The organism is Streptomyces sp. ATexAB-D23 (genome assembly GCF_000373645.1).
In the GTDB taxonomy this organism is placed as follows: domain Bacteria; phylum Actinomycetota; class Actinomycetes; order Streptomycetales; family Streptomycetaceae; genus Streptomyces; species Streptomyces castrisilvae.
Genome location: NZ_KB892035.1, coordinates 1 through 371149, shown reverse-complemented (window position 1 = coordinate 371149; position 371149 = coordinate 1). Strand labels below are relative to the sequence as shown.

Genomic DNA, 371149 nt, shown 5'->3' with positions numbered 1-371149 from the left:
GATGGTGTCCCGTGGAGTGGTGTAGCGGATCTTGGTGGGGGATGTGCGCCCGTTGTGAGCCGGCGGGTGCGTCGACTGCCTCTGTGTACTCCCTGAGAACGAGGTCGGCGACCGTGTAACTGTCCTTGGTGAACGGGCAGTTCGACCCAAGGGGGTACACGGTGGCCTTGTCACAGCATGACCTACTTCGCCTGCTGGAGTCACTACGTTCGGCGGACGGTCTTGAACTCGTGCGCGAAGTCGCCGAGCGGCTGTTGCAGGAGCTGATCGAGGCCGAGGCCACCGCGCAGATCGGGGCGGAGTGGAACGAGCATGCCTCCACCCGGACCGGCTACCGCAACGGGCACCGGGACAAGACGGTGACCACGCAGGCCGGGGATCTGGAGCTGGCGATCCCGAAACTGCGGGCCGGGAGCTTTTTCCCCAGCCTGCTCGAGCGCCGGCGTCGTATCGACCAGGCCCTCTACGCTGTGATCATGGAGGCTTACGTTCACGGTGTCTCCACCCGCAACGTCGATGACCTGGTCAAGGCGCTCGGCTCGGACACCGGCATATCCAAGAGCGAGGTCTCCCGGATCTGCGGCGATCTCGACGAACAGCTCGAAGTGTTCCGCACCCGGCCCCTGGACCACACCCGCTTCCCCTACGTCTACCTCGACGCGACCTGCGTCAAAGCCCGGGTGGACCACCGAATCGTCTCCCAGGCCGTGGTCATCGCCACCGGTGTCACCCAGGACGGCGGCCGCGAGGTCCTGGGCGTCATGGTCGGCGACAGCGAGACCGAAGCCTTCTGGGCCACGTTCCTGTGCTCGTTGCGCGACCGCGGTCTCAGTGGCGTCCGCCTGGTCATCTCCGACAGCCACAGCGGCCTGGTCAAGGCCATCCGCAAGGTCATGCTCGGCGCCGCCTGGCAACGCTGCCGGGTGCACTTCGTCCGCAACGTCTTCTCCGTGATCCCCAAAGGAGCCGCGGAGATGGTCGCCGCGACGATCCGCACGCTCTTCGCCCAGCCCACCGCCGAAACGGTCCGGACCCACCTCGACACCGTCGCAGACATGCTCGGCGCACAGTTCCCCAAGGTCAAAGAGATGCTGCTGTCCTCGAAGGAGGACCTGACCGCCTTCGCGGACTTTCCCCATCAACACTGGAAGAAGATCCAGTCGACCAACCCACTCGAACGGCTGAACCGGGAGATCAAACGACGCTCCGACGTCGTCCAGGTCTTCCCGAACACCGGCGCTGTCGCCCGGCTCGCCACCGCCGTCCTCGCCGAACTCCACGACGAGTGGATCGCGTTCCCCCGCCGCTACCTTTCCACCGAGAGCATGGACAGCCTCTATCCGGACAACACCCAGGCCCTCCCAGAAAGCACCAACTGATCAGCTACACCACGAGATGGGACATGACCGGTTGGGACTGCTGCACGGATAGGTGACACCTGACCTGGCTTGCTGAGAGGCGGCCTGGAAGGATGTCGCAGTGCCTAAGCCGTATCCGACGGAGTTCCGCGAGGACGTCGTGCGGGTCGCGCGCAATCGCGAGCCCGGCGTCACGCTGGAACAGATCGCCGCCGACTTCGGCGTCCACCCGATCACGTTGTCGAAGTGGTTGCGCCGCGACACCGACAAGGGCGGCGCCAAGCCCGCAACGGCGTCGGGCGAGTCGGCCGAACTGCGCGAGGCCCGCAAGCGCATCCGGCTCCTGGAGCAGGAGAACGAAGTGCTGCGGAGGGCTGCGGCGTATCTGTCGCAGGCGAACCTGCCGTCAAAATGATGTACCTGCTCGTCCGCGAGCTGGCCGCCGCCGCTGCCCCTGACCGGGTGGCGGTGACGTGGCGGGTGCTCAAACTGGCCCGCCAGCCCTACTACCGGTGGCTGGCCTCACCGGTCACCGACACCGAACTCGCCGAGGCATACCGGGCGCACGCCCTGTTCGCCGCTCACCGCGACGACCCGGATTTCGGCCACCGCTTCCCGGCCGATGAGGCCCGTGCGGCCGGCGAGGCGATGGCCGAGCGGACCGCTTGGAAGATCTGCCGCGACAACCGCTGGTGGAGCGCGTTCGGTAAGCGGCGGGGCCGGGGCAAGAACGTCAAGGTCGGCCCTCCGGTCCACGACGACAGGGTGAGGCGCGATTTCACCACATCCGGGCCGAACCGGTTGTGGCTGACGGACATCACCGAGCACGCCACCGCTTGGGTTCCAGCAGTCGTCGCAACACCGATCGGAAGTGGTGCTCGCGGTGGATGCGCAGGGAAAATCGGCGGAGTTGAAGGACAGGTTCTTCGAGGAGCTTGATCGTGGCGGCTCGGTGCCCGGCGACAACGCGGCCATGGAGAGCTTCTTCGCGCTGCTGCAGAAGAACGTCCTCGACCGCCGTGCCTGGGCCACCCGTCAGGAGCTGCGGATCGCGATCGTCACCTGGATCGAGCGCACCTACCACCGCCGCCGACGTCAGAGACGCCTGGCCCGATTGACCCCCGTCGAGTACGAGACCATCATGACTCCACCCGCAGCCCTGGCTGCATAAACCCCGCTGTCACCCGATCATGCAGCAGTCCCGTTGGCGTGATGCGACCGGGCATCGGACGTTACGAGGTCGCTTCGGCGACAACTCTGCGCCGACACTGACGGCCACTCATGTTTGCCTGACGCGTCGTCTTCCATTCGAGATCATCTTGCATGTGCGTTGACAAGGTGCTGAAAAGCAACAGTGATCAGTGAAGGGCCGTGAAGGCGAGTATTGCCAGGTCAGATGGCATGCTGGGGTGTTGTGCCCCTGGGCTCAAGGGGCACAACACCCCGCCCCTCAGATGTCCCGGAAGATCTCGATCTGCGCCCCCACCGAGTTCAGCCGCTCCGCCAGCTCCTCGTAGCCCCGGTTGATCACGTACACGTTGCGCAGGACCGACGTGCCCTCCGCCGCCATCATGGCGAGCAGGACCACCACCGCCGGGCGCAGGGCCGGGGGGCACATCATTTCGGCGGCGCGCCAGCGGGTCGGGCCCTCGACCAGGACGCGGTGGGGGTCCAGGAGCTGGAGGCGGCCGCCGAGGCGGTTGAGGTCGGTGAGGTAGATGGCGCGGTTGTCGTAGACCCAGTCGTGGATCAGGGTCTGGCCGTGCGCCGAGGCCGCGATGGCCGCGAAGAACGGGACGTTGTCGATGTTGAGGCCGGGGAACGGCATCGGGTGGATCTTGTCGATCGGCGCCTCCAGTTTGGAGGGGCGGACCGTCAGGTCGACCAGGCGGGTGCGGCCGTTGTCCGCCGCGTACTCCGGTGTGCGGTCGCAGTCGACGCCCATCTCCTCCAGGACCGCCAGTTCGATCTCCAGGAACTCGATCGGCACCCGGCGGATCGTCAGCTCCGACTCCGTGACGACGGCGGCGGCCAGCAGGCTCATCGCCTCGACCGGGTCCTCGGACGGGGAGTAGTCCACGTCCACGTCGATGGAGGGCAGGCCGTGGACGGTGAGCGTCGTCGTGCCGACGCCCTCCACCCGTACGCCCAGCGCCTCCAGGAAGAAGCACAGGTCCTGGACCATGTAGTTGGAGGAGGCGTTGCGGATGACCGTGGTGCCGTCGTGCCGGGCGGCGGCCAGCAGGGCGTTCTCGGTCACCGTGTCGCCGCGCTCGGTCAGCACGATGGGGCGGCCGGGCGTGACGGAGTGGTCGACCCGGGCGTGGTAGATGCCCTCGGTCGCGGCGATGTCCAGGCCGAAGCGGCGCAGCGCGATCATGTGCGGCTCGATCGTCCGCGTACCGAGGTCGCAGCCGCCCGCGTACGGCAGCTTGAACGCGTCCATGCGGTGCAGCAGCGGGCCGAGGAACATGATGATGGAGCGCGTGCGGCGGGCGGCGTCCGCGTCGATGGCGTCCATGTCGAGCCGGGCCGGCGGGACGATCTCCAGGTCGGTGCCGTCGTTGATCCAGCGGGCGCGCACGCCGATGGAGTTGAGCACTTCGAGGAGGCGGTAGACCTCCTCGATGCGGGCCACCCGGCGCAGCACCGTACGGCCCTTGTTGAGCAGTGAGGCGCAGAGCAGCGCCACGCAGGCGTTCTTGCTCGTCTTGACGTCGATGGACCCGGAGAGCCGGCGTCCTCCGACCACGCGCAGATGCATGGGGCCGGAGTAGCCGAGCGACACGATTTCGCTGTCGAGTGCTTCACCGATGCGGGCGATCATCTCAAGGCTGATGTTTTGATTGCCGCGCTCGATGCGGTTCACGGCGCTCTGGCTGGTTCCGAGCGCCTCGGCAAGCTGGCTCTGTGTCCAGCCCCGGTGCTGACGGGCGTCACGGATGAGCTTGCCGATACGTACGAGGTAGTCATCTGACATGTCGGCAGGCTATCTCAGATATGAGATGGCACTCGGGTGGGGGTGTGCCGTTCGGGTGAGAGGCGGGTGTGGCGGGGTGTCGGACGGGGGCGCGGCGGCGGGTGGGGAGGTGGGTGCGGAGGTGGGTGCGGAGGGGGGTACCGCGAGCCGGGCCAGGCGGAAATCCTGTCGACGCCGGCCGGTGCGGCTCATAGGGTCCCGCCCCATGAAGCCCCACGGCATGAAGGTGCTCTCCGTCAACATCGGCCGTCCCCGCCCCAATCCGTGGAAGGGGCTGAGCGCGACCGGCATCGACAAGCGGCCGGTCGACGGTCCGGTCGCGGTGACGGCTCCCGGGCCCAAGGGCACCGGAGCCGTCGGGCTGGCCGGTGACCGGGCCTACGACGTGAAGCATCACGGTGGCACCGACCAGGCCGTCTACGCGTACGCACGCGAGGATCTCGACGGCTGGGAGGGTGAATTCGGCCGGCCGCTCACGGGCGGGGTGTTCGGCGAGAACCTGACCACTCTCGGGGTGGAGGTGAACGCGGCGCTGATCGGTGAGCGGTGGCGGATCGGGCCGGACGTCGTCCTGGAGGTGTCGTGTCCGCGGATTCCGTGTGCGACGTTCCAGGGGTGGCTGGCGCGGGAGGGGTGGCTCAAGCGGTTCACGCGGGCCGCCCTGCCGGGTGCGTATCTGCGCGTGATCGAACCCGGCGAGATCCGCGGCGGCGACCCGCTGGAGATCGTGCACCGGCCCGACCATGAGGTGACCGTCGCGATGTCGTTCCGGGCGATGACCCTGGAGCCGGAACTGTTCCCGCTGCTCGCCGTCGCCGACGCGCTGCCCGAGGAGACGAAGGAGCGGCTTCGCCGACGCACCTCCCTGTAGGGCCATCCGAGTGTCCGTGCGGCGGGCAAAAGCGCAGGGGAGCGCTGGTGTCGTACCCGGATGCGCGGCGCACCAGGGCGCCCGGACATGACCCGTCAGCGGTCATGTACTAGAGTTATCTCGACATCGAGATATATGCCGAAGGCGCACAGCGGGCCGCACACGGTAAGGGTTACCTAACTAATCCTTACCTTAGCGGATGGCCCGGTGGTCCGAGGCGGCACCACGCGGCGCCCGCCCTGGTGAGGCGCGGCGCGGAGTTACGCGCACATTGATGAAGGAGACTGTCGTGTCGGCGAACAGCTTCGACGCCCGCAGCACGCTGCGCGTGGGCGACGAGTCGTACGAGATCTTCAAGCTGGACAAGGTCGAGGGCTCCGCCCGCCTCCCTTACAGCCTGAAGGTGCTGCTGGAGAACCTGCTCCGCACGGAGGACGGCGCGAACATCACCGCCGACCACATCCGGGCGATCGGCGGCTGGGACTCCCAGGCGCAGCCCAGCCAGGAGATCCAGTTCACGCCGGCTCGTGTGATCATGCAGGACTTCACCGGTGTGCCGTGCGTGGTGGACCTCGCCACCATGCGTGAGGCCGTCAAGGAGCTGGGCGGCGACCCGGCGAAGATCAACCCGCTGGCCCCGGCCGAGCTGGTCATCGACCACTCCGTCATCGCCGACAAGTTCGGCACCAACGAGGCGTTCGCGCAGAACGTCGAGCTGGAGTACGGCCGCAACAAGGAGCGCTACCAGTTCCTGCGCTGGGGCCAGACCGCCTTCGACGAGTTCAAGGTCGTCCCCCCGGGCACCGGCATCGTCCACCAGGTCAACATCGAGCACCTGGCCCGCACGGTCATGGTCCGCAACGGCCAGGCGTACCCCGACACCCTCGTCGGCACCGACTCGCACACCACCATGGTCAACGGCCTCGGCGTGCTGGGCTGGGGCGTCGGCGGCATCGAGGCCGAGGCCGCGATGCTCGGCCAGCCGGTCTCCATGCTCATCCCGCGCGTCGTCGGCTTCAAGCTGACCGGCGAGCTGCCGGCCGGCACCACCGCCACCGACCTCGTGCTGACCATCACCGAGATGCTCCGCCAGCACGGTGTCGTCGGCAAGTTCGTGGAGTTCTACGGCGAGGGCGTCGCCGCCACCTCGCTCGCCAACCGCGCCACCATCGGCAACATGTCGCCGGAGTTCGGCTCCACCGCCGCGATCTTCCCGATCGACGACGAGACGCTGAAGTACCTGCGCCTGACCGGCCGTGACGCGCAGCAGGTCGCGCTGGTCGAGGCGTACGCCAAGGAGCAGGGCCTCTGGCTGGACCCGGCCGCCGAGCCGGACTTCTCCGAGAAGCTGGAGCTGGACCTCTCCACGGTCGTCCCCTCCATCGCCGGCCCGAAGCGCCCGCAGGACCGCATCATCCTCGCCAACGCCAAGGCGCAGTTCGCCCAGGACGTCCGCAACTACGTGGACTGCGTGGACGAGGCGGGCAAGGAGTCCTTCCCGGCCTCCGACTCCCCGGCCATCGGCGCCGCGGGCCCGACGAACCCGGTCCCCGTCACCGCCCCCGACGGCACCACGTACGAGCTGGACCACGGCGCCGTCACCGTCGCCGCGATCACCTCCTGCACCAACACCTCGAACCCGTACGTCATGGTCGCCGCGGCGCTCGTGGCGAAGAAGGCGGTCGAGAAGGGCCTGACCCGCAAGCCGTGGGTCAAGACCACCCTCGCCCCGGGCTCGAAGGTCGTCACCGACTACTTCGACAAGGCGGGCCTGACCCCGTACCTCGACAAGGTCGGCTTCAACCTCGTCGGCTACGGCTGCACCACCTGCATCGGCAACTCGGGCCCGCTGCCGGATGAGGTCTCCAAGGCGGTCAACGAGCACGACCTGGCCGTGACCTCGGTGCTCTCCGGCAACCGCAACTTCGAGGGCCGGATCAACCCGGACGTCAAGATGAACTACCTGGCGTCCCCGCCGCTGGTCGTCGCGTACGCCCTCGCCGGTTCGATGAAGATCGACATCACCAAGGACGCCCTCGGTGTCGACCAGGACGGCAAGCCGGTCCACCTCTCCGACATCTGGCCGTCGGAGGCCGAGGTCAACGACGTCGTGGCGAACGCCATTGGCGAGGACATGTTCAACAAGTCCTACCAGGACGTCTTCGCGGGCGACGCCCAGTGGCAGGCGCTGTCGATCCCGACCGGCGACACCTTCGAGTGGGACTCCGAGTCCACCTACGTGCGCAAGCCCCCGTACTTCGAGGGCATGACCATGGAGACCTCGCCGGTCGAGGACATCACCGGCGCCCGGGTCCTGGCCAAGCTCGGCGACTCGGTCACCACCGACCACATCTCCCCGGCCGGTGCGATCAAGGCCGACACCCCGGCCGGCAAGTACCTCACGGAGCACGGCATCGAGCGCCGCGACTTCAACTCCTACGGCTCGCGCCGTGGTAACCACGAGGTCATGATCCGCGGCACGTTCGCCAACATCCGCCTGCGCAACCAGATCGCGCCGGGCACCGAGGGCGGCTACACCCGCGACTTCACCCAGGCCGACGGCCCCGTGTCGTTCATCTACGACGCCTCGCAGAGCTACCAGGCCGCCGGCACCCCGCTGGTCATCCTGGCGGGCAAGGAGTACGGCTCTGGCTCGTCCCGCGACTGGGCGGCCAAGGGCACCGCGCTCCTCGGCGTCAAGGCCGTCATCGCCGAGTCCTACGAGCGCATCCACCGCTCGAACCTCATCGGCATGGGCGTCCTGCCGCTCCAGTTCCCGGAGGGCCAGACCGCCGAGAGCCTCGGCCTCACCGGCGAGGAGACCTTCTCCTTCACCGGCGTGACCGAGCTGAACGACGGCACGACCCCCCGCACGGTCAAGGTCACCACCGACACCGGCGTGGAGTTCGACGGCGTCGTCCGCATCGACACCCCCGGCGAGGCGGACTACTACCGCAACGGTGGCATCCTGCAGTACGTGCTCCGCAGCCTGATCCGCAAGTAAGGGCTGAGGCAGTACGGCGAGAGGGCCGCATCCCCGGTGACGGGGGTGCGGCCCTCTCTCATGCTCCCGGAAGAGCTGCCGTGCGGATCAGAACAGGAACTTGTAGCTGTTCCAGCCGCTCGTGCCGATCTTCTTCTTGGCCTTGTACGGGGCCGCGGCGTTGCCCGTGCCGCTGTACAGGTACAGCTCGCCGCCCTTGCGGGCGATGAGGTCGGTGCGGCCGTCCAGGTCGACATCGCCCGTGGAGATCAGGCGGTCGTACTGGTTCCAGCCGCTGCCGATCTGGGTGCGCTTGGCGAACGGCGCGTTCTGGTTGCCGGTGCCCTTGTACAGCCACAGGACGCCGGACTTGTCGCGCGCGACGACGTCGTTCTTGCCGTCGCCGTTCAGGTCGCCGTTGCCGGCGATCTCGCTGTAGATGTCCCAGCCGTAGCCGGCCTTGATGCGCTTGGTGACCTTGCCGTCGCCGTAGCCGAGGTAGACGTAGAGGTCGCCCTTGGTGTCGACGGCGAGGATGTCGCCCGCGGCCGCTCCGCCGATCTGGCCGGGGGAGACGATCTTGTTGTAGATGTTCCAGCCGTAGCCGATCTTGACCGACGACGAGTCGAACTTCAGGTAGCCCATGTCGCCGTTGGTCTCACGGAACCAGAGACCATCGCTCTTGCCGTCGACCTGGTTGTCGACCTGCATCATGGCGCTGACGCCGAGCCAGCCCGAACCCGAGACCTCGCGGGCGGTCAGGCCGCCCTTGCCGTCCGGCGAGTACGAGTAGGCCGTGCCCGCGGAGTTCACGCCGTACAGCGCGAACGACGGGGTGGCGGCGGCGGCCGAGACGGCCGCCGCCGGCTGGTCCGCCGCCGCGCCGAGCGACGGCTGCGGGGCGTCCGCCGCCACCGCGGAGGTGCCGGTGGCGACGAGGGCGGCGGTGAGCGCCGCGGCTGCCGCGCGAGCGGCTGTGCGTGTGTAGTGCCGGCCAGTGGTTTTGGCCACAAGTACTCCATGGATCGTGAAGTGGGACGTGGCCCGCCGCACGGAGGCGGCGGGCCACCGATTCAGCCGAATCGTGTCACGATTTCGGGCGCCAAACCTTCACGTTTCGTCATGAGTCTGTAACCGCGTGGTTGTTGCCGCGATCAGAAGAAGAGGTTGTACGTGTTCCAGCCGGAAGTCCCGATGATGGCCTTGGGCTTGTACGGGGCCGCTGCCTTACCGGTGCCGGCGTACAGGTACAGCTCGCCCTTGGGGTTGCGGGCGACCAGGTCCGTGATGCCGTCCATGTTGAGGTCACCGGCGGCGAAGATGGTGTTGTACTGGTTCCAGCCGCTGCCGATCTTGGTGCGCTTGGCGTACGGGTCGTGCTGGTTGCCGGTGCCCTTGTACAGCCACAGGACGCCGGACTTGTCGCGGGCGACGAGGTCGTTCTTGCCGTCGCCGTCCAGGTCGCCGTTGCCGGCGATGTCGGCGTAGATGTCCCAGCCGTAGCCGACCTTCAGGCGCTTGGTGACCGTGCCGTCGCCGTAGCCCAGGTAGAGGTAGAGGTCGCCCTTGGTGTCGCGGGCGAGCAGGTCGCCGCCCTCGGCGCCGCCGAACTGACCGACCGAGACCAGGGTGTTGTAGATGTCCCAGCCGTAACCGATCTTCTTCGCGGGGGAGTTGCCCTCGTAGTAGTAGATGTTGCCCGAGGTGCCGAGCTGCCAGCGGCCGTCCGCGATGTTGTCCGCGTTGTTGTCCACCTGGCCGACGAACTTGAGGTTCGTCCAGCCGGTGTCGATCTTGACGCGCGACGAGAGGGTGCCGTCACCCTGCGGCGCGTACGTGTAGGCGGTGCCGGAGCTGTCGACGCCCGAGAGGGCGAACAGCGGCGCGTCGCCCGGCTCGGCGGCAACGGCGGCGGACGCGCCGGCGGCGACCAGGGCGGCGGTTATCGCGGCGGCGGTGAGACGGGTGGCGGCCCGCCCGGTCCGACGGCCAGAGATCTTGGCCACGTGTGTTCTCCATGGATGGTGGGACGAGGCGTGACGAGCCGCGGGATACGGGGACACGCCACGGAATTGAGGGTGATCCTTTCACGAGTCCCTCACGTGTCCAAGGGTTTGGCGAAATGACGCCAACGCTACATCTTCGCCCCGGTATGCGGACGTTGCCGCGGTCCCGGACCCCCGCGTTCGTACCCAGGTGCGTACCCGCGCGTTCGCGGGGCAGATGGTCGGTAGCTTCCGAAATCCCGTCGGACAGCGGAAGAAGAGGAGTTGTCGTGTCATTTCTGTGGGCCATCATCGCGGGACTCGTCATCGGCCTGTTGGCCAAGCTCGTCGTCCCCGGCCGCCAGCCCATCCCCCTCTGGCTGACGATCCTCCTCGGCGTCGTCGGTGCCCTCGTCGGCAACGCCCTCGCCAGTGCCTTCGGTGTACGTGACACCAGCGGCATCGACTGGATCAGGCACATCTTCCAGATCGGCGTCGCGGCCGTCCTCATCGCCCTCATCAGCCCCGTGTGGGCCCGGCGCACCTGAGCGACCGCACGACAACGCCCTGCCCGCCGCGGATCGCGGCCGGCAGGGCGTTGTCGCGCTCGCTTCCCTCCGGGGTCAGGACCGGTGGGAAGCGATCAGCCCCTGATACCAGCGGTAGCTGTCCTTCGGGGTGCGCTCCTGGGTGTCGTAGTCGACCCGGATGATCCCGAACCGCTTCGCGTACCCGAGCGCCCACTCGAAGTTGTCCAGCAGCGACCACACGTAGTAGCCCCGCACATCGACGCCCGCGTCCATCGCAGCCCGCAGCGCCGTCAGATGCGTACGCAGGTACTCGACGCGGTCCGCGTCGCGCACCGCCCCGTCCGGCTCCACGGTGTCGTACTCCGCCGAGCCGTTCTCCGTGATGTGCACCGGAGGCAGCGCGTCCCCGTAGGTCTCCTTCAGCGCCGTCAGCAGATCGGTGAAGGACTCCGGGACGACCGGCCAGCCCATCGCCGTCTTGCGCACGCCCCGGTACTCCGTCTCGCGGTACCGGTTGTCCGTCGCCACCCGCAGCGCCGGGTCGGGCTCGCGGTGCGGGGCGTCGGCGACCACGATCGGGCGGTAGTAGTTGATGCCGAGGAAGTCCAGCGGCTGGGATATCAGCTCCAGATCGCCCTCGCGCCGGAAGTCCTGCCCGGTGATCAGCTCGCCCCACGTCTCCTCGTCGCTCGCCGGGTAGCGGCCGGCCAGGATCGGCTCGGTCCACCCCAGGTTGTGCTGGGTGTCCGCGCGGACGACCGCGGCCAGGTCGGCGTCCGAGCCGGTGGCCGGGACGTTGCGGTCCAGGTTGAGGGTGATGCCCGCCTCCCGGACGCCCGCCGCCCGCAGCTCCTTCATCGCCAGGCCGTGGCCGACGAGCAGGTGGTGCGCGGCGGCCAGCGCGCCGCGCCCCTCCTTCGCGCCCGGTGCGTGCCGGCCCACCGAGTAGCCGAGGAACGCGCTGCACCACGGCTCGTTCAGCGTGATCCAGCGCGGCACCCGGTCGCCCAGGTGCTCCGCCATGATCGCCGTGTACTCGCCGAACCGCTCGGCCGTCTCCCGTACCCGCCAGCCGCCCCGGTCCTCCAGGGCCTGCGGCAGGTCCCAGTGGTAGAGGGTGGCGGCCGGCTCGATGCCCGCTTCGAGGAGTTCGTCGACGAGCCGGGAGTAGAAGTCGAGGCCCTTGGGGTTCACCGCGCCGGAGCCGTCCGGCTGGACGCGGGACCAGGCGATCGAGAAGCGGTACGAGCCGACGCCCAGCTCGCGCAGGAGTGCCACGTCCTCCCGGTAGCGGTGGTAGTGGTCGCAGGCGACGTCGCCCGTGTCACCGCCGTCCGTCTTCCCGGGGGTGTGGCTGTAGGTGTCCCAGATCGACGGGCCGCGGCCGTCCTCCTGCGCGGCACCCTCGATCTGGTAGGAGGCCGTGGCCGCGCCGAAGACGAAGCCGGGCGGAAACACGGGGAAGTCAGTCATGGAAACCCTTACTTGACCGAGCCGCCGGTGATTCCGGCGGCGATGTACTTCTGGGAGAGCACGAGCAGGACCGCGGCGGGGATCGCGGACAGCACGGACGCGGCCATCACCGAACCCCAGTCGCCGACATGGGCGCCGATGTACTGGTAGATGCCCAGTGTGATCGGCTTGACGTCGTCCGTGGTGTTCAGCGTCAGCGCGAACATGAAGTCGCTCCAGGCGTACAGGAACGAGAACAGCCCCGCCGTGATCAGCGAGTTGCGGCTCATCGGGAGCACGACCCGCACGAACGTACGCAAGCGCCCCGCGCCGTCGACCTCGGCGGCCTCGATGACCTCGCGCGGGATGGCGACCATGAACGACCGCATCAGCACGATCGCGAAGGGGATGCCGAGCGAGGCGTCCGCCAGCATCAGACCGGCGTACGAGTTGACCAGGCCGAGGTCCACGTACGCGCTGTACAGGGCGTTGGCGATGACGATGCCCGGCACCATCTGGGTGATCAGCGTGCCGAAGACGATGGTCCTGGTGCCGCGCAGCTTGAACTGGGCCAGCCCGTAGGCGGCGGGCGCCGAGATCGCCAGACAGATGGCCACCGCGCCGAGCGCGACGGCCAGCGAGGTCAGCAGGTTGCCGCCCTGGTCGCTGAGGGCCGAGCGGAAGCCGGACAGGTCCAGGCCGTGCGGGACGGGGCTGACCTCCAGCAGTCCGGACTCGGGCTGGAGTGCGGTGTTCACCATCCAGTACAGCGGGAACAGCATCACGCACAGCACCAGGATGCCGAAGACCATGGCGCCCCAGCGCCGCTTCGGCCGGCCAGTGGGACGGGTGGGGGCGGCGGGGGTACGCACAGTGCTCGCCATGCCGGTCACTTCCCCTCGTTGCGGTTGGCCCGCAGGTAGAACACCGCGAAGACGGCGGAGATCAGGATCAGGATGTTGCCGACCACGGCACCGGCCCCGAAGTCCAGCTGGACGAAGGAGTTCTGGTACGTGAGGGTGCCCAGGGTCTGCGTGGAGTCGGCGGGACCGCCGTCGGTGAGCGCGAGGATCAGGTCGAGGATCTTCACCGTCGACATGAAGCCGAGCACCAGCACCACGGTGATCACCGGCCGCAGCATCGGCAGCGTGATGGAGCGGAACGTCCGCCAGGCGGACGCGCCGTCCAGCGAGGCGGCTTCGTACAGCTCCTTGGGGACCTCCTGGAGGCCGCCGTAGAGGATCACCATGTTGAACGGGATGCCGATCCAGATGTTCACCAGGATCACCGAGATCAGCGCCATGCTCGTGCTGGTCAGCCACGGGGTGTCGCCGCCGGCGCCGATCGTGCCGAGGAACGAGTTGAGCACGCCGGTGTCCTGGTCGAGGATGCGCCGCCAGACGACACCCGAGACGACCATCGGCACCAGCCACGGCAGCAGGATCAGCGACCGGAGGATGCCGTTGAGGGGGAAGCGGCGGCTGAAGAAGACGGCGAGGCCGAGGCCGATGCAGAACTGCCCGATCAGGGAGCCGATCGTGAACAGGATGGTGTGCCACAGGGCCTTGCCGAAGAGCTCGTCGTTGAAGACGTTGCTCCAGTTGTCCGTCCCGTTGAACGGGGACTTGCCCGTGAAGAACGTGGACGGCGAGTAGTCCTGGAAGCTCATCACGATGTTGCGGACGAGCGGGTACCCGAAGAAGAGCGCCATGAACACGACGGCGGGGGCGATGAAGCCCCACTGGGCGAGCCGCCTGCGGCGCCGTATGCGGGCCGGGTTCGGCGGCTTGGCCGCCTTCTTCGCGACGGGCGCGGCGCCTGCGGCCGCGGAAGCGGTGGTGGTCGACATGGTTCGGATACCTCAGTTCCCGCTCGTCGCGCGCTTCTGGGCCCGCTTGAGGGCGGTCTCGCTCGGCTCACCCGTCAGGGCGGACTGGAACGCGCTCTGGAGCGCGAGGGAGACGGACGACCACCGCGCGCCGAGCTTGGCGGTGCGCGAGCGGGCCGTGGCGACCTGGTCGGCGAGGGCCGCCAGCTCCGGCGCCTTCGTGCGCCACACGGCGGCGGCCTTCTCGTTGGCCGGGACCATCCAGCTGTTGATCGCGTAGGTGATCTGCTCCTGCTCGCCGGCCATGCAGCCGATGATCTTCGCGGACATCTTCTCGCGCTCGCTGTCACCCGTGTTGGGCACGGTCAGCACGCCGCCGCCCAGCGGCCCCACCGAGTCGTCGCCCGCCTCCGGGACCGGGATCTGGGCGATGCCCCAGTTCAGGCCCTTCTTGGAGTTCAGGGTCTCGACCTGCCACGGGCCATTGATCATCATCGCCGCGTTGCCCGCCATGAACTGGTCGTTCACGTCGGCCTGGGTCCAGTTGACCGTCGACTTGGAGAGCGAGCCGTCCTTCAGCAGGCTCTTCCAGTAGTCCAGCGCCCCGGCCACCTCGGGGCTGTCGAGCTTCGTCTCGTCGCCGCCGTTGGACCACATGAACGGGGTGAACTGGAAGACCCCGTCCTCGGCGCCGCCGGCGCTGAGCGCCAGACCGTACCGCTTGCCGTGGGTCAGCTCCTTCGCTGTCTCCCGCATCTCGGCCCAGGTGGTGGGCACCTCCAGGCCGGCCTTGTCGAGCGTGTCCTTGTTGTAGAACAGCGCCAGCGTGTTCACGGTGCGCGCGGCCCCGTAGTACGTCCCCTCGTACGAGCCGAAGTTCACGATCCCCTCGGGGATGTCGCGCGTCGACAGGCCGAGGTCCTTCAGCGGGATCAGCCCGCCCGCCTCGGCGAACGTCGGCATCTCGGAGGCGTCCAGCTGGAGCACGTCGGGCAGTGACTTGGACGACGCCATCCGCAGGGCCTTGGTCATCACCTGCGAGGCCGGGACGCTCTGCTGCTCGATGGTCACCCCGAGCTGCTTGCCGCACCGGGCCAGGGTCTGGGCGTCCCAGCGGTGGTAGGACTCGTCGGTCGAGGAGTTCAGGACCGTGTACACGTCCGGGTCCCGCTGCTGGCCGCAGCCGGACAGGACCACGCCGCCTATCAGCGCGGAGACGACCGTGAGCGGGACGGCGACCCCTGGGGTGAAGCGGTTCGACATTCTGCTGCCTCTTGTCGGCAAGGGCCCGGACGGCTGCGCTGCCGTCCGACCGATTTGTTTGCTGCCAGTACTAATACGTCATGTCGGCGTTCGTTTCTAGACCATCCTGGTGACACACACGTCACATAGGGGCAACATGCCCGCTCGCAGGGGGGTCCGAGGCGTCGGCTCAGGCGGATTCATGGGCTCCGCAGGGTGAATCGAAGCGCTTCGAAAACTATTTGTTTTGTGTACGATCAAAATCAGGACCCCAAGGAACGGACCCCCCATGAAGTTCACCGACGGCTTCTGGCAGATGCGAGACGGTGTCCACGCCTCGTACGCCACCGAACTCCGCGACCTCCGCCTCGACGCCGGCCGGCTCACCGCCTACGCCGCGGTCAAGCGCGTGACCCGGCGCGGGGACACGCTGAACGCCCCCCTGATCACCGTGGAGGCGTACGCCCCCGCCGAAGGCGTCATCGGTGTCCGCGTCACCCACCTGGCGGGCAAACGTCACCCGGGCCCCGACTTCGCGCTGCCCGGCGCGACCGGCGACCCGTCGGCCGCCGTCCGGGAGCACGGCGGGGCCGCCGAGCTGACCAGCGGCCCGCTCACCCTCCGGCTGCCCGCGGCCGGCGGCTTCGGCCTGGAGTTCCTCGACGCGGACGGCCGGCTCCTGACCGCCGCCGGACGCAAGGGGACCGCCTTCGCCACGACCGGGGACGGCGGCCACCACATGCTCACCCAGCTCGCGCTGGGGGTCGGCGAGACGATCCACGGGCTCGGCGAACGGTTCACCCCGTACGTCAAGAACGGCCAGGTGGTCGACATGTGGCAGGCGGACGGCGGCACCAGCAGCGAGCAGGCGTACAAGAACGTCCCGTTCTACCTCTCCTCGCGCGGCTACGGCGTCTTCGTCAACCACCCCGGCAAGGTCTCCTTCGAGGTCGGCTCCGAAGCGGTGGGCCAGGTGCAGTTCAGCGTCGAGGACCAGACCCTGGAGTACTTCGTCGTCGCCGGACCCACCCCCAAGGAGGTGCTGGCCCGCTACACCGCGCTCACCGGCCGCCCGGCCCTGCCCCCGGCCTGGTCCTTCGGCCTGTGGCTGACGACCTCGTTCACCACCTCCTACGACGAGGAGACCGTCACCTCGTTCGTGGACGGCATGGCCGAGCGCGGCATCCCGCTCTCCGTCTTCCACTTCGACTGCTTCTGGATGCGCGAGTACCAGTGGTGCGACTTCGAGTGGGACCCGCGGACCTTCCCCGACCCGGCCGGCATGCTGGCCCGCCTCAAGGACAAGGGCCTCAGGATCTGCGTCTGGATCAACCCGTACATCGCGCAGAAGAGCCCCCTGTACGCCGAGGGCGCGGCGAACGGCTACTTCGTCCGCACCCCCGGCGGCGACGTCTGGCAGTGGGACATGTGGCAGGCCGGCATGGCGCTGGTGGACTTCAGCAACCCCGAGGCCACCGCCTGGTTCCAGGACAAGCTGAAGACGCTGCTGGACCAGGGCGTCGACGGCTTCAAGACCGACTTCGGCGAGCGCATCCCCACCGACGTCGTCTGGCACGACGGCTCCGACCCGGAGCGGATGCACAACTACTACACGCACCTCTACAACAAGGCCGTCTTCGAGGTGCTGGAGAAGGAGCGCGGCCAGGGCGAGGCCGTCCTCTTCGCCCGCTCCGCCACCGCGGGCGGCCAGCAGTTCCCCGTGCACTGGGGCGGCGACTGCTGGTCCTCCTTCGGCGCGATGGCCGAGTCCCTGCGCGGCGGCCTCTCCCTCTCGCTGTCCGGGTTCGGCTTCTGGAGCCACGACATCGGCGGCTTCGAGGGCACCCCCGACCCGGCGGTCTTCAAGCGCTGGCTCGCCTTCGGCCTGCTCTCCTCGCACAGCCGGCTGCACGGCTCCTCCTCCTACCGCGTGCCGTGGGAGTTCGGTGACGAGGCGGTCGCGGTCGCCCGGCAGTTCACGGAGCTCAAGCACCGCCTGATGCCCTACCTGTACGCGGCGGCCGTCGAGGCCCACCGCACCGGCGTCCCCACCATGCGCCCGATGCTGCTGGAGTTCCCCGACGACCCGGCCGCCCGCACGGTGGACCGCCAGTACCTGCTGGGCCCGGACGTCCTGGTCGCCCCGGTCTTCAGCGAGGACGGCCACACCGAGTACTACGTCCCCGAGGGCACCTGGACGCACCTCCTGACCGGCGAGACCGTCTCCGGTCCCGCCTGGCACCGCGGCACCTACGGCTTCGACAGCCTCCCGCTGCTGGTCCGCCCCGGCGCGGTGCTGCCGCTCGGCGCGGACACCTCCCGCCCCGACGGCGACTGGACGACCGGCCTGGAACTGCGCGTGTACGCCCCCGAGGGCCTCGGCGACTTCACCCGCACGGTGACCGTCCCCGACCTCACGGGCGCCCCCGCGGCCACGTACCAGGTGGTCCGCGAGGGCGGCACCCTCCGCGTCACCGCCGACACGGACCGGCCGTACGAGGTCGTGGTCGTCGGTGACCCGGCGGTGGACGTGGTCAAGGGCTGAACGCGGGCGCGACCACCCACCTGTACACCCCGTTCCCGGTCGCCATCGATCCGGCCGGACTCTCCCGCCAGCAGGTGCCGGCCGTATCCGGGCACTCCCGGGCGCGCCCGCCCGCCCGGTCCGGGCCGGAATGCGATCGTGGAGCGGCGGGTTCCCACCGTCGACAACACGTGAGCGGCAACGGCACCGAGAGCGGATGGCCTCATATGGGCGAGCTGATCCTGATCCGGCACGGCGAGACCGAGTGGTCCCGGGACGGACAGCACACGAGCCACACCGACCTGCCGCTGACCCCCCTCGGTGAGCGGCAGGCCCGCGCCCTGGCCCCGCTGCTCGCGGACCGCGCCATCGCGCTCACCCTGGTCAGCCCCTCGGTCCGGGCCCGGCGCACCGCCGAACTCGCCGGGCTCACCGAGCCCCGCGTCACCCCCGAGCTGCGCGAGTGGGACTACGGCGGCTACGAGGGCATCACCACCGACGAGATCCACCGCGCCCGCCCCGGCTGGAACCTCTGGACGGACGGCGTCGCCGCCGGCCCCGCGGCCCACCCGGGCGAAACCCCGGCGGAGGTCGGCGACCGGGCCGACCGGGTGCTGGCCCAGGTGGCGCAGGCCGCCCGGCGCGCCGGGGACGAGGACATCGTGCTCGTCGCCCATTCCCACTTCCTGCGCGTCCTGACGGCCCGCTACCTCGGCCTGACCCCGGCGGAGGGCACGCTCTTCCAGCTCGCGACGGGCGCCGTGTCCCGCCTCGGCCGGGAACACGGCCGGCCGGTCATCACCGCGTGGAACGTCACGCTGCCCGAGAGCCTCTTCCAGCCGGAGCAGCCGGAGCAGCCGGAGCAGCCGGAGACCCCGGAACGCGCCTGACCGCGCCTTCGGGCAGGTCCTGGAAGTCGTCCAGCCACACGACGATCCCGGTGCGCCCGGTCAGGGCCGCAGCGGCGCCCGCCCGGATCGCGGCCGCGCAGCGGGCCTCGGTGAACGAGGCGGGGTCGTACGTCGAGGACATGCCGAGCCCCTCCCCGCGGAACGAGGCCCCGGTCCAGTCGACCGCCGTCACGTTCTCGGTGGGTTCGGCGAGCTCCGCCCCCACGATCAGGAACCGCTGGGCGAGATGGCTCGGGGTCACCGTCGTCAGGGGGTCGATGAGGTCGTTGCCCGCGCTGACGACGAGGTCCGGGTGCAGGTCCAGCGCCCGGGTGACCGCGGGCAGCAGGTCGGTGTCGTCGGACGCGGTCACGGTGCGCAGGTCCACGTCCGTCTCCTTCGCCCACTCCCGCACCGCCTCGGCGAGGGTCTTCGCCGGGCGGTCGGTGCCCGCGGTGAGCAGGACGACCCGGGTGCCGGGCGCGGGCCGGACCCCGGACCACGAACCGGGGCTCGGTGTGACGGTCGACTCCGGCGCGGGCGGCCGGCCGGGATCGGTGAACCCCGCGCCGGGTGTGCCGAGGGCGGAGGGGACGGGGCGCCGCTGCGACCAGTCGTCACCCGGGGCGCATCCGGTGAGCAGGGCGGCGGCCACCACCAGAACGGCGGCGAGGGGCGGGCGGTGCAAGGCGGACGTCCTTCGGTGCGGAGCGGCTTTTCCCACATCCTGCTCGGCCGTTCCACACGATCTCCACCGGTCCGACCGATTTCGAACGCTTGTTTTCTCATGGTTCGCTGACCGGTCGTCGGCGGTTCATCCACGACCAGCACGGTGCACGGGCAACCCCAAGGAGACCCATGTCGCACCGTGCCCGCCGCCTGCTGCTCGCCTTCGCCGCGGCGGCCTTCCTCTTCCTCGGCCTCGTCAGGCCCGCAGCCGCCCACGGCTTCACCTCCGTCGTGTACGCGCACGTCACCGCCGAAGGTGACGGCCGGCTCCGTAGCGAACTGAAACTGGAGTACGACCTGCTCGTCGTCTCGGCCGCCGACGCCGGGTCCGACGACCCGCTCTTCCGGGCCGGGACCGACGCGTTCGAAGCCAAGGACGCCGACGCCCAGGCCAAGGCCCTCGACGCGCACCGCGCGACCGTCATCGATTACGTCACCCGGCGCTTCGCGGTCACCGCGGGCGGCGCCGACTGCGAACCCGCTCCCGCCGGAGGGTTCCGGATGGGCACCGAGGAGGGCGTGCCCTACGCGCTGCTCACGCTCGACTGGACCTGCGCCGGACACGGCACCGGTGACCACGAGATCCGCAGCGGCCTCTTCCCCGACGCGGAGGGGTACGTCAAGGGAACCAAGACCATCGTCACGTACGCGGTCGACGGTCACACCGGCAGCGCCGCCCTCGACAGCGCCCACCCGGACTTCTCGATCAGCCAGTCCTGGCCGCAGCGGTTCTGGGAGTTCTTCCGCCTGGGCGCCGAGCACCTGCTGACGGGCACCGACCACATCCTGTTCCTGCTCGCCCTCATCGCCGGATCGCGCAGGCCCCGCGAAGTCGTCCTGGCGGCCACCGCGTTCACCCTCGCCCACTCGGTGACGTTCCTGCTCGCCGCACTCGGCCTGGTCGACGTCCCCGCCGGCCTCGTGGAGCCCGTCATCGCCCTGTCCATCGCCGTGGTCGCGGGCTGGCACCTGTGGCGCCTGCGGGAGCGCGGCGAGCGGGCGGCGGCGCTCCCGGCGCCGGAGGCGAGCCGGCTCGGGCTCGACCGGGCCGGGTGGACCCGGCTCGGCGTGGTGTTCTGCTTCGGCCTCGTGCACGGCCTCGGCTTCGCGGGGGCCCTCGGTATCGAGGCGGCGTGGTCGTGGACGCTCCTGTGGTCCCTGCTGGTGTTCAACATCGGCATCGAGGCCGTCCAACTCGGCTTCATCGCCGTGCTGTTCCCGCTCCTGCTGCTGCTCGGCCGGCGCTCGCCGCGGGCCGGCCGGTGGGTGACCGGGGCGCTGTCCGCGGGGGTGGCCGTCATGGGCCTCGCCTGGTTCGTACAGCGCGTGACCGGATCGTAGGAACCACAGGCGGAAGGCGAAGTTCAGCCTCCGCCCGGATCGCCTTCGCGTGGTGTTCATCCAGGGCCTGGAACTTGGTGCCCGTCCTTCGTGTGTGCACATCCTGCCCACCGTTTGTACACAAAAGAATCGATACTTCATGAGAACGAACCCTTCCCAGCGGGCCGGCAGGCCCGTCGGGCACCGCGTGGCCACCGGCGCCACCGCCGCCTTCCTCGGCCTGGCCGTGGCCTTCGCGGGCGGGCAGGCATCGCCCGCCGCCGCGGCCGAATCCTCCACCCTCTCCGGCATCGTCCTGGGCGTCGGCGCCAACGAGACCCAGCGCACCGTCAGCTGGTACTCCTCCGCGGACACCGCCCAGAAGGTCCAGCTCGCCCCCACCGCTCAGCTCAAGGGCGGCGAATTCCCCGCGGACGCGGCCAACTTCGACGCCCTGGGCGCCAAGAACACCGCCGGCAGCGGCTACAACCGCAGCGCCACGCTCACCGGCCTCAAGGAGAACACCGCGTACTCCTACCGCGTCGGGACCGAGGGCAACTGGTCCCCGGCGTACTCCTTCACGACCCAGGACTTCGAGGGCGACTACGACTTCCTGTTCCTCGGCGACCCGCAGATAGGTTCCTCCGGCGACCTGGCGCAGGACCAGGCCGGCTGGCAGGACACCCTGGACGTGGCCACCAGGGCCAACCCGAAGGCGGAGATCCTGGTCTCCGGCGGCGACCAGGTCGAGAGCGCCAACAACGAGGCCCAGTGGACCTCCTTCCTCGCGCCCGACCAGCTGCGCCAGTACCCCTGGGCCGCCACCATCGGCAACCACGACGTCGGCGGCAAGGCGTACGAGCAGCACTTCTCGACGCCCAACACCGACAACTCCGGCTCGCTGTACGCCAACGGCAACCCGGCGTCCGACACGTCGGGCGGCAACTACTGGTACATCTACAAGGATGTGCTGTTCATCGACCTCAACAGCAACAGCTACGACACCGCCCAGGGCGGCGGGGGCGACGAGGCGCACACCAAGTACGTCACGGACGTCATCAACGAGCACGGCTCCGAGGCCAAGTGGAAGGTGCTCGTCTACCACCACTCGATCTACTCGCCGGCCTCGCACGCCAAGGACAAGGACAACAAGGTCCGCCGCGTCGACTTCCCGACGACCTTCTCCAAGCTCGGCGTGGACATGGTCCTCCAGGGCCACGACCACAGCTACTCCCGCAGCTACCTCATCAAGAACGGCCAGAAGGCCGACCCGGACGAGCAGCCCGGCGCGGCGGACGTCTACCCCGGCCCCGGCGGCGTCCTCTACGTCACGGCCAACTCGGCCTCGGGTTCGAAGTACTACGACATCACCGCGCCCGACTCCAGCGGCACCAGCGGCGCGGGCAACGGCGCCGACCCGCTGAACCCGGACAACTACTGGTACAACTCGGTCCAGAACCAGGAGCACGTCCGCAGCTACGTCAAGGTCCAGGTGCGGGACGACAAGCTCGTCGTCGAGAACATCCGCAGCGGCACCTGCGAGGCACCCAACTCCCAGGTGTCCAAGGGCGACTGGTGCAAGAACACCACCGCCGCCCAGCCGGTCGGCTCGGTCGTCGACAAGGTGAGCGTCCACCCCTACAACGGTGACGGCCAGTCCCTCCAGGTCAACGTGCCGAAGCCGGCCCCCGGCGAGTTCGGCTGGACCATCGACGGCTACAACGGCCTGGTGGACCTCGGCACCGCCAAGGAGGAGAACGGCGACCACTTCACCGCCTCCGGCAAGATCAACCCGATCCGGGTGACGGACACCCGCCGCTCGCTCTCCCCGTGGGCGGTCTCGGCCGGCGTGAGCACCTTCAAGGACGCCGAGAAGACGTTCGCGGGCTCCTACCTCGGCTGGTCCCCGTACATCCTCGACCAGGGCGCCGGCGCCAAGGCCGGTCCTTCGGTCCCGTCCGGCTACGACGGCAAGGGCGAGGGCCTGGCCCTCTCCCGCAACCTCGGCTCCGCGCCCCAGGGGCACGCCCGCGGTACGGCCCGGCTGGGCGCCGACCTCGACCTGAGGATCCCGGACTCCGTCCAGAAGGGCGGCTACCGCGCCACCCTCACCATCACCGCGCTGAGCAGCTGACCCTCCCCGCTCCACCGGCGTGGCAGGCTCCGGTACGCCGCAGCCTGCCACGCCGCCGTTCCGAGAGAGACCCCATGCACGCAGTGGCACCACCTCGCCGCACCGCCGCCGTCCGCACCGCCCTCCTCGTCCTGCTCGCGACCCTGGCGTTCGGCACGTCCACCGGCCCGGCACGGGCCGCCGGCGGCGACGTCACCTGGACGGTCCGGACGGCCGCGGGCGACTACGGGGAGGACCGGTCGAGCTTCGGCTACACCGTCAACCCCGGCGGTGAGGCCGAGGACGCCCTCGTCGTGGCCAACCACGGCACACAGCCGCTGAGCCTGGCCGTCTACGCGGCCGACGGCTTCACGACGGACAAGGGGCAGCTCGACCTCCTCACCGAGGGGAAGAAGTCCCGCGCCGTCGGAGCCTGGGTGCGGGCCGGCCGTGAAAGCGTACGGATAGCCCCGGGCAGGAGTGCCGAGATCCCCTTCACCGTGAAGGTCCCGCGCGACGCGTCCCCCGGCGACTACGTGGGCGGCATCCTGACCTCGCTCAAGCAGGCGGGCGACACCGAGGGCATCACCGTCGACCGGCGCCTCGGCATCCGGATCAAGCTGCGCGTCAGCGGCGCCCTGAAGCCCGCACTCGCCGTCGAGGACGTGCACATCGACTACCGGGGGACCGCCAACCCCTTCGGCCGGGGCGGTGCCACGGTCTCCTACAGCCTCCACAACACCGGCAACGCGCTGCTCTCCGGCACCCAGAAGGTCACCCTCACCGGCCCCTTCGGGACGCTGAGCACCGAGGCCGGCACGATCCCGGCACCGCCGGAGCTGCTGCCCGGCGAGCGCTGGAAGGTCACGGTCCCCGTCCACGACGTCACCCCCGCCCTCCGCCTCGCGGCCACCGTCGCCGTCACCCCGATCCTCACCGACGCCGCGGGTTCCACCAGGGCCCTCGACCCCGTCCGGACCACGGCCCACGGCTGGGCGGTCCCCTGGACGCTCCTGCTGCTCGTGGTCCTCGTCCTGGGCGCGGCCGTCGCGGCGTTCGTGCTCGTCCGCCGGGCGCGCGCCCGGCGGACGCGGCGCGAGGAGGAGCGGGTGCGCGAGGCGGTGGAGCAGGCGCTGCGCGACAAGGCGGAACAGCACTCCTGAGTGCGGCACGCACACGCGGACGGGCCGCCCGGCATCCGGGCGGCCCGTCCTCATGGGCGGAGCGGGTGGCTCAGGAGATCAGCTCCACCTCCGCGAGCGTCGCCTCCCCGTCGAGCACCAGCCGGTAGTGCGCGTACGAGCCGGGGGACTTCACCGAGAAGGCCCTCGTCTGCTTGTCCCAGGCGAAGGTCTCGCCGGACCGCTTGTCGAGGTCCTTCCAGCTCCTGCCGTCCGCCGAGCCCTGGAGGACCCAGCCGGCCGGGGCCTTCGCCGCCGTCGCCGAGGTCAGCGTGTACTGGGCGGCCTTCGTCGCCGACGGGACCGGGAGCTCGACGGTGGAGACCGTGGCGGTGGTCGCCGAGGTGTTGTCGAACAGCGCGCCCTCGCCCTTCAGCACGTCCTTCCTCGGGGACGGCACCTGGTCGTCCTGGGTGAGGGAGACCGGGGCGGCGTTCTTGCCGGTGCCCCACGCGGACGGCTTCGGGCCCATGTCGAAGGCCAGCGTCCCGCCCTTGGCCAGCAGGTCGTGCGGCAGCGAGGTGGAGGTCCACTTCTTGCCGTTGACCTTCAGGCCCTGGACGTAGATGTTCTTCGCGCTGTTCTTCGGCGCCTCGACGACCAGCTTGCGGCCGTTCTCCAGGTGCACGGTGGCCTTGGTGAACAGCGGCGAGCCGATCGCGTACTCGCCGCTGCCCATCACCAGCGGGTAGAAGCCGAGCGAGGAGAAGAGGAACCAGGCCGACTGCTCGCCGTTGTCCTCGTCGCCGTGGTAGCCCTGGCCGATGGCACTGCCCGTGTACAGCCGGCCGAGGACCTCGCGGACCTTCTCCTGCGTCTTGTAGGGCTGCGAGGCCGCGTCGTACATGTAGGTGACGTGGTGGGCGACCTGGTTGCTGTGCCCGTACTGGCCCATCCGCACGTCCCGGGCCTCCGTCATCTCGTGGATGACGCCGCCGTAGCTGCCGACGAACTCCGGGCCCGCCGTCTCCGGGGTGGCGAAGTACGTGTCCAGCTTCTTCGCGAGACCGTCCCGGCCGCCGTAGAGGTTGGCCAGGCCCCGGCTGTCCTGCGGGGCGGTGAAGGCGTAGCCCCAGCCGTTGGTCTCCGTGTAGTCGTACCCCCAGACGCGCGGGTCGTACTGGTCGGAGGGCAGACGCCAGTCGCCGGAGGCGTCCTTGCCCTGGAAGAAGCCGGCCTTGTCGTCGAACAGCTCCACGTAGTCGCGGGCCCGGTTCAGGAAGTACTCGGACTCGTCCTTGTAGCGCTGCTTGTGCGTCTTCTCGTAGAGCGCCCGGCCCATCTTCCCGATGCCGTAGTCGTTGAGGTAGCCCTCCAGCGACCAGGACAGGCCCTCATGGGTGGAGGTGTCGGCGTACCCGGCGAACGGGGACGTCTCCATGCCCTTGCGGCCGACGCCCGAGGAGGGCGGGACCACCGTGGCGTTCTTCAGGGCCGCGTCGTACGCCGCCTCGGCGTCGAACTCCACGCCCTTGACGTACGCGTCGGCGAACGCCACGTCCGAGGAGGTGCCGGTCATCAGGTCCGCGTACCCGGGGGAGGACCAGCGCGAGATCCAGCCGCCGTCCTTGTACTGCTGCACGAAGCCGTCGACCATCTCGCCGGCCTTCTTCGGGGTGAGCAGGGAGTAGGCGGGCCAGGTCGTCCGGTAGGTGTCCCAGAAGCCGTTGTTGACGTAGACCTTGCCGGGGACGATCTTCGCGCCGGTGTGCGTCGGGGTGTCCGAGCCGACCTGCGGGGAGAACGGGGAGGCGTAGGTGTCCTTGCCGTCGACCTGCTCGAAGCCCGAGTTCGGGTACAGGTAGAGCCGGTACAGGCTGGAGTACAGCGTGGTCAGCTGGTCGGGGGTCGCGCCCTCGACCTCCACCTTGCCCAGCAGACCGTCCCAGGCGTCCTGCGCCCGGTCCTCGACCCCGGCGAAGGAGCGCGAGGCGGGGATCTCGGCGGCCAGGTTCTGCTTCGCCTGGTCGACGCTGATCAGCGAGGTCGCCAGGCGCAGGCCGACCGTGCGGTCCTTGCCGGCGTCGAAGCGCAGATACCCGGTGACGTCGTCACCGCCGCCGCCGGAGAGCTTGCCGCTCGCGGTGACGGGCGCGTCGAAGACGCCGTACACGAACAGCCGGGTCGCCCCGGTCGAGAGGCCGCTCTTCACGTCGGAGAAGCCGGTGAACGAGCTGGTGGCCGGGTCCAGGGTCAGCCCGCCGTCGTTGGAGACGTTGTCGAAGACGATGCTCGCGTCCTTGCCCGGGTACGTGAACCGCATCCGCGCCGCGTGGTCGGTCGGCGTCATCTCGGCCTTGAGGCCGTTCTCGAACGTCACCCCGTAGTAGTGGGGCCTCGCCGTCTCGTTCTCGTGCCTGAACGGCAGCGCGCGTGCCTCACGGGAGGCGTCCGGGGTGCCGGAGGCCGCCGACGGCATCAGCTGGAACGTCTGCCGGTCACCCATCCAGGGGCTCGGCTCGTGGCTCGCGCTGAACGCCTGGAGCGTGGGCAGGTTGTCCTCGTTGTTGCCCCGCGCGTAGTCGTAGAGCCAGCTGGTCGAGCCGGCGTTGGTGACCGGTGTCCAGAAGTTGAAGCCGTTGGGGACGGCGGTCGCGGGGAAGTTGTTGCCGCGCGAGAAGGAGCCGCTGGAGTTGGTCCCGCGCACGGTCGAGGCGTAGTCCGAGAGATGCGCCTCGCGCTTCTCGGGCGCCCTGGGCGCGATCTTCAGGTCGTCGATCCAGCCCTGGAACTTCGCGGGGCCCTTCGGGGAGTCGTACGCGACCAGGATGCGGTCCACGGTCTTGCCCGCCGCGACGGTGCCGATCCCGGCCTCGACCTTGTTCCACTGGTTCACGTAGAGCCGCTTGGCGTCGGCCTGGCCCTGCGGGGTCAGCAGGCCGCCGTTGGAGTCGGTGGCGCGCAGATCACTCAGGTAGGTGCCGTCCGTGAACGCGAGGTCCACCGCGACGTGGGTGGCCGGGTAGGACAGGTCCGTCTCACCCATCTGGGGGTAGACCAGGTAGGAGAGCTCGGTGTCCCGGCTGACGCGCGTGTTGACGTCGAAGACCTTGTTGTACGAATATCCGCGGCCGTCCGCCTTGTGCGTGCCCGCGTACCTGAGCGCCTTCTTCCCGGTGAAGCCCGCGCCGGCCTTCGCGGTGGGGGAGCCGGACGGGCCCCGGTCGACCTGGCTGCGCATGTCGGCGGGGGCGGGGGCGGAGGTGTCGCCGTCGGAGAACTGGACGTCGGCGAGCTGGGTGGCGTCGGTGGCGCCGTTGTTCTTGGTGATGTCCAGCCGGAAGTGCTGGTAGGCCTGGTCCGCGGTGAAGTCGTACGACTTGGTCTGGAAGCGCTCGCTGAAGGTCTGGCCGGTCCGGGTGTCCAGGTCCGTCCAGCTCTCGCCGTCCTCGGAGCCCTGGAGGGTCCAGTCCCTGGGGTCGCGCTCGTCGTGGTCGTCGGCCGAGGTCAGCGCGTAGGTCACGACCTTCACCGGCTCCGTGAGGTCGAACTCGGCCCAGGCGGAGGGCTCGAAGGCCAGCCACTTCGTGCCGGACTCGCCGTCGACCAGGTTCTCCTTCACCTCGCCGCCGGCGGTGTTCTCGTCGCTGGCGCGGACATCGGTGACCTTGTCGGTCACATTGCCCGGTATTCCGGAGGAGAAGCCGCCATCGATACCCGATGCCCGCTTCTTTCCGTCAGGGCCCTGTTCAACGGTATTGCGCCAGTCCGGCTGCTTTTCGTCCTCCTCGAAGGACGTGCTGAATGTCCGGTCACCCGCGGGCCCATGACCTTTTCCGGTCGACCCGGCCGATTGAGCGGCGGCCGCCGTGGGGGCTGTCACGACCAGGACCAAAGAGGCCGCGATCAGCGCTGCCGTGCTGCTTTGTCTCGTGCGAGAACGGTTTCGGGGGTGCATGCCGAGCCATTCCTCCCGGGGAAGTGCGCTTGGACAACGTTGTCAGAAGATACGCAGGAACAAGTAGGGAGTGAAGTGGCGTGCGGTGTCAAGGGTGTTGGATCAGAGCCGGCTGTCGAATCGACCGGAATGCGGAAATCGTTACATCCGGCGGAGGGCGTACGGTGCCGAGGTATCCGCGAGGTCTCAACTCGGGAAAGACTCCCGTGCAAACTTGCTTTCGATCTTGCTCAGTTGGCGGCAAGTGGACTATACCTGTCGGCGTCTGCACAGCCGGGTCACTGGTTGCGCGGCTGGGGGACACGGGGGCAGGACGACACGACGCCGCAGGTTGCGTCGGCTGTCCGGTCCCCCGACGCCCCCCACGGCAATGGTTAGCCTGAAATCTGTACCACCCAAGCGCAACCGACCGCGGTGGCGGGGCCCTTCGCCTGAGGCGAATACGACGGGGCGACCGGTACACACCGCCTGAGTCCTGGAGAAGGCGAGGACTTGAGCATGGGATCCACCTCCGCCCACAAGAATGAGGGCCTTGGCCGTCGCGATGTGATCAAGCGTTCTGCCGCACTCGGTCTGATCACCGTCCCGACGATGAGCTTCCTGTCCGCCTGCGCGAGCGGCGACAGCGGCAGCGACGACACGGTCAAGAAGGGCAAGACCAGCGCGAAGAACCCGCTGGGCGTCAACGAGACGGCCGCCCTCGACGTGGTCATCTTCGACGGCGGCTTCGGTGAGCAGTACGCGATCGACGCCGAGAAGAAGTACACCGCGGCCTTCCCGAAGGCCAAGGTCAAGCACACCGCGACGCAGAAGATCCAGTCGCAGCTCCAGCCGCGCTTCAACGGCGGCACCCCGCCGGACCTGATCGACAACTCCGGTGCCGAGCAGATGGACATGGGTGTCCTCGTCGGCAAGAAGCAGCTGCTCGACCTCACCCCGCTGATGGACGCCCCGTCCATCGACGACCCGAGCAAGAAGGTCCGCGACACCCTGCGTCCGGGCGTCCTGGAGATGGGCCAGTTCGAGGGCGACCCGGTCTGGATCATGTACTACGCGTACACCGTGTACGGCGTGTGGTACTCGCAGACCGCGCTGGAGAAGCTCGACGCGCAGTACCCCGAGAACTGGGACGACATGCTCGCCCTCTGCGCCAAGGCGAAGAAGCAGGGCATCGCGGGCTGGACGTACGCCGGTAAGTACCCGTACTACCTGCCGTTCTCGCTCTACCCGTTCATCGCCAAGATCGGCGGCCGGGAGGTTCTCGACAAGATCGACAACCTGGAGCCGAACGCGTGGAAGGACCCCGCCGTCAAGGCGGCGTTCGAGGCGTACTACGAGCTGTACAAGAAGGGGTACATCCTCCAGGGCACCCCCGGTCTGACCCACATCCAGTCGCAGACCGAGTGGACGAAGGGCAAGGCGCTCTTCATCCCCAACGGTTCGTGGGTGGAGAACGAGGCGGCGCCGACCACGCCCAAGGACTTCAAGATGATGGTCGCGGCCCCCTCCGGCCTGGACTCGTCCGACAAGATGCCCTTCGGCACCATCTGGGCGTCCGGCGGCGAGCCCTTCGTCGTCCCGGCCAAGGCGAAGAACCCGCAGGGCGGCATGGAGCAGCTGCGCATCATGCTCTCCGAGGAGTCCTCGAAGAACTTCACCCAGCAGGTCAAGTCCCTGAGCGCCTTCAACGGCGGCACCGACGGGCTGACCCTCTCCACGGCCATGCAGGCCGGTGTCGACGCGCTGAAGAAGGCCGGCGACAACGTGGTGAACCCGCGCCTCCAGGACTGGTACGTCAAGCTCCAGAAGGAGCAGATCGGCACCGCCGGTCTCGGCGAGATGATGGCCGGGCGCCTGACGCCCACCGAGGCCATCAAGAAGATCCAGGGCTTCGCGGACGCGGCGGCCAAGGACCAGTCCATCAAGCACTACAAGCACCAGTGAGCAACCGTCACCAGCGGCGGCACCCGCGGAAAGATCGGGGTCGGTAAACGATGCAGCACGGCAGGTACCGGTTCATTGTGGGGTTCCTGGTAGCCCCCTTGGCCTTGTACGCGGTCTTCGTCATCTGGCCGTTCATCCAGGCCATCTACTATTCCTTCACGGACTGGACCGGTCTGAGCCCGGACTTCAAGATGGTCGGCTTCGGCAACTACACCAGGATGCTGAAGGACGACATTTTCTGGAAGTCCCTCCAGCACAGCGTGATCCTGGTGCTGGTGCTGCCGCTGGTGACGTTGGGCCTCGCGCTCTTCTTCGCCTTCATGCTGAACGTCGGGGGCCGTCGGCGCAAAAACGCCGCGGTCTCCGGCGTGCGGGGCTCGGGCTTCTACAAGATCGCCTATTTCTTCCCGCAGGTCCTCTCGATCGTCATCGTCGCCCTGCTGTTCCAGTTCGCTTACAACCCGCGTTCGGGAATGCTGAATTCGGCGCTCAAGGGCATCGGCCTCGGCTCCGTGCAGCCGGACTGGCTGGGCGACCCGAGCCTGGCCCTGATCTGCGTCATGGTGGTGCTGGTCTGGTCGACGGTCGGCTTCTTCGTCGTCCTCTTCTCGGCCGGAATGGCGTCCATTCCCAAGGACTTCTACGAGGCGGCGCTCCTGGACGGGGCCAGCCGGGTCACGACGTTCTTCAAGATCACCGTGCCGCTGCTCTGGGACACCATCCAGTCGGGCTGGGTCTACATGGGCATCCTGGCCCTCGGCGTCGAGGCGTTCACGGCCGTCCAGGTCATGACGGTCGGCCCCGGCGGCCCCGACTACGCGACCTCGATCCTGCCGTTGTACGTCTACCAGACCGCCTTCCGTGACGGTCAGGCCGGCTACGCGACGACCATCGGTGTCGGACTGCTCATCGTCACCATGGCGTTCGCCGCCGTCGTGATGCGGCTGGGCCGGCGCGAGCGGCTGGAGTTCTGATGCTGCGCTTCCCGGGCCACGCCGCCCGGACCCCCAGCAGGCAAGACAGCCCGGTCCCGGCGGCCGGCTCGACAGTAGTACGAGGTGAGCACACGTGAAGGCCACTGAAACCCCTCCCGTGGTCACGGTGAAGGAACCGGCCCCCGTGTCCAAGGCGCCTGCCCCGGGCGGCAAGGAGAAGGGCAGCGAGGGCAAGACCCTCAACGTCTTCTCCCACGGTGTGCTGATCATCTGGGCGATCCTGGTGGTCCTGCCGCTGCTCTGGGCGATCATGTCCTCGTTCAAGAGCGACGACTCGATCCTGTCGACCCCCTGGGCGCTGCCGGACAAGCTCCACTTCGACAACTGGTCGCGCGCCTGGAGCCAGGCGCACATGAGCGACTACTTCTTCAACACCATCGTCGTGGTGGGCGGTTCGCTCATCGGCACCCTGCTGCTCGGCTCGATGGCGGCCTACGTGCTGGCCCGGTTCGACTTCCCGGGCAACCGCTTCATCTACTACCTGTTCATCGGCGGGATGAGCTTCCCGATCATCCTGGCGCTGGTCCCGCTGTTCTTCGTGATGAACAACATGGGCCTGCTGAACACGCGCCACGGACTGATCATGGTCTACATCGCGTACTCACTGCCCTTCACCGTCTTCTTCCTCACCTCCTTCTTCCGGACGCTACCGGGATCGGTGGCGGAGGCGGCGATGATCGACGGGGCCTCGCACACCCGGACGTTCTTCCAGGTGATGCTGCCGATGGCCAAGCCCGGCCTGATCAGCGTCGGCATCTTCAACTTCCTCGGCCAGTGGAACCAGTACATGCTGCCGACGGTGCTGAACACCGACCCGAAGTACCGGGTGCTCTCGCAAGGTCTGGTCGAACTGGCCAACAGCCAGGGCTACAAGGGCGACTGGTCCGGACTCTTCGCCGGACTGGTGATGGCGATGCTGCCGGTCCTCGCGGCCTACATCATCTTCCAGCGCCAGGTCGTGGCCGGGCTGACCGCGGGCGCGGTGAAGTAGGCCCCGCGCCTCTTCCCGTACCGCCTGCCCGCACCTCCTGAACGCACTACCGAACGAACCGAACCGCCCGTCGGCGTCCTCGCCGGCGGGCGGTTCGTCTGTGTACGGGAGAGTTCGCCAGGTCGGAGGTACGGCGCAGCCGCGCTCATCCGTGGCTCGGACTGCTCAAGGTCTTGACGGGGAGGACCCCAAAACGGTCAGCTTAGAGTTCACATGTTGGAGAATATGGCAGGAGTGAGTGAGTCGATGGAGACTCCGGGGTCGCAGACGTCTCTGCATCGCGCCAACCTTGAGCGGGTCGTGCGCGCCGTACGTATGGCGGGTTCGCTCACCCAGGCGGAGATCGCCAGGAGTACGGGCCTGTCCGCGGCCACCGTCTCCAATATCGTTCGTGAACTGAAGGACGGCGGCACGGTCGAGGTGACCCCCACCTCGGCGGGCGGCCGCCGGGCCCGCAGCGTCTCGCTCAGCGGCGACGCCGGCATCGTGATCGGCGTCGACTTCGGCCACACCCACCTGCGCGTCGCCGTCGGCAACCTGGCCCACCAGGTGCTCGCCGAGGAGTCCGAGCCGCTGGACGTCGACGCCTCGTCGGCCGAGGGCTTCGGACGGGCGGAACAGCTGGTCAACCGCCTGATCGAGACCACCGGGATCAGTCCGGGCAAGGTCATCGGGGTGGGGCTCGGTGTTCCCGGCCCGATCGACGTCGAGTCCGGCACGCTGGGCTCCACGTCGATTCTGCCGGGCTGGACGGGCATCAACCCCAGCGACGAGCTCGCCGCCCGTCTCGGCGTGCCGGTCTACGTGGACAACGACGCCAACCTCGGGGCGCTCGGCGAGCTGGTGTGGGGGAGCGGCCGGGGGGTCAGGGACCTCGCGTACATCAAGGTCGCCAGCGGTGTCGGCGCCGGTCTGGTGATCGACTCGCACATCTACCGGGGCCCCGGAGGAACGGCCGGCGAGATCGGTCACATCACCCTCGACGAATCGGGCCCGGTCTGCCGCTGCGGCAACCGCGGCTGCCTGGAGACCTTCACGGCCGCGCGCTACGTGCTGCCCCTGCTCCGGCCCAGCCACGGCCCCGATCTCACCATGGAGCGGGTGGTCCAGCTGGCCCGTGAGGGCGATCCGGGCTGCCGGCGGGTGATCGGCGACGTCGGGCGGCACATCGGCAGCGGCGTCGCCAACCTGTGCAACCTGCTCAACCCGAGCCGCGTGGTGCTCGGCGGCTCGCTCGCGGAGGCCGGGGAGCTGGTCCTCGGGCCCATCCGCGACTCCGTGTCCCGCTACTCCATCCCCAGCGCCGCACGGCAGCTGTCGGTGCTCCCGGGGGCCCTGGGAGGCCGGGCGGAGGTGCTGGGGGCCCTGGCGCTCGTCCTGAGCGAGATGGGGGATTCAACACTTTTGGAGAGCACCCTGCCCGCGGCCACACCTGCCTTCACTTAGATAACGAATGGCACCGTTGTCATCTCGTTAAGGATTTACTCCTTGACGCCGCCCTCGCGGCCGAGTTGACTTCCAGCCACCTCGGCCGCGACGTTGCGGCCTCGTCAGGGAGGCAAACCCCCAATGAACGCAATGACGCGACGCATCGTCATCGGTACGGCCGCAGTTTCGATGGCCGTCTCCCTCGCCGCCTGCGGCAAGGCCGGCGACGACAAGAAGGACTCGGCGGACTCGGGCAGCAAGACCAAGATCGGTCTGCTCCTCCCGGAGAACAAGACCGCCCGCTACGAGACGCTGGACAAGCCGCTGTTCATCGAAGCGGTCGAGAAGAACTGCCCGGACTGCGAGGTCGTCTACAACAACGCGGCCAGCGACGTCGGCCAGCAGAAGCAGCAGTTCGAGCAGCAGATCGCCGACGGCATCAAGGTCATCGCGATCTCCTCGGTCGACGCCGAGAAGGCCGCCGCGTGGGTCGCCGACGCGCACAAGAAGGGTGTCAAGGTCGTCGCGTACGACCGCGCCATCGTCGGTGCCGACGCCTACGTCAGCCACGACAACGAGAAGATCGGCAAGCTCCAGGGCCAGGCCGTCATCGACGCCCTCGGCTCCAAGGCGTCCGGCGCCAACGTCGTCATGATCAACGGCGACGAGAAGGACCCGAACGCCGGCCTGTTCAAGAAGGGCGCCCACGCGTCCCTCGACGGCAAGGTCAAGATCGCCTACGAGGCGTCCGGCGAGTGGGACCCGAAGATCGCCGGCGAGAAGATGACCGCCGCCATCTCCTCGGTGGGCAAGGGCAAGATCGACGCGGTCTACTCCGCCAACGACGGCATGGCGGGCGGCATCATCACGTCCCTGGGCAACGCCGGCATCAAGGACATCCCGGTGGGTGGCCAGGACGCCGAGCTCCCCGGTATCCAGCGGATCATCGCCGGTACGCAGACCTTCACGATCTACAAGTCGCCGAAGCAGCTCGCCCCGGCGGCCGCCCAGTTCGCCGTCAACCTGCTCCAGGGCAAGGACATCGGCGCCGAGGGCGAGACGGACGGCGTCCCCTCCACGCTGCTTGAGCCGACCGTGGTGAACAAGGACAACATCGAGTCCACCGTGATCAAGGACGGCATCTACGAGGTCTCCAAGGTCTGCGTGAAGGACATCGCCGCCAAGTGCACCGCGCTGGGCATCAAGTAGTCCCTCCTCGCGCCGGGGCCGGCCGGCCCCGGCGCGTACGGGTGTGACCCGCACCGCACGGCGGAGTCCGCCCACCCCATGACTGTCCGGCCCCGGCCGGCCCACACCCCGCTGCCGGCCGGGTGCCGGACACTCTCCCCCCCCAGTACTTCCCGTACGTCGACGCGGCCCCTCGTGGCGCGGCGTCTCCGCCGGTCAGGCGGCACATCCCCGCCGGTCAGGCGGCGAAGGAGATGGTTCACGTGTCACAGACGCCCGTGCTGGCGTTGCGTGGGGTCTTCAAGCGATTCGGAGCGGTCCAGGTCCTCTCCGGTGTCGATCTCGAAGTCCACGCCGGAGAAGTGGTCGCCCTGGTCGGCGACAACGGTGCAGGAAAGTCCACGCTGGTCAAGACGATCGCCGGCGTGCACCCCATCGATGAGGGCGTCATCGAATGGGAGGGCGCGAAGGTGGACATCAGCCGTCCGCACGACGCCCAGAACCTCGGCGTCGCCACCGTCTACCAGGACCTCGCGCTCTGCGACAACCTGGACGTCGTCGCCAACCTCTTCCTCGGGCGCGAGATCAAGAAGGGCGGCGTACTCGACGAGGTCGCCATGGAGAAGCGGGCCCAGGACCTCCTGTCCACGCTCTCCATCCGCATCCCCAGCGTCCGCATCCCGGTCGCCGCGCTCTCCGGCGGCCAGCGCCAGGTCGTGGCCATCGCCCGCGCCCTGGTCGGCAACCCCAAGATCGTGATCCTGGACGAGCCCACCGCGGCCCTCGGCGTCGAGCAGACCGCACAGGTCCTCGACCTGGTGGAGCGGCTGCGCGAGCAGAACCTCGGCGTCATCCTCATCAGCCACAACATGGCCGATGTGAAGGCCGTCGCCGACAAGGTCGCCGTGCTGCGACTCGGCCACAACAACGGCATCTTCCCGGTGGCGACGACCAGCCACGAAGAAATCATCGCCGCGATCACGGGCGCCACCGACAACGCCGTGACCCGCCGCAAGTCCCGCAGCGCGGAGGCATCCAAGTGAGCAACGTCAACGAGACTCCGGCCAAGGTCCCGGCCCAGGCGGACGCCACCACCGAGGCTCCCGCGGCAGCGCCCGACGCGGTCAGGGTCGTCGACCCCCGCCTGCTTATCCGCGAGCAGGGCTTCAAGGGCTACTGGACCGAGTTCAAGCGCAAGGTGCGCTCGGGCGAGATCGGCTCGCTGCCCGTCGTGGTGGGCCTGATCATCATCGGGATCGTCTTCCAGCTGGAGACCGGCAACTTCCTCACCTCGTACAACCTCGACCAGATCACGCTGTACGCGGCGGGCCCCGGCATCATGGCCGTGGGCATCGTCTTCGTGCTGCTGCTCGGTGAGATCGACCTCGCGGTCGGTTCCGTCGCGGGTCTGGCGGGTGCGGTGTGGGCCGTGGTCGGCACGGACATACCCGACTCCCTCGCCATCGTGGTGGGCATCCTGTCCGGCACGGTCATCGGCGCCTTCCACGGCATCGTCTTCGCCAAGATCGGCGTGCCCGCGTTCGTCGTGACCCTGGCGGGCTTCCTGGGCTGGGCCGGCATGCAGACCTGGGTGATGGGCGACAAGTCCACCATCACCACCCCGCTCGGCAGCTTCGTCCGCGATCTGACCAGCTACTACTTCGAGGACATCGCCGCCGCCTACGGCCTCGCCGTGGTCGTCATCATCGCCTTCTACCTCGCACAGCTGCGCGACGCGAGGCGCCGCAAGACCGCGGAGCTGCCGCACCGCCCGCAGAGCGAGATCATCCTGCGCACCGCGCTGCTCGCCGTCATGTGCCTGCTCGCCGCGTACGCGTTCAACCAGGAGCAGGGCCTCCCGCTCTCCCTGGTGATCTTCCTCGGGATCCTGGTCGTCACCGACTTCATCCTGCGCCGCACCACCTACGGCCGTCAGGTCTTCGCGGTCGGCGGTGGCGTCGAGGCAGCGCGCCGCGCCGGCATCAACGTGTCCTGGATCCGCATCTCGGTGTTCATGATCTCCGGCACGCTCGGTGCGGTCGGCGGTCTCTTCCTGGCCTCCGCGACCGGCGGCGCCGACCGCTCGCTCGGTGGCGGCAACCAGCTCATGATGTGCATCGCCGCGGCCGTCATCGGCGGTACGTCCCTGTTCGGCGGACGCGGCAAGGTCTGGTCCGCGCTGCTGGGCATCCTGGTCATCCAGTCGATCGTCCAGGGCCTCAACCAGATGAACCTGTCGTCGAACGCGATCCAGTACATGATCACCGGCGGAGTGCTCCTCATCGCCGTGATCATCGACTCGGTCTCGCGCAAGACCCAGAAGACCGCGGGCCGCGCCTGACCGCGGACCCGCGCGCACCACTGCCGGAGCCCGGCGCCCCTTCGCGGGGGCGCCGGGCTCCGGCACGTACCGGCACGGGCAAGCAGCACTCCCCGCCCCCGGCCCGGGGGGAGGCCGTTAGACTCATCCGATCGGCATGCTCGACCAGCACAATCGCAAGGAGGCACGGTGACACAGCCGCGCGAAGCGCGTCACGCACGGGCGGTGGTGGGCGACGGATGGGATCTGCTGACCCGCATCGGCGGACCGCGTGACCTTGACCGGCTCACTTCCGAGCAGCTGGAGCAGCTCGCCGAAGAGATCCGGACCTTCCTCGTCGACGCCGTCTCCAAGACCGGCGGCCACCTCGGACCCAACCTCGGCGTGGTCGAGCTGACCATCGCCCTGCACCGGGTCTTCGACTCGCCGAAGGACAAGGTCCTCTTCGACACCGGCCACCAGAGCTATGTGCACAAGCTCCTCACCGGCCGCCAGGACTTCACCAGGCTCAAGAGCAAGGGCGGCCTCTCCGGCTACCCCTCGCGCGCCGAGTCCGAGCACGACGTCATCGAGAACTCGCACGCCTCCACCGTCCTCGGCTGGGCCGACGGCCTCGCCAAGGCCAACGAGGTACGCGGCAAGGACGACCACGTCGTCGCGGTCATCGGTGACGGAGCCCTCACCGGAGGCATGGCCTGGGAGGCGCTGAACAACATCGCCGCCGCCAAGGACCGCCCCCTCGTCATCGTCGTCAACGACAACGAACGCTCCTACGCGCCCACCATCGGCGGCCTCGCCAACCACCTGGCGACCCTGCGCACCACCGACGGCTACGAGCGCTTCCTCGCCCGCGGCAAGGACCTCCTGGAGCGCACCCCCGTCGTCGGCAAGCCGCTGTACGAGACGCTGCACGGAGCGAAGAAGGGCCTCAAGGACTTCATCGCCCCGCAGGGCATGTTCGAGGACCTCGGCCTGAAGTACGTCGGCCCGATCGACGGCCACGACATCGAGGCCCTGGAGTCCGCACTCCAGCGGGCCAAGCGCTTCGGCGGCCCCGTCATCGTGCACTGCCTCACCGAGAAGGGCCGCGGCTACACCCCCGCCCTGCTCGACGAGGCCGACCGCTTCCACGCTGTCGGCAAGATCCACCCCGACACCGGGCTGCCCGTCGCCACCTCCGGACTCGACTGGACCTCCGTGTTCGGCGAGGAGATGGTCAAGCTCGGCCACGAGCGCGAGGACATCGTCGCGATCACCGCGGCCATGCTCCAGCCGGTCGGCCTGACCAAGTTCGAGAAGGAGTTCCCGGACCGGATCTACGACGTCGGCATCGCCGAGCAGCACGGCGCGGTCTCCGCGGCGGGCCTGGCCACCGGCGGCCTGCACCCCGTCTTCGCGGTGTACGCCACCTTCCTCAACCGGGCCTTCGACCAGGTCCTGATGGACGTCGCCCTGCACAAGTGCGGGGTCACCTTCGTCCTGGACCGGGCCGGGATCACCGGCACCGACGGCGCCTCGCACAACGGCATGTGGGACATGTCGATCCTCCAGTGCGTGCCCTCGCTCCGGATCGCCGCCCCGCGCGACGCCGACCAGGTCCGCGCCCAGCTGCGCGAGGCCGTCGAGGTGGACGACGCCCCGACCGTCGTCCGCTTCTCCAAGGGCGCGGTCGGCCCCTCGGTCAAGGCCGTCGGCACGGCGGGCGGCATGGACGTGCTCCGCGAGTCCGGCGCGGCCCGCCCGGACGTCCTGCTCGTCTCCATCGGCGCGCTCGCCCCGATGTGCCTGGAGATCGCCGGCCTGCTCGACGCCCAGGGCATCTCCACGACCGTCGTGGACCCGCGCTGGGTCAAGCCGGTGGACGAGGCCATGGCCCCGCTCGCCGCGCAGCACCGCGTCGTCGTCACCGTCGAGGACAACAGCAGGGCCGGCGGCGTCGGCTCCGCCGTCGCCCAGGCGCTGCGCGACGCGGACGTCGACGTGCCGCTGCGCGACTTCGGCATCCCGCCGGTCTTCCTCGACCACGCCTCCCGCAAGGAGGTCATGGCCGAGATCGGGCTGACCGCACCGGACATCGCCCGCCAGGTCACCGGTCTGGTCGCCAAGCTCGACGGCCGCTACGAGACGGGCCCCGAGAGCCGCACGGTGGCGGAGCCCGTCCGGGACTGACCCGTACCCGAAGCTCGGCCGAATGGGCCGGTCGCACCGCCCCGCGAGGGTGGTCCGACCGGCCCGTTCGCATGAAATACCGCCGGAACAGGCGTGCCGGGGGCAGGTGGGCCCTCCGGGTCCGAATCATGGCGTGCACGACGAGTGCGTGGAGGTACGCCGGTGAGCACGCAGCAGGACCTGCCCCCCAGCGGAAACGGGCTGTTCCGGACCAAGACGGTCGAACAGTCCATCCGCGACACCGAGGAGCCGGAGCACGCCCTCAAGAAGTCGCTCTCCGCGCTCGACCTCACGGTCTTCGGGGTCGGCGTCATCATCGGCACCGGCATCTTCGTCCTCACCGGGAAGGTCGCCAAGGAGACGGCGGGCCCGGCCACCGCCATCGCCTTCGTCGTCGCCGGCGTCGTCTGCGCCCTGGCCGCCCTCTGCTACGCGGAGTTCGCCTCCACGGTGCCGGTGGCCGGTTCGGCGTACACCTTCTCCTACGCCTCGCTCGGCGAACTGGTCGCCTGGATCATCGGCTGGGACCTGGTGCTGGAATTCGCGCTGGGCACGGCGGTGGTCGCGGTCGGCTGGTCCGGGTACGTCCGCTCGCTGCTGGACAACGCCGGCTGGCACCTGCCCGACGCGCTGTCCGGACCGGACGTGGCGGAAGGATTCGGCTTCGACATCCTCGCGTTCGTCCTGATCCTGATCCTGACCGTCATCCTGGTGCTGGGCATGAAGCTGTCCGCCCGGGTCACCACGGTGGTGGTCGCCGTGAAGATCGCCGTGGTCCTGATCGTCATCATCGCGGGCCTGTTCTTCATCGACACCGCGAACTACTCGCCGTTCATCCCCGAGGCCCAGCCGCAGCCCTCCGGGTCGGGGTTCGACGCCCCGCTGGTCCAGCTGATCTTCGGCTACGCCCCGACGAACTTCGGCGTCATGGGCATCTTCACCGCCGCCTCCATCGTCTTCTTCGCCTTCATCGGCTTCGACGTCGTGGCCACGGCGGCGGAGGAGACGAAGCTCCCGCAGCGCGACATGCCGCGCGGCATCATGGCCTCGCTGTTCATCTGCACCGCGCTCTACGTCGCCGTGTCGATCGTCGTCACCGGCATGCAGCACTACACCGAGCTGTCCGTCAGCGCCCCGCTGGCCGACGCCTTCAAGGCCGTCGGGCACCCCTTCTACGCGGGCGTCATCAGCTTCGGCGCGGCGGTCGGCCTCACCACGGTCTGCATGATCCTGCTGCTCGGCCAGACCCGGGTGTTCTTCGCGATGAGCCGCGACGGTCTGCTCCCGAGGTTCTTCTCCAAGACGCACCCGCGCTTTCGCACCCCGTACCGCCCGACCATCCTGCTCGGCGTGCTCATCGCCGTCGTCGCCGGTCTGACCAGCATCAACGAGCTGGCGACGCTGGTGAACATCGGCACCCTCTTCGCCTTCGTGGTCGTCGCGCTCGGCGTGATCGTGCTGCGCCGCACCCGCCCGGACCTGCACCGGGCCTTCCGTACCCCGTGGGTGCCGCTGATTCCCATCCTGTCGGTGGCCGCCTCGGTCTGGCTGATGCTCAACCTGCCGGCCGAGACCTGGCTGCGGTTCGCGGTCTGGATGGTGATCGGCGTGATCATCTACTTCACGTACGGCCGCAAGCACAGCCGGGTGAGCCGCACCCGCGCGTGACCCTCCTCCGTCACCGCGCGGGCCGTACCGTGCGCGGGCCCGCGCACCGCGCCCCGTACGCCTCGACCCGGCGCCGCAGCTCGCGGTCGGCGGTGACGACGACGCAGGGCCGCGGCGGCGACTGTGCCGCGGCCTCGGCCGCCAGTTCCGTGATCCGGTCGTCACCGCTGCCCGGCGCCGCCTCCACCCGCACCTCCGGCACCGGAGCGACGTCCCGGGCACGCCCCTCGACCACCAGGACCAGGTCGACGGGGCCGGGCAGACCGGGCAGGCCGTCGGTGGCGTAGCGGACCAGCGCGTCGCGCAGCCGCTCGGCCGCGGCCCGCCGGTCCCGCCACCAGCCGTCCGGGACGGAGCCGACCACGTTGGCGGCGTCGATGATCACCAGGGCGTGTGGGGCGGACATGCCGCAAGGGTGTCATGGGAGGCCGCCCCGGCGTACGGTGCTGAGTCCCGTGACGCGGGCCGGTAGCGACGATTCCGCGGGTTCGAACGGTGATTCTATGATGGGTGCTCCCCGTCTTCCGGGTGCCGGTCGTGACACAAAGCCGCAGATCGGGAGCGGACCATCACGGAAGGATGACCTCACGACATGCGAGCCAGGTCGAGACGTTCCCAGGGGAGCACCTCGGGAAGGGGCGAGGGCGCCCTGCGCGACGTCGAAAGCGCCGAGGGGCCTGCCGGGACCCCGGTCGGCGGACGCTGGCTCGTGCGTGGCAAGGACGGCAGGCTCACCGCCTACGCCCGCAACGAGGACGGGGTCCTGCGCTGGACCGAGGAGCGCCCGGGAGGCCCCCGCTGGCAGGGCCCCGAGTTCTTCCCGGTCGCGGACCTGAACCATCTCTCCGTCGCCCAGGGCGCGGACGGCTACGTGCACTTCGTCGGGCGGCGTTCGGTGTCCGGCGAGGAGGGCCCGCAGGTCGACCTCGTGTACGCCGTCCAGTACCAGACGGGCCGCCCGGTCACGGCGTGGCGCTCGCTGGGCAACCCGTACAAGGACGCCGAGCGGGCCGCCCGCGTCGGCCCTCCGGCGGCCGGCGTCGCCTCCTCCGGCGCGGTCCACGTCTTCGTCCGCAACGCCAACGGCGGGATGATGCTGCGCCGCGAGGGCAAGAACGGCAAATGGGAGGGGTGGAAGGACCTGCGGGGCACCCTGGGCAAGGAGACGATGGCTGTCGCGGTCGCCGGGTCCGGACGCTTCGAGCTTCTCGTCCCCGGCGCCAACAAGGCCATGAGGTGGGCACAGAGCGAACCGGGCGGCGCCTTCGAGAAGCTTCCCAACCTGAACGTCAAGATCGCCGGCGGGGCGGTGAGCGTCCTGGAGACCGCTCCCGACCGCAACACCTACTACTGGACCGACGCCGCCACCGGCACTCTCACCGCCAACCGCCTGGACACCCCGGCCGTCGCGATCGGCGACACCCCGGCCGAGGGCCCGGTCGCCGCGCTCCGCGCCGAGCTGGACGGCTACGACTGCACGGTGCTCGCCCACCGCGACCGCGACGGCCGGGTGATGCTCGCGGCCTGCGGAACGGAGAACGAGAGCGGTGGGCTCTGGTGGGCGGCGACGGGCGAACGGACCGCCACGGACCCGGCGCTGGCGCTCGACGCGAACGGCCGTGTGGTGCTCGCGGTGATCGGGGTGCGCGGTGGTCTCTACGTGGCCCGGCAGAACGGCGAACCCGGCCTGGCGCTGGGGCCGGCCCAGCGGGTGTGAAGATCCCGGCGCGTCCCTGAGGGGCGCGGGTGGGACCGGAGGCGGCTGCGGGGCGGGAAGCGGCTGTGGAACGGGAAGCGGCAGGGGAACGGGAAGCGGCAGGGGAACCGGGAGGGTTCCACGGCCGCTTCCCGTGTGATGTCCGGTCAGCCACCCGTGGCGGGCGACTTCTTGGCCGACTCGGGGATGGCGGCGTCCTCGCGGATCGACTTCCACAGCGTCTTGGCCTGCGGCTCGGCGGCCACGACCCGGTTGGGGTCGACCTTGTCGTAGGCCACGGGGAGCATGATCGTCTCCATCGTGTCCGGGTCGACCCCGTTCATCGAACGGGCGAACTGCGTGAGGGACTTGAGGGAGGCCAGGCCCTCGTCGGTGGTCAGCGACTTGGTGGCCGAGTTGGCGACCTTGTACGCGCTCGTCGGACTGCCCAGCAGGTCCTGCTTCTTGACCTCGCTGAGGAGGGCCATGAGGAACTGCTGCTGGAGCCCGATGCGGCCGAGGTCGCTGCCGTCGCCGACGCTGTAACGGGTGCGGACGAAGGCCAGGGACTCGGTGCCGTTGAGCCGCTGCGGTCCGGCGGCCAGGTCGAGTCCGGACTTCTTGTCGTGGATGTCCTCCTTGACGTCGACGGTCACACCGCCGATGGCGTCCACGAGGTCCTTGAACCCGGCGAAGTTGATCTCCAGGTAGTGGTCGATGCGCACGCCGGACATCTTCTCGACCGTCTTGACCACGCAGGCCGGACCGACCTGTGAGTAGACGGAGTTGAACATCACACGGTCCTTGCCGTCGACCGTCGAGCCGTCGGCCTTGGTGCAGTCGGGCCGGGTCACCAGGGTGTCGCGCGGGATGGACACGGCGACGGCCTTGCTGCGGCCCTCCGGGATGTGCACGACCAGCGCGGTGTCCGAGCGGGCCCCGCTGACCCCGACGCCGCCGCCCAGCTCCTTGTTCTCCGCGCCGGCCCGCGAGTCCGAGCCGAGGACCAGGAGGTTCTGCCCGCTGGTGGGGAGCTTCTCGGGGCGGTCCTCGCCCAGGGCCTTGTCGATGTCGACGCCCTTGATGTTCCCGTCGAGGCTGCTGTAGAGCCAGTAGGCCGTTCCGCCGGCGGCGACGACGAGCACCAGGACCGACAGCAGGACGGCCCGGCGTATGCGCTGGCCTCGTGTCCGAACGCGCTTGCGCCCGCGGCGGGGTTTCTCCGGGGAGCTCCCCGGGCCGGGGGTGGTGGCGTCTTGGGTCATCCTGAGTGAGTCCTCACAACTTGTGGCCTGGTCAGGGCGCAGGTGATGGGGGTGGGACTCGGGTGGGGGGTGGAGCCGGTCCGCGTTTTCCCGGGATGAGCACTATAAGCAGTCGATCAGGTGTACGTACGAAGGCTGTGGCGCAACTGTGACAGAACGGAATTGATCATGTCTGTCCGGGTCCGGTAGATACCTGAGCGCAATGGGCTGATTTCCTGACCGGAAGCGACAGTGCATATCTTCTTGGAAGCCGGGACGTCCATCGCGCCCGGTTCCACACACGAGGGGGGTCGGGGCGCATGGCACGCAGAGGGGAGCGCCGGCCGGAGCGCGGCAGGCAGGTGCCGGGCCGGTCCGGTGCGTCGGCGCGTGGGGCTGGGGGTGTGGCGATCGTGGTCGCGACACCGGGGGACGCCCCGGCCCTGCTGGCACTTCAGGAGAGCGGCCCGCAGGTCGACATCGTCTGCGCCCAGCCGGGCACGCCCGACGAACGGGCGGCGTTCGACCGGGCCGTCGCCGACTGCGCGGCCCGCGGTGTCCGGGTGGCGGGGGAGCCCTGGGTCATCGACGCCGAGCCGGGGAAGATCACCGCGCTGGTGCTCGACGCCCTGCGTGAGCTGCGTCCGCTGCGGGTCGGCACCCTGGACCCGGACCCGGAGCACACCTCGATCGACCGGGAGGCCAAGCGGCCGGTCGTCACCGAGCCGCCGCTGCGCGGCAGCGTGGCGCGCGCCACGGTCGCCGCCGCCCGCACGTACCAGCGGGAGTGCGGCTCACCGGTGTTCGTGCGGTGCCACCGCGCGGGTGCCGACCCGCGGCTGGGCGCACGGGGCGCCGCGCGTCATCCGCTGCCGCTGCGCTGGCTCGTCAGGGGCGTGGACGGCCGGCTCTCCGCCTACCTCCCGTCGGCGGCCGGGGTGCTGCGCTGGACCGAGCGGCGGGCGGGCGGGGACGAGTGGAGCGGGCCCGAGCTGCTCGAAGGGCCCGACCTGCTGCCGGGTCTCGAAGTGGTCCAGGACGCCCAGGGCTATGTGCACCTCTTCGGCCTGCGCCGCAGGAAGCGCGCGGACGGCAAGGACTACGTCGACGTGGTCCACGCGACCCAGTACCAGAGCGGGCGCCCCATCGGGCCCTGGCACCCGGTGGGCAACCCGCACGGCAACGACCGGGCCAAGGGCCGTGAGGCCGGCTTCCCCGCCGCGGCCTTCGACGCCAAGGGGAACCTGCACGTCTTCGTACGGAACATCGGCCACAGCATCAGCACGCGGCGGCAGGCACCGGACGGCCGGTGGAGCGGCTGGCAGCATCTGCGCGGCGCCACCGTGGCCGACGAGCTGGTCGCGCTGACCGGCGCCTCGGGGACGCCCGAGGTGTGGGCCAGGACCAGGGACGCGGCGGCCGCGATCCGCTGGCACCGCGAGACGCCCTCCGGCGACTGGGCGCTGGACACCACGGCTGCCGTCAGCCCCGCCCCCGGCACCCTGTCGGCGGCCCCCGAGGCGGGGACGGTGCGCTACCGCTACGCCGGGAGCAACGAGGTCTGCGTGCGGGTCCCGGGCGCCGGTGCGGTGAGCCTGGGCGGTCCGGAGGGCACCGGGGCGGTGGCCGCGGCCGCCGGGGTCGGCATCCAGGGCTGGGGCTGCACGGTGCTGGTGCGTTCCGGGGAGTCGGGGGCGTGCTGTGTGGGGGCGCACGCGGACGGGCGGCCGGAGAGCGGTGTGTGGTGGTTCGACGCCGGGGAGACCTCGGTGGTGCCGCCGGCCGTGGCGGTGGACGGCCTGGGCCGGGCGGTCCTCGCGCTGCTGGGCGACGACGGTGTGCTGCGGCTCGCACGTCAGGAGCAGGGGGCGAGCGGTCTCGCCTTCACCCCCTGGGTCAGGGTGGGGTCCGAAACCTGACCTCTGCCCGGAAGGTGGCCGCGTGCACGTACGTGACCGCTTTTGACAGTTTCTAGTTTGACCTTGATCTTGATAGGGTCTCGTCCTGTCTTTATGTGGATCACAGGTGAAGCTCCTGTGTCCATTATGTGAACGCCCCTTGATTGCGACTTCTTGCAGGCCGATGGGGCCGCGTTGCCCACGTGAGTCGTGTTGTCTGAGGGGTTATGGGGAAGCTGTCGCTGCGTGCCGTTCAGAAGCTGACATGCAAGAAGCGCGATGCCTGGTGGACCGTTCTACTGGTCGATCCGGTCGCCACGCGCATGCTGATCGGGATGGCCAAGTTCAAGTTCATCACCCCGAACCGGGTCACCTGGTCGGCGCTCTTCGTCGGCCTCGGCTCCGCGTACTTCTTCCTGAAGGGTGATACCGGCTCCCTCGTCATCGGCGCGGCCCTCTACCACCTGAGCTTCATCCTCGACTGCATCGACGGCAAACTCGCCCGCCTCAAGGGCAACGGCACCGTTTTCGGGGGCTGGCTCGACTACGTCTTCGACCGCATCCGGGTCCTCTTCTGCGCGCTCGCCCTGATGGGCGGCCAGTACCTGAGCACGCACAACGAGCTCTACCTCCTCGCGGCCCTGGCCGTCGTCTTCCTCGACATGCTCCGCTACGTCGACGCCCTCCAGATCTACAAGATGCGCATGTCCATGCGCATGAAGATCGAGAAGGTCACCATGGAGCGCAAGGCGCTGGAGGAGGAGCAGGCCCAGCGGGACGCGACAGCCGCCGCCGCGGCCGGCGCGCCCGAGCAGCCCAAGGTGGTCTTCATCGAGGACCTGCTCAGGGAGAACCCCGGCGTCGAGGCCGAGGTGCTCAAGCAGCAGAGCGGCGACGTGGTCGACCTGCACGCGCAGTTCCGCAACCGCTTCCCCTGGTACACCCGGTTCCGCCAGGCCCTGCTGCGCAGCCGCATCAGGCCGCACCTGATCAGCGGCATCGAGTTCCAGATGTTCATCTTCATCGTGGCGCCGCTCATCGGCCAGATCCTGTGGACGACCGCGATATCGGCCGCGGCCCTCGGCCTCTTCGAACTCGTGATCATGTACAAGTTCTGGCTCTCCACCCGTGACTTCACCCGGCTCATGGAGAAGCTCGCCACCGAGCCGTCCAATGCCGGAGTGATCGCCGAGCACCTGCACCGGGGGCGCCACCGCAGAGGCGGGGACGCCGGCGACGACGACCAGCGGGACGCCCTCGCCCAGCAGTTCCCGCTCCCCGAGCGGGACGACGACCTCGGCTTTCAGCCGTACCCCGAGCCCTACACCCCGCACGCCTCGGACATCGAGACCCAGCAGCTGCGGGCCCTGCCCTACTGGGCGGAGAGCGAAGGGTCCGTACGATGACTCCGCCCGCCGACCCCTCGCTGTACACCGTGACGGTGGTGGTCCCCGCCTACAACGCGAGTGCCACGCTCGGCCGGGCCCTCCAGTCCGCACTGGCCCAGACCCACCGCGCCGTCGAGGTCGTCGTCGTGGACGACGCCTCCGTCGACGGAACGCTCCAGGTGGCCCGGGAGTTCGCGGCCGGTGACGCCCGCGTCCGGATCGTCGAACGCCCGCAGAACAGCGGCGGCGTCGGCGCGCCCCGCAACAACGGCATCATGGCCGCCACCGGCCAGTACGTGATGTTCCTCGACGCCGACGACGAACTCCCCCTCAAGGCCTGCGAGACCCTGCTGGAGTCCGCGGTCGCCACCGGCGCCGACATCACCGCCGGCCGCGCGCTGCGCGTGAACCTCGCCAAGGACGAGATCACCGTCTGGCAGCCGCAGCTCTACGGCACCGAGCGCACCGTCGACGGCGGGCTGCGGACGATGCCGGAACTCTTCGAGGACCCGATCGCCGCGGCCAAGCTCTACCGGCTGGACTTCCTGCTCGACCACGGCATCCGCTTCCCCGAAGAGCTCTTCTTCGAGGACACCTACTTCTCCACCGTCGCCTGGTACTCGGCGCGCTCCATCACCCTGCTCCCGGCCCCCGTCTACCGGTGGATCTGGGAGCGCGAGACCGACACCCCCTCCATCACCAACCGGCGCGGCGAACTGCGCAGCATCCGGGACCGGGTCCTCGTGCACCAGTACGCGGACGCCTTCCTCCTCCGCCAGGGGGAGCGCGAACTGCTCGCCCACAAAGCCGCCAAGTTCCTCTCGCACGACCTGCGCCTCTACACCCCGGAGCTGCGCGCGGGCGACGAGCAGTACCGGGCGGGCTTCGCCGGCTTCGTCGCGCCGTACCTCAGAGGGCTGCCGCCCGACGTCTACGACCTGTGCGGGCCCCTGGAACGCGTACGCGCCTTCAGCCTGATGCACAGCCGCGTCGACCTCGCGCTCACCGTCTCCGACTACACCCAGCGACGCAGCGTGCTCAGCTCCGACCTGGTACGGCGCGACGACAAGGTCTACTGGTCCGCCTCCCTGCTCGGCCGGCCGCAGGCCGAACGGTTCCTGGACGTCACCGACCTCGACCTCACCGGCAACAGCCTCTCCGACTCCCGGCTGTTCAACCAGGCCACCCTGGTCGAGATCCGGGACAGCACCCTCCACGTCACCGGCTACATCCGCAACCAGTTCGCCAGGGTCGGGCCGAAGGACAAGCTGGAGCTGACCGCGGTGCTCCGCCGCCGCAGCACCAAGGCCGACCACACCTTCGAGGTGACCGGCGTCGACGTCGACGACGAGTTCATCCGCTACCACACCATGGTGGACCTGGCCGCCACCCTCGGAGCGGCGGGCCGGGCCGGCAACTGGAACCTGTTCGTGCAGCTGCGGCACGGCAAGGAGCGGGCCACCACCACCGTAGCGATCAGCGGCCTCGACGTCCGGCGCGAGCGCTACCGCGGCCCGGACGACACGTACGAGATCTACGAGACCGTCAGCGGGAACCTCGCCCTGCGCCCGGAGACCACCGAGCAGCAGACCGCCGACCACCCGCGTGGCACCCCGTGGCTGTGGTGGCAGGACGGCCCGCCCGCCGAGCCCGCGGCACCCCACCGCGAGACGTACGACGCCGCGATCGTGGCGCACTGCCACAACGACGAGTACAACCTGTACGAGTTCCTCAGCTCCCTGCTCGCGCAGCGCGAGTTCGCCGCGACCCAGGTGGTCCTCGTCGACGACGGCTCCACCGACGCCACCTCCGCGCAGCTCGCCCAGTTCGCCGCGTACCACGCCAACGTCGAGGTGATCCCGCAGATCAGGCTCGGCGCGCGCTCCAGCTTCGACAACGGCCTGCGTTACGTGCGCGCGCCCTACGTGATGTTCGCCCGCGCCCAGGACATCCTCGGCGAGAACTGCGTGGGCCGGCTCGTGGCCGCCGCCCAGCGGTGCAAGGCCGACGTCGTGGTCGGCGACCAGGACAACTTCCCCGGCCCGCGCAGCTCCACCGACGCCCCCTGGCGGCGCTACTTCGGCGCGGACGCCCCCCGCATCGACCGCCTGGACGACGCCCCCTATCTGATCTTCTCCGCGGAACTGGGCGCCAAGCTGTTCCGCACCTCGCTGCTGCGCCGGCACGCCCTGCGCACCGGGCACGGCCCCGGCTTCGAGGACGCCTGGCTCGCCGTTCCGGCCCTGCTGCACGCCCGTACGGTGACGACCGCGCCCACCGCCACCTCGTTCGCCCGCGACCCGGAGCGGCGGGACTCGCTGTTCGACCTGACCTGGAACGACCCGGTCAAGACCCAGGAACTCATCCGCCTCTGCCGCCACATCATCCGGATGACGGAACGGCTGAGCGCCCGCGGCGCCCGGCTCGCCATGCGCTTCGTGGTCCGCTCCATGCAACCGCACCTGCGCAACATCCACCGGATCATGAGCCGGACCGAGATCGCCGGGATCTTCCCCGCCCTGGTCGACATCTACCGGCCGATACCCGACGAGCTGATCCTCCAGTACGCGGGCGTGCCGATGTCACGACTCCAGCACCACGCCGTACGGACCGGCAACTACGAGCTGTTCTGCGACCCGTACACCAAGCCCGCCTACCGGCCGCAGCTCCTCATCGACGACGCGGGCATGCACCGCGGCCTCGAAGCCGACCGCACCGAGACCACCACCCTGCTGCGGGTCGACCGGCAGAAGGCCGTCCTGGAGACCGTCGTCCCCGACGGCGACCACCTCCACTTCGAAGGACTCCTGGTCCTCACCGGCGTCGACATCGACCGGCTCTTCAGCAACCGCCTCGAACTGGTCCTCGGCGACGGCCGCCGGGAGACCGCCCTCCCGATCGAACAGGTCTACCGCCGCGACCGCTGGCGCGCCCGCAAGGAACAGGACTGGTACGCGGGCTGGCGCGCCACCGCCCGCCCCGGCGACCTCGCCGCGCTCTCCAACCGCGACCTGAAGCCCCGGGTCCGCGTCCACGACGGCGACCGCAGCCACGACATCGCCGTCGAGGCCCGCCAGATGCTGCACCGTTTCAAGGGCGTGCACCGCCTCGGCCGGGCCCGTATCCGCCTGACCATCGCCGGCAACGAGTCCGTCACCTTGCGCCGGATCAGCGGCCCCCTCCGCAAGGCCGGCCACGCGCTGCGCCGCCTGCGCCAGGAGGTACGCGCCTCGCTGCCCGGCCGCACCGGCTGGCGCACCCGGCTGCTGTACTGGCTGATGTATCCGAAGCTGCACGGCCGCGACATCTGGATCATCGGCGAGCGCGAGGACACCGCGCAGGACAACTCGTACCACCTGTTCAAGTGGATCAGGGAGAACGAGCCCAAGCGCAAGGTCTTCTACGCGATCAACGGCGACTCCCCGGACCGCGAGAAGATCGACCACCTGGGCCAGGTCATCGACCGGCTCTCCTGGAAGTACCGCGCCTACCTGCTGCACGCGACCCGGCTCATCAACGCCTACGACCTGGAGGCCTACCTCGGCTTCCCCGGCCTGTCGAAGCGGGCCTTCCTGCGCGGCTACGGCGACCTGCTGCGCTACCAGCGGGTCTTCCTCCAGCACGGCGTCGTCTACAACGACGTCGTCGGGTCCATCCACGCCCAGGTCACCAACGTCGACATGGTCCTCACCACGGGCCGCAGCGAGCGCGCCTACTACGCGGAGCACTGCGGCTACGGCTACGACCGGGTCGCCGCCACCGGACTGCCGCGCTACGACGCGCTCAAGCCGCTCGACGGCCCCCGCAAGGTCCTGGTCATGCCCACCTGGCGACGCGACATCGTGGCCCCCTCGTACAACAAGGCCGCCAAGCCCGAGATCCCGTTCGCCGCCTCCGAGTACTACCGGTTCTTCTCGGCGCTGCTGCGCGACGAGCGGCTGCTCGAAGCGCTCCAGTACTACCGCGTGGAACTGGAGTTCATGCCGCACTACGAGATCCGCCCGTACCTGAAGCACTTCCGCATCGACCACCCGTCCATCACGGTCTCCTCCACCGGCCGGGACGTGCAGCTCGCGATGCGCGAGTGCTCCATGCTCGTCACCGACTACTCCTCGGTGTTCTTCGACGTCGCGTACATGGGCAAGCCCATCGTCTACACGAACTTCGACGACGAGGCGTTCTACAGCAAGCACTACAAGCGGGGCTACTTCGACCTGGCCCGCGACGGCTTCGGCCCCGCCTGCGGCACCGTCGACCGCGCGGTGGACGAGATCATCGCCTCCATCGCCCGCGGCTTCGAGGTCGAGCCCGAATACCGGCGCCGCGCCGAGGAGTTCTTCGTCCTGCGCGACACCAACAACTGCCGGCGCGCCTTCGACGTCATCGACACGATGGACGCCACGGCGGGCGGCGACCCGGGCCGCATGTCCACCCCGCTCGTCATGGGGCGGCCACAGGAGCAGGAGCGTGAGAGGGCGTAAGGATGTGAGCGGGGCGGGCTCCCTTTACGGCTGAACGGCGGCACGCGGTAATTCTCCGTCGGTCTCCGGTGTGTACCGACGGAGAATTCTCGCATGCTGTTTCTCAGTCCAGCGTGACGCTTCCGGCAGCCGCCGAGAAAAGCGACCCGCCGGTGCTCAGCGAGATGTAGACCTCGTACACGCCCGGAGCCGCCTTCTGTAGATCCACACCGTTGTAACCGGGGGTCGCGAAGTAGGCGAAGTCGTAGTTCCCGAAATCGCCCCGCCTGACGTGCTTGCGGATCGCCGCCGTCTTGCGTGACATTCCGAGCCGGTAGGAATGCGTGGAATCCTGCCCCTGAAGCACCAGGTAGTACTGTCCGTGTCCGCGGTCGTCCGCTTCGACGCCGTGGACGAAGAGTACGCCCTCTACGTGAAGCATTCGATCCTTCAGCCATGTCGATTCCAGCGAGAAAACAGTTTCCGCCGAGAACTGGCCGACGATGGGCCTGCGTATCAGTCGTACCCGCTTTTTGTCCCCGATGAGAACGGCCTCGTTGCCGCCGACGGGCCGCCTGATGTCGAAGGGGCGGCGGGCCACCAGAGCGGTGCGCCTGTCTATTCCCTCGGCCGGGCTCGTCACCCGGACGGAAAGGTTGTACGTGCCGACGGGGATGCCCTTCATCGAAATACCCGACGGTGACTCCGGCTCGAACCCTCCGTACGGATAGTCGCAGGAGAAACGGTCGAAGTACTGGCTGTAGAGGTACTTGGCCTCCGTGGTCGCCAATGGGAATTCGAAGTGGCGGCTGCCGCTCTCCATGATGAGGCTCTTCGTCGTCATGGAATGCGAGTAAGCGGATTCGCCGGGGATGAACGCATCGCCCGACAGTACGATGTTCGCCCCGCGGATGTCCTGCTTCTTCACCACGGCTGTCAGCGTGTCCGAGACCCGCAGCTCGTACAAGTAGGACTGCCGATCAAACTCATTGACCTGCTGTTTCCCGTTCTCCACGAACCCCAGGCGGGGGTCCGCCCCCTCCGTGAGGGCCGACAGCAGACCGGCGATGAGGGGCATGTTGTACCCGGACACCTCGCCGTGCTGACGCACCATCGGTGAATCGGTACGGATGAAGTTGAAGTTCTCGCAGGCCCAGAAGAGCTGAAGATGCGGGTTGATCTCCGTCTCGTACTGCTCGTCGGCCTCGGAGGTGAACAGGTAGATGTTGTGTCCCTGGCCGCCGCGCGCCCTGAGCATTTCGGGAATGGCGCCGTCGAGTACGTCGACATTCTGCTGCGGCATCGATTCGCCCAGCATGTACTGACCCGTCACCGGCCTGTCGCGCACATAGCTGCCGATCAGGAATTGCGGCACCACCGTGACAATATTCCGGTATCCGTACCGCAGGCCGTAGTAGAGGGCCGCACTTCCGCCCTTCGAGACACCGAGGAGACTGACCCGGTCCCGGCCGAGACCGAGACGAGCGAGCGTGCGCTCGATCAGACCGGCGACCGATGCCTCGATGGAGAAATCCATGTTCCGGCACATGTAGTAGCTGTAATGGCCGTCGAAATCATCCCGGATCCACAGGATATTGGCGCGCAATTCCATCAGGGACTTACCGGCGAAGTGGTATCCATTGGGCGCCGCGAGCCCGGAGAAGACCACGATCAGATGCTGTGAGTCGCCCTCGGCGGGCCGGAATCGGTACTCGACGGGGAAAGGGCCCGTGGTGTCCGTCTCGGTGACCACTCGGCGTCGGTCGACGGCCGCGCGATTCGGCACGAGAGGAGGAAGTGCTGTGGTCATGAGATACGCTGCCTGCTCTTGTGTGATTCCGGACACGCCCCCCGGCGGAAGCCGTCCGAGTCTATCCGGCCACCACTCGGCCAGTCGAGCCCGAATTCATCACGAATGATTCGGGACACCCGTGCGCTCTTGATAGCATCCGGAACGTCATAAGGCTGGTATCCACGGCGATTCCCCGCGCGGTACCCGGACAGAGCCTGTTCGTTGTCCGGGGGCGAGGGAGCGGAGCATGAACGGACGACGGGCCGTGCGGATACCGGTGTTGTGCCTCGCCCTCCTGACTGCCGCGTGCACCACGCAGACCAGCGCGGACCCCGACGGCCGGGACGCCCGCCCGCAGTCCGCCGGAGCCTCGCCGACGGCGGAGGACCTGCCCCGCGGCCTCGCGTTCCGGCAGTCGGTACGCAAGCTGGCGGACGGCAGCCCGGTCCGCGTCAGCGTGCTGGCCGTGGCGCCGGACGCCCCCGTCGACGTCCGGACCGACCACGGCGGAGCGGTGGCGAAGACCGACACCGTCCGCGACCTGGCCCGCCGGACCCAGGCGGTCGCGGCGGTCAACGGCACCTACTTCGACACCGACTCCGCGCGCTACAAGGGCGACCCCCTCGGCCTCTACGTCTCCGGCGGCGCCCTCCTCAGCGAGGCAACGAACGGGCGTACCGCGCTGGTCCTGCCGGGGCGGGGGGAGCGGGCCCGGATCACCGAGCTGCGGTCCGCCACCTATGTCACCTCGTCGGACGGGGCGCGCGCGGTCGTGGACGGTACCGGGCGGGTGCCGGGGCGGATCGTCGGCTGCGGGGGCGTGGGAGGCGACCGGCGCACCGACACCGGGGCGCTGACCGGGGAGCCGCTGCCGGGGCGGGTCTGCTACGACCCCGACGAACTCGTCGACTTCCCCGCGCAGTGGGGCGCGTCGACGCCTGGCGCGGACCGGGACAGCGTCGAGGCGGTGGTCGACGCGCACGGCACGGTGACCGCGGTGCGCAGCCCCTCGGGCGGAACGGTCCCGGCGGGCGGCCGTACGCTCGTGGGCATCGGTTCCGCGGCCGGCTGGCTCCGCGAGCACGCGACGCCGGGCCGCGGCCTCACCGTGGAGTCCCGGGTGACCGACCCCGACGGCCGGCAGGTCGAGCTGTCCGGCGCCTCCGTCGTCGGAGCGGGCCCCGCACTGGTGCGCTCCGGCCGGGTCTGGATCAACGCCGCTGCCAACGGGGTCTCCCAGGGGGCCGTCGACAGCCGTTCGCCGCGCACCGTCGTCGGCATCCGCCCGGACGGCGCCCTCCTGCTCGTCGTGTTCGACGGACGCCGGCCGGGCGTCAGCGAGGGCGTCAGCCTCACCGAGGCGGCCGGCATCCTGGTGTCGCTCGGCGCCGAGGACGCGATCAACCTCGACGGCGGCGGGTCGAGCACGATGGTGGTCGGGGACAAGGTCCGCAACAGCCCGTCGGACGCGGGGGACACCGACGAGGAACGCCAGCGCAAGGTCTCCAACGCCCTCGTCGTCGTCCCGCGCCGCATCACGTCCTGACCACCCGGACACGGGAACGGGCCGTACGGGGAATCCCGTACGGCCCGTTCGCCGCTCGTGAAGCCGAACGCGTTACGCGGGAACGCTCGCCACGCCCCGCGCCAGGAACTTCTTCCCGTTCACCCGCTCGGAGACGCCCTCGCGGTCCAGGTACGGCGTGATGCCGCCCAGGTGGAAGGGCCACCCCGCACCGGTGATCAGGCAGAGGTCGATGTCCTGGGCCTCGGCGACGACGCCCTCGTCCAGCATCAGGCCGATCTCCTGCGCCACCGCGTCCAGGACGCGGTCGCGGACCTGCTCCTCGGTCAGGACCGAGTCGCCCTGCTTGAGGAGGGCGGCGACCTCCGGGTCCAGCTCCGGCTTGGCGGGATTCTCGGCGGAGTAGACGTAGAAGCCGCGCTTGCCGGCCTTGACGACCGCCGCGAGGTTCTCGGAGACGGTGAAGCGCTCCGGGAAGGCGCGGTTCAGGGTCTCCGAGACGTGCAGGCCGATCGCCGGGCCGACCAGCTCCAGGAGCACCAGCGGGGACATCGGCAGGCCGAGCGGGTCGATGGCCTTCTCCGCGACCTCGACCGGGGTGCCCTCGTCGATGACGTTCTGGATCTCGCCCATGAAGCGGGTGAGGATGCGGTTGACGACGAACGCCGGGGCGTCCTTCACCAGCACCGCGGTCTTCTTCAGCTTGCGGGCGACACCGAAGGCCGTGGCCAGCGAGGCGTCGTCGGTCTGCTCGCCGCGCACGATCTCCAGGAGCGGGAGGATCGCGACCGGGTTGAAGAAGTGGAAGCCGACGACCCGCTCCGGGTTCTTCAGCTTCGACGCCATCTCGGTGACCGAGAGGGACGAGGTGTTGGTGGCGAGGATCGCGTGCGCCGGGGCGACCGCCTCGACCTCGGCGAACACCTGCTGCTTGACGCCGATCTCCTCGAAGACCGCCTCGATGATGAAGTCGGCGTCGGAGAAGCCCTCGGCCTTGTCCAGCACACCGGAGACCAGGGCCTTGAGGCGGTTGGCCTTGTCCTGGTTGATGCGGCCCTTGCCGAGCAGCTTCTCGATCTCGGCGTGGACGTAGCCGACACCCTTGTCGACGCGCTCCTGGTCGATGTCGGTCAGCACGACCGGCACCTCCAGGCGGCGCAGGAACAGCAGGGCGAGCTGGCTGGCCATCAGGCCCGCGCCCACCACGCCGACCTTGGTGACCGGGCGGGCCAGGTTCTTGTCCGGGGCACCGGCCGGGCGCTTGGCGCGCTTCTGGACGAGGTTGAAGGAGTAGATCCCGGCGCGCAGTTCGCCGCCCATGATCAGGTCCGCGAGCGCCTGGTCCTCGGCGTCGAATCCGGCGGACAGGTCGCCGTCCTTGGCCGCGGCGATGATCTCCAGCGCGCGGTACGCGGCCGGGGCGGCGCCGTGCACCTTGGAGTCGGCGATGGCCTTGCCGCGGGCGACGGCCTGGTCCCAGGCGTCACCGCGGTCGACCTCGGGGCGCTCCACCGTGACGGTGCCGTTCAGCACGTTCGCGGTCCAGAGCAGCGACTGCTCAAGGAAGTCGGCGCCCTCGAAGAGCGCGTCGGCGATGCCGAGCTCGAAGACCTGCTTGCCCTTGAGCTGACGGTTCTGGTTGAGCGAGTTCTCGATGATCACCGAGACCGCGCGGTCCGCGCCGATCAGGTTGGGGAGCAGCGCGCAGCCGCCCCAGCCGGGGACCAGACCGAGGAAGACCTCGGGCAGCGAGAACGCGGGCAGCGCCTTGGAGACGGTGCGGTACGAGCAGTGCAGACCGACCTCGACACCGCCGCCCATGGCCGCGCCGTTGTAGTACGCGAACGTCGGGACCGCGAGGCCGGAGAGGCGGCGGAAGACGTCGTGGCCGCCCTTGCCGATGGCCAGCGCGTCCTTGTGCTCCTTGAGGAGCTCGACGCCCTTGAGGTCGGCGCCGACCGCGAAGATGAACGGCTTGCCGGTGATGCCGATGCCGGTGATCGCACCCTCGGCGGCCTCCTTCTCGACCTGGTCGACGGCGGCGTTCAGGTTCGCCAGCGACTGCGGTCCGAAGGTGGTCGGCTTGGTGTGGTCCAGGCCGTTGTCCAGCGTGATGAGGGCGAAGCGCCCGGCGCCGGCCGGCAGGTCCAGGTGGCGTACGTGCGCCTGGGTGACGACCTCGCCAGGGAACAGCTCGGCCGCACCCTTCAGAAGCTCGGTGGTGGTGCTCACTTGTCGCCTCCGGCGTTCTCGAAGTGCGGGTTCTCCCAGACGACCGTCGCGCCCATGCCGAAGCCGACGCACATCGTCGTCAGGCCGTAGCGGACCTCGGGCTGCTCCTCGAACTGGCGGGCCAGCTGCGTCATCAGCCGGACGCCGGAGGAGGCGAGCGGGTGACCGTAGGCGATCGCGCCGCCGTACTGGTTGACCCGGGCGTCGTCGTCGGCGATGCCGTAGTGCTCCAGGAAGGCCAGCACCTGTACGGCGAACGCCTCGTTGATCTCGAAGAGGCCGATGTCCGAGATGGACAGGCCCGCCTTGGCGAGGGCCTTCTCCGTCGCCGGGATCGGGCCGTAGCCCATGACCTCGGGCTCGACGCCCGCGAAGGCGTAGGAGACCAGACGCATCTTGACCGGGAGGCCCAGCTCGCGGGCGACGTCCTCGGCGGCGAGCAGCGAGGCGGTGGCGCCGTCGTTGAGACCCGCGGCGTTACCGGCCGTCACGCGGCCGTGGGCGCGGAACGGGGTCTTCAGGTTGGCCAGGGACTCCATCGTGGTGCCCGGACGCATCGGCTCGTCGGCGGTGACCAGGCCCCAGCCCGTCTCACCGGCCTCCGCGTTCGTGCGGCGCACCGAGACCGGCACCAGGTCCTGCTGGATCTTGCCGTCGGCGTACGCCTTGGCGGCCTTCTCCTGCGAACGCACCGCGTACTCGTCGGCGCGCTGCTTGGTGATCGTGGGGTACCGGTCGTGCAGGTTCTCCGCGGTCATGCCCATGAACAGGGCGGACTCGTCGACCAGCTTCTCCGACACGAAGCGCGGGTTCGGGTCGACGCCCTCGCCCATCGGGTGGCGGCCCATGTGCTCCACACCACCGGCGACCACGACGTCGTACGCGCCGAAGGCGATGGAGCCGGCCGTCGAGGTGACGGCGGTCAGCGCGCCCGCGCACATGCGGTCGATCGAGTATCCGGGGACGGACTGCGGCAGCCCGGCGAGGATCCCGGCGGTACGGCCGAGCGTGAGGCCCTGGTCGCCGATCTGCGTGGTCGCGGCGATGGCGACCTCGTCGATCTTCTTGGGGTCCAGGTCCGGGTTGCGGCGCAGCAGCTCCCGGATGGCCTTCACGACGAGATCGTCGGCGCGGGTCTCGTGGTAGATGCCCTTCGGGCCCGCCTTGCCGAACGGGGTGCGGACGCCGTCGACGAAGACGACGTCCCGGATGGTACGAGGCACGATGGCTCTCCTCCAGGGTGCGGGATGGCACTGCTGCGAGGCGCGCCCTGAGGCACGCCGCTCCGCTCATGCTACTTGCGGGTAACCAGACTGCCCACCCCCTGCGGCGGGAGCGGCGAAGGTCACACGGGGAAAGTGTCCGCCGTGGGCCCCGCCGTACACGGGAAATGGCCCGGACGGACTCGTATTCGAGTCCGTCCGGGCCATCGGGAGTGTGCGCGGAACCTGGCGTGAATACGCCCCTGTCCCATGCGCTTCCAGGGCCTGTGCGCGATCAGCCCGGCTGCGTGAGCGCGCGGACCAGCAGCGGGGCCACCTGCTCGATCTGCCAGTGCCGCGCGCCATACCCGGCCAGCGCCGATTCCACCGTCTCCGGCGTCGGATTCTTCGGCGGCTCCCAGCACACCCGGCGCACGGTGTCCGGCGTGATCAGGTTCTCCTGCGGCAGGTGCAGGCGCTCCGCGAGCGCGGAGACCGCGGCGCGGGCGGCCGAGAGCCGGGCGGCGGCCGCCGGGTCCTTGTCGGCCCAGGCGCGCGGCGGCGGCGGACCGGCGAGCGCCTGGCCGGGCTGCGGCAGCTCCGTGTCCGGCAGCGCCTTGGCCCGGTCGACGGCGGCCTGCCACTGCTCCAGCTGGCGCCGCCCCATGCGCGGGCCGAAGCCGGGCAGGGCCGTCAGCGCCTGCGTGTTCGGCGGCAGCGCGAGGGCGGCCTCGATGATCGCGGCGTCCCCGAGGACCTTGCCGGGCGAGACGTCCCGGCGCCGGGCGACCTGGTCGCGGGCGGTCCACAGCTCCCGCACCACCGCCATCTGCCGGCGCCGGCGGACCTTGTGCATCCCGGAGGTGCGGCGCCAGGGGTCCTGGCGCGGGGGAGCCGGCGGCGCCGACGCGATGGCGGCGAACTCCTCCCGCGCCCACTCCAGCTTGCCCTGCCGGTCGAGCTCGTCCTCCAGGGCGTCGCGCAGGTCGATGAGCAGTTCGACGTCGAGCGCGGCGTACCTCAGCCAGGGCTCGGGCAGCGGGCGGGTGGACCAGTCGACCGCGGAGTGGCCCTTCTCCAGGGAGTAGCCGAGGACGTTCTCGACCATCGCGCCGAGGCCGACCCGCGGGAACCCGGCCAGCCGTCCGGCCAGCTCGGTGTCGAAGAGCCCGGTCGGCGTCATCCCTATCTCGCGCAGGCACGGCAGGTCCTGCGTCGCCGCGTGCAGAATCCACTCGGTGCCGTGCAGCACCTCGCCGAGCCCGGACAGGTCGGGGCAGCCGACGGGGTCGACCAGCGCGCTGCCCGCGCCGTCACGGCGCAGCTGTACGAGATAGGCGCGCTGCCCGTAGCGGTAGCCGGACGCCCGCTCGGCGTCCACGGCCACCGGCCCGGAGCCCGCGGCGAAGGCGGCGATCACCCCGGCCAGGGCGTCGTCGGAGGCCACCACCGGTGGAATGCCCTCGCGCGGTTCGAGCAAGGGGATCGGCGCCGGGGCGACGTCGTCCGGGGGAGCGCCCCCGGTGGTTCGCAGTGAACTGTCTGCTGCGGTCTCTTGGGCGTCGGTCACGTGTCAAGGGTATCTGTGTGTGCGCGGCGCCCGTCGACGGAACGTTCCGTCGACGGGCGCCGATGCGTGTAATCCAGCCGGTTCCGCGTTTCTGCACACCGGCGGGGGTGCGGAATCAGTGGATGATGCCCGTCCGCAGGGCCACGGCGACCATTCCTGCGCGGTCTCCGGTGCCGAGCTTGCGGGCGATGCGGGCGAGGTGGCTCTTGACGGTCAGGGCGGACAGCCCCATGGAGACACCGATGGCCTTGTTGGACTGGCCCTCGGCGACGAGCCGCAGAACCTCCACCTCGCGGCCGGAGAGTTCGCGGTAGCCGCCCGGGTGGCTCGGGGTGCCGGGGGGCCGGCGGTGCATACGGGCGGCGGTGGCGCCGATGGGGGCGACGCCGGGACGGGCCGGGTGGCCGATATTGGTACGGGTGCCGGTGACGACGTAGCCCTTGACGCCGCCCGCGAGGGCGTTGCGCACGGCGCCGATGTCATCGGCGGCGGACAGGGCGAGACCGTTGGGCCAGCCGGCGGCTCGGGTTTCGGACAGCAGGGTCAGCCCGGAACCGTCGGGCAGGTGGACGTCGGCAACGCAGATGTCGCGCGGGTTGCCGACGCGGGGGCGGGCCTCCGCGATGGACGACGCCTCGATGACGTCACGTACTCCGAGTGCCCACAGATGGCGGGTGACGGTGGAACGGACGCGCGGGTCGGCCACGACGACCATGGCCGTCGGCTTGTTCGGGCGGTAGGCGACCAGGCTTGCGGGCTGCTCAAGGAGAACGGACACCAGGCCTCCTGGGGAGTGGCGGGACGGGCCGGCTCGGGGATGAAGCCGGGGCGAACCGTGCTTGAAGGGTCATTGACTCCTTCGGCAGCAGACCCCTGCTCCTTTAGGGGAAGATCACGATTGCTGAGTAACAATTCGGGCAAATAGGACGCGCGATCGATTGCACGAAGACCGCGGCGATGGCCGAAAGTGATCGTATGACGCAGCGTCACAGGAAACGGGAACGGCCGCGACATCCCCGGGGACATCGCGGCACGGGCCGTCGAGACTTTCTGACGGCACCTGCGGCACGGCCGGCGAGACCCTCTTACGGCACCTGCGGTCCGCGCCGCTGGGGCAGCGTCACCACCGCCGCGTCCTGCGGGCCCGACGGCGGCAGCCCCGCGATCTGGCACAGCAGATCACCCCACGCCACCAGATGCGCCGCCGTGTCCGGCACCCCGCCGCGCCCCTCACGCGGCGTCCAGGAGGCCCGGATCTCGATCTGGGTCGCGGGACGCCGCGTCTCCAGCGCACCGAAGTAGTGCGAGCCCGCCATGGTGACCGTGCCGCCGGCCTCCCCGTAGAACAGTCCACGCGCCTCCAGCGCGCCGGTCAGCCAGGACCAGCACACCTCCGGCAGCAGCGGGTCGGCGGCCATCTCCGGCTCCAGCTCGGCCCGGACCAGCGTCACCAGCCGGAAGGTGCCCTGCCAGGCCTCGTGCCCGGCCGGATCGTGGAGCAGGACCAGCCGCCCGTCGGCGAGATCCTCCTCGCCGTCCACGACCGCGGCCTCCAGCGCGTACGCGTGCGGAGCCAGCCTCTTGGGCGGCCGCGTCGGATCCACCTCCAGCTCGGGGCGCAGCCGCGCCGCGCGCAGCGCGTCCACCGCCGAACGGAACGCGGGCGGGACGGCACCGCCCTCCGCGCCGTCCGCGCCGTCAGCGCCATCGGATTGACCGGAGATGTGTCCCTGAGCCGCAGCCATGCGGGGAAGAGTAGGCGGAACCGGAGCTTCGCGTGCGGAAGGACACCCGTGCGGGGCCGGGCTCGTTGCGCTTACGTGCGAAGATTCGTTCTGTGAGTGCCAACGATCGCCCCTCCGGGCAGCAGACGAAGACCTCCGCCACCCACGACTCGGCGTTCCTGAAGGCGTGCCGGCGTGAGCCCGTGCCGCACACGCCGGTCTGGTTCATGCGCCAGGCGGGACGCTCGCTGCCCGAGTACCTGAAGGTGCGCGAAGGCATCCCGATGCTCGAGTCCTGCACGATGCCGGAGCTGGTCGCCGAGATCACGATGCAGCCCGTCCGCCGCCACAAGGTCGACGCGGCGGTCTACTACAGCGACATCGTCGTCCCGCTCAAGGCCATCGGCATCGATCTCGACATCAAGCCCGGCATCGGCCCGGTCGTCGCCGAGCCCTTCCGCACCCGCGCCGACCTGGCCCGGCTGCGCGACCTCACCCCCGAGGACGTCCCGTACGTCACCGAGGCCATCGGCCTGCTCACCGCGGAGCTGGGCGCGACCCCGCTGATCGGCTTCGCGGGTGCGCCCTTCACCCTCGCGAGCTACCTCGTGGAGGGCGGCCCGTCCCGCAACCACGAGCACACCAAGGCCATGATGTACGGCGCCCCGGAGCTCTGGGCCGACCTGCTCGACCGCCTCGCCGAGATCACCGGCGCCTTCCTGGAGGTCCAGATCGAGGCCGGCGCCTCGGCGGTGCAGCTCTTCGACTCCTGGGTGGGCGCCCTGGCCCCCGCCGACTACCGGCGCTCGGTGCTGCCCGCCTCCGCGAAGGTCTTCGACGCCGTCGCCCGCTACGAGGTCCCGCGCATCCACTTCGGTGTCGGCACCGGTGAACTGCTCGGCCTGATGGGCGAGGCCGGGGCGGACGTCGTCGGCGTCGACTGGCGGGTCCCGATGGACGAGGCCGCGCGCCGCGTCGGCCCCGGCAAGGCGCTCCAGGGCAACCTCGACCCGGCCGTGCTGTTCGCCCCGACCGCTGCGGTGGAGGCCAAGACCCAGGAGGTCCTGGACGCGGCCGCGGGCCTGGAGGGCCACATCTTCAACCTGGGCCACGGCGTGATGCCGAACATGGACCCGGACGCGCTCAGCCGCCTCGTCGAATACGTCCACACCAGCACCGCCCGCTGACCGGCCGGGGGCGGGCGCCGCTCAGGCGGTGCCCGCCTTCCGCAGCACCGACACCGTCTTGCGGGCCGCCACCAGGACCGGGTCCCAGACCGGCGAGAACGGCGGGGCGTACCCCAGGTCCAGGGCCGTCATCTGCTCCACCGTCATCCCCGCGGTGAGCGCCACCGCCGCCACGTCCACCCGCTTGCCCGCGCCGTCGCGGCCCACGATCTGCACGCCCAGCAGCCGCCCCGTGCGGTACTCCGCGAGCATCTTCACCGTCATCGGCCGCGCCCCCGGGTAGTAACCGGCCCGGCCCGTCGACTCGATCGTCGCCGTCACGAACCGCAGGCCCACCGCACGGGCGTCCCTCTCACGCAGCCCGGTGCGGGCGATCTCCAGGTCGCAGACCTTGCTCACCGCCGTACCCACCACACCGGGGAACGTGCCGTAGCCACCGCCCACGTTGGAGCCGATGACCTGGCCGTGCTTGTTGGCGTGCGTGCCCAGCGCGATGTGCCGGGTGCGGCCCGCCACCAGGTCCAGGACCTCCACACAGTCGCCGCCCGCCCAGATGTTCTCGTGGCCCACGACCCGCATCGACAGATCGGTGAGCAGCCCGCCGTGCGGCCCCAGCGGCAGCCCCACCGCACGGGCCAGCGTCGTCTCGGGCTCGACGCCGATGCCGAGCACCACCACGTCCGCCGGATAGGAGGCGCCGTCCGTGGTGACCTCGGTGACCCGGCCGTCCGGGCCGGTCGTGATCCCGGTGACCTCCGCCCCGTTCACCGTATGGATGCCGAGCCCGTCCATGGCGTCGTGGACCAGGCGCCCCATGTCCGGGTCGAGCGTCGCCATCGGCTGCTCGGCGCGGTTGAGCACGGTCACCTCGTAGCCGCGCTTCAGCATCGCCTCCGCCATCTCGACCCCGATGTATCCGGCCCCGACGACGACCGCGCGCCGGCCCGTCGTCCGCTCCAGGGTCTCCAGCAGCGCCTGCCCGTCGTCCAGGGTCTGCACCCCGTGCACCCCGGCCGCGTCCATGCCGGGCAGCTCCGGGCGCACCGGGCGGGCCCCGGTGGCGATGACCAGCTTGTCGAACCCCGTCCAGTACGTCTCGCCGGACTCCCGGTCCAGGGCGCGCACCCGCCGCCCGGCCACGTCGATCTCCGTCACCTCGGTACGGGTGCGCAGATCGATGTCGCGGGCCCGGTGCTCCTCGGGCGTACGGGCGATCAGCCGGTCCCGCCCGGTCACGTCGCCGCTCACCCAGTACGGGATGCCGCACGCGGAGTACGAGGTGAAGTGGCCCCGTTCGAAGGCGGTGATGCTCAGCTCGTCCGGGCCCTTCAGCCGCCGGGCCTGGGACGCCGCGGACATCCCCGCCGCGTCCCCGCCGATGATCACCAGTCGTTCCGCCGCCATGCCGGTCCCTTCGACGCCCCGTCCGAAAGAACCCACGCTACGGCGCCGCGCGCCCCGGTGACGGGCTCACTCGCCCTCGGCAGCGGCCCTGTCACGGCCTGACGTCCGCTCAGTCCGCCTTCCGGCGCGATGACATCGGCCGGTTCGAAGTGGCCGCGTCGGGGGCGAGGAAGAGATTTGAGAGAGTGGAGGCATGCAGCGTTCACCACACCGCGCGGACAGGGCCCCCGGCCACGTCGTCGTCATCGGCGGCGGCATCGCCGGACTCGCGGCCGCCCACCGGCTCGTCGGGGCCGGGCTGGGAGTCACCCTCCTGGAGGCGACCGACCGGCTCGGCGGCAAGCTCATGACCGGCGAGGTCGCGGGCGTCCGGGTCGACCTCGGCGCCGAGTCCATGCTCGCCCGCCGCCCGGAGGCGGTCGGCCTGGCACGCTCCGTGGGGCTCGGCGACCGCCTCCAGCCGCCCGCCACGGCCACCGCCGCCCTGTGGACGCGCGACGCGCTGCGCCCCATGCCCAAGGGTCATGTGATGGGCGTCCCGGGAGACCCGTCCGTCCTCGGCGACGTCCTCTCGCCGGAGGGGCTCGCCCGTATCGCGCAGGAACGCGACCTCACCCCGACGGCCGTCGGTGACGACGTCGCCGTCGGCGCGTACGTGGCCGACCGGCTGGGCCGTGAGGTCGTCGACCGGCTCGTGGAGCCGCTGCTCGGCGGGGTCTACGCGGGCGACGCCTACCGGATCTCGATGCGCGCCGCAGTCCCGCAGCTCTTCGACGTCGCCCGGCGGTCGGGCTCGCTGCTCGACGGGGTCACCCGCATCCAGGAGCAGGCCGCCGCCCGGCAGCAGACCGGGCCGGTCTTCCAGGGCATCGAAGGCGGCATCGGCAGCCTGCCGGGCGCCGTCGCGGACGCCGTACGCGCCGGGGGCGGCGACATCCTCACCGAGACCCCGGTGCTGGGCCTGACCCGTACCGCCGAGGGCTGGGACGTGCGCACCGACACCCGGGTCGTCGCGGCCGACGGCATCGTCCTCGCCACCCCCGCCTGGTCCGCCTCCACCCTGCTCGCCGCCGAGTCCCCGGCCGCCTCGGCCGAGCTGGCGGGCGTCGAGTACGCGTCGATGGCCCTGGTCACCATGGCGTTCCGGCGCTCCGACACGGCGGGCACGGCCGCGCTCGACGGGCGTTCCGGCTTCCTCGTGCCGCCGGTCGACGGGCGCACCATCAAGGCCGCCACCTTCTCCACCCGCAAGTGGCAGTGGGTCGCCGACGCCGCGCCCGACCTGTTCTTCCTGCGGACCTCGGTCGGCCGCTACGGCGAGGAGGACCACCTGCACCGCGAGGACGACGAACTCGTCGGTGTGTCCCTGCGCGACCTCGCCTCCGCGACGGGGCTGACCGCGAAGCCCGTGGCCACCGAGGTCACCCGGTGGATCGGCGGGCTGCCCCAGTACCCGGTGGGCCACCTCTCCCGGGTCGCCCGCATCCGGGATGAGGTCGCCAAGCTGCCCGCGCTGCGGGTGTGCGGCGCGGTCTACGAGGGGGTCGGCATCCCGGCCTGCGTCGCGAGCGCCCGGCGCGCCGCCGACGAGATCGCCGGCGCTCTCGCGGGGGAGACCGCCGCCACGCCGACCCTGGTTCAGGGCACACGGAGCGAGGCGGGACAATAGCCGTATGAGTGCTTCCGAGACTGAGACATCAAGCAAGGCTCCGAACGCCGGCAAGAAGGCCAAGGACCTCAACGAGGTCATCCGTTACACGTTGTGGTCCGTCTTCAAGCTGCGCGACGTCCTGCCCGCCGACACCGACCGCGCGGCCGTCGCCGGCGAGGTCCAGGAGCTGTTCGACAAGCTCGCGGCGCGGGACGTCACCATTCGCGGCACCTACGACGTCTCCGGCCTGCGCGCCGACGCCGACCTCATGATCTGGTGGCACGCGGAGACGGCGGACGAGCTCCAGGAGGCGTACAACCTCTTCCGGCGCACGCGGCTCGGCAAGCACCTGGAGCCGGTCTGGTCGAACATGGCGCTGCACCGCCCCGCCGAGTTCAACAAGTCGCACGTCCCGGCGTTCCTCGCCGACGAGACGCCGCGCAACTACATCAGCGTGTACCCCTTCGTGCGCTCGTACGACTGGTACCTGCTGCCCGACGAGGACCGCCGCCGCATGCTCGCCGACCACGGCAAGATGGCCCGCGGCTACCCCGACGTGCGCGCCAACACGGTCGCCTCGTTCTCCCTCGGCGACTACGAGTGGGTGCTGGCCTTCGAGGCCGACGAGCTGTACCGCATCGTCGACCTGATGCGTCACCTCAGGGCCTCCGAGGCGCGGATGCACGTCCGCGAGGAGGTCCCCTTCTTCACCGGCCGGCGCAAGTCGGTCGCGGACCTGGTGGCAGGGCTCGCGTAGCGAACGGGCTCCCAACCACCCCAACCCGGAAGATCAGACGGCGGGCATCGGGCACCTCGTGCCGTCCGCCGGTCCAGCGACACCGGGTTCGGCCCGACGGTGCGGCGCGCTCGGCGCGCCGCACCGTTCGTCATTCCCGGGCCGTGCGTCCTCGTACGCCCTCCCGGCCCGTCAGCGCCGCCCGTAGCGCGGGGTCATCCACCGCGCCCACCCCGCGTACGGCGACCGCCACCAGCGTGTCGCCCGTGGCGCCGTCGCCCGGCGGCGCGCACGCCTCCAGCATCCGCTGCCCGGCCGGTGAGGCCCACGTGCCGTAGGGGTGCGCTTCGAGCCGGGCGATGGCCAGGCACCCCAGGGTCAGGGCGAGAGGCAGCCCGAACCACACGAGCAGCCGCGTCTCGGGGCCGCCGGGGGCGAGCAGGGCGGCGGCGCCCAGCGCGGCCACCAGCCCAGCCGTCCCGCGCACCGCCCGCACCGCCGACGCCATGTCCGCCCCGCGAGGCACCGCGAGGCCCGCGGCGACCAGCCGGTCGGCCACGGCGCGTACGGCGTCCGCGGCGGCCGCCGCCGCGCGTACCGGCGGTATCGGCGACTGTCCCTCGGGGCCGATGGCCCGGATCACCGTGCGCTCCACCTCGTCGCGGCCCTCCGGGTCGACCACCGTCGCCCAGCCGGTGGGGGCGAGCAGCAGCCGGCGCCGCAGATGCATGGAGACGAGCGCCAGATCGGCCACCCGGCGCGGCCCGCCGGCCAGGAACGCCGCCTCGTACAGCGTGAGTTCCCGCCGGTACGCGGAGAACCGCGCCCCCTGGGCCGCCGCCCCGGCCGGCTGCCGGGCCAGGCGGGCTCCGGCGAGGCAGAGCCGGACGCAGGACAGCCCCGCCGCGCCCCACGCGACCAGCACCAACAGAAAGGGGACCATGCGGGATTTCTATGCGAGGGCGGTCCGCCGCGCCATAGCTCGTCCAGCAGGTGGACCAGCCGTCTCAGGAACTGCTGCCGCAACTGGAGCCGGAGGAACCGCAGCTGGAACCACCGCCGCAGCTGGAGCCGGAGGAACCGCAGCTGGAACCGCCCCCGCAACTGGAACCGGAGGAACCGCAGCTCGAACCCGATCCGCATCCGTTGGCCCCGCCGCAGCTGCTCCCGGGCGAGCTGCCGCAGCCGCCTCCGGGGCTCGACCCCGCGCACCACACCGACGGCGCGAGCAGCATGCCCGAGGAGTCCGTGGAGGTGTACGAGGTGTACCGGGTGTGCGAGGGGCGCACGGGCCGGGTGCGGGCCGCCGCGATCAGGTGCGTCCGCAGCGCGGGATCGGGAACGGCGCGCAGGCCGTGGACCGCCGCCAGGAAAGCCGGTTCGGCGCGGTGGGCGTGTGCGGCCCGGAACTCCGCCGCCGCCCCGCGCCCCGCCCGGGTGACCCGGGACCGGGCCACCGCCGTGCAGACCAGCCCGGTCACGAAGCCGCCGGCCACGGCCGGCACCACCACGGCGAAGAGCGGGACGCGCCAACCGGAGCCCCCGCCGTCCGACATGAACCCGCTGACGGCGAGGCCGAAGGCGACCGGGAAGGCCAGAAAGCACAGCAGCGTCTGTACGAGGCCCCACACCCGCCACTTCGCGCTCGCACCGGGCGCGGCCAGCAGCCCCCGCGCGGCCAGCCCGTGACCGGTCTCCTGCACCGCCGGATGCCGCATCACCGCGACCCGCAGGGTATGCAGGGCCCCGCTCGGGGCTGCGGCGTGCTCCTGGAGCACGGCCCGCTCCACCGGGTCCTGGGCGACCGGGCGCAGGACGGCGACGATGCCCGGCCCGCCGACGTTCAGCCGGCCGTCCGCCTGCATGGCGGTGAGTGCCGTGTCGACGACCCGGCCGGGCCCGCCGTTCAGGAAGGCGGCCTCGTACAGATCGTGCAGCGGACCGCCCTGCCCCCGGCGGGTGCGCGCGAGGCCGGTGATGAGCAGGACGGAGGAGAGGACCACCGCGAGCGTCAGGACGAAACACGCCGCGGCCATCCCCGTCACCTCCCCACCAGCACGGAGCGGGCGGCCCGCGCCAGCCGGGTGGCGCGTCCGGGCGGTCGCGGGGCGGCCCGGTCCTGCCACCAGTACGTCAGCCGGCGGCGCGCCGCGTCGTCCTCGGGGCGGCCCGCGATGAGCAGCTGCTCGGCGAAGTCCAGGGCGTCGCGCCGGTAGCCCGCCGTCATGGGCCGCGCTCCGGCGTACGCGAGGAACGCCTCCCGGTAGCCGCGCCGGCCCAGGATCTCGGGCAGCTCGGGCGCCACCTCGGCGACGACATCGGCGCGCTTCGCGGCCAGGGCCCGGCTCTGCACGCCGAGCCTGCGCCGGTCGAAGCCCTCGGGGGCGGGGGCGCCGGCGACCAGGGCGGAGAGCAGGGCGGCCTGGGCGACCGCGACCCCGTCCCGCACGGCCTCCGGGACGGGCGGCGCGGCTGTGACCCATGATGTGGCTCTGGCGCCCGATACGCCTGTGGTGCCCGATACCGCTGTGGCCCCAGATATGCCCGTGACCCCCGTTACTGCTGTGGCGCCCGGGACAGCGGGAGCCCCCGCGCCCCGGCCCGCACCCCCCGCACCCCGGCCCGTGCCCCGGCCCGCACCCTCCGCGACCCCGCCCGCGTCCAGCGTGGCCCGGATCGCGTCCAGTTCGCCCGCCAGCTCGGCGGCCGGCGGGAAGGCGCCGTCGCGCTCCAGCAGCACCCCGGGCGGCGCGACCCGGGAGCGCAGCTCGGCCAGGACGTCGAGCACCGGGGCGGTGACCGGGTGGGCGTGCGTGTCGTGCCAGACGCCGTCCTTCTCTACGCCGCCGGCCACATGCACATACGCGATGGCCTCCACCGGCAGCTCGTCCAGGGCGGTCGCCGGGTCCTGGCCCAGGTTCACGTGATTGGTGTGCAGATTGGCCACGTCGATCAGCAGCCGCACTCCCGTACGCTCCACCAGCTCCGCCAGGAACTGCCCCTCGGTCAGCTCCTCGCCGGGCCAGGAGATCAGCGCCGCGATGTTCTCCAGGGCCAGCGGCACCGGCAGCGCGTCCTGCGCGATCCGCACGTTCTCGCACAGCACGTCCAGCGCCGCCCGGGTGCGCTCCACGGGCAGCAGGTGCCCCGCCTCCAGCCCCGGCGACCCGGTGCGCGCCCCGCCCGCCCGTACGAACGCGATGTGCTCGGTCACCAGCGGGGCGTCCAGCAGCGACACCCGGGCGGCGAGGGCGGCGAGGCGGCCGGGATCGGGGCGTTCGGCCCCGCCGAGGCCCAGCGAGACCCCGTGCGGCACGACGGTGACCCCGCGCTCCCTCAGCCGTACCAGGGACGCGGGCAGATGGCCGGCGCAGAGGTTCTCCGCGACCGCCTCCACCCAGTCGATCCCCGGCATCGCCTCCACCTCGTCGGCGATCTCCGGCCGCCAGCCGATCCCGATACCCAGCTCCATGCCGTCCCCCTCTGTTCCGTGCAGGGGTGATGACCCCGCGGCACGGCGGTGAATCCGGGAGGGAGGACGTTCAGAGCTTCATTTGAGGTTCCGGGGCGCCCGGATCCCAGCAGGTGCGGTCTTCTGGGCGCCCGGGTCTCAGCGGCGGCGCAGGGCCGGATGGTCGGCGACCACGGTGCACGAGCCCGGGGCGATCTCGGTGAACCCGGCGTCCCGCACAACCGGCAGCCCGCTCACCGTCAGCTCCTGCCAGCGCGCCGCCTCCGGGGTGGCGACCGAGAGGGGGAAGCCCGCCTCGCGCCACGCCTTGCGCTCGGTCTCCGACAGCTCCCACCAGGCGAGCTGCGCCCCGTGCCCGACCTGCGCCATCTCCTTGCCGGCCGACATGCCCAGCTCCGGGTTGAGCCAGAGCACCGGATGCGCGAGGTCGGGCGCGGCCGGCGGCTCCGGGTCGTCCAGGTCCGTCCCCGAGACCTGGAGCTTGGCCAGCTCCTTCGGCCAGCCGTCCAGGGGGACCGGCGGGAAGACCCGCACCTCGGCCTCGTCGCCCGTGACCGTGATCCCGGGCAGCGCGGCCGCCTTGCGCCACTCGGCGCCACGGGCCCGCCGCACCACCTTGCGGATACGGGCGTCCTGCCAGTCGCGCATCACCTCCGCCCAGGCGCCCTCGCCCACCGACCGCTCGTCACAGAGCATCACGAGCACCGCGCGGGCGGCCGTGCGCAGGGCGTCGGTGCGGGCCGGAGGCGCCGTCTTCTCGATGTGCACCACCAACGGCAGTACGTACTGCGGTGCTTCGTCCCGGTCCGTCCGCCCGGACCGGAACGGGCTGTCCACAGGCGGGGCGACCGGTTCGGGGGACGGGGGCGCGGGGGTGTCGTTGCTGCTCACCCGACCAGTCTGCCAGCCGCCTCCGGTGGCGTTTCTTGGCGGAATGGAACAGTCCGGGCGAGGATGCTCCGCATGAAGAGCGACCTCTTTTCCAGCGAGCACATGGCGGAGCAGGCAACGGCCCCCGGAATGACGTTGCAGAACGCCAAATCCATCAAGTACGCGGTCAACGGGGAGATGCACGCCCGCCAGGGATCGATGGTCGCCTTCCGCGGTGATCTGCAGTTCGAGCGCAAGGGGCAGGGCATAGGCGGTCTGCTCAAGCGGGCGGTCACGGGCGAGGGGCTGCCGCTGATGGCGGTGCGAGGCCAGGGCGAGGCGTGGTTCGCGCACGAGGCGGCCAACTGCTTCATCGTGGAGATGGAGCAGGGCGACGTCCTCACCATCAACGGACGCAACGTCCTGTGCTTCGACGCCACGATCTCCTACGAGATCAAGACGGTGAAGGGCGCCGGGATGACCGGCGGCGGCCTCTTCAACAGCGTCTTCACCGGCTACGGCAAGCTCGGCCTGATGTGTGAGGGCCACCCCATCGTCATCCCCGTCACGCCCCAGCAGCCGGTGTGCGTCGACACCGACGCGGTCGTCGGCTGGAGCGCCCAGCTGAACACCTCGCTGCACCGTTCGCAGAGCGTCGGCTCGATGATCCGGGGCGGCTCCGGCGAGGCCGTCCAACTGCGGCTGGAGGGACAGGGGTTCGTGATCGTACGGCCGAGCGAGCTGAAGCCCGAGAAGGCGTCGGCCCACTGAGACCGGGCACGGAGCTACTGCGGCTGCGGGGCGTGGGGCGGCGCTACGGCCTCGCCGGGCCCTGGGTGCTGCGCGGGGTCGACCTCGACCTGCCCGCACGCGCCCTGGTCCGCGTCGAAGGGGCCAACGGCACCGGGAAGTCGACCCTGCTGCGGCTGCTGGCCGGGATCGACGCCCCGTCCGAGGGCCGGATCACCGGCCGCGGGCCGCGCACGGCGTACGTCCCCGAGCGGTTCTCCGCAGCCCTGCCCTTCACGGCCGCCGGCTACCTCGCCCACCTGGGCCGGATCCACGGGCTGCGGCCGGCGGACGCGGCGGCGAGGGCGAGCCACCGGCTGACCCGGTTCGGCGCCGCCGCGCACGCCGGGACCCCGCTCGCCGAACTCTCCAAGGGCACCAGCCAGAAGGTCGCCGTCGCCCAGGCGCTGCTCGCCGAGCCGGAGCTGCTGGTGCTGGACGAGGCGTGGACCGGCCTGGACACCGAGGCGCGCGGCGAACTGGACCTGGCCGTCGCCGAACGCGTCGCCGCCGGGGCCACCGTCGTGTACGTCGACCACGACCCGCACCGCCTGGCGGGCGCGGTCGACGCCGCGTACCGCGTCGAGGGGCAGGCCCTGGTCCCCGCGCCGCTCGACGCCCCCGACGCGGCCCCCCGGCCCCCGGGTCCTGATCGAGGCGACGTGCGCGCCGGGCACCCCGCTCCCGGCCCGGCTGCCCGGCGCTCCGGAGGGCACGGCCGCTCCGGACGGCACGGCGCGGCTCACGGTCCCGGCCGCGCACTCCGACGCCCTGCTGTGCGCGCTGCTCACGGCCCGCCCGCCGTGGCACATCAGCCAGGTGACGGCGGCCGGTGCTCGGGCCGGCCGCCCGGCCTCCCGGGACGGGGCGCCATGACCGCGCTCATCCGCTACCAGGCCGACCTGCTCGTACGGTCGCAGCGCTGGACGGCCCCGGTGCTGCTGTACGCGGCCTTCCTCGCCGTCGGTGTGCGCGCGGGGCAGCCCGTGCTGGACTCGCTCGGCTACACCGCCGCCGGGCTGCTGCCGGTCACCGCGTGGCTCGTGCGGGTGTGCGCCGGCCAGGAGCCGCCCGCCGCCCGCACGGTCGTCGCGGCCGCGGCCGGCGGGCAGCCACGGGCGCATCTGGCCGCCCTGCTCACCGCGCTGGGGTGCGCCGGGCTGCTGGGCACGGCCGCCACGGCGGTCGTGCTGGTGATCAGTGACCCGGCAGGTACCGACCACACGGTCCGGGTACCGCTGCCGGCGGCCGGCCTCGCCGGACTGCTCGCCACCGCCTGCTGTGTGCTGCTGGGCGCGGGGGTCGGCGCCCTGTGCACCCGGCCGCTGCTGCACGGCCGGGGCTGGTCGATGGCGGCGACCGTGCTCGCCTCGCTGCTGGCGCTGGTGACCACCGGATCGCCCGCGAAGTACGCGGTGACGGGCCTGGTCACCGGTTCGCTCACGGGCACGGTCCATGTGCCGGTGCTCCCGCTGCTCGGAGCCGCGGCCGTCGCGGCCGCCGCGCTCGCGCTCGCCTGCCGGCTCACTGCGGTGCGCGGCTGAGTAGGCTCGTGGGTATGAGTGAGGACAGGGACGAGCGCGTGGACGAGCGGCCGGACCCGGAGTCCGGGTCCTCCTGCGGGACGGCCCCGGACAGGGCCCCGGAGCGGGCCGAGGGGCCGCCTTACGCCGAGTGCGTGCTGTGCCGGAAACCGACCGAGTACGCCGAGTCGGTCAGGGGGATCACGCTGTGCCCGGTGTGCGAGTGGCAGGAGGCCCAGCGCACGGCCTGCTCGGGCTGAGGCGGTTCAGCCGGCCATCAGCTCGGACACCTTGACGAAGCGGTAGCCCCGCTTCCGCAGCTCCGGCACGACCTGGCGGACCGCCTCGGCGGTGACCGGCGCCGCGCTGCGGGTGCAGTGCATGACGACGAGCGAACCGGACCGCACCCCGTCCAGCACCTGTTCGGCCACGGCGTCCGCGTCCGTCGCGAAGGCGTCGCCGCTGACGACGTCCCACTGGACGGCGGTCACCTTCTCCGGCCCGAGTGCCCGCAGCGTGTCGTCGTCGTAGCAGCCGCCGGGGAAGCGGAAGTACGGCACCACATTGTGGGCGCCGGCCTCGCGGATCGCCCCGAAGGCCCGCCGCACCTCGTCGCGCACGGCGTCCTTCTCCACGGTCGGCAGCCCGTAGCAGGGCGTCGTGAACGCGTAGTGGCTGTAGGAGTGGTTGCCGATCTCGAAGAGGGGGTCGGTGCCGATGGAGCGGGCCTGGTCCGGGTACTCCTCGGCCCACCGCCCGGTCATGAAGACCGTCGCCGGCACCTTCAGCCGGCGCAGCAGAGCGATCAGTTCCGGATTGTCGAAGTGCTCACCGGCCGCCGCGCGCGGACCCTCGTCGGCTGTCATGTCGGCGTCGAAGCTGAGCGCGACGACCTTCGCCGCGCGCTGCGGCCCGCGCTCGAAGACGGGGGTCCGCCCGCCGGGCCCGGGTGCCAGGACGGCGGGCTTCTCCGGGGCGGCCGGGGGAGCGGGGGAGTCGGCGGAGCGGTCCGGGGCGTGGGCGGCGGTACCGGAGGCCGAGGGCGGGCCGGAGGCGGGGGCCGGGCCGGGCACGGGGTGGCCGCAGCCGACGAGCCCCCCGCCGAGCACCGCTCCCAGCACACCCAAAGTTGTCACTCTGCGTGCGAAAGGTGTCATTTCCGGAAAATAACCGATCAACCTACTCGTTGACCGACGCCGGGCGGCACCCGGGCCGGGCCGCCGTCCCAGTGGGCCAAGGGGACGGCGCCCGGCTTGTCAGCGCCAGGGGCCCGTCACAGCGAACGTGGTGCCCGGGGTGTAGACGTTCACGTACATCGTCCCGTAGTCCGGCGCGAACGTGACACCCGCGAACTCGCCCCACTCCGGGGCCTCGGCCGTGCCGATGTTCTGCCGGCCGCGCGCCATCGCGTACACCTCGCCGCGCCGGGTCAGGCCGAACACGTGCTGGGCCCCGCCGCCGTCCTCGCACACCATCAGGCCGCCGTCGGGGGCCAGGGTGATGTTGTCGGGGGACTCGCCGGGCAACTGGAGGTCGGTGTCCGGGCCGAAGACGACGACCAGGGTCAGCCGGCGCCCGGCGGGGTCGTAGCGCCAGACCTGTCCGTAGTGGTCCGCCGCCGAACCCTCCTCGCGGTACGCGAAGCTGGAGACGAAGTAGACGCAGGAGCCGCCCCAGTAGCAGCCCTCCAGCTTCTGGCCGTGGGTGATGCCCTTCGGGCCGAAGTCCTGGAAGCGGATGGGGGTTTCGGCGGCCTGCGGGTCCGGTACGGGAACCCACTCGATGCCCTCGAACACCGTCCCGGTCTCCTGGACCGCCGAGAGGTCCGGGACCCCCGGCACCCGCATGGCCTCCAGCCGGCCGCCCGCCCGCAGCGAACCCGTGCCGCCCAGCGGCTTCTTCGGCAGGAAGCGGTAGAAGAGCCCGAACGGCTTCTCGAACGCGTCCTCCGTCTCGTAGACCGTCCCGTCGCGCGGATCGACCGCGATGGCCTCGTGCTGGAAGCGGCCCATCGCGGTCAGCGGCACGGCGCCGGTGCGGTGCGGGTCGGCGCCGTCCACCTCGAAGATGTAGCCGTGGTCCTTCGTATAGCCGTTGGTGCCGGCCCTGTCCTCGGTCTCCTCGCAGGTCAGCCAGGTGTTCCAGGGGGTCCGGCCGCCCGCGCAGTTCACCGCCGTACCGGCGATGGCGACCCGCTCGGACAGCACCCGGTTGTGGCCGTCGAGCTCCAGGGCCGTACAGCCGCCCTTGCCCATCGGGTCGTAGGTGAGCCCCTCGACCGTCGGTACGGGAATCTCGGCGTCCACCCGGTTCTCGTGGTTGCGCACCAGCCGGACGTGCCCGCCCCGGGCGGCGAACGCGGCCATGCCGTCGCAGTGGCTGGGGACCCGGCCCTCACCGGAGCGGAGCGGGTCGCCCTCCCGGGACAGCACCCGGTAGCGGAATCCCTTCGGCAGGTCGAGCAGGCCGTCCGGGTCCGGGACGAGCGGGCCGTAACCGCTGTGCCCGCGCGCGGCGGAACTTCCGGCGAAGAGTTCGGTGAACGCCCCGGTGAAGGCGACCGACACGGCGGCGGCTCCGCTCGCGGCCAGGACGGTGCGCCGGGTCGTGAGGGGGCGGGGTGAGACTGACATGGGCAACTCCCTGCTGGGGGACAGGACAGATGACATGGCGACGTCAGGTGAGGGTCTGCCCGTTCGAGCGCTCCGGTGAACGTCGGCCCTCCCGGCAGACGTTGTCACGGCAGGTCTCCGGGACCGGCGCCGACGCTCCGGGGCAGCAGCAGACGGAACGTGGAGCCGTAGCCCGGCCGGGTGTCGACTTCGAGCCGCCCGTCGTGCGCCTCGGCGATGGTGGAGGCGATCGACAGACCGAGACCCGACCCCGGCTCCGCGCCGTCCGGGCCGGCCGCGGGCCCCCGGTAGAACCGTTCGAACACCTGCTGCGCCGCGTCCGCCGCGAGCCCCGGCCCGTCGTCGGCGACCTCCACCACGCACGCCGGCACCCCGGCCGGCAGCGCGGCCGTCGCGCCGGCGCGGCCCGGCCTGTCGGTGCCCCCGGTGTCCGGGCCGGTGCGTACGGTGCCGACCCGGACCTCGACGCGGGTACCGGGCGGGGTGTGCCGGCAGGCGTTGGCCAGCAGGTTGCCGATCACCTGGGACAGCTGGTGCGCGTCCCCCAGCGCCTCCACCACATCGAGCGCGGGCTCCGCACCGCCCCCGCCTCCGCCGCCCAGCGGGGCGAGGCGCACCTCTCGCCCCGGATGCGCGACGACCGCCGCGCCGACCCCGTCGGCCGCCAGCGACAGCAGGTCCACGGTCTCGCGGTGCGCGACGGGCGCGTACCCCAGCTTGGCCAGCAGGAAGAGATCGTCGACGAGACGGCTCATCCGCTCCGCGTTCCGGGCGATCAGCTCGTGGGCCTCGCGCCGGCGCGCCGCGGGCAGGCGCGGCTGCTCCACGAGGAGTTCGGCGAAACCCTGGATCGAGGTGAGCGGGGTGCGCAGTTCGTGGCCCGCGTCCGCCATGAAGCGCCGCAGCCGCTGCTCGGACGCGTCCTTGCGGTGCAGGGCCGCCCGGACCTGGCCGAGCATCGTGTTGAAGGCGATGCCGAGCCGCCCGGTCTCGGTACGCGGATCGGTGTCGGCGACGGTCAGGGCCGACTCCCCGCCGGTGATGCGCAGGGCCGTGCGTTCCATCCGGGCCAGCGGGCGCAGCCCCAGCCGTACGGCGGCGCTGCCCAGCAGCCCGACACCCGCGGCCACGACCGCGCCGATCGCGAGGCTGAACCACAGCAGCTTGGACGTGGCCCCCTCGACGGTGTCGAGGGGGAGCGCGACGACGACCCGCCGCCCGTCCGGGCCGGTGTCCGCGATCACCCGCCAGCGCGAGCCCCCGTCGGCTGCGGGCACGGTCGTGGGACGCCCGCTCTCCAGCGTGAGGGCGGAGACGGTGGAGGGCAGCCGGGGCCGGCCGCTGCCGCTGCCCAGCGAGTCGGGACGGAGCCGGCCGTCCGAGGCGTAGAAGAAGACCCGGTAGTCGGACGGCAGGGCGTCCTCGCGGGGCTCGGGAGCGTCCGGCCGCCTGCCGTGCGCCGGGGCGTACGCGGCCGGGGGAGGCGGCCGGAAGCCGGTCAGGCGGTGGTCGATCTGGCCGGTCAGCCAGGACCGCATGACCGCGAGACCGGCGGCCTGCGAGACCAGCACGGCCACCGTGGCCAGCACGGTGGAGATCAGCACGAGCCGGGTCCGCACCGAGCGGGGCCGCAGCCGGCGCGCCCGCTGCCTCACGGCGCGTCCTCGCGCGGCAGCCGCAGGCAGTAGCCGACGCCGCGCACGGTGTGGATCAGCGGCCGCCCGGCGCGGTCGATCTTGCGGCGCAGGTTCTTGATGTACGTGTCGACGATCCGGGTGTCCCCGGCGAAGCCGTACTGCCACACGGCCAGCAGGATGTCCTGCTTCTCCAGCACCTTCTCCGGCTGGGACGCCAGGCACACCAGGAGCCGGAACTCGGTCGGCGACAGCTGTACGGGCGCGCCGGCCCGGTGCACGGTGTGCCGCTCGCGGTCGACGCTCAGGTCCGCGTACCGCAGCGGGGGCTGTTCGGCCGGCGGCCGGGGCGCGCCCCCGGTGCGGCGCAGGATGGCCCGGATGCGCAGCAGGATCTCCTGGATGTGGAACGGCTTGGTGACGTAGTCGTCGCCGCCCGAGCTGAGCCCGATGATGCGGTCCTCGATGTCCGTGCGGGCGGTCAGGAACAGCACCGGGGTGTAGTCGCCGCGGGACCGCAGCTCGCGCGTCACGGCGAACCCGTCCGTGTCCGGAAGCATCACGTCCAGCACGATCAGGTCCGGCCGGCCCCGCTCCACCTCGCCCGCCGCGTCGCCCCCGTTGGCCGCCGAGACGACGCTGTACCCGGCCGCGTTCAGGGCCGAGGTGAGCAGGGTACGGATGCCCGGGTCGTCCTCGACGACGAGAACGGTGTGCCGGGCCGGCCGGTCGCCCATCGGAAGGATCACCTCGCGGCGTTGCGGGAAGACGCACGCCGGGCTAGGGCCTGTCCGGCGGATCTTCGCGGGCCCGCGACGCCTGGCACGCACTCTCGCCGCACGCCCGAATCACCCGAGTACGTCCAGTACGAGGGCGATCCGGGCGCACGGCGAGGAGTGGGGTCTCCCCTGTTCGAGCGGAGCCGAGAACTCGGGGATGCACCAGACGCCGCGGGCTGATCCACGAAGATCCGCCGGACAGGCCCTTGGCGGCGCTGTGCGGTCGGAACGCACGCGATGCTAACGGCCGAACATGTGCGGGTTCACAGGAACGCCCCGGCCGGCCCGGGGCGTACGACGGCGCGCCCCGGGACAGGAGGGCACGCGAGGCCTCCTGCCGGGGCGCGACGCCGGTCAGCCGGTCACCTCCTTGTTCTTCGCCAGCGCCGCCGTCCGCTCGGTGACCGTGGTGCGCAGAGTGGAGACCATGCTCGCGGCCTCCTTCTCGGAGATACCGGCCCGGGTCGCCTGCTCCGCGAGGTCCTTGAGCGTCTTCGTGGCCTTGCCGGAGGCGTAGAACTTCTCGTACAGGTCCTTGTACGCCGCCTTGTAGACCGAGTCGAAGGCGTCGAGCTCCAGGAAGCGGGTCTTGAGCGCGTGGCCGGACATCATGCCGCCGCCGCGCCGGCCGCCGGCCGCGTCGTCGCCGTCACCGCCGGGTGCTCCCGGACCGCCCGCCATATCGGGCATGCCCTCGGGCGCCTCCCCGGCCTGACCGCCCTGGCCGGCCTGACCGCCCTGGCCGGCCTGACCGCCCTGGCCGGCCTGGCCGCCGCCCGGTCCTCCGGCACCGCCGCCGCCCATGCTCATCCGGTCGTCGGGCCCGGCGGTGGCGTCCCCGCTGAACGTGAGGTTGTAGTCCCAGCCCAGCACCGAGAACTTCTTGGCGTTCAGGTCGTACCCGAGCAGGTAGTTCTTCCCCGGGCCCGCCATGTCGTCGAAGTTCATCAGCAGGTTCTGCGCCGCGACGTAGTGGGCGAACGAGTCGACGTCCACGTACTTGTCCAGGTCGGCGGCGAACTCCTCGTCGGAGGCATTCTCCACCCACTTCGTCAGCTTCATCACGGGTTCGAGGTCCTGGCTGCCGACCTTGTTCAGCTGCCGGAAGGACGTCTCGTACTTCGAGGGGTCGTCCCCCTGGTAGTCGAACGTCCCGCCCGCCCTGGCCTTGTAGACCACGGACTCGCCCTCGACGGCCTCGGCGTACTCCGTGTCCGGGTTCTCGACCATCAGCCGCACGGCCGTCGGCCGGTTGTTGACCTTCAGGGTCGAGAGGCTGTACCGCTCGGCCGGCTCCCCGGTCCCGTCGATCAGCGAGAGCGCCAGCGCCTCGTTGAGCGGGACCTGGGAGTTGCTGCCCGGACGCAGCGAGATCTCCCGCTCGCCCTGGTAGGCGCGGCCCTCCACGTACTCGTCGATCTTGATGAGCCAGGGCAGCTCCTCGGGCTTGTCGGCGGACAGGTTGTACTGCGTCATCCCGCCACCCCCGCCCCGCCCACCGGCCGCGCCGCCACCGGCCGCGCCGCCACCGGCGGCGGCCCCGCCTCCGCCGGCCGTTTGACCACCGGCCGTTTGACCACCGGCCGTCGGGCCACCGGAAGGCTGACCACCAGCAGGCTGACCGCCACCGGCGGCGGCCCCGTCTCCGCCGGCCGCTTGACCGCCGGCCGTCGGGCCGCCGTCCGCCGGGGCGCCCGGCGGCTGTGCGCCGCCCGAGGCATCCCCGCCGGGCATCCGGCCGTCTCCCTGCCCGCCTCGCTGCCCAGCGCCGCCGCCCGGCATACCGCCCGCGCCGCCGGCCGGCATACCGCCGCCGCCCCGGTTGCTGCCCCGCAGGGACATCAGGGTCGAGTTGCCCTTGAGGCGGATGCCGACGTCCGTCAGGTAGACCCCGTCGATGGTGAGGTCCGCCGGGATCGAGTCCTTGGTCCCGTCCTTCTTGAACTCCTTCATCATCTTGTCGAAGTCGGTCTGCTTGTACTCCAGTTGCACGGAGTGCCGCACGGAGGTGTCGTACAGCCCGACCGGGCCGCCGACGTTCTCCGTGATCGTGTCGGCCTCCACCCGCGAGGAGGAGGTGACGTACGGGGAGATGCGGGCGTCGCCGAAGGCGTACAGCATCACCGCGAGCCCCGCGCACAGGGCGCCGGCGGGCTTCCAGTGGTGCCGCAGCCGTACGGGCACGCGGTCCCGCAGCCGTCGCCTCCGGGGCGTGCCGTCGACGGGGCTCACAGGTCGGTGGTGTCGTAACCGGTCAGGACCGTCACCCGCTGGCCGGAGGTGCGCTCCTGCAACGCCGTGACCAGGTCGCCGGGCTCCGTGCCCTTCTTCATGCGGACCGTGTAGAACACCTCGTTCAGCGCCCCGCCGCGGATCGTCTCCGTGCTCACCAGCTCGAACTCGGTCGTGTACTTGATCAGGACGTCACGGATGCCCGGGGTGTAGTCCTCGCCCGCCGGGACCTGGACCTTGACGACCTGGCGCTGGACGTTCAGGGCGAACCAGTCGAACTTGTGCATGATGACGACGACCACGCAGATCACGACCGCGCCGACCGCGGCCAGCGTGTAGAAGCGCGCACCGCAGGCCATGCCGATCGCCATGGCCAGGAAGATGAACCCGACGTCCCGGGTCTCCTTGACCGCGTTACGGAACCGGACCACGGACAACGCGCCGACCAGGGAGAACGCCCGTGCCAGGTTGGAGCCGACGACCAGCATGATCAGTGCGACGATCATGCCGACGATGACGAGGGTCTGCACGTAGGACTGGCTGTAGGACACGTTCCGGTGGGTGTACCGGTAGACGTAACCGATGATCGTGCTCAGGACGAAGGACAGCACCATCGCCGCGACGACGTCGGTGACGCTGAACGTCCCGCTGAGTTCCTGCAGATCGAAATTCACTGTGCTCCTGCTTTCACCGGCGACACCTGTGCCGGCAGCCGCGTGTCGAGAGGGGTGGCGGGCGGCGGGCAGGCCGCCTCGTCGAGATGGAAGACGGAGCGGGGTGCCAGCCCGAACGCCTCGATGGACTGGACGTACTTGGAGACCCGGATGAGGCTGAGGTTGCGGCGGGCCGCCAGGTCGGTGATCCAGTGCGGGGTGCGCTCGTTGACCTTGATCTCCATCACCGACATGTGCGGCGGGACGGTGAACCGGTTCTCCGGATTCGCCTGCCCGAAGTGGAAGTCGCGGTCGCGGCCCCGGATACGCCGGTCGAAGGTGACCCGCAGCCCGGTGTCCGACGCGCGCCCGACCAGCGCCTCGCGCTGGTACCCGGTCATCGCGGTGGGCCGGAGGTTGAACCGTACGACCAGGTCGAGCACCTCATGGATGAACGCGCGCTCGTTCGGCGCGTGCTCCACCGTCCGCCGCTCGTCGCAGAGCTGACGGGCCGTGCCGTAGGGCAGGGTGATGCGGCGCTTCTGGGTGACCCGGTTGACGCGCTGTTTGACCTCGACGCAGACCGGGGAGTCGTCCGTGACCCCGACCGGATCGCCGTAGTGCCTGATGCGCAGCTTGCGGCGGAACTTCAGGCCCTCGATCTTCTCCCAGTAGAACCGCAGTTCGGGGGAGTCGTAGTACAGGCTCCACACGCCGTAACCGCCGACCGGACTGTTCAGGTCGCGGTCCATCCGCTCCGCGAGTTCGTCGCGGAGGTCCGCGGCCAGGTCCACGGGGACCAGGTATTTGAGCTCGTATCTGTTGAAGGCGTGCAGCCTGCTCGCCACATGCAGCGGTGGGGGGTCCTCCGTGCCCGTGGGGCGCCCCTGGGCGGGCCCTCCGGGCGGAGCCGTGTCGGGTTGCGACACCGTGCGCCTCCTTCGTCGTCCGTGCCGGACCGGCCGGCCCGCGATACGCAACCAACGACGGATGAGGAAGCGATGAGAAACCCGGGTGTATTGCAGGAGGATTCAAGATGGCCGGAAGGTGAACACGGCCGGCCCGGGAACAGCCGTGTCCCCGGGCCGGCGCGCGGGGCGCCCGCCCGGGGACACGGGGGAGAGGATCAGGCGAGCGAGGCGCTCAGCGTGATCGTGGTGCCCGACAGGGCCTGGCTGACCGGGCAGTTCGCCTTCGCTTCCTCGGCCGCCTTGGCGAAGCCGGCCTCGTCGAGACCCGGCACCTTGCCCTCCACGGTGAGGTGGATGCCCGTGATGCCGGTGCCCGGCTGGAACGTGACCTCGGCCTTGGTGTCCAGCCGGGTCGGCGGGGTGCCGGCCGAGGCGAGACCGTTGGAGAGGGCCATCGAGAAGCAGCTGGAGTGGGCCGCGGCGATCAGCTCCTCCGGGCTGGTCTTCCCGTTCGCCTGCTCGGCGCGGGACGGCCAGGAGACCGGGTAGTCACCGATCCCGGAGGAGTCGAACGTGACGACGCCCTTGCCCTCAAGGAGGTTGCCTTCCCAGACCGTGTGCGCCTGACGCGTGGTAGCCATGCTGGTTCCCTTCAAACGGAATGCGCGGTGGTACGAAGAACGGCGGGGCACACCGTCGTGCCCGGCCGGTGGTACGTCCTACGCCCCCGAACCTACTGCTCCACCAGCCCCTTCGCGTCCCGCGCCAGCGCGGTCAGCCTGGAGATCGCCCGGAAGTACTTCTTCCGGTACCCGCCGTTCAGCATCTCCTCACTGAACAGCCGGTCGAACGGCAGCCCGGACGCGAGCACCGGCACCTCCCGGTCGTACAGCCGGTCGGCGAGCACCACCAGCCGCAGCGCGGTCGACTGGTCGGGCACCGGCCGCACCTCGGTCAGGCACACCGCCCGCAGCCCGTCCGTCAGCGCGCCGTACCGGCTCGGGTGGACCCGGGCCAGATGGTCGAGCAGCGCGGGGAAGTCGTCCAGGCTGGCGCCGTCGGTGGCGTACGCCGCCTTGGTGACCTGCTCGTCCGAGTAGGGCGGCGGGGCGTCGGGCAGACCGCGGTGGCGGTAGTCCTCGCCGTCGATGCGCAGGGGGCGGAAGTGCGCGGAGAGCCCCTGGATCTCCCGCAGGAAGTCGGCCGCCGCGAACCGGCCCTCGCCGAGCTTGCCGGGCAGCGTGTTGGAGGTCGCGGCGAGCGCCACCCCCGCCTCGACCAGTCGGCTCAGCAGCGAGGACACCAGCACGGTGTCGCCCGGGTCGTCCAGCTCGAACTCGTCGATGCACAGCAGCCGGTGCTCGCTCAGCGTCCGCACGGTCTGCTGGAAGCCGAGCGCGCCCACCAGGTTCGTCAGCTCCACGAACGTCCCGAACGCCTTCAGCGAGGGCGCGGCCGGCGTGGCGTGCCAGAGCGAGGCGAGCAGATGGGTCTTGCCGACGCCGTAACCGCCGTCGAGATACACCCCGCGCGGACCGGAGGCCCGGACCGCCGTCCTGCGCCCGAACAGCCCGCCCGCCGCCCGCCACCGCCCCTCACGGGACGCGTTTCGCGCTCTTGCGGATTTGCCGGACCCGGAGGCGTGCGCCCCGCCGAGCCCGGCGGCGAAGTCGCTCAGGACCCGGACCGCCTCGGTCTGGCTCGGCTGGTTCGGGTCGGGTACGTACGTATCGAAACGTACCGAGTCGAAGCGCGGCGGTGGCACCATCTCCGCGACCAGACGGTCGGCGGGGACGTGCGGCTCGCGGGCGCACAGGGACAGCGGGGCCGTTTCGGCTATGGGGCTTGACCCCGGCACGGCGTGGGAGGACGACACAACCGTCAAGCTTACGGCCGTGTCAGACTGCCGCACATGCGACGCCTGTTCCCTGTGACCGACCTGACAGCGGCCGACGCCCCGCGCGCGTGGAGCCTGGACGACCTCGCCGACGCCTACGCCTATCCCGGCACGGAGGGCCCCTGGCTGCGCGCCAACATGGTGTCGACCCTCGACGGGGCCGCCCAGCACGACGGCCGCTCCCAGCCGATCTCCTGCGAGAGCGACATGCGGATCTTCGGCACCCTGCGCGGTCTGGCCGACGTGGTGATCGCGGGCGCGGAGACCGTACGCCTGGAGGGGTACCGGCCGGCCCGCGCCCGGGAGGCCTTCGCGGCGCGGCGGGCGGCGGCCGGCCAGGGCCCCGCCCCGGCCGTCGCCGTGGTGAGCGGCAGCCTGGACCTGGACTTCTCGCTCCCGCTGTTCGTCTCCCCGCTCGTCCCGACGCTCGTGCTGACCGGTGCGGGCGCCCCGCCCGACCGGATCACGGCGGCCCGGAAGGCCGGCGCCGACGTGGTGATCGCGGGGGAGGGCTCGCGCGTCGACCCCGCCAGGACCGTGCGGGAGCTGGCCGACCGGGGGCTGCGCAGGCTGCTGACGGAGGGCGGGCCCCGGCTGCTCGGGCAGTTCGTGGCGGCGGGGGTGCTGGACGAGCTGTGCCTGACCGTCGCGCCCCTGCTCACGGCCGGTGACGCCCAGCGGATCGCGGGCGGGCCCGCCGTCACCGTGCCGAAACGATTCGCCTTGGCTTCCCTGCTGGAGGAGGACGGTTTCCTCTTCTCCCGGTACCGCCGGAGCTGACGCACGGCCGCCGCCCGAATGGCCGCCAGGGGCGGCGCGCGGCTCTCCCGTACTGCCCCGGCGGGCGTCAATCAGCGGAATATCCCGTTCCGGTTAGCGATCCGTGGGCAGAATGGATCTCGCAGACCCCGTGCGAGCACGGGGAAGGATGGTTTCAGCAGCGACCGGCGACGGTTGCTGAAGAGAAGGGCTCCTGTGGTGTTCACCAGCGTTTTGATGATCGAGAAGGCCCTCACGTCCGGGGACGTCGAATTCGTCACCACCCTGCACGGCGACGATTCGACGTCCTTCGTCGTCCTCATGCAGCCGCGCGGCGACCAGGCGGATGTGCTCCTGCGGGCCATTGACGACCTCGCGATGGGCGAACTGAAGGAAGCGGCCCGCGAGAGCGAGGAGCCCGAGGGCAAGAACGCCAGGGAATCCGCCGAGCTCGCCCTCCAGGTGTCCCTGGAGGCCCTGCGCCAGGCGGGCTCCGAGGCCGTCGGACAGGTGATCGAGAACCACCCCCTGGACAAGCTCACCACCGTGGTCGAGGAGTCCGAGGCCGACGAGGTCATCGTGCTGACCGCACCCCACTACGTCGAGGAGTTCTTCCACCGCGACTGGGCCTCCCGCGCCCGGCACAAGGTCGGCGTCCCGGTGCTCAAGCTCTTCGCGCACAGCGAATAGGCTGGGGCGGCGGCCCCGGAGTGGCACCGGCCCGCAGACCCAAGGACCCTGAGGAGCACAGATGGCACCCGGCATTCCCGCCGCCATGGAACGACCGCACTTCATCGGCATCGGCGGCGCCGGAATGTCGGGCATCGCGAAGATCCTCGCCCAGCGCGGCGCGAAGGTCGCGGGCAGCGACGCCAAGGAGTCCCCGACCGCCGAGGCGCTGCGCGCGCTGGGGGCGACCGTCCACATCGGGCACGCCGCCGGACACCTGGCCGACGACGCCACCTGCGTGGTCGTCTCCAGCGCCATCCGCGCCGACAACCCGGAGCTGGTGCGCGCCGGGGAGCTGTCGGTCCCCGTCGTGCACCGCTCCGACGCGCTGGCCTCCCTCATGCACGGAGTGCGCTCCATCGCCGTCGCGGGCACCCACGGCAAGACGACGACCACGTCGATGCTGGCCGTCGCCCTGAGCGAGCTGGGCCTCGACCCCTCGTACGCGATCGGCGGCGACCTGGCGGGCCCCGGCACCAACGCCACGCACGGCGAGGGCGACATCTTCGTCGCCGAGGCCGACGAGAGCGACCGCAGCTTCCACAAGTACGACCCCGACGTCGCGATCGTCCTCAACGCCGAGCTGGACCACCACGCGAACTACGCCTCGATGGACGAGATCCACGAGTCCTTCGAGACCTTCGCCGGCAAGATCGTCCCCGGCGGCACCCTGGTCGTCTCCGCAGACCAGTCCGGCGCCGTCGAACTGACCCGCCGGGTGCGCGCCGCCCTGCCCGCGCTCACGGTCGTCACCTACGGCGAGTCCGAGGCCGCCGACGTACGCGTCCACAAGATCACCCCGCGCGGCCTGACCAGCGAGGTCACGGTGGTCCTGGGCGGCAAGTTCCTCACCTTCGCGGTCTCGGTCCCCGGCCGCCACTACGCCCTCAACGCCGTCGCCGCCCTCGCGTCGGGCATCGCCCTCGGCATCCCCGCCCACAACCTCGCCTCGGCCCTCGGCAAGTACACCGGGGTCAAGCGCCGCCTCCAGCTCAAGGGCGAGGCGGCCGGCGTCCAGGTCATCGACAGCTACGCCCACCACCCCACCGAGATGACCGCCGACCTGGAGGCCATGCGCGGCGCCGCCTCCGACGCCCGGCTCCTCGTCGTCTTCCAGCCCCACCTGTTCTCCCGCACCCAGGAGCTGGGCACCGAGATGGGCCAGGCCCTCGCCCTCGCCGACGCCTCCGTGGTCCTGGACATCTACCCGGCCCGCGAGGACCCGGTCCCCGGCGTCACCAGCGCCCTGATCATCGACGCCGCGCGGGCCGCCGGCGCCGACGTCACCGCCGTCCACGACAAGGCGGAGGTCCCCGAGGCCGTCGCGGGAATGGCGAAGCCCGGCGACCTCGTTCTCACCATGGGAGCGGGCGACGTCACCGACCTCGGCCCGCAGATCCTGGACCACCTGTCGAGCTGAAGGAGCCACCCGTGGCGTACGACGTCGAGAAGCCGGACGAGCAGTGGCGCAAGGAGCTCACCGCCGCCGAGTACGCGGTGCTGCGCAAGGCGGGCACCGAGCCCGCCTTCGTCGGTGAGTACACCGACACCAAAACCGCCGGTGTCTACTCCTGCCGTGCCTGCGGCGCGGAGCTGTTCCGCTCCGACACGAAATTCGAGTCGCACTGCGGCTGGCCGTCCTTCTACGACCCCAAGGACACCGACGCGGTCGAACTGATCCAGGACCGCAGCCACGGCATGGTCCGCACCGAGGTCCGCTGCGCCCGCTGCGGCTCGCACCTGGGCCATGTCTTCGAGGGCGAGGGCTACCCCACCCCGACCGACCAGCGGTACTGCATCAACTCGATCTCCCTGCGGCTGACGCCGCGGGACTGATCCGGCCCGTACGGGGACCGGTGCGCCGCGTCAGTCCTCGTGCGGCTCCTCCTGCCGCAGCAGCGGGTGCGCGACGCCGGGAAAGACCCGCGCCCGCACCACCGGCTCCGCCGCGCCGCCCTGGACCACGGTCTCCGCGACACCCCACGGGCGGCCGGGCAGGACGACGGTCAGGGTGTACGAGGCCGGGCAGCCCAGGCACTCGTACCGGTCCACCCAGGTCTCCACCTCGGTCGTGCTGCCCGGGTAGCGCGCCACGTGCCGGTGCGGCGCGTGACAGCGCGCGCACCGCTCGCCCGGCTCGCAGGTGCCGCCGCAGGGGCAGGGCACGTCCAGGGAGTCGGCCGGCCGCCAGCGCTGGGTGAGGACGGCCTCCCGCGTGGCGCCCATGTCCTTCATCGCCTTGAGATTGCGGGCGGCCACGTTGTACGACTCACCGGTCCCCGCCATCCGGTCCCGGATGACGTCCTTGCGGCCGCGGTTCGTCGTCATGTGCTGCTCCTCCTGGGGTTCACGCAGCCCGCCAGGAGGGCGCACGAGATCGGTGACCACCACGGTACCGCGACGCGCGGGCGCCCCCGCGCCACGCTCAGGACCGCCGCACCCGGCCCGCGATGCGCCGGCCCAGCCGGCTCAGGCCGCGGCGCTCCCGGCGGTTCCAGTCCCGGAAGGCCTCCGCCCGGACGCTGCTGCCCGAGCTGCCGACGGCCTCCTCGACCGCCGCGACCCGGTCGGCGGGCAGCCCCCGCACCACCGGGCGCAGCACCTCCTCCAGCAGCGCCCCGGCGACCCCGCTCCAGGCGGGGCCGGCGTGCGGATGGGCCGTCCAGACGGTGAAGCAGTCGGCGGCGTACGCGGAGTCGGCCGCCAGCCGGGCCCGGACGCTGTCACCGCGCGCGGCCCGGTCGTAGGCGGCGATCAGGTCCGCGTCGCCGCTGTGCACCAGGGCGTACAGCTCCGCCTCGGGCCGCTCCGGCGCCAGCAGCCGCCCGGCCACCGCGTCGCACGCCTGCCCGAGCACCCCGGGCTCCACCGGCTCGGCCTCCGCCCGCAGCGCCCGCACCCGCTCGGCCCACTCCGGCTCGGCGGCCCCCGAGCCCACCTCGCGGGCGAAATCGAGCAGCAGCAGCGCCGCCCGCACCCGGCCCCCGGTCTCCTGCGGGAAGCCGCGCAGCAGGTCATGGGCCAGCTCGGGAGCCTCGCCGTCCCCGGGACCGGACGCGAGCGCGGCGGCCACCAGATGCGACCAGGTGCCGGCCGCCCGGTGCGCGTCCGAGGTCGCGGCCTCCAGCAGCAGCCGCGCCTCGGCCGCCGTCGGGGCGGCCGCCTCCCACACCAGGCCCACGGCCGTCCGCAGCACCAGCGGCTCCGCGAACGGCGACATCCCGCCGGCCCGCAGAACCCTTTGCAGCGCCGCCACCCGGTCGGCGCCGCAGCCGGCCTTGGCCTCCGGCGCCCCGGCGCACATCCGCAGATGCGGCAGCGACTGCGTGCCGGTGAACGGCAGCGGCACCCGCAGCAGCAGTCGCTCCACCCCGGCCGGGCTGTCCGGCGCGATCCGGTCGAGCGCGCCCAGCAGGGCTGTACGCACGTCGAACTGCTCGTCCATCAGCTCCAGCAGCGCGGGCGCCCAGTCCGGGGCGCTCCCGTCCTCGCCGCCCGCCAGCAGGGNGGGNGCGAGCCGGTCCAGGACGGAGGGCAGCAGCTCGGCGCAGTCCACCTCCAGCAGCCGTGCCACCCGCAGGAGTTGCACCGTGCGGGCCACGTCGAGGCCGACGCCCGCGCTGCCCAGCTCGGTCAGGATCTCCGGCCCGAGCACCCCGGCGACGGCCGCGCCCTCGGGCCCGCTGAAGGCGGTGCGGCCCGGCAGTTCGAGGGAGCCGTTGCCGCCGCGTACCGCCTCCGTCACCAGCATCGCGGCCAGTGGGGCCGTGGTGGTCGTGGGGGAGCGGCCGTCCAGCGCGGCGAACAGCCGTCCCGCGGCGTCGAATTCGGGGCCCGAGCGCTCGTCCACGCCAGGGGCGGTCAGCGCGTCGACCAGCTGCCGGGTCCGCTTCGCGTCCAGCGCGTACGGGCGTTCGGCGGCCCACTCCGCGGCGGCGGCGCGCCCGCCCGTCCCCAGCGCGATGCCCGCGCACAGCGCGGTCACCGCGACCGGCCCGGGGGCGAACGGCTCCCCCGGCAGTTCGGCGGCCTCCCGGAACAGTTCGGGTGCGCGGTTGCGCCAGATCCGCGCGGCCGTCTCCGCCCAGGCGTCGTCCACGGCCCCTTCCGGGCGGGCCCCCGCGCAGCGGTGCACGCGCACGTCCGGGCCCGTCAACTCCTCGGCGTCCTCGGGCAGCACGCCGACGATCCGCTGCGGGGCCCGCAGCGGACGGCGGGTGTAGGTCGTGAACGTCAGCCGCTCGGCGAGCTCGTCGGGCAGGGCGACGCAGGCGAGCGCGATCCACCGGGCCACGTCCGCGCTCTGTGCCTCGACGAGCACGACGCGGCCGGCCGCGTCCGGCTCGCACAGCCCGCGCAGATCGGCCAGCACCCCCGCGAGCCAGGGGCCGCGCGAGACGGCGAAGTCGTTCAGCCCCTCGCGCTCCCGGGCGTGGTGGCCGGTGGCACCGGGCAGCGTGGCGAGCGGGTCGGGCAGAGGGCGCCCGGGGGTCGCCGCGGCCCAACGGGCGGCCCGGCAGGCGGTGATCGGGAGCACGCCGCCCGGGAGCCGGCCGCCGGGCGGGAGGTGGACCGCGTGCGCGTGGAAGCCCACCCGGGAGGTCCGCCCGGAGCGGGACGCGACCGTCCGGGCCAGCAGATGGCCGCCGTCGGAGAGCACGCTGTAGCTGAGGGAATCGGGCAGCGCGCGCAACGCGGCGTCGGGGAGCCCGGGTCCGGTGCCGGCCGGCGGCTCGTAGGCCAGCAGCGGTCCTGCCTCGGTGAGCACGGACGCGGGTATCGCGGCGTCGACCGCGGTGAAACGCGCCGGTATCGGTTCTGCCCCGCCGGATGCGGGCTCGTCCCCGTCCGTCGCGGAGGTGTAGTGCAACTGCGCGAGGGTCTTCAACTGTTGCGGCTTTCGCTTGAGCGGGCTGAGTGATGCTGCTTATCAGATGTGGGGGCCGGTCTGCGGGGTTTCGGGTTCGGCTGCCACGGATCAAAACCGTTCCCCGCTGATTCTGGCGGGCCCGCGGCGCGATGTCCGCAGCAGGCCGACACTTTCGAGGGGCGCGATCCGGCCAGGTCTTGACGTGCACCTGACATAACGTCAGTTTGTGTGGGACCGTCCATGACACGCCCGGAAGCGCGGACCATCCCCACGGGGCGCGGCCGGGCCGTACCCCCACACGTGCGTGACAAGAAGGAGTGACATGAGGCTCACACCGAAACTCTTGTGCGTCACCGCCCTGGCCGCCCTGGCCACCGCGGGTGCGTCCACCGCGGCGAGCGCGGGCCCCGCGGCCTCGCAGCTCGTCGACGGCGTCATCACGGCCGCCGGTTCCACCTGCACCTGGACCGACGCCGCCGCCAGCGCGGACCCGCCCGCCGCCCTGACCATCGACGGCGGGACCGTCAACAGCAGCCTGAGCTGTACCGGCGGCGCGAGCGCGACCCTCAACAACAGCCCGACGCTCACCTTCGACGACGCGGCGGGCACCGCGGCGTCCGACCTCATCGACATCACGGTGAAGCAGTCGATCGTCACGTGCAGCTATCAGGCGACCGGTGTCGGCTGGACCCGCGACGGTTCCACCCGTACCTACCTCAACGAGGCGTTCACCGCGTCGAAGAGCTCGGGCAGCTTCCTCTGCCCCGGCTCGATCACCGCCGAACCGGGTTCGGCCTCCCTGACCTTCCGCTGACCCGTACGCACAGCGCGGGCCACGCGCCGCCGCCGGTGGAACCTCGCCGGCGGCGGCGCTCGCGGTTCATCCGCCCGCGCGCCGGCTCACTCGAAGCGGGAGGGGTCGCCCGCTCCGCGTCGTACGATCTCCGGCTCGCCGCTGGAGTAGTCGATGACGGTGGTGAGTTCCGTACCGGCGTCGCCGGAGTCGAGGACGATGTCCACCTCGTGGTCCAGGCGCTCCTTGATCTCCCAGCCCTGGGTCATCGGCTCCGCCTCGTCGGGCAGGAGCAGGGTGCTGGAGAGCAGCGGCTCGCCGAGTTCCTCCAGCAGGGCCTGGACGACGGTGTGCTGGGGGATGCGTACGCCCACGGTCTTCTTCTTCGGGTGCAGCAGCTGGCGCGGTACCTCCTTCGTCGCCGGAAGGATGAAGGTGTACTGGCCGGGCGTCGCCGCCTTGACCGCGCGGAACACATCGTTGTCGATCTGCGCGAACTGCCCGAGCTGGGCGAAGTTCTGGCACATGAGCGTGAAGTGGTGCCGGTCGTCGAGATTGCGGATCGCGCGGATGCGGGAGATGCCGTCGCGGCTGCCGAGCTGACACCCGAGCGCGTAGCAGGAGTCCGTCGGATACGCGACGAGTGCCCCGGAATGGATGCTCTCGGCCACGTTGGTGATGGTGCGCCGCTGGGGGTTTTCGGGATGTACGTCGAAATACTTCGCCATCCGGCGAGTCTACGGTCGGGACGGTGGCCGGTTCGGGGCGATGGCGCGTAGTTCCACCCCTCGGGGGACAGCGGGCCCGCTCGTGAGGCGCTCGTCGGCCACTTTTGATATGTATCATGCACGAGATATGCACTATGCATGAATCGTGCATAGTGCATATCTATGGTATATATGTACAAAAGAGGTCGCCCGCCCCGCCAGGAGGCGAGCCCGGCAACTGAAGGAAGCCTCGCGTGGACATGCCCGTGGACCGGATCGAGTTCGAGACGATGCTGCTTGGCCGGCACATGAGTCTGCTGACCTCGCGGGGCGACGGGCGACTCGACCGCAGCGCCTACATCCTGCTCAGCCGTATCCGCGTCCAGGGGCCGATGTCCATCGGCCAGCTGCGCGACGCCTTCGGCCTGGACACCTCCACGCTCAACCGGCAGACCGCGGCCATGCTCCGTGCCGGTGTGGTCGAGCGTATCGCCGACCCGGACGGCGGGATCGCCCGGAAGTTCGTCATCACGGACGAGGGTGAACGCCGGCTGGACAAGGACCGGGCCGAGAACCGGGAGGGCCTTCAGCGCGTCCTGGCCGACTGGTCGCCGCAGGAGGCCGCCCGCTTCGCGGACGACCTCGCCCGGCTCAACCGGGACATCGAGCGCCTCGACGGGCGGCCCTGGCCGCGCGACTGAGCCGGGAGGGCGCCGGTACGTCGATGGCCTGCGTGCCGGCGGAGATCCGGTTGACCCCGGCCGACGGGCCGGCCGGACGTAGCCCGTGGACAACTGGTGGGCGCCGCGGTCGGGTACGCGGCCGGCCGCGCAGTGCGCGGGCTCGCGCTCGCGGGAGCCGTCGACCTTGTCGTACTCGATCAGCGCGCCCTCGGTGTGATGCGGCACGATCGCGTCGCCGCCGATGTCCGAGACCGTGTTGCCCCGGATCACGGCCCGGGGCCGGGCGCGTTCCACGGTGAGCCCGCGCTGCCGTCCCCCGCGGCGGTGGCGCCGCAGTCGACGCGGAAGGCCCGCGAGGCCGGTGCGGCGGCCCGGCGGCGGCAGCCCCAACGTCTTGATGGCGCAACAGTTTTGGCGTCCCCCGCCCCCGAAGGGTCCGCGCTCATAGGATCGGGGCGGTCTTCGGGGAGACGGGGTGGCCGATCGTGGCGTGCGCAAGGGCGATACGCGGATTGCGGGGATACGGGGCGCTGCTGCTGGCGCCACTGGTGCTGGTGGCCTGTGTCAGCGGTGGTGGCCCCGGCGCGGGGCCCTCCGCGAGCGCCTCCGCGACCGGCGCCGCCGGAGCCGACCCCGGTTCCGGGCCCTCGGACACCGGCGTCATCGACGCGGACCCGGCAAGGCTCCCGGCGACCCGCAAGGAAGCGCTCGGCCTCATCCGCCGGATCATCGCGAAGCCCGCCGCCTTCGGCCCCGGAGTGGTCGAACGCCGCCCGTACGAGAGCGATCCGGCGACCTGGCCCGTCCTGGGCACCGACTGCGTCTGGCAGCAGAAGAAGCCACAGGCCCACGTCCTCGCCACCCTGAGCCGCTATTTCGAGGTGCCGGCGGCGGGCGGCAGGGGACCGCTGCGGCTCTCCGCCGTCGTGACCGTGCACCGCACCCGGGAAGACGCCCGGTGGGAGATGGCCGAGTCCGTGGAGGAGACGATGCGCTGCCCCACGCAGCAACTGAGCCAGGGCGAGTTCATCGGGTCGATGATCGCGTCCTCACTGGCCCGGGGAGAGTCCCAGGAGAGCGCCGAGGACGCGCTGTTCGAGGCCGGGCAGTACCAGAACGAGGAACTCGGCGGCGGCCCGTACCCGTACTCCTGGTACCTGTCGCAGACCCTCCAGTTCACCGTGGCCGTGACCGGCAAGGGGGCCGAGGGCTGGAGCGACGCCGAGATCGACGCGCTGACGAACCAGGCCCACTCCGCCATGTTGCAGGACCTTGGGACCGCAGTCGAGAAGCAGAGCTGAGAGAGGGAGAGCGTGATGGAGAAACTGCGCCCCTCCGACCCCGCACGGATCGGCGGGCACCGGCTGCTCGGACGGCTCGGCGCCGGCGGCATGGGGGTCGTCTACCTCGGCCGTACGGACGCCGGCGCCCTGGCCGCGATCAAGGTGATCCTGCCCGAATACGCCACCGACGACGACTTCCGGACCCGCTTCCGGCGCGAGGTCGAGGCCGCCCGCCGGGTGGAGAGCCCCTGGGCCGTCCCGGTCACCGGCGCGGACACGGAGGGCGAACGGCCCTGGCTGGCCACCGCGTTCGTGCCGGGCCCCGCGCTGTCGGAGGCCGTCGCCCGGTGCGGGCCGCTGCCCGCACGCGGCGTCCGGGTGCTCGGCCGGCTGCTCGCCCGCGCCCTGGCCGCCGTACACGCTGCGGGACTTGTCCACCGCGACGTCAAACCGGGCAACGTCCTGCTCACGGTCGACGGACCGCGCCTGATCGACTTCGGCATCGCGCGGTCCGCCGACGCCACCGCGCTCACCGCCACCGGCCTGGTGGTCGGGACCCCGGGCTTCCTCTCCCCGGAACAGGCCACCGGAGGCGGCACCGAAGCGGGCTCCGCGAGCGACCTCTTCTCCCTCGGCTGCCTCCTGGCGTACGCGGCGACCGGGCGTCCGCCGTTCGGCAGCGGGGCCGCCGACGCGCTGCTCTACCGGACCGTCCACGACGAGCCCGACCTCGCGGGGATCGACGACCCCGAACTCCGCGCCCTGCTCGCCGCCCTGCTGGCCAAGGAGCCCGGGGCGCGCCCCACCGCCGCCGGACTCGACACCCTGATCGCCGAGGACGCGCCCGACGGCTCCACCGACTGGCTGCCCCCGGACATGGCGGCACTTGTGGCCGACCGCTCCGCCGCCATGCTCGACCTGCCCGGCATCGACCCGACGGTCACCGATGACACCGCGCCGCCCGCACCGGGCCGGCGCAAGGTCCTGCTGTTCGCCGGCGCCGGCCTCGTGGTCGCGGCCGGGGGCGGGTTCGCCGTACGGGAGTGGCTGCGCGACGACAGCGGCTCCGATGCGGCCGCCCCCGGCGAACGGGCCTGGATCATCGGGGTGCAGGCCGATCTGTCCGGCCCCCGGAGCGCCGCCGGGCGGGCCCAGGAGCGCGGGGTCAGGCTCGCCGTCCAGCAGTTCAACGCCCGCGCGGACAAGCCCTTCACGCTCACCGTCCAGGTCCGCGACGACGGGGGAGACACCGCCCGAGCGGTGCAGGCAGCCGACCGGTTCGCCCGCGACCGTGATGTGCTCGCCGTCGTCGGCCCGACCGGCGACGCCGCGACGGAGGCCGTGCTCGGCGCCTACGACGAGGCGATGCTGCCCGTCCTCACCGTGTCCTCGCTCCAGCTCACCTACGCCGCCCGCGCCAGGAAGTCCTTCTTCCAGGCCGCCCCCTCCGACGGCGTACTGGCCCAGCCGATCATCCGGCGCCTGGTGCTGCGGCCCGATGTCGAGCGGCTCGGGGTCCTGCTCGACCGGGTCGGCGGGCAGTCCGCCTACCAGGCCGGCTACCTGACCAACATGCTGACCGGCCAGATCACCACCGGCACCACCTACCCGCGCGTCGTCCCGGCCGGCACACAGGACCTGGCCCCCGTGGTCGAGGACATGCTCGCGCACGCCAGCGACGCCCTCTTCTACGCCGGAGACGCGGCCGGGGCCGCACGCACCGCACGCGCCCTCGCCGCCGCCTCCTTCAAGGGGCCCCGGATGGCCATGCACACCGCCATGGACGCGCGCTTCCTCAAGGACGCCGGACAGGCCGCCGAGAACTGGGAGTTCACCGCACCCTTCACCGACCCGGCGGCGCCCGCGGCCAAGAAGTTCGCCGCGGCCCACCGCGCCGCCTTCGACGCCGCCCCCGCGCACTGGGCCGCCGAGGCGTACGACGCGGCCGGGATCGCGATAGCCGCCGTCACCGCCCTCGCCGGGACGAAGGCCGGCCGCCCGAAGCGCCCGTCGCGCAGCGCGCTCGTCGCGAAGATCGCCGCATCCACGTACGAGGGCGTCTCCCGTACGTACGTCTTCGACGACGACCACCGGATCAAGGGCGACGCCGCCTACCTCTACGGGGTGCGGGACGGACGCTACGTCTACCTCGGTGCCGCGCCGAAGGCCACGGCCTGATCCCGCATGCGACCGCTCACCTCGGACGACCCGCGCACCATCGGCGCGTACCGCACCCTCGTCCGCCTCGGTGCGGGCGGCATGGGCGTCGTCTACCTGGCACGCACGTCCGGCGGCTCGCTCGCCGCCGTGAAGGTGATCCACGCCGAGCACGCCGCGGACCCCGGATTCCGGGCCCGGTTCCGGCGCGAGGCCGAGGCCGCTGCCCGGATCACCGGCCCCTGGGTCGTCCCGGTGACCGGGGCCGACACCGAGGCCCCGGAGCCCTGGCTGGCCACCGCGTTCGTGCCGGGACCCTCCCTCGCGGAAGTCGTCGGGACCCGGGGACCGCTGCCCGCCGACACGGTCCGGGCACTCGGCTCGCGGCTGGCCGAAGCGCTCCTCGCGGTGCACGGAGCGGGCCTCCTGCACCGCGACGTCAAGCCCGGCAACGTCCTCCTCGCGCTCGACGGGCCCCGCCTCATCGACTTCGGCATCGCCCGCCACGAGGGCGCCACCGCGCTCACCGCCACCGACGCGGTGATCGGCACCCCCGGCTACCTGGCCCCCGAACAGGCCGTGGCGGGGCCGCTCGGACCGGGCTGCGACGTGTTCTCCCTGGGCTGCGTCCTCGTGTACGCGGCGACCGGACGGCGCCCGTTCGGGACGGGAACACCGGCCGGGGTCCTCTTCCGCACGGTGCACGAGGAGCCGGACCTGCACGGGGTGCCGGCCGCGCTGCTGCCCCTGGTCACGGCCTGCCTGGCCAAGGACCCGGCCGACCGGCCGGGCACCGGGGAGGTCGCCCGGACCCTCGCGGGAAGCCCCGCCGACTGGGAGGTGCCCGGCCTGGCCGCCACGGTCGCCGCCCGCTCGGCCGCCGCTCTCGCCCTCCCCGACCCCGAACCGCCCGCCGCCACCGGGGACCCGGAACCGCCGCGCCCGACCCGGCGACGCGTCCTGGCCGCAGGAGCGGCCGGCGCCGTCGCCCTCGCGGGCGGAGGGACCGCCGCCTGGGTGGCCGCCACCCGGCGCGGCGGCACGGGAAAGGCACCCGGCCCCCTTCCCGCGTACCGCGTCGCCCTGCACGCGGACCTGACCGGAGCGGGCAGAGCCGTCGGCCTCGCCCACCAGCGCGGAGCCCTCCTCGCGATCGACGACCACAACTCCCGTACGGACAAGACCTTCACGCTCACGCTGCGCACCGAGGACGACGCGGGGGACACCGCCCGCGCCCTCCAGGTCGCCGACCGGATCACCGCCGACCCCCGGGTGCTCGCCGTCATCGGCCCCACCTCGGAGGTCGCGGACGCCGAGATCGTCGGCCGCTACCAGAAGGCGCGCCTCGCCCAGGTCCTCGTCGCGGCCCGCTCCACCACCGCCAAGTGGACGGACACCGAATCCCTGTGCGTACTGCGGCCGTTCGATCCGGCGCTGGCCATCGGGCTGATCTCCTACCTGGCCCGTGTCCGGCCGACCGACCACGTCGTCATCATCGAGGACCGCGCGGACGCGCAGGGCAGCTGGGCGATCAGGGACCACCTGCCGAAAGCCCCGGTCGACGGGGTCAGGTACACCACGGAGTCCGTCGCGGCCACCGCCCGCACCTTCGCCCCCGCCGCCCGCGCCGCGGTCGCCGCCGGGGCGGGCGCGGTCGTCTACGCCGGATCGTCCGCTGCCCGGGGCGCCCGCTGCGCCAAGGACCTGGCCGCCGCCGGCTTCACCGGCACCGGGATGTCGCTCGGCCCCGTCCTCGCCCCGGCCTTCCTCCGGGACGCGGGCAAGGCCGCCGAGGGCTGGGTCTTCGGCGAGGCGTACACCGACCCGACGGCCCTGCCCGCGGCCAGGGCGTTCACCGCCGCGCACCGCGAACGGTTCGGCTCGGCGCCCGGCACCTGGGCCGCCGAGGCGTACGACGCGGTGGGCCTGATCGCGCGGGCCGGCCGCACCACGAGCGCCGTCGACGCGCCGCGCGACGGGGTGGCCGGGAGAATCCTGAGCACCGAATACCGGGGCATCACCCGGCGGCTGTCCTTCTACAGCACGCACCAGGTGCGGCCCCAGACGGGCATCTTCCTCCACCGGGTCGACGGGGGACGGGCCCGCTTCCTCGGGCTCCACACCTCGGTGTGAGCCCGCCCGTCCGCCGGACGGAGCAAGAACCGCACCCGTACGGCACGGCGTGAAGCGGAGCTGCGGGCCCGTTTAAGAAAACCTCGATGGACCTGGGGCGCGGGGTACGGCAGATTTCTCCGTGACGGCGGAGGATGGTGCGCGGCAGCCGGTGCGAGCGCGCTGCCATGCCGTCCCTCTCATCCTTCCCCGGGCCGCAGGCTTCCGCAGGCATGCCCCCGGCCCGGGGAGATCAACGCCGCACCAGGTACAGGGAGCCGCAGCCGTGAAGGCACTCGTGAAGCAGAAGGCCGAGCCCGGACTCTGGCTGATGGACGTACCCGAGCCCGAGACCGGTCCCTCGGACGTCCTGATCAAGGTCCTGCGCACCGGCATCTGCGGGACCGACCTGCACATCCGCAACTACGACGGCTGGGCGCAGCAGGCCATCAGCACGCCGCTCGTCCTCGGGCACGAGTTCGTCGGCGAGGTCGCCGCGACCGGCTCCGACGTCGTCGACATCGCCGTGGGCGACCTGGTCAGCGGCGAGGGCCACCTCGTCTGCGGCAAGTGCCGCAACTGCCTGGCCGGACGCCGCCACCTCTGCCGCTCCACGCTCGGCCTCGGCGTCGGCCGCGACGGCGCCTTCGCCGAGTACGTCGCCCTGCCCGCGTCCAACGTGTGGGTGCACCGGGTCCCCGTCGACCTCGACGTCGCCGCCATCTTCGACCCGTTCGGCAACGCCGTGCACACCGCGCTGTCCTTCCCGCTGGTCGGCGAGGACGTCCTGATCACCGGCGCCGGTCCCATCGGCATCATGGCCGCCGCCGTCGCCCGGCACGCCGGCGCCCGCAACATCATGATCACCGACGTCAGCGAGGCCCGTCTCGACCTGGCCCGCGAGGTCGGCGTCAGCCTCGCGCTCAACGTCGGCGAGCACACCATCGCCGACGGCCAGCAGAAGCTGGGACTGCGCGAGGGCTTCGACATCGGCCTGGAGATGTCCGGCCGCCCCGAGGCGATGCGCGACATGATCGCGAACATGACGCACGGCGGCCGGATCGCCATGCTCGGACTGCCCTCCGAGGAGTTCGCCGTCGACTGGGCCCGGATCGTCACCTCCATGATCACGGTCAAGGGCATCTACGGCCGCGAGATGTACGAGACCTGGTACGCCATGTCCGTCCTGCTGGAGGGCGGCCTCGACCTCGCCCCCGTGATCACCGGCCGGTACGGCTACCGCGACTTCGAGGCCGCCTTCGACGACGCGGCGAGCGGACGCGGCGGCAAGGTCATCCTCGACTGGACCGTCTGACCTCTTCACCTCTAAGGAAACGGCATGTTCGACTCCGTACGCGACGACCTGCGCACCACCCTCGAAGAGATCGAGGCGGCCGGTCTGCACAAGCCCGAGCGCGTCATCGGCACCCCGCAGTCCGCGACCGTCGCCGTCACCGCGGGGGGCCGCCCCGGCGAGGTGCTGAACTTCTGCGCCAACAACTACCTGGGCCTCGCCGACCACCCCGACGTGATCGCCGCCGCGCACGAGGCGCTGGACCGCTGGGGCTACGGCATGGCGTCCGTCCGCTTCATCTGCGGCACCCAGGAGGTCCACAAGGAGCTGGAGCAGCGGCTCTCCGCCTTCCTGGGCCAGGAGGACACGATCCTCTACTCCTCCTGCTTCGACGCCAACGGCGGCGTGTTCGAGACGATCCTCGGCCCGGAGGACGCGGTCATCTCCGACGCCCTCAACCACGCCTCGATCATCGACGGCATCCGCCTGTCCAAGGCCAAGCGCTTCCGCTACGCCAACCGCGACATGGCCGACCTGGAGCAGCAGCTCAAGGAGGCGTCCGGCGCCCGGCGCCGCCTCGTCGTCACCGACGGTGTCTTCTCCATGGACGGGTACGTCGCGCCGCTGCGCGAGATCTGCGACCTCGCCGAGCGCTACGACGCCATGGTCATGGTCGACGACTCGCACGCCGTCGGCTTCGTCGGCGCGGGCGGACGCGGTACGCCGGAGCTGCACGACGTGATGGACCGCGTCGACATCATCACCGGCACCCTCGGCAAGGCGCTCGGCGGGGCCTCCGGCGGTTACGTCGCGGCCCGCGCCGAGATCGTCGCCCTGCTGCGCCAGCGCTCGCGCCCGTACCTCTTCTCCAACTCGCTCGCCCCGGTCATCGCCGCCGCTTCCCTCAAGGTCATCGACCTGCTGGAGTCCGCGGGCGACCTGCGCGAGCGGCTCAACGCCAACACCGTGCTCTTCCGTACCCGGATGACCGAGGAGGGCTTCGACATCCTGCCCGGAGACCACGCCATCGCCCCCGTGATGATCGGGGACGCGGCGAAGGCAGGCCGGATGGCGGAGCTGCTCCTGGAGCGCGGTGTGTACGTGATCGGGTTCTCGTACCCGGTCGTCCCGCAGGGCGCGGCCCGTATCCGCGTCCAGCTCTCCGCGGCGCACTCCACGGCCGACGTGAACCGCGCCGTGGACGCGTTCGTCGCCGCCCGCGCCGTGCTGGAGGGCTGACCCCGGGCGGTCGCGGGGGCGGTCAGGGCGCCCCCGCGACCTGGGACAATGGGGCACATGATCGATGCACGGCGGCTACGCGTCCTGCGAGCCGTGGCGGACCACCGCACGGTGACCGCCGCGGCCGCCGCGCTGTACCTGACCCCCTCCGCCGTCTCCCAGCAGCTCGCCGCCCTCGAACAGGAGACCGGCCACCGGCTGGTCGAGCGCGGCTCGCGCGGCGCCCGCCTCACGCCCGCCGGCGAGATCCTGCTCACCCACACCAACGTGGTGCTGGCCCAGCTGGAGCGCGCCGAGGCCGAGCTCGCCGCCTACGGCTCGGGCGACGCCGGTACGGTCACGGTCGCCGCGTTCGCCACCGGCATCGGCCTGGTCCTGGCCCCCGCCATCGCCGCGCTCGGCCGCGTCGCACCCGGCATCAGGGTCCGCGTCCAGGACGCGGAGGGCGACGCGAGCGTCCCGATGGTCCTGGACCGGCAGGTCGATGTCGCCGTCGCCGTCGAATACCGGGGCGCCCCCGGCGAGGACGACCGCCGCCTGACCCGCGTCCCCCTGTACTCGGAGCCGTTCGACGCGGTGCTCCCGGTGGGCCACCGCCTGGCGGGCCAGGAGCAGGTGGCCGTCGCCGACCTCGCCAAGGACGCCTGGATCGGCCCGTACCCGGGCAACCCGTGCCACGACGTGGTGGTCCTGGCCTGCGAGTACGCCGGCTTCGCCCCGAACCTCGAACACTCCTCCGACGACTTCCACGCCGTGGTCGCACTCGCCGGCGCGAACGCAGGAGTGGCCCTCGTCCCGCGCTCCGCGCTGCGGGGCATGGCCCTGACCGGCGTGGTGGTCCGCCCGGTCCGGGGCACCGCCCCCACCCGCCGGGTCTTCGCGGCGGTACGCCGGGGCGCCGAGACCCACCCGCTGATCGCGCCGGTGCTGGAGGCGCTGGCGGGGGCGGCGGGCCATGACGCCCCCGGGACGGGCTGAGAGGCCCCGGCGTTTCACCGGAGGGGCGGGCCCGGCCGGCCACCCCGCACCCCCGGGAACAGCGTGCCCACAGCAGCCGCCGCCGTCACGGCCGCCGCCAGCACCCCGTACCGCACCGGAGGCAGGTACGGCAGGCCGCCCGTCGCCGGGAGCGCGAACGCCAGCAGGGGGATCGCCGCGACCACCGTTCCGATGGCCAGACCGGCCACCGTCACCAGGCCCGTCTCCAGCACCCGCATCCCAAGCAGCTGACCGCGCCCCGTGCCGACCAGCCGCAGCAGGCGGAACTCCGGGCGGCGGCCGGCCGAGATCAGGGCGAGGGTGCTGACCACGGCGAGCAGCGCGAAGCCGCCGATCACGCCGACGCCGATGACGATCAGGGCGTCGTCCTGGTCCGAGGACGACGGGCTGATCCGCACGTCGTCCGCCGTCGCAGGCCGGACATCGAGTCCCTTGTACGGGGCCAGCGCACGCCGTACGGCGGACGTGGCGTCCCGGTCATCCGCCGAGCGCACCAGGATCTGCTGGTCGCGGGCAGCCGAGACGTGGCCGGCAAGTGCCTCGCGGGGCAGCATGAACTCACCGAGCCCCAGGGACCGTTCATAGAGCGCCACCACCTTGGGCCGCACCCGCGTACCGTCACCGAGACGCAGCTCCACCGTGTCCCCGACACCGACGCCCAGGTCGTCGGCCCGGTCCTCGCCGACGGCGACCGTGTCCGGGCCGGTGAGCGCGGCCGGATCGCCCGCGGTGATCCGGGCGTCGAGCGTGCCGGACAGCTGGTGCGCCGTGACGCCCAGCACCGGGAAGCGGTCCAGCGCCGGATCGCCGGCCTCGCGGTGGGCGAGGACGACGGCCGACCGCAGCAGGCCCGTCGCGGCCGCCACCCCGGGCGCCCGGCGCACGGCCTCGGCCGCGCCCCCCGGGATGCCCGACGCGGGGCCCGTCACCACCAGGTCCGCCCGCACCGCGTCGGTCGCCTGCCGGCCGGCGGCCCGCTCCAGCGTCGTCCCGGCCGCCAGCTGGACGCACACGAACGCGACGACCAGCACGATCGGGGTGAGCGCCGCACCCAGCCGGCGGTTGTGCGCGGCGGCGGACCGGGCGGCCAGGAATCCGGAGACCCCGCCCGCCCGCCGGACCGGTGCGCCGAGGACCCGCATCGACACCCGCGCGATCCACGGACCGAGCAGCGCCACCGCGATGATCAGCGATGTCGCCGCCCCCGACGCCGCGAGCGCCGCCGCCTGACCGCTCTGCGTGGCCGCCGTCCCGGCCGAACCCAGCCCCGCGACCGCCAGCAGCACACCCGCGCCCGTGCGCAGCCGCCCCGGCTCGCCCGGCTCCGGCGCCCGCGCCGCGCTCATGGCGACCGCGGGCCGCGTCCGGGTCACCGTCCGCGCCGCGAGCAGCGCCACCGGCCGGGCGGCCAGTGCCACGACCAGCGCACCCGCGACGCCCGCCGCGACCGGGAGCCACACCGGGACGGGCAGCGGCAGCGGGCCGGTGGTCAGCAGCGACCGCATCAGCAGCCCCAGAGGCACCGACCCGACCGCGCCCAGCACCGCGGCGACGTCCGCTACCCGGCCCGCCTCCTGGCCGACCGCCGACCTGAGCTGCCGGGGCGTCGCCCCGACCGCCCGCAGCAGAGCCAGTTCGCCGGAACGCTGGTGGACGGCCTGGGAGACCGTGGTGGCGATCACCAGCAGGGCCACCATGACCACCGTCCCGGCGATCGAAGCCAGCATCGCCAGCAGATCACCGCGTCCGCCGAGCGCGTCGACGTGCTCCGCCTCGCCGCGCTCGGCACCCGTCAGCACGCGCGGACCACGCTCACCTCCGGCCTGCCCCGCCACGGCCTCGCCCACCGACGCCCGCAGCGCGTCGGCGGAAACGCCCGGTTCGGCCATGACACCGATGGCGTCCACCGTGCCGGGGTGGCCGGCCAGCGCGGTGAGCCGTGCCTCGGTGAAGAACACGGCGGGCGCGCCGCCCCGGTGGCCGGTGGCCGCCACCCCGCTGACGGTGTACTGCTGAGCGGCGCCGCCCACTTGCAGCGTGATGTGCCCGCCCGCCTCCGCCAGCGCCGCGTCCACGACCACCTCGGACGCGGACCTCGGCGCGCGCCCCTCGGACAGTTCGTACGCGGTGAGCACCGCGGACGGCCACGAGCGGCCCACCGCCGGCGCCCCCTCGCCCACGGTCACCGGGACGGAGTCGTCCGCGACGGCCAGCGCCACGCCGTCCGCCGCTGCCGCCCGCGCGACCACGGAGCGGTCCAGCCTGACCCGTTCCGGCAGATGGGCGGTGGCCGTCTGCGGCTCACTGCCCCAGGGCTTCGCCGTGTACGTGACCCGCTGATCGGCCACCACGACCGCGTCGGCCCCGGTATAGCGCTCCACCGGGGGCTTCGCCAGCAGCAGCGAGCCGAGCACCAGGGCGAAGGCGCCGAGCAGCGCCGCCGCGGCCGCCGCCGCCGCGAACACCGCGGTCCAGGCGCGGCGGTGGGCCGTGAGCGAGCGGCGGGCCAGGAACGCCGAGGCGCGCCGGCTCCCGGCCCGCAGGACCGTCCCGCTTGTGGTGGAAGTCATCGCAGCCGGCCCCCGTCCATGGTCAGCACGGTGTCCGCCCAGCTCGCCGCCACCGGGTCATGGGTGACCATCACGACCGTACGGCCGTCCAGCCGTACCGCGTCCCGCAGCAGGCCGAGCACCAGCGCCGCCGACTCCGGGTCGAGGGAGGCCGTCGGCTCGTCCGCGAAGAGCACATCGGGGTGGTTGACCAGCGCCCGTGCGACCGCGACCCGTTGCTGCTGGCCGCCGGACAGGGTGCCGGGCCGGCCGTCGCCCCGGCCGGCCAGACCCACCCGGTCCAGCAGCCGCCGCCCCCGGTCCAGCACGCCCGCGCCCTGCGGGTCGGCGCCGGCCAGGACGAGCGGCAGTACGACGTTCTCCACGATGCTCAGCGAGGGCACCAGGTTCAGCGCGTGGGACTGGAAGACGAACCCGATCCGGTCCCGCCGCAGGCGGGTCAGCGCCGCCTCGGAGAGCCGGCCGAGGTCGGTCCCGGCGATCCGTACCGTCCCCGACGTCGGCCGGTCCAGGCCCGCCGCGCACTGGAGGAAGGTGCTCTTGCCCGATCCGGAGGGCCCGACGACCGCGGTGAAGCTCCCCTCCGGCACCGCACAGCTCACCGCGTCCAGGGCGACGGTCTCCCGGCCGCTGCCGCGCCGCCCGTGGTGCCGGCTCACCGCCTCCAGCTCCAGCGCCGCCGCGCGCACCGTCGTGGTTGTCTCCACCGTGAACCCCTCGCTCGTTTTCCCGTACCGCCTGACCTGCATAAACGGTAGGAGCGGCGAGGCGGCCGGGGGAGGGTGCGCGCTCCCGGGCGGGGGTACAGCCTGCTCCACCACGGCCCGGGGTGCCGGCCGCACTCCGGGGACGGGCCCGCCCCCGTAACGTGGTGCGGCATGAGCACCGCCGCACCCGCCCCGCTGACGACCGCGATCCGCCGCTCCTGGCACGCCTCGCAGTACCTCCTCATCGGTATCCCGGTCGCGCTGCTGGCCTATGTGGCCGCCTTCCTGGTGGTGGCGGCGCTGCTGTTCGCCGTCGTGGTCATCGGGCTGCCGGCGCTGCCCGAGGCGGCGAAGGCGCTGCACCGGTTCGCCGAGTTCGAGCGGCGCAGGGCGGCGGCCCTCCTCGGCGTCCCGTTCCGGCCGATGCCGCAACTGCCGTACGACAGGGGGGAGCTCGGGCAGCGGGTCCGGCTGGTGCTCTTTGATCCCGTCGCCCGCCGCGAGGCCCTGTGGCTGCCGGTGCAGGCGGTCGCGGGCAACGCCGTCGGCTACGTCACGATGGTGCTGTGGCCGGTCGGGCTGCTGGTGGACGGGATCGTGCTGCCGGTGACGCAGCTGCTGGACCGGCGGGCCGCCGACGAGTACGGCACGCCGCTGCCCGAGCGGCACGGCCTGGTCCTGCGCTGGCATCCGGTGCTCGCCCGGCTCTCGGCGGAGTGGACGAGCTCCCTGCTCAAGGCACCGCCCGCCGCCGAACTCGCCGAACGGGTGGCCCAGCTGACCGAGAGCCGGGCCGGCGCCGTCGAGGCGCACGGCGCCGAGCTGCGCCGGATCGAACGCGACCTGCACGACGGCGCGCAGGCCCGCATCGTCGCCCTGTCGATGCGCATCGGCCTGGCCAAGCGGCTGCTGGACCAGGACCCGGCCGCCGCCCGGCAGCGCCTGGACGAGGCCCAGGACGGCGTCGACGCCGCGCTCGCCGAGCTGCGGCACGTGGTGCGGGGCATCCACCCGCCGGTCCTCACCGACCGCGGACTGGCCGGCGCGGTGCGGGCGCTGGCCGCGGACTGCGCCGTCCCCGTCACCGCGGAACTCGACGCGGTCGACGACGGGCGCCGGCTGCCGGCCGCCGTCGAGGCGGCCGCCTACTTCGTGGTCGCCGAGGCGCTCACCAACATCGGCAAGCACAGCGGCGCGACGGCCGCGAGCGTCCGCATCGACCGGGCCCCCGGCACCCTGCTCGTGGCCATCGGCGACGATGGGCACGGCGGCGCGGACGAACGCGGCGGCAGCGGGCTGGTCGGGATCAGGCGGCGTATCGCCGCCCTGGACGGCACCACCCGCATCAGCAGCCCCCTCGGGGGGCCGACGGACATCGAGGTGGAGCTGCCGTGCGGATCGTGATCGCCGAGGACAACGCCCTGTTGCGGGAGGGCCTGATCCTGCTGCTCACCAGCTCGGGCCACGAGGTGGTGGCCGACGCGGCGGCCGGCCCCGAGGTGCTGCCCGCCCTGCTGGAGCACCGCCCGGACGCCGCCGTCCTGGACGTACGGCTGCCGCCGACCTTCCGCGACGAGGGGCTGCGCGCCGCGATCGCCGCCCGCGAGGAGATGCCGGAGCTGCCGATCCTCGTCCTGTCCCAGTACGTCGAGGAGACGTACGCCGCCGAGCTGCTGGCCCGGGGCGCGCAGGGCATCGGCTACCTGCTCAAGGACCGGGTGGGCCGGGTCGACCAGTTCCTCCAGGCGCTGGACCGGGTGGCGGGCGGCGGCACCGCGCTCGACCCCGAGGTGGTCAGCCAGCTCCTCACCCGCAAGGCGTCCGCGAAGCCCCTGCTGAGCCTCACTCCGCGCGAGCGGGAGGTGCTGGAACTGATGGCCCAGGGCAAGGCCAACGGCACGATCGCCGCCGAACTCGTCGTCACCGAACGGGCGGTGAGCAAGCACATCGGCTCCATCTTCGCCAAGCTCGGCCTCGAAGCGGACGACGGCTCGGTCCACCGCAGGGTCCTCGCGGTCCTGGCCTATCTGGAGGGCAACGGCCCGCGCTGACCGGGCGGACCGGGCAGGGGACGGCCAGTCGTCCTCACGCGGGCTGGAGCAGGTCCCAGCGATTGCCGTAGAGGTCCTCGAAGACCGCGACCGAGCCGTAGACCTCGTGCCGGGGCTCCTCCAGGAAGCGGACCCCGGCCGCCGGCATGCGCGCGTGGTCGCCGGCGAAGTCCCCGGTGTGCAGGAAGAAACCGACCCGCCCGCCGGTCTGTGCCCCGACACTGGCCGTCTGCCGCTCGTCCTTGGCCCTGGCCAGCAGCAGCCCCGTGCCCTCGGTGCCACGGGGCCGCACCACGACCCAGCGGGAGCCGTCGCCCCGGTCGGTGTCCTCCACCAGCTCGAAGCCGAGGGCGCCGGTGTAGAAGGCGAGCGCCTCGTCGTAGTCGCGGACGACCAGGGTGACCAGGGCGATATGGGACATGGGATTCCTCACGGAGGGAGAGGGGGAGGGGTAGCGGGAGCGGGGAGAGCGCGGGGTCACCGGGCCCGTGACGGGACACTATCCGGCATGGACCTCACCGGCCTCACCGCCCGCGCCCGCCGCCTCGCCCTCGCCGGGGACCGCCGCCTCCTCGGCATCGCCGGCCCGCCGGGCGCCGGCAAGTCCACCCTGGCGAAGCGGCTCGTCGACGCGCTCGGGCCGCTCGCCGTCCTCGTCCCCATGGACGGCTTCCACCTCGCCCAGTCCGAACTGGAACGCCTCGGCCGGGCCGGCCGCAAGGGCGCGCCCGACACCTTCGACGCCGCCGGATACGTGGCCCTGCTGCGGCGGCTGCGGGCCCCCGAGCCCGGGACCGTCGTCTACGCCCCCGCCTTCGACCGGTCCCTGGAGGAGCCGGTCGCGGGCGCGGTCCCCGTACCGCCGGACGTCCCGCTCGTCGTCACCGAGGGCAACTACCTGCTGCACGGGGAAGGGGCCTGGGCCCCGGTGCGCGGGCTGCTGGACGAGGCGTGGTTCCTCGCACCGGACGACGGGGTGCGCGTGCGCAGGCTGGTCGACCGGCATGTGTGCTACGGGAAGCCGCGGGCCGAGGCCGAGCGCTGGGTGGCCCGGTCCGACGAGGCCAACGCACGCCTCGTCGCCCCCGGCCGCGACCGCGCCGACCTCGTCGTGCGGGACGCGGGCGGCCCGCGCCCCTGACCCCTCGCCCGCCCGGCGCCGGGCGGGCAGGATGGGAGGGCCGTTCCGCACCGTCAGGAGGCCCCGGATGCCCAGCCCGAACCAGCCCGTGCCGTTCACCGCCGACGACTACCGGTCCCGGATGGCACGGGCCGCCGAGAGCGCCGCGGCGGCCGGGCTCGCGGGCGTGCTGGTCGCGCCGGGGCCCGACATGGTGTACCTGACGGGCTATGCGCCGCCCGCGGACACCGAACGCCTCACCCTCCTCGTCCTCGCGGCCGGCCAGGACCCCGTCCTCGTCGTGCCGACGCTGGAGGCCCCGGACGCGGCGAAGGCCGTCGGCGCCCCCGCCATGACCCTGCGGGACTGGACGGACGGCAAGGACCCGTACGCCGTCACCGCCTCGCTGCTCGACGCCCGGGGCCGGTTCGGGATCAGCGACAACGCCTGGGCGATGCATCTGCTCGGCCTCCAGCAGCTCCTGCCCGACACCTCCTACGCCTCCCTCACCCAGGCGCTGCCGATGCTGCGCGCCGTGAAGGACGCCCACGAACTGGCGCGGATCGCCGCCGCCGGGGCCGCGGCCGACGCCGCGTACGAGGAGATCCTGAAGGTCCGCTTCTCCGGCCGCAGGGAGACCGAGGTCGCCGCCGACCTGGCCCGGCTGCTCACCGAGCACGGGCACTCCCAGGTCGACTTCACCGTGGTCGGCTCCGGCCCCAACGGCGCCAACCCGCACCACGAGGCCGGCGAGCGCACCATCGAACGCGGCGACATGGTCGTCCTGGACTTCGGCGGACTCAAACACGGCTACGGCTCCGACACCTCCCGTACCGTCCACGTCGGCGAGCCCACCGCCGAGGAGCAGCGGGTCCACGACATCGTGCGCGAGGCGCAGCAGGCGGGCTGCGCGGCGGTGCGCCCCGGCGTCGCCTGCCAGGAGATCGACCGGGCCGCCCGCGCCGTCATCACCGAATTCGGCTACGGCGAACGCTTCATCCACCGCACCGGCCACGGCATCGGTGTCACCACGCACGAACCGCCGTACATGATCGAGGGCGAGGAGCAGCCGCTGGTGCCCGGCATGTGCTTCTCGGTGGAGCCCGGCGTCTATCTGCCGGGCCGGTTCGGCGTCCGCATCGAGGACATCGTGACCGTCACCGAGCACGGCGGGCGCCGCCTGAACGCCACCGCCCGCGAACTCGCCATCGTGGAATAGCCCCGGTCAGCCGTCGGCCAGCACCACACAGGACTCCGCCGGCAGGTGCAGCATCCCGTCCGGACCCGGCGGGTCCACGGGCAGCCACGCCGCCAGCACCCGGCCGGGCCCGGCCCGGTGGCGTCCGTTGCCCAGCGGGATCGCGGCCGGCTTCGCGTCGAGGTTGACCGCGATCCGCAGATCGCCCCGGCGCACCGCCAGCCGGCGCGCCCCGTCGTCGTACGCCGTCCTCACCGACGCCAGATCCGGGTCGCCGAGGTCGGGCAGGGCGCGCCGCAGCGCGATCAGCTCGCGGTACCAGGCGAGCAGCCTGGCGTGCGGCTCGCGGCGGGGCTCGTCCCAGTCCAGGCAGGAGCGGGCCCGGGTGGCAGGGTCCTGCGGGTCCGGGATGTCCTCCTGCGCCCAGCCGTGCGCCCCGAACTCCCGCCGCCTGCCGGTGCGTACCGCCTCGGCCAGCTCCGGGTCCGTGTGGTCGGTGAAGAACTGCCACGGCGTACGGGCGCCCCACTCCTCGCCCATGAACAGCATCGGGGTGAAGGGTCCCGTCAGCACGAGGGCCGCCGCGCAGGCCAGCAGCCCGGGGGAGAGGGACGCGGAGAGCCGGTCGCCGAGGGCCCGGTTGCCGATCTGGTCGTGGGTCTGGGCGTACCCGACGAAGCGGTGCGCGGCGGTGCGGCCGGGGTCGACGGGGCGTCCGTGCGTACGGCCGCGGAAGCTGGAGTACGTGCCGTTGTGGAAGAAGGCGCTCGTCATCGTCTTGGCGAGACCGGCCAGCGGGGCCTCCGCGAAGTCCGCGTAGTAGCCCTGCGCCTCACCGGTCAGCGCGGTGTGCAGACAGTGGTGGAAGTCGTCGTTCCACTGGGCGTGCAGCCCGAGTCCGCCCTCCTCGCGCGGCGTCGTGGTGCGCGGGTCGCACAGGTCGGACTCGGCGATCAGCGGGAGCGGGCGGCCCAGCTCCGCCGAGAGCGCGTCGGCGGCGGCGGACAGCTCCTCCAGGAACGTCAGCGCCCGGGTGTCGGCCAGCGCGTGCACCGCGTCGAGCCGCAGCCCGTCCAGCCGGTAGTCCCGCAGCCAGGCCAGCGCGCTGCCCAGCAGGAACGCACGCACCTCGTCGGAGCCCGGCGCGTCCAGGTTGACGGCGGCGCCCCACGGCGTGTGGTGCGTCTCGGTGAAGTACGGGCCGAAGAGCGGGAGGTAGTTGCCGGACGGGCCCAGGTGGTTGTGGACCACGTCCAGGACGACGGCGAGCCCGAGACCGTGCGCCGTGTCGACAAAGCGCTTCAGCCCCTCGGGGCCGCCGTACGGTTCGTGGACGGCCCACAGCGACACCCCCTCGTACCCCCAGCCGTGGACCCCGGGGAAGGGGCAGACCGGCATCAGCGAGATATGCGTGATGCCCAGCTCCGCGAGGTGCCCGAGCCGGGCCGCCGCCGCGTCGAAGGTGCCCTCGTCGGTGTACGTGCCGATGTGCAGCTCGTACAGGACAGCGCCCGGCAGCCCGCGCCCCGCCCAGTCGGACCGCCAGGTGTACGCGTCGTGGTCGACCACCGCGGACTCGCCGTCAGGGCCGTCCGGCTGGCGGCGCGAGCGGGGATCGGGGCGTACCGGTCCGCCGTCCAGCACGAAGCCGTACCGGTCGCCGTCCGAGGCCTCGGCCTCTGCGGTCCACCAGCCGGGCCGGTCCGGATCGGGCTCCATCGGCAGCGGCTCGCCCGCCAGCCGCAGGCCGGCCGATCCCGCGTCCGGTGCCCATACCTCGAACAACATGCGGCGCTCCCTCGCTTCCGGGGCCCGTTCGCCCCGGCCCATGGTCGGCAGCGGGCGCGATCTTCGGCGCCCCGACACTGGATCGAGTTCGATACTGGCGATTAAGGTCTGAATCTGATCACTGCCCTGCCAGGTTCTGCCCTACGCACTCCCTCTTACGGCTGTGGAGGCCGAGATGACCGTGCCGTCTTTCCCGCCCGGATTCCTGTGGGGAGCCTCCGCGTCCGCCTTCCAGACCGAAGGCGCCGCCGACGCCGACGGCAAGGGCCCCTCCGGCTGGGACGCCTTCGCCGCGCAGCCCGGACGCATCAAGGACGGCACCGACACGAGCCGGGGCACCGGCTTCCACCGGCACTACCGCGAGGACGTCGCGCTGCTGGCCGGACTCGGCGCCGACGCCTTCCGGTTCTCGGTGAGCTGGCCGCGCGTCGTCCCCGGCGGCAGCGGCCCCGTCAACCCGCGGGGCCTCGACTTCTACGACCGCCTCGTGGACGAGCTCTGCGCCCATGGCATCACCCCGGCCCCCACCCTCTACCACTGGGACACCCCGCTCCCGCTGGACGAGGCGGGCGGCTGGCTCGACCGGGACACCGCCTACCGGTTCGCCGAGTACGCCGGGATCGTCGCCGAACGCCTCGCCGACCGCGTCCCCATGTGGATCACGGTCAACGAACCCGCCGAAGTCACCCTGCTGGGTTACGCACTCGGTGAGCACGCCCCCGGCCGCACCCTCCTCTTCGACGCGCTGCCCGCCGCCCACCACCAGCTCCTCGCCCACGGCCTGGCCGTACGCGCGCTGCGCGCGGCGGGCGCCGAGAACATCGGCATCGCCGTATCGCACTCGCCGGTCTGGACGGCCGGAGATTCGGACGAGGACCGCTTCGCCGCCGAGCTGTACGACACCCTCACCAACCGGCTCTTCTCCGACCCGCTCCTCACCGGCCGCTACCCCGACGAGAACTTCGCGGCCCTGATGCCCGGCCCCGTCGAGGACGACCTGCGCACGATCTCCACCCGGCTGGACTGGTACGGCGTCAACTACTACAACCCCACCCTCGTCGGCGCCCCCACGCCCGACGCGCTCGACAGCTTCGCCGGCTTCGGCATGCCCGAGGGCCTGCCCTTCGGCATCCGCGAGATCGAGGGCTACGAGAAGACCGACTTCGGCTGGCCCGTCGTCCCCGAGGGCCTGCGCGAGACCCTCGTACAGCTGCGGGAGCGCTACGGCGACCGGCTCCCGCCGCTCTACATCACGGAGAACGGCTGCGCCGTGGACGAACCGGCCGAGGACACCCGCAGGATCGCCTTCCTCGACGGTCACCTCAGGGCCCTGCACGAGGCGATCGACGCGGGCGTCGACGTACGCGGCTACTTCACCTGGTCCCTCACCGACAACATCGAGTGGACCGAGGGGGCCAGCAAGCGCTTCGGTCTCGTCCACATCGACTACGAGACGCTGCGCCGCACCCCGAAGGACTCCTACGCCTGGTACCGCGACCTCATCAAGGCCCAGCGCGCCGACGGGCGATGACGGGTGATCAGCCGTCCCACACCATGTCGAAGGCGCGCTCGAAGTTGACGTATCCCAGACGCTCGAACGCCTTCGCCATCGGCAGGTTGCCGAGGTCCGTCGCCGCCCGGACGCGCTCCACGTCCCGCTGCGCGGCGAGCACCCGGGTCCCCTCGGCCAGGATGTCGTCGATGTGGCCGCGCCCGCGATGGGCGGGCAGCACCCCGATGTACGCGATGACCGGGTTGTAGTTGTTGCGGGCCGGGATCACGAAACCGACCGGCTCACCGTCCGGCAGCTCGGCCACCCGCCACCACTCCCGGGGCGTCGCGTAGCCGGCCAGCTCCTCGTCGTAATGCTTCTCCGCGGCCTGCCGCGGAGAGAGTCCGGACGCCAGGTCCGCCCGGCCGTGGGCGTCGAGCGTGCCCTCCATGACCGGCGTCATCAGGGCGAGCAGGTCCTCGCGCCCGTCGACCGGGCGGAACCGCAGCCTGCCGCTGCCGGCCGGGACGGGCGTACCCCGCCGCCACTCCAGGCGCAGCCGCTCCACGAGCATCCGGGCCCCGGTGCGCTCCATGACCCGGATACGGGACTCGACGGCTTCGCGGACCGCCGGGTCCTCGCGCCAGTCGGCCGGCACGTAGCGCCCGTACTCGGGGCGGGGCGTCCCGGCCGGTACGACGGCGGCCGTCGCCTCCTCGACCAGCCGCAGCCCGGCCTCCTCGCGCTCGGGGACCGGCAGGGTGTCGTCCAGGTCGAAGAAGTCGAGCAGCAGCGGCGTACCGCCGTCCCTGCTCCACCACGCGATCCGCGCCACGACCCGCTCACCGCGCACCGCCACCCACATCCACTCCGGGCGGCGGCGGCCCGTGGCGAGGTCGTCCGCCAGCTCGTGGTCCAGGACGTAGGGCAGTTGACGGAAGAGGTCCAGCTCCTCCGGTCCGCTGAGTGGTCGGACGGTCAGGCCGAGTGGTGCGTCGGGCACAAATCCCCCATGGGCGAGCGGGTGCGTCACGGCGGTCGCCGGAGGCAAGGCCGCCGACCCTAGCAACGCTCCCGGCCGGCCGCCTCCGGATATCCCGGGTGCGGCCCGCGCAGGTCAGGAGGGCGGAAAGCGGGGTTGTTCTGGACACCCCGGGGCCGTCGGACCGACAATTGGAGACGTGACGTCCTCCTTCGAGTCCCACACGTATCCCGCGCGGCTGTCGGACGCCCAGCGCGACCGTGTTCTGGGTGTGCTCAGAGAGGGCGCGGCCCAGGGCAGGCTTTCCCAGGACACCTTCATGCGGCGCATGGAGGTGGCCCTGACGACGAGCCGCCCCGAGGAGTTGGAAGCCCTCACCAGGGACCTGGAGCACGAGGGCCGTTGGTCGCGCGGACTGCTGCGGGTCGTGGGCGGGGTCTCCGGCTTCCCGGAGCGCATCCGCCGGGCGTGGCGGGCGGAGCGGCTGCCGAAGCTGCTGCTGCCGGCCCCCAGCCCGCACCCCCTGCGCATCGGCCGCGACCCGGGCAACGGACTGCGCCTCAGCCACGAGACGGTCTCCCGGACGCACGCCGAACTGACCGCCCAGGGCGACCGCTGGCTGCTGCGCGACCTCGGCTCGACCAACGGCACCTGCGTCAACGGGCAGCGCGTCACCGGTACGGTCCCGGTGCGCGAAGGGGACCAGGTCAGCTTCGGCCGGATGATGTTCCGGCTCTCCGCCCCCGCGCTCCGGCCGCCCGCCTGACGCCACCGCCTCACGCCTGCTGGTGAAGCCCCCGTCCTGCCAGGGTGAGGAAGGACTCGCCGACGGCCTCCGAGAGCGTCGGATGCGGGTGGATGTGCTGGGCCACGTCGAAGGGTTCCGCGTCCCAGCCGACGATCAGCTGGCTCTCGGCGACCATCTCCGAGACGTGCGGCCCGACCAGGTGCACCCCGAGGACCCGGCCCCCGCGCTCCGCGACCACCTTCACCATGCCGCCCTGCCCGTGCACCATGCCCTTGGCGACGGCGGTCAGCGGCATCGTGTTGACCACGACGTCGTGCCCCGCGTCGCGCGCACCCGCCTCGGTCAGGCCCACCGCCGCGGTCTGGGGCGCCGAGTAGGTGACCCGGGGCACCGCGTCGTAGTCCACCGGGGACGGCCGCAGCCCCGCCAGGGTCTCCGCCACCAGCAGCCCCTCGGCGAACGAGGCGTGGGCCAGGCCCGGGGACGGCGGCGGCAGCAGATCGCCCACCACATGGATGCCGGGCACCGCGGTCTCCAGCCGTGACCAGTCCGCCGGAGCCACATACCCCCGGTCATCGGCGGCCAGGCCCGCCGCCGCGAGCCCCAGGCCGTCCGTCACAGGGACCCGGCCCACCGCGATCAGCAGCCGTCGCGCCCGCACCGTCCGGGTCTCGCCGCGCGGGGTGCGCAGCGTGGCCCGGACGCCGTCATCGAGGACGGCCGCTTCCAGCAGTCGTGTGCCCGTCAACACGTCGATGCCACGCTTCTTCAGACCCCGCGTCAGGTGACGCGACACCTCGGCGTCCTCCAGCGGCACCAGCCGGTCGGCGGCCTCCACCAGCGTCACCCGCGCCCCCATCGACCGGTGCAGCGAGGCGTACTCCACCCCGATCGCCCCACCGCCCAGCACCAGCACCGAATCCGGCAGACCGGGCGCGAACAGCGCGTCGTCGCTGGTCACCACCCGCCGCCCGTCCACCACCGGACCCGGCAGCGTCCGGGGCCGCGACCCCGTCGCCAGCACGATGCCGCGCCGGGCGACGACCTCCCCGTACCCCGCGATCCGGACACCGCGCGGGCCCGTCAACTCCGCGCTCCCTGACACCACTTCGACGCCTGCGTGGGCCAGATGGGCCTGGACGCCCCGGTGGTTGCGGGTCACGATGTCGTCGCGGGTGGCGACCAGGGCCGGCCAGTCGACCGACTCCAGCACCGCCTTCACCCCCCAGCGTTCACGGGCCTCCGCGATGCCGTCGACGAGTTCGGCCGCGTGCAGCATCGCCTTGCTCGGGATACAGCCGCGGTGCAGGCAGGTGCCACCCACCTTGTCGCGTTCGGCGAGGACCACCCGCAACCCGAGCGCCGCCGCCCGCAGCGCGGTCGAGTAGCCGCCGGTACCGCCGCCGACGACCACGACATCGGCCTCGTTCACATCCTGCGTCTGTGTCATGTCCCCACCCTCCGCCGGGCCCTTGCCATGAGTCCAAGGCAATGTTTGTGTGGATCCGATGCACAGCGTTTATGTCTCACGCCGGCCGGGACCGGGCGATGGGGGAGGGGCGGCGCGATGAGCCTTCGGCAGATGGAGTACTTCCTCACGGTGGTCGAGGAGTCCTCCTTCACCCGGGCCGCCGAACTCCTCCACGTCACCCAGCCGGCGCTGTCCCACCAGATCAAGGCCCTGGAGCGGACCGTCGGCGGCCCGCTGCTCGAACGGCTGCCGCGCGGTGTGCGGCTGACCCCGATGGGCCGCGCCTTCCTGCCGCACGCCGAACGGTCCGTGCGCAGCGCCGCCCAGGCGCGGCGCGCCGCGCGGGCGGCGGCGGGCGCCGAGGGCGGCGAACTGCACATCGCCACCGTGCACGCCGTCGCCGTCGGCATCCTCCCCGAGGTCTTCGCCCGCTGGCGCTCCGCACACCCCGGGGTGGGCCTCGTGCTCCACGAGTACGCCACCACGCAGGCCCTTGAGGAGCAGATCGAACGGGGCACCGCGGACCTCGCCGTCGGCCCGCCGCCCCCCGACTGGCCGGGCCCGGTCGTCCCGATCGGCGAGGAGGAGATCGTCCTGGTCGTCCCCTTCGACGACCGGCTCGCCGGACGCGCCTCCGTCCGCCTCCACGAACTCGCCGACCGCCCCTGGGTGCGGTGCGCGATGGAGGCCGTCGTGCACGGCCGGCCGTTCCTGGACTGGGCCTGCGCCGAGGCCGGCTTCGTCCCCCGTACGGCGGTCCGCACGGAGCACACGTCGACCGCGGTACGGATGGCGGCGGCCGGGGTCGGGATCGCGACCGCGCCCGCGCACGTCGTGCGGGGAGCCGTCGGCGAGGACTGCGCGGTGCTCACCGTCGAGCCGCCGTGGACCCGCGGGCTCGCGGTCTTCTCCCGGGTGGAACTGACCGGCGCGGCCGCCGCGTTCACCGAACTGCTGGACGCCTCCTGGCCGCCCGGACCGCGGCCCGGACCGCCGCCCGGACACTGACCGGGACCGGCCGGGGGCGGTGGCGGGGCGGTTGTCTATGCTGCCCCGATGACTGCCGTGGACACGAAGAAGGCGCCGCGTCCGACCGTGGACCGGGGACGGTACTTCCTGATCACCCTCGCCGTGGTGGTGCTCGGCTGGGTCATCGCCGCGGTCAACACGGGCGTCTCCTACCTCGCCCTGGGCATGGACGCCATCCCCATCGTCACCGGTCTCATCGGCTGCCTCGCCCTCGTGATCGTCTTGCGATTCCTCCACCACGCCTGGTGGCTCGCCGCTCTCTCCGTGCTGCCCGCGCTGCTGGTGCTCGTCGGCTCGGTCCAGTACGCGCCGGAGGCCGCGCTCGACAGCCGGGGCGTGCGGGAGACCGTCCGCGTCACGGCCGACAGCGCCGCCGGGACCGGCCGGTCCAACCACCGCTTCACCCTGGAGGGTCCGAGGGGTGAACTCGACGAGACCCTGAACTACGACGGGGACGACCCGGACTGGAGGGTGGGCGACCGGATCGAGGTCATCAGCGACCCGAAGGGCGTCGTCCCGCTGGAGGCCGCCTCCGACGTCGACTCGGGCGACCGCCTCGGCATGCTGGTGATGGGCGCCGCCGGCTGGACGTGCATCACCCTCCTGGCGGGCCTGCGCGGATTTGTACGCCGCCGCGCGGGCCGGCGGCCGGTGTTCGACGACATGGGCTGAGCGGCCGCCCTGGGGCCGGCGTGTGACATGTCACCGCCCGGCGCCCAGCGGTGACATGTCACCGCGCAGCCCCCCTGCGGTGACATGTCACGACACAGCCCCTTGCGGTGACATGTCACCGTGCAGTGCTGAACGATGACATGTCACACACCGGCCTTGTCGCCGCGGACGCGCGCAGCCGGTGGATGTGACATGTCACCGTGCGCGCCGCGCGATGACATGTCACATCGGCCCCGGCCCGTGGCCCCCGCCCCGTGGCCCGCCCGCACCCGTCGACACCAGCACCCCCGGCGACCTGCTCCATCCGGCCGACACCGGGCACATCACCCCACCGGCCGCGTCACCCCACCCGCCACATCACCCGAACGGCCGCGCGCCGACTGCGACGGGCCCGTTCAGGTGATGCCCTGAGAGGACCCGCGCCGCGCACCGGCGCACCGACTCGCCCCGGGGGAACGCCATGCAGGCCGACGCGCCCCGAGACATACCGGCCCCGACCACCTCGCCCGAACCCCGCACCCCCGCCGGCCGCTCCGGGCGGACCCGCACCGGCCCCAGCCTCCTGGCGCGCGGCGCGGCCCACGACCCGTACCGCTTCTACCGGATGCTGCGCGAGCAGTACCCGCTCAGCTACGACGCCCCGCTCGGCGCCTGGCTGATCAGCCGGTACGACGACGTGACCGCCGCCCTCACCGACCCCCGGTTCACCGGCTTCCCGCACGACGGGGCGCCCCGGGGCGGCCCCGCGCCCCTCGGCCTGTGCCACGGCAGCGCGCGCTGCCTGCCCACCGACCGCTACACCGTGGTGACCGGCACCGTCCCCGCCGGCCACGCCGAACGCGTGGAGCGCACCGCCTACGTGCTGGCCCGGCGCATCGCCCGCCGCCCCCGCGCCGATCTCGTCGAGGAGTTCTGCCGCTGGCTGCCCGCCGGGCTGGGCCGTGACAGGAACGGGGCCCCGCAGGAGAAGGCCGCCGCGCCCACAGGCGACGCGCTCTGCGTCCGGCACACCGCCCTGCGCGAGACCGCGCTCGCCTCCTTCCTCGCCAACCTGCTGGACGACCCCGACCTGCTGGCCGCCCTGCGCATCGAACCCGCGCTCGCCGGCCGGGCCTGGACCGAGACCCTGCGCCGCGACCCGCCCGTCCAGGTCGTGCTGCGCCGCACCGTCGCCGAGGTCACCCTCAGCGGCGGCACCCTCCCCGCGCGGGCGCCCGTCGCCTGCCTCATCGGCGCTGCTGCCCGCGATCCGCAACGGTTCGCCGCCCCGGACGTGTTCGACCCCTTCCGCCCCGACCAGGACCGTGCGCTGACCGGGCCCCCGGGCTGCCCCGCCGTGGCGCTCGGCCGGCTGGAGGCCGAGCAGGGGGTGCGCGCCCTGCTCGACGCGATGCCCCGGCTCCGCTGGGCGGAGGGCTTCCGGCCCGCCGCCACCGGACTCCTCACCCGGGGGCCCCGCTCGCTGCTCGTCAGGCCCGGCTGAGCGGCGCGGCAGGACGGTTCGCGGACCGGGCCCGTCAGGCGCGGACGAGCAGCGCCACCGGACGCTCCGCGAACAGCTCGGCCACCGCGACCGTGCCGCCCGAGAACTCCCGCCCCGGGGCCAGCAGGTCACGCCACACCCCGTCGTCCGGCAGCGCCAGCCGCGTCCCGCGCCAGCCGCCCGACTCCGCGAGCCGCAGCGACAGCCGGGTCACCGCCGTCACGGCCTGGCCCGAACGACAGAACGCCAGACAGTGCGCCGCCGCCGGACCCGACGCGCCCAGCGGGGCGTACGTACCCGATTCGCCGAACACCCCCGGCTGCTCGCGCCGGAGCCGCAGCGCCGCAGCCGTCAGCTCCGCCTTCTCGTCGGCGGGCGCGTCCGGCGGCGGCTGCCGGAACGGCCGCCGGTTGTCCGGGTCGACCAGCGCCGGATACACGCGCTCGGTGCCCTGGTAGAGGTCCGGCACCCCCGGCATCGTCAGGTGCACCAGCGCGGCCCCCAGCACCTGGGCCCGCACATGCGGGGCGAGCGGGGCGGCGAACTCCTCCACGAGAGCAAGGCCGGGGCCGGTGTCCGAGGCCGGCCCGGCGGCGACGTAGTCCGAGGCCAGCCGCTCGTACACCGGATCGGGCTCCGTCCAGCTGGTGAACAGGCCCGACTCGCGCACCGCCTTCAGGAGGGCGGGCTCCAGCCGTGCCGCGCGCTCGCCGGCCGGAATCCCGGCGCAGCCGATCGCGGTCTGCCAGGCCTGCCAGGCCAGCTGCGGATCGGGCGCGGCCGGAGCCGAGCGCGCCGCCCCGGCCACCAGCCCCGCGAACCGGCCCGGACACTGCGACAGCACCGCGATGCCCGCCCGTACGTCGGCGCTGCGCTTGGTGTCGTGCGTGGTCAGCGCCGTCCCGGTGGCGGGCCAGTCGCGGGCGAGCCGGGTGCAGAAGGCGTGGAAGTCCGCCGGCTCCACCGCCGGGTGCCCCGGATCGCCGCCCACCTCGTTCGCCGAGATCAGTGGCGTGTACCGGTAGTACGCCGTGTCCTCGACCGCCTTGGCGCGCAGCGCGGACGACGTCTGGGCGAACCGCGCGCAGAACGCCGCCCGGTCCCCGCCCCCGCCGAGCCGCCCGAGCGCCAGGTCCCGCACCACGTCGACGGCCGACGCCTCCTCACGTACCGCGAACACCGCCTTCGCGTCGCTCACCGCCGTCGCGTCGAACGTCGCTCCTGCCGTCTCGGAGCACGGGCCGCCCGCCGTCACGTACGGGCGGTAGACCGGGACGCGGACCAGCAGCTCGCGCACCGCGGTGTGCAGTGCCCAGGGGGCGTGGTCGCGCAGCGCGGGGTCCTCGGCGCAGACGCGGGACGCCAGCCGGGTCAGCGCCTCGGTCTCGGCCGCCAGTTCATGGGTGACCACGCGGTACGCGGCCCGGCGCACGGTCGCCGTCCAGTAGCCGCCCCGGTCGCCCTCCGGCGAGGCGGACTCGCGGTAGTGGCCCAGCAGCTCCGCCGCGCCCTCCGGGTCGGTGAAGAGGCCGTCGATCCGGTACAGCGCGTCGTACCCCGTGGTCCCGGCCACGGCCCAGCCGGCCGGCAGCGGCTCGGACCCGGTGAGGATCTTCTCCACCACCGTCCACACCCCGCCGCTCGCCCCGGAGAGCCGCTCCAGATAGCCGGCCGGGTCGGCGAGGCCGTCCGGGTGGTCGATCCGCAGACCGTCCACGACCCCTTCCCGCACCAGTTCGAGGATCTTGGCGTGGGTGGCGTCGAAGACCTCCGGGTCCTCCACCCGCACCCCGATCAGGTCCGAGATGGTGAAGAACCGCCGGTAGTTCAGCTCGGTGCGGGCCAGCCGCCACCAGCCGAGCCGGTAGTGCTGGGCGTCCAGCAGCTCGGGCAGATCGAGGTGGGCGGTCCCGGCCCGGAGCGGGAACTCCTGTTCGCCGTAGCGCAGCACCTCCCCCTCGACCCGCATCCGCGCCATCTCGTCACCGGTCCGCCCGGCCAGCACCGGCAGCAGCACCCGGCCCCCGCCCGCCGCCCAGTCGATGTCGAACCAGCGGGCGTACCGGGACTCCGGGCCCTCGCGCAGCACCTCACGCAGGGCGTGGTTGTGCCGGGCGTCGGCCGCCATGTGGTTCGGCACGATGTCCAGGACCAGGCCGAGCCCGTGCTCCCGCGCGGTGCGCGCCAGCCGCCGCAGCCCCTCCTCGCCGCCCAGCTCGGCGCGGACCCGGCCGTGGTCGGTGACGTCGTAGCCGTGCCGGGAGCCGGGCACGGCTTCGAGGACCGGTGACAGGTGCAGATGGGAGACGCCGAGCGAGGCGAGATACGGCACGGCGTCCTCGGCGGCCGAGAACGGGAACTCCGGCTGGAGCTGGAGCCGGTAGGTGGCGGTAGGCGTCATGGGAACCTTCGTACCCACATCCGGGCCGCCTGTGTCACCCCGTCGGGCACAAGGGCACGACGGGGTGACACCGGAGGTCCCGGCGGCCGCTCACGCGGGCCGTTGCAGCACCACCATGCTCCGCCCCACCAGCGTCACCCGATCGCCCGCCGCCACCTTCGGACCCGCCCCGGTCAGCACACCGGCCGGGCGCGCGGTGTCCACGACGGCATGCCACTGCCGCCCGTGGTTGACCGGCACGGCGAATTCCAGGGTCTCGGCGCTCGCGTTGAACATCAGCAGGAAGGAGTCGTCGGAGATCCGCTCCCCGCGCGGGCCCGGCTCCGAGATGGCGTGCCCGTTCAGGAAGACCGTCAGTGCCTTGGCGTGCGCCGCCTGCCAGTCCCGCTGCGTCATCTCCTGGCCCTCGGGGGTGAACCAGGCGATGTCGGACAGTTCGTCGTGGGTGCCCTCCACCGGGCGGCCGTGGAAGAACCTGCGGCGCCGGAAGACCGGGTGGTCGCGGCGCAGCCACACCATGGCCCGGGTGAACTCCAGCAGACTGCTGCCCGGCGTGTCGCCGTCCTGTTCCCCGTCCGCTTCCTCGTCGCCGTCCCGGGCCCCGGCCGGCACCGGCCAGTGCACCCACGACAGCTCGTTGTCCTGGCAGTAGGCGTTGTTGTTGCCGCGCTGGGTACGGCCGAACTCGTCGCCGTGGCTGAGCATGGGCACGCCCTGCGACAGCATCAGCGTGGCGATGAAGTTGCGCATCTGGCGCTCGCGCAGCTCCAGCACCTCGGCCCGGTCCGTCTCGCCCTCGGCGCCGCAGTTCCAGGACCGGTTGTGGCTCTCGCCGTCCCGGTTGCCCTCGCCGTTGGCCTCGTTGTGCTTGTCGTTGTACGAGACCAGGTCGTGGAGGGTGAAGCCGTCGTGGCAGGTGGTGAAGTTGATCGAGGCCAGCGGGCGCCGCCCGTCGTCCTGGTACAGGTCGGAGGACCCGGTCAGCCGCCCGGCGAACTCCGCCAGGGTCCTGGGCTCACCGCGCCACAGGTCGCGGACCGTGTCCCGGTACTTGCCGTTCCACTCGGTCCACAGCGGCGGGAAGTTCCCCACCTGGTAGCCGCCCTCGCCCACGTCCCACGGCTCGGCGATCAGCTTCACCTGGCTGACCACCGGGTCCTGCTGCACCAGGTCGAAGAACGACGACAGCCGGTCCACCTCGTGGAACTGACGGGCCAGCGTGGCCGCCAGGTCGAAGCGGAAGCCGTCCACATGCATCTCGGTCACCCAGTACCGCAACGAGTCCATGATCATCTGAAGTACGTGCGGCGAGCGCATGAGCAGGGAGTTCCCGGTCCCCGTGGTGTCCATGTAGTAGCGCTGGTCGTCGGTCAGCCGGTAGTACGAGGCGTTGTCCAGGCCCCGGAAGGAGAGCGTGGGGCCCAGGTGGTTGCCCTCGGCCGTGTGGTTGTAGACCACGTCGAGGATGACCTCGATGCCCGCCTGGTGCAGGGCGCGAACGGCCTGCTTGAACTCCAGCACCTGTTCGCCCCGGTCGCCCCAGGAGGCGTAGGCGTTGTGCGGGGCGAAGAAGCCGATCGTGTTGTAGCCCCAGTAGTTGGCGAGCCCCGCGTCGGCCAGCCGGTGGTCCTGGACGAACTGGTGCACCGGCATCAGTTCGATGGCGGTGACGCCCAGCTCCGTCAGATGGGCGATGATCTCCGGATGCGCCAGCCCCGCGTACGTGCCGCGCAGCTCCTTCGGCAGCCCCGGATGGAGCATCGTCAGACCCTTCACATGGGCCTCGTAGATCACCGTGCGGTGGTAGTCCGTACGGGGCCGCCGGTCGTCGCCCCAGTCGAAGTACGGGTTGACCACGACCGAACTCATGGTGTGCGGCGCCGAGTCCAGGTCGTTGCGCGCGTCGGGCCTGCCGAAGGGGTAGCCGTACACCGCCTCGCCCCATTTGATCTGCCCGGACACCGCCCGCGCGTAGGGGTCCAGGAGCAGCTTGGCGGAGTTGCACCGGGTGCCCCGCTGCGGCTCGTACGGGCCGTGCACCCTGAATCCGTAGCGCTGACCGGGCATCACCCCGGGCAGGTACGCGTGACGGACGAAGGCATCGGTCTCTCTCAGTTCCACCGCCGTCTCGGAACCGTCGTCGTGCAGCAGGCACAACTCGATTCGGTGGGCGGCCTCCGAGAAGACCGCGAAGTTGGTCCCGGCGCCGTCGTACGTGGCACCGAGGGGGTACGCCTGTCCCGGCCAGACCTGCATGGATTCGACTCTTCCAGTTCTGCTGCGGTCGCCTGGGGAATGCGGGCCACCTGGGCCAGATCTTCCCCGAAAGTCCGGCTTGTACCTAGGACCCGGCCGCCAAGCGGGGACGGAGTCGCCGCGGGAAGGCCCGGTCCGGTCAACCTCGTGCCTCTTCGTGTCGCCCGGGAACGGCCTTCGGTCCTCCCTTGGTCGCCTCTGTCCGGTTTGGGCCCCCTGCTGGGGTGTTTAATCACTATGAATCCGCTCACTCCAGCCGAAGCCGACAGCGGGAACAGGTTTGATTCCATGGGGAGTTGGTAAAGGAGCCTGCGCATCCGGCTGCACCGGCTCCCGCTCCCGGAGTACCCTTCCTTGATCGTTGGTGGGGGAGTGGAAGGCGGTGCGTGGGTGAGCTCGGGAGGGTTCGAGCTGCCCCCGGGTGACGCGGGTCACGAGGGGGATGTGGCCGATGTCCCGCCCGGGGCGGTCTCGCTGGCGCAGCCGCTGGAGATCGGCGCGGAACTGGACTGGGGCGCCGACGCCTGGAGCGAGGTGCGTACGCGCGCCCAGCGCGCCGGGCGGGCCTACATCTGGCTGAATCTGGTCGAACAGCGGCTGCGCGCCGTGGTCGCGGCGGTGCTCCGGCCGATCTACGAGCCCGTCCACGGCGAGGACTGGGTGGTGGCCGCGGCGGGCCCCGCCGGGCAGGAGTGGGTGCAGCGCGCCGTCGCCGTGCGCGAGGTCTCCCGCCGCAAGGGCTATCTGCTCGACCCGGCCGACGACAACGTCCTCAGCTTCCTCACGCTGCCGCAGCTGCGCGAGCTGATGGTCCAGCACTGGCCGTGCTTCGAGCCCTACTTCGACGACCGCCGCGATGTCGAACTGGCGCTCGACGAGCTGGAGGTCGCGCGCAATGTGGTCTCCCGCAACCGCGCGCTCAACGAAGCGGTGCTCGCCCAGGCCGAGCGGGCCTCCGCCCGGCTCCTGGAGATGCTGGGCAGCGGCGCGGCCGTGCCCTCGTCCGACCGGCTCCCGGTCGACGCCGTCGAGGACCTGGTCGGCGACCGGTACGCGGACGTGGTCTCCGTCCACTCCGACCGGGTGCGCCTCCAGCGCCAGCTGCCCGCCGAGGACCTTTTCGGCGACGCCCGCCGGCTCGACGCGATCGGCATCGGACTCAACCTGCTGGTACAGAACTTCTCCGGCCGCCGGCTGATCCGGCTCGCCGAGTCGGGCTGCCGGATACGGCTGCTGTTCATCAACCCCGCCAGCAGCGCCGTCAAGCGCCGCGAGCGGGAGCTGGGCCTCAAGAAGGGCGAGCTCAGCCGGTCGGTGGAGATGAACATCCTGCACATGCGGCGGGTGCGCTCCAAGCTCCGCGACCCGGGTGCCTTCGAGATCCACGTCTTCGACGAGACCCCGCGCTTCACCGCCTACCTGGTGGACGGCGACGGTGCCGACGCCGTGGGCGTCGTGCAGACCTATCTGCGCCGGGCGCGCGGTATGGAGGCGCCGGTGCTGGTGCTGCGCGGCGGCGGGCGTGCGGTGGTCCGGGCGGGGCAGGGGTACGAGCACGGGCTGTTCGAGACCTACCGCGAGGAGTTCGAGTCCGTGTGGACGGACTCCCGGCCGGTCTCCTGAACGAGCGTTGTCAGTGGCCCGTGCGAGGGTGGTCGTCATCCGGGGGAGCACCACGAAGGAGGTACGGGATGAGCTGGCACCGGCATGCGCTGGTCGGCTTCGATCTGGAGACGACGGGGACGGACCCGCTGGAGGCCCGCATCGTGACGGCCGCGGTGATCGCCGTGGACGGGCGGGGCGGAGAACCGGCCGACCGGCACAGCTGGCTGGCCGACCCGGGTATCCGCATCCCCGTCCAGGCGTCCGCGATCCACGGCATCAGCAGCGAGCGGGCCGCGGCGGAGGGCCGGCCGGCCCGTGAGGTCGCCGACGAGATCGCCGACACCCTGGCCGGCTACTGGCGCCGGGGCGTCCCGGTCGTCGCGTACAACGCGGCCTTCGATCTGACCCTGCTCACCGCCGAGTTGCGCCGCCACCGGCTGCCCTCGCTCAGCGACCGGCTCGACGGCGCCCCCATCGGCCCCGTCATCGACCCGTACACCATCGACCGGGCCGTCGACCGCTACCGCAAGGGCAAACGGAACCTGGAGGCCGTCTGCGTCGAGTACGGCGTGGTCCACGGCGGGGCGCACGACGCGACGGCGGACGCGCTGGCCGCGGTGCGGGTGGCGTACGCGATAGCCGGCCGGCACCCCTCGGTGGCCGAGCTGGACGCCGGCCGGCTCCACGAGCGCCAGATCGCCTGGTACGCGGAGTGGGCCGCCGACTTCCAGCGGTTCCTGCGCCGCAAGGGCACCGCCGACGCGGTGATCGACGGCCGCTGGCCGGTCCGCGAGCCGGTGCCGGCCGCGGAGACGATGCCGTCCGTCGGCTGAGGCGAAGCCGAGCCCGGCCGCGTCCGGCCCGTCCGGCGTTCGAGGACACCCGCCCGGCCGGTGCGCGGGCCCGCCCGGCCGCCTGACCGAGCCCGCCCGGCGATGGCCGAAACGCTCAGAAGGGATACCACCGCACCGCCGTGTCCCCGTCCCGCAGGGACGCCACACGCCGGCGGAATTCGGTGAGAGCCGCCGGGTTGGCAGGGGCGTGCTGCGCGACCCACGCACAGCTCGCCGTCTCCCGCGCCCCGCGCAGCACCCCGCAGCCGTCCCACTCGCGCACGTCCCAGCCGTACGCCCGGGTGAACGCGTCATAGGCGTCGGCCGCCAGGCCGTACCGGTCGCGGGACAGGGCGAGGACCACCAGGTCGTGCTCGCGCAGATCCGAGGCGAAGGTCTCCAGGTCCACCAGGACCGGGCCCTCCGGACCGACATGGACGTTGCGCGCCAGCGCGTCGCCGTGGATCGGGCCCGGGGGCAGATGCGGGACGAGCCGCGCCGCCGCCGCGGCGAAGCCGTCGCGCCGCTCACGCAGATAGTCGGCGTCGGCCGGATCGATCGCGTCGCCCGCCAGGGTCAGCCAGCGCTCGACGCCCCCCAGCAGCTCCCGGCGGGGCAGGGCGAAGTCCGCCGGGGCGGGCAGCGCGTGCACGGCGGTGAGCAGCGGGGCCAGATCGCGCGGCTCGGAGGGGCGCACCGCCTCGGGCAGCCGGTGCCACAGGGTCACCGGGTGGCCCCCGACCAGCCGCGCCCCGGGTTCGGCGGCCCGCACGGCGGGGACGCCGCAGTCGGCGAGCCACCGGGCGACGGCCACCTCGCGCTCGGCCCGCTCCCGCAGCTCGGGGCTGCGCTCCGCGTCCCGGCCGACCTTGACGACGAGGTCGCCGGTCCCGAACACGGCGTTCTCGCCGAGCGCGAGCAGTCCGGCGTCACCGGAGAACCCGGCGGCGGTGAGCACCTCGCGCGCTTCCATCTCGTTCATGGATCCGATTTTCGCATCCGTGCAGGTTGTCTTGACGAACCGGCGGCCCGTCAGCACGATGACGGAGGCCACCTGAGCGGCCAGAACGGTGTGAAGCCGGTCGAATGACGCAAAGGGGGCGCATTCATGGCATGGGCGAGTGCAACCGTGCGGTCCGGACGGGACGGTCCGCCGCGCGGGCGGGGCGCCGGGCGGTCCGCGCGCCCCGGGCGGGGCTCCGGCACCTGGTTCCTGGTGCTGCCCGCCCTCATCCCCATCCTGGTCCTGAGCGTCGGCCCGCTGCTCTACGGCATCGCGCTGGCCTTCACCGACTCCCAGTCGGGCCGCACCCGGTCCACCCAGTGGGTCGGCGCGCTGAACTTCCAGGACCTGCTGCACGACGGGCTGTTCTGGGAGTCGTTCCGGATCGGCCTGGTGTGGGCGGTCGGGGTGAGCGTCCCGCAGTTCGTACTCGCGCTCGGCCTCGCCCTGCTGCTCAACGAGAACCTGCGGATGCGCTGGCTGGCCCGCGCCCTGGCGATCATCCCGTGGGCGATGCCCGAGGTCGTCGTCGGCATCATGTGGCGGCTCGTCTACAACCCGGACGCCGGAATCCTCAACGAGACCGTCCGCGACCTGGGCCTCGGTGACGGCCGGGACTGGCTGACCGGGCTCGCCACCGCCCTGCCCGCGGTGATCCTCGTCGGCGTCTGGGCAGGCATGCCGCAGACCACGGTCGCCCTGCTGGCGGGCCTCCAGAACACCCCGCAGGAACTCCACGAGGCCGCGGCCCTGGACGGGGCGGGAGCCTGGCGCCGGTTCAGGACCGTCACCTGGCCCGCCCTCAGACCGGTCGCGCTCTCCATCACCGCGCTCAACTTCATCTGGAACTTCAACTCCTTCGCCCTGGTCTACGTCCTGACCAACGGCGGTCCCGGCGGCCGCACCCGGCTGCCCATGCTCTTCGCGTACGAGGAGGCGTTCCGCTACGGGCAGTTCGGCTACGCCGCCGCGATGGGCTGTGTGATGGTCGCGGTGATCTCCGTGATCCTCGCCGTGTACCTCGCGGGCCGGCTCAGGGGAGGGGAGGACCGATGAGCATGCGCGCCAAGCGGTCCGTGCGTGCCGGGCAGTACCTGGCGCTGCTGTGCTACCTGGTCTTCCTGGCGTTCCCGTTCCTGTGGCTGATCTCCACCGCCTTCAAACCCGCGCCGGAGCTGGGGTCGCTGCACCCGACGTGGATTCCCCAGCACCCGACGCTGGACAACTTCCGACAGGCCTTCGACGAGCAGCCGCTGCTGCGGGCCGCCGCCAACTCGCTGATCGCCGCGCTCTCGGCCGGGGCCATCGCCGTCGTCATCGCCACCCCGATGGCCTATGTGATGGCCCGCCACCGTACCCGGCTCGCCACGGCGGCCACCGGCTGGGTCGTGGTCAGCCAGGCGTTCCCCTTCGTCCTGCTGATCATTCCGCTCTTCCTGGTCCTCAAGCATCTGCACCTGATCAACACGCTGTGGGGGCTGATCATGGTGTACGTGGTGTGGGCCCTGCCCTTCGCGCTGTGGATGCTCGTCGGCTACGTACGGGCCGTGCCGCCCGAACTGGAGGAGGCGGCGGCGGTCGACGGGGCGGGCCGGCTGCGCACGCTGGTCTCGGTCACCGCCCCGCTGCTGGCCCCCGGCATCGTCGCCACGGCCCTCTTCGCGTTCATCACCGCGTGGAACGAGTTCTTCTTCGCCCTGGTCCTCCTCAAGACACCGGAGAAGCAGACCTTGCCGGTCGTACTGACGCACTTCCTCGGCGCGGAGGGTGCCAGTGACCTCGGGCCGCTCGCCGCCGCCGCGTTCCTCGCCACCCTCCCCTCGCTCGTCCTGTTCGCGGTCATCCAGCGCAGGATCACCGGAGGCATGCTGGCCGGGGCGGTGAAGAGCTGATGCGCGCGCTGGTACGCACGGCAGCGGCGGCGGCCACCGCGCTGGCCCTGCTGCTCACCGGCTGCGGCACGGGCGGGGACGGCGGCACGGACGGGAAGATCCGGCTCCGCTTCCAGTCGCTGGCCTGGCAGAAGGAGTCCGTCGACATCAACAAGCGGCTGGTCGGGGAGTGGAACGCGGCCCACCCCGACATCCAGGTGCAGTACGTCCAGGGCAGCTGGGACAGCGTCCACGACCAGCTCCTGACCTCCTTCGAGGGCGGCGAGGCGCCCGACGTCATCCACGACGCGTCCGACGACCTCGCCGACTTCGCGTACGGGGGCTACCTCGCCGACCTGCGCGCGCTCCTGCCGGACCGGCTGACCCGGGACATCCCCCGGCAGAGCTGGCGGACCGCCACCTTCGACGGAGGGGTCTACGGGGTGCCCTTCCTCCAGGAGCCCCGGGTCCTGATCGCCAACACCAGGATCCTCAAGGAGTCGGGGGTCCGTATCCCGACCCCCGAGAAGCCCTGGAGCTGGCCGGAGTTCCGGGAGGTGACCGAGGAGCTGACCGGTGAGGGCCGCTACGGGGTCGCCTGGCCGCTCAAGGAGCCGGTCTCCGTCACCCTCAACCTGGGCCTCTCGGCGGGCGGCGAACTCTTCCACCGGGGCGCCGACGGAAAGGTGACGATCGCGATGGGGGAGGGCGACCAGGTGGTTCCCGGCACCATCCACGACCAGGTCAACAACGACCGCAGCGCGGCCCGCACCGCGCTCGGCATGGGCGGCGGCGACACCCTGCCCGGCTTCTTCGGCGGCAAGTACGCGATGGTGCCGCTCGGCTTCTCCTACCGCCAGCAGGTCGTCGAGCAGGCCCCGAAGGGCTTCGAGTGGACGGTGCTGCCCGCCCCCGCCGGCCGGGACGGCCTCGCCCAGGGGGTGAGCCCGCAGACCCTGTCCGTCGCTGAGGACAGCCCGCACAAGAAGGAGGCCGTCCGGTTCATCGACTTCCTGCTGCGGCCCGCCAACATGGTGCGCCTGGCCAAGGGGGACTGGATGCTGCCGACCGGCACGGAGGCGCTGGCCGACCCCGCGCTGCACACCGCGGACCGTGGCTGGGCGACCGGAGCCGCCCTCGCCGGAGCGCTGCGCTCCGCACCGGCCCAGTCCGTGCGCGGCTACCCCGAGTGGAAGGACAAGGTCGCCACCCCCGCGCTCCAGGAGTACTACAGCGGGGCGATCGACGCCGCCGAGCTGAAGAAGCGTCTGGTGACCGACGGCAACCGGGTCCTGGCCCGCTACCAGCGCTGAAGGCGCCTGCCCTCCGCCCGGAGCCGGGAGGAGGGCAGGCGCGTGCGCGCGGCCGGGGTCAGACGCCGACCCGCTCCGGCTCCCCGCCCCCGCGGACCGGCTCGGAGGCCTTCGGCACCTCGTCGTACGACTCGTCGTGGGTCATGTCCGGCAGCCACCGCAGCCACTTCGGGAAGTACCAGTTGCGCTCGCCCAGCAGGGCCATCGCGGCCGGCAGCAGGACCCCGCGGATGATCGTCGCGTCGATCAGCACGGCCGCGGCCAGGCCCACGCCCATCTGCTTCATGGACTGCATCGACAGCGTGCCGAAGATCGCGAACACGGCGACCATGATGACGGCCGCGCTGGTCACCACACCGGCCGTGGTGACCACGCCGTGAGCGATGGCGTCCCGGGTGGTACGGCCCTGGAGGCGCGCCTCACGGATCCGGGAGACCACGAACACGTGGTAGTCCATCGAGAGCCCGAAGAGGATCACGAAGAGGAACAGCGGCAGCCAGGAGATGATCGCGCCGACCCCCTCCGCGCCCACCAGCGAGGCGCCCCAGCCGTGCTGGAAGATCGCGGTGAGGATGCCGTAGGCGGCGCCCACCGAGAGCAGGTTGAGGACGATCGAGGTGATCGCGACCGTCAGGGAGCGGAAGCAGAGCAGCATCAGGAGGAAGGCGAAGACGACCACGAAGGCGAAGACCGGAACGACCGAGCCGACGATCTGGTCGTTGAAGTCCTTCGAACCGGCCACCTGACCGGTGATCGGCGCCTCGACCCCCGCCACCTTGCCGAGTGTCGCCGGCCGCACGGTGTCGCGCAGCAGGTCCAGGCTCCTGACGGCCCGGTCCTGGTCCGAGCCGCCGACCAGCGGTACGTCGATGACCGCGATGTTCTCCGCGTCGTGCGTCACGATGTCGACCGGGCCCTTCGACGCGCCCGAGGCGACGGCCTGCCGGCGGAACTCCGCGAGCGCCTGGCGCACCGGAGCCGCGCCGATGTCGTCGGCCCTGACCACGACCCGCGCCGGGTCGGCGCCGCCGGGGAACGCCTCGTTCAGCCGGTCGTAGGTCCGCACGATCGGCAGCGAGTCGCCGAACTCCTGGTCCAGCGTGAGGTTCTGGGTGTGCATGCCGAGCGCGGGCAGCGAGATCGCGGCGAGCGCGCCGGCGGCGACCACGAGAGCGGTCCAGGGCCGGCGGAGCACCACGGCGAGCACCGCGCGCCAGACCCGGCTCTCGTTGTCGGTGCCGCCCCGCTGGGAGCGCTTGAGGCGGGCCAGGAAGGGAACCCGGCCCTTCTCGACGCGCTCACCGAGCAGCGAGAGCAGTGCGGGCAGCACGGTGACGGAGCCGACCATGGCGACCGCGACGACCATGAGCGAGGCCAGCCCCATCGCCTCGAACTCGGCGATGCCGGTGAAGAGCATGCCCGCCATCGCGACACAGACCGTCACACCGGAGACGACGATGGCGCGGCCGCTGGTCGCGGCGGCGATCATCAGCGCGGTCCTGGCGTCCCGCCCCTTGGCCCGCTCCTCGCGCTCCCGGCGCAGATAGAACAGGCAGTAGTCGACGCCGACGGCCAGACCGACCAGCAGCATCACGGAGTTGGCGGTGTCGCTCATCGGCTGGAAGTGGCTCACCACGCCCATCAGCCCCATGGTCGCCATGATCGCGGTGAGGGCCAGGGCGACCGGGAGCAGGGCGGCGACCAGCGCGCCGAAGGCGATGAGCAGGATGCCGAGCGCGACGGGCACGGCGGAGAACTCGGCCCGCTGGAAGTCGCTGCCGAAGGCGTCGTCGAACGTCTTGCCCATGCTGGCGCCGCCGATCTCCTCGATCCGCAGCCCCTCGTGCGCACCGTCCACCTTCGCGACGGCCTTCAGCACCGGCTCGACGCGCTCGCTCGCCGTCTCCGGGTCGCCGCGCATCTCGAACTGCACCAGCGCGCTGTGCTTGTCCGCCGAGACGGTCCCGGTGGTGTACGGCGAGGTGACGGCGGTGACCTCACCGGTGGACTGCACGGCCTCGATCACGTCGTCCACGGCCGACCGGAACTTCCGCGAGTCGGCGTCGACCGCGCCCCTGCCGTCGGACTGGACGAGCACGGTCTCACCGGCCGGGTCCTTGAGCCCCGCGTCCTCGATGATCTGCACGGCCCGGCCCACCTCGCCGGACATCTGGTCGCTCTCCTTCACATCGACCCGGCCCGCCGCGGAGCCGAGGCCCATGGCCAGGACGACGAACAGCACCCAGACGGTCACCGCCGCCCAGCGGTGCCGTGCGCTCCAGCCGCCCGCGCGGGCCGCGATGCCCCGCACCCGTGGCGCCCCTGTCCGCGCCGAATCCACTGTCCCCATGACGGGCTTTCCCCCTCGTGACCGGCACCGGCCCACCGCCGTCGCCTCCCGATTTCGAAGGTAGGCGCGGAATAAAGGCTTCTCGTCATGCTCTCTGCGGAGCCGGGTACGGCCCTTCTCCATCTTGCGGACCGGTTGTGCCCCCGAGAGGGAGGATCGAAGCCCCTTACACGTAAAGGTGGTTGGCGTATCGGCACGCAGGTGAGGGCTTCTTGTGACGAAAGCTTGACGACTGCGTCAGAGCCGTATGAAGGTCTTGATCTGCGCGCGTCAATCGGTAAAGGTTTCGAACCAACCCCCGGAGAATTTCCGGCCGAGGGTCAATCCCCCCACAAAAGAATGACGAGGAGATCCCTCTTCATGGCAATTCACAAGCGCGCACGCCGGTTCAAGCTGACCGCCGCCATCACCGCTGTCGCGGCCGCGGCCGGCGTCACCCTGCTGGGCAGCCCCATCGCCGGAGCGGCACCCGCTCCCGCCATGGGCAAGATCTACGGCGCCGACGCGGCGACCGCGGTCTCCGGCAGCTACATCGTGATGCTGGACCACAAGGCGGACAAGGCGGAGCTGGCCAAGGAGTACGGCGGCAAGCTGAACCGCAACTACAGCTCCGCCATCAACGGCTTCTCCGCCAGCGGCCTCACCGAGACCGAGGCCAAGCGGCTCGCCGCCGACCCGGCCGTCTCCAAGGTCGTCCAGAACAAGAAGTTCCACGTCGACGCCACGCAGTCCAACCCGCCGTCCTGGGGCCTGGACCGCATCGACCAGACCGAGACCGCCGGCGACAACGCCTACACCTACCCGGACAGCGCCGGCGAGGGTGTCACCGCGTACGTCATCGACACCGGGGTCCGCATCACGCACGAGGAGTTCGAGGGCCGCGCCAGCTACGGCTACGACGCCGTGGACGACGACGACGTCGCCGACGACGGTTACGGCCACGGCACCCACGTCGCCGGCACCATAGCCGGTGCGACCTACGGCGTCGCCAAGAACGCCAAGATCGTGGCCGTCCGGGTCCTGGACGACTCGGGCTCGGGCACCACCGAGCAGGTCATCGCCGGCATCGACTGGGTCACCGCGAACCACGAGGGCCCGTCCGTCGCCAACATGAGCCTCGGCGGCGGCGCGGACGAGGCGCTCGACGCGGCGGTCCAGGAATCCATCGCCTCCGGCGTCACCTACGGGGTCGCCGCCGGCAACGAGTCGGCCGACGCGAGCACGAGTTCCCCGGCGCGCGTCCCGGAGGCCATCACGGTCGCCTCGTCCACCGTGGACGACGAGCAGTCGTACTTCTCCAACTACGGCTCGCTCGTGGACCTCTACGCCCCGGGCTCGGACATCACCTCGGCGTGGAACGACAGCGACACCGGCACGGACACCATCTCCGGTACGTCCATGGCGACCCCGCACGTCGTCGGTGCCGCCGCCGTCTACCTGTCCGAGCACCCGGACGCCACCCCGGACGAGGTCGCCACGGCCCTGACCGACGGCGCCACCCCGGACGCCATCAGCGACGCCACATCGGGCACCGCGAACAAGCTCCTGAAGATCGTCGAGTAACACGGCCCCACCGGCCGGCGGCCACCGCGCCCTCCCCCACGGGGCGCGGCGGCCGCATGCCCGGACCGGGCCCGCCTACGCTGGGCCGCATGACGACGAAACCGGGCGGGGGCGGGGCATGACCGAGCCGGCGGTGGGCGTGGCCGCGGCCATCGAGGGCGAGCTGCGGCTCCTGGACCCCGCGGTCCGGGCCTCCGCCGACCTCCTCGACCAGGTGCTGCACCCCGACTACCACGAGGTCGACACCACCGGCCGCCTCTGGGACCGGGCCACGGTCATCAACACGCTCACCTCGGGCCGGGCCCCGCGGCCGGGCCAGCTCACCGCCTCACGGATGCACGGCGTCCACCTCGCCGACGAGCTGGTCCACCTCACCTTCGACACCGAGGCCAGGGGCAGGCGCGCCCACCGCAGTTCGCTGTGGCGGCTCACCGAAGCGGGCTGGTTGCTCTTCTACCACCAGGCCACCCCCTTCGACGCCGCCCCCGACGTCAGCGACGGGGCGAGCGCCGGGCACGGGCCGTCCAGCGGCCGTCCGTCCGGGTGATGTGCACCGGGTGCCCGAAGCACTCGCTGACCCGGTCCGTGGTCAGCACCTCGTCCGCCTCCCCCGAGGCCAGGCACCGCCCGCCGCGCAGCAGCATCGCATGGGTGGTCGACGCGGGCAGCTCCTCCAGATGATGGGTGACCAGCACCGTCGCCAGCTCCGGATGCTCCTCGCGCAACGCGTCCAGACTGTCCAGCAGTTGCTCCCTGGCGGCCAGGTCGAGCCCGGTCGCCGGCTCGTCGAGCAGCAGCAGCCGAGGCTGCGGCATCAGCGCACGCGCGATCAGCGTCCGGCCCCGCTCGCCCTGCGAGAGCGCCGGCCAGCGCGACCCTGTCTTTCCACCCATGCCCAGCATCGTCAGCAGCCGCTCCGCCCGCTCCCGCTGCCCCGGGCCGGGCGACCAGCGCGGCACCGGCTCGACCGAGTTCGTCAGGCCCGTCAGCACCACCTCGGCCACCGTCAGCGGCGACCGCAGCGGATGACGCGGATTGACATGGCCCAGCAGCGTCCGCAGCTCCCGCAGATCGACCCGCCCCAGCGTCCGGCCCAGCACCTCGACCGAACCCCGGGTCGGATGCGTGACCGCGCCGAGCAGCCCGAGCAGCGTGCTCTTGCCGGCCCCGTTGGCCCCGAGCAGCGCCCAGTGCTCCCCGCCGCGCACCGTGAGCGAGACCGAGTCGAGCAGGACGTTCCCGTCGCGTACGAGCGAGACCCCGTCGGCCCGGATGACCGGCACCGGGGCCGTGGCGACGGAGGGGGACAGAGGTGCGGTGGTGGTCACGTGCGGCTGCTCCTTCGTACGGGCGCGAGCGCCTTCCTGCGCACGGAAAGCCTATCCGTGCCCCGTACACCCTCCTCGCCCGCCTCCTGTCGCCTTTCTTCAATACCGCCCATGCCCTGCCTGCCTACGTTGGTGTGCATGAAGAACGAGCACACCCACATGACCGAATGCGCCGCCGAGGCCGCCCGTGTGGCCCGGGGCGTCAGCGCCCGACAGCTGGAGGCGACCGCCACCCCCTGCGCGGACTGGGATCTCCGCACGCTCATCAACCACTGGGTCCTCTACACCTCGCACGGCATGGAGCACCGCGCCCGGCGCACGGAGCTTCCCGAGGAGCTCGTGGCCCGCGACTTCACCGCCGACGCCGACTGGGCCGAGCGGTACGCCGACCGGCTGGAGCGGGCTGTCGCCGCCTGGTCCGACCCCGCCGTCTGGGAGGGCACCATCGGCACCGGTGAGTCCGCGTCCCCGGCCGCCGACACCGCGGCCATGCTCATCGAGGAGACCGCCCTGCACGGCTGGGACGTGGCCCGCGCCACCGGCCAGGAGTTCCGGCTCTCCGACGAGGCCGCCGCCCACGTGCTGGGGACCGTCGAGAAGACCGCCGCGCTCTACCGCCGCTACGAGGGTTTCACCGACGAGGTGGCAGTCCCGGGAGCCACCGGGTTCACCCGCGCCCTGGCCCTGAGCGGACGCGACCCGCAGTGGACCGCGGAGTGAAAGTGGCCCAGGCCGCAGGGCGCCGAATGGCCCGGGGGAGTGCGCCACCGGCTGGCTAGGCTCACCTCCATGAGCACACACCGCACCCCGGAACAGGGCAGGCCCGTCGTCGACTTCTACTTCGACCCGGCCTGCCCGTTCGCCTGGATCACCTCCCGCTGGATGCTGGAGGTCGAGCAGCTCCGCGACATCGAGCTCCGCTTCCACGTCATGAGCCTCTACCTGCACAACACCGGCAACGAACTCCCCGACTGGTACCGCGACCTGGTCGACCGGTCGACCGGCCCCGTACGGGTCGCCGCCGCCGCGGCAGAGGAACACGGCGAGGAGGTCCTGCGCGACCTGTACACGGCCCTCGGCAGCCGTATCCACCAGCAGAAGAACGAGGACTTCGACGAGGTCGTCGCCCAGTCCCTGGCCGAACTGGGCCTGCCCGCGCGGCTCGCGGAGGCCGCGCACAGCGAGGCGTACGACGAGGCCGTGCGGCGCAGCCACGAGGCGGGCCAGGACCCGGAGGCGGGCGGATACGTCGGCACGCCCACCATCCACGTGGACGGGACGGTCTGGTTCGGCCCGGTGCTGCGGGCGATCCCGCGCGGCGAGGAGGCGGCCCGGCTGTTCGACAGCTTCCGGGTGCTCGCCGGACACGGGGACTTCTTCGAGCTCAAGCGCACCCGCACGGGCGGCATCGACGTGGGCTGAGCCCGCCCCGGCAGCTCAGGCGCTGAGCGGGACCGGGCGCGCGGACCGCGCACGGGCCGCGTCGTACCGGTTCAGCAGCAGCCGGGCCAGTTCGGGCGCCGGCCCCAGCACCCCGGCCAGCACATCGGCGCCGGCCTCGGCCGCCCCCGCCGCGATGCGGTCCGGGAGACGGCCGGGCGCGATCACGTACGGGGCGACCGCCACCCGGCGCACGCCGTCGGCCCGCAGGGCCCGTACCGCGTCCTCGGTACGGGGCTGTGATGCGGAGGCGAACGCAGGCCGCACGGAACACCAACCGGTGTGCCGCAGCTCCCGCGCGATTTCAGCGATCACTGCGATCGCCTCCGGGTCGGATGAGCCCGCCGAGGCCAGGACGAGCCCGGTCGAGCCACGGTCGCCGGGGCGGACCCCGGACTCGTACAGCCGCCGTTCCAGAGCGGCGTTCAGCAGCGGCGACGGGCCGAGCACCTCGGCCTGCCGCACCCGCAGCCGGGGCAGCGCCGCGCGGGCCTCCCGCAGCACCGCCGGGATGTCCGACTTGGCGTGGAAGGCCCGGGTGAGCAGCAGCGGCAGCGCGACCACCTCGTCCGCCCCCCCGGCGGCCAGCCGCTCCAGGACCCGCGGCACCGAGGGCGCGTTGAAGTCCAGGAACCCGGTCTCCACGCGCAGCCCCGGCCGCAGCGCCCGTACCCGCGAGGTCAGCGCGTGCACGGTCGCGGCGTGCCGCGGGTCACGGCTGCCGTGGGCGATGACGAGGAGGACAGGAGAGGACATGAGCGCTCAGTTCTTGACGAGGAGACCGCGGCTGCGCAGCACCCACCGCTCCAGCGGACTGAAGATCAGCAGGTCGATGGCGATGCCGACGAACAGGATCAGGATGATGGCGAGGAAGATCCCCGGCATGTCCGCGTTGTTGCGGCCGTTCTCCAGCAACTGGCCGAGCCCGAGGCCGAGGTCGGGCGAGGAGGCGATGATCTCGGCGGCCATCAGCGAACGCCAGGAGAACGCCCAGCCCTGCTTGAGACCGGCCAGGTAGCCCGGCAGGGCGGCCGGCATGACGATCAGCCAGGTGCCGCGCAGCCCGGTCGCACCCAGGGTCCGGCCCGCCCGCAGGAAGAGCGGCGGCACCTGGTCGACGCCGGAGACCAGGCCGTTGGCGATCGAGGGCACCGCGCCCAGCAGGATGACCGCGAACATCATCGAGTCGTTCAGGCCGAGCCAGATCACGGCAGGCGCCACCCACGCCACGGAGGGCAGGGACTGGAGCCCGGACAGGATCGGGCCGATCGCGGCCCGGACGAACTTCACCCGGGCCACCAGCAGGCCGAGCGGGGTGCCGATGGCGACGGAGAGCAGGAAGCCCAGCAGACCGCGCGAGACGCTGGTCCACACCACCTCCAGCAGGGTCCCCTGCCGCCACATGTCGCCCACGCTGTCCCAGACCGCCGGCGGCGAGGGCAGCTTGTAGTCCTCGGTCACCTCGGCCCAGACCAGCACCTGCCACACGAGCAGGACCAGGACCACCGCCAGCAGCGGCGGCAGGACCTTGCGCAGCAGGACCTCGCGCACCGGGGTGCGCTGCACCTGCACCGCGTCCAGTGCGTCGAGACCGGCCTCAAGGCCGGCCAGGTCGTCCGGCTTTCCCGTACCGGGCCCGCTCCCGCCGGACCCCGCCTTGTCCGACTCGATGTCAGTGCTGGCCATGACGGCGGATCTCCCCACGCAGTTGTTCGGTGATCTCGACGGACAGTTCCGCCACTGAGGTGTCCTCGATGCGGCGGGGCTGCTCGATGTCGACCGTCCACTCACGGGCGATCCGGCCGGGGCGGGACGAGAGCAGCACCACGCGCTCGGCGAGCCGGACGGCCTCGCGCACGTTGTGCGTGACGAAGAGGACCGACACATTGGTCTCGCGCCAGATCCGGGTCAGCTCGTCGTGCAGCACATCGCGGGTGATGGCGTCGAGCGCGGCGAACGGCTCGTCCATCAGCAGCAGTTGGCTGTCCTGGGCGAGCGCGCGGGCCATCGCCACGCGCTGCCGCATACCGCCGGAGAGCTCGTGCACCCGCTTGCCGTACGCCCCGCCCAGGCGCACCAGCTCCAGCAGCCGTTCCGCCTCCGGGCGGCGCTGCGACTTCGGCACGCCGCGCAGGCGCAGCGCGAGTTCGATGTTCTTGCCCGCGGTCAGCCACGGGAAGAGGGCGTGCTCCTGGAACATCAGGGCCGGCCGGCCGCCGGGGGTCTCGATGGTCCCCCCGGTCGGCCGGTCGAGTCCGGCCACCAGGTTGAGCAGCGTCGACTTGCCGCATCCGGAGGCCCCCAGAAGGGTGACGAACTCGCCCGGGGCGACATCGAGAGTGATGTCGTCCAGGACCAGCTGCGCTCCCGCGGGCCCGGTGAAGGACTTCGATACATGTGCGAGACGAGCGGCGTGCCCGACCGCGACACGGTCCTCGGCCTTGGTGAGGGTGTTCGCCATGGTCGTCACCTCCTGGGAGTCTTCGGGCGGCTGGTTACTTGACGCCGAGACCGGCGTCGTCGGCCTCGGGCTCGCCCGCGGCCTTGAGGATCTTGTTCAGGGGCTTCAGGTCGTAGATGCCCTTGAGGTCGGGCTCCTCCAGCAGACCGGCCTTCACCGCGTGCTGGGCCTGCGCGTCGAGCGTGGCGGCCAGCGGGTCGTCGGTGATCAGGATCGACTTCCACGCCGGGTCGATCACCTCGGCCGGAAGCTCCTTGCCGGTGAGCTTCTTCAGCGCGGCGTTGGCGGACTCCTTCGCCTTGTCCGGGTTGGCGTTGATCCACGCGTTGGTGGCGACGGACCCGCGCAGCACGGCCTCGACGACGTCCGGGTGCTCCTTGAGGAACTTCTGCGACACGATGATGTTGGTGATCACGAACTTGTCGTCCGGCCACAGCGTCGACTCGTCGAGCAGTTCCTTCGCACCGTCGGCGACCAGCTTGGACGCGGTCGGCTCGGGGACCCAGGCGCCGTCGATGGAACCGGACTTGTAGGCGTCCGGGGTCACCTTGTTGTCCGTACGGACGACGGAGACGTCGCCCTTGCCGCTCTGGGCGTCGACCTTCCAGCCCTTCTCGGAGATCCAGTTGAGGAAGGCCACGTCCTGGGTGTTGCCGAGCTGGGGGGTGGCGATCTTCTTGCCCTTGAGGTCGTCCAGGGTCTTGATCTTCTTGGGGTTCACGACGAGCTTGACGCCGCCGGAGGCCGAACCGCCGATGATCCGCAGGTTCTTGCCCTTGGACTTCGTGTAGCCGTTGATGGACGGCGAGGGGCCGATGAAGCCGATGTCGATCGAGTTGGCGTTCAGCGCCTCGATCTCGGACGGGCCGGCGTTGAAGGTGGCGGTCTTGAGCTGGGTGCCGCCCAGTTCCTTCTGGAACAGACCCTCCTGGTCGCCCACGAGCGCGGTGGCGTGCGTGAGGTTCGGGAAGTACCCGATGCGCACGGTGTCGACGGAGAGCTTCTTCCCGTCGGTGGCGGTGTTCGCCTTCTTGGCGTCGTCGTCCGTGGACTCGGAGCCGTAGCCGCAGGCCGTCAGGGCCACGGCCAGCAGGGGCAGGGCGGCGACGGCGGCGATGCTGCGGCGCAGGGTGGTACGGGTGGCAGGCACGGGAGGCTTTCCCCTCGTTGGCCCGGCGCTCACGTCCCCCGGAACGGGGGCGCGGCCGGGCAGTCGGCAGGTCTTCGTCTGAACGGGCGGTGCTGGTGGTGCTGCCGGGCGCGCAGGCAGTGCGCGTACGTCATCGCGCACATCGCGCCACCCCGCCCTGCCCGCTGCCGAGGGCGCCGCTGCCGACGCGGCCGCCCTCCTTCGCGAAGGTCGAGAAGATGTCGATACCCATCAGAAGTCCCATTCGGCGTCGTCGTCCGCCGCGGGGGGTTCCTCGGCCGCGGCGAACGAGGCGCCCGCCATGCCCGCCGACAGCGTGGTGCCGTCCGCCGGGTCGATCAGGAGGAACGAGCCGGTGCGGCGCGAGTCGGCGTAGGCGTCGAGCGCGAGCGGCTCGGCGGTACGGACCACGACCCGGCCGATGTCGTTGGCGACGAGCTGTCCCGGGGCCGGGTGCTGCGAGAGGTCGTCGAGGGTCAGCCGCGAGGGGATGTCCTTGACGATCGCCTTGACCGTGCGGGTGGTGTGCTTGAGCAGCACCCGCCGGCCCACGGTGAGCGGCTGGTCCGCGACGTGGCAGACGGTCGCCTCGACGTCCTGCGTGACGGCCGGGGCGTCGCCCACCGGGGCGATGAGGTCGCCGCGCGAGACGTCGATGTCGTCGGCCAGCCGCAGGGTCACCGACTGGGGCGCCCAGGCGATGTCCACGCTGTCCCCGAGCAGGTCGATGCCCGCGATCGTGGAGGTGCGGCCCGAGGGCAGTACGGTGACGGGCTCGCCGACCCGGAAGACGCCGGCGGCGATCTGGCCCGCGTAGCCCCGGTAGTCCGGGTGCTCGGCGGTCTGCGGCCGGATCACGTACTGGACGGGGAAGCGCGCGTGGCAGCCGGTGAGGTCGTGGCTGACCGGGACCGTCTCCAGGTGTTCGAGGACGGTCGGACCGCCGTACCAGTCCATGTGCGCGGAGGGTTCCACGACGTTGTCGCCGGCCAGCGCGGAGATCGGGATCGTGGTGATCTCGGGGACGCCGAGGGAGGCGGCGTACGCGGTGAACTCCTCGGCTATCGCCGCGAACACCGGCTCCGCGTAGTCCACCAGGTCCATCTTGTTGACCGCCAGCACCACGTGCGGGACGCGCAGCAGGGCGGCGACCGCGGCGTGCCGGCGGGTCTGCTCGACCACCCCGTTGCGGGCGTCGACCAGGACGACGGCCAGCTCGGCGGTGGAGGCGCCGGTGACCATGTTGCGGGTGTACTGCACATGGCCGGGGGTGTCGGCGAGGATGAACCGGCGCCGGGGCGTCGCGAAGTAGCGGTAGGCGACATCGATGGTGATGCCCTGCTCGCGCTCGGCGCGCAGCCCGTCGGTCAGCAGCGCCAGGTCCGGCGCCTCCTGGCCGCGGTTGCGCGAGGCGTGCTCGACGGCCTCCAGCTGGTCGGTGAGGACCGACTTGGAGTCGTGCAGCAGCCGTCCCACGAGGGTGGACTTGCCGTCGTCGACCGACCCCGCGGTGGCGAACCGCAGCAGGGTGGTGGCCGCGAGCAGCTCGGCCGACTGGGTGGACGTGGTCATCTTAGAAGTACCCCTCGCGCTTGCGGTCTTCCATCGCGGCCTCGGACATCTTGTCGTCGGCGCGGGTGGCACCCCGTTCGGTGAGCCGGGAAGCGGCGATCTCGGTGATCACGGCGTCCAGCGTGGTGGCGTCGGAGTCGACGGCGCCCGTGCAGGACATGTCGCCGACCGTGCGGTAGCGCACCTGCCGGGTCTCGGTCCTCTCGTGCTCCTTGGGGCCGCCCCAGTCGCCGGCGGTCAGCCACATGCCGGAACGGTTGAAGACCTCGCGCTCGTGGGCGAAGTAGATCGCCGGGAGCTCGATCCGCTCGCGCTGGATGTACTGCCAGACGTCCAGCTCGGTCCAGTTGGAGATCGGGAAGACCCGGACGTGCTCACCGGGGGCGTGCCGGCCGTTGTACAGCTGCCACAGCTCGGGGCGCTGGCGGCGCGGGTCCCACTGGGAGAACTCGTCGCGCAGCGAGAAGACCCGCTCCTTGGCGCGCGCCTTCTCCTCGTCGCGCCGCCCGCCGCCGAACACCGCGTCGAAGCGGTGCTGCTGGATCGCCTCGGTCAGCGGAACCGTCTGCAACGGGTTGCGGGTGCCGTCGGGGCGCTCGCGGAGCTTCCCGGCGTCGATGTACTCCTGGACGGAGGCGACGTGCAGCCGCAGCCCGTGCTCGGCGACCGTGCGGTCGCGGTACTCCAGCACCTCGGGGAAGTTGTGCCCGGTGTCCACGTGCAGCAGGGCGAACGGCACCGGCGCGGGCGCGAACGCCTTGAGCGCCAGGTGCAGCATCAGGATCGAGTCCTTGCCGCCGGAGAAGAGGATCACCGGCCGCTCGAACTCGCCCGCCACCTCGCGGAAGATGTGCACCGCCTCGGACTCCAGCGAGTCCAGGTGGCTGAGTGCGTACGGATAGCCGGTGTCTTCCGACACAGTCGCGACGGTCGTCACGCTGCACCCCTCTCGCTCAGCAGCGCGTACAGCTCCGCTGCGGACTCCTGCACGGTCTGCCGGTGCGACTCGATCCGCAGATCGGGCGACTCGGGCGCCTCGTAGGGGTCGTCCACCCCGGTGAGCCCGCTGATCTCGCCCGCCGCCTGCTTGGCGTACAGCCCCTTCACATCGCGCTCCGAGCACACCTCGACCGGAGTGGCGACGTGCACCTCCAGATACGCGGTGCCCTCGGCCCGGTGGCGTCCCCGGACCGCGTCGCGGCTGTCCGCGTACGGGGCGATGACCGGGACCAGCACCTTCACGCCGTTGGCCGCCAGCAGTTCGGCGACGAAGCCGATCCGCTGGACGTTGGTGTGCCGGTCCTCGCGCGAGAAGCCGAGGCCCGCCGAGAGGAACTCGCGGATCTCGTCGCCGTCGAGCACCTCCACCCGGTGGCCCTCGCCGCGCAGCCGCCCGGCGAGTTCGTAGGCGATGGTGGTCTTGCCGGCGCTCGGCAGACCGGTCAGCCAGACGGTGGCTCCCGTCTCCGTCACGCTCATCGAAGTCTCCTGATCAGTCGTCATCAGCCGTGCAACCCGCACTCGGTCTTGCCGCGTCCGGCCCAGCGTCCGGCCCGCGCGTCCTCGCCCTCCAGCACCCGGCGGGTGCAGGGCGCGCAGCCCACGGAGGCGTAACCGTCCATCAGCAGCGGGTTGGTGAGCACACCGTGCTCGGCGACGTACGCGTCGACGTCGTCCTGGGTCCAGCGGGCGATCGGTGAGACCTTCACCTTGCGCCGCTTCTCGTCCCAGCCGACGACGGGGGTGTTCGCCCGGGTGGGGGACTCGTCGCGGCGCAGCCCGGTCGCCCAGGCCGTGTACGAGGTCAGGCCCTCCTCCAGCGGCTGGACCTTGCGCAGCTTGCAGCAGAGGTCGGGGTCGCGGTCGTGCAGCTTCGGCCCGTACTCGGCGTCCTGCTCGGCCACGGTCCGGCGCGGGGTCAGCGTGATGACGTTGACGTCCATCACGGCGTCCACCGCGTCCCGGGTCCCGATGGTCTCCTCGAAGTGGTAGCCGGTGTCGAGGAACACCACATCGACCCCGGGCCGCACCCGGGAGGCGAGGTGGGCGACGACCGCGTCCTCCATGGAGGAGGTGACGCAGAACCGGGTCCCGAACGTCTCGGTCGCCCACCGGAGGATGTCGGACGCGGAGGCGTCCTCCAGCTCGCGTCCGGCCCGCTCGGCGAGTTCCCTCAGGGTCTCGTCGGTGAGCGTGCCGATTTCCTGATCGACCGTCATATTCCGTCCCCTCCCGCGTCGTTGGACTTCAGTCCCCGGCTCAGCAGCCCCAGGAACTTCAGCTGGAACGCGCGGTTGCAGGAGGCGCATTCCCATGCCCCGTGCCCCGCCTCGTGCGGGCGCAGGTCCTCGTCGCCGCAGTAGGGGCAGTGGAAGGGCGCGGCGCGCTCGCTCATGACAGGGACTCCGCACTGGCGCGGGCCGCCCAGGTGGCGAAGCGCTCGTTCTCCTCGCGCTCCTCCAGGTAGCGGCCGATGACCCGCTCGACGTAGTCGGGCAGCTCCTCGGACGTGACCTTCAGTCCGCGCACCTTGCGGCCGAATCCGGCGTCCAGCCCGAGCGCCCCGCCGAGGTGCACCTGGAAGCCCTCGACCGAGTTCCCGTCGGCGTCGAGCATGAGCTGGCCCTTGAGGCCGATGTCCGCCGTCTGGATGCGGGCGCATGCGTTGGGGCAGCCGTTGATGTTGATGGTGAGCGGCTCGTCGAAGTCCGGGAGCCTGCGCTCCAGTTCCTCGATGAGGGAGGCGCCGCGGCCCTTGGTGTCGACGATCGCCAGCTTGCAGAACTCGATGCCGGTGCAGGCCATCGTGCCCCGCCGGAACGTCGAGGGCTTGACCTGGAGACCCAGCGCCTCCAGGCCGGCGGAGAGCGAGTCGACGCGGTCCTGCTCCACGTCGAGGATGATCATCTTCTGCTCCACCGTGGTCCGCACCCGGTGGGAGCCGTGCTCCTCGGCCAGCTCGGCGATCTTGGTGAGGGTGGCGCCGTCCAGCCGCCCGACACGCGGGGCGAAGCCCACGTAGAACCGGCCGTCGCGCTGCGGGTGCACCCCGACGTGGTCGCGCCAGCGCGAGACCGGCTCTTCGGGGGCGGGGCCGTCGAGCAGCGGGCGCCGCAGGAACTCGTCCTCCAGCACCTGGCGGAACTTGGCGACACCCCAGTCGGCGACCAGGAACTTCAGCCGGGCGCGGTTGCGCAGCCGCCGGTAGCCGTAGTCGCGGAAGAGGCTGGTGACCGCCGCCCAGACGTCGGGGACCTCGTCCAACGGCACCCAGGCACCGAGCCGTTCGGCCAGCCGGGGGTTGGTGGAGAGCCCGCCGCCGACCCAGAGGTCGAAGCCGGGGCCGTGCTCGGGGTGCACGACGCCGACGAACGAGATGTCGTTGATCTCGTGGACGACGTCCTGCACGGGGGAGCCGGAGATGGCGGTCTTGAACTTGCGGGGCAGGTTGGAGAATTCCTTGCTGCCGATGTGGCGGGCGTGGATCTCCTCCAGGGCCGGGGTGCCGTCGATGATCTCGTCGGCGGCGATCCCCGCCACCGGCGAACCGATCATCGTGCGCGGGCAGTCGCCGCACGCCTCGGTGGTGGAGAGCCCGACGGCCTCCAGTTTCTCCCAGATCGCGGGCACGTCCTCGATCCGCACCCAGTGCATCTGCACGTTCTGCCGGTCGGTGATGTCGGCGGAACCGCGGGCGTACTGCTGTGACACCTCACCGATGGCGCGCAGTTGAGCGGTCGTCAGACGGCCGCCGTCGATGCGGGTGCGCATCATGAAGAACTTGTCCTCAAGCTCCTCCGGCTCCAGGGCCCCGGTCTTGCCGCCGTCGATCCCGGGCTTGCGCTGGGTGTACAGCCCCCACCAGCGCATGCGTCCGCGCAGGTCGTTGGGGTCGATCGAGTCGAATCCGCGCTTGGAGTAGATCGTCTCAATGCGTGTCCGCACATTGAGACTGTCGTCGTCCTTCTTGAGCTGCTCGTTCCCGTTGAGGGGCGTGTGGTGTCCCATGGCCCACTGGCCCTCACCACGATGGCGCCCGACCTTGCGGCGGGGCGTCGCGGTAGCGGTCTTCTCCGGGCTGGAGGCCATGGCAAATACGTCCTTCGGGACTGCAGGAGGGCGGCTCTGAACTGCACACTCGCGTCTGGCGCGGCGGTGCGCAGGGCTGAACTGAAGCAAAGGGGGATCTCGGCGGTGCTGGGACTCTCAGCTCACCGGACAGATGGCGCTGGACATGCGGCCGAGGTCGACGTGGCGTCGACTCACCAAGGCAATTCCAGTTCCGGACATGACGGAAGCGTGTCATGGGGATCTCCGAGCAGTCCACCACTATCCATGATGTGGACGAGACTGTCCCGGTGCGTGAGACGATGTGGCGCCCGTCACGCGAGTGACGGGCGCCGGGGTGGAGCGTAAAACCGGACAAGCATGGGGAATTGCTACGGAAGCAGCTCGCGGCCCGAGCCGGGCCAGGGACCGGGCGTCGTCACCGGTTCCTCCAGTTCCGTGCGGGTGTCGAAGAGCCGGAAGCCGCGCCGCAGATAGTTGTCCATCGCGTGTGGACCGTCCTTCGAGCAGGTGTGCAGCCACACCCGCTTCGTCGCGGGCCGCCCCGGCCACCGCTCGGCCAGGTCCCAGGCGCGGGCCGTGCCGTACGACAGCAGATGACCACCGATCCGCCGGCCCCGGAAGGCCGGGATCAGCCCGAAGTACATGATCTCGACCACGCCGTCGTCCTGCGGGTCCAGTTCGATGTAGCCGGCCGGGGTCCCGTTCGCGTACGCCACCCAGGTCTCCGCACCCGGCCGGTCCAGGACCTCCTGCCACTGCGCGTACGACATCGACAGCCGGTCCGTCCACCGGACGTCACCGCCGACCGCCGTGTACAGGAAACGGCTGAACTCGGGCAGCGGCACCCCGGACCGTACGATCCGGACGTCCGCGTCCGGCACGGCTGACGGCCGCAGATCCCCGGGCGAGGTCTGCTCCAGCGACCAGATGGTCACCTCGTCGACGGCGGGGCCTGCGGGGCGTACGGGATTGCTCATGGCTGCCAGACAACCATGCCCCGCCGCCCGCGCCCAAGCCGGGTCCCGCACCGCCGCCGGCACCCGGGACCTGCGCGGACACCACCCCCGCTCAGGGGGTGCCGCGCCCCGCCACGACCACCGGGGCCTTCGAACGCGGCAGCAGATCCGCCGGGTCCTCCGGATGGATCACCTCCACCTCGACGCCCTCGCCGAACCGGTACGGGCGGTGCGCCAGCACCTCGGCGAGATGGCGCCGCAGCCGCGAGATCTCCGCCCGCACCGTCACCGTCCTGGTCGCGTCACCGAAGAGGTCCTGCGCCAGCTCCGACGCCGTACGGCCCTCGCGCCGCACCGCCAGCGCGTACAGCAGCTCGGCGTGGCGCGGGGAGAGCCGCTGCGTCCACGTCCCCACCGGGCTCACCACATTCACCGCCAGCGTGCGCGGCCGGCTCAGATCGAGCACCACCCGGCGCGGCGGGCTGTCCATCGCCCCGTCCGCCACCTGCACCAGCCAGCCGCCCGCCAGCGGCTCCACCCGGCACATGCCGAGCGACGGCAGCCACACCCGCCCCGGCTCCAGCGACTTCGGCAACGGCAGCCGGTCCACCGGAGGCATCCCCGTCACCGCCGCCGTCCAGCCGTGGGCGTCCACCGCCAGCGCCCGCCCGCCCAGCCGGCACAGGACCGGCGCGGCCACCGAACGCAGCCGGTCGATCGCCTCCAGATGCCGCACCCGGATCTCGCTCTCGGCCAGCCGGGCCACCGAACCCACCAGGGCCAGCGTCGCCGGGTGGAACGTGGAGGCGGGGCCGCTGATGTCGACGATCCCCATCAGCCGGCCGTCCCGCGGATCACGGACCGGTGCGGCGGCGCACGTCCAGCCGTGCAGACTGCGCACGAAGTGCTCCGCCGAGTGCACCCGCACCGGGGCGCGCGAGGCCAGCGCCGTACCGATCGCGTTGGTCCCGGTGCTCTCCTCCGACCACGCGGCGCCCTCCGCGAGACAGATGCCGTCGGCCCGGCGCAGCACCCCCGTGTTGCCCTGGCGCCACAGCACCCGGCCCTCCACATCGGTGACCACCATGATCTGCTGCGAGGCGTCCGCGATGCTCGCCAGCCCGTCGCTGAGCAGCGGCATCACCTCGCCCAGCGCCGAACTACGGCGCCGGTGCTCGATCTCGTCCGCCTCCAGCAGCCGGCTCTGCGTCGTCTGCTCGGGATCGATGCCGCTGCGCAGCACCCGGTCCCAGGACGCCCCGATCTCGGCCCGGGGCGTCGCGGGCATCCGGTCGCCCGCCATCCGCGCCTCCCGGGCCCGGTGCACCAGGCGCCTGGTCTGCGCGGTCTCCTGGGCCGTCAGCCGCACCACATCGACCGGAGTCGTCTCCACGCCGGTTCCCCCTCACACCCGTGGCCGGCCCATTCGCGGGGCCGCGCCCTCATCCTGCCGTCACAGGACCCCCGATACCGCAACTCCACACAATGGTTGCAACCCTCTGCAACTCTGGCGAGGGCCCCGGGCCCGTACAAGAGTGGCGGTACACCGCACGGCGGGGCTCCGGCCCCCAAGTCCGGTGTGTACAGCATGGGGGGTGGTGCCGTGTCGGCGCAGCATCACCCCCCGTCGCTGCCCCCGGTCAGTGCTCCACCGGCCGGGCCCGCTCCACCACCGACGCCAGATCCAGGGTGTGCGGCAGCGTCCCGAACGCGGCGCCCCCGTCCCCGCCCAGGCGCGAAGCGCAGAACGCGTCCGCCACCTCCGGCGGCGCCCAGCGCACCAGCAGCGAGCCCTGGAGCACCAGCGCGACGCGCTCCACCACCCGGCGGGCCCGCGCCTCGATCCCCGCCAGATCGGCCAGCTCCGTCAGCAGGTCCCTGATCGCCGCGTCGAGCCGGTGATCGGCGCCCCGGGCCCGCCCCACCTCCCGGAGGAACGCGTTCAGCGCGAGCGGTTCGCGCCGCAACGCCCGCAGCACGTCCAGCGCCTGGACGTTCCCCGAACCCTCCCAGATCGAGTTGAGCGGCGCCTCGCGCAGCAGCCGGGGCATGCCCGACTCCTCCACGTAGCCGTTGCCGCCCAGGCACTCCAGCGCCTCGCCCACCACGGACGCGCACCGCTTGGTCACCCAGTACTTCGCCGCCGGCACCGCGATCCGCAGGAACGCCGACTCGCTCTCGCCCCCTTCGTCGTACGCCGCCGCGAGCCGCATCGCCAGCACGGTCGCCGCCTCCGACTCCAGCGCCAGATCGGCCAGCACATTGCGCATCAGCGGCTTCTCCACGAGCGGCCCGCCGAACGCGGAGCGGTACGTCGTGTGGTGCACCGCCTGCGCCACCGCCTGCCGCATCAGCGCCGCCGAACCCGTCACACAGTCCAGCCGGGTCGCCGCCACCATGCCGATGACCGTGCGCACCCCGCGCCCCTCCTCACCGATCCGGCGCGCCCACGTCCCGTCGAACTCGACCTCGGCCGAGGCGTTCGACCGGTTGCCCAGCTTGTCCTTGAGCCGCTGGATCGCGAACGGATTGCGCGTGCCGTCCGGCAGCACCCGGGGCAGCAGGAAGCAGGTCGGCCCGTCCGGGGCCTGCGCCAGCACCAGGAAACCGTCGGACATCGGGGCCGAGCAGAACCACTTGTGCCCGGTCAGCAGATACTCGCCCTCGCCGGCCAGCGGCTCGGCGCGCGTCGTACCCGCCCGTACGTCGGAGCCGCCCTGCTTCTCCGTCATCGCCATGCCCAGCAGCGCCCCTGCCTTCCGCCCGGCCGGCCGCAGCCCCCGCTCGTAGACCCGCGAGGTCAGCAGCGGCTCCCACTCGGCGGCCACCTCGGGCTCGGCGCGCAGGGCCGGCACCGCGGCGTGCGTCATCGACAGCGGGCAGCCGTGCCCCGCCTCGGCCTGCGTCCACACGAGGAAGCCCGCCGCCCGGCGCACATGCCCGCCCGGCCGGTCCCAGGCAGCGGTCAGACCCGCGCCGACGCCATGGCCGAGCAGCCGGTGCCAGGCCGGGTGGAACTCCACCTCGTCGACGCGGTGTCCGTACCGGTCGTGCGTGCGCAGGACCGGCGGGTTCTCGTTGGCCTGCGCCCCCCAGGACGCCGCCTGGGCCGAGCCCGCGGACTGCCCGAGCCGCGCCAGCCCCTCCCTGGCCTCGTCCAGCACCCCGGCCGGAAGATGGCGTTCCACGGCCTCGCCGAGCACCCGGTCCGCGCCGAAGACGTCGTAGCCGAGAAGGGGAGGGGGCTGGTTGGACACGGTGTGGGTGGTGGCTGCCATGCCGATACGGTAAGGACGTGCAGGCAGCAAACGAAACACCCGAGCGGCCACCGGGCCGGCTCCACCGGGCCCGAGTGCTCTACCGCAACGTATCCAAGCGGCAGCTCGCCTGGCAGTTGCTCAAGGACACGGTCAACTCGTGCATGGAGTACCGCATCCTGGGACTCGCCGCCGAGGCGGCGTTCTTCACCCTGCTGTCCCTGCCCCCGCTGCTCCTCGGCCTGATCGGCCTGCTGGGCTACGTCGACGAGTGGACCAGCACCACCACGGTCGCCTCCATCGAGCGCAACATCCTCAGCGCCGCGCACACCATGCTCTCCGAGCGCGGCGTCAACGACTTCGCCAAACCGCTCCTGTCGGACGTCACCACCGGCGCCCGGCCGGACGTCATCTCCATCGGCTTCGCCATCGCCCTGTGGTCCGGCTCCCGCGCGGTCAACGTCTTCATCGACACGATCACCGTGATGTACGGGCTCGACGGCCAGCGCGGCATCGTCAAGACCCGGATGCTCGCCTTCCTGCTGTACGTGGTGGCGCTGCTGCTCGGCGCGGTGGTCCTGCCGCTGCTCGTGGTCGGTCCCGACCGGGTCGTCGAGCTCATACCGTGGGGCACCGAGGTCATCGCCGTCCTGTACTGGCCCCTGGTGATACTGCTGTCGGTCGCCTTCCTCACCACCCTCTACCACGTGTCCGTGCCGGTGCGTTCGCCGTGGATCGAGGACATGCCGGGCGCCCTGGTGGCGCTCGCGATGTGGGTGGTCGGCAGCTTCCTGCTGCGGATCTACCTCACCAGTACGGTCGAGGGCCCCACGATCTACGGATCGCTCGCCGCCCCCATCGCCGTGCTGCTGTGGATCGGCGTCTCCGCGTTCGCGGTGCTGGTGGGCGCCGCGGTGAACGCGGCCATCGACCGGGTCTGGCCCTCGGTCGCGACGGCCGCCGCCCGCGCCGCGAACGACCGGGTGCGCGCCGCCCAGGCCGCCGAGTTCGTGGCCCGCACCCAGGCGGAGAGCTGGCACGGCGGACCGCAGGACTACGACGAGGACGACGACGAGGACGACGAGGAGGGCGATGTGGGCGACAGCCCGTACATGCCGTCCGAGTTCCCCGAGCGCTGGTCGCGGTTCCTGCCGCCGGACGACGTGAAGTCCCGGCTCCAGCCCGGCCGCGACAAGGACGCGGACAAGCCGCACCCCCACGACGAGTGAGGCTCGGCCGGCGGCGGGCCCCGGCGGCTAGGGCCTGTCCCGCGCCCCCGGCGACCAGGACAGCTTCACCGTCAGATGTCCCTCCAGGGCGCTCTTCGCGATCACCGCTCCGGCCTCCGAGGTGATCTTCACGCCGAACTCCAGCTCCACCCCGTCCGGCTTCAGCGCCCCGTCCCGGAACACGTTGAGCGCCGACTCGGCGGCCGACCTGATGCCCTCAAGCGCGCTGTCGAAGGTGCGCCCGGCCCGCGCCAGGGCGTGATGCCCGTCGCGCGCCACCAACTGCGCACCGGGCGCGTGACGGTCGACCTCCACCGTCACCGTCGCCCCGCTGTCCGTGGTGAACTCCATCAGTGACGCCATGACCGCCCCCGGGTAGCCGATTACGCACGTGGTCGTGTCCGTGCACGAGACTAGTGCCATGGGCGTCAGCTACGAAGAGCGCGCGTCGCGACTGGACGGCGCGAAGGTGTGGACCGTGACCGTGCCGCCCGGCACGGCCCATCCGGTGCTGCCCGACGGCTGCATGGACCTGCTCTGGAGCGGCGACCGGCTGCTCGTCGCGGGACCGGACACCCACGCCGAGCCGCCCGCGGAGACCGGGGGCGCCTGGGCGGGCGTCCGCTTCGCCCCCGGCACCGCGCCCGCCCTGCTGGGCGTGCCCGCCCACGAACTGCGCGACCGCCGGGTCCCGCTGGCCGCCCTGTGGCCCGGCGCCCCGGTCCGCGAACTCACCGAGCGGGTCGCCGAGGCGGACGACCCGGCCACGGCCCTGGAGGACATCGCCCTGGACCGGGCGGCCGGTACCGCGCCGCCCGACCCGGTGATGCGCTCCGTCGCCGCACGGCTGGAGGCCGGAGCCACCGTCGCCGATGCGGCCAGGACCGCCGGACTCGGCGCCCGCCAGCTGCACCGCCGCTCCCTGGCCGCCTTCGGCTACGGGCCCAAGACGCTGGCCCGGGTGCTGCGGCTCCAGCGGGCGCTGGCCCTCGTGCGCTCCGGGCTGCCGTACGCGGACGCGGCGCTCGCGGCGGGCTGTGCCGACCAGGCGCACCTCGCCCGGGACATGCGCGACCTGGCCGGCACCACCCTGACCGCCTACTTCGGCCGCGCCTGAGGAGCCGGGGGTTCAGCTGGCGGCGGCGAACAGCGAGACCGCGCAGCCGTCCGGGTCGAGGACGACGGCGTACCGCTGCCCCCACACGGCGTCCCACGGCTTCAGGTGCCCCCGGTATCCGGCGCCGGTCAGGTCCGCGTAGACCGCGTCCACCTCCGCCGGGCTGTCGCACAGGAAGGCGAGCCCGATCCGGTCCCCGCCGGACGGCGGGGACCAGTCGGGGTCGAACGAGCGGACGGTGTCCTCGGTGTCCCACAGCAGGCGCCCGCCGCCCGGCAGGGTCACCTCGACATGGGGCGCGGATTCCGCGCCGGCCGGGACGCCGAGGCCGAGACGGCGGTAGAAGGCGAGCGATGCGGGCAGATCGGCGGTGGTGATGCCGATCGCGTCGAGTCGTGGAGTCATGCCCCGACCGTAGGCCGGGCCCCGGCCCACGGTCTTGAACGAATCGGTCATGCCCCGTCGCGGGGAACGCGGTCCACGTCCGCGGGCGAGGTGCCCGGGTCCGTCAGCGCCAGGCCCAGCGCGGCGCGTTCGGTGACCCAGCGGGTGGGGCGGTGGCGCGGGTCGCCGGTCGTGGCGTGCAGCGCCCGGTGCAGCCGGAGCACGCGGGCCGCCCCGACCCGCTCGCCCCAGGCCAGCGGGCCCACCGGATAGCCGAGCCCGGTCGTCACCGCCACGTCGATGTCGGCCGGGGCGGCGAGGGCGCGCTCCGCGATGGACGCCGCGACCGACACGATCGAGGCGAGCAGCCGCTGCGCGACCGACCCCGCCGTGTCCCGGACCACCGACACCGCGAACGGCTCGCCGCCGTCCGCCGGCCGGGCCAGCACCGCGCGGGCGTCCCCGGCCGCCGCCGGGTCAGCCGCCGGGGTCACCGCGAGCACCCGGCGCCGTCCGGCCGCCGGCAGCGGGTCCACGCCGAAGGTGCGGGCGGCGGGCAGCCCGTGCGCGGCCACCGCCGAAGCGACCGTGGTGCCCCAGACCGGGACCAGGACCAGCGCGTCGCCGGCGGGCCGCGCCCCGCTCCCGACCGTCGCGCCCGCCGCGGCCAGCGCCTCGCGGAGCGCGGCGGCGTCGGCCTCCTGCGCGGGGTCCGGGGCGAACACGTGCACCGGGCGGTCCGCGTCCCCGGTGACCGGCGGCTCGGGCGCGGGGCCGGTGGCCTCGGGGCCGTACGCGTACCAGCCGCGCCCGGTCTTGCGGCCGTGCAGGCCGGCCACCACCCGGTTCGGGGTCAGGAAGGAGGGCCGCAACCGGTCCTCGTGGCGGAAGCCCGTCCAGATCGAGTCGATGACGGCGGCGGTCACATCGAGCCCGGTGAGGTCCATCAGCTCGAACGGGCCCATCCGCAGCCCCAGCACGTCCCGGGCGATCCGGTCGATGTCCGCCGGCTCGCCGACGGTCTCCTCCAGCAGGGCCAGCGCCTCCGTCACCAGCCCGCGCCCGGCGTGGTTGACGAGGAAGCCGGGGGTGTCGGCGACGGTCACCGCGCGGTGGCCGCAGCTCTTCACGAGCGAGGTCAGCAGCGGCGGGATGTCCGGCCGGGTGGCGGCGCCGGGCACCACCTCCACGATCCGCATCAGCGGCACCGGGTTGAAGAAGTGCAGCCCGGCCAGGCGTGCCGGGTCCTTCAGCGTGGCGGCGATCCGGGTCACGGACAGCGAGGAGGTGTTGGTCGCGAAGACGGCGGAGGCGGGCAGCGCCCGCTCCAGGCGGCCGAAGACCTCGGCCTTGGTGTCCAGGTCCTCGCGCACGGCCTCGATCACCAGACCGACGTCCGGGCCCGCCGCCCACGGGTCGTCCAGCGGGACCAGCCGCTCCAGCGCGGCCGCCGCGTCCCCGGCGGCCATCCGGCCCTTGGCGACGGCCCGCTCCAGCATGGACCCCACGAAGGCGACCGCGTCCGTCACCGCCTCGGTGCGTACGTCGCACAGCTCCACGGTGTGTCCGGCCGAGGCCGCCCACTGGGCGATGCCGCGGCCCATGGCTCCGGCGCCGACGATCCTGATACGCATGCGGGTCATGGTCCTCTCGATAGGGGCGGTGGCGGCTCAGCGCAGGTACACGCGGCCCGGGTCGACATCCTCGCGCAGCAGCCGCAGCTCCTCGCGGGTCGGGGGCGCGACCTCCTCCACCGTGCCGGCGACCCGCAGGTCCCAGCCGGTCGCGGCCCTGACCTGCTCGACGGTGACGCCGGGCTGGACGGCGACCAGCTGCAGCTCGTCGCCGGCACCCTCGCGGGCCAGGATGCCCAGCTCCGTGATGACCCGGGTGACACCCGAGCCCAGCGGGCGGATTCCGTCGGCCAGGGCGCGGTCCGGGCCCGGCGTGGTGCAGAAGTCGAGCTCCGCGGTGAAGGAGCGGGGGTGGTGGCGGCGCATCACCACGAAGACCTCGCGGGAGTTGGCCATCACCTCGACCCCGCCGCCCGAACCGGGCAGCCGGACGTCCGGGCGCTCCCAGTCCCCGATCACCGAGGTGTTGAGATCGCCGTGACGGTCGATCTGCGCGGCCCCCAGGAAACCGACGTCGATATGGCCGCCCTGGAGCACCGAACCGAAGAGCATCGGCATCGGGATCACCGCCTCGGCGCCCGTGATCAGGACCGCGTCCGCGATGGTCTCCGGCAGATGCGAGGGGTGCGCGCCGCACACCCCGGACTCGTACACCACCTCCAGCTCCGGGGCGACCGTCAGCCGGGCCAGTTCGGTGGCGAGCGTCGGCAGCCCGATCCCGGCGAACACGGTGCTGCGCGCGGCCAGTTCCCGGGAGGCGACGACGGAGAGCAGTTCGGAGGAGGTGACGGTCATGACAGCCGCCGCCCGTAGTTCACGGGCGCGCTCAGCGCCTCACCGACGGCGAGCCCCGCCCAGTGCTCGGCGCCGAGCTTCGCGACGTACTCGGCGTGGTCGGCGGTGCCGCGCACCCACTCGTCCAGCCAGTCCTGGAGCCGGCCGGGGTCCTTGCTGATGTGCGACCAGGCCCGGTAGAAGGCATTGTCCCGGTCGTAGTAGCCCTGCGCGAACGACGGGTGGGCGCCGCGCGGGCAGTGGACGACGGCGTCGACCGCGTGGGCGGGGACGAGGGTGCGGTTGGGGTCCGAGCGGATCACCTCGTCGTCCACGATCTCCTCCACGACGACGACCGCCCGGTCCGCCGCGTACACCGCCTCGGCCTGCACTCCGGTCAGCCCCCACATCTGGGTGTTGCCGCGCCGGTCGGCGCGCTGGGCGTGGATGAACGTCACATCCGGGTTGACGGGCGGTACGACGTAGATCTGCTCGGGCTCGCCGTCCGGGCCGGGGTACGGCGATGTCACCTTGCGCAGGGCGCTGTTGACGGACGGCAGGTCGCTGCCGCCGTAACTGCGCAGCGGGTGGAACGGCAGCCGCTGCGCCCCGGCGAGATAGCGGCAGACCATCCCGTAGTGGCTGTACTCCTCGAAGGCCAGCGGTTCCGGGTCCGCGCGCTCCACCCGGCGGCGCAGCTCACCGAGCGAGCCGGCCGAGGAGTTGCCCACGAACGAGGAGACCAGCCGGGTCACACAGCCCGCCGCGATCATCTGGTCCACCACGATGTCCGCGGTCATCCGGACGACCGTGAGGTCCCGGCGGCCCTGGCGGATGATCTCGTGCCCGGCGGCGACCGGGATGAGATGGGTGAAGCCTTCGAGGCAGACGGTGGCGCCGTCCTGGACGTACGCCGCCACCGCCGCGCTCATCGCCATCGTCTTGTCCTTGCGGGCCACGGTGCTCCTTTGTCCGGGCGGGCTCCGCCCCACCGTGCCAGCGGTCATTGAGGGCTGTCCAATACCGAATTAAGGTGGGATCAGGACGCCGGACGAATCAATGGCGTCGTCGGACCGACCGGAAGGACCGGCGTGGAGCTGCGTCATCTCTCCGCGTTCCTCGCCGTGGCGGAGGAGCTGCACTTCGGCAGGGCCGCGAAGCGGCTCCAGATGGCACAGCCGCCGCTGAGCCAGCAGATCCGCCGGCTGGAGAAGGAACTCGGCGTCCAGCTGTTCGAACGCAACACCCGCTCGGTGCGCCTCACCAGCGCGGGGGAGTCGTTCCTCCAGCCGGTGCGGACCGTGCTGGACGACCTGGACACAGCGGTACGGGCGGCGCGGGCCGCCGGGCGGGGCGAGTACGGGCGGGTCGGCATCGGCTTCGCGGGTGCCTCCAGCCACGAGACCCTGCCGCTGCTGACCCGCGCGGTGCGGGCCGCCCACCCCGCGATCGAGCTGGTCATGACCGGTCAGACCTATGCCAACGTGGCGCTCGCCCGGGTCGCGGACGGCTCCCTGGACCTGGGCTTCGTACGGCTTCCGGTCACCCAGCCCGGCGTGGTCTGCCGGGTGATCGACGAGGAGGTCCTGGTGTGTGCGCTGCCCTTCGACCATCCGCTCGCCGCCAGCGCCGAGATCCCTCTCGACGCGCTGGCCGGGGAGCCGTTCGTCTCGTTCCCCGCGAACAGCGGCTCCACCGTGCGCGACGCGATGGTGGAGGCCTGTGAGGCCGCCGGGTTCCACCCGAGGGTGGTGCAGGAGGCGCCCGACTCGTACACCATCCTGGCGCTGGTCGCGGCGGGCGTCGGGGTGACGCTGACCGTCACCTCCGTCCAGCACATCCAGCAGAACGGCCTCGTCTACCGGCCGCTGGCCGGGCCACCCATCAGAAGGCAGGCGGCGCTGGCCTGGCGGGCGGACAACCCCTCGGCCGCCCTGCGCGCCGTGCTCGCCGTCGCGGAGAGCGCCCTGCCGACCCCATTGAGACCCGACGCGTCTTGAATCAGGGGGAACTGGATATTGGACCGACTCAGTCACCGGGTGCGAGGGTCGGATCACACCCTTGTCCCCTGCCCCACACCCCGGAAGGCCCCGCCGTGCCCGACCCCCTCGATGTCGTGATCTGCGAACCCCTGCGCACCCCCATCGGCCGTTTCGGCGGGGTGTTCGCCGGGGAGAAGCCGGCCGCCCTCGCCGCCCGTGTCATCGCCGAGGTCGTCGCCCGCACCGGCATCGACCCCGACCGGGTGGACGAGGTGATCCTCGGCCACTCCTACCCCTCGGCCGAAGCCCCCGCCATCGGCCGGGTCGCCGCCCTGGACGCCGGGCTCCCGCAGACGGTCACCGGCATCCAGACCGACCGCCGCTGCGGCTCCGGGCTCCAGGCGGTCCTGGACGCGGCCATGCAGATCCGCGCCGGATTCAGCGAGGTCGTCATCGCGGGCGGCGTCGACGTGATGAGCGCGGCCCCCTACTACACGCACGACGGGCGCTGGGGCATCAAGGGCCCCGGCCTCCAGCTCCACGACGCGCTCGCCCGGGGCCGGGTCACCGCGGGCGGCATCCACCATCCCGTACCCGGCGGCATGATCGAGACCGCCGAGAACCTGCGCCGGGCGTACGGCATCAGCCGCGCCGACCAGGACGCGCTGGCCCTGCGCTCGCAGCGGCGGGCCGGCCGGGCGGCCGCCGAGGGCCGGTACGAGGCCGAGATCGTCCCGGTCACGGTGAAGACCAGGAAGGCCGAGACGGTGGTCACCGCGGACGAGCACCCCCGCCCCGACACCACCGCCGAACAGCTCGCCGCGCTCCGCCCGGTCATGCTGAAGTCCGACCCGGAGGCCACCGTCACCGCGGGCAACGCCAGCGGCCAGAACGACGCGGCGGCCGCCTGCCTGGTGACGAGCGCCGCCACCGCCGAACGGCTCGGCCTCGTCCCGCTGGTGCGGCTGGTCTCCTTCGCCAGGGCCGGGGTGCCCGCCGCCACCATGGGCCTCGGCCCGGTCCCCGCCACCCACGCCGCGCTCGGCCGGGCCGGCCTCACGCCGGCCGACCTCGACCTGATCGAGCTGAACGAGGCGTTCGCCGCCCAGGTGCTGGCCTGCACCCGGGAGCTGGGCCTCGGGGAGAAGGACCACGAGGAGCGGATCAACGTGAACGGCTCCGGTGTCTCGCTCGGCCACCCCGTCGGCGCCACCGGAGCCCGCATCCTCGCCACCCTCACCCGGGAACTGCACCGCCGCGAGGCGCGCTACGGCCTGGAGACCATGTGCATCGGCGGCGGCCAGGGCCTCGCCGCGGTCTTCGAGCGCGTCGCGGCCTGAGACCCGCGGACGCCGCCGGGGCGCACGGCCCCGGCGGCGCACGCACCGGCCGGCCCTACCGCTCCACGGCGGCGACCGGCCCGTCCGGCGCCGGACCCGCCGCCAGGTGATCGTCCCGGGCGTCCGGGTCGGCCAGCCGGTTCAGCCGGGCCGGTACGTCGAAGCCGACCAGCAGGACCACGATCACCGTGCCGGCGAACGTCAGCACCGCCAGGGCCCGGCCCAGGTCCATGCCGGAGGCCAGATGCGCCCCGAGGACCGGGGCGACGGCCCCGCCGAGAGCACCCACGTTGTACGTGAAGCCGAGCGCGGCGCCCCGGCTGCGGGTCGGGAAGTGGCCGCCGATGTAGCGGGGGAGCAGGCCGGAGATGCCGAAACTCGTCGCCTGGAGCAGGAAGAGCAGGACGCCGAGCAGCAGCAGGTTGTTCTCCACCGCGAAGACCGGGTAGACGAAGGCGAGCGAGGCCAGCAGTGTCAGCGCGTACGCCTTCTTCGTACCGATCCGGTCGCCGAGGAAGCCCGCCGTCCAGCACCCGGCCATGGTGCCGAAGCCCGCGAAGTACAGGACGTCGGTGACCTGCCCCGTCGTGTAGCCCAGCTCCGTCTTCAGGTATGTCGGCAGCAGGGCCTGGATCGGCCAGGAGTACAGGAACGCGAAGAACAGCGTCACGATCATCGACAGGTACAGCACCCAGCCGCGCCTGCCGCCCAGCTGCACGGCCAGTGCGGCGAGCGAGAGCGCGGCGACCACCGAGAGCATCGGGACCATGCCGGAGCCGCCCGGGGTGAAGACGAGGAACAGCGAGAGCGTGGCGACGGCCACCAGGACCGTGTTGGCGGTGGCCCGGCGCGGGGTCAGGAACAGCGGGCGGAACGGGTTGGGCTTCGCGCCCTCGTCCGCGACGGACTCCGTCCACTCCTCCGCCTCCGGCAGCGCCCGCCGCATCCACAGCGCGACCGCTATCGGGATCAGGCCGAGGTAGAACATCCAGCGCCAGCCGAGCGAGGGCACCACCCAGTCGTAGACCTGGGCCGCGAGCACCGAACCCACCGAGAAGCCGGAGATCAGAAAGCCGCTGGCCCGGTTGCGCAGCGCGGGCGGCCAGCTCTCCATGACGTACGTGGAGCTGGCGCTGTACTCACCGGCCATGCCCATGCCGATGGCCAGCCGGGCGGCGAACAGGCTGTGGTAGTTCCACGCGAACCCGCAGGCGAAGGTGCCCAGCGAGTACAGCAGGATGCTCACCACCATCGACAGCTTGCGGCCGTAGCGGTCGCCGAGGGCACCGAGCACGGCACCGCCGAGCCAGCGGGTGATGAACGCGCCGGAGACCAGACTGGCGGCCTGCACCGTGCTCAGCCCGAAGTCGTCACTGATCTCGGTCAGGACGAGGGTGATCAGCACGAAGTCGAAGCCGTCCAGGACGTAGCCGATCCAGGCGGCGAAGAACGACTTCCACTGGGTGCGGCTCACCTGGCGGTACCAGGGGAGCGTGGGGGGTGTGGTGTGCACGGTGACTCCAGGATGCGGGACGGCGTTCGTCGTTGAACAGCCGCCCCGCTGGGTGGGGGCAGATCAGGGCCGGGCGATACCCGCGACGAAGCGGCTGGTCAGGGCCGTGGGGGCGGTGATGGCCGTGCCGACGACGACGCTGTGCGCTCCGCGCGCCAGAGCCTCGGCCGCGTCCTCGGGGGTGTTGAGGCGGCCCTCGGCGACGACGGGTACGTCGATGGCGGCGGCGAGCCGGGCGACCAGGTCGAGGTCGGGGCCGGTCTGCTTCGGCTGCCCCGGGACGTAGCCGGACAGGGTCGTGGAGACGAAGTCCGCGCCCAGCCCGGCGGCGGTGACGCCTTCGGCGAGGGTGGAGACGTCGGCCATGACGAGGGCGCCGGCCGCGTGGACCGCCTCGACCAGCTCGGCGAAGGTCGAACCGTCGGGGCGCGGCCGGTCGGTGGCGTCGGCGGCGACCACCGCAGCACCGGCCTCGGCGACCGCCAGGGCGTGCCGGACGGTCGGGGTGATGTAGACCCCGACGTCGCCGTCCTTCCACAGGCCGATGACCGGCAGGTCGACGGCGGCGACGATCGCGGCGACGACCTCCGGCTCGTTGGCGCGGATCGCCGCGCCGCCGCCGGCGACGGCCGACCGCGCGAGCCGCACCAGCGTGGAGGTCTCCCGCATCGGGTCGCCGGGGGGCGCCTGGCAGGACACGATCAGCTTGCCCTGGAGAGTGGTGGCCAGTTCCTGTGCGCTCATCGGAGAGCTCCCGGGTGGTGGAGGGGAAGGGTGGTGGTGAGGGCGGCGGCGCCGAGCACGGCCGCGTCGTGGCCGAACAGCGGGGCGCGCGGTACGAGCCCGCGCAGCGGCCCCATCAGCTCGGCGGCGAAGGCGGCGCGCAGGGCGTCCTCGTACAGCGCGCCGATGCGCGGGACGCCGCCGCCGACGACGACCCGGTCGGGGCCGAGCGCGTTGGCGAGCCCGCCGAGGACGTGGCCCGCGGCCGCCGCGCCCGTGGTGATGGCGGTGACGGCGTCGGCGTCGCCTTCGGCGGCGCGGGCGGCGACGGTCTCCAGCCGGTCCACGGGGGCACCGGCCAGCCGGGCGTAGTGGGCGGCGATGCCCGGCCCGGACGCGATGACCTCCAGATGGCCGGTGGCCCCGCAGGTGCAGGGCAGCTGGGCCGCCTCCGGGCTCGGCAGGTGGCCGAGGTGCCCGGCGATGCCGGAGGCGCCGTGCAGCATCCGTCCGTCGGACGCGAGGGCGCCGCCGACGCCGGTGCCGATGGCCGCGAACAGCAGGGAGGCGTGCTCGTTGCCCTCGGCGCGCAGCGCGTCGAGCTCGGGGCCCGCGGTGGCGCGTACGTCGTTGTCGCAGGCCACCGCGTAGCCCGTGCGGTCGGCCAGGCCGGCGCCCAGCGCGGTGCCGGCCCAGCCGCGGAGCGAGTCCGTGGCGCTGGTGACCATGCCGCTGCGGGGGTCGATCACCCCGGCCGCCGCGATGCCGAGCACGGCGGCGCGGCGGCCCGGGTCGACCTCGGCGGCGGCCGCCGCCAGCGCGTCGAGCACCGCGTCGGCGCCCTCCTGGGCCGGGGTGGGCCTGCTGTGCCGGGCCAGGACCGCGCCGTCCGCGCCGAACAGCGCGGCGGCGATCTTCGTACCGCCCAGGTCGAGGCCGACGACGGGGCCCGGTGCCGGACGCGTCATCGGACCGGCGGCAGACCGGCGTCGCGCAGCCGTCGGGCGACGAGCGCGACGGACTGGGCGGACAGCTGGATCTGCGGGAAGGCGGTGTCGCCGCACGCGATGACGCCGAGCAGCTGGAGCGCCGCCTTGAACGAGCCGAGCGCCGACGAGCTGCGGCCCATGTCCGCCTCGGGGCCGGCGTCGACCATCGCGAACAGCTCGATCAGCCGCTCCTGCTCCTTGGCGGCCGGCGTCCAGTCCCCGGCGCGCGCGGCGTCGTAGAGCCGTACGTAACCGGCCGGGTCCACGTTGCCGAGACCGGGGACGACCCCGTCGGCGCCGGCCAGCAGGGCCGCGTCCACGGTCAGTTCGGAACCGGTGAGGATGCTGAACTCCGGGACCGGTCCGTGCGCGCGCCCCTCGCGGCCGCCGAGCTCCACCACGAGCCTGCGCAGCCCGCCCTCGTCGCCGCTGCTGTCCTTGAGCCCGGCCAGCGTGCCGTCCTCGGCCAGCTCACGGACCAGGGCCGCCGAGAGCTTGCTCTGCACGGAGACCGGGAGGTCGTACGCGAACAGCGGCAGGTCCACATCGGCGCGCAGCCGGCGGAAGTGGGCGGCGATCTCCTTGGGGTGGGTGCGGGTGTAGAACGGCGCGGTCGCGACCAGGGCGTCGGCGCCGAGCGCGGCGGCGGCCCTGGCGTGCTCGGCGACCCGGGCGGTGGTGGTGTCGATGACCCCGGCCAGGACCGGGACGCGGCCGTCGGTGGCGTTGACGACGGTCTCCAGGACCGTGGCACGCTGCTCGTCGGTGAGGTAGGCGACCTCGCTGGTGGAGCCGAGCGCGAACAGCCCGTGCACGCCGCCGCCGATGAGGTGCTCGACGAGCCGGACGAGGGACGCGGTGTCGACCTCCCCCCGGGGGTCGAGCGGGGTGCAGACCGGTGGGACGACGCCGCGCAGCGGTGCGGTCAGAGACATGGTGGAAGGCTCCAGCTGATCGGGATGCCGGTCCGGGACCGAACGGCTACCCGGATCGAGACGTGAGACGTAAGATGTCCTATGTCTGCTTCACCTTAATCAGATGCTCCTGCGACCGGTCAAGGGGCAAAGGCACCTCGGGAGGACGTTGTGGCGCGGCCCACCATGGCTCAGGACATCGAGCGAAGGATCAAGGAACTCATCCTGGAGCGCCGCCTCGCACCGGGCGACGCCCTGCCCACCGAGGCCGAGCTGATGGACCTCTTCGAGGCCGGCCGGGTCTCCGTGCGGGAGGCCCTGAAGTCGCTCCAGGCGGTCAATGTCGTGGAGATCCGCCGGGGTTACGGGACCTTCGTCGGCTCGCTCTCCCTGTCGCCGTTCGCCGAGGGGCTGGCCTTCCGCGCGGCCGTCCGCCACCGCCAGGGCGAGCCGGGCCTCGCCGAGCTGATGAGGGTGCGCGAGGCGCTGGAGGCCGGGCTCGTCGGGACCGTCGCGGCCGGCGTCCCGGGCGAGGACATCGACGTGCTGCGCGGGCTCGTCGAGAAGATGGAGGCGGAAGCGGGCGGCGGACGGGTGGCACGCGCCACGGACCGGGCCTTCCACCTCGCCCTTTACGCCTCGCTCGACAACCACCTGCTCAGCGAGGTGCTCGACGCGTTCTGGGCGGCGATGGACCGGGTGCGCGAGGACTTCGACGACGGCCACCAGGACCCCTGGGTCACCTGCTCCCAGCACCGGGAGATCGTGGAGGCGGTCGCGTCGGCCGACGGTGAACGCGCGGTACGGGCGATGCGCACCCACTTCGACGGCATCCGGGACCGGCTGAACGCCGGCTGAGAGCGGGCGGCGTCAGGCGGGGGCGCCCGTGACCGCCGTGACCGCCATCCGGACCGCGCGCCCGGACACCGCCGCGTAGTCGTCGCCCGCCTCGATCGCCGTCGTGGCGGCGTTCACGATGCCCTGGAGCAGGACCGCCGTGCGGCGCGGATCGTCCTCGCCCAGCTCGGTGAGCGCGCCGATCAGCGGGGTCAGCAGCTCCGCGTGGGCCCGGCCGGCGCTCTCCCGGACCAGGTTCGCGTCGCGCACCCCGGCCAGCGCCTGCGCGATCCGGTGCTCACCGGTCCGCACCAGCTCCAGCTGCGCGGACACATGGGCGGCGATCCGCTCCCGGGGCGTGTGCGCCGCCGCCATGCCCGCCCGGATCGCGTCGGTCCAGCGGGGCATCGCGTCCTCGACGACGGCCGCGAGGAGCTCGGGCCGGCCGGGGAAGTACTTGTAGACGCTGTTGCGCGCCAGGCCGGTGGACCGGGCCACCGCCGCGAACGTCACCGCGTCGGCGTCGCCGCCCTCCAGCAGCTCGCGCGCCGCCCGCACCAGAGCCAGCCGTTGCTGGGCGTGGTGCTCGGCGACCGTGGCGGCGCTGATCCGGGGCATCCGCCCAGTCTAGAAGCCCCTTCGTCCCCCAGGGCCCCCCACTTGGGGACGCGGCGTCCCCATCGTCTAAGTTAGCGACGCACCGTCCCTAAAACCTTCCACGAAGGGAACCGCCGTGTTCCTCGCTCTGCTGGAGCTGCGTGCCGCCCGAGGGCGCTTCGCGCTCATGGGATCCGTCGTGGTGCTCGTCGCCGCACTCGTCGGCATCGTCTCCGGTTTCACCACCGGCCTCGGCGACGACACCGTCTCCGCCCTGCGCGGCCTGCCCGCCTCGCACCTCGTCTTCTCGTCCGACGCCCGGTCCGACCAGTTCGCCCGCAGCCTCCTCGACACGAAGACGGCCGACGCCTGGCGCGAGGACGCGGGCACCGAAGCCACGCCCCTGGGCGTCTCGATCACCCGCGGCACGACCGACCGGGGCACCGAGGTCGACCTCGCCGCCTTCGGCGTGCAGCCCGCCGGCTTCCTCAGCCCCGACGTCACCAGCGGCAGCCGCCTCACCGCGGCCGACGCCGGCACAGTCGTGATCTCCGCCGCCCTCGCCGACGACGGAGTGGCCGTGGGCGACACCCTCGTCATCGACCGGCTCGGCATCGAACTGCGCGTCGTCGGGGCCACCGGACGCCTCAGCTACGGCCATGTGCCCGCCGCCTACGTCCCGCTGAAGACCTGGCAGCGCATCCGGTTCAGCACCCCCGGCGCACCCGCCGCCACCGCCGTCCCCGACCAGTTCAGCGCCCTCGCCCTGCGCTCACCGGCCCACACACCGGCGGCGGACCTGGACGAGCGCCACTCCACCACCACGCTCACCAAGGAGGAGGCGTACGAGGCGGCCCCCGGCTATACCGGCGAACGCGTCACCATGAGTTCGATCCAGGTCTTCCTCTACCTGATCGCCCCGCTCGTCGTCGGCGCCTTCTTCGCCGTGTGGACCGTGCAGCGCGGCCCCGAACTCGCCCTGCTCCGCGCCCTCGGGGCCTCCCGCAGGCGGCTGCTCGCCCACACCGTCGTCCAGGCGGCCCTGGTCGTGGTGGCCGGCACCGCCGGGGGCGCCGTCCTCGCCGCGGCGGTCGGGCTCCTCGTGGGGGAGCAGGTGCCGTTCAGCCTTCCCGCCGCCACCCTCGTCACCACCATGTGCACCGTCGCGGCCGTGGGGCTCGCCGGCACCGCACTGACCCTGCGGCGGGTCACCTCCGCCGACCCGCTGACCATGCTGGGAGCCAACCGATGAACGAGCCGACGCGACCCGGGCCCCTCGAACTGGACGGCGTCACCGTCGCCTTCGGGCGGGGCGACACCCGTACCACCGTCTTCGACGGCCTCGGCCTCACCTTCGAACCGGGCGTGATGACGGCCCTCGTGGGCCCGTCCGGCTCCGGCAAGTCCTCGCTCCTGGCCGTGGCGGGCGCCCTGCTGCGGCCCGGGGCCGGCCGGGTCCTGCTGGGGGGCGAGGACCTCGCGGCCCTCACGGACGCCGGGCGCGCCCGGGTGCGCCGCGAGAGCATCGGCTACATGTTCCAGAGCGGCAACCTGCTCTCCGGGCTTCCCGCGGTCGAACAGCTCCTGGCCGCCGCGTACATCAGCGGCCGGCGCCCCCGCGGATACCGGTCGCGGGCCGAGGAGGCGCTGGACGCGGTCGGTCTCGGGCACCGGCTGCGCCACCGCCCCGAGCAGCTGTCGGGCGGCGAACGCCAGCGCGTCGCCCTGGCCCGCGCGCTCTTCCTGTCGCCCCGGCTGCTGCTCGTGGACGAGCCGACCGCGGCCGTCGACCGGTCCCAGGCCGGCGAGCTGGCCGAGCTGCTGGCCGCGCGCACCCGCGAGGACCGCTGCGTCGCCGTCGTCGCCACCCACGACCCGGTGGTGGCCGAGGCGGCCGACCGGGTCGTGGACATGGCCACGCTGACGGGCGCGCTGCCCGCCTGAGCACCCGGCCGGCCGGCGGAGGCGGACGGCGTCGCGGCGCGCACCGCCCCCGCGGTTACGGCGTGAGGGTCACCGTCCTGCTGCCCGACGCCGCCTTGCCGTCCGACCGGAAGGTCGCGGTCAGCGTCGCGTCACCGGAGGCGCCGGCCGGGATCGTGACCGGCACCTTGATGTTGGCGCCCTCGCCGGGACGCGTCGCCGGGAACGCCACCTGCCGGGTCGTCCAGCCGCTCGGCACGGTCAGGTCGAGGGTGCCCGCGCCGCGGGTGACGTCCATCCGGTTCACGACCCGGACGGTGACCTCCGTGGTGGTGCCGGCCTTCAGGGTGGCCGGCGGGGTGATCGTGATGTCGGCGCAGGTCCCGCCGAGCCACTTCAGGTCGAAGGAGTCGTACGTGATGTGCTCGGCGTTGCCCCGCTCGTACAGCAGGCCGAGTCGGCCGTCCGGGAGCCGGGTCAGCGTCGAGTAGGCCGCCGCGCCGGAGTCGACCACCTTCTTGATCGGCCAGGTCTTCCCGTTGTCGCAGGACATCTTGACCGTGAGGTTCTTCCGCGACGTGGCCTCGGTGTTGCTGAACAGCAGCCAGGAGGACTGCGGGTCGGAGGACGCCGCGTCGGGGGCGTAACGGATGACCGAGGCGTTGTTCGCCGGGTCGGGGAGCTGGGTGTCCTGGACGAACGGGGTGTAGGTGACCCCGCCGTCCGAGGAGTACGCGATCGTCCGGTAGGGCGCCGAGCGGTTGTTGAGCATGATCCTGCCGTCGTTCAGCTCGACGGTCTTGTTCTCGTCGCCGCCCGGACCGACCGGGGTGCCCGTCTTCCAGGTCTCGCCGTGGTCGTCGCTGTACGCGCTGACCGCGTAGTTGGCCCCGTTGTCGCGGATGGCGTACTGCTGGATCAGCCGGCCCTTGTACGGCCCGTTGCGCAGCTGGATGCCCTCGCCCGACGCGGCGAACATGCCGCCCCAGGCCGGGTTCTTGATCTGCTTGGTGATGCGGCGGTGGGTCCAGGTGACCCCGTCGTCGTCGGAGTAGCTGTAGTCGGCCTGGAGGACGTCCGGGTCGCTCTCGTCGTTGCCGGTGGCCGAGCCGAAGAAGCCCTGGTTCTCGCCGGCCGCGTAGAACAGGAAGATGCGGCCGGTGGTGCGGTCGACCAGCAGACTCGGGTCGCCGAAGCCCTTGGGTGCGGCGTCCGAGCGGACGACCTTCTGCTCCTGCCAGGTGGTGCCGCCGTCGGTGCTGCGCCGCAGCACGACACTGATGTGGGACGGCAGGTCGCCCAGGGTGGGGCGGGCGTCGTACGCGGCGAGCAGGGTGCCCTTGTTCGACGTGGTCAGGGCGGGGATGCGGTAGTGGGGGGAGCCGACTCCGTCGACGGTCAGGTCCTGGGACGTGAGCGTGCCGGGGGCGGGCGTGGCGGCCTGCGCGGTACCGGTCGCGGCGACCACCATCAGGGTGGCGCCGATCAGTGCGACTGGGACGGTTCGCTGCATGGACGATCTCTCTTCTCGGAAGGTTGCTGCTTCTCGAAGGGTGGGAGATTGCTGGGGGGACTCGCGGCTGCCGGGCTAGGGGATGTCCAGGGAGCAGACCCGGCTGTCCGCCTCGAAGATCCGCAGCGCCCTGATCATCTTCAGGACGATGCGGTGGTGGCCCCGCTCGTTGGGGTGGAGCCCGTCGCTGAGCAGGGACAGGGGGACCTGGCCGCCGTTGCCGGTCAGCCAGTCGTTGTAGTGGTCGACGAAGACCGTGTTCTCCTGGGCCGCGACCTCGCCCATCACCCGTGCGTACCCCGAGAGTTCCACCCGCCCCGGCCACTTCGCCGGGTCGACGGGGTTGGGGGCCTGGAGCACCGGCACGGGTGAGCCGGGCAGGGCGCGCACCGAGCGCACCAGCGAGACGAGGTTGGACCGGTAGGTGTCCGGGCCGAGGCCCGGGGTGGCGATGTCGTTGGTGCCGATCATGATCGAGACCACGTGCGGCGAGAACGCGGTGACCCGCTGGGCGAACTGCGCGACGAGTTCGGCGCTGGTCGCGCCGCTCACCCCGGAGTCGATCACGAAGTCCCGGTTCTTCGGCTTGCCCAGCTCCCAGCGGACCCGCTCGGTCCAGTGCTCGGGGTAGCTTCGCCGGCCGTTGGTGTGCAGCGCGCCGTGCGTGATGCTGTCGCCGGTGATGACCCAGGTGGCCGGGGTGTTGCTGTTGAGGACGACGGAGAGCCGGCCCAGGTCGGCGAGGTCGGGGCGCGGGCACTGCGCGACGAGTTCGCTCTCGCTCAGCACCCGGTCCCAGACCGCGGCCCGCTCGATCGTGGCGGTGCAGAACCACTCGCCGCCGGGGTGGTCGCTGTCGGTGTTGCGGCCCAGTGACAGGGCGGTGAGCTTCGAGACGCTGCCGAAGAAGGGGTGCGCGGCCGTCTCGAAGACCGTACGGCCACCGGCGTGCAGGCGGGTGCCCGAGGGGTCGACGGTGACGGCGACGGTGTGGAGTTCCCCGTCGTCATACCGTGTCCGGGTCATGACATTCACGAGGACGGCGCCGTTCTCGCGTACGGAGAACTGAAGGGCGCCCCCGTTCAGGTTGAGCGTGATGTTGGACGAAGGGGCGGTCGGGTCCGACGCGCTGATGAGCGTCATCGCCTGGTTGTGGCTGGTGGTGCGGAAGGTGACGACGATGGTCCCCGCGGTGAGCGGGGCGAGTACGGCGGCCCGGTTCGACAGGTCGACGTACTCGCTGCCGTCCAGGTCCACCGGGGTGGTGTGGTCCAGGATCGGACCGCTGCCCGTGGCAGCGGCGAAGGCGCGGCCGCCGAGCTGGGTGCTCAGCGCTGCCGCGCCCGCGGCGAAAAGCATGGATCGTCTGCGCACGGATGGTGCCTCCGGTCGGGAGTGGCCGGTCTGCCCGGGTGGCAGGCGGTCGCGGGGGTCGGCGAGCGAGAGGTCCGGCAACGGCATGGAGGTGCTCCGCCGGCCCGCTGGAGCGAGCGGAACAGCCAAGTGATCTGACGGATGACGTCAGATGTCCTACCGGCAAACGGACCCTAGGCAGCGCCCGGGGTGGCCGTCAAGAGGTGCGCGCGCACACGGCCGGCGGCACGGCGTATCCGTCAGGCCGTGGCCGTGCCCGCGAACAGCGAGGCCACCCAGACCAGTTGTTCCCGCTGCTGGTGTTCGGCGCCGCCCTCGTGCCCGTTGAACTCGTAGACCCGTACGTCCTTGGGGCCGGCGTAGCCGTTGTAGGCGGTGAAGCACGTGGAGGGCGGGCAGATGTCGTCCATCATCGCGATGGAGAACAGGGCGGGGGCCGTCGCCCGGGTGGCGAGCAGCGCGGCGTCGAAGTACGAGAGGGTGGCGAAGACCGAATCGGTGCGGTCCCGGTGCAGCTTGAGGTATTCGGCGATCTCGGTGTACGGCGGGCGGCCCGTGATCCGGGCGCCCCGGGGGATGTTGCACAGGAACGGCACGTCCGGCATCACCCCGGCGAGCCCCGGCACGAGTCCGGCGACGGCCAGAGTGATGCCGCCGCCCTGGCTGACCCCGGTCACCACGATGCGGTCCGGGTCGATCTCCGGGTGCTCGCGCGCCGCGTCCACGCAGCGCACCGCGTCGGCGAACAGCCGCCGGTAGTAGTACGTTTCGGGGCTCTCGATGCCCCGGGTCAGGAAGCCGGGCACCACTCCCGAGGCGCCGCCGTCCGGGTCGGGGGTGGCCCCGCCGGCCGCCGACCAGCCCTGGCCGCGGGTGTCCATCAGCAGGTGCGCGTAGCCGGCCGAGGCCCACAGCAGGTTCTCGTGCGCCAGGCCCCGGCCGCGGCCGTACCCCAGGAACTCCACCACGCAGCCGAGCGGTTCGGTGGCTCCGGCCGGCATCCGCAGCCAGCCGCGCACCGGCTGCCCGGCGAAGCCGGGGACGGTCACGTCGTAGGTGCGGACCTGGGTGAGCCCGGTCTCCACCTCGGTGAACACCGGCTTCTCCGTCGCGCGGGAGCGGGCCTCCGCCAGCGTCCGGAGCCAGAAGGCGTCGAAGTCCGCCGGAACGGGCAGCGGCGGCAGGTAGTCGCGGCAGTCGGCGAGCGAGAGGTCCGTCAACGGCATGGGGGTGCCCTCCTGGGGGCGCGGTGGGAAGTGCCACGTGCGAGTCGCGCACCGGACATCAGACAGCTGACGTCAGATGTCCTCTCGGCACACGGACCCTAGGCACCGCCTGCGGCGGCCGTCAAGGGTCGTTCCAGGGTCCGTCCGTGGGCGCGCCGGCCGTGAGAGGAGCCGGCCGGCGGCTCAGCGGCGGGCGCGGGCCTCGGAGATCCGGCGGCGCACGGGCGCGTAGTGCTCGCCGAGCGCCTTGAGGAACCCGGCGATGTCACCGGCCCGTGCGGCGTCCACGATGTTCTGGTGGGCGGTGATCGTCTCGGTCTCGTCGGCCTGCGTGAAACCGTCCAGGTGCGGTGCGACGATCGAGTACACGTCCCAGAAGGCCATCGAGAGCTGACCGATCAGCTCATTGCCCAGCGGGGCGACGAGCAGGGCGTGGAAGGCGCGGTCGGCGTCGACGAAGCCGTGGCCCTCCTGGGCGCCCGTCTCGCGCATCGTGGCCACCAGGGCGTCCAGCGCGTCCAGCTGCTCGGCGCTGAGCCGCGAGACGATCCGGTCGGCCATTCCGCGCTCGAAGAGTTCGCGTACGTCGACCAGGTCGGCCATCACCTGGAAGTCGTCGTCGGGGGAGAGCAGGCCCCGGAAGGTCAGGCTCTCCACCAGCGCGGACAGGCTCAGCCGGCCGACGTAGGTGCCGTGGCCGTGGCGGACCTCCACGATGTCCAGCGCGTTGAGGATCTTGACCGCCTCGCGGACGCTGGAACGGCTGGCTCCGAGCGCCTCGCACAGGGCGGGCTCGGTGGGCAGCGGGTCCCCGGGACGGAGCCTTTCCTCAAGGATGTACCGCTTGATGCCGTCGACGACTTCCTGCCGGAGCAGCTGCCGGCCGGGCCTCGTTCCGGACATATGTGAACTCCCCACCTCTTGACCCCTCTCGATTGTCAAGCTACGTTCCCACGCTATCAAGGCATCAGACATCTGACGTCTGACGCTTCAGGTTCCGCGGCCCCCGTGAACCTGCGCCAGCCCCCTGTTCCCGTCCGCAACGCCCCACCTCAAGTCCCTGGAGGACCCGTGCCCGAGCTGAGATCAGCCGGTGTCGAGCGCCGCACCTTCCTGCGTTACACCAGTGCCGTCGGCGCCGCGGCCGCCATCACGGCAGGCCTGTCCGCGTGCGGCGGACCGTCCTCGACCGCCAATGGCTCGACGGACAAGGGCAGCGGCAGCGACCTCATCGAGGCCGGTCTGTCCTACCCCCTGTCGACCGGCTTCGACCCGATGATCACCTCGGGCGCGACCCCGTACGCCGCCAATATGCACATCTTCGAGGGCCTGGTGGATCTCGATCCGGCAACGCTCGTGGCACGGCCCGCTCTCGCCACCGAGATGCCGAAGAAGATCAACGCCACCACCTACCGCGCCACGCTGCGCAAGGGCGCGACCTTCCACGACGGATCGGCCGTCACCGCCGACGACGTCGTGTTCAGCTTCGAACGCATCCTGGACGAGAAGAACGCCTCGCTCATGGCGCAGTTCGTGCCCTTCATCGACACCGTCAAGGCCGTCGACGCGGGCACGGTCGAGTTCAAGCTCAAGTACCCCTTCGCGCTCTTCCCGTCCCGTATCGCGGTGGCCCGGATCGTGCCGAAGAAGATCGTCGAGGCGGACGTCAAGGGCTTCGACGCCAAGCCCGTCGGCTCGGGCCCGTACAAGTTCGTCTCGGCGACCCGCGAGGACAAGATCGTCTTCGAGAAGTACGACAAGTACAACGGCTCGCACCCCGCCAAGGCCAAGCAGATGATCTGGCGCCTGATATCGGACCAGTCGGCCCGGGTCAGTGCCATGCAGTCGGGCCGCGTCCAGGCCATCGAGGACGTCCCGTACATCGACGTGAAGGGACTCTCGGGCTCCGCGAAGACCGAGTCCGTGCAGTCCTTCGGCCTGCTCTTCCTGATGTTCAACACCGCCGACAAGCGGTTCGCCGACAAGCGGGTCCGCCAGGCCCTGCACTACGCGCTGGACACCGAGAAGATCATCAAGACCGCCATGGTCGGCAACGCGACGGCCGCCACGGGCTACGTCCCCGCGACGCACCCCGATTACCAGAAGGCCGCCACCGTCTACACGCACGACGTGGCCAAGGCGAAGCAGCTGCTCGCCGAAGCGGGGATCAAGAACCTCAAGTTCACCGTCCTGACCGTGGACACCGGCTGGGTCAAGGACATCGCCCCGCTGATCAAGGAGAGCTGGGCCGCCGCCGGCGTCGAGGCCACCCTCGGCATCGCCCAGTCCGCCGCCCAGTACGCCAAGGTCGACAAGGGCGACTTCGAGGTCCTCGTCGCCCCCGGCGACCCCTCGGTCTTCGGCAACGACGTCGACCTGCTGCTGCGCTGGTTCTACTACGGCTTCTGGCCGGAGAACCGCTACGGCTGGTCCAGGACGGCCGAGTACAAGAAGGTCAAGCAGCTCCTCGACAAGGCCGCCCAGGCCGCCGACGAGGCGGACCGCAAGCAGCTGTGGGGCCAGATCACCGACCTCCTCTCCGACGAGGTGCCGCTCTACCCGATCCTCCACCGCAAGCTGCCCACGGCCTGGAACGAGAAGGCGCTCCCCGGCTTCGAGCCGCTGCCCACCACCGGCCTGTCCTTCCTGGACGTCGGCCGCGCCTGACCGGCGCCCGGCCGGCGGCCGCCGCGCCCCGGCCACCCGAACGGCGCGGCCCGCCCGCGCCCCACACCCCGGTCCGGGACACCGGCCACCCCGGTGTCCCGGACCGGACGACCGCCCAACCGCAAGGAACCCGACGATGGTTGCTTTTCTCCGGCTCGCGCTGCGCCGCGTCGCGATGATGCCGGTGATGATCCTCGGTATCGCGTTGCTCGTTTTCGTGGTGCTGCAGTTCTCGCCGGTCGACCCGGCCTACAACGCGCTCGGGGAGAGCGCCAGTCCGGCGGCCCGGGAGGCCTTCGCCGAGGCCAACGGGCTCAACGATCCGCTGCCCATCCGCTACTTCCACTTCCTCGGCCGGCTGATCCACCTGGATCTCGGCTCGACCGTCCCGCCGAGCCAGCCCGTGGCCGACCGGATCACCGCGGCCTTCCCGCTCACCCTCCAGCTCACCGTTCTCGGGCTCGTCATCGCCATCGTCCTCGCCGTCGCCGGCGGCGTCCTGGGCGCGATGTACCGCGACCGCTGGCCCGACCAGCTCTTCCGGGTGCTGTCCATGGCCGGCGTCGCCGTCCCGTCCTTCTGGCTCGGCGTCCTGCTCATCCAGCAGTTCGCCCTGAACAGCCAGATCTTCCCGACGGGCGGATACACCAACATCGCCGACTCCTTCGGCGGGTGGCTCCGGACGATGTTCCTGCCCGCCGTCTCGCTCGCCGTCCCCGTCGCCGCGTCCCTCGCCCGCCTCATCCGCACCGCGATGGTCACCGAACTCGACCGGGACTACGTGCGCACCGCCCAGGGCAACGGCCTGCCGGTCCTCCTCGTCATCCGCTCGGTGCTGCGCAACGCCCTCGTCACCCCGCTCACCGTGCTCGGGGTCAAGGTCGGCTACCTGCTCAGCGGCGCCGTCGTCATCGAAGCGATCTTCGACCTGCCCGGCATGGGCAAGCTCATCCTCGAAGGTGTCACCGGAGGCGACATCGCCCTGGTCCAGGGCACCGTACTGACCATCGCCATCGCGTTCCTGGTGGTCAACGTCATCGTCGACCTGCTCTACCTGCTGGTCAACCCGCGCATCAGGACGGTGTGACATGTTCGCCACGGGCCGTCTGGCCAAGAAGCTCTCCCGACCGGGCGTCGCCTTCCGCGCCCTCCCGGCAACCTCCCGCGTCGCCCTCGGCGTCCTGATCCTCGTCCTGCTCGGCGCCGTACTGGCCCCCCTGCTCACCCAGGACCCACTGGCCACGGGCAACCCCGTCCAGGCCCCGAGCGGCGAGCACTGGTTCGGCACCGACCGGGCCGGCCGCGACGTGTTCGCCCGCGTCGTGCACGGCTCGCGCTACTCGCTGATCATCGGCCTCGGCTCGACCGCCTGCGCCCTGGTCGCCGGAGCCGTCCTCGGCTCGCTCGCCGCCACCTCGCGCAAGCTCGGCGACGAGTCCGTCATGCGCACCCTCGACGTCATCATGTCGTTCCCGCCGATCGCGCTCGCGGCCGTCCTCGTCGCCGTGTTCGGCACCAGCATCCCGGTGATCATCTTCACGATCGCCTTCGTCTACACGCCCTCGCTGGCCCGCGTGGTCCGCGCCAACGTCCTCTCCCAGTACGGCGAGGACTACGTCGCCGCGGAGAAGGTCATCGGCGCCCGGCGCGGCTACATCGTCCTGCGCCACGTCGCCGTCAACTGCATGGCCCCGGTCATGGTGTTCGCCACCGTCATGGTCGCCGAGGCGATCATCTTCGAGGCGAGCCTCTCCTTCATCGGCGCCGGTGTGCAGGACCCCGACCCCAGCTGGGGCAGCGTGCTCGCCTACGGCCGGCAGATCCTCCTGGCGGGCGGCTGGTGGGCCACCTTCTTCCCCGGCCTCGCCCTGCTGATCACGGTCCTCGCCCTCAACATCCTCTCCGAGGGCCTCACCGACGCCTCCGCCGCGCCCAAGAGCGCCCGCGCCGCCGTCGACCCCGCGGCCGCCACCGCACCGGACCCGGTCGAGGCCGCCGCCACCGTCGACATCGACGCCGCACTCGCCAAGCTCGCCCGGCACATCAACGCCACCGAGCCCACCATCACCCCGGTGCGCGAGGACGCCGCCGAACTCCTCGTCGTCCGCGACCTCGCGATCCGCTTCCCGGACCGCTACGGCGAGACCCCGGTCGTCGACCGGCTGAACTTCACCGTCCACGAGGGCGAGACCCTCGGCCTGGTCGGCGAGTCCGGCTGCGGCAAGTCCATCACCAGCCTCGCCGTCATGGGCCTCCTCGCCCGCAACGCCGAGGTCAGCGGCGAGATCCTCTACCGCGGCCGGGACCTGCTGAAGCTCCCGCCCAAGGAACGCCGCGCCCTGATGGGCCCGGAGATCGCGATGGTCTACCAGGACGCGCTCTCCTCCCTCAACCCCTCCGTGCTCGTCGGCACCCAGCTGAAGCAGCTGACCTCGCGCGGCGGTACGAAAACCCCCGCCGAACTCCTGGAACTCGTCGGCCTCTCGCCCGAGCGCACCCTGCGCAGCTACCCGCACGAGCTCTCCGGCGGCCAGCGCCAGCGCGTGCTCATCGCCATGGCCCTGTCCCGCAGCCCCCGTCTCCTGATCGCGGACGAGCCGACCACCGCCCTCGACGTCACCGTCCAGGCCCAGGTCGTCGAACTCCTCATCCGGCTCCGCGACGAGCTGGGCTTCGCCATGGTGCTGGTCTCGCACGACCTCGCCCTCGTCGGCGACCTCTCGCACCGCGTCGCCGTCATGTACGCGGGACGGCTCGCCGAGGTCGGCGACACCCGGGCGGTCCTCACCGACCCCGCCCACCACTACAGCCGCGGCCTCCTCGGCTCCGTCGTCTCCCTGGAGGCCGGTGCCGAGCGGCTCCACCAGATCCGCGGCGTCGTCCCCGCCCCCCAGGGCTTCGGCGCCGGCTGCCGCTTCGCCGGACGCTGCGGCGCGGCGACCGAACTCTGTCGCACCACCACCCCCGTCATCACGGGACGCGGCACCGCGAAGGACCACGGCTTCGCCTGCCACCACCCGGCCGGGACCGCCGCGAAGAAGCTCGAAGGGAGCGCCCTGTGATCAGGCTCAACGGCGTTCACGTACGCCACAAGGCACGCAGCGGAGGCATCTTCAGCCGCGACGCCGTCCACGCGCTGACCGACGCCACGCTGGAGGTCAAGCGCGGCGAGATCGTCGGCCTGGTCGGCGAGTCGGGCTGCGGCAAGTCCACGATGGCCCGGGTGCTGACCGGCCTTCAGAAGCCCACCGAGGGCGACGTCACCTTCCACGGCAAGGACCTGTGGGAGATGCCCGTGGCCCAGCGGCGCGACGAATTCGGCTCCGCCGTCGGCGTCGTCTTCCAGGACCCGTCCACCGCGCTCAACCCGAGGCTCACGGTCCGCCAGATCCTGCGCGACCCGCTCGACGTGCACCGCCGCGGCACCCGCGAGGAGCGCGAGGCCCGCGTCGAGGAACTCCTCGACCTCGTCGGCCTCCCCGGCCACACCCTGGCCGCACTGCCCGGACAGCTCTCCGGCGGCCAGCGCCAGCGCGTCGCCATCGCCCGCGCCCTGGCCCTGGAACCCGAGCTGATCGTCGCCGACGAGCCCACCTCGGCGCTCGACGTCTCGGTCCGCGCCCAAGTCCTCAACCTCCTGGTGGACCTGCGTGAGCGCCTCGGCCTCGGCATGGTGTTCATCTCGCACGACATCCAGACCGTGCGCTACCTCGCCGACCGCATCGCCGTCCTCTACCTCGGCCGCATCGTGGAGGAGGGCCGCGCGGCCGACGTCGCGGGCGCCCCCTCGCACCCGTACACCGAGGCACTGCTCTCCGCCACGCCCAGTCTGATGGAGGCGACGGAACGCATCGTGCTCACCGGCCCGGTGCCCTCCGCCACCAACCCGCCGCCCGGCTGCCCGTTCACCACCCGCTGCTGGAAGGCCGACGACGCGTGCGCCACCGCCTTCCCGGCGGAGACCTTCGGGCCCCGCGAACACCGCTGGCACTGCGTCCACCCCCAGACCCCCGCGTCCCCCTCCGGGGACCCGTCCCCCGTACCGTCCGCAAGGAGCACCGCATGACCGCCCGAACCCCCCGCTACACGGGAGTGATCCCGCCCGTCGTCACCCCGCTCACCGCGGACGGCGAGCTCGACGTCCCCTCCCTGGAGCGGGTCGTGGGACACCTCATCGACGGCGGAGTCACGGGTCTCTTCGCCCTCGGCAGCTCCGGCGAGACCGCCTACCTCACGCCCGGACAGCAGGACCGTGTCATCGAGACCATCACCTCGGCCGCCGGCGGTCAGGTGCCCGTCCTGGTCGGCGCGATAGAGACCACCACCAACCGGGCGATCGAGCGCGCCCGCCGCGCCGCGGAGCTGGGCGCCGACGCCGTCGTCGTCACCGCGCCCTTCTACACCCGCACCCACGACACCGAGATCGACCGGCACTTCAGGGACATCGCCGCCGCCCTCGACCTGCCGGTCCTGGCGTACGACGTACCGGTCTGCGTCCACAGCAAGCTCGACCCGGAACTGCTGCTCCCGCTCGCCGCCGACGGTGTGCTGGCCGGTGTGAAGGACTCCAGCGGCGACGACGGCTCGTTCCGGCGGCTGGCCATCGGTGCCCGTGAGCTGCCGGACTTCTCGGTGCTCACCGGTCACGAGCTGGTCGTCGACGCGATGATGCTCGGCGGCGCCGACGGCTCCGTGCCGGGGCTCGGCAACGTCGACCCGCGCGGGTACGTACGCCTGCACGAGGCCGCGGTGCGCGGTGACTGGGCCACCGCCCGTGCCGAGCAGGACCGGCTGGTGGCGCTGTTCGACATCATCCGCGCCGCCCGCCCCGGCACGGCCTCCGCCACGGCGGCCGGTCTCGGCGCGTTCAAGACGGCGCTGATGCTGCGCGGCGTCATCGCCACCAACGTGATGAGCCCGCCGATGCGCCGGCTCGACGCGGAGGAGACGGCCGCGGTCGCCGCCTGCCTGGAGCGCGCCGGGATCGCCACGGTCTGACGGGGCGACGGCACCCGACACACAGAGGTCCGGCCGGACAGCGAACGCCGTCCGGCCGGACCTCTGTGTGCGTGGGGGAGCGTCAGGTCACTTCTGCGCGGCGCGGGCGCGGCGCATCAGCAGGCCGCCACCGAGCACCATCGCGGCGCTGGCGCCACCGGCGATGCCCAGGTTGCTGTTGGCACCGGTGTGCGCCATCTGCGGCGGCTTGTGGTGCTTGGGGGTGTGGTGCCAGGTGTGGGTCGGCGGCTTGTGCGGGTGCGACACGTGGGTCGGCGGGTTGTGCGTGGGCGGGTTGTGCGTCGGGGGCTTGTGGTGCGTCGGCGGCTTGTGGTGCACAGGCGGCGTCGGCGGCTTGTGGTGGTGGCCGGGCGGGCAGTCCTCGTCGTGGCCCTTCGGCGGCTTGTGGTGGTGCGTCGGGGGCTTGTGCGTCGGCGGCTTGTGGTGGCCGTTGTGGTGCGGGGGCTTGTGCGTCGGCGGGGTCGGCGGAGTCGGCGGGGTCTCGGCCTCGCTCTCGTTCTCGCACTTGTTGCCGGCGGCCGGGTTCAGCAGGCCGACCACGTTGACCGTGTTGCCGCAGACGTTCACCGGGATGTCGACCGGGGCCTGGACCACGTTGCCCGAGAGCACGCCGGGCGAGCCGACGGCCACCCCTTCGGCGCTCGCGCCCTGTGCGTTGCCGGAGGCCGCGCCGTCGCTCTCGTTCTCGCACTCGTTGCCGAAGGCGGGGTTCAGGGCGCCGATCACGTTGACCGTGTTGCCGCAGATGTTGACGGGGACGTGCACGGGAACCTGCACGACGTTGCCCGACCCGACACCGGGCGAACCGATCGCGGCGCCGTCGGCCGAGGCATCGGCGAAGGCGTAGCCGCCGGAGGCGGTCAGGATGCCTGACGCCGCCGCCATGACGAGCATGCTTTTACTCAAGGCTTTTCGCATTGGAGCCCTTCCTCGGGACATTTCTCGCGGACACGCGGCCCGCAGTTCATACATCAGGCGGTGCAGCAGCCGTCGGGTCCGACCGTGGTGCTGGGTGAGACTTCCGGCGGGCGAGCTTGACAACACCCATAACGACGCCTGGGTGCGTGAGAAACGTGAAACCAGTGAATTTCCTGTGACCACCCGTGCGAGGGACCCGCAGGGGTTGTGTTGTCGATTTCCGTCAGTATGTCTCGATCGCCTTCGCACGGGCGTCCGCCACTTCCCGGCATTCGGGTGAATGGCGATAACCAAACGTCCGGGAGCGAGTTGGGCAGGGCGCTCCGGTACGGGGCTTCCAGTACGAGAAGGGTTCATCGTGATCAAGAAGGTCCTGGCTACGGGCGCCGTCGCCGCCTCCATCCTCGGTCTCGGCGCCGCGCAGGCGATGGCCATCGGCAACGACGGCGGCACGACCTCCGTGAACGGCAACGGCGCCTCGCAGTCGTTCGGCAACGCCGAGACGCACGGTGACGGCAGCCCGCAGTTCGACCTGGTCCAGGGCTCGCTGAACAAGCCCTGCGTCGGCCTGCCGCTCAAGGCCAACGTCGGTTCGCTCATCGGTCTCATCCCGATCGCGGTCCAGGACGTCAACGTCCTGTCCAGCCCGCAGAACCAGCAGTGCACCGAGAACTCCACCCAGGCCAAGGGCGACGAGCCGCTGTCGCACATCCTGTCGGGGATCCCGGTCCTGTCGGGCAACGGCGCCGGCAACAGCTGATCCGGCCGTCACCAGGCCCGGCCCGTCGGCGTTCCTCCTCCGAGCGGGCCGGGCCTGTTGCTGCCCTCCGCACGCGACCGGCGGAATCGGCTGATTCCGCCGGTCGCACCGTGTGCTGAACGAAGCTGCACCATTCGGGCGGTCTTGGCGGAATCTTCGCGTCGAAGAGTTTCGCATACCGTCCGAAATCGTTACGAATGACAAGGTGGGGTTACGAGCGATCAGATCCGCGCTCGTGCGGCACGAAAGCCGTGGCCGCTCCGGACCCCGCCGAAGAAAGGGTCTCAAGTGAAGTACACCAAGATCGCCGCCGTCGCCGCCGGTACGCTCATGGCCATGGGTGCCGCCGCCCCGGCCTTCGCCGACTCCGGTGCCGAAGGTGCCGCCGTCAACTCCCCGGGCGTCCTCTCCGGCAACGTCGTCCAGGCTCCGATTCACATCCCGGTCAACGTCTGTGGCAACACCATCAGCGTCATCGGCCTGCTGAACCCGGCCTTCGGCAACGGCTGCGCCAACCTCTGATTCATCCCGCCGAACTCCTTTCGGCGCAGAAAGCCCCGGATCGCACTCCCCGCGCTCCGGGGCTTTCCCGTGCGGTCGGGATTCCGAGAAAGACCGGCCCGCCCAGTTGCCCGGCCGCGATCGCGTCGTTAGTCAGTGGGAAAGCGGCAGAAGTCACGGCTAAAGAAGGCTCGTGCGGCGCGGGGACGCGACCGAAACAGACGCCGCTGCAAGAAGGGAACCCGAAAGTGAAGTACGCGAAGTCCGCCGCGCTCGTCGCCGGTTCCGTGGTCGCGCTCGGTACGGCTGCCCCCGCCTTCGCCGTCACCACGCCCACGGCCCCCAGCTTCAGCCTCGACTCAGGCGTCAACCAGGTGGTGGAGGCCGCCCCGCAGGCGGTCGACCCGGTCCTCGACACCGTCAGCGGCGCCGCCGACAGCCTGCACCGGAACGGGACCGTCACCAAGGTCGCCGACCAGGCCACCGGAGCGGCGAAGGACGCGGCGCCCCTGCTGGGCGGCCTCCCGCTCGCCCGCTGACCCCGCCACCACGGCGCCGTGGCACCCGCGCCGTTCGAGTGCGTACGCACCTTTCGACTGTGCGCGCACCTTTCGAGTGACGTGCCACAACCATTCCCGCCGCACCGAGTTGATCAGTGCGCTCGGCACCGGCGGGCAACACAGAGAAAACCAGAAGGGCAGTTTCATGATCAAGAAGATGATGGCCTCGGCAGCCGTTGCCGCATCGATCGTCGGCGTTTCCGCCGCCGTCGCCCCGGGGGCCATGGCCATCGGCAACGACCAGGGCACCACGACGGTCAACGGCAACGGCGCCATGCAGTCGTACGGCAACTCCGCCACCCACGGCGACTGGAGCCCGCAGTTCGCGCTCATCCAGGGCTCGCTCAACAAGCCCTGCATCGCCCTGCCGGCCAAGGCCAACGTCGGTTCGGTCCTCGGTCTCATCCCGGTCGCGGTCCAGGACATCAACGTCCTGTCCTCGCCGCAGAACCAGCAGTGCACCGAGAACTCCACCCAGGCCAAGGGCGACGAGGCCCTCTCGCACATCCTGGACGACATCCCGATCCTCTCGGGCAACGGTGCAGGCAACAACTGAACGGGTCCTGACACACGGGTAGTTCCCCGAGTGCCACGCCCTTCCTGACGCACCTGTGGGGCCGGTGGGCCCGAGCAGCCGCATCGCCGGCCGCCCCGACCCGCCGGCCCCACGCGCGCGCCCGGACGCGGTGGCCCTCCGGCCGCCCGTACGGGACAGCCCTTAGGCCGGTTGCCGCAGCCGGGGAGGCCGGTCTCCGCCGTAACGGGTAGGGCCTCCTCATGGACCAGCACGACAGCCGGCACCCCGAAGGCTCCACCCCGATCTACGACCGGCTCCTCGCCGACTGGCGGGCCGCACGGGCCGGTCCGGTCGTGGAGGAGCGCGAGGCGCCCGGCCTCTCCCGTGCGGGCGGGTTCGTGCCCGCGGCGCGAAGCTCCGGCGAGGCGGGCCGAAGGTAACGGAAGCCCGTCGAACTCATGCGGGATCGAACCCATTTGAGTGGATCAGCGGAACCGAAACGTCCGCACGGTGTTGATCAGTACGTTCCAGAACGGAACGCTCCGAAAGGTGAAGCGTGATGAAGAAGATGATGGCCGGCGCGGCTGTGGCCGTGTCCCTGGTCGGTCTGTCCGCCGCCGCGGCCCCCGCGGCCATGGCGATCGGTAACGACGGGGGCACGACGTCGGTCAACGGCAACGGCGCCGCCAGCTCGTTCGGCAACAGCGTGACCCGGGGCGACGGCAGCCCGCAGGCGCAGCTCATCCAGGGCTCGCTGAACAAGCTGTGCGTGGGTGCCCCGGTCAAGGCCAACGTGGGTTCCCTCGTGGGCCTGCTCGTTCCCGTCGCGGTCCAGGACGTCAATGTCCTGTCCAGCCCGCAGAACCAGCAGTGCGCCGACAACTCCACCCAGGCCAAGGGCGACGAGCCTCTGTCCCACCTGGTGGACGACATCCCGGTCCTCTCCGGGAACGGCATCGGCAACAACTGATTCCGTACACCTGCGGCGGGCGGTCCGGCCTCCGGGCCGCCCGCCGCGCGTCGTCCGTCCTGTGCGACGTGTGTGTACACCCGGCATGACCGAGGCCCACCACCCTTCGCGGGTGGTGGGCCTCTTCGACGGGGCCGGAGTTCAGCCGAGGCTGCGGACCGGGAGGACGCAGTGGGCCGAGGTCGCGATGACCTCCGGGTCGCCGGCGTAGGCCCGCAGCTCAGCCTCGCCGATCGGGAGGCCGGGGGCGCCCTGCGGCCACGGGCGGGTGGCGAACATCGCGTGCACCTCGCCCTGTTCGCGCGCCGCCGCCAGCCACTCGGGCGGCACCGGGTACTGCGCGGTGAAGTGGGGCAGCGTCAGGACCGCCTGGCCGGCCTGGACGAGGAGCTTCACGGGCAGACCGGGCGTCTCGTCGGCGCGCACCGGGGCGCCGCCGACGGTGAGCCCGCTGCGCCGCAGCGCCAGGTGCATGGCGTGCTCGCCGGCCGCCGGGCCGTCCGATCCGTCGCCCAGCGAGTAGGCGAGCAGGAAGGCGGCGTCACGGCCGCTCTGCTGGTATTCGCCGCTCCAGCCGATCAGGGTGAGGGTGCCCAACTGGGCCTGGGTGAACGTGCCGGTGGCTGTCTGGGGGGAGGTCATGTCCGGCACCCTAACCGCCCGTGACCGGTCGAACTCCATGCGTATCACCCGATCGAGGGATGACCGGTGGCAACTCGGACCGGGCCGAATAATGCGTTGAGCCGCCGGAGGACCGGGGATATCGTGTGCGGCGAGACGGACGGCGGGCAGGCTGCCGGTGCCGGACACGCAAGAGTGCGGAGGTGAGGACATTGGCGACGGTCGTTGTGGTGGGCGCTGCCCACGAGCCGAAGTTCCCTGTTCCCACCCCCGTGGCCACCGGCTGACCTCCTCCTTCGGGACCTCTTCGCGCCGACGTGCGCACCGCCGGGCCACCCTGTGAAGGGTTTCCCTTGTCTTTCCCGTCCTCCTCCCTTTCTTCCTTCTCCTCTTCCTCCACCTCCTCTTCCTCCGCCTCGCATCCGCTGGCCGCGTACGGCTGGGACGACGACTGGGCGGCCGAGTTCGCCCCGTACGCCGCCCAGGGGCTGGTGCCCGGCCGTGTGGTGCGGGTGGACCGGGGCCGGTGCGACATCGTCACCCCGCAGGGCACGGTCTGGGCGGACACCGCGTTCGTCGTGCCCCGTGACCCGATGCGGATCATCTGCACCGGTGACTGGGCCGCCGTGGACGCCGCCGGCGACCCGCGGTTCGTCCGTACGCTGCTGCCGCGGCGCACCGCCTTCGTCCGCTCCACCTCGTCCAAGCGTTCCGAGGGCCAGGTGCTGGCCACCAACATCGATCACATCGCGATCTGCGTCTCGCTGGCCGTGGAGCTGGACCTGGGCCGGGTCGAGCGCTTCCTCGCCCTGGCCATGTCTAGCGCCGGCGGCGACGCGCTGCTCGGCGACGCCACCGGGGCCGGGGAACGGTACGCCGAACCGCTCGTCGTCCTGACCAAGGCCGACCTGGTCCCGGACGCGGTCACCCTCTCCCACCTCGTCCAGGACATCGAGCACATCGCTCCCGGGGTGCAGGTGCTGCCGGTCAGCTCCGCCACCGGGGAGGGCGTCGACGTGTTCTCGGCGATCGTCTCCGGCGGTACGAGCGTGCTCCTGGGAGCCTCCGGCGCGGGCAAGTCCACCCTCGCCAACACGCTGCTCGGCAGGGACGTGATGGAGGTGCGGGCCGCCCGGGACGTCGACGGCAAGGGCCGGCACACCACCACGACCCGCAACCTGCTCGTCCTGCCGTCGGGCGGGGTCCTGATCGACACCCCCGGCCTGCGCGGGGTCGGCCTGTGGGACGCGGGCGTCGGGGTCGGGCAGGTCTTCTCCGAGATTGAGGAGCTGGCCGAGGACTGCCGGTTCCACGACTGCGCCCACGAGGCGGAGCCCGGATGCGCGGTACTGGCCGCGATCGAGGACGGCACACTGCCCGAGCGTCGCTTCGACAGCTACCGCAAGCTGCTGCGCGAGAACCAGCGCATCGTCGCCAAGACCGATGCCCGCGTCCGGGCCGAGATGCGGCGGGACTGGAAGCGCAAGGGGGCCGAGGGCCGGGCCGCGATGGAGGCCAAGCGCGGCCGGATCCGGTAGCCGGGCCGTGTCCGCGGCGACCTGGTCGACGTCCGAAAACCGCGAGTGAGCACGTCCCGGCGGGCGCACACTGGACGGTGTGATGGACGAAGAGACCAGGTACGAGGCGGTGAGCAGCCGCGACGCGCGTTTCGACGGCGAGTTCTTCTTCGCCGTCGAGACGACCGGCATCTACTGCCGGCCGAGCTGCCCCGCCGTCACGCCCAAGCGGAAGAACATCCGCTTCTACCCGACAGCGGCGGCCGCCCAGGGCAACGGCTTCCGGGCGTGCCGCCGCTGCCGCCCGGACGCCGTCCCCGGCTCCGCCGAGTGGAACGTACGGGCCGATGTGGTCGGGCGCGCCATGCGCATGATCGGTGACGGTGTGGTGGACCGGGAAGGCGTCCCCGGCCTCGCCCACCGGCTCGGCTACAGCTCCCGCCAGGTGCAGCGCCAGCTCAACGCCGAACTCGGCGCGGGGCCCGTGGCCCTGGCCCGCGCGCAGCGCGCGCACACCGCCCGGGTCCTGCTCCAGACCACCGCGCTGCCCGTCACCGAGATCGCCTTCGCGGCCGGTTTCGGAAGCCTCAGGCAGTTCAACGACACCGTCCGGCAGATCTACGCCCGTACCCCGAGCGCCCTGCGCACCGAGGCCGGGACCGGGCTCGGCGCGGCCGCCCGGGAGGCCCGCACGGCCGGCATCCCGCTCCGCCTCGCCCACCGCGGCCCGTACGCGGCCGGCGACGTCTTCGACCTGCTCGCCGCCGGTACCGTCGCCCGCGTCGAGGAGGTCTGCGGAGAGCCCGGGGCCCGCACCTACCGGCGCACGCTGCGCCTCCCGTACGGCAGCGCCGTCGCCTCCGTGGACGAGCGGTCCGCCGGGAACTGGCTGGACGCCCGCATCCACCTCACCGACCTGCGCGACCTGACCACGGCGGTGCAGCGGCTGCGCCGCCTCTTCGACCTGGACGCCGACCCGTACGCCGTGGACGAGCTGCTGGCCACAGATGCGCGGCTCGCACCGGACGTCGCGGCCCGGCCCGGAGTGCGCTCGCCGGGGGCCGCGGACGCGGAGGAGTTCGCCGTACGGGTCCTGGTGGGCGAGGCGGCAGCCGGGGAGCTGGCCGCCGCGTACGGCAAGGCCCTGGACGTGCCGTGCGGCGGGCTGACCCATGTCTTCCCCGAGCCCGGCGCGCTCGCCGGCGCGGACGTCGGCCGGGAGCTGCGCGCGCTCGCGGCGGCGCTCGCCGACGGCGGCGTACGTCTCGACGCGGGCGCCGACCGGGACGAGGCCGAACAGGCACTCCTGCGGCTGCCCGGCATCGGCCCGGCCGAGGCCGCGCTGATCCGGATGCGTGGCCTCGGCGACCCCGACGTCGACCCGTACGCCACACCCGGCGCGCACCGCTGGCGGCCGTGGCGTTCGTACGGCGTACGCAGGGCGCGGCGGGGGAGGGGTCAGCCCCAGACCACAGCGCCCAGCCACGCGCCCGTCACCAGCAGGCACGCGAAGAGCTCGACCAGCACCGAGTAGCCGGTCGCCCGCATCACCGAGCGGACCGACGCCCACCCCGCTCCCCGGCTGCCGAGGCGCAGCCGCTCCGCCCCGTAGATCACGCCGACGTAGCCGATGACCGCGCCGACGACCGGGACGAGGAAGAAGCCGGTGATCGCGCCGAGGCCGCCCAGCAGCAGCGTCCGGCGCGGTGCCCCCGACTCGCCGGGCCTGCGCGGCGGCAGGAGGGCCTTGAGCGCCTGGTTGAGCAGGAGGAGCGCCGTCGCCCCGATCAGGACGCCCCAGGCGAGCGGCGTCATGTCGGTGAGCGCCCACCACAGGACGGCGGCCCAGACGATGGCCTGTCCGGGCACGCCCGGCACCAGCACACCGATCAGGCCGAGCAGCATGACCAGTGCGACGACGACGAGCTGCCACACACCCATTTGACCAGCCTGCCGGAGACCGGCCGGTCCCGCCCGTCCGCGCAGCCGCCCTCGCGGCCGTCGGCGCAGCTCAGAGGCTGTTACGTCAGTGGGCGCCGGCGGGGTTCGCGGGCGACCCAGCCCCGCTCGTAGGCATGCCAGCCGAGCTGGAGGCGGGTCGAGACGCCGGTGAGCTCCATCAGGCCCTTGACCCGGCGCTGCACGGTCCGCAGACCGAGGTCCAGCTGTTTGGCGACGCTCGCGTCGGTCAGGCCGGCCAGCAGCAGGGACAGGATCTCCAGGTCCGTCGGGTCCGGGCCGCCCGGCTGCGCCAGCACCGCGCCGCTCTCCCCGAGCCGCAACGGCATCGCCTCGCGCCACACCGCTTCGAACAGCGCCGCCAGCGACTCCAGCAGTCCCGAGCCGTGCACGACCAGCGCCGCGGGCTCCGCGCCCCGGCCGGTCAGCGGCACCATGGCCAGTGCCCCGTCGGCGATCACCAGCTTGGTCGGGACCCGGTCGACGACCCGGCACTGCTCGTCGCGGCTGAGCGCCGCCGACAGTTCCAGGATTCCGGACTCCAGGCCCAGCACCTCGCGCTCGACCACCACCCGGAACGTCACCCCGCGCGTGGCCGCCTGTTCCTCCGACTCGTTGTCGAGACCGCTGACCGCGATCGGCTTGCCGGTGACCAGGGCGCGCACCTCGCTCGTCGCCCCCAGCTGGAGCTGGTGGAACCGGTGGGCCACCGCGCTCGCCCCGGTGACCACCTCGACCAGGTCGTGGACGGCCGGTTCGGCGGCGTCCGCCCGGTACTCCTCGGCCAGCAGCACCGCCGCCAGCTCGGCCTGCTCCAGCTGGTGGCGCTGCTGGGTGAGCAGCGCGCCCAGGGCGACCCCCGGGGGCGCCGCGACCCACCGGCCCGTGCGGGCGGACGACTGGGCGGCCAGGCCGTGCTGCTCCAGCCGGCGCAGCGCCCGTTCCGTCTCCCGTTCGGGCAGCGCCAGCCGGTGCGAGAGATCGGAGACCTCGGCCGCCCCCAGCGCCACGAGCGCGCGGTAGGCCGACTCCTGCCTCTCGTCGAGACCTATGGCTCCCAGCATCCCCGACCCCTCCCGGACGCAGTGATTCCCCGGCGTGCACGGTTGTGCGACCGACCGGCCGTGGCGGAAAACGGCCACGGCGCAATCCCGCCGCGAAACATCATCCCTGTACTGCCCGGCACTCTGCCAATGTGGCGCCACCGCAGCACCAACAAGCTACGGAACAGCGGCTTTTGCTCCGGTCTGTTCCGGTTCCACTTGGGGAGAGCGATGCGTCCGATATCGCGTACGGCACTGGGAGCGGCCACCGCCGCGACCCTCGCCGTCACGGTGATCGCACCGTCCGTAGCGGCGCCACAGGGCGACACGGCCGAGAAGAGACCACTGGTCGGCAGCGTGGCCGCCGGGGCCCGGGACAGTGCGCCGGTCACGGTCACCCTGGTCACCGGCGACAAGATCCTGGTGAGCACCGACCGTTCGGGGAACGCCTCGGCCACCGCCCAGCCCCGCGAGGACGGCACCGTCCCCCTCGTGCAGACCCGCCGCTCCGGCGGGGACCTCTACGTCTACCCGGACGGCGCGGCGAAGGCCCTCGCCGAGGGCACTGTCGACGAGGAACTGTTCAACGTCACCGGGCTGATCCGGCAGGGCTACGACGACGCCCGCACGGACTCCGTGCCCGTGATCGCCACGTACGCCGGGGACACCACCCGCGGCGTGCCCGCCACCCCGCGCGGCGCCGTGCGCGGACTGGCTCTTCCCTCCATCGACGGCGTCGCGCTCAAGGCGGACAAGGGGCAGGCCGCCGGATTCTGGGCGGACGTCACCCGTCCCGGCAGGTCCCGGTCCGGGGCCGGGCTCAAGAAGCTATGGCTCGACCGCAAGGTCGAGGCCAGTCTCGACCGTTCCACCAAGCAGATCGGCGCCGACCTCGCCTGGGCCGCGGGCTACGACGGCAAGGGCACCAAGGTCGCCGTCCTGGACACCGGAGCCGACGCCGCCCACCCCGACCTCGAAGGCCGGATCACCGAGTCGGAGAACTTCACCGACTCCGACACCACCGACGACCGCCAGGGCCACGGCACCCACACCCTCTCCACCGTCGGCGGCTCCGGCGCGGCGAGCGGCGGGAAGAACAAGGGCGTCGCCCCCGGCGCCGACCTCCTCGTCGGCAAGGTCCTCAACGACAGCGGATCCGGCGACTCCTCCTGGATCATCGCGGGCATGCAGTGGGCCGTCGACCAGAAGGCCGACGTCGTCTCCATGAGCCTGGGCAGCCAGACCCCCACCGACTGCACCGACCCGATGAGCCTGGCCGCCGAGGAACTCGGCAAGAACAAGGACACCCTGTTCGTCGTCGCGGCCGGCAACCTCGGCCCGGCGCTCAACACGGTCTCCTCGCCCGGCTGCGCGCCCGGCGTGCTCACCGTCGGCGCCGTCGACCGCGACGACTCCACCGCGAGCTTCTCCAGCCGGGGCCCCGCGATCGGCGCCCACACCCTCAAGCCCGAGATCGCCGCCCCGGGCGTCGCGATCTCCGCCGCCGCGGCCGGCGGCCGGGGCGTCTACGCCTACCGTTCGCTGTCCGGTACGTCGATGGCCACCCCGCACGTCGCGGGCGCCGCCGCCATCGTCAAGCAACGTCACCCCGACTGGACCGCCCAGCAGGTGAAGGCGGCCCTCGTCTCCTCCGCGAAGAGCGACGTCCCCGGTGACGTACGCGAGACCGGCGGCGGCCGGCTCGATGTGAAGGCCGCGATCGACACCGGGGTGACGGGCGCCCCCGCCGTCCAGGGCGGCACCTTCAACTGGCCGCAGGACAAGTCGGACCGGACCACGGTCCGGCTGCCGTACACCAACACCGGCGACAAGCCCGTGAAGCTGTCGCTCAAGGTTCGGGACGTCACCGGCAACAACGGCTCGTCCGTCGGCTCCTCCGTCGCCGCCCTCGGTACGAAGAAGGTCTCCGTGCCCGCCGGCGGAACGGTCCACGTCCCGCTGAAGATCGACCCGACCGCGCGCCTCAAGGCCGCGCAGTACGGCGACGTCACCGGCCGGGTCCTGGCGACCGCACCCGGCGGAGTGAAGGTCTCCACCCCGTTCTCGCTGTACGTCCAGCCGGAGACCGTCACCCTGCGCGTCAAGCTGGTCGACGCCAACGGCGAGCCCGCCACGGCCTCCTCCTCGCTCGACGTCATCGGCACCGACACCTCCACCGGCACCCGCCGCTTCAACAACGGCTCCACCGACCAGGTCTACGAGCTGCGCCCCGGCGCCTACTTCGTCTCCGGCTTCGTCGTGAGCGCGGACCCCGAGGACGCGACCGGCACCCTCGCCAAGTCGGTCGGCTACCTCGCCCGGCCGCAGCTGAACCTCACCAAGGACACCACCCTGGTGCTGGACGCCCGCAAGGCGCACAGCATCAAGCCGAAGACCCAGGACCGGGCCACCGAATCGCGCGGCACCACGCTCGCCTTCGGCCGCGGCTGGGGCGGCAGCCGGCTGCACTCCGGCTCCATCTCCGGCGGCCGGACCATCCAGGACTACCTGGTCGACATCCAGGGCCGGGTCACCGACGGCACCTTCGCGTTCGACAGCATGTGGCGGGCGTACGCCCCCCAGATCGAGAAGCTCGCGGTGGACGGCGGCGCCACGCTCCACCCGGTCACCGCTTCCACCGGTTCGGACAACCTCGACGGAACGGGCCGGGCGCAGATCGTCGACGCCGGCACCGGGGCGCCCGCCGAACTCGCGGCCGCCGGGGTGACCGGCAAGATCGCCCTGGTCCGCGTCCCCGACGGCACGGCCACCGTCCTCACCCAGGCACGCGACGCGAAGGCGGCCGGCGCCACGGCCCTCGTGGTCCACCGGCCCGCCGCCGGCGCCTGGCTGCCGACCGTCGGTTACGGAGCCTCGCCGCTGCCCACCCTCGGCCTGCGCGCCGACGAGGCGGCCGGCCTGATCACCCGGCTGGCATCCGGACCGGTGACCCTGGCCTGGAAGGCCACCGCCGTGAGTCCGTTCGTCTACAACCTCGCCTTCCCGGAGACCGGAACGGTCACCTCCGACCGCACCTACAAGGTCGAGGACTCCGAGCTCGGCAAGGTGAACGCCACCTACGAGTCGATGGGCGTCCCGTCCGACTACACCGACACCCTGCTGTTCAGCAAGGCGTACGGCGGCACGTACACGCTGGGCGGGGTCGACACGGTCCGTACGCCGGGCACCCGCACCGAGTACTACTCGACGGGTGACGCCTGGCAGCACTCCATCTCCTCCAGCTTCCCCTGGGGCGAGGCGATGATGGACAAGTACCGCACGTACAAGGCGGGTTCGCAGCGCTCCGAGAGCTGGTACCGGGGAATCGTGGCCCCCTCCGCGCCCCGCGACAACAGTGGTGCCGCGGAATTGGCCGCCGAGCGTCAGGACAACCTGATCGGCGTCGCCCCGGACTTCTGGGGCGACAGCGAGCACAACGGTCTCCAGGGATCGTTCGGGGACCTGGGCGACATGAGCCTCAGCAGCGGCGGCAAGGTGATCGGCACCTCCCCCTACGCGTCCGGGGTGTTCACCGTCCCGGCCGGGGACGCCGCCTACGAGCTCACCCTGGGGACCCTCAAGTCGGGCCGGCCCGCGGCCGTGTGGAAGCGCTCGACGCGGACCGGGACCGTCTGGAAGTTCCGCTCGCACCGCGACGAGAACGTCTACTCGCAGGGCATCCCGCTGCTCTTCCCCGGCTACGACCTCCCCTCGGACGGCCTGAAGACGCTGCCCGCGAAGGACGGCCAGAAGATCGGACTGAGCGTCACCGGGCACGCCGGCTACACCCCCGGCGCGGTGACGTCCGCGAAGGTCGCCTACTCCTACGACGGCGGTACGACCTGGACCGACGCCACCACCGCGCGGCGCGACGGCAACTGGACCGCGACCGTGAACCACGCGGGCGCGGCCGGTAAGCCGGTCACACTGCGCACCGAACTGACGGACGCCCACGGCAACTCCGTCGTGCAGACCGTGACCGACGCCTACGCCGTGCGCTGACGCCGGATCACCGACCGGTTCGCCGGGCGTCCTTCCCGTGGGGGGTGGGGACGTCCGGCGGACCATTTTCCCGATGCCCGTTTTCGCGCGGCCCGCGCGGTGGACAATAAAGGCATGAGCCAGCAGGGGGAGAGGCCAGCAGCCCACGAGGACGACTGGTGGCGCAGGCTGTACGACGAATCCACGCCGGACACCGGGGCGAGCCGGACGGCCGACAGCCTCGACGACCGCTTCGACTCGGCATTCGACACGGTGGCGCCCGGTGGGGGCCCGGCCTACGAGACGGCTCCGGAGGTGCCGGAGCCGAGGGAGGCGCAGGACCCGGAGCCGGCAGGGACGCCTGAGCCGAGGACGGGACCGGAGGCCGGGGCGGCGCCCGAGCCGGGGCCGGCGACCGGGCCGTGGACGGTGCCCGAGCCGTGGAGGGGACCCGGGCCCGGGGCGACGTCCCCGCCCGGGACGGCGCCCGCGTCCGCGCGGGGAGCCGCCGCACCCGAGCCCGAGCCGTGGACGGCGTCCGAGTCCGCGGCGGTACCTGCTCCGGAGACGGGACCCGGGCCCGGGACGGCGCCGCCCGCGCCCGAGCCGAGGGCCGTCGCGCCCGCGTCCGTGCCGCCGCCGCTCGTCACCCGGACGGCGGACGGCTCCCCGCCGGAGTCCGTGCGCGCCCCGTGGGAGCCGCAGGCCGGCCCGGTGAAGCCGCGTACGTTCCCGGGCCCGCCACCCCCCGAACCCGAACCCGAACCCGAACCGGAGCCCGAGCCGCCCGCCGACCCGCGCGTCGCCGGGGCCGCGCGGCTGCCCGGACGTCCCCTCGCCGGCCGGCCGGCGGAGTCCGGGGCGCGGGCTGGTGACGGGCCGGCCGCCGACGAGGCCCACGCGCTCCGGCCCCCGGTCGCCCACGTGGGCCCCCGGCCGCCCACCTACGACGCCGAGCCCACCGCGCTGCCGGCCACCGACCCGTACGAGCTGGACAGCCTCGTCCCCGACACCGTGCTGGACGGCGCCCGGTACGGCACGTACACCCTGCGGGCCGCGTCCGTGCGCGGCGACTCCGCACGGTTCCGGGGCGAGCCGCGCCGCGACGCGCTGCTGACGGTGCGCTTCGGGACCGGGGACAACGCCCTGGTCCTCGTCGCCGTCGCCGGAGCCGCCCGGGGCGCGGAGGGGGCGCACACGGCGGCGGCCGACGCCTGCCGCTGGATCGGCGAAGCCGTCGGGCGCAGCCACGGCCGGCTCTCCGACGACATAAGGGCGGGCCGCCGCGCCGACCTCAAGTCCGGGCTGCACCGGCTCACCGACCGGGGCTACGGCAAGCTGCGCGCCCGCGCCGCCGAACTCGGCCTGGGACCCGACGTGTACACCGCGAGCCTGCGCTGCCTGCTGCTGTCCGCCGATCCCGAGTGCCGCACCCGGGTCTTCTTCGGCGTCGGCGACGGCGGGCTCTTCCGGCTGCGGGACGGCAACTGGCAGGACCTCGAACCGGCCGTGCCGGCGCCGGAGCGGCTCGCCGGGGACCCCGTGGTCGGCTTCGGCTCGCCCGTGCCCGAGAGCGGGCCCGACGGCGACCGGCTGACCATGGATCTGGGGATTCCGACCGGCCCGGCCCCGTACGTCGAGGACCCGCTGCCCCCGCCCGCCGAACCGTTCCGCTTCCGGGCCTCGGTCGCCCGGCCGGGCGACACCCTGCTGCTGTGCGGCACGGGCCTCGCCGAGCCCCTGCGGGGCGAACCGGCCCTCGCCGGCGAGCTCGCCGCGCGCTGGTCGCCGGTGGAGGCGCCGGGTCTCGGAGCGTTCCTCGCGGACACCCAGGTCCGGGTGACGGGGTACGCCGACGACCGTACGGCGGTCGGCGTCTGGGAGGCGTAACCGCGCACCTCATGGGTTGATGGACTCCGAAGAGCCGTCCGTCCGGGGTTTCGCGCCCCGGGTTCCGGACAGCCGGACGAGCACGGAGCCCAGGCAGAGGGAGTGCGACACCCATGGCCAAGCAGAACGTGTCGGAGCAGTTCGTCGACATCCTCGCCAGGGCAGGCGTCAAACGCCTGTACGGGGTCGTCGGCGACAGCCTCAACCCGGTCGTCGACGCCATCCGGCGCCACTCGGGCGTGGAGTGGATCCAGGTCAGGCACGAGGAGACCGCCGCGTTCGCGGCCGGTGCGGAGGCGCAGATCACCGGAACCCTGGCGGCCTGCGCCGGGTCCTGCGGCCCCGGCAACCTGCACCTCATCAACGGCCTCTACGACGCCCACCGCTCCATGGCCCCCGTGCTCGCGCTCGCCTCGCACATCCCGTCGAGCGAGATCGGCCTCAACTACTTCCAGGCGACCCACCCCGAGCTGCTCTTCCAGGAGTGCAGCCACTACAACGAGATGATCTCCAACCCGCAGCAGATGCCCCGGCTGCTTCAGACGGCCATCCAGCACGCGGTCGGCCAGGGCGGCGTCAGCGTCGTCACCATGCCGGGCGACATCGCCGGGCAGCCCGCTCCGGAGAAGGCCGTCGAACACGCCCTGGTCACCTCGCGGCCCACCGTACGGCCGGGCGACGACGAGATCGACAAGCTCTGCCGGATGGTGGACCAGGCCAAACGGGTGACGCTGTTCTGCGGGAGCGGCACGGCCGGTGCGCACGCCGAGGTCATGGAGTTCGCCGAGCGGGTCAAGGCCCCGGTCGGGCACGCCCTGCGCGGCAAGGAGTGGATCCAGTACGACAACCCGTTCGACGTCGGCATGAGCGGGCTGCTCGGCTACGGCGCCGCCTACGAGGCCACCCACGAGTGCGATCTGCTGATCCTGCTCGGCACGGACTTCCCGTACAACGCCTTCCTGCCCGACGACGTGCAGATCGTGCAGGTCGATGTGCGGCCCGAACACCTCGGCCGGCGCACCAAGCTCGATCTGGCTGTCTGGGGCGACGTCCGCGAGACGCTGCGCTGTCTGACGCCCCGGGTCAAGGTCAAGAGCGACCGCAAGTTCCTCGACCGGATGCTCAAGAAGCACGCCGACGCCCTGGAGGGCGTGGTCAAGGCGTACACCCGCAAGGTCGAGAAGCACGTGCCGATCCACCCCGAGTACGTGGCCTCGGTGCTGGACGAGATCGCCGACGACGACGCGGTGTTCACCGTCGACACCGGCATGTGCAACGTATGGGCGGCCCGCTATCTGACGCCCAACGGCAAGCGGCGGGTGATCGGTTCGTTCAGCCACGGCTCGATGGCCAACGCGCTGCCGCAGGCGATCGGCGCGCAGTTCACCGACCGCAACCGGCAGGTCGTCTCGATGTCGGGCGACGGCGGATTCACCATGCTGATGGGCGACTTCCTGACCCTGGTCCAGTACAACCTGCCGGTCAAGGTCGTCCTGTTCAACAACTCCTCGCTGGGCATGGTCGAACTGGAGATGCTGGTCGGCGGCCTGCCGTCCTTCGGCACGACCAACAAGAACCCGGACTTCGCCGCCGTCGCCCGCGCGGCCGGCGCGTACGGCGTGCGCGTCGAGAAGCCCAAGGAGCTCCAGAGCGCCCTGAAGGACGCGTTCAAGCACAAGGGGCCGGCGCTCGTCGACGTCGTCACCGACCCAAACGCCCTGTCCATCCCGCCGAAGATCAGCGCGGACATGGTGACCGGATTCGCCCTGTCCGCCAGCAAGATCGTGCTGGACGGCGGGGTGGGCCGGATGGTCCAGATGGCCCGCTCCAACCTCCGCAACGTGCCCCGGCCTTGATCCGGGCACCGCTAACGCGGCCGGGGTTGGCGGTGCGTTATGGAGAGGGCAGCACGACACGCGAGGCTCACTGGTTGTGGACCCCCGAAACGGGGCGGTCCGCGCGTTCATCAACACCGGCGGCGACGGCCGCGGCGGCTGGCAGGACAACGGCGCCATCGCCACCGGTTCCAGCGGTTGGCTCGCCGGGCAGATCCGCTTCGCCGACATCAACGGGGACGGCCGCGCCGACTACCTCGTCCTCGACGACAACGGCGCCGTCCACGCCTACCTCCACACGGCCGGCACGGCCGGGACCGTCAAGTGGGCCGACCAAGGGGTGATCGCCACAGGTACCGGGGCACCCGGCTTCCGCGTCCACATCTGAATCCGGCCCCGCTCCGGTCCCGCTCCGTTTCCGACCGGAGACATCGCCCACATACGCACGTGCCCCACCGGGACTCCGGTGGGGCACGTGCGTGCGATTCGGGAGTGAGGGGGCGTCATCTGTGCGTAGTGGTCGGCCTCTTGGCACCTCCTGCGCCATGTGACATATTACTGGCGTGTTCACGAGACAGCCCTTGGATGTCGTCGTTGTCGGAGCCGGAGTGGTCGGCGCCGCCTGCGCTTACCACGCCACCCGGTCCGGACTCTCGGTCGCTGTGGTGGACGGCGGGCCGGTCGCAGGCGGCACCACGGGGGCGGGCGAGGGTAACCTCCTGGTCTCCGACAAGCCACCGGGTCCGGAACTCTCCCTCGCGCTGCTCTCCTCCTCGCTCTGGCGCGAGTGGTCCGAAGAACTGCCCAGGGATGTCGAGTTCGAGCAGAAGGGCGGACTGGTCGTCGCGGCGGACGAGGCGTCCCTGGCCACCCTGACCGCGACCGCCGCCGGTCAGAGCCGGGCAGGGGTACGTGTCACGGCCGTCGCCCCGCACGAACTGCCCGATGTCGAACCGCACCTGGCGTCCGGGCTGGCGGGCGGCGTCCTCTACCCCCAGGATGCCCAGGTCCAGCCCGCCCTGGCGGCTGCCCACCTGATCCGCGCGGCCCGTGACGCCGGGGCGATCGTGCGCCTGGGCACGCCGGTCACCGCTGTACTCACCGGCCCGGCGGGCGAGGTGCGCGGCGTGCGCACCGGGGCCGGGGACCTGCTCGCCCCCGCCGTGGTCAACGCGACCGGGGTCAGGGGCGGGGAGTTCGCCGCACTGGCCGGGGTGGAACTCCCGGTCCTGCCCCGGCGCGGCTTCGTCCTCGTGACCGAGCCCCTGCCGCCCCTGATCCGGCACAAGGTCTACGCCGCGGAGTACGTGGCCGATGTGTCCAGCGCCTCGGCCGCCCTCCAGACGTCACCGGTCGTGGAGGGCACCCCGTCCGGGCCCGTGCTGATCGGCGCCAGCCGGGAACGGGTGGGCTTCGACCGCACCCTGTCCGTGCCGGCGATCAGCCGGCTGGCGGCTGCGGCGGCCGCGCTCTTCCCGGTCCTCGGTGACACCCGGGTACTGCGCGCCTACCACGGCTTCCGCCCCTACCTGCCCGACCACCTCCCCGCGATCGGACCCGACCGCCGCGTCCCCGGCCTCTTCCACGCCTGCGGTCACGAGGGCGCGGGCATCGGCCTCGCCCCCGCGACGGCGGTCCTGGTCACGGCGGCGATCCGGGGCGAGGAACCACCCCTCGACCCGGTGCCCTTCAACCCCGGGCGGTTCGGCGAGGCGCGGCCGGGCGGGGCGCGACCGCCGGGTAGGGCGGGGTCGCCGCCGCCGGGTGGGTCGCCGCCGTCGGGGAGCGGGGCGGGGTCGCCGGTCGGGGCGGATCCGGCTGAACCTCTCCCGGGGTGAACCGGTCCCTGGCCGCCGCCTCCACGGCATGTGACATGGCACAGCCCCGCCCTCTCTGGGCCTTCCGCCTCCCCGCCTTCCGCACCTCCCGCCTTCCCGCACCCACCAGCCCCGCATCCCTCGCCCCGCACGCGCACCCGCACCCGTATCCCTCGCCCCGCACGCGCACGCGCACCCCTCGCCCCGCCCGACCGACGAGACAGGAGCCCCGGTGAGACGAGCACGCCGACGCGGTCCCGCACGAACCCCGGCAGGCCTGGCCGGCGCCGAGCCGGGGCCCGGGTTCGAGATCACCTTCGACGGCCGGCCGGTCCGCGCGCTGCCCGGCCAGAGCATCGCGGCCGCGCTGTGGGCCGCGTCCGTCCTCAGCTGGCGGACCACCCGGGTCAACGGCCGCCCCCGGGGCGCCTTCTGCGGCATCGGCTCCTGCTTCGACTGTCTGGCAACCGTCAACGGGGAACCCGGCCTGCGCGCCTGCCTGCTGCCCGCCCGCCCCGGCGACGCCGTCACCACCCAGGAAGGGACCGGACATGCCGCCCCACGCCCCTGAACGCGCCGGACTCGCGGTGATCGGCGCCGGACCCGCCGGGCTCGCGGCGGCTGTGACCGCCGCCGAAGGAGGGCTCGACGTGGTCCTGATCGACGCGGCCGACGCCCCCGGCGGCCAGTTCTACCGCGCGCCCGCCCCCGGCCTCGGCGCCACCCGGCCGGAGGCCCTGCACCACGGCTGGGCCGCCTTCACCGCGCTCACCGCGCGCCTCGCCCGGCAGCGTGAGGCCGGGCGCCTGTGCCATGTCACAGGTCACCAGGTATGGGCGGTGCGGCGGACCGGCGAGGACTGGACCCTGCATCTGGTCACCGGACCCGACGGCCGCGGCGGTGCCGCCGTGCGCGCCCGCCGCCTGGTCGTCGCGACCGGTGCCCACGAACGCCAACTGCCCTTCCCCGGATGGACCCTGCCGGGAGTGGTGGGCGCCGCCGGGGCGCAGGCCATGCTCAAGTCCGGCCTGGTGCTGCCGGGCCGGCGCGTCGTCGTGGCCGGAAGCGGGCCGCTGCTCCAGGCCGTCGCCCTCTCCCTGGCCAGGGCCGGAGCCGAGGTGCCCGCGCTGGTGGAGGCCGCCGGGTACGGGGCGTACGCCCGCGCGCCCCTGGTCCTGGCCGCGAACCCGGACCGGCTCGGGGAAGGGGTACGCCACCGCGCCGGCCTCGCCCGGCACGGGGTGCGGATGCTCACGCACCGGGCCGTCACCGCCGTGCACGGCACCGAGCGCGTGGAAGGTGTCACGGTCAGCCGGCTGGACCGCGCGTGGCGCCCCGTGCCGGGGACCGGGCGGCGCGTCGACTGCGACGCCCTGGCCGTCGGTCACGGCCTCGTCCCGCAACTGGACCTCGCCCTCGGGCTCGGCTGCTCCACCCGGCCCGGTACCGACGGCTCGGCCGCGCTGCTCCTGGACGAGGAACTGCGCACCACCGTGCCCGGAGTCTGGGCAGCCGGCGAGACCGGCGGCATCGGCGGCGTGCGGCTGGCCCTGGCCGAAGGCGAGCTGGCGGCCCTCTCGGTGATCGCGGACGCCCGGGACGGCCGCCCCGGCCGGGCCAGAGCCCGGGTGGCCCGGCTGCGCCGCGCACGGCGCCGGATGCGCCGGTTCGCCGGGCTGATGGGCGCGGTGCACAGGCCGGGCCCCGGGTGGAGCGCGTGGCTCGCGCCGGACACCGAGGTCTGCCGGTGCGAGGAGGTCACCGCCGGCGCCGTCCGTACCGCCGTGGACGAGCTGGGCGCCGGCGACAGCCGTACGGCCAAGCTCCTCACCCGTGCCGGCATGGGCTGGTGCCAGGGCCGGACCTGCGGCTTCGCCGTCCGGGAACTCGCCGGCGGGGCCACGGACGGCGCCGCCCCCGACCGGCGCCCGCTCGCCTGCCCCGTAACCCTCTCCACGCTCGCGCGGGCCGCCGGGCCCGAGGACGCGTGAGCACGTACACCGCACGCACCCCCACCCCATCTCTCAAGGAGCTCTCATGACGACCACCTCCACCGGCAGCACGGCCCCCTGGCGGGGCGTCATGGTCGCCACCCCGCTCACCCTGCGCGAGGACCGGTCCATCGACTTCGACGCGTACGCCACGCATGTCCAGGACCTGCTCGCCGCCGGCTGCGACGGCGTGGTGCCCAACGGTTCGCTGGGTGAGTACCAGACCCTCAGTGACCGGGAACGCCGGGACGTGGTGCGCGTCGCCGTCGAGGCGGCGGGGGACGGGACCCGGGTGATGCCCGGGGTCTCCTCGTACGACAGCGCGCAGTCGTGGCGCAGGGCCGAGGAGGCCGCCGAGGCAGGGGCCGGTTCCGTCCTGCTGCTGCCGCCCAACGGCTACCCCTGCCGGGACGCGGCCGTCCGGGCCCACTACGCCGAGGTCGCCGGGGCCGGCCTGCCCGTCGTCGCGTACAACAACCCGTACGACACCAAGGTGGACCTGACGCCCCGGCTGCTCGCCCAACTCCACGCGGACGGTTCGATCGTGGCCGTCAAGGAGTTCAGCGGCGACGTGCGCAGGGCGTACGAGATCGCCGAGGAGGCGCCCGGCCTCGATCTGCTCGCCGGCGCGGACGACGTCCTGCTGGAACTCGCGCTGGCCGGGGCCGTGGGCTGGATCGCAGGCTGCCCCAACGTGCTTCCGGCCGGCTGCGTCACCCTGTACCGGGCGGCGGTCTCCGGGGACCTGGACACGGCGCTGCCCCTGTACCGGCGGCTGCACCCGCTGCTGCGCTGGGACTCCAAACCGGAGTTCGTCCAGGCCATCAAGGCGGCCATGGACATCGCCGGCAGACACGGCGGCCCCACCCGGCCGCCGCGCCTGCCGCTCGGCGGGGACGCCCTGGCCGCCGTGCGCGCCGCCACCGAGAAGGCGCTCGCCGAGGGCCTGGACTGAATCCCGCAGGCCAGCCCGCACCGAAGCCGTAGGAGGCCCACCTTGCGCAGCCGCCACATCTTCCACGCCGTCGACTCGCACACCGAAGGCATGCCCACCCGCGTCATCACGGGCGGAATCGGTACGCTCCCCGGCGCCACCATGGCCGAGCGCCGCACCCACTTCATGGCGCACCGGGACGCGGTGCGCACCCTGCTGATGTACGAGCCGCGCGGCCACGCCGCGATGAGCGGTGCCGTGCTCCAGCCGCCGACCCGCCCCGACGCCGACTTCGGGGTCCTGTTCATGGAGGTCTCCGGCTGCCTGCCGATGTGCGGGCACGGCACCATCGGGGTGGCCACCGTGCTGGTGGAGACCGGCATGGTCACGGTCACCGAACCGGTCACCACCGTACGGCTGGACACCCCCGCCGGACTGGTCACGGTCGACGTCCGCGTCGAGGCGGGCGCCGCCACCTCCGTCACCCTCACCAACGTCCCGGCGTTCAGCGCCGGACTCGGGCTCACCGCGAAGGTCCCCGGACACGGCACCGTGCCCTACGACCTCGCCTACGGCGGCAACTTCTACGCGATGGTGCGCCTGGCAGACCTGGGGCTGCCGTTCGACCGCTCACGGAAGGACGAACTGCTCGCGGCGGGGATGGCGTTGATGGAGGAGGTCAACGCGTCCGGCGACCGGCCCGTCCACCCGCTGGACCCGGCCATCCACGGGCTCAAGCACGTCCAGCTGATCGCGCCCGGATCCGACGCCGTCCACTCGCGGCACGCCATGGCCATCCACCCCGGCTGGTTCGACCGCTCGCCGTGCGGCACCGGCACCTCCGCGCGCATGGCCCAGCTGCACGCCCGGGGAGAACTTCCCCTGGACCAGGACTTCGTCAACGAGTCGTTCATCGGGACCAGGTTCACCGGCCGGCTGGTCGGTGAAACGACGGTCGGCACGCTGCCGGCGGTCGTACCGACGGTCACGGGGCGCGCCTGGATCACCGGGACCGCGCAGTACTTCCTCGATCCCGCCGACCCGTTCCCGGAGGGCTTCCTGCTGTGAGCCCGTACGCCCGTCGTGGGCAACGTGACATTGTAGTCTGGGGCTCCGCACGGTGCTGGAGGAACAGACATGGCCCGCCTGACGTCGCTCAACGTGATCTCGGCGCAGGAGCACCTGCGCGACCAGGTGGCGCACGCGCTGCGGGCGGCACTCGTCTCGGGCGAGCTGGAACCCGGCACGGTCTACTCGGCGCCCGCGCTCGCCGCCGAGTTCGGTGTGTCCGCGACACCCGTCCGTGAGGCGATGCTCGACCTGGCCCGCGAGGGCCTGGTCGAGGCCGTACGCAACAAGGGCTTCCGCATCACCGAGCTGACCGAGCAGGATCTGGACGACTTCACCGAGCTGCGCGCGATGATCGAGGTCCCCACCGTGGGCCGGATCGCGCGGATGGGCCGGACGCGCGAGCTGGAGGCGCTGCGGCCCGTCGCGCTGGAGATCGTCGAGGCCGCGGGACGCCACGACATCCTCGGCTACCTGGAGGCCGACCGGCGCTTCCACCTCGCCCTGCTGGGTCTGGCCGGCAACCGCCGACTGGTCGAGCAGGTCGGTGAACTGCGCAAGCGCTCCCGCCTCTTCGGGCTGAACCGCCTCGCCGAGTCCGGCCAGTTGACCGCTTCGGCCGAGGAGCACGTACAGCTGCTCGACCTGGTGGTCGCGGGTGATGCCGAGGGTGCCGAGGCGTGCATGCTCGCCCATATGTCACATGTCCGTTCCCTGTGGGCGGGCGACAACCGGAGCGGCGACGTACCCGCCCAGCTCACGATCGAACGGGCCACGCACGGGGGCGTCCAGGGCTAGCGCCCGCCGGCCCGAAGGCCCCCCCGCCCGAAGGCCCCCCACCCGAAGCCCCCCCACCCGAAGGCTTCCGCCTCGACGGCCCCCCGGCCTGGAAGGCGCCTGCTCACAACCCCGCTCACCACCCGGCATACCGCTGAGGGCCCGCGTCCACCACGCGGGCCCTCAGCCGTATATGCCGCCACGTCACGTCCGCCCGGCTCACGCGGAGTTGACGGGCAAATGAATGTGGGCACTGCGCCTTCCTAAGGACATGTGACATGTGCCATTGTACAGGCGGTCGCGGATGAGGTCGTGTTCATGCCAGGCCACTCCGGCCGGCCAGCCGGTCGTTCACCCATCCCCACCGGCCCCACCCGGCCCCACCGCGCACCATCCCCCACGGCCGCGCAGCGTCGCGCGGCCACCACACCGCTGGGAGGCGGCACGTGAAGAACCGTACGGTCCGACAGAGAATCACCGGACTATCCACCGCGGCCCTGGCGGCCTGCCTGGGCGTCGGCATGCTCGCCGCCCCGGGCCGGGCCGCCGAACCCCGGCCCTCCGCCCCGGCCGCCGCGAGCGCGACCGCGTTCGAGCACCGGGCGGCCGGCGCCGGATCCCCCGAGCCCGGCGGCCCCACCGCGCAGGCCCTCACCGCGCCCGTCCAGGACGCCGCCCACCTGGGCGACACGGCACTGAGCCCCGCCGACCGGGCCCCGCTCAGCGCCTCCAAGGACGCGCTGAAACGCGACTACGACGACCCGAGCGCCGCGGCGTCGAGCCACCCCGCCCCCTCGATGAAGGCGAAGGCCCGCGCCAGCTCCGAGGCCCGCGCCAGCTCCGAGGCCCGCGCCACGGAGCAGGTGGCAGGGACCGCCGCCGCCTGCTCCGTGGCCGACTTCACCAGCCGCACCGGCAGCGCCCTCGTGCAGCAGATCAAGGCCTCCACCAGCGACTGCGTCAACACCCTGTTCGCCGTGAAGGGCAACGACGGCTACCTCGCCTTCCGCGAGGCCCAGATGGTCAGCGTCGCCAACGCCCTGCGTGACGGATCGGCCGCCTACCCCGGCGACAGCAGCACCGGCATGCCGCAACTGGTGCTCTTCCTGCGGGCCGGTTACTACGTGCAGTACTACGACCCCGGCACCGTCGGCAGCTACGGCGCGCCGTTGCGCACCGCCATCCAGGGTGGCCTGGACGCCTTCTTCGCCTCGGCGCACTCCCGTGACGTCACCGACGCCAACGGCGAGACCCTGGCCGAGGCCGTCATCCTCATCGACAGCGCGGAGCAGAACGCCCGCTACCTCGACGTCGTGAAGCGGCTGCTGGCCGACTACAACTCCTCGTACAACAGCTCCTGGTACATGCTCAACGCGGTCAACAACGTCTACACCGTGACCTTCCGGGGCCACCAGCTGCCCGAGTTCGTCAGCGCCGTCGAGGCCGACCCGAGCCTGCTCGACGCGCTCGCCGGCTTCGCCCGCGACCACCTCGACCTGCTGGGCACCGACCAGTCGTACCTGACCTCGAACGCGGGCCGCGAACTCGCGCGCTTCCTCCAGGAGGACGCGCTGCGCTCCCAGGTCCGGCCGCTGGTCACCGACCTCCTCGGCCGCAGCTCCCTCACCGGGCGCACCGCGCCGCTGTGGGTCGGCCTCGCGGAGATGGCCGACTACTACGACAGCGCCAACTGCTCCGCGTACGGCACCTGCGACCTGGCCGCACGCCTCAAGAGCGCCGTCCTGCCGGTCTCGTACACATGCAGTGACAGCATCCGCATCCTCGCCCAGCAGATGACGTCGGCCGACCTGACGAAGGCCTGCACCAGCCTGCGCGGCCAGGACGCCTACTTCCACCAGGTCGCCAAGGACGACGGGCCCGTGGCCAACGACCACAACACCACCATCGAGGTGGTCGTCTTCGACTCCAGCACCGACTACCAGACCTACGCCGGAGCCATCTACGGCATCGACACCAACAACGGCGGCATGTACCTGGAGGGCGACCCGGCGGCGGCCGGCAACCAGCCGCGCTTCATCGCGTACGAGGCCGAGTGGGTCCGGCCAGACTTCCAGATCTGGAACCTCAACCACGAGTACACGCACTACCTCGACGGCCGCTTCGACATGGCGGGCGACTTCGAGGCGGGTGTCACCACCCCGACCATCTGGTGGATCGAGGGCTTCGCGGAGTACGTCTCCTACTCCTACCGGGACGTCACCTACGACGACGCCGTCACCCAGGCCGCCGCGCACACCTACACCCTGCGCACGCTGTTCGACACCACCTACGAGAACGCCGACCAGACCCGTATCTACAACTGGGGCTATCTGGCCGTGCGTTACATGCTCCAGTCGCACCGCGCCGACGTGGACAAGCTCCTCGGCCTCTACCGCGCGGGTGACTGGAACGGCGCCCGCACCCTGCTCACCTCCACCATCGGCAGCCGCTACGACGCCGACTGGAACACCTGGCTGACGGCGTGCGCGGCCGGCAGCTGCGGCACCACGACCGACCCCACCGACCCCACCGATCCGACCGATCCCACCACCCAGTGCACCGGTACCGACGTCCGGGAGCTGGGCCAGGACTGTGTCCGCGACGGCCAGCGGGCCACCCGGGGCAACTACGCCTACCTCTACGTCTACATACCGGCCGGCACCGACCGGCTGACCGTCACCACCAGCGGCGGCACGGGCGACGCCGATCTCTACTACAGCGCCGACGGCTGGGCGACCACCGGTTCGTACACCTCCCGGGCCACCGGCAGCGGCAACGCGCACACGCTCACGGTCGAGCACCCCGCCGAAGGCGCCCACTACATCAGCCTGTACGCCGTGCAGGACTTCGATCAGGTGAGCGTCTCCACGCGGTACTGATACGTCCGGGCGCGGCTCACAGCAGACGCAGTGTGTTCGGCCCCGTCCGCTCGCGGATGATCTCCACGAGCCGGTCGAAGAGGGTCGGGCCCAGCCCCAGAGCCGCCTGCGCGGATTCCTCGCGCAGGCGGCCGCGGTTGCTCTCATGGGCGCGACCGGCCAGCCGGTCCAGATAGCGGGCGGTCTCCTCGTGCCCCAGCGCGCGGGCCGACAGGGCGTGGTCGCGCCACTCGATGACGTAGTCGCCGTCGTCCGGTGTGCCCATGCCGCCGCTCAGGCAGTCCGCGAAGGCGTCGAGATTCCGGCCGAAGTAGCCGCCGGGCCCGTTCACCGCCTCGCCGATCACGGTCCAGAAGCTCTCCGGGCCGGTGACGCGGGAGCCCTCGATCACATAGGTCACGGTCATGGGGCGAGCGTACAAGCCGGCCGGTCCGGTGATCCGCGCCGCAGGTGGGGGACTGCGGCGCGAACCGGACCGGGGGAGCGGGTCAGCAGTCGTGGTCGACCAGGTCGAACGTCTCGTAGTGGTCGGCCGTGTAGTAGTCCTCCCGGCTCTCCTCACCCGTGACGATGCGGCGCGCGCCGCGCGTCGACGAGCCGGGGGTGATCACGGTGTACTCGTGGTAGTAGCCGGTGCTCTGCGAGGGCAGCACGCCCTCGCGGTTCTGGAAGACGGTGCCGTCCTGGTCGTACGGGAACGGCCCGCCGGCGTCGATGAGGTCGAGGGTGTCGTGGGCCTGGGAGGGCAGGTCCGAGTAACAGATGCTGCCGACCGAGGTGGCCGAGGCGGTGGCGGTCGCCGTGAGGGGGCCGCCGACGACGAGAGCGGACAGGAGGGCGGCCGTACCGCCCAGCGTGGTGATCCGTGGGGGGATTCGCATACCCATCATGATGACGCGCGTAGACACCGCCGCGTCAACGCCAACTCGGGTGAATTTTTCGAGAGTTAACCGGGGAGAGGGAACACATCCCCCTTCCGGGGCCGTTACGGTCCCACGGGAGTGAGGCGCTCGAATGCCAGTCCGGCGCGGATTCAGGGGCTGACGGAACGCCAGATATGGTACGGCACCGTGCGGGCGGCCTCCTCGATGTCGATGTCCCCGACGGAGAGCCAGCGGCGCGCGATGCCGGTCACCGGGCCCAGGATCAGGGACTCCAGCACGGGCAGCGGGAGCGCGACCAGCTCCCCCGACTGCTGGTGGGCGTGGAGCCAGGCCGCGAGCGGGGCGAGCCGGGCCTCCTGGGCGCCGCGGATCTGCCGGGCGTGCTCGGTGATCTCGCGGTCGGCGGTGACCGAGTGCATGAGCCGGGCCGCGTCGGGGTGCTCCTGCACGAAGCGGAGGTAGGCCCGGGTGACCGCGTGGACCCCGTCGCGCGCGCCCTCCACCTGCTCCAGGGCGCCGGCCAGCTCTTCGAGGAGGCGGCCCAGCCAGGACTGGGCGAGGGCGAGTACGACGCCCTGGAGGCTGCCGAAGTGGTGGTAGATGCTTCCCGCGCTCACCCCGCTCGCCGAGGTGATCGCGCCCAGCGTGAGGCCGGCCTCGCCGCGGGACGCGTACAACTCCAGGGCGTGGTCGAGTACCTGGGCGGCCGTGGCCTCACCGCGTTGTTGCTTCGGACTCATCGACGCCGCCCCAGCTTCCGGAAGTGGTGGCTCCTCATGGTGCCGCCGGGACCAGGGTAGAAGAAACTTCCGGAATTTTTTCCGGAAGTTGTTCCAATTAGTGCCCGGTCTGCCTCACACTGAACGTTCGCCGCGCCAAGTCGCGGGGCGGTATGGGGATTTCAGGTGACGGAGGCGGTCCGGGGGACCGCTGTTCGGGACATACGGGGAGCGCTCGAACATGACCGGCGTGAACAACGACGACCACGCGGACCACGAGGACTACCTCGACGGAGGCATCAAACCGCTCACACCGGCCGACCCGGCGCGCATCGGGCCCCATCTGCTGCTCGGCAGGCTCGGCGCGGGCGGCATGGGCCGGGTCTATCTGGCCCGCTCCGACGGCGGCCGCACGGTCGCGGTCAAGGTCGTGCACGAGGAGCACGTCGCGGACCCGCACTTCAGGGCCCGCTTCCGCCGCGAGGTCGAAGCGGCCAGGCGCGTCGGCGAGGAGTTCACCGCGCCCGTCCTGGACGCGGCACCCGACGCCGAATTCCCCTGGGTGGCCACGGGCTACGTCCCCGGTCTCTCCCTGGAACAGGTGGTCCGGGGCCACGGCGCACTGCCCGCGGACTCCGTGCGGGCCCTGGCCACCGGGCTGCTGCACGCGCTCAAGGACATCCACGAGGCCGGCATCGTCCATCGCGACCTCAAGCCCTCCAACGTGATGCTGACGATCCAGGGCCCCAAGGTCATCGACTTCGGCATCGCCCGCGCCGTCGGGACCACCATCGAGTCCCTGCTCACCAGCGCCAGCATGATCGTCGGGTCACCCGGCTTCATGGCTCCGGAGCAGGTGCGCGGGGAAAGCGCGGTGCCGAAGAGCGACGTGTTCGCCCTCGGCTGTGTGCTGACGTACGCGGCGACCGGCACGCTTCCGTTCGGTCAGGGGGCGAGCAACCAGCACGCGATCATGTACAAGATCGTGGAGGCCGAGCCCAACCTCTCGCGGGTCCGGGACGAGGGCCTGAAGACCCTGATCACGCGGCTTCTGGCCAAGCGGATCGAGGACCGGCCGTCCGTGGACGAGCTGCTCGCCGAGCCGGGGTACGAGGCCGGGCCCGCGGCCTCCGCATGGCTGCCCGCCGCCGTCGTGAGCCATCTGGCACGCCAGTCCGCGCAGTTGCTCGACGCGGAGGCGAGGCCGCTGCGTCAGGAGGGCGACCGTGCGACGCTCGGTCTCCGGGGGGAGCCGGAGGCCGCCGTGGCGGTGGTCGCGGGCGAGGGGACGGCTGCGAATCCGAAACGGGAGTGGCGCCGCCGCCCGTGGGCGGTCGCCGTCCCGCTGGTGCTGGTCATAGGCGGGGGAGGCGGCACGCTGGCTGTGCTCCAGCCGTTCGGCCATGACGGCGGCGGAGCGCACGCGGCGCCGCCGGCCGCGACGGCGACGAGCCCGACGGCCGCCGCCCCGGAGCCGTCGGCGGCCGGCAGCGCGTCCCCCACCGGCAACGAGAGCCCGGAGGCGTCCCCGAGCAAGAAGAAGAAGGACGGCGCCGGCAAGGACGGAAAGGACGGCAGGGACGGGGAGCCGGGCAAGGACGGCCGGGACTCCGGAGACGCGGGGGGCGGCTCCGGAGGCTCGTCCACGGGCGGCAGCGGCACCAGCGGTTCCGGCGGCGGGAGTTCGAGCAGCGGAGGGGGCAGCTCGACCACCAGCGGCGGCAGTTCGGGCGGCAGCGGCTCGGGAGGGTCCACGAGCACGTCAGGAGGCGGGGGATCGACCACCACGTCCGGTGGCTCCACCGGTGGCTCCACCGGAGGCTCCGGCGGCGGAAGCAAGGTTCCGGCGTCGTTCACGGGCACCTGGAAGTACGGCGATGCGTACAACGTGGGGCAGCCCGGCACCATCACCATCTCCAAGTCGGGTGCGGTGAGCCTCTCCGCCTTCCCGATCGCCACTTGCACATATCAGGCGAAGGTGACCTCCAAAGCGAACGGTGACAGCCGTATCAACGTCAGCGCGGCCACGCAGGTCGGTGCCGCCAACCCCATGTGCAGCCCCCTGGAGGCGTCCTACTTCACCCTCAACGGCAGCGGCATCCAGCACAACGTGGGGCCCGCCGCAGGCAACGGCTATTACTACAAGCGGGCCTGAGCCGTCCTGGATTCACCCCTGTCCGGGGGGTTCCGCAAGCGTGACAGCCCGTAGGCGGGGCATGCATTGCGTGAGCACCTTCGAGACAGGGGGCGAATGGCCGTGTGGGCGGGGGAAACGATGGAGCGTCACGAAGTGGCCCGGATGCACCGCAGGGTGGGCCGGTCCGATCTGGCAGCCGTGGGCGAAGTGCGCGGGGCGGTCCGGGAGTTACTGCGCTACCGGTGGCGGGACGAGCCGGCTCAGGTGGCCGAACTGCTGCTCAGCGAGCTGGTGACCAACGCGCTGGTGCACACGGGCGACGGAGCGGTCGTGGCCGTGAGCGTGGCCCCGCGGCGCCTGCGCGTCGAAGTGCGGGACTTCGTCACCGGAATGCCGCCCGAGTCGCACGTACCGCCCGCCGACGACGGTACGCACGGCCGGGGGCTGATCCTGGTGGAGAGCCTCGCCGACTCCTGGGGGGTCAGACCGCACGCCCTGGGCAAGGTGGTCTGGTTCGAGCTGGACGGCGGACGGCCCTGACAGCCCTCGCGGACCGTCAGGGCCGTTTCCCGCGACACCGCGTCGCGCCTGTCAGCCGAACTGCTGCTCCAGGTCCTTCAGCTTCTGCTCCAGCGAATCGAGCCGGGGCAGGGCCTGGGTGTCGTCCTCGGCGGTGAGATCCACCGCTTGCGGCTCACCCGCGCCCAGTTCAGGGACGCTCGCCGAGTTCGAGTGGCTGGCGGCTCGCAGGGATGGCCGGGGTCGCAGGGGCAGCTGACCCGGCTCGGATATGGCGGGCTCCGCGACGGACTGCGATGAGGCCGTCGCGGGCGCGAGCGCCTGTACGTCCACCGGGGCGCCGCCCCGGCCCACCCTGCTCCAGGCCCGGTTCTGCCGGTTCAGGGCCTTGATGTGCGCCCGGTCCAGCTTCTCCTGGTCCCTTCTGCGGAGACGGTTCTGCTCTTTCTCCCTGCGGTCCTCACGTACTTCGTCGACCGCCTCGTCGAGCGTGCGTACGCCTTCGAGGAGCATCAGCGACCAGGCGCCGAAGGTCTCCCGGGGCGCGCGCAGCCAGCGCACGATCCGGATCTGCGGCAGCGGCCGGGGCACCAGGCCCTGTTCGCGCAGCGCGGCCCGCCGGGTCTGCTTCAGGGCACGGTCGAAGAGCACGGCGGCCGAGAGGGACATCCCCGCGAAGAAGTGCGGGGCGCCCGCGTGGTTCACCCCGCGTGGCGCGTGCACCCAGTTGAACCAGGCGGCGGCACCGGCGAAGGTCCACACCAGCAGCCGCGAGCCGAGCGCCGCGTCCCCGTGGCTGGCCTCCCGTACGGCGAGGACCGAGCAGAACATCGCCGCCCCGTCCAGGCCGAACGGCACCAGGTACTCCCAGCCGTCCGAGAGCCCGAGGTTCTGCTCGCCGAAGCCGACGAGCCCGTGGAAGGAGAGCGCGGCGGCGACCGCGGCGCAGCAGAACAGCAGCACGTACGACGCGGTGGCGTAAAGGGTCTCCTTGCGCCGGCGCCGCTCCTCGCTGCGTTCCCAGGAGTCGTCCGCCGCGGATGCGTCAGAGGCGCGCTTGCCGCGCGCGACAACCGCAACCGCCGCCATGACCCCCACGAGCAATACGGCGCCCGGAAGCAGCCAGTCAAGCGATATGTCGGTCATTCTCATGCGCGGTCCCTTGCGTTGCGTAGGGCGATTTCCGCGCCATCGTGGCGGAGAACTCCTCGCGTTCAGAGGGTTTCGGGGCAAGTGAACGCCAATGGGGTGGCGGAGCCCGCCGAGATCCGCGATCTGGTCGAACACCCGTCGCTGATATGCGCATCGCGTTCGAATCGAATCACCCGTCCCGTAGGGTCCGGTCATGACCGAGGAGTACTCCGACCCGTGGGCCGCCGAGGCGATCCGGCGGGTGCGCGCGGACGGCACGCACCACACCCCCACGCCCCTGCGGCGGCTTTCGCTGCCCGCGGTCCGCGGCATCGACATCTACCTCAAGGACGAGTCCGCGCACCCCACGGGCAGCATGAAGTACCGCCTGGTGCGGGCCATGTTCACCGAGGCGCTCGCGAGCGGCGCCCTCACGGAAGGCACGCCGGTGGTCGCGGCGACGAGCGGGGCGGTCGCCGTCGCGGGGGCCCGCTTCGCCCGCCTGCTGGGCCTGGCCTTCACCGCCGTCGTACCGGCGGGAACCCCTGTCCGGGCCCTGGCCGGGATCGAGGAGGAGGGCGGGCGGTGGCAGCGGGGTGAGCTGCCGCCCGCCGCGGTGCAGGACGAGGCGAGGGCGGTGGCCGGGCGGCTCGGCGCCCACTTCCTGGACCACTTCACCGACGCGGGTCGGGCGGTCGCCGCGTGTGGGGAGCCGACGATCGCCGACGAGGTCTTCGAGCAGCTGAGCCGGGAGCCGCACCCGGTCCCGGAGTGGATCGTCACCGGGGCCGGGACCGGGGCGACCTCCGCGGCGGTCGGACGCCACCTGCGCGCGCACGGCCACCCGACCCGGCTGGCCGTGGTGGATCCGGAGAACTCCGCCTACTTCCCCGCGTGGGCGAGCGGGTGCGACGACTACACCACGGGAATGCCGTCCCGGATCCCCGGCATCGGCCGGCCCCGGACCGAACCCGGCTTCCGCCCCTCACTGATCGACCTGGTCATTCCGGTGCCGGACGCGGCGTCCGTCGCGGCGATGCGGTGGCTCCGTACCGCCGGGACCGAAGCCGGCCCGGCGACCGGCACCAACCTCTGGGGCACGTGCCACCTGGCGGCCCGGATGCACGAGGCGGGGGTGCGGGGGAGCATCGTGACGCTCATCGGCGACAGCGCGGACCCGTACCTGGAGACCCACCTCGACCCGTCATGGGTGCGGGCCCGGGGACTCGATCCCGCGCCCCACGAGGCCGTCGTCGAGCGCTTCGTCCGCACCGGGCACTGGCCGGCCCGGCCACGGTCCGGGTGACACCGGGACGCGCCGGCTCACCTACTGGCCGGCGGGAACGGCCGCCAGCCTGCGAATCCGCTCCGCGTCACAGGTGCGCGGGCAGGTGACGCAGGTGTCCTCGGGGCGCAGCGTGTAGAACAGGCAGCAGCTCGCCCGGTCGCGGGTGGGCAGCGACTCCCCGTTCTGACCGGTCAGTTCGCGGAAGCCCGCCGTGCCGACATACGGCTTCGTCGTGCCCGGCAGCAGCGCCTCCAGCTCCGTCATGGCGCGCTGCTCCTCGCCCAGCAGATGGGCGATGTACCAGAGGCCCTCGACGATCTCGTCGGTCGCCATGCCCCACAGGGCCCGCTTGCCGCGCCGCATGCGCGGCCGGAAGCCGTCGAGCACCGGACCGAGGTGTCCGGCCACCGCGTCGAGCACCTCGGCGCGCAGCGCGGCCTCGTCGGCCACCACCCGCGCCCCCGGCAGCGAGGCCGCCGGGTCACCGGGCAGGCACGCGAACTCCCGCACGCGCAGCGTCAGATGCCCCAGCGCCCGCTGGAACGAGACGTCCTCGACCGGGATGCGGGGCACCCGCCGGTGCAGGAACCACGGCACCGTCACCAGCAGGCAGGCCGGCCACGCGTAGCGGTGCAGGCCGAAACTGGCGATCACGTCCGGGCGGGCCTGCTGCCCGTAGTCCCGCTGGACCTGGGCGTCGTCGAAGGCGAGGAAGGTGTCCAGCGCGTCCCCGCCCGCCGCGAGCTCGTGCGCGCCCACCCAGCCGGGGCCCCCGGGGGCGCTTTCGCCCTCGGCGAGGATGTCGGCGCGCATACCGGGGAAGACTTCGGTCAGGCGCGCGTACGCGTCGGCCAGGGCCGAGGCCGTCGCTGCGGGGAGCAGGGCGGGCAGGGTCATGCGGGGACCACCGAATCACGATCGTCAGCAGGTAAGCCTTACCTTACCCGACCGGATCGATGTTTGAACTGCGGCCTCCTGCGCCTATCGTGCACACAGGGTGCGGGAAGCGCGAGCCGTGCCCCCGACCGGCCGAGGAGGTGCCCGTGGAGCAGGGCAGAGCGCGTGAGGAGGTGCGGCCGCCGTACGGGGCCGCCGCAGCCGTGCCCGCCGCCCCGCCCGTCCGGGTGCCCGAGCAGGCCCGCGGCGAGCACACCCACTGCGAGGAACCGCCCCCCGCCCCCCGGGTCCAGGTGCGCCGCCACTCGGTGCGCGGCCAGATCCTGGACGCCCTGCGCGCCGCCCTCGTCGACGGCGAGCTGGCCCCCGGACAGGTCTACTCCGCCCCCGCGCTCGGCGCCCGCTTCGGGGTCTCCGCGACGCCCGTGCGCGAGGCGATGCAGCAGCTGGCCGGCGAAGGGGCCGTGGAGGTCGTGCCGAACCGGGGCTTCCGGGTCGCCGAACGCGGACCGCGCGAGCTGGCCGAGCTGGCCGAGGTGCGGGCCCTGATCGAGGTCCCCGTCATGCTGCGGCTCGCCCGCACCGTCCCGCCCGCCCACTGGTGCGCGCTGCGCCCGCTGGCCGACGCCACCGTGGCCGCCGCGGCGGTCGGCGACCGGGCGAGCTACGCGGAGGCGGACCGGGCGTTCCACGGCGCGGTCCTCGCGCTCGCCGGGAACAGCCGGCTCGTCATGGTCGCCGACGACCTGCACCGCCGTTCCCAGTGGCCCCTGGTGGACAACCGGGTCACCCGCCGCGCCGACCTGCTGGCCGACGCCTCCGAGCACACCGCGCTGCTCGACGCCCTGATCGCCCAGGACGTGACCGTCGTGCAGTCGCTCGTACGGGAGCACTTCGCGGGCGCCGACGGCTGACCCGGCCGGGCCGGGCCGGCCGGCGCCCGGTCTCAGTTCGCCTCGGCGGTCTGCGGCGGGGGCGGGTCCAGATGCGGGCCCAGCCAGGTCGGGACGCCGCCCAGCAGCCGGAAGAGACGGCCCGCCTCGGCCCGCAGCCGGGTCGCCGCCTCGGGCTCCGGCTCGGCGTCGGCCAGCGCGATGAGCGCCGGGGCCGTACCGACCAGATAGCCCAGCTCCTCCCTTATCCGCAGGGACTCCGCGAAGCCGTGCCTGGCCTCCGCCAGCTCGCCCTCGCGCAGGGCGATCAGCGCGAGATGGCGCCAGGTGGAGGAGAGCAGCAGCGCGTCGCCCTGCGCGGTGGCGCCGGCATGGGCCCTGCGGTAGGCGGCGCGGGCGGCCTGCGGGGAGTCGGCGATGTTCTGCGCGATCAGGCCCCGCCGGAAGTCCAGCAGGGGCCGGCCCGGGGCGGCGGGGGAGAGCAGGGCGGCGGCCCGGCTCAGCGCCACCCGCGCCTCGTCGGCCCGGTCCCGCACTCCGAGCAGGGTCGAGGCGTACGCGAGATGGCCGCGTTCGCAGGCGGCCGCGCCGCGCTCGGCGTCGTCGTGGGCCATCGCCTCCGCGGTGCGCAGGGCGTCCTCGGCCTCGGTCCAGCCCTGCCCGGTGTACAGGCACCGCTCGGTCAGCAGGGCCGTCCGCTGGAGGGCCGCCGCCGGGTCGGTGGCGGCGTCGTGTTCGAGCAGGGCCGCTGCGTCCGTCCAGCAGCCGCGTGAGCGCAGCCGCCATACCGCGGTCTGGAGCGGCGGATCGTCATCGGCTGTCGTTCCGGAACCAGACATGGCGGTCTGCGCCACATTGCCCTCCCCGAGCGCGCCATTGAGCTGTGGAGAGCGTCCGGTCATGAGGACCGGATGCTCTTGGGTATGACCCGCATCACAGCATGGATTGGCACGCCGGGCCAAGAGGGCGAGGCAATGTCAGGTGAAACTTTTCACAATCGACGGGAGGGCGCGAGGGCCCCGCCGGCCCGGAGATCAGCTCATACGCAGGGCGAGGAAGAAATCGAGCTTGTCCTCCAGCCGCGCGAGATCACGCCCCGTCAACTGCTCGATTCGCCCGACCCGGTAGCGCAGCGTGTTGACGTGGAGGTGCAGCCGGGCCGCGCAGCGCGTCCACGAACCGTCGCAGTCCAGGAACGCTTCCAGGGTCGGGATCAGCTCCGCGCGGTGGCGCCGGTCGTACTCGCGCAGCGGGTCGAGCAGACGTGCGGTGAACGCCCGGCGCACGTCGTCCGGGACGAACGGCAGCAGCAGCACGTGCGAGGCCAGCTCGTGGTGCCCGGCGGCGCAGACCCGGCCGGGGCGGGCCGCCGCGACCCGGCGGGCGTGCCGGGCCTCCTCCAGGGCGCCGCGCAGCCCCTCGGCCGAGTGCACCGAGGCGCTGACACCCAGTGTCAGCCGGCCGTCGTCGCCGAGCCCGGCGGAGAGCGGGGCGCGGACGGCGGCGAGCAGGGCGTCGGCGTGCAGGGCCGGTCCCTCCTGCGGGGCGGCCGCCTCCGGCCCGCCCTCCGCTTCCCCCGCGTCGGCCGGCCGTTCCGGGGCGGCGGGCAGCGGCACCAACGCGATGGCCTCGTCACCCGTGTGGGCGACGGCGATCCGGTCCGCCGAGTCGGGACCCGTCACCGCCGGGTCGACCAGGATCTCCTCCAGCAGCGCCTGAGCGACCGGGCCGCCCTCGATCCGGGAGCCGGCGCCGCCGGGCGCGCCGCCCTCCTCCCACTCGACCCGGGCCACCACCACCTGCCAGTGCGGTGCCGTACCGAGCCCGGGGAGCAGGACCGGGGTGGCGACGCGCAGCCGGGCGGCGATCTCGGCGGGCGCGGCGCCCGCCTGGACCAGCTCCAGGACCTCCTGGGCGAGCCGGCGGCGCACCGTGCGGGCCGCGTCGCGCCGGTCGCGTTCGACGGCGATCAGCTGGGTGACGCCCTGGAGCAGGTCGAGCCGCGCGGCCGGCCAGTCGCCCGCGTCCGCTTCCACGGCCAGCAGCCAGTCGGAGAGCACCGACTCCCGCACATCGCGGGGGGCCGGTGCGGTGGCCCGGCCGTTGTTCCGGATCGGGAAGAGCGAATACGTGGTCCCGGCGAGCGCTGCCCGGTGCGGGGCGCGGCGGCCGGAGCGGACCGCGGCCAGGTGCAGCCCGGCCAGTTCCGCGCCGAGTGAAGCGGGCAGCGGGGCGCCCGCGCCCGCGATCTGCCGGCCGGTGGGGGAGAGCACCCAGGCATGCAGGTCCAGGTCGGAGCCGAGCAGGTCGAGGACCACCTCCGGGCCGCCGCCCGCCGGGCCCGAGGTCATCAGCCTGCGGTGCCGGTCCACCACCGCCGCCAGATCGCCGGCCCGCTCGCCGGACACCTGGCGGACCACGTACTCCGTGATCATTGCGAAAGCGACGGTCTCATGGACGGCGAACAGCGGCAGCCGGTGCCGGCGGCACGCCTCGACGAGATCGTCCGGGATGGCGCCCAGCTCCGCCTCGCCGACCGCGAGCCCCGCCACCCCGGCGCCCGCCAGGATGCGGACGAACGGCTCCGAGTCCTGGGCGTCCCGGCGCCAGACCAGACCGGTCAGGACCAGCTCGCCGCCCGTGAGGTAGCGGCTGGGGTCGCGCAGGTCGGTGGTCATCACGCCACGGACCGACCGGTCCAGCTCCTCGTCGCCGCCGAGCAGCCGCAGGCCCAGCGCGTCGTTCTCCAGCAGTGCGCGCAGCCGCATCTCGTCGCCGCCGATCTCTTTCGTTGGTACGGGGGGAATCTGGTTGTTGTGGTGAGGCTGTTGATCCCCGCCATTCGTTCGAATCTACAAGACATGAGCGGAGAGCAGCCAACTCCTTCATGGGTTCGGTGACTGCACCAGGTGGAGCAGGGCTTGTGTACTGGGCCGCACACCGCGTGAACACATCATGAACAAGTTCGAGGGCCGGCCGTCACCCAGCCCCGGCGCACAACCCGATGAGAAGAAGAGAGCCAGCATGGACTTCCTTCGCCCCGCAAGCTGGGAGGAGGCGCTCGCCGCCAAGGCCGAGCACCCGACGGCTGTTCCCATCGCCGGGGGCACCGATGTGATGGTCGAGATCAACTTCGACCACCGGCGGCCCGAGTACCTCCTGGACCTGAACCGCATCGGTGAGCTCACCGAGTGGGAGGTCGGCCAGGAGAACGTACGGCTCGGCGCCTCGGTCCCGTACAGCCGGATCATGGACCACCTGCGCGCGGAGCTGCCGGGGCTCGCGCTCGCCTCGCACACCGTCGCCTCGCCGCAGATCCGCAACCGCGGCGGCGTCGGCGGCAACCTGGGCACCGCCTCCCCGGCCGGTGACGCCCACCCCGCCCTGCTCGCCGCCGGCGCCGAGGTGGAGGCCGAGTCCGTGCGCGGCAGCCGGCTGATCCCCATCGACGCCTTCTACACCGGCGTCAAGCGCAACGCCCTCGAACCGGACGAGCTGATCCGGGCCGTGCACATCAAGAAGGCCGACGGGCCCCAGCAGTACTCCAAGGTCGGCACCCGCAACGCGATGGTCATCGCCGTCTGCGCCTTCGGCCTCGCCCTGCACCCCGAGACCCGCACCGTGCGCACCGGAATCGGATCGGCCGCCCCGACACCCGTACGGGCGAAGGAGGCCGAGGAATTCCTGAACGCGGCCCTGGAGGAGGGCGGCTTCTGGGACAGCCGCACCATCATCACTCCGTCCCTCGCCCAGCAGTTCGCCACGCTCGCCGCCGGCGCCTGCAACCCGATCGACGACGTCCGCGGCACCGCGAGCTACCGCAGGCACGCCGTGGGGATCATGGCCCGCCGGACCCTCGGCTGGGCCTGGGAGTCGTACCGCGGCAACGGCCGCAGCACCGAAGGAGCCGCCTGATCATGCGCGTCAATTTCACGGTCAACGGCCGCCGCCACGAGGCCGACGACGTCTGGGAGGGCGAGTCCCTCCTCTACGTCCTGCGCGAGCGGATGGGGCTGCCCGGCTCCAAGAACGCCTGCGAGCAGGGCGAGTGCGGCTCCTGCACGGTCCGCCTCGACGGCGTGCCCGTCTGCTCCTGCCTGGTCGCGGCGGGACAGGTCGAGGGACGCGACGTCGTCACCGTCGAAGGGCTCGCCGACTTCGCCGCCCACCGCGCCGACGCCCACCCCGGCACCGGCTGCGCCTCCGGCGCCTGCGGCACCGCGCTCGACAGCGCCCGGCGGTGGAAGGCCGCACCGGCCGGCGACGAGACCCGCGACACCGGGGAACTCTCCCCGATCCAGCAGGCGTTCATCGACGCCGGAGCCGTCCAGTGCGGCTTCTGCACCCCCGGCCTCCTGGTCGCGGCCGACGAACTCCTGGAGCGCACCCCGCAGCCGTCCGACGCGGACATCCGCGAGGCGCTCTCCGGCAACCTCTGCCGCTGCACCGGCTACGAGAAGATCCTCGACGCGGTCCGCCTCGCGGCCGCCCGCGCGGAAGAAACGGTCTAGACGATGGGCGTTACCGGTTCCCCCACCAACATCAACCAGGGCACCCGCACCAAGGGCGGCATCGGCGAGTCCACGCTGCGCCCCGACGGAATCCTGAAGGTCACCGGCGAGTTCGCCTACTCCTCGGACATGTGGCACGAGGACATGCTCTGGGGCCACACCCTGCGCTCCACCGTCGCGCACGCCGAGATCGCCTCGATCGACATCTCCGAGGCCCTCGCCACCTCCGGCGTCTACGCGGTGCTCACCTACGACGACCTGCCGGCCGCGATGAAGAACTACGGCCTGGAGATCCAGGACACCCCCGTCCTCGCCCACGGCCGGGTCCGCCACCACGGCGAGCCCGTCGCGCTCGTCGCCGCCGACCACCCGGAGACGGCCCGCCGCGCCGCCGCGAAGATCAGGATCGACTACCGCGAACTGCCCGTCGTCACCGACGAGGCCTCCGCGACCGCCCCCGGCGCGCCCCTCATCCACGAGGGCCGCGACGACCACCACATCGGTCACGTGCCGCACCCCAACATCGTCCACCGCCAGCCGATCGTGCGCGGCGACGCGGAGGCGGCGAAGGCCCGCGCCGACGTGGTCGTCACCGGGGACTACTACTTCGGGATGCAGGACCAGGCCTTCCTCGGGCCCGAGTCCGGCCTGGCCGTACCCGCCGAGGACGGCGGGGTCGACCTCTACGTGGCGACCCAGTGGCTGCACTCGGACCTCCGCCAGATCGCCCCCGTCCTCGGCCTGCCCGAGGACAAGGTCCGCATGACGCTCTCCGGTGTCGGCGGCGCCTTCGGCGGCCGCGAGGACCTGTCGATGCAGATCCACGCCTGCCTGCTGGCCCTGCGCACCGGCAAGCCCGTGAAGATCGTCTACAACCGCTTCGAGTCCTTCTTCGGCCACGTCCACCGCCACCCCGCCAGGCTCCACTACGAGCACGGGGCCACCCGCGACGGCAAGCTCACGCACATGAAGTGCCGCATCGTGCTGGACGGCGGCGCCTACGCCTCCGCGTCCCCGGCCGTCGTCGGCAACGCCTCCTCCCTGGCCGTCGGCCCGTACGTCATCGAGGACGTCGACATCGAGGCGCTCGCCCTCTACACCAACAACCCCCCGTGCGGCGCGATGCGCGGCTTCGGCGCGGTCCAGGCCTGCTTCGCCTACGAGGCGCAGATGGACAAGCTCGCCGCCGAACTGGGCATGGACCCGGTCAGGTTCCGGCAGCTCAACGCCATGGAGCAGGGCACCCTGCTGCCCACGGGCCAGCAGGTCGACTCGCCCGCCCCGGTCGCCGAACTGCTGCGCCGGGTGAAGGCCATGCCGATGCCGCCCGAACGCCAGTGGGAGAGCGCCGGCGAGCACGCCGACGTACGGGCGCTGCCCGGCGGCCTGTCCAACACCACCCACGGCGAAGGCGTCGTACGCGGTGTGGGCTACGCGGTCGGCCTGAAGAACGTCGGCTTCTCCGAGGGCTTCGACGACTACTCCACCGCCCGGGTGCGCATGGAGGTCATCGGCGGCGAACCCGTCGCGACCGTGCACACCGCCATGGCCGAGGTCGGGCAGGGCGGCGTCACCGTGCACGCCCAGATCGCCCGTACCGAACTCGGCGTCGCCCAGGTCACCATCCACCCGGCCGACACCAAGGTCGGCTCCGCCGGATCGACCTCCGCCTCCCGCCAGACGTACGTCACCGGCGGCGCGGTCAAGAACTCCTGCGAGGCCGTCCGGGAACAGGTCCTGGAGATGGGCCGCCGCAAGTTCGGCACGTACCACCCCGCCTGGGCCACCGCCGAACTCCTCCTGGAGGGCGGCAAGGTCGTCACCGACGGCGGCGAGGTGCTGGCCGACGTGGCGGACGTGCTGGAGGACGAGGCGGTCGACATCGAGCTGGAGTGGCGCCACCGCCCCACCGAGGCCTTCGACCTGCGCACCGGACAGGGCAACGGCCACGTCCAGTACTCCTTCGCCGCGCACCGCGCGGTGGTCGAGGTCGACACCGAACTCGGGCTCGTCAAGGTCATCGAACTGGCCTGCGCCCAGGACGTCGGCAAGGCGCTCAACCCGCTGTCGGTCGTCGGCCAGATCCAGGGCGGCACCATCCAGGGGATGGGCATCGCCGTCATGGAGGAGATCATGGTCGACCCCGTGACCGCGAAGGTGCGCAACCCCTCCTTCACGGACTACCTGCTCCCCACCATCCTCGACACGCCGACCATCCCGGTCGATGTGCTCGAACTCGCCGACGACCACGCCCCGTACGGGCTGCGCGGCATCGGTGAGGCCCCCACCCTGTCGTCCACCCCGGCCGTCCTCGCGGCCATCCGGAACGCGACGGGCCTGGAGCTCAACCGCACGCCGGTGCGGCCCGAACACCTCACCGGCCTCTGACCGCGGCTCCACCACAGCTCTCCGGGCGGTGCACGCCTCCGGTGAACGTCACACTTCCCGGCCCGCACCGCCCGGAGTCCAGGGTTCCGCTCCGCTCGCGGCCCCCGCCCCCCCCGCACCGGAACGGCGGCATCCGTTCCGCTCAATTCCTGCATGAACAGTTCGTCTCGGGCCGTCCCCCGGGTCGTGCCGCCAGCGCAGTCATCCCAAATCCCGCATATCGATTCTCCATCGCGGGTGCCCCTGTGAACCTTGGGAGTCAGGCATCATGACCCAGCAGTCAGTGCAGCCCAGAACCGGTGCGGAGGACGCGGGCCCCGGCTCGCGCGTCCCCGCCGGCAGATCGTGGCTCGACCGGTACTTCCACATATCCGAGCGCGGCTCGACCGTCGCCCGTGAAGTGCGCGGCGGCGTCACGACCTTCATGGCCATGGCGTACATCCTCCTGCTCAACCCGCTGATCCTCGGCGGCAAGGACGTCGACGACAACCTGCTCAGCCAGCCGGGCCTGATCACCGCCACCGCGCTCGCGGCGGCGGCGACCACCCTGCTGATGGGCTTCGTCGGCAAGGTCCCGCTCGCCCTCGCCGCGGGCCTCAGCGTCTCGGGCGTCCTGTCCTCGCAGGTCGCCCCCGAAATGACCTGGCCGCAGGCCATGGGCATGTGCGTGATGTACGGGCTGGTGATCTGCCTGCTGGTGGTCACCGGCCTGCGCGAGCTGATCATGAACGCGATCCCGCTCCCGCTGAAGCACGGCATCACGATGGGCATCGGCCTGTTCATCGCCCTGATCGGGCTCTACAAGGCCGGCTTCGTCGGCAAGGGCACGGCGACCCCGGTGACCCTCGGCCCGGCCGGTGAACTCGCCGGCTGGCCCGTCCTCGTCTTCGCGGTGACCCTGCTGCTGATCTTCATGCTCCAGGCCCGCAACATCCCCGGCGCGATCCTGATCGGCATCGTCGTCGGCACCGTCGTCGCCGTCGTGATCAACAAGGCCGCCGGCGTCGACCCGAAGATCTGGAGCAGTGGCCCGCCCGAGCTCAAGGGCTCCGCGGTCTCCTCGCCGGACTTCTCGCTCTTCGGCGACATCGAGTTCGGCGGCTGGGGCGACGTCGGCGCGATGACGGTCGGCTTCATCGTCTTCACCCTGGTGCTCGCCGGATTCTTCGACGCGATGGCCACCATCATCGGTGTCGGTACGGAGGCCGGGCTCGCCGACGACAAGGGCCGGATGCCGGGCCTGTCCAAGGCGCTGTTCATCGACGGCGCGGGCGGCGCGATCGGAGGCGTGGCCGGAGGTTCGGGCCAGACCGTCTTCGTGGAGTCGGCGACCGGCGTCGGCGAGGGGGCCAGGACCGGTCTCGCCTCCGTCGTCACCGGCCTGTTCTTCGCCGCCTGCCTCTTCTTCACGCCGCTCACCGCGATCGTGCCCGCCGAGGTGGCTTCCGCCGCCCTCGTCGTCATCGGCGCCATGATGATGCAGAACGCCCGGCACGTGGACTGGGGCGACCGCTCCGTGGCCATCCCGGTGTTCCTGACGGTGGTCCTGATGCCGTTCACGTACACCATCACCACCGGTGTGGCGGCGGGCGTCATCTCCTACGTCGCCATCAAGGCCGCCCAGGGCCGCGCCCGCGAGATCGGCGCCTTCATGTGGGGCCTGACGGTGATCTTCATCATCTACTTCGCCCTGCACCCGATCGAGAGCTGGCTCGGAGTCAGCTGACCCGCCGCTCCCACACCCGCCAAGGAGACCGAGATGCTGGACATCGCCGAAGAGCTCGCCCGCTGGGCCGGGCAGGGACGCGATTTCGCCGTGGCCACCGTCGTCGCCGTCGGCGGAAGCGCGCCCCGGCAGCCGGGGGCCGCGCTGGCCGTCGACCGTGACGGCACGGTGATCGGATCGGTCTCCGGCGGGTGTGTGGAGGGCGCGGTGTACGAGCTGTGCCAACAGGCCCTGGACGACGGCCGCACCGTCGTCGAGCGCTTCGGCTACAGCGACGAGGACGCCTTCGCGGTCGGCCTGACCTGCGGCGGCGTCATCGACATCCTGGTGACCCCGGTCCGGGCGGACGACCCCGCCCGGCCGGTGTTCGCCGCCGCGCTCGCGGCCGCCTCACGGGGGGAGGCGGCGGCGGTCGCCCGGATCACCGAAGGGCCCGCCGAACTCCTCGGCCGGCCCCTGCTCGTCCACCCCGACGGCGCGTACGAGGGCGGGCTCGGCGGCCACCTTGAGCTGGACCGCACCGCCGTGGCGGAGACCAGAGCCATGCTCGACGCCGGCCGCACCGGCACCCTCACCATCGGGGCCGACGGCTCGCGGTGCGGGCAGCCGCTCACCCTGCTCGTGGAATCCAGCGTCCCGCCGCCCCGGATGATCGTCTTCGGGGCCATCGACTTCGCCTCGGCCCTGGTGCGGGCGGGGAAGTTCCTCGGGTACCACGTCACATTGTGCGACGCCCGCCCCGTCTTCGCCACGAAGGCCCGCTTCCCGGAGGCCGACGAACTGGTCGTCGACTGGCCGCACCGCTACCTGGCCGCGACCGGCGTCGACGCCCGCACCGTCCTGTGCGTCCTCACCCACGACGCCAAGTTCGACGTCCCGCTGCTGGAGGCGGCGCTGAAACTGCCCGTCGCCTACGTCGGCGCGATGGGCTCGCGCCGCACCCACCTCCAGCGCAACGAGCGGCTGCGCGAGGCCGGCGTCACCGAACTGGAGCTGGCCCGCCTGCACTCGCCGATCGGCCTCGACCTCGGAGCCCGTACGCCGGAGGAGACCGCCCTGTCGATCGCCGCCGAGATCGTCGCCGTCCGGCGCGGCGGCAGCGGTACGCCGCTGACCGGCGCCCACACCCCGATCCACCACCCCGGAGGGCTGCCGCCGGCCGGGCGCATCGGCTCGGTGGCCTGACCAGGGGCCCATCTGCGCCCCCGCCCTGACCGGCGGGTTGCCGCCACGGCATATTCACGCCAGGCCTGAACCGCACCGTGACCACCGGTTTACCGGTAGATCAGCTGCATGACATTCACCGCCTCCACCGCCTCCGGGCGGGCGAGACCCGCCCGCCCCGGACGCAGAGCACTTCTCATAGCGACCTCGGCCGCCCTGGTGAGCGGCGCCCTGCTCCCCGTCACGGGCACCGCCGCCGCGGCCCCCGCCCCGGCCGGATCGGCCCCCGCCGCGACGCCCGCCCACCGCTACGACATCACCCTCGTCACCGGTGACGTCGTCCACTACTCCGACGGCGCGGGCAACCAGGACACGGTCACCGTGGACCGCCCCGAGGGCGCGACCGGCGGCGTTCACGTCCAGCAGGCCGGGGACGACATCTACGTGCTGCCCGACGAGGCGCAGAGCCTCCTCGCGGCCGGCCGGCTCGACCGCCGCCTCTTCAACGTCTCGGCGCTCGTGAAGATGGGCTACGACGACGAGCGGACCGGCGGCATCCCGCTGATCGCCACCTACCCGGCGAGCAAGGCGCGTTCGCTGCCCGCCGCACCGCGCGGCAGCAAGGCGGTCCGGCAACTGGAGTCCATCCACGGCGCCGCCCTCCAGGCAGGCAAGGACACCGCGCGGGCCTTCTGGGACGACATCGCGCGCACCACCACGGCCCGTTCGCTGGACAACGGCATCGCCAAGCTGTGGCTCGACGGCCGCGCCGAGGCCGCGCTCAAGGATTCCGTGCCGCAGATCAACGCCCCGCAGGCCTGGGCCGACGGCTACGACGGCAAGGGAACCAAGGTCGCCGTCCTGGACACCGGCATCGACGTCGACCACCCGGACGTCAAGGACCGCATCCTGGAGACGAAGAGCTTCGTGCCGGGCCAGGAGGTCGACGACAAGAACGGCCACGGCACGCACGTCGCCTCCACCATCGCCGGCTCGGGCGCCGCGTCCGACGGTGTCAACAAGGGCGTCGCCCCGGCGGCCGGCCTGATCGTCGGCAAGGTGCTCAGCGACGAGGGCGAGGGCGCCGACTCCGGCATCATCGAGGCCATGGAGTGGGCGAAGGCCGAGGGCGCCGACGTTGTCTCCATGAGCCTCGGCTCCAGCATCCCGGACGACGGCACCGACCCGATGTCCCAGGCCGTCAACGCCCTCTCGCAGGACGGCGGCCCGCTCTTCGTGATCGCCGCGGGCAACGCGTACGGCGCCGGCACCATCGGCTCGCCGGGTGCAGCCGAGAAGGCGCTCACGATCGCCGCCGTCGACAAGCAGGACAACCGCGCGGACTTCTCGTCCATGGGCCCGCTGACCCGCTCCTACGGGCTCAAGCCGGACCTCTCGGCGCCGGGTGTCGGTATCAACGCGGCCGCCTCGCAGTCCGTCCCCGGCATCGAGGGCATGTACCAGGCGATGGACGGTACGTCTATGGCGACCCCGCACGTCGCCGGCGCGGCCGCCATCCTGAAGCAGCGCCACCCCGACTGGTCCGGCCAGCGCGTCAAGGACGCGCTGATGTCCTCGTCCAAGGTGCTGCCCGCCTACACCCCGTACGAGCAGGGCACCGGCCGGGTCGACGTGAAGGCTGCCATCGACACGCGGATCGAGGCCACGGGCTCCGTCGAGGTCGCCTCGTACGACTGGCCGCACAGCGCGTCGGACCCGGTCGCCGAGCGGACGATCACGTACCGCAACGGCGGCACGGAGGACGTCACCCTCGACCTGGCCACGGACAGCGACTCCGACGCGTACACGCTGTCGGCGAAGCGGCTGACCGTCCCGGCCGGTTCGACCGCCGAGGCGGTGCTTTCGCTCGACCCGTCGAAGGTCGCGAGCAACACCACGTTCTCCGGCCAGGTCATCGCGAAGGACGCCTCGGGCGCCGTCGTCGCGCACACCGGCTTCGCGCTGAACAAGGAGCAGGAGCTCTACGACCTGACCCTCAAGCTCCGCGACCGCTCCGGCAAGCCCATGGACGGCGAGGTCATCATCGCCGCCCTCGGCGACCCGAACCTGAGCGTCGTCCCCGTCTCCGGCGACACCACGCTGCGGCTGCCCCCGGGCAACTACACCTCCTGGGCCGCCGTCGACGTCAAGGGTGACACCGCCGACTCGCAGGCGCTGGCCTTCCTGGCGGCTCCCGAGATCATCCTCGACAAGCCCACCACCGTCTCGCTCGACGCCTCCAAGGCCCACAAGGTCAGCGTGAAGACGCCCAAGGAGTCCGAGACCCGCCAGCTGCGTTTCGACATGGCGCGGACCGCGCCCGACGGCACCGTCCAGCGTGACGCGTACCAGATCCCGATCACCTACGACCAGCTGTGGGCGAGTCCCACCAAGAAGGTCAAGCAGGGCAGCTTCTCCTTCCTGACCAGGTGGCGGCAGGGTGAGCGGCAGTTCGACCTCACCGCCGACGGCCGGGACGTCCCGGTCACCGGCCAGATCGGTTCGCCCGTCGACGAGAAAAGCCGCGAGAAGTTCGCCACCGTCTTCGCGGGCAACGGTGCCACCGCGGACTACCGCGGCCTCAAGGCCAAGGGCAAGGCCGTCGTGGTGCGCCGCAGCGATGCGGTGAGCCCCGCCGACCGGCTGGCCAACGCGGTCGCCGCGGGCGCCAAGGCGCTCTTCGTCGTCAACGACGGCGACGGCGTGCTGATGGAGACCTACACCGAGGACGGCACCCCGGTGGCCATCCCGGTCGTCTCCGTTCAGCGCCTGGCCGGCGACACGCTGGTCAAGACCGCCCAGCGCGGCAAGAAGGTGACCGTCGAGCAGCGGAAGTTCGCGGGTTACGTGTACGACCTGGTGGACCGCCACGACGGCACGATCCCGAACCGCTCGCTCGCCTTCGCCCCCTCCACCCGTCAGCTCGCGAAGGTGCAGAACACCTTCTACGGCGACCGCGACGTGGTCGGTGCCGGCTTCCGCTACGACATTCCGGACTACGGGCCGGGCGTCGGATTCGCGGAGTACGAGAAGTACCCCGCCACCCGCACCGAATGGGTCACCCCGCTTCCGGGCGCCTCCTTCTGGTACGAGGACCACGCCCACCGCAACGCGACCAACTCGGACACCGCGCTGGAGGTGCGCAGTGCCCAGCTGGACTACTCGGCGGGCCGCACCTACCCCGCCTCCTGGTTCGCGCCGATCACCCGGCCGCGACTGGGCACCGGCTACTGGGGTCCGTTCCGCTCCTCGTACAACGACATCCAGTACAACATCACGCCGTGGACGGACGGCGGCGCCGGTCACTCCGGTGCCATGCCCGACATGGAGTACGACAACAGCAGCATCGCCTTCTACCAGGGCGACACGCTGATCAAGGACGAGGCCGGCCGCGCGGGCTACGCCTGGGACCTCTCGGCCGAGAAGCTTCCGTACCGGCTGGTGCTCGACGCCGAGCGTGACGCGCGGACGTGGAAGTCCTCGATCCGGACGCACACCGAGTGGCGCTTCGTCTCGGGCGCCATCGACCCGGCGGGACCGTCCGAGGTCGACATCCCGCTGCTTCAGCTGGACTACCAGGTCGACACCGACCTGGCCGGTGACGTGAAGGCCGGGAAGCAGACCGAGGTCGGTCTCTCGTCCACCACGCAGGAGTGGCTGGAAGGCGCCGTGAAGGCGAAGAAGGCCTCGCTGTCGGTCAGCTACGACGACGGGAAGAGCTGGAGCGCGGTACAGCTGAAGAAGGGCAAGTCCGGTTCCTGGACCGCCCGGTTCAAGACCCCGAAGAAGGGCGCCAAGGCGGTCTCGCTCAAGGCGCACGCGGAGGCCGGCAACGGTCTCGCGGTGGACCAGGAGATCATCCGGGCCTTCGGCCTGAAGTGACCTGCTGAGCGTCGCCATCGAGGCGGCCGCGCATCCCGGGAACGGGATGCGCGGCCGCCTTTCGCTTCTCTCCGCCCCTCCTCCTTCATCAAAATTTGTCTGCTTTGCCCGTATATGGCGGGTGATAACGACAGAAAGGGACTTTTTGCGGTGCGACGGAAGTTGCCACGGCGCCATCCGGAGGCTTATAAGAGGAACGTGGCCAAGGCGATTCCGGGAATTCCGGGGACTGCCGCCATGGAGGTTTTCCATGTTTCTGACTCCGTCCGACACGGAGAAATTGCTGCTGAGTGTTGCTGGAATGGTCGCCCGTGACCGGCAGGCGCGGGGCGTCCGCCTCAACTACCCGGAGGCCGTCGCGCTGCTCGCCTGCTGGGCGATGGAACGAGCCCGCGAAGGCGCCCGCGTCGCCGATCTCATGACTGCGGGCCGATCTGTCCTCACCCGTGCTGACGTGCTGGAAGGCGTACCGGAGATGCTGAGCGACGTCCAGGTCGAGGCCACCTTCCCCGACGGGCGCAAGCTCGTCACGATCACCTCCCCGATCCCGTGATCCCCGGCGAGGTCCGGACCGGATCCGGTGTCGTGCACATTAATTCCGGCCGTCCGAAGATTCAGCTCACGGTGGTGAACGAAGGGGACCGGCCCATTCAGATCGGATCCCATTTCCATTTCCCCGACGTGAATCCCTCGCTTTCCTTCGACCGCCCGTCGGCGAAGGGATTCCGGCTCGATATTCCCTCCGGTACGTCGCTGCGCTTCGAGCCCGGCGTCGGCGCGGAGATCACCCTGGTCGCACTCGGCGGCCGCCGGACGGTGCCCGGCATCGTGCTCCCCGCCGCGCAGGGAGCCGGCACGGGCGCAGAGGAGGCCGTCTGACATGGCACAGCTGACCCGCGCCGCCTACGCGGCGCTCTACGGACCCACCACCGGCGACCGCATCCGGCTCGCCGACACCGACCTCTGGATCGAGGTCGAGGAGGACCGCTGCTTCGGCGGAGAAGAGGCCGTGTTCGGCGGCGGCAAATCGATCCGCGAATCGATGGGCCAGGCCACCGCCTCACGCGCCGAAGGCGCCCTCGACCTGGTCATCACCAACGTCGTGGTCCTCGACCACTGGGGCGTCGTCAAGACCGACATCGGCATCCGGGCCGGCCGGATCGTCGCCCTCGGCCGCTCCGGCAACCCCGACATCGCCGACGGCGTCCACCCGGACCTCGTCATCGGACCCGGCACCGACGTCGTCTCCGGCGAGGGACGCGTCCTCACCGCCGGAGCCGTCGACACCCACGTGCACTTCCTGATGCCGGAGACCCTCCACGAGGCGCTGGCCACCGGCACCACGACCGTCATCGGCGGCGGCACCGGAGCCACCGAGGGCTCCAAGGCCACCACGGTCACCCCCGGCGCCTGGAACCTCGCGATGATGCACCGGTCCCTGGACCACGTCCCCGTCAACGTCATGCTGTTCGGCAAGGGCTCCACCGTCGGCGCGGAGGGGCTGCGCGAGGCCGCGCTCGGCGGCGCCGGCGGCTACAAGGTCCACGAGGACTGGGGCGCCACCCCCGCCGCCATCGACGCCGCCCTCAAGGCCGCCGACGCCTACGGACTCCAGGTCGCGCTGCACGGCGACAGCCTCAACGAGGCCGGCTACGTCGAGGAGACCCTCGATGCCATCGCCGGACGCGGCATCCACGTCTTCCACGCCGAAGGCGCCGGCGGCGGCCACGCACCCGACATCATCACCGTCGCCTCCCACCCCCACATCCTTCCGGCGTCCACCAACCCGACGCTCCCGCACACCGTCAACACCGTCGACGAACACCTCGACATGCTGATGGTCTGCCACCACCTCAACCCGCGCGTCCCCGAGGACCTCGCCTTCGCCGAGTCCCGCATCCGCGCCACCACCATCGCGGCCGAGGACATCCTCCACGACATCGGAGCCCTCTCCATCACCTCGTCCGACGCCCAGGCGATGGGCCGGATCGGCGAGGTCGTCTGCCGCACCTGGCAGGTCGCCCACGTGATGAAGCAGCGCTTCGGGGACCGCGGCAGTGCCCTGCCCGCCGACAACGAACGGGCCCGCCGCTACGTCGCCAAGTACACGATCTGCCCCGCCGTCGCCCACGGCATCGACCACGTCGTCGGCTCCGTCGAACCGGGCAAGCTCGCCGACCTGGTGCTCTGGGACCCGGCGTTCTTCGGTATCCGCCCCGCGGCCGTCATCAAGGGCGGCATGGTCGTGTACGCGCCTCTCGGCGACGCCAACGCGGCGATCCCCACCACCCAGCCCGTGCTGCTGCGCCCCACGGCCGCCGCCGGAGCCGCCCCGCACCTCTCCGTCAGCTTCGTCGCCCCGGCCGCGCTGGCCGACGGTCTCGCCGAACGCCTCGGACTCGTACGCGAACTGGTCGCCGTGCGCCCCACCCGCCACCTCACCAAGGCCGATCTGCCCAACAACACCGCGCTGCCCGCCATCGACGTCGACCCGGAGACCTTCGCCATCCGCATCGACGGGGAACCCGTCGAGCCGTCGCCCGCCACCGAACTGCCGCTGACCCAGCGGTACTCCATGTTCTGATGGCGTCCCTGGCCGCACTGCTGCTCGGTGACGGACGGCTCCCGGTCGGCGCGTACACCTACAGCGCGGGCCTCGAACCGGCGGTCGCCGCCGGCCTCACCCGAGACCTGATTCCCGCTCTCCTCCGGGCCCGGCTGCACACCACGGCCGTCACCGAGGCGGCCGCCGCCGTCCTCGCCCTGCGGGCCGCCGGGCGGGACCCGGCCGACTACGGGCCCGTGCAGGAGGCGCTGACCGCCCGGACGCCCGCCGCCCCGCAGCGGGAGGCGTCGGCGACGCTCGGCCGGGGCGTGCACAGGCTGGCCCGTCGGCTCGCCCCGGACCACCCGGCGGTCACCGCACTCGCGGCCCTGCCCGCCCGGCCCCTGCGGCCGGTCACGCTCGGCGCCCTCGGAGCCGTACTGAAGGTCACCGAGGAGGAACTGGCGCACGCCGTCGTCCACGACGAGCTCCAGACCATCGCGTCGGCCGCACTGAAACTCCTGCCCGGCGACCCGCTCGACTCGGTCGCCTGGATCCTGGCCGCCGAACCCGAAGCGGTCCGGGCGGTGACCACCGCCCTCGCCGTACGGAGCCCGGACCGGCTGCCCGCCCGTACGGCCCCGCTCACCGAACAGTGGGCGCTCGAACACGCACGACGCGAACGGAGACTCTTCCTTGCCTGACAACTCCCTGCCCGAAAGCGCCACCACCCCCGCACCGCACAACCCGCACTTCCACGAGCCGCTCAACCAGCCGCGGGCCCTGCGCCTCGGCGTCGCGGGACCGGTCGGCACCGGCAAGAGCTCCATCCTGGCCACCCTGTGCCGCGCTCTCGCCGGCGAACTGTCCATGGCCGTCGTCACCAACGACATCTACACCGACGAGGACGCCCGCTTCCTGCGCTCGGCCGGCGTCCTGCCCACCGAACGCATCCGCGCGGTCGAGACCGGCGCCTGCCCGCACACCGCGATCCGCGACGACGTCAGCGCCAACCTGGACGCCGTCGAGGACCTGGAGGAGGCGTACGGACCGCTGGACCTGGTCCTCATCGAGAGCGGCGGCGACAACCTCACCGCCACCTTCAGCCCGGCCCTCGCCGACGCGCAGCTGTTCTGCATCGACGTCGCGGGCGGCGGCGACGTCGCCCGCAAGGGCGGCCCCGGTATCACCGGCGCCGACCTCCTGATCATCAACAAGACGGACCTCGCACCCCATGTGGAGGTGGACGTGGCCGCCATGGTCGCCGACGCCGAGGCGGCCCGCGGCGGGCTCCCCGTCCTCGCCCTGTCCAGGAAGGACCCGGCCTCCACGGCCGAACTCGCCGACTGGGTACGCTCCCTGCTCGCCCGGCACCGCTCCGGCAGCCACGTCCCCACCGACCCCGGCCCGATGGCGCCCCACAGCCACAGCCACTCGTGAACGAACCGGTGGTCATCGGCGTCGAGCGCGACGCCACGGGCCGTCATCTCGCGCGCGAACTGCGGCCCGGCGCGTTCCTCGCCCCGCGCCCGCTGCTGCCGGCGGCCGACCGTATCCGCGTCGCCCTCGTCGGCACCCGGGCCGGACTGCTCGCGGGCGACGCACTCGGGCTGCGGATCTCGGTCGGCCCCGGAGCCCGCCTGGAACTGGTCGAACCGGCCGGGCTCGTCGCCTACGACCACCGGGGCGGCAGCTCCCGCTGGCAGGCCCGGGTGGACGTCGCCGAGGGCGGCGAACTCCTGTGGTCCGGGTTGCCGTTCGTGGTGTCCGACGGGGCGGACGTCGAGCGGGACATGGACGTCCGGCTCGCCGCCGGGGCCCGGATGCTGTGGCGCGACACCCTGGTCCTCGGCCGCTCGGGCGAACGCGGCGGAAGCGTGCGGGCGACGACCCGGGTGACGTACGACGGGCGTGAACTCCTCGTCGAGGACCTCGACCTGACCGACCCCGGACCACGCGAACTGCCCGGCATCCTGGGCCCCCACCGCGTCATCGGCGCCGTCACCGCACTCGGCAGGACCCCGCCGGGCCCGCCGCACCCCTACCGCACCGACCTGGCGGGCCCCGGCGCGCAGGTCCGGCTGCTGGACACGGTCGCCCCGGCCCTGGACGCGGAACTCACCGCGGTCTGGGAGTCCTGGAGCGGCGGCTGACACGCGCCCGGCCGGCCCGGCGCGTGTCAGCCGCCGCGCGCCTCGTCCGTGGCCGCCACCCCCGGGTGCTTCGCGATCCGGCGGCGGGCGGCGCCCCGTGCCCCCGACACCGACGCGGCGCACAGCAGCGCCGGAGCCGCCGCCAGCGCGAAGCACAGGGCGAGCGGCAGCCGGTCGACCAGCAGACCGACCGCTGCGGTGCCGCCCGCCGACCCGGCGTTGAACGCGGTGTTCACCCAGGCGCCCGCCTGGGTGCGCCGGGCGGCGTCCACCGACTCGTCGGCGATCAGATACGCGGTCGTGAGCGCGGGCGCGACGAAGAGCCCGGCGACCGCCACCAGCGCGACCAGCACGTACAGACGCGGTGACATCCCCGCCGCCAGCAGCGCGGCGCCCAGCGCGGCGGCCACCACCGGCAGCCGCACCCGGCTCGCCGACCTCCACCGGACCGCCCCGTAGGCCAGCCCGCCGACCGCGCTTCCGGCCGAGAGGGCGGCCAGCACCCAGGACACGGCCGCCGCCCGGTGGAGCCGCTCGGTGAACGCCACCACCAGCAGATCGAGCGCCCCGAGACCGAGCCCCACGGCCGCCGTCACCAGCACCGCGTGCCGCAGGTCGACGATGCCGCGCAGGCGCAGCCGGGGCGCGCCCGGTCCGCCGGCCGCGGGCTGCTTCGGGCGCGCCGCGCGGGACACCGCCGGGGACGTCACCAGCGCCACCGCTCCCACGAACACGAGCACCGCACCGGCCAGCACACCGGCCGCCGGCACAGTGACCGTCACCACGATCCCGACCAGCAACGGGGCCGTGACATACATCAGTTCCTCGGCCACTGAGTCCAGGCTGTACGCGCGCTGCAACAGCTCCCGGTCGGGGACGAGGCCGCTCCACAGCGCCCGCATGACCGGACCGAGCGGCGGAGTGCAGGCGCCCGCCGCCGTGGTGAGCCCGCTCAGGAGGAGTGCCGGGGCACCGGGACTCCAGGTGGCCAGGGCGATCACGGTGAGCAGCGCCGCGTACAGCCCCGCCATGGGCGGCACGGCCCGGCGCGGTCCGTACCGGTCGATCAGCGCGGCGCGGGCGGGGGAGAGGGTGACGCTCGCGACCCCGAACAGGGCCATGGCGGCCCCGGCCACGGAGTACGCGTGCGTGGCGTCCTTGAGCGCGAGCAGGAGGGAGAGGGGGGCGACGCCGTACGACAGACGTCCCAGCAGCGCGGCGGCGAAGGGGCGCGCGGCATGGGGTGTTCGGAGCACGGCGGCGTACGAGGGCGTGGGAGAAGACGTGTGCACGATGACATTCCTCGTGAGGCAGCGCGGAGACCCGGCGCTGCGGGCATGCGGGGACACCGGAGTGCCGCACCCGTGACGACGGGTGCGGGCGGCTCGGGGTCCTACGCACGAGGAAGAGGCATGCGGGCAAGCTAGCAGAGCCGCGCCTACGGGCCAATGTCCGGGTTGGCCGCCAGGATCGCTTCGGTGACCGTCCACAGCCGGGGCACGAAGCGCAGGACCTCCTCGCGTCGGGCGAGCAGGTCCGGGGTGCCGGTGATGCCGGTGAGTTCCACGACGGCGTCCAGGAACGCCGGCAGCCGTTCGGCGTGCAGCGCCGGGTCGTCCACGGCCAGCACGGTGTGGCAACGGGCGAAGGTCGCGACGATCCAGAAGACCGCCTCGCGGTGCTCGCCCCGGTCGATCAGCTCCCGGCTGCCGTCGACCGCGATGGGGCGGGCCCGTTCGGTGAGGTCGCTGCTGAAGAAGAAGGGCGTGCGTGCCACCGGGACCGTGGCGTCGAACGTCCGCGTCAGCTCGGCCAGATGGCGGCCCGTCTGTCGCGCCCGGACCCCCTCGCAGCCCAGGAGCGCCAGCAGTTCCGGATACAGCTCCTGGTGCCCGTAGGCCGTGAGGACCTCGCGCGCGGCGGGGTAGCGCAGCCGGACGGTCGGATTGCGCAGGGCGGCGACCAGCGGTACGTGTGTGGTGACCCCGGTCGGGAACAGCCAGGCCATCACCTGGGTGTGGAAGGGCTGCGAGGTGTCCAGCGCGGCGAGCCGGTTCTCGACGCGGTGCCGGGCGTCCAGGCACCGCAGCCGCACCCGGTTCCGCTCGGCGAAGCGCGGCGCGACGTAGGCGTACAGCGCGCGCAGCCGTCCCGTGGGATCGTCGATGACCGTGTCACGGCGGAAGCTGCCCGCCAGATGGTATGAGCCCAGGACGGTGTCCGGATCGCTCAGTTCGGCCCACGGCGCGTAGGTGATCTCCAGCAGGACGCCCTCGTGGCGGAGCTTGCCCGGTTTGGCCGGAGCCTCGTCCCCCTCCGTCACCACGACCACGTCCACGTCCGACGAGGCCGGCAGCACCGCGTCGTTGGGCCGCCCGACCGTCGATCCGCTGAAGTAGGCGCCCCGGTAGTCCGGCCGGGTACGGGCATGCGCCGCCACCCAGCGCGCGGCGGCGGCCCGCGCCTCCCCGACCCGCACGTTCACCGGCGCCCCGGTTCCACGGCCCGCGTCCGGACCGGCCCTCCTCAGGACCGCTCCAGCTTGCGCAGCGCGGCGGCGTCCTCGGCGTACTTGACGAGCAGCCGGGCGAACTGGAGGCGTTCGTCCACGGGCCAGTCGCGGGTGATGTGCTCGAACGACCGGCGCTGCTCCGCCGCGAAGCGGTCCCGCAGCGCGTCGCCCTCCGGGGTCAGTTTCAGCACGCTGCGCCGGCCGTCCTGCTGGGACGCCTCCCGCCGGAGGTGTCCCTGCTGGATGCAGTCGGACACCATGCGGCTGGCCACGGACTGGTCCGTCCCCAGTTCCTCGGCGATGGCGCCCACGGTCGTCTCGCCCGTGCGCTCGGCGACGACGTTGAGCACCAGGTTGCGGGAGAGGTCCTTGCCGGAGGACGGGGTACGCCGCCTGAGCCGGGAGAAGGCCGGTCCGATGCTGTCGAGGACCGCGTCGTCGTTGCCGCGCTCGTTGCTGTTTGCCATGACGCAACTGTAACGCGACAAGTAAATGCATCGCATCCAGCAAATGTATGTTCTACTGCATATAAAGCGGTGGACGGCACCACCCCGTACGGAAACGAGATGCAGCGATGACCACGACCGCCATCACCCATGCGCGCGTCTTCGACGGCGAGCGGGTCCGCGAAGAGGACACCGTCGTGCTCGACGGCCCGGTCATCACCGCGGTCGGGGGAGCGGTGCCTGAAGGGGCGGTCGTGGTCGACGCCCGGGGCGGCACCCTCCTGCCGGGCCTGTTCGACGCCCACACGCACACGTCCGAGGAGGCGCTGGCCTTCGCCCTGCGGTTCGGAGTGACCACCGAGCTGGAGATGCAGGGCGCTCTGACCCGGGCGCGCCGGGCGCACATCGAGCGGAACGACGCGGTCGCCGACGTCCGCTCCGCGGGCTTCGGCATCACACCTCCCGGCGGGCACCCCAGCGAGCTCTTCCCCGAGGGCAAGCGTCCGGGTGGCGACGGCGAGCCCGCGCCCGAGCACTCCGGCGGACTGGTCATGCCGTTCGCCACGACGCCCGAGCAGGCCGCCGGGTTCATTCCGCGGCTGGTGGAGTCGGGCTCGGACTACATCAAGTTCATGGTCGACGACGGCACCGTCGAAGGGCACCCCGGCCTGCCGTGTCTGGATCAGGCCACGCTGAACGCGGGCGTCGCCGAGGCGCGCCGGCACGGGATGCTCACCGTCGCCCACGCCCTCACTCTCGATGCCGCCCGGATGGCGGTCGAGGCCGGGATCGACGGGCTCGTCCACGTCTTCATGGACCGGCCCCACACCGACGAGATCATCCGGCTCATCGCGGAGTCCGGCGCGTTCGTGGTCCCGTGTGTCGTCCTGAACGCCTCCATGATGGGCATCACCGGCGCCGCCCTCGCCGACGACGAGCGGGTCGCCGCCCGCCTCGACGACGCCTGGCTGACCACGCTGCGCGGCAGCTTCGACCGCTACCCCCAGGGGCGGCTGGAGGACGTGCTCGCCACCGTCGCCGCGCTGCACGAGGCCGGAGTCGATCTCCTGGCCGGTAGCGACGCCTCCGTTCCCGTGCCCTTCCTCGGCGGCGTCGCCCACGGCGCCAGCGTCCACCACGAGATGCGGTACCTGGTCCGGGCGGGCCTGACGCCGAGCGACGCGCTGCGCGCGGCGACCGCGACCCCCGCGCGCCGCTTCTCCCTGGAGGACCGCGGACGCATCGCCGCCGGACTGCGGGCCGACCTGCTGTTGGTGGACGGCGACCCCACCACGGACATCCACCGCACCCTCGACATCCGCGCCATCTGGCGCCGGGGTTCTCATTTCGGGGCAAAATGACCCATGCGGGGTCAATGCTCCCCCCCGGCGTCGTAAGCGCCGCGCCGGTCCGCTCCGGCCGGCGCCCGCCACCCACACCGAAAGGCAGCACGCACCATGGCATTCATCACCGTCGGCCAGGAGAACAGCACCGCGACCGAGCTCTACTACGAGGACCATGGCACCGGGCAGCCCGTCGTGCTCATCCACGGCTACCCGCTCGACGGAAACTCCTGGGAGAAGCAGTCCGCCGCCCTGCTCGCGGCCGGCTACCGCGTCATCACCTACGACAGGCGCGGCTTCGGACGCTCCGGCCGGCCCACCACCGGCTACGACTACGACACCTTCGCCGCCGACCTCGACACCCTCCTGACCACCCTCGACCTGACCGACGCCGTGCTGGTCGGCTTCTCGATGGGGACCGGCGAGGTCGGCCGCTACCTGGGCACCTACGGCTCCGGCCGGATTGCCAAGGCAGCCTTCCTCGCCTCGCTCGAACCCTTCCTGCTCAAGACCGACGACAACCCCGGGGGCGTCGACGGCGCCGTCTTCGAGGACATCACCAAGGCCGTCACCGCCGACCGCTACGCCTACTTCACCTCGTTCTACGAGAACTTCTACAACCTCGACGAGAACCTCGGCTCCCGGATCAGCGAGGAGGCGGTCCGCAGCAGCTGGAACGTCGCGGCCGGCGCCTCCTGGCACGCGTCCGTCGCCTGCGTGGCGACCTGGTCCACCGACTTCCGCGCCGACCTGCCCGCGATCGACGTCCCGGCGCTGATCCTGCACGGCACGGCCGACCGCATCCTGCCCATCGAATCCACCGGGGAGCCCTTCCACCGGGCGGTCCCGCAGGCCGAGTACGTCGTCATCGACGGCGCCCCGCACGGACTGCTGTGGACCCACGCCGAGGAGGTCACCGACGCCCTCCTCGCCTTCCTGGCCGAGTAAGGGGTCACGCGCGCGACCGGTGGCTCCCGGGGCAGCGGCCCCCGGGAGCCACCGAGCGCGTCAGCGCCCCGCCCGGAGCGCCGCCCAGGTGGCGGGTCCCACGGTCCCGTCGGCCGTCAGCTCCCGGCTCGTCTGGTACGAGCGGACCGCGGTCGCCGTCGCCGGGCCGAAGCTTCCGTCGGCCGCGACCGTCGAGCCGAGCGCGGCCGTCAGCGCGCGCTGGAGCCGCTTCACGTCCTCGCCCGTCGCGCCCTCGGTGAGGACCGGCGAGGAGCCCGCCGACAGCAGCGCGGTCCAGGTCCTGGCCCCGACGACCCCGTCGGCCTCCAGACCGCGCGCCGCCTGGAACGACGTCACCGCGCCCGCGGTGGCGGGACCGAAGCTGCCGTCCGCGTCACCCGCCGGGTAGCCCTGCTCGTTCAGCAGCAGCTGGAGGGCCTTGACCTGCGGGCCCGCCGAACCGGTCCGCTGGGTGGTGTACGTGTCGAAGCTCAGCCCGTCACGGCTCCCGCCGCCCGTGTCGGTGCCGCCCACCAGCTCCATGTAGCGGTTCCAGTCCCAGTAGGGACCCGGGTCGGTGTGGTCGTTGCCCGGGGCCTCGCTGTGCCCGATGATGTGCGCCCGGTCCTTCGGGATGCCGTACCTGTCGCACAGGTGGGCGGTCAGCGCGGCCGACGACCGGTACATCGAGTCCGTGAACCAGGACGGGTCGTCGATGAAGCCCTCGTGCTCGATGCCGAGCGCCGAGGCGTTGGCGCTGCGCGCGTGGTAGGCGGTGTCGGCGTCACGCACCATCTGGGTGATCTGGCCGTCCGACGAACGCACCACGTAGTGCGCGCTCACCTCGGACACCGGGTCCTGGAACCAGCTGATCGAGCCCGCGTACGAGCCCTGGGTGACATGGACGACCACCTTGTCGATCGCCGCCGTGCGGCCGGTGGCGTAGTTGTTGGGGTCGGCCGGGACCCAGAGCGCCGCCGGGTAGTCGGCGCTGCGGGCACCGGTGTCCGCGGCGGCGATGCCGTCCTTGTGCGGCGAGACCGGGCGGCCGGTCACCGTGATCCGCTCGCCGTCCGGGGTGAGGGTGTCCAGGCTGTCCGCGAGGAAGGTGTAGACCGTGTCGGCGTAGAGGGCCGCGGCCGGCCCGTCCGTACCGCTGTAGCGGGCGACGGCCGGGTACCAGGCGTCGAGGTCGTCGCGGTCCCGGGCGTCGAGGCCGAGCGTGTCCGCGTAACCGCGCAGTACGGCGGCGCCGCCGAGGATGTTGGCCCCGGTCTCGGAGCGCAGGGTGGCGAGCGGCTCGCCGGTGAGGGCGGCGGCCCGTTCGAGGGTGTGGTGCGCGGGGTTGCTGACCAGGTGCATCACGCCGAAGCCGTTCGCCTGGCTGGGGCGTCCGGCGTGGCCGTCGAGGCGGGTCTCGCCGTACCCGACGGCGGCGAGCAGATCACGCGGTACGTCGAACTCCTCGGCGGCCCGTGCGAACGCCCGGTCCATGGGGTGTCCGGGGTCCGTCGCGGCGAGGGCCGGGGTGCCGGTCGCTGCCAGGACGGTGGCGGTGAGGGCCGCCAGGAGGGATGCGCGGGCCTTGGGGTGGGCGGCGCGTGTGGGCATACCTGCTCCAGCTGTGTGGGGGGAAGGAGAACGGCGCCGGGCTTGGTGGGGAGCGGCCCGGCGGCCGCGAAGCTGCTCACGATAGAGAGCCGTCGAACGTATGACAATCATGCCTGCGTGTGTCGAACGTCCTTTCACTCCAACGGAGTTGGCGCAGCGGCGGCGCGGAGTGCGCTCTCCGGGATTCGTACACCTGGACAGCCCCCCACCGCACGGGGGAACGCGGACCGGTGCCGTCGTCGCCAGGGCGTATAACAGAGAACTCCGGACCAGCCGGCGTCCCCGATGGCACTCACATCTCACGCGGCAAGGCGTCACCGCGTACGACAGCGGAGAAGTGCCCGATGAGCATGAGCACGGCAGACGAGATCAGCACCTTGCTGACGGCGAACTTCGGAACCGACCCCGTGGCGATCCGCCCCGAGGTGCCGCTCCGTCAGCTCTGCCTGGACTCGCTCGCCCTGGAGGAACTGCGGCTCCTCATCGAGGACCGGCTCGGCATCGACCTCGACGACGTCCACCTCACCTCGCGCGACACGGTCGGCCATCTGATCGACGCCGTGCACCGCAAGGCCGCCGCGTGACGGCCCCGTACCGCCTCCCGCCCTTCGCCGCCGCCGTCACCGGCATCGGGCTCGTCACGTCGGCGGGCGTCGGCGCCGAGGCCACCTGGCGCGCGGTGACCGACCCCGCGGCCGCCCCCTGCGTGCCGCACCGGTCCGAACTGCACGGCCTGCCATGCGACTTCATGTACAGCGTCACCGGCCTCGACACCCGGGCGGTGCTCGGCGTGGCCGCGCACCGCCTCATGGACCGCTTCTCGCACCTCGCCGTCATCGCGGCCCGCGAAGCCGTCGCGGACGCGGGCCTGGACCCGGCCGTCTGGGACAGCGGCCGGGTCGCCGTCGTCATCGGCTCCGCCCACGGCGGCCTGCCCTTCTACGACGAACAGCACACCGCCCTCACCGAACGCGGCGCCCGCCGTGTCTCGCCCAAGCTCGCACCGCTCTGCGTCGTCAACGGCGCCGCCAGCAGCGTCGCCACCGACCTCGGCGCACACGGCCCCAGCCAGGCCGTCTCCACTGCCTGCTCCTCCGGCACCGTCGCCATCGGCACCGCCCACCAGATGCTGCGCACCGGAGCCTGCGACATCGTCGTCGCGGGCGGCGCCGAATCGGTCTGCTCCCGGCTCCTGATCGCGAGCGCCTGCCGGCTGAAGGCCGTCTCCACCCGCCGCGACGATCCCCGGGCCGCCTGCCGCCCCTTCGACACCCACCGCGACGGCTTCGTCGTCGGCGAGGGCGCCGGGCTCCTCGTCATGGAACGCCCCGAGCACGCCCGCGCCCGGGGCGCCGCCGTCCGCGCCCACGTCGCCGGATACGGCGCCTCCAGCGACGCGTACTCCGCCGTCGCCCCCGACCCCGGCGGACTCGGCATCGAACGGGCCCTGCGCACCGCCCTCGCGGACGCCGGGACCTGCGCCGCCGACATCGGCCACGTCAACGCCCACGGCACCTCCACCGTCTCCAACGACCTGATCGAGGCGACCATGCTGCGCCGGGTCCTGGGCGAACACCCCCTCATCACCTCCACCAAGGCGATGACCGGCCACACCCTGGGCGCGGCGGGCGGCATCGAGACCGCGCTGACCGTGCTCGCCCTCCAGCACGGACTCGTCCCGCCCACCGTCAACCTCGATGCCCCCGACCCGGACATCCCGGTCGACGTGGTGCGGAAGGAGGCCAGGCCCGCGGCGTTCGACGCCGCGGTCAAGACCTCTCTCGGCTTCGGGGGCCACAACGCCGCCCTCGTCCTCACCAGGGCCTGACCACCGCGAAGGACCGATGACCATGCCCGACGAGATCATCCGGACCCTCTCGGTGGACGGACTGCGCTACCACTACCGCGCCCTGCCGCAGCCCGCGCCCGGCACCGAACCGGTCATCGTCCTCGGCGGCGCGCTCCAGGGGATGTACGGCTGGCCGCAGATGGACGAACACCTCGGCCCGCACGCCACCGTCGTCACCGCCGACCTGCCCGGCATGGGCGGCGCCGACCCGCTGCCGCCCGGGACCCGCGACGACCTCCTGTACTCCGCCGTCACCGGGATCATCGACGACCTCGGCGCCGAACGGGTCAACCTCTTCGCCTTCTCCTACGGCACGTCCATCGCGTTCGGCTGCGCCAAGCGCCACCCCGGCCGGATCGCCCGTCTGGCCCTCGGCGGCGTACCGGCGCACATCAGCCAGGCACAGCGCGACCAGTGGAGCCGGGCCGTCGACCGGCTGGAGAACGGGGACGTGCAGGGGCTCGCCCGGCTGACGGCCGAGGCGCTGATGTGCCTGGACCCGCAGCGCCCCGTCCACCGCAGGGAACTCGCCCTGCGCTATGTGCGCCGGTCCTTCGTGCACGCGCTCACGCACTCCCCGCACGCGGAGCGGTCGCTGCGCCGGGCGCTGGAGCACCGGCCCGACTTCTCCGGCGGGCTGAGCGGGGTCCCCGCGCTCGTCTTCGCCGGCGAGCACGACACCGTGACCTCGCCGCCGCGCCAGGCCGACTTCGCGGCCACCATCGAGGGCAGCCGCTTCCTGACCATCGGCGAGTCCGACCACTGGGTCGTCCTGGAGCGCGCCGACGACGTGGCGGACCTGGTGGCCCGCTTCCTCACCGACCGGCCGCTGGAGGCCGCCCCCGCGCTCCGGCCGCTCGCCTCCCTGCCGCGTCCGCGCACGGGCGCGGCAGGTCCGGCGCTGCCACGGGCGGGCGGCTGAGCCGCCCGCCCGCCCGGATCAGCGGTGGCCGTGGTGGCCGTGGTCCGGGGCGTTCACGTCCAGCCGCACGATCTGCGGGTCGTGGTCGCTCGCCTGGTCGGCGAACTCCGCGTTGATGTGCACCACGTCGTAGTCGAAGCGGCGCACCCCGGGGCTGGTCAGGATGTGGTCGAGGGTCTGCGAGTTGCCCTCGTACACATAGCTGTACTGCTCGTTCTTCGGCAGCGTGGTGATCAGCGGCTTGAGGACCTTGCCGGCGGTCAGCGCGCCGACGGTGGGCGAGAAGGCGAAGTCGTTGAGGTCGCCGAGGACGACGACGCGGGCCGACTTGTCCGCCGCGAGCAGCGACTTGACGAAGGTGTTGACCTCCTTCGCCTGCTGCACGCGCTTGGTCTCCGAGCCGCGCACCGGCTCCTGGTAGCGGCCGTGCAGCGGCTGGTCGCCGCCCTTGGACGCGAAGTGGTTGCCGACGACGAAGACCGGCTTCCCATGGAAGCGGAACTCGCCGACCAGCGGCTTGCGGCTGTCGTCCCAGGCGGCACTGGCCGGGGCGATCCGGCCGGGCGACACCGAGAGGGTGACCCCCTTCCTCGTCCTCACCGCAGCGACCGGGGTCGTCGCGTCGCCACCCGGGCGGTCCACGAAGTCGACCCGCCGGGGGTCGAAGAGGAAGACGTTACGGATGTTGCCGCCGGGCTCGCCGCCGTCCTTGCCGTCCTGCGGGGCGACATAGCGCCAGGAGTAGCGCGGGCCGCCCGCCGCCACGATCGCGTCCGTGAACCGCTTCAACGTCGCCTCTGAGCCGACCGTGCCGTCGTTGACCGCGCCGTTGTCGTCCTGGATCTCCTCCAGGGACACGATGTCGGGGGAGGAGAGGTTGACCGCGACGCCCTCGGCCAGGGTGTCGAACTTCGCCTGCTCGTCGAGCGCGTCGAGGTTCTCCACGTTGTACGTGGCGACCGCGAGCTCCTTGCCCTTCTGCTTCCGGGTCACCTCGCGGCGCAGATGGTGGTCGGTGACGCTGCCGAGCTGGGTGGCCTGGAGGTTGTAGCCGCCGTAGGAGTCGTAGTCCAGGACGCCGGAGGTGGTGCCGGACAGCACGTCACCCACGTTCGCGGTGGGCACGGGCTTGTCCGCGTCCAGCGACATGACCTTGATCCGGCCGGTGTTCTGGTCGGTGTACGAGCTGTACAGCGTGCCGCCGCGCCGGGTCGGGTTCTGCTTCGGTTCGACCGTCACCCACACCTCGCCGTACGCGGTCGTCGCACCCGTCACCCGGGTGTCGGCGATCCGGACCCGGGTGCCCTCCAGGGACTCGTACAGGTCCAGCGCGTACTTCGACGGCTCCAGCGGCAGCGCGTCGATCGAGCCGCCGCCGGCCGACGGCACGTACCGGGCGGGCACCGCCTCGGCGTTCAGCACCACCGGCGCGGGCAGCGCGTTGCCGGAGGACAGGACAGTGACCCGGGGCGAGGTGATCTCGGTGACCGACTGGGTGGTGGTGGACGGGTAGTACTCGTCCACCGTGCCGCTGACCAGCACCGAGTCGCCCACCGAGACGCCCGGGGCGGCGGAGCCGGTGTAGACGAAGACGGCCTCCGAGGTGCGCGGGTCGGCGTCCGGGGCGGTGTCCTGGATCCAGAACCCGCGCGAACCCGAGGCACGCACCGCCGTGACGACCCCGGGCACGCCCGTGACGGCCCGGCCGTCAAGCGGGGAGACCCGGGTGGTGCCCTGGATGTCGTGCACGCGCACGGTGCCGGGCTCGGTCGGGTTGTCCGGGTCGCCGGGGTCCTCGCCGCCGCCGGAGGTCTCGCCGGCCGCGTTGACCGGGGTGGGGGCCGCGGCGGTCAGGTCGGCGGCGTTGTCGTCGGTGTCCGCGAGCGAGGCGGCGCGCGCCACGGAGGCCGAGGCGGAGGCGCCGGTGGCCGGTCCGCTGCCCTCCCGGACGACCGCGGTGCCGTAGCCGACCAGGTCGACGACGCGGGTGTCGGCGGCGCAGTCGGCGGCCGTCTTGCAGGTCAGCGGGGAGGTCCCGGAGACCAGGGCGACGGTGCCGCTCGCGGCGGCCATTGCGATGGTGCCGGTGGCGTCCGGGCTGGGCAGGGCGACCGTGCCTCCGGTGCCCGCCGACTCGGCGACGAGATAGCGGCCGCCCGGCGCGAGCGAACCGGTCAGCGCCGAGACCTGCCACGTCGAACCGGCCGACGGGGCGCCGGGCAGGTACTGGACGCTGAAGCCGGACAGGTCGTACGCGGCGGAGCCCGCGTTCGCCAGTTCGATGAAGTCCCGGGTGAGCGTCGCACCCGAGTTCCCGCCACCTCCGTACACCTCGGAGATCACGGCGGACGCGGACGGGGCCGCGAAGGCGGCGGGCAGCGCGGTCGCCGAGAGCGTCACGGCTACCGCGCCGGCCAGCAGGACGGAACGGGGTGTGGATATGCGCACGGAAGCTGCCCCTCAGAGTGTGGTGAAGGAGCACAAGCTATGCGCGTAGAACAGGCGATGACAAGGCATCAGAGGTGAATTCCGGAAAACGTTCGGTCACGAGCGAGGTTGTCCATGATGCGGCGATGGTTTGACCGGGTTGCGCCGGTCCGGCTACGTTGCGCGGCATGCAGCGATCCGCACACCTGACGACGCGGGGTCATATCGACCTCAAGCGTGTGTGCTCCGCCGTGTGTCACCGCGCCTGAGGCACCACGCCCGCGCCGGCCCGGACCACCGCCCTCCCGGTTCCCGAGCCCCGTGCCGAGCAGACACCGCGCCCATCGCCGCCCCCGAGGACCTGGAAGACACTGTGAAGAGTCTGTCCGCCCCCGCCCGCCGCCCCCGTGAACCCCGCACCGGCCCGCTGCGCCGCGCCGACATACCCGCCCCGGCGCCCGTCCGCCGCCCCACCGGCACCGGCTCCGTCTTCGGTGCGATCCTCGACCACGGCCCGGTCGCCCGGTCCACCGTCGCCCGCCTCACCGGCCTCTCGCCCGCCTCCGTCAGCGGGCACGTCGGCCGGCTGCTCGCCCGGGGCCTGGTCCGGCAGAGCGCCGAGACCTCCGGGCCCAAAGGGTTCGGCCGTCCGCACATCCCCGTCGAGATCGACACCGGGACCTATCTGGTGGCAGGGGCCCACATCGCCGTCGCCCACTCCACCCTCTCGCTGATGGACCTGCGCGGCCGGATCGTCGCCGAGGACCGGCAGCCGCACCGCACCACCGACCCGCACCGGCTGCTCGCCGGACTCGCGGCCCGGCTGCCCCGGCTGGTGGCCGAGCACGCCGGCGGCCGTACCGTCCTCGCCCTCGGCCTGGCCACCGGCCACCGCGTCGACCCGGCGAGCGGCGTGATCGTGGCGCATCCGCAGCTCGGCTGGCACGACGTCCCGGCCCGCGACCTGCTCGCCGCCGCGACCGGGCTGCCGGTCCACGTGGACAGCCACTCCCGCGCCCTGGCCCGCGCCGAGCAGTTGTTCGGCCAGGAGTCGACCCGGACCAGCACCGTCCTGCTCTTCGTGGGCGCGGTCGTGGACGCCGCCTTCGCGACCGAGGGCGCCATGCACCGCGGCCCGCGCTCGGGGGCGGGCAGCGTCGCCCATCTGCCGCTGGGCGCCGGGGGGTCGGGCGGCGCGGAGCCGTGCTCGTGCGGGCGGACCGGATGCCTCCAGTCGGAGGTCTCCGAGCGGGCCATGGTGCGGCGCGCCGCCGACCAGGGGCTGGTCACCGGGTCCTTCCCTCAGCTGCTGGCACGGGCGCTGGCCGGGGACGCGCGGGCGGTGGCGCTGTTCCGCCGGCGGGCCCGGCTGGTGGGGCGGGCCGCGGCCCTGCTGCTGGACATGTTCGACCCGGAGGTGCTCGTCGTGGTCGAGCCGGGGGCCGGCCGGATGCCGGAGTGCCTGGCCGATCTGCGCGCGGAGGTGGCGGAGCGCTCCTGGGTGTGCGACGACCCCGAGCGGGCCGTGGTGCCGAGCAGCTTCACCGGGTCGGTGCTGGCCACGGCGGGCGGCGCGGTGGCGCTCGGCTCGCTGTACACGGACCCGCTCGGGCCCTGGCCCGCGCTGCCCGCGGTTTCCTGAACCCGCCCTCGTATCGCGCCCGTTCTCGTAGACGGACTTAATTCAAACAGTTGCATTGTTGACCGGGTGCGAACCCCGACGGGATGATGGATTCATGACCAGCCGACAGCGGAATTCAGGGAAAGCGTCCTCGGTGACGCACTCCTTCCGCTCGTCCGCGCCGGCGTCCACGGACGCCCGGCCGCTGTGTTGCGGCCGCTGTCCGGGCCCCAGGTAATCACCCGCTGAAATTCGGCGAACGTTCCGCGCCGCCGCGCGCCTCGCCCTGCGCATTTCCGCGCGCCCAGGCAATTTCTGTGCTGCCGCCCCCTTTTCGACTTTCCATCCAGGGAGAGACGTTGACCGTCACCGTGCCCTCGTACGCGGCTCAGGCCGCCGCCCCCGCCCCGGCGGGGATCGCCCCCGACCGCTTCAGGAAGGCGTTCCGCCAGTACCCCGCGGGCGTCGTCGTCATCACCACGGACGCGGGCCGCGGCCCCGTCGGCTTCACCGCCACCTCGCTCACCTCGCTCTCGCTCGACCCGCCGCTGATCTCGTTCGGCATCGGGACCACCACCTCCTCGTGGCCGCACTTCGAGCAGGCCCGTACGGCCGTCGTGCACTTCCTCGGCGCCGAACAGCAGCCCCTGGCCACCACGTTCGCCACCAGCGGCATCGACCGCTTCGCCGAACCCACCCGCTGGCACCGCCTGCCCGGCGGCGAACCAGCGCTCGACGGGGTGGCCGGCCGGCTGCGCGTGGAGACCGAGCAGATCGTCCCGGCCGGCGACCACCGCATCGTCATCGCCCGGGTGGTGGACGCCTGGCTCGACGAGGGCCGCAGCCCGCTGCTCTTCCACGACGGCGGCTACCACTCCCTCTGACCGCCCCCGGCGCCCACAGATCAGGACTCACCCATGCCACGCCACCACACCCACCGGCCGGTCGGCCGCAGATCGTTCCTCGCGCTCACCGGCACCGCCCTCATCGGCACACTCGCCGCCTGCTCACCGCAGGTGAAATCGGCGGCGAGCGCCGAACCGGCCGGAAAGCTGCCGTCCGGAGCACCACCGCCGGGCACGAAACTGTCCATAGCCGTCCGCTCGACGCATCTCCAACTCGGCCCCGCAGGACTGGAGAAGGACCTTTCCTTCACCGTTTCGCAATGGCCCAATCTGAGCGCGGGCCCCGATATCATCCAGGGATTCAGGGCGCATTCCATCGACCTGGCCGTCAACGCCGGAATTCCGCCGATCCAGGCCCGCGCCATCGATGTCGGCGCGAAGATCGTCGCGGTGCAGGTGCGGAACCACCCCTCGTACGTCTTCGCCACCGCACCCGGCTCGGACATCCGGTCCGTCGCCGGTTTCCGGGGCAAGAAGATCGGCTTCTCCCAGGGGCAGGCGCAGGGCGTCGTCGTCCTGCGGGCGCTGAAGCAGGCGGGCATCTCCCACAAGGACGTCGAACTGGTCGCTCTGCCCAGCACCCAGTTCCTCACCGCCCTCCAGTCCAAGCAGGTCGACGTGGCACCGCTGGGCGAACCGACCCTGACCAAATACCTCGACCAGTACGAGAAGGACGGGGCGCGCGGGGTGAGGACCGATGTCGTGGACCTGCTCTCGGTGCTCTGGGCGCCCAACGAGGTGCTCAACGACCGGGCCAAGGCGGCGGCCGTCCGCAGCTTCGTCCCGCTCTGGGCCCGGGGCCAGGTCTGGGCCTGGGAGAACACCGACGAGTGGATCGACACGTACTACGTCAAGGACCAGGGCGTCTCCCACGAGGACGGCAGGCGCATCGTCGAGTCGCTCCACAAGCCGCAGTTCCCGGTCAGCTGGGACAAGGCCATCGCCTGGGAGCAGGAGACCGCCGACCTGATGGCCGCCGGCGGATTCGTACCGGAGCAGGACGCCACCGAACTGTTCGACCGCCGCTTCGAGGGGCTGGCCGCCGAGGCCGTACCCGCCCAGTACCGGGAGACGTCATGACCGAGCTGCTGACGAACACCCGCACCGCCGCACCCGTCGGCAAGACCGCCGCACCCGCGCGGACAGAGGCGCCCGCACCCGCCCCCAGGGCGGCCCGCAGACGGCTCGGTCCCGGCCGCGCCGTCCCCTTCGGGCGGCTGATCGGCCCGGTGCTGGTCATCGCCCTGTGGTGGTTCGCCTCCGCCATCGGCTACCTCGACCCCCGGATCCTGTCCGGGCCCGGGACCGTCCTGTCCACCGCGTCGGACCTCGTATCCAGCGGCCGGCTCCAGGACAACGTCCTCATCTCGCTGCAACGCGCCGGGCTCGGGCTGTTCTTCGGCGTGACGGCGGGCGTCGTCCTCGCCGTCGCCGCCGGACTGAGCCGCACCGGTGAATACCTCCTGGACGGCCCGCTCCAGATCAAGCGTGCCATCCCGTCCCTGGCCATGCTCCCGCTGCTGATCCTCTGGCTCGGCATCGGCGAACAGATGAAAGTCACCGTGATCGCCCTCGGCGTCGCGGTGAACATGTACATCAACACGTACGCCTCGCTCACCGGCATCGACAGCCGGTACGTCGAACTCGCCGAAGGACTCGACCTGAGCCGCGCGCAGTTCATCCGCAAGGTCGTCGTGCCCGGCTCGCTGCCCGGCTTCTTCGTCGGACTGCGCCTCGGCGTCACCGCCTCCTGGCTCGGGCTGATCGTGGTCGAGCAGATCAACGCCACCAGCGGCATCGGCTACATGATGTTCCAGGCCCAGCAGTACGCCCAGTCCGACGTGATCATCGTGGGCCTGGTGGCCTACGGGATCTTCGGCTTCGCATCGGACGCGGCGGTACGCGCCGTCGAGAGGAAGGTCCTGTCATGGCGACGCACCCTGGCGGGCTGACCGGCCCCGGCACGGCCGCCGTCGCCCCGCGCCCCGCCATCCGCACCTGCCAACTGGTCCGCCGCTTCGGCGACCGCGACATCCTCAAGGGACTCGATCTCACCGTCGCACCAGGCGAGTTCACCGCGCTGCTCGGCCGCAGCGGCTCGGGCAAGTCCACCCTGCTGCGGGCCGTCGCCCGCCTCGACCACACCGTCGAGGGCTCCGGCGAACTCACCGTCCCCGACCGGGTGTCCCTCTCCTTCCAGGACTCCCGGCTGCTGCCCTGGCTCCGGCTGATCGACAACGTCACCCTCGGCCTCCGCGGACCCGCCACCCGCGAACGCGGCCTCACCGCCCTCGCCGAGGTCGGCCTGGGGGGCCGCGACCGCTCCTGGCCGCACGAACTGTCCGGCGGCGAACAGCAGCGCGCCGCCCTCGCCCGCGCCCTGGTCCGCGAACCCGAACTCCTCCTGGCCGACGAACCGTTCGGCGCCCTGGACGCGCTGACCCGGATCAAGATGCACGACCTGCTGCGCGAACTCTACGAACGCCACCGCCCCGCGGTGCTCCTGGTCACCCACGACGTCGACGAGGCCGTCGAACTCGCGGACCGGGTCCTGGTCCTGGAGGACGGCCGGATCTCCGTCGACCTCACCATCGACCTGCCGACCCCGCGCTCCCGCCGCGAACCCCGGTTCCAGGAGTACCGCGACACCCTGCTCACCGCGCTCGGGGTCGCCCAGCCCCCGGCCCGTACCGAAGCGAAGGACTCCCATGCCCCGCACGCCTGACCGCAAGCAGCTCCACCTCAACGCCTTCCTCATGTCCACCGGCCACCACGAGGCGTCCTGGCGGCTGCCCGAGAGCCCGGCCGGGGCCAACTCCGACATCGAGCACTACAAGAACCTCGCCAGGATCGCCGAACGCGGCAGGCTGGACTCCCTGTTCCTCGCCGACAGCCCCGTCCTGATGGGCGACCCCGGACGCCGGCCCGCCGCCAAACTGGAACCCACCGTCCTGCTCACCGCGCTGGCCGGCGCCACCCGCCACATCGGCCTCATCGCCACCGCCTCGACCAGCTACAACGAGCCCTACAACCTGGCCCGCAGGTTCGCCTCGCTGGACCACGTCTCGGGCGGCCGGGCCGGCTGGAACATCGTCACCACCGCCGGCGCCGACGCGGCCCGCAACTTCGGCCTGGACGACACCCCGCTGCACCGCGACCGCTACCGGCGCGCCGGCGAGTTCGTGGAGGTGTCCACCAAACTCTGGGACAGCTGGGCCGACGACGCGGTGATCGCCGACAAGGACCGCGGCGTGCACGCCCTGGCCGAGCGGGTGCGGCAGATCGGGCACCGCGGCGAGTTCTTCCGGGTCGACGGCCCGCTGAACGTCCAACGCCCCCCGCAGGGCTACCCGTTGCTCGTGCAGGCCGGGTCCAGCGAGGACGGCAAGGACTTCGCCGCCCGGTACGCGGAGGCCGTGTTCACCGCCCAGCAGACGCTGGAGGAGGGCACCGCGTTCTACAAGGACGTCAAGGAGCGCGCCAGGGCCATCGGCCGCGACCCGGACGGCATCAAGATCCTGCCCGGCATCGTGCCCGTCATCGGTGAAACCGAGGCCGAGGCGCTGGCGCTCGACGCCGAACTGGAGAACCTCATCGTCCCCGAGTACGCCAAGCGGCAGCTCGCCAAGCGGCTGAAGATCGCCCCCGAGGACCTCGACCTGGACGCGGAACTCCCCGAGGACATCCCCACCGAGGACGAGATCGAGGGAGCCAAGAGCCGCTACACGCTCATCGTGGAGCTGGCCAGGCGCGAGAAGCTGACCGTACGGCAGCTCATCGGCCGGCTCGGCGGCGGACGCGGCCACCGCACCTTCGCCGGAACCGCCGAGCAGGTCGCCGACACGATCGAGCACTGGTACGACAGCGGGGCCGCCGACGGCTTCAACATCATGCCCGCCGTCCTCCCCTCCGGCCTGGAGGTCTTCGTGGACCGGGTGGTGCCGATCCTCCAGGAGCGCGGCCTGTTCCGCACCGAGTACACCGCGAGCACCCTGCGCGGGCACTACGGGCTGCCCCGCCCGGCCAACCGGCTCTTCGACGAGGTCGACCTCGGCGCGGGCCACTTCGGCATCGGTCTGGCGGAGGCCCGGTGACGGACTGTCCGCATCCGGGGACCGGTACGAGTACGGTCCGGCAGCCGCCGCCCGGCTGGGCGCGGCGGCTGCTGGGCTACTGCCTGCGGCACCGCACCGATCTCCTCATGGCCTTCGGCGCCGCGGTGGCCGCCGCCGTCGCCACCGCCACCCTGCCCCTCGTGCTGCGGCACGTGGTGGACGGGGTGGCGGCCGGCACCACCGCCTCGCTCGCCCCCTGGACCGGGCTGCTCGCCGCACTCGGCGCGCTCCGCTTCGGAGCGAGCTTCACCCGCCGCTACCGCTCGGGCCGGCTCTCCCTGGGAGTCCAGTACGACCTGCGCAACGACGCGTTCGCCGCGCTGCTCAGGCTCGGCGGCGCCCAGCAGGACGATCTGCGCACCGGGCAGGTGGTGAGCCGGTCCATCTCCGACATCACCCTCATCCAGACCCTGCTGCAATTCCTGCCCAACCTCACCGGCAACGCGCTGATGTTCCTGTTCTCGCTGGTCTTCATGGCGGTCCTCTCCCCGCTGCTGACCGTCGTGGCGCTGGTCGTCGGCCCGCTGCTCTGGCTGATCGCCCTGCGCAGCCGCCGCGACCTGTTCCCCGCCAACTGGCACGCCCAGCAGGAGGCCGCCGAGGTCGCGTCCACCGTCGAGGCGACCGTCACCGGCGTCCGCGTGGTGAAGGGCTTCGGCCAGGAACAGCGCGAACTCACCGGCCTCGAAGCACGCGCCCGCCACCTGTTCGCCTCCCGGCTGCGCGTCGTCCGCTTCACCAGCCGCTACAACCCCGCGCTCCAGGCCGTCCCCGCGCTCGGCCAGGTCGCCGTCCTCGCGCTCGGCGGCTGGATGGCCCTGCACGGCCGGATCTCGCTAGGCACCTTCCTCGCCTTCACCACCTACCTGGGCTCCTTCGTCACCCCGGTACGCCAGGTCGCCACCCTGCTCACCGTCTGGCAGCAGGCACGGGCGGGCGCCGAACGCGTCCTGGAGGTCGTGGACGAGGCCCCCGTGATCACGGACGCGCCCGGCGCCCGCGAACTCCCCGACGAGCCCCCGGCCGTCTCTTGGGACGACGTCACCTTCGGGTACGGCGACGGCACCCCGCTCCTGGACGGCTTCACCCTGGACATCCGTCCCGGCGAGACCGTCGCCCTGATCGGCCCGGCCGGCTCCGGCAAGTCCACCGCCGCCGCCCTGCTGCCCCGCTTCTACGACGTACCCTCCGGCGTCGTACGGGTCGGCGGCAGCGACGTCCGCGACCTCACCCTCGACTCGCTGCGCTCCCGGATCGGCTACGTCTTCGAGGAGAGCCTGCTGCTCTCCGACACCGTGCGCGCCAACATCGCGTACGGAATGCCGGACGCCACCGACGCACAGGTGCGCGCGGCGGCCCGGATCGCCCGCGCCGACGAATTCATCGAACGGCTGCCCGAGGGCTACGACACCGTCGTCGGCGAACAGGGCCTCACCCTCTCCGGCGGCCAGCGCCAGCGCATGGCACTCGCCCGCGCCCTGATCGGCGACCCGGCCGTGCTCGTCCTGGACGACGCCACCTCGGCCATCGACGCCCGGGTCGAGGCCGAGATCCACCACCGGCTCCGCGAGGACGACCGCCGCCGCACCACGCTGATCGTGGCGCACCGCCGCTCCACACTGGAGCTCGCCGACCGCGTCGCGATCCTCGACGGCGGACGCGTCACGGACACCGGTACGCCGGACGAACTACGCGGCAGATCCGCCCTGTTCCGGGCGCTCCTCGCCACCGAGGACACCCCGGGAGACACTCCCGCGCCCGCCCCCGGCACGGCCCCGGGCTGCCCCACCCCGCACCTGTGGCTGCGCCCCGACGGCGACGACGACGAACAGCTGGAGGGCACCGCGGTCCGCGCCGCCCAGGCACTCGCCGAGGCCGCGGCCACCTCCGGGCCCGGACGCGCGGGACCCGGCGGCGGGGTGCTCGGCTCGGCCCCGCCCAGCCCCGAACTCCTCGAAGGACTCGCCCGGCTCCCGCTGCCCGCCGCCGACCCGAAGGTGCCCACCGAACAGGCCGTCGCCGCCGACACGCACTTCGGGCTCGGCGCCCTGCTGCGGCCCTTCCGGCTGCCGCTCCTGCTCGGCCTGCTGCTCGTCGCGCTCGACGCCGGGGCCCAGATCGCGGTGCCGGTGCTCGTGCGGCACGGCGTGGACCGGGGCGTCGCCCACCACGCCGGGCACGTCCTGTTCGCCGCGGCGGCGGTCGCCGGTCTGGTGGTGGCCGCGAACTGGCTGATCGGCGTCGCCCAGGTGCGGACCACCGGGCGCACCGGCGAGCGCCTCCTCTACACCTTGCGCGTGAAAACGTTCGCCCAGCTCCAGCGCCTCGGCCTCGACTACTACGAGCGCGAACTCGGCGGCCGGATCATGACCCGGATGACCACCGATGTCGACGCCCTGTCGAACTTCCTCCAGACCGGTCTGATCACCGCCGTGGTCAGCCTGCTCACGGTCCTCGGCGTCCTGGTCACCCTGCTGGTCATCGACGCGGAACTCGCCCTGGTGCTGCTCGCCGCGCTCCCGCTGCTGATCGCCGCCACCGCGGTCTTCCGCCACTACTCGGTCCCCGCCTACCGCGAGGCCCGGGAGCGGATCAGCGCCGTCAACGCCTGCCTCCAGGAGAACGTCACCGCGATCCGCGTCACCCAGGCCTTCCGCCGCGAACAGCGCAACGCCGCCGACTTCGCCGTACTCGCCCGGTCCTTCCGGGGCTCCCGGCTGCGCGCCCAGCGGTACATGGGCACGTTCTTCCCGTTCGTCGAATTCCTCGGCACGCTCTGCTCGGCGGCGGTGCTCACCGCGGGCGCGGCCCAGGTGCGCGCGGGGGAGCTGAGCGCGGGCACGCTCATCGCGTTCCTGCTGTACGTGGAGCTGTTCTTCTCGCCGATCCAGCAGCTCTCGCAGGTCTTCGACGGCTACCAGCAGGCGGTCGTCGGCCTCGGCCGGCTCCGCACCCTGATGAACACCCCGGCCGGTACCCCGCCCGCGGAGGATCCCCGGCCGGTGCCCGCCCTGCGCGGCGAGGTCGAGTTCGACGGGGTCTCCTTCGGGTACGCGGGCGGCGGCGGCCACCGGGTCCTGCACGGGGTGAACCTGCGCATCGCGCCGGGCGAGACGGTCGCGCTCGTCGGCGCCACGGGCGCGGGCAAGTCGACGGTGGTCAAGCTCCTCGCCCGGTTCTACGACCCCTCGGCCGGTACGGTCCGGGTGGACGGGCACGACCTGCGCGACCTGGACCTGACCGCCTTCCGCCGCCGGCTCGGCGTGGTCCCGCAGGAGGCGCACCTGTTCAGCGGCACCGTCCGCGACGCCATCGCCTACGGGCGCCCGGACGCCACCGACGCCGAGGTGGAGCGGGCCGCCCGAGCGGTAGGGGCGCACGAGATGGTCGCCGGGCTGCGGCTCGGCTACCTCCAGCCGGTGGGGGAGCGGGGCCGCAGCCTCTCCGCCGGGCAGCGCCAGCTCCTCGCCCTGGCACGGGCCGAACTCGTCGACCCGGACGTGCTCCTGCTGGACGAGGCGACCGCCTCGCTTGACCTGGCCACCGAGCGCCGGGTCGCCGCGGCCACCGAGGCCCTGGCCCGTCGCCGCACCACCGTCGTCGTCGCCCACCGGCTGACCACGGCGGCGCGCGCGGACCGGGTGGTGGTGCTCGACGCGGGAACCGTCGTCGAGACCGGCACCCACACCGACCTGCTCGCCGCCCGCGGCCCCTACCGGCGGCTGTGGGACGCCTTCCGGGAGACCGGCCCCGGCGCGGCCGTCGACCACCTGAATGTCAGTGAACTCGTCAAGGAGAACGCACGATGACGCAGTACCGCGATTTCGGCCGTACCGGAGTGAAGGTCAGCCCGCTGTGCCTGGGCACGATGATGTTCGGGGCGCGCGGCAACACCGACCACGACGACAGCGTCCGGATCATCCACCACGCACTGGACTCCGGCATCAACTTCGTGGACACCGCCGACGTCTACTCGGCCGGTGAGTCCGAGACCATCGTCGGCAAGGCACTGGCCGGCGGGCGCCGCGACAACGTCGTCCTCGCCACCAAGTTCCACGGCAGCCTCGGAACCGACCCCAACGAGCAGGGGAACTCCCGCCGTTGGATCATCCGCGAGGTGGAGAACAGCCTGCGCCGGCTCGGCACGGACTGGATCGACCTCTACCAGGTGCACCGCCCCGAGCCCGGCACCGACTTCGACGAGACCCTCGGCGCCCTCTCCGACCTGGTCCACCAGGGCAAGATCCGCTACATCGGCACCTCCACGTTCGAACCGTCAGCGATCGTGGAGGGCCAGTGGACCGCCGAGCGGCGCGGCCGTGAGCGCGTCGTCGCCGAGCAGCCCCCGTACTCGATCCTGGCCCGGGGCATCGAGCGCGAGGTGCTGCCCACCGCCCGGCGGTACGGCCTCGCCGTGCTGTCCTGGAGCCCGCTGGCCGGCGGCTGGCTCTCCGGCCGCTACCGCAAGGGGGTCGCCCAGCCGGACTCCAGCCGGGCCGCCCGGCAGGCCGAGCGGTTCGACATCGCGTCCCCGGAGAACGCCGCCAAGCTCGACGCCGCCGAGGCGCTCGCCCAGCTGGCCGACGAGGCCGGGCTCACCCTCGTCCAGCTCGCCCTGGCCTTCGTGCTGGAGCACCCCGCTGTCACCTCCGCGATCATCGGCCCGCGCACCCTGGACCAGCTGACCGGCCAGCTCGGCGCGGACCGGGTGCGGCTGAGCCAGGACGTGCTGGACCGGATCGACAAGATCGTCCCGCCGGGCACCAACCTCTCGTCCCGGGACGCCGGTTACCACCCGGCCGACCTCACCGACCCGGCCCTGCGCCGCCGTTCGCACCCCGGCGCGTGATCAGGCGGCCGGCACCCGGTCCAGGAATCCGCTGACCGAGCTGATCCGCCCGTCGTCGGTGAGGGCCGCCACGTCCGAACCGGCGACGGGCGCCGAACCGTCCGGGGCGACCAGCTCCCAGCCGAAGCGGACCAGGGCGTGGTGGCCGTCCACCGGCCCGGCCGGCCGGAAGACGAACCCGGGGAACTGCTGCCGGGCACCGGAGATGGCCGCCGCCAGCTGTTCGTGGCCCCGGACGTCGGCGAGCGGGTCGGTGTACGTGGCGTCGTCGCTGAACGCCGCGGCGACGGCCTTGTCCAGCTCCTCGGGAGCGGCGTTCCAGGCGGCGAAGTAGCGCTGCACGGCGTCGTCGTACGCGGTCATCGTGGAGTCCTCTCATCGGGCTCCCGGCCGGTGGGCCGGGGAGCGCTGCGCTCGTGAGGAACACGATGTCCGACGGTGTGGGGACCGTCGATTACCTCCGGGGTAAGCGGGTGCTCGGACGCTACGTCCCGTCGGGGCCGTCCGCGATGACGTGCATGGCCGCCTCCTCGGCGGAGGCCGCCGCGCCGTCGATCCCGACGTCCTCGCCGGCCATGCTGTCCGGCTCGTTCACATCGAGGTCACGGGTGAGCCGTCCGGCGCGCGCGGTGCCGACCTCACCGTCCCAGGGCTCACCGTCCCCGTCCACGACATCGCCCACACCGTCCCCGTCCGGGGCGCTCCCCTCGGGCAGCTCGCGCGACAGCCGCTCCTCCAGCGGTTCGCCCCGCCGCTGCTCGGCCGGGGTCGTCAGCAGATCCTGCGCCGCCCACGGCCGCTCGGGCGGCGAATAGCCCCGGTCGAGCACGTCGTCCAGATCCGGGTCGGCGAGGGTGTCCTCCGTGTCCAGCTGTTCGACGGGGTCACCGGCCTGCGGTTGGGGCTGGGGCTGATAGACGTCGTCGCCCCGGTCGGCATCATCCATGGCGCTTCCCTTCCCGTGGCGGGGCTCCCCTTCAGCATAGGCAGCAGGCGCCCGGCCCCGCAGGGCGCGGCGGTGCGCCTGCAATCGGGTGAAGTGTGCGCAACCATGGACAGTGCAGGCCGAGCCGGGGGTACCCGTCGGGCGCCCGCAGGAAGGGCCGGCCACGAGAGGCCAGGAGAGGTCGTCTGGAGAGCGCGTCATGGATTATCCCGAGAGCTACCAGCTCGTGTTCCAGTCGTCGGCCGTCGAGGACGACACGGTGACCGTCCGGCGCACGGCACAGAGCGGAGCGGGCGGGCACCCCGTCTACGAGGACGAGACAGGCATCGTCCGCGCCGAGATCAGCGACCACGGGGAGGTGCGCATGCTCGCCAGCGGAGGCCATCAGCGCCTCGGAACACCCCTGGTGGTACGCGAACAGGCCGCCTGGAACGGCTGAGAACTCCATCACCGCCCCGGGGCGCGGCAGCTCGGCACCGAGCGGCCGCGCCCCGGCGCGTCCACGCGCGGACCGCGTCCTACCACGAGGACACGTGTACGTACATCGTGCCGACGCAGGACAATCCGGCCCCGCACGTCCAACACTTGGTCGAAATTTTGCCCCTGGTGGGCGGCTCCGGGAGGACACCAGGCAGACTCACCCTGTAGGAATCTCGCCACGAAGAGGATCACCAATGATCACGTTGAACAAGGAAGACGGCCCGGCGGACCTGGACGGAGTCACCCACCTGTCCATCGGCGTCTCCTGGGACCCCACCGTCGGCAGCAGTGGCGGGCTGATGGGGAAGCTGCGGCAGAAGAAGGGCACGGACCTCGACCTCATCGCCATCGCGATGCAGGGCGCGGACCCGGTCCGGCTGGCCGGCCTGGACTCCCTGGACCCGCTGGGCAACGGCTCGCTGATCCACAGCGGTGACAACCAGACCGGGAAGGGCGACGGCGACGACGAGACGGTCACCGTCGACTTCGCCAAGGTGCCGCCGAACGTCACCGCGATCGTCTTCATCGCCGCCGCGTACAAGAAGGGCAGCTCCTTCCAGAACGCGCGCAACGTCAGCATCAAGGTGTACGACGCCACGGGCGGCAGCAGCCAGCAGGTCGCCGACATCTGGCCGAGCCTGCTCACCACCGACAACGGCTGCGCGGTGGCGAAGGCCATGCGCGTCGGGGCCGGCTGGAAGCTCCAGGTGATCAACGAGACGGGCAAGATCAAGCAGGGCGACGAGCACGCCCTGATGCGTTTCGCGATCAGCAAGTAACGCGTGGCGGGGGCCACGCGCACCGCAGCCCCGGCCCGCGGGCGCCCGGTCAGTCGACCCGGCGCGCGCGGGCCGGGGCCGTCGCGTTTCCCGAGGCGAGCGGGGAACGCGCCAGCTCCACGCACCCCGCAGCGATCAGCCCGAGAGCCAGCAGCTCAGGGAGCACCCACCAGCCGGTGCGCAGGTCCTCGCCGAACAGGGTCACCCCGTACAGGACACTGATCAGCGCGTCGCCCAGGGTCAGACACGGCTGCACGGCGACGAGCGTGCCCGCCTGGAGCGCGTTCTGCAGGAGGAAGAGGGCCCCGACGCCCGCCGCCGCGGTGGCGTAAAGCTGCCAGGAGGTGAACAGCGCCCCGGCACCGCCCCCGCCGTCGAGCCGGGCCATGGCGTCCTTCATCAGCGCGGCGGTGAGCGCGTAGGCGCAGGCGGCGGCCGTGGCCAGCAGGGCCGCCCGGACATTGCCCCGGGTGGCCAGCCCGCCCGCGATCAGCAGCGTCTCGACCAGGCCCGTCAGGATCAGCGCCGGCACCCACGCGGCCCCGTGCACCGCGCTGCTGCCGCCGCCCGGCGCGGCCGAAGCCATGCCGAGGGCCAGCCCCAGCGTCACGGCCGCCACCCCGAGCCAGACCGGCCGGGGCAGCGGCGCCCGCATCATGAAGCCGGCCAGGAGGAGCGTCGCCGGAAGCTCGATCACGAAGATCGGCTGGACCACCGAGATCGGGCCCGTGGCCAGCGCCACGGCCTGGCAGACGGCGGCGACGATGACCAGGCCGATCCCCGCGAGCCACACCTTCTGGCGCAGCAGGTGGCCGATCAGCGACACCCCCACGGCGTCGGTGTGCGGGACTTCGAGGGCGGCGCGGCGCTGGAGGACGGAGGCGGAACCGTTGCTGAAGGCGGTCAGAATGGCGAACAGGACGGCGATCACCGGACCATCATGCGGGTCGCCCCGGCCCGATCCCGGCTTCCTCCGGACCACGGCATGGCGGCCTCCGCCGGGCGGGCCCCATTAGGAACGAACCGGACCTGATGGCCGCGTAGCGTGCCGTCCATGGCCGCGCACACGAAGACCTCCGCAGGCACCGCACCCGTCCTCACGCCCAGGGCGCTCGGCCGGGCGACCCTGGAACGCCAGCTGCTGCTGCGCCGGACCGCGATGAGCGCGAAGGACGCCGTCGGCCACCTCGTCGGCCTCCAGGCCCAGAACACCAGGCCGCCGTACTACCAGCTCCTGGCGCGGCTGAAGGGGTTCAGGCCGGCCGAGCTGGCCGCGCTGATGGAGTCGCGCGAGGTCGTCCGCATCGTCACCCTGCGCTCCACCATCCACACCCACACCGCGGAGGACGCGCTGACCCTGCGCCCCCTGGTGCAGCCGGCCCGAGACCGGGAGCTCGGGGTCTTCCGGAAGGGCCTCACGGGCGTGGACCTGGACCGCCTCGCCGAGCTGAGCCGGGCGTACGTGGAGGAACAGCCCCGCACCCCGAAGCAGATCAGGGAAAGGCTGCTCACCGAGTGGCCCGAAGCGGATCCGCGTGCGCTGAGCACCGCCGCCCGCTGTCTGCTGCCCCTGGTCCAGGTCACCCCGCGCGGTGTCTGGGGCCACAGCGGCGGCGTCGCGCTGACCACCGCCGAGCACTGGCTCGGCCGGACGACCCTGCCGGCACCCGCCCCCGACACCGCCGTGCTGCGCTACCTCGGCGCCTTCGGCCCGGCGTCGGTGAAGGACATGCAGTCCTGGGCGGGGCTGACCCGGCTGGGCGAGGTCTTCGAACGGCTGCGGCCCCGGCTGGTCACCTTCCGCGACGAGAACGGTGTCGAACTCTTCGACCTGCCCGACGCCCCGCGCCCCGCCGAGGACACCCCCGCCCCGCCCCGCTTCCTCCCCGAGTTCGACAACGTCCTGCTCGGCCACGCCGACCGCACCCGGATCATCCCGCTCCACCTCAGGGGGCTCAACGGGGTGGGCAACCAGACCTACGGAAGCGTGCTGGTGGACGGCTTCTTCGCCGCGCTCTGGCGGCTGGAGAAGACCCCGCGCGACGCACCCGCCGTGCTCACCGTGCAGGAACTGCGCCCGCTCAGCGCCGCCGAACGCGACGCCCTGACGGACGAGGCGGCCGCCCTGCTCTCCGTGATGGTCCCGGCCACCGCCGACGGCACCGGCCACGACATCCGGTTCGCCCGGTTCGTGGACCTCGGCCGCTGACCGGGGCGAGGCGCCGGCCGCCCACGGGTCTTCGCCCCTCGCCACCGAACCGGGCCCGGCACCGCCCGTCCGCCGGACCGGCGACAGCGCCGTCCAGGCGTCGTGGGCCCGGGTGGGACTCCGCGGACACGGCCTACGGGACAGCCCTCAAGGCAGCAGCCCCGCGCGCCGGGCCGCGACGACCGCCTCAAGGCGGGTGTGCGCCCCGAGCCGGCGCATCGCGGAACGCAGATAGCCCTTCACCGTCTCCGGGCGCAGCCCCAGCCGCTCCGCCGCCGCCGCGTTGGTGGCGCCCGCCGCGACACATGCCAGCACATCGATCTCGCGGGGGGCGAGCTGCACCTCCCGAGCCCCCGGTGCCGGGGTGCCGGTCGCCGCCGCGAGCCGCCCGCACACCGCGAGCAGCTCGTCGCGCAGCGCCGGGTCGGTGACCTTCGGCATCAGGGCGCGCAGCTCGCGGTGCGCCTCCCGGACGTCCTCCCAGGCCGCAGGCGCCGCGCCGGGTTCGGTGACCGGGTCCGGCCGGGTCGCGGCCAGCAGCTGCCGCGCCTCGTCCCGGACCGCGAGCGCCTGCTCCACGTCACGGGCCGCCGCCACCGCCGCGTCGAACGTGCGGTCCCCGAGCACCAGCGGCTCACGCAGCGCCCCGTACAGCACACCGCGCACCTCGCGCCGCACGACGACCGGGACGGCGACCACCGAGCGCAGGCCCTCCGCCGCGACCGCCGTGTCGTACTCGTGGCTGATGTGGCGCGACGAGCGGTAGTCGGTCACCGCGCACGGCCGGGACAGCGCCATCGACTTGCCGCCGAGACCACTGCCCGAGGAGATCACGAGCCCGCGCAGCGCCGTCGTCTGCGCCCCGTTCACCTCGGCGATCCTGGTGTGCCGGGTGTCGGAGAGCAGCCCGCCGAATGCCACCGGCAGCCCGCTCGTCCGGCGCAGCCGCAGCAGCGCCGCTTGCATCTCGAACGCATACACGGATTCCGGCACGCTGACGCCTCTCTGTTCGGCCCCCGGTGTACGGCGGCCCCGCGACACCCCCGTTCGGGGGTGGTGAGACCTGGGTCACTGTTTACATCATGTGAGGACCGAAGGGACCGGTCGGGTCGGCAACGAGGAGGGCACATGCCGGAAACGAGTGCGACGGAGACGTTTCGGGCCGCCCGGGACTTCCTGCTCCGGCACCGCGAGGACTACACCGCGGCCTACCAGGGCTTCAGCTGGCCCCGCGACGACCACTTCAACTGGGCGCTCGACTGGTTCGACGTGGTCGCCCGGGACAACGACCGCACCGCCCTGCACATCGTGGAGGAGGACGGCCGGCGCACCGAGGTGTCGTTCGCCGAGATGTCCGCCCGCTCCAACCAGGCCGCGAACTGGCTGCGCGCCCAGGGGGTGCGCGAGGGCGACCGCATCCTCGTCATGCTCGGCAACCAGACGGAGCTGTGGGAGACCGCGCTCGCCGCGATGAAGATCCGGGCCGTCGTCATCCCGGCGACCCCGCTCCTCGGCCCCGTGGACCTGCGCGACCGGGTGGAGCGCGGCCGGGTCCGGCACGTGCTGGTCCGGGACGCCGACACCGCCAAGTTCGACGAGGTGCCCGGCGGCTACACCCGTATCTGCGTCGGCGAGGAGACCGAGGGCTGGCTCTCCTACACGGGCGCCGACGAGGCGCCGCGTACGTTCGCGCCGGACCGCGAGACCGACGCCGACGAACCGCTGATGCTGTACTTCACGTCCGGGACGACCGCCAGCCCCAAGCTCGTCGAGCACACCCACGTGTCCTACCCGGTGGGCCACCTGGCGACGATGTACTGGATCGGGCTCAAGCCCGGCGACGTCCACCTCAACATCTCATCGCCGGGCTGGGCCAAGCACGCCTGGTCCAACCTCTTCGCCCCCTGGAGCGCCGAGGCGACCGTCTTCATCTTCAACTACACCCGCTTCGACGCGGGCCGGCTGATGGCCGAGATGGACCGCTCCGGCATCACCAGCTTCTGCGCCCCGCCGACCGTCTGGCGCATGCTCATCCAGGCCGACCTGTCCCAGCTGAAGACCCCGCCGCGCGAGGTCGTCGCGGCGGGGGAACCGCTGAACCCCGAGGTCATCGAGGCGGTCCGGCGCGCCTGGGGCGTCACCATCCGCGACGGCTTCGGCCAGACGGAGACCGCCGTGCAGGTCGCCAACAGCCCGGGGCAGGTCCTCAAGGCGGGCTCGATGGGGCGGCCGAGCCCGGGGTTCAAGGTGGTCCTGCTCGACCCGGTGAGCGGCGAGCCCGGCGCGGTCGAGGGCGAGATCTCCCTCGACCTGTCGGCCCACCCGGTGGGCCTGATGACCGGCTACCACGGCGACCCCGAGCGCACGGCAGAGGCGATGGCCGGCGGGTACTACCGCACCGGCGACATCGGTTCCCGCGACGAGGACGGCTACATCACCTACGTGGGCCGCGCCGACGACGTCTTCAAGGCCTCCGACTACAAGATCTCCCCGTTCGAGCTGGAGAGCGCCCTGCTGGAGCACGAGGCGGTCGCCGAGGCCGCGGTCGTCCCGGCCCCCGACGAGGTGCGCCTCTCCGTCCCGAAGGCGTACGTGGTGCTCGCCGCCGGCTGGGAACCCGGGCCCGAGACCGCCAAGGTGCTGTTCGCCCACTCCCGGTCGGTCCTCGCCCCGTACAAACGCGTCCGGCGGCTGGAGTTCGCCGATCTGCCCAAGACCGTGTCCGGCAAGATCCGCCGCATCGAGCTGCGCGAGCGCACCGCCCAGGGCACCGGAACCGAGTACGCCGAGGGGGACCTGACATGACGGAGCTTTCGTACGCGCACGGCACGGGCACCACCGCCCTGCTCGGCGACACCATCGGCCGCAACCTGGACCGGGCGGTCGCGGCCTTCCCGGAGCGCGAGGCACTGGTCGACGTACCGTCCGGGCGGCGCTGGACGTACGCCGGGTTCGGGGCGGCCGTGGACGAGCTGGCACGGGCGCTGATGGCGTCGGGCGTGGCCAAGGGGGACCGGGTCGGCATCTGGGCGGTCAACTGCCCCGAGTGGGTGCTCGTCCAGTACGCCACGGCCCGTATCGGCGCGGTCATGGTCAACATCAACCCCGCGTACCGGGCGCACGAACTGGAGTTCGTGCTGAAGCAGGCCGGGATCTCGCTCCTGGTCGCTTCCCTCGCCCACCGCACCAGCGACTACCGGGCCCTGGTGGACGAGGTCCGCGCGCAGTGCCCCGGCCTGCGGGCCGTGCACTACATCGGAGACACCTCCTGGGACGAACTCGTCGCCACCGCTGATGAGGTGACGCCCGGTCAGCTGGCCGCCCGCGAGGCGGAGCTGTCCTGCGACGACCCGATCAACATCCAGTACACCTCCGGCACCACCGGCTTCCCCAAGGGCGCGACCCTCTCCCACCACAACATCCTCAACAACGGCTACTTCGTGGGCGAGCTGGTCGCCTACACCGAGCAGGACCGGGTCTGTCTGCCGGTGCCCTTCTACCACTGCTTCGGCATGGTGATGGGCAACCTCGGCATCACCTCGCACGGCGCCTGCATCGTGATCCCCGGCCCCGCGTTCGAACCCGCAGCCGTGCTCCGCGCCGTCCAGCAGGAGCGCTGCACCTCGCTGTACGGGGTGCCCACGATGTTCATCGCGGAGCTGAACCTGCCGGACTTCGCCTCGTACGACCTGTCCTCGCTGCGCACCGGGATCATGGCCGGGTCGCCGTGCCCGGTCGAGGTGATGAAGCGGGTCGTGGCCGAGATGCACATGGACGAGGTGTCCATCTGCTACGGCATGACGGAGACCTCGCCGGTCTCCACCCAGACGCGCCGCGACGACGACCTGGAGCGCCGCACCGGCACGGTCGGCCGCGTGATGCCGCACATCGAGGTGAAGGTGGTCGACCCGGCGACCGGGGTGACCCTGGAGCGCGGGATGTCGGGCGAGCTGTGCACCCGGGGCTACAGCGTGATGCTCGGCTACTGGGACCAGCCCGACCGGACCGCGGAGGCGATCGACGCGGGACGCTGGATGCACACCGGGGACCTCGCGGTGATGCGCGAGGACGGCTACGTACAGATCGTCGGCCGCATCAAGGACGTGATCATCCGGGGCGGCGAGAACGTCTATCCGCGCGAGATCGAGGAATTCCTCTACCGCCACCCCAAGATCGCCGATGTGCAGGTGGTGGGCGTGCCGGACGAGCACTACGGCGAGGAGATCCTGGCCTGCGTCATCCCCGCCGACCCGGCGGATCCTCCGGCGCTGGGCGAGGTGCGGGCGTTCTGCGACGGGCAGCTGGCGCACTACAAGGTGCCGCGCCTGCTCCAGATCCTGGACGCCTTCCCGATGACGGTCAGCGGCAAGGTCCGCAAGATCGAACTGCGGGAGAACTACCGGAGGTAGCGCGCCGGGCGGGGCGTGTCAGGCGGCTTCGATGACGTCGCCTGCGGCGCCCCGCGTCGCGGCGGCCCACTCGATGAGCAGAACCTCGTACGCGGCGGACTCCACGGGGGACCAGTCCTGGCCCGCGCGGGCGTCCACGAGCGCCCGTATCGCCTCGTTGGCCTCCAGGGCGGCGAGCTGCGCCGAACGGGTCGAAGGCGCGGGGGCGTACGCGGGCGCGGTCGAGGAAGTCCGTGGAGTTAAGACCATGCGCCCCACTTTAGGGCCCGCCACTGACAACGAACCGCGGTTCGGCCGCCGTTGGCCAGAACGTGACGGATCACACGCACGGTGGCCGGGCGGTTTCTGTGAGGTACGGCACGTGGTGGCCGCCGCGCGTCCGAAAACGTACGGGTGTGCGATCAGGCGCCGGTGCTGACGAGTTCGTCCGCCGCGCCGTTCACCGGCTGTGGGGTCCCCGTGAGATCCAGGACGAACAGCGGGATGCGGAGCCCGTCCGCGCGCTCCCGGGCGTCCGGCGCGTATCCGGCGAGCGAGAAGAGGACCCCGGAGACCGAGCTGTTGAGCGCGTTGAGCCATAAGCACTCGACGTCGCGCAAGGAGGTCGGCCGGGTGGTGGAGTCGACCTGGGCGATCAGCCCCTGCGCCCGCAGGTCGATCCGGGACGCGGGGCGCGTCACCGGCTGCGTCACCTCACGAAAGCCCAGCCAGGTCAGATAGAGCGCCGCCGCGCCGACCGCGTCGCGCGCGGTACGGATCGTCAGCGGCCGGAACGCCGGCCGGGGAGCCGCCGCCGTGCGCGGCAGCGGTATGTGCGCGGGCCGCACCGGCCGGCCCGGGGTCCCTGCCTCGTGTCCGGCGGACGCCACGGGCCGCACCGGCACCCGCAGCACCGCCCCGCATGGGCAGCACAGCTCCGGCTGCGGCCACTGGTCGTGCCGCCCGCAGCTCCGGCAGCGCACGGTGACCCAGTCGTCGTTCCAGGTGCGGTGGGTGATCGGGGTGGCGGGGGCGCCGCGCAGCAGCGGAGGGGCCGTCGGCGCCCCGCACGGGCACGGGTAGACGGGCGTCACGTACGCGTGTTCGCGGCGGCAGGCCGGGCACCGTACCGGCGCTGACTCCACCCTGGGCTCCTTCCGGACCGCGCGGATGCGGCCGGGCCCGTGTTCCGGGCCGGCTCCGCTCCGTACCCCCATGCTCCCTCACGGGTGACCTCCGGGGGAGCCACTTGCGGCACTTCCGGCCACGGTCGGCGCTGCCGTCCGCCCCCGGCCCGCCTCTCTTGACGGCAGTCCGGACGCGGCTTAAATTGACTTCCACATAACAGAATCAACTTTCCGTAATACGGAATTGGTGCTCTCAGGTGGCGCGACAGAGCCCGACTCCACCCAGGGACGAGCAGGAGCACTCAATGCCTCGTATGACCGCTGCCCGCGCGGCAGTCGAGATCCTCAAGCGCGAAGGCGTCAGCAACGCGTTCGGTGTGCCGGGCGCCGCGATCAACCCCTTCTACGCGGCCCTCAAGGCGGCCGGCGGGGTCCACCACACGCTCGCCCGCCACGTCGAGGGCGCCTCCCACATGGCGGAGGGCTACACCCGGGCCCGTCCGGGCAACATCGGCGTCTGCATCGGTACGTCGGGACCGGCCGGAACCGACATGATCACCGGCCTGTACTCCGCCATCGCGGACTCGATCCCGATCCTGTGCATCACCGGCCAGGCCCCGACCGCCGTCCTCCACAAGGAGGACTTCCAGGCCGTCGACATCGCCTCGATCGCCGCCCCGGTCACCAAGGCCGCCACCACCGTCCTGGAGGCCGCGCAGGTCCCCGGCGTCTTCCAGCAGGCGTTCCACCTGATGCGCACGGGCCGCCCCGGCCCGGTCCTCATCGACCTGCCGATCGACGTGCAGCTCACCGAGATCGAGTTCGACCCCGACCTGTACGAGCCGCTGCCGGTGCACAAGCCCGCCGCGAGCCGCCGTCAGATCGAACGCGCTCTGGAGATGCTCAACGCCTCGGAGCGCCCGCTGCTCGTCGCCGGCGGCGGCATCATCAACGCCGACGCCTCCGAACTCCTCGTCGAGTTCGCCGAACTGACCGGCGTCCCCGTCGTCCCCACCCTCATGGGCTGGGGCATCATCCCCGACGACCACGAGCTGAACGCCGGCATGGTCGGCCTCCAGACCTCGCACCGCTACGGCAACGCGAACTTCCTGGAGTCCGACTTCGTCCTCGGCATCGGCAACCGCTGGGCCAACCGCCACACCGGCAAGCTCGACGTCTACACCGCCGGCCGCACCTTCGTCCACGTCGACATCGAGCCCACCCAGATCGGCAAGATCTTCGCCCCGGACCTCGGCATCGCCTCCGACGCGAAGGCGGCCCTGGAACTGTTCGTCGAGGTCGCCCGCGACCTGAAGGCGGCGGGGCGTTTGAAGGGCCGCTCGGCGTGGGCGGCGTCCACGCAGGAGCGCCGCGCGACCCTGCAACGCCGCACGCACTTCGACAACGTCCCCCTGAAGCCCCAGCGCGTCTACGAGGAGATGAACCGCGCCTTCGGCCCCGAGACCCGGTACGTCACGACGATCGGCCTCTCCCAGATCGCGGGCGCGCAGATGCTCCACGTCTACCGCCCGCGCCACTGGATCAACTGCGGCCAGGCCGGCCCCCTCGGCTGGACCATCCCGGCCGCGCTCGGCGTCGCGACCGCCGACCCCGAGGGCTCGGTCGTCGCACTCTCGGGCGACTACGACTTCCAGTTCATGCTGGAGGAGCTGGCGGTGGGCGCCCAGCACCGCATCCCGTACGTCCACGTCCTGGTCAACAACTCCTACCTGGGCCTGATCCGCCAGGCCCAGCGCAACTTCGACATCGACTTCCAGGTCAACCTGGAGTTCGAGAACCTCAACTCCCCGGAACTGGGCGCCTACGGCGTGGACCACGTCAAGGTGGTCGAGGGCCTGGGCTGCAAGGCGATCCGCGTCACGGACCCGGACGCCCTCCTCCCGGCCTTCGAGGAGGCCAAGAAGCTGGCGGCGGAGTTCCGCGTCCCGGTGGTGGTCGAAGCGATCCTGGAACGCGTCACGAACATCGCGATGAGCGGCTCGGACATCGCGTCGGTCAACGAGTTCGAGGACGTGGCGACGGAGGCGGGCCACGCACCTACGGCGATCAGGCCGTTCGTGGGGGCGTGACTCCGGGGGCCCCTCGGCCCCCCGCCGAAGGAGCACCCATGGAGCTCCATAGGTGCTCCTTCGGCTTTGGCTCGGCAGCATTCGAATCTGCGACACCCGCTTTAGGAGAGCGGTTGTCGTGGCATCCGTCCAACTCGGCCTGGATGTAGGCGTAGGTGAGTCGGGGTCTGCTGCTCGCCGGACAAGTCGCGCGGACGTGATTCATGTTCACTCCCTCAGCTCCGTCGACAGACCGGCGGCTGCGGGGCAACTGCTTCCGATCACCTGCACTGCGGCAGTTGACAGCAGGGTCCATGAGAAACGCTGCGCAGAGTAGGGGCGCTGTCGTGGCTGATCGTCATAGCAGATGCTGATTGGGGGACTGTGCAGCTGCCGCGTACCCGGGCATCGTCACGACTACGACGCCGGCGGCTTCGAGCCTCTTCGTTCCGTTTGAGCCGGGGACGAAGGTGTCCGGCTCGGTCCATGCCGTGACTACGCGTCGCAAGCCGGACTCCGTGATGAGTTGTGCACACGGGTGGGGGCGGGAGGCACGTTTTGCGCAGGGTTCGAGGGAGCTGTAGATCGTGGCGGTTGTGAGACGGGGGGCCTGGGGCGGCAGTTCGGCCAGTGCCGCTTCTTCGGCGTGGTCGTGTGGGGCGGACTGCCGGGAATAGCCGTGGGCAGGTGAGCAAGCGGGATGTGAACCTCGGCGTACACGCCTTGGAGGTCGTCGCCCACGGTGCCCATAGTGGTGGGCCGGCGCGGCTGGCAGCAGGCCGCACGCTCATGCGGTCATTCTCCAGGAGGCGGTGTGCTCATTCCAGGCACCCACGGCAGAACTGCCCGGTACGGAGGTACGTAACGCGGTCCCGAACTCCCGAAGCATGCCTGCGACCCGGGCGTGCTGGGTAGCTGCGTCCGCGGGCACCCTCATTGCGGTGGCTGGAGCGGCGTCAGGCGCGCCCTGGCCAAGTTGGGCCTGTGCGAGCCGGGCGGTGTTGATGGCGCGGTCACGCCGAATTTGAGGGGGAAGCAGGGCCAGGCTTCGGTGGGCGTGTGACTCGGCCTGCTCGTAGATTCCGAGGCGGAGGTACGCCGACAGCGCAAGGGTCTCGAGTTCTGCGCCGTTGCGGACGCCGGCCATCCAGGCCGGGCGAGCGAGATCCGGATCAGCGCGTTCGAACGCTTCTTGGGCGCAGCCGAGGGCGTGCTTTACGGCTGTTGCGTCACCAGTGATGCCGAGGGTGGCGGCGTGGCGGGCATGCCCCAGGCAAGCGAAGAGCGGGTCACGGCGGGTCAGGTGCAGGTTCCGTGCGACATCGTTGGCAGCGATTGCGTCGGCGGGGCGGCCCATGTGGCGGTACATGGTGCCCGCGTGACTCCAGATGCGGAACTTGATCGCCTGGTCACCCGACATCTCCGCGAGGGCCTGCGCCTCGCGCATGTGCGCCTTCGCGGCCTCGTAGCGCCGGCCGTCGATGGCCGCCCACATCGCGGACGAACGGAATGCGGCTCCGGAGGCGTAAAGACTGTTGCGTACTCGCTGCGTGGCACTGCCCGCGTTCTGGAGGTTGAGTGCCTCGTCGGCGAGCGCGGTGGCCTGTTCCTCGATGCGGGGTTGCCCGCCGTGGCGGTGGTCGTTGGCGATGATCTCGGCGAAGCGCTTGTTCAGCCGGTTGACGTCGCTCATGCCGATTCGGCGCGGTGACGCGGCCCCTGGGGCTGAAGTCGCAGTGATCGCCGCTGCGATGCCGCCGACGAGGGTGCGGCGCTTCATGTCGGGCTCCTCCAGCTGCGATGACGCCGGGATGGGCGAAGGCCGGGTCCGTGGCACGAACCCCAGGGCGACAGCGGGTAATCCGGTCACCGTCTCAAGCGCGGTACGGGTTGCTGACTTCGGCCAAGCAACTCGGCCTGCCTTCCACCCCCTGACCGATGACCCGTCGAGCCCGCCCGGGCGTCCCGTCAGCTCTTCGACAGCGCTGTTCACGGCATCAGCAAGGCTGTTGGAGCTGTATCCATGCTCGGTCATCCACGTCTCAAGGACGGTGTTGCGGATCGCGTCCATGCGGGCACGGTAGTCGCCGGGCTCTAGGCCCACCAGGTAAAGGCCAGGTCAAAACGCCCTAGGTGAGCCTGCTGGGTGAGCACGTGAACGCCCTAACCAGCCCTTGGCGGAAAGGAGTTAACTGGATGTCGGTCACTCATTGCGAGCGACTGGTAACGGCTCGTTCCGCCCTGAAGGGCTGCTGGGAGTGGAGCGGGTCCTGAGACCACACGCAGTTGTTCCACGAGTTCATCGCTCGACTCAGGAGGCTTGCCATGCCCCACGAACCGCCCCGGAAAAGCCGGCTCGCGTTGGCGGATACGCCCAACGCCGTGGCTCTGGCGCGGCTGCACACTGCCGATGTTCTTTCGGGCTGGGGAGTGTCTGCCGACGCCGTCGAGACGGCGCAGCTCCTGGTGTCGGAACTGGCGACCAATGCCGTGCGGCACTCGGAGGACGGCGAGGAGCCGCCGCCGTTCTTGTCGCAGAGCAGCGTGCAGACCTTCGAGCTGTTGCTGGAAGTCGTGTCCGGCGCCGTCAGGTTGTCGGTGTGGGACCGCGATGCGAGGCCGCCCGTTCTGAAGGAGGTCGGTGTCGATGCGACGGGCGGGCGAGGAGTCTTCATCGTGGCGGCGATGAGCAGAGCCTGGGGGTACTACCCGGCTCGTGACGCGCCGGGCAAAGTGGTGTGGGCCGAGGTCGCGCTCGCTGCCACGGGGCCGAATGAGGGCCGCGACGCTTCGGCGACGTCCCCGGGTCGGCCCGCATCGAATGGCCTCCGGGCGCCCAAGGACGCACGGGCCGACGCGAATTTGATCGGTCGCGTCCTCGTCGGCATCAAGGATCTCTGAGTGTGTCGACCCACTGGCTGGGCGACTGTGCCAACGAGCTGCGGACACCGTCTTCCGCCCGCGCGGTACGCCATCGAGCGGCTTGCCACCGCACACGCAAGCAGGTGTTCGACCTACCTCACGAGGACTACCCGATGACACAATCGCTGACGACTGCGGTGGCCCCGGCCAGCGCGCTGAAGCCCGTACTGGAGTACGCCGGTCTCGACTTCGAGCTGGAGGAAGGCCTCGCGCCGGGTGGCTGGCGCCTGAGGTTGGTTTCCTCGGCCGCCCACCCGTGGACGCACGGAGACGTGCGGGCCCACTTGCTCGCCGAAGGCATTACCGCCGACGTGGCACGCCTCGAACAGCCCCTGCCGTGCCCCGGCCACGAGCTGCTTCTCACCCTGCCCTCGGAGAGGGAAGTCCGGGCCCTCGGGAGGCTGATCGAAGCGCGTCTGACCGAGGTGCAGAACGCGGCATTGCAGCTGCACCGCGCGCTGGCGCACATCGGCGTCGAGCGGCGTCCCGACATTCAGACCATGGGGATCCGGTCCCTCATCGACATCGGCATGTTCGATATGGACGCGGGCGCGCTGCTCTATCGCAGTCTTGGCGGTGACGAGTCGGTCCTGCGCGACCTCGACCTCGGGGACTGGCACGACCACGAGCGGTTCGCCCGGGAACTGGAGCGGGTGATTTCCGCGACCGGCCAGGTGCTGCTTGTCGAGTCGGTGCCCACCTGCGGACATTGCCGAGGCCGGCACGGCGGCAACCGAGTCCGCTTCGACTACCTGGACGCCGACGACGCGCTGCTCCTCGCGGACACGTTGCACCGGACCGCCGCATCGGCGGGCTCCGCTCGGCCCGGCAACTGATGTGCACATCGTCGGTGCACCTGTGGCCGCGTGCCCTCTGCCGGCGGTGCTGTTGTCAGTCGAACTGCTCAACCGTGCTTTGCAGCGGCTTCGCCTCCACGCCGCCACATTTCATAGTTCCCGCATTCTGCGGTGACTTCGGCCGCCGCCTGAGCCGCGGTGAAGAAGTCGTCGACCACCGGCGAGATGCGGGATGTCGGCACCGCGAGGCACACCTGGTCGGGCGCCAGATCCGGGACGGGCACATAGATGACGTCCGGATGCGAGTAGAACACGGTCGCCGAACGGGCCAGGAACGAGATGCCCCGGCCGGCCGCGACATGCTCGAGAGTTTCGTCCACCCCGCGCGCCAGGTAGCCGGCGTTGGGGTGCGGGTGCCTGGTGGGCTGCGTGCTCGTGTCGGCATGCCAGACCAGCGGCTCACCAGCCAGATCGGCCTCGGTGACCTCGTCCTTGCCGGCCAACCGGTGGCCGACGGGCAGCACCGCCACCCGTGGCTCGGTGTAGAGCGGGGCGACGCGCAGACCGGCCTCGTCGATGGGCAGCCGCACATAGCCAAGGTCGATGCGACCGTCGAGCAGCATCGGGGCCTGGTCGTCCCAGTCGATCCGTTGCACGTCCACCAGAACGTCCGGGTGCTGGGTGGCGAACACTTGTACCGCCGGGGCGACCGCAATGCCTGCCCGGAAGCCGACCGTTATCCGCCGGCTGCCCCGCGCGGCCACGGTCACCCGGCGGCGGGCCGCGTGCGCGGAGGCCAGCAGCGGGCCGGCGTCGGTCAACAGCTGCCTGCCGGCGTCGGTCAGCGACACGCCGTGGCTGTCCCTTGTCAGCAGCAGGGTGCCGAGATCCTTCTCCAGCGCGCGGATCTGCCGGCTGAGTACTGGCTGTGCGATGTGCAGCTCATCGGCGGCGCGGCCGAAGTGGAGCTTGTCGGCGACGGCGACGAAGTAGCGCAACTTGCGCAGGTCCAGATCCATGGTGCCTCCCGATCCGGCGATGCCTTCAGGGTATCGCAGCCGCTGAAACAGGTCTTGGACAGCCGTTCGGGCCGGTGACAGTCTCGGGAATCGAGCGCTGCCCCAGGTTCGTCATCCGACGGCCTCGACCACACAACCGTTGATGACAACGGGTCGGCGCGGCGCCCTGTCCAACTCTTCGGAAGGCAGCACACCATGAGCAGCATCAGCATCATCGGCCTGGGGGGCGTGGCCCGCGCCATAGGTGCCCGCGCGATCGAGGGCGGCAACATCGTCGAGGTCATCGGCCGCGACGCGGTCAAGGCCAAGGACCTGGCCGCCGCGCTCGGTGGCGGTGCCACGGCCGGGACATTCGGCACCACTCCGGCCGGCGACCTCGTCGTCCTCGCGGTGCCGTATGCCGGCGCCGTGCCGGTCGTCGCCCAGTACGGGGACGCGCTGGCCGGCAAGGTCGTCATCGACGTCTCCAACACCTCCAACGCCGACGCCACCGGGCTGGCCGTCCCTGACGGCACTTCCGGCGCGCAGGAGATCGCCAAGGCCGTCCCGGCGAGCGCGCACGTCGTGAAGGCGTTCAATACCGTCTTCGGCCACGTCCTGGCCCAGGGCGGCCCGCTGGACGTGCTCTTCGCCGGCGATGACGCGCGGGCCAAGGCGAGCGTGTCGGCCTTCATCGAGAGCCTCGGGCTGCGCCCGTTGGATACCGGCGGCCTGGAGGTGGCGCGCTGGCTGGAAGGAACGGGCCTGCTGATGATCAGCCTGGCCCGCCATGGCGTGGGGAATTTCGACTTCTCCCTCGGCATCGGCCTTCCCGACTGAGCACGGCCGCACCACCACGTCTCGCGTCACACACGTCGGTCGGCCTGGAGCACGCGACAAACAGCCCCCCACCTACCCTCACATGGAGCAGCAGTGCGTGTTTTCGTCACTGGCGGGACCGGCCATTCCGGTTCGTACATCATCCCCGAGCTCGTCGCCGCCGGGCACGAGGTCACCGGCCTGGCCCGGTCGGACACGGCCGCAGCGGCGCTGTCCGCGCTCGGCGCCAAGGTGCGCCGCGGCGGTCTTGAGGATCTCGACAGGCTCAAGGAGGCGGCCGCGGATTCCGACGGCGTCATCCACGTCGCGCACCGGCAGGACCTGCTTGCGTCCGGCGGGATGGACGCCGTGGCCGCCGCGGAGCTCCCGATCATGCTCGCGTACGGCGAGGCACTCGCGGAAACCGGAAAGCCGCTCGTCGCGGCGGGGAGCATAGGGTCGCCCGGGAAGCTGGACCGGCCCGCCACCGAGGAGGACCCGGCCCTTTCCGTCGGTGATGAGCACAAGGGCATCCTCCGGGTTCGCAATGTCGTGGAGGCCGCCGTGATCGGCCTCGCCGAACAGGGAGTGCGCTCGTCGGTCGTGCGGATTGCCAACATCATGCACAGCACGACCGATGCCGGCTTCCTCCCCATGCTGATCGCGCTCGCCAAGGAGAAGGGCTTCGCCGGCTACCCTGGAGACGGCGCGAACCTGTGGAACGCCGTGCACGTCCGCGATGTCGCCTCGTTGTTCCGCTTGGCGCTGGAGAAGGGGCCGGCCGGCACGTATTGGCACGCGGTTGAGGATGGGGGCATCCCGTTCCGCGAGCTCGCCGAGGCCATCGGCAGCCGCCTGGGCCTGCCCGCGGTGAGCATTCCCTCGGACGAACTGATGGTGCCGGGATACTTCGGGTTCCTCGCGAACATCGTCACGCGGGACTACCCGGTGTCCAACCTCATCACCCGCCGGACCCTCGGCTGGGAACCCGCTCAACCCGGCCTGCTCGCGGATCTGGACAACGGCCACTACTTCCCCGCCGGCACCTCAGCCGGCACCAACGATGTGGCGACGCTGGAGAAGTTCGTGACCCGCTTGCAAGCCGGTGACCTGAGTGGGGCTCTGGAGATGGTCGACGAGGAGGCGGTCTGGCAGGAGGCCGAGACCCTGCCCTGGTCAGGGCAGTGGCGAGGACCCGACGGGTTCGCACGACTGGAAGCCACGATCAACACTTCGGCAGAAATGATCGTGCGGGACTACGCCGTCGTCGAAGCCGGCGAGGTGGTGGAGCTGCGGCTCAACCTCGTATTCGTCTCCCGGAAGAGCGGGCGTCGGCTGCCGATGGAGGTTGTGGAGCACTACACGGTGCGTGAGGGCAGGATCCACGGCGCGAACGCCTTCTACAAAGACACCCAGGCCGTCAACGACCTGGTCAAACACGGCTGACCTGGTTGTGCGGGGAGTACTCGGGGGCGACGCGGTGCGCGCCCAGAGCTCGTGGTGGTACCGGAAGCGGACGCGGACAAGGCGGACCACTTGCAAGGGACCCACACCGCAGCGAGTCCTGCGGATGACAGGGATACGGCTATTCGGGAGGGGCGGAACATGACAACTGTGGGATTCATCGGAAGCGGCAACATCGGCAATACCGTCGCGCGGCTCGCCATAGGGGTCGGGCACCGGGTCGTTCTCAGCAACTCGCGCGGACCCGAAACGCTCGCGGACACGGTCGCGGAACTGGGGCCGCGGGCGTCCGCGGCGACGAGCGGGGAGGCCGCGGCGGCCGGTGACATCGTCGTGGTCACGGTGCCGGTCAAGGCGTTCCCCGACTTGCCCGCCGCGGAACTGGCCGGGAAGACGGTCATCGACACATGCAACTACGGTCCCGAGCGTGACGGGCACATCCCCGAGCTCGACAGCACGTTGCTCACCTCGAGCGAGCTGCTGCTGCGCCACACCCCGGACGCCATGCTTGTGAAAGCGTTCAACAACATCTTCTTCAAGCACCTGCTGTCACTCGCCCGCCCGGCGGGGGCGGCCGACCGTTCCTACCTGCCGATCGCCGGGGACTCCGCGTCGGCGAAGGCCGCGGTGACCGAGTTCATCGAATCCATCGGGTACAGCGTGGTGGACGCCGGACCGCTGTCCGATAGCTGGCGGCAGGCGACGGATACGCCGGTGTGGGGGACCCCGTACGGGCCGACCTCGAACGAGAAGGGACGGCCGGTCGGCGAGGACGCCATCCGCGCGGCACTGGCCACCGCAATGCGGTAGCCGTGCATGGGCGCGGGCCCCGGTCAAGTCCGGCCGTATTCTCCTCGCCCCGTCCTCCAAGCGTCGGGCGGGGCGAGGAGAATACGGATATCGCGAGGGCTGCGGATGAGCCTGCGTTCGGTCGAAGGCGTCGCCCGCACCCCGGGCCGACACGGCTACGGCAGGCCGGTCGGCCTTCTGGGCGGCCCGGCCGGCCTCGGTCACATCAGCGGTGCCCGAGGCAGGTACCGCGGGCATCCCCGCCTCATCGACAGCACGGTGAGTGCCGTATGGAGTATCGCGAGGTGTGTGCCGAGCTTGAACGTCCGCGTCGACGACAGGTTGGTTCCGCGAATGCGCTCCCCGGCCGCCACGTTGGCATAGGTCACCCGGGCGACGATCCGGGAGTTGGCCGTACAGACGCACAAAGAAGAAGGGCGCGGAGTACGGGACCGTATCCGTACTCCGCGCCCTGGCTCAGGGAAAAGAACAGGGACCGCGGCGGAGGCGCGAAGGGGGGCTGCACGGGCCTTCAGGTCTGGTGACCGGGCCGCCCTCCCGCGTACCACCGCACTGGCATCGCGCCACCGCCGCGGCCTCGTCCTGCCCGCGTCGCGCACAACCCCTCATCCGGGTGGACGCGTCGGCGCGGGCAGGGCTTGGGGGAGGGTCAGTCCTCGCGCAGGGCGCGGACCGCCTCCTCCACGCGCTTGCCGTATTCGGCGTCGGCCGCGTGGAAGTGTGCGAGGTTCTTCTCGATGACGTCGTCCCGGGTCACCTGGGACAGGCCGCCCGCGATGTTGGCGATCAGCCGGGCCTTCTCGTCGTCCGACATCAGCCGGTACAGCTCGCCCGCCTGGAAGAAGTCGTCGTCCTTGGTGTGGGCGGGCGCCTCGTGGGTGCCGGTCCAGCCCTGGACGGGGAGCGGGGCGGAGAGCGCGGTGTCCGTCTGGGCTGGGCCCGCGTACGAGTTGGGCTCGTAGTTCTTGTCGTGGCGCGAGCCGTAGCGGGTGGCGTGGAGCCCGTCGCGGCCGTAGTTGTCCGCGGTCGTCGCGCGCGGCGCGTTCACCGGGAGCTGGGTGTGGTTGATGCCCAGGCGGTAGCGCTGCGCGTCCGCGTAGGCGAACAGGCGTCCCTGGAGCATCTTGTCCGGGGACGGGCCGATGCCGGGCACGAAGTTGTTCGGGGAGAACGCGGCCTGCTCGACCTCGGCGAAGACGTTGTCCGGGTTGCGGTCCAGCACCAGCCGGCCCACCCGCTGGAGCGGGTAGTCCGTGTGCGGCCACACCTTCGTCACGTCGAACGGGTTGAAGCGGTAGTCCGCCGCCTCGGCGGCCGGCATGAGCTGCACGTACAGCGTCCAGGACGGGTTCATGCCGCGCTCGATGGCCTGGAGCAGGTCCGTCTGGTGCGAGCTGCCGTCCTTGCCGACGAGCTCGGCGGCCTGGTCGGCGGAGAGGGAGCGCACGCCCTGGTTCGTCTTGAAGTGGTACTTCACGAAGTACGCGTCGCCCTCGGCGTTCGTCCACTGGTAGGTGTGCGAGCCGTAGCCGTTCATGTGGCGGTACGAGGCGGGGATGCCCCGGTCACCCATCAGCCAGGTCACCTGGTGCGTGGCCTCGGGGGAGTTGGCCCAGAAGTCCCAGACGTTGTCCGGCTCCTGACGGCCCGTGAACGGGTCGCGCTTCTGCGAGTGGATGAAGTCGGGGAACTTGATCGGGTCCTTGATGAAGAAGACCGGGGTGTTGTTGCCGACGAGGTCGTAATTGCCGTCGTTCGTATAGAACTTGAGCGCGAAGCCGCGCGGGTCGCGCACCGCGTCCGCACCGCCGAGCGAGTCGGCGACCGTGGAGAAGCGCAGGAACGTCTCGGTGCGGCGGCCCAGCTCGGAGAGGAAGTCGGCGCGGGTGTACGCGGTGACGTCGTCGGTCACCTCGAAGTAGCCGTACGCGCCGGAGCCCCGGGCGTGCACCACGCGCTCCGGGATGCGCTCCCGGTTGAAGCGGGCCAGCTTCTCCAGGAGGTGGCCGTCCTGGAGGAGGATCGGTCCTCCGGCACCCGCGGTGGCGGAGTTCTGGTTGTCGGCGACCGGGGCGCCGGACTCGGTCGTAAGCACACGCTGCGTCATGGTGTCGGGGCGACCTTCCGTACGGGAGCTGCTGAACTGCGACGGCTCGGGGCTCCAGGAGCGTAGGTACGCTCCGAACCTGACGTCAACAGTTTGTTGAAATTCGTGGTGGGAGGGTGTTCCGGACGGTGCCGGCGCCTGGGCGCGACAGGACAGGTGTCAGCGACGGCACCGTCCGGAAGTCTGGGGGTGGAGAGGGGAGGGGGGAAGGGTGAGTGAGGGAGGGGCGGCCGGGGTCAGGCCTGGACGGGCTGACCCGACAGGCGCTCGACCGAGCGCAGCAGCGCCGAGTGGTCCAGGCCGCCGTCACCCTGCGCGCGCAGCGAGGCGACGAGCTGGGCGACCACACCGCCGACCGGCAGCGCGGCGCCGACGTTGCGGGCGGCGTCCGTCACGATGCCCATGTCCTTGTGGTGCAGGTCGATCCGGAAGCCCGGGGCGAAATCGCGGTTGAGGAAGTTGTCCTTCTTGCGGGTCAGGACCGTCGATCCGGCCAGGCCGCCGTTCAGGACGTCCAGCGCGGCGGTCAGGTCGACGCCGGACTTCTCCAGGAAGACCACGGCCTCGGCGCACGCCTGGATGTTCACCGCGACGATCAGCTGGTTGGCGGCCTTCACCGTCTGGCCGGAGCCGTGCGGGCCGCAGAGGACGATGGTCCTGCCGAGCGCTTCGAGCAGCGGCTTCGCCGCGTCGAAGTCGGCCCGCTCGCCGCCCACCATGATGGACAGCACGGCCTCGATCGCGCCGGCCTCGCCGCCGGAGACGGGGGCGTCCAGGACCCGGATGCCCTTCTCGGCGGCGTTCTTCGCGAGATCCACGGAGGTCTGCGGGGTGATCGAGGACATGTCGATCAGCAGCGCGCCGCGCCGCGCGTTCTCCAGGATGCCGGCGGGGCCGTACGCGATGGCCTCGACCTGCGGGGACGCGGGCACCATCGTGATGACCACGTCCGCGTCCCCGACCGCCTCGGCTATCGAGCCGGCGCCGGTGCCGCCGGCCGCGGCGAGCCGGTCGACCTTGTCCCGCTCCAGGGTGTAACCGGTGACGTCGTATCCGGCCTTGATCAGGTTCTCGGACATGGGCGAGCCCATGATGCCGAGACCGATCCACGCAACCTTGGGGAGGTTGTTGCTCATGAGGGTGCCTTCCGATCAGCGTGTACAGGGGCTCCTGGCGCCCTCAGTGGGCGGGCCGCGCGGCGGCCGGGAGCCAGTCGAAGGAGTCGGCGCTCGGGCGGTCGCCGGGCTTGTACTCCAGCCCGACCCAGCCCGCGTAGCCGGCCTTCGTCAGCTCGTCCAGGAGCTGCTCCAGGGGGAGTGAGCCGGTGCCGGGCGCGCCGCGGCCCGGGTTGTCGGCGATCTGGACGTGACCGGTCCTGTCGGCGTACGCGGCGATGACCCGGCTGAGGTCCTCGCCGTTCATCGACAGGTGGTACAGGTCCAGCAGGAACTTCGCGTTGCCCAGGCCCGTGGCGGCGTTGACCTGGTCCACGACCTCGATCCCGGCCGGTGCGCTCACCAGCGGGTAGCGCGGCGACTCCGGCGCGTTCAGGGTCTCGATCAGCAGTACCGCGCCGATCCGGTCGGCGGCGCGGGCGGCCAGGACCAGGTTCTCCAGGGCCAGTTCGTCCTGGGCGGCGGGGTCGACGCCGTCGATCCGGTTGCCGTAGAGCGCGTTGAGCGCCTTGCAGCCGACCGAGGCGGCGAAGCCGGCCGCCACCTCGATGTTGGCCCGGAAACGGTCCGACTCCGCGCCGGGCACGGAGAGCGCGCCGCGGTCGGGGCCGGGGAGCTGTCCGGCGTAGAAGTTCAGCCCCACCAGCTGGGTGCCGGCCTCGTCGAGCGCCTTCTTGAGGGCGTCGAGCTCGGCCTGCTGGGGGGTGGGGGTCTCGATCCAGGGCCACCACAGCTCGACCGCCGTGAAGCCGGCCGCGGCGGCTGCCGCGGGCCGCTCCAGGAGCGGGAGTTCCGTGAAGAGGATCGAGAGGTTCACATCGAAGCGCTGGTCCGGGTAGCCCATGAGGGTTTCGGCGCTCCTTCCGTATTGCGGAAGTTTGTTTCTGCTTAACGGAAGATTGCCTGGAGGGTGGCGGGGCTGTCAAGGGGGTGCCCGGAATTCGGCCCGGTCAGGAGGGCCCGCACGGGGGCTCCTGACCGGGCATGCGAAAGGCGGGGCGGAGGGCCCGTCGGCCGTCCGCCCCGCCTGTTCGCCCTGCCGCTACCGGGTCATCCGGCCGGAACCGTGTCCTGGAACGTCGTTCCCGCCGCGCGGTACGCGGCCACCTTCGCGTTCACCTGCGCCGGGGTGAGGACCTGGTCCTTCACGTGCAGGACGTAGTCCACCTGCTGGTCGTACGCGCGGGGCGTCGTGCTCGTCTGCCCGGCCAGGTCGATCAGCCACTGGTTGAAGTTGATCGACATGCCCCGCTCCGGCAGGTAGGCCTCCCCGTGCGTGCCGAACAGCCGGCCGTCGATGTAGTACGTGATGCTGCTGTTGTCGATGGTCACGACCAGGTCGTGCCAGCCGGCGTAGCTCTGCCGGGACTCGGTGTGCTCGTTGACGGCCTCCCAGGGGTCGGGCCGGTAGGTCTCCCACGAGGTCGTGTAGAGGATGTTGCCGCTCTCGCCCCAGCCGCCGTTGGGCAGGTACTCGAAGTCGTACTCGGCGTAGTCGTCCGCCATCGGCGCCTTGAGGTCGTTGATGGTGAAGAAGGTCTGGACGAGGTGGTCGCCGTCCGGGCCCGACTTCGGCGCGTCCTCGAACTTCACCCGCGCCGCGTAGGTGCCGTTGCGGAACTTCATGGACTGGGTCAGGATCTCGGTCTGCCTGGTCGACTCACCGCTGCCCGCCGTCGACGTCTCCAGGTTCATGATGGAGTTGCCGCCCTCCGTGGCGAACGTGACGTTCTCCGGCGCCCAGGTGGCACCCGGCACCCCCGGGCCACCGGAGTTGGAACGGACGCTCCAGCCGTGCGCGGCGATCTGCGGATCGGTGTGGCCGCTGTAGTTGAAGTCGTCGAAGAGCGTCGGCCCGTCCTCCGAAGGGTCGGTCGGATCGGTCGGGTCCGTGGGGTCGGTCGGATCGGTCGGGGTGTTGCCCTCGGGGGCCTCGCCCCAGACCGTGGCGCCGCCGAGCCGCGCGGTCACCTTCGACCAGTCGGCGTACGCGGTCGCGTCGGCGCCGAAGGAGTAGTCGTCGCTCTGCACCAGCGGCTGCCAGCTCGACCGGTGGAACCGCAGCTGCATGTCCCCGGTGTCGGCACCCGGTGCCAGCGAACCCGCGCCGGAGGTGAAGCCGATCTCCAGGTAGCGGTCGGCGGTGGCGGTCGGGGACGCGAGCGTGCCGAAGGTGCCGGTGATGTTGCCGCAGCCCTTCACCGCCCAGGAGCAGGCGAACCGGTAGGCGTCGCCCGCCGCCTCGCCCTTGAAGTAGTAGCGGACCTTGACGTCGCTGAGCTGGACGGACCCGGTGCCGGTGTTGCGCACCTTCAGCCAGGGTTCGCTCTGGTCGGCCGTGGCCCCGGACGCGCCGGTGCGGTACTGCACGGCCAGCGATCCGTCGGCGGCGCTCGCCGTCGTGGGGACGGCGGCCAAGGCCGTACAGCCGAGCGCCACGGTGACGGCAGCCGCGGCGGCGGCGCGTATCCGGCTCTTCGCGAGTGACTTCATCAGCCTGTTCCTTTCCGGAACGGTCGTGGGGGAGTGCCTCTTCACTGGGTTGGCGCTGTTCCTGGGGAAGCCGCGGTGAGCGGCCGGGGGTTCAGGGGCCGGTAGCGGACGCCGAGCGCGTCCAGCCGTGCCAGGTGGGGGCCGAGACGCGTGAGGAACCCGGGCCAGTCGGCGCGCGTGCCCGACCAGGCGCGGTCCGCGAGTGCGCACAGCCGGGGATACGTCCGGTACTCGATCCGGTCCGGAGTGCTCGCGTACTCGGTCCACAGCTGGGCCTGCGTGCCGAGGAGCCGGCCCGCGACGGCCCGGTCCCAGCCCTCGGCGAGCGACCGGTCGCCGTGGACCGCGCGCAGTCCGACCGGCGGGCCCGGCTGCGCGGGCGGCTCGCCGGGGTCGGCGGACTCGGCGTAGTCGAGGTAGGTGGCCCGGTAGTGCGCGGCGACCACCTGGTGGCCGCGCACAGCTGCGGTACGGGCGTGGGACGGGTCGCGCCAGGTCATCACGGTGAAGTCGAGGGGGAGTTCGGTGCCGGTCTCGGCCCAGCCGACCGGGGTGCGGCCCCGCTCGGTCACGAACGCCCCGATGCGGCCCATGAACCAGCCGTGCAGCGCCCGCGCGCCCGCCAGCCCCTCGGCGGCGGCCCGCCGCCGGGCTGCCGGGCTGTTCTCCCACTCGCTCGTCGGGCACTCGTCGCCCCCGACGTGGATGTACGGCGAGGGGAAGACGTCCATGACCTCTCCCAGCACCGTCCGGCAGAAGTCGAAGACCTCCTCGTGGACGCCGAGGACCGTGTCGCAGATGCCCCAGCGGGTCCACACGCCCAGCCGCCGCGACGGATCGTTGCCCAGCTCGGGATGGGCGGCGAGGGCCGCGCGAACATGGCCCGGCATCTCGATCTCCGGCACCACCCGCACCCCGCGCGCGCCCGCGTACCGGACGAGGTCCCGCAGTTCCTGCCGGGTGTACGCCCCCGAGTGCGGAACCCCGTCGAAGGTCTCGGGGACGCCGCCCGGGGGGCCCGCCATCGACTGGCTGCGGTGGCCGCCGATCCCGGTGAGCTTCGGGTAGGCGGCGACGGGCATCCGCCAGCCCTGGTCGTCGGTGAGGTGGAGGTGCAGTGTGTTGAGCTTGTGCAGCGCCATCAGGTCCACGTACCGGCGCAGGTAGGAGACCGGCTGGAAGTGCCGGGCGACGTCCAGCATGGTGCCCCGCCACGCGTGCGCCGGCACATCGCTGATCTCCACACAGGGCAGCGTCCACGGTCCGTTCCGCCGGCCCGCCCCGGACAGGGTTTCGGCGGGCAGGAGCTGGCGCAGCGTCTGGACCCCGCACAGCAGGCCGGCCGGGCGGGCGGCCCGCAGCAGCACCGTGTCCGGGCCGATGGTGAGCCCGTACCCCTCCTCGCCGAGGCCGCTCAGCTCCGGGTCCAGGGCCAGCACGATCCGGCCGGTGGCGGAGGGCGCCAGCGGCAGCCCGGTGGTGGGGGCGAGCAGGGTGCGCAGCAGGCCGGCCGCGCTCTCCGCGCCGGGGGAGGCGCGGATCGCGGTGTCCGGGGCGAAGGTGAAGCGGCCGGGGCGGGAGGAGACCTTGAGCGGCCGGGGGACGAGGGAGTGTTCGGGGCGGGGTTCGGGCATGCGGGGCCTCCGGGAGGGGAGCGGGGTCGTCGGTCAGGGCGTGTCCGGCGGATCGGGGTCGGGCAGGGCGCGGCGTCTGGTGCCTTGCATCGCACGGCGCCGGAGCGTCCTCATGGCGGAGCCATTCGGGCGTTTCGGTGACGCGGCGAGGCGCCGTGCCAGACGTCGCGGCCCCGGCTCCGATCCGCCGGACACGGCCTAACCCTTGACGGCGCCGGCCGCGAAGCCGGAGGTGACATGGCGCTGGAGCAGCAGGAAGACCACCAGCGCGGGCAGGGCGAACAGGGTGGAGGCGGCCATCGTGGCGCCCCAGTCGGTGCCGAAGGTGTTCTGGAAGGAGGACAGCCAGACCGGCAGGGTGCGGCTGTCCTGGTGCTTGATGATCAGGAAGTTGGCGTACGCGAACTCGTTCCAGGCGGTGATGAAGCCGAACAGCGAGGTGGCCATGAGCCCCGGCGCGAGCAGCGGCAGGGCCACCTTCCGGAAGGCGCCGGTCCTGGTGCACCCGTCGACCTGGGCCGCCTCCTCCAGCTCCGGCGGGATCGTCCCGATGAAGCCCCGCAGCACGATCACCGAGAACGGCAGGGTGACCATGAAGTAGACGAGGGTGAGCGTGGGCAGCCGGTCCAGCATGTCCGTGTCGCGGGAGATGATGTAGATCGGGATGATCAGCGACTCCCACGGCGCCATCTGCGCGATGAAGACCATCAGCATGAACTGCCGCCGGCCCTTCCAGCGGAGCCTGGCCACCGCGTACGCCGACGCCAGCGCGACGATCAGGGCGAGCAGGATCGAACTCACCGTCACCAGGATGCTGTTGCGCCAGAACAACCCGAACCCGTCGGCCTGCACGGCGGTACGGAAGTGGTCGAGTGTCCAGGTGCGCGGGAAGAGCCGCGGGTGCGTCGACTGGATGTCCCGGGACGGCTTGAACGCGGTGGAGATCATCCAGTAGACGGGGAACAGACAGACCAGGATGGTCAGTACGGCGGCGGCGTTCAGCGGAATCCGCCGCCTGCGCGCGGTACGGGCACGGCTCATCGGATCTCGTCCTCCTGGCGGAGCATCTGGCGGAAGTAGAGGACGAGCACCCCGGACATCAGGACCACGGTGACCATCGAGGCGGCCGATCCCAGGTCGTAGCGCTGGCCGGCGAGCGCGGTCTGCACCGCGTACACGGGCAGGATCGTGGTCGCGTCACCCGGGCCGCCGCGGGTCATCACCCAGATCTGGACGAACGCCTTGAACGTCCAGATCACCTCCAGTGAGAACACCAGCAGGAAGATCGGCCGGAGCACCGGGAGGGTCACCGAGCGGAAGATCCGGGCGGCGCTCGCCCCGTCCAGCCGCGCCGACTCGTACAACTCGGCCGGGACGGTGGTCAGCGCGGAGTAGACCGTGACCGCCGCGAACGGCACCGACTGCCAGACGACCAGCAGCACCAGGATGGCGAAGGCCGCGGTGCCGTGCGCGAACCAGGGGTAGCGGTCGAAGGAGGAGAAGCCGGCCCCGGTCAGCAGATGGTTGACGATGCCGAATTCGGAGTGGAACAGCCACTGGAAGACCGTGGTGGCCGCGATCACCGGCATGGCCCAGGCCAGCACCAGCGAACTGAGCACCATCGTGCGGCCGAACCGGCCCAGACGCTCGGTCATCAGGGCGACCAGCGTCGCGATCACCATGATCAGGACGACATTGACCGCCATGAACAGGAAGGTGCGCCGGACCACCTCCCAGAACCGCGGATCGGACAGCAACGTGCGGTAGTTGCGCAGTCCGACGAACTCGGCGTCGCCCGTGATCAGCTGGCGCAGCCGGAAGTCCTGGAGCGAGATCAGCACCGCCCGCAGCAGCGGATACAGCAGCAGGTAGAGCATCCCGCCCACCGCCGGGGCGATCAGGGCGTACGGCCACACGCCGCGCGGTTCCCCGGACCGCCGCCGGCGGGGCGGCGGCCCGGATGTGCCGGGTGCGGCCCGGCGCAGGGGACTGGGGGGTGCGGTCCGTTCCCGGATGACCGACACGGCACGCCTCCTCTCGATGGTTCGGACGGTCGGGCGGGGCTGGGGCCCGCGGGTCAGGAGCCGGTCTTCATGGCCCGGGTGATGTCGGCGGACGCCTTGGCGGCCTCCTTCGCCGGGTCGCCGCCGGTCAGGACCGCGGTCATGTAGTCCTTCATCGGGTTCTCCGCCTCGACCGCGGCCCAGCTCGGTGTGTTGGGCGTGGCGTGGCCGTTCGCGGCGCCCACCGCCATCGCGGCGGCGCCCGGGTCACCGGCCACGGCGGAGGCGAGCGAGGTCCGGTTCGGCACGTAGCTCATGGCGACGGCGAGCTTCTTCTGCCAGGCGTCACCGGTGAGTTCCTTGATGAAGGTGAGCGCGGCCTCCTGCTTGCCGGACGCGGTGGGGATCACCAGGTCGGAACCTCCGGTGAAGACGGCACCCGGGGTGTCCGCGGTCTTGCCGGGGATCGGGAAGAAGCCGAGTTTCCCCTTCAGCTCCGGGTTCTTCTCGATGACGACGTTGGCGCCGCCCGGGGTGGAGATGACCTGGGCGACCTTGCCCTGGGCCATCACGTCGGCCTGCGGCGGGTCGGCCTCGTCGGCGTCCTTGGGGCCCTTGCCGAGCGCCTGGAGCTTTTCGTAGAACTCCATTCCGCGCAGCGCCTCGGGGGTGTCCAGGGCGCCCTTCCAGACGCCGCCGGACTCGGTGGCGAGGTCGCCGCCCTCGTCCCAGACGAACCCGGCCAGGGCGTACCACGTCTGGCCGGGCAGGTAGATGCCCTGGGTGCCGCCCTTGTCGAGCTTCTCGGTCGCGGCGATCCACTGGTCGCGGGTTCTGAGCGCCTTCGCGTCGATGCCGGCCTTCTCGAACAGGTCGGTGCGGTAGATGACCACCCGGTTGGCCGCGTAGTACGGGATGCCGTACTGCCTGCCCTCGTACGCCCCCGGCTCGGCGAGCCCCGGCAGCCAGTCCTTGCCGTTCAGCTCCTCGACCTTGTCGCTGAGGTCGACGAGCCCGCCGCTCTGCGCGAACTGGGCGACCTGGGTGTTGCCGCTCTCGATGACGTCCGGCGCGTCGTTGCTGGCGAGCGCGGCGGTGATCTTCTCACCGATGCCGTCCCACTCCTGGATCTGGACCCGGACCCGGATGCCGGGGTGCGCCTTCTCGAAGCCCTTCACGAACTCCTTCTGGAACTGCGCCGAAACGCTGTCGCGCATCAGCCAGACATCGATGTTCGTCCGGCCGTCGGCGGATTTCCCGGCCGAGTCGTCAAAGGAGCCACAGGCACTGAGCAGGGTGGCCATCACGAGCGCGGACCCACCGGCAAGCAAGCGGTACTTCACGGTTCACCTCTGGGGAACAGGACCTGACCACCTGACCAGTGAAGGCCGCTGGACAGCTCACCTCTTGTTGGTGGATGAAGGTGGCATAGACCAATGGGACCGTCAACCCCCTTGGTTACGAGGGTTTTTGGCGATCTTCGCGAAAATCGACCCAGGGGGTTTGGCTCAGCACGAGCTACAATCCACTTGACCAGTGGTCCGGTCGGGCGGGCTGGTCCAGCAAGTGGTAAAGGAAGTACGCCGTCAGGAGGGGGCAGCACATGGACGCCGACGCATCGGGGACGGTGCTCAAACGGGAGCGGGCCCGGGACGCCGTTCTGGAGCTGATCGAGTCGCGGCGGCCGGGCGACGCCATCCCGTCGGAGCGGTCCCTGTGCGCCACCCTCGGCGTGTCCCGCCCCACCCTGCGCGCCGCGGTGGACGAGCTGGTCGCCGCCGGGCTCCTGGTGCGCGAACACGGCCGGGGCATGTTCGTCGCACCCGAGAAGATCACCCAGGAGCTGATCTCGGCCGACCTCGCCCTGTCCGTGCCGCAGGCGGCCGGGGCCTGGTCGAGCCGGCTGCTGGAGTTCACCACCCTCCAGGCCGGCGCCCGCGTCGGCCGCAAGCTGCGCATGTCACCGGCGGCCGACATCGTGTACGTGGCCCGGCTGCGGCTGGTTGACGGCGCCCCGATGGCCATCGAGCACCTGCACATCCGGGCCGAACTCGTACCCGGCCTGTCCGCCGGCGAGCTGGAGAACGGCGACCTGTACGAGCACCTGCGCGAGCGCCACGACGTGCACGTCCACGAAGCGGTCCAGGCGATCGAGCCGACCGTGGTGACCCGCGCCGAGGCCGGGCTGCTGGACGTGCCGGAGCTGTCCCCGGCCCTGCTCTTCGAACGGCTGACCTCGGACACCACCGGCCGACCCGTCGAGTACGTGCACTCGCTCTACCGGGGCGACCGCTACCGGATCGTCTCCCGGCTGGCACTCGGCCCGGCCGCCGCCGTGCGGCCCGTCGAGGGCGGCCACCACCCGGGCATCCCGCCGGGGGACTTCGCCCGGGGCGAGCCGATCACCTCCTCCACACGCGGCGACATCCAGTCCGGTGACTGAGGCCCGGCCGCCGGCACCCGAGGCGCCCGGCGTTGCGCCCTGCGCAATGACCGGTGCGCCTCTTGCGGTGGCCCCGGCGTAGCGCCACTGTGGCTGACACATCCGAAGCGACCGACCCCACGAGGTGCCTCGCATGACATCCCCCACCAGCCGCCGCACCCTGCTCGGAGCACTCCTGGCGGGCGGTGCCCTGGCCGCCGCCCCCACGCTCCCGCGCACCGCCCGCCACCGCCCCGGCCGCCCGCCGCACCCCGCACACCCCGCCGCCCGCGGCACCGGCACCCTGTTCCTCGGCACCTACACCTCCACCAGCCCCGGCGGCACCGGCATCGGCGTTGCCGTGTACGACCGGAGCGCCGGGAGCATCACCGCCCGCACCGTCGTCACCGGCGTCGAGAACCCCTCCTACCTGGCGCTCCACCCCACGGGCGGCACGCTCTACGCCGTGGACGAGCAGCAGAACGGCGGCGTCACCGCGGTCGCCCTCGCCGACGACGGCACCTTCGAGGTCCTCGGCACCCGGGACACCGGCGGCGCCGGACCCTGCCACCTCTCGGTCCACCCGGGCGGCCGCTGGCTCTTCAGCGCCAACTACACCTCCGGCAGCGTCGCCGTGCACCCCCTGGCCGCCGACGGATCGGTGGCGGAGCGCACGGACCTGGTCGCCCACGGCTCACCCGCGCCCGGACCCGGCCAGGACGGGCCGCACGCCCACCAGATCATCACCGCCCCCGACGGCGGCCACGTCCTGGCCGTCGACCTCGGCACCGACACGGTCTACACCTACCGGCTGGACGAGACGGACGGCACCCTGGAACAGCTCTCGTACGCGGCGCTGCGCCGCGGAGCCGGCCCCCGCCACCTGACCTTCCACCCGGACGGCCGCCACGCGTACCTGGCCTGCGAGCTCGACAACACCGCCGTCGTCTGCGGCTACGACCCCGCCACCGGCACCCTCACCCCGGGCGACCCGCAGTCCACCGGAACGGGCGGGGGCACCAGCTACCCCGCCCAGTTCCTCGTCACCGCCGACGGCCGCTTCGCCTACCTCGCCAACCGGGGACACAACAGCATCACCCGGTACGCGACCGAGGACGGCGGGGCCGCGCTGCGTCTGATCGACACCGTCCCCGTGGGCGGCGACTTCCCCCGGCACACCGCGTTCTCCCCGGACGGGAGCCTGCTCTTCGCGGCCAACCAGAAGTCCGGCACGGTCACCGCCTTCCGCGTCGACGCGGCCACCGGGGCCCTGGAGCCGGTCGGCACCGCGTACGACGCCCCGGCCGCGGTCTGCGTGCTGCCCCTGTAGGGCGCCGCCGCCGGGGCGTTAGGGTCGTGGCCGAGCCGCGGGTCGTCCCGGCGGTGGAACGCATCAGGGAGGCACAGTGCGCTTGAGGGTGGAGTTCACCACGGAGCCCTTCGATCTCGACGAGGCGCCCGCGCACGCGGTCGTCGCGCGCGAGGTCATCCAGGCGGCCGAGCTGGACGCCGTGGACGTCGGCCCGTTCGGCAACACGGCGGAGGGTGGCGCCGACGAGGTGCTCACCGCGGTGGACAGTCTGCTGCGCCAGGCGCTGGCATCGGGTGCCACCCGGGTCTCGCTCCAGGTCAACGTCATCGGAGAGGACCCGAGGTGACCGGGCCGGTGGACCACCCCCTCGTCGCGGCGGTGAAGCCGCTCGCGGACGCCATGGGCGCCGAACTGCTGGGCCCGGGGGACGCGCGCGCCGACGACGTCGTGCTGGCCTGGGAGGGCGAGGACGTCGTGGCGGTCCGGCTGCCCCAGCTCTCGGAGTCGCTGGACCACATCCTGGCCGCGATGGAGCGCCGGCACGGGATGCCGCTCGCCGAGCTGGACCGCAAGACCAAACAGGAGGCGGTCCGGCTCCTGGAGGCACGCGGTGCCTTCTCCGTACGGCACGGCGTCGAGACGGTGGCGGGGGCCCTGGGGGTCTCCCGGTTCACCGTCTACAACTACCTGAACAGGGAAAACGGCACCAAGGGGGCGTAGTTGGGTGCCCACACGCGGGCGGGCCGCGCATGACCGATCGGGCCGCCGTCCGGATCACCGGACGGCGGCCCTCTGCGTGAACGGAATTTCAACAAACTGTTGACGCCGTGTGGCGGAGGGCGTTAGCTATCCGCAGCCCGACCAACGCACAGCGAGGAACAGCCACGGAGGCTCCCGTGACTTCGAGCTCCACGCCGGGCCTCGCCCGGTTCAACACCCTGGCGGACGACGCGGCTGCCGCCGCACTGCACGAGGTCTGTGCCAGTGCGGCATGGGGACGAGCGATCCTCTCCCACCGCCCGTACGCCACCACCGAAGCCCTGCTCTCCGCGAGCGACACCGCCACGGCGGCCCTCGGCACGGAGGACCTGGCCGAGGCCATGGCCGGTCACCCGCCGATCGGCCGCCCGAAGCCCGGGGACCCGACCTCCTCCCGCGAACAGCGGGGGATGGCCGGCGCCACCGAGGAGCTCAAGGCCGAGATGCTCGAACTCAACCTGGCCTACCAGGAGCGGTTCGGACATGTCTTCCTGATCTGCGCCACCGGCGCCACCGCTGAACAGATGCGCGACGCGGTGAAGTCCCGGATCGGGAACTCGCCCGAGCGGGAGCGCGGACACGTGCGCACCGAACTGGGCAGGATCAACCGCATCCGCCTCACCCGCCTCGTCACGGAAGACGCCTGGGCCGTGTCCGGCGGATCATGACCGGGGTCCCGGCTCTGTTCCGCCGGACACGACCTGACAGAAGGAGAGGGAAGGCCTTGAGCACCTTCGCCACCGCATCGGTGTCCACCCACATCCTGGACACCAGCATCGGCCGCCCCGCCGCGGACGTCGCCGTCTCGCTCGCCGCCCGCTCGGGCGGCGAAGCGGACTGGGTGACGCTCGGTGGCTCCGCGACCGATGCGGACGGGCGCTGCAAGGACCTGCCGGCCCTGCCGGAAGGCACCACCCACGTACGGCTCGACTTCGAGACCGAGCCGTACTTCACCGCCAAGAAGCAAGCCGAGGCGCAGCAGGACGCCCCCCGCGTAAGGGACAGCGGCGCGTTCTTCCCGGAGGTGGCGATCACATTCGCCGTCACCCCGGGCGAGCACTACCACGTACCGCTGCTGCTCAACCCGTTCGGCTACTCCGTATACCGAGGGAGCTAGCAGACACATGCCCACGATTCTCGGCCAGAACCAGTACGGCAAAGCGGAGAACCGCGTCGTCAGGGTGACGCGGGACGGCGACACCCACCACATCAAGGACCTGAACGTCTCGGTCGCCCTGTCCGGCGAGATGGAAGACGTCCACTACTCCGGTTCCAACGCGCACGTGCTGCCCACGGACACCACCAAGAACACGGTGTTCGCCTTCGCCAAGGAGCACGGCATCGAATCCGCCGAGCAGTTCGGCATCCACCTCGCCCGTCACTTCGTGACCTCGCAGGAGCCGATCAAGCGGGCGCGCATCCGGATCGAGGAGTACGCCTGGGACCGCATCGCCACCTCCGACGCGAACTCCCGGTTCATCGGGTCCGACGAGGTCAACCACTCCTTCGTGCGCAGGAACCAGGAGATCCGCACCGCCCAGATCACCTTCGACGGTGAGAAGTGGCAGGTCGTCTCCGGCCTCAAGGACCTCACCGTGCTGAACTCGACCAACTCCGAGTTCTGGGGCTACGTCAAGGACAAGTACACGACGCTCAAGGAGGCGTACGACCGCATCCTGGCCACCGACGTCTCCGCCCGCTGGCGCTACAACTGGACCAGCGACGAGCAGCGGATGCCGAACTGGGAGAAGTCCTACGAGCAGGCGCGCAAGCACATGCTCCACGCCTTCGCCGAGACCTACTCCCTCTCGCTCCAGCAGACGCTGTACCAGATGGGTTCGCGCATCATCAACAGCCGCAGTGAGATCGACGAGATCCGCTTCTCGCTCCCGAACAACCACCACTTCCTCGTCGACCTGGAGCCGTTCGGCCTCAAGAACGACAATGAGGTCTACTTCGCGGCCGACCGTCCGTACGGGCTCATCGAGGGCACCGTGCTCCGGGACGGCGTCGAGCCGCAGATCCCGGTCGACATGACCAACCTCTGACGCGACGCCGGGCCGGTGCCCGCCCGCTCACAGCGGCAGGGCACCGGCCGGGCCGGAGGGACCCCTCATGGCACAGCCGGCATCCCGCCCCGCGGAAGCAGAAGGCCCCCCTGTCCCACCCCGACGGAGCGTGCCGTCGCCCCGGCGGGCGCGGCCCCGCTGGTCCTCCGCCGCTTCCCGGCGCTCGGCGCGGTCGTCCCGCTCATTCCCCGGACGTACCCGGCCGCCGGCACCGTCCCGCTCGCCGCGCCCGGCGTCCACGCGGACTTTCCGTCCTGGGCCCGGACGGTCCTGGGCTCCGGCATCAGTGCGGGAGCGCTCGTCGCCGTCCTGCTCAACCTGTTCTTCCACCATCTCGGCACCCACGGCCGCACCGCCGTGGCACTCAAATCCTCCTAGGGTCCTGCCGTGCCCACACCGCAGATGAGAGAAGGAAGCACCATGGCAGCACCGGCAGCCCCCGACCGGGTGGAACGCATCGTCATCGAGAACTGTTCGATCGCGACCGTGGACGCCGCCGACACCGAGTACGCCTCGGGACACGTCGTCGTCGCGGGCAACCGCATCGAGTCCGTCGGGGCCGGCCGGGCACCCGAGGGCCTGGAGAACGTCGTACGCCGGATCGACGGCACCGGCCACCTCGCCACGCCCGGCCTGATCAACACCCACCACCACTTCTACCAGTGGATCACCCGGGGTCTGGCGACCGACCACAACCTCTTCGACTGGCTGGTCGCGCTGTACCCGACGTGGGCGCGCATCGACGAGCCGATGGCCCGCGCCGCCGCGCAGGGCTCGCTCGCCATGATGGCCCTCGGCGGGGTCACCACCGCGATGGACCACCACTACGTCTACCCGCGGGGCTCCGGCGACCTGTCGGGCGCCATCATCGGCGCCGCCCGCGACCTGGGCGTACGGTTCACCCTCGCGCGCGGCTCCATGGACCGCAGCGAGAAGGACGGCGGGCTGCCGCCGGACTTCGCGGTGGAGACCCTGGAAGGCGCGCTCGCCGCCACCGAGGCGACCGTCGACACGTACCACGACGCCTCCTTCGACGCGATGACCCAGATCGCCGTCGCGCCCTGCTCGCCGTTCTCCGTATCGACCGAACTCATGCGCCAGGGCGCCGAACTGGCCCGCCGCAAGGGGGTGCGGCTGCACACGCACGGCTCGGAGACCGTGGAGGAGGAGAAGTTCTGCCACGAACTGTTCGGGATGGGCCCCACCGACTACTTCGAGTCGACCGGCTGGCTCGGTGACGACGTGTGGATGGCGCACTGCGTCCACATGAACGACTCCGACATCGCCGCCTTCGCCCGCACCGGCACCGGCGTCGCCCACTGCCCCTCGTCCAACGCCCGCCTCGCCGCCGGGACCGCCCGCGTCCCGGACATGCTCGCCGCCGGCGTCCCGGTCGGCCTCGGCGTCGACGGCACCGCGTCCAACGAGTCCGGCGAACTCCACACCGAACTGCGCAACGCCCTCCTCATCAACCGCCTCGGCCCGCACCGCGAACGCGCCCTGAACGCCCGTCAGGCCCTGCGCCTGGGCACCTACGGCGGCGCCCAGGTACTCGGCCGGGCCGCGCAGACCGGCTCCCTGGAGCCCGGCAAGCTCGCCGACCTGGTGCTCTGGAAGCTGGACACCCTCGCCCACGCCTCCATCGCCGACCCGGTCATCGCGCTCGTCTTCGGCGCCGCCGCCCCGGTCACCCTCTCGCTGGCCGACGGCAAGCCGGTGGTCGAGTCCGGCCGCCTGGTCAACGGGGACGAGGACGCCATCGCCCGCGCCACCCGCGACGAGGCCCGCCGCCTCGCCCGGATCGCCGCCGGGGCCTGACGCCCGGCGGCCCCCCGATACCGGCCGGACGAGGGGGACGGCCCTCAGCCGGCCGCCGCGGACCCGAGCGGGGTCCGCGGCAACCGGTACGGGAGGCGCTGCCCAGACGCACGCGCCTCCCGTACCGGCGAACAAAGCTGCCGCACCAGCTGCACGACCTGCCCCATCCGCATCACCGCATCACCCGCGGCCCGGTCCGGCGGACCGGCCCCGGTACCACCTCCCTGACACCCACGTCACCGCAGACGTGTACCCGACCGGAGGAACCGCTGTGGCAGCCACGCCCAGGTTTCGCAACGACGCATGTGCGACCGCCAACCCCGACGGCGAGCCGGTGACGGCCCCGTCCGACCGGAAGCATCCGGTCGACGAAACGCTTCCCCCACTGAGGATGTTCACCAGCGGCCTCCAGCACGTGGCCGCGATGTACGCGGGCGTGGTGGCCCCGCCCATGATCGTGGGGCCCGCCGTGGGCCTCACCCCGAAGGAGACCGCCTTCCTGATGGGGGCGAGCCTGTTCACCGCGGGCATAGCCACCCTGCTCCAGACGATCGGCTTCTGGCGCATAGGCGCCCGGCTGCCGTTCGTCAACGGCGTCTCGTTCGCCGGGGTGACCCCGATGGTGGCGATAGGCAAGGACCGGGGGCACGACGGCATCGCCGTCATCTTCGGCGCGATCATCGTCGCGAGCCTGCTCGGCTTCGTCCTCGCCCCCTACTTCTGCAAGCTGGTCCGGTTCTTCCCGCCCGTCGTCACCGGCACCGTCATCACCCTGATCGGTGTCTCGCTGCTACCGGTCGCCTTCAACTGGTCCCAGGGCGGCAACTCCGCCGCCCACGACTACGGCTCCACCACCAACATCACGATGGCGGCGGTCACCCTGGTCATCGTGCTGGCCCTGCGCAAGCTCCTGCGCGGCTTCCTCCAGCAGATCGCGATCCTGCTCGGACTCGTCGCCGGCACCCTCATCGCCATCCCCACCGGCATCACGGACTTCGGTGCCATCGGGGATGCCGACGTGGTCGGCTTCCCCACCCCGTTCCACTTCGGAGCGCCGCAGTTCGAGATCGCCGCGATCGTCTCGATGTCCATCGTGATGCTGGTCTGCATGACCGAGTCCACGGCGGACATGCTGGCCCTCGGTAAGATCGTCGACCGCCCGGCCGACGAGCGGACCATCGAGGGCGGCCTGCGCGCCGACACCCTCGGCAGCGCCGTCAGCCCCCTGTTCAACGGCTTCATGTGCAGCGCCTTCGCCCAGAACATCGGGCTGGTCGCCATGACCAAGGTCCGCAGCCGCTTCGTCGTCGCCGCGGGCGGCGGCATCCTCGTCCTGCTCGGCCTGGTCCCGGTGGCCGCGTCCGTCATCGCGCTGGTCCCGCTGCCCGTGCTCGGCGGTGCGGGCATCGTGCTGTTCGGCTCGGTCGCCGCCAGCGGTATCCAGACCCTGGCCGGCGCCGCCCTGGAGAAGGGCGAGAACGCGCTGATCGTCGCCGCGGCCGTCGGCGTCGGACTGATACCGATCGCGGCGCCGGACTTCTACCACGCCTTCCCGAAGGACCTCCTGGTCGTCCTGGACTCGGGGATCTCGACCGGCTGCGTGGTGGCGATCGTCCTGAACCTCGCCTTCAACCACCTGGGCCGCGGGCCGGAGGCAGGGACCGCGCCCGGCGGCCACGACCCGGCCGGGGCGGTGGAGGCGGCCGCCCACTGACGGACCGCCCACTGACGGACCGGCCGCTGACGGCCGTCCGGCGATGGACCGCCGGCGACCGGTGGCGCGTACGGCCGTGACCGTACGCGCCACCGCGCGGCTCAGCCGATGTGGAAGCTGTCGCCGTAGACCTGCCAGTCGAGCGGCGGGTCCAGGTTCAGGTTGCCGTTCCTGAGGAAGACCCGCTGCGCGGTGTCGACCCGGCTGGTGTCCGAGTGGGCCTCCTCCTGCTCCATGGCCCAGACCCGCGCGTCCAGGAAGGCGTCGAGGTAGGCCACCTCGTCGCCGCCCTGCGCCGGGGTCGCCGCCCGCGCCAGGGCCCGCTGCCGGATGGAGCCGAAGCTCGTGCTGTCGCCGCCGTCGCCGTGCATCACGATGGCGTCGTAGTAGATGAACTGGCCGAGTGTGCCGAGCCCGTCGCTCTTGGCCCGGCCCACGGCCGGATCGAAGTACACCCGGTCGCGCTCGTCGTTCTGGGCCTGCTGGAAGGCCGGGTCCTGGGCGGCCGTCTCCCAGGCGCCGGGGAAGCCCGGGTCCAGGCCGTCGTGCGAGTCGCTGCCGTCCACGTCCCGCAGGGCGGGGAGGTACCCGGCCAGTACGTTGCCCGGCTCGCGCTGTGTGTACAGCTCCACCAGGTCGAGCATGTCCCCGGTGCCGGAGCAGAAGCCGATGATGCCCGCGGTGTAGCCGCGGCCGTCGCCGATGTCCTCGATGTAGCCGTACTGCGCCTTCCAGTCCAGCGTCGAGTTCTCCGCGCTGGACACCAGTTGCATGGCGATGTCCTTCTTCGCGGGATCGTCGAGCCCGGTCACGGCCGCCTCCTGGCGGTGGGCCGCCACGGAGGCGGGAGCGGTGCCTGCGAAGGCGGTGGCGGGCACCGCTGTGAGGGTGAGTCCGAGCGCGAGGAGCCCGACGCACAGGGACCGAGTGGTGCGACGTGCGGTGCGCTTGTGGGGAGCGTACACCTGTCCTCCAGGGAGTTCGTCGTTCCGGTTGTTCTGTTAGGAAGCTTTCCTATCAGGGGCGGGCCGGCTCGTACACCCCTGCGGCAGAGCGGAGTTGAGAGGCTGCGGGGCTTACGGAAACCCCGCGCCGGACGAGGAGGGCGTCCGGCGCGGGGCAGTGCGGGACGGTTCAGCAGTTCAGGTAGGCCACGTGGATCCAGACGCCGGTCGGGCCGCCCCACAGGTCGCCCATCACCCAGTTGCCCTGCCGGCCCCGGTAGTCGAGGTTCTGGCCCCGGTTGACCTGACCGAGCACCGGGTAGTCCGTTCCCGGACCGCCACGGAAGTTGACCCCGTTGTCGTTGACCGTGCAGACGAGGGTGGGCGCCGCCGCCACGTGATGCCGGGCCGGGGCCTGAGGGGTGGCCTGGGCGGCGGGGGAGAGGGCCAGCCCGAGACCGGCGGCCAGCGCCGTCGCGGCCAGCAGGATCTTCTTCATCATGCGCATGCTCCTCGGTCATCCGGCCCACGGCGCGTGGGCCGTCCGCCCGCCTCAACGGACCGGGCGGGGCCCGGGTCACGGGCCGCCTCCCGCTGTCACACGGGCGGGAAAGCGCAGGTCGTACGAGGTGCGCACCGGCGCACACAGGTCGCGCGGCCAACGCCTCGCGCGCCGGTCGGGCATGGGTTTACGAAGCCGGAGTCCCGGGTCGGCCGGGCCCCTCGATGACGTAGCTGTCGCCGTACACCTTCCAGCGCAGCGGGGTCTCCAGGCCGAACCTGCCCTCGCGCAGGAAGACCCGCTGGGCCGTCTCGACCCGGCTGGTGTCGCTGTGCGCGGGCTCCTCGCGGAGCGCGGTGACGCGGGCGTCGAGGAACGCGTCGAGATAGGACAGTTCGTCGCCGCCCTCCGCCGGGGAGTCGGCTTCGGCGAGCGCCCGGCGGCGGATCGTGCGGAAGCCGGTGGTGCCCTCCGCGTCCCCGCCCCCGTGCATCACATAGGCGTCGTAGTAGATGAACTGCCCCAGTGCGCCCAGACCGTCCGCCCTGCCCTGTTCCACCGCCGGGTCGAAGTAGGACCGGTCCCGCTCGGCGTCCTGCGCGGCCCGGAATTCCGCGTCACCGGCCGCTTCGGCCCACGCCCGGGTGAACGCCCGGCCGAGCCCCGTGTGCGCGTCGCTCCCCTTCACCTTCCGCAGCGCCGGAAGGAACCGCTCCAGCGCGTTGCCCGGCCGGGAGTCCGCGTACCGCTCCACCACGCCGAGCATGTCCCCGGTGCCCGAGCAGAAGCCGATGATGCCCGCGGTGTAGCCGCGGCCGTCGCCGATGTCCTCGATGTAGCCGTACTGCGCCTTCCAGTCCAGCGTCGAGTTCTCCGCGCTGGACACCAGCCGCATGGCGATGTCCTTCTTCACCGGATCGGCCAGGCCCGGCCCCTCCGGGCCCTTGGCCGACGAGCCGCCGGGGCCGCCCCCGGTGCAGCCGGACAGCGCGGTGACGGTCAGGAGGAGGGCGGCGAGGGAGGCGGCCAGGGAGCGAGGGGTGAGCTTCACCGCACCAGACTGCCAGGCCGGTGGGCGGGGCCCGGCGCATTCGGCGGTAGCGTCGGGGGCATGGAAGATCAGTCTGTGGTGGATGTCGGCGATGTGCGGCTGGCGTACCGGACCTGGGGCGACCCGTTCGGCTCGCCCGTCGTACTGCTGCACGGTCTCGGCGCGAGCGCCGCGAGCTGGGAGGCGGCCGGGAGTCTGCTGGGCCGGGAATGGCGGGTGTACGCGATCGACCTGCGCGGCCACGGGGAGAGCGACTGGCCCGACACCTACGACTTCGAGGAGATGTGCGAGGACGTCCTCGGCTTCCTCGACGCGTGCGAGCTGGACCGGGCCGGGGTCGTCGGCCACGGGATGGGCGGGGTCGTCGCCCACCTCCTCGCCCAGGAGCACCCCGCCCGGGTGGAGCGGCTGGTGCTGGTGGAGACCCCGGCGCCGTTCCCCGGCGCGGCGGGCCCCGCCGTCCCGCCGGACGGGCCGGTCGATTACGACGAGGCCGCGCTCGCGGCGGTCGACGCCCAGCTGGCCGACCCCGACCCCGCCTGGGCGGAGGGGCTCGGCGAGATCGTCGCCCCCACGCTCCTGCTCGCCGGCGGGCCGGGCAGCACCATGCCGCAGGCCCGGCTCCAGGACATGGCGTCGATGATCCCGGACTGCCACCTCGTCACCCTCGGCGGCGGCCACCGTCCGCACGAGGCCGACCCCGAGCAGGTCGCCCAGCGCATCACGGAGTTCTTCACCAGCTGACGCCCTCGTCGGCGCCCGGCTCGGCCGCCCGGCCACCAGCCGGTGTGCACCCGCCCCCGGACCGGCCCGCCCGGTCCACCCGGACGGGCCGGTGCGGGGGCGGGTGCACACCGGCACATTGCGGAAGGTTCCGCTCCGTGCTCTTGTCGGCGGGCCCCACCCCGTGCGATACAGGTCTGGACCATTGCTGCCGGATGGAAGGCAAGACCGTGCGATCCCCCCACACGCCTGCCGCGTTGGCCTGTTCCGCCGCCCTGCTCCTCGCCGCCCTGACCGCCTGTGGCTCCGAAGACCCGGCGGACACGGAGAAGCCCACCGCGCCGCACGGGGTGACCGCGCAGGCGAGCAGCGCCACCTCCGCGCACGTCATGTGGGAGGCGGCCACGGATGACACGGGTGTCACCGGCTACGAGGTCTACCGCAAGGGCGAGAAGGTCAAGTCGGTACCGGCGAGCCGGGTGATGATCGACATCGACGGGCTCACCGCCTCGACCGCCTACACGTTCACCGTCCGGGCCCGCGACGCGGCCGGCAACCTCTCCGCGCCGAGCTCCGCGGCCTCCGTCACCACTCCCGCCCCGACCCCCGCCGACCGCGAGGCCCCGACCCGGCCGGTGAAACTGCGCGGCAAGGCCGACGGCAGCCGCGCCGCGACCCTGTCCTGGGGCGGCTCGACGGACGACGTCGGGGTCACCGCGTACGACATCTACCAGGAGGACTCGCGCATCCACAGCGTGCCCGGTACGCAGACCACCGCGCGGCTGACCGGGCTGCGCCCCGGCACGGTCTACACGTTCACCGTCCGGGCCCGTGACGCGGCCGACACCTCGTCACCCGACAGCGACGCCATCGACATCACCACCGCCTCCGCCCCCGGCGCCCCCGCCTCGACCGCCCCCACGGACCTGCGGGTCACGGCGAAGGCGGAGGGCAAGGCGTACGCCGTCGACCTGGACTGGGAGCAGCCCGAAACGGGCGGCGCGATCCCGGCGTACCAGCTCTACCTGAACGGCCGGCTGACCACCACGATCGTCTGGGGAGGCGAGCCGCCCGCCGGCCGCGCGAACTACCGGCTCACCGTCACCGACCCGCGCGGGACCCGCTACGCGATGAAGCTCCGTGCCAAGCTGCCGGACGGCAAGTGGGGCGACTTCTCGGCGGTGCGCACGGTCGTCCTCGGCGACTGAGGGTGCGAGTGCCGGACGCGTGGGTGCCGGACGCGTGGGTGCCGGACGCGTGAGGGCCGGGGCGCGTGAGGGGTAGGCGCGCGAGTGCCGGGCGCGTGAGAGTCGGACGGCATGAGTATCGGGCGCGTGAGGGCCGGGCGCGTGGGGCCCGTCCGTCCGGCCGACCGTAATTGGTCTGTACCTATTGACGACTTGGTCCAGACCAATTACTTTCCCCTGTGCTCCATGGAAACGCCATCCGCACCTCCCCGAGGACCGCCTCACCGGTCCCTGCCTCAAGGGAGAACCATGTCCGAGCACATGCCACTCAGACGGAGATCGGCGATCGCACTGCTCGCCGTTCTCGGACTGCTCCTCACGTTCCTGTCCCTGCAGGCCGTCCCCGCGCACGCCGCGGGCAAGCTCACGGCGACCTTCACCTCGGCCGACAACGGCCCCTGGTGGAAGGGGACCTACGTCCTGCACAACGACACCGACACCGCCGTCACCGGCTGGAGCCTGGAGTTCGACCTGCCCGCCGGGGTCGCCATCGACTCCTCGTACAACGGCACCGTCACCGCCCAGGGCAGTCACATCACCGCGGTCAACGCCCACTACAACGGCACGGTCGCCGCGCACAGCTCCACCGAGCCGTACAGCTTCTGGTTCGTCGCGACCGGGCCGATGGCCGCGCCGGCCGGCTGCCGGGTCAACGGTGACAAGTGCGACGGGTCCGCCGACGCGCCGCCGGGGGCGCCCAGTGGTCTGGCGCAGACCGATGTCACCGCCCGCACCGCGTCGCTCTCCTGGACGGCCGCCGCCGCGGGCGACTTCCCCGTGGCCTCGTACGACATCCTGGCGGGCGGCGAGGTCGTGGGCTCCGCCACCGCGACGACCAGCGCCACGGTCACCGGCCTGACCCCGGCCACCGCCTACGCCTTCACCGTCCGGGCCAAGGACACCCGGGGCAACGTCTCCGCCGAGAGCGCCCCGCTGACCGTGACGACCGTCGACCCGGCCACCGACACCTCCGCCCCGACGGCCCCCGGCGCCCTGCACTCCACCGCCACCGACTCCTCGTCCGTGACGCTCGCCTGGACCGCCGCGACGGACAACCAGCGGATCGCCGCCTACGACATCTACCGGGGCTCCGAGCAGGCCACCACCGTCTCCGGCACCACGACCACCGCGACCATCGGCGGCCTGTCGCCCTCCACCTCGTACACCTTCACCGTGAAGGCCAGGGACCCCGCCGACAACGTCTCACCCGCCAGCAACGCCCTCACCGTCAAGACCGACGACATCGTCGGCGCGGGCAACTACGCCAAGGTCGGCTACTTCGTCCAGTGGGGCATCTACGGCCGCCAGTACTTCGTCAAGAACCTGGAGGACTCCGGCGCCGCCGACAAGCTCGACATCATCAACTACGCCTTCGCCAACATCGATCCCAACAACCTCACCTGCCTCAACGGCGTCACCAAAGGCACCACCGCCGACCCCCAGGACCCGGAGCAGGGGACCGGAGCCGGTGACGCCGACGCCGACTACGCCCGCCCCTTCAGCGCCGCCCAGTCCGTGGACGGGGTCGCCGACGACGGCTGGGGCAAGCTGCGCGGCAACTTCAACCAGCTGAAGAAGCTGAAGCAGCTCCACCCCGACCTCAAGATCGTGGTCTCGCTCGGCGGCTGGACCTACTCCAAGTACTTCTCGGACGTCGCCGCCACCGACGCCGCCCGCAAGAAGTTCGTCTCCTCCTGCATCGACATGTACATCAAGGGCAACCTGCCCGAGTACGGCGGCGCGGGCGGCCCCGGCACCGCCGCCGGCATCTTCGACGGCTTCGACATCGACTGGGAGTGGCCGGGCACCGGCACCGGGCACCCCGGCAACCACTACTCGCCCGACGACAAGGACAACCTGACCCTGCTGCTCGCCGAGTTCCGCAAGCAGCTCGACGCCCTCGGCGGCGGCCACCGCCTCCTCACCGCCTTCACCCCCGCCGACCCGCAGAAGATCGACGAGGGCTGGGACCTGTCCGAGGTCTTCGACTCGCTCGACGTCGCCAACGTCCAGGGCTACGACTTCCACGGTTCGGGCAGCGACAACTCCTGGGAGCCGGACCGCACGGGACACCAGGCCAACCTCTACAACGACGACCAGGACCCGTACGACTTCCACTTCAGCGCGGACACGGCCATCAAGGCGTACACGGACGCGGGCGTCGAGCCCCGCAAGCTGACCCTCGGCATCCCGTTCTACGGCCGGGGCTGGCAGAACGTCACCGACGGCGGCGCGGCGGGCGAGTGGCAGCCGGCCGGTGGCGCGGCCCCCGGCCAGTTCGCGGAGGAGGCCGGCACCCGGGGCTACTCGAACCTCATCGGCGCCTACCCGACGATGACGGTCCATCACGACGAGCAGTCCGTATCGACGTACGGATACACCGGCAACCAGTGGTGGTCCTTCGACGACACCTGGTCCATCGGCAAGAAGACCGACTACGTGAAGGACAAGGGCCTGCTCGGCGTCATGGTCTGGGAGATGTCCGGCGACACCCCCCAGGGAACGCTGATGGGCGCCCTGGACAACGGGCTGAAATAGCCCGTACCAGGTAATTTCCCTCAAATCGAGACTTACCGCCCATAGCGGTAGGCTGGTCACGGCGGTGCCCCGGTGGCACCGCCGTGCGTCAGAACCGGGCCCGGTATGCGGCCCGGCCCCAGCCGTTCGATGCGCGGGAGGAAATATGACCAGCCCCGAGCAGGACCCGAACCAGCAGGAAGGCCCCGCGGACGGCGGTGCGGCGGGCACCCCCGGCGTCCACGACGGAGGAGCCGACGGCGGCGCGGACGGAGGCGCCGACAGCGGTGCGGAGGGCCCGGCGGACGGGGGCGCGGCCGGTACGCCGGGCGTCCACGACGGAGGCGCCGACGGCGGCGCGGACGGAGGCGCCGACAGCGGTGCGGAGGGCCCGGCCGACGGCGGTGCGGCGGGTACGCCGGGTGTCCATGACGGTGGTGCGGACGGTGCGGCCGAGGGTCCCGCGGATGGTGGTGCGGCGGGTACGCCGGGTGTCCATGACGGTGGTGCGGACGGTGCGGCCGAGGGTCCCGCGGATGGTGGTGCTGCCGGTACGCCGGGTGTCCACGACGGTGGGGCCGACGGCGGCGCCGATGGCGGCGCGGGCTCGTCCGGCACCGGTTCTTGAGCCCCTCCCCGGCCGGCCCCCAGGACCCCGGCACCGCGACGGCGCGCCCCGGGGTCCTGGAAACGCGCCTGACCACCGGCCTGAGCCGGGAGGAATTCGCCCGCGACATCTGGTCGCGCACGGCGCTTCTCACCCGCCGCGCCAGCGACTTCTCCGACCTCTTCTCCGCCGGAGCCGTGGACGAACTCGTCTCGCGGCGCGGCCTGCGCACACCCTTCCTCCGCGTCGCCAGGAACGGCGCGACGCTTCCCGACGCGTCGTTCACCTCACCGGCCGGCGTGGGTGCCACCATCGCCGACCAGGTGGACGACACCGCCCTGTGGCGGGAGTTCGCCGACGGCGCCACCCTCGTCCTGCAAGCGCTCCAGCGCACCTGGGCGCCCGTCGGTGACCTCACCGCCCGGCTGGCCGCCGAACTGGGACACCCGGTGCAGGCCAACGCCTACGTCACCCCGCCGCAGAACCGCGGGTTCGACGCCCACTACGACGTCCACGACGTCTTCGTCCTCCAGATCGAGGGCGCCAAGCGCTGGATCGTCCACCGGCCCGTGCACCCCGACCCGTTGCGCGACCAGCCCTGGACCGATCACCGGGAGGCCGTCGCCGAGGCCGCGCAGGGCGAGCCGTATCTCGACACCGTGCTCGAACCGGGCGACGTCCTCTACCTGCCGCGCGGCTGGCTGCACGCCGCCGAGGCACAGGGCGCCGTCTCCATCCACCTGACGCTCGGCGTCCACGCCTGGACGCGCTACGCCCTGGCCGAACAGCTCATGCGCGCCGCGCTCTCGGAGCTGCGCGACGACCCGTGGGCGCGCGGCTCCCTGCCGCTGGGCGCTGCGGGACCGGACGACGCGACCGCCCCGGTCCGCGCACGCCTCCTCGCGGCCGTCGACGGGGCCGACCCCGTCCCCGGGTTCCACCGCGCACGCCGGGGCGGGGCCCGCCCCGGACCGCTGGGTCCGCTGGCCCAGCTCACCGCCGTCGACCACCTGGGGCCCGCCACACCGGTCCGGCTTCGGGACGCGCTGGAAGCCCGGCTGCACGACCGGCGGCTGATGACCCGCGTGGGGTGGCTCGACTTCCCGGAGGCCGACCTGCCGGCCCTGGCCCGCCTCCTCGCCGGCGACGTGCGCACCGCCGGCGACCTCGGCCTCGCCTGCGCGCGGAGGCTGCTGCGCGCGGGCGTCCTCGTGCCGGCCGCTCAGTGAGAGCGCAACGCTTCCTCTGCGCCGACGCCGCCCGCGCCCGCGGCGACGCGCTCACCGGCACGGCCCCGTACGGCCTGGTCTGGGTCCTCGTCGAGTACGGAGGCGCCTGGCCGGCCAACGGCTTCGACGGCCTCGCCCTGGATCCCGGCGTCAGGAACATCCTGTTCGAAGCGGCGCGGGCGGTGCGGGCCCGGGTGCTCCTGATCAGGCGCCACGGCCGCCGGGACAAGGAAGCGGGCCCCCGGCGCTGGGCCGTACTGCGGTACGACGGCACCGGCGGCCACCGTCAGCAGTGGGGCACCTGGGAACGCGACGAGGACCTGGCGCGGGCGGCCGCCGCGCTGGGCGCCCCCGGGGAGCCCGGCCACCCGCCCGCCGTCCTCGTCTGCACCCACGGCCGCCACGACACCTGCTGTGCCGTGCGCGGCCGGCCGGTGGCCCGCGCCCTGAGCGAGCGGTGGCCCGACCTGGTGTGGGAGTGCACCCACGTGGGCGGTGACCGGTTCGCCGCCAACGTCCTCGTCGCACCCGACGGCGTCTACTACGGCGGCCTCGACGCCCCCTCCTCCGTCGCCGTGGTCGAACAGCACCTCGCCGGCCGCGTCCACCCCGGCCACCTGCGCGGCTACACCGACCTCCTCCCGCCCCAGCAGGCCGCCGTCGCCGCCGTCCTCGCCCGGTTCGGCCCGGCCGGCCGGCACGACTACACGGTCACCGGTACCTCCCGGGCCGGCCCCCACTGGCTGATCCGCGTCACCGGCCCCCCGCCCCACGCGACCCCCTACGACGTCGAGGTCACCGCGCACCGTGCCCCGCCGAACCAGCTGACCTGCAACGGACCGGCGACGAGCGCGGCCGTGGTCCACGAGGTCACGTCGATCCGTACCGGGTGAGGTGTCCGTCGTCCCGTGGGACACCGCCCGAGGTCGCATATGCGCCAATGCTCCCTCCACACCGCGCGCGGAGCTGGCTAGGGTGATCGCTGCTGGGGCACGGAACGAGGGGGATGGGCCGTATGGCGGCGAGGGGCGAGCGGCGACGCAGGGCGGACATCGTGCGCTACTGGCGCGCGGTGGAGATGTTCAGCCCGCAGAAGGTGGAGAAGGCCTCGCCGCCGAAGGGCGTCCACGCCGTGGAAGCCGGCCGCCCGCTGCCGTGGGAGGAGGGGCACCCCGTACGGCGGCGGAGCCCTGGCCGGAACATGGTCAGGCAGCACACCGTCTACTGCGGCGTGTACCCGGTCGCGTCCGTCCGCGATGTCCTGCTCGACGTCTTCGGCGGCAGTGAGGAGGACCATGACGGCCGGGTGGACGGTGACAGTGCCCTGCTGGCCTTCGAGGTCACGGACGAGGGGCTGCTGGTCCAGGACTCCATCACCTTCTCCGCGTGCGCCTGGGCGACGGGGCGCAGCCGTAAGCCCGGCCCGGGTGCGCAGGGGTGGCTCGACGGCTTCGACGCGGAGGCCGAGCTGTGCGAGGGCGTCGTGCTGGGCGTCGGCGACGGCAGGGTGACGATCGCGGACGCGGCGCCGGGGCGGCGGCCCTTCGCCGGGTTGCTGTGCGAGATCACGGTCGGTGCGGTCGGCGGTGCGTTGAGTGCCGCGCTCGGACCGGTGCTCGGCGATCTGGCGGCCGGTGCCCTCTCCGGCGCCGTCGATGCCGTGACCGAGGGCGGTGCCGGGCGCGCGGACGATGTGGCGCCGGACGAGGACCCGCAGGACGGGGACGACGCGGGCGAGGGGGATGACGGCGAGATTCCGCCACGGCTCGGCGAGAAGCCGCTGACCGTGCGTGACCTGTCGGCCGTCACCCGCTGGGTCGCTGAACGGTTCGGTGTCGCCGACGACCTGCGGCCGGAGACGATCCGGGTCCAGTGCAGGTCGGTGTCCCGTCGGAAGGCCGGACGATCGGGCGGGTCGGACTTCCTGAACAGCTTCATCGCGACGGACCTCGACCTGGTCGCGGGCAGTCTCGGCAAGGACGAGCCGGGGCCCGCGCTGCGGGACTACCTGACCGCTTCGACCGCGCTGCGCGGCCGTACGCGCGTCGACCTCAAGCACGAACCCGGAGCGGTGCTCGCCGGTGTGCAGCCGGCCGGCTTCCCGCTCGGGCGCTGGCCCGCGAGGACGGAACACCCGCTGGTACTGAGCCAGCAGTTCGCAGTGAACCGGATCGTGGAGCAACTCGCCGACACCGACGGCCTGTACGCGGTGAACGGCCCGCCCGGTACGGGCAAGACCACGCAGCTGCGGGACCTCATCGCCGCCGTCCTGGTCATGAGGGCGGAGCGGCTGTCCGAGCTGCGGCGGCCCGAGGACGCGTTCACCGGACAGGCGCACCGCTGGAGCACCGGCACCTACCAGAGGTCGGTCGCGTCCCTCAAGCCGGAGCTGACGGGATACGAGATGGTGGTCGCGTCGGCCAACAACGGCGCCGTCGAGAACGTCTCCAGCGAGATCCCCGCACGTGACTCCGTCGCCGCGGAGTGGCGGGAGGCGGCGTCCTTCTTCCCGGAACAGGGACGCCTTCTTCTCGACGGCGCACCGTCGTGGGGAACCCTCGCCGCGAAGCTCGGCAACAAGGGGAACCGTTCGGACTTCCGCAACAAGTACTGGTTCGGCCCGCCGGGAGAGGAACGGGCCGAGCGCGGCGAAGGCATGCGGGACCGGCTGAGGGCGGCTGCTTCGCGGGGCGGCGACCCGACGGCGTGGCGGGAGGCCGTCACGCGTTTCCGGGACGCACGGCAGACGGTGCGGGCCCTGCGGGACGAGCGGCAGCGGGCGCACGAGGCGATGGCGCAGTACGACGGGGCGCGGGCGGCCGTCACCACCGCCCGGGAGGCGGTCGCCGCAGCCGGACGGGACCTGGACGCACTCCGTCAGCCGGCCGCCGGGACCCGTGCGGCTCGCGGCAGGGCACAGAGGGACCTCGCCGACGCCGCGGGCCGCAGGGCGGAGCACCGACGGCACCGTCCCGGGCTGGCCGCCGGCATCTTCACCCTCGGCGCGGCGCAACGCGACTGGCACGCGGAGGACCAACTGCTGGCGGTGGCGGAGCAGACCGCTCGGGCCGCGTACGAGGAACTCACCCAGGCCGCCGATGCCTACGACCGGGCCCAAGCCGCCCACAGGGAGGTCCTGGACGAAGCCGGGCGGGTGCTCCGAGCGGCGGAGGGACGGCACGCGCGGCTCCGGGCCACGGTGGAGGCGGCCGTCGAGCGCTGGGGCGCGTGTGTCCCGGGCCGGGAAGAGCGCGGCGAGCGAACGGCGGAGGACGCCAGGGAGCTGTCCTCTCCCTGGTCCGACCCGGAGTTCACCCGGGCCCGCACCCGGCTCTTCCTCGCCGCGATGGATCTGCACGGCGCGTTCATCAAGGGCGCTGCCGACCGGATGCGCAAGAACCTCGACGCCGCGATGGATGTGCTGTGCGGCGACGCTCCCAGAACCCTGAAGCCGGAGGTGGTGCTGGCTGCCTGGCAGAACCTCTTCCTCGCACTTCCGGTCGTCTCCACCACGTTCGCCTCACTGGACCGGATGTTCGCGGGGCTGGGGCCCCGGTCGCTGGGCTGGATGCTGATCGACGAGGCCGGCCAGGCGACCGCCCAGATGCCGGTGGGCGCACTGTGGCGGGCGCGCAGAGGCGTCATCGTGGGCGACCCGCTCCAGCTGGAGCCGGTGGTCACGCTGCCGCACACGGGGCAGCAGGCGCTGCGCCGGACCTTCGGGGTGGCTCAGGAGTGGGAACCCTCCCGTACCTCGGCGCAGCGGGTCGCCGACCGGTTGAACGGCTACGGCACCTGGCTGCCCGCGCCCGAGGGGTCGGACGAGGACCAGGTGTGGGTGGGGTCGCCCCTGCGGGTGCACCGGCGCTGCGACGACCCGATGTTCACGATCAGCAACGAGATCGCCTACGACGGCCTGATGGTGCACGGGGTGCACCGGGACGGCGACTACGCGGTGGCCCGGCGCGGTGTGTGGTGGCCGGTGAGCGGCGGGCGGTCGGCACAGGGCAAGTGGTCGCCGGACGAGGGGGAGTGCGCGAACGTCATCGTGCACCGGCTCGTCGACCAGGGCCTGGACCCCGAGCGCGAGCTGTTCGTCATCAGCCCCTTCCGTGATGTCGTGGCCGGGCTGCGCCGGAGCCTGTGCCGGGTCGTCCCGCGCGAAAGAGTGGGAACCGTGCACACGACCCAGGGGAAGGAGGCCGACGTGGTGCTGCTGGTCCTGGGCGCGGGCGGGGACGGAGCAGGCCCACGTGTCTGGGCGGCGTCTGCTCCGAACCTGCTGAATGTCGCGGTGAGCCGTGCCCGGCGGCGGCTGTTCGTCGTGGGCGACCACGACGCCTGGCGCGGGCACCAGCACTTCGACGTACTCGCACGTCGGCTGCCGTGCATCTCGGAGGCCGAGCAGGAAGCCATGCGGACAATCGCCCCGGCGGTGCTCGCCGGGGAGTGCCGCTGCCGATAGGCGCGACGACGGAGCCCCGGCGGTGTCCGCGGCCGTCCTCGGCCCGAAGCCCGGAGAAAGCGCTGTTCCCGGCGCCGTCGTCGGCACCGGGAACAGCCGTCGTACGCGGGACGCGTCAGCGCAGCCGCTCGTACGCCGGGAGCGTCAGGAAGTCCGCGTAGTCCTGGTCCAGCGAGACCTGGAGGAGGAGGTCGTGGGCCTCCTGCCACTGGCCGGCGGCGAAGGCCTCGTCGCCGGTCTCGGCGCGGATCGCGGCGAGTTCCTCGGCGGCGACCTCGCGGGCCAGCTCCGCGGTGGCGTGCTCGCCGTTCTCGAAGACCACGTCCGCGTTGATCCACTGCCAGATCTGGGAACGCGAGATCTCGGCGGTGGCCGCGTCCTCCATCAGGTTGAAGATGGCGACCGCGCCCATGCCGCGCAGCCAGGCCTCGATGTAGCGGATGCCGACCGCGACGGCGTTGCGCAGGCCCTCGTAGGTGGGCTTGGCGTGCAGGGTGTCGATGGCGATCAGGTCGCCGGCCGCGACCGAGACGTCCTCGCGCAGGCGCTCCTTCTGGTTCGGCTTCTCGCCGAGGACCGCGTCGAAGGAGGCCATGGCGATCGGGACGAGGTCGGGGTGGGCGACCCAGGAGCCGTCGAAGCCGTCGTTCGCCTCGCGGTCCTTGTCGGCCTTGACCTTCTCGAACGCCACCTTGTTGACCTCGGCGTCGCGGCGGGACGGGATGAAGGCCGCCATGCCGCCGATCGCGTGGGCGCCGCGCTTGTGGCAGGTGCGGACGAGGAGTTCGGTGTACGCCCGCATGAACGGGGCGGTCATCGTCACCGCGTTGCGGTCCGGCAGGACGAACTTGGGGCCGCCGTCACGGAAGTTCTTGACGATGGAGAAGAGGTAGTCCCAGCGGCCGGCGTTCAGCCCGGAGGCGTGGTCGCGCAGCTCGTAGAGGATCTCCTCCATCTCGTACGCGGCGGTGATCGTCTCGATCAGGACCGTGGCGCGGACGGTGCCCTGCGGGATGCCGGCGTAGTCCTGGGCGAAGACGAAGATGTCGTTCCAGAGGCGGGCCTCCAGGTGCGACTCCGTCTTCGGCAGGTAGAAGTACGGGCCCTTGCCGAGGTCGATCAGGCGCTGGGCGTTGTGGAAGAAGTAGAGCCCGAAGTCGACCAGTGCGCCGGGCACCGGGGTGCCGTCGAGCTGGAGGTGGCGCTCGTCCAGGTGCCAGCCGCGGGGGCGGGTGACGACGGTGGCGAGCTCGCCGGCCGGCTTCAGCGCGTACGACTTGCCGGTCCTCGGGTCGGTGAAGTCGATGGACCGGTTGTAGGCGTCCATCAGGTTGAGCTGGCCGAGGACGACGTTCTCCCAGGTGGGGGCGGAGGCGTCCTCGAAGTCGGCGAGCCAGACCTTCGCGCCCGAGTTCAGGGCGTTGATGGTCATCTTGCGGTCGGTCGGACCGGTGATCTCCACCCGGCGGTCGTTCAGCGCGGCCGGGGCCGGGGCGACCTTCCAGGAGTCGTCCGCACGGATCGCCGCGGTTCCGGGCAGGAAGTCCAGCGTGGAGGTGCGGGCGATCTCGGCACGGCGCTCGCCTCGGCGGGCGAGCAGCTCGTCGCGCCGGGGCGTGAACCGGCGGTGCAGCTCGGCCACGAACGCGAGGGCCGCGGGGGTGAGGACCTCGTCCTGCCGGGGCAGGGGCTCGGCATCGACGATGGCCAGCGAGGACGGCGCTGGTGCGGACATGAGCTGTCACTCCTTCAGCGGGCGGTGCGGACGGCGTCCCACGGCCGCCGGGCCGCCCCTAACGGCACGGCGTGCCAGGGCTCCGGGATACGGCTGTGGCCGCCGTCTGAGGTGCAGAGGGCTTCTGACCAGTGGATAGTAGTTTCCTCATGGTGGAAGTTCAATGGTTTGTTGATATCGAGATTCTCCGGCTCGACAGAAGTGGAGCGGTGCTGGCGCAGCGTGCCAGTGCGTTCACTCCAGGTGTGTCAGGTCCTCCGGGGTGTCGATGTCGTACGCCTGTGCCACATCGGCGCACTCGACGAGCGTGATCGCGTCGCGGTGCGCCCGCAGATAGGTCCGAGCCCCCTGATCGCCCACCGCGCCCGCCGCGATGTCCGCCCACAGATCCGCCCCGAACAGCACGGGATGGCCGCGTTCCCCGGCGTACGAGGCGGCCACCAGGCTCGTCCGGTCCCGGCACGCGGCCCGCACCCGGGCCACCGCCCGCGCGTCGATGCCGGGCTGGTCGACCAGCAGGACGAGCGCCGCGTCCGCGCCCGTGTCCGCGAGGGCGCCGAGCCCCGCCCGCAGCGAGGAGCCCATGCCCTCGGTCCACTCCTCGTTGACGGTCACCGCGCAGCCGTCCAGAGCGGCCCTGGCCCGCACCTCGCCCGCCGCCGCGCCGAGCACCACATGAAGGGGCCCGCAGCCGCCCTCGCGCAAGGAGCGCACCGCGTGGTCGGCGAGCAGGCCGCCGCGGTGTTCCAGCAGGGCCTTCGGGCGTCCGCCGAGCCGGCGTCCGCCGCCCGCGGCGAGCAGCAGTCCGGCGACGACGGGGGCGTGCGGTGTGCTTGTCATGCCGCCTGGATACCCCATGGCGGACGCTCCCGCCCAGGCTCGCCACCCGTACGGCGTGTGTTACGTCCCCGGAGTGGCGCCCGACACCTTTCATGGCGTTAACTTGCCCGCACCCCCGGACACTTGACCACGGTACGGGGCCCGGTCGAAACACTGGCACAAGGATGTGCGAGGGGGAGCTTTGTTGAAGAGCGTGGGGCAGGAGCGGGTGACCGGCAGCGGTGAGGACCCCAGAGTGGCGGAGCTGCGTACCGCGGTCTCCCGGCTCCGGCGGGCCCTGGCCGGACACCCCGCGCAGTTTCCCGACCGGGCCATCGCCGAGGACGAACTCGCGGCGCTGGACGCGATGGCGCTCAGCGGGGTGCCCGAGATCCCCCGGCTCCGCCGCTCGCTGCTGCTGATCGCGGGGGCGATCGGCTCGGTCAGCGCCCTGGCGTCGGCCCTCCGGGACGTGCGCGTCGCCGTCGACCTCTTCGGCGAGCCGCCGCGCCGCTGACGGGGAACGGACGCGCGGTCAGCGGCGGATGAGCCTGCGGGCCGTCGCCGCGGCGACGGCGGACGTGCGCGAATCGACGCCGAGCTTGGCGTAGATGTGCACCAGATGAGACTTCACCGTCGCCTGGCTGAGGAAGAGCCGCTTGCTGATCTCCGCGTTCGACAGGCCCTCACCGACCAGTTGCAGGACCTCCAGCTCGCGCTTGGTGAGCGCCTGGGCCGGGGTCCGCATGCGGTCCATCAGCCGGTGCGCGACGGCGGGCGCCAGGGCGGAGCGGCCGGCGGCCGCCGTACGCACCGCCGCGGCCAGCTCCTCGGGCGGCGCGTCCTTCAGCAGATAGCCCGCCGCACCCGCCTCGACCGCCGCCAGGATGTCCGCGTCGCTGTCGTACGTCGTCAGGATCAGCACCCGGGGCGCGTCCGGCGCCGCCGTGATCTCAGCCGTCGCCTGCGAGCCGTGCATGCCGGAGCCGAACTGGAGGTCCATCAGGACCACGTCCAGCCCGCCCGCCGCGGCACGCGCCACCGCCTCCTCGGCGGTGGCGGCCTCGGCGACGACCCGGAAGTCCGGCTCGGTGTCCAGCACGGCCCGCAGCCCCGCGCGCACCACCGGGTGGTCGTCGGCGAGCAGCAGCCTGATCGGGGCGCTCATGCCGCGTCCTGCCCGGTCCGGCCGACGGGGAGCGGCAGCGTCAGCGCGACGGCGGTGCCCTGGCCGGGCGCCGACTCCACGCTCAGGGTGCCGCCGAGCGAACGGGCCCGGGAGCGCATGGCGGGCAGGCCGAAGCCCCCGGACTCCGTGTCACCGCCCGCCGGGTCCTCCTGCCCGAAGCCCCGGCCGTCGTCCACCACGTCCAGCGACACCGAGGTGTCCATGAAGCTCAGCGTGATCTCCGCCCGCCGGGCCCCGGCGTGCCGCACGGTGTTGGCCAGCGCCGACTGGGCGGTCCGCAGCAGCGCCACCTCGTACGGCGTGGGCAGCTCGACCGGTGTCCCGCTCACGGCGAACTGCACGGTGAACGCCGGAGTGGTGGTACGGGCCGAGAGCCGTTCCAGGGCGGCGGCCAGGGAACCGTTCTCCAGATCGGGCGGGGTCAGCGCGCGGACGAAGCGCCGGGCCTCGGCGAGGTTGTCCTGCGCCGCCTCGCGTGCCCGGCGCACATGGGCGGCGGCGGGCGCGTCGTCGGGCAGGGTCCGCTCGGCGGCGCGCAGCAGCAGCTGGATGCTGGACAGGCCCTGGGCGAGGGTGTCGTGGATCTCCCGGGCCAGCCGCTCGCGCTCGGCGAGGGTCCCCGCGGCGCGCTCCGCCTCGGCCAGCTCCGCGCGGGTGGCCACCAGCTCCTCGATGAGCTCGCGGCGCCGCTCGCTCTCCCGGAACAGCGCCTCGTACCCGAGGACCGTGGCGACGGCGACCGCCGCGCCGAGCAGCGGGCCGATGAACGTGCCGGGCGTCACCGCCTGCCCGTGCAGCAGGAAGCTCGCGATGGCGGCGGTCGCCGTGACCGCCACGGCCGGCAGGCTCCACCGGATCGGCAGCAGGTGCAGCTGGAGGAAGTAGAGCGGGAAGGCCACCCACAGCGCGTCCGGCGACAGCACCAGCAGCGCCGCCCACAGCACGCCGAGCACTGCGAGCCACGCCGCGCCCGCCCGGGTCCCCGGCTGCACGAACGGCGCCGCGGCCCCCGCCACGTACACCGCCGCCAGCACGCAGGCGGCCACGATCACCGCGCCGGGGTGCGCCTGCCCGTCACTGACGGCCTTGGCGGCGGCGAGCGCCAGCAGGCCCAGCATCAGGCCGTGCAGACACAGCCGCAGCGCGGCGGCGACCGGGGGATGAGCGCGCGTTTCCATGATGAGTCCAGCGTAGGCGCGGGCCGCCCGGGGCCGGTCAATCGAAAGGTTGATGTCGTCACCAGCCCGCGGGCGATGTTTCCGGGGCCGGGGAAAAGGACGCTGGAGTCATGTTCGTCGCATGGAGAGATCTTCGGTTCGCCAAGGGCCGGTTCGCCCTCATGGGCACGGTCGTGGTCCTGATCACGCTGCTCGTGGGCCTGCTGTCCGGTCTGACGGCCGGACTGGCCCGGGAGAACACCTCGGCCGTCACCGGGCTGAACGCCGACCACCTGGCGTTCGCCGCCCCGCCCGACGGCCGGTCGGTGTCCTTCACCGATTCGGCCGTCGAGGAGTCCGCCTGGCGCGACTGGGCCGGCCGGCCCGGCGTCGAGTCCGCGCAGCCCCTCGGCATCAGCACCCTGAACGCCGCCGCGGACGGGGGGAAGCGTACGGCGGCCGTCTCCGCGTTCGGGGTCGAGCCCGGCAGCGGTCTGACGCCCCCCGGCACCCGGGTCGCGCCGGGCGAGGTCGTCCTCTCGGAGGGCGGCGCCGACGAGCTGGCCGCACACGCCGGAGACCGGCTGCGGATCGGCGGCCAGGAGGTCACCGTCGCCGCCGTCGCCGGCGACGCCTCCTACAGCCACACACCGGTCGTGTGGACCGCGCTCGCCGACTGGCAGCAGACCGGCGGCGGCGCGGGGGGCGACGCCACCGTCATCGCCCTGACCACCACCTCGGGCGCCGACCTGGCCGCGGGCGACAAGGCGGCGGGCACCCGCACGCTCACGCTCGACGACTCACTGACCGCCATCGGCTCCTACCAGGCCGAGAACGGCTCCCTGCAACTGATGCGCGGTTTCCTCTTCGCCATCTCCGCCCTGGTCATCGGAGCGTTCTTCACCGTCTGGACCATCCAGCGCAGCGGTGACGTCGCCGTCCTCAAGGCGCTGGGCGCCTCCACCCCGTATCTGCTCAGGGACGCGCTCGGGCAGGCCGTCGTGATGCTCGCGGCCGGCACCGGGCTCGGCACCGCGCTCGCCTCCGGCATCGGCGCCCTGGTCTCCGGCGGGGCCGTGCCCTTCGTCCTGGACACGACGACCGTCCTCGTCCCGGCCGCCGTACTCATCGTCCTCGGCGCCGCCGGGGCCGCCCTGTCCATCCGGCGGATCACCTCCGTCGACCCGCTCACCGCGCTCGGGAGTGCCCGATGACCCTCACGCTCACCGATGTCACCCTCACCTACCCGGACGGCGACGGGCGCCTCACCGCCCTGGACCGCGTCGCGCTCGACGTCCCCGCCGGCACCCTCACCGCCGTCGTCGGCCCGTCCGGCTCCGGCAAGTCGAGCCTCCTCGCGGTCGCCGCGACACTGGTCGCGCCCGACGAGGGCGCGGTCGTCGTCGCGGGTACGGACACCACGGGGCTGGGGCGCGCGGACAAGGCGGCGCTGCGCCGGGAGCGGATCGGCATCGTCTTCCAGCAGCCCAACCTGCTGCCCTCGCTGACCGCCGCCGAACAGCTCCAGGTCATGACGCACCTGTCGGGCCGCCCGGCCAAGGCCGCCCGCTCCCGGGCGCTCGAACTGCTCGACGCGGTCGGTCTCGCCGGCCAGGCCGGCCGCAGGCCCCATCAGCTGTCCGGCGGGCAGCGCCAGCGGATCAACATCGCGCGGGCCCTGATGAACGACCCGGCGCTCCTGCTCGTCGACGAGCCGACCAGCGCCCTCGACCACGAACGCGGCGCGGCCGTCCTCGACCTCCTCGTGACGCTGACCCGGCAGCGGTCCACGGCGACGGTCCTGGTCACCCACGACCGCACCCACCTGGACCGCATGGACCACACGGTCACCATGTTCGACGGCCGGCTGACGGCGGAGGTCCCGGCCTGACGCCGGGTACGAGAAGGGGCCCGGAGCGAGCGCGCTCCGGGCCCCTTCTCGTACGCCGTGGCTCAGCCGGCCAGTGCGTCGGACAGTTCCCTGGCGGCCTGCTGGAGGATCGGCACGATCCGCTCGGTGGCCGCCTCGGTGACCCGGCCCGCCGGGCCGGAGATCGAGATCGCCGCCGAGGTGGGGGAGTTGGGCACCGGGACCGCCAGGCAGCGGACCCCTATCTCCTGCTCGTTGTCGTCCACCGCGTACCCCAGCCGGCGGACCTGGTCGAGCGCCTCCAGGAAGCCGTCCGGGGTGGTGATCGTCTTCTCGGTGGCGGCGGGCATCCCCGTCCGGGCGAGCAGCGCGCGCACCTCCTCCGGCGGGGTGTGCGCCAGCAGCGCCTTGCCGACGCCCGTGGAGTGCGGCAGCACCCGGCGGCCGACCTCGGTGAACATGCGCATCGAGTGCTTGGACGGCACCTGCGCCACGTACACGATCTCGTCGCCGTCGAGCAGCGCCATGTTGGCCGTCTCGCCGGTCTCCTCGACCAGCCGGGCCAGATACGGGCGGGCCCAGGTGCCGAGCAGCCGGGAGGCGGACTCGCCGAGCCGGATCAGGCGGGGGCCGAGCGCGTAACGCCGGTTGGGCTGCTGGCGTACGTAACCGCAGACGACCAGCGTGCGCATCAGCCGGTGGATCGTGGGCAGCGGGAGCCCGCTGCTCGCGGAGAGCTCGCTCAGGCCGACCTCGCCCCCCGCGTCGGCCATCCGCTCCAGCAGATCGAAGGCGCGCTCAAGGGACTGCACACCGCCGCTGGAACCGGCGGGCTTGGAGTCGGAAGTGCTGGCGTGGGACGGCGGCACGTCAACGGTCCTTTCGAAGCGGAGGAGCAAGGCAGCAGCCTATCGGGCCCTTCCCGATCGGCCCACTGCCGACGGGGGCCGTCATGGCCGGTCAGCGCCCGTTTGTCCGGGTGTCCGCAGGCCGTGCGGCGGTCCGGCGATGCCGCCTCTGGCCCATTCTACGTTCCGTACTCCGAAATGAGCCTTCTACTTTGTGGAAACCTCCAGAAGCGGGTGGCGCGGCGCCAGGGGTGCGGCGGCGGGTCTTGACGGGTCGCGTTCCCGAGTGAAGACTCCTTCAACAGTTCGTTGAATTCGCGAAGTGAGGAGCACGGGTGCCGGACGTGAAGCTGCTACTGCGCTCGACGCGCGTCGTCACCCCCGGCGGGACCCGGCCCGCGGCCGTCGCCGTCACCGGCGGGACCATCGACGCCGTCCTGCCGTACGACGCCGAGCCGCCCTCGGGCGCCCGCGTCGAGGACTTCGGCGACGACGTCCTGCTGCCCGGCCTCGTCGACACCCACGTCCATGTGAACGACCCCGGCCGCACCGAGTGGGAGGGCTTCCACACCGCCACCCGCGCCGCCGCGGCCGGCGGCATCACCACCCTGCTCGACATGCCGCTGAACTCGCTGCCGCCCACCACCACCGTCGAGCACCTGCGCGTCAAGCAGCGGGTCGCCGAGCCCAAGGTGCACGTCGACACCGGCTTCTGGGGCGGCGCGGTCCCCACGAATGTCAAGGACCTGCGCCCCCTGTACGAGGCCGGCGTCTTCGGCTTCAAGTGCTTCCTCTCGCCCTCCGGCGTCGAGGAGTTCCCCGAGCTGGACCAGGAGCAGCTGGCCCGGTCGATGGCCGAGATCGCGGGCTTCGGCGGACTGCTGATCGTGCATGCCGAGGACCCTCGTCACCTGGCGTCCGCGCCGCAGCGGAGCGGCCCCGCCTACGCCGACTTCCTCGCGTCCCGGCCGCGCGACGCCGAGAACACCGCCATCGAGGGGCTCATCGCCCACGCCGAGAGGCTGAACGCCCGCGTCCACGTCCTGCACCTGTCCTCCAGCGACGCCCTGCCGCTGATCGCCGCCGCCCGGCGCCGGGGTGTCCGGCTCACCGTCGAGACCTGCCCGCACTTCCTCACCCTCACGGCCGAGGAGGTCCCCGACGGGGCGACCGAGTTCAAGTGCTGCCCGCCCATCCGGGAGGCCGCCAACCAGGACGCGCTGTGGCAGGGGCTGGCCGACGGCACCATCGACTGCGTCGTCTCCGACCACTCGCCCTGCACCACCGACCTCAAGACGCCGGACTTCGCCTCCGCCTGGGGCGGCATCTCCTCCCTCCAGCTCGGCCTGCCCGCGATCTGGACCGAGGCACGCAGGCGCGGCCACAGCCTGGACGACGTGGCCCGCTGGATGTCGGCCGCCCCCGCCGCCCTGGCCGGACTGCGCCACAAGGGCGCCATCGAGGCCGGCCGCGACGCCGACTTCGCCGTCCTGGCCCCCGACGCCACCTTCACCGTCGACCCGGCCGAGCTGTTCCACCGCAACCAGGTCACCGCCTACGCCGGCCGCACCCTGCACGGCGTGGTGCGCTCCACCTGGCTGCGCGGCGTGCGCATCGCCGCCGACGGCGTCCTCGCCGAACCCACCGGCCGCCTCCAGACAAGGGACAACCGCGCATGACGGCGACAGCACACTTCACCGGCGACGCGAACCCGTACGGCGGCGGCGACCCGTACGCCGACTACCGCACCGCCGACCACCCCTTCACCCACCTCGTGGACCTCGCCGACCGGCGGCTCGGCGCGGGCGTGATCGCCGCCAACGACGAGTTCTTCGCGGAGCGCGAGAACCTGCTGAAGCCGGAGCCCGCGCACTTCGACCCGGAGCGCTTCGGGCACAAGGGCAAGATCATGGACGGCTGGGAGACCCGCCGCCGGCGCGGCGCGAGCGCGGACCGGCCGCACCCGGCGGACGAGGACCACGACTGGGCGCTGATCCGCCTCGGCGCCCCCGGCATCGTGCGCGGTCTGATCGTGGACACCGCCCACTTCCGCGGCAACTACCCGCGGGCCGTCTCCGTCGAGGCCGTCTCGCTGCCCGGCTCGCCCTCCCCGGAGGAACTGCTCGCCCCCGACGTGACGTGGACGACGCTCGTCCCCCGTACGGCCGTCGGCGGCCACGCGGCCAACGGCTTCGCCGTCGACGTGGAGCGGCGCTTCACCCACCTGCGGCTGTGCCAGCACCCGGACGGCGGCGTGGCCCGGCTCCGGGTGTACGGCGAGGTGGCCCCCGACCCCGTCTGGCTGTCCGCGCTCGCCACCTTCGACGTCGTCGCCCTGGAGAACGGCGGCCGGGTCGAGGACGCCTCCGACCGCTTCTACTCCCCGGCGACCAACACCATCCAGCCCGGCAGGTCCCGCAAGATGGACGACGGCTGGGAGACCCGCCGCAGGCGCGACCGGGGCAACGACTGGATCCACTACCACTTGGCCGAAGAGGCGCAGATCCGGGCCGTCGAGATCGACACCGCCTACCTGTTGGGCAACGCGGCGGGCTGGGCGGCGCTCACGGCCCGCGACGCGCGGAGCGGTACGTGGACCGAGCTGCTGCCCCGCACCCGGCTCCAGCCCGACACCAACCACCGCTTCGTGCTGCCCGAGCCGGTCCGGGCCGACCAGGTCAGGGCCGACATCTTCCCGGACGGCGGCATCTCGCGGCTGCGCCTCTTCGGCTCGCTGACCGAAAGCGGCGCCGCCCGGCTGGCCGCCCGCCACGCCGAACTCGGCGGCTGACCCGACGGGCCCGGGGGCGGTTCAGAACTCCTCGTGGACCTCGGGGTCCCCGCCGAACCGCTGCCGCCGCCCGCCGCCGATCCGGGCCAGCTCCTCGGGCGTCAGCTCGAACCCGAACAGGTCCAGGTTCTGGCGCTGACGCCCCGGATCGGCCGACTTCGGGATCGGTACGGCCCCGAGCTGGGTGTGCCAGCGCAGCACCGCCTGCCCCGGGGTGACCCCGTGCGCCTCGGCGACGGCCACCACGTCCGGGTCGGTCAGCAGGTCACGGCCGCGCCCCAGCGGGCTCCAGCTCTCGGTGACGATGCCCTTGGCCGCGTGGAAGGCCCGCAGCTCCTCCTGGGGCAGCCGGGGGTGCAGCTCGATCTGGTTCACGGCGGGCAGCACGCCCGTCTCGCCCTCCAGCCGCTCCAGGTGCTCGGCGGTGAAGTTGGAGACCCCGACCGACCGTACGAGACCGTCCTCGCGCAGCTTGAGCAGCGCCCGCCAGGTGTCCACGTACAGGCCGACCCGGGGCAGCGGCCAGTGGATGAGATAGAGGTCCACGTAGTCCAGGCCGAGATTGCGGCGGGACTCCTCGAACGAGGCCAGCGTCTTCTCGTAGCCGTGGTGCCGGCCCGGCACCTTGGTCGTGACGAAGACGTCCTCGCGCGGCACCCCGCCGCGGGCGATGCCGCGTCCCGTGCCCGTCTCGTTGCCGTAGTTCAGCGCCGTGTCCACGAGCCGGTAGCCGAGGTCCAGGGCGCCGGCCACGGCCTTCTCCGCCGCCGCGTCGTCCAGCGGATAGGTGCCGAGCCCGACCGCCGGGATCGTACGGCCGTCGTTCAGGGTGTGCTCCGGGATACCGGACATGATCTTCCCTTCTCGCCTGTTCACCGTCGCGCGGGATGCCCCCCCCCGCCCAGCGTAGGCGGGGCGGGGGGACGCGGCAGAACGGGCGGGCGGCGGCCCGTTACCGCCCCTGCCCCGCCTCGCGGTGCAGCCGGGCGATGACCTCGTCGACCTGGCCCCGGTCGTAGCCGCGGCGCACCAGCTCGAAGGCCGGGGCCGCGGTCGGCGGGGTGCCGGAGAGGAGCAGCTCCACATGGGAGTGGACCTGGTCGCGGTCGTATCCGCGCCGCACGATGCGGAAGGCGAACTCCTCGTGCGGCGGGCGGTCGTCCTGTTCGTGCGGCGCGGGCATGGTGCCTCCTCGGGGCGTCGTCGATGCGCCCACCCTGCCACGGTCAGGCCGAGTGGCCGCCGTCCACGGTCAGTTCGGCACCGGTGACGAAGGCGGCATCCGCACCGGCCAGGTACGCGATCAGCGCGGCCACCTCGGCGGTGGTGCCGAACCGGTCCAGCGCGTTCGCCGCGCGCTGCCCCTGCGCGAACGGGCCGTCGGCCGGGTTGAGGTCGGTGTCCACCGCGCCGGGCTGGACCAGGTTGACGGTGATGCCGCGCGGGCCGAGCTCACGGGCCAGCGGCTTGGTCAGCCCGCAGAGCGCGGACTTGCTCATCGCGTAGAGCGTGCCGCCGGGCCCGCCCGCGTGCCGGCTCAGGGCCGTACCGAGGGAGATGATGCGGCCGCCGCGCTCCATCACCTCGGCCGCCGCCCGGCAGGCGAGGAAGACCGCCCGCACGTTGACGGCGAGGACCCGGTCGACATCGGCGGGTGTGAGGGTGCCGATGGGGCCGAGGACCCCGATCCCCGCGTTGTTCACCAGGATGTCGAGCCGGCCGAAGGCCTCGGCCGCCCGGTGCACCACCGAGGCGGCGGCCTCCGGGTCGGCCGCGTCGGCGCGCAGGGCGACGGCGCGCCGGCCGGTCGCCTCGATCGTGCGGACGACCTCCCGGGCGCCCTGTTCGTCCTGGACGTAGGTCAGCGCCACGTCGGCGCCGTCCCGGGCGAGCCGCAGAGCGGTCGCGGCGCCGATACCCCGGCTGCCGCCGGTGACGAGCGCGGTGCGGCCGGTGCTGACGGTGCTGTTCATCAGGGTTCCTGTTCGTTGCCGGTCGTGCTGACGGGAACCAGGAAAGCCGCTGGGCGGGCCGGATACCGGCGGGAAACGGACGCTGACTCCGGTACGGCGGTTACCGGTACCTCATTCCTTGATCGAGTCCGAGGCGATCATGACGGCCGCCCCCGCCACCAGCAGCACGATGCTCACGAACAGCGCGTAGTCGGCGACGAACGGCAGCCGCTGCACCAGGTTGAAGAAGCGGAACCAGCCGAGCCATTCGTGGAGCAGCCCGGTGACCCCCTGGACGAAGACCAGGAAGCCGACCGTCTCGCAGATTTTCTTCATGACGGCGAGCCTGGCGGCCCCGGCCCCGCCGCCGCGTCGGCCGGTGGGCTGCGTCCGGGGTCCGAAAGTCTCCCCTTCCGCGACTTTGGTCTCCCCGGCGCCCCGAACACCCGGAAGCCCCCTCCCACGTGCGTAGCTTTGTCGACATGACGCGTACGGAGTACCCCTGGCTGCTGCCCTCGGCGATGGCCGACCCCGAGCTGCCCGGCGACCGCGGGCGCTCCCGCCGCACCGTGCGGGACTGGGCCGTCGACCTCGCGGCCTTCCTCTGCGCGGCGGGCATCGGAATGGCCACCCTCGCCACCATCGACGCCGACCCCACCACCGCCGACGTCTTCGTGCTGATCGACTCGCTCGTCGGTGCGGCGGCCTGCTGCGCCCTGTGGTTCCGGCGGCGCTGGCCGGTCGGGCTCGCCGCCGCCCTGGTCCTGCTGTCCACCGTGGAACCGGTCGCGGCCGGCGCCCTGCTGGTGGCGCTGTTCAGCGTGGCCGTGCACCGGCCGTTCCGCCCGGTCGCCCTCGTCGGCGCCGGGGCCCTGGCCGTCACCCCCCTCCAGCCCTACCTGCGCCCCGACCCGAACTCGTCGTTCGTCGAGTCCACCGTCATCGGGGTGCTGCTGATCCTGCTCGTCCTCAGCTGGGGCATGGTCGTCCGCTCCCGGCGCCAGCTCGTCGTCTCCCTGCGCGAGCGCGCCCGGCGGGCCGAGAGCGAGGCAGCGCTGAGGGCCGAGCAGGCGCAGCGGCTCGCCCGCGAGGACATCGCCCGCGAGATGCACGATGTGCTCGCCCACCGGCTGACCCTGCTCAGCGTCCACGCCGGCGCCCTCGAATTCCGCCCCGACGCCCCGCCGCCCGAGGTCGCGCGGGCCGCCGGAGTCATCCGCGACAGCGCGCACGAGGCACTCCAGGACCTGCGCGAGATCATCGGGGTCCTGCGCAGTCCCCGCGACGGGGAGAGCGACGGCAACCGGCCGCAGCCCACCCTCGCCACCCTGGACGCGCTGATCGCCGAATCCCGGCTCGCCGGCATGGCGGTCACCCTCGACAACCGCATCGCCGACCCGGCCGCGGTCCCCGCCGCCACCGGCCGCACGGTCTACCGCATCGCCCAGGAGGCGCTGACCAACGCCCGCAAACACGCACCCGGCGCCGAGGTCACCGTCGGCGTCACGGGCGGACCCGGACAGGGCGTCACCGTCGAGGTGCGCAACCCCGCCCCGGCCGAACCCTTCACCCGGGTGCCGGGCTCCGGCCAGGGGCTCATCGGGCTGACCGAGCGGGCCACCCTCGCCGGCGGCCGCCTCGACCACGGGCCCGGACCCGACGGCGGGTTCGGGGTGCGGGCCTGGCTACCGTGGGCGTCATGACCACACCGGCCCCCGCCCCGGCCCCGCCCGTGCGGCTGCTCATCATCGACGACGACCCGCTCGTACGGGCCGGGCTGACCCTGATGCTGGGCGGCGCCGCCGGCATCGACATCGTGGGCGAGGGGGCCGACGGCAGCCAGGCCGCCGCACTGGCCGACCGGCTGCGGCCCGACGTGGTCCTGATGGACATCCGGATGCCGGTCATGGACGGGCTGACCGCCACCGAGGTGCTGCGTGGCCGCCCGGACGCCCCCGAGATCATCGTCCTGACGACCTTCCACGCGGACGAACAGGTCCTCCGCGCCATCCGGGCCGGCGCCGCCGGGTTCGTCCTCAAGGACACCCCGCCCGCGCAGATCGTCGAATCGGTGCGCCGGGTGGCCGCCGGTGACCCGGTCCTGTCGCCCGCGGTCACCCGGCAGCTGATGGCGCGCGCGGCGGGCCCCGGCCGGGACGAGCGGGCCGGCCGCGGCCTACGGGCGCGCGAGCGGATCGCGTCGCTCGCGGACCGGGAGCGCGAGGTCGCCGTCGCCGTAGGCCAGGGCCGCTCGAACGCGGAGATCGCCGCCACGCTCTACCTCAGCGTCGCCACCGTGAAGACCCAGGTCTCCCGCATCCTCGCCAAGTTCGGCTTCAACAACCGCGTCCAGATCGCCCTGCTCGTCCACGACGCCGGGCTCCTCGACGACGAGGGCTGATCGAGACCCGGCTGAGCCATTCGTCCGCGCCGGGCCCTGAGCCCTACGCTGAGCGAGCCCGGTCCCGGTGACCGGTGCGAACCGACCGGGAGGGTGGGCCCATGTCCGAAGTCGATGTAGATCTACGCGGGTTGGGCGATTTCACCGCGAATCCGTATCCCTATTACGAGCGGATGCGCGCGGCAGGTCCCGTGCACACCATCCGCACCGACGAGTTCGACCGGGCCTGGCTCGTCGTCGGCTACGAGGAGGGTCGCGCGGTCCTGGCCGACGCGCGCTTCGGCAAGGACTGGAGGTCGCTGCCCGGCGAGGCGGGCGGCGACCCGATCAACGCCAACATGCTGGGAATGGACCCGCCCGACCACACCCGGCTGCGCAAGCTGGTGGCCCGCGAGTTCACCTCGCGCCGCGTCGAGGCGCTGCGCCCCCGCGTGGAGGAGATCACCAGCGGACTGCTCGATGCGATGCTGCCCTCGGGGCGGGCGGATCTCGTGGACGCGTTCGCCTTCCCGCTGCCGATGACCGTCATATGCGAGCTGATCGGCGTGCCCGACCTGGACCGGTCCGCCTTCCGCAAGATGTCCAACGGCGTGCTGGCGCCCGGCAGCACGCAGGAGGAGGGCGACGCGTTCCGGGCCATGGGCGCCTACCTCGTCGAGCTGATCGAGGGCAAGCGCCGCTCACCGGGCGACGACCTGCTGAGCGCGCTGATAGCCGCCGGCCAGGACGGCGACGACACGCTCTCGCCCGACGAACTGGTGGGCATGGCCTTCCTGTTGCTCGTCGCCGGGCACGAGACGACGGTCAACCTGATCTCCAACGGTGTCCGCGCCCTGCTCGCCCACCCTGACCAACTGGCCGCTCTGCGCGCCGACTCCGGGCTGCTCGACGGGGCGATCGAGGAGATGCTGCGCTACGACGGACCGGTGGAGACGGCCACGTTCCGCTTCGCCCTGGAACGGGCCGAGATAGCCGGCCGGGTCATCGAGCCCGGTGACCCGGTCCTCGTCTCGCTCGCCGGTTCCGACCGCGACCCTGCCCGCTACCCCGAGCCCGACCGCTTCGACATCCGCCGCGACACCCAGGGCCACCTGGCCTTCGGACACGGCATCCACTTCTGCATGGGCGCGCCGCTGGCCCGGATGGAAGGCCGCATCGCCATCCGCATGCTGCTGGAGCGCTGCCCCGGCCTCGAAGCCGACCCGGACGGGGCCGCCCCCGACTGGATGCCCGGGACCCTGATCCGGGGAGTGCGCCGGCTCCCCGTCCGCTGGTAGGCGGGAGGGCGCCCGCCACGTGGCCGCGCCGGGGGCGGTGACATCCGCACCCGGCTCTCGTACGGTGACAGGGGCTCGGCGTACGGTGACGGCGGTCCGCGGCCCCGGCACCGTACGCGCCCCGCTCCGACACCCGCTCCCCGCCCCTGAGGGCGGCGGCGGCGCGGACTCGGGGATACTTGCCCAGCCGGGCCGGGACCACAGGGCCCCCGGCTCCACCAGCAGCACAGCGAGCAGCACAAGAAGGGCACGGCGTCGTGGCAAGGGTTCGGACAGGGGTACGTGCGATGGGCGCCGTGCTTGCGGCGGTGCTGGGGGCCTCCCTCATGGGATGCAGCAGCACCGGCGGCAAGCGGGCGGAGGAGCGTGCGGCCAAGGCCGCGGCCGAGGGCCGGTCCGCGGTGAACACACCCCGCTGGACCTTCGCCATGGTCACCCACTCGGGCGACGGCGACACCTTCTGGGACATCGTCCAGAAGGGCGCCAAGATGGCGGCCGACAAGGACAACATCAACTTCCTGTACTCGCACGACGACGAGGGCCAGCAGCAGGCCCAGCTCGTGCAGGCCGCCATCGACAAGAAGGTCGACGGGCTGATCGTCACGCTCGCCAAGCCCGACGCCATGAAGGACGTCGTGGCCAAGGCCACCCGGGCCGGCATCCCCGTGATCACCGTGAACTCCGGCTCCGCCGAGTCCGAGAAGTACGGCGCGCTCACCCACATCGGCCAGGACGAGTCGATCGCCGGCGAGGCCGTCGGCGAGGAGCTGAACAAGCGCGGCCGCAAAAAGGCCCTGTGCATCCTGCACGAGCAGGGCAACGTCGGCCACGAGCAGCGCTGCGCCGGGGCGAAGAAGACCTTCGACGGTCAGCTGCAGAACCTGTACGTCGAGGGCACCAACATGCCCGACGTCCAGGCGTCCATCGAGGCGAAGCTCCAGTCCGACAAGAACATCGACGCGGTCGTCACCCTCGGCGCGCCCTTCGCGGACGCCGCCGTCAAGGCCAAGAAGACCGCGGGCAGCAAGGCCGAGATCGACACCTTCGACCTGAACCCCAAGGTCGCGGCCTCGCTCCAGTCCAGGACCCTCGGCTTCGCCGTCGACCAGCAGCCCTACCTCCAGGGGTACGAGGCCGTCGACCTGCTCTGGCTCTACCGCTTCAACCGCAACGTCCTCGGCGGCGGCCGCCCGGTCCTGACCGGCCCGCAGATCGTCACGTCCGAGGACGCCGCCCAGCTGGCCGAGTACGCCGACCGGGGAACGCGATGACCGCCGCTTCCGGCTCGTCGTCCCCCGCCGGGACCGACGAGAGGCTGCTGCGCACCTCACCGCTGCGCAAACTGCTCGGCCGCCCGGAGCTGGGCTCGGTCGTCGGCGCGCTCGCCGTCTTCCTCTTCTTCGCGGTCGTCGCCGACAGCTTCCTGCGCGCCACCAGCTTCGGCACGGTGATGTACGCGGCCTCCACCATCGGGATCATGGCGGCGCCGGTCGCGCTGCTGATGATCGGCGGCGAGTTCGACCTCTCCGCCGGGGTGATGGTCACCAGCTCCGCGCTGGTCTCCTCGATGTTCAGCTACCAGATGACGGCGAACGTCTGGGTCGGCGTCTTCGTGTCCCTGCTGGTCACGCTCGCCATCGGCGCGTTCAACGGCTTCATGCTGACCCGCACCAAACTGCCGAGCTTCATCATCACGCTCGGCACGTTCCTGATGCTGACCGGGCTCAATCTCGGCTTCACCAAGCTGATCAGTGGAAGCGTCTCGACCAAGACCATCGGCAACATGGAGGGCTTCCCCTCCGCCCGCAAGCTCTTCGCCTCGTACTGGACGGTCGGCGGCGTCGAACTCAAGGTGACCCTCCTGTGGTGGGCCGGCCTCGTCGCCGTCGCCACCTGGATCCTGCTCCGCACCCGCTTCGGCAACTGGATCTTCGCGGTCGGAGGCGGGGCCGACGCGGCCCGCGCGGTCGGCGTCCCGGTCATCCGCACCAAGATCGGCCTCTACCTCGGCGTCGCCTTCGCCGCCTGGGTCTCCGGCCAGCACCTGCTGTTCAGCTACGACGTCGTCCAGTCCGGCGAGGGCGTCGGCAACGAGCTGATCTACATCATCGCGGCCGTCATCGGCGGCTGCCTGATCACCGGCGGATACGGCTCCGCGATCGGCTCGGCGGTCGGTGCCTTCATCTTCGGCATGACCAGCAAGGGCATCGTGTACGCGGAGTGGAACCCCGACTGGTTCAAGTTCTTCCTCGGAGCGATGCTGCTCCTGGCCACCCTGCTCAACGCATGGGTACGCAAGCGCGCGGAGGCGACGAAATGACGGCCCCCAAGGCAACCGACGGGCCGCGGGACACCGGCCGGCGGGCACTGGTCGAGCTCGACCACGTGGCCAAGTACTACGGCAACATCAAGGCACTCGAAGGGGTGTCGCTCGAAGTGCGCGCGGGCGAGATCTCCTGCGCGCTCGGCGACAACGGCGCCGGCAAGTCCACCCTCATCAAGATCATCGCCGGGCTGCACCGGCACGACGCCGGGACCTTCCTGGTGGACGGCGAGGAGACCACCCTCGCCAACCCGCGCGACGCCCTGGACCGGGGCATCGCCACGGTCTACCAGGACCTCGCCGTCGTCCCCCTGATGCCGGTCTGGCGGAACTTCTTCCTGGGCTCGGAGCCGACGACCGGCGCCGGCCCCTTCAAACGCCTCGACGTCCGGCTGATGCGGGAGACGACGCACTCGGCGCTGCTGCGCATGGGCATCGACCTGCGCGACGTGGACCAGCCCATCGGCACCCTGTCCGGCGGCGAGCGCCAGTGCGTCGCCATCGCGCGGGCCGTCCACTTCGGCGCCAAGGTCCTGGTCCTGGACGAGCCGACCGCCGCGCTGGGCGTCAAGCAGTCCGGGGTCGTCCTGAAATACATCGCGGCCGCCCGGGACGCCGGCCTCGGCGTGGTCCTCATCACGCACAACCCCCACCACGCCTACCTCGTCGGCGACCGGTTCGTCCTGCTTAAGCGGGGCGCCATGGCCGGCAGCCACACCAAGGACAGCATCACGCTGGACGAACTGACCCGCCAGATGGCGGGCGGCAGCGAGCTGGAGGAGCTGAGCCACGAGCTGGAGCGCGCCTCCGGTCCGGGCCCCGACGACACCGTGTAGCGAAGGCGCCCGGCAACCCGGCCGCTCCGGGGGTGGCAGAATCGGTGGCAGACGGGCGCCGTCCGCCACCGGGATCACTCCTGACCCGGTTACCCCAGACCCCCCAGGGACGATGAGCACGTACCGCGACTTCACACACCGCGGCTCCGCCCGCGCGACCGTCCTGCGGACCGTGGGCACCCGGGAAAGGCGCTCCCACCTCACGGCGCCCCGGGTCCCCACCGTCGGCATCGACATCGGGGGGACCAAGGTGATGGCCGGCGTCGTGGACGCCGACGGCACGATCCTGGAGACCGTCCGCACCGAGACCCCGGACAAGTCCAAGAGCCCCAGGGTCGTCGAGGACACCATCGTCGAGCTGGTCCTGGACCTCTCCGACCGGCACGATGTGCACGCCGTCGGCATCGGCGCGGCCGGCTGGGTCGACGCGGACCGCTCCAAGGTGCTGTTCGCCCCGCACCTGGCCTGGCGCGACGAGCCCCTGCGCGACGCCCTGGCCTCCAGGCTTGTCGTCCCGGTCATGGTGGACAACGACGCCAACACCGCCGCCTGGGCCGAGTGGCGCTTCGGGGCCGGCCGCGGCGAGGACCACCTCGTCATGATCACGCTCGGTACGGGCATCGGCGGCGCGATCCTGGAGGACGGCCAGGTCAAGCGCGGCAAGTACGGCGTCGCCGGTGAGTTCGGCCACATGCAGGTCGTGCCCGGCGGCCACCGCTGCCCCTGCGGCAACCGCGGCTGCTGGGAGCAGTACAGCTCCGGCAACGCCCTCGTCCGCGAGGCCCGCGAGCTGGCCGCCGCCGACTCCCCGGTGGCCCACGGCATCATCGAGCGCGTCAAGGGCAACATCCCCGACATCACCGGCCCGCTCATCACCGAACTGGCCCGCGAGGGCGACGCGATGTGCGTCGAACTCCTCCAGGACATCGGACAGTGGCTCGGCGTAGGCATCGCCAATCTGGCCGCCGCGCTCGACCCCTCCTGCTTCGTCATCGGCGGCGGTGTCAGCGCCGCCGACGACCTGCTCATCGGCCCGGCCAGGGACGCCTTCAAACGCCACCTGACCGGCCGCGGCTACCGCCCCGAGGCCCGCATCGCCAAGGCGCAGCTCGGCCCGGAGGCGGGTATGGTCGGCGCGGCCGACCTCGCCCGGCTGGTGGCCCGCCGCTTCCGCCGCACCAACCGCCGCCGCGTCGAACGGTACGAGCGCTACGCCCAGATCTACGACCAGGCCGCGAGCACCATCCGCAACACCCGCAACACCCGCACTTCGTAGGGACCTCCAGACCCATGACCGCAGCCGAGCACCCCGTCGTGCCGCGCCAGTCCCCGCCGCAGGCCGACGGTGAGGGCCGGCCGCCCGAGACCCGCCGCCATCTGATCCGGCGGCGCCTGATCACGGCGACCATCATCGTGCTGCTCATCGGCGTCCCCGCCGGGTACCTGCTGATCTCGGCGGGCCAGAGCCGACGCTCCGGCCAGGACAAGGCCGCCGAGGCCGCCGCACAGGGGCTGCGGGCGGGCTGGCCGTCCCGGATGCTGCGCCGGATCTTCGAGGTGCCGATCCCCGGCTACGCCACGGAGGTCCAGTACTACGAGACCAACAACTGGAAGGCCAGCCGGATGTACGCGCAGTTCCGCACGACATCGGCCGGCCTGGACCGGTTCCTGACCGACGTGGGCACCGGCCGCGCCGCCCTGGAGGCCGGGAAGGTCAGCATCGGTGCCCGCGACACGAAGATCGCCGGCTGGTACTTCGGCGACGGCGTCTCCTGGGCGGGCACCACCCACCGCAACGAGGACCCGCGGCCCACCCAGGACATCACCGTCGACATGACCGACCCGATGTCACCCGTCGTCTACGTCGTCTCCGCCGCGACCCCCTGACGCCAGCGCCTGCACCTCGGCGTAGGCCGGCGCCCCGCCCGCCACCGGCCGCCCGTCGCGGATCGCCGCGGCGCTCGCCACGGCCCCGGCCAGCGCGCCCCGGTAGAGCAGCGAGCCGAGGCTGACCCGGCGCACGCCCAGGTCGGAGAGCTCGGCGAGCGCGGGTCCGGCCGGGGAGAACAGCACGTTCAGCGGGGTGGTGAGGACGGCGGTCAGGGCGGCGATCTCCGCCCGGTCCGAGAGCCCCGGCACGAACACCCCGTCCGCCCCCGCCCGCTCGTAGACCGCGAGCCGGTCCGCGGTGCGCTCCCGCTCGCTCCCGAGCCAGTACGTGTCCGTGCGGGCGTTGACGAAGAGTGCGGGCGCGGCCTCCTTGACGGCGGCGATTTTCGCGGCGTGCGCTGCGGCGGGGACCAGGGTGCCGTCCGGGCGCCCGTCCTCCAGATTGATGCCCGCGGCCCCCGCCCCGTACAGCCGCCGGGCCAGCACGGCGACCTCGGCGGGGTCGTCACTGAAGCCCCCCTCGGCGTCCACGCTGAACAGGAACGAACTCCGTCCGAGCCGGCGGGCCAGGTCCACGGTCGCCTCCTTGGTGGCCGCCGCACCGTCCGGCAGCCCGAGGCCCGCGGCCACCCCGAGACTCGTGGTGCCCACCGCCTCGAAGCCCTCCGCGACCAGGGCCGCGGCGCAGGCGTGGTCCCAGGCGTTGGGCAGCAGCAGCGCGCGGCCCCGGTGGTGGAGCCGGGCGAAGGGGGTGGGTGCGGGATCTCGTACCGTCGAGTGGCTCATGGCTCCGACGTTAGGGCCGGAACACTTCGGCGCCCGCCGAACCGTCCCTGCGGCACCATGAAGGCATGTCCCCTCTCGCCGATACGGCGGCTCTCTTCGCCGACCGCACCCGGGCCGCGTTCTGCCAGGCACTGCTGGACGGCCGGGCCTGGACGGCCGGTGAGCTGGCCCGGCACGCGGGCGTCAGCGCGTCCACGGCCAGCGAGCAGCTCTCCCGCCTGGTCGCCGGCGGGCTGCTGGCCGAGGAGCGCCAGGGCCGGCACCGCTACGTCCGGCTGGCCGGCCCGGAGGCCGCCGCGCTGACCGAGGCCCTGGCCGCGTACGACCCCGGTCTGCCCCGGCCGGGCGGTCTGCGCGCGTCGGTGCGCCAGGACGCCGAGGCACGGGCACGGACCTGTTACGACCATCTCGCGGGCCGGCTGGGCGTGGCCCTGGCGGACGCGATGACCGCGCGCGGGCTGGTGGACACCGGCTCCGGGGTCGCCGTCACCCCGGCTGGCCGGAGCTGGCTGGCCGATGCCCTGGACTACCGGCAGCCGGAGGGCGCCCGGCGCCCCCTCGTACGGACCTGCCTGGACTGGACCGAGCGCCGCCCCCACCTGGCCGGGGCGCTCGGCGCGGCGCTGTGCGGGACGGCGCTGGAGCGGGGGTGGGTGCGGCGGGTCGGCTCGGGGCGGGCGGTGAGGGTGACGGCGCGGGGGAGCGAGGCGTTCGGGGAGCTGCTGGGGGTGGAGGTGTGAGCCCCGCTCAGCGCCAGGGCACCTCCGTGGAGGCGAAGTAGGGCAGGTCCCGGTCCGTCCAGAGCCGTCCGTGGCGGGCCAGGCGCTCGCGGTACTCCGCCCACCGCGGTGCCCGCCCGCACCACGCGGCCTCCGCCACCGAGGCCAGCCGGGGCAGCAGGAGTACGGAGACGTCGTCGAAGCCCGCGAACCGTTCGGCGAAGACCGTCGCCTCCACGCCCGCGACGCAGGCGTCCGGGATCGCGTACGCCCCCGGGTCCCACCGCGCCGTGTGCCGGACGCCCAGCGGGCGGTATCCGTCGAATCCGAGGCGGGCGGCCTCGTCGGCCTGCTCGGGCGGTGCGAACTGAGCCGCGTACGGCCGGTCCAGATACAGGTGGGACTGGGGTGACAGCAGGACGCGCCCGCCGCCCTCGACGGTCCGGCGCAGGTCCTCGTCGGTGGGGGCGAAGAACGTCTTGAGCGCCCCGATGATCTCCAGGGTCCGCCCGGCGGCCACGAGTTCGGGGCGGGCCGCCAGTTCGTCGGCGGTGTCGGGAAGGTCCATCATCGCCACGTCCACCCAGTACTGGGTGATGTCCCCCGGCTCGACGCCGGCGCGTGCGGACTCCTGCCAGGCGACCGGGTGCTTGCCCAGGGAGCGGACGATCGCGCGCAGTTCGCGTACGGAGTCCTCGAAGCTCTCCGGGGTCGCGCCGAACGCCTCGTCGGCGCCGATGTGGACGTAGGGGCCGTCCGTCAGCGCGCAGACGTCGGCGAGTATCCGGGTGACGGCGGCCCGGGTCGCCCCGTCGGTCAGGTCCAGCGGGGGCACGAACGGGAAGCGGCCGGCGAGTCCGGCCGGTGCGGGGGCCGGGGGCAGTCCGGGTACGGCGTCCCGGAGCGTCGCGCAGTGGCCCGGCAGGTCGATCTCGGGGACGACCGTGACGAACCGCCGGGCCGCGTACTCCTGGAGCGCGCGGTAGTCGGCCGCGGTGTAGAACTCCGCCCCCGGTGCCGTCAGCCCCGGGGTGCCGGGCAGTTGGATGCGCCAGCCCTCGTTGTCGGTGAGGTGCAGGTGCAGCACGTTCAGCTTGTAGAGCGCGGCGAGGTCGATGATCCGGCGCAGCTCGTCCGGGGTGAGGAAGGTGCGGGCCGGGTCGACCATGAGGCCGCGCCAGGCGTAGCGCGGGGCGTCCGTCAGCTCCTGGAAGGGGAGTTCGCCGGACGCGCGGCTGGTGGCGATGAGCTGTACGGCTGTGGTGGCGCCCCGGAACGCGCCTTCCGGGGTGCGGGCGAGGCAGGTGATGCCGTCGGTGTCCACGCGCAGCCGGTAGCCCTCGTCCACGGGCCGCTCACCGCCGGCCGGGGCGATACCGAGGGGCGGCGTGGAGGCTTCGTCGTCCAGGCCGATGACGAGTTCGCGCGGCGCTCCGTCCGGGCCGCCGGGCAGGTGCGGGGCGAGCAGTTCCCGTACGGCGCCGGCGGTCCGCTCCAGCGCCGGGCCGGCCGCCCGCACCCGCCAGGGGCCGGTTGTGCGCAGGGTGCCGGCGGGGGAGGCCGGTCGGGTTTCGGCGTGCGGAATGACGGCGTTCACGAGGCTTTCTCCCTGTGCGCGATGGGGGCCGGGGCGCCAGGGAGCCGGAGCGGCGATGTCAGGTTCGGGCGGTCCGGCTCCCTGCGTGTGCGGCGCGGGCTCCGGGGCGAGTTCGGACCGGCCGCCTCTTCTCCCGTACCGCTGCCACCTGTACGCTAACACGAAAACCGATCAATGAACGCTTTTTGCGGAGTGGGCACGGCCCGCCTCCGGGCGAAAGGAGAACTCGATGGTGCACGAGGCCGGACCCGGTTTCGCCCTGCCGGAAGGCTTCCTCATGGGAGCGTCGACTTCGGCCCACCAGATCGAGGGCAACAACGTCTCCAGCGACTGGTGGACCCTGGAGAACCACCCCCGCAGCTTCATCGAGGAGCCCAGCGGGGACGCGGCCGACAGCTTCCACCGATGGCCCGAGGACATGGACCTGCTGCGCGAACTCGGCTTCGACTCCTACCGGTTCAGCGTCGAGTGGGCCCGGATCGAACCGCAGCGCGGCCGGATCTCACGGGCGGCGGTCGCGCACTACCGGGCCATGGTGCGCGGGGCGGTGGAGCGCGGACTGACCCCGGTGGTGACCCTCCACCACTTCACCTCGCCGCAGTGGTTCAGCGACCTCGGCGGCTGGACGGCGCCCGAGGCGGCCGGGCTGTTCGCGGCCTACGCGCGCACCTGCGGCGAGATCCTGCGCGAGGGTGTCCGCTATGCCGCCACCATCAACGAGCCCAACATCATGGCCCTGATGTACGCCCTGCGGGCCCATGCGGCCGAGCACGGCTGGGAGAGCGTCGCGCAGGGCGCGCGCGCCGCCCGGGAGGCGGGGGCCGCCGCCGTCGACCCGGCCTCCTTCGAGCCGGACCCCGAGGTGGTCCGGGCCCTGATCCGCGCCCACCGCGCCGCGTCCGCCGCGCTGAGGGAGACCGTCCCCGGCCTCCGGGTCGGCTGGACCGTCGCCAACCAGGTCTACCAGCCCGAACCGGGCGCCGAGGCCGTCGCGACCGCCTACGCGTGGCAGCGCGAGGACGTCTTCCTGGAGGCCGCCCGCGAGGACGACTGGGTCGGCGTACAGGCCTACACCCGCCACCGCGTCGGCGCCGACGGCACCCTGCCCCCGCCCCAGGGTGCCGAACTGACCCTGACCGGCTGGGAGTTCTACCCCGAGGCGCTCGGAGAAGCGGTGCGGCACACGGCGGAGGTGGTCGGCCCCGGCGTGCCCGTCCTGGTCACAGAGAACGGCATCGCCACCGACGACGACAGCCGCCGCATCGCCTACACCGCCCGCGCCCTCGCGAGCCTCGCCGAGGCGATGGACGCCGGCATCGACGTACGCGGCTACCTGCACTGGAGCGCCCTGGACAACTACGAGTGGGGCAGCTACCGGCCGACGTTCGGGCTCATCGCGGTCGACCGGCACACCTTCACCCGTACCCCCAAGGAGTCCGCGCGCTGGCTGGGCGGCCTCTCCCGGGAGCGCCGGCTGCCGGCCGCCGCGCCGCTCGGCTCGGTGCCCGCCCCGACCTCGCGTTAGGGTGACCGGCATGGCGAAACGGGGCCCGTACGAGAAGGGCGAGGCCAAGCGCAGCGAAATCCTGCACGCGGCACTGGAGATCTTTGCCGCCGAGGGGTACCGGGGTACCTCGCTGCGGAAGGTGGCGGCCAAGTGCAGTCTGAGCCTGCCCGGTCTGATGCACTACTTCGACTCCAAGGAGGACCTGCTCACCCAGGTCCTGCGCATGCGTGACGAGACCGCGCGGGTCCGGCAGGCGGAGCGCGCCGACCCGCACGGCTACCGCGAGATCATCCGGGAGGGCGCCAAGACGCCGGGCCTGGTCGAGCTGTTCGTCTCCATGGCCGCCGCCGCGAGCGACCCGGCCCACCCCGCCCACGCCCACTTCGCCGAGCGCTACCCGGTGCTCCGCGAACGCGTGGCGGACTTCGTGCGCGACGGGGTGGCGGAAGGGCGGATCAGCTCCGCCGTCCCGCCGGAGCGGCTGGCCGTGCTGCTCATCGCCGTGGCCGACGGCATCCAGCTGCAATGGCTGATCGACCGGTCGACGGACATGGAACAGCCCATCGAGGACCTGCTCTCCGTCCTCGATCCGCGTACGGCGCCCGACGGGGCCTGAACGACCGGCGGGAGGGGCGGCGCGGGTGCGCCGCCCCTCCCCTTGTCCTCGTCGCGGTCATTCCCGGCCGAGTGCCGCCGCCGTCCCGGTCACGGCCTTCGTCCAGTCCGTCCAGCGCGGATCGCCCCCGGCCGCCGGTTCCCAGGCCATCGCCGTACACACGTACCCCACGGCGAGGCCGCTGCCGGGATCGGCCATGCCGAGACGGCCGCCCGCCCCCGCATGGCCGAAGGAGCCCTCGCCCAGCAGGGGCAGGCCCCGGCGGGGCAGCTCGAAGCCGAGCCCGAAGCGGGAGCGGCCCGAGGCGTCGCCGCCGTCCAGCGGGGGCGGGGGCGGCACGGCGTCGTTGCGCGGGGCGCGGGCCCGCCCGACGGTGGCCCCGGACAGCAGCCGCACCCCGTCCACCGGGCCGATGAGCGCCGCGTAGAGCCGGGACAGCGACCGGGCGTTGCCTATGCCGCCGGCCCCCGGCAGTTCGGCGGCGCGCCCCTCACGGGTCGCCAGCCCCCGGGTCGCGGCAGCCAGCTCCGCCGCCGAGGCCCGCAGTGCCCGGGACAACGGGCCCTGCGGATCGAGCCCGAGCCCGGCGAGGAAACCGGCGACCTGCTCGGGCGACGGGTCCGGGCGTACGGAGAACTGCGGGACGAACCGGTGCTCCTGCTCGGGCGGCAGCCCGATCCACAGATCGAGGCCGAGCGGGGCCGCCACCTCGGCGGCGAAGAACGCCCCGACGCTCCGCCCGCAGACCCGGCGGACGACCTCGCCGACCAGGTGCCCGTACGTCAGCGCGTGGTAGAGGGAGGCGGTGCCCGGTTCCCACAGCGGGCGCATCGCCGCCAGGTCCGCCACCCGGCCGTCCCAGTCGTACAGGCCGGGCAGCCCAACGCCCGCCGCGTCGGCCGTGAACGCGGGCAGCCCCGCCCGGTGCGTGAGGAGATCCGCCACCGTCGTCCCCGCCTTGCCCTCGGTGGCGAACTCCGGCCAGTAGCGGGCCACGGGCGCCTCCGGGTCCAGCGCGCCGCGCTCGCCCAGCAGATGCGCGCAGACCGCGACCAGCCCCTTCGTGACCGACATCAGCACACTCACCGAGTCCGTCCCGAAGGGCGGTGGTCCTGCCGCCAGGTCCACCACCAGCCGGCCCCGGTGGTGGACGGCCAGCTGCGCCGCGCCGGGGTCGTCGGCGCAGCCCCGGGCGAAGGCGTCGCGCACCTCTTCCCAGCCGGGCGCCACCCGTCCGCTCACCGCCACTTCGTCACCCGCGTCAGTCACGGTGCCGGTCCGCCGTGCGGGCCTCGGCCTCGTCGGCCAGGGCGGGCAGGCTCTCGGGCGGCAGGGGGCTCTGCGGGAACTCGGCGATGACGTCGAGGGGCACCCCCGCGAGGAACCGCCGCATCACCGGATCGGCCAGGGCGCCCGCCCCCTCCTGGGCGGAGTCCGCGCGGGCACGGGCGAACGCCTCCATCAGCAGCGGGCCGCCGACCGGGTGTCCGAACCATTCGGCGAGCGTGTTGCGGCCGGTCAGCCGCAGGTTCGAGGGGTCGCCCTCGACGTCGAGGGCGACGGACGCACGGATGTCACGCGAGGAGGCGCCCGCCTCGATGCGGTAGCGACCGCCCTCGGTCTTCCAGCCGCCCTCACGCTCGCTGTAGTACGCCAGGTCGTGCCGGGTCAGGCGCACGGTCACCTCGCGGCTCTCGCCGGGCTCCAGGAACACCGAGGCGAATCCCCGCAGTTCGCGCACGGGGCGCAGGACGCGCGAACCGTCCGGCCCGCCGCCGTAGACCTGGACGATCTCACGCCCGGCCCTGGAACCGGTGTTGGTGACGGTCAGCGCGACACGGAAACCGTCCCCGTCCTCCCGCACGCTCATGCCGTCGTAGCCGAACGTCGTGTACGACAGGCCGTGGCCGAAGGGGAAGGCGACCTCGCGGCGCTGGGCGTCGTAGCCCCGGTACCCGACGAAGACGCCCTCGCCGTACCGGGCCCTGCCCTCCTCGCCGGGGAACGAGAGGTGGCTCGGGGAGTCCTCCAGCCGCAGCGGAACGGTCTCGGCGAGCTTCCCGGACGGGTTGACCGCCCCGAACAGCACACGGGCGAGCGCGCCGCCGCCCGCCTGGCCGAGCAGCCACCCCTCCACGAGGGCCGGCACCCGCTCCTGCCAGGGCGCGGTGCGTACGACCCCGCCGTTGGAGAGGACGACCACCACACGGGAGTTGGCCTCCAGGACCTGCCGCAGGAGACCCGTCTGTGCGGCGGGCAGGTCGAGGTGGTCGCGGTCGAAGCCCTCGGACTCGTCCTGCGGCGGCAGGCCGAGGAACAGCACCACGGTGTCGCTCCGTCCGGCCAGCTCCACGGCCTCCTCGGCGAGCCGGGCATCCGGCTGCCCGTCATCGGCGCCGGGCAGTGCGTAGCCCGCCGCGAACCGCACGTCCGCGCCGGTGGCCAGGGCGCGCAGGCTGTCCAGCGGCACGTCGAGCCGGGTGGGCGTCACCTGCGAGCTGCCGGCCCCCTGGAACCTCGGCGTGCGGGCGAACTCGCCGATGACGGCCACGCTGCCCGCCGCCGGGTCCAGCGGCAGCAGCGCGTCGTCGTTCTTCAGGAGCACCACGCACTGGTCGGCGGCCCGGCCGGCGACGCGGTGCGCGGCGTCCACGTCGAGGGCGGCGGGGGAGCCGGCCGGGGCGGTCGTACGGTGGGCGAAGAGGGCGAGGCGGTCGACGGTGCGGTCGAGCCGCGCCTCGTCCAGCGCGCCCGACTCCACGGCGGCGGCCACCTCGCGGTCCGTGCGTCCGCCGGGGCCGGGCATCTGGAGGTCGAGGCCGGCGCGCAGGGCGGCCACCCGGTCGCGTACCGCACCCCAGTCGGACACCACGATCCCGTCGAACTCCCACTCCTCGCGGAGGATTTCGGTCAGCAGGCGGGTGTTCTGCGACACCGGCACGCCGTTGACGCCGTTGTAGGAGGCCATGACGGACCAGGGGCGGTCGCGGCGGACGACGCGCTCGAAGGCGCGCAGATAGATCTCCCGCAGCGGGCGCTCGTCGATGTCGGCGCTGACCCGCATCCGGTCGGTCTCCTGGTTGTTGGCCGCGTAGTGCTTGAGGGACGCCCCCACGCCGGCGTTCTGGAGCCCGCGCACCATGGCGCCGCCCAGCTCGGACGAGACCAGCGGGTCCTCGGAGAAGTACTCGAAGTTGCGGCCGCACAGCGGTGACCGCTTGATGTTGATGCCGGGCCCGAGCACGACGTGGACGCCGTGCGCCACGGCCTCGGCGGCGATGGCGCCGGCCACCTCCTCGGCCAGTTCCGGGTTCCAGCTGCTGCCGAGGGCGACGGCGGGCGGGAAGCAGGTCGCGGGGGCGGCGCTGTGCAGGTCGAGCTGGCCGCCGTCACCGCTCTCCCGGGGCAGCCGCAGCCCGTGCGGGCCGTCGGACATCCGGACGGCGGGGATGGCCGCCGCCTCGGACCCCTGGCTGACGAAGTCCCCGGACCCGCTGGTCAGGGACGCCTTCTCGGCGAGAGGGAGACCGGCGGCGAGGGAGCGGCGGGGCGTGGGGCGCTGGGTCATACGGGCACCTGTCGGGCTTTCGTGGAGGCGGCGGCGGGGTGCCGCGGCGGGGCGGGCGGGCCGTGCGGCGGTGGCCGCCCGGTGGAGCGAATCGGGGCAAGACGGCATGCGACCCAAAAACGTATGGTGATCGGTTTTCGGTGTCAAGGGCCTGCGCGCGCGGCGCCGGCGGGCCCCTCGAACGCCCGGATTTCTTTTGGGTGCGGCCCTTGACGGCCAGAAACCGATCACCGTACGGTTTTCGTGCTCGGGCGGTCCGCTCCGATGAGCTCTCTGCTGCCGTCCGCCCCGTCGGCTCCGCTCTCCCATGAATCGAGGAACGGTCATGTCGGTATCCGGTCGGTCGACCACCCCCGCCCGCCGAGAGGCGGACCACCCGGCTCCGGCCCGGCGGCGCGCGTACGCCCCGCGGCTTGCCCTCGTCGCCGCCGCCTCGGCCGCGCTGCTGACGGGTGCCGCCTCACCCGGCCTCGCGGCCCCGGCGGCCCCGGCGTCCGGCGACCCGGTGCGCTATGTCGCGCTCGGCGACTCCTACAGCTCCGGGCTCGGCATCCCGCAGCAGACCGACCCGGCCTGCGGCCGCTCGGACCGCAACTACGCCTCGCTCGTCGCGCAGGAGGTCGGGGCGGCGTCGTTCACCGACGTCACCTGCGCCGGGGCCGACACCACGCACATGGCGGGCCCTCAGGACTCCGCCGCGCCCCAGCTCGACGCCCTGCGCCCGGACACGACGCTGGTCACCCTGGGTGTCGGCGGCAACGACCTGGACCTGGCCGGCGTCATCACCCGCTGCGTACTGGTGGGCTACCTCGCGCCGCACGGCTCGCCGTGCAAGACCAGCTTCACGCTGTTCGGCACGGACGAGATCGGCTCCCGGATCAACGCGACCGCGCCGAAGATCGACGCGGTGCTCGACGCCATCCACGCCCGCTCGCCCCTGGCCCGGGTGCTGCTCGTCGGCTACCCCTCGCTGCTGCCCGACGACGGTGGCTCCTGCCGTGCCACGATCCCGCTGGCCGACGGCGACTTCCGCTGGGTGCGCGACGAGGAGAAGCGCCTCGACGCCATGCTGGCGCAGCGGGCCGGCGCGTACGGCGCGGAGTACGTCGACACCTACGGCCCGTCCGTCGGGCACGACGCCTGCACGGCCGAGGGCGTGCGCTGGATCGAACCGGCGGACTCGGACGAGGGTGCGGGCTTCCACCCCAACGCGACCGGACACAGGAGCATGGCCGATGCCGTCCTCGCCGCCCTCGGCCGCTGACACCTCACTCCCGCCCGGCGTCCAGCCCGTACCGGCGGAGGAAGGCGCGGACCTGCTCCGCCATGTCGACCGCGCCCGGCTCCAGCAGCCACTGCGTCTGGAGCCCGTCCATCAGTGCGAGCAGCTGCTGGGCCACGGCCGCCGCGTCGCCCCGCGCGTCCGGCCCCGCCGCCGCGAACAGCTCCGCCAGGAGGCCGGTGGTCTCCCGGCGCAGGAGCTGGTAGCGGCGTACGAAGTAGTGGTGGGCGGGGTGCTCCGGATCGGAGGCCTCCGCCGACAGCTTCGCGTACAGCGCGACCAGGCCCGGCGTCCCGGCGTTGCGGGCGACCACGTCGACCAGCCGGCGCAGCCGCTCGGCCGGGTCCGGCTCCGGGGCGCCGGGGCCGAGGGTGCCGGGGAAGAGCCGGCGCCCGTCGGTCTCGTCCCGGAGGCTCAGCACGTCCAGCAGCAGGGCCTCCTTGCCGGGGAAGTGGTGCAGCAGTCCGGCATGGGTGAGCCCGGCGTGGGCGGCGATGTCGCGCAGCGAGACCGCGTGGAAGCCGGAGCGTGCGAACAGTTCGGTCGCCGAATCGAGGATCCGGGCGCGGGTGCGCTCGCCCTTCGTGACGCGCCGGGGTGCGTCGGGCGCGGGGTCGTTCACTTCGGTGCTCTCCTGCCGCAGGTGATCGTCGTCCGGCAGAACTTACCGGCTGGTCAATTCCCCGGAGCAAAAACCTACCAAGTGGTTAATTCCGTGTGTAGGCTCACCGGCAATCTTCGCCGGGGCGGTGCCCCCGGCTCTCCAGACGGAGCGAAAGACATGAGCAGAACCTCCCGAACCGCGACGGTGGCCGCCTGCGTCGCGGCCTCGCTCGCCCTCGCGGGATGCGCCGGCGACGGCGGCGGCGCCGAGGGCGCCGGATCGTCCACGCTGAACATCGCGACGATGACGCTCCCCCAGAGCCTGGACCCCGCGGTCGCCACCGGCAGCGCCCTGCCGTACTTCCAGGCCGTGTACGACACCCTCATCAAGCGCGACCCCGACGGCACCTTCAGCCCGATGCTCGCCACGAAGTGGACGTACGACACGGACCGCACCAGGCTCGCGCTCACCCTGCGCGAGGGCGTCGAGTTCGCCGACGGCAGCGCCTTCGACGGCGCGGCGGTCAAGGCCAACATGGAGCGCTTCCAGAAGGGCGGCGGGGCCTCCGCGAAGTGGCTGAACGACCTGGAGGCCGTCGACGTCATCGACGCCACCCACGTCACCCTCAAGCTCAAGCAGCCCAACCCGGCGATGGAGTTCTACCTGAGCGACGCGCCCGGTCTGATGGCCAACCCCAAGCGGTTCGCGCAGGGCGACAGCCTCAAGACGACCCCGGACGGCACCGGCCCCTACCGCCTGGACGCGTCCCGCACCACCGTCGGCACCAAGTGGGCCTACCGGCGCAACGCGGACTACTGGGGCGGGGAACTCCCCTACAAGAACATCAACATCAGCTTCTTCGACAACGAGACCGCGATCACCAACGGCCTCAGGACCGGGCAGGTGAACGCCGCCCTCCTCCAGACCGCCGACCAGCAGATCGCCATCGAGTCCGACCCCGAGGTCACCACGCAGAAGCAGGAGATCGACTTCCAGGGCCTGCTGCTCTTCGACCGCGACGGCAAGCTGACGCCGGCACTGCGCGAGGCGAAGGTGCGCCAGGCGCTCAACTACGCCGTCGACCGCGACACGATGCTCGACAGCATCCGCCAGAGCCGCGGCCGGACGACCTCGCAGGTGTTCGGCCCCGAGACCCTGGGCTACGACAAGAAGCTCGACACCTACTACTCCCACGACCCCGCCAAGGCCAAGGCCCTGCTCAAGGAGGCCGGTTACGCCGACGGCTTCACCCTGAAGCTGCCGCGGATCACGGCGATCGTCAACGACGCGCTCGCCGCCTCCCTCCAGGCCGACTTCAAGGCCATCGGTGTGAAGCTCGTCTGGGACACCCTCGACGGCGCCTCGGCGGTCCAGAAGGTCTTCACGGACCGGGGCTACTCCGGAATGGTCATGAACATGGGCCAGCCCACCTCCGACTGGGCGGCGGCCAACGACCTGGTCACCCCGGGCGCCTTCAACATGTTCGGCACCACCGACAAGGTGACGCGGACGCTGCTGCCCCGCATCCAGACGGGCGCCGGGGCCGAGGCGAAGACAGCCGCGCGCGAGCTGAACGAACACCTCGTGAAGGAGGGCTGGTTCGTCCCCTTCTACCGGATGAGCTACCTGCACGTCTCGGACGGGACCGTGAAGATCTCCCCGCAGTCGGGCATGGCCGTCCCCTCGATCTACAACTACGCGCCGGCCAAGTAGCGCCCGAGCCGACGGATACCGAGTGTCATGCTGAACTTCATCGCCCGCAGGATCGCCTCGGGAGCCGTGCTCCTGGTCGTGATCTCCTTCCTCACCTATCTGCTGCTGTCGGTCCCGCACATCGACGTGGGCCGCCAGCTGCTCGGGGAGAGCGCCACCCAGAGCGCCGTCGACGCCAAGAACGCCTCGCTCGGCCTCGACCAGCCGGTGCTCCAGCAGTACGGCACCTGGCTGTCCCACGCGGTCCGGGGCGACCTCGGCAGCTCCTGGTTCACGAGTGAGGACGTGGGCCGGGCCGTGGGCAACCGCCTCCCGGTCACGGCGAGCCTGATGATCGGTGTCACCGCCGTCACCACGGTCCTCGCCTTCCTGCTCGGGGTGTGGGCCGGGGTGCGGCGCGGCGCGGCCGACCGCTTCGTCCAGGTCCTCGGCGTGGTCGGATACGCCCTGCCGGGGTTCCTGCTGACCCTGGTGCTGGTCCTGGTCTTCGCGGTACGGCTGCGCTGGTTCCCGGCCATCGGCTACACCGGCTTCACCGACTCGCCCAGCGGCTGGCTCTCCACCATCACCCTGCCGGTCGTCTCCCTGTCGGTGGTGTCCGTCGCGGGCGTCTCCCAGCAGGTGCGGGGAGCCGTCATCGACGCCCTGCGGCAGGACTACGTACGCACGTTGCGCGCCCGCGGACTGCCCGCGTCCCGGATCGTGTTCAAGCACGTCCTGCGCAACGCCTCGGCGCCCGCGCTCTCCGTGCTCGGCATGCAGTTCGTCGGCCTGCTCGGCGGGGCCGTACTCGTGGAGCAGATCTTCGGCCTCCCCGGCATCGGCTCCATGACCGTCACCTACACCACCCGCGGCGACATCCCCGTGATCATGGCGCTCGTCATGCTCACCGTGGTCGGTGTCGTCCTGATCAACCTCCTGGTCGACGTCCTGATCGGCTGGCTCAACCCCAAGGCGAGGGCCGCATGAGCGACAACAACCGGGCCGCGACCCTGCGCCGGGTCCTGCGCAACCCCCTTGGCGGACTGTCCGCCGCCCTGCTCCTCGTCCTCGTCCTGGCCGTCCTCCTGGCACCCCTGATCGCCCCGCAGGACCCGGACGCCTCGTCGCTCGGCGAGGCGTTCGCGGGGACGAGCGGGGCACACCCCCTCGGCATGGACTCGGCGGGCCGCGACATCCTCTCCCGGGTGCTGTACGGCGGGCGCAACACCCTCGGCGGCGCCCTGCTCGCCCTCGCCGTCGCCCTGGTGCTCGGCGTCCCTTCGGGACTCTTCGCCGGCTACCGCGGCGGCCGGTTCGACGCCGTCGCCAACTGGACCGTCAACCTCGTCATGGCGCTGCCCGCCATGGTCGTCCTGCTCGCGTCCCGGGCCATCCTCGGCCCCGACGTCCGGGTCCTGATGATCGTGCTCGGCGTCCTGGTGGCCCCCAGCTTCTTCCGCCTGGTGCGCGGCATCGTCGCCAACGTCCGGGGCGAGCTGTACGTGGACGCCGCGAAGGTCTCCGGCCTCTCCGACACCCGCATCGTCGCCCGGCACGTCCTGACCGTGGTGCGCGGGCCCATCATCATCCAGGTCGCGCTCGTCGCGGGCGTCGCCATCGCCCTCCAGGCCGGCCTCGAATTCCTCGGCGTCGGCAGCGGATCGACGGCCACCTGGGGCGCCATGCTCAACGAGGCGTTCCAGAACATCCAGCGCGCGCCCATGCTCATCCTCTGGCCCGGCCTCGCCCTCGGCCTCACCAACTGCGCGCTCGTCCTGCTGGCCGGAGCCGTACGGGACGCCCTGGAGGAACAGGCGCCCCGGCCCGCCCGCCGCAGGCGCACCGAGCCCGCCGCGGCCACGACACCCGTCTCCGATCCGGCGGAACCGGCCGCCGAGCCCGCCGCGCCGCGCGCCGCGCTGCTGTCCGTGCGCGGCCTCACCGTCGCCTACGCCCGGCCCGACGGCACCGACAAGGAGGTCGTGCACGGCGTCGACCTGGACGTACGGCCCGGCGAAATCGTGGGCCTCGTCGGCGAGTCCGGGTCCGGCAAGACACAGACCGCGTTCTCGGTCCTCGGCCTGCTGCCCGAGGGGGGCAGGGTCACGCACGGCAGCATCACGGTCGACGGCCGGGAGACCGTGGGCATGCGGGAACGCGACCACCGCGCGCTGCGCGGCCGCACCCTCGCGTACGTACCGCAGGAACCCATGAGCAATCTCGACCCCGCCTTCACCATCGGCAGCCAGCTCATGGAGCCCATCCGCCACCACCTCGGACTCAGCCGCAAGGAGGCCGCCGAGCGGGCCGGCGAACTCCTGCGCCAGGTCGAGATCCCCGAACCGGAACGCACCCTGCGCCTCTACCCGCACGAGATCTCCGGCGGCATGGCCCAGCGCGTCCTGATCGCCGGCGCGATGTCCTGCGACCCCGCCCTCCTCATCGCGGACGAGCCGACCACCGCACTCGACGTACGGGTCCAGGCCGAGGTGCTCGACCTGCTGCGCAGGCTCCGCGACGAACGCGGCCTCGGCGTCCTCCTGGTCACGCACAACCTCGGGGTCGTCGCCGACGTCTGCGACCGGGTGGCCGTGATGAACGCCGGCCGCATCGTGGAGAGCGGCACCACCGAGCAGATCCTCGGCACACCGCGGGAGCCCTACACCCGCGCGCTGCTCGCCGCCGTACTCGACGACGCCCCGGCCCGCGCCCCCTGGCAGCCACGAGAAGCAAGGACCGTCACCGCATGAACACCCCCGACGGCGCGCCCGCGCCGGACGCCCCGGCTCCCGACGCCCTGCTCACCGTGCGCGACCTGCGGGTCTCCTTCCCCGGCAAGGGGTGGCGCGCCCCGGAGACCGAGGTACTCAAGGGCGTCGGCCTCCACGTCGGGGCCGGCGAGACCCTCGGCCTGGTCGGCGAGTCCGGCTCGGGCAAGTCCACCATCGGCCGGGCCGTCCTCGGGCTCGTACCGGTGCGTTCGGGCTCGGTCACCTTCGACGGCGAACGCATCGAGCACGCCGACGCCCGGCGCCGCCGTGCGCTCAGCCGCGACCTCCAGGTCATCTTCCAGGACCCCTACACCTCCCTGAACCCCGCCCGCACCATCGGCGACACGCTCGCCGAGCCGCTCATCGGCCAGGGCACCGCGGCCCGGGAGGCCCGGGGGAGGGTCGCCGGGCTGCTGGAGCGGGTCCACCTGCCGGCCGACGCGGCGGGGCGCCTGCCCCGGGAGTTCTCCGGCGGCCAGCGCCAGCGCGTCGCCATCGCCCGCGCGCTGGCCCTGCGCCCCCGCCTCGTCATCTGCGACGAGCCGGTGTCCGCGCTCGACCTGACCACCCAGCGCACCGTGCTGGACCTCCTCCTGGAGATCCAGGAGGAGACGGGCGTCTCGTATCTCTTCGTCTCGCACGACCTGGCCGTCGTCCGCTTCATGAGCCACCGCGTGTCGGTGATCCACCGGGGCGAGATCGTCGAGACGGGCGACGCCGCGACCGTCACCTCGCAGCCCCGTCACGACTACACCCGCAGCCTGCTGCTCGCGTCCCCGGTGGCGGACGTGGCCGAGCAGCGCAGGCGGCGCGAGGCGTCGGCGGCGGGCGGGGTGCCCCGGGACTGACGGGACGCGTACGCGGGAAGGAACGGGGTGCCCCACGGGCGCCCCGTTTCCCGTGTGAGGTCCTTCGGGCGGGTCCGCTATCGGCTACTCAGGGTACTTATCAGATTTTTCAGAGTGTTACGCGGCCTTTATCCCGTGCCTCATGGCATCTCTTAGGCGATCGGTTGATCAGGTACGACAATCATCCCGGCTCGAAGGAGTTCAGCATGCGTATTTCCGCTACCGTCCGTTCCCGCAGCGTCCGCGCGGGTGCCGTCACGGCGGCCGCGGTCGCCGCCGCCGCGGCCACCCTGGCCGGAGCGTCCGCCGCCTACGCCGCGCCCGGTGACAGCGGGGACATCGACATCCGCTCGGTCGGCTGGGCGGCGCGCGGCGGCAACGGCGCCGAGGTCTGCAAGTTCGTCCTCTCGGCGAGCAACTTCGGTGACATGCCGGCCGTTCCGTGGACCATCACGGCTCAGCCCCCGACCGTGCCCCCGGGGGACACCCTGGCGAGCACGCTGCCCCTCGTGAACGGCTCGGCGCGCAGCCAGGAGTACCTGCTCCCCGAGGGCACGTACCAGCTGGTGTGGGTCGTCCCGGCGGGCCCGAAGAACAAGGCCTTCCAGGTGGACTGCTCCAAGCCGGCCGGCAACAACGACCGTGCCGACAACGGCGGCCGGGGCTCGGCGGGTGCCGAGACGAGCTACGAGCGGCCGTCCGGCGGCGTGCCGGCCGGTGGCGGCGGCGTCCCGGACATGGAGAGCCTGAGCTCCGAGAGCGACTCGAACGTCGGCACCACCGCCGCGCTGGCGGCCGGCGCGGTCGGAGCCGCCGGGCTGGTCATGGTCCGCCGAGCCGCACGCCGCCGTGCCCGCAACGAGGCATAACCCGCGCCGAAGACGCCGACGGGGCCCGAGCCGGGCGTGTCGTCTGACGATGACGTTGTGCGTGACCTCCTCGCTGGTGACCGGCATCGTCTGGGCGAGTTCCGACTCGTCCGACGATCCGGCCGCCGCCCACGGCAATGACGCCGCGGGCGGCGGGGGCCGGCCGGCCGAGGAGGCGCACGCACCGCTGTCCCCGTCGCGGCCGGTGAAGGTCGCGGTGCCCGCCATCTTCATCGAGGCACCGGTCACCGGTCTCGGGCTCGACAAGAAGGGGCACCTCGGCGCCCCGCCGATGAGCAGGCCGAGGGAAGTGGGCTGGTACCGCGACGGGCCGTCGCCGGGTGAGGCGGGGACCTCCCTGATCGTCGGTCACCGCGACACGGAGACCGGACCGGCCATCTTCCTCAACCTGAACGCGCTGCACCGCGGCGACACGGTGACGGTCACCCGGGCCGACCGGCGGACCGCCGTCTTCACGGTCGACGCGGTGGAGACGTACACGAAGGACAAGTTCCCCGACGACAAGGTGTACGGGAGCACCGGCCGTCCGGAACTGCGGCTGATGACCTGCGGCGGGCGCTTCAACAAGAAGGACGGCTACTCGGCCAACGTCGTCGTCTTCGCCCACCTGACGTCACTGAAGAAGCAGAAGGTCTGACGGCGACCGTCCCGGTGGCCCGAAGCGGTAGGGAACGGCCGGTGCCTCGGGGGCGAGGCGCCGGCCTTCCGCTGTGCCGGGGCACGGTGCCTCAGTGCCCGGGTCCGTCCGGCCCGCCGGAGCCGTGCTCCTCGGCGGACAGCAGGTCCTCGGCACGGCCGTCGAGCATCCGGGCCGTCTCCGCCGAGCGGGGCAGCATGGTCTTCTCGTACGCGCGCACCGCGTCGTCGACGCGGGCGGCGTTCGCGAGGGACAGGGCGAGGTCGCAGGCGTCGAGCATGGCCAGGTTGACCCCGACGCCGAGCGGCGGCATGAGGTGGGCGGCGTCCCCGAGCAGGGTCACCGTCGGGTTGTGCGCCCAGGTGTGCGGGACGGGCAGGGCGAGGATCGGGCGGTGTACGTAGGGTCCGTCGTTGTCCGTGATCATCCGGCGCAGGCCGGGCGCCCAGTGGGCGTAGCGCTCCAGGAGGAGGGCGCGGAGGGAGCCGGTGTCGGCGGCGTCGAGGCCGTGGGCGGTGATCCAGTCCGCGGGGACGCGCTGGATGAGATACGTGCGGATGTGGTCGCCGCCGTTGCGCTGGGCGAACACGGCTCGTTCGCCGTCGGCGGCGTGGGCGCTGCCCCGGCCGACCAGTTCGGCGAGTTCGCGGTGGCGGTCGTCGACACCGGAGAACCACGCTTCCAGGAAGCTCACCCCGGTGTACGCGGGAACGGCGGGCGACACGGCGGGCCGCACCCGGGAGTACGCGCCGTCGGCACCGATGACCAGGTCCGTTTCGACGGTGGTCCCGTCCGTGAAGTGCAGCTGTCGAGGGCCGTCGTCCGGTCCGCCGACGCGTTCGAGGGCGTGGCCCCAGCGGACGGTGCCCGGCTCCAGGGAGTCGAGCAGCAGGTCGCGCAGGACGCCCCGGTCGATCTCGGGCTTGAACAGCTCGTCGGCTTCCGGCACGTGATGGCTGGTGAGCGTGGCGTCCGCGGTGTACTGGCGCATCTCCTGGCCCTCCGGGCGGGCCAGCCGGAAGAAGGCGTCGAGCAGGCCTGCCTCGCGCAGGGCGATCTGGCCGTTGTCCGCGTGCAGGTCCAGGGTGCCGCCCTGGTCGCGGGCGCGCGGGCCGTCGTCGCGGTCGTGGACGGTCACGGCGATGCCGTGCCGCTGGAGGATGCGCGCGCAGGTCAGCCCGCCGGGGCCGGCCCCGATGACGCTGATCCGGGCGCGGGAGGGGGTGGGGGAGGACATGGGTGTTCCCTTCGTGGCAGGTGGGTGTGCGAAGAGCGGGGTGGACCCCGCCTGCCTAAAAAGTAGAACACGAACAAAAGTAGAATCCAACAACTTAGATGCGGATTCCACTATCGGGTAGACTCGTGGACATGACCGAGACCCCCGTCGGACGCCGCGAGCGCAAGAAGGCGCAGACCCGGCAGTCGATCGCCGATGCCGCCCTGGAACTCTTCCTGGAGCGCGGCTACGACCACGTGAGCATGCGCGACATCGCCGACGCGGCCGACGTCTCGACCGCCACGATCTTCAAGCACTTCCCCGGCAAGGAGGCGCTCGTCTTCGACCAGGAGGAGGGCGTGGACGCGCGGCTGATCGCCGCCGTCCGGGACCGGGCCGCCGGCCTGGGCATCCTCGACGCCCTGCACCAGCACCTGATCGACAGCTGGCTGCCCCTCGCGGCCCACCCGCAGCGGCAGGAGTTCGACCGGCTGGTCCACTCCACACCCGCGCTGCGCGCCTACGCCGAACGCATGTGGGCCCGCCACACCGACACGCTGAGCACGGCCATCGCCGACGACCTCGGCGTGCCGCACGACGACCTGGCCTGCGTCACGCTCGCCCGCTTCGTCCTGGAGATCCCCGTCCTCGCCCAGGGACAGAAGGACCGCCGGGCCGCCGTCGACGGGGTCTTCGACATCCTCGCCCACGGCTGGCGACCGCCCAGCCGGGCGTAACGGCCTCACCCGCGACAGCGAGCGGGCTCCCGACGCCCTGCGACTCCGCCTCCGGCGTTGTCGTCGGTCGACGACGCTCCGCGTCGCCTCCCTCCTCCGCCTTGGATGCGAAGCCGCATGACGCCGCTCGCTGATCCACTCGCTGTCGCGGGTGAGGCCGTAACCCCTCTCCGGCCCCGGACCTGCCTGGTGCCCCGGCGGCGACACCGCCGGGGCACCAGGCGCTCGGCCTCCTCGGCCGGTCAGTCGGGGCCCGCGCCGATGGACCGGTGGCGGACCGCCACCGCGGCCCGGTGGCCGTGCGGGACGGCGACATCGGTCACCAGCCACCCGGACAGCGCGGCCGGTGTCCCGCCGGCGCCGACGTACTCCGTCGACGGATCCGCCCCCAGGCCGATCCCGAGCCCCTTCAGATACGCCTCCTTCCTGGTCCACACCCGGGCGAACGCCGCCGGGCGCAGAGCGGGGGCGAGGGCGGTGAGCTCCGCCGCCTCCGCCGGGTGGAGGACATCGGCCGCCTCGACAAGGGTCTCCGGGCCCGGCACCGGTTCGACGTCCACCCCGACCGGGGCGGCGGCGACGGCGATCAGGCTCAGGCCCTCGCAGTGCGAGAGCGAGAAGTGCAGGCGCCCCTCGGGCAGTACGGGCCGGCCGTGCGGCTCCCCGCAGCACGGGCACGGCGCTCGGGCCACCGATACGGTCCGGGGCGCGATGCCCAGATGGCTGCCGAGCACCCGGCGCAGCCCGACATGGGCGCACAGATAGGTGGCGCGGTCCGTGGGGCGGCGGAATTCCTCCGCCCGGGCCAGCTCGGACGGGCCGAGGACGAGCGGGGCGTAGCGCGCGGCGCTCTCCTCGTGCGCGGCGGTGGCGACCAGCCAGAGCTGCGCACCGCCCGGTCCGGGGCCGGCCGGCGGGGGCAGCGCCGCGGGGAGCGGGGGCAGCGCGGCCGGGCGGACGAGGCGGTCGACGACGGGTGGTGGACTGGGTTCCAGCAGGGACATGTCTGCCTCACACGGCTGTGGCGGTGGGCTCGGGGACGGCGGAGACCTTCGCTGTGCCGGGGGTCTCCCGCGTGACGGGGGAGCGCAGGGCGAGGGTGGCGGCCACGGGCGAGAACAGGGCGATCGCCGCGCACAGCAGCCAGGTGCCGGTCACACCCAGCGCGGCTGAGACCGAACTGAAGACGGCGAGCGACAGGGGCGCGGCTCCGATGCTGGACAGGGAGAAGGTCGACATCGCGGCGCCCAGCCGGCCCTCGGGGACGGCCTGTTGGTAGGCGGTGACCAGGGCGGGGCCGTTCAGTCCCGAGAAGAGGCCGACGACGCACGCCGTGACGGCCAGGGTGCCCGGGGACGGGACCAGTGCCATGGAGCCCATGCCGACGGCGAGTCCGGTGCCGGTGACCAGGAGCTTGACCGAGACCGGGATGCGGTGGGCGAGGGCCGCGCCCAGCGCCGCCGACGCGAGGGCACCGGCGCTGAACGCGGTGAGGGCCGCGGCGACCGAACCGATGCCCCAGCCCTCGCCGGAGGCGCGCAGCGGCAGGGCGACCTCGGCCGGCCACAGGAAGGCGAAGTCCATGCAGAAGCAGGCGATGAACATCCACCGGAGCTTGGGGTGGGCGCCCAGCAGCAGCAGACCGTCACCGGAGCGGCGGAACAGCGAGGTACTCGCCCCGGAGCGGCGTTCGGGGCGGCCCATGCCGTGGGTGACGTGGAAGGCGCAGACCAGCCAGACGGCGCAGCCCGCGGCGGAGACGATCATGACGTCGGACAGGCCGCCCGCCACCACCAGCCACGCCCCGAGCGGCGATCCGGCGATCGGGGCCAGCCGCATCACCATGGAGAACAGGGAGTTGGCGCGGCCCAGGTGTTCCTCGGGGGCCAGCCGCGTCAGCAGGATGCCGGAGGCCGGACCCGTGAGGCCGAGCAGCGAGCCCTCCACCACGGCGACGGCGACCAGGGGCCAGAGGCTGTCGGCGCTCGCGGTGACCAGGACGCCGACGGCGAGGACGACGAGCCGGGTGGCGGTGGCCCGCAGCAGCACGGCGCGCGGGCCGAGGCTGTCGGCGAGAGCGCCGCCGAACAGCAGCATGAGGGCGCGCGGCAGCGTGGAGGCGAGGATGACGAGGGTCACGGCGCCCCGGCCGCCGAGCTGGACCGCGGTCCAGTTCATGGCGATGAGCAGGGCGAAGCTTCCGCACTGGACGGCGGCCTGGCCGGTCACGAAGCTGCCGATGCGCCGCCAGTCCGGGGCGGTCGCCGCCTCGGACGACGGGGCGGAGGGGTTGGTTGTCATGGGTTCGGCTTCCTGGGAAGGGGGCTCGACGAGGTGGGCGGTTCAGCGGAAGTGGCGGGTGGCGCGGACGCTGACCTGGGTGTCGTCGCCGCGCAGCGTCGCGGTGACGGCCAGGGCGGCGGCGCGGCCGGCGGCACGGTGCAGGGCGCCCCGGCCGCGGACCCCGCCCCCGTGGGCGCGCAGTTCCAGACGGCCGCCGAGGTAGCCCCGGCCCGCCTCGGCCAGGGCGCGTTCGGCGGCGCGGCGGGCCGCGTCGGCCAGGGAGCCCCGGCCCTCCGCGTCCCGCACGCCGTCCTCGGCCGCGGTCACGGTGATGCCGGGCAACTCCCGTACCAGGAACCGGGCCTGGACGCCCCGGCCACGCCGGCGGTACGGCCGCCCGGTCACGGCGCGGCTCCGACGGCGGGCTGGGCGGAGCCGAGCGGGGAGCGCCCGGCGTCGGGGCTGTCGGGCCACCAGAGGTCCTCGGGGCCCAGCGCGGTGACGGTGTACTTGCCCAGTGCGCCAATCAGCAGGCGCAGTTCGAGGGCGACGCTCTCGACGAGGCGCTCCAGGCCGTGTTCCGGGTCCTCGTCCACGGCGACCAGAGCGGCACGCCCCAGGCCGACGGCGCGGGCGCCGAGGGCGAGTGCGCGCACGGCACGGCCGCCCTCCCACATGCCCCCGCTCGCGAGCAGGCAGCCATCGGGGCGGCCGATCCGGCGCAGGCACTCGGCGAGCGGCAGGCCGACCTGGTCGAGGAAGACGCGGGGCGCCCAGCCGGTGCCGCCCTCCGCACCGTCCACGGTGACGGCGTCGGCTCCGGCGGCCCAGGCGGTGCGGGCGGCGTCCCCGATGTCACGCCCCGGATGGAACTTCACCCAGGTCCGGGCCTTGGGGAAGTTGTTCCGCATGAAGCGCAGCTGCTGGCGCAGGATCTCGTCGGTGAAGGTGCCGGGCGTGGCGCAGCGCAGCCGGCGGTCGTCGTCCGGACCGAACACCTCGGTGACCGTGTACCGGCCGGCCAGCTGCTCCGCCTCCGCGCCCGCGACGACGGTCATGCCGCCGAGACCCGGTTTGGCGCCCTGGCCGGTCTTCAACTCGAAGGCCAGGCGCCCGGATTCGAGCAGCGGGCGGGTGGCCGGGTCGCTGTAGAGGAGGTTCCAGACCTCGGAGTCGGCGTCCTCGGTCGACTGCTGGACGACGATCCCGCCGACACCCTCGGGCGCGGCTTCGAGGTAGGCGTCGATACGGTCGAGCAGGGCGGAGCGGGTGGCGTCCCCGCCGCGCCGGTAGCCGTGCACGGGCACCATGTTCTCCCCGATGACCATGGGGATGCCGAGCCGGCCGGCCTGCCGGGACGCGTGGACGGCGAGGTCGCCGCTGCCGGCCCGGGTGGACCCGAACGCCGACAGGTACAGCGGCAGCGAGGCGCCGAAGCCGCCGGTCCGGGTGGTCAGGTCGACATCGCCGAACTCGGGCTCGCGGGCCAGGTCGATGAGCTTTTCGAGCCGCTCGGGCATGAAGACGGGCGGGGCGATACGGGCCCGGTCCAGGGCGTCGGCGGCACCGGCGCCGGCACCGGCGCCGGGCCCGAAGAGTTCGGCGCCGTACGAGCCGGCGGCGGGGAAGACCTCGGCGGTGCCGCGCCGGGCGCGGGCGCGGATCTGCCGTTCCGGGAAGCCGGGTGCGCTGAGGGCGCTCACGGGGCCACCACCCCGGGGAGCTTCGGGTAGGCGCTGACCTGCCACAGGGAGTCGAGCCCGGTCAGGAAGCGGACCAGGCGCTGAAGCCCCATGCCGAATCCCGCGCTGGCCGGGATGCCCTCGCGCGCCTCCTTCAGATACCAGGCGTACTTGGCGGGGTTCTCGCCGCTCTCCCGCATCCGGGTGACGATCGTCGCGTAGTCCGACTCGCGCTCGCTGCCGGAGACCAGCTCGCCGTAGCCGTGCGGGGCGATGAGGTCGAAGTTGCGCAGCACACCGGGGCGGTCGGGGTCCTCGCGGTCGTAGAAGCCGCGCGAGCCCTTGGGGTAGTCGTTGACGAAGAACGGGCGGTCGCTCTCCAGGGAGAGCAGCCGTTCACCGGTCCAGTCGATCTCGCTGTCCGGGCTCTGCGGATGACCGGCGGCGAGCAGGCGGGAGACGGCCTCCTGGTGGGTGCACACGTCGTACTTGCCGCTGCGGATGTCCGCGAAGTCGGTCTCCAGGCGCCCGAGTCCGGTGAGGATGTCCGGGACGGTGCTCCACACGTGCTCGGCGACGTGGGTGAGCAGCCCGGCGGCGATCTCCTGCACCTCCTCGCGGCCGGCGCCGGCCATCTCGACGTCGATCTGGTGGAACTCGACCAGGTGGCGCCCGGTGGTGGCGGTCTCCTCCGGCTCCACCCGCACGTTGGGCGCGATGTAGAACAGCTTCGGGAAGCCGCGCAGGGACGCCTGCTTGTAGAGGATGGCGCTGGTCATCAGCTTGTACGGGCGGCCGTAGTAGTCGACGTCCAGGGCCTTGGCACCCCGGCCGCCCGGGTCGGTGACGGGTCCGACGAGCGGCGGCAGCAGTTCGGTGAAGCCCTCCTGACGCAGGTGGTCGCGGGCCGCCTGGAGGGCCTCCTGCTGGACGAGCATGGCGGCGCGCAGCTGCGGGGAGCGCAGGTGTTCGCCGAGCGGGGGCGGCAGGGCGGGGCCGGGCTGCGGGGTGTGGTCCATGACGGGCTCCTGTTCGTGACGGTGGCCGGGGGTGGGGAGGGGCCGGGGAGGTGGTCAGGCGGTCGGGCGGGTCGTCAGGCGGTCAGGCGGTCGGGCGGCCGGGCGGCCACGGGGCCGGACGGCTCGCGGTCGTAGCGGACGGCCATGTGGTGGAGGGCGGTGAGCAGGCCGTCCGCAGTGAGCCGCGCGGAGTCGGCCGGGGCGTCGGGGCGGATCGGCATCGCCCCGGTGTCCGACCAGCGCAGCCGCCCGTCCGCGCCGATGACGCTGCGGGAACGGCCGGCGTTGTCGGGGTGCAGGCAGAACGGCACGTCGAGCAGCCCGCGGGCGAAGGCGGCCGGCAGCGCGCGGGCCAGGTCGGAGTGCAGACCGAGGACGGCCTCCACCAGGGCGCGGGCCTGCGCGTATACCTCGCCCCCGGACGCGCGGACCGCCGGGGCGGACGGCGGTCCGGCGAGCGCGGCGGCCGCCGCGGCGGTCTCCAGCGCGCGGACGTTCTCGTCGACGGTGGGGATACGGCGGGACTCGGCGGTCGTCTTGACGAGGAGCCGCTGCGCCCCGGACCGCACGGCGAGCCGGGCGGACGCTTCGAGCAGGCGGGTCGCGCCGTGCTCGGTACGCGGGTAGACGCCCATGTACGTGTAGAGGACGACGTGGTGGTCCACGCCCGCCGGCAGCAGCTCACCGGCCAGCCGGCGCAGCGCCCCTACGGCCTCCTCGTCCTGGCCCGGATCGGTCTGCTGCGCGTAGCTCAACGAGACGCTGCGCAGGCCGTGCTGGGCGAAGAACAGGCACTCCAGCACGCTCATCGCGACGAGCAGGGCGGGCGGGCAGAGCTGGCCGAGCAGGCAGCCGCCGAAGCTCTCCAGGTGCGGGACGGAGCCGGGGCGCGCGCTCGCGGCGAGCAGCTCGCAGCCCTCGGCCCAGGCCGCGACGGACTCCCGCAGCGGGGTGCGGCCGTAGGGCAGGCAGTAGGAGACGGGCCCGCCCTCGGTCGCGTCGAGACCGGCCGCGACCAGGGCCCGGACGATGGGTTGCGGACGGGCGGAGCCGTGGCGGACCTGGACGGGGAAGCGGGCGTCGTGCAGACCGTCGAGCAGGGCGCGGGTGACGGCGAGGGGGTGGGTGGCGATGGGGTAGCCGTTGAGCCGGGTGCCCTCGTCGAGCGCGCCGCGCGCCGCGGCGAGATCGCCGACGCGGGTGTAGCTGTCGATGGTGAGCGTGCCGACAGTCGTGGCGGTGGCGGCCCTGGTCCGCTCCAGGCCGGTGCGCATGGCGCGCGGGTCGCCGAAGCCCATGCGGGGCTGGACGACCAGCCGGCCGGCGGCGGCCGAGTCCGCGACGAACGCGCCGAACGGGCGCGGGGCGCCGCTCATGCCATCACCCGGGCGCGGGCCGACAGGAAGGCGCACAGGGTCTCCAGATCTCCGGCGCCGTCACCGAGCACCGCGTCGCAGCCCGCCTCGCGCAGCCGGTCCGCGCCGGCCTCCCCGGAGCGGCCCGCGACGCCGAGCTTGCCGCCGACGGCCACCGGCAGGGCGGCCAGATCCGGCTCGGCGCGCAGCCGGCGCACCGCGGCGAGCGCGTCCCGGTAACCGTGGCCGTTGACGCTGCTGAGCACGACCACGTCGGGGGCATGCCGGCGACAGGCGGCCGTGAGCAGACCGGGACTCACACAGGGGCCCAGCGCGACGACGTCGTGTCCCCGCTGCTCAAGGAACAGCCCGAGATACACGAGGTTCCAGGTGTGGGAGTCCGAAGCAGTTCCGCTCAGGAGTATCTTCATGCCTTCGATCATATTTTTCCGGACGGTTTCCGGGCGGAAGTCGAGCGGCAGTAACGGGCGGCAGTTTCCGGTCGGTAATTCACCCGGGACCGGGGTCCGGAAATCTTTGCCGGCCTTGTTCGTCCGGCCTTTTCGGATTCCGCTCCGAGGCATACGGAAAGGCCGCGCCCCGCAGGAGCTGCGGGGCGCGGCACAGGGTGGGGGAGGGCGTCAGGCGTACTGGGCGACCAGGCTCCGGGGGCGGATGTCGGTCCAGTTGGCGGTGATGTACTCCAGCGCTGCGGAGCGGTCACCCGCGCCCCACACGCTGGTCCAGCCGGCCGGGATGTCGGCGAAGTCCGGCCACAGGGCGTGCTGGCCCTCGTCGTTCACCACGACGTGGAAGGAGCCCTCGGAATTGTCGAAGGGGTTCACGGTGTCGCTCATGAATAACTCCTCGTTTCGTTTTCCCGCAGGCTCTTGTCCTGCAGTGCGGAGAGTTTCTCCGCGATGATTCTTCCGATGTGTGCGAGAGGTTCTTCCTCGGCCATCCGCAGATGGCTCGATTCCACGATGTGGTTCTCGACCATTCCGTCCAGGAACGGATTCCAGGTGGCGGCAAGCGCGCCTTCCGGTTCGCCGGGCCTGCGGGCCGTGAAGAAGACCGCGTCCGTCTCGGCGACGCCGGGGGTGTGCCGGGCCATGAGGGCCGCGTGGGTCTCGGAGGCGCGCAGCACGGCCCGGATCTCCTCGGTGCTGAAGCCGCCGAGCACGGGGTCCTCCCGGCGTACGCGCTCCACCGCGGCCGGCAGGTCCTCCTCGGGGAGCGTCCCGGAGACCGGCCGCTCCTCGGGCGGCAGGACCGACACGCTGCCCGGTCCGGTCTGGTGCACGTCCATCAGCGCCAGCAGCTCGACCCGCTGACCGGCCGCGCGCAGCCGTACGGCCATGGTGTGGGCGACGATCCCGCCGAAGGACCAGCCGAGCAGCCGGTAGGGGCCCCAGGGCTGGACCTGCCGGATGTGCTCCAGGTAGTCGTCGGCCATCTCCTCGACGGTGCGCGGACGGTGGCCGGGCTCACTGAGCGCGCGCGCCTGGAGGGCGTACAGCGGCTGGTCGTCGCCGAGGTGGCGGGCGAGACCGGCGTAGGACCAGCCGACCCCGGTGCCGGGGTGCACGCAGAACAGCGGGCGCCGCGCACCACGGGCGCTCAGCGGGAGCAGGACGCCCATGGCACCGGCCGTGCCGTCGTGGTCGTGCGAGCCGAGCAGCCCGGCCGGGGTGGGCGAGCGGAACAGGTCGCGGACGGACCGGTCCACGCCCAGCACCGACCGCACCCGGCTGACCAGGCGCACACCGAGCAGCGAGTGACCGCCCAGCGCGAAGAAGTTGTCGTCGAGACCGACCGCCGGCACGCCCAGGATCTCCGCGAACAGCCCGCACAGCACCTCCTCCCGGGCATTGCGCGGCGCCCGGTGGGACACGGCAGGCCGGTCCGGCGCGGGCAGCGCCCGGCGGTCCGGCTTGCCGTTGACGGTCAGCGGCAGGGCGTCCAGGACGACGACCGCCGACGGCACCAGATGCCCGGGAAGCGCCGCACGGGCCAGGGTGAGTAGTTCCGCCTCGGTGACCGCGCTCCCGGCGCGCGGCACCACGTAACCGACGAGGCTCCGCTCGCCCGGCCGGTCCTCCCGGACCACCGCGAGGGCCTGGCCGACGGCGGGGTGGGCGGCGAGCGCGTGCTCCACCTCACCGGGCTCGATCCGCACACCGCGCAGCTTGATCTGCCCGTCCGCCCGTCCCAGGAACCGCAGTTGGCCCCCGGGCGTCCACACCACACGGTCGCCCGTGCGGTACATGCGGCTGCCGTCCGCCTCGAACGGGTCGGGCACGAACCGTTCGGCGGTCAGGTCCGGGCGCCCGATGTAGCCGCGCGCCACGTGCGCCCCGGCGATGTACAGCTCGCCGGGCACCCCCGGGGCGACGGGCCGCAACGCCTCGTCCAGGACGTGGCTGCGGGTGTTGTCCATCGGCCGGCCCAGATGCAGCCCCGCTCCGTCCAGGGCGCTCCGGCCGCCGGTGAGCCACTGGTTGTGCGAGGCGAACGTCGTCTCGGTGGGGCCGTAGGAGTGGACCAGGACGGTGTCCGGGCAGTGCGTCAGGACCCGCTGGACGGCGGCGGGTGAGGCGACGTCGCCGCCCGTCCACACCTCGCGCAGCAGCCGGAGCGTGTCCAGCGCCTCGTCGGCCATCACATGGAACAGGCCCACGGTGAAGTAGGCGGCGGTGACGCCGTGCTCCCGGACCGTACGGCCGGTCTCGGCGAGGTCGGTGCCGTCGCCCGGCATGATCACCAGGCTCCCGCCGTTCAGGAGCGGTACCCACATCTCGAAGACGGACGCGTCGAACCCGGTCGCGGAGTGGACCAGCATCCGCCGGGGACCGCCCGCCGCCGTGTCGCGGTCGGCGGCGAGTTCCGTCACGTTGCGATGGGTGACGCCGACACCCTTGGGGCGCCCGGTCGACCCGGACGTGAACATCACGTACATCAGGTCGTCCCCGCCGGCCGCCACGTCCGAGTCCCCCGCCGTCGCACCCCGCGGGCCGGGCGCGTCGACCAGGAGGACCGGCGGGCCCCCGGGACGTGCCGCCGCCTGAGCGTGCCCGGTGACCGTGGCGACGAGCCGTGCCCCCGCGTCCTCGGTCATCAGCCGGACGCGGGCCGCGGGCAGCGCCGGGTCCAGCGGAAGGTAGGCGGCGCCGCACTTGAGGACGGCGAGCGCCGTCACCACCAGCCCCGCCCCGCGCTCCAGCAGCACCCCCACGGTGTCGCCCCGGCGCACCCCCGCCGCGCGCAGCCGGGCGGCCAGCGCGCCGGCACGGGCGTCGAGTTCGCCGTAGCCGACGGTCTCCCCGTCGGTGATCAGGGCGGCCAGCTCCGGGGTGAGGGCGGCCCGGCGGGCGATGGCCTCGTGGACGGTGGCCCGGTCGCGCGTCACGGTCGCCGTGTCGTTGTACTCCGCGACCAGCCGGAACCGTTCACCGTCGGTGAGCAGGTCCACCGCACCGATCCGTACCCCCGGGTCGGCCGCGGCGGCGCGCAGCAACCGTTCGATGTGCGCGGCGAGCAGGGCGGCCGTCCCGGTGTCGAACAGGTCGGTGGCGTATTCGAGTCCGCCCGCCAGACCGGCCGGCCGCCCCGCCTCGTCCAGCCGCTCCGTCAGGGCGAGCGTGAGGTCGAACTTGGTGGACAGGGACTCCAGGGGGGCCGCCTCGGCGCGCAGCACCGGCCCTTCGGCGGCGGGCGCGGTGTAGTCGTGGTGGAGCTGTACGACGAACTGGGCCAGCGGGTGGTGGGCGGTGGAGCGGACCGGATTGAGGTGTTCGACGATCCGGTCGAAGGGCAGGCCCTGGTGGGCGTAGGCGGCGAGGTCGGTGTCGCGTACCCGCTCCAGCAGCTCGGTGAACGCCGGGTCGCCGGAGGTGTCGGTGCGCAGGACCAGGGTGTTGACGAAGAAGCCGACCAGATCGCTCAGGGCCTCGTCGTCGCGGCCCGCCGTCATGGTCGCCAGCGGCAGATCGGTGCCGGCGCCGTGCCGGGTGAGGACGGCGGCCAGGGCTGCCTGCACCACCATGAGCAGCGTGGCACCGCTGCGCCGCGCCAGTTCCTCAAGCGCCCGGTGGGTGGCGGCGTCGACGGTGAGCGGCGCGTGGCCGCCGCGGTGGGTGGCCTCGGCGGGGCGCGGCCGGGCGGCGGGCAGTTCGAGGACGGGCGGGGCGCCGGCGAGAGCCCGCTCCCAGAAGGCCAGGTGGTCCCGCGCCGCCGGTCCGTCCAGCAGCTCCCGCTGCCACAGCGTGTAGTCGGCGTACTGGACGGGAAGAGGCCGCCACCCCGGTGCGCGGCCCTCGGCGCGGGCGGCGTAGGCGGTGGTGAGGTCGGCCAGGAGCGGACCGGTGGACCAGCCGTCGGCGGCGATGTGGTGGACGAGCAGGACGAGCATCTGGCCGCCGCCGTCGTCCGGGGTGAGCAGGGCCGCCCGCAGCGGGATCTCCTCGGCCAGGTCGAAGACATGACCGGCGGCCGACGCCACGGCGGCCCGGAACCCCTCGGCCGGCACGGTCCGGACATCGAGCACGGGCCGCGCGGCGGCCAGGACCTCCTGGTGCGGCTCCCCGTCGACCGACCGGTAGCGGGTACGCAGCACCTCGTGGCGCGACGCCAGGTCGGCGAGCGCGCGGGCGAGGACATCGGCGTCCAGGGGCGCGGCCGGGCGCAGCACCAGAGGGATGTTGTAGGAGGCGCTGGGCCCTTCGAGCGCGTCGATGAACCAGAGCCGGCGCTGCGCGAAGGAGAGCGGAAGCCGGTCGGGCCGGTCGGCGCGGGCGGTGAGCGCGGGCGGCGCACCGGGGTCCGCGCCCTCGGCGGCCCGTGCGTCCGCGATGCGGCGGGCCAGGGCGGCCGGGGTCGGGGCCAGCAGCAGATCGCGCACATGGACGTCGGCGCCCAGACGGGCCCGGATGCGGTTGGCGAGGCGCACCCCGCTCATGGAGTGCCCGCCGATCGTGAAGAACCCCTCGTGCGGGCCGACCCGGTCGATGCCCAGGATCTCCGCGAACATCTCCCGCAGGGTGTCGACGTGCTCCGAGTCCGCCCCGCCCCCGGCGGGCGCGGCCGCCCCGGCGTCGGCGGCCTGCCGGGCGGCGAGAGCCGCGGTGCGCGTACGCCGCTCGTCCAGGGACCCGCGCTCGTCGGCCCCGAGCAGCGCCGTGTCGGTGACGGGCGCGGCGGGCCGGTCGGCGGCCGTCAGCAGGGCCCGTTCCAGGGCGCCCAGGAGAAGGCGGGCGGTCTCCTCGTCGAGGACGTCGCGCGCGTACTCCAGGCCGAGTTCCAGACCGGCGGGGGTTCCGTCGGCCTCCCGGTGCTCCACGCACGCGGCCGTGAGGTCGAACTTGGTCGTCGCGGGGGCGTCCGCCGTGAACCGGCCGGTCAGGCCGCCGAAGGCGAAGGGGGCGTCGGCGGGGGCGGCGGTGCGCAGCGTGAGCATCGTCTGGAAGAGCGGGTGCACCCCGGGCGTGCGCGGCGGGTTCAGGTGCTCCACCAAGAGATCGAAGGGGAGGCCCTGGTGGGTGTAGGCGGCGAGGTCGGTGTCGCGTACCCGCTCCAGCAGCTCGGTGAACGCCGGGTCGCCGGAGGTGTCGGTCGGCAGGACCAGGGTGTTGACGAAGAACCCGACCAGGGCGCCGAGCGCTTCGTCGTCCCGGCCCGCCACCGGGGTGCCGAGGGCCACCCGGTCCCCGCAGCCGGCCGCGCGCAGAGCCAGCGCGAGGGCCGCCTGAAGGACCATCAGCATGCTCGCGCCGCGGGCGTCGGCGAGCCGGACCAGCCGGGTGTGCGCCGCCGGTTCGAGGCGCGTGGTGACCAGGCCGCCGCGATGGTCCGGCACGGCGGGACGGGGGCGGTCCAGCGGCAGGTCGGTGACCGGGGGCAGACCGGCGAGCGCGTCGCGCCAGTGGGCGAGGCCGCGCGAGACCGCCGCTTCCGGGTCGTCGGCGGTGCCGAGGACCTCGTTCTGCCAGAGGGTGTAGTCGGCGTACTGGACGGGAAGCGGCTCCCGCTGGGGCGTACGGCCGTCGGCGCGGTCGGCGTAGGCGGCGGCCAGGTCGTTCATGAGCGGGGCCAGGGACCAGCCGTCGCCCGCCACATGGTGGAGCAGCACCGCCAGCACGGCCGCCGGACCGTCACCCGCCTCGCCCTCGGGCACGAACAGCGCGACCCGCAACGGCAGTTCCCGCGACAGGTCGAAGGTCTCGGCCGTGAACTCCGCCACCCGGTCCCGCAGTTCGGCGGCCGGGCACGCGACGGTCCGGGCGCGCACCACGGTCGGGGCCAGGACGTGCTGGTAGGGCTCCTCCTCCGGGGCGAGGAAGACCGTACGCAACACCTCGTGGCGCTCCACGAGGTCGGTGACGGCGGCGGCCAGCGCCGCCCGGTCCGGCACACCGTCCAGCTCCAGCACGATCGGCATGTTGTACGCGCAGGACGGGCCGTCGAGCTGGTCGAGCAGCCACAGCCTTCGCTGCGCGTGGGAGAGCGGCACCCGGTCATCGGCGGGCAGCGGCTCCTCGTGGACGACCGGCAGGCGCGGGTCGGTGGTCCGCAGCGCCTTGCGGTTGATCTTCCCGGAGCTGGTACGGGGCAGCGCGGCGACGATGCCGACGGCGGCCGGCACGGCGGCGGCCGGCATGCGCTCGCGAACCAGGGCGCGCAGCTCCTCGGCGCCGACACCGCCCTCGGTGACGACGAAAGCGACGAGCCGTTTGACGCCGTCGGGGTCCGGCTGGGCGACGACGGCGGCCTCACGGACCTTGGGGTGACCCGACAGGACGGAGTCGACGGCGGCCGGGTCGATGCGCTGCCCGCCGATCTTCACCTCGTCGTCGAGCCGGCCGTGGTAGAGGATCTGCCGGTCCCCGCCGATCTCCACCAGGTCCCCGGTGCGGTAGGCGCGCTCGCCGTCCAGCTCCGTGAAGCGGCGGGCGTTCAGCTCCGGGTTGTTCAGGTAGCCCCGGGACAGGCCGCCGCCGAGCAGCCACAGCTCACCGGAGACCACGGCGGCGCGGACACCGGGCAGCGGCCGGCCGATGGGGACGGGGCCCCCGGCGTGGCGGGTGAGGTCGGCGACCGTGGCGACCACCGTGGTCTCGGTCGGCCCGTACGCGTTGAGCAGCCGCACCCGCTCCCCGGTCAGCTCCCGCCACTGGGCGACCCGCTCGGGCAGCGCCGCCTCCCCGTAGATGATCACCGTGTCCAGGCAGCCGGGCAGCCGGACCGAGCCGGTGGTCAGGACGTGCACCAGCTCGTGCCAGTAGGCGGCCGGCAGGTCGAGCAGGGTGATCCCGTGGCGCGCGCAGCCGGCCAGCAGATCGCGTACGTCCAGCATGTCGTCCGTACGCAGGACCAGGGTGCCGCCGGCGCCGAGGGTGGCGAACACCTCCTGCACGCTGGCGTCGAAGTGCAGCGGCGAGAACTGCAGGACACGGGAGTCGGGGCCGATGCCGTACGCGGGGGTGGCGCCCGCGATGAAGTGCGCGAGCGAGTCGTGGGCGACGACCACGCCGTTGGGGGTGCCGGTCGACCCGGACGTGTAGATGACGTAGGCGGCGCCGGCCGGTGCGCCGGGGCCGGGCAGGACGAGTTCGCCGCTGCGGGCCACCTCGGCGGGCGTGGGCGCCAGGTCGCCGCAGCCCGCCTTGAGGATGGCCTCGTTCCGGGCGTCGGGGGCCTGGATGTCGAGAGGAAGGTAGGCGGCACCCGTGGCGAGGACGGCGAGGAGACCGACGACCGCGTCGATCCCGCGCGGCCGGTGCAGGGCCACCAGGCGCCCCGGAGCGGCCCCTTCGGCGGCCAGCGCGCGGGCCCGCTCCCGTACGGCGCCGGCGAGCCCGCCGTACGTCAGGCGGGTGCCGTCGTGGACCAGGGCAACCGCGTCGGGCCGGGTACGCGCCTGGTGGGCGATGAGATCGAGCACCGGAGGGGCGGGCGAGGGAGAGGGACCGCCGTCCAGCAGGTCTTCCGTTCCGATGGGGGGCATCCTGGGCTTTCCTTCTGTCGAGGCGAGAGACCGGGGCGAACGGTTCCTCTCGCCTCCGTGTCTTCACGCTAGGGGCCCAGGGCCTCGCCCCACGGCAGTCGGCCCGGCAGCTCCGGGCGGCAGAAAGCGGGGGCGCGGAGCTGCCGCTCCGTGCCCCCGCCCCCCGTCAGCCCCCCGTCAGCCCCGGCGGGCGCCCGCCCGGGTGCGGCGGCGCAGCTTCGGGGCGGGACCGGCGCTCTCCGGCTCGATCCCGTCGGCGACGGCCCCGGCCAGACGCTGCGAGAGGGTGGCCGCCGTCGGGTTGCGGAACACGTCGCGCAGGGTGAGGTCCTGCCCGAACTCGCTGCGGATGCGGTTCAGCAGCCGCACCGCCAGCAGTGAATGGCCCCCGGACTTGAAGAAGTTGTCGTCCGCCCCGATGTCCCGGCCGCCCAGCACATCGCGGAAGAGACCCAGCAGCCGGCCGTCGGTACCTGGCCCCGGCGCGGGCGCGTCCTCCTCCGGAAGGACGGCCGGGTCCTCGCCGGGCCCCGGCAGCCAGGCCGTCCGCACCACCCGGGCCGGCGCCAGGTACTCGGGGAGCCGCTCGGCCGCCCAGGCGCGCAGCGCGCTCTCGGCGGGCGGCGTGCCCGGGGCGCAGGTGACGAGGGCGAGCAGCCGTCCTTCACGGACGAGGGCGCGCGCGCCGGTCACCGCCGGGTGCCGGGTGAGGACGCCCTCGACATGGCCGGGCTCGACCGGGTAGCCGTTGACGGTCTGCGTGGCGACGGGCCGCAGAACGCCGTCCGCGTCCCGGTAGGCGCGCCGCCCCGTGGCCCGCAGCCCGCCGCCGGCGGCCGGCTCGTGCACCTCGCCCGGCACGCGGACGGGGGTGCGGCGCCCCTGCGCGTCGAGGACGACCTCCCGGCCGCCGTCGCCGGACGCGGCCGGACCCAACCGCAGCGCGGAGAGCGGTGCTTCGGGGTCGGCGGCGAACGCGTCGAGGGTCTCGGCGAGGCGCCGCGCCAGCAGGCGGGCCGTGTCCGCGTCGTACAGCGCGGTGGCGTACTCCAGGACGCCCCGCAGCCCGGTCCGCGACCCGTCGGGGCCGACGGTCTCGGTGAGCGCGAAGGTGAGGTCCGACTTGGCGCCGGCGCCCCGGAAGGCCAGCGGCTCGCCGTCCAGCGCCGACGGGGCGGCCGACGCCCCGCCGGCCTCCGCCGCGTGCACCTGGAGCATCACCTGCACGAGCGGGGCGTGCGCGGTCGACCGGTGCGGGCTCAGGTGCTCGACCAGCCGGTCGAACGGCAGGTCCTGGTGGCTGTACGCGGCCAGGCCCGCGTCGCGGACCCGGCGCACCAGCTCCGTGAAGGCGGGGTCGCCCGAGGTGTCGGTGCGCAGCACCAGCGTGTTGACGAAGAACCCGACGAGAGGATGCAGCGCCTCGTCGGCCCGGCCGGCGACCGTGGTCCCGATCGCCAGGTCGTCGCCCGCGCCGTGCCGGCTGAGCAGGGCGGCGAGCGCGGCCTGTACCACCATGAACAGGGTGACCCCGCCGCGCCGCGCGCACGCCAGCAGCGCCCGGTGGGTCTCGGCGCTCACCTCGAACGGGGCGAGCGCGCCCCGGCCGTCCGGCTCGGGCCCGCGCGGCCGGTCGGTGGGCAGCGCGAGCAGCGGCGGCATCCCGTCGAGCGCGGTGCGCCAGTACGCGAGCTGCTCGGCGGCGACGCCCTGCCCACCGTCGAGCAGCTCGTGCTGCCAGAGGGTGTAGTCGGCGTACTGGACGGGAAGCGGCTGCCACCCGGGGGCCCGGCCCTCGGCGCGGGCCGCGTAGGCGGCGGCGAGATCGGCGAGGAGGCAGCCGGTGGACCAGCCGTCCCCGGCGATGTGGTGCACCAGCAGGACCATCACCTGGTCACCGCCGCTGTCCTCCAGGAGCCAGGCCCGGAAGGGGATCTCGGCGGCGAGGTCGAAGACATGACCGGCCGCCGCGTCCACGGCGGCACGCAACTCCTCCGGCCCGTCCGTCCGCACCACCTCCAGCACCGGCTCGGCGTGACCGAGTACCTCCTGGTACGGCTCGCCGTCAGCCGACCTGTGCACCGTGCGCAGCACCTCGTGCCGGCGTACGACATCGCCGAGGGCGGCGGCGAAGGCGGCCCGGCCGACCGGGCGGCGCAGCCGGGTCACCACCGGGATGTTGTAGGTGGCGCTCGGCCCTTCCAACTGGTCGACGAACCAGAGCCGTTGCTGCGCCGCGGAGAGCGGGAGCCGGGCCGGCCGCAGGGCGGCGGGCACCGGACGCAGCGGCGGCCGCACGGCCGCTTCGCCCTGCTCGTCCAGCCGGCGCAGCAGCCGGGCCGGGGTGGGGGCCAGGAAGACATCGCGGATGGCGGCCTGGACGCCCAGCGCCTTGCGGATGCGGTTGGTGAGCTTCCCCGCGAGCAGGGAGTGCCCGCCCAGCTTGAAGAAGCTGTCGTCGGGCCCCGCCTCGTCGCGCCCCAGGACCTCGGCGAACAGGCCGCGAAGGATCTCCTCGCGGGGGTCGGCCGCCGAGCGGGTGCGCGCGTCCTTGCCGTCCCGCGGGTCGCCGGGGGTGGCGGCGCTCCGCTGTTCGGCCCGGGTCAGGGCCTCGTGGCGGCGGTCGAGGGCCTCGCGTTCCGAGGCGGAGAGCAGACCGGTCCGGCTCAGCGGTGTGCCGGCCGGCTGCTCGGCGTAGGCGGTCAACGCCCGTTGGAACAGGGCGAGGAGCAGGTGCGCGGTCTCCTCGTCGTACAGGTCGGTCGCGTACTGGAGGCCGAGCAGTACCCCGTCGGGTTCGCCGTCGGGGCGGTACGTCTCGGCACAGTTGAAGCTGAGGTCGAACTTGGCGGTGGCCAGGTCCGCGGCGTCCAGGGTGCCGGATACGGCACCGAGCCGGCAGGCGGTGTCCTGTGCGGTCTGCGTGGTCAGCATCACCTGGAAGAAGGGGTGCAGTCCGAGCGACCGTTCCGGGTCGAGATCCTCGACCAGCAGGTCGAACGGCAGGTCCTCGTGGGCCATGGCGGCCAGGTCCCGTTCCCGGACCTGGTCCAGGAGCGTGCCGAGGTCCGGGTCGGCGGACAGATCGGCGCGCAGCGCGAGGGAGTTGACGAAGAATCCGACGAGGTCGTGCAGATCCTCCTCAGGCCGGCCCGCGACCGGCGTCCCCACCACCACGTCCGCCTGTGCCCCGGCCGCCCGCAGGGCGACACAGAGGGCGGCCCGCGCGGTCATGAAGAACGTGGCGCGGTGGGCGCGGGCGGTGCCGGCGAGCGCCTTGTGGGCGTCGGCACCGAGGCGGGTGGTGACCAGGGCTCCCCGGTGGCTGGGCTCGACGGGGCGCGGGCGGTCGGCGGGCAGCCGGGTCGCGGCCGGTACGCCGTCCAGCGCCGCCCGCCAGTGGGAGAGCTGTTCATGGGCCGTGCTGTCGGGATCGCCGGGGTCTCCGAGCATGTCCCGCTGCCACAACGCGTAGTCCGCGTACTGGACGGGCAGTGGTTCCCATCCGGGGGCGCGGCCCTCGGTCCGGGCCCGGTAGGCCCGGTCGAGGTCGTTGAGCAGGCAGCCGACGGACCAGCCGTCGGTGGCGATGTGGTGCACCAGCAGGGCCAGCACGGCGGTCCCGTCGCCCACGGTGAACAACCGGGCCCGCAGCGGCAGGTCACGGGTGACGTCGAAGGGGAGGCGCACGAAGGCGGTGACCCGCGCGTCCACCTCGTCTCCGGGGGCGCACTCCTCGGTCTCCAGCCGCACGCCGGGATCGCCGACGATGTGCTGGTACGGCTCCCCGTCCACGGACCGGTAGACCGTACGGAGGACCTCGTGGCGCTCCACCACGTCACGCACCGCCGCCTCCAGGGCCGGCCGGTCGGGCATCGCGTCGAGCCGCAGCACGACGGGCGCGTTGTAGGCGGCCGACGCGCCTTCGAGGCGGTTCAGGAACCACAGCCGGTGCTGCGCGTACGAGAGGGGGATCACGGTTGCTGCTCCTCGGGGATGACGGGGGCGGGCGGGTCAACGGGCCGGTGACGGGGGCCGGGCGCGGCTCAGCCATCCTTGGCGGCCAGCAACTCCTCGATGTGGGCGGCGAGGTCGCGGAGCCTGGGGTTGGCGTAGACCGCCTTCACGGGCAGGGCCAGGGAGAGTTCCGCCCGTACGCGGGAGACCAGCTTGATGGCGAGCAGCGAGTGGCCGCCGAGCTTGAAGAAGTTGTCGTCGGGGCCGATCGACGCCGCGCCCAGGACCTGCGCCCACACCCGGGCGATCAGTTCCTCGGCCCGCCCCTCGACGCCGTCGCCCTCGGGCGGCGCCCCGGCGGGTCCGGCCGCCTCGATCCTGGCCGGCAGCGCGGAGCGGTCGAGCTTGCCGCTGGGGGTGGTCGCGAACCGGTCGACGGCGACGAACGCGGACGGCGTCATGTACGCCGGCAGTGCGGCCGCCACGGCGGTACGCAGCGCTTCGGCGTCCCCGCCCCGGTGATAGGCGATCAGGCAGGGGCTGCCCCCGGCGTCCTCGCCCAGGACCACGGCGGCCTCGGCGGCGCCGCCGGCCCGGGTGAGAGCGGCCTCGATCTCCTGCACCTCGATACGGTGACCGCGCAGCTTCACCTGCCCGTCGAGCCGGCCCAGGTGGACGAGCCGGCCGTCCGCCAGCAGCCGGCAGCGGTCCCCGGTGCGGTACATCCGCTCGCCGGGCGCGCCGAACGGGTCCGCGACGAACCGCTGGGCCGTCAGGGACGGGCTGCGACGGTAGCCGCGGGCGACCCGGGGCCCCGCCAGATACAGTTCGCCCGCCTCACCGGGGGAGACCGGCGACAGCCGCTCGTCCAGCAGCCGCATCCGCAGCCCCGGGAGCACGGCACCGATGTGCGGCTCGCCCGGCTCCTCGATCCAGCCGGCGGTGGCGTCGACGGTGCACTCGGTGGGCCCGTACACGTTCACCGCGCGCAGCAGACCGGAGCGGTGGGCGGCGGCCAGCCGGTCCCACAGCGCCGGGCCGATCGCCTCGCCGCCGACCAGCAGGGTCAGCGGGCGGGGGCCGCCGTCCGGGGTGAGCAGGTCGAGCAGCGGCTCGGCGTGCGACGGGGTGATGTCGAGGTCGGTGAGGCCCCGCTCGTCGATGAAGGCGGCCAGCAGGGCCGGGTCGCGGCGGGTCTCCTCGTCGATCATCACCAGCGTGTCGCCGCGCGACAGCCGCACCCACTGCTGGACCGACGCGTCGAACGAGGGCGAGGCGTTCCAGCCGACCCGCCGGCCCTCGCCGCGCGCCGCGCCCGCGTCCTCCAGTTCGCGCAGCAGCAGCGAGGCCGCGCCGCGCCCGATCTCCACGCCCTTGGGCCGGCCGGTGGAGCCGGAGGTGTAGATGACGTAGGCGAGCGTGTCGGGGTCGACCGGCACCGGCGCGTAGGCGGTGGCCGCCCCGCCCCGGGAGGCCGTCAGTTCGCCGACGGTGACCGCGCGGGGGCCGGGGAGGGCCGGGCCGGTGCCGTTGGTGACCACGAGGTCGGCGCCCGAGTCCTCGATGAGCAGGCGGCGCCGCTCCTCGGGCAGCGCCGGGTCGACCGGCAGGTAGGCGGCGCCCGCCGTGAGGGTGCCGATGATCGCGGTGACCAGGCCGGCGCCGCGCGGCAGGCACAGCGCGACGACGCTCTCCGGCCCGGCGCCGAGCCCGGCCAGCCCGGCGGCGAACGCCGAGGCCCGCTCGCGGAGCCGGCCGAAGCTCAGCTCCTGGCCGTCGGCGACGACGGCGGTGCGGTCACCCGGTACGGCGGCGAGCCGGGCCATCAGGTCGGCCGCGCCGGTCCCGGCCTGGGCGCACGCGGCGCAGGGGCAGCCGGCCGGGTGGGCGGTCGCGGCCTTCGGGGCCGGGGCGGCGGCGACGCGCTCGGGGAGTACGGCGGTCATGGCGGGGCTCACTTTCCGTACAGGGTGGTGGAGGGGGCGGAGGCCGGGGAGCAGTCGGACAGCGGCACCGGCTCACCCATGGCGACGAGGATCTTCCGGTCACCCGTGAACGCCTCGCGGCCGTGCGCGCAGAGGATGTTGTCGACCAGCATCAGATCGCCGGCCTGCCAGCTCTCCCGCACGGTCACCGCCTGGTACACCTCGTTGACTGCGTCCACCTCGGCGTCGGTGAGGGCGGTGCCGTCACCGAGGTAGGTGTTGAACGGCAGCCCGTCCGCACCGAAGGTGTCGACCAGCACCTCGCGGACGTCCTCGTCGAGGGTGCGGGCGTTCCAGAACGCGAAGTGGTTGAACCAGGACCGCTCACCGGTCACCGGGTGCGTGATGATCGCCGACCGGCGCTGACGGGTACGCAGCGTGTCCTCGTCCAGCCACTCGTAGCCGATGGCGTGCGCGTCGCAGTACTCCTCGGCACCCGCCGGCTCGTCCGAGGAGAACGCCTTGCGCCACGGCATGCCCGCCAGGTCGGAGTAGTTGCGCACCAGCAGCCAGCCCGCCTCCGCGAACCGCGCGGTCAGCTCCGGCGGCAGCATGGCCAGGGCGGCGCGCATGTCACCCACGGTGGTGGCGCCGCCCGTCTCGGGGGCGGTGACGCAGCCGAAGAGCAGCACGCCGGGGAAGTCGAGGGTGTAGCTGTTCTCGTTGTGCAGCCGGATCGGCTGGACGGCCGGCAGGTCCGTGGAGGAGAAGACACCCTCCCCGAAGTCGGTGCGCGGGGTCGCCTTCTCCTTGTAGCCGGCCCGCTCCGCGACGAGCGCGTCACGAGCCGAGGCGAACGTCGCCGCGTCGGTCACCGGCAGGCCGCGCAGCATGACCGCCCCGGACCGGTGCAACTCCGCCTGGATCGCGGGCCGCTGAGCGGTCAGCCAGGCGGTGGCCTGCGCCATGGTGGCGAACTCCGGCGTGTGGACGATCGCCGGCTTGCCGGGCTCCCGGACGGGGGCGATACCGGTGGTGGCGGGCGGCTGGGCGAGAGCGGTCACGATGGGTTCCTCTTCCTTGAGTGGAGTTCGGCGGGGTGGGGTTACGCGGACGCGGCGGCGGACGCGGACTCGCGCAGGGCGTCGAGGACCGGGTTCAGGCGGGCGAAGAAGCCTGGCAGGTCCTGCTGGAAGTAGAAGTGGTCGCCGGGCAGTACCTGCGGCACGACCTCGTCGCCGGTCACCTGCGACCAGCCGCCGAGCATCTCCGCCGGGACGATCGGGTCGGCGTCCCCGCCGAACACGGCGACCGGGCAGTCCAGCCGGGCGTCCGGGGCGGTGCACCGGTAGGCGTCGTCGATCGCGAAGTCCGCCCGGATGGACGGCAGCACGATCTCGCGCAGCTCCGGGTCGTCCAGGATGCCGTCGTCCGTGCCGCCGCGCTCCTTGATGGCCGCGACCAATTGGTCGTCGTCCAGTCGCTCCGGGTGCACCGGGCACTGGTTGGGCAGCACCGGCGCCCGGCACGCGGAGGCGATCAGCCCGCGCGGGGTGCGGCCGGCGGCGCGCAGCGCACGGGTCACCTCGAAGGCGACCAGGGACCCCATGCTGTGCCCGAACACCACCAGCTCCCCGGTGTCGGCCGGCAGCGAGTCCACCACCGGCTGCGCCAGGTCGTCCACGGACAGGGGCAGCTCCTCGCAGTAGCGGGCGCCACGCCCCGGGTACTGGCCGATGAGCAGCCGCACATCGGCCGGCAGGTGCTCGCGCCAGCCGCCGTAGGCGTGGGCGTTGCCTCCGGCGTGCGGAAGCACCAGCAGCGACAGGCGGTGCGGGGTGTCACCGGGGAGGTCCCAGACGACGTCTTCGGGTGCGGGGGCCGGGGAGGTGGTCATGAGCTGATCCGTTCTGTCTCGGTGCGACGGCGGAGGGTGGGCCGGGCCTTCTTGGGGGCGGCCGGCGCGGTCTTCAGCGCGGTGATGTGCTCGGCGAGCCGGGCGGGCGTCGGGTGCTCGAAGACGTCGCGGACGGTGAGCCGGACGTCGAGGGCCACGGCGATGTGGTTGGTGAGGCGGGCACCCAGGAGGGAATGGCCGCCGTGGTGGAAGAAGTCGTCATCGATACTCAGCGCCTCACCCGCACCCAGCGTGCGGGTGAAGAGGCCGACCAGCGTCTCTTCGAGCGGCGTGCGCGGCGCCCGGCCCCCGGCGGAGACGACCGCCGCCGGCTCGGGAAGGGCACGTTTGTCGATCTTCCCGTTCGGCGTGAGCGGGAGCCGGTCGAGCGGGGTGAGGTACGTGGGAACGAGGTGCTCGGGCAGCCGGTCGGTGAGGTGACGGCGGACGTCCTCCATGGCCGCGGAACCGCTGACCACATAGGCGGAGAGCTGGTCGCGGTGGGTGGTGACGGCGGCCTGGGTGATCTGCGGGTGGGCGAGGAGCGCGGCCTCGACCTCACTGGGCTCGACGCGGAAGCCGCGGATCTTCACCTGGTTGTCGGCGCGGCCGTCGTAGTGGAGGTGGCCGTGGTGGTCGTGGTGGGCGAGGTCGCCGGTGTGGTAGAGGCGGGTGCCGGGGGGTCCGTAGGGGTTGGGGGTGAAGGTGGTGGCGGTGAGGTCGGGTCGGTTGAGGTAGCCGTGGGCGAGTCCGTGGCCGGTGAGGTAGAGGTGGCCGGTGGTGCCGGGTGGGCAGAGGCGGAGAGTGTTGTCGAGGATGTAGGTGTTTTTGTTGGTGAGGGGGGTGCCGATGGGGATGGTGGTGTGGGGTTGGGTGGTGGGGGTGATGGTGTGGGTGGTGGTGAAGCCCATGGATTCGGCGGGGCCGTAGCCGTTGATGACGGTGGTGTGGGGTGAGGTTTGGTGGAGTTGGTGGATGTGGGTGGGGGAGGCGGCTTCGCCTCCGGTGTAGGTGGTGGTGACGGTGGTGAAGGCGTTGGGGTGTTCGTCGGTGAGGTAGTTGAAGAGGCTGGCGGAGAGTTGGAGCATGGTGACGCCGTGCTGTTGGGAGAGTTCGGCGATGAGTGCGGGTTCGGG

Annotated in this window: 309 protein-coding genes and 5 pseudogenes; 175 read left to right on the top strand and 139 right to left on the bottom strand. The window is 72.3% G+C overall.

The annotated features are described in order from the left end of the window. Nucleotides 1-161: 161 nt before the first annotated feature. The 4 genes and pseudogenes from B082_RS0126750 to B082_RS38285 form a co-directional block, all read left to right on the top strand. Complete coding sequence (locus B082_RS0126750) at nt 162-1379, top strand: IS256 family transposase (protein ID WP_026249656.1); 1218 nt, start codon at nt 162-164, stop codon at nt 1377-1379. Nucleotides 1380-1479: 100 nt separating this feature from the next. After that, entirely contained in the window at nt 1480-1773 is a 294-nt protein-coding gene (locus tag B082_RS0126745; RefSeq protein ID WP_018554873.1) for a transposase, read from the top strand. Continuing rightward, complete coding sequence (locus B082_RS39575; protein WP_199783854.1) at nt 1773-2297, top strand: hypothetical protein; 525 nt, start codon at nt 1773-1775, stop codon at nt 2295-2297. The genes B082_RS0126745 and B082_RS39575 overlap by 1 nt, the downstream gene beginning before the upstream one ends. A 16-nt stretch (nt 2298-2313) precedes the next feature. Beyond that, nucleotides 2314-2529, top strand: a pseudogene (locus B082_RS38285) (IS3 family transposase); the annotation flags it as partial. A 279-nt stretch (nt 2530-2808) separates the two neighbouring features. Here B082_RS38285 and B082_RS0126735 read toward each other — a convergent pair. Further along, complete coding sequence (locus tag B082_RS0126735) at nt 2809-4338, bottom strand: helix-turn-helix domain-containing protein (RefSeq protein WP_018554870.1); 1530 nt, start codon at nt 4336-4338, stop codon at nt 2809-2811. Between the two features lie 220 nt (nt 4339-4558). Here B082_RS0126735 and B082_RS0126730 point away from each other — a divergent pair, with 220 nt between their 5' ends. Together B082_RS0126730 and acnA are read left to right on the top strand one after the other, a co-directional pair. Beyond that, a complete protein-coding gene (locus tag B082_RS0126730) occupies nt 4559-5209 on the top strand; it encodes an MOSC domain-containing protein (RefSeq protein ID WP_018554869.1) in 651 nt (216 codons plus the stop codon). 289 nt (nt 5210-5498) lie between these two features. After that, complete coding sequence (acnA, locus tag B082_RS0126725) at nt 5499-8213, top strand: aconitate hydratase AcnA (RefSeq protein WP_018554868.1); 2715 nt, start codon at nt 5499-5501, stop codon at nt 8211-8213. An 87-nt stretch (nt 8214-8300) separates the two neighbouring features. Here acnA and B082_RS0126720 read toward each other — a convergent pair whose 3' ends face one another. Together B082_RS0126720 and B082_RS0126715 are read right to left on the bottom strand one after the other, a co-directional pair. Then, nucleotides 8301-9203: an FG-GAP repeat domain-containing protein gene (locus B082_RS0126720; RefSeq protein WP_018554867.1), complete on the bottom strand. Its 903-nt coding sequence runs from the start codon at nt 9201-9203 to the stop codon at nt 8301-8303. A gap of 143 nt (nt 9204-9346) precedes the next feature. Then, complete coding sequence (locus B082_RS0126715) at nt 9347-10198, bottom strand: FG-GAP-like repeat-containing protein (protein ID WP_018554866.1); 852 nt, start codon at nt 10196-10198, stop codon at nt 9347-9349. 269 nt (nt 10199-10467) lie between these two features. On the opposite strand from B082_RS0126715, the gene B082_RS0126710 reads away from it, so the two are divergent. Beyond that, the gene (locus B082_RS0126710) at nt 10468-10725 is read left to right on the top strand and encodes a GlsB/YeaQ/YmgE family stress response membrane protein (protein WP_018554865.1); all 258 of its coding nucleotides are present in this window, start codon (nt 10468-10470) and stop codon (nt 10723-10725) included. A 75-nt stretch (nt 10726-10800) separates the two neighbouring features. Here the strand turns inward: B082_RS0126710 and B082_RS0126705 are convergent, their stop codons facing one another. The 4 genes from B082_RS0126705 to B082_RS0126690 are packed head-to-tail and all read right to left on the bottom strand — an operon-like array spanning nt 10801 to nt 15250. After that, complete coding sequence (locus B082_RS0126705; protein ID WP_018554864.1) at nt 10801-12180, bottom strand: GH1 family beta-glucosidase; 1380 nt, start codon at nt 12178-12180, stop codon at nt 10801-10803. Nucleotides 12181-12188: 8 nt separating this feature from the next. Then, the gene (locus tag B082_RS0126700) at nt 12189-13043 is read right to left on the bottom strand and encodes a carbohydrate ABC transporter permease (protein ID WP_051094695.1); all 855 of its coding nucleotides are present in this window, start codon (nt 13041-13043) and stop codon (nt 12189-12191) included. 5 nt (nt 13044-13048) lie between these two features. After that, nucleotides 13049-14008: a carbohydrate ABC transporter permease gene (locus B082_RS0126695; protein ID WP_018554862.1), complete on the bottom strand. Its 960-nt coding sequence runs from the start codon at nt 14006-14008 to the stop codon at nt 13049-13051. Nucleotides 14009-14020: 12 nt separating this feature from the next. After that, a complete protein-coding gene (locus B082_RS0126690; RefSeq protein WP_018554861.1) occupies nt 14021-15250 on the bottom strand; it encodes an ABC transporter substrate-binding protein in 1230 nt (409 codons plus the stop codon). A gap of 268 nt (nt 15251-15518) precedes the next feature. Here B082_RS0126690 and yicI point away from each other — a divergent pair, with 268 nt between their 5' ends. Next, the gene (yicI, locus tag B082_RS0126685) at nt 15519-17774 is read left to right on the top strand and encodes an alpha-xylosidase (RefSeq protein ID WP_018554860.1); all 2256 of its coding nucleotides are present in this window, start codon (nt 15519-15521) and stop codon (nt 17772-17774) included. A gap of 206 nt (nt 17775-17980) precedes the next feature. After that, on the top strand, nt 17981-18643 hold the full coding sequence (locus tag B082_RS0126680; RefSeq protein WP_018554859.1) for a histidine phosphatase family protein: 663 nt from the start codon (nt 17981-17983) through the stop codon (nt 18641-18643). Here B082_RS0126680 and B082_RS36735 read toward each other — a convergent pair. Continuing rightward, on the bottom strand, nt 18567-19331 hold the full coding sequence (locus tag B082_RS36735) for a hypothetical protein (protein WP_018554858.1): 765 nt from the start codon (nt 19329-19331) through the stop codon (nt 18567-18569). The genes B082_RS0126680 and B082_RS36735 overlap by 77 nt on opposite strands. Before the next feature lie 170 nt (nt 19332-19501). Between B082_RS36735 and B082_RS0126670 the strand changes: the two genes are divergently transcribed. The 3 genes from B082_RS0126670 to B082_RS0126660 all read left to right on the top strand — a co-directional run bounded on the left by B082_RS0126670 (nt 19502) and on the right by B082_RS0126660 (nt 23968). Next, nucleotides 19502-20713, top strand: coding sequence for a HupE/UreJ family protein (locus tag B082_RS0126670; RefSeq protein WP_018554857.1), 1212 nt, complete (start codon nt 19502-19504; stop codon nt 20711-20713). A 139-nt stretch (nt 20714-20852) separates the two neighbouring features. Next, nucleotides 20853-22826 (top strand): purple acid phosphatase family protein, encoded by a 1974-nt coding sequence (locus tag B082_RS0126665; protein ID WP_018554856.1) that lies wholly within the window; start codon nt 20853-20855, stop codon nt 22824-22826. 74 nt (nt 22827-22900) lie between these two features. Continuing rightward, nucleotides 22901-23968, top strand: coding sequence for a WxL protein peptidoglycan domain-containing protein (locus B082_RS0126660; protein ID WP_018554855.1), 1068 nt, complete (start codon nt 22901-22903; stop codon nt 23966-23968). 70 nt (nt 23969-24038) lie between these two features. On the opposite strand, the gene B082_RS0126655 is transcribed toward B082_RS0126660, so the two are convergent. Continuing rightward, nucleotides 24039-27884 carry a GH92 family glycosyl hydrolase gene (locus B082_RS0126655; RefSeq protein ID WP_078622659.1) on the bottom strand — a complete coding sequence of 1282 codons (3846 nt, stop codon included), beginning with the start codon at nt 27882-27884 and terminating at the stop codon, nt 24039-24041. Between the two features lie 498 nt (nt 27885-28382). On the opposite strand from B082_RS0126655, the gene ngcE reads away from it, so the two are divergent. The 9 genes from ngcE (at nt 28383) to B082_RS0126610 (ending at nt 40587) form a co-directional block, all read left to right on the top strand. Beyond that, complete coding sequence (ngcE, locus tag B082_RS0126650; protein ID WP_026250240.1) at nt 28383-29828, top strand: N-acetylglucosamine/diacetylchitobiose ABC transporter substrate-binding protein; 1446 nt, start codon at nt 28383-28385, stop codon at nt 29826-29828. A gap of 50 nt (nt 29829-29878) precedes the next feature. Further along, nucleotides 29879-30802, top strand: coding sequence for a carbohydrate ABC transporter permease (locus B082_RS0126645; protein WP_018554852.1), 924 nt, complete (start codon nt 29879-29881; stop codon nt 30800-30802). 94 nt (nt 30803-30896) lie between these two features. Continuing rightward, nucleotides 30897-31814, top strand: coding sequence for a carbohydrate ABC transporter permease (locus B082_RS0126640; RefSeq protein WP_026250239.1), 918 nt, complete (start codon nt 30897-30899; stop codon nt 31812-31814). Between the two features lie 246 nt (nt 31815-32060). After that, complete coding sequence (locus B082_RS0126635; RefSeq protein WP_026250238.1) at nt 32061-33260, top strand: ROK family transcriptional regulator; 1200 nt, start codon at nt 32061-32063, stop codon at nt 33258-33260. 123 nt (nt 33261-33383) lie between these two features. Beyond that, entirely contained in the window at nt 33384-34451 is a 1068-nt protein-coding gene (locus B082_RS0126630) for a sugar ABC transporter substrate-binding protein (protein ID WP_026250237.1), read from the top strand. Nucleotides 34452-34684: 233 nt separating this feature from the next. Next, a complete protein-coding gene (locus B082_RS0126625; protein ID WP_078622658.1) occupies nt 34685-35473 on the top strand; it encodes an ATP-binding cassette domain-containing protein in 789 nt (262 codons plus the stop codon). Next, nucleotides 35470-36771: a sugar ABC transporter permease gene (locus tag B082_RS0126620; RefSeq protein ID WP_018554847.1), complete on the top strand. Its 1302-nt coding sequence runs from the start codon at nt 35470-35472 to the stop codon at nt 36769-36771. The genes B082_RS0126625 and B082_RS0126620 overlap by 4 nt, the downstream gene beginning before the upstream one ends. A 207-nt stretch (nt 36772-36978) precedes the next feature. Next, complete coding sequence (gene dxs / locus B082_RS0126615) at nt 36979-38919, top strand: 1-deoxy-D-xylulose-5-phosphate synthase (RefSeq protein WP_026250236.1); 1941 nt, start codon at nt 36979-36981, stop codon at nt 38917-38919. A 162-nt stretch (nt 38920-39081) separates the two neighbouring features. Continuing rightward, nucleotides 39082-40587: an amino acid permease gene (locus B082_RS0126610; RefSeq protein ID WP_018554845.1), complete on the top strand. Its 1506-nt coding sequence runs from the start codon at nt 39082-39084 to the stop codon at nt 40585-40587. A gap of 10 nt (nt 40588-40597) precedes the next feature. Here B082_RS0126610 and B082_RS0126605 read toward each other — a convergent pair whose 3' ends face one another. Continuing rightward, complete coding sequence (locus B082_RS0126605; RefSeq protein ID WP_018554844.1) at nt 40598-40993, bottom strand: hypothetical protein; 396 nt, start codon at nt 40991-40993, stop codon at nt 40598-40600. A gap of 186 nt (nt 40994-41179) precedes the next feature. Between B082_RS0126605 and B082_RS0126600 the strand changes: the two genes are divergently transcribed. Further along, complete coding sequence (locus B082_RS0126600; protein WP_026250235.1) at nt 41180-42304, top strand: hypothetical protein; 1125 nt, start codon at nt 41180-41182, stop codon at nt 42302-42304. Nucleotides 42305-42450: 146 nt separating this feature from the next. Here B082_RS0126600 and B082_RS0126595 read toward each other — a convergent pair whose 3' ends face one another. Next, a complete protein-coding gene (locus tag B082_RS0126595; protein ID WP_018554842.1) occupies nt 42451-43548 on the bottom strand; it encodes an LCP family protein in 1098 nt (365 codons plus the stop codon). Nucleotides 43549-43931: 383 nt separating this feature from the next. Between B082_RS0126595 and B082_RS0126590 the strand changes: the two genes are divergently transcribed. From B082_RS0126590 to B082_RS37515, 3 genes are all read left to right on the top strand, one after another. Continuing rightward, nucleotides 43932-45446, top strand: coding sequence for a hypothetical protein (locus tag B082_RS0126590; RefSeq protein ID WP_018554841.1), 1515 nt, complete (start codon nt 43932-43934; stop codon nt 45444-45446). A 206-nt stretch (nt 45447-45652) separates the two neighbouring features. Continuing rightward, the gene (locus tag B082_RS36730; protein WP_018554840.1) at nt 45653-46831 is read left to right on the top strand and encodes a CDP-alcohol phosphatidyltransferase family protein; all 1179 of its coding nucleotides are present in this window, start codon (nt 45653-45655) and stop codon (nt 46829-46831) included. Then, complete coding sequence (locus B082_RS37515) at nt 46828-51294, top strand: bifunctional glycosyltransferase/CDP-glycerol:glycerophosphate glycerophosphotransferase (RefSeq protein ID WP_026250233.1); 4467 nt, start codon at nt 46828-46830, stop codon at nt 51292-51294. Before B082_RS36730 ends, B082_RS37515 begins: the two co-directional genes overlap by 4 nt. Before the next feature lie 103 nt (nt 51295-51397). Here B082_RS37515 and B082_RS0126575 read toward each other — a convergent pair whose 3' ends face one another. Then, nucleotides 51398-53083: a hypothetical protein gene (locus tag B082_RS0126575; protein ID WP_063831073.1), complete on the bottom strand. Its 1686-nt coding sequence runs from the start codon at nt 53081-53083 to the stop codon at nt 51398-51400. A gap of 229 nt (nt 53084-53312) precedes the next feature. Between B082_RS0126575 and B082_RS0126570 the strand changes: the two genes are divergently transcribed. Continuing rightward, nucleotides 53313-54611: a phosphodiester glycosidase family protein gene (locus B082_RS0126570; RefSeq protein WP_018554838.1), complete on the top strand. Its 1299-nt coding sequence runs from the start codon at nt 53313-53315 to the stop codon at nt 54609-54611. Between the two features lie 72 nt (nt 54612-54683). On the opposite strand, the gene B082_RS0126565 is transcribed toward B082_RS0126570, so the two are convergent. From B082_RS0126565 to B082_RS0126545, 5 genes are all read right to left on the bottom strand, one after another. After that, nucleotides 54684-56822, bottom strand: a complete 2139-nt coding sequence (locus B082_RS0126565) for a 3-hydroxyacyl-CoA dehydrogenase NAD-binding domain-containing protein (protein WP_018554837.1) — start codon at nt 56820-56822, stop codon at nt 54684-54686. Continuing rightward, nucleotides 56819-58045: a thiolase family protein gene (locus B082_RS0126560; RefSeq protein ID WP_018554836.1), complete on the bottom strand. Its 1227-nt coding sequence runs from the start codon at nt 58043-58045 to the stop codon at nt 56819-56821. Before B082_RS0126560 ends, B082_RS0126565 begins: the two co-directional genes overlap by 4 nt. A 274-nt stretch (nt 58046-58319) precedes the next feature. After that, nucleotides 58320-59594: a ribonuclease D gene (locus B082_RS0126555; protein ID WP_026250231.1), complete on the bottom strand. Its 1275-nt coding sequence runs from the start codon at nt 59592-59594 to the stop codon at nt 58320-58322. A 115-nt stretch (nt 59595-59709) separates the two neighbouring features. Beyond that, on the bottom strand, nt 59710-60372 hold the full coding sequence (locus B082_RS0126550) for a helix-turn-helix transcriptional regulator (protein WP_018100712.1): 663 nt from the start codon (nt 60370-60372) through the stop codon (nt 59710-59712). A gap of 307 nt (nt 60373-60679) precedes the next feature. Next, complete coding sequence (locus B082_RS0126545) at nt 60680-61339, bottom strand: DUF3000 domain-containing protein (protein ID WP_026250230.1); 660 nt, start codon at nt 61337-61339, stop codon at nt 60680-60682. A gap of 92 nt (nt 61340-61431) precedes the next feature. On the opposite strand from B082_RS0126545, the gene hemE reads away from it, so the two are divergent. Next, nucleotides 61432-62505, top strand: a complete 1074-nt coding sequence (gene hemE, locus B082_RS0126540) for a uroporphyrinogen decarboxylase (protein WP_018554833.1) — start codon at nt 61432-61434, stop codon at nt 62503-62505. A gap of 21 nt (nt 62506-62526) precedes the next feature. Here hemE and B082_RS0126535 read toward each other — a convergent pair whose 3' ends face one another. After that, entirely contained in the window at nt 62527-63909 is a 1383-nt protein-coding gene (locus B082_RS0126535; protein ID WP_018554832.1) for an FAD-dependent oxidoreductase, read from the bottom strand. Nucleotides 63910-64102: 193 nt separating this feature from the next. Here B082_RS0126535 and hemG point away from each other — a divergent pair, with 193 nt between their 5' ends. Both hemG and hemQ read left to right on the top strand, forming a co-directional pair. Next, nucleotides 64103-65578: a protoporphyrinogen oxidase gene (hemG, locus tag B082_RS0126530; RefSeq protein ID WP_018554831.1), complete on the top strand. Its 1476-nt coding sequence runs from the start codon at nt 64103-64105 to the stop codon at nt 65576-65578. A 4-nt stretch (nt 65579-65582) separates the two neighbouring features. Continuing rightward, nucleotides 65583-66317 (top strand): hydrogen peroxide-dependent heme synthase, encoded by a 735-nt coding sequence (hemQ, locus tag B082_RS0126525; RefSeq protein WP_020573038.1) that lies wholly within the window; start codon nt 65583-65585, stop codon nt 66315-66317. A 130-nt stretch (nt 66318-66447) separates the two neighbouring features. Here the strand turns inward: hemQ and B082_RS0126520 are convergent, their stop codons facing one another. From B082_RS0126520 to B082_RS0126505, 4 genes are all read right to left on the bottom strand, one after another. Continuing rightward, nucleotides 66448-67239 (bottom strand): TIGR04222 domain-containing membrane protein, encoded by a 792-nt coding sequence (locus B082_RS0126520; RefSeq protein WP_018554828.1) that lies wholly within the window; start codon nt 67237-67239, stop codon nt 66448-66450. A gap of 64 nt (nt 67240-67303) precedes the next feature. Further along, entirely contained in the window at nt 67304-68332 is a 1029-nt protein-coding gene (locus B082_RS0126515; RefSeq protein ID WP_018554827.1) for a TIGR04222 domain-containing membrane protein, read from the bottom strand. 5 nt (nt 68333-68337) lie between these two features. Next, complete coding sequence (locus tag B082_RS0126510) at nt 68338-69768, bottom strand: DUF692 domain-containing protein (RefSeq protein ID WP_018554826.1); 1431 nt, start codon at nt 69766-69768, stop codon at nt 68338-68340. Between the two features lie 138 nt (nt 69769-69906). Further along, a complete protein-coding gene (locus B082_RS0126505; protein ID WP_018554825.1) occupies nt 69907-70659 on the bottom strand; it encodes a peptidyl-tRNA hydrolase in 753 nt (250 codons plus the stop codon). A 72-nt stretch (nt 70660-70731) separates the two neighbouring features. Between B082_RS0126505 and B082_RS0126500 the strand changes: the two genes are divergently transcribed. From B082_RS0126500 to B082_RS0126485, 4 genes and pseudogenes are all read left to right on the top strand, one after another. Beyond that, the gene (locus tag B082_RS0126500) at nt 70732-71409 is read left to right on the top strand and encodes an AIM24 family protein (RefSeq protein ID WP_026250228.1); all 678 of its coding nucleotides are present in this window, start codon (nt 70732-70734) and stop codon (nt 71407-71409) included. Nucleotides 71410-71474: 65 nt separating this feature from the next. Then, a pseudogene (locus B082_RS40430) lies at nt 71475-72303 on the top strand (ATP-binding cassette domain-containing protein). Continuing rightward, a complete protein-coding gene (locus B082_RS40060; protein WP_026250227.1) occupies nt 72300-72971 on the top strand; it encodes a hypothetical protein in 672 nt (223 codons plus the stop codon). Before B082_RS40430 ends, B082_RS40060 begins: the two are co-directional and overlap by 4 nt. Nucleotides 72972-72985: 14 nt before the next feature. Further along, nucleotides 72986-73210, top strand: a complete 225-nt coding sequence (locus B082_RS0126485; RefSeq protein ID WP_018554823.1) for a hypothetical protein — start codon at nt 72986-72988, stop codon at nt 73208-73210. A 6-nt stretch (nt 73211-73216) separates the two neighbouring features. Here B082_RS0126485 and B082_RS36715 read toward each other — a convergent pair whose 3' ends face one another. The 9 genes from B082_RS36715 to zapE form a co-directional block, all read right to left on the bottom strand. Then, a complete protein-coding gene (locus B082_RS36715; protein WP_237526210.1) occupies nt 73217-74107 on the bottom strand; it encodes a polysaccharide deacetylase family protein in 891 nt (296 codons plus the stop codon). A gap of 99 nt (nt 74108-74206) precedes the next feature. Further along, nucleotides 74207-75583, bottom strand: coding sequence for an alkaline phosphatase PhoX (locus B082_RS0126475; RefSeq protein ID WP_018554821.1), 1377 nt, complete (start codon nt 75581-75583; stop codon nt 74207-74209). 104 nt (nt 75584-75687) lie between these two features. Then, on the bottom strand, nt 75688-77238 hold the full coding sequence (locus B082_RS0126470; RefSeq protein ID WP_018554820.1) for a sensor histidine kinase: 1551 nt from the start codon (nt 77236-77238) through the stop codon (nt 75688-75690). Further along, nucleotides 77235-77954 (bottom strand): response regulator transcription factor, encoded by a 720-nt coding sequence (locus tag B082_RS0126465; RefSeq protein ID WP_018554819.1) that lies wholly within the window; start codon nt 77952-77954, stop codon nt 77235-77237. The genes B082_RS0126470 and B082_RS0126465 overlap by 4 nt, the downstream gene beginning before the upstream one ends. Nucleotides 77955-78350: 396 nt before the next feature. Next, nucleotides 78351-80228 (bottom strand): CotH kinase family protein, encoded by a 1878-nt coding sequence (locus tag B082_RS0126460; protein ID WP_026250225.1) that lies wholly within the window; start codon nt 80226-80228, stop codon nt 78351-78353. Then, nucleotides 80225-80902 carry a DUF4956 domain-containing protein gene (locus B082_RS0126455; protein ID WP_018554817.1) on the bottom strand — a complete coding sequence of 226 codons (678 nt, stop codon included), beginning with the start codon at nt 80900-80902 and terminating at the stop codon, nt 80225-80227. Before B082_RS0126455 ends, B082_RS0126460 begins: the two co-directional genes overlap by 4 nt. After that, nucleotides 80899-81810 carry a VTC domain-containing protein gene (locus B082_RS0126450; RefSeq protein ID WP_078622657.1) on the bottom strand — a complete coding sequence of 304 codons (912 nt, stop codon included), beginning with the start codon at nt 81808-81810 and terminating at the stop codon, nt 80899-80901. Before B082_RS0126450 ends, B082_RS0126455 begins: the two co-directional genes overlap by 4 nt. Before the next feature lie 197 nt (nt 81811-82007). Then, on the bottom strand, nt 82008-82433 hold the full coding sequence (locus B082_RS0126445) for an OsmC family protein (protein WP_018554815.1): 426 nt from the start codon (nt 82431-82433) through the stop codon (nt 82008-82010). 92 nt (nt 82434-82525) lie between these two features. Beyond that, a complete protein-coding gene (gene zapE / locus B082_RS0126440; protein WP_037710909.1) occupies nt 82526-83668 on the bottom strand; it encodes a cell division protein ZapE in 1143 nt (380 codons plus the stop codon). Between the two features lie 36 nt (nt 83669-83704). Between zapE and B082_RS0126435 the strand changes: the two genes are divergently transcribed. The 4 genes from B082_RS0126435 (at nt 83705) to msrB (ending at nt 87013) form a co-directional block, all read left to right on the top strand. Beyond that, nucleotides 83705-84469: a pyrimidine reductase family protein gene (locus B082_RS0126435; RefSeq protein WP_026250223.1), complete on the top strand. Its 765-nt coding sequence runs from the start codon at nt 83705-83707 to the stop codon at nt 84467-84469. Nucleotides 84470-84685: 216 nt separating this feature from the next. Further along, the gene (locus B082_RS0126430) at nt 84686-85138 is read left to right on the top strand and encodes a hypothetical protein (RefSeq protein ID WP_018554812.1); all 453 of its coding nucleotides are present in this window, start codon (nt 84686-84688) and stop codon (nt 85136-85138) included. A 61-nt stretch (nt 85139-85199) separates the two neighbouring features. Further along, nucleotides 85200-86597, top strand: a complete 1398-nt coding sequence (murC, locus tag B082_RS0126425) for a UDP-N-acetylmuramate--L-alanine ligase (RefSeq protein WP_018554811.1) — start codon at nt 85200-85202, stop codon at nt 86595-86597. An 11-nt stretch (nt 86598-86608) separates the two neighbouring features. Further along, the gene (gene msrB / locus B082_RS0126420) at nt 86609-87013 is read left to right on the top strand and encodes a peptide-methionine (R)-S-oxide reductase MsrB (RefSeq protein WP_018554810.1); all 405 of its coding nucleotides are present in this window, start codon (nt 86609-86611) and stop codon (nt 87011-87013) included. A gap of 30 nt (nt 87014-87043) precedes the next feature. Here the strand turns inward: msrB and B082_RS0126415 are convergent, their stop codons facing one another. Then, complete coding sequence (locus B082_RS0126415; protein WP_018554809.1) at nt 87044-87505, bottom strand: hypothetical protein; 462 nt, start codon at nt 87503-87505, stop codon at nt 87044-87046. Nucleotides 87506-87602: 97 nt separating this feature from the next. After that, nucleotides 87603-90065 carry a GTPase-associated protein 1-related protein gene (locus B082_RS0126410; RefSeq protein ID WP_018554808.1) on the bottom strand — a complete coding sequence of 821 codons (2463 nt, stop codon included), beginning with the start codon at nt 90063-90065 and terminating at the stop codon, nt 87603-87605. A gap of 304 nt (nt 90066-90369) precedes the next feature. On the opposite strand from B082_RS0126410, the gene B082_RS0126405 reads away from it, so the two are divergent. Further along, complete coding sequence (locus B082_RS0126405) at nt 90370-90861, top strand: hypothetical protein (protein ID WP_018554807.1); 492 nt, start codon at nt 90370-90372, stop codon at nt 90859-90861. 86 nt (nt 90862-90947) lie between these two features. Here B082_RS0126405 and B082_RS0126400 read toward each other — a convergent pair whose 3' ends face one another. Further along, nucleotides 90948-91568 (bottom strand): L-threonylcarbamoyladenylate synthase, encoded by a 621-nt coding sequence (locus tag B082_RS0126400; RefSeq protein WP_018554806.1) that lies wholly within the window; start codon nt 91566-91568, stop codon nt 90948-90950. A gap of 233 nt (nt 91569-91801) precedes the next feature. Here B082_RS0126400 and B082_RS0126395 point away from each other — a divergent pair, with 233 nt between their 5' ends. From B082_RS0126395 to B082_RS0126365, 7 genes are all read left to right on the top strand, one after another. After that, nucleotides 91802-92248: a MarR family winged helix-turn-helix transcriptional regulator gene (locus B082_RS0126395; RefSeq protein ID WP_018554805.1), complete on the top strand. Its 447-nt coding sequence runs from the start codon at nt 91802-91804 to the stop codon at nt 92246-92248. A 494-nt stretch (nt 92249-92742) separates the two neighbouring features. Further along, nucleotides 92743-93531: a hypothetical protein gene (locus B082_RS0126390; RefSeq protein WP_018554804.1), complete on the top strand. Its 789-nt coding sequence runs from the start codon at nt 92743-92745 to the stop codon at nt 93529-93531. A gap of 15 nt (nt 93532-93546) precedes the next feature. Further along, nucleotides 93547-95691, top strand: a complete 2145-nt coding sequence (locus B082_RS0126385) for a bifunctional serine/threonine-protein kinase/ABC transporter substrate-binding protein (RefSeq protein WP_018554803.1) — start codon at nt 93547-93549, stop codon at nt 95689-95691. A gap of 6 nt (nt 95692-95697) precedes the next feature. Beyond that, on the top strand, nt 95698-97803 hold the full coding sequence (locus B082_RS0126380) for a bifunctional serine/threonine-protein kinase/ABC transporter substrate-binding protein (RefSeq protein WP_018554802.1): 2106 nt from the start codon (nt 95698-95700) through the stop codon (nt 97801-97803). Nucleotides 97804-98068: 265 nt separating this feature from the next. Beyond that, on the top strand, nt 98069-99097 hold the full coding sequence (gene tdh / locus B082_RS0126375) for an L-threonine 3-dehydrogenase (protein ID WP_018554801.1): 1029 nt from the start codon (nt 98069-98071) through the stop codon (nt 99095-99097). 24 nt (nt 99098-99121) lie between these two features. Further along, entirely contained in the window at nt 99122-100315 is a 1194-nt protein-coding gene (locus tag B082_RS0126370; RefSeq protein WP_018554800.1) for a glycine C-acetyltransferase, read from the top strand. 57 nt (nt 100316-100372) lie between these two features. Beyond that, nucleotides 100373-101293 (top strand): LysR family transcriptional regulator, encoded by a 921-nt coding sequence (locus B082_RS0126365; protein WP_026250220.1) that lies wholly within the window; start codon nt 100373-100375, stop codon nt 101291-101293. A gap of 14 nt (nt 101294-101307) precedes the next feature. On the opposite strand, the gene B082_RS0126360 is transcribed toward B082_RS0126365, so the two are convergent. Next, nucleotides 101308-103884: an ABC transporter permease gene (locus tag B082_RS0126360; RefSeq protein ID WP_018554798.1), complete on the bottom strand. Its 2577-nt coding sequence runs from the start codon at nt 103882-103884 to the stop codon at nt 101308-101310. Then, the gene (locus B082_RS0126355) at nt 103881-104633 is read right to left on the bottom strand and encodes an ABC transporter ATP-binding protein (RefSeq protein ID WP_051094692.1); all 753 of its coding nucleotides are present in this window, start codon (nt 104631-104633) and stop codon (nt 103881-103883) included. The genes B082_RS0126360 and B082_RS0126355 overlap by 4 nt, the downstream gene beginning before the upstream one ends. Before the next feature lie 129 nt (nt 104634-104762). Here B082_RS0126355 and B082_RS0126350 point away from each other — a divergent pair, with 129 nt between their 5' ends. After that, nucleotides 104763-105995, top strand: a complete 1233-nt coding sequence (locus B082_RS0126350) for a sensor histidine kinase (RefSeq protein ID WP_018554796.1) — start codon at nt 104763-104765, stop codon at nt 105993-105995. Beyond that, nucleotides 105983-106642 carry a LuxR C-terminal-related transcriptional regulator gene (locus tag B082_RS0126345; RefSeq protein ID WP_018554795.1) on the top strand — a complete coding sequence of 220 codons (660 nt, stop codon included), beginning with the start codon at nt 105983-105985 and terminating at the stop codon, nt 106640-106642. The genes B082_RS0126350 and B082_RS0126345 overlap by 13 nt, the downstream gene beginning before the upstream one ends. Nucleotides 106643-106676: 34 nt before the next feature. Here B082_RS0126345 and B082_RS0126340 read toward each other — a convergent pair whose 3' ends face one another. Continuing rightward, entirely contained in the window at nt 106677-107063 is a 387-nt protein-coding gene (locus B082_RS0126340) for a VOC family protein (protein WP_018554794.1), read from the bottom strand. 87 nt (nt 107064-107150) lie between these two features. On the opposite strand from B082_RS0126340, the gene B082_RS0126335 reads away from it, so the two are divergent. Continuing rightward, nucleotides 107151-107783 carry a nucleoside/nucleotide kinase family protein gene (locus tag B082_RS0126335; RefSeq protein WP_018554793.1) on the top strand — a complete coding sequence of 211 codons (633 nt, stop codon included), beginning with the start codon at nt 107151-107153 and terminating at the stop codon, nt 107781-107783. A 67-nt stretch (nt 107784-107850) separates the two neighbouring features. Continuing rightward, nucleotides 107851-108981, top strand: coding sequence for an aminopeptidase P family protein (locus B082_RS0126330; RefSeq protein ID WP_018554792.1), 1131 nt, complete (start codon nt 107851-107853; stop codon nt 108979-108981). Nucleotides 108982-108987: 6 nt separating this feature from the next. Here B082_RS0126330 and treZ read toward each other — a convergent pair whose 3' ends face one another. Further along, nucleotides 108988-110748, bottom strand: a complete 1761-nt coding sequence (gene treZ / locus B082_RS0126325) for a malto-oligosyltrehalose trehalohydrolase (RefSeq protein ID WP_018554791.1) — start codon at nt 110746-110748, stop codon at nt 108988-108990. A gap of 175 nt (nt 110749-110923) precedes the next feature. Here treZ and B082_RS0126320 point away from each other — a divergent pair, with 175 nt between their 5' ends. Next, nucleotides 110924-112279 carry a GH1 family beta-glucosidase gene (locus B082_RS0126320; RefSeq protein ID WP_018554790.1) on the top strand — a complete coding sequence of 452 codons (1356 nt, stop codon included), beginning with the start codon at nt 110924-110926 and terminating at the stop codon, nt 112277-112279. Between the two features lie 7 nt (nt 112280-112286). Here the strand turns inward: B082_RS0126320 and B082_RS0126315 are convergent, their stop codons facing one another. Then, complete coding sequence (locus B082_RS0126315) at nt 112287-113243, bottom strand: GNAT family N-acetyltransferase (RefSeq protein ID WP_018554789.1); 957 nt, start codon at nt 113241-113243, stop codon at nt 112287-112289. 178 nt (nt 113244-113421) lie between these two features. On the opposite strand from B082_RS0126315, the gene B082_RS0126310 reads away from it, so the two are divergent. Then, entirely contained in the window at nt 113422-113988 is a 567-nt protein-coding gene (locus B082_RS0126310; protein ID WP_018554788.1) for a DUF1707 and FHA domain-containing protein, read from the top strand. A gap of 10 nt (nt 113989-113998) precedes the next feature. Here B082_RS0126310 and lpdA read toward each other — a convergent pair whose 3' ends face one another. Continuing rightward, on the bottom strand, nt 113999-115420 hold the full coding sequence (lpdA, locus tag B082_RS0126305; protein WP_018554787.1) for a dihydrolipoyl dehydrogenase: 1422 nt from the start codon (nt 115418-115420) through the stop codon (nt 113999-114001). A gap of 117 nt (nt 115421-115537) precedes the next feature. Here lpdA and B082_RS0126300 point away from each other — a divergent pair, with 117 nt between their 5' ends. The 3 genes from B082_RS0126300 to B082_RS0126290 all read left to right on the top strand — a co-directional run bounded on the left by B082_RS0126300 (nt 115538) and on the right by B082_RS0126290 (nt 118625). After that, nucleotides 115538-116449 (top strand): LysR family transcriptional regulator, encoded by a 912-nt coding sequence (locus B082_RS0126300; protein WP_026250218.1) that lies wholly within the window; start codon nt 115538-115540, stop codon nt 116447-116449. Between the two features lie 48 nt (nt 116450-116497). Then, nucleotides 116498-117142, top strand: coding sequence for a hypothetical protein (locus B082_RS0126295; protein ID WP_037710906.1), 645 nt, complete (start codon nt 116498-116500; stop codon nt 117140-117142). Nucleotides 117143-117602: 460 nt separating this feature from the next. After that, nucleotides 117603-118625, top strand: a complete 1023-nt coding sequence (locus B082_RS0126290) for a cytochrome P450 (protein WP_018554784.1) — start codon at nt 117603-117605, stop codon at nt 118623-118625. Nucleotides 118626-118659: 34 nt separating this feature from the next. Here B082_RS0126290 and treY read toward each other — a convergent pair whose 3' ends face one another. Both treY and glgX read right to left on the bottom strand, forming a co-directional pair. Next, nucleotides 118660-121026 carry a malto-oligosyltrehalose synthase gene (gene treY, locus B082_RS0126285; protein WP_018554783.1) on the bottom strand — a complete coding sequence of 789 codons (2367 nt, stop codon included), beginning with the start codon at nt 121024-121026 and terminating at the stop codon, nt 118660-118662. 90 nt (nt 121027-121116) lie between these two features. Continuing rightward, nucleotides 121117-123282 carry a glycogen debranching protein GlgX gene (gene glgX, locus B082_RS0126280; RefSeq protein ID WP_018554782.1) on the bottom strand — a complete coding sequence of 722 codons (2166 nt, stop codon included), beginning with the start codon at nt 123280-123282 and terminating at the stop codon, nt 121117-121119. Between the two features lie 390 nt (nt 123283-123672). On the opposite strand from glgX, the gene B082_RS0126275 reads away from it, so the two are divergent. Together B082_RS0126275 and B082_RS0126270 are read left to right on the top strand one after the other, a co-directional pair. Next, entirely contained in the window at nt 123673-124905 is a 1233-nt protein-coding gene (locus B082_RS0126275) for an SAV2148 family HEPN domain-containing protein (protein ID WP_026250217.1), read from the top strand. A 68-nt stretch (nt 124906-124973) separates the two neighbouring features. Continuing rightward, on the top strand, nt 124974-125720 hold the full coding sequence (locus tag B082_RS0126270; RefSeq protein ID WP_018554780.1) for a 3'-5' exonuclease: 747 nt from the start codon (nt 124974-124976) through the stop codon (nt 125718-125720). A gap of 115 nt (nt 125721-125835) precedes the next feature. Here B082_RS0126270 and B082_RS0126265 read toward each other — a convergent pair whose 3' ends face one another. Then, entirely contained in the window at nt 125836-126702 is an 867-nt protein-coding gene (locus tag B082_RS0126265; protein ID WP_026250216.1) for a phosphotransferase enzyme family protein, read from the bottom strand. Between the two features lie 126 nt (nt 126703-126828). Here B082_RS0126265 and B082_RS0126260 point away from each other — a divergent pair, with 126 nt between their 5' ends. From B082_RS0126260 to B082_RS0126250, 3 genes are read left to right on the top strand one after another with little or no spacing between them, the layout of a single operon-like run. Continuing rightward, nucleotides 126829-127779, top strand: coding sequence for a carbohydrate ABC transporter permease (locus B082_RS0126260; protein ID WP_037710904.1), 951 nt, complete (start codon nt 126829-126831; stop codon nt 127777-127779). Next, nucleotides 127776-128615, top strand: coding sequence for a carbohydrate ABC transporter permease (locus tag B082_RS0126255; RefSeq protein WP_018554777.1), 840 nt, complete (start codon nt 127776-127778; stop codon nt 128613-128615). The genes B082_RS0126260 and B082_RS0126255 overlap by 4 nt, the downstream gene beginning before the upstream one ends. Next, nucleotides 128615-129907 (top strand): ABC transporter substrate-binding protein, encoded by a 1293-nt coding sequence (locus tag B082_RS0126250; RefSeq protein ID WP_018554776.1) that lies wholly within the window; start codon nt 128615-128617, stop codon nt 129905-129907. Before B082_RS0126255 ends, B082_RS0126250 begins: the two co-directional genes overlap by 1 nt. A gap of 58 nt (nt 129908-129965) precedes the next feature. On the opposite strand, the gene B082_RS0126245 is transcribed toward B082_RS0126250, so the two are convergent. Continuing rightward, entirely contained in the window at nt 129966-132257 is a 2292-nt protein-coding gene (locus B082_RS0126245) for an MMPL family transporter (protein WP_051094691.1), read from the bottom strand. A gap of 360 nt (nt 132258-132617) precedes the next feature. Between B082_RS0126245 and B082_RS0126240 the strand changes: the two genes are divergently transcribed. Together B082_RS0126240 and B082_RS0126235 are read left to right on the top strand one after the other, a co-directional pair. Continuing rightward, nucleotides 132618-133820 (top strand): S8 family peptidase, encoded by a 1203-nt coding sequence (locus tag B082_RS0126240; protein ID WP_018554774.1) that lies wholly within the window; start codon nt 132618-132620, stop codon nt 133818-133820. A 118-nt stretch (nt 133821-133938) separates the two neighbouring features. Beyond that, a complete protein-coding gene (locus B082_RS0126235; protein ID WP_018554773.1) occupies nt 133939-134367 on the top strand; it encodes a DUF4440 domain-containing protein in 429 nt (142 codons plus the stop codon). Here B082_RS0126235 and B082_RS0126230 read toward each other — a convergent pair. Beyond that, on the bottom strand, nt 134312-135148 hold the full coding sequence (locus B082_RS0126230) for an ABC transporter ATP-binding protein (protein WP_018554772.1): 837 nt from the start codon (nt 135146-135148) through the stop codon (nt 134312-134314). The two genes, B082_RS0126235 and B082_RS0126230, sit on opposite strands and share 56 nt — an antisense overlap. 138 nt (nt 135149-135286) lie before the next feature. On the opposite strand from B082_RS0126230, the gene B082_RS0126225 reads away from it, so the two are divergent. Then, entirely contained in the window at nt 135287-135868 is a 582-nt protein-coding gene (locus tag B082_RS0126225) for a TIGR03086 family metal-binding protein (RefSeq protein ID WP_018554771.1), read from the top strand. A 69-nt stretch (nt 135869-135937) separates the two neighbouring features. Next, the gene (locus B082_RS0126220; RefSeq protein ID WP_018554770.1) at nt 135938-136570 is read left to right on the top strand and encodes a DsbA family protein; all 633 of its coding nucleotides are present in this window, start codon (nt 135938-135940) and stop codon (nt 136568-136570) included. 15 nt (nt 136571-136585) lie between these two features. On the opposite strand, the gene B082_RS0126215 is transcribed toward B082_RS0126220, so the two are convergent. The 14 genes from B082_RS0126215 to B082_RS0126145 all read right to left on the bottom strand — a co-directional run bounded on the left by B082_RS0126215 (nt 136586) and on the right by B082_RS0126145 (nt 150076). Continuing rightward, nucleotides 136586-137344 (bottom strand): sirohydrochlorin chelatase, encoded by a 759-nt coding sequence (locus B082_RS0126215; protein ID WP_018554769.1) that lies wholly within the window; start codon nt 137342-137344, stop codon nt 136586-136588. Between the two features lie 6 nt (nt 137345-137350). Continuing rightward, the gene (locus B082_RS0126210) at nt 137351-138274 is read right to left on the bottom strand and encodes an ABC transporter permease (protein ID WP_018554768.1); all 924 of its coding nucleotides are present in this window, start codon (nt 138272-138274) and stop codon (nt 137351-137353) included. After that, nucleotides 138261-139049: an ABC transporter ATP-binding protein gene (locus B082_RS0126205; protein ID WP_018554767.1), complete on the bottom strand. Its 789-nt coding sequence runs from the start codon at nt 139047-139049 to the stop codon at nt 138261-138263. Before B082_RS0126205 ends, B082_RS0126210 begins: the two co-directional genes overlap by 14 nt. 34 nt (nt 139050-139083) lie before the next feature. Further along, on the bottom strand, nt 139084-140199 hold the full coding sequence (locus B082_RS0126200) for an aliphatic sulfonate ABC transporter substrate-binding protein (protein WP_018554766.1): 1116 nt from the start codon (nt 140197-140199) through the stop codon (nt 139084-139086). Nucleotides 140200-140430: 231 nt separating this feature from the next. Beyond that, on the bottom strand, nt 140431-141771 hold the full coding sequence (locus B082_RS0126190) for a sulfate adenylyltransferase subunit 1 (RefSeq protein ID WP_018554764.1): 1341 nt from the start codon (nt 141769-141771) through the stop codon (nt 140431-140433). 1 nt (nt 141772) lies between these two features. Continuing rightward, nucleotides 141773-142708 (bottom strand): sulfate adenylyltransferase subunit CysD, encoded by a 936-nt coding sequence (cysD, locus tag B082_RS0126185; protein WP_018554763.1) that lies wholly within the window; start codon nt 142706-142708, stop codon nt 141773-141775. After that, complete coding sequence (cysC, locus tag B082_RS0126180) at nt 142705-143250, bottom strand: adenylyl-sulfate kinase (protein ID WP_018554762.1); 546 nt, start codon at nt 143248-143250, stop codon at nt 142705-142707. The genes cysD and cysC overlap by 4 nt, the downstream gene beginning before the upstream one ends. Nucleotides 143251-143273: 23 nt before the next feature. Further along, nucleotides 143274-143990, bottom strand: coding sequence for a phosphoadenylyl-sulfate reductase (locus B082_RS0126175; RefSeq protein ID WP_018554761.1), 717 nt, complete (start codon nt 143988-143990; stop codon nt 143274-143276). Next, a complete protein-coding gene (locus B082_RS0126170; protein WP_018554760.1) occupies nt 143987-144166 on the bottom strand; it encodes a hypothetical protein in 180 nt (59 codons plus the stop codon). Before B082_RS0126170 ends, B082_RS0126175 begins: the two co-directional genes overlap by 4 nt. After that, nucleotides 144163-145860, bottom strand: a complete 1698-nt coding sequence (locus tag B082_RS0126165; RefSeq protein WP_018554759.1) for a nitrite/sulfite reductase — start codon at nt 145858-145860, stop codon at nt 144163-144165. Before B082_RS0126165 ends, B082_RS0126170 begins: the two co-directional genes overlap by 4 nt. Nucleotides 145861-145977: 117 nt before the next feature. Then, entirely contained in the window at nt 145978-146061 is an 84-nt protein-coding gene (locus B082_RS40425) for a putative leader peptide (protein ID WP_309474722.1), read from the bottom strand. 149 nt (nt 146062-146210) lie between these two features. Further along, on the bottom strand, nt 146211-146819 hold the full coding sequence (locus B082_RS0126155; protein WP_018554757.1) for a GNAT family N-acetyltransferase: 609 nt from the start codon (nt 146817-146819) through the stop codon (nt 146211-146213). 91 nt (nt 146820-146910) lie between these two features. Continuing rightward, the gene (locus tag B082_RS0126150) at nt 146911-148101 is read right to left on the bottom strand and encodes a GAF domain-containing protein (protein ID WP_234018242.1); all 1191 of its coding nucleotides are present in this window, start codon (nt 148099-148101) and stop codon (nt 146911-146913) included. A 337-nt stretch (nt 148102-148438) separates the two neighbouring features. After that, nucleotides 148439-150076 (bottom strand): acyl-CoA dehydrogenase family protein, encoded by a 1638-nt coding sequence (locus B082_RS0126145; protein WP_018554755.1) that lies wholly within the window; start codon nt 150074-150076, stop codon nt 148439-148441. Nucleotides 150077-150150: 74 nt separating this feature from the next. Between B082_RS0126145 and B082_RS0126140 the strand changes: the two genes are divergently transcribed. Beyond that, nucleotides 150151-151284: a YihY/virulence factor BrkB family protein gene (locus B082_RS0126140; RefSeq protein WP_018554754.1), complete on the top strand. Its 1134-nt coding sequence runs from the start codon at nt 150151-150153 to the stop codon at nt 151282-151284. A gap of 27 nt (nt 151285-151311) precedes the next feature. Here B082_RS0126140 and B082_RS0126135 read toward each other — a convergent pair whose 3' ends face one another. Next, nucleotides 151312-151647 (bottom strand): CU044_2847 family protein, encoded by a 336-nt coding sequence (locus B082_RS0126135; RefSeq protein ID WP_026250212.1) that lies wholly within the window; start codon nt 151645-151647, stop codon nt 151312-151314. Between the two features lie 58 nt (nt 151648-151705). Between B082_RS0126135 and B082_RS0126130 the strand changes: the two genes are divergently transcribed. Then, nucleotides 151706-152401, top strand: a complete 696-nt coding sequence (locus B082_RS0126130; protein WP_018554752.1) for a helix-turn-helix domain-containing protein — start codon at nt 151706-151708, stop codon at nt 152399-152401. Between the two features lie 12 nt (nt 152402-152413). On the opposite strand, the gene B082_RS0126125 is transcribed toward B082_RS0126130, so the two are convergent. The 4 genes from B082_RS0126125 to B082_RS0126110 are packed head-to-tail and all read right to left on the bottom strand — an operon-like array spanning nt 152414 to nt 156131. Beyond that, nucleotides 152414-152857 (bottom strand): VOC family protein, encoded by a 444-nt coding sequence (locus B082_RS0126125; RefSeq protein WP_018554751.1) that lies wholly within the window; start codon nt 152855-152857, stop codon nt 152414-152416. Continuing rightward, nucleotides 152854-154419 carry a 3-hydroxyacyl-CoA dehydrogenase gene (locus tag B082_RS0126120; protein ID WP_018554750.1) on the bottom strand — a complete coding sequence of 522 codons (1566 nt, stop codon included), beginning with the start codon at nt 154417-154419 and terminating at the stop codon, nt 152854-152856. The genes B082_RS0126125 and B082_RS0126120 overlap by 4 nt, the downstream gene beginning before the upstream one ends. 36 nt (nt 154420-154455) lie before the next feature. Then, nucleotides 154456-155214 (bottom strand): 3-oxoadipate--succinyl-CoA transferase subunit B, encoded by a 759-nt coding sequence (locus tag B082_RS0126115; RefSeq protein ID WP_018554749.1) that lies wholly within the window; start codon nt 155212-155214, stop codon nt 154456-154458. After that, nucleotides 155211-156131, bottom strand: coding sequence for a CoA transferase subunit A (locus tag B082_RS0126110; protein ID WP_051094694.1), 921 nt, complete (start codon nt 156129-156131; stop codon nt 155211-155213). Before B082_RS0126110 ends, B082_RS0126115 begins: the two co-directional genes overlap by 4 nt. Nucleotides 156132-156284: 153 nt before the next feature. On the opposite strand from B082_RS0126110, the gene B082_RS0126105 reads away from it, so the two are divergent. Continuing rightward, complete coding sequence (locus B082_RS0126105) at nt 156285-157193, top strand: LysR family transcriptional regulator (protein WP_018554747.1); 909 nt, start codon at nt 156285-156287, stop codon at nt 157191-157193. Nucleotides 157194-157288: 95 nt separating this feature from the next. Further along, nucleotides 157289-158515: an acetyl-CoA C-acetyltransferase gene (locus B082_RS0126100; RefSeq protein ID WP_018554746.1), complete on the top strand. Its 1227-nt coding sequence runs from the start codon at nt 157289-157291 to the stop codon at nt 158513-158515. A gap of 55 nt (nt 158516-158570) precedes the next feature. On the opposite strand, the gene B082_RS0126095 is transcribed toward B082_RS0126100, so the two are convergent. From B082_RS0126095 to B082_RS0126080, 4 genes are all read right to left on the bottom strand, one after another. Beyond that, nucleotides 158571-160028, bottom strand: coding sequence for a sialate:H+ symport family MFS transporter (locus B082_RS0126095; protein WP_018554745.1), 1458 nt, complete (start codon nt 160026-160028; stop codon nt 158571-158573). A 63-nt stretch (nt 160029-160091) separates the two neighbouring features. Next, nucleotides 160092-160772 carry an N-acetylmannosamine-6-phosphate 2-epimerase gene (locus B082_RS0126090; protein ID WP_018554744.1) on the bottom strand — a complete coding sequence of 227 codons (681 nt, stop codon included), beginning with the start codon at nt 160770-160772 and terminating at the stop codon, nt 160092-160094. After that, entirely contained in the window at nt 160769-161719 is a 951-nt protein-coding gene (locus B082_RS0126085; RefSeq protein WP_018554743.1) for an ROK family protein, read from the bottom strand. The genes B082_RS0126090 and B082_RS0126085 overlap by 4 nt, the downstream gene beginning before the upstream one ends. Further along, nucleotides 161716-162675 carry a dihydrodipicolinate synthase family protein gene (locus B082_RS0126080; RefSeq protein ID WP_018554742.1) on the bottom strand — a complete coding sequence of 320 codons (960 nt, stop codon included), beginning with the start codon at nt 162673-162675 and terminating at the stop codon, nt 161716-161718. Before B082_RS0126080 ends, B082_RS0126085 begins: the two co-directional genes overlap by 4 nt. Before the next feature lie 150 nt (nt 162676-162825). On the opposite strand from B082_RS0126080, the gene B082_RS0126075 reads away from it, so the two are divergent. Next, nucleotides 162826-163512, top strand: a complete 687-nt coding sequence (locus B082_RS0126075; RefSeq protein ID WP_018554741.1) for a FadR/GntR family transcriptional regulator — start codon at nt 162826-162828, stop codon at nt 163510-163512. Nucleotides 163513-163524: 12 nt separating this feature from the next. Here the strand turns inward: B082_RS0126075 and B082_RS0126070 are convergent, their stop codons facing one another. After that, entirely contained in the window at nt 163525-164109 is a 585-nt protein-coding gene (locus B082_RS0126070; protein WP_018554740.1) for a TetR/AcrR family transcriptional regulator, read from the bottom strand. Between the two features lie 115 nt (nt 164110-164224). Here B082_RS0126070 and B082_RS0126065 point away from each other — a divergent pair, with 115 nt between their 5' ends. Further along, nucleotides 164225-165340, top strand: coding sequence for an ABC transporter permease (locus tag B082_RS0126065; protein WP_018554739.1), 1116 nt, complete (start codon nt 164225-164227; stop codon nt 165338-165340). Further along, nucleotides 165337-166032, top strand: a complete 696-nt coding sequence (locus B082_RS0126060; RefSeq protein ID WP_018554738.1) for an ABC transporter ATP-binding protein — start codon at nt 165337-165339, stop codon at nt 166030-166032. The genes B082_RS0126065 and B082_RS0126060 overlap by 4 nt, the downstream gene beginning before the upstream one ends. A gap of 55 nt (nt 166033-166087) precedes the next feature. Here B082_RS0126060 and B082_RS0126055 read toward each other — a convergent pair whose 3' ends face one another. The 4 genes from B082_RS0126055 to B082_RS0126040 form a co-directional block, all read right to left on the bottom strand. After that, nucleotides 166088-167524, bottom strand: a complete 1437-nt coding sequence (locus tag B082_RS0126055; RefSeq protein ID WP_018554737.1) for a sialidase family protein — start codon at nt 167522-167524, stop codon at nt 166088-166090. 75 nt (nt 167525-167599) lie between these two features. Beyond that, nucleotides 167600-168985 (bottom strand): GDSL-type esterase/lipase family protein, encoded by a 1386-nt coding sequence (locus B082_RS38270; protein ID WP_234018236.1) that lies wholly within the window; start codon nt 168983-168985, stop codon nt 167600-167602. Nucleotides 168986-169137: 152 nt separating this feature from the next. After that, nucleotides 169138-170124 (bottom strand): acetylxylan esterase, encoded by a 987-nt coding sequence (locus B082_RS0126045; RefSeq protein WP_018554735.1) that lies wholly within the window; start codon nt 170122-170124, stop codon nt 169138-169140. 183 nt (nt 170125-170307) lie between these two features. Continuing rightward, complete coding sequence (locus B082_RS0126040) at nt 170308-171027, bottom strand: FadR/GntR family transcriptional regulator (protein ID WP_018554734.1); 720 nt, start codon at nt 171025-171027, stop codon at nt 170308-170310. 168 nt (nt 171028-171195) lie between these two features. Between B082_RS0126040 and B082_RS0126035 the strand changes: the two genes are divergently transcribed. From B082_RS0126035 to B082_RS0126015, 5 genes are all read left to right on the top strand, one after another. Then, on the top strand, nt 171196-172791 hold the full coding sequence (locus tag B082_RS0126035) for an ABC transporter substrate-binding protein (RefSeq protein WP_018554733.1): 1596 nt from the start codon (nt 171196-171198) through the stop codon (nt 172789-172791). Nucleotides 172792-172927: 136 nt separating this feature from the next. Beyond that, nucleotides 172928-173878, top strand: coding sequence for an ABC transporter permease (locus tag B082_RS0126030; protein ID WP_018554732.1), 951 nt, complete (start codon nt 172928-172930; stop codon nt 173876-173878). A 1-nt stretch (nt 173879) separates the two neighbouring features. Next, entirely contained in the window at nt 173880-175853 is a 1974-nt protein-coding gene (locus B082_RS0126025) for a dipeptide/oligopeptide/nickel ABC transporter permease/ATP-binding protein (protein ID WP_018554731.1), read from the top strand. After that, nucleotides 175850-176857 (top strand): oligopeptide/dipeptide ABC transporter ATP-binding protein, encoded by a 1008-nt coding sequence (locus B082_RS0126020; protein WP_018554730.1) that lies wholly within the window; start codon nt 175850-175852, stop codon nt 176855-176857. Before B082_RS0126025 ends, B082_RS0126020 begins: the two co-directional genes overlap by 4 nt. After that, a complete protein-coding gene (locus tag B082_RS0126015; protein ID WP_018554729.1) occupies nt 176854-177789 on the top strand; it encodes a dihydrodipicolinate synthase family protein in 936 nt (311 codons plus the stop codon). Before B082_RS0126020 ends, B082_RS0126015 begins: the two co-directional genes overlap by 4 nt. Before the next feature lie 87 nt (nt 177790-177876). On the opposite strand, the gene B082_RS40420 is transcribed toward B082_RS0126015, so the two are convergent. Next, nucleotides 177877-178704, bottom strand: coding sequence for a chaplin (locus B082_RS40420; RefSeq protein ID WP_018554728.1), 828 nt, complete (start codon nt 178702-178704; stop codon nt 177877-177879). Nucleotides 178705-179086: 382 nt separating this feature from the next. On the opposite strand from B082_RS40420, the gene B082_RS0126005 reads away from it, so the two are divergent. The 6 genes from B082_RS0126005 (at nt 179087) to B082_RS0125980 (ending at nt 182036) form a co-directional block, all read left to right on the top strand. Continuing rightward, nucleotides 179087-179488, top strand: a complete 402-nt coding sequence (locus tag B082_RS0126005; RefSeq protein ID WP_018554727.1) for a rodlin — start codon at nt 179087-179089, stop codon at nt 179486-179488. 288 nt (nt 179489-179776) lie between these two features. Then, nucleotides 179777-180010 (top strand): chaplin, encoded by a 234-nt coding sequence (locus B082_RS0126000; RefSeq protein WP_018554726.1) that lies wholly within the window; start codon nt 179777-179779, stop codon nt 180008-180010. Between the two features lie 227 nt (nt 180011-180237). Continuing rightward, a complete protein-coding gene (locus tag B082_RS0125995) occupies nt 180238-180528 on the top strand; it encodes a hypothetical protein (protein WP_018554725.1) in 291 nt (96 codons plus the stop codon). Between the two features lie 166 nt (nt 180529-180694). Then, on the top strand, nt 180695-181105 hold the full coding sequence (locus B082_RS0125990) for a rodlin (RefSeq protein ID WP_018554724.1): 411 nt from the start codon (nt 180695-180697) through the stop codon (nt 181103-181105). A 221-nt stretch (nt 181106-181326) separates the two neighbouring features. Continuing rightward, a complete protein-coding gene (locus tag B082_RS0125985; RefSeq protein WP_018554723.1) occupies nt 181327-181506 on the top strand; it encodes a hypothetical protein in 180 nt (59 codons plus the stop codon). A 119-nt stretch (nt 181507-181625) separates the two neighbouring features. Further along, complete coding sequence (locus B082_RS0125980) at nt 181626-182036, top strand: rodlin (protein WP_018554722.1); 411 nt, start codon at nt 181626-181628, stop codon at nt 182034-182036. A 141-nt stretch (nt 182037-182177) separates the two neighbouring features. On the opposite strand, the gene B082_RS0125975 is transcribed toward B082_RS0125980, so the two are convergent. Further along, nucleotides 182178-182678 (bottom strand): DUF5949 family protein, encoded by a 501-nt coding sequence (locus B082_RS0125975; RefSeq protein WP_018554721.1) that lies wholly within the window; start codon nt 182676-182678, stop codon nt 182178-182180. A gap of 332 nt (nt 182679-183010) precedes the next feature. On the opposite strand from B082_RS0125975, the gene rsgA reads away from it, so the two are divergent. Beyond that, nucleotides 183011-184195, top strand: a complete 1185-nt coding sequence (gene rsgA / locus B082_RS0125970) for a ribosome small subunit-dependent GTPase A (RefSeq protein WP_018554720.1) — start codon at nt 183011-183013, stop codon at nt 184193-184195. An 82-nt stretch (nt 184196-184277) separates the two neighbouring features. Next, nucleotides 184278-185708 carry a DNA-3-methyladenine glycosylase 2 family protein gene (locus B082_RS0125965; protein WP_018554719.1) on the top strand — a complete coding sequence of 477 codons (1431 nt, stop codon included), beginning with the start codon at nt 184278-184280 and terminating at the stop codon, nt 185706-185708. Here the strand turns inward: B082_RS0125965 and B082_RS0125960 are convergent. Continuing rightward, nucleotides 185633-186115, bottom strand: a complete 483-nt coding sequence (locus B082_RS0125960; protein ID WP_018554718.1) for a DUF456 domain-containing protein — start codon at nt 186113-186115, stop codon at nt 185633-185635. The genes B082_RS0125965 and B082_RS0125960 overlap by 76 nt on opposite strands. A gap of 80 nt (nt 186116-186195) precedes the next feature. Further along, a complete protein-coding gene (locus B082_RS0125955; RefSeq protein WP_018554717.1) occupies nt 186196-187197 on the bottom strand; it encodes a helix-turn-helix transcriptional regulator in 1002 nt (333 codons plus the stop codon). A gap of 210 nt (nt 187198-187407) precedes the next feature. Between B082_RS0125955 and B082_RS0125950 the strand changes: the two genes are divergently transcribed. From B082_RS0125950 to B082_RS0125900, 11 genes are all read left to right on the top strand, one after another. After that, nucleotides 187408-191178, top strand: coding sequence for a S8 family peptidase (locus tag B082_RS0125950; protein ID WP_018554716.1), 3771 nt, complete (start codon nt 187408-187410; stop codon nt 191176-191178). A gap of 114 nt (nt 191179-191292) precedes the next feature. Beyond that, a complete protein-coding gene (locus B082_RS0125945; RefSeq protein ID WP_026250210.1) occupies nt 191293-193047 on the top strand; it encodes a protein phosphatase 2C domain-containing protein in 1755 nt (584 codons plus the stop codon). A gap of 113 nt (nt 193048-193160) precedes the next feature. Continuing rightward, nucleotides 193161-194903 carry a pyruvate dehydrogenase gene (locus B082_RS0125940; protein WP_018554713.1) on the top strand — a complete coding sequence of 581 codons (1743 nt, stop codon included), beginning with the start codon at nt 193161-193163 and terminating at the stop codon, nt 194901-194903. A gap of 76 nt (nt 194904-194979) precedes the next feature. Further along, nucleotides 194980-195270: an FG-GAP-like repeat-containing protein gene (locus B082_RS0125935; RefSeq protein ID WP_018554712.1), complete on the top strand. Its 291-nt coding sequence runs from the start codon at nt 194980-194982 to the stop codon at nt 195268-195270. A gap of 175 nt (nt 195271-195445) precedes the next feature. Beyond that, a complete protein-coding gene (locus B082_RS36710; RefSeq protein WP_234018235.1) occupies nt 195446-196720 on the top strand; it encodes an NAD(P)/FAD-dependent oxidoreductase in 1275 nt (424 codons plus the stop codon). A gap of 211 nt (nt 196721-196931) precedes the next feature. Next, nucleotides 196932-197270 (top strand): (2Fe-2S)-binding protein, encoded by a 339-nt coding sequence (locus tag B082_RS0125925; protein WP_018554710.1) that lies wholly within the window; start codon nt 196932-196934, stop codon nt 197268-197270. Further along, the gene (locus B082_RS0125920; RefSeq protein WP_018554709.1) at nt 197251-198690 is read left to right on the top strand and encodes an NAD(P)/FAD-dependent oxidoreductase; all 1440 of its coding nucleotides are present in this window, start codon (nt 197251-197253) and stop codon (nt 198688-198690) included. The genes B082_RS0125925 and B082_RS0125920 overlap by 20 nt, the downstream gene beginning before the upstream one ends. 46 nt (nt 198691-198736) lie before the next feature. After that, nucleotides 198737-199645, top strand: coding sequence for a dihydrodipicolinate synthase family protein (locus tag B082_RS0125915; RefSeq protein WP_018554708.1), 909 nt, complete (start codon nt 198737-198739; stop codon nt 199643-199645). A gap of 42 nt (nt 199646-199687) precedes the next feature. After that, a complete protein-coding gene (locus B082_RS0125910; RefSeq protein ID WP_018554707.1) occupies nt 199688-200692 on the top strand; it encodes a proline racemase family protein in 1005 nt (334 codons plus the stop codon). A gap of 69 nt (nt 200693-200761) precedes the next feature. Continuing rightward, nucleotides 200762-201490, top strand: coding sequence for a GntR family transcriptional regulator (locus B082_RS0125905; RefSeq protein ID WP_018554706.1), 729 nt, complete (start codon nt 200762-200764; stop codon nt 201488-201490). Nucleotides 201491-201915: 425 nt separating this feature from the next. Further along, entirely contained in the window at nt 201916-204348 is a 2433-nt protein-coding gene (locus B082_RS0125900) for a M9 family metallopeptidase (protein ID WP_018554705.1), read from the top strand. A gap of 16 nt (nt 204349-204364) precedes the next feature. Here B082_RS0125900 and B082_RS0125895 read toward each other — a convergent pair whose 3' ends face one another. The 3 genes from B082_RS0125895 to B082_RS0125885 form a co-directional block, all read right to left on the bottom strand. Then, nucleotides 204365-204754 (bottom strand): barstar family protein, encoded by a 390-nt coding sequence (locus B082_RS0125895; protein ID WP_018554704.1) that lies wholly within the window; start codon nt 204752-204754, stop codon nt 204365-204367. Between the two features lie 82 nt (nt 204755-204836). Continuing rightward, the gene (locus B082_RS0125890; protein WP_018554703.1) at nt 204837-205229 is read right to left on the bottom strand and encodes a ribonuclease domain-containing protein; all 393 of its coding nucleotides are present in this window, start codon (nt 205227-205229) and stop codon (nt 204837-204839) included. A 152-nt stretch (nt 205230-205381) separates the two neighbouring features. Next, the gene (locus B082_RS0125885; protein WP_018554702.1) at nt 205382-205972 is read right to left on the bottom strand and encodes a TetR/AcrR family transcriptional regulator; all 591 of its coding nucleotides are present in this window, start codon (nt 205970-205972) and stop codon (nt 205382-205384) included. 220 nt (nt 205973-206192) lie between these two features. Between B082_RS0125885 and B082_RS0125880 the strand changes: the two genes are divergently transcribed. Next, nucleotides 206193-208106: a serine/threonine-protein kinase gene (locus B082_RS0125880; RefSeq protein WP_018554701.1), complete on the top strand. Its 1914-nt coding sequence runs from the start codon at nt 206193-206195 to the stop codon at nt 208104-208106. Nucleotides 208107-208262: 156 nt separating this feature from the next. Next, nucleotides 208263-208628 (top strand): ATP-binding protein, encoded by a 366-nt coding sequence (locus B082_RS0125875; protein WP_026250209.1) that lies wholly within the window; start codon nt 208263-208265, stop codon nt 208626-208628. A 51-nt stretch (nt 208629-208679) separates the two neighbouring features. On the opposite strand, the gene B082_RS0125870 is transcribed toward B082_RS0125875, so the two are convergent. Beyond that, nucleotides 208680-209759: a DUF2637 domain-containing protein gene (locus B082_RS0125870; RefSeq protein WP_026250208.1), complete on the bottom strand. Its 1080-nt coding sequence runs from the start codon at nt 209757-209759 to the stop codon at nt 208680-208682. 193 nt (nt 209760-209952) lie between these two features. Here B082_RS0125870 and B082_RS0125865 point away from each other — a divergent pair, with 193 nt between their 5' ends. Continuing rightward, nucleotides 209953-211044, top strand: a complete 1092-nt coding sequence (locus B082_RS0125865; protein ID WP_018554698.1) for a PLP-dependent cysteine synthase family protein — start codon at nt 209953-209955, stop codon at nt 211042-211044. A 21-nt stretch (nt 211045-211065) separates the two neighbouring features. Here the strand turns inward: B082_RS0125865 and B082_RS0125860 are convergent, their stop codons facing one another. After that, the gene (locus B082_RS0125860) at nt 211066-211923 is read right to left on the bottom strand and encodes a (2Fe-2S)-binding protein (protein ID WP_018554697.1); all 858 of its coding nucleotides are present in this window, start codon (nt 211921-211923) and stop codon (nt 211066-211068) included. Nucleotides 211924-212069: 146 nt separating this feature from the next. On the opposite strand from B082_RS0125860, the gene B082_RS0125855 reads away from it, so the two are divergent. Further along, on the top strand, nt 212070-212837 hold the full coding sequence (locus B082_RS0125855; protein WP_018554696.1) for a GntR family transcriptional regulator: 768 nt from the start codon (nt 212070-212072) through the stop codon (nt 212835-212837). A gap of 32 nt (nt 212838-212869) precedes the next feature. Here B082_RS0125855 and B082_RS0125850 read toward each other — a convergent pair whose 3' ends face one another. Continuing rightward, nucleotides 212870-213655, bottom strand: coding sequence for a hypothetical protein (locus B082_RS0125850; protein ID WP_026250207.1), 786 nt, complete (start codon nt 213653-213655; stop codon nt 212870-212872). 195 nt (nt 213656-213850) lie between these two features. Continuing rightward, a complete protein-coding gene (locus B082_RS0125845; protein WP_018554694.1) occupies nt 213851-215584 on the bottom strand; it encodes a PucR family transcriptional regulator ligand-binding domain-containing protein in 1734 nt (577 codons plus the stop codon). 256 nt (nt 215585-215840) lie between these two features. Here B082_RS0125845 and B082_RS0125840 point away from each other — a divergent pair, with 256 nt between their 5' ends. From B082_RS0125840 to B082_RS0125780, 12 genes are all read left to right on the top strand, one after another. Continuing rightward, on the top strand, nt 215841-216731 hold the full coding sequence (locus tag B082_RS0125840; RefSeq protein WP_018554693.1) for an FAD binding domain-containing protein: 891 nt from the start codon (nt 215841-215843) through the stop codon (nt 216729-216731). Nucleotides 216732-216733: 2 nt separating this feature from the next. After that, on the top strand, nt 216734-217327 hold the full coding sequence (locus tag B082_RS0125835; RefSeq protein ID WP_018554692.1) for a (2Fe-2S)-binding protein: 594 nt from the start codon (nt 216734-216736) through the stop codon (nt 217325-217327). A gap of 3 nt (nt 217328-217330) precedes the next feature. Continuing rightward, entirely contained in the window at nt 217331-219715 is a 2385-nt protein-coding gene (locus B082_RS0125830) for a xanthine dehydrogenase family protein molybdopterin-binding subunit (protein ID WP_018554691.1), read from the top strand. A 268-nt stretch (nt 219716-219983) separates the two neighbouring features. After that, the gene (locus B082_RS0125825; protein ID WP_026250206.1) at nt 219984-221441 is read left to right on the top strand and encodes an NCS2 family permease; all 1458 of its coding nucleotides are present in this window, start codon (nt 219984-219986) and stop codon (nt 221439-221441) included. Nucleotides 221442-221474: 33 nt separating this feature from the next. Next, nucleotides 221475-222626, top strand: coding sequence for an XdhC family protein (locus B082_RS0125820; protein ID WP_018554689.1), 1152 nt, complete (start codon nt 221475-221477; stop codon nt 222624-222626). 108 nt (nt 222627-222734) lie between these two features. Further along, on the top strand, nt 222735-226487 hold the full coding sequence (locus tag B082_RS0125810; RefSeq protein ID WP_078622653.1) for a S8 family serine peptidase: 3753 nt from the start codon (nt 222735-222737) through the stop codon (nt 226485-226487). 250 nt (nt 226488-226737) lie between these two features. Then, a complete protein-coding gene (locus tag B082_RS0125805) occupies nt 226738-227040 on the top strand; it encodes an urease subunit gamma (RefSeq protein ID WP_026250205.1) in 303 nt (100 codons plus the stop codon). After that, complete coding sequence (locus B082_RS0125800) at nt 227037-227366, top strand: urease subunit beta (RefSeq protein ID WP_018554685.1); 330 nt, start codon at nt 227037-227039, stop codon at nt 227364-227366. Before B082_RS0125805 ends, B082_RS0125800 begins: the two co-directional genes overlap by 4 nt. Nucleotide 227367: 1 nt before the next feature. Then, nucleotides 227368-229071: an urease subunit alpha gene (locus B082_RS0125795; protein WP_018554684.1), complete on the top strand. Its 1704-nt coding sequence runs from the start codon at nt 227368-227370 to the stop codon at nt 229069-229071. Continuing rightward, nucleotides 229071-229736 carry an urease accessory protein UreF gene (locus B082_RS0125790; RefSeq protein ID WP_018554683.1) on the top strand — a complete coding sequence of 222 codons (666 nt, stop codon included), beginning with the start codon at nt 229071-229073 and terminating at the stop codon, nt 229734-229736. The genes B082_RS0125795 and B082_RS0125790 overlap by 1 nt, the downstream gene beginning before the upstream one ends. Nucleotides 229737-229743: 7 nt before the next feature. After that, nucleotides 229744-230472, top strand: a complete 729-nt coding sequence (ureG, locus tag B082_RS0125785; RefSeq protein WP_026250204.1) for an urease accessory protein UreG — start codon at nt 229744-229746, stop codon at nt 230470-230472. Next, the gene (locus B082_RS0125780) at nt 230469-231185 is read left to right on the top strand and encodes an urease accessory protein UreD (protein WP_018554681.1); all 717 of its coding nucleotides are present in this window, start codon (nt 230469-230471) and stop codon (nt 231183-231185) included. Before ureG ends, B082_RS0125780 begins: the two co-directional genes overlap by 4 nt. A 26-nt stretch (nt 231186-231211) precedes the next feature. Here B082_RS0125780 and B082_RS36705 read toward each other — a convergent pair whose 3' ends face one another. The 3 genes from B082_RS36705 to B082_RS0125765 all read right to left on the bottom strand — a co-directional run bounded on the left by B082_RS36705 (nt 231212) and on the right by B082_RS0125765 (nt 234164). Beyond that, nucleotides 231212-232477 carry an MFS transporter gene (locus tag B082_RS36705; RefSeq protein WP_018554680.1) on the bottom strand — a complete coding sequence of 422 codons (1266 nt, stop codon included), beginning with the start codon at nt 232475-232477 and terminating at the stop codon, nt 231212-231214. A gap of 146 nt (nt 232478-232623) precedes the next feature. Further along, nucleotides 232624-233664, bottom strand: a complete 1041-nt coding sequence (locus B082_RS0125770) for a hypothetical protein (RefSeq protein WP_026250203.1) — start codon at nt 233662-233664, stop codon at nt 232624-232626. A 47-nt stretch (nt 233665-233711) separates the two neighbouring features. Beyond that, a complete protein-coding gene (locus tag B082_RS0125765; RefSeq protein WP_018554678.1) occupies nt 233712-234164 on the bottom strand; it encodes a MarR family winged helix-turn-helix transcriptional regulator in 453 nt (150 codons plus the stop codon). Between the two features lie 107 nt (nt 234165-234271). Between B082_RS0125765 and B082_RS0125760 the strand changes: the two genes are divergently transcribed. Beyond that, nucleotides 234272-235504 (top strand): amidohydrolase family protein, encoded by a 1233-nt coding sequence (locus B082_RS0125760; protein ID WP_018554677.1) that lies wholly within the window; start codon nt 234272-234274, stop codon nt 235502-235504. A gap of 96 nt (nt 235505-235600) precedes the next feature. Further along, a complete protein-coding gene (locus tag B082_RS0125755) occupies nt 235601-236434 on the top strand; it encodes an alpha/beta fold hydrolase (RefSeq protein ID WP_018554676.1) in 834 nt (277 codons plus the stop codon). A 60-nt stretch (nt 236435-236494) separates the two neighbouring features. On the opposite strand, the gene B082_RS0125750 is transcribed toward B082_RS0125755, so the two are convergent. Next, complete coding sequence (locus B082_RS0125750; RefSeq protein WP_018554675.1) at nt 236495-238045, bottom strand: peptidoglycan-binding protein; 1551 nt, start codon at nt 238043-238045, stop codon at nt 236495-236497. A 350-nt stretch (nt 238046-238395) separates the two neighbouring features. Here B082_RS0125750 and B082_RS0125745 point away from each other — a divergent pair, with 350 nt between their 5' ends. Genes B082_RS0125745 through B082_RS0125735 form a run of 3 tightly spaced genes read left to right on the top strand, consistent with a single transcriptional unit; the run spans nt 238396 to nt 240816 of the window. Further along, the gene (locus B082_RS0125745; protein ID WP_026250202.1) at nt 238396-238629 is read left to right on the top strand and encodes an acyl carrier protein; all 234 of its coding nucleotides are present in this window, start codon (nt 238396-238398) and stop codon (nt 238627-238629) included. After that, nucleotides 238626-239873, top strand: a complete 1248-nt coding sequence (locus B082_RS0125740) for a beta-ketoacyl-[acyl-carrier-protein] synthase family protein (protein WP_018554673.1) — start codon at nt 238626-238628, stop codon at nt 239871-239873. The genes B082_RS0125745 and B082_RS0125740 overlap by 4 nt, the downstream gene beginning before the upstream one ends. A 22-nt stretch (nt 239874-239895) precedes the next feature. Beyond that, entirely contained in the window at nt 239896-240816 is a 921-nt protein-coding gene (locus B082_RS0125735) for an alpha/beta fold hydrolase (protein ID WP_026250201.1), read from the top strand. Between the two features lie 18 nt (nt 240817-240834). Here the strand turns inward: B082_RS0125735 and B082_RS0125730 are convergent, their stop codons facing one another. After that, nucleotides 240835-243264 (bottom strand): endonuclease/exonuclease/phosphatase family protein, encoded by a 2430-nt coding sequence (locus B082_RS0125730; RefSeq protein ID WP_026250200.1) that lies wholly within the window; start codon nt 243262-243264, stop codon nt 240835-240837. Between the two features lie 352 nt (nt 243265-243616). Here B082_RS0125730 and B082_RS0125725 point away from each other — a divergent pair, with 352 nt between their 5' ends. The 8 genes from B082_RS0125725 to B082_RS0125690 all read left to right on the top strand — a co-directional run bounded on the left by B082_RS0125725 (nt 243617) and on the right by B082_RS0125690 (nt 254733). Continuing rightward, nucleotides 243617-244885 carry an ROK family transcriptional regulator gene (locus tag B082_RS0125725; RefSeq protein WP_018554670.1) on the top strand — a complete coding sequence of 423 codons (1269 nt, stop codon included), beginning with the start codon at nt 243617-243619 and terminating at the stop codon, nt 244883-244885. Between the two features lie 338 nt (nt 244886-245223). After that, entirely contained in the window at nt 245224-245748 is a 525-nt protein-coding gene (locus tag B082_RS0125720; RefSeq protein ID WP_018554669.1) for a flavin reductase family protein, read from the top strand. Between the two features lie 33 nt (nt 245749-245781). Next, entirely contained in the window at nt 245782-246849 is a 1068-nt protein-coding gene (locus B082_RS0125715; RefSeq protein WP_018554668.1) for an ABC transporter substrate-binding protein, read from the top strand. Then, nucleotides 246846-247721 (top strand): ABC transporter permease, encoded by an 876-nt coding sequence (locus B082_RS0125710; RefSeq protein ID WP_018554667.1) that lies wholly within the window; start codon nt 246846-246848, stop codon nt 247719-247721. The genes B082_RS0125715 and B082_RS0125710 overlap by 4 nt, the downstream gene beginning before the upstream one ends. Continuing rightward, nucleotides 247697-248494, top strand: a complete 798-nt coding sequence (locus B082_RS0125705) for an ABC transporter ATP-binding protein (RefSeq protein ID WP_018554666.1) — start codon at nt 247697-247699, stop codon at nt 248492-248494. The genes B082_RS0125710 and B082_RS0125705 overlap by 25 nt, the downstream gene beginning before the upstream one ends. Continuing rightward, nucleotides 248478-249863, top strand: coding sequence for an LLM class flavin-dependent oxidoreductase (locus B082_RS0125700; RefSeq protein ID WP_018554665.1), 1386 nt, complete (start codon nt 248478-248480; stop codon nt 249861-249863). The genes B082_RS0125705 and B082_RS0125700 overlap by 17 nt, the downstream gene beginning before the upstream one ends. Continuing rightward, nucleotides 249860-253693 (top strand): ABC transporter ATP-binding protein, encoded by a 3834-nt coding sequence (locus tag B082_RS0125695; RefSeq protein ID WP_018554664.1) that lies wholly within the window; start codon nt 249860-249862, stop codon nt 253691-253693. The genes B082_RS0125700 and B082_RS0125695 overlap by 4 nt, the downstream gene beginning before the upstream one ends. Continuing rightward, nucleotides 253690-254733 carry an aldo/keto reductase gene (locus B082_RS0125690; RefSeq protein WP_018554663.1) on the top strand — a complete coding sequence of 348 codons (1044 nt, stop codon included), beginning with the start codon at nt 253690-253692 and terminating at the stop codon, nt 254731-254733. Before B082_RS0125695 ends, B082_RS0125690 begins: the two co-directional genes overlap by 4 nt. On the opposite strand, the gene B082_RS0125685 is transcribed toward B082_RS0125690, so the two are convergent. Together B082_RS0125685 and B082_RS0125680 are read right to left on the bottom strand one after the other, a co-directional pair. Continuing rightward, nucleotides 254734-255096: a nuclear transport factor 2 family protein gene (locus B082_RS0125685; protein WP_018554662.1), complete on the bottom strand. Its 363-nt coding sequence runs from the start codon at nt 255094-255096 to the stop codon at nt 254734-254736. Nucleotides 255097-255217: 121 nt separating this feature from the next. Continuing rightward, complete coding sequence (locus B082_RS0125680) at nt 255218-255679, bottom strand: DUF5709 domain-containing protein (RefSeq protein ID WP_018554661.1); 462 nt, start codon at nt 255677-255679, stop codon at nt 255218-255220. A gap of 199 nt (nt 255680-255878) precedes the next feature. Here B082_RS0125680 and B082_RS0125675 point away from each other — a divergent pair, with 199 nt between their 5' ends. After that, nucleotides 255879-256118 (top strand): DUF6296 family protein, encoded by a 240-nt coding sequence (locus B082_RS0125675; protein WP_018554660.1) that lies wholly within the window; start codon nt 255879-255881, stop codon nt 256116-256118. A gap of 235 nt (nt 256119-256353) precedes the next feature. Beyond that, nucleotides 256354-256938: a TerD family protein gene (locus tag B082_RS0125670; RefSeq protein ID WP_018554659.1), complete on the top strand. Its 585-nt coding sequence runs from the start codon at nt 256354-256356 to the stop codon at nt 256936-256938. 49 nt (nt 256939-256987) lie between these two features. On the opposite strand, the gene B082_RS0125665 is transcribed toward B082_RS0125670, so the two are convergent. Then, a complete protein-coding gene (locus tag B082_RS0125665; RefSeq protein WP_018554658.1) occupies nt 256988-257869 on the bottom strand; it encodes a DMT family transporter in 882 nt (293 codons plus the stop codon). Between the two features lie 123 nt (nt 257870-257992). Between B082_RS0125665 and B082_RS0125660 the strand changes: the two genes are divergently transcribed. Next, on the top strand, nt 257993-259147 hold the full coding sequence (locus B082_RS0125660) for a winged helix DNA-binding domain-containing protein (RefSeq protein WP_018554657.1): 1155 nt from the start codon (nt 257993-257995) through the stop codon (nt 259145-259147). Nucleotides 259148-259294: 147 nt separating this feature from the next. On the opposite strand, the gene B082_RS0125655 is transcribed toward B082_RS0125660, so the two are convergent. Continuing rightward, nucleotides 259295-260140, bottom strand: a complete 846-nt coding sequence (locus B082_RS0125655) for a helix-turn-helix transcriptional regulator (protein ID WP_026250199.1) — start codon at nt 260138-260140, stop codon at nt 259295-259297. Nucleotides 260141-260275: 135 nt separating this feature from the next. Here B082_RS0125655 and B082_RS0125650 point away from each other — a divergent pair, with 135 nt between their 5' ends. Both B082_RS0125650 and B082_RS0125645 read left to right on the top strand, forming a co-directional pair. After that, the gene (locus B082_RS0125650; protein ID WP_018554655.1) at nt 260276-261952 is read left to right on the top strand and encodes an AMP-binding protein; all 1677 of its coding nucleotides are present in this window, start codon (nt 260276-260278) and stop codon (nt 261950-261952) included. Then, nucleotides 261949-263556, top strand: coding sequence for an AMP-binding protein (locus tag B082_RS0125645; protein ID WP_018554654.1), 1608 nt, complete (start codon nt 261949-261951; stop codon nt 263554-263556). Before B082_RS0125650 ends, B082_RS0125645 begins: the two co-directional genes overlap by 4 nt. Nucleotides 263557-263574: 18 nt before the next feature. Here the strand turns inward: B082_RS0125645 and B082_RS0125640 are convergent, their stop codons facing one another. Next, entirely contained in the window at nt 263575-263805 is a 231-nt protein-coding gene (locus tag B082_RS0125640) for a hypothetical protein (RefSeq protein ID WP_026250198.1), read from the bottom strand. Between the two features lie 152 nt (nt 263806-263957). Then, nucleotides 263958-264680 (bottom strand): hypothetical protein, encoded by a 723-nt coding sequence (locus tag B082_RS0125635; protein WP_018554652.1) that lies wholly within the window; start codon nt 264678-264680, stop codon nt 263958-263960. A gap of 296 nt (nt 264681-264976) precedes the next feature. On the opposite strand from B082_RS0125635, the gene gcl reads away from it, so the two are divergent. After that, complete coding sequence (gene gcl, locus B082_RS0125630; RefSeq protein ID WP_018554651.1) at nt 264977-266752, top strand: glyoxylate carboligase; 1776 nt, start codon at nt 264977-264979, stop codon at nt 266750-266752. A 337-nt stretch (nt 266753-267089) separates the two neighbouring features. Here the strand turns inward: gcl and B082_RS38265 are convergent. Together B082_RS38265 and B082_RS0125625 are read right to left on the bottom strand one after the other, a co-directional pair. After that, a pseudogene (locus B082_RS38265) lies at nt 267090-267416 on the bottom strand (5-amino-6-(5-phosphoribosylamino)uracil reductase); the annotation flags it as partial. A gap of 102 nt (nt 267417-267518) precedes the next feature. Next, nucleotides 267519-268802: a hypothetical protein gene (locus B082_RS0125625; RefSeq protein ID WP_106435536.1), complete on the bottom strand. Its 1284-nt coding sequence runs from the start codon at nt 268800-268802 to the stop codon at nt 267519-267521. Between the two features lie 254 nt (nt 268803-269056). On the opposite strand from B082_RS0125625, the gene B082_RS0125620 reads away from it, so the two are divergent. Next, nucleotides 269057-269632, top strand: coding sequence for an ATP-binding protein (locus tag B082_RS0125620; RefSeq protein WP_018554649.1), 576 nt, complete (start codon nt 269057-269059; stop codon nt 269630-269632). Nucleotides 269633-269766: 134 nt separating this feature from the next. Further along, nucleotides 269767-270489, top strand: coding sequence for a hypothetical protein (locus B082_RS0125615; protein WP_018554648.1), 723 nt, complete (start codon nt 269767-269769; stop codon nt 270487-270489). A gap of 68 nt (nt 270490-270557) precedes the next feature. Here the strand turns inward: B082_RS0125615 and B082_RS0125610 are convergent, their stop codons facing one another. Continuing rightward, nucleotides 270558-271469, bottom strand: coding sequence for a LysR family transcriptional regulator (locus B082_RS0125610; protein ID WP_018554647.1), 912 nt, complete (start codon nt 271467-271469; stop codon nt 270558-270560). A 195-nt stretch (nt 271470-271664) separates the two neighbouring features. Here B082_RS0125610 and B082_RS0125605 point away from each other — a divergent pair, with 195 nt between their 5' ends. The 4 genes and pseudogenes from B082_RS0125605 to B082_RS0125595 all read left to right on the top strand — a co-directional run bounded on the left by B082_RS0125605 (nt 271665) and on the right by B082_RS0125595 (nt 274541). Further along, nucleotides 271665-272288 carry an NADPH-dependent F420 reductase gene (locus B082_RS0125605; RefSeq protein WP_018554646.1) on the top strand — a complete coding sequence of 208 codons (624 nt, stop codon included), beginning with the start codon at nt 271665-271667 and terminating at the stop codon, nt 272286-272288. 93 nt (nt 272289-272381) lie between these two features. Beyond that, nucleotides 272382-273308 (top strand): annotated as a pseudogene (locus B082_RS36700) (SDR family oxidoreductase); the annotation flags it as partial. A 24-nt stretch (nt 273309-273332) separates the two neighbouring features. Next, on the top strand, nt 273333-273713 hold the full coding sequence (locus tag B082_RS40055) for a nuclear transport factor 2 family protein (protein WP_267885850.1): 381 nt from the start codon (nt 273333-273335) through the stop codon (nt 273711-273713). 168 nt (nt 273714-273881) lie between these two features. Then, nucleotides 273882-274541: an NAD(P)-binding domain-containing protein gene (locus tag B082_RS0125595; protein ID WP_018554644.1), complete on the top strand. Its 660-nt coding sequence runs from the start codon at nt 273882-273884 to the stop codon at nt 274539-274541. Nucleotides 274542-275190: 649 nt separating this feature from the next. On the opposite strand, the gene B082_RS0125590 is transcribed toward B082_RS0125595, so the two are convergent. The 8 genes from B082_RS0125590 to B082_RS0125555 form a co-directional block, all read right to left on the bottom strand. Then, the gene (locus B082_RS0125590) at nt 275191-276648 is read right to left on the bottom strand and encodes a catalase (protein WP_018554643.1); all 1458 of its coding nucleotides are present in this window, start codon (nt 276646-276648) and stop codon (nt 275191-275193) included. A gap of 236 nt (nt 276649-276884) precedes the next feature. Then, complete coding sequence (locus tag B082_RS0125585; protein WP_018554642.1) at nt 276885-277784, bottom strand: 2-hydroxy-3-oxopropionate reductase; 900 nt, start codon at nt 277782-277784, stop codon at nt 276885-276887. A gap of 43 nt (nt 277785-277827) precedes the next feature. Then, on the bottom strand, nt 277828-278667 hold the full coding sequence (locus tag B082_RS0125580) for a TIM barrel protein (RefSeq protein ID WP_018554641.1): 840 nt from the start codon (nt 278665-278667) through the stop codon (nt 277828-277830). Between the two features lie 206 nt (nt 278668-278873). Beyond that, a complete protein-coding gene (locus B082_RS0125575) occupies nt 278874-280316 on the bottom strand; it encodes a cellulose binding domain-containing protein (protein WP_018554640.1) in 1443 nt (480 codons plus the stop codon). 41 nt (nt 280317-280357) lie between these two features. Further along, nucleotides 280358-281950, bottom strand: a complete 1593-nt coding sequence (locus B082_RS0125570; protein WP_018554639.1) for a beta-N-acetylhexosaminidase — start codon at nt 281948-281950, stop codon at nt 280358-280360. Between the two features lie 198 nt (nt 281951-282148). Beyond that, the gene (locus B082_RS0125565; RefSeq protein ID WP_018554638.1) at nt 282149-282991 is read right to left on the bottom strand and encodes a carbohydrate ABC transporter permease; all 843 of its coding nucleotides are present in this window, start codon (nt 282989-282991) and stop codon (nt 282149-282151) included. After that, the gene (locus tag B082_RS0125560) at nt 282988-283974 is read right to left on the bottom strand and encodes a carbohydrate ABC transporter permease (protein WP_026250196.1); all 987 of its coding nucleotides are present in this window, start codon (nt 283972-283974) and stop codon (nt 282988-282990) included. Before B082_RS0125560 ends, B082_RS0125565 begins: the two co-directional genes overlap by 4 nt. A gap of 53 nt (nt 283975-284027) precedes the next feature. Further along, a complete protein-coding gene (locus B082_RS0125555; protein WP_026250195.1) occupies nt 284028-285296 on the bottom strand; it encodes an extracellular solute-binding protein in 1269 nt (422 codons plus the stop codon). Between the two features lie 260 nt (nt 285297-285556). Between B082_RS0125555 and B082_RS0125550 the strand changes: the two genes are divergently transcribed. The 10 genes and pseudogenes from B082_RS0125550 to B082_RS0125505 all read left to right on the top strand — a co-directional run bounded on the left by B082_RS0125550 (nt 285557) and on the right by B082_RS0125505 (nt 294047). Next, nucleotides 285557-286396, top strand: coding sequence for a GntR family transcriptional regulator (locus B082_RS0125550; protein ID WP_018554635.1), 840 nt, complete (start codon nt 285557-285559; stop codon nt 286394-286396). Between the two features lie 133 nt (nt 286397-286529). Then, nucleotides 286530-287705 carry a lactonase family protein gene (locus B082_RS0125545; RefSeq protein ID WP_018554634.1) on the top strand — a complete coding sequence of 392 codons (1176 nt, stop codon included), beginning with the start codon at nt 286530-286532 and terminating at the stop codon, nt 287703-287705. Between the two features lie 88 nt (nt 287706-287793). Further along, complete coding sequence (locus B082_RS0125540) at nt 287794-288033, top strand: hypothetical protein (protein WP_018554633.1); 240 nt, start codon at nt 287794-287796, stop codon at nt 288031-288033. Beyond that, a complete protein-coding gene (locus B082_RS0125535; protein WP_018554632.1) occupies nt 288030-288407 on the top strand; it encodes a helix-turn-helix domain-containing protein in 378 nt (125 codons plus the stop codon). The genes B082_RS0125540 and B082_RS0125535 overlap by 4 nt, the downstream gene beginning before the upstream one ends. 176 nt (nt 288408-288583) lie before the next feature. Then, entirely contained in the window at nt 288584-289114 is a 531-nt protein-coding gene (gene uraD, locus B082_RS0125530) for a 2-oxo-4-hydroxy-4-carboxy-5-ureidoimidazoline decarboxylase (RefSeq protein ID WP_018554631.1), read from the top strand. 56 nt (nt 289115-289170) lie between these two features. Further along, nucleotides 289171-289563: a hydroxyisourate hydrolase gene (uraH, locus tag B082_RS0125525; RefSeq protein ID WP_018554630.1), complete on the top strand. Its 393-nt coding sequence runs from the start codon at nt 289171-289173 to the stop codon at nt 289561-289563. 7 nt (nt 289564-289570) lie between these two features. Then, on the top strand, nt 289571-290494 hold the full coding sequence (gene pucL, locus B082_RS0125520) for a factor-independent urate hydroxylase (protein WP_018554629.1): 924 nt from the start codon (nt 289571-289573) through the stop codon (nt 290492-290494). Nucleotides 290495-290719: 225 nt separating this feature from the next. Continuing rightward, nucleotides 290720-290893 (top strand): annotated as a pseudogene (locus tag B082_RS0125515) (purine permease); the annotation flags it as partial. A gap of 42 nt (nt 290894-290935) precedes the next feature. Continuing rightward, nucleotides 290936-292333, top strand: a complete 1398-nt coding sequence (locus B082_RS0125510; protein ID WP_026250194.1) for an 8-oxoguanine deaminase — start codon at nt 290936-290938, stop codon at nt 292331-292333. 271 nt (nt 292334-292604) lie between these two features. Further along, the gene (locus B082_RS0125505) at nt 292605-294047 is read left to right on the top strand and encodes a nucleobase:cation symporter-2 family protein (RefSeq protein ID WP_051094690.1); all 1443 of its coding nucleotides are present in this window, start codon (nt 292605-292607) and stop codon (nt 294045-294047) included. 101 nt (nt 294048-294148) lie between these two features. Here the strand turns inward: B082_RS0125505 and B082_RS0125500 are convergent, their stop codons facing one another. From B082_RS0125500 to B082_RS0125490, 3 genes are all read right to left on the bottom strand, one after another. Continuing rightward, nucleotides 294149-295012, bottom strand: a complete 864-nt coding sequence (locus B082_RS0125500) for a chitosanase (protein WP_018554625.1) — start codon at nt 295010-295012, stop codon at nt 294149-294151. Nucleotides 295013-295181: 169 nt separating this feature from the next. Continuing rightward, nucleotides 295182-295493 (bottom strand): SH3 domain-containing protein, encoded by a 312-nt coding sequence (locus B082_RS0125495; RefSeq protein WP_018554624.1) that lies wholly within the window; start codon nt 295491-295493, stop codon nt 295182-295184. 187 nt (nt 295494-295680) lie between these two features. Beyond that, complete coding sequence (locus tag B082_RS0125490; RefSeq protein WP_018554623.1) at nt 295681-296544, bottom strand: chitosanase; 864 nt, start codon at nt 296542-296544, stop codon at nt 295681-295683. 60 nt (nt 296545-296604) lie between these two features. Between B082_RS0125490 and B082_RS0125485 the strand changes: the two genes are divergently transcribed. The 3 genes from B082_RS0125485 to B082_RS0125475 all read left to right on the top strand — a co-directional run bounded on the left by B082_RS0125485 (nt 296605) and on the right by B082_RS0125475 (nt 301052). After that, the gene (locus B082_RS0125485; protein ID WP_051094689.1) at nt 296605-297288 is read left to right on the top strand and encodes an alpha/beta fold hydrolase; all 684 of its coding nucleotides are present in this window, start codon (nt 296605-296607) and stop codon (nt 297286-297288) included. Nucleotides 297289-297482: 194 nt separating this feature from the next. Further along, nucleotides 297483-298475: a fibronectin type III domain-containing protein gene (locus tag B082_RS0125480; RefSeq protein WP_018554621.1), complete on the top strand. Its 993-nt coding sequence runs from the start codon at nt 297483-297485 to the stop codon at nt 298473-298475. A 288-nt stretch (nt 298476-298763) separates the two neighbouring features. Then, entirely contained in the window at nt 298764-301052 is a 2289-nt protein-coding gene (locus B082_RS0125475; RefSeq protein WP_018554620.1) for a glycosyl hydrolase family 18 protein, read from the top strand. Nucleotides 301053-301140: 88 nt separating this feature from the next. Here the strand turns inward: B082_RS0125475 and B082_RS39570 are convergent, their stop codons facing one another. After that, nucleotides 301141-301599, bottom strand: coding sequence for a hypothetical protein (locus B082_RS39570; RefSeq protein ID WP_018554619.1), 459 nt, complete (start codon nt 301597-301599; stop codon nt 301141-301143). 56 nt (nt 301600-301655) lie between these two features. Here B082_RS39570 and B082_RS0125465 point away from each other — a divergent pair, with 56 nt between their 5' ends. From B082_RS0125465 to B082_RS40050, 3 genes are all read left to right on the top strand, one after another. Beyond that, entirely contained in the window at nt 301656-302867 is a 1212-nt protein-coding gene (locus B082_RS0125465) for a cupin domain-containing protein (protein WP_018554618.1), read from the top strand. After that, nucleotides 302864-303760 (top strand): sucrase ferredoxin, encoded by an 897-nt coding sequence (locus B082_RS0125460; protein WP_018554617.1) that lies wholly within the window; start codon nt 302864-302866, stop codon nt 303758-303760. The genes B082_RS0125465 and B082_RS0125460 overlap by 4 nt, the downstream gene beginning before the upstream one ends. A gap of 122 nt (nt 303761-303882) precedes the next feature. Further along, entirely contained in the window at nt 303883-307332 is a 3450-nt protein-coding gene (locus B082_RS40050; RefSeq protein ID WP_158688904.1) for a DEAD/DEAH box helicase, read from the top strand. 115 nt (nt 307333-307447) lie between these two features. Here B082_RS40050 and aceB read toward each other — a convergent pair whose 3' ends face one another. Next, complete coding sequence (gene aceB / locus B082_RS0125450; protein WP_018554615.1) at nt 307448-309067, bottom strand: malate synthase A; 1620 nt, start codon at nt 309065-309067, stop codon at nt 307448-307450. 234 nt (nt 309068-309301) lie between these two features. Further along, nucleotides 309302-309907 carry a nucleotidyltransferase family protein gene (locus tag B082_RS0125445; protein ID WP_018554614.1) on the bottom strand — a complete coding sequence of 202 codons (606 nt, stop codon included), beginning with the start codon at nt 309905-309907 and terminating at the stop codon, nt 309302-309304. Between the two features lie 193 nt (nt 309908-310100). Here B082_RS0125445 and B082_RS0125440 point away from each other — a divergent pair, with 193 nt between their 5' ends. Beyond that, a complete protein-coding gene (locus tag B082_RS0125440) occupies nt 310101-310403 on the top strand; it encodes a DUF5955 family protein (protein WP_018554613.1) in 303 nt (100 codons plus the stop codon). Nucleotides 310404-310421: 18 nt separating this feature from the next. Here the strand turns inward: B082_RS0125440 and B082_RS0125435 are convergent, their stop codons facing one another. Both B082_RS0125435 and B082_RS0125430 read right to left on the bottom strand, forming a co-directional pair. Beyond that, the gene (locus B082_RS0125435) at nt 310422-311054 is read right to left on the bottom strand and encodes a response regulator (protein ID WP_018554612.1); all 633 of its coding nucleotides are present in this window, start codon (nt 311052-311054) and stop codon (nt 310422-310424) included. Continuing rightward, the gene (locus B082_RS0125430; RefSeq protein WP_018554611.1) at nt 311051-312253 is read right to left on the bottom strand and encodes a sensor histidine kinase; all 1203 of its coding nucleotides are present in this window, start codon (nt 312251-312253) and stop codon (nt 311051-311053) included. Before B082_RS0125430 ends, B082_RS0125435 begins: the two co-directional genes overlap by 4 nt. A 110-nt stretch (nt 312254-312363) precedes the next feature. Between B082_RS0125430 and B082_RS0125425 the strand changes: the two genes are divergently transcribed. Beyond that, a complete protein-coding gene (locus tag B082_RS0125425) occupies nt 312364-313446 on the top strand; it encodes an ABC transporter permease (RefSeq protein WP_018554610.1) in 1083 nt (360 codons plus the stop codon). Next, a complete protein-coding gene (locus B082_RS0125420; RefSeq protein WP_018554609.1) occupies nt 313443-314123 on the top strand; it encodes an ABC transporter ATP-binding protein in 681 nt (226 codons plus the stop codon). Before B082_RS0125425 ends, B082_RS0125420 begins: the two co-directional genes overlap by 4 nt. 62 nt (nt 314124-314185) lie before the next feature. Here the strand turns inward: B082_RS0125420 and B082_RS0125415 are convergent, their stop codons facing one another. Beyond that, nucleotides 314186-314971 (bottom strand): IclR family transcriptional regulator, encoded by a 786-nt coding sequence (locus tag B082_RS0125415; RefSeq protein ID WP_018554608.1) that lies wholly within the window; start codon nt 314969-314971, stop codon nt 314186-314188. 314 nt (nt 314972-315285) lie between these two features. Between B082_RS0125415 and allB the strand changes: the two genes are divergently transcribed. Both allB and alc read left to right on the top strand, forming a co-directional pair. Then, nucleotides 315286-316629, top strand: a complete 1344-nt coding sequence (gene allB, locus B082_RS0125410) for an allantoinase AllB (RefSeq protein ID WP_018554607.1) — start codon at nt 315286-315288, stop codon at nt 316627-316629. Next, on the top strand, nt 316626-317741 hold the full coding sequence (gene alc, locus B082_RS0125405; protein ID WP_018554606.1) for an allantoicase: 1116 nt from the start codon (nt 316626-316628) through the stop codon (nt 317739-317741). The genes allB and alc overlap by 4 nt, the downstream gene beginning before the upstream one ends. Before the next feature lie 21 nt (nt 317742-317762). Here alc and B082_RS0125400 read toward each other — a convergent pair whose 3' ends face one another. The 4 genes from B082_RS0125400 to B082_RS0125385 form a co-directional block, all read right to left on the bottom strand. Next, on the bottom strand, nt 317763-318593 hold the full coding sequence (locus B082_RS0125400; RefSeq protein ID WP_018554605.1) for an aldo/keto reductase: 831 nt from the start codon (nt 318591-318593) through the stop codon (nt 317763-317765). A 100-nt stretch (nt 318594-318693) separates the two neighbouring features. Then, nucleotides 318694-318924 carry a hypothetical protein gene (locus tag B082_RS0125395; RefSeq protein ID WP_018554604.1) on the bottom strand — a complete coding sequence of 77 codons (231 nt, stop codon included), beginning with the start codon at nt 318922-318924 and terminating at the stop codon, nt 318694-318696. A 43-nt stretch (nt 318925-318967) separates the two neighbouring features. Next, the gene (locus B082_RS0125390; protein WP_018554603.1) at nt 318968-319714 is read right to left on the bottom strand and encodes an SDR family NAD(P)-dependent oxidoreductase; all 747 of its coding nucleotides are present in this window, start codon (nt 319712-319714) and stop codon (nt 318968-318970) included. A gap of 111 nt (nt 319715-319825) precedes the next feature. Beyond that, nucleotides 319826-320029: a hypothetical protein gene (locus B082_RS0125385; RefSeq protein ID WP_018554602.1), complete on the bottom strand. Its 204-nt coding sequence runs from the start codon at nt 320027-320029 to the stop codon at nt 319826-319828. 146 nt (nt 320030-320175) lie between these two features. Between B082_RS0125385 and B082_RS0125380 the strand changes: the two genes are divergently transcribed. The 8 genes from B082_RS0125380 (at nt 320176) to B082_RS0125345 (ending at nt 328417) form a co-directional block, all read left to right on the top strand. Further along, nucleotides 320176-321396, top strand: a complete 1221-nt coding sequence (locus B082_RS0125380; protein WP_018554601.1) for a sensor histidine kinase — start codon at nt 320176-320178, stop codon at nt 321394-321396. Continuing rightward, the gene (locus tag B082_RS0125375; protein WP_026250189.1) at nt 321393-322094 is read left to right on the top strand and encodes a response regulator; all 702 of its coding nucleotides are present in this window, start codon (nt 321393-321395) and stop codon (nt 322092-322094) included. The genes B082_RS0125380 and B082_RS0125375 overlap by 4 nt, the downstream gene beginning before the upstream one ends. Before the next feature lie 101 nt (nt 322095-322195). Next, nucleotides 322196-323371 carry a cytochrome P450 family protein gene (locus B082_RS0125370; protein ID WP_037710902.1) on the top strand — a complete coding sequence of 392 codons (1176 nt, stop codon included), beginning with the start codon at nt 322196-322198 and terminating at the stop codon, nt 323369-323371. Between the two features lie 287 nt (nt 323372-323658). Beyond that, nucleotides 323659-324642: a sugar ABC transporter substrate-binding protein gene (locus B082_RS0125365; RefSeq protein WP_018554598.1), complete on the top strand. Its 984-nt coding sequence runs from the start codon at nt 323659-323661 to the stop codon at nt 324640-324642. Continuing rightward, a complete protein-coding gene (locus B082_RS0125360; RefSeq protein ID WP_018554597.1) occupies nt 324639-325691 on the top strand; it encodes an ABC transporter permease in 1053 nt (350 codons plus the stop codon). Before B082_RS0125365 ends, B082_RS0125360 begins: the two co-directional genes overlap by 4 nt. After that, the gene (locus B082_RS0125355; RefSeq protein ID WP_018554596.1) at nt 325688-326530 is read left to right on the top strand and encodes an ATP-binding cassette domain-containing protein; all 843 of its coding nucleotides are present in this window, start codon (nt 325688-325690) and stop codon (nt 326528-326530) included. The genes B082_RS0125360 and B082_RS0125355 overlap by 4 nt, the downstream gene beginning before the upstream one ends. A gap of 112 nt (nt 326531-326642) precedes the next feature. Then, nucleotides 326643-327806 (top strand): ROK family glucokinase, encoded by a 1164-nt coding sequence (locus tag B082_RS0125350; protein WP_018554595.1) that lies wholly within the window; start codon nt 326643-326645, stop codon nt 327804-327806. 14 nt (nt 327807-327820) lie between these two features. Next, complete coding sequence (locus B082_RS0125345) at nt 327821-328417, top strand: hypothetical protein (protein WP_018554594.1); 597 nt, start codon at nt 327821-327823, stop codon at nt 328415-328417. Here B082_RS0125345 and B082_RS36685 read toward each other — a convergent pair. After that, a complete protein-coding gene (locus B082_RS36685; RefSeq protein WP_018554593.1) occupies nt 328379-329206 on the bottom strand; it encodes an isocitrate lyase/PEP mutase family protein in 828 nt (275 codons plus the stop codon). The genes B082_RS0125345 and B082_RS36685 overlap by 39 nt on opposite strands. A gap of 65 nt (nt 329207-329271) precedes the next feature. On the opposite strand from B082_RS36685, the gene B082_RS0125335 reads away from it, so the two are divergent. Then, complete coding sequence (locus tag B082_RS0125335; RefSeq protein WP_018554592.1) at nt 329272-329946, top strand: ArsR/SmtB family transcription factor; 675 nt, start codon at nt 329272-329274, stop codon at nt 329944-329946. 7 nt (nt 329947-329953) lie between these two features. Here the strand turns inward: B082_RS0125335 and B082_RS0125330 are convergent, their stop codons facing one another. Beyond that, entirely contained in the window at nt 329954-331522 is a 1569-nt protein-coding gene (locus B082_RS0125330) for a family 20 glycosylhydrolase (protein ID WP_018554591.1), read from the bottom strand. Between the two features lie 229 nt (nt 331523-331751). On the opposite strand from B082_RS0125330, the gene B082_RS0125325 reads away from it, so the two are divergent. Both B082_RS0125325 and B082_RS0125320 read left to right on the top strand, forming a co-directional pair. Then, nucleotides 331752-333047 carry a glycoside hydrolase family 1 protein gene (locus B082_RS0125325; protein WP_018554590.1) on the top strand — a complete coding sequence of 432 codons (1296 nt, stop codon included), beginning with the start codon at nt 331752-331754 and terminating at the stop codon, nt 333045-333047. Between the two features lie 10 nt (nt 333048-333057). Beyond that, on the top strand, nt 333058-333645 hold the full coding sequence (locus B082_RS0125320) for a TetR/AcrR family transcriptional regulator (protein ID WP_018554589.1): 588 nt from the start codon (nt 333058-333060) through the stop codon (nt 333643-333645). Between the two features lie 57 nt (nt 333646-333702). Here the strand turns inward: B082_RS0125320 and B082_RS0125315 are convergent, their stop codons facing one another. Together B082_RS0125315 and B082_RS0125310 are read right to left on the bottom strand one after the other, a co-directional pair. Beyond that, nucleotides 333703-334914 carry a serine hydrolase domain-containing protein gene (locus tag B082_RS0125315; RefSeq protein ID WP_234018234.1) on the bottom strand — a complete coding sequence of 404 codons (1212 nt, stop codon included), beginning with the start codon at nt 334912-334914 and terminating at the stop codon, nt 333703-333705. Beyond that, nucleotides 334907-337213 carry a glycoside hydrolase family 3 C-terminal domain-containing protein gene (locus B082_RS0125310; protein WP_018554587.1) on the bottom strand — a complete coding sequence of 769 codons (2307 nt, stop codon included), beginning with the start codon at nt 337211-337213 and terminating at the stop codon, nt 334907-334909. The genes B082_RS0125315 and B082_RS0125310 overlap by 8 nt, the downstream gene beginning before the upstream one ends. A gap of 325 nt (nt 337214-337538) precedes the next feature. Here B082_RS0125310 and B082_RS0125305 point away from each other — a divergent pair, with 325 nt between their 5' ends. Then, nucleotides 337539-338477: an SGNH/GDSL hydrolase family protein gene (locus tag B082_RS0125305; protein ID WP_018554586.1), complete on the top strand. Its 939-nt coding sequence runs from the start codon at nt 337539-337541 to the stop codon at nt 338475-338477. Between the two features lie 4 nt (nt 338478-338481). Here B082_RS0125305 and B082_RS0125300 read toward each other — a convergent pair whose 3' ends face one another. After that, nucleotides 338482-339117: a TetR/AcrR family transcriptional regulator gene (locus tag B082_RS0125300; protein WP_018554585.1), complete on the bottom strand. Its 636-nt coding sequence runs from the start codon at nt 339115-339117 to the stop codon at nt 338482-338484. Nucleotides 339118-339276: 159 nt separating this feature from the next. Between B082_RS0125300 and B082_RS0125295 the strand changes: the two genes are divergently transcribed. The 6 genes from B082_RS0125295 to B082_RS0125270 all read left to right on the top strand — a co-directional run bounded on the left by B082_RS0125295 (nt 339277) and on the right by B082_RS0125270 (nt 345940). Next, complete coding sequence (locus tag B082_RS0125295; RefSeq protein ID WP_026250186.1) at nt 339277-340812, top strand: ABC transporter substrate-binding protein; 1536 nt, start codon at nt 339277-339279, stop codon at nt 340810-340812. 27 nt (nt 340813-340839) lie between these two features. Further along, nucleotides 340840-341781, top strand: coding sequence for an ABC transporter permease (locus B082_RS0125290; protein ID WP_018554583.1), 942 nt, complete (start codon nt 340840-340842; stop codon nt 341779-341781). Further along, entirely contained in the window at nt 341778-343544 is a 1767-nt protein-coding gene (locus B082_RS0125285) for a dipeptide/oligopeptide/nickel ABC transporter permease/ATP-binding protein (protein ID WP_018554582.1), read from the top strand. The genes B082_RS0125290 and B082_RS0125285 overlap by 4 nt, the downstream gene beginning before the upstream one ends. Continuing rightward, nucleotides 343541-344413 carry an ATP-binding cassette domain-containing protein gene (locus B082_RS0125280; RefSeq protein WP_018554581.1) on the top strand — a complete coding sequence of 291 codons (873 nt, stop codon included), beginning with the start codon at nt 343541-343543 and terminating at the stop codon, nt 344411-344413. The genes B082_RS0125285 and B082_RS0125280 overlap by 4 nt, the downstream gene beginning before the upstream one ends. A gap of 206 nt (nt 344414-344619) precedes the next feature. Continuing rightward, the gene (locus B082_RS0125275) at nt 344620-345282 is read left to right on the top strand and encodes a hypothetical protein (RefSeq protein ID WP_018554580.1); all 663 of its coding nucleotides are present in this window, start codon (nt 344620-344622) and stop codon (nt 345280-345282) included. A gap of 49 nt (nt 345283-345331) precedes the next feature. After that, on the top strand, nt 345332-345940 hold the full coding sequence (locus B082_RS0125270) for a class F sortase (RefSeq protein WP_037710899.1): 609 nt from the start codon (nt 345332-345334) through the stop codon (nt 345938-345940). Nucleotides 345941-346031: 91 nt separating this feature from the next. Here B082_RS0125270 and B082_RS0125265 read toward each other — a convergent pair whose 3' ends face one another. Beyond that, nucleotides 346032-347177 carry an FAD-dependent oxidoreductase gene (locus B082_RS0125265; RefSeq protein ID WP_018554578.1) on the bottom strand — a complete coding sequence of 382 codons (1146 nt, stop codon included), beginning with the start codon at nt 347175-347177 and terminating at the stop codon, nt 346032-346034. Between the two features lie 131 nt (nt 347178-347308). On the opposite strand from B082_RS0125265, the gene B082_RS0125260 reads away from it, so the two are divergent. Beyond that, complete coding sequence (locus tag B082_RS0125260; protein WP_026250185.1) at nt 347309-347893, top strand: TetR/AcrR family transcriptional regulator; 585 nt, start codon at nt 347309-347311, stop codon at nt 347891-347893. 242 nt (nt 347894-348135) lie between these two features. On the opposite strand, the gene B082_RS0125255 is transcribed toward B082_RS0125260, so the two are convergent. The 14 genes from B082_RS0125255 to B082_RS36675 form a co-directional block, all read right to left on the bottom strand. Continuing rightward, entirely contained in the window at nt 348136-348897 is a 762-nt protein-coding gene (locus B082_RS0125255) for a 4'-phosphopantetheinyl transferase family protein (protein ID WP_018554576.1), read from the bottom strand. 7 nt (nt 348898-348904) lie between these two features. Further along, entirely contained in the window at nt 348905-350194 is a 1290-nt protein-coding gene (locus B082_RS0125250; RefSeq protein ID WP_018554575.1) for an MFS transporter, read from the bottom strand. Nucleotides 350195-350236: 42 nt separating this feature from the next. Next, complete coding sequence (locus tag B082_RS0125245) at nt 350237-350581, bottom strand: hypothetical protein (protein ID WP_018554574.1); 345 nt, start codon at nt 350579-350581, stop codon at nt 350237-350239. Then, nucleotides 350578-351879 carry a glutamate synthase-related protein gene (locus B082_RS0125240; protein ID WP_018554573.1) on the bottom strand — a complete coding sequence of 434 codons (1302 nt, stop codon included), beginning with the start codon at nt 351877-351879 and terminating at the stop codon, nt 350578-350580. Before B082_RS0125240 ends, B082_RS0125245 begins: the two co-directional genes overlap by 4 nt. Next, the gene (locus tag B082_RS0125235) at nt 351876-352877 is read right to left on the bottom strand and encodes an asparagine synthetase A (RefSeq protein WP_018554572.1); all 1002 of its coding nucleotides are present in this window, start codon (nt 352875-352877) and stop codon (nt 351876-351878) included. The genes B082_RS0125240 and B082_RS0125235 overlap by 4 nt, the downstream gene beginning before the upstream one ends. A gap of 74 nt (nt 352878-352951) precedes the next feature. Further along, nucleotides 352952-354253, bottom strand: a complete 1302-nt coding sequence (locus B082_RS36680) for a hypothetical protein (RefSeq protein WP_018554571.1) — start codon at nt 354251-354253, stop codon at nt 352952-352954. Next, the gene (locus tag B082_RS0125225; protein ID WP_026250183.1) at nt 354250-354663 is read right to left on the bottom strand and encodes a cobalamin B12-binding domain-containing protein; all 414 of its coding nucleotides are present in this window, start codon (nt 354661-354663) and stop codon (nt 354250-354252) included. Before B082_RS0125225 ends, B082_RS36680 begins: the two co-directional genes overlap by 4 nt. 210 nt (nt 354664-354873) lie before the next feature. Then, nucleotides 354874-355089 carry an MbtH family protein gene (locus tag B082_RS0125220; protein ID WP_018554569.1) on the bottom strand — a complete coding sequence of 72 codons (216 nt, stop codon included), beginning with the start codon at nt 355087-355089 and terminating at the stop codon, nt 354874-354876. Further along, a complete protein-coding gene (locus B082_RS0125215; protein WP_018554568.1) occupies nt 355086-362234 on the bottom strand; it encodes a non-ribosomal peptide synthetase in 7149 nt (2382 codons plus the stop codon). Before B082_RS0125215 ends, B082_RS0125220 begins: the two co-directional genes overlap by 4 nt. A 177-nt stretch (nt 362235-362411) precedes the next feature. After that, nucleotides 362412-366212, bottom strand: a complete 3801-nt coding sequence (locus tag B082_RS0125210; protein WP_020573037.1) for a condensation domain-containing protein — start codon at nt 366210-366212, stop codon at nt 362412-362414. A 68-nt stretch (nt 366213-366280) separates the two neighbouring features. Beyond that, on the bottom strand, nt 366281-368137 hold the full coding sequence (locus tag B082_RS0125205; RefSeq protein ID WP_018554567.1) for a non-ribosomal peptide synthetase: 1857 nt from the start codon (nt 368135-368137) through the stop codon (nt 366281-366283). 8 nt (nt 368138-368145) lie between these two features. Then, on the bottom strand, nt 368146-369180 hold the full coding sequence (locus B082_RS0125200; RefSeq protein WP_018554566.1) for a TauD/TfdA family dioxygenase: 1035 nt from the start codon (nt 369178-369180) through the stop codon (nt 368146-368148). Between the two features lie 41 nt (nt 369181-369221). After that, nucleotides 369222-370013, bottom strand: a complete 792-nt coding sequence (locus tag B082_RS0125195) for a thioesterase II family protein (protein ID WP_018554565.1) — start codon at nt 370011-370013, stop codon at nt 369222-369224. Beyond that, a partial coding sequence (locus B082_RS36675) for a non-ribosomal peptide synthetase (protein WP_018554564.1) occupies nt 370010-371149 on the bottom strand: 1140 nt, incomplete at its 5' end. The genes B082_RS0125195 and B082_RS36675, both read right to left, overlap by 4 nt.

Coding starts and splice junctions, on each gene's coding strand:
- B082_RS39575 (WP_199783854.1), top strand. CDS start 1,773: ATGTACCTGCTCGTCCGCGAGCTGGCCGCCGCCGCTGCCCCTGACCGG.
- B082_RS0126735 (WP_018554870.1), bottom strand. CDS start 4,338: ATGTCAGATGACTACCTCGTACGTATCGGCAAGCTCATCCGTGACGCC.
- B082_RS0126730 (WP_018554869.1), top strand. CDS start 4,559: ATGAAGGTGCTCTCCGTCAACATCGGCCGTCCCCGCCCCAATCCGTGG.
- B082_RS0126705 (WP_018554864.1), bottom strand. CDS start 12,180: ATGACTGACTTCCCCGTGTTTCCGCCCGGCTTCGTCTTCGGCGCGGCC.
- B082_RS0126700 (WP_051094695.1), bottom strand. CDS start 13,043: ATGGCGAGCACTGTGCGTACCCCCGCCGCCCCCACCCGTCCCACTGGC.
- B082_RS0126695 (WP_018554862.1), bottom strand. CDS start 14,008: ATGTCGACCACCACCGCTTCCGCGGCCGCAGGCGCCGCGCCCGTCGCG.
- B082_RS0126690 (WP_018554861.1), bottom strand. CDS start 15,250: ATGTCGAACCGCTTCACCCCAGGGGTCGCCGTCCCGCTCACGGTCGTC.
- yicI (WP_018554860.1), top strand. CDS start 15,519: ATGAAGTTCACCGACGGCTTCTGGCAGATGCGAGACGGTGTCCACGCC.
- B082_RS0126680 (WP_018554859.1), top strand. CDS start 17,981: ATGGGCGAGCTGATCCTGATCCGGCACGGCGAGACCGAGTGGTCCCGG.
- B082_RS0126670 (WP_018554857.1), top strand. CDS start 19,502: ATGTCGCACCGTGCCCGCCGCCTGCTGCTCGCCTTCGCCGCGGCGGCC.
- B082_RS0126665 (WP_018554856.1), top strand. CDS start 20,853: ATGAGAACGAACCCTTCCCAGCGGGCCGGCAGGCCCGTCGGGCACCGC.
- B082_RS0126660 (WP_018554855.1), top strand. CDS start 22,901: ATGCACGCAGTGGCACCACCTCGCCGCACCGCCGCCGTCCGCACCGCC.
- B082_RS0126655 (WP_078622659.1), bottom strand. CDS start 27,884: ATGCACCCCCGAAACCGTTCTCGCACGAGACAAAGCAGCACGGCAGCG.
- ngcE (WP_026250240.1), top strand. CDS start 28,383: ATGGGATCCACCTCCGCCCACAAGAATGAGGGCCTTGGCCGTCGCGAT.
- B082_RS0126645 (WP_018554852.1), top strand. CDS start 29,879: ATGCAGCACGGCAGGTACCGGTTCATTGTGGGGTTCCTGGTAGCCCCC.
- B082_RS0126635 (WP_026250238.1), top strand. CDS start 32,061: ATGGAGACTCCGGGGTCGCAGACGTCTCTGCATCGCGCCAACCTTGAG.
- B082_RS0126630 (WP_026250237.1), top strand. CDS start 33,384: ATGAACGCAATGACGCGACGCATCGTCATCGGTACGGCCGCAGTTTCG.
- B082_RS0126625 (WP_078622658.1), top strand. CDS start 34,685: ATGGTTCACGTGTCACAGACGCCCGTGCTGGCGTTGCGTGGGGTCTTC.
- B082_RS0126605 (WP_018554844.1), bottom strand. CDS start 40,993: ATGTCCGCCCCACACGCCCTGGTGATCATCGACGCCGCCAACGTGGTC.
- B082_RS0126600 (WP_026250235.1), top strand. CDS start 41,180: ATGCGAGCCAGGTCGAGACGTTCCCAGGGGAGCACCTCGGGAAGGGGC.
- B082_RS0126595 (WP_018554842.1), bottom strand. CDS start 43,548: ATGACCCAAGACGCCACCACCCCCGGCCCGGGGAGCTCCCCGGAGAAA.
- B082_RS36730 (WP_018554840.1), top strand. CDS start 45,653: ATGGGGAAGCTGTCGCTGCGTGCCGTTCAGAAGCTGACATGCAAGAAG.
- B082_RS37515 (WP_026250233.1), top strand. CDS start 46,828: ATGACTCCGCCCGCCGACCCCTCGCTGTACACCGTGACGGTGGTGGTC.
- B082_RS0126575 (WP_063831073.1), bottom strand. CDS start 53,083: ATGACCACAGCACTTCCTCCTCTCGTGCCGAATCGCGCGGCCGTCGAC.
- B082_RS0126570 (WP_018554838.1), top strand. CDS start 53,313: ATGAACGGACGACGGGCCGTGCGGATACCGGTGTTGTGCCTCGCCCTC.
- B082_RS0126545 (WP_026250230.1), bottom strand. CDS start 61,339: ATGGCTGCGGCTCAGGGACACATCTCCGGTCAATCCGATGGCGCTGAC.
- B082_RS0126535 (WP_018554832.1), bottom strand. CDS start 63,909: ATGGCGGCGGAACGACTGGTGATCATCGGCGGGGACGCGGCGGGGATG.
- hemG (WP_018554831.1), top strand. CDS start 64,103: ATGCAGCGTTCACCACACCGCGCGGACAGGGCCCCCGGCCACGTCGTC.
- hemQ (WP_020573038.1), top strand. CDS start 65,583: ATGAGTGCTTCCGAGACTGAGACATCAAGCAAGGCTCCGAACGCCGGC.
- B082_RS0126520 (WP_018554828.1), bottom strand. CDS start 67,239: ATGGTCCCCTTTCTGTTGGTGCTGGTCGCGTGGGGCGCGGCGGGGCTG.
- B082_RS0126515 (WP_018554827.1), bottom strand. CDS start 68,332: ATGGCCGCGGCGTGTTTCGTCCTGACGCTCGCGGTGGTCCTCTCCTCC.
- B082_RS0126510 (WP_018554826.1), bottom strand. CDS start 69,768: ATGGAGCTGGGTATCGGGATCGGCTGGCGGCCGGAGATCGCCGACGAG.
- B082_RS0126500 (WP_026250228.1), top strand. CDS start 70,732: ATGAAGAGCGACCTCTTTTCCAGCGAGCACATGGCGGAGCAGGCAACG.
- B082_RS40060 (WP_026250227.1), top strand. CDS start 72,300: ATGACCGCGCTCATCCGCTACCAGGCCGACCTGCTCGTACGGTCGCAG.
- B082_RS0126485 (WP_018554823.1), top strand. CDS start 72,986: ATGAGTGAGGACAGGGACGAGCGCGTGGACGAGCGGCCGGACCCGGAG.
- B082_RS36715 (WP_237526210.1), bottom strand. CDS start 74,107: ATGACACCTTTCGCACGCAGAGTGACAACTTTGGGTGTGCTGGGAGCG.
- B082_RS0126475 (WP_018554821.1), bottom strand. CDS start 75,583: ATGTCAGTCTCACCCCGCCCCCTCACGACCCGGCGCACCGTCCTGGCC.
- B082_RS0126465 (WP_018554819.1), bottom strand. CDS start 77,954: ATGGGCGACCGGCCGGCCCGGCACACCGTTCTCGTCGTCGAGGACGAC.
- B082_RS0126445 (WP_018554815.1), bottom strand. CDS start 82,433: ATGGCTACCACGCGTCAGGCGCACACGGTCTGGGAAGGCAACCTCCTT.
- B082_RS0126435 (WP_026250223.1), top strand. CDS start 83,705: ATGCGACGCCTGTTCCCTGTGACCGACCTGACAGCGGCCGACGCCCCG.
- B082_RS0126430 (WP_018554812.1), top strand. CDS start 84,686: ATGATCGAGAAGGCCCTCACGTCCGGGGACGTCGAATTCGTCACCACC.
- murC (WP_018554811.1), top strand. CDS start 85,200: ATGGCACCCGGCATTCCCGCCGCCATGGAACGACCGCACTTCATCGGC.
- B082_RS0126415 (WP_018554809.1), bottom strand. CDS start 87,505: ATGACGACGAACCGCGGCCGCAAGGACGTCATCCGGGACCGGATGGCG.
- B082_RS0126405 (WP_018554807.1), top strand. CDS start 90,370: ATGAGGCTCACACCGAAACTCTTGTGCGTCACCGCCCTGGCCGCCCTG.
- B082_RS0126400 (WP_018554806.1), bottom strand. CDS start 91,568: ATGGCGAAGTATTTCGACGTACATCCCGAAAACCCCCAGCGGCGCACC.
- B082_RS0126385 (WP_018554803.1), top strand. CDS start 93,547: ATGGAGAAACTGCGCCCCTCCGACCCCGCACGGATCGGCGGGCACCGG.
- B082_RS0126380 (WP_018554802.1), top strand. CDS start 95,698: ATGCGACCGCTCACCTCGGACGACCCGCGCACCATCGGCGCGTACCGC.
- B082_RS0126370 (WP_018554800.1), top strand. CDS start 99,122: ATGTTCGACTCCGTACGCGACGACCTGCGCACCACCCTCGAAGAGATC.
- B082_RS0126365 (WP_026250220.1), top strand. CDS start 100,373: ATGATCGATGCACGGCGGCTACGCGTCCTGCGAGCCGTGGCGGACCAC.
- B082_RS0126360 (WP_018554798.1), bottom strand. CDS start 103,884: ATGACTTCCACCACAAGCGGGACGGTCCTGCGGGCCGGGAGCCGGCGC.
- B082_RS0126355 (WP_051094692.1), bottom strand. CDS start 104,633: ATGCAGGTCAGGCGGTACGGGAAAACGAGCGAGGGGTTCACGGTGGAG.
- B082_RS0126350 (WP_018554796.1), top strand. CDS start 104,763: ATGAGCACCGCCGCACCCGCCCCGCTGACGACCGCGATCCGCCGCTCC.
- B082_RS0126340 (WP_018554794.1), bottom strand. CDS start 107,063: ATGTCCCATATCGCCCTGGTCACCCTGGTCGTCCGCGACTACGACGAG.
- B082_RS0126335 (WP_018554793.1), top strand. CDS start 107,151: ATGGACCTCACCGGCCTCACCGCCCGCGCCCGCCGCCTCGCCCTCGCC.
- B082_RS0126330 (WP_018554792.1), top strand. CDS start 107,851: ATGCCCAGCCCGAACCAGCCCGTGCCGTTCACCGCCGACGACTACCGG.
- treZ (WP_018554791.1), bottom strand. CDS start 110,748: ATGTTGTTCGAGGTATGGGCACCGGACGCGGGATCGGCCGGCCTGCGG.
- B082_RS0126320 (WP_018554790.1), top strand. CDS start 110,924: ATGACCGTGCCGTCTTTCCCGCCCGGATTCCTGTGGGGAGCCTCCGCG.
- lpdA (WP_018554787.1), bottom strand. CDS start 115,420: ATGACACAGACGCAGGATGTGAACGAGGCCGATGTCGTGGTCGTCGGC.
- B082_RS0126300 (WP_026250218.1), top strand. CDS start 115,538: ATGAGCCTTCGGCAGATGGAGTACTTCCTCACGGTGGTCGAGGAGTCC.
- B082_RS0126295 (WP_037710906.1), top strand. CDS start 116,498: ATGACTGCCGTGGACACGAAGAAGGCGCCGCGTCCGACCGTGGACCGG.
- B082_RS0126290 (WP_018554784.1), top strand. CDS start 117,603: ATGCAGGCCGACGCGCCCCGAGACATACCGGCCCCGACCACCTCGCCC.
- treY (WP_018554783.1), bottom strand. CDS start 121,026: ATGACGCCTACCGCCACCTACCGGCTCCAGCTCCAGCCGGAGTTCCCG.
- glgX (WP_018554782.1), bottom strand. CDS start 123,282: ATGCAGGTCTGGCCGGGACAGGCGTACCCCCTCGGTGCCACGTACGAC.
- B082_RS0126270 (WP_018554780.1), top strand. CDS start 124,974: ATGAGCTGGCACCGGCATGCGCTGGTCGGCTTCGATCTGGAGACGACG.
- B082_RS0126265 (WP_026250216.1), bottom strand. CDS start 126,702: ATGAACGAGATGGAAGCGCGCGAGGTGCTCACCGCCGCCGGGTTCTCC.
- B082_RS0126260 (WP_037710904.1), top strand. CDS start 126,829: ATGGCATGGGCGAGTGCAACCGTGCGGTCCGGACGGGACGGTCCGCCG.
- B082_RS0126255 (WP_018554777.1), top strand. CDS start 127,776: ATGAGCATGCGCGCCAAGCGGTCCGTGCGTGCCGGGCAGTACCTGGCG.
- B082_RS0126250 (WP_018554776.1), top strand. CDS start 128,615: ATGCGCGCGCTGGTACGCACGGCAGCGGCGGCGGCCACCGCGCTGGCC.
- B082_RS0126245 (WP_051094691.1), bottom strand. CDS start 132,257: ATGGGGACAGTGGATTCGGCGCGGACAGGGGCGCCACGGGTGCGGGGC.
- B082_RS0126240 (WP_018554774.1), top strand. CDS start 132,618: ATGGCAATTCACAAGCGCGCACGCCGGTTCAAGCTGACCGCCGCCATC.
- B082_RS0126235 (WP_018554773.1), top strand. CDS start 133,939: ATGACCGAGCCGGCGGTGGGCGTGGCCGCGGCCATCGAGGGCGAGCTG.
- B082_RS0126225 (WP_018554771.1), top strand. CDS start 135,287: ATGAAGAACGAGCACACCCACATGACCGAATGCGCCGCCGAGGCCGCC.
- B082_RS0126220 (WP_018554770.1), top strand. CDS start 135,938: ATGAGCACACACCGCACCCCGGAACAGGGCAGGCCCGTCGTCGACTTC.
- B082_RS0126215 (WP_018554769.1), bottom strand. CDS start 137,344: ATGTCCTCTCCTGTCCTCCTCGTCATCGCCCACGGCAGCCGTGACCCG.
- B082_RS0126210 (WP_018554768.1), bottom strand. CDS start 138,274: ATGGCCAGCACTGACATCGAGTCGGACAAGGCGGGGTCCGGCGGGAGC.
- B082_RS0126205 (WP_018554767.1), bottom strand. CDS start 139,049: ATGGCGAACACCCTCACCAAGGCCGAGGACCGTGTCGCGGTCGGGCAC.
- B082_RS0126190 (WP_018554764.1), bottom strand. CDS start 141,771: ATGACCACGTCCACCCAGTCGGCCGAGCTGCTCGCGGCCACCACCCTG.
- cysC (WP_018554762.1), bottom strand. CDS start 143,250: ATGAGCGTGACGGAGACGGGAGCCACCGTCTGGCTGACCGGTCTGCCG.
- B082_RS0126175 (WP_018554761.1), bottom strand. CDS start 143,990: ATGACGGTCGATCAGGAAATCGGCACGCTCACCGACGAGACCCTGAGG.
- B082_RS0126170 (WP_018554760.1), bottom strand. CDS start 144,166: ATGAGCGAGCGCGCCGCGCCCTTCCACTGCCCCTACTGCGGCGACGAG.
- B082_RS0126165 (WP_018554759.1), bottom strand. CDS start 145,860: ATGGCCTCCAGCCCGGAGAAGACCGCTACCGCGACGCCCCGCCGCAAG.
- B082_RS40425 (WP_309474722.1), bottom strand. CDS start 146,061: ATGTCCGGAACTGGAATTGCCTTGGTGAGTCGACGCCACGTCGACCTC.
- B082_RS0126155 (WP_018554757.1), bottom strand. CDS start 146,819: ATGAGCAATCCCGTACGCCCCGCAGGCCCCGCCGTCGACGAGGTGACC.
- B082_RS0126150 (WP_234018242.1), bottom strand. CDS start 148,101: ATGGCGGGCGACCGGATGCCCGCGACGCCCCGGGCCGAGATCGGGGCG.
- B082_RS0126145 (WP_018554755.1), bottom strand. CDS start 150,076: ATGGCAGCCACCACCCACACCGTGTCCAACCAGCCCCCTCCCCTTCTC.
- B082_RS0126135 (WP_026250212.1), bottom strand. CDS start 151,647: ATGGCGTCACTGATGGAGTTCACCACGGACAGCGGGGCGACGGTGACG.
- B082_RS0126130 (WP_018554752.1), top strand. CDS start 151,706: ATGGGCGTCAGCTACGAAGAGCGCGCGTCGCGACTGGACGGCGCGAAG.
- B082_RS0126125 (WP_018554751.1), bottom strand. CDS start 152,857: ATGACCGATTCGTTCAAGACCGTGGGCCGGGGCCCGGCCTACGGTCGG.
- B082_RS0126120 (WP_018554750.1), bottom strand. CDS start 154,419: ATGCGTATCAGGATCGTCGGCGCCGGAGCCATGGGCCGCGGCATCGCC.
- B082_RS0126115 (WP_018554749.1), bottom strand. CDS start 155,214: ATGACCGTCACCTCCTCCGAACTGCTCTCCGTCGTCGCCTCCCGGGAA.
- B082_RS0126110 (WP_051094694.1), bottom strand. CDS start 156,131: ATGGCGATGAGCGCGGCGGTGGCGGCGTACGTCCAGGACGGCGCCACC.
- B082_RS0126090 (WP_018554744.1), bottom strand. CDS start 160,772: ATGAGCGCACAGGAACTGGCCACCACTCTCCAGGGCAAGCTGATCGTG.
- B082_RS0126085 (WP_018554743.1), bottom strand. CDS start 161,719: ATGACGCGTCCGGCACCGGGCCCCGTCGTCGGCCTCGACCTGGGCGGT.
- B082_RS0126080 (WP_018554742.1), bottom strand. CDS start 162,675: ATGTCTCTGACCGCACCGCTGCGCGGCGTCGTCCCACCGGTCTGCACC.
- B082_RS0126070 (WP_018554740.1), bottom strand. CDS start 164,109: ATGCCCCGGATCAGCGCCGCCACGGTCGCCGAGCACCACGCCCAGCAA.
- B082_RS0126060 (WP_018554738.1), top strand. CDS start 165,337: ATGAACGAGCCGACGCGACCCGGGCCCCTCGAACTGGACGGCGTCACC.
- B082_RS0126055 (WP_018554737.1), bottom strand. CDS start 167,524: ATGCAGCGAACCGTCCCAGTCGCACTGATCGGCGCCACCCTGATGGTG.
- B082_RS38270 (WP_234018236.1), bottom strand. CDS start 168,985: ATGCCGTTGCCGGACCTCTCGCTCGCCGACCCCCGCGACCGCCTGCCA.
- B082_RS0126045 (WP_018554735.1), bottom strand. CDS start 170,124: ATGCCGTTGACGGACCTCTCGCTCGCCGACTGCCGCGACTACCTGCCG.
- B082_RS0126040 (WP_018554734.1), bottom strand. CDS start 171,027: ATGTCCGGAACGAGGCCCGGCCGGCAGCTGCTCCGGCAGGAAGTCGTC.
- B082_RS0126030 (WP_018554732.1), top strand. CDS start 172,928: ATGGTTGCTTTTCTCCGGCTCGCGCTGCGCCGCGTCGCGATGATGCCG.
- B082_RS0126025 (WP_018554731.1), top strand. CDS start 173,880: ATGTTCGCCACGGGCCGTCTGGCCAAGAAGCTCTCCCGACCGGGCGTC.
- B082_RS0126015 (WP_018554729.1), top strand. CDS start 176,854: ATGACCGCCCGAACCCCCCGCTACACGGGAGTGATCCCGCCCGTCGTC.
- B082_RS40420 (WP_018554728.1), bottom strand. CDS start 178,704: ATGCTCGTCATGGCGGCGGCGTCAGGCATCCTGACCGCCTCCGGCGGC.
- B082_RS0125990 (WP_018554724.1), top strand. CDS start 180,695: ATGATCAAGAAGATGATGGCCTCGGCAGCCGTTGCCGCATCGATCGTC.
- B082_RS0125985 (WP_018554723.1), top strand. CDS start 181,327: ATGGACCAGCACGACAGCCGGCACCCCGAAGGCTCCACCCCGATCTAC.
- B082_RS0125980 (WP_018554722.1), top strand. CDS start 181,626: ATGAAGAAGATGATGGCCGGCGCGGCTGTGGCCGTGTCCCTGGTCGGT.
- B082_RS0125975 (WP_018554721.1), bottom strand. CDS start 182,678: ATGACCTCCCCCCAGACAGCCACCGGCACGTTCACCCAGGCCCAGTTG.
- B082_RS0125965 (WP_018554719.1), top strand. CDS start 184,278: ATGGACGAAGAGACCAGGTACGAGGCGGTGAGCAGCCGCGACGCGCGT.
- B082_RS0125960 (WP_018554718.1), bottom strand. CDS start 186,115: ATGGGTGTGTGGCAGCTCGTCGTCGTCGCACTGGTCATGCTGCTCGGC.
- B082_RS0125955 (WP_018554717.1), bottom strand. CDS start 187,197: ATGCTGGGAGCCATAGGTCTCGACGAGAGGCAGGAGTCGGCCTACCGC.
- B082_RS0125950 (WP_018554716.1), top strand. CDS start 187,408: ATGCGTCCGATATCGCGTACGGCACTGGGAGCGGCCACCGCCGCGACC.
- B082_RS0125945 (WP_026250210.1), top strand. CDS start 191,293: ATGAGCCAGCAGGGGGAGAGGCCAGCAGCCCACGAGGACGACTGGTGG.
- B082_RS0125940 (WP_018554713.1), top strand. CDS start 193,161: ATGGCCAAGCAGAACGTGTCGGAGCAGTTCGTCGACATCCTCGCCAGG.
- B082_RS0125920 (WP_018554709.1), top strand. CDS start 197,251: ATGCCGCCCCACGCCCCTGAACGCGCCGGACTCGCGGTGATCGGCGCC.
- B082_RS0125915 (WP_018554708.1), top strand. CDS start 198,737: ATGACGACCACCTCCACCGGCAGCACGGCCCCCTGGCGGGGCGTCATG.
- B082_RS0125905 (WP_018554706.1), top strand. CDS start 200,762: ATGGCCCGCCTGACGTCGCTCAACGTGATCTCGGCGCAGGAGCACCTG.
- B082_RS0125895 (WP_018554704.1), bottom strand. CDS start 204,754: ATGACCGTGACCTATGTGATCGAGGGCTCCCGCGTCACCGGCCCGGAG.
- B082_RS0125890 (WP_018554703.1), bottom strand. CDS start 205,229: ATGCGAATCCCCCCACGGATCACCACGCTGGGCGGTACGGCCGCCCTC.
- B082_RS0125885 (WP_018554702.1), bottom strand. CDS start 205,972: ATGAGTCCGAAGCAACAACGCGGTGAGGCCACGGCCGCCCAGGTACTC.
- B082_RS0125880 (WP_018554701.1), top strand. CDS start 206,193: ATGACCGGCGTGAACAACGACGACCACGCGGACCACGAGGACTACCTC.
- B082_RS0125870 (WP_026250208.1), bottom strand. CDS start 209,759: ATGAGAATGACCGACATATCGCTTGACTGGCTGCTTCCGGGCGCCGTA.
- B082_RS0125865 (WP_018554698.1), top strand. CDS start 209,953: ATGACCGAGGAGTACTCCGACCCGTGGGCCGCCGAGGCGATCCGGCGG.
- B082_RS0125860 (WP_018554697.1), bottom strand. CDS start 211,923: ATGACCCTGCCCGCCCTGCTCCCCGCAGCGACGGCCTCGGCCCTGGCC.
- B082_RS0125850 (WP_026250207.1), bottom strand. CDS start 213,655: ATGTCTGGTTCCGGAACGACAGCCGATGACGATCCGCCGCTCCAGACC.
- B082_RS0125845 (WP_018554694.1), bottom strand. CDS start 215,584: ATGCGGCTGCGCGCACTGCTGGAGAACGACGCGCTGGGCCTGCGGCTG.
- B082_RS0125840 (WP_018554693.1), top strand. CDS start 215,841: ATGGACTTCCTTCGCCCCGCAAGCTGGGAGGAGGCGCTCGCCGCCAAG.
- B082_RS0125835 (WP_018554692.1), top strand. CDS start 216,734: ATGCGCGTCAATTTCACGGTCAACGGCCGCCGCCACGAGGCCGACGAC.
- B082_RS0125830 (WP_018554691.1), top strand. CDS start 217,331: ATGGGCGTTACCGGTTCCCCCACCAACATCAACCAGGGCACCCGCACC.
- B082_RS0125825 (WP_026250206.1), top strand. CDS start 219,984: ATGACCCAGCAGTCAGTGCAGCCCAGAACCGGTGCGGAGGACGCGGGC.
- B082_RS0125820 (WP_018554689.1), top strand. CDS start 221,475: ATGCTGGACATCGCCGAAGAGCTCGCCCGCTGGGCCGGGCAGGGACGC.
- B082_RS0125810 (WP_078622653.1), top strand. CDS start 222,735: ATGACATTCACCGCCTCCACCGCCTCCGGGCGGGCGAGACCCGCCCGC.
- B082_RS0125805 (WP_026250205.1), top strand. CDS start 226,738: ATGTTTCTGACTCCGTCCGACACGGAGAAATTGCTGCTGAGTGTTGCT.
- B082_RS0125795 (WP_018554684.1), top strand. CDS start 227,368: ATGGCACAGCTGACCCGCGCCGCCTACGCGGCGCTCTACGGACCCACC.
- B082_RS0125790 (WP_018554683.1), top strand. CDS start 229,071: ATGGCGTCCCTGGCCGCACTGCTGCTCGGTGACGGACGGCTCCCGGTC.
- B082_RS0125765 (WP_018554678.1), bottom strand. CDS start 234,164: ATGGCAAACAGCAACGAGCGCGGCAACGACGACGCGGTCCTCGACAGC.
- B082_RS0125760 (WP_018554677.1), top strand. CDS start 234,272: ATGACCACGACCGCCATCACCCATGCGCGCGTCTTCGACGGCGAGCGG.
- B082_RS0125755 (WP_018554676.1), top strand. CDS start 235,601: ATGGCATTCATCACCGTCGGCCAGGAGAACAGCACCGCGACCGAGCTC.
- B082_RS0125750 (WP_018554675.1), bottom strand. CDS start 238,045: ATGCCCACACGCGCCGCCCACCCCAAGGCCCGCGCATCCCTCCTGGCG.
- B082_RS0125745 (WP_026250202.1), top strand. CDS start 238,396: ATGAGCACGGCAGACGAGATCAGCACCTTGCTGACGGCGAACTTCGGA.
- B082_RS0125735 (WP_026250201.1), top strand. CDS start 239,896: ATGCCCGACGAGATCATCCGGACCCTCTCGGTGGACGGACTGCGCTAC.
- B082_RS0125715 (WP_018554668.1), top strand. CDS start 245,782: ATGCCACGCCACCACACCCACCGGCCGGTCGGCCGCAGATCGTTCCTC.
- B082_RS0125710 (WP_018554667.1), top strand. CDS start 246,846: ATGACCGAGCTGCTGACGAACACCCGCACCGCCGCACCCGTCGGCAAG.
- B082_RS0125705 (WP_018554666.1), top strand. CDS start 247,697: ATGGCGACGCACCCTGGCGGGCTGACCGGCCCCGGCACGGCCGCCGTC.
- B082_RS0125700 (WP_018554665.1), top strand. CDS start 248,478: ATGCCCCGCACGCCTGACCGCAAGCAGCTCCACCTCAACGCCTTCCTC.
- B082_RS0125690 (WP_018554663.1), top strand. CDS start 253,690: ATGACGCAGTACCGCGATTTCGGCCGTACCGGAGTGAAGGTCAGCCCG.
- B082_RS0125685 (WP_018554662.1), bottom strand. CDS start 255,096: ATGACCGCGTACGACGACGCCGTGCAGCGCTACTTCGCCGCCTGGAAC.
- B082_RS0125680 (WP_018554661.1), bottom strand. CDS start 255,679: ATGGATGATGCCGACCGGGGCGACGACGTCTATCAGCCCCAGCCCCAA.
- B082_RS0125675 (WP_018554660.1), top strand. CDS start 255,879: ATGGATTATCCCGAGAGCTACCAGCTCGTGTTCCAGTCGTCGGCCGTC.
- B082_RS0125670 (WP_018554659.1), top strand. CDS start 256,354: ATGATCACGTTGAACAAGGAAGACGGCCCGGCGGACCTGGACGGAGTC.
- B082_RS0125660 (WP_018554657.1), top strand. CDS start 257,993: ATGGCCGCGCACACGAAGACCTCCGCAGGCACCGCACCCGTCCTCACG.
- B082_RS0125650 (WP_018554655.1), top strand. CDS start 260,276: ATGCCGGAAACGAGTGCGACGGAGACGTTTCGGGCCGCCCGGGACTTC.
- B082_RS0125645 (WP_018554654.1), top strand. CDS start 261,949: ATGACGGAGCTTTCGTACGCGCACGGCACGGGCACCACCGCCCTGCTC.
- B082_RS0125640 (WP_026250198.1), bottom strand. CDS start 263,805: ATGGTCTTAACTCCACGGACTTCCTCGACCGCGCCCGCGTACGCCCCC.
- gcl (WP_018554651.1), top strand. CDS start 264,977: ATGACCGCTGCCCGCGCGGCAGTCGAGATCCTCAAGCGCGAAGGCGTC.
- B082_RS0125625 (WP_106435536.1), bottom strand. CDS start 268,802: ATGGACGCGATCCGCAACACCGTCCTTGAGACGTGGATGACCGAGCAT.
- B082_RS0125620 (WP_018554649.1), top strand. CDS start 269,057: ATGCCCCACGAACCGCCCCGGAAAAGCCGGCTCGCGTTGGCGGATACG.
- B082_RS0125615 (WP_018554648.1), top strand. CDS start 269,767: ATGACACAATCGCTGACGACTGCGGTGGCCCCGGCCAGCGCGCTGAAG.
- B082_RS0125610 (WP_018554647.1), bottom strand. CDS start 271,469: ATGGATCTGGACCTGCGCAAGTTGCGCTACTTCGTCGCCGTCGCCGAC.
- B082_RS0125605 (WP_018554646.1), top strand. CDS start 271,665: ATGAGCAGCATCAGCATCATCGGCCTGGGGGGCGTGGCCCGCGCCATA.
- B082_RS0125590 (WP_018554643.1), bottom strand. CDS start 276,648: ATGACGCAGCGTGTGCTTACGACCGAGTCCGGCGCCCCGGTCGCCGAC.
- B082_RS0125585 (WP_018554642.1), bottom strand. CDS start 277,784: ATGAGCAACAACCTCCCCAAGGTTGCGTGGATCGGTCTCGGCATCATG.
- B082_RS0125580 (WP_018554641.1), bottom strand. CDS start 278,667: ATGGGCTACCCGGACCAGCGCTTCGATGTGAACCTCTCGATCCTCTTC.
- B082_RS0125575 (WP_018554640.1), bottom strand. CDS start 280,316: ATGAAGTCACTCGCGAAGAGCCGGATACGCGCCGCCGCCGCGGCTGCC.
- B082_RS0125570 (WP_018554639.1), bottom strand. CDS start 281,950: ATGCCCGAACCCCGCCCCGAACACTCCCTCGTCCCCCGGCCGCTCAAG.
- B082_RS0125565 (WP_018554638.1), bottom strand. CDS start 282,991: ATGAGCCGTGCCCGTACCGCGCGCAGGCGGCGGATTCCGCTGAACGCC.
- B082_RS0125550 (WP_018554635.1), top strand. CDS start 285,557: ATGGACGCCGACGCATCGGGGACGGTGCTCAAACGGGAGCGGGCCCGG.
- B082_RS0125545 (WP_018554634.1), top strand. CDS start 286,530: ATGACATCCCCCACCAGCCGCCGCACCCTGCTCGGAGCACTCCTGGCG.
- pucL (WP_018554629.1), top strand. CDS start 289,571: ATGCCCACGATTCTCGGCCAGAACCAGTACGGCAAAGCGGAGAACCGC.
- B082_RS0125510 (WP_026250194.1), top strand. CDS start 290,936: ATGGCAGCACCGGCAGCCCCCGACCGGGTGGAACGCATCGTCATCGAG.
- B082_RS0125495 (WP_018554624.1), bottom strand. CDS start 295,493: ATGATGAAGAAGATCCTGCTGGCCGCGACGGCGCTGGCCGCCGGTCTC.
- B082_RS0125485 (WP_051094689.1), top strand. CDS start 296,605: ATGGAAGATCAGTCTGTGGTGGATGTCGGCGATGTGCGGCTGGCGTAC.
- B082_RS0125480 (WP_018554621.1), top strand. CDS start 297,483: ATGGAAGGCAAGACCGTGCGATCCCCCCACACGCCTGCCGCGTTGGCC.
- B082_RS0125475 (WP_018554620.1), top strand. CDS start 298,764: ATGTCCGAGCACATGCCACTCAGACGGAGATCGGCGATCGCACTGCTC.
- B082_RS40050 (WP_158688904.1), top strand. CDS start 303,883: ATGGCGGCGAGGGGCGAGCGGCGACGCAGGGCGGACATCGTGCGCTAC.
- aceB (WP_018554615.1), bottom strand. CDS start 309,067: ATGTCCGCACCAGCGCCGTCCTCGCTGGCCATCGTCGATGCCGAGCCC.
- B082_RS0125445 (WP_018554614.1), bottom strand. CDS start 309,907: ATGACAAGCACACCGCACGCCCCCGTCGTCGCCGGACTGCTGCTCGCC.
- B082_RS0125435 (WP_018554612.1), bottom strand. CDS start 311,054: ATGAGCGCCCCGATCAGGCTGCTGCTCGCCGACGACCACCCGGTGGTG.
- B082_RS0125430 (WP_018554611.1), bottom strand. CDS start 312,253: ATGGAAACGCGCGCTCATCCCCCGGTCGCCGCCGCGCTGCGGCTGTGT.
- B082_RS0125425 (WP_018554610.1), top strand. CDS start 312,364: ATGTTCGTCGCATGGAGAGATCTTCGGTTCGCCAAGGGCCGGTTCGCC.
- B082_RS0125420 (WP_018554609.1), top strand. CDS start 313,443: ATGACCCTCACGCTCACCGATGTCACCCTCACCTACCCGGACGGCGAC.
- alc (WP_018554606.1), top strand. CDS start 316,626: ATGACGGCGACAGCACACTTCACCGGCGACGCGAACCCGTACGGCGGC.
- B082_RS0125400 (WP_018554605.1), bottom strand. CDS start 318,593: ATGTCCGGTATCCCGGAGCACACCCTGAACGACGGCCGTACGATCCCG.
- B082_RS0125395 (WP_018554604.1), bottom strand. CDS start 318,924: ATGCCCGCGCCGCACGAACAGGACGACCGCCCGCCGCACGAGGAGTTC.
- B082_RS0125390 (WP_018554603.1), bottom strand. CDS start 319,714: ATGAACAGCACCGTCAGCACCGGCCGCACCGCGCTCGTCACCGGCGGC.
- B082_RS0125385 (WP_018554602.1), bottom strand. CDS start 320,029: ATGAAGAAAATCTGCGAGACGGTCGGCTTCCTGGTCTTCGTCCAGGGG.
- B082_RS0125380 (WP_018554601.1), top strand. CDS start 320,176: ATGACGCGTACGGAGTACCCCTGGCTGCTGCCCTCGGCGATGGCCGAC.
- B082_RS0125375 (WP_026250189.1), top strand. CDS start 321,393: ATGACCACACCGGCCCCCGCCCCGGCCCCGCCCGTGCGGCTGCTCATC.
- B082_RS0125370 (WP_037710902.1), top strand. CDS start 322,196: ATGTCCGAAGTCGATGTAGATCTACGCGGGTTGGGCGATTTCACCGCG.
- B082_RS0125365 (WP_018554598.1), top strand. CDS start 323,659: ATGGGCGCCGTGCTTGCGGCGGTGCTGGGGGCCTCCCTCATGGGATGC.
- B082_RS0125360 (WP_018554597.1), top strand. CDS start 324,639: ATGACCGCCGCTTCCGGCTCGTCGTCCCCCGCCGGGACCGACGAGAGG.
- B082_RS0125355 (WP_018554596.1), top strand. CDS start 325,688: ATGACGGCCCCCAAGGCAACCGACGGGCCGCGGGACACCGGCCGGCGG.
- B082_RS0125350 (WP_018554595.1), top strand. CDS start 326,643: ATGAGCACGTACCGCGACTTCACACACCGCGGCTCCGCCCGCGCGACC.
- B082_RS0125345 (WP_018554594.1), top strand. CDS start 327,821: ATGACCGCAGCCGAGCACCCCGTCGTGCCGCGCCAGTCCCCGCCGCAG.
- B082_RS36685 (WP_018554593.1), bottom strand. CDS start 329,206: ATGAGCCACTCGACGGTACGAGATCCCGCACCCACCCCCTTCGCCCGG.
- B082_RS0125335 (WP_018554592.1), top strand. CDS start 329,272: ATGTCCCCTCTCGCCGATACGGCGGCTCTCTTCGCCGACCGCACCCGG.
- B082_RS0125325 (WP_018554590.1), top strand. CDS start 331,752: ATGGTGCACGAGGCCGGACCCGGTTTCGCCCTGCCGGAAGGCTTCCTC.
- B082_RS0125320 (WP_018554589.1), top strand. CDS start 333,058: ATGGCGAAACGGGGCCCGTACGAGAAGGGCGAGGCCAAGCGCAGCGAA.
- B082_RS0125310 (WP_018554587.1), bottom strand. CDS start 337,213: ATGACCCAGCGCCCCACGCCCCGCCGCTCCCTCGCCGCCGGTCTCCCT.
- B082_RS0125305 (WP_018554586.1), top strand. CDS start 337,539: ATGTCGGTATCCGGTCGGTCGACCACCCCCGCCCGCCGAGAGGCGGAC.
- B082_RS0125295 (WP_026250186.1), top strand. CDS start 339,277: ATGAGCAGAACCTCCCGAACCGCGACGGTGGCCGCCTGCGTCGCGGCC.
- B082_RS0125290 (WP_018554583.1), top strand. CDS start 340,840: ATGCTGAACTTCATCGCCCGCAGGATCGCCTCGGGAGCCGTGCTCCTG.
- B082_RS0125285 (WP_018554582.1), top strand. CDS start 341,778: ATGAGCGACAACAACCGGGCCGCGACCCTGCGCCGGGTCCTGCGCAAC.
- B082_RS0125280 (WP_018554581.1), top strand. CDS start 343,541: ATGAACACCCCCGACGGCGCGCCCGCGCCGGACGCCCCGGCTCCCGAC.
- B082_RS0125275 (WP_018554580.1), top strand. CDS start 344,620: ATGCGTATTTCCGCTACCGTCCGTTCCCGCAGCGTCCGCGCGGGTGCC.
- B082_RS0125270 (WP_037710899.1), top strand. CDS start 345,332: ATGACGTTGTGCGTGACCTCCTCGCTGGTGACCGGCATCGTCTGGGCG.
- B082_RS0125265 (WP_018554578.1), bottom strand. CDS start 347,177: ATGTCCTCCCCCACCCCCTCCCGCGCCCGGATCAGCGTCATCGGGGCC.
- B082_RS0125260 (WP_026250185.1), top strand. CDS start 347,309: ATGACCGAGACCCCCGTCGGACGCCGCGAGCGCAAGAAGGCGCAGACC.
- B082_RS0125255 (WP_018554576.1), bottom strand. CDS start 348,897: ATGTCCCTGCTGGAACCCAGTCCACCACCCGTCGTCGACCGCCTCGTC.
- B082_RS0125250 (WP_018554575.1), bottom strand. CDS start 350,194: ATGACAACCAACCCCTCCGCCCCGTCGTCCGAGGCGGCGACCGCCCCG.
- B082_RS0125235 (WP_018554572.1), bottom strand. CDS start 352,877: ATGGACCACACCCCGCAGCCCGGCCCCGCCCTGCCGCCCCCGCTCGGC.
- B082_RS36680 (WP_018554571.1), bottom strand. CDS start 354,253: ATGAGCGGCGCCCCGCGCCCGTTCGGCGCGTTCGTCGCGGACTCGGCC.
- B082_RS0125225 (WP_026250183.1), bottom strand. CDS start 354,663: ATGAAGATACTCCTGAGCGGAACTGCTTCGGACTCCCACACCTGGAAC.
- B082_RS0125220 (WP_018554569.1), bottom strand. CDS start 355,089: ATGAGCGACACCGTGAACCCCTTCGACAATTCCGAGGGCTCCTTCCAC.
- B082_RS0125215 (WP_018554568.1), bottom strand. CDS start 362,234: ATGCCCCCCATCGGAACGGAAGACCTGCTGGACGGCGGTCCCTCTCCC.
- B082_RS0125205 (WP_018554567.1), bottom strand. CDS start 368,137: ATGACCGCCGTACTCCCCGAGCGCGTCGCCGCCGCCCCGGCCCCGAAG.
- B082_RS0125195 (WP_018554565.1), bottom strand. CDS start 370,013: ATGACCACCTCCCCGGCCCCCGCACCCGAAGACGTCGTCTGGGACCTC.